The sequence below is a fragment of the Bacillus sp. RSS_NA_20 genome, assembly GCF_020165915.1.
In the GTDB taxonomy this organism is placed as follows: Bacteria; Bacillota; Bacilli; order Bacillales; family Bacillaceae; genus Bacillus; species Bacillus altitudinis.
The window spans coordinates 575528-1036900 of sequence record NZ_JAIUKW010000003.1; the positions used below are offsets into that span (position 1 = coordinate 575528).

Consider the following 461373-nt stretch of genomic DNA (forward strand, 5'->3'; position numbering starts at 1 on the left):
GGTTCACTTCAATCCTTTTTATCGCCATGTTTCTTCATATAATAGAAGTTCAATAGGATTGACATGATGAATTCGTTTTCTTATAGTAAGTAAAACAATTGATGTTTACATAGAAAAGGAGTAGAGGTATTTGGATGTTGAAGCTAGGAAACACATTCCCACTGCCGGAAACGAACCGTTTCTTGAGGGAATAAAAGATTGTGTGCCAACCTTGCTTGGTTATATGAGCATTGGGTTTGCCTTTGGAATTGTTGGCATTAGTTCGCAGTTAAGTATATGGGAAATCGCGCTGTTATCTATCTTTATATATGCTGGCGCTTCACAGTTTATCATCTGTGCATTACTTGTGACAGGAAGCCCCCTTTCCGCTATTATTTTCACCACGTTCATTGTCAATTTACGGCATTTGTTACTCAGTCTTACGCTTGCCCCTCATTTTACACGCTACTCTGTAAAGCAGAACATCGGGTTTGGTCTTCTGCTTACTGATGAATCCTTTGGCGTAGCGATGAATAAATTAGCACAGCAAGGAAAATTGAATAACAGATGGATGCATGGACTGAATATTACAGCTTATTTATGCTGGATTGCTGCGTGTACACTTGGCGGAATATTCGGACACTGGATTTCAAATCCAGAGGCGCTTGGTCTTGATTTTGCCTTATCCGCGATGTTTGCTGCGCTGCTCATTCTTTCTTTACAGACGGTGCCCAAAAATAAGCTAACCCATCGCTTGTCACTTGTTTTATATATGTTTGTTGCGATGTTTGTGCTGCTTCATTTTGTTCCTTCACACGTGGCTGTTTTGTTGGCAACTGTGCTTGTTGCCACTATTGGGGTGGTGACAGATAAATGATTAGTAGTTTTATGTTATGGCTCATTCTTGGCTGTATGATTGTGACCATCATCCCAAGAGTCGTTCCATTTTTATTTGTGAGGAGTATCCAGATGCCAGAAGTGGTGCTCAAATGGTTATCGTTTATCCCCATTTGTATATTTACGGCTTTGATTGCAGAGCATCTTTTCATACATACTACAGCAGGCGTCACCATTCACTGGATGTACCTTGCTGTCTTGGTTCCAACTGTGTTAATCGCTGTTTGGACAAAAAGCTTGTCCCTCACCGTCCTAGTAGGCGTCATGCTGATGGGCACAGCTAGATGGTTTTTCTAATAGAAAAAGCTTAACCGGATGCGGTTAAGCTTTTTTCATTTTACGATACCGTATATAAAGCCGTCATAGCCTTTTTCGCCAACAGTTTGAATAGCGGTTGCCTCAATTCTCGACTCTTGTTTGAGTAAATCGAAGAATTCACGCGTTCCCTTCACTCGCTCATCTTGATCAGAGGCATGAAGAACTGCTCCATTTCTGACCACATTGTCTGCAATAATGACTGTTCCCTTTTTTGAGAAATGTAACGCCCACTTCAAATATTGCGGGTTGTTTGGTTTGTCTGCATCAATGAAAATCAAATCGAACGGGAGCGTATCCTGCTCTTTTAACTGAGATAAAGTATCTAACGCTTTTCCTTGTAAAATGGTGACACGTTCTGCTAGGCCTGCTCTGTCTATGTTTTGCTGTGCTGTTTCTGCATGATGACTGACAGCCTCTAATGTCAAAAGTTCTCCATCTTCTTCAAGTGCACGGGCAAGCCAAATGGTACTATAACCGCCAAGTGTACCGATTTCTAAAATGCGCTTTGCACCCTTGGTTTTTGCTAACAAATAAAGCAGTTTCCCTTGGGCCGGCGACACATCTATTTCTGGTAACCCGGCTTGCTTATTCTTGATAAGAGTTTGCTCCAATACGTCATCTTTAGCCATCAATTTGTCTTTGATATACTCGTCAACTTTCCCCCATACTTGCTCCAAGTCATCCATCTCCCTTGTTCATGTCTTCTATTTAAAGTCTACATGACGGAAGCGAGAATTTATAATCAATTCTTTTCACACACCTATTGATTTTATTGATGAAAGGAATGTGATGATGGATACATGGGGCGAGTGCAAGTATACGCAAACTACTGATTCAGCTTATTTTTCACCTCACCTTTTTTATCTTGAAGCTTTCCTTTTACTTGATCTTTCTTTCCTTCTGCTTTCAGGTTTTCATGATCTGTCGCTTCGCCAAGTTTTTCTTTCACTTGACCTTTGACTTGATTTGTTTTTCCTTTCGCTTTATCCATATGTCCATTTTGTTCACTCATTTGTTCCACCTCCACGTTTGATACTGTTTATTTATCCTTTTTGCACATGACAAAACATCTGAGTGTGCTGTGTGCGCGTTTCAGGTATGATAGACATAATGGAATGAAAGGTTGGTGGTTTGTTCAATGATCATTTCTGAAAGTATGTTCACTGTACGTGGTGTGACCTATCGTATTCGCTCTGCTGCATCAGCAGATGCCAAACAGTTATCAGCTCTCAGACTGAAAATCGATGGTGAAACCGAATATTTAGATCGTGAACCGGGTGAAGCTTTTATTGATGAGAAAGGGTTCTAGGCGTTGATTCAAGAGGATTCCAAGGAATGCCGTCATCTCTTTTTAGTTGCAGATATTGAAGGAGACATTGTCGGTTTTTCAAGATGCGAAGGGCATTCTCTTAAGCGCTCTGCTCACAAAGTAACGTTTGGCGTCGCCGTACAGAAGGCCGCTTGGGGCTATCACATCGGGAAAGAACTTTTAGCTGCATCGATCGACTGGGCAGATCAGCAAGGCATTCAAAAGATGTCACTTCAAGTAATGGAAACCAATCAAAAAGCCATTCGTTTATATGAACACTATGGCTTTGAGATTGAAGGCTTGTTAAAAAAGATAAACGGCTGGCGGACGGCATGTATTATGATACGGTTGTGATGGGCAGGCAGCGGCCAGTCTCCTGACCGCTTACATGACATAACTCCAGATCATCGAAATCGCACTATACATAAGCAGCAGCCCCATGACGAACTGGAACGGCCGCTGATAAAGAGTCAAAAAACGCTTGAATACAGAGCCAAATAAACTCCAGCTAAATGTGCCTAAAAAACCAATGATGGCGAGAATCAACGTCAACAACATGTATTGCATATTGGACTGTCCATACGGCAGAACAAAAGTGGAAATGACGGTTAACCCATACAAGATGGCTTTCGGATTAATAAATTGCAGCAGCATCCCCGGGATAAAATGATTATAGCGGTCTAGTGTTTCGTCATCTCCGCCTTTACTTCTCATGATTTTGACAGCTAAATAGATCATGTAACCGGCTCCGATGAAAGCCATGACCCAGCCGATTTTCGGCATGACTTGATAAAGAATCATATTGAAAAAACCGCTCAAACATAAAATGACCAAAAATCCGATCCCAACCCCTAAACAAAATCGAAATGTTTGCTTGACCCCATATTTATTCGTAAAGACCATCGCCATGATATTATTCGGCCCAGGGGTGAAGCTGGTAACAAAAGCATAAATCAACATGGAAACAATCAAATCGTTACCTCCTTTTCATACGTTATTTAGACTTAAAAGTCTTTATTGCGTATATATTACGTTTTATTGTACTATTCAGTCGTTATAAAGTAAATGAAGAAAGGAGTTTTTTTGATGGAGGATGTACAATCGATTATTGCTAGAAATGTCAAACTGCTAAGAGAGCAAAAGAAATTAAGCCTAGAAAAGATGGCTGAGGTAACAAGTGTGAGTAAAACGATGATTGGGCAAATCGAAAGAGGAGAATCCACACCGACCATCACCACTCTGTGGAAAATCGCCAATGGGTTGAAGGTGTCTTTTAGTGAACTCATATACGCACCGCAGCCTGAGATTAAGTTTGTGCGAAAAGAAGACGGACAAGTTTTAACAGAGGACGAGGGAAGGTATCGGGTATATACGACGTTCCCATTTGATGACCTGAGAAAATTTGAAGTCTATCAGGTAGAAATTGATCCTCATGGGTCGTTAAGTGCGGAAGAACATATCGGCGGTACAGAGGAATTGATTACCGTGTTTGAGGGAGCACTTGATTTATCAATCGGTGATGAGCAATACACATTACAAGCTGGCGACTCGATTCGGTTTAAAGCTGACCGTGCCCATGAGTATAAACAATCAGGAGAACAGATGGTACGGATGCAAATGATTCTTTATTATCCCCATTAAAAAAAGCTGACAGGCTTGTCCACCTGTCAGCTTTACATTTTATTTAATTAAATCCTGGATCGCGTACAACCGTTCCAGTAAAGGTAACTCTATATTTTCCTAAACCTAACTCTTCAATTGACGATTGATAGAGAATACCGACCCATCCATCCTTTGCATATGTAATACTTGATGGGATGTTTGACGTCGTATATGTTCTCGTTTCCGAGACGGTTCGACTTGCTTGTACCGTAACTTCACTGTTTACTTTCCCCTTCGCTTCTACCGGGACAGCGGTGACACCCGCACCCGTTAAAACAATTGCTCCAACCAAAACAGAAGTTATGACCTTTTTCATACAAAAATCCCTCCCTTTTTTTGTTGAACATATTAACCATACCATAATTTAGAACTTTCGTAAGTTATTTTTTCATTTTTTTGAAAATTATGATATTATTGTCTTATGCTGGATAGAGGGTGTTACATACTTCTATGCTTTTGTCCTCATCTCGTTTCTAGTGAAACAATTGATAACGGAGGTGATTTCATGAAAAAATGGCTTATCTGTTTTCAACTTGTTTTCCTCTTCACCTTGACGGCCACACCATTTGCTTCTGCTGCTTCATGCCCTACAGTGAAACCATGTGTTATTGATCCTTAAGCATAAGAAAAAGTCGATCAAGCCTATTCACTTGATCGACTTTTTTGTTATGCTTGTTCGGCTTCCCAGCGGGCAACCTCTTCTCTTACTTTAGGAGCCACTTCTTTTCCAAATAACTCAATAGCTTTCAGCACTTGATCATGCGGCATCGAACCGACCGGTACGTGCAGCATGAAACGCGTAATGCCTACATTTTTTCGCAGATGAATCACTTTCTCTGCTACCGCATCTGGATCTCCTACATACAATGCACCTTCTAATGTTCTTGCTGCATCGAATGTAGAACGGGTATAAGGTCCCCAGCCTCGTTCTCTTGCTAATGTATTCATGACATGCTGTGTAGAAGGGAAGAATTGATCTGCTGCCAATTCTGTTTCCTCAGCAACAAATCCATGTGAATGGGATGCCACCGTTAATTTCTCAGGGTCATGTCCAGCGTGAATCGCAGCTTGCTTGTAGAGCTGCACGAGCGGTGCGAACTGTCTAGGGCTGCCGCCAATAATGGCAAGGACAAGTGGTAATCCTAATAATCCAGCACGTACGACAGATTCTCTGTTTCCTCCACTGCCAATCCAGATGGGAAGCGGATCTTGAACAGGTCTTGGGTATACGCCGACATCCTGAATGGCTGGACGGTGCTTACCGCTCCACGTCACACGCTCTGACTGCTGTAATTTCAACAGTAAATCTAGTTTTTCTTCAAATAATTCTTCATAATCATCTAAGTCATAGCCAAAAAGCGGGAACGATTCAATAAATGATCCACGGCCAGCCATGATCTCTGCACGCCCATTAGAAAGGCCATCTAATGTCGCAAAATCTTGAAACACACGAACAGGATCTGCCGATGAAAGAACAGTTACGGCACTTGTCAGACGAATATTCTTTGTTTGCGTTGCCGCAGCTGCTAATACGACTGCTGGATTTGATGCGGCAAAATCTTCACGATGATGCTCCCCTACACCAAAAACGTCGAGACCCACTTGATCTGCTAAAATAATTTCTTCTACTACTTCACGAATACGCTGTGCGTGGCTGACTGTTTTTCCTGTTTGAAAATCAGGTGTTGTTTCTACAAATGTACTAATTCCTAGTTCCATGAATGGAACCCCCTATCTTATAAATATGTCACAAATTCAGAGACCGGCTTGCGGTAGCCTCTCGCTTGTCTGCTTTCTACTTTTTCTTTTCCGAGTGTAATCATTAATACAGGAACCAAATCTGATTCGATGTTTAACACCTTTTTCATTGCTTCGGGGTCAAAGCCGATCATCGGGCAAGTATCCCATCCCTTGTTTTTGGCGGCAAGCATAAATAGCATGGCAGATAATGAAGCATTGCGAATCGCCTCTTCTTTCTGAAAGTCTGATCCTCTCTGCACATAAAAACTCATCGTCTCTCTGACCATTTCCTCATATTGTTGCGCATTTAAGATGCCGAGCATTTTTAGGCCTTCATAAATGTTTCCTGCTTGCTCATAAGCTTTCGGATCGCCGAGTACAATGATCGCTGCTGAAGCGGAATGCACCTTATATTGTCCAAATGCAGCATCTCTTACTTGCTCTTTAAGCGCTTCTGATTGGACGACGACATATTGCGTATGCTGTAAATTAAAGGCTGAAGGTGCCAGCTTCACTTCTTCAAAGATACTATTAAGCTCTTCTCTCGAAATCGAGATATTTGGCAAAAAATTTGATGCTGATCGTCTTTCACGTACCAATGTATCAAAGCTGTGTGTCATCTTGTTTCCCCTTTTCGTGAAGTTGTTTTGCACCTAAACCGATTTTTTTCAACCATTCAATGAGCTGCTCTTTTTCCTCTGTTTCGATAAAGGACAGATTTTGTGAAATGACATCTGTATGTTTTGGAAAAATATCGTCAAATAGCTGCTTCCCTTTATCTGTCAGTAATACATGGAATACACGTTTATCAGAAGGTGCACATTGTCTTTTGACTAATTCTTGTTTTTCTAATTTGTTGACCACATAGGTGATGCTCCCACTTGGAATGGATAGAATCTCACTAATTTTTTGAACGGGATGTGGTCCCTTACTATACAGTAATTCAAGAATTTGAAAATTTTCAAATCCGATATCATAACGTTCAATGTCTTTTTGGATATTTGCAAAAAGGGCATGGTAGGCTTTCATCCACACTCGGAAAAGCCTTAAGTCTAATTCCTGATCTTGCTGCACCATGGCAACTACTCCTTTTTCAATAAATCCTAAAACTAGGATAAATTTATCCTAACACTAGGATATTTTCTTGTCAACGTGTTTGTTTGATTAAAAAAAGACCCCTTTGATTTAGTGGTCTTCTTTTAACACAAAATGCATTTCAGCAATTTGTTTGTATTGATTCACTTGTTGTAATGAAAATCTAGATTCCTGTTCAGTTGGAGGAAAAAGAGGGATTCCTTTTCCAATCATGACAGGTGCGATTTGGAGATACAGCTCATCGACTAATTTTTCTTTTAATAATGCTTGAAGCAGTTCCCCGCCCCCTAAAATCCAAATATGCTGGCCTTTTTCATTTTTTAAATTTTTGATAAACGAGAGAACATCTTCACGAACGATGTGGGTTCCTGTATGACTGTCTTGTAAAGTGCGAGAAACGATATAACATGTCTTGTCTTCATAAGGAAACACATCAGGTGAAAGTTTGAGAATCTGCTCATATGTGTTCCTTCCCATGATCAGCGTATCGACTGATGCATAAAATTCCTCATATCTCGTATCCTCTTCGCCCTCTGTGCCTATGAGCCAATCTAAACGGTGATCATCCCTTGCTAAATATCCATCAATGCTCATTGCCCCATAAAATAGTAATTTCCTTTTCAATCTCACCACTCCCCGCCTCAAATAAGAACGTATATTCCCATTTTAACAGAATGAATAGAAAAATGATATATGATCCATTCGTTTCTTACGATTCCTGTTCTACCTTCATAAGAAGCTTGTACAAGATGTGCGCAAGCTGCCCCGCTTCGACTGTCATCCCTTCATGAATCCATTCTTCCAGTACACCAACAGCACCAGATACGACAAAAGAGGCCTCAATCTGTTCACGCTCCGTAATCTGACGCTGATCAAGCTGCCACTCTTTCATGATTTTTTCTTTAAAAAACGCTTTAAATTGATTCGTCGTTGGGCTATTCGGTTTGACAAATAACGTCATCATGAATTGTTTTTCTTTTAAATACTCAGTTGTTTTGTTTAAAAAGGACAGCATATCAAGCGGGTCCTGACTAGGAAACGATTCATCGTATAGTCCGCCAAGCTGATCGAATAGTTCCTTCTCAAGCTGTTCATGCAAATCAAACACATCTTGATAGTGCAAATAAAAGGTCCCTCTTCCTAAATCCGCTCTTCTAGATAGCTCTGATACTGTAATTTGTTGAACATCTTTTTCCATTAAAAGCTGAAGAAAGCTTTCTCGTATCGCCTTTTTGGTTTTGATTGTTCGTCTGTCCTTCATGAAACACCCTCCATTTTTGAACAATCTGGCTTTACCTGTCTATTTATGAACACGAGATCATTCATTGCCGATGTTCGGTTTGTTTTCCTCTCATTATAATAGACACATGTTCAATAATCTATATCTGTTCAAGGAGGGCCATCATATGCTTCATTTCAGACTTGCCAGAGAGGATGAACTGCCTCAAGTGGCAGCGTTGTTAGATGATTCGTTTCAGAACTATTCATTTTTTGATTTATTATGCGAAAAGGTTACCAAGCGTTCTGCTTTCGCCCGTCAGCTGCATTTGGTCAACACAAAGGTATATTTTCAGCATCAAATCTGTTTGGTCGGGGTTGAGAACGAGAAAATTGTGTCTGCCGCCTTGTTAAAACATCCGCGTCTTCCTGAACCAGGACTCATGGATTATGTGCTGTCAGGTGGGTTAAAGCTGCTCTTTACTGGCGGCATATCGGCGATTCAGCATGTGTTCCGTATGTTAAAGGAGGCAAAAAAAGCGTGTTCTTCCTTAAAGAAACCTTACTGGTATTTAGAAGCTCTTGTCGTTGCAAAAGACCAACAAGGAAAAAAACTTGGAAGCCGTATGCTAAAGCAATGTCTTTTCCCCTTTATCGCCCGGCAAGGCGGCGGACTGTTCACACTGATTACACACAACGAGGCCAATCGTCATTTCTATCGAAAAAATGGGTGGACGGAGTTTGATGAGAGAGTACTGCACGGAGAAAACATGTCCCTAGAAAGCTGGAGTTATAAAACCGTGATCAAATAAGGTATCTTCTTCAAGGGATGATATAATAGAAACAGTTCAAACAATGATCATACTTGGAGGAGAGACTGATGATACGACGACTTGATCATATCGTGTTGACTGTACAACATATGGAGGAAACCATTCGCTTTTATACAAACGTATTAGGAATGAAGGAAGAAACTTTTGGAGAAGGCCGTAAAGCCCTTCGTTTTGGCTTACAAAAGATCAACCTTCATGAAGCGGGTCATGAATTTGAACCAAAAGCTGCTCATCCCAAGCCTGGATCTGCTGACTTGTGTTTTATCACCGATTTAGATATAGACAGTTTATTGCTTCATCTTCGAAAGCAGGTTGTTCCAATTGAAGAAGGTCCGGTCAGACGTTCTGGTGCATTAGGTCCGATTGAATCCATTTATATCCGTGATCCTGATATGAACTTAATTGAAATCTCCCGATATATAGAGGAGGCTGATCCATCATGACTCGATTATTCTTGAGACCGATTGAAGAAAAAGATTATCCTGGTATTCATAGAGGATGCCAGCATGCAGAAACACTTTATATGACTGGCACACGCAAAACGTTCACACTAGAAGAAATTCGTTCAGCCTATACCCGTTTTCTGCAGGATGACAGTAGACGAGACTTTGCTATTTGTCTGCTAGACACGAAAGAAATGATTGGGGATGCGGCGATTGTGGATATTGATCCGATAAACCATACGGCAAGTTTCCGCATTGCGCTGCATGGTCCAGAGCATTTTCACAAAGGGTATGGCACTGAGGCTGTTCGGATGGTTCAAACATTTGCCTTTGAGACGTTAGAACTCAATCGGCTTGAGCTTGAAGTTTTTTCCCATAACCCACGAGCCTTTCGAAGCTATGAGAAAGCCGGATTTCAATATGAAGGAAAAAGACGTCAAGCGCTCTATTTCAACGGTGCTTATTCGGATGTCATCATGATGGGCATCCTTCGTGAGGAATACGATAGAATCAAATCATAAAGATGTCCCAGCCTACGAAGGGTCATCTTTTTTAAACAGATGAACCCCTGTAACGATGATCAAACAAATGATAGAAGAGAGAACGATAGAGACGCTTGATATGCTGAGCGCCATCCCTTCCCATCTGCCAATGAAGAAACTGCCGATCAATAAGAGTAATCCAAACATAGTGATACATATCGGGACAATTAGCCTGGCATGGCGATGCCTACGTCTTTTTCCCGCCCACCATGAGAGACAGAGCACAATGACAGTAAAAATAACGGTTTGCAACCAGAACATATCGCATCAACTCCTTTTCTTTTTTATCCTATGACAACGGAGGTTTTTCCAATGAATATTAGACCGATTCAAAAGCAGGACAACCCTTTTATCGCGGCCATTATCCGCCAGTCATTAGAATCAGCGAATCTTGCGATTGAAGGTACAGCCTACACAGACCCACACCTTGATCAGCTTTTCGAATACTATCAATCATTGACTCATGCAGCCTATTGGATTGCCGAAGAACATGGTGAAATTGTTGGTGGCGTTGGCATTGCCCCTTTCACAGATGGCATTTGTGAGCTGCAAAAGCTTTATTTAAGTCCAAAAGCACAAGGCAAAGGTGCGGGCAAGAAACTGATGGATATGGCCCTCCAATATGCCGCTACATACTACGATGCTTGTTATTTAGAAACCCGCAGTGAATTAACAGCCGCTACTGGTCTTTATCAACGGTATGACTTTTCTCTTCTTCCTGCACCGATTGAAGGCTCAGAGCATTCTGCCATGGATGCTTGGTATCTCAAAACCTTTTCAGCGTGAGGCATAAAATAAGCGATACGTCTTTGTCCACTGAAAACCTAGCTTCTCTGCCAATTTGGCCGAGGTTGCGTGATGGACATCGCAATCCCAATGCGGTGTCCTCCCTTTTTCAACACAGATGCTGATCATTTGCTGAGCTGCTAACAAAGCCAACCCTCTTCCACGGCAGGCTTCATCTGTCCATATATCGATTTCCACACGTTTTTCACTTAAAAAAATAGAGACACATTCACTGACCACATCTTCACCATTTAAGATGGCAACTCCGACGCCATTAGATAAAAAGTGATCTACTCCTCCCCAATATGCTTCATAATAGCTGGATGGGAATACTTTGCTTGCGGCAATGACTTGTTCATTCGTGCGTTTGATCATTTCGTCTTGATCAGGCACAATCAGATCAGGAGAGGTCAAGTCATAAGAATACGCATGTCTTTGCATTTCATTCAGTTGGGAACCGAAGCATTTTTTCATCATCTCATCTGATGCTGGATTTGCTGAAAACAAAGTGAACCGTCTGTTCTCTCTTTTCTGCTTTTTATAAACATCCACAATGAACGTTGAACATAATGAGAGTGCTGCTTCTGTCTTGCCTGCGACATAATAAATGCCGGTTGTCGTCCCTGCAAAATAGACACACGGGTGATCTCGGTGATCCACATATAAATCTCCTTTTATCACCCCATCGAGTATCGCATCTACGAACACTGGATAGGCAGGATCAATCCGCCGAATTTCCTCTTTTACCGCTCCTGTCCTTTGTTGATCTACAAGATACAACATCATTCCTCCATTCACGAACGAGTATCTTTTCATTATAAAGGAAAGCCGCAGACACGCGGTGAATCTTTGCAACAAAAAGAATTCTTCTGCATCAAAGCAACATTCAATCGCATTCGCTTTCATCTATTGCTATGCTCATTGTGAGAGGAGGTTTATGAATGAAATTTCGTTTTTTCTGGAATCAAGAAAAGGATGTGACGGAAGTAGACGTCATCAGCCATCCACATAATCAAGAACGTTTACAAAAGATGGCATCAATGCTGGAGACTAGTACATCTCTAACGGTCAAAGATCCAAAAAATGATCGGCAGTCTCTTTTACCATTAGAACAAATTGAAGCGATCTCTGCGCTTGGACATATGTCAAAGGTGATCACGACTCAGGGTACGACGTATTTTCTCAGTAAACGGCTGAAGGATCTGAAGTCGTTAGAGCGTGAACATTTCTATCGTATCAACAATGCAGTCATTCTCAATTTAGCGCAAGTCGACAGCTTTGTCGCTGGTACGTACGCTCGCTTAGAGGTCGAAACCATCTCGAAAAACAGCTACACCGTCAGTCGTCATTACGCCAAATATATAAAGGAGCGATTCAAATGATCAAGGAACTAAAACATCAATTTATGCAAACAGCTTTTGTCTCTATCGTATGGCTGACACTCATCCTGTCCATCACTCAATGGTCATCCTCTATCTCTTTTCATTACGTGTGGCACATCATTGCCATCGGTACTCTGGCAGGCATCGTCTTTGGGGTCATGTATCCTTTACTATGGAACTACTTTACCTTTCCAGCACCCACCAACATTCTCATCTCCACTGTCGTCAATTTAGGGTTTCAAGTAGGAGCCGTCGCTTTATATTCGACTACACTGCTCGAATGGATCATGCCTTATTTTATCGGTATAGCCTTTCTCACATTAGTAGGCCATATCATCGCCTTTCTATTTTACAAAAAACAACAAAATCAAAAACTGGCGCAGGCACTGAATCACCTGAAGCCGCAGCCTTAAAAAAAGAGACCTTATTTGAAAGGTCTCTTCAGATTGTTGACAAAGGGCTAAAATGAACTTGATTTTAGCCCTTTGTCTTCTTTTCAGCGTGATAGAAAACCTTTGCAGTCTAGGAAGGACGAGTACTGGCGCGGAGCGAATTTGACATTCGTGAGCACCAGCACGCAGGACTGACAAAGAATGCGAGGGTTTGTCTACACGCTGAAGAGACCTTATTTGAAAGGTCTCTTTTCTATTATTCTGCTGATACCTCTTCTGTCACCTTCCCCTTCCAAATAAGGGTTAAGCCCAATCCAAGAAATAAGACAACACCTGCAAACAGGAATGGGAAATGAATATTTTGATCGAATAAAATGCCGCCAAGTGCCGGGCCAAAAATCGTACCAAGGCTTGTGTAGGTGGAGTTCATCCCTGCGACAAATCCTTGCTGATTGCCAGCGATTTTTGATAAGAAGGTCGTGAGTGCAGGGCGCAATAAATCGAACGCAAGGAAAATCACACACGTCACGATCAGCACAACCATAAAGCCTGACACGACTGTGGAAACAAAAGCGAGAACTGCTCCAACAATCAAGCATAGTTGAATAACTCGTTTCTCCCCAAACGCATTCACCATTTTACCAAACACGAGGACTTGGATGATGACGGCTACAATTGAACTGACGGTAATGATAATCGCAATATCCTTTGGACCAAATCCAAACTTGTGATTTGTAAACAAGCTAAAGACCGTTTCATATGCAGATAGTCCAAACGCCAGCACAAAGACAATGATGAAGGCGATGAGATAGCTTGGATGAATTGATTTTTTCAAGTCTTTAAAGAAGGTCGATTCTTTCACTTGATTCATTTGTTTCTCTCGCTCTTCTTTTGTTAATGGTTCCTTCAGCATAAACATAGACGAAATCACAGCAATAAATGCAATCCCTGCTGCAAAGAAAAACGGCAGGCGAACGCCATATTCTGCAATAAATCCGCCAATTCCCGGGCCAATGATAAATCCGGTACTAATAGCAGCGGATACATACCCCATTGCCTTTGATCTTTCTTGAACGGTTGTGATATCGGCGACATAAGCGGTGACAGCCGGCATGATAAATGCTGCACTAATGCCGCCAAGAACCCTTGCAAAATACAGAACATATACGTGTGTTCCTAAGCCAAAAACGAGTTCTGATAACGCGAATAGAAACAGACCAGACACAATCATGATCTTTCTTCCGTATCGGTCTACCCATCTTCCCGCAACAGGTGATGCGATAAGCTGTGCAACAGCAAACGCTGCCACAAGATATCCCATCGTACTGCCCGTTAAATGCATGACATTCATAAAGAGCGGCATGACAGGTATAATCAGACCGATACCTAAAAACGCAATAAATATATTACTTAATAAAATAACAAGTACCGCTTTTTGCTCACGAATCGGTTTTTGCATGATGTTTGTTTCCCCTTTACTGACTCACTTGTTACTCATGATGGTTGATTCCGTGAATAAACAATGAGATCGCCTCTTTTTGTAATTCCTTTTTCTGCTGCATCGTGTCATTTTTATATAACACGTCTAATCCATAGAATACGGAAAGTAATATTTTCACTTTTGATTCAACATGCTGAATCGACCAGCTGCCATCTTCGTTTCCTTCATGCAGGATGTCTCGCATTACATCATCAAAGTCTACATCAATCTTGTTCAGGCGCTCCATGACTTCATCTGATGTAAATGCACTGGCACAGAATTCTTCACTTGCTCTCATTAAAGGATAGTTAATCCCCATTTGACTAAGCAGCTCTGCAAACCCTGCAAGCTTATCAATGGCCCGGTGCAGCGTTTGTTTCTCTTCATACCACGTCTCCATCATGAATCGATGATCCTCTTCCATAATATGAAGGAACAAAAACTCTTTTCCTTTAAAATGATGATAAAGGTTGCCTTTACTAATCTCAGCCGCCTCTAGAATATCTCGCACGGATGTTTCGGAATATCCTTTTTTCGCAAATAAATCACGTGAAGCGGTGACAATCTTCTGCTTCGTCTTTTCACTTTTTCCAGCCCCGCTTTGTGTACTTGTCATCTATGAACAATCCCTTCTACCTTGCTTTTCTTCACACGGACAAATAAAACCGACCAGTTGGTTTATTTTTTTATTATAAATGGAGATCGCCCATAATACAATGAAAAAGTCATCGACTTCCTAAGGAGTGAATCTCAGTGAAAACAAACAAAACGATCATTTATGCCATCACCAAAAAGGACGTATACTTGTTTTTCTTTTATGATCTATTCATTGCCACCTTAGCCTACTACATGTTCAAAATCAAACCAACTATGTTTTATGAATGCTTAGGGATAACAGGAAGTATTCTTTGTCCGTTGTTGATGAGAAAGTGGAGGTAGAGGTCATTTTCTCATCACATCTATCCCTCTTTTATTTAATTTTTCTTAACATTTAACTTCACTTAAATATTAAGATCGCATATAATATAGGAGAAAAGAGGTGATGTCATTGGATGAGGATATCATTCATTACAGCAAAAAAATCATTGAGTACTCAAATGCACTAGGCTCTATCTATGTAGAAGAGTATCAACGATTCTTAAAAAATGAGTATGCAGATTTAACAAGCAAACAAGAACTGACCCTTGAATTGCTGCGGTCGAAGACGAGAACAATCAATGAACTGGCTGATTATTTCTCCATTTCATCTAGTGCCGCTAGCCAGCTCATATCAAAGCTTGAACAGCTTGGATATGTGAAAAGAGAGATTAACCCACATAACCGTAGAGAAATCATTGTTGATTTTGCTCAAAAGGGCCATGACTATCATAAAGATATTGAAAAAATTCAGCTGCATCTTATTCAAAAATACTATGCCCAGCTTTCAAAAGAAGATCTAAAAACATTATTATCGCTTTACGAAAAAATTTATCAAATTGCGAAAGAAACGCCTTAACCCGGCGTTTCGTGCATGAATATGTAACTTAGATAAACGATGAAAGGGATGATCAAATGGACAGGATTCATTTGCAAGATGGACGTCATATTGGTTTGTCTCAATACGGTGATCTTGAAGGATTCCCAGTATTCTTTTTTCATGGGACACCTGGATCGAGAGTGATGTTTTTAGATGATGATCCAATCTCAAAAGAGCTTGGCATTCGTCTCATTTCTTTAGACAGACCTGGTTTTGGTTTATCTGATCCGCAACCGAACCGCACTATTTTAGACTGGGCACAAGACGTACAGGAAGTGGCCGATCATCTTGACATCTCCCAGTTTTCAGTGATTGGTGTCTCTGGAGGCGGGGCATTCGCTGCTGGTTGTGCCTATCAATTGCCAGATCGCATTCTTTCAGCTGCTCTCGTCTCAAGTACCACCCCATTTCAGGATGGTAAACCGCCTAAAAGTATGCTAAAGGAGAACAAGATTGCCTTTTTCCTCAGTAAAAGAATGCCTTGGCTCTTAAAGGCAAGTTATCGCGCTCAGAAAAAACTAATTGAAAAGAAACCAGAGAAATTCAAGAAACTAACGAAAAAAGGGAACAAACATTTACATCCATCGGATCGGCAATTTCTTCAAACCGATGAGCAACTGGAGCTGATGATGCGGCATTTATACGAAGCTACTCGTCAATCGGTTGATGAATGTATTCATGAACCAGATTTACTCTCACGGTCATGGGCATTCGATATGAAAGATATACAAATCCCTGTGGATGTCTGGCATGGAAAAGAGGATCAGATGGCCCCTTTTGCAGAGATAGAAAGCATTGCTCCCAACATTCCAAACGCCAAAACGCACTATATCGAGCAAGCAGGACATTTTCTGACTGATATAGATGATGTTTGGAGAGACATTTTACTCTCTTTAAAAAAACGGGCTGAAGATCAGGTACACATATAAAAAAAGACCCAATGATACGTCGGGTCTTCTTCTTTTTAATACTGCTCGTAATAGGATTGAATTTTATCTGGATCTTTTGTTTTCGTCAGAGCCAGCATGAGTAGAATGCGTGCTTTTTGTGGATTTAATGAATCCGATGAGACAAAATGATGTTCATCATCCATTTTTTCATGTGTGACAATGCCATTTCCTGCACGGCTTGACCTCACAATCACCACGTCTTTTTTCACAGCATCTGTTGCCCCATTGATCGCTTCTGTTGACATCGTTCCATTTCCTGCGGCGGCAACGACAATGCCCTTCGCTCCTGCTTTAACGGCAGCATCATACACATACTTTTGATCATTTTGATAGCCGTATAAGATATCCACTTGCGGCAGCTCTTTTAGCTTTGAAATATCGAATTCACTGTCAGCTGTATGTTTTCTTGTCGGTTCGTTATAAAAAGAGACAACTTCACCCGCCACTTCTCCAATGTACCCTTGCTCAAGAGACTTGAACGAATCGGTTGTGGTGGTATTTGTCTTCGTAATAAAGCGAGCGGAGGCAATTCGGTCATTTAATGTCACCATTACACCTTTGCCTTTGGCTTCTTTTGTCGAAGCAATTTTCACTGCATGATACAGGTTAAGCGGGCCATCCGCACTAATGGCAGATGCTGGCCTCATGGAACCCACGACCACCACTGGCTTATCACTTTTTACAACCAAATGTAAAAAATAGGCCGTTTCTTCTAACGTATCTGTACCATGTGTCACCACAATGCCATCCACTTGATCATCATTTAAAAGCTGATTGACTCGTTTCGCTAATTTTAAAAGCAGAGCGTTATCCACATTTTCACTGCCGACGTTGGCTACTTGCTCACCCGTGACATTTGCAATATCCTTCAGCTGTGGTACGGAAGCAATGACTTTATCGATTCCAAGTGCACCAGATTTATATCCAGTCGTATCTGTATTACTGTCTGAACTACCGGCAATCGTTCCGCCTGTTGCCAGCACCTTAATATTGGATAAAGATTTATTCCCTGTCTCAACAGCCGTGTTTTTTTCTTTTGTTTCACTGGTAGTGCTTTCTTGATTACTTTGATTATTCTCTTGAGTGCTATCGTTCGCACAAGCTGCGGTCACCAATAGTGAAACAGAAAGAAGGGCAGCACCAAACCATTTTGTTACGTTCATAAGATCATCTCTTTTCTTAAATGTGATGAATAATTATCTGTCTATAGGGTTTACTTTATACCATTCCTTCATTCATCAGCATGAGGTGAAAGTCACAGAACCAAATAAAGGAAAAAGGACACTATTATCAAAATTTATTTATACCATAATACCTAAATTGACTTCAGAAATTGTTCTCAACCCATTTATGATAAAATATAGGAAATATTACAAAAAAGGAGTACATACAGTGCGTTCCGTTCAACCATTTTACAAAATCCTACTCACACTATTCTTCAGTTCCATTTTACTCAGCTTGTTCGTATGTTTATATCCACCGATTCAGGGCGAGCCTGCGTTTATGATGCTTTACACTCCCATCTTTTTTGTTTATTATTTCATCTTTGCGGTACCTTTACAGTTGTTGTTTTCCTTACAGCCCAAGGCTTTTCATCCTCTTTATTTAGCGGCTTACTTACTGATAGCAATGATTGTCATGCTTTTTGTTATGGATGGAATTGAGAGCTCAACATCCCTTCCGATCATAATTGTCAGCAGTCTCATCTACTGGACCTGCGATTCTTTCATTCATCAAAGAATGCATAAAAAAAACACCTAATGTGTAGGTGTTTTTATCTATTCTAGTATGTGTTGACAGCGCTCCACATTATCCAAGACCTCTTTCGGCTCGGTGACCTAATGATCACTAATAGAATCTATCCTCAGTGATTGGAACTTTTTATTTCATGCTTGTGCCAGCGTGTGAAAAAATGGGGTCCTTCAATTCAAAATCAAATGTCTTCCCATCAACGATACCAACTGTTTTTGAACTGTCGTAAAGCTCAAGCAAGCACGCTGCCATTTCCTTTGATGTGTGATATTTCTTAATAGTGCCTTCATATTCGAATTGATCGACATCTAATGAACGCTTTGCAAATTCCGATTCTGTCGCAGCAGGCGCTAATACTTTTGCCTGTAATTTGGCTCCTTTTTCTTTCAATTCTAGGGCCAGCCCTTCTGTAAAGGCGCTCACATAAAATTTCGTGGCTGAATAAGTGACAGCATTGCCGACGACGGTATAACCCGCTCTTGAAGAGATATTGATTAGCTGCGTCCCCTCTTTTTGCTCATAATCACGGACAAACAGAGTGGATAAAATTGTTAACGCTTCAATATTGAGATGAAGCATGTCCCCGATTTTTTTCACATCCTGCTCTCCTATTGAACCAAAATGGCCAAACCCAGCATTATTAATGAACGTATCCAGCTCATCACCAGCTAATGACTCATAGAAAGAATACACTTGCTCTCTGTCTGTTAAATCAACAGACTGGACTTTCACTTGAATATCGGGATATGTTTCTAGAATCTTTTCTTTCAGTTCTTGGAGTTTATCAAGCCGGCGTGCAGCTAAGATCAGATTTTTTCCTCTTGCTGCAAAGACCAAAGCCGTTTCATATCCAATACCTGAACTTGCCCCTGTAATGACTGTATAGCCCATTGTATATCCCCCTATTCGTATCTTCTAGCTGTTTAAAGTATAGCGAGAGCATGTGACTCTAGTCAATTTTGAAGAGATTCAAAGAGACATGAACAACTGAACGTTCAGCATTTAATCGGTTTCTTTTGAATTATGTTGGAGGATAGCCTGCTGAGCTTTTTTTGTTAATTTGTGAAAAACCAGTTGATAGGAATGTTCAATTAGCTCTTCGACAAATGAAGATGGAATATCTGCATCAAGATAAATAGAATTCCAATGCGTCTTATTCATGTAATAGCCGGGAATAATTCCTTCATGCATTTCTCTTAATTCTTCAGCACGTTGCGGATCACATTTTAAAGTGATAACTGGCTTGCGATCGACGTCTCCCCCCATCATGGCGAACATCTTTCCACCTATATGATAACGATCTGCCTGCCACTCAGGTTGATAGTCGTGGGTTGCTCCTTGTAAAGAAAGACAAAATGCCTGTAGTGTCTCTTTTTTCATTCTATTAGCTCCTTTTTAGATGTCTTCTATCTTACTATTATATCGACTACTGCGATTGTTGTATCTACACTTCTTTTCAAGACGTCAGCAAGAACACAAAAAAAGCACAGAAAAAAAGTCTGTGCTTTTTACTGATATCCGAATATTTCTTATTCAAACGCCTTCTTAAGCTGATCGCTCATCAGATGCCAAGCCTCTTCAGCTATCTTTAAATCTCCGGCATGAGTGAACGCATGAGGGACTCCTTTAAATTGTTTGTATGTGACATCTACCCCTGCTTCTTTTAACTTGTCCGCATAATGCTCAGCTTCTTCAGCTAGTGAATCCTTCTCAGCTGTGATAACAAGAGCTGGAGGCATTTGTGCTAACACTTCTCTCTCTGCAAAGACTGGAGAAACGAGCGGATTGTGCGGATCTTGACCTTGCAGGTAGAAGGCATTAAACAGTCTCGCCATTTCAACTGGAATTGCTTCTTCAAACGCTGGCTTTTGTGCTGGATCAGTAGCCAAATCAAGCGGCGGATAGTCAAGCACTTGATAGACAATCGGAAGTTTGTTCCCTTTTTGGATATCAAGCAAACAAACCGCTGTTGCCAAATTCCCACCTGCACTATGTCCACCAATGGCTAATCGATTTGGGTCTATTTGTAGTTCATCAGGATGTTCATATAACCATTTCATCACATCGTAGCATTCATGAAGAGCGGCCGGGAAAGGGTGCTCCGGTGCCAGCTGATACTCCACATTGACGACGATACACTCCGCACGATCTGCTATGACCGGACACCAATGATTATCCATTTCAGCACTTCCAAGGATAAAACCGCCCCCATGCAAATTCACGAAAACAGGTAGGGGTTGTTTCAATGTTTTCACAGGTTTAAATACCCACACCTTTGTTTCACCAGCACCTGTTGGGATATCATATTCCATTTTGTTCACTTCAGGAGGGTGGACTGGCTTTAATTCCGATTGACTAGCTAATGAATCTTCAGCTGGTTGACGTAATGACTCAGCCATTTTGATTTGTTCGTCTAAGTTCATGATCTCAGCTCCTATCTTATTCTTTTATCTCTATCCATTCGTTACGAATTTCGCCTTTTCCTTCAATGTCGTCAGAGAGTCGTTGCTTTTTATCTATCTCCCCATTTTCAGCTCCTTTGAAACAAACATTCCCCCTATGAATAAATAAAAAAAGCACTGCGGCGCTAAGTCCTCAGTGCTTTTCATATATTATGATACTTGTTGTTCGACTTTCACTCGTTTAATAAAGAAAGCAATTACCAAGCCAATCACTGTCATGATGACAGCAAAGATAAAGGCATGCTGGACGCCATTTGTAAAGGCGAGCAGCCGATTGACTGGATTTGCGGGATCAGCCACATTTTGCATAAAACTGCGAGTTCCTGATGAAAGGATCGAGATACCAACCGCAGTCCCAATCGCTCCTGACACTTGCTGCAATGTATTCATAATCGCTGTACCGTGCGGATATAGCTCTGGCGGCAGCTGATTCAAACCGTTTGTTTGGGCAGGCATCATGATCATCGCAATCCCAACCATTAACGTAATATGAAGCGTCACGATATAACCGATTGACGTATTCATACTTAAGTTCGTGAAGCCAAACATGGTCGCTGCAACGATGACAAGACCTGGGATGACAAGCCATTTCGGCCCAAATTTATCAAAAAGCCCACCCATGATTGGCGATAGCAGTCCATTGATAATTCCACCTGGCAATAGCATTAAACCGGCTGTAAATGTAGACAGTGCCAAGGACGTTTGCAGATATAATGGCAAAATCATCATAGCAGACAGCATCACCATCATACACACTAAAATCAGAAGTAACCCGATCACAAACATTGGATATTTAAATGGGCTTAAATTCAACATCGGTTCTTTCATGTTTAACTGTCTTAGGGAGAACACAAGAATGCCAATGACACCTACAACAATCGCCACAATCACATGCATACTGCTCCAGCCGCCGCCTTCACCAGCACTGCTAAAGCCATACACAATTCCACCGAAACCGATGGTTGATAGCACAATCGATAAAATATCGATTTTCGGTCTTGTGGGTTCCGTAATATTTTGCATAAAAATATACCCAAATACGAGTGCAGCAACCAATAACGGAAGCGAAATCCAAAAAATCCAATGCCACGTTAACGATTTAAGAATGAGACCAGAGACCGTTGGACCCACTGCTGGGGCAAACATAATGACAAGACCGATAATCCCCATTGATCTACCTCTTTTATGAGGTGGAATGATGACCAAAATCGTATTAAACATCAATGGAAGAAGCAAGGCTGTTCCTACTGCCTGCACCACACGTGCCACCATTAAAATACTGAAGACAGGTGCAACGGCCGCAATAAATGTACCGATGATCGAAAAGACCAGTGAGGTGATGAAAAGCTGTCTTGTTGTAAACCATTGAAGAATGAGGCCTGAAATTGGAACAAGAATCCCTAGTGTTAATAAATAGCCGGTTGTAAGCCACTGAGCAGTCGTTGCTTCAATACCAAAATCTAATGTTAAACTTCTCAGCGCCATGTTGAGTGCCGTTTCACTAAACAGTCCAATAAATCCAGCTGTGATAAATGAAATAATAATGGGCAGCGTTCGAATGTCGGAAGCTGCTGTTTGCTGTTTGTTCATATTAAGTTGGCTCCTTTTCTTTTTCAATTTTGATAAACCATAAGTAGTTAGGCTGGACAGAAATGAGCCACTTCAATGTCTAGGAAAAGACAGACAAAACCTGTCTTTCCGCAGCGAATTGTGCAATTTTTTCAATTGAGTAGCCGGATTCATGAATATAAAACATGAGTTCAGGCGTCATTGGAGAGGACATACATAATGTCGTCAACTCAATGTCTTGTATGTTCGCTTCTCCTTTTACTTTCGCTTCCTCGAGCAAATCACGAATGATTTGTTTGAGTGATTGACTGTAATGACAATCATATACTTTACTTGTCTGCTCTAAATTTCCAGAGATCGTCAGCATCCGGATCCAGTCTAAGTGATGACCAACGATGAGATGGATCTCCTCGAGAACATATTGCAAACGATCTTGAACAGGCTGATCACTGATTTTATTTAAGTAAAGATGCAAAGCAGGGATCAGCTGTTCAAATCTCTCACCAAGAATAGAGAGACACAAATCACTTTTATTTGCATAGCGGCGGTAAAGGGTTCCTTGACCAACACCAGCTGTTTTAGCAATTTTATGCATACTGACATTCTCTACACCAAACTCTTGAAACAAAGAGAAAGCGACCTCTTCAATTTCCTTTCCAATATCCTTTTCCATGATGCTTCACCTTCATCCACCTTGCATATATCTCTATGTGTAAATCAAATTTCTTTCATTTTCATTAGGACAATTGTACCGGTATTATCTTACGGACAACTGTCCGCTTTGTCAATCATTATTTTTTACCTATCAATTTTCTTTTCATTCTATTAAAAAAACAAACTGTTTATCATTATTTAGACCGATTTTCCATTTTGAGAGAATCATGTATGATCAAAAAGAAAACGCTTTCAAAAAAGAGAGGGGAATGCCCACATGTCTTACCGTGTAAAACGAATGTTGATGCTGCTTGTCACTGGATTATTCTTAAGTTTGTCCACATTTGCTGCAAGTGCCTCGGCACAAACGGGCGGGTCGTTTTATGAGCCGTTCAACAACTATAATACCGGGTTATGGCAAAAAGCCGATGGGTACTCGAACGGAAATATGTTTAACTGTACGTGGCGTGCAAACAATGTCTCCATGACGTCGTTAGGGGAAATGCGGTTATCGCTCACAAGTCCTTCCTATAATAAGTTTGACTGCGGGGAAAATCGTTCCACTCAAACATATGGCTATGGGCTTTATGAAGTCAGCATGAAACCAGCAAAAAATGTTGGGATCGTGTCTTCGTTCTTTACTTATACGGGACCGACTGATGGTACGCCTTGGGATGAAATCGACATCGAATTTCTAGGAAAAGATACGACAAAGGTTCAGTTTAATTATTATACCAATGGTGTCGGAAATCATGAAAAAATCGTCAACCTTGGTTTTGATGCAGCAAACTCTTATCACACATATGCGTTCGACTGGCAGCCTAACTCGATTAAATGGTATGTGGACGGTCAATTAAAACATACGGCTACTACTCAAATCCCTCAAACACCTGGAAAGATTATGATGAACTTATGGAATGGTGCAGGTGTCGATGAATGGCTCGGCTCCTACAACGGTGTTACTCCACTTTACGCTCATTACAATTGGGTGCGTTACACAAAAAGATAACCACATCACAAAACCTGTGACAAGTCACAGGTTTTTCTTCATTTAAATAGAGTTCGTTTTTAATTGATGAACTAGTTTTTGTTCATAACTGTGGATAATATCTTCATAACTTTCAATCTTGTAATCTAACCGTTTAATCGTTTCTTCGATTTCCTTTTGTTTGTCTACAAGTCTTTCTCTCTCATTGACCAAAATACGCTTCCTTGAGGACAATGTACGATCCTCTCCCTCGATAAATAAAGCCGTATATTCTCTAAGAGCATCAATTGACAGACCCGCATTTCTCATACATTTAATAAATTCTATCCACTGAATATCTTCTTCTGTATAATCACGAACACCATTTTCATCACGCCTGATCGGTCTAATTAAACCTATATTCTCATAATACCTGAGCGTAGCAGTAGATAAATCGAGCTGCTTGGCGGCTTGTGCTATTTTCATTGTTTTCACCCTTCTCTTCTTTCTCTTACTTGACGATCTCCCTTTTCCCATCATCTCCATTTTTATCGAGAAGACAAGATACTTTTGGCTCAAATCTTGATTCAAGGTTGATGCTAAAGCCTGAATTGAGGCGATCACAGGGTTCTATGTTGACTTAAAGTTCACTTTAAGACGTACAGTATAGAGGAAGGACCGAATCTTACTTTTGAAAGGATGATCCAGAATGTGTCAGACGCACCAATCAAATGTTTTAAGTGTTTCCCATGCAAAAGCAAACTTTGAACGGACAACCATTGAACGAAGAGCACTTCGTCCACATGATATTTTAATTGATATTCAGTTTAGCGGGATCTGTCATTCAGATATCCACAGTGCCTTTGATGAATGGGGCGGCGGTATTTTCCCAATGGTTCCGGGTCATGAGATTACTGGAGTTGTTTCAGCTGTTGGGGATGCTGTCACGAAATTCAACATTGGTGATCGTGTAGGCGTCGGTTGTTTTGTCGATTCTTGCGGTACATGTGAATATTGCCAAAATGGAGATGAACAATATTGCAAGAAAGGAGTCGTTCAAACTTATAATAACCTGGATTATGATGGAGAACCAACTTACGGCGGCTACAGTCAGAAAATTGTTGTGACAGAACGATTTGTTGTCAATATTCCTGACCAGCTCTCCCTCGATGCCGCCAGCCCTCTTCTCTGTGCCGGTATCACAACGTATTCTCCGTTAAAACACTGGAAGGCTGGGCCTGGCAAAAAAGTGGCGATTGTCGGAATGGGCGGTCTAGGTCATGTCGCCATTCAATTTGCACGCGCACTTGGTGCAGAAGTGACTGTATTAAGCCGCTCTATGAATAAAAAAGAAGAGGCGCTGTCATTTGGTGCAAAAGACTATTTTGCTACAAGTGACCCTGATACGTTTAAGACACTAGCCGGTCAATATGATCTCATTCTCAATACCGTCTCTGCCAATATCAACGTGGATGCCTATTTGTCCTTACTTCGTGTTGACGGAACATTAGTAAACGTCGGTGCACCACCAAAGCCAGACAACTTCCATGTGTTTTCATTAATTACGGGGCGTCGCAGCATCGCCGGCTCACTCGTTGGCGGCATCCAAGAAACACAAGAAATGCTCGATTTCGCAGCTGCTCACAATATCGCACCACAGATTGAAGTGATCAACGCAAAACAAGTCGATGAAGCGTATGAACGTGTGCTCAATAGTGATGTGCGTTATCGGTTTGTGATTGATATTTCGACATTATGATCAAAAAATCATGTTCAAAGACTAGCCAGTTTGGCTGGTCTTTTGTTGTTTCAATCAAAATAAAAAAGGCTACTATATGAATAGTAGCTCAAAAGATCGGTTTATATTTTGCGAAAAAGCATATTATGAACGATTTGTACTCCTATTGGTTACTCGATGTATATGAATGATTAAATAGACAAGCTCTTCATCGGTAGGAGTGATCCTATCATTTTTCTCTAGGTATGTGACCATTTTTTGTGCACAGCTATATGCTTTTGGATAACGGTTTTTTATTTGTTCAAAAAGCGAATCATTTTCATCCGGTATTCCCTCTTTAGAGAGAATTCGATAGGCAAAATATCTTAAATGTGTCATAAACCTACTATAATTTATTGAATTTTCGTCTAGTTTAATGCCATAGTGGTATTTCACAATATTGATTAGATCATTCACAATCTTGGTCACTTCAATGGTTTGCTTCATATCACTCCCGCTCTGTTGAGCATTTACAAAATGAAGCGCAATGGACGCAGCTTCTTCAGTTGGCAGTGCAATTTGAAGCCGCTCTTCAACGATTTTTAGTGCCTCTAAAGCCACATGATATTCCTCTTTATGAAATTTTTGAATTTCCCATAAAAGCGGGTTTCTGATATCGATGCCTTCTTGATATCGTGTTATGGCAAAACTAATATGGTCCGTCAAGGTTAGGTAAATATTTTGGTTGAAACTTACGGCTAATTTATTTTCAGCATATTCAATCATGTCTTTTGTTAGTTCTAAATATTCGATGTTAATATGTTCAATGAGTTCAGTCAGCTTGTTGGTTTGACCTTTGTCAATGACAAACTTTTTATCCACTTTCGAAAAGTCTACCTCTTCACTGTTATGCTTATTAAAACCGATCCCTTTCCCCATCACAATCATTTCATGATCCATCTCATCACTTAATAAGATGACATTGTTATTAAAGATTTTTTTGATTTTCATTTAGATCACCCACTTTCCTACAATCCTAAAGAAGAAAATCCAGAGAAAATTTAACGTTCTCATTTTAATCTATCATACTTTATTAAAAAAATACTTTTATCATTTTAAAATGTTAAAGCTGACTAAATGAGATCAGTTCGATGCCTTGTTCTTTCATGTAACCTAACCACTCCTGCTTTAACAATAACTGTAGATCCTCTTCTCGCTCATCATTTAATGAAGAAATTGTTCGCAACTCATCATCAACAAATCCAGGATGGCACGGTATTTCAATCGTTGCGTTTGTCTGTTTATATTTTGCTATCGTATTGATGAGGACAGATTCCTGCATAATGGGAACTGAGAAATCTGCGCATAATACATCTGTCGTTTTCACACCCGATTCGGCTAATTGAGATTTAATGAAAGGATCATCCGTTAAAACATCATCTTTTCTCATAGGAACACGATATTCTTTGGCCAATTCAAGGATGATCTGAAACATCTCTGCATGCATAACACTAAAACCATGATGTGTGTCAATATGTGTCAGTGTTAATCCCGAAGAAAGGAACTTTTCGATTTGGGCTCTGAGCTCTGCACGGACTTCTCCTTTATGAAACGTACTTGGAATCAATGATGGCTTTCGATAGAAATTCCCTTTGCCATCTACAATCGACTGAACCTTCCCACTTTCAAGTATAGGTTTCAATAATGTAAGGTTTAAGTGGACTCCCATTGCTTCAATTCCTGCTTCTTTTGCTAATTCTATAGATCGATCAAAATGTCTTGTATTCGTCAACATCGTGGTATCTGTAATGATCCCTTCTTGCATCCCTTTCAAAATGCCTTTACTCACTGACTCTGTTAAACCAAAGTCATCTGCATTGATAATTAACCTCACGGAAGCACACTCCTTTTCCTGATATTTAGAGACAAACACCAGGTAAAGAATACCTGGTGTTCATATTAAGATTTTTTCTTTAGATTCAGTAAATCTTCGTTCTTTTGAATTTGCTCTTCAACTGGAACAACCGCATCTATGTGCTCATATTGGTCGGAATTTGTGATGACAATTGGTGTTGTCGTCTGAAAACCAGCTTCAATGATTTTATCTAATTCAAATTTGATGAGAGGCTGGCCTTGTTTCACATCATCCCCTTGATTCACCAAACAAGTGAAATACTTTCCATCCAGTTTCACCGTATCTATTCCTACATGGATTAATATTTCGGCTCCCTTTTTAGAAATCATGCCAACTGCATGTCCACTTTCCATTGTAACCGATATGACGCCATCTACCGGGGCAACGACTTCCCCTTGGCTCGGTTCTATCGCAATTCCTTTCCCCATCGCTTCTGAAGAAAAAACAACATCACCCACTTGTTGAAGTGCTTTCACTTGTCCAGAGAGAGGGCTCATGATTGACTCGTTTGTTTCAAGCTCTTTATTCGTAGCGTTGTCTTCTTTTTTCTGTTGATGCTTCAATTCATATCCAAATATGATGGGAAGAACTGCTGCAATAACAATCGTTATCACAATACCTAGGATATAGAGAATCATCGGACTTTGAGCCGGGAACGTAAATACGTTAAGGAAGAAATTAAAGACAACTAATTTTACGTTAAAGATCGCAATCAGCGCTCCTCCAATGGCTCCTGCTACAACCATATAGATCATTGTTTTTCTATGTCGAAGGATAATCCCATATAAAATGGGTTCCGTAATTCCAGATAAAATGGCTGATAGAAATGTCGAACCACTTAAGGCTTTCATATCTTTGTCTTTTGTTTTCAAGAAGACCCCTAAAGCAATCCCCATTTGTGCTGCAACAGATGCTGCTGCCAATGGCACAATTAAATCAGATCCACTTTTAAGATTTTCTAAAATGATAGGCACCATTGCCCAGTGCAGTCCAAACAAAACTAAGAAAGACCAAGACCCTCCAATGATAATACCCGATACAATATGACTGCTATTGATCAAATAATTGACCAAGTCGCCTAACCATGTCCCTAAATAAACACCAAATGGTCCAACGAGCATGGTTGTTAAAGGTACAGTGATCAAGATAGATAAAAACGGAACAGCAAATATTTGAATATTTTTGTGAATGACTTTCTTTAAATTTCTTTCAATGAATGCAAATAGACTGACGGCAATAAATATAGGAAATATTGATGATGCGTAATCTAATAAAGGAACTGGGATTCCTATAAAGGAGACAACGTTTCCTGCCTCACGCAGAGCAGTGAAGTTAGGCTCTAGCAGTGCTGCACCAATAGCACCTGCTACATATGGGTTTGCACCTAATACTCTAGCAATCGTGACTCCTAATAAAATGGGTAAGAAATAAAATACTGCATTACCAGCTGCCGCAAGAACGGCGTACGTACCACTTTCTGGCGTTAATATATGAAGATTTTCTAAAACGATTAACAGTGCTTTCATCAAACCTGCCCCTGCAAAAGCAGGAATTAATGGCGTTAAACTTCCTGAGATTAAAGCAAACACTTTTGATAAAATGGTTTGTTTTTGCTCTGATTTCCCGACGGAATGGTCATCATTAAATTGCCCTTGACGTTCAATTTCTTGATAGACATCAGATACATGACTTCCAATGACCACTTGCAATTGCCCGCTACTTTCAACTACCTTTAAAATGTCTGGATGTTGCTCCAGTTCACCTTTTTTCACTTTATCACTTTGGCTCACCCTAAAGCGCAGCCTTGTTGCACAATGAGTGACACCTTGAACATTCTCACTGCCACCCACCAATTTTAAAATATCTTTTGCTAACGTCACTTTATCCACTTTCATCGCCTCCAGAAAAATAGTTTAAACCAAACTTTTTTACGAGTTCCCCCCTTCAAAACAATAAACATGTTATCTTTCTATGTTGAAATAAAAAAACCTGAATTGAGGCCGGTTAATTGCATCGCAATGCAATTAACTCACATCAATTCAGGTTTCGCCTGCCGAACAGTCACAATCCCTTTTCATATATGTCATTGTCATGAAGATTTGCTGAAAAAAGGTATAAAAAAACCTAAACTGAAACCAATACAATAACAAACATTATTGTACACGTATCAATTTAGGTATCGCCCTTAACGGTCACAATCCTATTATGAAACTGCTTACACATTTAATATAGAGTATTTTTTTAAGAAATACAATATAAATTTTAACTAATTCAATTCTTGTTAAAGAACGTTTGAGTAAAAAAGAAAATAAAATAATTTATGGAAATTCCGCATTTTGTCAATCTAGTATGTTATACTATACACTAACCTTTGAAGCATGAAATTTTTTACGAATACCTTGCACCATCTCCCTACTTGTACGCTGAGTAGGGTTTTTTCATGCAAAAAAAACAGGCCCTCTGTAGAGAACCTGTTTTGAAAAAAGAAGATTAAGCAGTTTTTTGAACGTTAGCAGCTTGAGCTCCACGAGAACCTTGCTCTACGTCAAATGTTACTTTTTGACCTTCGTCTAAAGATTTGAATCCGTCACCTTGGATAGCTGAGAAATGTACGAATACATCGTCGCCTTCTTCACGTTCGATAAATCCAAAACCTTTTTCTGCGTTAAACCATTTTACTGTACCTTGTTCCATGATTGTTGCCTCCTCGTGCGTTTACCACACAATGTATTATACTATCCTTGCCCAAAGTACCCTCAAGACGAAAAGTCAATCTTCATACTATCCTTTACGCCGAACAAAAATAATTACTTTTTATTATAGCATGAATCGGAAATAATTGCAATTTGTTGATTTAAAAGCATATCACACATGACATAGTGACTCAAATAAGAGAGGTGAATTGATGGTAAAAAGAATAATCTAGTTCCGTCTCACTCCAGTAAACTCTTATTGATAAATACTACACATTTTCCGACTCCAGTCTATTTAACCAGTTATGGACTAATGAATGAAACACATCGGGTTGTTCAATCTGCAGGTTGTGACCAGCCATATCAAGCACTGCAAAAGTGGCCCTTGGATAGTCTTCGATCAGCCGCCACGCATCGTGATATCCGACGACATGGTCTTGACGTCCTGTGATCATGAGCGTAGGATACTGAAATTCAGAAGGAATATCGAAAGTAAAGCCATATCCATTTTGAAGAATATTGTTGATGAATTCATGATTTGTTTGTTTAGAAGGAAGGTAAATTTCATCGCGAAACCTCTCCCATTCCGTTTTTCCTTGCACAACCGCCATGGAGCAAAATTCATCCGCCTCTTCTGAAGACAGTTGTGAAATTAAGTGACTGTCACTTTTTAGAACGGTCTTCTCTGGCACGACTCTTTTATCGAATACAGGTATAGTCATTGGAGCCACAAGCAGTAATCCACGAACGGTTTCCCGGCGTGAATGAACAATACCTCTAGCTATGTACCCTCCATACGAATAACCACAAACAATGAACTGTTCATCAGGGATCATCTCGTCCAAAAGACGCAATACCGCTTCTAACATATCATCTGAGTTCTGAATAGATGGATGCGGCTTGGAACGTCCCATCCCCGGTAAGTCTATGTATATTCTTTTCCAACCGCTTTGTTTTTCAAATACCGGTTCCAATGCATGTAACATCACTTGATGGTCAAGTGTCCAACCATGCAATATCACGATCGGAAATCCCTCTCCAATGACTTTATGGTAAATTGACATGTATTTTCCTCCTTTCCTAACCTTCAACATTTTATCACAATTTGAGCAATATTCTTCGTTTCACAGAACTTGATATTATCGTAATGCCATAGATAATGGTTCTATCACTTCGAAAATATAAAAAACCAAAGGTCTATAACCTTTGGTTTCTTAGATGCGGCCGAGAGGACTTGAACCTCCACGGGTTATTCACCCACTAGGCCCTCAACCTAGCGCGTCTGCCATTCCGCCACGACCGCGTGTATGATGTGCTCATATATTCATAAGTGCACTGTTTGAAAAAACAATGCGGGTGAAGGGACTTGAACCCCCACGTCATAAAGACACTAGATCCTAAGTCTAGCGCGTCTGCCAATTCCGCCACACCCGCGTGACAATGGTGAGCCATGAAGGACTCGAACCTTCGACCCTCTGATTAAAAGTCAGATGCTCTACCAACTGAGCTAATGGCTCATCTGCTATGCAGAAAAACATATATAAAAAATGGCTGGGCTAGCTGGATTCGAACCAACGCATGACGGAGTCAAAGTCCGTTGCCTTACCGCTTGGCTATAGCCCAACGAATCAAAAAACAAAACATGACCCGTACGGGATTCGAACCCGTGTTACCGCCGTGAAAGGGCGGTGTCTTAACCGCTTGACCAACGGGCCATACAATAATGGCGGAGAAGGAGGGATTTGAACCCTCGCGCCGCTTACGCGACCTACACCCTTAGCAGGGGCGCCTCTTCAGCCACTTGAGTACTTCTCCATTATGGCTCCGCAGGTAGGACTCGAACCTACGACCGATCGGTTAACAGCCGATAGCTCTACCACTGAGCTACTGCGGAATAATAAGACATGTTTCATTATATCTATGCCAGAAAAATGTGTCAAGAATTTTTAAGTGTTTCATTCCTGTCTCATTAGCGACGGCTTTTATAATTTAACATATACTAATATAACAGTCAAGCCTTTCTTCCTTCCTTTTTGTTTTCTGTTTAGACATGACAGAAAGACCCCGACCTCTAACTGAAAGACCAAGGTCTCCTTGCTGCTGCGCTCCCTATAGGTTCATGACAGCTTATACTTTCGCATCCACTTGTAAAAGGTGCTTCTTGGCACCCCTGCTGACCTCGCTGCTTCTGACACATGACCTTTTGTTTTGTGCAGTGCTTCTATCACTGTTTGCTTTTGAATGCGTTCCCTAAACGTGAGCTCTTTTGGAATCTCGGTACATTCTACTGGAGGCAGCTTCTGCTTTTTCTGATCCATCGTCTCTAATACCGCCGTATATTGCGATTCACCAATCCATCCTCCTTTAGGAAACAGAACCCTTATATGTTCAAACAGATTAAAAAGCTCTCGTATGTTTCCAGGCCAATGGTACGCTTCCAGCTTACGAAAAAAAGATTCAGGAAATGTCGCATTCCATTGGTGTTTCTTTTGGTAATAACGATATAAAGCAACAATGTCTTCTTTTCTTTCCCTAAGCGGCGGGATGTTGATTGGATAGACATGAAGACGGTAATACAAATCTTCTCGTATTTTACCTTCCCTCAGCAGTTCGTTCATATTCCGGTGTGTCGCTGTAATGATTCTAATATCCAAAGGGATTTCGTGTGTCCCGCCGAGCGGTACGACTTTCCTTTCTTCAATGACCCTAAGAAGCGCCACTTGCATCGCATAAGGGATTTCGCCAATTTCGTCTAAAAAGAGCGTTCCTTTATGCGCCTGTTCAAATTTCCCCTTTGCTCCATGACGTTTTGCCCCTGTAAAAGCCCCTTCAGCATAACCAAATAGTTCGCTTTCTAACAGGCTTTCAGGTATGGCTCCACAATTCACGGCAATAAACGGTCCTTTATGTCTTTCACTAGCTAAGTGAATCGCTCGAGCGGCCAGTTCTTTTCCTGTACCTGTTTCTCCCCAAATATAGACATTTGCATCTGTTTGTGCCGCTCGTTTCAATTCGCTGAGCGTCTGCTGAAATGTCGTACTTGTTCCAGATTCCCCGGGAAATTGAGCAAAAGAAACAGTTATATTGCTCTTCGCTGCTTCTTCAAGAGAAAAAGACATCCCAAGCAGCTTTCCGTCTTGTTCTGACTGAATGATCTGCTTGTCCCGTGTAACAAATGTATCGTCCATGAGCAGCTCAACATCCATTCCGTACCAGTCTGAAAATCGGTCTCTAATCGGCTTACTTGCCAAAACAATCTGCTTTTTCTCATTACAGACAACATACGGCTCGTCCGCTTCTACCTGCTGGAGACAATGACTGATCAGCTCCATCTCTTTCCTTTTTTGCTGGACCTGAATTTCTCTCTCTATGGCATATGCAACTGTTGAAGCTATTCCAAGCATAAAAGGATGATTTTGATCCGCCATACAGGAGATATCAATGACTCCTATGATCGTGCCGTCTGCATCACGAATAGGGGCCGCTGAACAGCTCCAATGGTGGGAAGCGACTGAAAAATGCTCAGTTCCGTTGATGGCTACGGCTTCCCCAATGACCAGTGCCGTTCCAATAGCATTCGTTCCCACATCGGCTTCGGTCCAGCGCGCGCCCTCCATAAAATTTATTTTTTTCGCTTCGACCAACGTCCTTTGACTTCCTGTCAGACTTAGCACATAACCATCTGCATCGATAAGTAATGCCATCATGTCAGATTCTTTTAATTGCTGACTGATTTTATTTAAGTAAGGAAGAGCTGCATTTAGGAATAGTGAGTACTTCTTTTTTTGAACACTGAATAATTCCTTTTCTAACAACGACTGTCCTTTATCTAAATACGGATTCACATTTGCCTGTTTACATCTGTGCCATGACTCCATCACTCTCTTATCCAGACGAGACCTATCAAGCAAACCTTCATGAACAAAACGTTTCCAAGTATTTAAATAACAAGGCGTCGGATTCATTCCATCCTCTCCTCTGGGGGCTTTTTATCCATTATAGATAATTATAAAAGCGCTTTCAATTATTGGCTGACCCAGGAAGTCATTCGGATAGAAAGTTTCTCTATCAGCAGTGCACCGCTCGCCCATTTGTTTGCAGCAAGGCTTCGTGTATCGCCTCAGAGAGTGTCGGATGTGCCGCAATAAACTGCTCTAATGTATCAGCTGTCAGCTCTGTATGCATCATCACCGCCGCTTGTCCAATCAGTTCTGTTGCATTCGGCCCGATAATGGATACACCTAAAATTTCTTGATATTGCGGTTCGACAATGACCTTTACTTGACCAGCTGGCTGATTTAAAATTAGTGCTTTTCCATTTGCAGAGAATGCAAATTTCCCTATTCGAATCTCCCCATATTGTTTTCTAGCATTCTCTTCATTTAAACCGACACTAGCGATTTCTGGAGACGTGTAGATGCACCTTGGAATCACTTGTTCATTGACCTTTACATCTTCACCTGATGCATGTGATGCCGCAATCGTTCCTTCATGAAAAGCAGCATGAGCAAGCTGAACGCCGCCTGTCACATCACCGCACGCATAGATATGCGACAGATTGGTTTGCATATGTTCATTGACACAGATGCCATTCCTGTCAAATTCAATGCCGATCTGCTCAAGATTCAGCTCTCCCAGCCTCGGCTTTCTGCCAATTGCGACTAAACAATGATCAGACTGGATGTCACAGCGCTCCCCATGATCCTTCTCAACCACCACTTTTTTTGAGCTTGCATCAAGCTGTTTGACTGCTGCTGATGTCAAAATTTCTACACCTGCTTTTTGAAGCTGATCGTAAAGACAGTTAGCTGTATCGTAATCTTCTTCAGGTAAAATGTGTGCTGCCTGTTCAACCATGACAACCTTTGATCCCATTCTGCTAAAGATGCTTGCAAACTCACAGCCGATCACCCCTCCACCAATGATACAAAGCGAATCTGGTATTGAAGGGAGCGTCATCGCATCCTTACTATCAATGATCCACTCTCTGTCAAATGGGGCGAAAGGTAAAGCAGCAGGTTCTGATCCTGAAGCAATAATGATTTGTTTTGCCTGGATGATTTCAGATTTCCCTTCACTTTCTATCAATAGCTCATGTGCTGAAAGAAATGATGCCTTCCCATTTAACACGCTGATTTTGTTTTTATTCATCAAATAACGAACGCCATCAGTCAGCTGCTTGACGACTGACCGTTTCCGCTTTTGAACGGCATCCCAATGAATGACAGGCTCCTTCCCTGGAAGCTCAATTCCAAAATGTCCAGCTGATTTCACATGCTCGTACATATCGGCGCTTTGCAAAAGTGCTTTCGTTGGAATACAGCCTTCATTCAGGCAGGTACCTCCTAACAGGCCTTGGTCGATTAGTACAACCTCTCTGTCAAAACGGGCGGCTGTTATTGCCGCCACATATCCTGCTGGCCCGCCTCCTATAATGACAAGCGTCATTCATTTCACCTTCTTCCTATAAAAGAATGGATACTGGATTTTCTAAATACCTTTTAACAGTTGATAAAAATTGTGATGCCGGCGCTCCGTCCAGCACGCGGTGATCAAATGTCAGACTGAGTGGCAGGATCGTCCCTTTACATAATTCATTCCCACGATAAATTGGCATGTGATCCGCTTTGCCAACGCCAAGAATACCTGCTTCCGGCGGATTCAAAATTGGTGTAAAATGTTCCACACCATAGGCGCCTAGATTCGTGATTGTAAAAGTAGAGCCTTCAATTTCATAGTGGAGAAGTTTGCCTTCACGTGCTTTTTTTCCATACGATTTGATGCTCTTCGCCAGCTCAATAAGTGAAAGCTTTTCCGCATGCCGAATAACAGGCACTGCCAGACCGTGATCTAAAGCAGCAGCGATTCCAAGATGAACATACTCAAAAGTTTCGACTCTATCATTCTGATATTGACTGTTCATTGCAGGATGCTCTAGCAGGGAAAGAACCACTGCTTTGGCTACAAAATCGGTCATGGTTAATTTCATATCGTGTCGTGCTGCGGCTGTTTCGTTCAACTCAGGCTGTAATGCTGTCAGCTTTGTCACATCCGCTTTCATCGTTATTGTTAATTGTGCGCTTGTTTGCAGGCTTTCCATCATTCGCGAGGCAATGGTTTTCCGCATCATGCTTACTGGCTGATGCTTTGGTTCTTTTTGTTGTTTTTCTTTTTCATCAGGAAGTGCCCGAAGCACATCCGCTTTCGTGATTCTCCCATCTGGACCTGTTCCCACTAAAGTATGAATGTCCAGATTAGCGCTTTGAGCAATCTTACGTGCAACAGGGGAGATTTTCTTTCTCTCTTTCTTTTGTTTTGGCGTCAGGTCTTTTTCTTTCTTTTCCTCGATCTGTTCATTTCCTTCACCGATATAGCAGATGACCGTGCCAGGCGGTACACCTTCTCCCTCAGGCACTTTTATATCCAATATGGTTCCTTCTGCAGGTGATTCGATCTCCATTTCAATTTTTTCAGAGTTGATGCTTGCAATGCTTTCCCCTTTATTTACGGTTTCTCCGACCTCTTTATTCCAGACAGATACCGTTCCTTCTTTCATTGACATGCCCAATTTCGGCATCACAACCTCGACAGCCATCTTCCTCTCTCCTTTCTTTAGTTCAAGATCTTGTCATGACTCTTTCCAACCATTTCTAATACGGTGTTCACAACCTTATCAGGTGTCGGCAAATAGATATCTTCAAGCGGTGGTGAAAACGGAACCGGTGTATGAGGAGCCGTCACTTTTTTGATTGGAGCGTCAAGTAAATCGAACCCTTTATCCGCAACCAGAGAAGAAATATCTGCGGCAATTCCGCACCTTGGATTTGCTTCATCCACAATGACAAGCCGATTTGTTTTTTCTACTGAAGTTAGAATGGCTTCTTCATCGAGCGGTGACAAGCTTCTTGGATCAATCACCTCTGCTTCAATTCCTTGGGCAGCTAATTGCTCGGCCGCTTCGAGTGCTGTATGAACTTGTTTGCCTACTGCAAAAATGGTCACATCTGAGCCTTCTCTTTTCACATCTGCTTTGCCAAGCGGCAGCGTGTAGTATCGCTCTGGAACATCTCCTGTGATATTGTAAAGCGTTTTGTCTTCAAAAAAGATGACAGGGTCCTGATCCTCGATGGCTGCCAGCAGCAATCCTTTGGCATCGTATGGTGAAGAAGGCACCACTACTTTCAATCCAGGGATGCTTGTAAATAGCGCATACAAGCTTTGCGAATGCTGAGCAGCTGCTCTAAAACCCGCCCCATGTGTCGTTCTGATCGTGATCGGTACCTCTGCTTTTCCGCCAAACATATATCGGAATTTTGCTCCTTGATTCAGCACTTGATCCAGACAGGTGCCGATAAAATCATTAAACATGAGTTCTGCAATTGGTCTTAGCCCTGTGGAAGCTGCTGCCATGGCCGCACCTACATAGCCAGCTTCACTAATTGGTGTGTCAAGAACTCGCTCACGTCCAAACTCCTGAACGATTCCTTTCGTTACACCAAGCACACCGCCCCATGCTTCATCATCTTGTAAGTGATCGACATGAGCACCTCCAGCCACATCTTCCCCCATTAAAATGACATCCTCGTCTCTTCTCATGGCAAGTTTAATCGCTTCATTTAATGCACTAGACATGCTGATTTCTCTTGTCATTTTCCTCTCCCCCTTTGATTTATTGATACGAAACATACACATCGGTCAATAATTCGGCCTGATCTGGATATTCACTTTCTTCACTGAATGTAACGGCTTCATCTATCGCTTCTGCTACAGCCGCTTCAATATTTGATAGCTCCCCATTCGTCAGCAGCTGCTGCTTGATCAATTCATTTTTAAAAAGAGCGATCGCATCTCTCTCTTCTTGATGTTCAGTTTTTTCTTGATTGGTTTTGTAGCGCTGAGCGTCTCCTTCAAAATGACCATAATTTCGATATGTCATGCATTCAATCAATGTCGGACCTTCTCCATTTTTTGCTCGTTCTATCGCTTGTTCTGCTGCTTGATAAACGGCTGTCACATCTTTTCCATCTACTTGAATCCCAGGAATGTCATAACCGGCCGCTCGATCCACAATTGATTTGCAGCTTGAAGCATACGAAAATGGCGTCGCTTCCCCGTACCCATTGTTTTCTGCGATGAAAATGACTGGCAGTTTCCAGATGGCGGCGAGATTGATTCCTTCGTGAAAAGTCCCTTGATTGTTAGCACCATCCCCAAAAAAGCAAACGCTTACATTATCTTTCTTTTTATATTTAGCCGTGAGTGCTGCCCCGCACGCAAGTGGAAAGCCGCCTCCAACAATTCCGTTGGCACCAAGCATTCCTTTATCAAAATCTGCAATGTGCATAGATCCACCTTTACCTTTACAAAGACCTGTGGCTTTTCCATAGATTTCTGCCATCATTCCTTTTAGATCACAGCCCTTGGCGATACAATGACCGTGGCCGCGGTGTGTACTTGTAATACTGTCTTGTTCATTCAGATGAGCACAGACTCCTACAGCTACAGCTTCTTCACCAGCATAAAGATGGACAAAACCTGGCAAGATCCCTTTTGTAAAAAGCATGTGTACTTGATCTTCAAATTGGCGAATTTCCTGCATTTTTTGATACATCCAAACGGCTTTTTCTTTTGTGAGTGACATTTCCATGATAAAACCTCCTATCTTTTTTGCTTACACTTCTATACAAGCAAAAAGCGTGCCAACATCATGGCGCTTGAAAGCTTAGGATTTGAGCGATTCCCATCGATCAAAAAAGAGACAAAATGAGACTCGCGTCTCTATTTGTCTCAATATGTCTACTTCATCTCACAAAAAAAGCATCCCATAAAGGAATGCATATCATCACTCTGAACCGATTGTACGCTGCCATTTTAATTTTCCTTTGCAGACGCCGCACACATAACGAGAGGTATCAACTCGCCTTTTCCTGATAAAATACTGACCGCATCCTGTGCAAACATATTCTTGTCGCTTCTGTCCACGTCGTTTATTTTGTACGGTCTTTAGCGCTGTACAAAAACGCGGGGCTCCTACTTGTTTTAATAACTCTTTAAAGGAACGGTCACGATGCTGATAGCCTTTTCCCTCAAGATGCAGATGATAATGACACAGCTCATGCTTGATGATCCCGATTAATTCTTCTCGTCCATGTTCTTCTAGGTATCGGCGGTTCAATTCGATATTGTGTGTTCCGAGTAAATATCGCCCGCCTGTCGTTTTAAGACGGTCATTAAAAACAGCCTGATGGCGAAACGCCTTACCAAAGAACTGCTCTGAAATGTCTTCTGTTAACTGCTGTAACTCTCTTTCGTTCAATCAAGATCGTTCCTTTCTATAAAAACCTCGAACGGGACAATTTCCCCTTTGCATACATTGAAGGTACACCCACTGTTTTGATCAAAGGAGGAATGGGCGATGCCCAACTGGTTGAAAAATCAGATGCAGAAAGCATTTTATGAGAAAAATCATTATCAAATCAAATTGCTTAATCAATGCTGGTACTTCTATAGAAAAAAGCATTCAGTCACATCAAGGCACACCCCATCCTAAGGTGCGCCTCGTTTTTTGTTTACTCTGGTTTTAGCATCGATAGAGCGACCCGGCCTTTTGCCTGGTCAACGGAGTCTACCCATACGGTCACAATGTCACCAACTGATACAACGTCAAGCGGATGCTTCACAAAACGATTGCTTAGCTTGGAAATATGCACAAGCCCATCCTGCTTTACACCAATATCAACGAATGCACCGAAGTCCACAACGTTTCTCACCGTCCCTTGCAGCTCCATTCCTTGCTTCAAGTCTTCCAATTTCAACACATCTGTTTTGAGCAGCGGTTTTGGCACTTCATCCCGTGGATCACGCTCAGGTCTTGTCAGCTGATCAATGATATCTTGAAGTGTAATTGTCCCAATGTCCAGCTGCTGGGCTGCTTCGTCCAGTTTCACTTCAGCAATTTTCTCTTTTAACTGCTCTGTGCCAAGATCGTCTGGCGTCATGTTGATCATGCGTAAAAACTGTTTTATTTCTTTATAGCTCTCAGGGTGAATACCTGTACGATCAAGCGGGTCTTGTCCATCTGTAATGCGAAGGAAACCGATACACTGCTCATATGTCTTAGCACCGAGCCTTGGGATATCCTTCAATTCTTTTCTGCTTGTGAATCTCCCAATCTCTTCGCGGCGCTTGATGATATTTCCTGCGACGGCTTTTGAAAGGCCTGATACATATTGCAGCAGCGCCTGTGAGGCTGTATTGACGTTTACACCAACTTGGTTGACGACTGTTTCTACCACAAAGGTTAACGAGCTGTTTAATTGCTTCTGGCTGACATCATGCTGGTATTGGCCCACACCGACAGACTTCGGATCAATTTTCACGAGCTCTGCTAAAGGATCTTGTAATCTTCTAGCAATTGAGATGGCGCTTCGCTCTTCGACTTGCAGATCTGGAAACTCTTCTCGCGCCAGCGCTGATGCGGAGTAAACACTTGCTCCAGCTTCATTCACGATCAAATAAGACACCGGCTGATCCAGTTCTTGAATCAAGTCTGCAATGAATTGTTCTGTCTCTCTTGAGGCTGTTCCGTTTCCAATCGCAATGACTTCGATGTTTGATGATTGAATGATCTCTTTCACTTTTTGTTTCGCTTCCGCTTTTTTCTGCACGGGCGGATGCGGGTAAATGACGCCAATATGATGGACTTTGCCTGTATCATCCACGACAGCTAATTTACAGCCTGTACGAAACGCAGGGTCTACCCCAAGTACACATTTCCCTTTCATCGGCGGTTGAAGAAGGAGCTTTCTTAAGTTTTCAGCGAAAATATGAATGGCTTGTTCCTCAGCTTTTTCTGTCAGCTCTTTTCGTATTTCCCGTTCAATTGATGGCTGAATCAGGCGTTTATATGCATCATCAATGGCCGCTTCAATATAAGGCCTCGCCGTCGTTTGCTTGCCTTTTAAGACTTGTTTATCGAGGTAGAAACGAATATTTTCAGCAGGTGGTTCGATGGCTGCTTTCAAAATCCCTTCTTTCTCGCCTCGATTGACCGCGAGTACACGATGAGGCACAATTTTTTTAATCGGCTCTTGATAGTCGTAATACATTTCATAGACGTTTTTCTCATCGTTTTCAACGTCTTTTCCTGATGTGACAAGACTTCCCTTTTGGTACGTCTCACTGCGAATCCATTTCCGCATATCAGGATCATCCGCAAGCTGTTCAGCAATAATGTGCTGGGCGCCCTCCAGTGCTTCTTCTGCTGTTGTGACTTCTTTTTCTTCATTGATAAAAGCCGATGCTTTCTTTTCGATCTCATCGTTTGGCAGCTTCAGTAAATACTCCGCCAACGGCTCAAGTCCTTTTGCTTTGGCTACATTTGCCTTTGTTTTACGCTTTTGTTTAAATGGTCGATATAAATCTTCGACCTCTTGCAGCTTATGCGCCTGTTCGATCTTCTGTTTTAATTCATCTGTTAATTTGTCTTGTTCAGCGATTAAGCGAATCACTTCTTCTTTTCGATTCGTCACATTTTGGATATATGTATAGCGTTCAGAAATGGTTTGAATTTGCACCTCGTCTAGCGAGCCTGTCTGTTCTTTCCGGTAACGTGCAATAAACGGGACGGTGTTACCATCCTCTAATAGCTGGATCACACTTCCAATTTGTTTTGTTGAAAGCTTTAATTCTGTCGCAATTTGTTTCAATAAAAAGTCAGATGTCTTCATACTTTGCATCCTCTCACTGTGTCTTCTCTTTTAGTGTATCAAAAAAACCGGCAAAACAGAAAAAAGGTCAGCTATTTCATGTAAGCTGACCAAGTACATAGGTGAGATCGTCTTTCTTGTCTTGTGTGTATGTTTCAAGTTCTTTTGCGATGTCTGCAACTGAATGGCTATGCTTTAAACACATTCGCATGTTTGGCACATTCAGTCCGTCTGAATACATAATGAATGTCGATCCTTTTTCGTAGGAATAGGTGTATGTTTTGTATTTTCTAGGTTTACCTGATAGATATCCTGATGTCGGAAGTGGATAAATATAGTCGCCAGAAGGTGCATTCAAGATAAATCGAATATTGCCAACCGAACAATAGGTAAACTGCTGCTGGGAAAAATTCACCTTTAATATGGCTACAGTGGCCCCGCGTTTATTTTTCATGGCCTGATTGCATCTATCGATGAGGGTTGTTACATCCTCATGTCCATATTCTTCGACAATTTCGCTGACTAAAGAAGATGATTCATTGGCGAACTGGCCGCTGCCTAATCCGTCTGCTACAGCACAAATTAGTTCTTCATCATCTGCTTTAATAAAAAAACTGTCCCCGCAGCATGATTTTCCTTCTTTGTTTGATTGATAGATAATGGCGTTTACATGCTCATGCTGTTCGATCTGCTTCATTACCCTAGCTCCATAGACGCATCTTCTGACAATGCATCTCGTAGCTTTTTAACTGCCTTCCGCTGCAGCCTTGATACATGCATTTGAGATATGCCGAGTAAATCGCCTGTTTCTTTCTGGCTTTTATTTTGCAAATACGTGAGATTGATAATTTCTTTTTCTCTATCTGTCAGAACGTGAAGCACACTTTCAAGCATCATTTTTTGGTTTACACGTTCGTACCCTTCTTCTTGTGAGCCGACAACGTCTAAAATCGTCACAGTGCTTCCTTCAGAATCAGCCTCTACGCCTTGGTCAACAGACAGCGCTTGATAGCTTTTGCCCATCTCCATTGTTTCAAGAACTTCTTCTTCTGTTACATCTAGATATTCTGCAATTTCTTGTACTTTAGGTGACTTTTGCGTTTCCGTTGTCAGGTGATCAACTGCCATCTTGATTCTTGGTCCAAGCTCTTTAATTCGTCTTGGTACATGGACACTCCATGTTTTATCACGTAAAAAGCGTTTGATTTCCCCAATAATGGTTGGAATGGCAAATGCCTCAAATGATTTACCGACAAGTGGATCATAACGCTTAATTGCGCCGAGTAGACCAATCATTCCAACTTGTCTTAAATCCTCATGAAAGCTTTTTCCTTTGGAGTATTTCTTCGCGAGCATATCCACAAGATTTGTATAACACTCAACTAGTGTTAGCTGCGCCTGCTCGTCTTGGTTGGATTGATAGCTTTGAATGAGGCGATCCACTTCATCTTTAGTTAGTTTCATAGTTTTGGATGGTTGTGTCATGGTCAACTCGCTCCCTGTTTAAAAACTTTGTCATCGCCACGGTAACTCCGGAGTTTGCTTGCACCTCGACTTCATCCATCAATGTTTGCATTAAGTATAAACCAAGACCTCCTTCTGCCAATTGATCCACCGTATGAGCAGATGTGTACGGCCCTAGGTCTTCCTGCTTTTGCTTAAAGTCAAAGCTACCGCCTTTATCAGCGACAATGATTTCTAGACGATCTTCATAGACAAGAAAGCGAACCGCTACCTCTCCATCTTCGCCATCTGCACCTTTATAGGCATGCTGAACTGCATTTGTACATGCCTCACTGACGGCAATTTTCAAGTCCTCAATCTCTTCGTAGGCATAGCCCATCCGGCTTGCAACGCCTGAAAGAGTCAGACGAATGATGCCTACGTATTCTGGTTTCGCCGGTATTTTCATCTCGATTAGATCTACTGATTCGTTCATTGTACCCCACCCTCTGACTTTGCAGAAATGTCAATGATGTCCTTTAGTCCAGTGATTTCAAACAATCTGATAAGCCGATCCGACAAGTTCTCAAGCTTTAGTGTTCCACCTGCTTTTTGAGCTGCTTTAAACAACCCAACAAATACACCTAATCCTGTACTATCCATATACGTAACATCCTTCAAACAGATCTCTAGATGCTCTCCCGCCTCTGCTTTAGGCATGAGTGTTTCTCTTAGCTGAGGAGCAGAGTACACATCGATTTCTCCGCTGACACTAATTTTCGTCTTATGATCTATTTGATGCTCTTTTACAGACATATTCATTATGCATTCACCTCGAAATTCTTGTTTCCTAAAGTTTTATATACCCGCATATTCACTTTCTAAACCTTTCTTTTAAGGACAAGTAAAGTAAAGTCATCGTGAAGCTGAAAATCTTGTAATTTGAGTAAGCTTGCATAGATAGCGTCGACCATTTCCTGTGCTGAATAGGAAAGATGCTCTGCTATGAGGGCTTTGATATCTTCGCGCTCTAAGAAGCCGTCCTCTGACTTGGATTCGGTGACCCCATCTGAAAATAAGATCACCATATCTCCTACGTCCAAATGCTGCTCATATTCCCTGTAATCAAACTCTGGTGCTATTCCAAGGACAAGACCTTTTGCATCTAAATCGTAAAATTGATTCTCTTTTTTACAATAGAAAAAGCCCGGCTCATGTCCAGCCGATGCGTACTTAAATTCATGTGTTTCTTTATTATAGCTGCCATAAAACATGGTGATAAACATGCTTGGGTCTACGTTTTGCTCGACCACACGATTAAGGGTTTTGAGCACTTTCGTTGGGCCGCTGCCTGACTCTGGCAAGGAATCCATCGCATACTTAATCATCGACATACAGAGCGCAGCTGGAATGCCTTTCCCAATGACATCTGCAATCGCGATATTGATTGTATCGTGATCTGTTACAAAATGGTAATAATCCCCACTCATCTGTTTTGCCGGCACACTGATGGCTCCGATATCAAATGTGTCTCCTTCTGGAATTTTCGTTTCCAGAAGGGTTTGCTGAACATTTGCAGCAATTTCAATTTCCGACTTAATTTCTTGCTGGATGCCTCTTAGTGTTAAATGCTCCTGGTAGGCAAGTCCGTATCCAATCATGACTTCAATTAAGAAGTCTAGTGAATGAAAGACATCTTCCGGCAAATCAGGGTAAAGCTCCTGAATCACTTTTCGGTGAACACTCACTATTTCTTCAGGAGGTATTTGATGCTCAATGGTTTTACGGCTAAATTTTTGAGCTTGATAAAGCGATGTTTCAGTTAAATCACTGATATAACGACTGAGCAGCTGATGATACCGCTGCTCCATTACCTCCTTAAAATCCATGGTTTCCCTCCTAGCGAAGCCACTTGACAGCTTGTATCTCAGTTCCTTGTTCTGGTGCGGAATCTAATTTAAATTCATCCATCAGTCTTCTGACGCCCGGAAGGCCTGCTCCGAGTCCGCCTGATGTAGAAAATCCGTCTTCCATTACTTTACGTATATCCATAATGCCAGGACCCTCATCGGCTGCGATGACTTTGAGTCCACGCTTTCCGCGCTCCATCACTTCTTCTATACAAATCTGACCTTTACCAGCGTATAAATAGATGTTACGAGCTAATTCTGAAATGGCCGTCGTAATTCTTGCTTGGTCAACTGTTCCAAAACCAAGTTCTTTTGCAACATTCCGCCCCAATTGTCTTGCTGCGACTATGTCCCATTCCGTCAATATTTTTACACAGGATTGGTCTTTCATATCTATTCCCCCAATTCCCGCTTCAGTGTCTCAAGCCCTTGTTCAAGATCTAGTGCTGTCTGAATTTCTTCCAGTGAAATGCCAAGTTCAATAAGCGTCACAGCGACTGCCGGTTGTATTCCTGTTAATACAACTTTTGCCCCCATGAGCTTGGACATGGTGATCACATCACCTAATACCTTGGCGATAAATGAATCAATCATATCGACGGATGTTAAGTCAATGACCACACCGTTTGCTCCTGTTTCATGAATTTTATTCAGTAAGTCTTCTTGAAAGTGAAGAGCTGTTTGATCATCAAGCTCCCACTGTATTGAAATCAGAAGACAATTATATAATTTTAAGATTGGAATCTTCGGGTGATTTCTCAATTGGTTATCCCTCCAATGAAACAATTTTTCGATTTGTCATTTCCAAAGCAGTTTGAATTCCTTTTTGAAGGGTATTCTTTGTTGTAACCTGAGATAAATCAATTCCAAGGTTAACGATTGTTTGGGCTATTTCTGGGCGAATACCGACAAGTAAACACTTCGCTCCTACTAATCTCACAGCCTCTGACGCTTGAATAATATGGTGTGCCACCATTGTGTCTACGACAGGTACACCCGTGATATCAATCAGGACGACCTGTGAGCGATGTTTGACGACACCATTAAGCAGGTTCTCCATAATTTTTTTCGCACGATCTGTATCAATTGTGCCAACAAGTGGCATGACGGTGATGTGCTCAAACACAGGGATTAGCGGGGCAGAAAGTTCCTGCAGCGCAATTTTTTGAAGGCTGACGGTTTTTTCCCATGAGATGGAATACTGGTTTAAGATCTCATTATGGATGGGTGTGATGAATCGATCGATTTGCCAGATGAGGTCATGACTTTCTTGTGTTGTATCTTTGTCATCGTTCATTTTTTCATATAAATGTGTACGGATTTCCGTTAGACCGTTTGCCAGTAACTTAAGTGATATACCCATTTGAACGATTTTCAAAGCAAAATTTTGCACTTTTTCTTCAAAATCCTCATTACCCCCCTCTGAAAGAGATGTAATGATGAGTTGAACATATTCCGAACAGATGGTTTCATACATTTTGTCGTTCAGCATCATGTCCGTTTCTTTTTCTCCGAGTCGTTTTAAAATGTCCGTCCACTCTGTTTCTAATTCCTTTTGGTGCTTTCTTGCAAAAGCTAACACGATATGATTCGACATGTTTTACCCCCTACTTACATTTAAAGCTCTTCTTTAGTCTTTCTTCATTATAACGTTAAAAAAAATTGAACACAAAAAAAGTTGCTCCCAATAGAGCAACCAAGTATCACCATATTAAAAATCAATAAGAGCCAAACTAACTTGTAAGGCTTCATCAACCTTCTCCATCATCTCATCATCAAGATGTGTGATTTTATCTGTCAATCTTTGTTTATCGATCGTACGAATCTGTTCCAAAAGAATGACAGAATCTCGTTCAAAGCCGTAGCGCTTTGCATTAATTTCGACGTGAGTCGGTAATTTCGCTTTTTGTATTTGGGCTGTTATGGCTGCAACGATAGCAGTCGGGCTGAAGCGATTTCCAATGTCATTTTGAATCACCAATACTGGGCGAACCCCGCCCTGCTCGGAGCCAACAACAGGAGATAAATCAGCAAAGTAAACATCACCGCGTTTAACAATCAAATGTTTAACCCCCGCTGACTAATCGCTCAACTGTATTCTCAGCCTCAAATTCTGCGTATTGTGCCTCTGAAGAGATATTCAGATTAATTTTCGCCATCTCCATGTAGCCGCGTCTCATCGATTCACGATTTTGTCGAATATTACGTTCACGAATATACGTTTTTGTCGCTCGGTAGATCAATTCATTTCTTGTTACCTTATCCTGCTCTGCTACTCGTTCGATCTCAGACATTAAAGCCTCCGGCAGTCGAATCTTCATTTCATTTGTTGCGCTGGATTCAGACAAAAAACATACACCTCCACAAAACTTACGGATACCGTTTCGATCCATTCCAAGACTAATCATACCATTATTCAATGCACAAGCAAAGCTGTTTTTTCATGATTTCTTATTAGAACATGAAGCGGCTCGCCACCCGTAAATCAAGATGATAATGGAGTTCCTCTTTCCCATTATACGCTTTTTTCCGAAAATCATACGGTATTTCCAAAATCTCTAAAAAAGGGAGAATGTTTATGATGCCTTTGTAGAATAAAAGAGAACGATGTCAGTTTGAACATCGTTCCCGTGGATGCTGTTTATAAAAAGCTTGGACCGCCTTGAAGCAGCGGATTTCGTACACGAACCCTTTCGCCGTCCTCTATATAGACTCTTGGGACGCGGTAACCAACAGAACATGTGACTTCGTAGTTAATGGTTTCAAGCCGCTTGGCTATTTCATCGACAGATATCCTGTCTTCGCCTTGTGTGCCGATGAGCACGACTGGCTCCCCTGCCGGAATGTCCTTTTTCAAATCAACCATGAATTGATCCATGCACACCCTTCCAGCAATTTTTCGGCGTTTTCCGCCAACGAGCACTTCTGTTCCGGCAAGCTTCCTGATCCAGCCGTCTGCATACCCGATTGGAATCGTACCAATCCATGTATCTTGATTCGCTGTATAAGTTGCACCATAGCTCACGCTCTCACCCTTTTGAATGGGCTTTACATGTGCAAGTTTTGTATGAAGAGATAATGCTTCTTCCAGTTGAAACGGCAATTCATCCTTGATTTCTTCCGACGGCGACAGCCCGTACATACTGATGCCAAAACGAACCATATTAAATAAAGTGTCTTTAAACCTTAGACCTGCTGCACTGTTGGCGCAATGAATGAGCAGTTTGTCCGTATGAAGCGGTTGAAGCAATGTTTTAAACGTATCAACCTGCATACCGAAGTAGTTTTCATCTTTTTCATCCGCTGTGGCAAAGTGAGTAAATACGCCTTCCAGCTGTAAAAAAGAATGATCGTGGACAAGCTCTTTTACTTCGCTCACCTGCTCGATTGTTTTCACACCTAACCGATTCATGCCGCTGTCGATTTTCAAGTGGAAACGAATGGGTTGTCCCATCTGCCCTTTCATCACTTTGACGACTTCTCTCAGCCAATCGATCGAGTAAGCGGTCATGATAACGTTGTATCTAACGGCGACTTTGACATACTCTGACGGTACTGCGCCGAGCACAAGAATCGGGGCTTTGATGCCTTTATTTCTTAAAGAAATGGCTTCATCTAAAAAAGCGACGGCTAACAGGTCTGCTCCTGCTTCGAGGGCAGCTCTTGCCACTTCTATATCTCCATGTCCATATGCATTGGCTTTCACAACAGCCATTAGTTGGACGCTTTGACCAATATGGTCTTTCATATGTGAAACATTATGCTTGATTGCTGTTAAATCAATTTCTGCCCATGTGTCTCTATAAAAGGCATTTGTGTCCATTCATCACACTTCCCTATTGAATGATTCAATACTTCATTATGATACTAAAAATCCAGAATAATGTGAAACAACTCAAAGAAAATCAGCCCCTGCACAGGGCTGATTTGTTGTTATGTTAAGAATCTCGCCTATTTCGCTGACTGTCCTTCTACACTTTTGGCGACCATTAAGAGTTCTTCTTTCGATAAATCACTTGAAGAAATTAAGTAGTCAACTCCATCAGATGTCCAAGAAAGAGATTTGTCTGTCAGAACACCCACTGTCATGCCAAGATCGACTGGCTCGCCATTCATCGTCACAGGCGTAGACGCTTCTGCTACCCGCGCTTTTTCCTGAATGAGCGTGAAGGATTTCTTTCCGCCATACGTCATCACATACCGCTTTCCAGCATCTGTTGTCATTTCTTTCTCTTCCATTTTCTTCACGCCCTCTGGCATATCCACAGGCGTTTTCACAGCAAAGCTGTCAGATGGATCTGCACTTGTGGCAACATCCATTTGAGAAAGTGTCATATTTTTCTTCTCATCAAAGGCGTCTTTGTCAAAGGATTTGTTGAATTCAAAGTGAGAGAATTCTACTTTCACCATTGGCTTTTTATCGCTATCCAGTACTTTCACACTAGCAGGCGCCATTGTTTTTTTATGAAAGGTAATCTCTTGGGTCGGCAGCATTTGGTTGTGCTGATAGTTGGTTTTTGTTTCAAAAACGTACTTCGACTCTTTTGCTTTGAACTGAGCTGCACTGTCATTTTTAATGTCTTTCACAAGTGATTCAAATAAATACACCTGACTGCTGTTGTTCGGCCAATCACTATGGAAGCGGAAGCTTTTGTTTAATGAAGGTGTCAGCACAAATACACCATTGCCATTTCTTAAAATGACTTGACTCTGATCCTTCTTCGGATTTTCTAAATAGACACGGTAAAGCTCCGGCTTCTTGTACCAAATTTCCACATGGTATTCCTGCGGATCATTTCCTGTCTCAATGGTCATTTTTGCTTTGGCTTTGTATGATGTCATTTCCTCTGCCTTTTTGTTTAAATCTCCAACGATATCTTGTTGAGATTTTTGACCGCATGCGGAGAGAATCAATACAAAAAGGATCCCCGTTACAAGCAAAACAAAGCTTTTTCTCACCCTTTTCAACCCCTTCGTTAATTGTGTTAAAAGGAAGAAACCGCTTGTTTGACTTTAACAGTACGCCTCAAGAGTTAACTGCGTACCGCGAACCATCAAAGCCTGTTAGCAACTCGCCCTTCCTTATCGCACTACCCAATATATGAAGGGGGGACAAACAATATGCAGACTAGCTTGACAACCTTTCAATTAAAACTTGTGCTGCAGCATATTCTTTTGTGTGTGTAATGGATACATGAACGTAGTCTTCTTTTGTTTTCTCACTTTTGATGAGGGGTTTTCCGTTTGCATCTTTTTGTATCTCGATGTCGTGAAAGCTGACATACTGACCAATTCCCGTACCGTATGCTTTTGCGAATGCTTCTTTCGCCGCAAAACGCCCTGCCAGAAACTCCAGCTGTCTCTTTTCACTTAGTGTGTGAAAGACTTCCTGTTCACGTAAAGTCAAAATTCGTTCTGGTAAACGGGGCTGCCTGCTAAGAACTCGTGACAGCCGGCCGATCTCTACAATATCCATACCGATTCCTTTAATCATGAGGTACCTCCTATGATACTCGTACTAATTTGGATGTTCGCTTCATAAACGTGTTACTATAAACTTACCATTATCTAGTCAAAAGGGGTTTGTTATGTTTATTCGAACGGAGAGCTTTCAACAATTTATTAGATCGTATCCAATCGTAACAGCGATCCTTGCTTTGCAAATCGGCCTATGGCTTTTATTTGCGATCCCTATTCCAATGATCCAGCTTGGGCAGGACCATCTCGTTGGTTTTAATTATGGTGTTGCAGCAGGAGAATGGTGGCGGCTTTTAACGCCTATTTTTCTTCACGGAAGTCTAACACATATTCTGTTCAATTCCATGTCGCTCTTCCTATTCGCTCCAGCACTTGAGTATTTGCTTGGAAAGGTTCGATTTCTTGTGATTTATCTGGGTGCTGGATTCATTGGCAATCTCGGAACCTATTGGCTGGAGCCTTTAGAGTACGTACATGTCGGGGCTTCTGGTGCGATATTTGGTTTATTTGGCGTCTATCTTTATCTTGTCCTATTTAAACCGCATATGATGGACCGTGGTAATTCTCAGGTGATCTTAACGATTCTCGGCGTCTCTGTTATTATGACGTTCGTCAACTCGAACATCAACATCATGGCCCACTTATTTGGATTGATAGGCGGCATGATCCTAGCACCGATCACTCTATTCTTCCATTCAAAAAAACGACGCTATTAAGCTCATAAAAAATGTCGATCACTCCGTTTAATGGGAGCTGATCGACATTTTTTGGTTTAAGATGATTGATTCATTTCATAGGAATACCAATCGCATACACGTGCAGCATCTTCCTCTTCAAGGTGATGCACACCAAAAGAGTCAAGCAAGGCAGAGGACTTCACAAAGGTGTGAATACTTGCCACCCGCCCTTTCTTTTGAAAATAGGATTGGGTCATCGTATAGTTTTGCATTCGTTTTCTTAAAACAATTCCGGTGGTCTTGCCGATACCTCTTGTCGTTAATTGAATTAGTTGATCTTTGATCACATATCCTGATTGTTTATAGGCTAAATACCCAAAGAACAAGGCAAATGGTAATGGAATCAGCGCCAAATACCCCCATGGTGGAAAACGTACAGAAAGGATTATACCTACAAGTAATGGAACAAATCCGTAAGATATCAGATAACGTTTCAGTGAACGCTTCGGCACTTTTTTCAAATCACTTTCTGGTGCCAGCTGATATTGATCTGTAAATTGCGTTAACAATTCATTGATTTTTTTCTTCCGTATGAGTGGAAATAAGACAGAAGAGGTCTCTTTTTCTGTAATGGAACCTCCTGCGCTGACAAGCATGACCGTCGCAAAACCAAATGGTTCACGCAGAATATTTTCTTTGATTTTCACTGCTTGAATTCTCGCAAGCGGAATGGTCATTTGATGCCTTTCGATGAGTCCTCTTGTGATGATGATGTCTTTCCCTTTTCGTTTTGCGGTAAAATTCGCATATTGAAGGGCTGTTACCCCAACACTAAGAATCCAAGCAATCAATACGGCAATAAATATGAGAATCGCATAAATCTCAACACTCGCATGACTTAAAAAAGAAAACCGTTTGAGGAATCCGTCCAAAGGCAGAATTTCATCTATTTGTGTGTAAATGGCGAGACACCCAGAAATAATGACGCCGATTCCGCTTGAAGTGGTCGCAGCCAAAAGCAACTCAGGTATACCCATTCGGTAGGAAACACTGATTTCTTTTTCTACAGGCTGTTGCGCTGTCAGAGGATCAGGGAAATCTAAATTTTCATCAATCATTTCTTCTTGTTGCAAGCTTTTCTTCCGGTTGAAAATCGATTGCTTTAGTTGCTCAGCTTCTGCTTTTGTAATGGCCGTCAGGCTCACTTCAGGTCCATCCGTCCCGCCTGCCGTTTCGATTTGCACCCGAACCAAACCGAAAATCCGCTGGAAGATGCCTTCACTTGTATTCACCGTTTGAATTCGTTCTAACGAGATATACTTTTTCTTTTTGGTGATGACACCTGATTCCACTCGAAATTCATCGTCTTCCATTCGGTAGGTGAATCGTCTCCATGCTAAAACGGTTGAAACAGCTTTCCATAAAAGAAGTACACCAAGAATGATGAACGCATAAAAACGAATACTTGAATTCGAGTTCACAAAAATAAGCACGAAAAAAGGGATGATGAAGTTTTTGATCATGGATACGGCATCTGATATAAAATCAATGAACATCGAGATTGGATGTACACGTTTTGGTTCAGACATCATCTTCCGTCACCCTTGCTAATCGAGATATGTAATCGCGAAGCTCATCTGCCTCTTCTAATTCCAGTGCCGGAATATCATGTACTGTCGCAGCAGTAGAAATTTGAACAGATGCCAACCGGTAGCGCCTTAAAAGCGGTCCTTGAGATGTATCCACATGCTGAACACGTACCATTGGTACAATGACACGTGTGACACGAATCAGTCCGTGCTGTATTTCGATTTCGTTCTCAAATACTTCGTAGCGCCAGATGTGATGGCGGATTTTCGGTATGAGCCAGATTCCGAAGATGACCTGTAAAATCCACAAACCGATGAGGATGGCTCCAATCCAATATGGCCATTGAAAATAATAACTAGCAACAAATACCCCAATGATGATGAATAAGAAAATCAATGAGATAATTCCATTTTGAAGACGCCATACTTTTAATCCATTTAAGCTAATTTGACGTTGCGGCTGTTTTCTCACATTCTTCCCCCATTCTCTTACTTTTCTATCAATATATTACGAAAGAAAGCCTAAAAAGTTTCATTAAGCCTGTTAAAAAAAGCGAACCCTGCAAAGGATTCGCTTTTGAATTAGTTGTTATAAGATTTCTTTTGACGACGATCGTTAGAAGAACGATTGCGGTCATTTGAAGAACGCTTTTTATCACCGTAAGATGAACGGCTTTTTCCGCGATAGCCGCCACCACCGCCGCCGTCTCTGCGTTTAGAAGAGCTGCGGTTGTTACGATTGCGTTTTGAAACCATTGGTGCTTCATCTGTCAAACGAACAGGCGTTGCATCTGGCTCTTTTGTCATCATTTTGATGGCAGCCGCAACCACTGTAACAGAATCATGATCTTCTAATAATTCAGCAGCTGCTGTCATGTAGAAGTTTAAGTTGTTTTCACTGATGATTGTGCGCAGACGATCAATGGTTACTTGTTGTTGTCCTTCGATTGCCTCATCTAGTGTTGGTTCTTTCATACGATCCATTTTACGTTTAGTCGTTTGCTCGATCGCACGAAGCATATCTTTTTCACGTGGTGTGATGAATGTCATCGCCATACCTGTACGTCCAGCACGTCCAGTACGTCCAATACGGTGTACATAGCTTTCTGGATCTTGTGGCACGTCAAAGTTATACACGTGTGTTACGCCTGAAATATCAAGTCCACGTGCTGCAACGTCTGTTGCTACAAGCACATCGATTGAACCTTCTTTGAATTTACGAAGCGCAACCATACGTTTCGCTTGAGTCAAGTCACCATGAATTCCTTCAGCTGTATAACCTCTAAGGTTCAGTGCTTCAGTCAATTCGTCAACGCGGCGCTTTGTACGACCGAAGACAATTGAAAGCTCAGGTGATTGAATGTCAAGAAGACGAGTCAATGTATCAAACTTCTTACGCTCATGGATATCCAAGTAGAACTGCTGGATGTTAGATACAGTCATTTCTTTCGCTTTTACTTTTACGTGTTCTGGGTTTGTCATGAAACGTTCTGCAATACGCTTAATTGGTGCAGGCATTGTCGCAGAGAATAAAAGTGTTTGGTGTTCACTTGGTACATTTGAAAGGATCGATTCAATGTCTTCGATGAAACCCATGTTTAGCATTTCGTCTGCTTCATCAAGCACGACTGTTTCAACATTTTGAAGACGCATTGTACGACGGTTAATGTGATCGAGTAAACGTCCTGGAGTCCCTACGATGATATGAGGATTTTTCTTGAGCGAACGGATTTGGCGACCGATATCTTGTCCACCGTAAATCGGAAGTACGCGCGCACGCTTGTCTTGGCCAATTTTGTATAGCTCTTCAGATACTTGAATCGCTAATTCTCTTGTTGGCGCAATGATAATCGCTTGGATATTTGGAGACGCTGGGTCGATTTTTTCTACAAGAGGAATACCAAACGCTGCAGTTTTTCCTGTTCCTGTTTGTGCTTGTCCAATGACATCTTTATTCTGAAGACCGAGAGGAATTGTTTCCGCTTGAATCGGTGTTGCTTCTTCAAATCCCATGCGGTTAATAGCTTTCATGAGACTTTCGCTTAATTGAAAATCTTGAAACGTTATAGTCAAATTATTCAAACTCCTTCTAATTGCTGTTTCAGTAATCTCGTGAATGATCATTAAAAACTGCCCTTTGTATGAAAGGACAGGTCCATTATATACAAAGCCCGAATTACCCTACATTATATCTTACCATTACACTATTTGTTTTTCAACAAGACAGAAATGGATATATCTACTGCTCGACAATGACCGATTCACCTTCACTGTGATCTCCGTCCATCCATTTCCACTTTTCAAACAGTTGAATTTTTCCGTTATCCAGCTGCTTAGGAGTGGAATGACATGAACCGCTTCTCATGCTGCCATCCTTGCTTACATGGTGATATCTAAAATGAAGTGCTCCGTCTTTATACACAGTTCCTACAAGTACGCCAGATTGAATACTGCCGCCTTGATATGTGCCCGTTAAAATATTCCCGTCCTGACGATATTGAAATATGGTTCCTTCCGATACTTCCCCATTGCTCGAATTAGACTGCGGGACAAAGGTTTTTCCGTCATATTGAAACAACCGAATCGACCACCTTTTCTTACCTATTGTAACATAGGCCTGTCACTCATTCGACAAAAATGATGCAAATTTTAACAAGTGGGATTCAATTTATATTAGTTTAGCCACATTTTAGCTTTTCTATAGATTAAATTGTTTTTTTTAGAAATGTTCGACTTTCTCAAACAATTGCTGTGCACAAGGCTCATGACAAACGTGATGTTTACAATCAGGTAAATAGAACATTTCTTTCTGACGGGACGGGATTTTATGATAAATGAATTCTGCACTAGAAGCGGGGACGATCCCATCACTTTCACCTTGAACGATTAACACAGGAAGATGGAGCTTTTCAAGAGAGCCCTTTGTTTGCTTCACCAATTTCATAAATTCTACAGCAGCTGATAGCGGTGTACTCGTCAGCTTATGACGATATCGATCATACAATGGGTTCGTATCAATCAAACCAGACAAGGATTCCTTCACCATCTGCCTTGTGTCTTGAATCATTTGTTTTGGGTTAACATATTTAGCAGCAGCACTTAACAGAACAAGACGGGCCACTGGATACTTCGCTGCTAAATATGAGGCAATCATCCCGCCCATCGAAAAGCCGACCAAATAAATGGTGTCACATGTTCGGTAAAGGGATAAGAGTTCTAATTCAGCGGTGGCAATCCACTCCTGATAGAGAATGCCTTTGAGCTGAAGTTCCTCCCCATGCCCCGGAAGCGTGACAGATTGTACCGTCCAATCTGTCGTCTGCTTTAAGTATTCTGCAAGCGGCTCTACTTCATACGGGGCACCAGTAAAACCGTGTATACATAGACAGCCAATCACCCTGTCACCTTCTTTGCCGATCTGATTTATAGTGCAGTAATCACGTCTTCCAATCTCATGCCACGGGAAGCTTTGACCAGAACGACATCGTCAGGTCCTGCCACATCCGCTAGTTTTTTCTTCAGTTCTTCTTTGTCCATATAAGAAGACACGCGGTCGTCTCCAAATGCTTTCTTTGCTCCTTCAGCAATGAATGCGCCAAGACGGCCAAACGTTAAAACATGATCAATAAACTCAGGCTTGATGTACTCCCCTACTTCAAAATGATAGTTCTCTTCTTCACTGCCCATCTCCAGCATATCTCCGAGAACGAGTATGCGGTTAGCAAAGCCATCCATATCTCCTACAAGATCAATCGCTGCTTTCATCGACGTAGGACTCGCATTATACGCATCGTTGATAACCGTGATGCCCTTATCTGTTTTAAACAGTTCTAAACGCATGCCTGTCAATTTCGTTTGCATCAGCCCTTGGGCAATTTGTCTTTCATTCAGACCGAAATGCTGGCCGATTGCAATAGCTGCAAGAGCATTCTTTACATTGTGTTTCCCTAATACAGGAATGAGAAACCCTTGAGCATATCCCTCCACTTGAAATTCAGTACCTTCAGCGAGTTGGTGGATGTGAATCACCTTGATATCACAGTCCTCTGATTCTCCAAACGTTTTTACGCTGCGTGCCAGGGCATTTGCTCTTTGGCGGAGTAAAGGCTCGTCTCCTAAATAATAAAAAGTCCCATCCTCTTTTAACCCTTTTGTGATCTCACATTTTGCATCTGCAATAGCTTCTCTTGATCCTAAATCCTGCATATGAGATTCTCCAATATTCGTGATGACAGCTGCATCAGGTTCAGCGAGTTTAGATAAAAATTCGATTTCCCCTTTTGCACTCATGCCCATCTCTAGTACAGCAATCTCGGTTCCTTCTGGCATTGCAAGGATGGTCAGCGGAAGTCCAATATGATTATTAAAGTTGCCATCTGTTTTATGGACTCTGTATGTCGTTTGTAGGACAGAATGGATCATGTCTTTCGTCGTTGTTTTGCCATTACTTCCAGTAATACCGACAACTTGAGGATTTTCCTCTTTTAAGAATGATTTCGCAAGTTGTTGGAGTGCTGTCAGAGTATCCTCTACAAGAATGACAGGTACACCGGATGGTGGGTTCGCTTCTGTTTCATTCCAAAGAACCGCTGCCGCTCCAAGCTCTACTGCTTTTGAAGCAAAAGTGTGACCGTTAAAATGTTCCCCAATAAGCGGGATAAATAGTGCGCCTTTTGATACTTTTCGTGTATCTGTTGTCACTCCGTGTATCTGTTCTTCGCCAAAAGTTTCATTCGATAATGTGCCACCAGCCATTTGGGCGACTTGTTTCACTGTACGTTTGATCATGTTTTTTCGCCTCTCTTTCTCATTTCACGTTTGAAGGAAAAGAGACACTACCTGTAGGATAGTGTCTGCTTGCTTCTTACATTAAAAAGTGGTTTTAATGGTTTGTTTTTCTTGATGGCGCTCAATTGCAAGTGACACCAGCTTCTCAATCAGCTCAGGATACTCTACACCAGTATGTTTCCAAAGCAGCGGGAACATACTAAAAGGTGTGAACCCTGGCATTGTATTCACTTCATTGATTAGCACTTCGCCTTCTTCTGTTAGGAAGAAATCTGCACGTACGAGGCCAGATCCATCAATGGCTTTAAATGCCTTAATCGCCATATCGTGAATCGTCTTGTACTCTTCCTCTGTCACACTCGCAGGAATGATCAAATCTGTATCGCCATCTTCATATTTTGCTTTGTAGTCATAAAAATCTGTTTTAGGTGCAATTTCACCAACGACTGAGCATTTCGGCTCGTCATTTCCTAATACACCAATTTCAATTTCTCGTCCTACAACGCCTTCTTCCACAACAACACGACGATCATATTGGAAAGCCAAATCAAATGCTGTTTGCAGCTCTTCTTTACTGCGGCATTTACTAATTCCGACACTTGATCCCATGTTGGCAGGTTTCACAAAACAAGGATACCCGAGAACTGCTTCTACCTGTTCTAGACTGTCTGATATGGCTTTCTCATAATCCTTTTTATTGAAGGAAAGATGCTTTGCCTGCGCAAGCCCAGCTTGAGCAAACACATCTTTCATCATGACTTTATCCATACCCGCAGCAGACGCGAGAACGCCGTTACCGACATACGGGATATTCAATAGTTCAAGTAACCCTTGCATGGTCCCATCTTCACCATTTGGTCCATGCAGCAATGGAAAGACAACATCAATCTTTTCATCAGCTGATGCAGGCTGTGGAAACATGCTTTCATTTAAAGAAGTTGGTAAAAACGTCTTTGCATTTTGTTCAAATTGAAGCATTTTGACGTTTGATACTGGTTCAGTGAGTTTTTCTCCTCTTAGCCATTCGCCCTCTTCTGTAATATAAATTGGATGTATATCGAACTTCTCAGTGTTAAGTGCTTTCGTAACTGCAAGGGCTGTTTGCAGTGATACATTATGTTCGGCTGACTTTCCACCGTAAACCAATCCTAAACTTATTTTCAATGGATACTCCCCCCACTAAAATTCATCTTTACTATCTTATCACTTTCAAGCAAAAATGCTCTAATTAATTTTTGTTGTTACGGAATTGAAATGATTTGTAAAGGTTGTAAGCGCCCCCCGAGCATTTGTATGTCATTCGCCTTTATTTTATATTAAAATGACATTGAAAAGGAGTTGTGACAAATTGAAAAAAATTACAAGCACTGAACAATTCAACGAAATCATTCAATCAGACAAAGAGGTCATCGTTAAATTCTTTGCGACATGGTGCCCTGATTGCACTAGAATGGACATGTTCATTCCAGACATCTTAGAGGCTTATGCTCAGAATGAATGGTTTGAAATAAACAAAGACGACTTTCCTGAGTTAGCGGAAACGTATCAGGTCATGGGAATTCCTAGCCTGTTAATTTTCAAAAATGGCGAAAAAACAGGTCATTTACACAGTGCCAACGCTAAATCACCTGAAGAAGTAACAGAGTTTCTTCAAGAACACATTTCATAACTCATTTGAATGGAGACATCAGCCAACTCATGCTGGTGTCTTTTTTATATCCTTTTAAATCAAATCTCTTCATAAGACGAGATGTGCGGCTAAAATGTTTCAACATAGGCAAGAATGTTTGATCCGATTTCATGACAAGGTTTGACAGCGGATTATTTCCTGGGAAAGAATTCATCGTCGATATGGATGGGAATATGTCGGTTACGTGAATTTTCTGAATTGAATCTTTACTTATGTCATTCTGCTTTGTATAATGGAGTTGCTAATTGAAAATGATTATCAATTTCATCTATGTGAAATCTTATAGAGTCCATTCTACCAAAGGAGCGTTGAGTTACATGTCTAAGAAGAAAATCAAAACGTATCAGCAATTGATTGAAGAAAACAAGGAAGCCATCATGCGAGACCCTAAGATGATGGAAAGTATATACGCAACCATCGACAAAAAGCACCAGAAGCAGCTTGCCGCTGCTGGACGTAAATCATAAACACAAGAAGAGCAGTCAAACAGATGGCTGCTTTTTTATTTGCCTGAAGAAAAGAAAAAGCCGATAAAATCTATTCTTCGATTTTATCGGCTTTTGTTTTAATGTGATTTCGCTACACGGTCTTGTTTCATTCCTAAATAGATGAGCATATATGTCAGATAACCCATTGTCATCGTTAAACCACCGAAGAAGAATTGTGAAAACACGGGTTCTTCAAATGTCGTAACGGCAGCAAGCACGATCCAGCTCGCATATAAATAGACCATGAACCATTTCATGTTTCTTTTAAGTGTATACAGAAAGAAAAGACCCGCTAATGAAAAGATCCCTAGCGCTAGTCTGAAATAAACAAGATGATCAAACTGGAAGGCAAAAGACACAAACGAAAACGACAACAGCAGCAAAATAGGTAAAGCCGTAATAAAATTTTTCACGATAGTGCCACCTCCATGACTCTGTCTTATTATAAGACAAAATCAGCCGGTTATCGTGAAATACAGACTCGTTTTCACAAAGATGTCACGAATTTTTCTTGTTATTTGACACAATTTTTACACATTTACATCACGCTTCCAAAAAAGGAGCCAAGCAGCACCAACAAAGAAAACGAAATGCGCCCCTACAATGAATAGTGAAAACAGAGGGCTCATGCCCTGAAAGAGCGGCGGACCTTGAAAACTGTATTGTGTAAAGTCCGTATTAGCGAAAAGTAGAATCTTCCCCCACTGATTTTCTAACAGAGACATGATCGACACTAATGATTTCGCCGCGTATAAGACGAAAAATGAAGTCACAAGTGCAATCAGACTGTTTCTAAACAAACTTGAGCACAGAAAAGCAAAGCTTGCCATCATGACCACTTCCACCCACTGTGATCCAATCACAGCAAATGTGTGCAGAAATAACCGCCCAGTGCTTTCATCAAAATCAGTACCAAAGAAAATAAGGCCAAAAAGAAAAGCGAACACATAATAAAAAACAAACAGGTAAAGGACCATCAGCACAAGAGTGATGTATTTTGACAAGAAAATATGAAGCCTTGTCTTCGGCCGAATCAACAAGAACTTGATGGTTCTTTTTTGAAACTCTGTTGAGATCAATGTGGCGCCAATCACGACAGCGAACACTTGTAAAATAAACACAACATTCGTGGAATAAGCAAAATAGTTCGCGACTGTATCTTGCCCGCCAAGCCCGGAAATGACTCGTTTCAATGTTAGCGCCATCGTCAATTGAAAGACAACAATCAGTCCGAGTGCAATGAATGTGATCTTTTGTCTCGTGATTTTTTTATGTTCATTCTTGATGAGTTGAAGCATCTGTCGTCCCGCCTTCCGTCCATTTCATAAAGGCCTCTTCAATTGATTGTTTTTGAGGCGTCATTTCAAGTACATCAAATTCTGCTAAGACAAGCTGTTTATTCAGCTCCGGCACACGGTCTTTATTCAATTGAACCAGCACATGCTGATCCCTTTGTTCATATGTATATCCTTGCGTATCTAGCCATGAAACTGCCTTTTCTACTGGCTGAATATTCATCAACACCTGCTCTTTCCCTTCCATGTCGCGAAGGTTTGTATTGGCTTTGATCTGTCCTTTTTGAATGATGATCATGCGGTCACAAAGCTCTTCTACTTCATGCAAAAGATGTGTAGCAAATAACACAGAGACACCTTCTTCTTGTACAAGCAGTTGCAAGTGCTCTCGAAACTCCTTCATTCCTGCGGGATCAAGCCCATTTGTTGGTTCATCTAAAATGAGCAGATTGGGCTTATGCAAAATGGCTTGTGCAATCCCGAGCCTTTGTTTCATCCCTAGTGAATACGTTTTGACCTTCTGATGAATGGCGTGCTCCAGACGAACTCTTTTTACCACTTCAAGAATGCGCTCTTCTGAAACTCCATCATGCATAGATGCATACAACTCAAGGTTTTCAAAACCTGTTAAATATGAATAAAATTCCGGATTTTCTATGATCGCTCCAACAGATGACATCGCCTTTAGATGATCATCATCTTGAGAATATCCATTTATGATGATCCGGCCGTTGTTTTTTTTCATCAAGCCAACGATCAATCGAATCAAGGTCGTTTTTCCAGACCCATTTGGACCAAGTAAACCGACAATTTCTCCTTGCCTAATGTCCATCGAAATATGTTGCAAAATTTGATGCCGGCCAATTTGTTTATCGACGTTCTCTATGTGTAAAACAGCAGACTGCAAAGTGGTTCCTCCTTCTGATGTAAAACCTATGGCGGCAGTTACGGCCGCTCATCCTTTAAAAAGTATATCACGCTAGACAAGCCGTTCCACGAAAAAAAGGGCTGATCCAGTCAGCCCTTTCAGATTGTTGACAAAGGGCTAAAATGAACTTTATTTTAGCCCTTTGTCTTCTATTCAGCGTGATAGAAAGCCCTTGAAGTCTAGGAAGGACGAGCACTGGCACGGAGCGAATTTGACATTCGTGAGTACCAGCGCGCAGGACTGACAAAGAATGCGAGGGTTTGTCTACACGCTGAGGGCTGATCCAGTCAGCCCTTTTAAACATTACATTGATACATGAGGTGATGATGCATCTTTCTCATGTTTTTTCTCAGTTTCTGCGACAATCACTGCACACGCTGCGTCACCTGTAATATTGACAACCGTTCTTGCCATGTCTAATAAACGGTCTATCCCAAGGATCAGCGCAATGCCTTCAACAGGAAGACCGACAGAATTCAGTACCATGGCCAGCATAATTAAGCCAACTCCCGGTACGCCAGCAGTCCCGATACTGGCTAATACAGCGGTTAATACAACGGTGAGCATTTGCATGAGCGTTAGCTCCACACCAAACACTTGTGCAATAAAAATAGTTGCAACCCCTTGCATAATCGCTGTCCCATCCATATTGACCGTCGCGCCTAATGGCTGCACGAAACTAGAGATCGGCTCAGGTACTTTCAATTTCTTTTGAGCGGTTTCCATTGATACGGGAAGAACAGCATTACTGCTTGATGTACTAAATGCCACGACCATTGCAGGTGAAAAGTCTTTAAAGAATGTAAAAGGATTCCGTTTTGCAAATATCGCCAATGTGGAACCATAGGTGAGAAAGAAATGAACCAGTAGCGCTACTAGAACGACTGTAAAGTACAGCCCCATGGCTTTAATGGCAGCAAGACCTTGGCTTCCAATAGCCGTTACAATTAAGCCGAATGTTCCGTATGGAGCAAATTTCATGACCACGCCCACAAGGTACATCATGAGTTCATTGCCTTGTTCTAATATTTTAAGTAATCCTTCTGTTTTTTTACCTAGCACTGCAATTCCTAGTCCTAAGAAAACACAGAATACAATGATTTGTAGCATATTGCCTTCGACTAAAGATTGAACTGGATTTGATGGAATGATGTTTAATAATGTTTCAGCTGTAGATGGCGCTTCTTGAGGTTTGTATTCTGCCCCTTTTGTATCGAATGAACCAAAAGAACCTGGTTTAATCAATAAGGCTAAAGCCATTGCAATGATAATAGCGAATGTTGTTGTCAGTAGAAAATAAGAGATGCTTTTTGCGCCGATTCTGCCAAGTTTTTTCGGATCGCCAAGGCCTGCTACACCAAGTGTGATCGAAAAGAAGACAATCGGTACAACTAACATTTTAATCAGGTTTAAGAAGATTTGACCTAGAGGTGTAAATAAATAAGGGTCTAACACTTTGAATACGTTTGGAGCAAAAATGTTGAGTAGTAGTCCTGTGATTGCACCTACAATTAAAGCAATAATAATTTTCGTCGCAAGCTTCAATAAAATCTCCCCTTCCTCGTCAAAAAGGCCCACGAGAGAGTCTTCTCGTGGGCCTGCGTGTCCATACGTGTACCACTGTCTACTCTCTTCACGCTGATGAGGTTAGCTGACGGGTTAGGACGAAGAGATGTCCTTTTTTCTTAAAATAAGAAAAATTCACCCCAAAAACTTGGGTCCCCCATTCCTTTAGAAGGATTAAGCGTGTGGTAATATGATATTTTCATACTATTTATACCTTATTTTTAGAAAATTGTAAACAGGTTCATATGAACTTTTTAATTACTTTCTTCCTTATTCGTGACCTCCAAGATATCTAAGATAAACACAAAGATTGGGATGCCGATAATCAGTCCCCAAATGCCAATATAGTGTTCAGAGAAAATCAGGACAATAAACGTGAAGAAAATAGGGAGCTCTGTTTTAGCTGACATGAGCTTCGGATTTAAGAAGTAGGCTTCAATCGCATGGATGATCACGATCACCAGCACAATATATAGGACGTACATTCCGCCTCCAAGTGTATACGCAATGATGCTGAGTGGAACGAGGGAGATGACCACACCCGCTACCGGAATTAAACCTAACAAGAAGACCATGACCGCTAATCCAAATAATTGCGGGAAGCCCATAATGCCAAGCGCAATTGTCGTTAAGACACAGTTAACTGTTGCAATGATGAACTGTGCTTCAAGTACCTTACCAAATGTTCTGGAAAACTTACGTCCAAAGAAGGCAATTTCATGATAGAACACGGAGATTTTACTCGTTTTGAACTTATTCATGAATTGAATGAGGCGTTCCTTTTCGAACAGGAAAAACATGCTTAATATTAAGGACATAATGACCTGGATACTGAACGTGCTGAAATCTGTTAAGTATGTATAGAGGAAATTAAACCCTTTCTCGAAGAAAGAAGATATTTTGAAATCTCCGAACACATTGGTGACGACGTCAAAGAAGGGTAAATCTTGTGGATGATCTGCAATCTTTTTCCCTAAATGAAATAACTGTTCCACCTGTTTAGCAATGATGGGCACAAACACAAAGCCGCCAAACGTCAATCCACCAGCTAGAAGGATGTACAAAATGGTGATGACTGATTTCTGTCCTATTTTCAGGAAGCGATTTAAAAAGCCTCTTATGACCTCTTCTAACCGGTTCATTAAAAAGGTGAAAATGAAGGTCAGGAGGATTAAATTCATCATTCCTCTTAATAGATATAATGCTGTGGCTAATACTACAAATACTGAAAACCTCTTGACACCAGGTTTTTCGAACAATTTTAAAAATGCCGCCATACGTTACACACCTGCCAGGACTAAAGTCTATTTTTCGTTGGATCTCATATTCATTATATCGGATCTTTCTGTAAATTATATAACAAAAGGTCAATGAGGTCTTACGATTCGTCCTAAATTTATCAAGCTTTTATGTTTTTTCTTTTTTACACAAGAAAAAACCGAACCCCATGTAGAACATAAGGTTTCGGTTTTTGGATGTTTTTATACTAAACAGCCTGCTTGATATTTCGCATTTCCTGTAGTGCTGTTTTACTCTTCGCTTCGTCAAATTCCCCTTCACTTTTCGCTACAACAATTGTAGCAATTCCATTTCCAATCAGGTTCGTAATCGCTCTTCCTTCACTCATGAAACGGTCGACCCCTAATAGCAGTGCAAGACCTTCTAGCGGGATAACCTGAAGTGCAGCAAGTGTAGAAGCTAGCACGATAAATCCGCTTCCTGTGACTCCAGCTGCTCCCTTTGATGTGAGCATCAGAACAAGGATAATCGTGATCTGCTGTCCGATGGATAGATCCACCCCAAACACTTGCGCTAAGAAGACCACGGCCATGGACAAGTAGATTGAGGTTCCATCTAAGTTAAAGGAATAGCCTGTCGGAATGACAAGTCCAACGACTGACTTAGAGCACCCGTAGCGTTCCATTTTATCCATCATTCTTGGCAGGACAGATTCTGAAGAACTTGTGCCAAGAACAATTAAAATTTCATCTTTGATAAAACGGAGGTAACCGAACAAGCTGAAGCCATACATTTTACAAATGATGTTCAGCACGACGAAAATAAACAGGAACATCGTCATATAAACGGAAAGCATCAGACTAGCAAGTGGTTTAATTGAAGCTAAACCGAAGTGTCCGATTGTATAAGCCATTGCTCCAAATGCCCCTAATGGCGCAGCACGCATGATGTAACCAATGATTTTAAAGAAGACAAGCGACAGTTTATCAAGCCATTCGATGATGCCTTTCCCCTTCTCGCCAAGTGCAGCGAGCGCAACACCGAATAAAATAGAGAAGAATAAGACCTGTAAAATATCTCCCTTTGCAAAGGCATCTACCATGTTAGATGGCACAATGTGTGTGACAAACTCCATCCAGTCGATACCCTGTCCTCCATTTTGGGTATATTGCGAGACATCCCCTTTTTCAAGCTTACTATAGTCAAGACCTGCTCCTGGCTTCATGATATTGACCACAAACAGTCCGATGACAAGCGCAAGCGTCGTCACAACTTCAAAATAGATAAAAGCTTTTCCCCCCACTTTTCCAACCTTTTTCATGTCCCCCATCTTGGCAATTCCAAGAACAATGGTTAAGAAAATAATAGGTGCAATGACCATTTTCACTGCATTAATAAATGTGTCACCAAGCGGCTTCATTTCTTTCCCGACGTTTGGCCAAACCATCCCAACAACAATCCCGATAATGACAGCTGCAATGACCTGAAATGTCAGGTTCTTCAATAGCCTCTTCATAAAAAATCAACTCCCTCACCCTTTGATGTAAACGCTTAACTGTTATCTGTAGGTAAATGATAGCGATTTCATCATAGGCTGTGAAGCTTATGGACATATCGTACATTTTGGTCTTTTTGGTCTCTTAGTCAGAATGTACGATATATTTGTTCACAGGGCGTCCGACCCCGCCATATTGCATATCTAATTTCAGCTCGCCTTCTTTTACAAGGAAGTCTAAATAACGGCGTGCTGTGACACGTGCAATCCCAAGTGCATTGGCGACTTCCTCTGCAGACTGCGCTCCTTCTTGCAGACGCATATAGGCTTTAATTTCATTCATCGTATGCACATTCAGCCCCTTAGGAAGCCATGTCTCTTCCTGCTTAACTACAGGCTTTCGTATGATATCATCGAGCATCTCTTGAGAAAATTCTGCTGCGGTACGAATTTTTGATTTGAACGCTTTATAGCTTTCAAGAGATTCTTTCATCCGTTCGAACTTAAATGGCTTAATGATATAATCTCGGGCACCATTTTGAAGCATGGTGCCGATCGTCTCTTTGTCCTTTGCTGCCGAAATCACAATCACATCCACCTGCATCTTTTGCTTTCTGATGTCTTGCAGTGTTTTGACGCCATCTTTTTTAGGCATATACACATCGAGCACCACAAGATCTGGGCGAATGTCTTTGATGAGCTGGATGCCCTGCTCGCCATTTCCTGCTACAGCCGCAACTTGAAAGCCAGGGACACTCTTAATGAACTCTCTATTGACTTCTTGCACCATCGGGTCATCTTCAATTAATAGCACCTTAATCTGAGTCATCTGTCTCTCTCCTCTATTGTCATTGGGAATTCGATTGAGAAGGTGGTACCAATGCCGATGCTTGATGTGACTTCTACATTTCCCATTCCTTTGTCGATAATCGTTTTTACAATATACAGTCCGTAGCCTGTTCCGCCTTCTTTACCGTGAGTAAAGCCTTTGTCGAAAATATGAGGAATCATGTCCTCTTCTATTCCAGAACCATAATCTTCAATTAAGATCGCGAGGACATCCTCTGTTTGATCAATACTAATAGAAATGAGTTTTGTGTCTCTTTCTACAGTATCATACGCGGCAAAGGCATTCTCGATCAGGTTGCCAAGTAGCTTCGTCATATCATGCTGATCCAGCCGCTCTGGGAAATCGCGCAGACTGCTATTTTCATCTACTTCAACCTTTATGCCTAGCTCCTTGCCCCTTCTTATCTTGCTCATCAATAAACCTGCAACTGCATCATGCTGTATTACACGGTGGAGAAAGTCCGTCACATGCTCCTGTTCTTCGGTCGTTTGAAACGCTAAATCGAGCGCTTGATCGGCTTTCCCCAGCTGAATTAATCCCGCAATTGTATGAAGCTTATTCATATGTTCATGATTTTGCACCCGCAGGCCATCAACGAAGTTCTTCACCCCGGTTAATTCCTCCGCCAATTTGGCCGCCTCTGTCCGGTCCTGAAAAATCGCAACCGCTCCGATGATTTTCTTTTTCATCACAATTGGAATTCGGCTGCTCATGATCCGCTTTCCGCTCATATGAATTTCTTCATTGTAGACGGGTTCTGCGCGGTCAATGATTTCTGGAAGCCTTGTATCTGACAGCACATCCCAAATATTTCGGCCCACTACATCACCTGTCACGCTGAAAATTTGCTTTGCTTTTTCATTAAAAATGGTGATCATGTGCTGGTTATCAATGGCAATGACCCCTTCATTAATGGAATGAAAGGTAGCGGTGCGTTCCTCTAGCATTCTGACAATCTCATGCGGCTCTAGCTTAAACATTTGCTGTTTAATATGACGGGCGAGCAAAAATGAACCGACAAGCCCGAAGCTGAGTGTGAGCAGAAGGATCATGAGGATATCCTGCTTCATTTCTCCTAATATATCTGCCATACTCGGCAATGTTCTTCCGACTAGTACAACCCCTGTTTGGTTAAATTTTTCATCCTTTACTGGATAAAAAGCTCTAATGGCTGTGCCAAGCTCTCCCTGTGCTTCTGAGAAATAGATATGCTCTGCAAAGGCAGGTTCTTCATCTGTCCCCTCAGAGCGCTGGCCAATCCTTGTTTTCACTGGATGTGTCAATCGCACGTGATCCATATCCATGACAACAATGTAGTCAGCATCTTGGATAATCCGAATCTCTTCAATGGCATGCTGCAACCGCGCACGCTCCTTTGTCTGATCATCCAACGCCTGCTTTACCTCATTCATCTCAGCTACTGTTCTTGCCGTGTTCATGAGCCTTTTTCGAAGTTCTCGTTCCTCTGTTTGCTGAATTCCCCCGACCAGAACAATTCCTCCGATTAAAAGGGCAAAAATGACAACGAAATATGTGAGGATGGTGAGCTTCCATCTAATAGATAATTGTTGTAATTTCAGTCGATTTCTCATCATTTTTTCACCTGTATCTTTACGAATTCTTCCTCTGTCAAGTATCCTTGACATAAGGGGGATCTGACGCATGAAGAATTTACTCGCCTATACGCTATTGCTCATCATCGGTTTTGTAACCGCTTTATACTTTGGCTTTTATCATATGATGCCTAAATCAGCGACGACCTTCGACGATGAACAGACAGGGCTGAAGGATCAGCTTGTGTTCAAATTCAGCCATGTTGTCGCAGATAATACCCCAAAAGGGCTGGCTGCAAAGAAATTTGCTGAGCTTGTTCACGAAAAATCCGACGGCAGGATCAGCATTCAAATCTTTTCAAACGGGAGTCTTTATTCTGATATCGAAGAAATTAATGCACTAAAAGAGAATCAAGTTCAATTTATTGCTCCGTCTACGTCAAAGCTCGGCATGCTGTCCTCTGAATGGCTGGCACTTGATCTGCCCTTTGCCTTTTCTAACTACGATGCTGTCCAAGAAGGGTTACATGGTGCGATTGGACAGAGACTATTCGGCACACTGCAAAAAGACGGACTAAAGGGAATGGCCTACTGGACAAATGGCTTTAAGCAAATCACTTCGAATAAAGGCCCAATCAAGCAACCTAGTGATTTAAAAAAACAATCTCTTCGTATTATGCAAAGTGACATGATTGAAAAGCAATTCAAGCTTCTTGGCGCAAAACCCTATCAGGAATCGTTTAATTCAACGTTTCAGCTGCTAGAAACAAAAAAAGTAGACGGTGAAGAAAATACAATTTCAAATATTTATTCAAAAAAATTCTATCATATACAAGACTATATGACGATCAGTAATCACGGGTATTTAGGGTATGTCGTCTTAACGGATCAATCCTTTTTTGATCGTCAGACACCTGAGACGAAACGAATTTTACTCGAAGCGATGGAAGAAACAACGGCATGGAACGAAAAACATGCCGAACAGATGAACAAGGATCAGCTGGAGGATATTAAACGCGAATCTCCAATTGCGATACACGAATTAACACCAGCAGAGCGGCAAAAATGGATGAAGGCGCTCGATCCTTTATATGATGAAGCAGAAAGGATCATAGGTTCCACCTTGATCAAACAAATCCGCGAGCTCCGGGCACGCTATGAATATTCTCCGATTCAAGCGTTTGAAGAAGATGCTGAGACCAAATAAAAAATCCCTTTAGAAAGGGATTTTTTTATGCGCCGGAGTCACGCTGTTCTTGCTGAGCGAGCTCCTCTAATCTTGATAATATTCTGCGCTTTCGATATTGCATGATGCCTGTTTCGGCAATTCCTTTTAACTGTGAGCGGTTGGACGCTGCACCAAACAAAATCCCCGCAATTGGGACAAGTTGAAACAGCTTCTTCCAGCCAAACGAATCACGGTAGTTATATACGACCTCACGCCATCCTTGAATTTGAGAGATCATGTTTTCGTGCTTCCCTTCTGATGCATGATAGCTCTTCAGCTCTTTTAATATTGATTGTTTCCCAACAACGTCAGCAGAATTCAGCTGTAAACATTTAATGATAAAGACTCGTTCTTCTTTATTTTTCGGATCATAGCCATAGGTGACGGCGATATCCTGTAATGTTTTTAAAGAGAGACCCAGAACAGCCGGAATATCTGCCGCTAATGTAAACATACCTCCGACACCTGTTGTCGCACCTTGCACAGTGGCGAGGTTTGTTCGGTTTTTCCCCATCTGATCACTAATGGCATCCATGACCTCGATCGGAGCCGCCTCAATATCTTCAATACGCTGAATCGATTCATCGGCACATTTCTTTTGAAATTGATGAATAATGCCTTTCTCTGACGTCAAATAGACACCGCCTGATTGAATGTAGTGCCCCATCTCATCTAATAACACACCGATTTTCTTTTGAATAAAGGCAGGGGTCAGCTTGTCCAGCATTTGAAATGGAAGCCGGCTAAGTTTCTCCCAAAACCATACCTTCTGCTGGTCTTTCTCCCATTTTTCAATCTCTTTTAATTGTGCTTTTAGCCACTCTCTTTCCTCCATGCCATTTGCCTCCTTAGATGCCGTTCAAGTATATGTCTGTTATTATACACAATCCTTGTCCATCATACGTATCGAACATTGAAGCGGTTCCGAAAGGTTTTAATCTCTTTTAAAACGGTTATTGCTTAGTAAACAATAAACAAACAAAAGAGGAGTGATCAACATGTTAGGATTTCTGATTTCATTAGTTGTGGCGATTGTCATTGGTCTCATTGGGAGTGCACTCGCTGGAGGCAGTGTGCCAGGAGGCTGGATCGGTTCAATGATTGCCGGGCTTGCAGGAGCTTGGATTGGTCATGGATTACTTGGAACGTGGGGTCCTAGTCTGGCAGGATTTGCGATCATTCCAGCGATCTTAGGAGCAGCCATTTTTGTCATTATTTTAAGCCTGATCTTCCGCAGCGTTGGATCAAGGGTTTCTTAAAAAACGATACAAAAGAAGAGGAAGTAGAGGATGCACCGCCTAAGATCAGAGGCGGTGTTTTTTATGTGTTGATTGACAAGGTATCTATTTTTTTCACTTACATATGATAAACAAACCTATTAGTTCAGATAGTTGACTTTTCATGTAGATGGGCATATGATGATTAAAAATTGCATCGAGGAAACTTTTTGTGCCAAAGCAAAACTTTGTAGAATCTAGGTGATGACATATGACAAACAAATACATCGAGGCACAGGCCCACATGTCAGTGGCAGCGGAGCGTGCACTTGAAGGAAAGGTGAAGGGTTTTAGAAGGCTCCTTCCTTTTCTCGGACCTGCTTTTATCGCAGCCATTGCCTATATTGATCCAGGAAACTTTGCGACCAACATTGCGGCTGGCTCGAAATATGGCTACCTTCTGTTATGGGTCATTCTCATATCCAATCTCATGGCCTTACTCATCCAGTCTTTGTCTGCAAAGCTTGGAATCGCAACAGGGAAAAATTTACCTGAAATTGCACGAGAAGAGTTTCCAAAACCAGTCTCGATTGGTTTATGGATTCAGGGCGAACTCGTCATTATCGCCACCGATTTAGCCGAATTTATCGGGGCTGCCCTTGGTTTATACTTACTCTTTCGTATCCCGCTGCTTGAAGCATCGATTATTGCAGCGATCGGTTCTTTTGCCATTTTAGAGCTCCAAAGACGAGGTTATCGAGCGTTAGAAGCAGGAATTACCGGCATGCTGTTTGTTGTCGTGATTGCTTTCGCTGTACAAACCTTTGTGGCTAAACCTGATCTTGCAAGTGTCGCCGGTGGACTGTTCATTCCAAGATTTGAAGGGACAGACAGCGTACTGCTTGCCGCTGGTATTTTAGGCGCTACGGTGATGCCGCATGCGATCTATCTCCATTCAGCCTTAACGCAAAGAAGAGTCGTCGGCAGAACGGAAAAAGAGAAAAAGCTGATTTTTCGTTTTGAGTTTTTAGACATCCTCATTGCGATGGTAGTTGCTGGCGCCATCAATGCCAGCATGTTGATTGTAGCAGCTGCTTTATTTTTTAAAAATGGTCTTTTTGTTGAGGATTTAGATGTAGCATTTCAGCATTTTGGCACTCTCGCAGGTCCTGTATCAGCCATCTTATTTGGTGTAGGTTTGCTTGTAGCCGGACTTTCCAGCTCTTCTGTCGGTACACTGTCAGGCGATATTATTATGCAGGGTTTTATTCAGTACCGAATTCCGCTATATGTCCGCCGGCTGATTACCATCATTCCACCTATTGCGATCATTGCATCTGGGGTCAATCCGACTTCTGCGCTTGTGATGAGTCAAGTGGTCTTATCATTTGGCATTGCGTTTGCTTTAATTCCGCTCATTTTGTTTACAAGTAAAAAACGAATTATGGGCGATTTGACGAATGCTCGCTGGGTGACAGGAATATCTTGGGTGATAGCAGCTCTTGTTGTCGCACTTAATCTGTTTTTAATTGTGGATACGTTTATGTAAAAGACAGTAATCATGCTGTCTTTTACATCGGGTTGTGGTAGAATTTCCCTTGAGAGGATGTGATCACATGTTTTTTTATCAGGATCAAGATCTATCCATGCGGCTGCTTGAACCAAGAGACGCGAGAAGTCTGTACCTGCTCATCCAACGCTCAAGAGAGCACTTACGTGAATGGATGCTATGGGTCGATTCGACGCAGACAGAAGAAGACAGCATGGCGTTTATTCAAGGTGCCATGCAGCAAGCTTTGCAAAACAATGGTTTTCAGGCTGGAATCTGGTCACATGGAGAACTCGTTGGTATCATTGGCACCCACCAAATTCATTGGATTAATCGGACGGTTTCCATTGGCTATTGGCTCGGGGAAGGCTATCAAGGAAAAGGCATCATGACAAAAGCATGCAAAGCGGTCATTCACTATTTATTTGAAGAGTGCGGTCTGCATCGCATTGAAATAAGGGCCGCTGTTGATAATCAAAAAAGCAGACGCATCGCAGAGCGTTTATCTTTTTCACTTGAAGGCATATTAAGACAATGTGAATGGCTAGGCGACCACTTTGCCGATCACTGTGTGTACGCACTTTTACAGCCTGAATATATGAAACAAAAAACGAATTCGATCAATCAGCCCACTTAATTGTGTCGATTGCATGAACTATTTTACAAAGTGAAGCTTTGTAGTATCCGTTGTGATTGGCATCTGATAAAATAGAAGGAAAAAATCGAGGTATGATGTATGTCTCTTATTATTTTATTTTACTTATGGATTGTCCCTTTATTATTTGGCATTTTCTTCTCATTCCTAACAAAGAAAGCCACATACAAACGCCGCTTTGTCCCATCATATAGCATGGCAGGACTCAGCATCGTGTTTCTCATTCTGGCACTCGTCTTTTCAGCCAGTCATTTTCTATTCATTTGCGGTATGTTCCTATTCGCCACTACACTTGTCGGCACAGGCATCCCGTTATTTTTAGCCTTTACCAAAACACCTTCATAAACAAAACCACCTTTTCGCGATGGAAAGGTGGTTTCTTTTTTACTGCTGAGGCATTCGATAGGTCATCGTACCATTTGGGTTTTTTTCAATTACTTTCACAATGTCTTGAAGGATCTCTGACGCTCGATCATTTGAGTCATACTTGCCGAGCGTCTTGACCCAAGAATCGCCGCCTGCGATAGACCCCTCAATCTTTTTACCGGTTACTGTGACTTCGTGGACATTAACGAAACTTTGTTCGTTTTGTGTGAAAATCCATAGCATTGGTCGATTCCCCTTTTTTGTGGTGGTTTATTAGCCTCGTTTTTAAGATACATTTATACTCAACAACGTATTGAAATTCTCTCACTTATTCAGGTTATGAACCAGGTGTTTCTCAATTTCCACATCATTACCATAAACTTCAAAGTAAGAAAAATCGAATGCTCTAATTTCAATATCTGCTAAAGAGTGTTGGATGCCCTCATCTTCTTCTGTTTCAGGCATTGAATTCAAATCCCATTCAATCTGTAAACCTTTTTGAAATCCTATAAAGACACCTGATTCAAATTGAACAACTTGTCTTACACTATCTATTAATTGGTCTGTTGACATTACACTCAAATCTTGGCTTGGGAATAGCTCAAAAAGAGAAGAATGAGTCGAACCAAAGACATCAAATACATACCATTGATAATCCTGTTTAAATTCCTTAATACACAAAAGAATCTCAGCAAGTTGATCACCTAAGCAAGATAATTCATCGTTAAAATATTCCCTACCTCTTATTTTTAATAGAAACGCTGATTCCTTTACACCCATTCAAATCTCCTCCAAATTATTCTTTAAAACTCCATGATCCATCCTTAAAGACCGCAAGATGAGAGTGGGGATTTGTGTGATCACCTCTACCATGATCCGTCCAATCTGTTCTTTGTATCGGCGTACCATCTTTTCCCCATTCGAGGGTTTGAATGTACCCCTCTTTACGCCCTTTCCTATAACCAATTTGCGTATGAGGAAACTGTGAATCTGGTTTATGAACCGTTCCATTGATTAACTTCCCATTCTCGTATTTTGGCAGACTCGCATTTTTACCATTTATATCTTTCGGGATATATTTGGGCTTTTTAATGGAATCTAAATTACTTTTAACTCCCTTCGCCCCAAATGGCAAAAGCATCCCCAAAGCCGCATTCATACTCGCTTCCTGCTGTTCTTTCGAGATCTTATTTCCAAACATATCTCGACCTGTAATCGCTTCGCTGAAGCCGTTTGTTGCGGTGAGGCCATATAAGCCTTTTTGTGATGTTTTCAACGCATCGAAAGACTTCTGTGATGTCTTGTAAATGTCTACTGCTCTGACTGCGGCGGACGTGGCTTGAGTCGTTTTATAAACGGCTTTTCCGCCTTTGAAAATGCGCCCTGCCCATCCGACAATCGGGATGTATCCTGCTGCGGCCATGCCTCCTGCGGCGACTCGCTGTCCTGCGGTGAGTTCTTCACCTGTGATCGGATCGACACCTGTTGCGGCACGTTTTGCATCGTTCACGCCTGTCAGTTCATTGACGATATTTCCTCCGTAATCAAGAGCTTTTTCATACCAAGGACGGTTGGCGAGCGCTTCTTGTTCCTTTGCGATCTTGCGGGCTTCTTCTTGATCTTTTTTGATTTTTAGATATTCAGAAGTTTGCTTCTCAATATCGCTTTTTGCCTTATAGATTTCGCTATTTTGATACGCTTTCTTGTCAAAATTCATAGGCGAAATGGATTTTCCGTCATTTGTCGCATTCATCATTTCTGCGTACAATGCCATTGTAGCCTTCTCCTCAGTCTCTGACAAAGCATATTCATCTTTTAGATTTTGATCAAGTTCTATTAAATCTTTAACCGTTTTCTTCCGTTCATCTTCCGCATCTGCAATCTTTTCGTCAAAGGTTTTACTATCAAATACCTCCAGAGAAATGAGGTCATCAATATCTTGAAAAATGGTTTTGAGAGCATTTTTTTGATCCTTTACAATACTTTTGGCATTTTTGATTCCCATATGTACAGCGTTGTCTAAAAAGTGTTCTTCTACAAAGGTGTCGCCGCCAAAGTTTGTATCATCAAGTGTCCCAGAAACACCTTCATGAAAGGCTTTTTGTTTATCAATGAAGCTAATAAACATGTCCACATTTCCGGCGAGTTCTTTGTAGAAGCTTTTAATGTTATCGGCACCTTTTCCAGTGAAGTCGTCACCGAGATTGGCAACACCTTGAAGTGCCTTTTTTAAATCTAACATTTGTTCGCGGAGTTCCTGATAGTGTTTTGCCCTTGTATCCATGGCACTGGTTAGTGCTTTTGCATCAAGTATCTTGCCCAGATTAAGCCACTCCCTCCATTATTGATCATAAAGTCTATTTTACCTTTCTCACTGAATTGGAAAAATAGGCTTTAAGTTGCAAAAAATCCAGTCTGTATATTTTTATACAGCAGAAAACAAGTGATAATTGAAATGATTTTACCTATTCAACAAAAAAAGTCAGTCTTCTAATTAGAAGACCGACTACCTGCTGTTTAGAAAAAGCGTTTAAGGCTTTTCTTGAGTGGAGGGATATCCAGCTCACCTTTTTCAAAGAATTTTTTCAATAAATATTTACTAAAGCCCGCTGCTTGTGTGTAAGTGATTTTACCAGGTAACGGTGGTTCATTGGTCACCGCAACATCAATGATCACAGGTTTATCAGATTGAAGTGCTTGATCAAAGGCTGGTGCTAGTTCTTCATGTGATGACACCGAGATTCCTTTACCACCGCATGCTTCTGCAAATTTTGCAAAATCAATATCTTCCAGCTCTATACCATAGTTGATGTTGCCTTTTACCTGTTGTTCATATTCAATCATACCAAGGTTGTTGTTGTTTAAGATCACAACGACAATTGGCAGTTTATATTTTACTGCCGTCACAAAATCTTGCATCACCATTGTGAAGCCTCCGTCACCACAGACAGCAATAGCTTGGCGGTTTGGTTCGTTTAATTTAGCTGATATAGCGCCAGGTAAACCACAGCCCATTGTGGCAAGCCAGCTGGAAATAATGAAATCCTGCTGCTTCATTTGGAAATGACGTGCCATCCATACCGTCACATTACCGACATCAACTGAAAGAATAGCATCATCATCGACCGCTTCTTCTAATCTAGCGATGACTTGCTGCGGTTTAAGCGGTGATGTGGCAATAGATTTTTCCTTATCCATTTCTTCTCGCCACTTCATCATATGCTCTGTGCAAGCTTCAAGGAAACCGCGCTGCTCTTTATATTCAATATAAGAGGTTAGTTCATGAAGACCAGTCTTACTGTCACTTACAATCCCCACTTCTACTGGATATCTTTTACCGATCTGATCCGGTTTGATATCCAATTGAATGGCAGGTGTGTCTTCCGGTAAGTAATCCCTATATGGGAAGGAGGTTCCAAGCATGATTAATAAATCGCACTCTTCCATCGCTTCATATGCCGGCTTCGTACCGATCTGACCTAGGTTTCCTAAAAAGTATGCATGCCTGTCTGGAACAACACCTTTTGCAGGAAGTGTAATGACGATCGGTGCAGCTGCCTTTTCTGCAAACGAAAGAAGTTCTTCTTTTGCATTTCTTAATCCTTTTCCTGCTAAGATGACTGGCTTCTTCGCATTGTTAATGAGTTGAGCAGCCTTTAGCAGTTGATCTTTCTTCGGCCGCACATCTCCCTCTACATAAAGAGGTGATGTATAAACGGGACTCCGCTTAATTTTCTGAGAAAATAAATCATCTGAGACAGTGAGAACCGCCACCCCTTTATGGGTATAAGCAGCTTTGATGGCTTGATTCAATAAGTCAGGCAGAGCTTCTGCTGTCTGTACTTGCTGATTAAAGACAGCAACATCGTCAAACATCCGCTCTAATTTGATTTCTTGAAATGCATCTCTACCTACTTCAGTTGAGGCAACCTGCCCTGCTATCGCTAATACAGGTGCACCGTCCGCTTTTGCATCGTATAGTCCATTTAATAAGTGGACAGCACCTGGCCCAGCAATTGATAAACAAACTCCAAGTTTGCCTGTTAGTTTCGCATCAGCTGCTGCTGAAAGTGCTGCCACTTCTTCATGTCTTGTTTGTATAAATTGAATTTTGCTTGATTCATGCCTTAGTTCTTCGATTAATTCGTTAATACTGTCGCCGGGCATTCCATAAATATGTTTCACGCCCCACTCTTCCAGTAGCGCTGTTACTTCTTTTCCTGCGGTTCTTTGCGGCATGTGAGAAAACTCCTTTTTTCTTACTCCATACCACCGCACCCTTTTGATCAAACGTTTCAACTTGCTCTTGTTACTTTTTAAAGTGATATGGAAGAGTGGCGACAACAATATCCCGTTTCCATAATAAACGGAATCTTAATAAGAAAGCAGATTGATTATGCAAAATGGTGTGCCATCTTTTTTTCGGAATAAATTGAGGGACGAGCACCATCACTCTATATTGATGTGCATTTGCTTTCGCTTCAATCGTTTCAAGAAATTTATCAAGCGGGTGAATGAGACTTCGATAAGACGAATGTAAAATCACCAGACGCACATCACTATTCAGCTTTTCCCAATCAGCTTCAATTTTCTTGTCTTTCTCTTTATCAAACGATACATGAACCGCTATGACCTGGTCTGATAAGGATTTTGCATATTGCACAGATTGTTCGACGACACGTGTGACACCTGCTATTGGGACGATGACCACATTTCCTTTGATTTCGACAGGCTCGGTTTCATTCAATAAACGTAATTGTTCTCCAACAGACAGATAATGTTTCTTAATAGAATAAAAAATAAATAGAACAATTGGCATGAAAACAAATACTGGCCATACAAGATGGAACTTGGTCAAAATGAGAATCATGAAAACCGTAAATGAAATAAGTGCTCCTACGATATTGATAGGCATTTTCACTTTCCATCCCTGTGGTTTTTCACGAATCCACTTTACACACATACCTGTCTGAGACAAGGTAAATGGAATAAACACACCGACAGCATAAAGTGGAATGAGGTGTTCCGTTTTCCCATCAAATAGCCAAATGAGCAGCATAGAAGCTACGCCTAAAAAGATAATACCATTGGAATAACCGAGCCGATCTCCTCTCACTGTAAACATGCGCGGCATATATTTATCTTTTGCTAAGTTGACAGCCAATAATGGAAAAGCTGAAAAACCTGTGTTTGCCGCTAATATTAAAATTAAAGCTGTGACAGCTTGAATGACATAGTAGAAAAATGTCCGTCCAAATGTGTCTGATGCAATCTGTGACACAACCGTTTCTTCTGGCTTTGGCGAGATGCCAAAACCAAACGCAAGCAATGTCACTCCTACAAATAGAACGGCCAGTAATCCCCCCATCATCAATAAAGTTCTCGCTGCATTTTGTGCAGCTGGTTTTTTAAAGGATGGAATTGTATTAGAAATCGCTTCAACACCAGTTAAAGCAGAACAGCCAGACGAAAATGCCTTTAATAAAAGAAATAACGTGATGCCTGATACATGTGTGCCAAATGCTGTATGTTCAGGTGCTGGCGGCACTTGCCCAGTTAATAGTTTAAACCCGCCCACCCCAATTAAAATGAGCAATGAAAAGACAAATAGGTACACAGGATAAGCCAAAATAGATGCCGACTCTGTCAGTCCACGAAGGTTTAACACCATAATCACTAGGACCAATACGATTGAGATCATGACATGATATGGATATAGAGCTGGAAAAGCCGATGTGATCGCATCGGTCCCAGCAGAAATGCTCACTGCTACGGTTAAAATGTAATCGACGAGTAATGATCCGCCCGCAACCAGCCCTGGTTTTTCACCTAAGTTTCTGCTGGAGACGACATACGCCCCGCCGCCTTCTGGATAAGCATAAATAATCTGGCGATAAGATAGAATTAACGCCATTAAAAGAATTAATACACAACCTGCAATCGGGAGTGAGTACCAAAACGCTGCCGCACTAACAACTGATAGAACAATCAAGATTTGTTCTGTACCGTATGCGACTGACGACAATGCGTCTGATGACAATAATGCCAAAGCTTTGATTTTTGATAGTTTTTGTTCTCCTGCTGCCTGTGATTTTAATGGTTTACCAATTAAAATACGCTTCATCAAACTGTACATGTGATGCCCGCTCCTTTAGTGTCAAACGATTTGAGTTACAAAATTTGGATCGCCAAAAAGACACAGAGGCAATAGAATGCCCCTGTGCCTATTGTTTAGATCACAGGTTGGTCTTTGCTCTCTTTAACGCTTACGAGGTTAGCTGACGGATTCGGGCGCATGAGATTTTGCCCTACCTTAAAAGGATTCACCCCACGTGGTGTTTTATACCACCACAATTGGTTCCCCCGCTCATCGAAATGATTCAGCGATTGGTCTTTTATAAAAGAGATCATACTCCCGTTTGACACCAAAGTAAAGAGATTTTTTCAAGGTCTTTTGATCGTTTAAAACTCAGTCTTTTTACGGTTTTTTCGTACGAAATAGACAATCATTAAAAGCACAAAAAGGATGAGTGCAGCGATACACACAAAGTAAATCCAAGACTCGCTGCTGCTTTGTTTTTCACTTGTTTTCAGACTGCTCGATGTGCTACTGACGGATTGATGATTAGTAAACACGTCTTTGTTTTTACTCTCTATTGCAACTGTTGCTTTTTCTGTATTTGTTTGAAGAAATTGTATTACTTCATTTGACACGTTAGCTTCAGCTGCAGTCATTCCTGAAAAGACTGTCATTATCTGTTCTTTATTCCAAACAGATGGCTGCGTCCATACAATTCGAGCCGTTGTTTCATTGATCATGCCGAAAGAAGATACATCATACTGATCCTTTTTCACCGGAACAACGAGATCGGCTGCTTTTTCTTTCAGAAGAGAGAATGTTTGAATGCCTCCGATGAAAATGAGAGGGTGATTTTTCAATTGTTCATTTGTCACTTGAGATGCTTTCATTAAATGATATTGAGCTACTTCTGGCTGACTAAAGGATTCCGTCAACATGGCCATTTGATTGATTGTTTCACGTTTGATTTGATCTGGTATGATGATCAATGTATTTTTCGAAGTGAACGGGAGCGGCCATGTGGCTAAATCTGGCTTTTCACTCGTTGTTCCTTCTGGTATTTGTAAAGAGCTATTTTTTTCAATGAATATCCAGCCTTCTTCATCCGTATGTCTGCAGGATTCCATGTTTTTAAAACCACTTGTGACAAATTGCAAATCAATATATTCATTTTTTTGAAGTATCTTTGAATCTACTGGAATCGAGACATGATAGAATCCATTCGCATCTTTGTTGCCTAGTTTTGTTAATGGTACGTCGTGCGGTTCGTCATTGATCATAACAGTTAACCGTTCTGTTTTGCTTGCTGCTGTATCAGATTTTTTGAATGAAAGATTGAGCTTTGCACCTGATTTTTGGTTAGCCAGTAGCGCTTTAGGATAATAGTAGTGGTCGGATGCCGTCTTGTTGGTCCCAACCGTGACATCATCTCCGCCAAAATCTTTCAAACGAATCTTGTGAGATGGTTTAGACGTTTGAGCTGCAGCTTTTTGAAGCACTAGGTCTGTTCCAGTCAGTTGATCCGTTAATTCTGACTGAGTTAGAACATTGATTTTTTCAGCGATTGTCACAGGCTTTTCCGCTGTCACAAATAGAATGGGCTGTTTTGTTTTCTTTGCTGTCAAAGTTCTCATCGCTAACGTAAGATGACTGCTTTTCGTTTTAATTCCTGCAGCTTGTTCAATCGTTTTCATCCGTCCATCCCAGCTTCCTATAGCTCCCACAGCAATCGTTGGGTGAGCCACTTGCTTGATGTCCTTTTCTTGGATAAGTTTGATCTCTTTTTGGCGATCTTTGTTTTTCAACGTACGGTATACTTTGATGGCTGCTTCTAATTCAGCTGCATCCGGTGAATTAGGAATTACAATGTCTGTCTGTTCTTTCTGATCACCTGTTTGAATAAAAGGTGATGGAAAGCTATCTAATGTGAAATCTTTTGTCTGGATTCCTTTGAATGTAAGTTCACTTTCAGGATACACTTTTAGCCAATTAGCAGGTGTCTCTTGGTTGATACACACGCCTTCTTTTAAAACACCATAAAATGTGACCTGAATGCGGTGAGTACCTTTTTTCAATTGTGCTTTGTTCAACTTGATTTGAATCGACTTTTTCTGGTTTTTCCCTGATACAGGGATGGTCTTTTCGATCTCTCCATCAATCATAACAGTGAATGAGGAAGGTGAAATCAATAATGGTGAAGCCTCTATATTGAACGTCAATGTGCTTGACTCTGTTTTTTCCTGATCCACTTGATAGGTAAATTCAGTGCGGTCTTCTTGCCCATATAAGGTCACTACGTCTTCTGATAGATGCTGCGTTTTTGTTTTGCTTTCTTTTGAAGATTGAACCCAATCATCTTTGACTTGAACTCGGTTGGATTGCGCCATTGCTTGACCTGCCATGAAAAAAGGCTGGATCGCTAAGGATAATCCTAATATATAAATCAACCATTTTAACGATTTCAATATGTCACCCGCTTTTCTTTTGTTGTTGATTGTAACGCTCGGTTTTGTACCATTTCACTTCTTGTTTCAATAATCGACTTTTCGCCTCTACACATAAGGAGTACACAACAAGCGCAATCCATACTTGGGAATAGGTAAAGTACATGAGAACGACAATGAGAATATTTTGTTTGGTCAGCTCTGTTTTCTCTATGCTTAACGTAATCATCACTTCTGTTAAAAAGAGGAAGAAGGCTAATCCCCATAGGATGAGTGCCACAGCTCCCACAGATAAGTGAAGATCAACGAATAAGTTTACGATAAAAATGCCGTTGGAGAGCAGTACACCAAAGAAAAATAAGAAATACGTAAAGAAAAAATAAAATAAATCGAAAATCATTCGTTTTCGTTTTAATTTCATAAACTGTCTTAAAAATTTGAGCACAACATATTGGTTGCCTCTAGCCCAGCGTGTTCTCTGCCGCCACCAGACTTTCCATGTTTCAGGCTCTTGTTCCCATGTAATCGCAGCAGGAAAGAACCGAATCACATAGCCCAGATTATACACACGAATTGTTAATTCAGTGTCTTCAGCTAGTGCATGGACATCCCAGCCGCCAAGCTCTTCTAAAATGTGCCGGCGGATCGCAAAGTTGGTGCCTGGTATCGTCGCAATGCCAAACCATTTCCATCTCCCGCCTTGCGCCATCCACTGGAAGCAGATCGTTTCTATGTTAATGAATTTTGTCAGGAGGTTTTTGGCTGCATTGATGACCCTGAATTTCCCGACAACAGCACCTGCTTTAGGATCATTCAATAATCCAAGAACCAAATGGTAGACGGCTTTCTTTTCAGGCATATTATCTGCATCGTATACACAAATAACGTCTCCTGTCGAAGCCTTCAAGCCTTCATTCAGTGCAGTAGATTTCCCCTTCCCTGCAAATGGCGGCTTTGTTTCAATCATATGGACATGATCGTATTGCTCACTAAATGATTGCACAATCTCCCCTGTACGATCAGAGGAATTGTCATTAATCACAATGATTTCAAGAAGGTGTTTGGGATAGGATAACTGGACCATGGCTTTTAGCGTCTGCCGAATGACCACTTCTTCATTATGTGCTGGAATGAGAATGCTGACGGTCGGCAGATCTTTCCCTTGTTTCGTCCATTTAGGCAGCACTTTTTCGTAAGTTAAATAGTGCTGAAAGCCTCCCTGCATCAGAAACATATGATATAGGAGCATGATCCAAATCAGTATTAATGATAGGTAAAATAAGATATCAGCCACCTGATTTTCTCTCCTTAAAGATCCGTTTTTTCATCGTCAGCCTTAAATACAATGTGTAAAAAGCAAATGCCACAATAAAGAGCAGCACCACCATTGTGAGTATTCGAAGCATATTTTCCATCCCGCTTCGTTTGTTTGTTTTTGGTTCAGCTATATTGGATTGCTCTATTTGAATCTGTCCATTTCCTGCTGTTTTGATCTGGACATTCTGAGTTTGAACAGTCTGTTTTGTTTTCTTTAAATCTAGCCATTCACTAGAAGGGATCGCATCCATTTGTGTGATTACATCTTGCAGCCCATCTATCCCCGCTTCCACATCATAGGACAGCCCAATGGCGGCGGATTGGATATGCTGCAAGGATTGAATTGTTTGCTCAGTCAGTATGTTTGCACCTTCTTGGTCAGACGCTGTATCTATAGACTGTTCAGGATATAAAGTCATGCCATGAAGCATGGCGGGTGTCGACAAAAATGGTGATGCACTTCTTGTTTTCCATGTACGGTCTGAGAGCTGCACCTGCCCAAATAGACTGGACATATGGCGGGAAATCACTTCATAGCCTTGCAGGGAAATGGCGTCATTTGGCACTTCAAATGCAAGCGGATATAACCCCTGCTGCGCGAGCAGTTCAATGCCTTTTGTCAGCTTTTCTTCTGTATAGATGGCTTCTTGATGTTGATTGGATGTGATATACGCATTAAAATCTTTTTCATTCGGAAAAAAGCTTTTGTTCAGCTGCTGATCAGCTTTCTCTGGTTCATTTGACGTAACGGGCTGATCGTACTTTACATCCCAGAATTCAAAGCCTTTACCCGACTCCTCCGTTCGATACGTACGGCTAAACCCGTGAAGAACGACACTAGCTCCATTGCTTTGCAATTGTTTTAACACGTGGACAAGTTTAGGCCGGTCACTGAGCGTCACTTCATCTCCCGTTGCTGGATCAATCCATATAGGGGTCACCGCCAGCAGAAAAGGGATATGGCGAGCTGTTACGTATCGTCCAAGTTTAAGTAACTTCTTCTCATCCGTGACAGGGTTAATCTTCCCAATCTGTAAGTACTTTGTCGTCGTTTGATTAGAAGCCGGCAGGAGACTTTCCAGCACCTCTGCAAGCAGCTTGTCGTGCTGAAGGATATTTAGCATTCCGATATATGCCGCACCTTCTTTTGTTTGAATCACAAATGGCTGTTCAGCTTGATTTTTCTTCAATAAGAATTTACGTTGCAGATCTGCACCTTGAACCGTCTGAGCTGTGATTCCTCTCTCTAGCTGACGGTATTCTTGATCATCAGTATCTTTGATTTGACTGATGTGATCTTGTTTGTGAAGAGTAAGCTTGGAGAATGGACGAAGCTGTTCCGCATTGTATCCTATTGCGATTAAGCGTTTTGATTCGTTTATGAGACGAATGGTTTGTGCTTTCAACGTTCTCTTTTCTTCACCTATATAGATAACTAGCTGAGAGTCATTGAGGTTCTTTTCAGTGATTTGTTCATCAGATAAAATGGTCGTTCGTGTGGAAAAATGCCCCACAAGTACATCAAGCATATGAACAGTTGGCGTTGTCTCACCTGATTGTGTGGAATAGACGATGAGGGTCCTTGACTCTTTCTCAAGTGCACCGGCTGATGTACTGTCTTTGATCGAAAGCATAGAGAAAAGAACGATTAACAAACAACATTTCGTCAAAACATTAAAGTTCATTCATCATCATCTCGTTTTCTAGTTCTTCTAAAAATTGCTCTGGTGTCCGATAGTCCGAGCTGCTTGTTAAATGACAGACATGAAAAGTTAAGGTCACTTCACGACCATTTAGCAGGACATGCGTTTGCAGTTTATCCTTTAGCTTTTCAAGAACGATCGAGACGTTTTCTGCAGGTGTGTGAGTGAGCAGCAGCCCGATTCGTTCTTCGGATAATCGAAATTTCTTATCGGTTTCTCTCACACTTTCGCGAATTTTCATACTGAGTTGCTGGAAAAGATGCTGCATTTCTTTTTCTCCATATAATGTTTTGAATTCCGCTGAGTAGTGCATATGAAGAAGGATAAAGACGAATGGCTGTTTATATCGTTCTGCTCGTTTCATTTCCTCAGATAACTCGAGCCTCATCCGCTCTGCATTGTCAAATCCTGTGGTTGAGTCAATCGCTACAAATTGTTTGATGGCCCTCTTTTGTTGGTCAATGGTGTAACGCATCGTTTTTATTCGCTCATGCACGTTTCCAGCAGAAATAGCAAAAAAGAGAAGTGCCACGCCCCATATCACGACATCTTGCAACGTTTGATGAGAAAAGAGTGAATTTGTGTGACCGAGCTCTGTAAAGAACATCCCGCTTCCTATAAAGAACAAAATCAACAAAGTAAAAACCAATGCTGGCAAAATACCAAATAAAATGCCGCATCCTATCACGACAAATGTGAGTGTGATGATCATGACACTCTCCGCATCACGTCCATTCAAGTAGCCCATAAATAAAATGAGTCCCGCAAACGTGAGGAGCAGCGTATAATACGTGCGATAGGTGTTACTGAATAACCTTTTCATTTAGAAGCTCCCTTTCTGCAATTAGAGGCAATAAATTATCAAATGAGTGTGTATCTTTTTCGTTCATATAGCCTCCGTAATAAGGCTTGAGAGGATCTTGGATTTGCAGCTCTTTCATTCGGTGATAGACGTCTTTTGCAAAATCATCTTCTCCTTGTTTGAGTGCATATAAGATCACCAGTGCATAGACTGAAGGCGATTCATACGTCACTGCTGGCTGTAATGTGCTCAGTTTATATCGTCCATACAGTTTTCCTTCCTTTTGGAAGTTGGTTTTCAGCCATTTCATGATGACTGATGTATCAACCTGTGCACGTTCGGCATAAAGAGCCGTATAAAGCTGGTCGATCAAGTTGATTTCCTGATCAAATGAGTAGACTTTCTTCGCTATGTCATAGGATTTTGGAAAAAATCCTTTTTGTCTCGGTGCATTTTTTAGAATGGCCAATTGGCTGTTCATCATTTGTTCTGTGAATAGGTGGAGGGATACTAGTTCTTTGATTGCTTTTGGGTCAATATATGAAAGTGTGATTGTATGTGAAGTTTGCTTTGTCGATGCATCATAATAGTCGGTCAACATACCCTTGAACATGTTTTTGTCTTTTAACGCTTTTGCGATTTTTTTGGCTGTGGTTTGATACACTGACTTCTGCCACAATTGATCTGCTTTTTGAAGTGCTGTTACTACACGTAAGTCATCAACTAAAGCATTGACTTTGCTTTTTTGATGAGATTCGATTTGCCAGCTAAGAAGATCATGTTCCAGTAAGAATTGAGTGCGCAGGACGTCTACCTGTTGATCAAAAGATCTTTGATCTTTTTTTCTAACAAGATAATCCATCCAAAGTCCGAGCGATTCTGATAAGTAAGTAGGCTGTTCCGCAAGCGAGGTCTGAATCATGCCTTGGTTTGTCATTAAGTGGTGAGTCATAAAGTACTCTCCTGACAATACTGGCTTTGCAGGTTCTGGTTGAGCTGAATGTTGCTGCTGTTTCCAGGTACATCCGCCTAGTAGAATGACAATGAGTATAGCGATAGCTGTACGATGTATGGGTTTATCCATTCGTGTCCCCTTTCAATCCCTGTTCTCTCTAAGCATCTAACGATTTATTATAGAGCGTTTCTGTTTAAATGAAAATAAATATTTTATACCAAATTACGAGTCTTTTCGCTTACATATTCCCATTTACAGAAAAACAACATGTCAAAATACTCGAACAAACAAAAAACCCATGCGAATTTACATGGGTTTTTACACAACTATTGATCTAATTTTAGTTTCTTCAATTGTTCTGCAAGTGCGTTATTGATTGGTTCTTCCACTTTCTTTTGTTTCTTCATATATTTAGACACATCGTGCTTACTGGCTCGTTTTTGATTGGATTGTGATTTACGTTTTTCGAAGACAGACAGTTTCTCTCTATGACCACAAACACAGGCAAATATTTTGCCATCGCCTTCCCCGCGCAGCTCAAGCTTTTTATGACAGTTCGGGCAGCGTGCATTTGTTTTCTTTGCCACATTTTTTCGATGTCCGCATTCTCTATCCTGACAAACAAGCATGGTGCCGTTTTTCCCGTTCACTTTTAACATGAGTTTTCCGCAGTCAGGACAATGTGTGCCTGTCATGTTGTCATGCTTAAAGGTTTGGTTCGTTTGTTTGATTTCAGATACGGCTTGTTTTGCATATGACTTCATTTCACTCATGAATTGAGAAGCTTTCAATTGGCCTTTCGCAATTTTAGAAAGCTTTTGTTCCCATTCCGCTGTTAACGCAGGTGACTTTAAATCTTCAGGTACTAAAGAAAGCAGCTGCTTCCCTTTCGATGTGATGAAGATGTCTTTGCCTTTTTTCTCAATTAAGAAGCTGTTAAACAGTTTCTCAATGATATCAGCTCGAGTTGCCACTGTCCCCAATCCACCCGTTTCGCCAAGGGTTTTCACTAAGTCCTTTTCCTTGTTCTGCATAAATGCAGACGGGTTCTCCATGGCAGATAAAAGGGTCGCTTCGTTAAAACGAGCAGGAGGTTTCGTTTCGCCTTTTGTCTCTTTTAATTGGCGTACGTCAAGTGACTGCCCCTCTGTTAATGCCGGCAAGTGCTGATCTGCTTCGGCTGATTCCTCGTCTTCATAGGAATCATCGTACACGGCTTTCCAACCGGCTGATTGCACAATTTTTCCTTTCGCTGTGAATGTCTCACTGCCGATCTTGGCGATCACTGTTGTTTCCTCATATTCAAAAGGGGTCATCAGTACAGCGAGGAATCGTTTGGCAATGAGGTCATATAATTTACGCTCTTTATCACTTAATGCACCCGGATACAGCTCTTCCTCGGTTGGAATGATCGCATGGTGATCTGACACTTTGGCATCGTTGACGAAGCCTTTATGTGCTTTAATGCCTGATTGTAGAATGCGATTCACATGCTGCGCGTAAGGTCTAACGTTCATTCCTTTGAGTCGATCTTTTAATGTGGGAACGATATCTGCCGAAATAAAACGTGAATCTGTACGCGGGTACGTCACAAGCTTATGCTGTTCATACAGACGCTGAAGTGTAGACAGTGTTTCTTTTGCTGAAAAACCGTAGCGTTTATGGGCATCACGCTGCAATTCTGTCAGGTCATATAATCCTGGAGCAAAGGATTTTTTCGCTGTTTTTTTCAGTGCATCAATCACTGCAGGTTTTCCTTTACAGGCTGCCAAGCGCTCCTTCACTACATCCTCTTGGAATGTACGGTTTTGTTTTGTCTTTGCATCCTGCCAAGTCAGCGTCAGTCCGTCTACTTGTGCAGTCAGCCCAAAGAACGGCTTCGGCTGGAATTGCTGAATGTCTTCCTCTCGCTTGGCGATCATAGCAATCGTTGGCGTTTGCACACGTCCACAGGATAACTGCGCATTGAACTTCGTTGTCAGCGCTCTTGTTGCGTTGATCCCTACAATCCAGTCGGCCTCTGCACGCGCAACCGCCGAGCGATACAGGTTATCATACTCTCTGCCGTCTTTTAATCGTTTGAACCCTTCTTGAATGGCTTTGTCTGTAACAGACGAAATCCATAGACGTTTTAGAGGCTTTTTCACATGGGCTTTTTCAAGAATCCACCTTGCCACAAGCTCCCCTTCGCGTCCTGCATCTGTTGCGATGACAATGTCTTTTACATCTTTTCTCGCCAGCTGCGCTTTGACCGCTTGGAACTGTTTCCCTGTCTTTTTCATCACGACAAGCTTGAGTGGTTCTGGAATAATTGGTAAATCCTCTAGACGCCAGGATTGAAATTCTTTCCCGTAGCCTTCTGGATCAGCCAGTGTCACCAAGTGGCCAAGCGCCCACGTGACAATGTATTGATCTCCTTCTAAGAAACCATTTCCTTTTTTATGACACTTCAGCACACGTGCAAGGTCACGCCCTACTGAAGGTTTCTCTGCTAATACAACTGTTTTTGACACTAGATTTCACATCTCTTTCTTCTATCCATCCTTTTATTATAGCAGACGTGGAGATGCGGTTCTAATGACGGATTATTTCTTCAATCGTTTAATGATTTCGTTTGTGACCTCTTGTGTTTGATAAGCTCCGCCGATATCTGCCGTTAAAAAGCCGTCTGCTGTGACAGATTCAATCGTATCGAGAAGGTGTGTGCCTAATTCTTCCTCTCCGAAATGATCAAGCATGAGTTTAGCGGTCCAGATTTGTCCGATAGGGTTTGCGATCCCTTTTCCAGCGACATCTGGTGCTGATCCATGTACTGGCTCAAACATGGATGGATATTTGCCATTTACATTGATATTGGCTGCTGGTGCGACGCCAATACTACCCATTATGGCGGCACCAAGATCCGTCAAAATGTCACCAAATAAATTGCTGGCTACGATGACATCGAATTTCTCTGGTCTTGTGACAAAGAAGGCTGAGAGCGCATCAATGTGCTGAGAATCTGCCGCCACATTAGGGTAGTCCTTTTTGACGTCTTGAAACACTTCATCCCAAAATGGCATGGTATGCACGATGCCGTTTGACTTTGTTGCACTTGTTACATGCTTTCGTCTCTTTTCTGCTAATTGAAAAGCAAAACGCATCGCACGTTCTGTCCCTTTTCTAGAGAAGACGGCATTTTGAATCGCAAGCTGATCCTCCCCTTGATAAATCCGGCCCCCAATTTCACTATATTCGCCTTCTCCATTTTCTCTTACAACTAGTAGATCGAAATCTTTTGGCTGAGCAAGCGGAGAACGGATGCCCTTTAGCTGTTTTGCCGGTCTTACGTTAATCACCTGTTCAAATTCCCGTCTAATTTTTATGAGCAGTCCCCAAAGCGAGATATGATCAGGCACTAAGTTGGCATCACCGACAGCCCCTAAGAAAATACTGTCAAAGGCTTTCAGTTGTTCCAATCCATCCTTTGGCATCATCTCGCCATGCTCTAAATAGTATTCGCAGCTCCACGGAAAATCCTGAAAAGAAAAAGTCAGACCGCCATGCACCTCTGATATCGCTTTCAAAACACGTACTGCTTCTGGTACAACTTCTTTTCCTACCCCATCACCAGGTATGGTCGCAATCGAAAAGTGTTTCATTGTATTCTCCCCCTTATGAATGGTCGACCGTCGACCGATTAAATTGAGTTTACTAAAGAGTTCATGTTCTTTCAATAAACAAAAAGACGCTTTTTGATCAAAGCGCCTTTTTGTTCTGCAACTGTAATGGGACTGACTGTTTTTTTCTACCTGCTCCTTTTTTATCTGAAAGAAGCAATCCTCCCAAAGTCAGAGCTGTTCCGAGCAGTGACATGAAGGTCAATCTCTCATGGAGAACGATCATTGAAATGACCATCGTGATGATTGGAACGCCATAAATGTAGATACTCGATTTCACCACACCGATCGTCTTCACGGAAAAGCTCCATGTCAGAAAACAAATAGCAGATGCAAAGACGCCTAAAAACAGCAAGTGGAAGGCAAACGATGGATTCGTCAACCGCTCCCAGTCTAAACGAATCTTAAAATGCCAGATCAGTGGAATCATCCATAACAGCCCGTAAAAGAAGACACGTCTTGTCACCTGAATAATATGGTAGCCATAATTGATCATTTTCGATAAAATGGAATAAAATGCCCAGACAATGGTAGCCATAAATGCTAAAGCATCGCCGAGTGGATTCAATTGGAATGTCGTCATCCCGTTCAAGCTAATCAGCACAATTCCCGTCATCGCAATGAAAAAACCGATAAAAAACCGGCTATGTAGCGGCTCATCTTTTAATAAAAAATAAGACAATAGAAAAGAGAAGAATGGGACAACGGAGCTGATAACACCTGCATTCGAAGCGAACGTATAGGTAAGTGCAACATTTTCTAAAAAATAGTATAAGACCACACCGCATAACCCTGCGAGCGCAAACATCCCTTCATGCTTTCTATGCTGCACCTTCATGGTGACTGGATAAATGATCATCAGGGCAAGGTACCCAAGGAAAAAACGAAAAAATAAAATCTCTGTTGGAGAAAAAGCCGTTAATAATATTTTGGTTGATATAAAGGTAGATCCCCATAAAAAAATGGTGAGCATGGCTGCTAGATGACCAAGAAGCTGTTTATTTTTCATTTTGCTGTTACCTGCTTTGCAAAAATTTGCTGATACTGCCCTGGCGTAAGCCCAATAAATTCCGAAAAGAAATGAGTCAAATGACTTTGATCAGAAAATCCAGCGGCAGCAGCTACATCTATTGGCTTCATTCCTTGGGCGAGAAGTTCCTTCGCATAGTTCACCCTGATTGTCTGTAAATAACGATACGGCGTAATTCCTCTGAACTTTGTAAAAGCACGCAGCAATGAATATTTGTTCATGGACACAAGCTCACCTAAGTCATCTAACGATATATTTTCCGTGAGATGTGTTTCAATATATTGCTGTACGTCTTGGACTTTTTGTTCATTGGCATTGGCTGCTGATGCTTTTTCCTCTGGTGTATCAGAATAGGTTTCGATCAATTGCTTCATCAAAAAGTAAAAGGCTTCCTGTTTATTCAAAGCAGGAGCTTCTTCTGTGATCATTTGATGAAGATCATATAATTGCTTTGCTAGTTCACTTTGTGAAACCACAGGGGCTTTAAAATGCGGCTTGTGCTGAAAGACCTTCTCCAGCACCTCTGGTTCAATATTTAAGCTGCGATAATCTAGCGGCATGTGATCAAATTGTTCACATGCGTGGTTATCGTACGGATTGAAAAGAAGGATATCTCCTTTTTCAATGATGTATTCTTGATTTTGGCAGAACATACGTCTTTGACCGCCTTCAATAAATCCAATCACATAGTATGGATGAAAATGTTTTGGGAACTTTTTGATGATGGCATGAAAGCGATACGCCTCTATTTGCAAGTCCTGGTCAAAATGGACTGTTCGTTCCTCTAGTATTCTCATGTCGATCCCCTCTTTTCACTGAGCTGATCATTAGTGTAGCACACCCTTTTTCTCTAGGATTGTACGATATTGACTTTTCGATGCAGGCTTGCCTAGAGGGAAGAACTTGGATAACATGAGACAAAAGATGATGTACAAAAGAGGGAATGATGGGATGAATTCATTCGAGATGGAAAGACCAGCACCTTATCACATGCAATTTTATGAACAGTTGAAGCAAATGATTTTTGATGGCCAGTTTCAGCCAGGAGAGCGCATCAATGAAACACAGCTTGCCAAACAATTTGGCGTAAGCCGATCACCGGTCAGAGAGGCGATGAGGCTGTTAGAAAAAGACGAACTTTTAATCGCGGATCATCGATCAGGCTATTCCGTCTATACGTTAACAGAGCGAGATGTCGAGGAACTCTATCAAGTCCGAATGGCTTTAGAAACGCTTGCCGTTAAGCTTGCCTGCAAAGAAGCCACAGATAGAGAAATAGATGACATTGAACAGGTGCTCACGAAGGCAGACGAAGCGATCAAACAGCAGCTGCCATCTCAGGATATCGTTCAGTTACACGAAGCGTTTCATCAAACAATCATACAAGCCAGTCACAATCACCGTTTATCTAAACAATTAAATCACGTGAATGCGCTCATTCATTATTGCCGCATCTTTCATTTTAGCGGCGGGGCTCGTGCTGAAACCATTCAAAGAGAGCATGCAGCCATCTATTCTAAAATAAAAAAGCGCCACTCCACAGAAGCCGTTCAAGCAATGACGGAGCATTTATTACATGATGTGGCGCATTTAAAGCAAGTACTCTCTGAAACAACCGAAAAGTAACGCGTGTCATTTCCCATTTTTTAAGCATTCGTTGAACATATTTTGAATTTTTCGTAGATTTCCGCATGTCCAGGCGATCTTTCGTTTATATTAGAAGATGAGAAACTAGCTTTTATACAGGAGGATTTGTATATGCATACAAGTATCAGCCGTCTGAGACAGGCGGGTTTTATTGAGGGTATGTCTCTTTTAACCCTTCTTTTAATTGCCATGCCTCTAAAATATTTTGCGGATATTCCGATGGCGGTCACCATTGTGGGCTCTCTTCATGGCGCATTGTTTGTGATCTATATGCTCATTTTGGCATATGTGACATTTAAAGTTCGCTGGCACTTGAAATGGTCCATCGCCGGATTCTTTGCGGCATTCATTCCTTTCGGCAACTTCGCCTATGATAAGGTGCTTCGCCAGTATGATACAAAAGCTTAATCAAAAGGGCTAAAACGACATTCGTTTTAGCCCTTTTTCTACACGCTGACGTATTTTTTAAATCGATGCATATTTCACAATGGCTGCTTGACGTGTCATTTCGTGATATGCCACCCATAATTCATCACCTGGCAGTACGCTAGTGATCGGATCGATTGGCTGTTTCACTTCATACATCACGCCATCTCTCTCAATCTGAATGATCGCTAACGGCTGGTTGCCGATGACACCGGAAAATGTGACATGGGTCACTTTTGCACTTCCTTGTTTCTCTTGCATAAGACTGATTTCTTTATCCAGCTCTTCTTGTTTTGTCTGCATCGTGATTTGAGTTCCTGGCGCGACCTCCATATGGTCAGGGATGAATTGACTGACCGTTTTTGTGATGGATTGATCTCCGCTAGAAACCGTCACATCCAGCATAATAGGCTTCTGATCATGAATTGTGACTGGATATTGCTTCACCCGTTGGATCGTTCCTGTTAATGTCACGTCTTTCCCCGAACGATTCCGCACTTCATGCCCATAGGCTGCCATTTTCAACTGACCGCTTATGTCAACGAGATCGGCTTTTTCTCCTGTTCTAAACTCAAAACCAGCGGCTTGAATCATCGGAATGGTATACCTTTTCTGATCTGCTTCAAATGTAAGTGATAAGACGGTGCCTCGTCCTACGGTTCCATATGATTCTATGTTTCTTAAAATAGCGCCTTTGATGAACTTTGGCTCGCTTGGCTGCGAGAAGTCATCCTCTTTTAAGAGCATCGCCTTTTTCTTTTTCGGATTGTAAAGAATAGCGATACGCTGACCCGGCTGCGGTATCTGAGTATAGGATACAACCGTTTTAACCGCCTTCTCGATATTTCTCCCATCATATTGAAATTGAAGCTGCATGTTGACCAGCGGCTGTTCGTTGATGTAGGTACCCGTTTCTTTGACAGATACAATATTGGCTTCTAATGTGACACTGTCTTTTATCTTGTTCTTTCTCACCAGCCTCAAAATCGGTGGCAGGAAGATCGCTAGCACAAATAACAGCAGTGGGATAAAGAGCCATATCGCCCAGTTGAGAATGAGTGGTCCGCCCTTCATGACATATTGTATAAAGGTGTCAACAGACGTTTGGTGGGCTGGACTGGCATTTTCGATTGAGATGACCTTTTGCAAAGGAAATTCCTTTAGCTGTTTGCTTTTCGTCTCAAATGCCCCCGTTAATTGGTTGCCAAGTGAATAATAGAGCCAATTGCTCTTCACATTTTTATGAAAAGAGAGATCTTCTTTTTGTAAAGATTCATATGACAACGACTGAGACAGCTTGCTGGCAGACGTCGCCTTATTCGTGCGATGATTATAAATATAACCAGTCAGCTTGCCTTTTGCTTCGTCCTTTGCTGTCGAGCCTAAAAGAAGAACTTCTTCTTCATTCAGCTGGTAGATAAAAGTTTGGTAAATTGGTTTTGGTGTTGGGACGACTTCCCCAAGCCTTCCCTCTGCATTCACTTTCCTTGGTCTTTTTGGATAGTTGGCTTCGACAGCGACAGCCACGTTTTGTGATGATCCGATCGTTTTTTGCAGCTGCTGCACGACTTTATCTTCGATGAGGCTGAACGGTTCTGCACTTTTGGAGACATAGACCCCAAGCTGATGCTTCTCATTTGAGATTCCGCTGACATACGCCTTTTGGTCATTTTTCAAAGTCAATTCAAACATAGGGAATGGGGTCTGCCCTCTAAAAGAATTCATGACGACATCGATGGAAACAGTTCTTGCTGGCAGCTTCAGCTCGTTGAGATTGTGGACATGAAACTGACCATTCTTTAGCTCACCGAGGACCGCAGCAGCGCCTTCCATTTCTCCTGTAAACACAAGACGTCCATTCCATTGATATGTATTCGTTTTTAAAAATGAGGGAATCTGTAAGTTTTGCTTGACGAGTTCTTTCTTTGCTCCGCTAGGAGACAGTTTCTCGATCAACAGCTGCTCGTCTTTATTTTTTAAAGCAATTAAGAGATGGTTCCCTTGAATGGATGGCAGCATTTCATTAAACGAATCGCTTGCTGTGGTCCATTCACTGATTCTTTTTCCTGATTGAGGATCATACATTGCAAAATGGAGCTGCTGGTTTTTTGATACAGCACTCACCACTCGTTTTCCTTCATCGAATGTAAACATTCGTTTGATGTCATACTCTGTTACTTTCCCTGCGGACAAATCATCTTGGTAATGGTTCCACACCAAGACACTAAGAATGATCGCTGGAATAAAGAAGACTATATACCTGAGGAAAATCACTGGTATTCTTTTCACTTGATCGCTTCCTTTCATGGAGTTCCTTTTTCTTATACGTCAGTGCAGCGAGAATGTTTCATGCTAGAAGAATACCATTCCAACTTTCTAAATCCATATTTTACATATTTGATTGTTTACGATAAAATCCAATCAGATTCAAAAAAAGGATGTTATCTCAATGGATAAGCTATCATCGATCATTCTAGCGGCTTGGCTGCGTGTTCCCCGTTGGTTCAAGCAAGGGGTGCTCGTATCTATTACCATTTTCTTTTTTTATATGTGCTTTGTAAAGGGGCTGACTGGCTGGTACACCTTGCCGCCTGTCACTTTGCTCGCATGCGCCATTTGTTCCTTCTTCATCTGGATGGTGTGGCTAAACAGTCAAAAAAACAAGTGAAAAGGAGAATTTCATGAAAGAATCCATCTTTTATTTTGCTATCTCTTTTGTTCTTCAATGGGTTTGGTTTGGGGTTGTGCATCCAGATAGAGGCGTGACACTGCTGGACATGTTGATCTTCTCTATTTTGTTTACGGTGATGTTCTTTTTTATTGGCCGGATTTGGAGGTATCAGAAGAAAGGGCGAAGTGAGTGATGATGAAGCATTTCCTCTTTCTGTCGATGAGCAGTTCTATTGTGAGCGGAGAATCCTGTTAAAGGTGATGTCATGCGGACGGTGTCCGCTTTTTTTCTTCCTTTTTCCTATTTTATTGTTTAAAACGTAAAAAGGCTGCCAAATAGATGGCAGCCCGTTTCTTACTCTTTTCATGCAAATAAATAATCAATGTTTAATCTCCGTCACGGAGTGTATGAATTAAGATTCGATCATATCAGTGTGTCATATGTGTTCCGAGTGAACCTACGTTTGAAAGTAAACGCCATGGAAGTTCTGGATAACAAGACAACGAAAGCCCTACCTCTCATTCGTCCTTACGGCTCCGAAGCCGTGCCAGTGTGAATTGTAAATCAAAACGTCTTTTTTCCATTCTTCCGCTTTTATAGGGGGGCGGTTGCAGAAGGAAAAGAATAAGTTTGTTCGCTTTGACAGCGTCTCGTTCTTATCAAGTAGAAGCTCTATTGCTTCTCATTATGTCATAGAAAAAAGAAAGTTTACTTTCTTTATTTATTTGCTATTTCAACACTTAATATAAAACTATAACACGTTCCCCCAACTTACGCAAGTGTTAAAGTGATAATTCTGCTGGTGTCCGGTTTCCTTCGTTCATATAACGAATGGAGGTTGGGTCAATCTTAAGGATTACTAGGTTTGGATCATCTTTTCCTTTAAACCATTTCTCCATCTCATCAGACCAAAGCTTGTCGATCAGTTCTGGATCATCAGTTAATGTGGCTTTACCTGCGATTTCTGCATATGTGTCCCCAAATCCTTCACCTGAATAACCAATGAGAATATGAACATTCGGATTTTTTTCAATCTCATCAGCTTTATGTGTTTCTTTGCTTGTTGGTGTATATAATGTCAGTCCTTCATGGAAAAAAGTCATATAGCGGGTATGCGGCTTATCTTGTTCAACAGTCGCCAATGTTCCGACTTTTTGTTCGTCTAATAAGTTCATTACCTTTTGCTTTAACTCTTCTTGTGACATGTATCTTCACTCCTTCAAAATGTCATCCGTACTCTTAGGTTTCCACGACAACCCATTCATTAAACAAAGAAATGTGTTTTTCATAAAAAGACATCTTCTAGCTGATGCTATAAAAAACGGATACATTGAAAGGGGAAATTGAATATGCATCATGAAACGATGTTCCATTTGAGTTCACTTGTTATTGCAGCGGTTGTTGTGGGCATTATCATATGGTCTGTCTCATCTGTACAGAAGAATCGGAAGAAATACTAAATACACCGCCCAATCAAAGCTGGGCGGCGTGCTATTGATCATGTATTCATAAAGGAACCGCCGTTGACGTGAAGTGTCTGTCCCGTCATATAAGACGATTCGTCCGAAGCAAGCAGTACATAGCAGCCTACATGCTCCACAGGCTGTCCTGGTCTTCCCATTGGGGTCTCGGCCCCGAAGTTTTCGACACTGTCTTCATCAAATGTAGATGGAATGAGCGGCGTCCAAATTGGACCTGGTGCTACACCGTTGACCCGAATTCCATCTTTCACAAGCGATTGTGCCATAGAACGAGTAAAGCCGTTGATGGCCCCTTTTGTCGCCGTATAATCAATGAGCACTTTGTTGCCTCGATACGGGTTAATAGATGTTGTATTAATAATGGAACTTCCCGGTTTTAAGTAATCGAGTGCCTTCTTCGTAAAATAAAAATAAGAATAGAAATTGGTTCTAAAGGTTTGGTGAAGCTGTTCACTAGAAATATCTTGAATACGTTCTTTCGGATGCTGTTCGGCCGCATTATTGACTAAGATGTCCAGCTTCCCAAAGGCTTCAACTGTCTTTTCTACCGCTTTCTCGCAAAAGGCTTCGTCCCCGACATCCCCTGCAATTGTTAAACATTTGACGCCTTCCTGTTCTACACGTTTTTGCGTATCCTCTGCATCCTCATGTTCATTTAAGTATACGATCGCGACATGAGCTCCTTCTTTGGCATACGCGACAGAAACGGCACGTCCAATTCCGCTGTCTCCCCCTGTAATCAGCGCTACTTTTCCTTTTAGCTTACCAGACCCTTTATACGATTCATCCTCATAGATCGGCGCAGGATTCATTTCTCTTTCACTGCCCGGCTGCTGATCCTGCGTTTGGCGCGGAATGCCATTTGTTAAGTATTCACGTAAATCCATGTGTAAGCTCCTCCTTGATTTGTTGATGTATCCTTTCATTACCACTTCATTTTTTTACTCAAACATCCCTATGCGTCATCAATGCGTTTTGAAAACTGACAGGTTTCAGGGTGGGAAAAATCGGTTACATAAACATGAAAAAGGAGCGTTCTCACATGCTATCAACCATTTCTAAAACCTTTAGCAGACCAAAAGGTTGGCTCGGAAGCATCGCAGGTTTTATTATGGCAAATGAAAATAAGGCACTGAATCAATGGGCGATCCAGCATTTAGATTTATCAGATGGTGAAAACATATTGGAAATAGGCTATGGCCCCGGCTATAGCATCAAACATATGCTCAAGCATTATGACGATCTTCACATTGATGGACTAGATGCTTCTTCAACTATGAAGGAACAGGCGCATTCGCGTATAAAGAAACGATCCAAAGAGAAGCAGGTCCGGCTGTATGTTGGGAAAATTGAAAGAACGCGCCTGCCGGCGGATCAGTATGACAAAGTACTTTCTGTTAACAATTATACGATTTGGGATGACCCAAAGGCTGGCGCACTCAACCTTTATCACACCTTGAAACCTGGCGGAACACTCGTCATTGTGATGCAGCCAAGAGAAAAAGGAGCGGACGCCAATCGGACAAAAGAAATGGGCGAAAGCATCCTCAATGACTTAGAATTTGCTGGTTTTGATCAGTTTTCTGTTGAATATGAAGAGATTCGTCCCACCCTTGCTGTCTGTGTCACAGCAAAAAAGCCGAGAAGCGAATAAGCTCTCGGCTTTTTTCTTACCATTTTGCCTCTTTGACAAATTGATAAAAAAGTTGATGTAATTTCTGTTCAATCTCTTCCTTTGTTCCTTGTCCATAAAGCGCCATGCTTTCTTCGCTTTCAATGATGGATGAACTGATCAGGCTAAACATTTCAGACCCTTCTTTGCCAAGCTCTAGCGGGGCCAGCATGAGGAGCATTCTGGACATGAGCTGCTGCCCGCCATCCATGCTTTTGATCTCGTATGCCTCATCAAGATCATAGATATGAAAGACCGGTTTCTTAATGAGATCATGCTTTAAGTGAAAAAGAGCAAACTCGGTTCCTGGAATGCCTAAACCACCTTGCTGCTCACGCTCAAGTAAACCGGCTGTCACTTCGTCTGCACGTTCTAAATAGCCTTGACTTTCAACCTGACGCATCAGCTCTCTCATTGTTGACTCATGCTGCTCCGTCGTCTTCTTATTTTCTATTGTAAAATGGGACAAGATGCTGCGAATCACTGACATATAATTCGTGATTTGCTCTGCCATTCCTATCATATCAACCGTTTCCTCCACCGATTCTTTTGCAGATTCCTGCGCTCTTTTTTTCTCAATCAGATAAGGAATTTTTCGTTTAATATGAGACTTGACCCGCACCGCGTCATCCTCGTTTAAGAGCGGGCTGACCATAATGTAATCAATATGCTCATAGGGGATCGGAACGGTTGATACGATCATGTCATAGCTTGCAGCGTCGATTTCCTTTAACTCCATTAAGGAAGATAGATCGAATTTGGCGATCTCAGGCAATTCTTTTTTCAATCGTGATGCGAGCATTTTGGACGAACCGATGCCGCTTGAGCAAACGACCAATGCATGAATCTTTGTTTCTTCTTTTTTAATTTCAAGCACCGAACCAAAATGAAGCACGATAAAGGCAATTTCATCCTCTGGAAATTCGATCTCAGGAAAGAAGCGCTCCACACCTTCTTCAATCGCCATGAACAGCAAGAAGTAGTCTTTTTTTATTTGTTGTGTGAGCGGATTGTAAATCCGCATCTTTTCTTTTAATCGGTTCATAGCTGGTTCAAGATGAGACACGAGTCCCTCATACAATGAATCGTTTTCATTTAAATGATAGCCTGTTTTATGAGAAATAAAGTCAATGAGTTTCTTCGTTCTCAGCGCGATATCTAACTCAATCTCATCAATGCGGTATTCTGCCGTAAAGCTTCGATTTGCACTGCGCAAATGGATGGTCATGTATCCAACCTCAGCTTCAGGAATCTCTACATTAAACATGCGTTCTAATGCTCGTGCGATTCTGAGTGAAGATTCAAATTCCTTCGTCCGCTTTAATTCAAGCAATTCTTCCTCTTCCATCCGAATGGTTTCACCGATTTGAATGCGTTCAATGGCATAGGTTAAGTGAACGACAAGTGCAATATAGGCACTATCTGACAACGAGAGAGAGAGTCTGTTTTTCAAATGAAAGAGCAGCCTTTCTACCTTGAGCAGCTGTCCTCGACTGACTACCCCAAACACCTTTTCAGTCGCTTTCGTTCGATGTTTAATATTCATCTCAATCGTTTCGAGAAATAATTGAATGTCGAGACGGTCGACGATCAGGTTCCCGACAATTTTCCGCTTGGCTTCCTCCGGTCCTTTTAATTCAATGCCGTACCCGCGCTTGCGGATGAGCAGTAAACCGTAAGGAGCGATCCAGTCCGTCAGTTCATCTAAGTCGTAGCTGATGGTCGCATTTGTAACCTGCAAGTCGGCTGCAAGTGTATATAATTTCACCGGTTCCTTTGCTTCGAGCAGGGCACACAGGATTAAGAGCTTCCGTTCATCAGAACTATATTCAATTTGATCTTCATTTGAAATATGAGACAGAAGCCGCTGTTTGTCTTCCTGTTCACCGACCGCCTTCAAGCCCTTCCCCGGCTGTTTATCAAGTGATAGGTTGTAATTCTTTAAAATAGGTTTAATGGATTTAAGTTCTCTATGAATGGTTCTTGTACTTACCTGAACAGAATCGGCGATCTCACGAATGGTGACATAACGATTTTGCTGAATCATATATTTGATCACTTTCTGTTCTCGTGCCGTTATGTACATGAAATGCCTCCTTCTGCTTAAATAGGTCTATTGTCACACTTTAATATAAAACGCTTTCACTAATTGATGCAACCTGAAGTTGATCTAAATTTGGCACACAGGCTGTGACAAAATGAAAGACTCACACGTTTCTCCAAAATGATGGTCCATAATCCTTTTGATGAAATTGAATCGTTTGTTCATGAAATGGCAGTGTGCCCCCGACCTTTAATGAATAGGTAGGGTTATAGACGGGAGAGCCAAAGCAATACTCCATCGTCCCTTCCTCCGGCCGAAACATGACGCTTCGCATCGTCCCAAACAGCTCTTCATAATTGTGCACAGTCAGACCAGCAGGGTATTCTGCCTGAAATAGTTCCGTAAGAGACTCGCTTGACGGCTGTTCTTCTAAAGCTTGAATTAACATGTCGTACCTGACAACAGAATGATGTTTCGTCAACCCTTTTGCCGTGTGATCAGCAAGCGGATGGTTCGTAGCCGCAATAAATCCACGCTCCGGCCTTCTCACCTTTTTTTGCCCATCAATCATTTCAATCACAGCCGCCTCTCCCTGCCGGTCGGCAAGCATTAGGTGAACATTTGACGCGACGGGCATTTCCTGTACAAAACGTACGGCATCCTCCACCATTTTACAGGACTCTAGCACAGCACGAATGACATGATATACTTGCAAGCCAGCAACAGCCGGCGGCTTTAAGCCTGGTTCGTTGCCAATAGGCGGACCGCATGCAGAAAATGTGACCGATAGACCATGCTCATTCATCCCATCAGATCTGCCAAATAAGATTAATGATGAGCCTGTATGGACTGCTGAGCCCTTCACATGTGTAGATACAAGACGCATATCATCAAACAGCGGAGAAAAATCATAGTTGCGTAGCATCACCGTTTGTTGATTGGCAGCCTCATTTCCCTGCATCACACAATGGGAACAGCCTGGCTGAAGATGCGAAGAATAGAAAAAGGTCAAATTGCTTTCATCCATTTGCATTTCATCACAAAATCCCGTGAGTTCTTCCTCTAACTGAGGAAGAAACGGTCGAATCAGCTGCTTCGTTTCCTTCACAGCCTCTTTTGATAACGGTTCTGATTGAATGTATTGTTTTTTAAGCAAAGGGTGCTCCTTCAGCCAGACAGCCTGCTGCTTTCCTACCTCATAAGCTGTTCCTTTCAATTCATGAAAATACGCGCTCATCTCCTGCATGCATACACCTCTTTTGTCTTTGTTTCTTTTATCATATCGAAACAGCCCTTCATTTAAAAGAATGAAAAAAACTGCAATCCCGCGGGATCACAGTTGCTTAGCGGATTGTTGAAACAGCGCTTCTGCCATTGCTTCATATCCTTTGTGGTTCGGATGAAATTGATCAATCGATAAGTATGCGCTTTGATGACCTTCAAATACACCGTAAATATCCACCACTTCTACATGTGGGTTCGCAGCAAGCTGGCGAAGGTGATGGTTGTATTGCTTCAGCCATCTCTCTGCGATCGGAATCTCAGGAAAAGGATTATATAAATTCAATAAATATACGCAGTATGGATGATGCTGCCCTCTTTTTATCAGAGCGATTTCTTGAACCATTTTGCTAAAATTCGCCTGACAATGCATAGACGCTTGCAGCAGTGTCTTTTCATCTTCACCTTTTTCATACTGCAGAACATCTTGAACTAGATCATTCCCGCAGCCTGTGATGGTGATGATGTCAGCATGAGCAATCGCCCGTCTTACATCAGACCGCTGAAAAAGCTGCAAGATCTCTTCCGTTGTTAACCCTGATTTCGCAAATACGGACAGTTTCACCGGTATATGCAGCTTCTTTTCAAGCTTCGCCGCATATCGCTCCGTAAAACCGCCGCCAAATAAACGTGCCCCCACCCCAACCGTTAAGGAATCTCCAATCGCAACATAGGATCGTCCCACTCTTATCCCTCACTCTCTCCTGCCTTCTCTTATATATACGAAAAAGAAGAACAAATGCTTGTAGCAGATGGCTTAAAGGCATCCACCTTTTTTTCAAAGACGCAGGATGAACGCATTTACAAACACTTTACTTGCGATATCGATCCATTTTTTGTTCAATGGGAGTAGGGTTTTTTTGCTTAAATCGCAGCTTTGAAGCGTTTCAGAAAAATTTACAAACTTTTTATCTTGATTTCAAGACTTTATACCTTGACTTCAAACTATATAGTGATTACAATGAAAATATCAGTTTTTATGTAACTGTGCTTGTTACATCTTTTTCATAGCATTCCAATATGATTAAAGATGCCACATATTCAGTGTATCTTTGGGATACGCTAAAAAAATCATTGAAACAGGAAGGATTGAATGAACATGGCAAAAGTTTTATACATCACTGCACATCCGCATGATGAAACAGTTTCTTACAGTATGGCTACTGCTAAAGCATTTATCGAATCTTATAAGGAAGCAAATCCAAGTGACGAGGTTGTACATATCGATTTGTACAAAGAAAACATTCCTCACATTGATGCAGATGTATTCGCTGGATGGGGCAAGCTTCAATCTGGTGCTGGCTTCGATACACTTTCAGCTGAAGAGCAAGCGAAAGTTGCTCGCCTAAACGAATTAAGCGATCAATTCGTTTCTGCTGACAAATACGTATTTGTTTCACCACTTTGGAACTTCTCATTCCCACCAGTTCTTAAAGCATACATCGACTCTGTTGCTGTAGCTGGTAAAACATTCAAATACACTGAGCAAGGTCCTGTTGGATTACTAACAGACAAAAAAGCGCTACACATCCAAGCACGTGGCGGATACTACACTGAAGGTCCTGCTGCTGAACTAGAAGCAGGTCACCGTTACCTTGGAACAATTGCAAACTTCTTCGGTATTCCTTCTTTCGAAGGTCTTATTGTTGAAGGTCACAATGCTGAGCCTGCAAAAGCAGAACAAATTAAAGCAGATGCGATCGAACGTGCAAAAGCTTTAGGTAAAACTTTCTAATCATGAACACGCAAAAAGCCAATGATCTTTAACGGTCATTGGCTTTTTATTTGTTCAGATGCAAAACCTAATTCTTTTGAAATGCCGCTGGCCGCTTTTTTGACCTGCTCAATTAAATAAGGAAGCCGTTCCTTTTGATAGCCGGCCTCAAACCCTGCAATACTAATGCCTGCTGCCACTTCTCCGTGATGATTGAAAATGGGCGCTCCAATAGCCGCAGTATAGTTTTCAAGCTCTGAATAGCTTAACGTATATCCGCGCCTGTTTGATTCTTCGATCATGTTTCGCAGGACATCTTTATCGGTAATGGTTCCGATCCCGATTTTCCCGAGCTCTACCGAATCAATATAGGCAAGTCTCTCTTCCTCTGGCAAAAAGGAAAGAATACTTCTCGCACAAGCTCCCGCATATAATGGGGATCTTCTTCCGACAGCGGTATAGAGCCGGACAGGCTGCGTTCCTTCCATTTTCTCCACATAAATGGCTTCATCTCCTTCACGAATAATGAGCTGAACAGCCTCACCTACCTCATCACGCAAGTTTTCCATAAAGGGCCTTGCAATTCTACGGATATCGAGGCGATCGGCGACAAGCTGACCGTATTCAAGGAACATCAATCCTAATCGGTAAACACCTGAAGGATGCTTTTCTAATAATCCCATATCGGCTAACGAGTTGGCCATTCGGTGTACAGATGTTTTGGGCATGCTCGAGAGCTCAATCATGTCATTTAACGTTAATTGTTCGTGTGTGATAAAAAGCCGTAATATCTCCATTGATTTCACAACGGTTTTATTTGTGTTCTGCATGTTTCTCACCTTTTCTAAAACGAAAATGCTTCGAGTTTTAATCTTGCCGTCAGGTCCTTCATTTCTGCTTCTTGTGTGAATAAGGCTTGCTCTGCTTCTTGGCGGTCAATTTGTTGAAACGTGAGATTCGCTCCAGGCATCGCCTGCGCAATGAGCGGCAAATCGACTGTTGCCACCTCACCAATACGGGGATATCCACCTGTCGTCTGGCGATCTGCGAGCAGAATAATCGGCTGGCCGTCAGGAGGAATTTGAATAGAGCCAAAAGCAACCGCTTCTGAAATCAATTCAAGCTTTTGCTTTAAACGAATCGGTTCCCCTTTCAATCTGCATCCCATACGATCAGATTGGGGAGTGACCTGATAAGACCGTTCGAAAAAAGCCTGCTGCGATTCTTCCTGAAAATGAGATAGATGTCTGCCTGCCAGCACTCGAATGACTGGTGATTTTCCGAGAGGCAAAAAATGCGCATGATTGACTGTCCAGTCTGGCGCACGTTCCCCTTTGCTTTTTAACATGTGAACGAGGCGCTCCGTCAGTGGTGACGGTTCTCCAATTGGCAGGACGTCTCCTTTTTCTAGCGGACGCCCTTCTATCCCGCCTATCTTCGCTCTGACATACGTACTTTTACTTTTCATCACCGGCTCAACATCAAATCCACCGGCTACAGCGAGGTAGGAGCGGCATCCTCTCTTACAAGGGCCAAAGGTGATCGTGCTTCCTGCTCGAATGAAGAGTGGTTTCCATAGAGGCGCTTGTTCCCCGTCAATCTCAATCTCCACATCAGCACCGGTCAAGGCAATCAGCTGATCCTTCTGACATGTAAACACTGGGCCGGGCCCCATTAAAGTGATTTCCAGCACCGCTTCGTTTTCTTGATTCCCGGTGAGGATGTTGGCGATTCGGAGTGAGAGCGGGTCCATGCCGCCGCTCGTTAACACACCGTACTTCTGATAGCCTATTCTCCCTTTATCTTGAATGGTGGTGAACATTCCTGGTTTGATGACATGCATACTCAACGATCTTCCTCCTTCATGCTGAAAAATTCCTTTTCAGACAGTTGAACAAATCGAACCTCGTCCCCTGCCTTTAGTAGACTAGGTCTCTCAGCATTCGGCCGAAATAAGGACAAAGGGGTTTGTCCAATGAGCTGCCAGCCTCCGGGTGTAGATATCGGATAAACCCCTGTCTGCTTCCCCGCAATACCCACAGATCCTTTTGGAATCGACATTCTTGGTGTTTCTCTACGCGGAGCTGCAATTTTTTCAGAAAGTCCGCCTAAAAACGGGAACCCAGGAGCAAACCCAATCATATAGACAAGATACGTCCCAGATGTGTGAATGCGTACAACTTCTTCAGGCGTCAAATCATTGATACGGGCGACTTCTTCTAAGTCAGGACCGAGCTCTCCTCCATAACATACAGGAATGTCGATGATCCGGCGCTTTGCTTGATTCCCCTCCTGCCAGTTGTCTTCAAGGAGGTTTTCAATATAGTCTTTGACCCATTCATACGGAGAGATCGCACGTTGCTTAAGCTGAGCAGATTGATAGACCGTATAGGGCTCATAAAAGACGGTCACGTTTGTAAAAGCTTGAACAGCTTCCACATATCCTTCAAATGGATGCTGTTCAACACATGAAAACAGCTGCTTCACACGCTCATGAATGTCTTCACTTATGTCAGTCCCGGCTTGGATGACAATGGCTGCGTCTCCTAGCGGGTGGAACGTGATCGTATCTTTTATCGTTGAAAATGCCACTCTTATGACACCTCTCTTTCTACAGGACACCGAGCTTTTGATCTCTTACATCTGTGATAAACATATGACCGGGTGCATGGGTGATCGCAATATCCGGCTTAGTGTGCATGACGATGGCTTGCGGCGTCACACCACATGCCCAAAACACCGGGACTTCCCCTTCTTTGATCACAGATGGTTCTCCAAAGTCTGGTTGATCTACATGTTCAATGCCAATCACAGCTGGATCACCTATATGGATAGGACCGCCATGTACAGATGGGAATCTAGACGTCACCTGAACACTTCTTGTGACTTGATGCGCTGGGATTGGCCTCATACTGACAACCATCGGACCATGGAATACACCTGCCCTTTCACATGAAATGTTCGTTTGATACATTGGGACATTATGACCGTCTTCAATATGGCGGACAGGAATGTCATTCAGCATCAGTGCATGCTCAAACGTAAAGCTGCATCCGATGAGAAAGCCCACCATATCATCCTCCCAATAGGAAGAAATATCTGTTACCTCTTCTTGAAGAACCCCTTTTTTGTAAACACGATATTTAGGGAAATCCGTTCGAATATCCGCATCAGGTGCTGAACGCCTTGGCACTGGATCACCTGGGTCGAGCACATCAAGCAAAGGGCACGAAGCCGGATTCCGTTGACAAAATAAAAGAAAATCGAAGGCTATCTCTTTTTTGACGATCATTAAGTTGGCTTGCGCAAATCCCTCAGCAAAGCCAGCCGTTGGTCCTGTGATCTTCTGCTTACGAATCAATTCCCTGATTTGTGACGGCTTATAGGTTTGATATGCTTTCATATGATCAGCTCCATAGTTTTGGAATTTCATTCATGATGGTATATCCGCCCATGATTGCCATGATGACAACAACAAACGCACCTGTTGCTGTCAAAAAGAATGGATGGCGATAATCACCGACAATTTCTTTTTTATAGGCAGCAATCAGCAATGTTCCGAGTGCAAGCGGCAAGATCAATGCATTGATGGCCCCAACCAAAATCAATATGTTCACAGGTCTTCCAATCGTGATAAAACAAATGGTCGAGAGCGCAATGAAACCAACGATAATGCCTCGTTGATTTTTCTCGATTTTTGGTGAGAAGGTTTTAAAGAAGGAAACGGAGGTGTATGCCGCTCCAATGACTGAGGTAATGGCAGCAGCCCACATAATAATCCCGAACATTTTATATCCAACATTTCCAGATGCTAATTGAAAAACAGACGCAGGCGGGTTCGACGGATCAATCTGCAAGCCTTTTGAGACAACTCCTAGAACGGCTAAAAATAAAGCCACACGCATCACGGATGTGATTAAAATACCGAAAATGGAACTTTTCGTCACTTGCGGCAATGCTTCCTTCCCCTTAATGCCAGCATCCAGCAGACGATGACCACCAGCAAAAACGATATAGCCGCCAACCGTTCCGCCGACAAGTGTGACAATTGATAACATGTCAATTTTCTCTGGCACGAAAGTTCTCATGACAGCTTCTCCAACTGGCGGTGCTGTGGAAATAGCCACATACAGCATCAGACCAATCATGACAAAACCAGCGATTTGTGTGAATCGGTCCATCGCTTTTCCTGCCTCTTTGATGACAAAAATGAGAATGGCAATGACTGCACTGACCCCAGCCCCTATGCGGGGATCGACGCCGAATATGACCTGAAAACCGAGACCCGCACCGGCGATATTTCCAATATTAAAGGCAAGACCCCCAATGACAATCAAACAGGCTAACACATATCCAAGACCCGGCAGAACCATATTGGCAATGTCCTGTCCTCTTTTTTCCGAGACGGCAATGATACGCCATACATTTGTTTGCGCAAAAATGTCTAGCAAAATGGAAATCAAAATGACAAACCCAAAGCTAGCTGCGAGCTGCTGTGTGAACACCGTTGTTTGTGTTAAAAATCCCGGTCCAATGGCGGACGTTGCCATTAAAAAGGCTGCGCCCATCAGCATAGAACGGTTCCCTTTTGGAGCTTTCATCTGTTTGGCTTTCTCTCTTTTCATGCTGTTTCCCCCTTTGATGACGATTTATCGAAAGGCCTTGAGTTGAATAGTGGCTTCTTTTAGCTTCGCTGTAATGGTTTTTGCAAATTGAAGCGCGTGACTGCCATCCCCGTGGATGCACACCGTATCTGCTTTGAGCTGAACATCTTCCCCTTGCACTGTCCGCACTTTCCCCTCTCTTACCATACGGATGACCTGCTGAACTGCCCTTTCATCCTCTTCAATAAGTGCATGAGGTTCACGGCGGGATGTCAGTGTCCCGTCTGGTTGATACGTGCGATCAGAAAAAACTTCATGTGCCACTTGAAGACCGATTCTTTCCCCTGCTGACGCAAGTTCACTTCCTGACAGCGCAAATAACACAAGGTTAGGATCAATATCATACACAGCCTTCGCAATTGATTCAGATAATTCAGTATTTTTAGCCGCCATGTTGTAAAGGGCGCCGTGTGGTTTGACGTGCTGCATCATGCCGCCTTCTGCTTTCAGAAAGGCTGATAGTGCACCAATTTGATAGATCACAAGATCATAGGCTTCCTCTGCTGAGATCGCGATTGGACGTCTGCCAAAACCGACTAAATCTTGCAGACCTGGATGTGCACCAATTTGAACCCCTTTATCCAGTGCCATTTTAACCGTCTTTCTCATCACAGTTGGATCTCCCGCATGAAAACCGCATGCAATATTGGCTGAGGTAACATATTCAAGAATTTGTTCATCTGAACCGATGGTGTATTGACCAAAACTTTCTCCCAAATCACAGTTAATATCCACTTGATACATAGGACCCCTCCTTGTCGTTCCGAATTGCGGAATAGAAAGTCCGAATATTCGAATTTATATTGATTATACCAACTTTGGATAGACTGCACATGAAATTGTCAGAAAATATAACAATAGAACTAGGAGAAAACAAAAAAGTGAGAGGTCATGTCCTCTCACTTTTTCTACTCATTTATTTAGACAGCACCCAATGCTGAATGGCTTTTGCTACCCCATGCTCTGTATTAGGAGCTGTAATCCAATCAGCCGCTTCTTTCACAACTTCTTGTGCATTGCCCATTGCAATGCCTAATCCGGCTTCTTGAATCATCGCCATATCATTCAGACTGTCGCCAAGTGACATGACGTTGTCCATTGTGCAGCCAATGCGTTCTGCTACTTTTGCAAGAGCTGCCGCTTTGTTAATGCCTGCTGCATTGACTTCGATATTGGTTGGGCTGGAATTCGTGATTTCTAGCTGTCCATTTGTTTTCAATGTATGGAGGACTTCCTCACGAACAGCATCGTCATGAATATCAAAACCGAATTTCAACCATTCGTGGTCATGAATGCGTTCTGGGAATTCTCCTCTCCACACTTTATCCACAGTAGATGCCCAGTAATCGGTTTCGTATCTGTTTTTTAGATCCCACATCATCTGAACGTGATCGGGATGCAGCAGTTCCCGTTCAATCAACTGGAAGTTTGAATCCCAAATTTCACTTCCATTCGCTGTGACAAGATAGGAAGAGAGTTTCAGCGGCTCGACCAGCTCTCGGCATGTCATCAGCGTACGTCCTGTGCTAATCACCACATGGACCCCTTTGGCTTCTGCTTCTTTAATGGCTTGTTTATTTTCCTCAGGAATGACGTGCTCACTGTTTAACAGCGTGCCATCCATATCAATGGCAATCAATCGGATGTCTTTCTTATCAGCTTGTGTTGACAAATTGAGTACCCCACTTTGTATCATTTTTTGAATCTATCTTTATTTTAATATAAAGATGAAGATGGCACAAAGGGACGAGTTTGATCCCATAGAAAAAAGACCTTGTGACAGGTCTTTTTACTTCTTCTTAACGTTCACATGCGATGCCGTCTTTATCACGGTCAAGGTGTTTATTTTTTAAGTAAAGTGCTTTTGATACATAAGGCTTGTACTTCGTTTTTCCACCTTTGTTTTTCGTATTTTTGCTTTTTGCTACGCCGCCTTTATACACTTTGTTGAGTGCTTTGCAGTTTTTGTACTTGACTGTTTTTGCATCCGCTGTGTGAGTGTCAACTTGTGTAAAGCTAAGTAAAAGACCGAAAGACAAGACAGCGACCATGATTTTTTTTAACATGTAAGTCCCCCCTATTATTTCTCATTTTACATTTTTATCATATGTCACCACATTTTGTTTTTCAAGACGATTGAGGTGAAAATATTGGTTTTTTTGGAATTTAATAATTCTTATGACCTATATGTTAAAATGAGTGGGAAACCTTTCCGGTTTTGACACGTATATGAAGAGAGGAGCTTTCCATATGAAAATGAAATATACCATTCTATATGTAAACGATGTTGAAGCAAGTATTCAGTTCTACCATCATATCCTCGGTTTCCCGATTAAATTGAGAGTTGAATCCTATGTTGAGTTTGATACAGGAGAAGTCACCCTTTCTATTAATTCACGCCAAGATGTGAAAGAGGCACTTGGTCTGCCTGTTCCAGAGGCAGTTAGCTCGTCACAAACGTTTGAGATTGGCTTTGTTGTGGATGATGTGAATGAAACCATTGCGGCCTTGAAGGAAAAAGGAGTACCTGTCATCAAGGAACCTGCCAAGAAGCCGTGGGGACAAACGGTCAGTTATGTGTCTGATCCTGATGGACATTTCATTGAAATATGTGATGCGGTCTCCTAATAGCTGTCCGAAGGAGTGAAGCGTAATGAGAAAGAAACATGCTTTTTTTGCTGGTGTTTGCTCCATGCTGTTGATTTGCAGTGCGGCGCTCTTATTACAGCACCATGAATGGATTGGATTCGTCAGTGGTGGAATCTCTATTATTGCGTTCGTTGCATCTGGATTTCTTATGGGTGCATGGACCAACGGGGAAGAGGCACGAGCGGCCTATCACTCTGAAACAAAAGAACACCGGATGTTTCGTCTTGATACGGCGTTTCTTTTCATCATCTTTGCCCTTCCGCATATGGGTGCTGCACTATTATATGTTTTTATGTAAATAGTTGATTTGGTTCAAAGGAGTAATTAACATGGCTGTTTTTGTCTTATTCGTTGTATTTGGTTTACCTATGATCTCTGTGCTGATTGGTATTTTCGGTACATTGTTTTTAAAGAACATTTGGTTTCCCACCTTGATTGTGCTGGTAGCGAGTGTGATTCTGATGTTCACCTCTATTGGTGGAAATAAAACCTTTCTCATTTGGATCATCATCTACACAGCCTGTGCATTTCTCGGTGCATTCATTACAAAGCGATTCCAAGTTGTTTCATAAATACTTATTAAAAAAGAACAGTTTGCACTGTTCTTTCAGATTGTTGACAAAGGGCTAAAATGATTCTTTATTTTAGCCCTTTGTCTTCTTTTCAGCGTGATAGAAAACCTTTGCAGTCTAGGAAGGACGAGTACTGGAGCGGAGCGAATTTGACATTCGTGAGCACCAGCACGCAGGACTGACAAAGAATGCGAGGGTTTGGCTACTCGCTGAAAGAACAGTTTGCACTGTTCTTTTTTTGATTAAATATCCGCACACCATAGCTCTATTTCGATTTTCAGCTCTGGCCACCCTAATGCAGTCACATAGGCAACGGTCATTGATGGATATGCCGTTTTGAAGATTGCATCCCACTGTGGATATAGATGATCCCAATCAATTTCTTCTGTTGCCCAAATATTGACTTTAATGACGTGTTCTTCATTCAATCCTTCTGATGCAAGGATTCTCTTTATATTTTCAAACGTATTGGTGACTTGGTCGTTTAAGCTTGATGGGATCTGTCCATCCGCTCCTGTCCCTACTTGACCTGATGTCACAAATAACCCCGCACCCTTTGGCACCCTTGTGATATGACTGTAGTTGCCAACGGGTTTCGGCATACTTTCTGGGTTTTTTCTCGTGATCTCACTCACTATGATTTTTCTGCGTGTTTTTCCTCCTGTAGACAGACTTCACCAATTTTTGTCTATCCTAAAAGAAAACAGCAGTGGAGTATCCGTAGCCACAAGATAAGAACATCAATATTTTCTTTTTCATGGACGAAACACCCCTTTTTGATTGCGTGAGCAAGGTTTAGATTTATTTCATCCTACCTGATAAATGAACCACAGTCAAAAATAAATGATAAATGATATCGTGCAATATTTTGATTCTTCATACCCATTATCTAAAATCGTTCTTTTCTTGTTCATGGTTTGTTCAAATTTCTTCTATATAGTAGATCGTAATAGGAGGTAGGATACATCATGGCAAAAATAAATAAGAAAATGATTAGTCTTTGCACCGCAGCCATCAGCAGCTTATACATCACTGGTTATGCAACTACCCATCACGCTCAAGCCGTTCAAACAGCACAATCAAATACACAAGCAGACGCTTCTTCAAACAATACATCTCTCACATCAGATACTACCGCCACTCAAACAGAAGATACCACTTCAGAAACTGAACTCAAGGATGGTACTTTTTCTGGTACTGGATCAAATGAGATTGGCTCTATCAGTGTATCTGTTACCATCAAACAAGGAAATATCACTTCTGTCGAGATTACGAGTGATAACACTAGATACGGGCAAAGCTCCATTTCATCATTACCTAATGAAGTGGTTATCAGACAAAGTGCTGATGTAGATACGGTGAGCGGTGCAACATTAAGTACTCAGGATTTTGAAACAGCCGTTGCTCAGGCTTTAGAGCAGGCAAAGGCATAGAGAGGAGACACTATGATGAAATGGTTAGGACAACAAAAACTGATGACTTATCAAAAATCCATGCTGGCTATGGGAACTGTTATCAATATTCAAGTGGTTGCCTATGAAGAAGATCGACGAGCTGTTTTAGAAGACATCAATCGCGCTTTTTCCATTTTTTACGATATCGAACATCGGTTTAGCCGTTTTCGTTCTGATTCGGAAGTCATGAAGTTAGCCAATCGCTCAAATCAAGAGGTATTAGTCAGTGAAATGCTTTTCGATTTAACAGCCTATGCGTTAGAGTTAGCTGAATTAACAAATGGAAAGTATGATCCAACCATCGGGAAAGTCATGGAACAAAAAGGATTCAATCGGTTATACACGACAGGACAGACTTTTTCATCAGATGACGTTCCACACACAGCCGTTCATTACCGTGACGTCCAGTTAAACGAGACGAATCGGACGATTTATTTGAACAAACCGCTTATTTTGGATTTCGGTTCTATTGCAAAGGGATTTGCGTGCGATCTTGCCGCAAAAGAGCTTGAAGCATGGGAAGGCTTTATGATGAATGCTGGTGGGGATGTGTTGGTATCTGGATTTAACGAACAACAAGAAGAGTGGACAATTGGGATTCGGCATCCCATTCACAAACAGACCAACATCTCGGTCATTCAAACGACTAATTGTGCGATTTGTACATCTGGAAGCTATGAACGGATCAGCCGTAATGATCCTCATACGCACCATTTGATTCTCCCTCAAACGAAACAGTCTGAACAAAGTTTGTTAAGCTGTACCGTCATTGCACCACTCGGTATGCTCGCAGATGGTCTCTCTACAGCTGCTTTTTTATTAGGTAGAGAAGGAGGTTATTCTTTTTTAGCCGAACATGAAATACCTGCCGTGATGGTGGATCAAGATGCTGATATGACCCTAACACCGGAGATGAAGGAGGTTCCATTATGGAATTACAGCCAGCACCAACCACAGACCAAACATTTTTGAAATCATCGCCTTCACTAAAAACCTACATTCGGACGCCGAAACGGTATGTCATTGCCATTCTTTTGGTTCTTCTAGCCGCCGGCAGTCTGCACACTGGATTTCTTAGTGGTCTCACTACAGTTGCCACCAGCATTGGGACAGCACTGATTCTTGACACTTTTATTACAAGAGTGATTCGGAAACGTCATAAACACACATTCCCTGATGGAGCTCTGCTCACAGGGCTGATTATTGGCATTGTTCTCAGTCCAGCCACTTCTTTTGCTGTATCTACTTTCACAGCCGCAGTAGCCATTTTATCTAAGCATGTCATCACTTATCAAAAGAAACCAATTTTGAATCCAGCCGCATTTGGTTTATGGCTCTCAGTCATTTTATTTTCTTCCAATCAAAGCTGGTGGGGCGGTATGTCTCTTCTACCTTGGTGGACTATAATCCTAGTGGTGGTCGGCGGTTATTTGGTGACAAGCCGCGTACAAAAGTTCCCGCAAGTTTTCGCCTTTCTAGCCGCATACGGACTCATTCACCTCATATTGGGATTCATCGGCCTAACGGATGCTTCATCTGCTTTTATTACGCCCTACTTAAATGCCGTCTTGTTCCTTGCATTCTTTATGTTGACTGATCCACCTACTTCACCAGCAAAGAATCGTGATCAAATCATCTTTGGTATCCTCTGTGCTGTCGTTTCGTGTGTGGACTTCTATCTATTTAACAGCTTATCTTACTTACTCACAGGGCTTTTATGTGCCAATGCTTGGAAAGCCTATCGAACGTACCAAACAAATCAAAAGCGACGGGCAAAAAGGACGAAAGTCGTCTAAATAAAAAAACGGACATCGACTTTTCGACGTCCGTTTGGCCATACCTTATAAACGATAACGTGCAATATCTTGATTCAATCGCATGCTTAGCTCATTGAGCCTTTCTGCTGCCTTCGCCACATTGGAGATGGCGGTGACTTGTTCGTCAGTAGATGCAGTGATTTCTTCAATCGCAGCGGCATTTTCTTGAGAAATATGCGCTGCACCATGCATCGCTTTTGTGATGAGGTCGTTTTGTTCTAGTAAGGTATTCAGCTCTTTTGCCATCGCATTCGTTTCAACGATGGTTTGTGAAATCGATGTAGAGATGGAATTGAATTCTTGTTCTGTTGCATGAACCGCTTCATCAAGCTCGGCAAAACGATCCATTGTTTTGGACATCATGCCAGCTGTAGCCGTCGTTTCTTCTTTAATGCCTTGAATCATCTGCTGTATTTGAACAGCTGATTGCTTTGTCTGTTCAGCTAAATTCCGCACTTCACTCGCCACAACCGAGAATCCTTTGCCATGCTCTCCTGCACGAGCTGCTTCAATGCTCGCATTCAGGGCCAGTAAATTCGTTTCGTTTGAAATGCTTTCAATGGTATCTGTGATTTGAGAGATATCTTGTACTTTTGTACTTAACTGCTCAATCCCTGATCGAATGCCTTGAGATGCCTGAATGGATTGCTCATTTGATTGTTTTAATTGCTGGACAATTTGCTGACCCTGCTCGGAAGATTGGTTCGACTGGTCTGAAATTCGTTTGATCTGGTCGCTTTGTTCTTTGACGTTTTCAATGGATTGATTGAACTGAGTCATTTGTTGATTGGCTACCTCAAGGTCTGATGCCTGATGAAGGGTCCCAGTTGAGATATCTCCAATCGCTCGGCCAATTTCTTCACTGCTGGCGGATGTTTCTTCAGAGATGGCGGATAGATCTGTCGCAGATTCGACGAGCTGGCTGCTCGTTTCCTGCAAACCGCTCACAAGTGCTCTAAGCTCTCCTGACATATGATTAAAACCTTTTGCCAACTGCCCAATTTCATCCGAGGTTTCTTTTAAGCTGGTGCGTTCAAGATTGCCCGCCGCAATTTCTTTTGAAGCAGCCGTGACTTGCTTGAGCAGTCTCACTTTTCCTCTGGCTGCCAAATAAAAGACACCCATACTTAAAAGAGCGACACCTGCTGTAATGAGAATAATATAGAGCTTCATCTGCTCTAGTTCTTTATAAAATTCATCCTGAAATACAGCGATTCCTATACTCCAATTCCACGGTGTAAACTGGTTCATATAAGCGAGTTTTTGCTTTTCTTCCCCTGTGGCATCGTCTTTATCCATATAGGTGATATAGTGTGCATCCTCGCCTTTTGCTGTGGCGCCAGCGACCATTTTTTGACGATTTGTCGTGTTATCTGGGATGACGCCGATGTCGTTAACCGGATGAACCTGTGATGAATAATCGGCTCCATATGCGACAAGGTAGCCTTTATTTTTATAGATGAAATCTGATTTTTGAAATTGATACCCTTTGCCGTTGTCATTCTTCGGCCCGCTCAAGTATATACGGGCTTGTTCCTGCGCCTGTTCAAGCGTCAGTTCTTTTTTCTCCACACGGTCGTTCAATTGTTCAAGAGTGGCCATCGCTCCATTTACGATGTGTTTTAAATCTGCTTTCCCTGCATCAATTAAGACATTTTTCGCTAAAAAATACCCCGTTGTTCCTACAAGTCCGCCTGTTAAAATTGTAATAACGATAATGGCTGACATCAATTGAAAAAAGACACTCCTTGAAGCAAACGCTTTCTTTTTCATGTTCTAATTCCCCCTTACTACATATATCGTCATGCAGGGGAAAGTATTAAAAAAGTCATAGAAAAAATCCCTTTCACGTTAGAAAGGGATTTTTTGATTATCGCTCGATTTCTTTGAGGATGTCTTGATAGAGATCGTCTTCAGGTTTGAGTCCACATACCTCTTGAAGCACACCTTCAATGCCTTTTTCTTTCCTTAATGCCTGCAAGCGGACCGCTTCTTCGTCTTCTGCAAAGTCGTAAGCCAAGGCAGCAGCGATCCCTTTGATTAAGTACACTGGCTGCTTGATCTTTTTCGCTGGACCGATTAAACGGTCATCTGCTCCCAGCTTTCTAAGAGGAGAGCGTGCGACACGAGTCACTTCATCGGAGATAAAAGCATTCTCAAATCGCTTGATAATTTTTTGAATGTACGCATCATGTTCTTCTTTTCGGAAGCCATATGCGTCAATTAAATAACTGCCCGTTTCATGAAGGGCACCTTCGACAACTTGACGAATGTCTGGTGTATCAACAGCTTCTTTAATGGTTTTTACGCCTTGCTGATACCCGACATAAGCCGCTAGTGCATGTCCTGTATTGACGGTGAAAAGCTTCCGTTCAATATACGGCGTCAAATCTTGGACAAAGGTCGCTCCGTCAATTTGAGGAACATCTCCAATAAAGCCCGTCTCATCAATGACCCACTCGAAAAATGGTTCAACCGACACTTTGAGAATGTCCTCATGGTGCTGAATCGGAACAATGCGGTCAACCGCAGCGTTTGGAAAGCCCACGGTTTGTGATATCGCTGCTTGCTCATCTGCTGTTAAATGAGAGAACACCGCTTCTTTTAAATGAGCACTTCCCCCAATCATATTTTCACATGCCACGATGTTGATGATATGGTCCGGCTTTTTTTGTTTTAATCCTTCAGCAATCGATGAGGCAATGATCTTCAATACGGCTGGTCCAACAGCTGTTGTAATCAAATTGGCTGTGGCAATCGCCTCTGTTAATGCTGCTGGATTTTGCGAAGAATTGATCGCTGATACGGGCCCGACGATTTCTTGCTTCTGCCCTGGTGCTGCGAGTTCAACCGTGTATTCTCCTCTTTCATTCAGCTCATGGATGACCGCTTCATTCACATCGGTAAAGACAAGCTCAAAGCCTGATGTCTTTAACAAAGATCCGATAAACCCTCTGCCGATATTCCCTGCTCCAAAATGAAGTGCCTTCATATTAGTTCACCTCATTAAAGATGGCGATCAGTTCATCCTGATCCTTTGCATGAATGATCCGTTCTACATTTTCTTCTTCTGAACAGACAATCGCAATTTGAGACAGAATATCAAGATGCTCGTTGTTTTTTCCAGCAATCCCAAAGACGACTTTCGCCACATTTCCTTCACCATATTCAACACCATCTGGAATTTGGATAATCGAAATCCCTGAATGAAGGACAGCCGCTTTCGCATCCTCTGTTCCATGAGGGATTGCAATGCCGTTCCCCATAAATGTAGAAGAGATCTCTTCTCTTTCAAACATTTTGTCGACATAATCACTTGTGACGTAGCCGTTTGCTACGAGGACTTCGCCTGCTTTTTTGATGGCTTCTTCTTTAGAACCTGCTTGTTCGTTTAGAAAAATATTGTCTTTAGAAAGTACTTGTTTCATACATGATCACACACCTTTTTTAGAATAAAAATCAGGAAAACAACCAAAACGGGGAGTTCAATTAGGAAAAATTGGACTCAACCCGTTTCGTCATGTTATTTTTTCAATTTCTCAATTAGCTCATCATATTTCGGGCTGTTTAAGAAATTATCCACTGAGATATGCACAGCGCCTGGCAGCTTTGCCTTGGCTCTGTCTGTTAAATCTTTATGAGTAAAGACCACATCAGCATCATCTGGGATGTTGCTGATCGATGTGTTTGTCACATCGATATCAAGCTCTGCCTTTTTCACTTTGTTTTTCAGAATGGACGCACCCATTGCACTTGAACCCATCCCTGCATCGCAGGCAAAGATGATTTTATTCACTTCATCTGGATTGACATCACTTGGAGATGCTGCTTGCTCATTAGCTTCAGCATTTTCATTTTGTGCTGTAAGAGCAGCGGCTGCTGCACTTTTCTTGCCTTTCATGTCCTGCATCTTTTCTGTTGCTGCTGTTAAATCTTCGTCAACTTCTTTAGATGCTTTCAAAATGACCGATGCGACAAGGAACGATACGATAGCTGCTACGACAACACCTGCTAAAACGGCAAGGTGACCGCCTTTTGGAGACATCAGCATAAGCGCAATAATACTTCCTGGTGACGGCACAGCTTTTAATCCTGCATTTAATAATGTGAACGTCAGGACACCACTTGCTCCCCCTGCAATGACAGCCAAAATAAGTTTTGGTTTCATTAAGATGTACGGGAAGTAAATTTCATGGATTCCTCCTAAGAACTGAATGACAATGGCACCTGGTGCAGACTGTTTCGCATTTCCTCTTCCAAAGAACATATACGCAAGAAGAACACCTAAACCTGGCCCTGGGTTTGTTTCAAGCAAGAACAGAACAGACTGCCCTGTCTTCGCTGCTTGCTCGACCCCTAACGGCCCTAAAATACCTTGGTTAATCGCGTTGTTTAAGAATAATACTTTTGCAGGTTCAATGAAGATACTTGCCAGCGGTAGTAAATGAGCATTGACAATGATATCTACACCTGCCGCAAGGGCTTTATTCAGACCTAGTACCACTGGGCCGATAGCATAGAATGCAATGGCAACAAGAATGGCACCGAGGATACCTGCCGTAAAGTTATTCACAAGCATTTCAAAGCCAGATTTGATTCGGTCTTTGAACAGCTGGTCGATTTTCTTAATAAGATAACCGCCCAGCGGCCCCATGATCATGGCACCTAAAAACATTGGAATGTCTGAGCCAACAATGACCCCAATCGTAGCTGTAGCACCGAGCACTCCGCCTCGATGGTCATAGACGAGTTTACCGCCTGTGTAACCAATTAAGAGCGGCAGTAAGTAGTTAATCATCGGTCCAACGAGTGTAGCTAATTGCTCATTCGGAAGATAACCACTTGGAATGAACAAAGCTGTAATCAGTCCCCATGCAATAAATGCACCAATATTCGGCATAATCATGCCGCTTAAATAGCTTCCAAAGCGCTGTACTTTCACGCGGAATCCGCTTTTTTCCTGCATCTGTGAAAACCCCTTTCTTCTCTCCCTTTATTTCGGGCTTTATAGGTCAAAAGATATAAGAACAAGAGTCAGTGAAGCCCTTATACCTATCGTAAAACGCTTTCACTTTCCCTTCAATTGAAACTAAATGTCACTTTGTCACTTAGTGTGTGACAAAATTGAAAAATGATGTGACACCTCTCGGCATACCATAGATGATAGCGGGGTAAAAGTTGAATCTACTGTTGTTTTGGCGCAAAATTCATTGGAATTTCACAACTTTCAAATGGTCACTTCTTGTTTCCTCTACTTAAATCGAATAGGCTTATATTGATCAAACATTCAAGAAACGTCTGCGCAGACAAGACATGACACAGAAAAAGTGAACCATCTTGCTATTTGTTTCGTTTACCTTTTAGAGTGGGCGGTACAATAGAAAGAGCGGTTTTTTCTGTGACTCACAGTTTACTGCCGCTTTCTTTCTGATACATGAGACATTTTCATAGGTAGAAAGGCGGTTATTCACATTGTTGAAATATCGTAAGTGGCTTCTGCTCCTCATCTTCATGTTCTCCTTTTTCATTCCAAAAGAGGCATTTGCTCATGCATATGTGGTGAGCTCAAATCCAGTAGCAAATGAAGAGCTGGATCAGCAGCCTCCTGCAGTCTCGATCACCTTTAGTGAAGGGATCGAAAGTGGATTTCATGCCATTAAGGTGTTCAATGCAAAAGGGGATCGTGTGGATCAAGGAGATACGGTCATCAAAGAGCAAAAGATCATGGAAGCAGCTTTAAAAAAGAATTTACCAAAAGGCATTTACACCATTCAGTGGAATGCGGTATCAGCCGATGGGCACTCTGTGTCTGGCATGATTCCGTTTAGTATCGGAAAAGCGGATGGAGGATTTGATCAATTAGATCAAGGACAATCGAGTGAATCCATCGATATGGCTTCAACCATTGACAAAGGCTTTCTGTATACGTCATTTAGCTTATTTCTTGGAACCATTTTATTTGGGCTTCTATGGTTTAAAGCGGCCATAACCGACGTTTTAGCCCGGCGAATGAAGCGACTCTTAACTGTTTCATTGATCATGATGGGCGGAGCACTCTTGTTCCAGCTACCGATTCAAACAAAATCAGCAGCAGACGTGTCCTTTTTAGGGGCATTTCAACCATCGCTTTTACAAGAAACCATTGCGTCGACTTCGGGCGGGAGTCTGTGGATGATGCTAATGGCGTCATTTGTTCTACTGACGATCTGGACAATTGTGGCGATGAAAAAAGGAAACTTCACTTCCTTCCGGGTATGGCTGTTTCCACTGCTCATTTTCATCGTGCTTCTTTGGCTGAAAGCACAAATCGGTCATCCAGCCGCTACAGATAATAAAATACTGACAACGTCACTCGATTTCATTCATCTCGTTTCTGCATCTATTTGGGTCGGCGGCTTAACAGCCATTGTCCTTCTTTTGATGAAGAAACTGCCGAATGAAGATCAGCCGCTCATACGCAGCACCCTGACAGCTTTTCATCCGTGGGCACTGCTCTCAGTTGGACTGATTGTGTTTTCTGGGTTTGTGAATGCGATTTTTATCCTGCAATCATTTGATGCCCTTTTCCAATCAGCCTATGGACGCACCTTCTTAATCAAACTTGGTTTATTTATCATCATGGGTCTACTTGGGCTCGTCCATTATTTGATGCTGAGATGGGAAAAGAAGCAGAAACGAAACGTATCTTTACGAGCAGAGTGGATCATTGGGATCGCTATTTTACTATTAACAGCCGTATTCACCAATATCCCAAGCCCTCCGCCGCCTGCACCAGAGCCATTCTTTGGAGCCAATCAGGTGGAGCATCGTGACCTTGTGTCTTTGAGCATTACCCCGAATGCTCCAGGTAAAAACACGTTCGAGGTGGCATTTACGAAGAAGGATGGACAAACGATCACAGACATTCAATCAGTGACAGCTAAGATCCACAAAGTCTCCTTGTTCGGTGATGAAACACCAAACGAATTTCAGCTGAAACGATTAAAGAATGGACACTTCTCGGCTGAAAACCTCTTACTAAATGAAAAAGGCACTTGGAAAATTGAGATTCATGCATTAACTGGTTCTTTTGACAACATCGATACGACATTCATTAGAAGAAACTAAAAGGAGTTCATATCATATGAAAAAATACGTTAAAGCTTTATTACCAATGCTTCTCGCTTCATTTTTACTGGCGATTCCTGTGAGTGCACACGTGACAGTCAAACCTGATACATCTGCAACGAATGCTTGGGAAACCTATACGTTAAAAGTACCTTCTGAAAGCGACAGTCCGACAACAAAGGTTGTCATCACGATGCCTAAAGGCGTAGAATTCCAGCAATACGAGCCAGTGCCTGGCTGGAAAACAACAACTGAAGAGAAAAACGGAAAAGTCACAAGAGTCACTTGGGAAGCAACTGGCGATGGTGTCCTTGCTGGCCAGTTCCAGCAATTCGTGTTTGTCGCAAAAAACCCTGAAAAAGCCGGCGAAGCGGCATGGGATGCCTATCAATATTATAAGGATGGAACAGTAGTTGAATGGACTGGCGACAAGGACGCTGATAAGCCTCATTCGATCACAAACATTGTTGCGTCTAATACCGTAACGGATTCACATGGTCAAGAAAAACCAAAAGAAGAAAAGGCATCTGAAACAGCCTCTTCTTCTTCTTCACCACTTGTTCTTGGTCTGTCCATTGCAGCCTTAGTTGTGGCATTAATTGCACTTGGACTTGCTTTTAGAAAGAAATAAGCCTTACATGAGCGATCGTTTTTTCAAGCGGTCGCTTTTTATTTTCCCAACCTATCATTTCCAATATAGGATTGAATAGGATACTCGTGCATGCCATAATGAGACACATGACCACCTAGGAGGCTATGAGATGAACCATCTAATCATATTTGCTCATCCCCAGCAAAGCTTAAATCAAACCCTATTAGATCTTGTTGTAAGCACTCTTTTGAACAATGGTCATCATGTGACGGTTCGTGATGTGTATGCCATTGGCTTTCCGCCAGAGCTGACAACAGCAGAAAAGGCTGCCATGAAAAATGGGCATGTGCCGATACCGGTCCAAAGAGAGCAGAAGCTGATTCAGCAAGCCGATGTCCTCACATTTATCTTTCCAATATGGTGGACAGGCTTGCCGGCGATGCTAAAGGGTTATGTAGAGCGCGTTTTTTCAGAGGGGTTTGCGTATGAGATCAATGAAAACGGAGTGGTGAAAAATCTGCTTCGAGACAAAAAAGGGGTCATTATTAATACGCATGATGCACCGAGGACCTTTCTTGATTCAAATATGATCATCACCCCCAGCCATCAGATGACGACAGATACAGCCGCCTTCGATCTGATCGGCGTTGAGCCAGTCGAACGGCTCTTGTTCAGCAGCATGGAACAAGCATCTGCAGACGACATCCACGAGATTCTCAAAGAAACAAAAGAAACGGTGGATCAACTTTTCCCACCGGCTGTTTAACATAAAAAAGACTGCCGAGACTTCTCGGACAGTCTTTTTCACATGTTATTCGTCTAAACCAATTGACACATACTTCGTTTCTAAATAAGGCTCGATGCCTTCGATGCCGCCTTCACGACCAATACCGCTCTCTTTCATACCGCCGAAAGGTGCCTGCACAGCGGATGGTCCCCCGTCATTCCAGCCAATAATCCCGTAATCTAGATTCTCAGATATATAGAGACCATTGCGGTAATTCTCTGTAAAGAAATAAGCCGCAAGTCCAAAAGGTGTATCATTTGCTAATTCAATGGCTTCATCTAATGTGCTAAATGTCGTAATGGGTGCAACTGGACCAAACGTCTCTTCATGCATAATGTTCATGGAAGGGTCGACATGAGTTAGCACCGTCGGCTGAACAAAATAATACGACTTCTCCTCGTCAAAATGTGTATCGCCGCCGACAAGAACTTTCGCCCCTTTATCCACGGCATCTTGAATTTGGTCGACAATTTTATCGAAGCCTCGCTTATTGATAATCGGTCCGATGGACGTGCCTTCTTCAAACCCATTTCCTACTTTCAGCTTTTCCACTTCTTTGCTGAAGCTTTGCGCAAATGCTTCATGAATTTCTTCATGGACGATTAAGCGATTGGCACAAACACACGTCTGGCCTGCATTACGGAATTTAGATGCCACTGCTTGTTTCACAGCCAATTCAAGGTTGGCATCCTTATCTACGATCAGCGGGGCATGACCGCCAAGTTCCATAGAAACGTGTTTCACTGTGCTTGCACTGTTTTTGATGAGATGTTTTCCAACTGGTGTTGAGCCAGTAAACGTGATCTTGCGGATCAATGGACTATCTGTGAAGATTTCCCCCACTTCTTTTCCATCTCCAATCACCCATTGCAAGGCGTCCTCTGGAATTCCGGCTTCATGGCCTAATTTCACAAGCTCAATGGCCGTAAGCGGCGTGTCTTCTGCAGGTTTCACGATAAACGTACAGCCCGCCGCAAGCGCTGGTGCCGCCTTCCTTGTAATCATTGCCGCAGGGAAATTCCATGGTGTAATGGCGGCAACAGGACCGACTGGCTGTTTTGTGACAAATAGGCGTTTGTTTGTCGTATGAGATGGGATCGTTCTGCCGTAAATCCGCTTTGCTTCCTCTGCGTACCATTCAATATATCCAGCGGCATAGACGATTTCCCCTAATGCTTCTTGATACGGCTTCCCGTTTTCTTCTGTGATGATTTTTGCAAGTCTTTCTTTATGCTCGATCATGAGATCAAACCATTTGCGAATGATATTTGCACGTTCATGGGCTGACGTTTTTGCCCATGTTTTGAATGCTTTGTGTGAGCGAGTGATCGCATCTTCAATCTGTTCTTTTGTATGCTGAGCAACTGAGGCAATTTCTTCTCCGGTTGCAGGATTATACACTTTGAGTTCGTTTGTCATGCTCTATCTTCTCCTTCGTTCTTGGATTCATTACATATAGTATATACCCAATGAGTGCCCAACCTAAAAGCAAGATCCATTCAGCTGGCCATGACAAGGAAGCCGGCATCCCTGGAAAATAAAATGAAAGAAAAAGGAGACTAAGTCCAATGGCAAAAACGCCGGTCGTCCGCCAATATTTAATGCGGTATGGACGCTCAAGCTCAGGTTCTGTCTTGCGAAGTTTCATAAAGGCAATGGACACAATCAAATACCCAACGATGATGCCCACACCGCCTGCATTGACAATCCACACGAGGGCAGGTCGGCCTAGTAATGGTGCAAAAAAGGCCAATGCACCTAAGAACAAAATGGCATTTGTCGGAGTTTTATACTTCGGATGAATATACGCAAACCATTTGGAAATCATGCCTCTTTCCGCCATTGCGTAGAGGATACGGCTTGCACCAATGATAAAAGCATTCCAGCTCGTTACGATACCTGCTACACCACCAATGACAAGTACAGTCCCAAACGCCTGATGACCAAGAAGCTGTACCATGGCATCTGCTGTTGCTAGTGATGAAGCCTCAAGCTGACCTTTTGACAATCCTGCCGCTACTCCAAAGACAATGAGCAGATAAAATACAACCGCACTCACAATGGAGATAATCAAAATTCTCCCGATGATCTTCTTCGGTGCGTTAATCTCCGCCGCTACCTGCGGGATGACATCAAACCCAACAAATAAAAAGGGAATCATCACTAACACAGCCATCAGACCGCCAACCCCGCCCTGAAACATCGGCTCAAGGTTTGCAAAATCTCCATTAAATGTAGCTCCGCCTAATAGAAGAAAACCTGTCAGAATAATGGCCACTGTGAACACCGATTGAAAAATGGCAGCAGGCTTTGCGCCAATGTAGTTCAGAGCTGTTAAAAACAGCGCACCGCCAGATCCAATCAATACCCATGTAAAGTAAACATCCCATCCTCCTATATTCCATAGGAAACCAACGTGCTGTGTTGGAATGACATAGTCAATGACTGTCGGAAGTGCGACCGCTTCAAACGTAATCACGGACACATAACCGAACAATACGCCCCATGCGGAGACAAACGCTGATTTGATCCCAAATGCCCGCTGGACAAAGACGAGTCCTCCGCCTGTTTCTGGGATTGCAGAGGAAAGCTCTGCATACGTTAGTCCAATAAAGATGACGAGAATGCCCCCTATGACAAAGGCAATCACACTTCCTAAAAATCCAGCTGTTAAAATCCAATCTCCCGAAAGTACAACCCAGCCCCAGCCAAGCATTGCACCAATGGATAAAAACAGTACGTCTGACTGCGACATGGTTTTAGCCATTTGTTGTTTTTGCATACAACCATCCCCCTTTGTTGTTTAGCGTGCTGTGAAGGCGTCTTCGATAATCCCTAGTCCTTCTTGCAGCAGCTCATCTGTGATGACAAGTGGTGTTAAAAAGCGAATAATATTCCCATTGATCCCTGCCGTTAATAAGAGTAGTCCGTGCTTGTTTGCATAGGCTGCAATCGCTGCGGCTGCCTTCTTATCTGGTGTACGCGTTGTTTGATCTTCCACAATTTCAATGGCCGCCATTGCCCCTAATCGCCGGACTTCCCCGATGAATGAGTACTTACTTCTCCACTCATTCGCTTTGTCCTCAATGACTTGTCCAATGTGTTCAGATCGTTCATTCAGTTGTTCTGTTTCAATAATATCAAGTACAGCCAAAGCTGCCACACAGCCTAATGGACTGCCAGCATACGTTCCTCCTAGCTCCCCTGGGTCCGCTGCATCAAGTAATTCTTTTCTGCCAACAACACCGCTCAGCGGCAGGCCAGCTGCAAGGGATTTTGATACAGTGATTAAGTCTGGCACCACATCGAAGTGCTCAATCGCAAAATATTTCCCTGTTCTTGAAAATCCTGTTTGGATTTCATCTGCCACGAATACGATTCCATGCTGCTGACAGAATGAAGCGACATGCTGGACAAAACGCTTCGATGGTACAATGAATCCGCCCTCCCCTTGGACTGGCTCCATCACCACACAAGCGACCGTTTCTGGTGCAACGGTTGCGACAAAGAATTGATTGAACTGATCAATGATGTATTCGTCGTAAGCTGCATCGCTTAATCCTTCAGGTTTTTGATAGTAATAAGGATACGGCGCTTGATACACCTCTGACGCAAATGGGCCGAATCCAAATTTATAAGGCTTGACCTTACTTGTCATGCTCATCGTCATATTCGTTCTTCCGTGGAAGCCTCTTGTAAAAGAGACAACCGCTTGTCTTTTCGTATATTTACGGGCAATTTTCACTGCGTTTTCAACTGCTTCGGCACCTGAATTTAAGAAAATGGCTTTTTTGTCGTGATCGCCTGGTGTGAGGTGGCATAGCTTTTCTGCTAATTCGATATAGGATTCGTACATCATGACATTAAATCCTGGGTGAATCAGGCTGTCTGCCTGCGCTTTGACTGCTTCCACAACCTTTGGATGGGAGTGTCCTACATTTAATGTACCGATGGCGCCTGCAAAATCGATAAAACGATTGCCATCAATATCGAAAAGCTCGGCTCCCTTTCCTTTCGCTGCAAGATGACGGTTGCCATTACTTACGCCTCTTGCGACGTATTGATCTCTTTTCCCCTGCCATTCCTCTGTTGAAAAACGGTTTGTTGTCGTTTGACTCATTGTCATCCATCCCCTTTATGTCTTTTTTATTATTCTGAATATTTTTTGGTATGATAGAAAGTACCAATATCATTTTTTTCATGGTACCAGAGAGGATGGAATGACGAGATGCTGACAATTCAACTAGATCAAACAGGAGAAAACGGGTTTATTTATCATCAAATTTATACAAAAATTAAAGAGGAAATTTTAAACCGTAACCTGCAACCACACGATCAATTACCATCTAAACGAGAGTTAGCAGATACTTTAAACGTCAGCGTCAATTCAGTGAATGGCGCCTATCAGCAGCTGCTTGCCGAGGGATATTTATATTCAGTTGAACGAAAAGGCTTTTTTGTGGAATCACTGGAAACATTTCATGAATCAGGTCAACTAAAACCCTCTTCCCTTCCAGCAGATTTAAAGGAAAATCCGATTGAGCGAGATGACTGGTATTCCTTTTCTCATATTTCTGTTGATACAGCCAATTTTCCTTTTAAAAGCTGGCTGAAAAGTGAGCAAAAAGCGATTCATCTCCACCAAGAAGCCTTTGGTGAGCTGCCGCACCCACAAGGCGTCTATGAGCTACGGGAAACAATTGCCCGGCTGATTGGACTTGCACGAGGGGTCAAATGCTACCCTGAACAGCTCATTTTAAGTGCAGGTACACAGTCGCTCATTCATTCGTTATCTAGCATCCTTCCAGCTGATCAAATATATGGATTAGAAAACCCCGGCTATCGCAGACTGTATCAAATGCTGAAAAACAATCATCACCGGATTGAAACGATTGGCATTGATCAAAAAGGGGTGCGGATGAGCGATATTCAGAAGAAAGAGCCAAATGTCTTGATCATTACGCCTTCTCATCAGTTCCCAACAGGGGTGATCATGCCGATTTCTAGGCGGATACAGCTATTAAACTGGGCAGCTGATCAGCCAGACCGCTATATCATTGAGGACGATTATGACAGTGAATTTAAGTACGGCACAGACAGCATACCGGCGCTGCAGAGCCTTGACCGCTATGACAAAGTCATTTATATGGGGACCTTTTCGAAATCATTGCTGCCCGGCTTGAGGATCAGCTACATGGTGCTACCGCAACATTTATTAAGACGCTATAAGGAAGAACAGCACTTTTTCATCCAAACAGCCAATCTTTTTACACAATACACCCTTCTTTATTTTATAAAAGATGGCGCCTATCAGCGGCATATTAAAAGAATGAATGGGCTATATGAGGAAAAACGAAAACAGCTCATTGGAGAACTCGACACTGTCTTTCGTGACAATGTACGGATTATCGGGGAAAATGCAGGGCTGCATTTTATCGCAGAATTCCGCTCAGATCGGACGCAGCATGAGATTTTACAACGCGCCAAAGACCGAAAGCTGAAAATGTACGGGATGGACCGTTTTACCCTTGATGAGCATGTGCCTGGTCACAAAGAAGGCTTTGTCCCGCTCGTCCTCGGCTTTTCGCACATGCGGCCAGAGGATATTAAGCCAGCGGTGAAACGCCTGTATGACTCGATTTATGGGAAATGAAACAGCTCATGTAGATGAATCGTGGCGCTCCTTTGACGGGACTAAACCGACAGAGGAGTGTTACGATCACATTCTTTCATAAACGTAATAGTTGATGTGAATATTTTTTTCTAGCAATTTCACGAGTGTTTGAAGGCTTTTTAAGTTGGTTGGCAGTAACGCAATACCATCTCCCTGTTCAACGATTTTGATCATTCCTTCAAACGAATCTAACTCAAATAGGGTTCGATCACCCAGCATACGTCTGGCCTCATGTCTTAATGGGCAAAGCTGATCACGATTCACGACCAATGAGATATCATCATCGTATATTTCTTTAGATTTTCCATATACGTTCAATGCCAAGCTCTTTACCTCTTTTAATTGATATTCCGGTTTTTCCATTTGATTAAAAGAAATAATTTGATCATACACATCCTCTGTTAACTTTTTGTTGATCGTACTTGATGAAGCAATGATAAAATCAGTGGCTTGAATATCCTCTAAAACTCGTTGCTCGTATAAAACGTTAAATAGAAGTTCAGAGCATAAAACGGTCTTTTTCTGTGAAGTCAATTTTTGTTGAATGTCCTTCGTTTCTTTTACGATTTTTTGAGCGTATTGATAAAATAAATCCCCCTGTCCTGTTGAACTGATTCCATGATGATGCCGGATAAAAAATGTTGCATCATATAAAGTTTCAAGCGCTTTGATTCTTTGAGAAATATTGGATTGCGCATACCCTAAAGCTTTAGCCGCTTGATTAATCGATTCTTTTTGATACACCTCTATAAAAATAATCAAATCATTTATATTCATCATGATCACCTATCACTTTTTGTGATAACAATAACACAAATATGTATTATTCAACTGGTTTGAAGTCGATTATGATGGCTATTGAAAGGGAGTGTTTCTATGCATGCCATGCAATATCATGTGGATCTGCCTGCGGATTATGATATGAATATCATTAGAAAAAGAGTACGAAACAATGGATGGAAAACAGATGGATATCAGGATTTATTATTTAAAGCTTATTTGATCACTGAAAAAGACAAACATAGGAGTTTACACAACAGCTATTGCCCATTGTATATTTGGAAACAATCTGAGGGCATGACGAATTTTGTGTTTAAGGGGTCATTTGATCATATTTTACGTTCTTTTGGCTGGAAACAAATCAATATTGGCATCACGTATTCCGTTCATTTAACAGATGATTTTCATCGTAGCACATTCGTTCTTGAAGAGTATGTGACGATTCATCCTACTGATTGCCTGGAAAATCTAGATATCGCCCATCTCTTTTCCCATTTCAACGACAATAAGGGTGAAGTCATCGTATATAATCCCGATAAATGGAAATGCGTCAAATATTCTTTTCTGGACTCATTACCAGAGAATATAGAGCAGCAGATTCACATTTATGACATTGTCCATCTGTCTATGGATCATTCAATGGCCTAATTCCGTTTTACACGAGACGCATCACAAATCCCCAAGGTTACAATGCCTTGGGGATTTGTCATTTGTTGATGCAAGATTCTCTTACCACCGCTCCTTGTCTACAGCTAAAACGGATGACAAGAGGCCTGGAAAAGCGATATCAATGTCGTCCTTTCTGAGAGAGTAGTAACGGTGCTTCCCGTCAATTCTCACTTTCACGATGCCTGCCTCTCTTAGTACTTTAAAGTGATGCGACAGCGTGGACTTGGCAATGTTCATATGATACGTACCGCATGTTCTCTCACCCGCTTCTGCTAAGCAGCGGACAATCTCCAGCCGAACAGGGTCAGCCAATGCTTGCAGCACAGAAATGAGTCTCATGTTTTCTTGGGTTGGATGATTTGGATTATTCATACGATAAATGTATCGTATTTTGTTCTAACATACAATCTCGTTACTCAATCCATCCAAAGTAGCAAATACGACTACCAGTGCATCGCCATTAGTGTTAAATTCAATTGATAAGTTGGCGCAACCAACTTAAGTAATAAATAAAACGATACCTATTCGGTATCGTCAGGCTGTCGAGAAAATCTCGACAGCTTTATTTTTTTCTTAAATTTTCCACTACCCCATTTTATAATAGAGAAAAGCATACTAAAGGAAGGTGTTTTTCTCATGTTCCACACTAGAAATTCTTCTCAGCACGAAGCCGAATTTGTTTTGCTAGATCAATTGGTCGAAGAAGATCACCTGCTTCGTAAAATTGATCAATACATTGATTTTTCATTTATCATAGACAAAGTAAAACCATATTATAGTGAGAATAAAGGTCGTCCCTCACTTGATCCACTTATTTTGTTCAAAATGATGTTTATCGGATACCTGTACGGTATCCGTTCTGAAAGACAACTTGAAAAAGAAATTTACTATAACATGGCGTATAGATGGTTTTTAGGTTTAAACATCAATGACCCCGTTCCCCATCACTCGACCATTAGCTGGAATCGTCGTACTCGATTTAAAGATACAACGATTTTTCAAGATATTTTCGATGAAATTGTTCTTCAAGCCATCAATCACGATATGGTTGGAGGCCGCGTTCTTTTTACTGACTCCACTCATCTTAAAGCCAATGCCAATAAACATAAATATACAAGAAAAACGATTGAACAAGATACCCAGAACTATATAAATGAATTAGAAGAAGCGATCCAAGAAGATCGGGTGGCACACGGAAAAAAGCCCTTAAAGGTAAAAGAGGAGGTGAAAACGGAAAAAGACATTCGTCAAAGTACGACTGATCCTGAAAGTGGCTATCTTTATCGTGAAAACAAACCGGAAGGCTTTTTCTACCTAGACCACCGTACAACGGATATGAAGTACAATATCATCACAGATGCCCATGTCACGCCTGGCAATGTCCATGATTCCGTTCCGTATCTTGAACGATTGGATCACCAAATCGCACGATTTGGTTTTCAAGTAAACGCAGTTGCCCTTGATTCTGGTTATTTGACAACCCCAATCTGTAAAGGTTTATCTGATCACCGTATTTTTGGTGTCATCGCACATAGACGTTTTCATCCAACAAGAGGATTATTCGAGAAGTGGAAATTTCAGTATGATTCTGAACAAGATCAATACATATGCCCGAATGGTGAAAAGCTTTTATATACCACCACTGATCGAAAAGGTTATAGGTTCTACAAATCAGATCCTAAAAAATGTACATCGTGTCCTTTCCTTGAAAACTGCACAAGATCTAAAAATCATCAAAAGGTCATCTCGAGACATGTGTGGGAGGAATATAAAGAAAAGATTAGGCAAAATCGTCTGTCTGCCGCTGGAAAAGAGCTATATAAAAAAAGAAAAGAAAAAATAGAGCGAAGCTTTGCAGATTCAAAACAACTGCATGGGCTTCGCTACTGCCGGTTGAGGGGAAAACAAAATGTGAGTGAGCAAGTGCTTCTCACAGCTGCCTGCCAGAACATGAAGAAGATTGCCACACACCTAGCAAAGCTAGGCTAGGTGTGTGGGAGGCCTTTTTCATGTTTTTCCTTCAATCTCATCTATCATAATGATGGTGAAAATAAAAAAGATTGTAGAAAAACATGAGTTTCTCTACAATCTGACGATACCTATTCGGTATCGTTTTGTTCTGGTGGATATGATATTTCTCTGCCATCAATATTGATAACATATGGTTCCATGTCTTTAGCCTTTTTAAGCAAGTTAACCATATCCATGGAGTACCTACTAACACCGTTCATGTAAACGTGGTAAACATTGTTACTTTCACGTAGATTAACTCCAGTCTTACTATAAATATCATTAATTAAATCATAGGCATGAGACCAATAAGACTTTTCATAATCATATACTCTTTCGCAGAGCTCAGTAGCAGTAAGAGTAAATTGTACTGCTAGTTGATTAGGATCTTGAATGTCTGCAAATGTAACGAGAGTTCTTGTAGCAGCTTGTTCATCAGCAGCAGAAGACGTTGTAAATGCGCTTAATAAAGTGTCTCTATCTGTAAAGTATCGTAAGCTTGCAATATCAACTTCAAGGTTAGTAATAGTATCGCTCTTTACTACGTTATATACTGTTTCTTCAATTTGTTTAAGAAATTCAATATCAACAGAGTCTTGATATAAAGCTTCGTATAGCTTTTCATAAGTATGTAACTGAATATAATTAACCCTTACCGATTCCCCATTCCCAACCGGGATAGACTTTTCTTTTGGTGGCGTGTAATTAAAGTTAATTGGCTCCCTACTCCAATCAATAAACCACATGTTATCAATCATTGGTTCGATATCGGCATCAATAATCTGCTTAACATTGTATAATATGGACTTAATATTTTCATCGCTTAAGCTATACCCAATAAAAATTATCGGATGCTCCATAAAATAGGTGAATAATTTAGCAATTAAGTAAATTTGCTTTTTAAAGAAGTAGTCATAATCTTGTTGTTCAATAACTATGCTCTCACAATCTTCAACTGAGCCATGGATTTTCAAGATATGCCCAATATCAGTAGATTTTTTTTGGCGGATGACCTGCTGACCTACTATTGCTTCATACTTAGGAAAAAGCGATTCCAATAGATTATCATAGTTGGTAGTAATAATAGCCTGTGGGTTCAATTGTTTTATTAAGTCAATTTCTTCGGCGAATTCATGTGTTTCAGCATCGAATTGTTCCATCAGGTTAATTAAAATACTTGCAATTTTATATTTCAGGTGCACGCTTCGTGAAGCAGATTCGTAAAGAAAAGGAGGAAACATTTCACCATTATCATGATGTTCCCAAGCAAAAGTTCGGTAGTAATCAACCAATTCGGAAGCAATTTTTGCATAATCTCCATTATGCTCTTGAACAAAATATTGCATAGGCCTCTTAATTTCAGGATTTTCTTTGATTAATTGTTTAAGCAACGCGCCCCAAGTTGGAGAATTTATATACCTCTGGGAAAAGCCAGAACCAATAAAAAAAATTGGTCTACTTTTCATATTATCAATGTATTGTTTTAAGTATTCTAACGAACTATTTAAATATGAATTGTAGTTTGACAAAGCTTCACACTCCCATTTTAGAGTAATATATCCATTTTATCATTGACACTGCTTTCTTACTATATAATATGGAAATAATTTGTTAAACACTGTCGAACTGATAATATTTAGATCTTCAGTATGTTTGAATTTTTTCTACAAAGATTTTCTATAATCACACATTTCCTTTTCAACTTTTTTAATTCTTTTCAAATCATTCGAGAAATTTGAAGCTTGTATTTCATTATATTACCTTTTGTATATTGCGTTCTTGAACAAGTTAAACTCCAGATAATGATCTAATTCCACGGGTTTTCCACTGCTCTACTAACTGTATATACATTAAAAATTATTCTCATTGTCGATAACATCCTCAAAGTTAATTAAGATTGTTTTTTATGTAAGTTTACATTATTTCAATAATCTTCATGAAAAAACAAAGCCATTAATTGATTTGTGTTTTTTCGTTTTAACGAGTATTTATATTTAAAGAACTGAAATTTCTCATTTTACATATCACTATTCAATTATTATAAAAAATACCTGTCGGATGACAGGTATTTTTTAAGCTCATTTTCTTGTCATGTGCCATTGGTTTTGTTATCATAGCAAAAGTGACCACTCGGTTTCCATTGTGACCATATGGTTTTGCCGATTCGGAAAGGACTTATGAAGATGAACGAAAAGCAAGAAGAGATTTTGCGGGTGTCGAAGAAATTATTTTCTCAAAAAGGCTATATGAGTGTCTCCATGCAGTCAATTGCTGATGCCTGTAAAATATCAAAAGCGTCTATTTATAAACTGTTTGATTCAAAGGAAGCTCTTCTATTGGAACTGATTAAATACAATCAGCGCAAAATGAGAGAGATTTCTCAGATCATTCATTCCGAAACGACGCTGTCCAAAAAGGAAAAATTCACAAAAAAGATTAAGCTTGAGCTTGAAGAGTTTAAAGAGAATCATAAATTTTTGAATATGCTGTCCTTTGAAGCTTTTTCACAGCATTCGCCCATCGTCATTAAGCATTTACGTGAGACACGCTCCATTATCATGCAGCGGCACAGAGACATGATTTTAAGCACATATGGTGAATCTGTTGCGCCTTATGTGTGGGATCTTGTGATTGTCCTCAACGGATTAATGAGAGAATTCATCTTGATGTTGGCGATTGAGCACAAGAACATCCAATTAGAAAATGCCGCCGAAATGATCATCGGTGTGATGGACCGTGTATCAATAAAGCCTTGCTCCATTAAGCCTGTGCTAACAGATCAGCTGATGGACTCTTATTTGCTTTCCACACAGGAAGAATATGATGAAGAAAAGCTTGTCATCTCGTACTTAACAAAGATGAAACAAGAGCTTCACACACTCTCAAATGGAGAAGAAAAGGACGATCTCCTCTCTGCGTTTGAACTGCTGAGTCAAGAACTGTCAAAGGACCAACCGAGAACCTTTTTAATCAGCTCATTGCTTGATTATTTAGGCAAACACAGCGTTTTATCACAAAACGTGTCACAGCTGAAAAGCATTATTTTATAGATAAAGAAGGGATAATATGAACCAATCAACAACATCGTATAATCGGTCTGTGATTGTTGGGATTTTCCTCGTTGGGGCGTTCGTTGCGATCTTAAACCAAACGCTTCTCATTCCAGCGATCCCGCATATCATGGAAGAGTTCAATATTGATGTCAGTAAAGGCCAATGGCTGACCACAGCCTTTATGCTGACAAACGGGATTCTCATCCCAATTACGGCCTTTTTAATTGAGAAATTTTCAAGCCGTTCCTTAGTCTTAACGGCTCTTAGCATTTTTACAGCAGGTACCATTCTTGCTTCGTTCGCCACGAATTTTCCGGTGCTACTTGCAGCACGTATCGTGCAGGCAGCTGGCGCAGGGATTTTAATGCCGCTCATGCAAACGATCTTTTTAACCATTTTCCCAAAAGAAAAACGCGGGCAAGCCATGGGTATGGTCGGACTAGTGATTTCATTCGCACCGGCGCTTGGACCAACACTTGGCGGCTGGATTGTCGATTCCTTTAGCTGGAAGTTCTTATTCTATATTGTTCTACCAATCGGTATCATTGATCTCATTCTTGCTTTCTTCTTAATGAAAAATGTCACACAGCAAAGAGACACTCGAATCGATGTCTTATCGGTGATCCTGTCTTCCTTCGGATTTGGCGGACTGCTGTACGGATTTTCAAGTGTCGGAACGTATGGCTGGACGAGTGCGACCGTTCTGATTTCACTCATTGTCGGTGCTGTGAGCTTGTTCTTCTTTATCCTGCGTCAGTCGAATTTGAAAAGACCGATGCTTGAGTTTGGCGTCTTTAAGTTTGCGATCTTTAGCTTAACGACCTTCCTCGGTATGCTCGTCTTTGCCTTACTGATTGGAACAGAGACGATTCTGCCGCTCTATACGCAGAATGTCAGAGGGTTATCTGCCCTTGATACAGGGCTGATCTTATTGCCAGGGGCTCTCTTTATGGGATTCCTATCACCGATTATCGGACGAATTTTTGACAAAGTAGGCGGTAAAGGGCTGGCTCTAGGCGGGTTTACGATATTAGCTGTCACTTCCCTGCCATTTATGATGCTGAGCCTTAATTCATCGATTACCCTCATTACAGTGGCCTACACGCTTCGCTTAATCGGGGTTGGGATGATCATGATGCCGCTGACAACAGCCGGTATTAACTCGTTACCACCGCATTTGATTCCGCACGGGACAGCAATGAATAATACGATGAGACAAATGGGCGGCTCTATTGGGACAGCTGTGCTTGTCTCTATTATGAGCAGCTCTGCTGCCAATGCAGCATTATCCGATCCAATGAAGTCAGCCGTTCATGGCATGAATACGTCATTTATCGTGTCTGGTGCTATTGCGGTCATTGGACTCGTTCTCTCATTCTTCTTAAAAGAAAAACGTGAAAACAAAGTGATGAAGCAGGAGCTATCTTCTTCGTCCTCTTCTTCATAAAGACAAAGAGCTCGGCATATCGCCGGCTCTTTTTTCATCTATTCATACATAACGTCCTCCCCAAAAATACATTTGTTCATTCAGAGAAGAAAAACCTTGATAATTTGAAGAAAAGAGTTGATAATAGAAACTATTCAATTTGTGAGAAAATTTTTACTATAGGAGATGTATGCATTGAAGGTCGTTAAATTTGGTGGCAGTTCTCTTGCTTCTGGCAAGCAGCTGCAAAAGGTATTTGATATTGTCACAGCAGATCCAGCTCGAAAAGCAGTCGTTGTTTCCGCACCAGGAAAACGGCATTCAACGGATACGAAGGTCACCGATCTATTAATTAGCTGCGGTGAACAATATTTACGTTTAGGTGAAGCAAACGATTTACAAGAAGCTGTCATCGAGCGATATGCCTCGATTGCGGATGAGCTGGGATTAGGTCAAGACATTATTGACACCATCCGGCAAGATGTAAACACGTTATTACAGGCTGATTCTTCTCATCCTGAGCGTTATCTTGATGCGATTAAAGCAAGCGGTGAAGATAATAACGCAAAGCTGATTGCAGCCTACTTTCAGCATCAAGGCGTCGAAGCCCACTATGTGAATCCAAAAGAAGCCGGTCTATTTGTCAGCGACGAGCCTGGTCAAGCGCAAGTCCTTCCAGAATCGTATGATCATTTGTACAAATTAAGAGAACGCTCTGGCATCATTGTGTTCCCTGGCTTTTTCGGTTTTAGTCTAGCGGGTGATATCGTCACTTTTTCCCGCAGTGGATCAGACATTACCGGTTCCATTTTGGCAAACGGACTGAAGGCAGATGTGTATGAAAACTTTACGGATGTGGATGCAGTCTATGCCGTCAATCCAACAATCGTTCATGAACCAAAGGAAATCACAGAGCTGACGTACCGTGAAATGCGTGAATTGTCCTATGCGGGTTTTTCTGTATTTCATGATGAAGCACTTATTCCAGCCTTTCGGGCAGGCATTCCTGTTCAGATTAAGAACACCAATAATCCAACGGCCAAAGGCACGAAAATTGTAAATCAACGGGATCATACGAATGGCCCTGTTGTGGGAATCGCGTCAGACAATGGATTTTGCAGTATTTATATCTCCAAGTATTTGATGAACCGAGAAGTGGGCTTTGGACGTAAAGTGTTGCAAACGTTAGAGGAATATGGTCTTACGTATGAACACGTGCCTTCTGGCATTGATGATATGACCATTATTTTAAGACAGGATCAGCTGGAGGAGCAGCAGATTGAACAAGAGCTTTTAGACCGATTAAAGCTTGTACTTGATGCAGATGAAGTGGTTCTAGAGCGGAACCTCTCGCTTATTATGGTCGTAGGAGAAGCGATGCGTCATAATGTTGGTACAACAGCAAGAGCGGCAAAAGCGCTGTCAAAAGCCAAAGTGAATATTGAAATGATCAACCAAGGCTCTTCAGAGGTGAGCATGATGTTTGGCGTCAAAGCGGCTCAAGAAAAAGAAGCCGTTCAAGCCTTATATGAGGAATTTTTCTCTATGTCCACGGTGCCTGTCTCCATTTAATCAGCAGACTGTCAGATCTCCGGATCGGCAGTCTTTTTGATCTCGCACGATTTGCGCATTAAAGTATATCTATTTCTCGTTTGATTTTGTATGATAGAGACAAATCAACTATTGTTCCGGCCATTGATCGGAGCTACAAGGAGTCCTAATCCATGCCTCGTCAACAACTATTAAAACAGTTTCGCAATTTTCATGATGCTTCTACAAGTATTTTAAACATGATGAGTCAATTCATTCATGTGAATACACTGTTTATTGCTAAAAATGATCAAAACACCAATCAGATTGTGAAAGTGCTAAATCAAGACGAGCAGCTTCTTGAAGAAGGGGAAGAAAATCCTTACGAGAAGACATTTTGCAAGCTGGCGGTCGATCATCGCGATACGCTGTTGATCCCTGATATCCGCTTGGACGAGCGTTCAAAAAACTTAGACGTCACGAAACAGCTGCAAGGCGGATCATTTATTGGGGTTCCCATCGATTTTACTGATGGTACGAACTATGGAACCATTTGTGGACTTGATCTAAGGCCGCAGCAATTTACAGAAGAGCATGTTCATATGTTTGAAACGATGGCATCTTTGTTGAGTTACGTCTTAGAACTCGACCAGGCCAATCGGCAGATTCAGCAATTATCTGTACCGATCGTACCTGTTGTTGACGGTGTCGCCGTGCTCCCTCTTCTTGGTGATATCGAAGAGACACGTGCGCAGCATATTTTAGAAACCATTTTACAGGAAAGCTACAGGCTGTCGCTCTCTCATTTGGTCATTGATGTTTCAGGGACAAAACGACTCAATGAACAAAGCATTCAATACTTGGTCAGCTATGCGCAAACGTTAAGACTTTTAGGCATTTCAGCTGTTTTAACAGGAATTAAGCAAGACCTTGCGCTAAATGCGATTCAATCGAATATTTCATTTAAAGACATCACCATTCGTAAGGATTTACCTCAGGCACTTGCTCATATCGGCCTAACGTTTTCCAAAACAGAATAAGTGATGATACACCAAAAAGGGCTAAACCGAGTTTAGCCCTTTTCTTCTTTTCAGCGTGATAGAAAACCTTTGCAGCCCTAGGAAAGACGAGTACCGGCGCGGAGCGAATTTCACATTCGTGAGCACCGGCACGCAGGACTGACACCGAATGCGAGGTTTTTTCTACACGCTGAGGCTAAACGGAGTTTAGCCCTTTTCCTGTGGGAGCGGTAAACGAATGATAAATGTTGTTCCTTTATGTTTTTCGCTTTTTAAATCAATCTGTCCGTCGTGCAAGTCCACAAGCTGCTTGACAATCGACAGGCCAAGTCCGTATTCTCCATATGGTGTATTCGTTCTCGAAATATCCGCTTTATAAAAACGTTCCCAAATGTGTTTGACTTCTTCAGGTGCAATGCCGATTCCCGTGTCTTCTACTTCAATGATCGTTTCCCCATTCTCTTCTTTCCCTCTCAAAGAAATACGGCCGCCTTCTGTAAATTGAATGGCGTTCTTTGTGATGTTGACGAGGATTTGAATGAGCCGGTCATAATCTGCGTATACCTTTTGTTCAGGGTGAACCTCTACCATAAGCTGATTGTTTTTCTCTTCAGCCATTCGGCTCAGCTGCTCCTTAATCACTTCAAACGTATCAATGAGTGGATAGTGAAATTTTTGAAGAGTGATTTGATTCGACCTGATTTTCTCATAATCCATATTTTCATTGACGAGACGCAACATTCGTTTTGTTTCATCAGTGATGAGCGCATAGCATTTCTCTTTCTCTTCTGCCGGCACATCCGCAGTATTCAGCCATTCGACCAATCCTCGAATGGTCGTCAGCGGTGTTTTCAATTCGTGAGACACATCTGCGATGAATTGTCGCCTACGCTTTTCGAGCCGGTCAATTTCCTCTCTTGACCGTTGAAGACGATTGGCCATCATATTAAAATCCTCACCTAGTGTACCAATTTCATCAAGGTGTTTGTTTTCAAGATGAATGTTGTAGTCACCATGCGCAATTTTCTCAGTTGCCTCTCTCAGTTTTTTGATACGATTCACATGGAACTTCGACAGAAACAGACTGAGAATAAAGGTAATCGTCAATGCCACAAACACGATGATATATAAATACCGGTTCATTTGAGCAATCAGCTCTTCTGCTCCTTGAATAGGAGCTATGAGCACCACCCCGCCCTTCAGCTTTCCGTCTTCCATGACAGGAAGTGCCACAAGTGATGCTTCTTGATCAAGCCGGCGTGAATCACTTCGCTTGACAATAATTTCTTCTCCTTTTGCGAGCTTGGCCCACAAATCTTTTGTGAGTAACGCTTCATGCGGCGGCATCTCTTGCTGCTGAGATAGCACAGTCCCTTTTTCATCAAAGACGAAAAAACGGATTTGTCTCGTCGAGAGAATGTCTTCAAATGGACGCAAACGGAAGTTCATCTCGGCTTTCGACAATTGTTTAAAATTCTCCAAAATTTCATTCCCATACGAACTCATTTCGTCTACCCTATTTTGATAAGCAATATCTTTCACAAAATGAGACATCAAGGTGCTGATAATAATGATGGCAATGAGCAATAACCCAAGGTGACTAATCAGCAACTGGTAAAAATATTTAATCTTCATCGAACTTATACCCTACGCCCCATACCGTATACAGAAAGGGCTTAGGTCCGTCTCCGATTTTTTGGCGCAATCGTTTAATATGAACATCAACTGTTCGTTCATCACCATAAAATTGGTATCCCCAAATTTGCTCAAGCAATTGTTCTCGTGAAAATACTTGCCGAGGATGCTGTATAAAAAAGCACAGCAGATCGTATTCCTTTGGCGTTAAATTTTCGATCCGTTTCCCCTCTAGAAACACTTCTCTCGTTTTTTTATCTAACTGAAAATGTTCGGTCTCTAGCCGTTCATCCTCTTTCGCTCCTTCTTGAGTAGATGTTGTTTGAGCAAAACGTCGTTTCACTGCTTTGATTCTTGCCATTAAGGTGAGCGGACTAAAGGGTTTTGTCACATAATCATCTGCCCCAAGATCGAAGCCCAGCACCTGATCAGATTCCGTTTCCTTTGCTGTCAGCATAATAATCGGAACATCACTAATCTGGCGTACTTTTTGACAAATGGTCAGACCATCCATTGAAGGAAGCATGACATCTAAGATGAGCAGATCCCAATCCTCCTCTTGCTTAAATCGATTCAATCCTTCTAATCCATCATGGACGAATTCCGCTTGAAACCCTTCTCGTTGAAAAAACATATCCGTCATTGTACAAACACTCTGGTTATCTTCAATCATTAATATTTTCATCATCAGCCTCCGCTGTTGCCTTTGTTTTTCTTTATGTAGCTTTATTTTACATGTTCCTTCTCAAATCTCAATTGGATTGATACGATTTCATGAACTTATCATGCTTTGGTCATCTTTTATTCATACTTTTTGAAGGAGTTGGGTGTCGAGGTGACCCGCATTGATTTTTGTTATGAAAAAAAGCTCATCTGATTGATGAGCCCAGATTGTTGACAAAGGGCTAAAATGAACTTGATTTTAGCCCTTTGTCTTCTTTTCAGCGTGATAGAAAACCTTTGCAGTCTAGGAAGGGCGAGCACCGGAGCGGAGCGAATTTGACATTCGTGAGCACCGGCGCACAGACCTGACACCAAATGCGAGGGTTTGTCTACACGCTGAGCTCATCTGATTGATGAGCCCTTTTCCTTGTCATGCCAGCAGTTGCAAGTAAGCAGTGTCATTCCCCTCTTCAACCGCCTGTAAAAGCTGCTTTGCCTGTGATGTGCTGGTGACGCTGCTTAACTTTTGTATGATGTCTTCTGTCGATAATGCACAGCCTGGTGCTCCCCGGGGGATATCGACTCGTTTGCTGATGGTGGTGCCGTCAGATAAGTTGAGCTTTACAATCGTAAAACGTCCTTTTGGCACTGCGTCTGGATGGGGTTGTGTCGTTTGATCATACACTCTATTCACCCGCTTCATCCATGTCCGCAGCTCTGGTGAAATGGCTTTTTTCGTAAAAGCATCCAATGATAAAGGTTGTCCAAACACCGCTAGTGCGATGACATACTCGACACTAAATCGTCCCTCTTCTCCCGTCAAAGGTGTCCGCTCCGTGAGTGCGGCATCTCCGCCAGGCGGAAACATGACGTCGACCTGTACGATCTTCTCCTGTAAGGAAGAGTGTTCTTGTACTAATGACTCGATCGCATCGGCTGCATGATGCGCCGCTGAACAGAACGGATACACTTTAAACCATAGACCTGGCGACACGATACGCCACGCAGTGCCATAGTCCTCTAGCAGACGTCTTTCCGCCAGTTTCTGATCCCCATAGAGAGAAAAGAAGCCCAGCTCCCCATCTAGAAGCGATTCACTCCCGCCAAAACCTGAGCAAGCTAAACCCATGGACCATACGGCGGTTTGAGCGGCGAGTCCAGCTTGTAATGGTTTCATATCAGTCCCAAACTGCTTTCGCATTCCAGCTGATTGCGCACCAGCAAAGCCGATCGCTTTCGCCAGCTCTTTCTGTGAAACTTGTTTCAAATAACCAATCGCACAGACCGCTGCAATGGCTCCGAGCGTTCCGGTATTATGCCAGCCCCGCTCATAATGCGACTTACCGATGGATTCACCTAGCCTTGCCATCACTTCGACGCCAGTAATGTAGGCTGCTAAAAATCGATCACCATATGCCTCACCGTCTGTCAGCTGGGAAAGCAAGGCCGGAATGATCACCGCACTTGGATGTCCTCTCACATCTGAATGCACATCATCATAATCAAGGGCGTGAATCAAGTAGCCATTTAGCATGGCTGCTGCTTGGCGGCTGACCTTCTTCCCTTGTCCAATGACGGGAATTTGAGCCGCGCCGCCTTCTTGTTCCACGAGCGCCATGAGCTTCTGAATCCCTTCATCCTCTTTTGCAGCAAGCGCTGCTGCCGCAGCGTCTAACAAACCGTTTCGAGCCATTTGAATGGCCTGTTGATCTTGCAACGGATCAGCAGAGAGCACTTCCTCTGCGAGCTGTTTCGTTAGTTCCATGTTCTTGACTCCAACGCCCGAACCGCAAGCTCGGAGAAGAAAGCAGCAGCGACTGGGATTGCCTCTTCATTTAACGTAAAGGCAGGGTGATGCCATTCCTCGGTACCGCTTGTCCCCATCCAGACAAAAAAGCCTGGAATGCGTTCTTGGTAAAGGGCAAAGTCTTCTCCGCCTGGTGACTGCTCTGCCTCTACTACTGCGAGATCAAGCGCTCCTGCCGTTTCTTCCACAACCTTTGTCAAACGCTCGTCATTCATCACAGAAGGCAAATACGGATGCCATTTCACATCTGCCTTTGCGCCAAACCCTTCTGCGATACCGCTCACGATTTGTTTCATGAGATCTGGAATCATCGCTCTCACTTCAGGTTCAAACGTCCGAACGGTCCCTTCCATCTCGACGCGATCAGGTATCACATTCCATGATGTGCCACCTTGAATACGTGTGATGCTGACAACCGCATGATGCAAAGAACTAATGCGGCGGCTGACAATTTGCTGTAGGGCGCTTGTGATCTGACCGCTGATGGCAATCGGATCAATTGTGTGATTTGGAATTCCAGCATGACCACCCGTTCCTTGAATGTCAATTTCAAAGCGATCGACGCTCGCCATTAATGCTTTTTCTCTTATCCCGATGGTGCCAACTGGCAGGTTAGGTTTATTGTGCATACCAAATATCGCATCCACTCCATTTAAGACGCCTGCCTCTATGACGTGTTTCGCTCCTTGCGCCACTTCCTCAGCCGGCTGGAACAAAATGCGCACTGTTCCCTTGAGCTCATGTTTCCGTTCGTTTAATAGGACGGCCGCACCAAAAATCGAAGCGGTATGGAAATCATGACCGCATGCATGCATTTTTCCTTGTATCTTTGAAGAAAATGGTTCGCCAGATGCTTCTTCAATTGGAAGTGCGTCAATATCGGCTCTCAGAGCAATCGTTGGTCCCTCTTGTTCTCCTTTGATTTCACAAACGACCCCTGTTTGAAGATCTGGAAAATCGAGTACAGTGATCCCTTCCTCTTCTAACCAGCCTCGTAGTTTTTTTGTCGTTTCATATTCTTCAAATGCCAGCTCTGGATGCTCATGAAGCGCTCGGCGTATGTTAATTAAACGTTTGTTTAAAGCTTGATTTCCTAATGATTTCACTGATACTCACCCCTCTAAAGAGTAAAAAGCAGCTTATGCTTCTTCAGCCGCTGCTTCTTTTTGAATAAATCGTTTTGTTCGTTCATTCTTCGTTTCGTCAAATAGTTCGGTTGGCGTTCCCTGCTCAATGATATGACCATCTGCCATAAAAATCACATGATCTGCTACTTCTCTTGCAAACGCCATTTCATGTGTCACGATGATCATCGTCGTTTCTTGAATGGCAATGGATTTAATCACTTGAAGCACACCTGAAACAAGCTCTGGATCTAGTGCTGACGTTGGTTCATCCAGCAGAATCGCATGTGGATCGACCGCTAACGCACGGGCAATGCCAATCCGCTGCTGCTGACCGCCGGATAGTGTGACCGGGTAGCTGTCCGCTTTTTGTTCGAGCCCTACTTGTTTCAATAGCTTCATACCGATTTCATTTGCCTGCTGTTTGGTCATTTTTTTCGTCACAAGCAGTGACTCTGTAATGTTTTGCAGGGCTGTTTTGTTTTTGAATAAATTATAGTTTTGAAACACCATGGCCGTTTGCTGACGCAGGTGATGGGCTTCTTTACGTGTATATTTAGACGCATTCAGCTTCGCATCGCCAATTTCAATCGTACCTTCATCTGGCGTTTCTAATAGATTTAGACAGCGCAGCAATGTTGATTTACCGGAGCCAGAAGGTCCGATAATGGCCACAACCTGCCCTTTTTGCACGTCAAGATTAATTCCGTCTAAGACGACAAGGTCGCCGAATGATTTTTTCAAATTGGTGAGCTTGATCATGTCCACACCTCCTTAATTCCGGTAAGGTTTGCTGATTTTTCGTTCAAATAGGTCTTGCAGGAAACTATAAATGATGGTGAGCACCCAATACACAATGCCAACCGCTAAATACGTTTCAAAGTACTTATAGTTGGCCGATGCAATCATTTTCCCTTGCGCAAACATTTCTGCCACCCCAATGGTAAAGGCAAGCGATGTTTCTTTTAAAAGACCAATAAAGGTATTCCCCGTCGCTGGAATGGCATTTCTGACGGCCTGCGGGAAAATAATTCTGACGTAAGACTGCCATCTTGTCATGCCGACAGATAAACAGGCCTCAAGCTGCCCTTCATCCACTGAATTAAGAGCCGCTCTAAAAATTTCTGCTAAGTACGCTGAGTTTTTAATACTTAAACCGATAATGACCGCTGTTAAGGCATCCATTGAGGTCATCGCAGGGAATAGCTGCGGAAGACCAAAATAAATGAGAAAGAGCTGAACCAAAGTTGGAACCGCTCTGAAAAAAGAAATATACAGCTTGGCAAATTGGTATAAGACAGGTATCCGGTTTTTCGTTATAAGCGCGAATACCACACCAATGATAATGGCAAATACCATGGAGACAATCGCCATGAAGATCGTTATCGGCAAGTATTGAATCAAGGTTGGAAAAACCGTCACCATATACTGCCAATCAATGTGATTCATGTCTGCTTTTCACCGCCGCTGTTGTTATTTTTTAATTGGAACTGTGACATCGTCTTTGAAATATTTCTCAGACAATTTCTTCAGTGTTCCGTCTTCTCTTAATTCTTTGATCGCTTTATTGAATTCTTCTCTTAGCTTGTCGTGCTTTTCATCTTTGGCAAATGGGTAGCCGACTTCTTCATATACGATTGGGTTGCCGACGATTTTGAGTGGAAGTCCTGTTTTTTCAATTTGAGCTAATAAGACACTGCGTCCGTTGACGTAAGCATCTACACGACCATTTGCAACTTCATTTAAGACACCGTCTTGTGTTTCATATGTTTTGATGTTGATTTTCTTGTCTGGGTCTTTGCTCTCTAGATTTTTGGCATGGTTTGAGCCAAGAACAGCCGCCACCGTTTTTCCTTTTAAGTCGTCAAGTCCTTTAATGTCCTTGTTGTCCTTCTTGACAATGATTTGTGTTCCTGCGTATGCATACGTATCTGTAAAGTTGAACGTTTGTTTACGCTCATCTGTAATCGCAACTTGGTTTGATACGGTATCCAGCTTCCCAGATGTCAGCTGACCCATGAGTCCGCTGAATTCACTCAGCTGCCAGTCTAGTTTGTAGCCTAGCTTTTTCGCAATGGCTTCTGTGACCTCGACATCAAATCCTACTAGTTTGCCGTTTTCTTTATAAGCAAATGGATAGCTTTGGCCTGTAGCGCCCACTTTAAGCACTTTCTCATCTTTGCCTTCACTCTGATTACCCCCGCCGCATGCCGCTAACACCGCAAGCATTGCCGCAAATAAAACAACTAGCCACTTTTTGTTTTTCATGTTCGTACACCCTTCTTTCCTCTTATGGTTGTGTAATATCTGATCGTAATTGTTTTTTAAAATAAATGGTGATATGACCTTTGCCTAAATCCTTTTCACCTGCTCTGACATAGCCTTTACGCTCATACATGTCCATGAGCCACGGATGCTTATCAGCTGTCCCAAGAGAGACAAACGGTACCTTTAGTGTGTCCCTTAGCACTTCCGTTTCAACCCACTCAAGCAAGGCTGAGCCTGTGCCTTTTTTTGCCGCTGGTTCTGAAGCAAACCACCATATATGCGGAACGCCGAATGGTCCTGGCTGTTCTCCCCAAGGCATACGGAGTGATAAGGTGGAGAGAAGCTCTCCGTTTTCTTCCATTACATAGCAAAGGTTCTTTTGTACATTTTTCTGAACGAGGGCGATATCTGCATGTGCTGCTTGGAACTGGATGCCGAGCTCACGAATCGGCTCATAGGCTCTTGTTGTCAGTTCAAGCAGCGCTTCTATATCATCCTCAGTTGCCAGACGAAACGTATATCCCAACGTTAGTCACCTCACCTTTATGTCGTGTAGCGATTTTTTGGCTGTTTTAATCCGAGATTTTCTCGTAAAGTTTGTCCTGTGTATTCTGTTTTGAACAGGCCTCTTTCCTGAAGGATCGGAACGACGCGATCTACGAAGGCATCAAGTCCTTCTGGCAATAATGGCGGCATCACGTTAAAACCGTCGGCTGCTTCCTCAACGAGCCATGTCTCCATCACATCTGCTAGTTGCTCTGGTGTTCCAATGAAGATATGGTGCCCACGGGACCCTGCAACAGATTGGTAGAGCTGGCGAATGGTCAGGTTGTCCTTTCTCGCCATATTCATCACAAGGTCAAAGCGGCTTTTCACGGCATTTGACGCGCTTGGATCAATCTCTGGAAGCGGTCCGTCTAGTGGATACTGCGAAAGATCAATACCCCCTAAGTAGTTTTGTAAAATGCTAAGGCCGATCTCTGGAACAATCAGCTCTTGTAATTCTTCATACTTCGCTTTTGCCTCTTCTACTGTCTCGGCAATAATTGGGAAGATGCCCGGCATGATGCTGACATCTTCTCTCGCTCGTCCAGCAGCCTCTACTTTCCCCTTCAAGCTTTGGTAAAATTCCTTCGCTTTGTCGAGATCGTTTTGTGCCGTGAAAATGAGCTCAGCCGTTTTAGCCGCAAGCTTTTGACCATCTTCAGAAGACCCTGCTTGAATGATCACCGGCTGTCCTTGAGGGGTGCGTGATACGTTAAGCGGACCCCGTACGGAGAAAAATTCACCTTTGTGCTGCAGCTCATGAAGCTTACTAGACTCAAAGAATTCTCCTGTTTCTTGGTTTCTGATAAGTGCGTCCTCTTCCCAAGAATCCCACAGACCTTTGACGACATCGACGAATTCTTCAGCTCGCTCGTATCGTTTGTGGTGCGCTAAATGCTCTTCTCCGCTAAAATTTTTCGCTGTTTCTTCAATAGAAGATGTGACCACATTCCATGCTGCTCGTCCGCCTGATAAATGATCGAGTGAGGCAAACTGTCTCGCAATATGGAACGGCTCACTGTATGTAGTTGATGCTGTTGCTGCTAAACCAATTGTTGAGGTAGACTCTGCAATCGAAGAAAGCAGGGTGAGCGGTTCAAATCTCGTTAATACATTTGGATGAGATGTATGATTAATTGATAAGCTGTCGGCTAAAAAGAGCAAATCCAGCTTCCCTTCCTCGGCCTTTTTCGCTAATTGTTTAAAGTAATCAAGATTCATGGCTGCGTCTGGTACTGCTTTCGGATGTCTCCAAGAGGCGACATGATGTCCAGTTCCTGCGATGAATACGCCTAGCTTGAGCTTCCGTTTCGGCTGTGACACTTGTTCTTCATCCTTTCTATATCTTCCTTGTATCAAGTTATTATTTTACAAGATACATTTTTCTGATTGAATTAATCGGTTTTATCCATAAAAAAAGGGCAAATGTTGTGAAAAATGAAAAATAATTATTACTATATGCCCTTTTTACATGATTGTCAACCGCCTTCTGAACCTCCAAAAAAAGGGATTTACAGGCGTTTACGGCGGATCAATTTCAATATTTCCGATGAGCCGGTCCGTGGAGTGCGTCATCAATTGACTGCGCTCTAGTACGTTATGGGCAATCACCGAATGAGTGGAAGATACGGTGCGGACGGCAATCGCTTTTTGAGGAGAGAGATTAATGATGTTATTCCGTAGCACACGTGCTGAGACAACCTCATCAAGAAAAACGGCTGTCGGCTGTCCGATCGAACGATTTAAATAAAAGCGGTTATCTCCAATTTGGGGTGAGCCATTTTTAATATACATCACCACATATAAGGACGTTTCTTCAAAGGAATTGTCTTTAATCTCTAAAGGAGCGGTCGTATTGCTGTAGACGGCATAGTTTTGATAGTGCTTAAAACGATTCTGCCATATGAAAGCCTTTGCATTTCCTGTCACGCTGATCGTATATGAAGATGCGAGCTGTGAATGTCCTTCTTGAATAAAGTGATTGCCGTTGATCCCCGCTTCTCCCTCCTGCACCCATATCCCTCGGCTGAATTCCTTGAATTGATTATGCTGAATTAAGATATTCGTTCCTCTGACCATCGCCGCATCGATGACAGAGTAGACGGTATTGTTTGAAAAGACAATGCTGTCTGATTGATAAATACGCAGCGATGTACTTCTAAGCCGTGTGTTTGTCCCTGACTCAATATGATTTCCTTCTATTAAAATACGATTGGCCATATAGACAGACACAGCCGCATCTTCAAAAAGACTAATTTTATTACCTGTGATGTGCACGCTGTCTCCCCTCACATCAATCCCCTTTTCAAACCCTTCAATCATATTGCCAATAATGATCACATTGTTTTCCGATTGATCAAGCGGCACGCCTAAGCTCGTAATCCCTGCTTTTGTCACGCCCCCTCCCACTGCACGAATCAAATTATTCGCAATGATCATTTCAGTGGCGAAGCCATAGGAGATACTGCTGTCCGTTTGATTGCCTTCAATGATCACACCATAGCCGTTGAAATTATAGATAGAGCTGGCTGCGCCGCCTCTGACTATGTTGTTTCGAATTTGAATATTCAGCGGTTCCTCCAAGTTGGTCGCATTTTCTCCGTATCCTTCAATATCAATGCCCATTTTTGGCTCGACCCCGTTTACCCCTGCCCTTTCAAGCAAACAGTCTTCCACAATGACACCATCACAGCCTGTAATAGAAATATTGTTTCGCCTTGAGTCAGTGATGGTGCAACCAGAAATATGAATAGACGAAGCTGGCGAGTACGATTCGATATGGGTCAATAAACCGTGCGGACTGACAATGATGCCGTCTCCCGTACAATTGTTGATTTGAACACGATCGATATTCACATGGGAAGCACCTTCAATACACACCCCGAAGCCCCATTCATGTGTTTTTCTTTCTGGCGGGAGTGCCTTGTACACATGCTCATCACGGTCGCCTTCAATCCGCCCGCCCCGAATGGTCACATGCTCTACCTCTCCAATATAGAAGGCTGCATATCCCCACGAATCATTTGGTTTCACTTTGATAACGGCATCTGATGCCATCTCAATACAAATATGACTTGGCACTCGTATGCCGGCATGACGAAAAGGAAAAAATTGATCCCCCCTGTACACCGCATCTATTAGATACGTTCCACTCGGCAACCAGACGTGGGAGTAGCCCTGTGCTTTTGTCCATTCCAGGCATTCGTTCAGTTTCGCTGTACAGTCCGTTTTCCCGTCAGCAATCACGCCAAAGTCTATTACATTGACAACGGGTTTCTTCAGATCAGATTTATTTACATCCCCCAATGAAAACCCCTCCTTTTTACACATGTCCTCTTGTCATCCTATGCATGTGGAAAAGGTTTGCTTGTACGATATTTCAAATTTTATATAAATTCTTCTGGAATAACTTTCCGATGATTTTCACTTGAGCGAATTTTTCATTTTTTTGAGTCTTTACGCCTATTGAACTAACATTTTCCTGTTTTAGAATAGTTTTATATTGACACAAGAACTATACAAGAATATCATTTTTCTCATATCTCTTTTTTTAAGAAAGGATCTATGCCATGTCTACAATTGACCACGATAAAATTGTTAAAAGTGTTCCTCAAAAAGGGTTTTTTGGACATCCTAAAGGACTTTACACACTGTTTTTCACTGAATTTTGGGAGCGTTTTTCTTATTATGGCATGCGTGCACTGCTTATTTATTATATGTACACAGAGGTGACAAAAGGCGGTCTTGGCTTCGACCAGACAACCGCTAATTCGATCATGTCTGTCTATGGTGCGCTTGTCTATATGTCAGGCATTATTGGCGGATGGCTTGCCGACCGGGTATTTGGTTCGTCCAGTACGGTCTTTTATGGCGGGGTATTCATTATGCTTGGTCATGTCATTTTGGCACTGCCTAGCGGTGCAACAGCGCTCTTTATTAGTATGGGGCTGATTATTATTGGAACAGGTCTCCTAAAGCCGAACGTGTCAAACATAGTCGGTGACCTGTATACAAAAACAGACCCTCGCAGGGATTCTGGATTCAGTATTTTCTATATGGGGATCAACATGGGTGGTTTTATCGCCCCATTAATTGTCGGAACACTCGGTCAAAAAGTGAATTTCCACCTTGGTTTCTCACTCGCTGCCGTTGGTATGCTTGTTGGACTGATTACGTTTGTCATCACGAAAAAGCCGAATCTTGGACTTGCCGGCACTTATGTCACAAATCCACTATCAGCTGCTGAACGCAAGAACTTCAAAATTTTCGGTACATTGATCGTGATTGTACTTGCTGTTTTTGCTGTCATCGGCATTCAAACAGGAGCGCTCACGATTAATCTATTCACTTGGTTTGTCAGTGTCCTTGGTGTGCTGATTCCAATTGTTTATTTTATTGTGATGTATTTTAGTCAAAAAACGAGTGCAGTGGAGCAGTCGAGGGTACTCGCTTATATTCCATTGTTCCTAGCTGCGGTGATGTTCTGGGCCATTCAAGAACAAGGCTCAAATATCTTAGCCACATATGCAGATCAGCGAACAAACTTGAATTTCCTTGGCATGACATTAGCCTCTTCTTGGTTCCAATCATTGAACCCAATCTTTATTGTGCTCCTGTCACCAGTATTTGCTTGGTTATGGGTCAGACTCGGTAAGAAACAGCCGTCTACCCCGATTAAATTTTCACTTGGTCTTCTGTTCGCAGGATTATCCTTTATCATCATGATCATTCCTGCCTACATGTCTGGACCAAATACACTTGTAAGCCCATTATGGCTCGTTCTCAGCTTCTTCCTTGTCGTCATCGGAGAGCTCTGCTTATCACCAGTTGGGCTGTCAGCGACAACAAAACTGGCACCTGCTGCCTTCTCAGCGCAAACGATGAGCCTTTGGTTCCTTTCAAATGCAATGGCACAAGCCATTAATGCACAAGTGGTCAAGCTATTTGATAAAGTGCCAGAAACCGTCTATTTCGGGATCATCGGCATGCTCGCTATCGTTTTATGTGTTATCATGCTTCTGCTTACACCGGTGATTAAGAAAGCGATGAAAGGCGTGCATTAAATTGAAAAAGAAGCCTCCCAAATGGGAAGGCTTCTTTTTTGGAATTAAAACCGAATCTCATCATCTCCGTGGATTTGCAACTGGAGCGGTTCACTTTTCACCTGATGTTTTTTCACATAGCGGTGATAGACAACATATCCAATGATCATGAGCGGTACGCCGACATACAGCCCAATCCGCTGCTCGGCATCAAAGGCAAGGCTGATTAGCACAATCGAGTTCAGTGTGATCGCAATGATCGGCAGTACCGGATAAAGAGGGGTTTTAAATTTTAGGTTTTCCAGCTTTCCGCCTGCTTTCAAATATCTTCTGCGGAAAAGCAGCTGTGATAATGTAATCGTAATCCAGCCGGTTTGGGCACTCATGCCCGCAATAGACACGATCCAAGCAAAAACGGTTTTCTCTGCAAAGAATCCTGATAATAACGAAATACCTGTAAACAGGAAAGTGAGCAGTAAGGCATTCATCGGGATGCCCCGCTGATTGACTCGTCTAAACGCCTTCCCTGCCATTCCTTCCTTCGACAAAGAGTACAGCATTCTCGTAGAGGCATATAGGCCAGAGTTCGCCACAGATAATAAAGCAATGATAATGACAAAGTTCATGATATCTGCCGCATAAGGAATGCCCGTTCTCTCAAACACAGTGACAAATGGGCTTTGCAGCACACTTGCTTCCTTCCAAGGCACCATGCCCGCTAAGACAAAAATAGATAAAACGAAAAAGACAAGGGTGCGCCAAACCGTCTGATGAATCGAGCGAGGCACGGTTTTCTCTGGATTTTCACTTTCTCCTGCCGCAATCCCGATCAGCTCCGTTCCTTGAAACGAAAAATTCACCGTGATCATCGTGACGACTACTGCGAGCAAGCCATTCGGAAACAGACCGTCACTCACAAAATGACTAAAATAAGGAGCTGGTTCCCCGCTCGTCGTTTGAATAAAACCAAACATCGCCGCTCCGCCTACGCCAATAAATAGTAAGATGGCAACAATCTTAATGGTTGAAAAGAAAAACTCCGACTCCCCGAACGCTTTCGCTGACCTGGCATTTAATAAGAACAAACACAGCCCAAATATGAGACACCAAATCCACACATCCACTTGTGGAAGCCAGCGTCTCATCAGCTGCCCTGCTGATAAAAATTCCAGCGCCACAGTGGCTGCCCAGCCAAGCCAATAAATCCAGCCAACAGCAAATCCTGCTGCAGGACTCACAAATTTCGTCGCATACGTATGAAACGACCCCGACACAGGAAGCGCGACTGAGAGCTCTCCAAGACACAGCATGGTTAAATACATGATCAATCCGCCCACTATATAGGAAAGAACGGCTCCAACTGGCCCTGCTTGTCCAATCGTATAGCCTGTTCCAAGGAAAAAGCCTGTCCCAATGACACCGCCAAGAGAAATCATAAATAAATGGCGGGAGGTCATCGCCCTTTTCAATTGTTCGGGCTGATTTTGTCCAACATCCACAATGATGCCCTCCTTCTTCTAAGATGTTCTGTTATCAAAACATGTCTCCATGTGATTATTCCATTTTCAAAACAACCTACTAATTATACATCTTTTATAATAAATATGCTTCCTTCTATCGTCACTGTTACAAAGTCTTTATTTTAGTAATGTTCGCACAACTAAGAGCAAATAGACATTGTAGAGAATGGAGGTTTGAAAGAATTGGGTTCAGGGCATAAAGTTGGTGAGATTCGCTCAAGCTAGTTTCAAATGCTTTACTTTTAGGTTGCTTCTCTGTAAGATCATATGTTGTAAATACCAACAAGAAAAGTGGGGAATAAAATGAAAAAAATGTTCTTTGCCATTATTTTAGGCGCTTGTGTTGCATTGATCACAGCATGTGGATCAGCTGCAAATGACAGCGCAAATAAACAATCTGGGTCTAAGGAATCAGGTGACCTTTGGAAATCCATTCAGGATAAAGGCGTATTAACCATCGGTACAGAAGGTACATATGCTCCTTTCACCTTCCATGACAAAAAAACAGATAAATTAACTGGCTATGATGTCGAGGTCATCACAGAAGTCGCAAAACGTCTTGACTTAAAACCAGAATTCAAAGAAACACAATGGGACAGCATGTTTGCTGGTCTGAATTCTAAACGTTTTGATGTGGTAGCGAACCAAGTTGGTAAAACTGGACGTGAAAATCAATATGATTTCTCTGATAAATACACAACGTCTCAAGCCATTGTTGTGACAAAATCAGATAACAATGACATCAAGAAACTTTCTGATGTGAAAGGCAAAAAAGCAGCGCAATCATTAACAAGTAACTATAACAAATTAGCTACAGATGCTGGCGCTAAAATTGAAGGGGTTGAAGGTCTTGCACAATCCATTCAATTGATTCAGCAAGGGCGTGCTGATTTGACGTTCAATGATAAATTAGCTGTCTTGAATTACTTGAAAACAAGCGGTAACAAAAACCTAAAAGTTGCATTTGAAACAGGAGATCCACAAGAAACGTATTTTGCCTTCAGAAAAGGTAGCGGCGAAGTCGTTGACAAAGTGAATGGCGCATTAAAAGAAATGAAGAAAGACGGTACACTCGCTAAGATTTCTAAGAAATGGTTTGGTGAAGATGTTACAAAGTAATACCCTAGGAGTCGTCATTCCTTGGGATCTTCTTCAGCAATCTTTTTGGCCAATGGTGATGCAGGGGATTTATTATACAATCCCCCTTGCCATCATTGCCTTCATTATTGGTCTTTTTATCGCGCTTGTGACAGCTCTTGCTAGAATGTCTAAAATTAAAGCCCTCAGATGGATTTTCTCCATCTATGTGTCGGCCGTTCGCGGAACGCCGCTTTTTGTGCAATTGTTTATTATTTTCTATTTCTTTCCGACATTTAATATCACACTTGATCCATATCCAAGTGCTATCATCGCTTTTTCTTTAAACGTAGGTGCGTATGCTTCGGAAATTATCCGTGCATCCGTCCTATCTGTTCCAAAAGGACAATGGGAAGCGGGGTATTCGATTGGGATGACCCATCGCAAAACGCTCGTCCGCGTGATTTTACCGCAGGCAGTGCGTGTATCGATTCCGCCGCTGTCTAATTCATTCATTAGTTTGGTGAAAGATACATCGCTTGCCTCCCAAATCCTCGTGGCAGAGATGTTCCGTAAATCACAGGAAATTGCTGCGGCGAACTTGGATCAAATTTTATTTATTTATATGGAAGCAGCCCTGATCTATTGGGTATTCTGCTTCATTCTATCGCTCGTTCAACACCAAATTGAAAAACGACTTGATCGATATGTCGCAAGGTAAGGAGGGAACGACATGCTAACAGTCAAAGGCTTAAACAAATCCTTTGGTGAAAATGAGATTTTAAAGTCGATTGATTTTACGATCAACAAAGGGCAGGTTGTGGCGATTCTTGGTCCATCAGGTTCAGGAAAAACAACGATGCTTCGCTGTTTAAATGCACTTGAAATTCCAAATGCCGGCTCCTTTACCTTCGATGATTTCTCGATTGATTTTTCTAAAAAAAATAAACAAGCTGATTTGCTCAAGCTTCGCCGGAAGTCAGGCATGGTGTTTCAAGATTATCATCTGTTCCCGCATCGTACTGTTCTTGAGAATGTGATGGAAGGTCCAGTCCAAGTCCAGCGCCGTCCGAAAGAAGCGGTGCGAAAAGAAGCGATTCAGCTTCTGCAAAAGGTAGGACTTGAGGATAAAAAAGATTTGTATCCCTTCCAGCTGTCAGGCGGTCAAAAGCAGCGTGTCGGCATTGCCCGTGCACTTGCCATTCAGCCAGAGCTTATGCTTTTTGATGAACCAACCTCTGCGCTTGATCCTGAGCTTGTCGGGGAAGTCTTAAAGGTCATGAAAGATTTAGCGAAAGAAGGCTGGACGATGGCGGTTGTCACACATGAAATCAAGTTTGCCCAAGAAGTGGCGGACGAAGTGATTTTTATTGATGGCGGCGTCATCGTCGAACAAGGTCCTCCTGAAGAAATCTTCAAACGACCAAAGGAAGAACGAACAAAACAATTCTTAAATCGGATTTTGAATCCAGTATGATCAAAAAGGCTGTTCTCATCATGTGAGAACAGCCTTTTTTTACCTCTTTCAAAGAAAGCGATTACATTAAGCAAAGCCATTTAAAGGGGCGTGCGAGTATGTTACGATTGAAATCGAGTGTTTAAGAAAGAAGGGAAAGCTTTTGAAGCGGGAACATCTTTTACGTTGGTTTTTTTATTTTGTTGGATTGATTGTACTTGCTTTTGGACTATCGCTGACAGTGAAGGGAAAGATCCTTGGCATTGGTCCGTGGGACGCTTTTCATTATGGACTGTTTCAGCATTTTGGTTTAACCATTGGACAATGGTCGATCATTATTGGTGCACTCATTGTGACACTGACATCTGTTTTCACGAAATCTTTTCCAAAGATCGGTGCCCTGCTCAATATGGTGCTGATTGGCGTGTTTATTGATTTCTTTAATGCAGTATTACCTGCACCACATGGGTATTTACCTGCTTTATATGTATTTATTACGGGCGTGATTGTGTCTGGGTATGGCGTTGGCATTTATGTCTCAGCCAATCTTGGCGCTGGGCCAAGGGATTCATTAATGTTGCTCATCTCAGCAAAAACGGGGCTGAACGTACAGTGGGTTCGAAATGGTATTGAGTTAACCGTGCTTCTATTTGCATGGATGCTCGGCGGCCCGATTGGCATTGGAACGATTCTGACGGCCATCTTTACTGGACTCGTCCTTCGTTTTTCATTGCCACAATCGACACGGCTCTTACAGCTGCTCATTACAAAAACAGCGGAGAAGCCTGTTCAAACCCTTACCCGATAAGAACAAGCCATTCTACTAAAAGAATGGCTTGTTTTGTGCTAAACTAAATAGACGCAATATTCTTAAAACAGGAGATGATCCTCTGATGCAGCTTTTCCATTATCATTACTGGACACCATTTGTTGAGGAGATGGAGAAGGCGTACACCTCATTAGGCTTTGAAGTAAAGGGGCGTTTCGCAAAGGAAGGTTCCTTTCCCCCTCCGCTTACATGGGATGATTTTAGAGAGAAGAAGCCCTCTTTCCGAATCATTGAGATGAGAAAGGGACAGATCAATATCACATTTGGTTATAGTAAAAAAGTCCTTTTTGATCACATCGGCTTTCTAGTGACTGATGATGAATATGATCAGCTGCTGGTACAAGCGCAAAAGAGAAACTGGGCAATCCAGACCGGGGAGCGAAGAACGTTTCTTTCTACACCGATGCGCTTAAGGCTTGAATTGCAGCGGCGGACAGATGTGATTGAAACTGGTGAAGAAGCAATTGCCGAGATGACGATCGCAGTACCTGATTTGACTCATACACCTGCGGTCGATCAGTTGCTGGACGGTTTGACACAACCTATTCATTGGAAAAAGGGAGAACGTCTCTCTTTACTTGAAGTGAAGATGATAGATTCTCACGGGATGAATACGACCGATCCAAACGGTGTTCACGTCCTCACACAAGGATAAAAAGCAGCGAGATACGCTGCCTTTTTTATGATTGTTTACGGATTGGAATCCAAATCAATGTCACATGATCTGGAGAATGTATCTCTCCATCTAAAGGGTACGTTTCCATCTCCATTCCCCCAGCATGCTCATATCCTGAGGCAGGAAACCATTCTGTGAAAATACGTGTCCATGTTGAATGCACAGCGGTTTCGACAGGCCCCTTTGCCTGAAATACAGCCCACGTACTGGCCGGAATCTTCTCGACTGTCATGGTCGAATCTGGTTCTTCCACACCTTGCTCAATCCCAATGATATAGTCAAATGTTTCAAGCGTTTCATCAAAATGTGCACATACACCGATATATCCGAGTTCTCCAGCTGCATGAGCCAGTGAATCCGTCCATCCTTCTTGATTGACACGCTTCCAAAAGGCGGGAATATCCTGTTTGTTTTGGCTATTCTTTGTTGTTGTCTTTAGTCTTCTGCCCATGATTGAAAATGAATCCTTTTCCACAATTCGATAATGCATCGGTTCGACTCCTTTTATTTGAAGTTCGAAGGAGAGACGGGGGTAGGCTTTCACTGTATACTCGCCTGTTTTCACTGCTGCCGGTGTATATCCATGATGCCGCTTGAAGGCTTTCGCAAACGACTCTGGGGTTTCATAGCCATACTTCACCGCCGCATCAATGACTTTCACTTGCTTGGTCATGAATTCTTCTGCCGCAAGGGTTAATCGTCTTTTGCGAATATATTCTGCTACTGCAATTCCCGTCAGCATATGGAATAGCCGCTGATAATGAAATTTAGACATACAGGCGGCCTCTGCCACTTCTTCGATCTGCAAAGGCTGATCCAGCCTCTCTTCCATATAATTGATACTATCCATGATCAAGTGAATCATTTTTCCCTCTCCTTCCTTTTCCACTATATCGAGAACCGCCCGCACCTTCCTGTCATTTTGTGCTTTCATTGAACAGGATGTCTGTTTCTCTTTTGCAGAGGTTCATCCAATGGTACAATAAATGTAAAAAATTGAGGTCCGTTATGAAGATTTTCGCTATTCAATTACAACCTTTAGATGATAAAAATGCACGAAAACAAATAGAACAGCTGAAGCCTTTTGTGTCACTTGAAAAACGCGCCGCCGCTGAGCGCTTTCGTTTTTTGATCGATGCAAGAAGAACGCTTTTAGGTGAGGTACTGATTCGTCACATCATTCATGAGATGTACGCACTGCCAATGGTACAGATCATTTTTGAAACAGAAGGGAACGGAAAGCCTGTTGTCCGGCAAATTCCTTCTTTTCATTTTAATCTTTCTCACTCTGGTGATTGGGTCGTGGGCGCAGTAGATGATGCGCCTGTTGGCATTGATATTGAAGAGATTAAACCGATTGATTTAGCCATTGCCAAACGATTTTTTTCAGCTGACGAATATCAAGATTTACTCTCACAGCCGGCAGAACGGCAGGAAGCCTATTTCTTTCATTTATGGTCCATGAAGGAGGCTTTTATCAAGCTGACAGGGAAGGGAATATCCTATGGTCTTTCATCCTTTACCGCTCGCTTGTCAGAGGATGGACAGGCTACTTTGAGATTACCTGATCACGAAGCCCCTTGCGTTGTCCAAACATATTCACTTGATCCTGCCTACCAAATGGCGGTTTGTACAAGAAAACCCGCTGCGGCTGAGCACGTCGAGATACTCACTTGTGAGAACATGCTGTCACGCCTTAATAACGTGTGATTTGTTGAAGTGATGACTTTAGCAAATCGACGCCTCGTGCGATTTCCTCTTCTTTTACATGCCAAATGTTCAGCTGAAGTATAGGCTCCTTATGATAAGTAGAAATGAAATGGCGGTCGATCGGCTGAACCATCACAGAAGCCTTTTTTAGCTGCTGAATGAGCTGATTCATCGGAATGGACCGGTCGACACGAACGTGGGTATGGGTAGCTGGCTCCTCTTCTCCCAGCTCATAAGCGCCTTGATCATTTTTCAAACAGGCCACAAGTTGTTTGGATCGAGCTCTATAGGTCGCCTGCATCCTTTCTCTATGACGCTCAAACATCCCGCTTTTCAAATAAATTTCTAAAGCAGCCTGCGAGAGCATCGAGCTGTCGATATCAATCAGCCGTTTATGTTCACTGAAGGGGCCAATCAGCTCGTTTGGTAAGACGACAGCACCTGTTCTAAGCCCCGGAAAAATGATTTTTGAGAAGCTTTTTAAATAAATGACCTTCCCCGCCTGATCATATGAATAGATCGGGTCTCTTTTTGTATCGAATTCTAAATCAGCCAAATAATCGTCTTCAACGATGTAGACATCATATGCTTCGGCAAGGGCTGCAATCGCTATTTTTTCTTGTTTCGACAGACTCGTTCCAAGCGGGTTTTGAAATCTTGGCATCGTATAGAAAAAGCGAATATCCTCCTCTCGGAAGATACGCTCCAATTCCTGAAGATCGAGTCCTTTTTCCGTCCGCTGGATCCCCCGGACAGGTAGCTGGTTTTTCTCTAAGTATTGGAGGTATAGGTGATAGCCTGGCTGTTCGACCAATATGGTCTGTTTTCCATTCGGAAACGGGATGGTGCTTAAAATCGATAAAGCCAGCTGAATACCAGAAGTCATGACGATCTGTTCTGGAGAGGCAAACACTTGATAATCCGTTAAACGCTTTGAAATGATTGGCAGTAAAGATGGTAATCCATTGGTGGTGCCATAGATAAATAAATCATTTTGATACAGATCAATCGCTTGATTGATGCAGTGCTGAAAATCGACATACGGAAACACAATGGGATCAGGCGCAGAGGAAGCAAAATCAATCCATGTGCTGCCCTTCTTAACAGCTGACTGATTGGTTTTCACGACAAAATAGCCACTTCTTTCTACAGAGTACAGCAAGTGTTCACGCTCTAATGTATCTAGTGCTTTTATGACAGTGCTTTTGCTCACAGCATATTGAGCCGCTAAGTGACGAATGGATGGGATTTTCATTCCAGCATTGTATTCACCGCTCTCGATTTTGTTTTTTATATTCAACACAAGCTGATCATATTTCCTCACAGCACTAGCCTCCTTGTACCGGTACAGATATCAATAACTCTTATTGTACACTTTACTTAATCCGTTTACGATAAAAAGACAGAACCGGTCAATTCAACTGAAGCATGCATGCTCGTGTAAGGAGAATTCTGATGGATATGTCAAAACAAAAAGCGTATGCTGCCTCGATCGCATACGCCTGTATTATTGGTTTTTCATTCTTGTTTGTCAAAGTGGCTTTAGCATCAGCGAATCCGATTGATGTATTGGCACACCGATTTACTGTTTCTTTCGCAGCCGCTCTTTTGTTATTTCCATTTTTACGAAAAAAGTACCGTTTTTCCATTCAATGGCGTGATCTCATTTACATTGTGCCATTTTCCTTGCTTTATCCTGTGTTGTTTTTTGCATTTCAAGTGTGGGGGCTGATGTTTACCTCTTCATCAGAGGCCGGCATTATTCAGGCGACCATCCCTATTTTGACAATGGTGCTTGCAGCATGGTGTTTAAAGGAACGTCCTACCTCGATTCAGGTGCTGTTTACCATTCTTTCTGTGTCCGGGGTGATGCTCCTCTTTGTGGTGAAGGGAATTGATGTGAAACATTCTCATCTCATCGGCTATGTGCTGATCTTACTTTCAGCCTTATCATCCAGTGCCTATAGCGTATTTGCCAGGGTGATGACACGGCGATTCCATGTCATTGAACTGACTTTCGTGATGACATTCTTTGGATTTGTCTTCTTTAATGCTGCTGCTCTCATTCGGCACTCGGTAAATGCTACACTACCGCAGTTTTTCAATCCGTTTACGCAGCCATCCTTTGTATGGTCTATGCTGTTTTTAGGCATTCTCTCATCACTGCTCACAGCGTATTTATCAAACTATGCTCTTTCCCACCTTGAAGCAGCAAAGGTGAGTATCTTTAACAATCTTTCTGCTTTCATTACCATTGCCGCTGGCGTGCTTATTTTACATGAAACGATTGATATGGTTCACCTCATCGGAGCTGTGCTCGTCATTGGCGGAGTGATTGGCGGGAATGTGGTGAGGAAGGGGAATTCATAAAGAAAACGGCCCTCGTTTGACGGGGCCGTTGTTTTCTTTTATTGGCTGATGAATTGCCTTTTTGTTGTCTGCTCAATGACATGCCTCATATGTTCTGCGAACTGCTCGAGGTGTGTGTTGATATACATGTGCCCTCCTTCGAAATCAGTACGTTCGATGGCGTTTGCCCATGTTAGCCAGCCGTCTGCGTCTTCCATGCATTTCTTATCTTGCTTTCCGTTCAATAAATAAACGGGTGATTTAATGATTGTTTTGTCTGTGTGCCGGAAGGATTCTAATGCTTGATAGTCGGCACGTAAGGATGGTGTAAAGTAATCCATCATTGGCTTGTTCTCTAACAATTCTTTTGGAATCCCGCCCATTTCAGCGATATGCTGAACAAATGCTTCATTCGATAAATGGGTCAATATTTGTCTTTTTGTTTGCGGTGGCTGAATGGCAGAAATGACAACCGCTGCCGGATCGATGCCTTCCTTTTCTAACAGCTGAGTCAGCCTGTACACCACAAGTCCGCCCATGGAATGTCCGAACAAAATAAATGGACGGTTTAATTTGCCTGTCAGTCCTTCTTTATACAATTCAGCCAGCCGGTCAATGCTTGTTTCAAGCGGCATGAGGTTCGTTCCATGACCCGGAGGCTCTGCTGCTGTCACTTCGGCCGTGTCCTTCAGCTGTTCAAAGAGCGGACGGTAAGAGGCGGAATATCCGCCTGCAAAAGGAAAACAAATAAGCTGAATGAGATCTGATTTTTTTTCAAAGGTTTTAAATAATTGGTTCATACGTCCTTACCCCTTTACGATCGTTTCAAGAATCTGCGCAAGTTGATCTGCCTGCGGTCTTTTCATCATGGTCACATGGTCGCCTTTTATTTGATAATACGAGCACGTTTCTCTCGTGTAAGCTTCCCAATCGGCAAATTTCTTCTGGAAATCTGTGGCGTGATCGCTGCTTTGTATAATATAAAACGGCACAGAGAATGGGTCTTTTTCTAATTCAATGGCTTGTGACATGATGGTATTATGAGTCTGCATTTGCAAGTATTTATCTAAATAGTGATCATTCATAAATTGATGAACGACTTCATCCTTTTCTGCTTCTTTGAGGATTTTCTGCTTCACTTCTTGGAAGCTGAGCCCTTGTAATGCTTCTGGTTTGATGCCGACGAGGTTCCCCATACCTAGGACGAGGGCGAGCATTTTCACTTCTTCTTCGTTCATATCGGCATGAAGCGCTTGATCTGCCTCATCTCTTAATACCGGAACCGTATCTAAAATGATCAATCCTTTTGGCGCTTTTCCTGCATGACAGAGTCTCTGATTCATTCCGTAAGCAAGATGTCCGCCCATAGAATGCCCTGCCAAATAATCAATGCCTGGTCGATAGAATGTCTCAATGGCTTCAATAAAAATGGCGACAAGCTCTGTATAATGAAGGAATTGCGGTTCTTCATCCTCATATAAGCCTGGAGACTGCAAGGCGTAAACAGCTCCTTCATGTGTCATGAGCTTGGCCACATCGATATACCCCATCACCGTTCCACCAGCAGGCGGTGCAAAGAAAATTCTCGGTTCAGCCGGATCCCCTTTTTTCAACTCGATTACATAGTCTTTCGGCGCTCTTTCGACAGACTCGCCTGTTTCTGGCACTGTATCCAAATATGCCGCTAGCTGCGCTGGCGCTGGGTGCATAAAAATCCATTTCGGATCAACACGGACACCTTTTTCTTTTAATTTGGCAACGGCTTGAATACTCATAATGGAATCTCCACCTAAATCAAAGAATGAATCATGAATTCCTACTCGTTTGACACCAAGCACTTCACTGAAAGCTGTCACAATCAGCTGCTGTGTTTCTGTTGCCGGTTGATCGTCTTCATGTGAGGATGAGACTGCGTCTGTCGGCTCCGGCAAAGCTTTTTGATCGACCTTCCCATTCGTTGTGACGGGAATTGCGTCAAGTACGATAAAGTAACTTGGAATCATATAGCCTGGCAGGCTTTCCTGTAAAAATGCTTTCCATCCGGGAACAGGCTCTCCCCCATCTGTGACAAGGTAGGCTGCCAGCCGTTTTGAGCTGCCGTACGTTTTAGCAATGACGGTACATTCTTTTACTTGTGGATGTTTGAGCAGGGCTGTCTCAATTTCTCCACATTCAATTCGGTAGCCTCTAATTTTGACCAAGTTGTCTTTTCGGCCAAGGTATTCAATACTGCCATCAGACCGCCATTTCCCTAGGTCACCGGAACGATACAGTTTGTCCCCTTTTAATGCCGGGAATGGATTGTCAATAAACCTCTCCTTCGTGCGCTCTGGGTCATGCAAATATCCTTTTGCCAGCCCTGTTCCGCCGATATAGATTTCTCCTTTGACGCCTATAGGTACTGGATTGAGATGATCATCTAGTATGACAACCGTTGAGTTGGCGACTGGCACACCGATTGGCACTGATCTAGCATCCTCCGGTACATGTGTGACTTGATAAGTGGTCGCTAATGTTGTGTTTTCTGTTGGACCGTAAGCATTGATCAGCACACCCTTCATATGCGGCAATGCCTTTCGTGCATGCTCACTAGACATGGCTTCTCCGCCAACAAGTAATGTACGGTATCCAGCTACACTTTTTGGATCATGTTCAATCAGCCGGTTGAATAATGCAGTTGGCAAACAGTTGGCTGTGACTTGATGCGTTTTGATTAAACGAGTTAATTCGTCCATATTCAGCGCAGCATATTTCGGGATCAGAACCAGCTGACCGCCACTTAGCAGCATCCCCCATAATTCAAAGGTAAAGGCATCAAATGCATAGTTAGACAGCTGAAGCATTTTATCTTCTGAACCAAGCTCAATATAGTTTGTTTCTTTCACTAAGCGGACCACTCCTGCATGAGGAAGCATCACGCCTTTTGGTGTGCCTGTTGAGCCTGAAGTGTAGTTCACATAGGCAATCTGGTCTTCTCCTACAATCGATTTTTCCCTTTGATACACTGCGCCTGTTTCTGGTAACGGCTTGTCCATTTCAATCTTTGTGCCGCTCAGATCGTCTAAACGATTGATCAGATGCGACTGGGTTAAGATGATATCGCTTTGTGTATCGCGAACGATCAGACCAATGCGGGCATCTGGATACTCAGGTGACATCGGTACATAAGCAGCACCCGACTTGACGATCCCTAGAACTGAGACCATCATGTCAAACGAACGATCAAACAGCATCGGGACAAGTGAACCTGGTCCAACGCCCTTTGATTGTAAATAGGCAGCCAGTTTTGTCGCCTTCTCGTCTAAATCTTGATACGTCATATGCTCTTCCATATAAGATACAGCAATCCGGTGCGGGTCACGCTGCACTTGTTCTTCAAATAATTCTTGCAGCGTACGCTTTGGATAAGGCGTGTCAGTTTGATTTTTCCCTATGATCATGGCATCCTGTTCTGTTTTGTCCATGACGCAAAAGTCAGCAAATGTCCGTTCAGGCTGAGCCGTCATGCCATCTAACAGATTGAGATAATAATTCATCAACCGGTGGATCGTTTCTTGCTCAAATAAATCCGTATTATATTCCACATGGATAGACAGCTTGTCCTCCTGCTCAAATACATGCAAGGTGAGATCAAATTTAGAGACGGTATGATGGACCATCACTTGTTCCGATGTCAGTCCTTTTAGGTTGATATCCAGAGAATCAGTGACATACCCCATGGCGACTTGGAAGATCGGTGAACGACTTAGGTCTCTATCCATTGAAAGGTCATCCACAAGCTTGTCGAATGGATAATGCTGATGCTCAAAGGCTTTTAACGTCATTTCTTTCACCTTTTCCAGTAAATCGGCAAAGGTATCGGCTTTTGAAACGTCCTGTCTCAGCGCCAATGTATTGACAAACATGCCGACGAGCTTCTCTGATTGTTCGACATCACGGCCAGCGATCGGCGATCCAACAATGACATCTGTTTGTCCAGACAACTTGTGAAGCAGGACATAATAGGCTGACAACATCGTCATAAATAGTGTTGTCCCCTGTTGTCTCGACAAGGCATGTAAACGACGAACAAGCGGTTCATCTATCACGATTTGCTCTGTAGCCCCATTAAATGTTTGAACCGGCGGACGAGGACGGTCAAACGGGAGCTCTAATACCGGCAACTCTCCTTGTAACGTTTCTAGCCAATAGCTCTGAGCCTCATGGTGGTTCTTTAATTGCTCATTCTCCCAATGAACATAATCGGTCCATTCAATCTCAAGTGCAGGTAACTCAGGCGTTTTCTCTGATAATAGCGCACCATACACGACTTCTAATTCTTGAATAAGCAGGCTGAGCGACCATGCATCGGAAATGATATGATGCTGCGCACAAAGCAAGTAATATTCCTCTTTCCCCATATCAACAATTGTCCATTGTGCAAGCGGTCCCCGTTCTAAGTCATAGATGCGGTTCGCCTCTTGCTGAATCAGCTGTTCCAATCTTCTCGCTCTTGTTTTTTCATTAAATAATGAGAAATTCGCAACGGTTACTGATGGCGGAAGGTCTTCACGGATGACTTGAACCGGCTTGCCGCCAATGGTTTGAAATGTTGCGCGCAGTGCTTCATGACGTTTTGTTAAGAGACCGATCGCCTTTGTTAACGTTTGGATGTGTAATTGGCCCATCAGCTTCCAAGCACCTAATATATTGTAATGATGGCTCTTTTCTAATGTAGATAAGAACCAAATCCGCTGCTGAGCGTGTGACAGGTCATAGCTTGTTCGTTTTTCCAGCTTTGGAATGCTGGCTTCCTGAATGGCTGGTGCTCCATTGATGTCATCGACCATTTGTGCCAAGTGTGCCAGATTCTTGCTTTCAAACAATATTTTTAGCGGTGCCTTTATTGAAAACTCATGATTAATACGAGAAATCGTTTGAGTGGCCTTTAATGAATGTCCACCCAGGTCAAAGAATTGATCCTCTTTATACACACGATCGACTTCTAAAATATCCTCCCATATGGCCGCAAGCACCTGCTCTGTCTTCGTTTCTGGCAATTGCTTTTCAAACGGCTGTGCGTGTTTGTGATGGAACTGTTTGAGGGCTTCGTGATCAATAGAGCCATCTTGTTTTTTCGGTATATCTTCCACTTGCCTAATGTCCCAGTTCCCCTCTATGATGTCTGTGATCTTGTCAGCATCCACTTCTTTGCCTGATTGCACCGTATAGTACAGTTTCTTTTCAAAATGCGGGATTGGTGCTGGTTGAAGATGTTCAGCGATTTCTTGATTCGCCCCATCTAGGCCAATAAATAGATGCGCTTCATTCAGCCGAACACCTAGACATAATGAATGGAGTCCTTGTTTTTTTCCAATCAATTGAAAGCCCTTGCGAACGGTTAGCGCAGCCCCAGTATGTCCCTTAGACAAACCAAGATTATCCCACATGCTGAAATTCAACGTAATCGCTCTTCTTCCCTCATGATAGGTAAGGGCATGTGCGAGTCCATCTAAAAAGCTGTTCGCCGCAGAATATGCGCCAAATGTGGTGCCGCCAAAAAAGCCATTCACTGATCCAAAAAAGACGAGTGGAACTGACGGATCATGCTTGAAGGCGTCTTGCAGCACCCAAGCACCATCTGCCTTCCCTGAAAGTTCTTTGACGAAATCTTCTTCTGTTGTATGAGCCAGTGTGTACGTATCCACATGCTGAAAGTGCTCAGATACATTGCCAGCACCGGCTAAATGAAGCGCTCCTCGGATCGACTGTCCGAAATGCTTTTCTGCTTCATAAATCGCCCGCTCGACGTCACATAAATTCGTCACATCGGCTTGTACATAAAGGACGTCTCCCAGATCTTTAAGTTGTGAGAATGACGCCTCTTTTTCTCTGTCTTCTTCAAGGGATGTCCGTCCAATTAACACGAGCTTCAAGCCAAATTGGAGCATTTGCTTAGACAGTTCAAATCCAATACCGCCAAGCCCGCCAGTCAGCAAGTACAAGCCTTCATATTCTAAAAACCCTTCTGTCTGAGGTGCCGTCATCATATTCACTTTTTCCAGCTTTGGTACGAGGCGCTGGCCATGCCGGTAAGACACTTCTGCTTTCAAATGAATCGCACCTAGTTCGTCCGCAATATGTTTGGCATCCTGTTCCACATTCTCCGCTTCAATATCAAGGTGAGACACTTCTGCCCCTTCCCATTCTTGCGGGATGGTTTTTAATAATCCGGCAAGAGACGTTTTCTCCACATGAAACTCATCTTGCGGTTTTACAAATTGACCACCTTTTGTGACAACAACGAGACGCATCGGCTCTTTATTTTCTTGTCTCAATGCTTGATACAAATACAAAATGGATTGGCTAGTGCTTGCATTCAGTTCTTTGAACTGCGCAGGGCTCGCAATCATCTCCGTGTCTGATACATTCCACAAGTGGAGCATACGGTCAATTTTTAATTCATCGGCTTCAAGCGCCGCCACAAGCCTGACGTAATCCCCCTTGATTCGAGGGTTCATCTGATACATCCCTTTTGACAGGCGTAAAAATTCATAACCCTTTTTCACAGAAACATAAGGCAGGTTCATTTGTTCAAATTGTGTATAAAGCGATTGATAAAGCCCTTTTTCATCCTCAAATACGAGTACATGATCAGTGGAGACTGGCTGAGATGGACCGATATTCTCTTTTACCCAAATACGTTTAAAGAACCAATCTGGGAGGGTTTGTTCATTTTCCGAAGCAAGATCAAGTGCACGTTCAATGTCATGAAATACCCCATCTTTCAGTGCCGCACCTAGTTGGGCACGTTGGATTTTTCCGCTTTCTGTTTTCGGAAATTGGTCTTTTTTCAACGGAATGATATGGTCAGGTTCGATTCCCATTTTGCGAATGATGCTCTCTCTAATCTGCTGAATCATTGTGATTTGATCCTCTATCGAATCCTTCTGCGTGACAAAAAAGATGGCGAGTGTGTCATTACTTGATTCGGGATTGTAAATGCCGTACGCAGCGGCAAAGGTGACTTCAACCCCCTCAACTTCTTCCACAACGGCTTCAATTTCGTAATTCAAATAGTTCGCTCCGTTGATGACGATGATATCCTTTTCCCGTCCTGTGAGGACTAGGCGCCCTTCATGAATAAATCCTAAATCTCCTGTATGAAACCAGCCGTTTTCCGCAAATACTTCTTCATTGGCTTCCTCATTTTGATAGTAGCCCATCATAATCGTTGGACTCTTCACCTGCAAGCGGCCGACTTGATCTTCTGGCAACACTTGGTGATGCTCGTCTACAATCCGAATCCATACAGAAGGGATTGGTGCACCAACTTCTGTAAAGGTCATCTTGTGCGGATGATCGTGCGTCACATATTGAATCTCACTTGTTAATGAGGTCTGATCAATGGTCAGTTGTCCACCCTGATCATCATGACGCATGAATTCTTTTGACTGGACAATGGCTGATGATGTTTCTGACATGCCATAAGCCGGCACCATCGCATGGCGGCTTAATCCGTGCTCACCCATGATGTGCATGAAACGCTGCGTCACTTTAGGAACAACTGCTTCGGCGGCGTTCATGATATAGGTCAAGGTGGAGAGATCCCAGCTCCCTTTGCGAATGTCGTCTTCACATTCATTCATCATCGCAAAGGCAAAGTTTGGCGCCCACGTCCTTGTGACACCGTATCTTTCTACCCAATCCAGCCACACCATCGGCCGTTCGATAAATTGGTCAATGGATGGACTAATTTGCTGGCAGCCGAGGTACACATCATGTACATGAAACATGACAATGCCCCCTACATGATCAAGCGGCATCCAGTTCATGGATACATCCTCATGCGTGAAACCATTTGCCTGCTCAAAGGAAATGATTCTAGATAAAATGCTTTGATGGTTGTGCCGGATACACTTTGGCACACCCGTACTTCCTGAGGACAGCAGCTGAAGCACAGGCTCATCCGGCTCTGGCTCATAATGCTGTTCATCTGGGTCACAGGCAAGTAATGTTTCGATTGTTAAAATCGGAATCGCTTTTGATTCAAATGTTTTACGCAGTCCTGCAATGTCCTCAGCACTCGCTTCGTTTGTAATAATGAATGGCTCATTTTGCAGCTGAAACACGCCCTTGAGCTTGTTCACGCCTTGATTCATTTCATCGTACACCGGCGGTACAGAGACTGGGGTTGGAATGATTCCACCGAGAATACAGCCCCAGAATACCGTGATAAAATCTTGATGATCTTTCAATTGAAGCAGCACTTGATCGCCGTTTGAAAGTCCGGCTGCCCTTAATCCAGATAGGACACGTTCCGCTCCTGTGAGCAATTCCGGGTAAGTCTGGATCACCTCATGTCCGCCTTCTTTGAGATACGTGACTCCGCGATTTGGTGACATAAAGGCGGCTCGGATCAGTACCTCTGTCAATGTGACTGGTGTACCTGGTTTTCTAATCACATCACCGCCATAAACAAGGGCTGGTGGTTTTTCTTGTACGGAGGATTGTATGGTTTGGCTGACTTCATCTTTTGAAAACGATTCGTTTCCATTTGTACGCTGTCTATCTGGGAAGAGGTCATCTAAATGATAGGGTGTTTGTTTTTCTGTCTGACTCTCTATCAAAACAGCTGCTTCCTCTACTCCATCTATGGCTTTCGTGCGCTCTTCTATCTTTCTTCGTTCCTCTTCATCTAGTACATCAATGGCAAGCAGCGCCTCGGTATCGACCGCTCCACTTTCTTTTCGCGGCAAGGAAGGGACGAGGACGAGTGCGGCTGGCACTTCATCAGGATGAAGCGGGCCTTTCATCAAATCCTCTCTTGTCAGCGAAGGGTCCTTCGCCTGTGCAAAAAGCACAAGCGATAGGCCTCCTTCTCGATTTTTCTTCGGGATGAGCGCACATTCCTTTAGTGGAAAGTGAAGCATGAAGACTTTCTCTAATGCTTTGAGATCGATTCGTTTTCCATTGATCCTGACAATATGATTTGCTGCATTTCCTTTTCGTCTACTAACTAGCATTCTTCTTCTCCTCCTACATCCAATCCAAAATCTGAATCTTGCTTTCTTCCGACCAAACGCCGACATCCCCTGTCGGATAAAGGTATTCGCCTGTTTGATGTTTGAATGGATGCGGAATTTTATGCGCCTCCATCCAATCGGCTAGCTCTCCAAAAAGTGCTTTGATCTCTTTTGCACCGATAAAAATATCTCCAGGAAATCCAATCGGCATGAGCTGATGTTCTTCATTCAGGACATATATTTCCGTTTCATAGGCAGGATCATGTACGCCTGCATAAACTTCTTCTTGGTCTGGGTATAGCACGCTGACATGTGCGTTTTTCGCCCAATCACTGATCATCCGCTCTTTTTCCTCACTTGTCACAATGGTGAAGGAAGATAGCGGCGTATCCACTTGTTCTGTCATGGCTTCAAGTGTGTGAATCAGCTGCTGCATCAGCGTTTGTATTTGCTTTTCTGAATATTGATTCAAGTTGTATGTGATCCGGAGCTCCAGCGTATCTCCCGGCACTGCGACAAGGGTTAAGTCATAATTTGTTTCTTCATGACTGGCGATGTCTAAAATGCGTACGCCATACGGCTCAATGGACTCAATCGGATAGTTTTCAAACACGACAATGCTGTGAAACAATGCCTCTCCATTTGGAATTTCCGTCATCTGCTGAATGTCTGGCAGTACGGTATACTCGTATTCTCTCAGCTGAAAAACGGTTTCCTGTGTATGGGCGAGCAATCGTGCAATCGTCCAGTCCGAATGGATCGGTAAACGAAGCGGCAATGTGTTAATAAAGAGCCCTGTCATGCTTTCCACTTCTGGTAAGTCGGCTGGCCGGCCAGATACGGTCACCCCAAATATGACATCCTCTGCGCCCGAATGAAGGTGCAAGAGCAGTCCCCACGCTGATTGAATCAGTGTGCTCATCGTGACCTTCTGCTTGCCAGTCATCTTCTCCAGCTTCTGCTGCATCTCTGGCGTCAATTTGACGCTGGACTGCGCCATGCTTACTTCTTGGTCTAAAGCATGTTCTTCGCCGTCTCCTGGAAGCGGTGTCGCTTCCTCTACGCCTGACATATAACGCTGCCAGAATTCTTGCGCCTTCTCTTGATCCTGCTTTTGCAGCCATTCGATAAAATCTTTATATGGACGGACTGTAGAAAGACTGATCTCTCGGTCGTCCACAAGAGAGCGATACAGCGCAAAGGATTCCTGAATAAAACTGAACAAACTCCAGCCATCGATTAAAATGTGATGAAAACTAAAGACAAACGTGCATCTTTCCTCATCACAACGGAATAAAGCAATCCGAATTAGCGGTTCATCTATATGGTCTAAATGGAAATCCTTTGAACGATCAGATATTAAAAAGTGTTCGATTGTCTCTTCTTGCTTCGCATCACTCAGGTGGCGCACATCGTGCTGAGTGAGATGGATGCTTCCTTCTGATTGAATGAACTGAACAGGCTCCTTCAGCCCTTCCCAAGCGAATTTTGTTCTCAAAATCGAATGACGTTCTACAAGAAGATTCCAAGCTTGTTCATAGGCATCGCCGTTTGTTAAGCCTTGGAGCGTCATATGCACCTGACCAAAATAAGCTTGTGAGTCTTGATCTAGCAGTGCATGAAACAGCATTCCTTGCTGCATTGGAGACAGCGGATACACATCGACTACATTGTCTGGAAGTTCATCTATTTGCTTTTGCGTGAGCTGAACCATCGGAAAATCAGATGGTGTAAAGCCGCCGCTCGTTTCAACACAATGCGTCAAGATGATCTCCATTTTTTCTTTAAAACGTTCAGGTAACAACCGCACCTCTTGATCTTGCAGCAGTTCACGATTGATCATAAAGTTCATCTGCAACTGACCATCTGTCACATATCCATACACATCGATCAAATGCTGTCTTTCTGCTTTCGGATCGTGAACATGTCCATTTCGTTCGTCTGCTATATACAGCTTGGCTTCGCCATCTGCCTGATCTAACTGACCGAGGTAATTAAAGCTCATCTGCGGCGTTACCGTTTTGAGTAAACGAGATTCTGTCATATATTGAAGCAAACCATAGCCGATTCCCTTTTGCGGCACAGCTCGTAAGGTTTCTTTGACGTCTTTGATTTGTCTTGCAACATCGGTTTGTATAAAAGGAATAAAAATAGGATAAGAGCTTGTAAACCAGCCGACTGTCCGTGACAAATCCATCTGTTCAAATAAATCCTCGCGTCCATGCCCTTCTAACGTGATGAGCATTGGCTTTCCAATGGCTTGCGTGAGTCCTGATAACAGTAAATCGTTAATCTCTGTTCGGTATGCTTGTGAGGCCTGTCTAAGTAACCTATCTGTTTGTTCCTTTGTAAGCTGAACCGACAGGATCTCTGCATGTTCTTCTATATTAGAAAGCGCAGGCAGTTGGAAAGGAGAACCTTCTTCCTCTTGATCCTTGATTTTTTGCCAAAAAGAGGCCTGCGCTTGTAATTGATCTGTTTGTGCATATTCGTATAAGGCATCTGCCCACTGCTTATAGGAGGCGGTTTTTTTCGCAAATAGGATGTCCTGCCCCGTAGCAAGCTGTTTCAATCCATTTAGTACATCTTCTTGTATCATGCGCCATGATATGCCATCCATGACGAGATGGTGTGCAGCAATAAAGAGCTCAGACGTGTCTTCACCTGTATGAAAAAGAATCGCTTTGATCACTTCTCCGCGCTCTAATGACAATGTTCCTTGACAGGCACTTGTCTCCAAGCGGATTTGTTCCCGTGCTTCCTCCTGAGATACATTCGTCACATCAAAGAATGTGACACAAGGTGTGACACCAGGCTCACGAATGGTTTGAATCCATGTGCCATCTGCCTCTTTTGTATATATAGCTCTCAGCATATCGTGATGATCGACCAGTTTTGAAAGAACCTGTGTTAACTGTTCATGTGGAACAGATCGCTTCATTTCAATATGCGCCGATAGATTCCAATAATCTTGATTGGTCATCGATTGCTCAAAGAACCAAGATTGAATCGGGAGAAGACGAACCTCTCCTGTCACAGGTGATTGATCATAGACCGTAGAGACCTCTGACTTTCTCATCGCTTGTGCGAGTTGTGAGATGGTCTGTTTTTCAAATACATCTCTCGGCTGGATGACGTAGCCTTCCTGTGCTAAACGTGCCACCATTTGTATGACAATAATAGAATCACCGCCAAGCTCAAAGTAGTTATCATGGACGCCAATAGAAGGAACGCCTAGCAGCTGAGACCACACTTTTTCTAACACACGTTCTTCCTCAGTAGCTGCTTTGTCAATGGCTGTCTCTACTTCTTCTTGTCTCCACTCTGGCGGTGGAAGACGCTTTTGGTCTACCTTGCCATTTGGCGTGAGCGGTAATTCATCCAGCTCTATTAATAGGCTTGGCACCATATAATCTGGCAGGATGTCTTTTAAGTTTTGGCGAATGTCTTGCGTTGTCATGCCCCCTTTTTGGACAAAATAACCGATCAATCGCTTATGACCACTCTCATGCTGATGCGGGATAACGGCACATTCTGTGATGTCATCAAATGTCAGCATAGCGGCTTCAATTTCTCCACATTCCACACGGTGTCCGCGAATTTTCACTTGATGATCGATTCTTCCAAGACAGTCAATGATGCCATTTGACAGCCAGCGGCCCATATCGCCTGTTTTATATAAACGCGCTCCTTCTTGGAAAGGATGCGGGATAAATGATGATGCTGTTTTTTCTTCATCTCCAAGGTAACCAAGTGCTAGCCCTGTGCCGCCAACATAAATTTCGCCGATGACGCCTTGCGGAACTGGCTGCATTTGGTCATCTAATACATAAGCTTGTGAATAAGCAATAGGCTGTCCAATCGGGACCGTCGCCTGATCTTCTTCTAGTGCTCGAATGTGATGCACACAGGAGAACGTCGTATTCTCTGTTGGTCCATAACCATTTAAAAGCCCTTCAGGCAAATACGGTAGTGCTTTTCGGATATGAGCGGCTGATAAGGCATCTCCGCCGATCAATAATGCATGAAGTCCAGATAAAGCTTCTGGATGTTCTTCTGTTAAACGGTTGAACAGCGGCACAGTCAGAAACCCTGTTGTAATCTGATAAGTTTTTAGTGCTTCCGCTAATGTATCCATTGATAAAATGGTATTTCGATCCGTCAGTATGAGCCTTCCCCCGTTTAAAAGGGCTCCCCATATTTCATACGTAAAAGCATCAAAAGAGAAGCTGGCGATTTGTAAAATGCGCGTTTGTTCATTAAGGGTGACATAGTCTGTTTCACACACAAGCCGGACGACCGCTTGATGCGGGATCAGTACTCCTTTTGGCTGTCCAGTTGACCCCGATGTGTAATTGATATAAGCAAGTCCATCAGGTCTTAGTGCAGCGGGCATGACCTCTGCTTCTGGTAAAAATTCTTCATACCCTTGATCAAGACAAATAAGTTCCGTTTGATGGATGGATACTTTTTTCAGCCATTCATTTTTTGTCAGTAAAAGCTGAATCCCTGTATCTCTCAGCATATAGTCAATGCGGGCATCTGGATATTCAGGATCAATTGGCACATAAGCCCCGCCTGCTTTCACAATGGCCAGCACCCCAAGAATCATTTCAGGCGATCTATCGATGAGCAGTCCAACTGGTTCATGCGGCGTCACGCCTCGCTGCTGCAAATAGGCTGCTAGACGATCGACTTTCTCATGTAACTCTTGGTACGTCCACTCATCTCCTTGAAACTCGAGCGCCACTGCATGTGGTGTCTTTTTCACTTGCGCTTCAAATCGTTCCGTCATAAGCAGCGGACCTTTTGGTTGATCAGTCTTTCCGCTCCATTCATAGAGCAATTGATGCTTTTCTTTCTCTGGCAGGAAATTCACTTGTCTGATCGGCTGCGCTGGATTTTCACAAATTCCTTCAAGCAGGTGCTCGTAGTATGAAAGGAATCGCTCCATCGTGTCATCAGAAAATAAATCCGCATGATACTCAAGCTTTAACTGAAGCCCTTCAGCTCCTTCAAACACAAACAGAGAGAGATCAAATTTCGCTGTATCATTATCTTCAATGGCTAAAACCGACGTCGCCTCTCCCATTGGAGAAGCTTCAAGCGGTAGGTTTTGCAGAACAAACATGACCTGAAACAGCGGCTGCTTACTGGCATCACGCACAATATTCAATTCATCGACCACCATCTCAAACGGCACATCCTGGTGTGCATAAGCACCGACAGTTGTCTCCTTCACTCGCTCTAATAATTCCGTAAAGGCTGGATTCCCGCTATGGTCGATCCGAAGCGCCAATGTATTCACGAAAAATCCGATTAAATGCTCCATTTCCGTTCGATTTCTCCCAGCAATGACCGAGCCAATGACAAACTCATCCTGTGAAGACAATCGATGTAATAGAGTAGAAAAAGCCGACAGCAAGGTCATATAAAGTGTGCTGTCTGTTTTCTTGGATAGCTCAGCAATCTTTTTAGACAGTGACTTCGACAGCTGATATGTTTTCGTCTTCCCTTTGTAGGATTGAACGGCCGGCCGCGGATGATCATACGGCAATACCAAATCTTCAACAGGTGCCGCAAATTGCTCCTTCCAATAGGCAAGCTGCTTATCTAGTGGCTCTCCTGTCAAATACTCCTTCTGCCACAGTGCGTAATCCGCATATTGAATAGGCAATGCCGGCAAGTGAGGCTCCCGCCCTTCGATCGCCGCTGTATACCACTCAGATAATTCTCTTGCAACAATGCCAATCGACCAGCCATCTGACACGATGTGGTGAATGGACATAAGCAAGATATGCTCTGCGGGTGAAAGTCGAATCAGCTTCACTCGAAAGAGCGCTTCGTGTTCTAATTGAAAAGGTGTGGATGCCTCTTCTTTCGCCCATTCAGCCGCTTTTTGTTCTTTCTCTTCCTGTGATGCTATGCCTGAAAGGTCCATCACCTCAAGCTCTGGCAGGGCCATCTGTTCATGAATGACCTGTACCGGTTCATCCCCGCTCATCGTAAAGGACGTTCTGAGCGATTCATGCCTTTCCACCATATGATGCAGACTTTCCTGAAGCACCTTGATATCTAAAGGCCCATTCATCCGAAACGAAATCGTATTATTGTAAAATGGCAGATCCGGCTCTAATTGATAGAGGAACCACTGTCTTTGCTGGGCATAAGACATCGGAATGTCCTGACCCTTTTCCATTTTTCTCATCGGAATCACTTCATCTGCTTTGGCATTTGAATCGATCCAGTCTGCTAATTCTCCGAGTCTCGTATGTTCAAACAACACAGCAAGCGGCACGTCAAACCCTGTTTTTTGCCTAACCGCAGACAGCATTTGCGTCGCCTTCAGCGAATGACCTCCTAGTAAAAAGAAATGATCGCCGCAGTTGACATCTGAGACACCGAGCAGCTCTGACCAAATGTGTGCGAGCAGTTTCTCCGTTTCTGTGTGAGGTGCTCTGTTGTCTGCATCCATTCCGCTTTCCTCTATTAATTCATGAAAATATGCCTCGTCTGGCGATCCATCTTCTGTTTCTTTCCAATATTCCTCAGGAAACAAATACACGGCATATTCACCAGATAGACGGGACTGTAAACACGTATGAATCGATTGATAAAGCCGCTCTTCCACCGCCTTTGTTTGATCAGTTTTGAAAAAGACGTAAAAGGTCTGCTCTGTTTGCATCTCCGCATCCGCATGGACCATCTCGTGAATCTCTTTCTTCGATCGATCCAATCCCGCATAAATGAGCGGAGCATCTGTCATCAGACATGCGAGCATCGTTTGGAAGCCTGCCTGCTTTGAAATTGGAAGATAACCTCTTTCTTTTAACATGCCTTTTATCATGGAGCCTTCACTCATGCCAATCTCGTCCCACATGCTGAAACTAAAGCAATATGGCTTCACTGTAGATGTCAGCTTCTGATAATGAGCAAACTGTTCCACGAACTCATTGGCAGCGCAATAGGCGCCGACAGTCATACCGCCCTTTAGCGTTCGGGCTGACGAGCTGGAAAGAAATAAAACATTCCTACGTTTGGAGGCAGCTTCATGAAGCGCAATCGTTCCATATACCTTTGCTTCGTACATGTCATTCAGAGACACAGATGTCATATCAGCAAGCAGTTCTTCTTGAATAATACCTGCGAAATGAATGATGCCATCCAGCCTTCGATTTCCGGCGACCTCATGTCTAGAGATGATTGCTTCTACCTCTTTTTCAGCCGTGATGTCTGCTTTCTCATAAAGAACCTTGCCGCCATGCACTTTTGCCTGCTTTTCTAGCAAAGACAATGTCTCTTGCTGGTCACTAGAAAGTGCCTCTCTCTCTTTCCTTCCAAGCAACACGAGATGTGCTTGATAAGATGTCAGTAGGTGTTCACTGACTAAACGTCCAATTCCGCCTAGCCCGCCTGTTATGACATAAAGCCCAGATGATTCAAATGGCGGCTCTTCCCTTTTCTGTTCCTTTTCCAAATGAAGAGGTGCTAAAAAGGGAATATAACGAACACCTTGACGATAAGCAGCAACATGACGGTCTTGGTCATGTGTAAGTTCTGCCATCATCGCCATTGCATGGGAATGACTAGATACCGATTCTGCTAGAGAAAAATCAAGACATTGCACCTTGATAAACGGCCATTCATGCTGAACTGCTGTCATCAGTCCGGCTGTCGTTGCTTTTTCTACATCGTGGATATGATCCCCCGGCACATTCATCGCATGGGCTGAGACAAAAGTGATGGCCACCTGCTCCTCATAGACGGAAATGGCTTTTGTTAAAAATAATGCACTCATGCTGCCCGTTTTCTGCGCTTGTTTTGCCTTGGACACATAAAGCTTGTCTTCTTGGTTTGTATAGTTCCAAAGGTGAATGATGTGTTTCACCGAAACGCCATACGAACGGAGCGTCTCAAAGAGTTGTTCGTAGTCAGACGGCCGATTCGGGTGGATGATGAAGTGAGTGTGTGTGAGTTGTTTGAACGCTTGACCCGGTTCAACCGTAATGTATGTTTGTTCACTGTTTGCAAAAGATTTCAATTGATCTGCCAGTCCTAATGGATCTGCAAAGATCACAACGTCCCCTATGATCTGCTTGTCAGCTGCATCAAGTGGAGCAGGTATCCACTTCTTTTGATAACTCCAATCAGGCAAGGTATGTTCATTTTCAAGTCTCATGTCCATTTCCATGATCATTTCATCAAATTCGCCTTCTTGCCATCTTGTCTTGAGCTGTGCCCTTTCTATTTTTCCAGAGCTTGTTTTGGGAAATGCATGCTTCTGGACAGGAATGATGCGAGATGCAGACAAGCCCATTTTTGTTGCAATATGGGATTTAATGTGCTGACTTGCCCTCATAATATAAGCTGGCTCATACAGCTTCGGTGTAAAAAAGAGAATCAGTTCATCGGATGCAGAAGCCTCCATTCGGACGGAACAAGCAGCCACAAAGCTCGTTTCTACTCCCGGTACTTCCTCTGCTATGGCTTCAATTTCATAGTTGTGATAGTTTTTTCCGTTGATGATAATCATGTCTTTTTCTCTACCGGTTAGTGTCAGCCTTCCTTCGTGCAGGAAACCTAAATCACCCGTGTGAAACCAGCCATCCGCTTGAAATACTTCTTGATTCGCTTCGTCATTCCGGTAATAGCCCTTCATGGTGGTTGGACCTTTTATTTGCACACGGCCAATATGATCTTCTGGAAGAAGCTCATGCTGATGATTGACGATGCGTATCGTGATACCTGGAATCGGTTTGCCTAGCTCTGTAAAGCTGACGGTTCCCGTTTCACGTGCTTCTGCTGGTCTTAGCTGCTCTGTCAGCGACGTTTCCTCAAAAGTCAGAACCCCGCTGTTTTCATCTCCACGCTCAATCGCAAAGGAAAACACAACCGCTGATGAGATTTCAGACATGCCAAAAGCCGGTCTGATCACATCTCCCTTTAAGCCGTGCGGAGCAAGCAGGTGTAGAAATCGGTGGATGGTTTTTGGCACGACCGCCTCTGCCCCATTGATCATGCAGGTCATCGCCGACAGATCCCAAGATCCTGATGAAATCTCTTTCTCATAATCGTTGATCATCGCAAATGCAAAGTTAGGTGCCCACGTCTTCGTTGCACGGTAGCGGTCCATCCAGTCAAGCCACCGCAACGGCTGAGCGATAAAGTCATCCGTTCTTGCCCGAATCTGCTCGCAGCCTGTGTACACATTGACAAGGTGGAACATCACGATGCCGCCAATATGATCTAAAGGCATCCAGTCTAATGAGACATCCTCTTGTGTAAATTGATTTGCTGCCACTGTTCCTTTGACGTTCGCCAGCACACTTCTATGGGAATGCTCTACACACTTTGGCATCCCTGTACTTCCAGACGTTAAGATAAAGAAGACGGAATCATCCGGCGCGGCAGGATGAGCGGCTGTATCTCTTTCTAATGTCAGCATCGGCTCAACTGCTGCGACACGTAATTGGTCTGTATGCCACAGTAAGGCTAACCCTTGCACCTCCTCGATCAGTGAGTCATCTGTTAGGATGAGCGGATGCTCGAGCAGCTTCCAAGCGTGATGAAGCTTCTTCACTGCAGCATTCATCTCCCGATAGGTTGGGGCAGCCGACACAAGCGTTGGAACAAATCCGCCTAATACACATGCCCAAAAGGCAGTGACCATGGCATGATTCGATGAGAATTGAAAGAAAACAGGATCTCCTGCCTTCAGCCCCAGTGCCCTTAAACCAGTCAGAACCCTCTCGGCGTCTCCTTGTAACTGCGCATAAGATTGTGTGAGTTCGTTCTTGCTATTCACGATATACGTAAGCCCATTTGTCGTTTTTGCAGCCTCTGTTAAGACTTCCTGTAAGGTCTGTGCGCCTTGTGTGACGTCGAGATCCCCTCCATAGGAAAGAGCGGGCGGCATATCGGCCAAAGCAGGTACAGCCTTTTGCGTCTGTATCGCTTCCGCTGCGGCCTCCTGCTCAATGTGCTTGTCGAGAAATAAATGAGAGAGGTGATACGGCCGCGGTCGAATGGTTTTTTCACGTGAAAAAACAGCGAAGCGTTCGATTTCGTTGGTTTGTAAAATGGTTGTCTTTACATCTTGTAAAATCGCATCCATTGATTCATGTCTACTCGTTTGGTTAATGGTTGATGGTTTCATATGAGTTCCTTTCCTTTTTTGTTAGGCAGGACTGCAAGGCTGCATCCTGCCTAATCTAAAGTTTACAAGACTCGTTCTCTATTTGTTTGATTGACAATATGTTTGATCAGCTTTGCATTTTGAACTGCACATTCTTTCTGTTTGAACATATCAGCATGCCGGCCATAGCCTTGGTATTGGGTAAAAGATCCGGCTGTTGCCTGTGTCCACTCTTCCATCCAGTCCGGGATCGCTATTTGTTCTTCAGATTGGATGAACGTAATATCTGCCTGTATTTTGCCTTGATTCACCCCCTTAACAAATGTTTCATAGTAGGCGCGCGTCTTTTGGGCAAGCGCTTCTTGAACGATCTCCCCTTGAGCAAGTTCGCTTTGTTTCGTTTGATGAACAATCGCTTCAATATCATCATCAATGGATCGTCCTTCTAAATCACTTTCTCCAATTTTCTTATAGGAATCGATCATGATGACCTTCTCGACTGTCCGTCCTCCTTGTTCAAGCGCTTGAACAAGCTCAAAGGCGAGGTAACATCCGCCTGAGTACCCCATCAACGTCAGCGGCCCTTTTGGCTGAAGGTGCTGAATATGCTGAACGTACTGCGCCATTCGGTTATTCGTTTCAATAAAATCAAAAGCGACTAGCCGAACATCATCAAGCGTTTTTGCTGCTTCCTGATAGATAAAGCCGTAGCCTGGTAATGGCGGAAGAGCAAAGACTGTTGATGTTTGAGATTCATTGAATACAAGATAGCCAGCGGTTTCCCCGTCCTGATGCTGAATATAATGACTAAGTGCTTCAATCGTCGGGGTCTCAAACAACAAATGGATCGGCACCTGAACCTCAAACTCTTTTGATACTTTGGACAAAAGAGACATCGCTTTTAAAGAATGTCCGCCAAGCTCAAAGAAATGGTCATCTGTGCTAATATCCTCTCGTTCAAGTACTTCCCGCCACATTACCAGCAGCTTTTGTTCCACTTCATTTGCGGGCAGTTTCACACGGCGGTTTCCTTGCGGTGCCTCTGGTTTTGGTAGCTGGCGTTTATCAACCTTCCCGTTTGGCGTAAGTGGGAGGTTCTCCAGTTCAATCAGCTCATGAGGCAGCATATAAGCTGGAAGACGCTCTTTCAGCCTTGATTTGATGTCATCGAGTTTCCCTTTCCATGCATCATCACACGTGATATAGGCAAGCAGCCTTGTATGATTGGTTTCATCATGATCCGCTAGGAGTACAGCTTGTTTTACACCTTGATGCATGAGAAGGTTGGCTTCAATTTCTGTCAGTTCAATTCGGTGTCCTCGAATTTTCACCTGATCATCAACTCTGCCTGCATACTCAATCAGACCGTCTTCTCGAAAGTAAGCTAAATCCCCAGTGCGATACAGGCGCTCACCCGCAGCGAATGGATGGGCGATAAAGACTTGTTTTGTCAGATCAGGACGATTCAAATACCCTTTTGCAAGTCCTTTGCCGCTCAGACAAAGCTCTCCAACCATTCCAATCGGCTGAAGCTGTCTGTGCTCACTCAATATATAAGCGCCCGTCTGGTTGAGCGGCTTCCCAATTGGAATAGAACGTGCCTCTAAAGGGATCGCTTCATCTATCGGATAATATGTGGCAAAAACCGTTGATTCGGTTGGTCCGTATACATTCAACAATCTGCCTTTTCCCATCACATCAAAGGCTTTTCTCACATGCTGAACCGATGCCCTCTCTCCCCCAAACAGCACCTTACGCACACCGCGCATCCAGTCTGTTCCTTCATCAACGAGAAGATGGAATAAAGCGGTTGGGACAAACATGACAGAAATATGCTCTCCTTTTATCAGCTCAGTGAGCTTCCCCATATCTAAAATGGTTTCTTTTTGCGGCAAGACAAGCTTTGCTCCGTTTAAAAGCGCACCATATACATCAAATGTAAAGCCATCAAATACGCTATTTGATAACGACAGCAATGTATCTGTTTCTAAAATGGTTAAGTAATTCGTATTTTTGACCACCCGGGCAATATTGGAATGGGTCGTCATGATGCCTTTTGGCTGTCCGGTTGTTCCAGATGTATACATGATGTATGCCGTATCATTTAAACCAGCTTCAAGTGGCAGATTCTCTGAGCTCATCAGTAAAATTTCTTGATCATCTGCAAAAAGATACGTGCCATCAAATGCGAATGACCTCGTCTGACTGATAAAGGATGAATGAGTCAGAAGATGCGTCGCTCCGCTGTCTTTCAGCATATATTGGATACGGCTTTCTGGATAATCTGGATCAATCGGCACATAGGTGGCACCTGCTTTTAAGACAGCGAGTAAGCTGACAATGAGTTCAGGTGTCCGCTCTGCTAAAATGGCGGTCACCGTTTGATGACCCACCCCATTTTTTTGCAAATGCCTTGCCAGTCGATTGGCTTGTTCGTTCAGCTCCGCATATGTCATCGTGTGATCACCTGCTGATAATGCCACTGCATTCGGCTGTTTTCGAACATTATGCTCAAACCACTTTGTCAAATAAAGCTGATCATGCTCCAGCTCAGGTGCATTCCATTCCTCTAACATTCGCTGCTTTTCCTGCTTTGTCACAAGTGTCAGTGTATGAACTGACTGATCTGGATGTTTGATGGTCCCTCTGATCAAAAGAGTCAGCTGATCCTTTAATTTATGGACAAATGCAGGATCAAATGCACGCTGATTAAAGGCCAGCTTCAGCTGCAATTGTTCCCCGGGCGACGCCAGTAAATTGAGATCATAGTTCGATTTCTCATAGACATTCATGTCTTCTACTGTAAAGCCAAGCAGTGACTCCTGCTCGTCTTTCTTTGCAGCAGGGACATTCTCAAACACCACAATATGATCAATGAGCTGCTGCTGACCCGCCTTAGCCTGAATATCATAAATCGGGATATATTGGTGCGGTTCAGCCGCTAAAGACTGCTGCTGCGTCTCTGATAATAGAGAACGGAACGTCATTTGGTCTGTCAGCTGAATTCGTCTTGGAATGACATTGATGAACAACCCCACCATCCGGTCCACACCAGCCAAATCCGACGGACGTCCTGACACAACTGTTCCAAACAACACATCATTTGACCGCTGATACCTGCTTAGTAAAATGGACCAAGCAGATTGAAGCGCACTGCTTAACGTGGCATTCTGCTGCAAGGCTAACTCTGATAAAGCAGCTGTTTCTTCTTTACTCATGGCCCATTCGATTTCGCCTAATTCATGCTCATTTGTTTGCTTTCGCTGTTCTTTAAAAGTCGATTGCCCCTCAAAGCCAGCCAAAGATTGCGTCCAATATTCAAGTGAGGCTTGTTTATCTTGTTTTTCGAGCCATTGAATATATTCTTTATATGGCTTGACTGGCTCCAGCCTATAAGGGATGTCATGCAAAAGTGCATGATAAATCGCAAACAATTCCTGCACAACTAGGCCAAAACACCAGCCATCTAGAAGGATATGGTGATAGCTCCATATCCAGCGATAGCTTGAAGGACCCGTTTGAAAAACAGAGGCCCGCATGAGCAGATCCTTCGAGAGATCAAATCCTCTCAGCTGATCCTTTTGTTTAAAACGATCAATACGTTCAAGCTGTTCACTTTCAGAAAGATCCTGTATGTCCACAACATCAAGCTGGAAAGGTCGATTTTTTAATACAACTTGGACAGGACGCTTCACTTTTTCGTGGAGGAACACGGTACGAAAAATATCGTACCGTTCCACAATGATATTCATGCTTTTCTCAAGCAAATCATGCCGAAGTGTGCCCTTCACGTTCATATCCATTTGTTCTACATAAAAGCCTTTTTCTTGATGATGGAGGGTATGAAACAGCATTCCTTCTTGCATCGGTGACAGATAGTACATATCTTGAACTTGATCCCTTTTAAATTGACTCATCTATTTCATTCCTCCTTCCCCTTTTTCATGACTGATCTAGTGGTGTTAGGTCAATTTCTCCTCAAGCATGTCAAAGATATCGTCCATTTCATCCATTTCAAGGTCTGCAGCCGAGAAGTCACTTGGTGTAAATTCTCGCTCTTGATGCGCTAAGCAATGGGTGATGATGGATCTGATCTTCTCCTTCAACAATGCGATGAACTGCTGTATCGTTTGTTCTTCATATTCACTTGCACAATATGAGCACGACAGAATGAATTGATTGTGCTGAACAAGACCGCTGAGGTTCAGCTTATAAACAGCTTCAGATTCAGGGCTTGCTTGACGGCCCATATCATAGGTTGAGGGCCCAAAGAGTTCTGTCGTCACTTCCTGATCAATCTGCCCAAGATAGTTCAAGCTGATTTCAGGCTGCACGTGTTTGACTGACGGTTCGGATGGTGTCATGTATCTTAAAATACCGTAACCAATCCCTTTATTCGGTACACGCCGTAGCATCTCTTTCGTTCCTTTGATAGCGTCTGCAATGGTCTGATTCGGTTTCGCTTCAAGAACGACTGGATACATGCTCGTAAACCAGCCAACTGTGCGGGATATATCTAATCCTGATAAAATGTCCTCTCTTCCATGACCTTCAAGCTGTACATGTACATGAGATTGACCTGTCCATTCCTGAACGGCCAGCCCAAGCGCACATAGAAGAATATCATTCATTTCTGTTGTGTACGGAAGATGGATATTCGTTAACAGATGCTCGGTTTCTGCTTCTGTCAGCTGCATTTTGACCGCTTTCGTATCCGCGACTTTTCTTTCTTTTACTTCATGGTCAACAGGTAAAGTCGTAAACGGTCTATTTTCAATCGCTGCCCAATACTCCTTCTGGTTTTTTAGCAGCTGTGACTGCGCATATCGTTCAATCGCTTCTGCCCATTCTTTGAAAGAGTGCGTTTTTGGCGGCAGAACCATCGTTTCTCCTTTTTCTGCCTGATGATAAAGAGACATAAAGTCTTCTAGTAAAATCCGGCAAGAAACGCCGTCAATCACAAGATGATGTGTGATGATGAGTAAGTGATCACCGTTTTCTGTATGGAAACAAATCACTTTCATCAATGGACCCTTTTCAAGATTCAGTTGACGCTGATACTCATTGGCGTATGTGGAAATCGCCTGTTTCACATCTTGCGCTTTTGAAACATCACAAGAAATAATTGAAAATGGTTCTGTCAACTCCCGCTGATTGTATTGCAGCATGTCATCATGCTCCTGTCTGAACACCATGCGCAGTGCATCATGATGTGAGAGCAGTTTTTGCAGAACTTGTTCTGTGACAGCCAAGTCAAATCCCTTTGGTGCATGAAGCATCATTGAGAGATTCCAGTGGTGCTGGTGATCAAAGTTCCGTTCAAAGAACCAGCGCTGAATCGGTGTTAAAATGACCTCTCCTTCTACAGCGGACTGATCAGCTGTGAGAAGGTCCGCTTCTTCGATATATGGGCGAAGCTCCGCAATCGTTGGGTATTGGAAAAGCAGTTTCATATCGAGCTTCCAGCCTTCTTGCGTGAGTCTGCTTGCCATCTGGATGCCTTTAATCGAATCTCCGCCAAGGAAGAAGAAGTGGTCGTGAATACCAACTTGGCTGACGCCAAGTACATCTTCCCAAATGCCGCAAAGTAGTGCTTCCACTTCATCTCTTGGGGCTTCGTATGCTGTTTGATTCGCTTCCACATCAGGTGCTGGCAGTGCTTTGAGATCCACTTTTCCATTTGCCGTCATCGGCAGTTGGTCTAGCTTGATGATCCATGATGGCACCATATATTCAGGCAAGGTGCGCTTTAAGCTTTCTTTCAAAGTGCCCGTTTCTTCATCTGTGATGACGTAAGCGACAAGAGCGTCTTGATCACTTGCGTCTTTAACCGTTGTCACGACGGCTTCTTGGACTGAACACAGCGCAAGGAGCTGCGCTTCAATTTCTGATAGCTCAATACGGAATCCGCGGATGCTCACTTGATGGTCTTTTCTACCGAGATAGATCAGTTCGCCATCCTCTGTCCACTTCACCAAATCACCTGTACGGTACATGCGCTCTCCTGGATAAAATGGATCTGGGACAAACCGTTTGTCCGTTTCCTCTGGTAGATTCCAGTAGCCTCTTGCCAGTCCTTTCCCTGCAATCACGAGCTCACCCGGTACGCCTTGCGGCGAGAGATCATATAACGAACCCATAATGTAAAAACGAGTATTGGCAATCGCTGTTCCGATAGGAAGCGTGCCTTGATCTGGATCAATGATCCCGCTTGTCGCCACGACCGTATTTTCTGTTGGGCCGTAGTTATTCACGAGTTTGTATGGAACGGGCTTCACCTGTTTCAGCTTGTCCCCGCCTGTCAGTAAGTAACGGAGAGAATGATTGTCCATCGACATAAACTGCTCACATAGCTGTGTTGGCAGGAATGCAATGGTGATGCCTTCGTGATTAAAATACGAATTGAGCTTGATCATATCGAGGCGAATCGCTTCATCGATGATATGGAGCTCTGCGCCGGCGATCCACGTCGGGAACATCTCCCAAATGGAGGCATCAAAGCCAAAGCCGGCATATTTGGCGGTTCGGTCTTGTTTCGTCACCTGGAAAGCATCATTGTGCCAAAAAGCAAGATTGACAAGAGACTGATGCTCGACCATGACACCCTTCGGCTGTCCAGTCGTTCCAGATGTGTAAATCATATAAGCGAGATCCGTTGGTTTGACAGGAACCTGAATCTCGTGCGCTTCTCCTTCTACTGCCTCTTCTATGAAGAGGGTATGACCTGTGAAAGAAGGTGGTGCAGTGAGCTCTTTCTGAATCAGAAGGACCTCTGCCCCGCAATCTTCCAGCATGTAGGCAATGCGCTGCGCTGGATAATCGGCATCAATCGGCACGAATGCCGCACCTGCCTTGAGCACACCGAGAACAGCGGCTGTCATCTCGAGCGATGGACGCGTGAGAATGCCGATGCGGTCTCCCGGTTTTGTGCCGGTGGAAATGAGTCTTGCGGCGACTGTATTCGCCCGGTTGTTCAGTTCTTCATACGTCCAGCTTGTGCCGCAGAAAGTTGCGGCTTTTTGATGAGGTACTTCTTGTGACTTCGCCTCAATCAATGTATGAACCGTTTGATCTGTCGGGACATCTAGGACAGGTCCGGACCATTCATCAAGCAGATGTCGCTCTTCTTCTTTTGTTAAGATGGAGATGGTCGAGATCGACTGATTCAATTTCGCAAGCATTTCGTCTATGATTCGCTCAACATATTGACTCCATCGCTGAATGGTACTCTTTTTAAATAGTGCCGCTGCATATTCAAAGCGCAAGCCCACTTGATCTTGTTCCTCAAAGACACCGAGCGTTAAATCAAATTTTGCCTGAACGGCTTCTTGCTGTTTGTGCGAAAGCGTAAGTCCATTCAATTCCGGTAACGTCAGATCACGCTCATCCGTTGTCATCATGACACTAAACAACGGGTTGCGGCTCGTGTCTTTCGGAAGGTCTAACTGCGCGACCAAATCCTCGAATGGGAATCCTTGATGTTCATAAGCTGATAGATTGTGATCTCTTATTTTTTCTAGCAGATGCTCTGCAGTTTCTTCTAACTGAACGTCATGTCGAAGGGCCAGTGTATTCACAAACATGCCCGGAATCCGTTCGATTGACGCATGTGTACGTCCAGCCGTTACAGCCCCTATGACGATGTCATGCTGCCCAGTCAATTTATGAAGGAGAATGGCAAAGGCCGTTTGCATCACCATGTTCAAACTCACATTTTTTTCAGCCATGAGCGCTTTGACATGCTGCGCCTTTTCAGCAGACAGCCATCTATCCACCCGGCCTCCTGCAAATGACTGCACGCTAGGCCGCGGGAAATCAAGCGGAAGTGCTAAGTCTTCTGGCGGCTGTGCATATTGCTCCAGCCAATACTGCCGCTGTTTTTCAAGTGCTGCTTGCTGTTCTTCCTCTTGCTGCCATACCGCATAATCCTTGTAGTGCAACTGAACTGGCGGTAACGTCTTATGCTCATACAACTCCGCTAATTCTTGAATAAGCAGACTGCGTGTCACTCCGTCTGCGATGATATGGTGCATATCCATCATGAACACATATTTGTCATCAGACAGCTTTGCCACTTTCGCTCTCATTAGAGGTGCTTGATGTAATGAGAATGGTGTCATGAAGTTGTCTACGACGGATTGTACCTGATCGCTTTCTACTTCAACCATCTGTAACGTAAACGGTACACGGCGATAGATTTTTTGGACGGGACTGCCGTCAATTTCAACAAAGGCTGTCCGCAATGACTCATGTCTATCAATTAAAGCTTGAATCGCTCCTTCTAGCTGCTTCAGATCAAGGTTTCCTTCCATCATGAAAACGGCTGGCATATGGTAGGTGACGGATTCTGGATGTAACTGCTGTAATACGTACATTCGCTTTTGTGCGGAAGAGACTGGATAGAAATCTTGCTTTTCCGCTGGCTGAATCGATGTGACGAGCGAAGCATCAGCTTCTTCCAAATAGGCAGCTATCGCACGTATCGTTGGCTTTTCAAAAAGAACCTTGAGTGGAACATGCTGATTCAGTTTGGCTTGCATTTTCGAAATGAGCACCATGCCTTTCAGAGAATGCCCGCCTAATTCAAAGAAATGGTCATCAATGCCGACTTTTTCAATCTCAAGAACATCTGACCACATATCACAAAGCGTCTGCTCAAGCGCCGTTTCTGGTGCTGCATGTGCCGTGCGGTTCATATGTGCCTCATGAGGAAGCGGCAGAGATTTTGCATCCACTTTTCCGTTTTGCGTCAGCGGCATATGATCCACTTTGACAAAATAAGTAGGAATCATGTAATCCGGTAGTGTCTCTGAAAGCTTTTCTCTAAATGTCAGCGTTCCAATGTGATCAGGTGCTGTATAATATAACGCCAGCTCCGGTAAACGAGATGTGTTGATCACTTTGACATACACTTTTTGAATGGTTGAAAGGGCACGTGCGGCATGCTCAATTTCTTGTTTCTCAATTCGATAACCGCGAATTTTCACTTGATCGTCTACTCTTCCAAGGAATTCAATCTCCCCATTTGCATGCTGTCTGACCAAATCTCCCGTTCGATACATCCGCTCTTGAGGGAAATAAGGATTTTCAAGAAAACGCTCTGCTGTTAATTCAGGCTGATTCAAATAACCTTTTGAAACACCATCACCTGAAATGTAGAGCTCACCCGGTGCGCCATAAGGGACAAGGCGTTGCTCGCGATTGCATACGAGCGCTCTTGTATGAGCAATAGGCTTTCCGATGATAGAACGCTCCTTTAAAGCATCCAGCTCATGCGGTGTCATTAGCTTGCTCACTGTACCAATCGTTGTTTCTGTCGGACCGTAATGGTTCATCACTGCCACGCATGGATGCTGCTTCATAAATGTTTCAACATCTTCAGAGACAATCGGTTCTCCTCCCAATACCACAAGCCGTAAAGCGTCAAATGTATATCCCTTTGAATCTGCCATCATATGAAATAAGGATGGTGTCATTTTGATATAAGTCAGCTCTTGTTCATCAATAAAACGCATGAGACGTACAGGGTCTGTATACACGTCTTCACGAGGAATATAGAGTGTCCCGCCTGCTTTTAGAACCGGGAAAATGCTTGTGTAACCAAGGTCGTATGCATAAGAAGACAGGAGTGCCGTTCGATCGCATTCTTGTAAAGTCACTTCATGTGTCAACCAATTGACGTAGTGTGATAGATTACGATGCGTGAGCTGTACACCCTTTGGCTTCCCTGTTGTTCCAGATGTGTAAATCACATAAGCCAGTTGATCAACCGATACGTCCGGCAGGTCTAGAGAATCGTTTCGTTGGACGGCTTTCTCCACATGTACGACCTGAATCGACTTGAGATGCTGATAGGAATCGCCAAGAGACTCATTTGCCACGATGACTTTTGCCCCTGAATCTTTTAATGTGTAACGAATACGTTCCGCAGGAAAAGCTGGATCAATTGGTACAAATGCACCGCCCGCTTTCATTACACCTAGCATCGAGACAATGACATAGACAGAGCGATCAAGAATAAGTGCGACTGTGCTTTCTTTCTCTACGCCTTGCATCTTCAGCTCACTGCAAAGAGCATTGGACATGTGATCTAGTTCACGGTAGGTCAGCTTCCTTTCACCATCCATCACCGCAATGGCATCAGGCGTTTCCATGGCTTGACGTGAAAATTGCACATGGTACGGCTCATGTTGACCTGTTTGTTCTCCATCCCTTTTCTCCAGCCGCTCCATTTGTTCATGCTGATCCAAGAGGTTGAACAAGCCAATTTGTTCATTCGGATGCTGGACCGCCTCACGAATAATCGCAAGAAGATGTGTTCCGAACCGGCGGATGGTTTCCTCTTTAAATAATGCCGTTGCATAGTCTAGGCTTAGTTTTATTTCTCCCTCACGTTCAAATGCTTCTAGAGACAGATCAAATTTGACGGATCGGTGCTGCATTGCATAAGGCGAAATGTTCAGATCGCCGAGCTTTAGTGCAGGAACATCCATGTTCTGCATATTAAACGAAACACTAAAGAGCGGGCTTCGGGTTGTATCACGATCAAGCGGCAGACGCGCGATTAACTCTTCGAGCGGATAGCTTTGATGTGCAAAAGCATCTACACTCGTTTCTTTTATTTCTTCAAGCAGCTGTAAAAATGACTTTGTTTGTTCCGGTTTCCCGCGCATCGCAATGGTATTGATGAACATCCCCGGCATGTCCTGAATATCTGGATGTGTTCGCCCCGCAACAGGAGATCCGACAATGATATCTTCCTGTCCGCTGTAGGAAGCGAGCAGCACTTGAAATGCAGATAACAAGAACATGTACAGCGTCGTATCTGTTTTCTTGAGCAGCTCATGAATACGCTGAGTTGTCGCTTGATCACAGCCAAACATCACCCGTTCTCCAGAAAAATCACGTTCCACTGGACGTGGGTAGTCTGTCGGCAAATCTAAAACCGGTACATCTCCTTCGTATTGCTTCAGCCAATACGCTTCATGCGCACGCTGTTTCTCTGTTTCTTCTTCACTTAACTGCCAGACAGCGTAATCTTTATAATGAATGGCTCTTTCTGCAAGTGCCTCTCCATCATAGGCTTTCGCCAAATCCTGAATGAACGTCTTCATGGAGCTGCCATCTGTAATGAGGTGATGTGCTTCCAAGACTAATAGATGACGATCATGACTCACTTTGAGCAACTGTGCCCGCAGGAGGGGAGCGGCTGTCAAATCAAACGGCGCCTGACGTTCAGCAAGAAATGCCTCGGCCTCTTCTTCCTTTACATCATGGACAGGGAGGTCAAATGCCGCTCTTTCATGTACCCTTTGGACGATGTTCTCGCCTTTCATATGAAAACTCGTTCTTAAGATTTCATGCGTTTGAATCAATTCATCAAATGCTGAGGTGAGCCGCTGATGATCGAGCGTACCTTCAAGCGTTAAGACGATCGGAATATGATAGTTCGTACTCTTAGGTTCAAGTGTTTGTAAAATGTATAAGCGCCGCTGAGCTGGTGACACTGGATAGTCCTCCGCCTTCGCTGCGGGTAAGATCGGATGTCCTTGTTCTTCTTGACCGTCCTGGTCAATGTATGACGCAAGCGATCGAACCGTTGGCTTTTCGAATATCACTTGAATCGGAACTTCCTTTTGGAACACTTCTTGGATTTTGGCTGACATCATCATTGCTTTGAGTGAATGTCCGCCAGTCATGAAGAAATGCTCATCTATTCCCACCGCTTTCCCAAGCAGTTCCTCCCAAATTTGAGCAAGCGCCTTTTCCGTCTCAGTTTCAGGCGGAATGATCCTGACTTCTTCACGATGAGCTTCGTCAGGCGTTGGTAAAGCTTTTCGATCGACCTTTCCGTTTGCTGTAAGCGGGAAAGCATCTAGCTTCATGACGTGATGAGGTACCATATATGCTGGCAGTGCTTGATGAAATAAAGCCCGCACCTCTTCTTCTCTGATCGTTCCCGTATAGTAAGCGGTCATTTCTTTTTCTTCTGAAGGAGACGCATGGATGAGCACAACCGCCTCATCGATCCCCGCCTCTTGTTGAAGAACCGTTTCAATTTCACCGAGCTCAATACGGAAACCACGGATTTTCACTTGATCATCTGTCCGTCCGAGGAATTCGATTTGACCATTTGAACCGTACCTAGCCAAATCTCCTGTTCGATACAAACGCCCTTCTGCCTTGAAAGGATCAGCGATAAATGCTTGCTCTGTTAATTCTGGACGATGGAGATATCCTCTTGAGACACCGTCTCCGCCGACATACAGCTCTCCTGGCGCACCAATTGGCTGAAGTCTTTGATTGTCATCTAAAATGTAAGCGGTCGAATGATTGATCGGCTGACCAATTGGAATCGTGCCCGTTTCATCCCCTCTCACCTCATAAATGGTTGAGATGGTGGTGTTTTCTGTGGGGCCATACGCATTCAGTAAAACAAGTGATGGATGGTTTTTCTTCACAAGCTCTGCACTTTTCACATTGATCACATCACCGCCTGTGATCAATTTGGACAACCCTTTAAACATATGCGGCCGCTGCTGAGCGAGTTGATTAAACAAACCTGTCGTTAAAAAGAGCGCCGAGATTTGATTCGTTTGGATAAATCGTTCCAGCCGGTTGATGTCTAATAACGTGTCACGGTCAACAGGATAAAGCGTTGCACCGTTCAGCAGTGTTGTAAAGATTTCAAAGGTAATGGCATCAAAGCTGACTGCTCCTGTATGTGCCATACGATCCGACTTGTTCAAGCCCAGTGTCTCCTGTGAACATGCCAATCTGACAATATGTTGATGCTCAATTTGAACACCTTTTGGCTGGCCGGTTGACCCCGACGTGTACATGATATACGCCAATTGCGAAGGAGAGGTCTCGACTTCGAATGGTCCGTTTGACTGATTCGATATGTCCGACACATGAACGGCTTGGATGCTTTCATGAACTGGCGGCTGGCTGTCCGCATAGAGCAAAACGGATGCACCGCTGTCTTCAAGCATAAAGCGGATTCTATCCTCTGGCTGGGCTGGATCAATTGGTACATAAGCAGCCCCTGCTTGAAGAATCGCTAAAATGGCGATCACTGCTTCAGCAGATCGATTCATATACACTGCGACGGCATCTTCTTGTTTCACTCCGCTATCAATCAAATGTCCCGCAACACGATGGATTTCTTGGCCGAGTTCTTCATAGGTGAATGCCCGCTCTCCTTCGACTAACGCCAGATGGTCTGGCTGCGTTTGAATGCGTTCTTTAAGAAGCTCAGGAATAGACAGATGCTTTGGATAATCTCGTTCTGTCTTGTTCCATGCTTCAATCTGCTGTTTTTCTTCTTCAGTGATACACGTCACGTCATGAAGGCGAACTTCCGGATTCTCGATGATCTGCTTCATGAGGTTGGTCAGGTGTTTCGATATTTTTTCAATGACCTCTTCTTCAAAAGCCACCGCATTGTATTTGATTTTCAATGTCCATGTTTCACCTGGATATACAAGGACATTTAGATCGAAATTCGTTTGTTCAAATCCGTCTTTTACATCAATGGAAAACCCTAGACGTTCCGACATGGTGTCACCAGATAGCTCTTGATCTAAAGGATAGTTCTCAAACCCGACCAAGTGATCGAAGAGTTGTCCTCCTGCAGCTGTCTGTTGCTGAATGTCATAAAGCGGCATAAAATCATAGTTTTCCGCTTCCAGCGCATGCTGCTGAACTTTTTGAAACAGCTGTTTAAAGGTGTCTTCCTGATTCATTTCTACCCTGACCGGTATTGTATTGATAAAAAGCCCTGCCATCTGTTCTATCCCAGCCACACTTGGCGGCCTTCCAGATACGACTGTTCCGAAAGTGACATCATGTGCCGCATGGTAAGTCCCTAAAAGAACCGACCAAACAGCCTGGAATAGATTTGGTGCTGTCACTTGGCAATTCCTTGCGATCTCTTGAATGCTGCTGACCATTTCAGCATCCCATGTGAACGTCCATTCCTGATGGTCATATTGTCCGTTGGCTTCTTTTTGCTGCAAAAGCCCTTGATGCTGAACCGCACCGTCTAAGCGATCCTTCCAATAGCCTTCCGCTGCTTGTTGATTTTGCTTGCCAAGCCACTGAATATAATCTGCATAAGGTTTTCCTTGTGAGCGATCCGGCGTTTTGCCGTTCCGATAAGATTCGTAGTAATGAAACAATTTCTTCATCAAAACTCCCATGGACCAACCATCCATGATGATGTGATGGTTGCTCCAAATGAGATGCCAGTTTGTTTCATTCAGTTGAAAAACAGCGACCTTCAATAACAAATCATTCGTTAAATGGAAGCCTTGCTTTCTCACTTGCTTTTTATATTGATCTAGTACCTTTTGCTGTTCCTGATGATTCAGGTGAGATAGATTCTCTCTATACACATCTAGATTGCGCTCTGCCAGTACAACCTGACGAGGCTTCTGTAATTGCTGATAGACAAAGGCTGTACGGAGAATGTCATATGTGCCGATGAGCTCATTGAGACTTTTTTCAAAAAGATCGAGATCAAACTCCCCTCTTATTCCAAGCTCCAGCTGTGTGAAATAAGAGGAAGAATTAGGGTCTAGCATGGCATGATATAACATGCCTTCTTGCATTGGTGTTAAAGGATATACCTTTTGAATCTTCTGTTTGCTCATAGTCCACCTCTTCGTTTGCTTAAAATATATCCATTAGCTTTTCAAGTTCATCCATGGTCAGGTCATCGTCACCTACATCACTAGGCGTAATTTGCGCTTCATCTTGTGATACACAATGTGAGATGAGTGCCTTCACGTTCTTTTCTAAAAGGTCCTTGAACTGCTCCATCGTTTGCTCTTCGAATTCAAGCTGGTGATATGAAATCGTCATATGGAACAAGCCCTGTTCTACGAAACCAACAATATCTAATGCATGAGGTTTCTCTGATTCTGGACTTAATGATTGACCTGCCTGCCAAGTGGATCGACTTAGTTCACCCCCGCCAATCTGTTCATCAAACTGACCAAGATAGTTAAAGCTGATATCTGGCGTGACATCAAATGCGAGACCGTCCTTCATTTTGTCAGGCGTTAAGTATTTTAAAATGCCATAGCCGATTCCCTTGTTCGGAATGTGTCTGAGCTCTTCTTTCAAAAGCTTGATTTGATACGAAAGATCCTCCGCTTGCGACAAATCAAGCAGCACAGGATACATGCTCGTAAACCAGCCGATGGTCCGCGACACATTGACCGCCGGAAGGATGTCTTCCCTTCCATGTCCTTCAAGGTGAATAAAGTGTCTGTCTTCTCCCGTCCACTCTTTCAGGGTCAATCCTAAAGCGGTTAGCAAAATGTCATTGATTTCCGTGTGGTACGCCTCATGTACTTCTGTCAGTAGGCTGCTTGTTTCTTCCTCAGACAGCGTAAAGCGAATGGTTTTTGTATGCAGCATTCTTTGATCCTCTGTAACATGATCCTTTTGCAGAGGTGCAGTTAAATGCCCAAGTACCTTTTTCCAATAGTCCCTTTCTGCCAGCAGCTCATCTGATACTGCATATTCCGTCAACTTCTGGGCATATGCTTGGAATGAATGTGTTTTTTCAGGAAGTGTCAGCTCCTCCCCACGCTTCGCCTGCTCATAAAGAGCCATGAAGTCTTCAAGGAAAATACGCCATGACACACCATCAATGACAAGATGATGTACAACGAGCAATAAGTGATCTCCATGATCCGTACGGAAAATCGCAGGTTTGACTAATGGTCCCTCTGTTAAAGAAATACTCGCCTGCACTTCATTTGCCAGCTTTTCTACCTGCTCGATTTGCTGTGATCGTTCTCCTTGTACTTCTATCACGTCCACTGCTACATCGTTTTCGTCTACTCCACGATGACGCTGAATGATGTGTCCTTCTTCTATCGGATAAACCAATCGCAAAGCATCATGATGGGTCATCATCTGCTCGAGCACTTGTTTGACAAGCACTTCATCCAAACCATTTGCCGCATGGAGCATAACGGACTGATTCCAATGATGTTGGTTGCTGAAGTTCCGTTCAAAGAACCAGCGCTGAATTGGTGTTAAAATGACCTCTCCTTCCACAGGTGATTGATCAGCTGTGAGAAGGTCCGCTTCTTCGATATATGGGCGAAGCTCCGCAATCGTTGGATATTGGAAAAGCAGTTTCATATCGAGCCTCCAGCCCTCTTGCGTGAGTCTGCTTGCCATTTGGATGCCTTTAATCGAATCTCCGCCAAGGAAGAAAAAGTGGTCGTGAATACCAACTTGGCTGACGCCAAGTACATCTTCCCAAATGCCGCAAAGCAGTGTTTCCACTTCATCTCTTGGCGCTTCGTATGCTGTTTGATTCGCATCCACATCAGGTGCTGGCAGTGCTTTGAGATCGACTTTGCCATTTGCCGTCATCGGCAGTTGGTCTAGCTTGATGATCCATGATGGCACCATATATTCAGGTAAGGTGCGCTTTAGGCTTTCTTTCAAAGTGCCCGTTTCGTTATCTGTGATGACGTAAGCGACAAGAGCGTCTTGATCACTTGCGTCTTTGACCGTTGTCACGACGGCTTCTTGGACTGAATCCAGCGCAAGGAGCTGCGCTTCAATTTCTGACAGCTCAATACGGAATCCGCGGATGCTCACTTGATGGTCTTTTCTACCGAGATAGATCAGCTCGCCATCCTCTGTCCATTTCACCAAGTCGCCTGTACGGTACATGCGCTCTCCACGATAAAACGGATCTGGGACAAACCGTTTGTCCGTTTCCTCTGGTAGATTCCAATAGCCTCTTGCCAGTCCTTTCCCCGCAATCACAAGTTCACCCGGTACGCCTTGCGGCGAGAGGTCATATAACGAACCCATAATGTAAAAACGAGTATTGGCAATCGCTGTTCCGATAGGAAGCGTGCCTTGATCTGGATCAATGATCCCGCTTGTCGCCACGACCGTATTTTCTGTTGGGCCGTAGTTATTGACGAGTTTGTATGGAACGGGCTTCACCTGTTTCAGCTTGTCCCCGCCTGTCAGTAAGTAACGGAGAGAATGATTGTCCATCGACATAAACTGCTCACATAGCTGTGTTGGCAGGAACGCAATGGTAATGCCTTCGTCATTGAAATACGTATTGAGCTTGATCATATCGAGGCGAATCGCTTCGTCGATGATATGGAGCTCTGCGCCGGCGATCCACGTCGGGAACATCTCCCAAATGGAGGCATCAAAGCCAAAGCCGGCATATTTGGCGGTTCGGTCTTGTTTCGTCACCTGGAAGGCATCATTGTGCCAGTAGGCGAGATTGACAAGGGACTGGTGCTCGACCATGACACCCTTCGGCTGTCCAGTCGTTCCAGATGTGTAAATCATATAAGCGAGATCCGTTGGCTTGATAGGAACCTGAATCTCGTGCGCTTCTCCTTCTACCGCCTCTTCTATGAAGAGGGTATGACCTGTGAAAGAAGGTGGTGCAGTGAGCTCTTTCTGAATCAGAAGGACCTCTGCCCCGCAGTCTTCCAGCATGTAGGCAATGCGCTGCGCTGGATAATCGGCATCAATCGGCACGAATGCCGCACCTGCCTTGAGCACACCGAGAACAGCGGCTGTCATCTCGAGCGATGGACGCGTGAGAATGCCGATGCGGTCTCCCGGTTTTGTGCCGCTGGAAATGAGTCTTGCGGCGACTGTATTCGCCCGGTTGTTCAGCTCTTCATACGTCCAGCTTGTGCCGCAGAAGAATGCGGCTTTTTGATCAGGTACTTCCTGCGACTTCGCCTTAATCAATGCATGAACCGTTTGATCTGTCGGGACATTTAGGATAGGTCCTGACCATTCATTAAGCAGTTTTTGCTGCTGCGCTGGTGATAATAATTGCATCTGATCTAATAATTGATCTGGTGCTGACACCATTTGTTCGATCAAGTAAAGGAAATACTCCTTCCACTTCTCAATCGACGACCGTTCAAAGATAGAAGAATTATAATCAAACACAAGCTCGATTTGATCGTCAGATTCGTTTCCAGTTAAGGTTAAGTCAAATTTGGCTATGTTCTCATTGAATGATTGTGGAACAATGTGAAGTCCATCCATCGATAGGTCACGAATATCTGCATTTTCCATCGAGAACACCACATCAAAGATTGGATGGCGGCTTGTGTCGCGAACCGTTTGCACTTGGTCCACCAATTCTTCAAATGGGTAAAGTTGATGTTCATTTGCCGCTAACACAAGCTCATGAACTGTTGACGCAAATTGAGAAAATGTCTGATGTCCTTCTGGTTTTGTTCTGAGTGCCAGCGTATTCACAAACATGCCGATGACTGATTGAATATCAGGATGAGTTCTGCCCACCACTGGAGAACCGATCATGATGTCTTCTTGTCTCGAAAGCTTGCTTAAAAGCGTACTGTAGCAAGCAAGTAGCACTGTATACGTTGTACTGTTGAGTGATCTAACCAGCTCATCCAATTGCGATTTAAGCGCACCGTCTATAGAGAATTCGACGCGGCCCCCTTCAAACGTCTGAACCTTTGGTCTCGGAAGATCCTCAGGCAGTGCCAAAACAGGCAGTTCTCCTTGTAATTGTTCCAACCAAAACACCGCTTCAGCCTCTTTTTTCGCAAGGGATTCTTCACTGTTTGACCAGACCGCATAGTCCTTATATTGAATAGGCAATTCATCAAGTTCGTCTCCTCGATACAAGATCGATAGCTCATCAATTAAAATACCGACAGACGCACCATCTGAAATGATGTGGTGCATATCAATCAACAGATAATGAACACTCTCCGATTCAGACACAAGCCCCACTCTAAGCAGCGGCGCTTTTTCTACATCAAATGGACGAATAAAATCATTCATTAATTGCTGAATGTCTCGGCCTTCCCCTTCGATGTTTTCAATGTTCACAGAAACATTCGTTTCAATTCGCTGAACTGGTTCACCCTGAATGAAGTCAAAGCTCGTACGGAATGCTTCATGACGATGAACAAGCTGGTCAATGACTTTTTTAAATCGTTTTTTATCAAATACACCTTCAAGCTTTAAAGCAGCTGGCATATGATAGCTCTGCTCGGCATCTGTCATTTTTTGCAGAACAAACAATCTTTTCTGAGCAGATGTCACTGGATAAAAAGCCGCTTCTTCCGCTTTTTCCACTCGCCTGATTTCAGTTCGATCTGTTTGATCCACCGCAAGGGCAAACGCCTCTAAAGTGGGTGATTCAAATAATGTTTTCAACGTACATTCCACATGCATCTCTTCATAGAGCCTGTTCAACATTTTCATGCCGCGCAGTGAATGACCTCCGCATTCAAAGAAATGATCATGTCTGCCGATTTTCGGCACTTCAAGAACTTCCTCCCAAATGTGTGCCAATATACGCTCTGTATCTGATTGAGGAGGGACGTATTCATTTGCCGCCTGCTCACTTACATCAGGTATCGGTAATGCCCGTCTGTCTACCTTGCCATTCCCCGTTAGTGGCAGCTCGTCTAATTGCATGAAGAAAGCTGGCATCATATAAACAGGGAGTTCTCGTCCTGCTTGCTCACGTAAATCCGACAGTGGAACAGCACCTTCTGCTGTGAAATATGCACACAATGTATCATTTGATATCGCAATGACAACGGCTTCCTTCACTTGCGGATGCTGCAATAGCTGGTGTTCAATTTCGCCAAGCTCGATACGCTGACCTCGAATCTTGACTTGATGATCTATTCGCCCAATGAATTCAATATCTCCATTTGACAGCCATCGTGCGAGATCGCCCGTTTTGTACATGACTTCACCAGATCGGAAAGGATTTTCAACAAACTTTTCGCTCGTTAGTTCTGGCTGGTGATAATACCCCTTGACCAGTCCGTCACCTGCGACACAAAGCTCTCCAGCTACTCCCGGCGGCTGCACATGTCCAAACTCATCGACAATATAAACAGCCGTTTGACTCACCGGCTTTCCGATCGGAATCGACAGTGCTTGTTCTTCAATGTGATTCACCGGATAATACGTTGTAAAAATCGTGCTTTCAGAAGGTCCATACATATGAATAAGTTTGTCTTCTCCAACCGTTTCAAGGGCTGCCACAACATGCGGCACAGAAGCACGTTCCCCGCCAAACAGCACTTTTCTGACGTTTTTCAGGCTGCCTTTTTTCATATCAATCAGTAAGTGAAATAGAGCGGTCGTGATCATTAAAATACTGACTTTTTCCTTCTCAATCGCGCCAGAAAGCTCATTCATATTTAAAATGTGATCCTTTGGCAAAACAATGAGTTTCGCTCCGTTCAATAAAGCGCCAAACACATCAAACATAAATGCATCAAATACATAGTTTGAAATGCTCATCACCGTGTCTTCATGATGAATGGTGAGATAATTCGACTGCTTTACTGTTCTCAAAATGTTCCGATGCGTCACCATGTTCCCTTTAGGTTTGCCTGTCGTACCAGATGTATAGGTCAAATTCGCCAAGTCCAAAGGCGAAACACATACAACTGGATTGCTCTCTGACTGCTGATCAACGGCTTGATCTTCTGTTTCTATGATTTTCCCTTCAAACGCAGTAAGCACAGAGCGATGACGCAGCACCTGATGGGTCAGGACAAACTGTGCACCACTATCTGTCAAAAAGTGCTTGATGCGCTCATCAGGGAAGTCAGGATCGATTGGCACATATACACCGCCAGCCTTTAGCACAGCTAAAACCGACAACACCATCTCATTGGAACGTTCAAAGAATAAAGCCGCTGTCATCCCTTTTTCAAAACCATGTTCACGTAAATAATGAGCCAGCTGGTTCGCTCTGTGATTCAGCTCTTGATAAGAAAGAACCACGTCTTTATATTGCAAAGCAGGCTGATGACCGTGCTGCTCTACTTGCGATTCAAATTGCGTCACAATGGTTTCTTCCACAGGATAAGGCGTAGGTAACGGGTTCCACATCTTCAATTGAGCCTCTGCCTCTTGTTCAGACAGTAAGCAGTATGATTGAATCGCTTGCTCCGGCACTTCGACCATCTGCTCCAGAAGATAAACATAATGCTTGAGCAGCTGCTCGGCTGTACTTCGTTTAAATAACGCCGTACTATAATCGAGGACGAAGGAAAGACCATGACTTGACTCCATCGCTTGAAGTGTGAGATCAAACTTTGCAATATGGAAATTGGTTTCCTCAACTTCGACTTTCATCTCTCCAATATGCTGGGCTGTTGAATGATCTGGCGTTAGAGTAAAGACCGTATCAAATAATGGATGGCGGCTAAAATCTCTTTGCACATTTAGCTTTTCAAGCAGCCGCTCGAATGGATATTGCTGATGCTCAAACGCCCTCATCGTCTTTTCCTTTACTTGCTCAATCAACTGCGTCATTGAACCGTTCGGATCTACCTCTGAACGTAAAGCAAGTGTTTGGACAAACATGCCGATCATGTCATTCAAATCTGCATGCACCCGGCCTGCTGTCGGTGTCCCCACAACAAACTCCTTTTGACCTGTGTATTTCGCAAGCAATGTATAGTAAGCAGAAAGCAACACGGTATACAGCGTCGTATGATGATTCGCTGCAAGCTCCTGCAAACGGCCTGTTAACGTCTCATCTATGTTTCTGAGAACGCGGTCTCCAGTGAAAGACTGGACAGCCGGACGCTGATAATCCGTTAGCAGCTGCAAAGCAGGGATATCTCCTGAAAATTCTTTCAGCCAGAATGCTTCATCTATTTGACCGCCTTGCTCTGCCTGTTGTTCTTGCCAAACAGCATAATCTTGATATTGAAGCTTCAATGGCGCTTTCACTAATCCCTCATATGCGTCAGACAGCTCACGCAGCATCAAATCAATTGAAAGACCATCTGAAATCAGATGATGCATATCGAAATAGAGAAGATGCTCCTGATCATGTAAAGACTGTAGCCCAACACGCAAAAGCGGAGCCTGCTCAAGATGAAAAGGTCTGACAAATTGACGCATGTTCTCTTCCATCGTGCTGCCTGTAACCTGTTCTATTTGAAATGGGACGGATGAAGCTACCCGCTGACGAGGGACTCCTTTGACTGTATGAAAAGAAGTTCGCAGCATATCATGACGTGCGATCAGTTTTTCAAAAGCTCCCTCCAACTTCTCTCGTTGCAGCGTTCCTCTTAATTTCACAACGGCAGGCATATGATAGGCGATGCTCTGCTCCAGCTGAGTCACCATATAAACACGCTGCTGCGCTGGTGACAGTGGATAATCGGCGGCAGTCGGTGCTTTCGGTATGACCACTTGTGAAGACTTTTCCGCTTGTTCAATATAAACAGCAAGTGCTGAAATCGTTTGCTGTTCAAATAAAACAGATAAAGGGACCTCCACTTGAAAAGCCCGCTGAACGAGTGTAAGAACTTTCATCGCTTTGAGTGAATGCCCGCCTAGGTCAAAGAATGAGTCGTACACACCTATGTTCTCTTGATGAAGAACGTCTTCCCACAAACGAACAAGCTTCGTTTCTACATCGTTTCTAGGCGCTACATAAACAGCACTGACAGCCTTGTCTCCCTTTAATGCAGCAAGCGCACGCCGGTCGACTTTCCCACTCACTGTCAGTGGAAATGCCTCAAGCTGCTTGAAATAAAGCGGCATCATATAAGCTGGCAGCTGATGTTTGATAGCGGCTTGCAGGGTGTCCACGGAAAGAAATTCTTGTCGTGCTTGATAGTAAGCACTTAAAGCCTTTCCACCGTCCGGTTCATCCACGACAAGGACAACAGCCTGATCGACTCCGTCTACCTGCTCCATGACCGCCTCAATTTCACCTGTTTCGATGCGGTAACCTCTTATTTTTACTTGGTCATCTATTCTTCCAAGGTAATCAATTGTGCCGTCTGGAAGCCATCTCACTACATCACCTGTGCGATACATCCGGTCTTCAGGAAAAAATGGATCTGGTCTGAATGCCTTCTCCGTCAATTCAGGCTGATTCACATAGCCCCGTCCAACTCCTATTCCCGCAATGCATAGTTCTCCCACAGCTCCCTGCACCTGTAGTTGTTCATGTTCATTTAAAATATAAATCCGGTGATGGCCCAGTGGCTTTCCAATTGACACATAGCGCTGTTCTGGTGACTTCTGCAGCTCACTGAGATCTAGACGGTGAACCGCCGCATCCACACACGTTTCTGTCGGACCATACACATTCCACAAGGCAAAATCCGGCTGGCTGACACGCACAGCTTCAATCAGCGCCTGCGCTGCTTTCGCAGGGAGTGCTTCTCCCCCAATCAGCATATGAGTCAGTGCAAGCCCATCCAAATCAGCTGCAAGTAAAAGCTGCACATGTGCTGGCGTTCCATCTGTTGCCTTAATTTGATGTTCTTTGTAATAAGCCGCTAGCTGTACACCGTTTCGTGTCGTTTCTCTTGGCACAATATGAAGCGTATGTCCAAATAAAAGAGCAGCAAAGATTTGTTTAACAGATGCATCGAAATGGAATGGTGCAAGAAGTGCCACTTGAAGCTGATTTGCCCCCTCATACACTTCGTGATGCAGGGCATGAACCAAATGATGCAGCTGAAGATGCTCGATCATCACTCCCTTCGGCTTTCCAGTCGTACCCGATGTATAAATGAGATAAGCCAAATCCTGTGATGTCGTCTGATCGATCAGCTCAGGCAGCGGACGATCTTCTAATTCCATATGCTGCTGGACAATCATTTTTTCCGCAATGGATGAATATCGCTGAACAAACGATTCTTCTGTTAAAACGAGAGAAGCACCAGAATCTTCTACAATAAATTGAATGCGTTCCTCAGGTAATGCCGGATCGATCGGTACATATGCACCGCCAGCTTTTAATATCCCAAAAATGGCAACCATCGCATCTGCCGTCCGTTCCATTAAAACGGCAACTGGTACATCACGCGAGACACCTTTCATCTGTAAAAATCGTGCCAGTTTGTCCGCTTTTTGATACAGCTCTCCATAAGTGAACGTTCCATTTTCCGCAACCACAGCTGCCCGTTCTGAATACGTTTTAGCTGCCTCATCAAATAAGTGGTGAACTGGTTTCGCTCCTGGTAAATCAAATGCTTCTCCCTTAGATAATTGAAGCAGTTGCTTTTGTTCATCTGCTGGCAGTAAAGAGAGAGCCCCAATCAGCTGATCTGGCTGAGAGACCGCCGCCTCCAGCAAAATGATCAATCGATCAAACAGCTTACTCATATCGTCTTCACTAAATAGGTCTGTACGGTAATCCAAATCAATGGTCAATGTATCTGTATCCCAGCGGTCTTTCACATGAATCGATATATCATTCATTCCGCTTCCACTAAAAATCGGCTCCGTAATGAACGAAAGATTCTCTTTTTTCTGCCACTGCATGACCTGATACTCTAAAGAAATATCAAACAGGCGTCCTGTAAATCCATCTCTTTCCCTTAAATCATTCATGAGCACATTGTAAGGATATTTTTGATGACGCAAGATCTTCATCTGATCCGCCATGACTTGCTTCACGAAATCAAGAAATGTGAGGGATCCTTGCACAGATGCGCGCATCGGAATGGTCGACACAAACATCCCAATCATCTTTTTTTCCTTTGCATTTGTCCGATTGCCCATAAAAGTGCCAAGGACCACATCCTCCATGCCGCTAAATCGGTGCAAGTAAATATAGACAGCGGACATAAACATAGATAGCATACTGACTTTCTCTTCTTCACAAAAGACTCGAAGCTTCTCCTTTAAAGAATCAGGAATATCCCCTGAAAATCTCTCCGCATGTAAGCTCATCTCGTAACCTTTATGCGGTGTTAAAGAAGCGAAATCTGGAATATTGGCAAATTGCTCGTTCCAAAAAGCTTGGTCTTTCTGAAAACGTTTAGAAGATTCATACGTTTGCTCACTCATGATGTGATCAACGAAGGAAATGTCTTCAATTGGAGAGATGTCTGTCCCCTGCAGCATGTCATGGTATAGATCAATGATTCGGTTTCCCATCAAGATAATTGAAATACCATCAGCCACAATATGATGTGCTTTACAGAACAGCCAGCACTCTTGATCACTGATTTGAAAGACCGTAAATTCAATTAAGGAACGATCAATCAGTTCCATCGGCTCACGAATCTCCTCGTTCGCCCACGCCCTGACTTCCTTTTCACTCCAGCCTTTCACCAAACGAATCGGCTGTTTTTCATATGGCTTGATATATTGAACGGGCTCCTCCTGCTCATGTTGATACACTAGCCTTAAACGAAGAGAATCAGTTTCACGAATGTACGCTTGAAGCACATCCACGATCAAAGAAGGATTTAGACCTGATACCGATCTTAACTTGGCAAACCCACCCAAATTAGAAATACTTGTGCCTGGATAAAATCTTTCCGTGTAGAATACTCGCTTTTGCGCATGTGTTAAGGGGTAATAAACTGTACTCATTCTCATCCTCCGCTCTTCTATGTTTTCTCCACCAACTGTGATACCCTGCACCCTCTATATCAAAAGAACCAAGTCTATTTCATTAAAATAGACGGAATAACAGAAAAGGAGCCCACCCCGAATAAAACGGAGGGACTCCCATTTTGATTCGGTAACCTGCCGACCATAGTAAAAAAGCAACTTTTACCTTAGGACATGGCTTTGCGTCTCTATGTTTCCATAGATTTGCCTTTTTCTTCTTTTCTTTTAGATATTTTCTATTTACGTCCACTTTATATGAAATTATTGTTTTTTTCACCGAAAAATGGGTGTAAAGATTCATGCGTTATGCCGAAGGGATCACATCATAATTTACGATATTTACCGAAAATAACTAATAATAGTTGCGTTCCACCGAAAATAAATGACCAATTACCGCAAAAATTTCATGTTTTTCCTTAAATTTTGCAAATATGACCGAAAATGTAGGAGAGAGGTCTCCTATCACGCCTCGCATTTTCTTAAACCTTAAGAACTACATTCCATAAAACTTTGAATATTTTTACCATAAAAAACAATACAAAAAGAGCTGTCATTTCAAATGACAGCTCCTTGTTTCTTCATTATATTTACATCACCTTAGACAGACCAATCGTTTTCTCAATAATGAGCAACGCAATGATAGAAATGATAATAAATATGACAGATATCGCATTGACACTCGGATCAAAAGTTTGCTCAATGTAATTAAACGTCCTCACGGGAATCGTAATGGTTTGAGGTGAAGAAACGAACAAACTAATCGAGATTTCACCAAATGATGTCACAGCAGAAAACACCCCACCTGCGATAATGCCAGGCTTGATCAAGGGCAGTGTCACACGAAAGAAAGTACGTATGGGCCCTGCACCAAGATTCATGGAAGCTAGCTCAAGACGTGGATCAAGATTTGAAACACTGACACCCACGGTTCGTACCACATAAGGAAAACCAATGATGACATGCCCAATGACTAATGCCCACAAAGACCCTGTAAAACCCATAGCCGTAAACAAATACAGCATCGCAATCCCTAATACCACCTGAGGAATCATAAGAGGTGACAAAATAAAGGCTTGAACAGCTTCCTTTCCCTTAAAGGAAAGCCTTGCTAAAGCATAAGAAGCCATCGTTCCTAAAAGAACAGTAAGCGGCGTCACAATCAATAACAGAATCACGCTGATACGCAAAGATTCCATCCATTCTGGATTCGACACGACCTCATGAAACCAGCGAACGGAAAACGAAGTCGGCGGGAATTCAGGAAAGGCATTCGGACTAAAAGCAGAAAGAACAATGACAAGAACAGGTACGGTTAAAAAGAGATAAACGAGTGAGCCTGCGGTCCATATCAGAACCGAAAGCAAACGGTCACTTATTGATTTTTTACGCATGCATCCTCGCCTCCCAACGCTTCAATAGATAGCTTAATAGACTGACGACCGCTAGCACACAAATCAATAAAGTAAAGGACATCGCAGCGGCAAGAGGCAAATTATACACCTGCATGACCTGCTGATAAATGGACAGTGGCAAGAGCGGCTGCATCCGTCCGCCGACTAGCAGAGGGGTAATATAGCTTCCTGCTGCAAGTGAGAAGACAATAATTGCTCCGGTGATCATGCCTGGAATCGTAAGCGGCAAGGTCACATGAAAAAATGTTCGAATACGACCAGCACCAAGACTCATAGAAGCCGGTCTTAAGTGACGGTCCATATCAGTTAAGCTCGTTGCAATAGGCAGCACTGCAAAAGGCAGCAGCACTTGAACATAAGCAATAATGACCGCATTCATATTCCACAGCATCGATAACGGTTTCTCAATCAGATGTAAATCGATCAACATGCCATTGATCAAGCCATTTTGCGAAAGAAGAACGATCCATGCAAATGTCCGAATGACGACACTCGTCAAAAGCGGCGATACAAGTAAGATATAGAAAAAAGCCCGCAACCTTGGGTGAGGCGCTTTCACTAGCACATAAGCTGCAGGATATGCCATCAATAAACAAATCACCGTTGTCTGTAAGGCCACCCACACAGTACTTCCAATTGCTTTCACATATGCATCTGTCGTAAATACATGTAAATATTGAGACAAACTATAGGATTGTAACGTATTCATCATCGAATCCACATCACGAAAACTGAGGACAAACATCATCACAAGCGGAGCAAGAAGGAATACAACTAGAAACAAACAAGCTGGCAGCAGCATAAACCAATGAAAGCGCTGATTCTTTTTTTTGATTCGCATCACGCATGCACCTTCGAATCTAAGAACACAATATCTTCAGGCTGCCAATGAATATGCACAGTTTCTCCAACTTGAGGCAGCTCGGGAAACGCTGCGTCTGATGCATGGACAATGATTTCACCTTGATTAAGCCCAACGACCAAACGTAAAGAGTGCCCAATATAACTGACATCTGCCAACACGCCTGTGACATGATTTGGCTGAACTTCCTCCCCGCCAGAAGATAACTTGATTCTCTCAGGACGCAGCATGAGTAAATGCTTCTCGCTCTTCTCTTTAAATGCGGCTTTTAGCTGAACTTGCTTCCCGTTTGATTGAATGAAATGTGGAACAGTGTATGTGGAAGTAACTTCATCATACTTCGCTTCAAATAGATTGACCTGTCCGATAAATTCAGCAACAAAACGATTATTTGGCTGACGATATACTTCTAAAGGTGTCCCAATCTGCTGAATTTTCCCCTCACCTAATATCCCAATTCGGTCGGAAAGACTTAAGGCTTCCTCCTGATCATGCGTCACAAGAATAGTCGTAATTCCGACATTCCGTTGAATATTTCGCAGCTCCGTCTGCATATTTTTTCTTAGCTTTGCATCTAGGTTACTAAGTGGTTCATCCAGAAGGAGAACGGCAGGCTGGATAGCAAGTGCACGTGCAATTGCGACCCGTTGCTGCTGACCACCACTTAATTGGTGCGGCATACGTTTGGCAAATGACTCTAATTGAACAAGAGACAAACTCTCCATCACCTTTTGCTTGATTTCCGCCTTCTTTTTCTTTTGAACCTTCAACCCATATGCAACATTATCAAATACGGTGAGATGTGGGAAAAGTGCATAGCTTTGAAAGACCATCCCCGTTTTCCTTTGATAAGGAGGTAAAGTCGTCACATCATGATCACCAATATAGACGACTCCTTTTGTCGGTTCTAAAAAACCGCCAATGATATTGAGTAAAGTTGATTTTCCGCAGCCACTAGGGCCAAGAAGGGAGAAAAACTCTCCCTCTTTTACCGTAAGACTGACATCATCAAGAGCAATCTGTTCGCCGAAATGCTGGCTGATATGTTCTAAATTGATTCCACTCATGCGATCACCTATTTTCCTCCGCCTAATACTTCATTCCATCGATTCGTCCATTGACCGAGCTCTGAAGTCGCTGTTTCATAATCTACCCAAGTCAGCTTGCTATAATAATTTTCGCCAACCTTCACTTTCCCTTTAATCTTGTCTCCGTATTTCACATCAGAATTCGACATACCGTAGTAAGATTTTTCTGAGAAGGCTTCTTGAGCTTCTTTCCCACTAAGGTAGTTTAATAGCTTATAAGCCGCTTCCTCATGCTGACTTCCCTTTGTTAACGCCCAGCTCGCAACTGCTGCCACAGCGCCTTCTTTCGGATATGAGAATCCAATATCCATCCCTTCTTCTTCAAGTGCAAATGCTCGGCCATCCCAATATGGAACTGCCGTCACGTCACCACGTTCTAACAGCGTTTGAATAGACCCTGGGTTATCAGGAAAAGCAGCTACACGCCCTTTTAATTGTGCGAGGCTTTTAAATGCTTTATCAATATCCTTAGGATTTGATTCTGTCCCTCCTTGAGCATGGACAAGTGCAGAGAAAAATTGTAAGCCCGCTGAATAAGTTGGGGAAGAAATCGCCACTTTCCCTTTCAGCTGATCGCTCCACAAATCTGTCCAGCTGTTTGGCTCCTGTTTGACAAGATCTTTTCTATAAGCAATTCCAAGCTGTCCCATACTAAAGCCTGCTGCATATTGTTTTCCATCAACAGTGAGTTTCTTTTGAACAGAACGATAAAGCTTTTTCACATTTGGCGCTTGATCTTCATCAATAGGCGCAAGAACGTTTGCCGCAATACCTCTTTGAATCGTATCAGGCTGTAAAATAAGCAAATCATACGGTGGATTTTTACCATTAGATGCTTTTAATTTTGTAAACCATTCAGAATCTGCCCCAGAGACCGTTTGTACTTTAATGCCTGTATCCTTTTCAAACTTTTCGAGGATTGGCTTAATATTCTTTTCCCAATCCCCTCCGTAGACACCAACGATCACAGTCTGCTGCTGTTTACTTTGGTCCTGCCCATTTCCACCGCATGCAGACAGCAGTAACATGACGGATAGGACACCTGCAAATATGGCGATTACTCTTCTTTTCATGATTCATTTCCCCCTTTTTGTTGATTCAACTGACGAAGTGCTTGAATAATATCCATCTTTGTTAACGGTTCCTGTCTATGACTAAAATGAGAATGAACCGCATGTTTATAGTGCGTACGCTCATTTGCTGGGTATGAACGAAGCTGCACAGCAAGCTCACTGCTGGCTTCGTCCGTCCACACTTTCTCATAAGCTGCTCTTTGTTTTCCAAAATCCCAAGCGACAGCATCAGCATCATTCATCTTTTCACGAAGCCTGCTCGTCTGCTCGTCATCAATTTTCCATTCATTATGATCTCGATAGACTTTGACGCCATATTGCTGAAGTGCTCTTTCTTCACTTAATAGCCCTGCTTCCACTTCATGAAGGACTTTTTCTTTCGTTCTAGCAAATGGATTCCCCCATCCTCCTCCACTTGGTGAAACCAATTGAACAATATCGCCTTTTTCAAGACGCATGACATCAATTTTCGGCTGGTTTTTTGTCTCCCCATTTGGTTTGGTCAATTTCACCTCACCAACTGCTCCTGCACGTCCACCCATTAACCCCCAAGGTTGAAACTTCATTCGTTCCATTCCTCGTGCCGTCACCATCGATTCTGGCTTGATCATTTCAAATTCTAAACCAATCGCATGTCCCCCTCTATGTTCCCCTGCTCCACCTGTGTTCGGCAGCAGTTCATATCGGTGTACATGAATATCAATATGCTGTTCCAAGCTCTCAATGGGTGTATTTTTTAAAAATCCTGACGAATGATCAATTCCATCGACTCCATCAGTCCCTTTTTGAGCACCGCCGCCTCCGCCTAACGGTTCGACCACAGACATTTTTCTGCCTCCTGTTTGATCATCAGGAACAGAGAGAACGACGATAGCGGATTGACCTGCACCTGCCGCCGGCACTGCTTCAGGCAACAGCTTACCAATAGCACCTAGCACGACATTATACAGTCTCATTGTAATGGAATGCCGAATACCGACAGAAGCCGGATATTCTGGATGGACAAGCGTTCCTTTAGGTGAAATCACGTCTATCGGATACGTAATCCCACCATTAATCGGAATAAAAGGATCTTTACTAATGATGTAATTAATCAATCCTTGATATAAGAAGGAGTGCTTTTGACCATTGGTGACAAGATTAAAAGCTGTCTTAACTTGCGGGTCACACTCAGAGAAGTCCAGTGTCAGCTGTTTCCCTTTGACCGTCAGCTTGATCTTTAATCGGATCGGCACATCCGAAATCATATCATCATCCAAATAATCAGCGAATTCACTCGTTCCATCAGGAATGGCTTCAATTACTTTTCCGGCGCGATCCTCTGCTTGCTTCAGCAGATCAATCATTCCTTGCTTCACTTCGTTTTTTCCAAATTTCTCGATCATTTCTTTTAGTCTGATTTCTGCTGTATTAACAGCGGCAATCATCGCATTAATATCGCCATCATTTAAATGACTCGCCCGGCTATTAGCTCTTAAAAAGGTACGAACAACCTGATTCTCTTTTCCACCTTCATAGATTTTCACTGGTGGAATTCTTAATCCTTCCTGATGAACATCTGTTGCAGTTGGAGAAATGCTTGAAGGGACAAGACCTCCCACATCACTTACATGAACAAAAGACCAGGCATAACTGACAATTTCATCTTCTATAAAAATAGGTTTGATGATATGAACATCTGGCAAATGAGTCGCTAAACCGTCTGTCGTATAAGGATCATTTGTGATGATAATGTCACCCGGCTGCATCGGTCCGCTTTCTTCAATCGCTTTTTTGAGACTCAGCCCTAAAAAGATCGTGACACCGACTGTTTTTGGGTAAACAAAGAAATCTCCAGAAGGCGTGGCTAATGCTGTGGCAAAATCCGCCGATTCTTTTACGAATGTTGTAAAGGATGTCCGCTCAATGACATGTCCCATGCCTGATGCAATCGCATTAAAATAACTCCTCATCATCTCAAGCTTTGCTGGATCAGTTCCCATGTAAAGCCGCCTCCCTTGAAATCACCAAGTTTCCTGAATGGTCTATGCTGCCTGCCCATTTTGGCAAAATCAATGTTGTCGTATCATCTTGCTCAATGATGGCAGGTCCTTTCACAACAGCACCTAATGACAAAGTACTCCGATTGTAAACAGATGCTTCGTACTCTTTTTCTTCTATAAAGATTCGTCTGTATGATTGTGGTATTAAAGGCTGTCCGCTGCTTTCATCACCAAGAGAGAAAGGCAGTGGAGGCGTTTCCCCTATAACCCGAACTCGCAAATGAGTAAATTCAATGTTCGCCTGATCATCTCTATGGCCATATTGACGCTCATGCAGGTTGTGGAAAGCTTCAATCAGGTGATAGACGTCTTGTTCCTGCTTTAGCCAATCCACTGATAATGGCAATTCAATCTCAAATGCCTGTCCTTGATAGCGGGCATCTGCTAATAACAAAATGGACGTTTGTTTGATATGTTGAATGTTTTGCTGGCTGAACCAATCCGTTGCTTTGCGAGAAAGCATTTCATAATCTTGTTTTAATTCGTCAATCGTATAGTCTTGTAAGCAGATTTTCTTAGACAACACAGCATCATGGATAAAATCGGCTGTAAGTGCACCTAGCGCACATAATGTTCCTGGACTTGGAGGGACGACCACATTTTTTGCATGAATTTCTCTCGCAAGGAAATTCGCAACAACAGGCCCTGCCCCGCCAAATGCCAACAAACTAAAATCTCTAGGATCAAACCCTTGCTGCTCCATGACATTGCTTAGTTCTGTGTACATATTGGCAACAGCCACTTGAATCAACTGGTCAGCCGCCTGTTCGACCGTTTTATGAAGCTGATCAGCAATTGGCTGAAAGGCTATTTCCGCTGCAGACCGCTGCAATTGTAAATGTCCTCCGGCAAACCGATCTTGATTGAGGTAACCGCATATGAGAAATGCATCGGTTAAAGCAGCCTTTTTTCCCTTTCCATACGAAGCAGGTCCAGGCTGCGAGCCAACTGATTCCGGTCCTGCTTTAAGAAGCCCGCCTTGATCAAGCCATGCGACAGAACCTCCGCCAGCCCCTATCGAATACATTGCAACAGATGGAAGAATGATCGGAAATCCTGAAAGCTGATTTGATTGAGCCATTGTAGGCTGCCCATTTTGAATGATCGAGATATCTGCACTTGTGCCACCAACATCAAACGTAATTAAATTGGGTTCATTTGCAGAAGTTGCAATTCTCGCCGCACCAATTACACCAGCTGCCGGGCCAGAAAAAAGTGTTTTAACGGGTGAAGTGGCTGCACTTTCTGCATCCATTAAACCACCATTTGATTGGGTAATGTATGGAGAAATTGGTACACCTTCTTCTTTCAAGCGGCTTTTCAATGTTTGTAAATATTGTTTGACCTTTGGTTGAATGTACAAATTGACAACAGACATCACTGTCCGCTCATATTCCCTCATTTGGGGCCATAACTCAGAAGACGTCAGGACTTCTAACTGTGGGTAATGATGATGAATATAGGCTTTTGCCTGTAATTCATGAACTGGATTCTGATAACTATGTAAAAAAGAAATGACAATGCCTGCTAGTTTTTTAGACATGACCTGCTGGACAGCATCATCTAATTGCTGCAGTTGGAGAGGTTTTTTGATCGAACCATCATGTATGAGCCTTTCAGAGATTGGATATACATGTTTTCGTGGTATCAATGGTTCTGGCAATTGAGAATTGAAGTCATAAGGGATGGGTAGACGTAAACGCTGTAATGACAAAATGTCTTGAAAACCTTCTGTTACAAAAAGGGCTAAATCTGCTCCCTTTCTCTGCAATAATGTATTAAGACCGATTGTCATCCCGTGTACGAGATATTGTATTTTGGATAAATCGACACCTCTTTCTTTTAGAAGTTTCAGCCCATTGATAATTCCTTGAGCTGGGTCATCTGTCACTGTAGGTGTCTTGAGTTCAGTCAGCTCCCCTGTCGCTTCATTCATCAGCGATAAATCAGTAAATGTTCCACCTATGTCTATTCCGAGCCGATAAGAGACATCCGCCATTTGTACTTCCCTCCTGCAATGTAATTGGAATCATATTTTGATAAATTACGACATTTTTTGATATTTGACTCCATATTATTAAAGCATATCGGTCTAGTCAATTTTATTTTTTTGAAATTTCTGTGTGTTAAAATCTTGAAATTAGCCTAAAAACCAATCATAAAGCCATTTTGCATCAGCATATATGTTTTTTGAGCAGCAAAATTAAATTTTTATGAGTTTGTACAACGAGGAAAAGATCATAAACAGGTAAAAAACGTTTTTCAAACTTTAAAAGACGTTTTTTCAAAACGAGGAGAAATTGGTAAGTAATTCTGCTATACTTCTGTTTACAAAATACGCTAAAGAGAAAGAGAGCTAGCATCTATGAAACTTCTTAAAACCATTCTCTTGCTTTTATTGATTGTCATTGGTATAGCGACAGGCTATGTCCAACTAGGGCAACATAAACAAGAGACGACAAACTCTTCTTATGACAAAACCATTCACTTTCCATCAGATCGATATCCAGAAACCGCGAAGCACATAGAAGAAGCTATTGACGAAGGTCATTCTTCCATTTGCACCATTGATCGAAAAAATAGTGATGAGCAAAGAGACAAATCACTTCATGGCATTCCAACAAAGCGTGGTTATGATCGTGATGAATGGCCAATGGCGATGTGTAAAGAAGGTGGAGCAGGGGCTTCTGTCAAATATGTACGTCCTTCGGATAATAGGGGGGCAGGCTCTTGGGTAAGTCATCAATTATCAGATGATCCTGATGGCACAAGAATCCAATTTATTATCGAGTAGCACTATCTTTCCTTTTTTCACAACAAAAATTTCTGTGTAAGTGCATTCACGTATATCAAACATTTTTTTCATGCCGATAATCTTTAAGGAGGGATACCCTACCTTATACCTAAAGGAGTAAAAAGCATGAAGAAAAAAGGAAAACTGAGGCTTGGCGCCAAAATAATGCTGATCTTTTTAAGTGTCCTCATCGTATTTTCAGCAGTGGTTGGTTATGTAGTGAACCGCGAAATGACAGAGAACATTAAGCAAATGGCCACCGAAAAAGCAAAAGGCGATCTAAAGCTAGGATACGCTTACCTAACTGAAAAGGTTGCTGGCTCGTGGCAGATAAAAGATGGCAAGCTTTACAAAGGAAATACTCAAATCAATAACCATGACACATTGGTTGATCAATTAGCCGAATATACTGGTGATACAATCACGATTTTCCAAGGAAATACCCGTGTTGCCACAAATGTCATGTTAAACGGGAAACGAGCTGTAGGAACCGAAGTCTCACCTGAAGTAAAGGCCGCTGTTTTGGATAAAGGCGAGAATTATTACGGAACAGCCAATGTTGCCGGGAAAGACTACCAAACGGCTTATATGCCCATCAAAAATGATACAGGGGAAACGATTGGTATTTTCTATACCGGTGCAAATCAAAGCATGATTTCACAAATGCTTCAGTCTTTCTTTATTCAATTTGTCACGGTTCTACTGCTAAGTTTAATTGTTTCTGTTATCATTATTTCTATTTTCACAAAGCGGATTCAGACACGTCTCAAACATATGGCATCTGCTATTAAGAGTGCAGGCGAAGGAAATTTAACCATCAACGTGACAGATCACACAGGCGATGAACTTTCTGAGCTGGCAGGTCACTTTAATAAGATGCGTGAGAAATTAAATCAAACCATTTTAAATGTGATCAAAACATCTGAATTAGTAGCCACCTCTTCTGAGGAGCTGTCAGCTAGCGCAGAAGAAACGAGTGCAGCATCAGAAAAAATTACCCATACCATTCAAGAAGTCGCTCAATCGTCTGAACAGCAATCAGCCCAAATGACAGCTAGTGAGCACACGATGAGACAAGTATCTAACGAGCTGGTAAACATCACTGAAAATGCGGGACAAATGGCAACAAGTAGCCAGTCCGCACAAGAAATGGCCCAAAAAGGTGTACAAAATATCGGTGAAGTCAATTCACAAATGACATCTATTGCAAAATCAATTGAAGAGAATGGTACAGCAATTCAAGCACTGGAAACACGTTCAGCCGAGATTGATCAAATTTCCAAAGTGATTACAGATATCGCTAACCAAACAAATCTACTTGCTCTTAATGCGGCCATTGAGGCAGCACGCGCAGGTGAACATGGAAAAGGTTTTGCCGTTGTGGCAGACGAAGTGAGGAAGCTCGCAGAAGAATCGCAAACATCATCCAACATGATTTCACATCTCATTTCCGAAATACAAAAAGAGATGAATCATTCGACGAGTGCCATTAAACGAGTACGAGAGGAAGCGGCTCAAGGGGCTGTTCTTATTTCTCATACAGAGGATTCATTTATTGACATTCAGCAGTCAATGAAGGAAATGGCAGATGGCATTAAACATTTATCAGATGCATCCAAAAAAATCGCAGCTTATACAAATGATGCGAAGCAGACCTTTGCCTCTATCACAGAAGGCGTTAAACTGGCGAGTGAACATTCACAACAAGTAGCAGGTTTAACAGAAGAACAATTTGCAGCAATGGAAGAAGTAACAGCTTCATCAGAGGCTCTTGCCCATTTAGCAGGAGACCTAAAAGAAATGGTTTCACAATTTCACATCTAGATCCCTCAAACAGTAGCGCAAGACGGCGACAATCGTCTTGCTGCCTAACATTCTCTTCAATTATCTTACTTTCAAACATTCACTTTTCAACATGATCGCGAGCTGGACAAATTTTATGAATAAAGGAGTTATCTATATGAATGATTTAAATCAAACGTATCCCCTATCTATCTCCTATCACCAAATCACCGTATACACTGGAAGCACGACGCCACCTGTGATTGATTGGACAGATGACGATATTCTTCAAGGATTCGCAACTGGGGATCGAGGTATTTCTTTTGAAGGTATCAATAACGGAAAGGCTTCTATTATCGTGACATTAAACAGCCATGAGCCTCCATCATCCGTTGATAGAGTCATCACAGTGCCATTTACTCATTCAAGTGATCAGGTTTATCTGACAAGTGTCATGGCACAGGTACTGTCTTTCTCCATTCCAAAAGGAGACTATCAGCTCACCTGCTATATATCTGAGCACCCTGATCAAGATCTCTATTATTTTGATTTTCAGACTGCTTAGATCACGCCTGGTCGTACTGCTCAAGCCATTTTTCTGCAAAATCGACTGATTCTCTCATCGGCAATAAATACGAATTGGCTAGCCCGATTTGACTGTGGTTATAACTACATTCTGATTGTAAAAAGTCACGACCAATCTGTTCAAATAGTTCTTCTCTTGTGATGATATCTTGATACTCTTTCCACACCCTCCAACCATCCTCTAAAATGGGGGCCCCTCGTGTCATGAGGTCTTGCTGTGAGATTCGATATTCAGCTAAGTGAAAAGCTGTAACACTCTCGAATGACGTGCCAATTAGCAGCACTTTTGCATCAAGATCGTACATACGTCCAAGAGGTGAATTTTCTCCTAAACCATAAGGAAGCGCATGGTGGTTCAACACTTCATGTTTCCTTTTCCCCCAGGCGGTGAATGAGAAATGAGGATGATTGCTTCTTTCTACGCCTGGGTATTTCCAAAAGGTCTCCGCTACCTTTCCCATTGCTGTTGGAGCTGTGTAAGCCGGATCAAATGCAGGCATCGTGTCTTTGATCGGTTTCCACCAAGAATAAGGAACAGGCGGATTGATCCAATCAGCAGGATCAGACAGCTCTAATGTTTGTGCCGGCATAATCAGTGTTCCTTCATCTGTTAAAATATCCATCATAGCTTGTATAACGGCTATAGCTCCTCCATTCACCCAACCAATAGATGACAAGGATGAGTGGACACATAAGATCATGCCCTTCCTTACACCAAGTTGAACCAAATCCGCTTTGATTCTTTCCTTTGTGATCGGTTCAGCCTGATGTTTAATTAATCTTTTCATCGGTTATTTCCTCCTGCGCCTCATCTATTCTTGATGAGTGAGACGTTTCACAGCGATAGACAATTTATAATTTGCATGCTTTGTTAGCTCCGTTAAAAATTGATCAAGCTCATCATGACTGGAGAAATGTCCTTCAGCCATATAACAGCCCTCTCCACTTATTTTAAACAGGTTTTTGATTTCTTCCTTTTGATGGAGAAACGATAAAAGCGGTTCATGATCATAACTTCGGGTAAAGAGCTGCAAAAATGTTTGGATGTTCTGCTGTGTCCGCCAGTTAATTGAAATGGTATAGGCTTCAATAATCCCCTCTTCCTCAAGCTTTAAAACTCTATTTTTAGCAGCTTGACCGGTTAAATGGACTTTTTCACCAAGTGCTTTCATCGTCAATCGGCTATTCTTTGAGAGTTCTTTTAATATATCCATATCTGTTTTGTCTAGCATTAGCTCACCTCTTTCAAAAATCAAGTCGTTCCGCTGAAAGACTTTCATGATCCTCTGTCACATGAGGCTCTTTTAATATACTGTAAACTTAATGAGAAAAAAAGGAGGCCTTCTAATGAAAATAACACTCATTCGTAATGCTACTTTATACCTTCAATATGGTCCGTCAACATTTTTAATCGATCCCTTTTTATCAGCAAAAGGAACCTATCCACCGTTCCCGCATACTGCCAATCAACATGTAAACAATCCAATTGTTGAGCTGCCTGCAAACATTGATTTGGACAAGATATTACAGCCGGATGCTGTCCTGCTCACTCATTTACATGTAGATCACTTTGACGACGAGGCAAAAAAGAGGTTAGCGCAAACTTTGCCGATCTATACTCAATCAGAGAAAGATCGCACGGAAGTAAAAGAAGCTGGATTTCAGCATGTCACATGCATTGAAGATGAAATGGATGTTTGCGGTGTTCATATGAAACGAACTGGCGGGCAGCACGGGACAGGAGAAACCGCTAAACGGATGGGACAAGTGAGCGGTTTTGTTTTCTCTCATCCTGATGAGCCTACTCTTTATATTGCAGGAGATACCATTTGGTGTGATGAGCCGAAAGAGGTTGTGAATACATGCCAGCCAGATATTATTGTGGTCAATAGTGGGGCTGCCCAATTTTTAGAGGGAGACCCAATTACGATGACAAAGGAAGAGATTGTAGACATTCACCATACTCAACCACAAGCTCAAATCATCGCCTGTCACCTTGAAGCCGTGAATCATTGTTTATTAACAAGAGCGGCATTAACATCTTACATTCAAGAGAATCATGCAGATCAGGCCATTTTTGTCCCTCAAGATGGTGAGACGCTGACCTTTTAACACATAAACAATAAAAACCGGCACCTTGCTGCCGGTTTTCTTGAACTTATGGTCGATGGTGCTGTGGTTTTTTTAGTAATGGAACAAACCCGTTATTTTTTAAGTGATTGTAATGTTCATCCATTCGTTTTGTGATGTGCGTACCTTGTTCCTTCGTTAACACACCATACTGAACGTATTTTTCGATCACTTCTTTTCGTTTAGACAAAATTTGCTGTTCAAGTACTTCAATTTGTTTTTGTTGCTCTGTCGTTAATTTTACTTGATGCGTGACGGGGCGCTTTTCCATTTGGGGTGTTTCTCCATGAGCCGTATTCACTTGAAAACCAAATAATATCACCATCGTTAGTATGATCAAACCACTTGTTTTTTTCATCTCTGTCGTTCCCTCCTTTATTCGATTTTAACTTGCGCATCCTTTCCTTTTTTATACATTATTCACGCCATCAAATTGCACATAATATTCTTACTTTTTCGCTTTTCATCTGAAAACGTTGTCCTAACTGAAAAAGCGTGCTATGTTTTGTTTTGTATAAAAAATAGAGGAGGATTCTTAAATGAGTCGTTTTTATCATAGAAAACCTATATTGGTGCTGCTTGTTGTGTCTGCTCTCATGCTTGTCATGTCTGCTTGCAATCAATCAGGCTCATCTCAGTCTGGAGAATCAAAGTGGGATCAGATTCAAAAGAAAGGGAAAATCGTTGTCGCTACTTCAGGCACCTTGTATCCTACGTCTTACCATGATACATCTAACGGCAAGGATCAATTGACTGGCTATGAAGTGGAAGTCGTCAAAGAAGCATTTAAGCGCCTTGACGTAAAAGTAGAATTTAAAGAAATGGGTTATGACGGTATGCTCAGTGCCATTAATTCAGGTCAGGTGGATGCCGCTGCAAACGATATCGACATCACAGATGACAGGAAAGATAAGTTCGCCTTTTCAACACCTTATAAATACTCATATGGAACCGCTATCGTCAGAAAAGATGATCTGTCAGGTATAAAAACGCTAAAGGATTTAAAAGGAAAGAAAGCAGCCGGTGCTGCAACGACTATTTATATGGATGTTGCCCGTAAGTATGGTGCAAAAGAAGTCATCTATGATAATGCCACAAACGAGCAATATTTAAAGGATGTTGCAAACGGCCGTACAGATGTCATTTTAAATGACTACTACTTGCAAACACTGGCGCTTGCTGCATTCCCTAAGCTAAATATTACGATCCATCCAGACTTAAAATACATGCCGAATGAACAAGGGTTTGTGATGAAAAAAGACAATACAGAGCTTCAAAAAGAATTAAATCGTGTATTAAAAGAGATGAAAAAAGACGGAACCATGAAAAAGATTTCGGAGAAATTCTTTAATCATGCTGACGTCTCAAAGAAAATTGATGTTGATGTCGAAGATGTCGACATTTCTAAATAAGGAGCCGCAGCCGTGGGAGATATTCATTTAGAATATATCTTTAATCCTGCACTGGCAAAAGCGTCATTTCCATTTGTGATGAAAGGCATCTGGCTGACGCTGCTCATTTCTTTTGTGAGCATGTTTTTTGGTACGATTCTTGGCTTTTTTATTGCCCTTGCTCGAATGGCAAATACGTGGTTCCTTCGGCTGCCTGCACGGCTGTATATTTCATTCATGCGAGGGGTTCCCATTCTGGTCATTTTGTTTATCCTTTATTTCGGATTCCCTTACATCGGCATTGAATTTACAGCTGTCACTGCTGCTATTATTGGATTCAGCTTCAATAGTGCTGCATACATTGCCGAAATTAACCGGGCGGCTCTCTCCTCTGTTCCAAGTGGTCAAGTGGAAGCCGCCAAATCACTTGGTCTCAGCTATTGGCAAACGATGCGCGGAGTCATTTTGCCTCAATCCGTGCGCATTGCACTGCCGCCCCTGACCAACGTCATGCTTGATTTAATCAAAGCTTCCTCACTAGCGGCAATGATTACTGTGCCCGAACTCTTCCAGCAAGCAAAAATTGTGGGTGGACGAGAATTCGATTATATGACCATGTATATATTGGTTGCCTTGATTTACTGGGGCATATGCAGTGTGGTCTCATTGCTCCAAGACTTTTTGGAAAAACGCTATGCAAAATATCTATAACAACAAAAAGCAGATCCATTGGATCTGCTTTTTAATGTATCAACCATAACCACACATACAACCCCAATAACGTGATGATCAGCGTCGGTATGGTTAGAATGATTCCAGCTTTCATGTATGCCCCCCAAGAAATATGCACACCTTTTTTCTTCAAGACATGAAGCCACAGCAATGTCGCCAATGAACCGATTGGGGTCATTTTCGGACCAAGGTTTGAGCCGATGACGTTGGCATAAATCAGTGCATCTCTCATCACACCTGCTGTATCTGTGTGACCGATGGCAATCGCATCAATTAAAACGGTTGGGAGGTTGTTCATGACAGAAGATAGCACTGCTGCCAGAACCCCCATAAACATCGTTCCCGCAAGTAAACCGTGTGACGCCCCCTGTTCAATCCACGCCGCTAAAATTTCTGTCAGGCCGACATTTTTCAGCCCATACACCACGACATACATGCCGATAGAGAAAAAAACAATCGACCACGGTGCTTCTTTGACGACTCGTTTTGTCGCCACTTGTGGACTCCGTTTCGCCAGCCATAAGAAAGCAATGGCAATGCCTCCTACAATGATTGACACCGGAATGCCTGCCAATTCCCCAGCAAAATATCCAACAAGCAAGCACCCTAACACATACCAAGATAACCGGAACATGCGCAGATCACGAATGGCCGAAGCTGGTTCCTTCGCCTGCGAAACATCGTACGTTTTCGGGATGAGTTTCCGATAAAACACATACAGCACAAGCATACTAGCGCCAAGCGATACAAGGTTTGGGACGAACATGTTTGCTGTATATTCAAGAAAGCCAATATGAAAATAATCGGCTGATACGATATTGACCAAGTTACTAATGACAAATGGCAAAGACGTCGTATCTGCAATAAAGCCGCTTGCCATGACAAATGGCAGGATCATACGCTCATCCAGCTTCAGCGCTCTGACCACAGATAAAACGATTGGGGTTAAGATAAGTGCTGCTCCATCGTTGGCAAAAAAAGCTGCTACCACAGCGCCGAGCAATGTTAAATAAATAAACATGCGGACCCCGTTCCCTCTTGCGGCTTTTGCCATATGAAGTGCCGCCCATTCAAAAAAACCAATCTCATCTAAAATCAATGAAATGATGATAATTCCAATAAATGCAAAGGTGGCGTTCCAAACAATTTGGGTAACTTCCCATACATCGCCCAAATGAACGACCCCAAAAGCAAGAGCAAGAATCGCTCCCCCGCACGCTGACCATCCAATGGTTAAACGTCCTGGCTGCCAAATGACAAGGACGAGGGTCATGATGAAAATTAAAATGGCCAAGGTGACTGATCCCAAAGGTGGCCCTCCTTTCACTTTCCTCATAAAATCTTTATCTATCATACAACGAAATAAGGCAATTGTATGCCATTTTATCATCTCGCATAAAAATCCGCAGGTCATCCTTTGCACCTGCGGAGTCCACGCCTATTGATCTTTTTTCATCAGCATCAATTCAATAAATAACTCACAACGCTGGCTAAAATGACTTAAATCTATAGACGTCATTTCAAAAATTTGTTTCATTCGATAGTTTAGTGTATTTTGATGAATAAACAACTGCTCTGCAGCTGGCTTTAGCTTGCAATTATTCAATAAGTAGACCTCTAAGGTTTTTAAAAATGATGTTTGGCTGTCACGGTCTTTTTCCTTTAAGCGCAACAAATCTGGATTAAAGTCGTTTTTCTTTTTTTGGTGACTGTAAATCGAGTCTAAGAACCGGAAGACCCCCAAATGCTCGTAATCGTATGGAATCAATTCCTGTCCGCCGACAATCTTCACTGCTTTCACGACTTCTATCGCTTCAAATCGACTTGTGCTCATTTTCATGACATCTCGATATTCTCTTCCCATCCCAATATATAAAGGAGATGGGTGTGTATGCGTTTTCGATTGAAGATGGGCGACGACATCCGCAGCGGTCGCTTTTGGTGAGTGGCGATCTGACAAACTGCCTAATATCACGACGATGTCTGCTTGTACAGAGTAGACATGATTGACCTTGTCTTCTAGCTGTAAATAGGTTCTAATCACATCCTTCACATCTTCTGCCGTCTCACTTTTATTATCGGCGGCATGAACAACCATCACAGTAAAGACAGCTGGCAGTGGAATGCTTAAATTCTCAGCTTCCCATTTCAGCTCTTCTTCTGTATAAAAATGATCATCCATGACCTTTTTGAAGAACTCTTCAATCTTGCCTTCCTTTTTCTCCAACTGTTTCTTATTTTTATAAATAACTTTTCCAACTTGAAACGATGCCTCGTGTAAAAATTGCAGCTCCTCTTGAGAGAGAGAATCTTCAATGTCCTGCACCCAAATAAAGCCGACAACCTCTTGTTTGTGCTTGGCGCTCACAGCTACTCGTCGATTAAACCCGAGCTCCTCATGACCATTCACATAAAAAGGATTTGAATCTGTATATAGCTGCTCAATGACCCCTGTTTTTTTTAACCAATCCACCACAGCTCCCGGACATTCCTTTGAGAAAATGGTTTGCTGATTGACTGGGTCGAACTGCTGGATGCTGTAAGAATTATAAGCAAGCAGCTGACATTCAGTACTTTCTAAAATGACTGGTTTTTTTAAATAACCACTAATAAATGCAATTAATTTATCGACATCAAAAAATGTATGAAGCTTTTCTAATATCTCTTCCATCCCGATTGCTCCCTGAATAAGTGATACATTTATCATACTTCTTTCCAGTCATATTTGTATAGAAACAAGTCGTAGACAGGTAAAAAAAGCATGAACTCGCCTGCACGAGTTCATGCTTTTCCATATTAAAACATTTCGCTGATCGTTTTGGCCTGCATGTGCAGAGCAAGATAATCTGGTCCGCCTGCTTTTGAATCAGTTCCTGACATTTTAAAGCCGCCAAATGGGTGGTATCCCACAATCGCTCCCGTACAGTTACGGTTAAAGTAAAGGTTCCCGACATGGAACTCCTGCTTCGCACGGTTGATGTGATCACGATTATTTGTAATGACCGCACCGGTTAACCCGTATTCTGTGTTGTTGGCTACTTCAAGCGCCTCATCAAAGCTTGAGACTTTTGAGAAAGCTAGGACAGGTCCAAAGATTTCTTCTTGCATTAAACGAGATGTTGGCTCTAGATCTGCAAACACGGTTGGATGAATGAAGTACCCTTCTGAATCATCACTTGTTCCGCCAGTGACTAGACGGCCTTCTTGCTTGCCAATCTCGATATATTCTGTGATCTTGTCAAAGGAAGCTTGATCAATGACAGGTCCCATGTACACATCAGCTGATAACGGATTCGCTGTTGTTTTCGTTTCTGTGATTTCCTTCACTCGCTCAACGACTTGGTCATACAGCTTCTCGTGGACGACAGCACGAGATCCAGCTGAACATTTCTGACCTGAAAAACCGAAGGCTGATGTGAAAATGGCGTTAGCCGCTAATTCAACATCTGCATCCTCATCTACAACGACTGTATCCTTACCGCCCATTTCAGCAATGACACGCTTTAAATGCTGTTGTCCTGGCTGTACTTTTGCCGCACGTTCAAAAATACGTGTGCCCACTTCTCTTGATCCAGTGAATGTAATAAGGCTTGTTTTCGGATGATCTACTAAGTAATCTCCTACTTCTGCTCCGCTACCTGGCACGAAGTTGACAACACCTTTCGGAAGACCTGCTTGCTCCAGTTCTTCTACAAAGCGGGCTGCAATGACAGGCGTCGCACTTGCTGGTTTTAAAACAACTGTATTCCCTGTGACGATTGGTGCAACGGTTGTTCCTGCCATGATCGCAAACAAGAAGTTCCATGGTGGAATGACAAGCGTCACGCCAGTTGGTGTGTACACATATTGATTGCGTTCCCCTTCGCGGCTGTTCACCGGTTTGCCTTTCGCAAACTCTAGCATTTGACGGGCATAATACTCTAGGAAGTCAATGGCTTCTGCTGTATCTGCATCCGCTTCATTCCAAGGCTTCCCTGCTTCTTTTACGAGAAGGGCTGAATACTCATGCTTTTTACGGCGAATGCTTGCCGCAGCGCGGAATAAGACGCCGGCTCTTTCTTCCGGAGACGTGTAGCGCCATGTTTCAAACGCTTTTGCCGCAGCTTGAATCGCCTGCTCTGCCTCTTCTTTCCCAGCTTTTGATACGGTACCCACGACTTCTTCCTTCTTCGCCGGATTGATCGAGACAATCTTGTCTGTTGTTTCGATTCTTTCTCCATTAATCACAAGCGGATAGGTTTGCCCAAGTGATTCTGTTACTTTGGCTAATGCTTGTTCAAACGCTTGGCGATTTTCTTCCTGGCTAAAATCCGTGAATGGTTCATGCTTGTAAGGTGTTGTCATCTTTGTCACGCTCCCGTTTCAAATTATTTTCTCGTCATCCCTTTTAAAGCAAATGCAATGTTTGCTGGTCTTTCTGCAAGACGTCTCATGTAGTAGCCATACCACTCTCGTCCATACGGGGTGTAGACCCTCATTTGATAGCCTTCCTTCACGAGTGCTTGCTGCGTTTCTGATCTCATGCCATACAGCATTTGAAATTCAAACTGACTTGTCTGTATATTGTGTTTTTTCACAATATGTTTCGTAAATTCGATCATTTGATCGTCATGTGTCGCAATGGCTGTATAGTTCCCTGAGAGTAATTGCTTTTCGATCAGCTTCTTGTAATTCTGATCGACGTCTTTTTTGTTTGGATACGCCACTTCGGCGGATTCCTTATAGGCACCCTTTACAAGTCTTAAAAATGGCTGCAACTCATTTAGGTCATCAAGATCTTGTTCTGTTCTGTACAAATACGCCTGCAAAACCGTACTGACATACTCATATTGAGATTTCATTTCTTTAAAAATGTCCAGCGTTTTTTGACAGCGCTGTTCATCCTCCATATCAATTGTCACCATAATACGGTGTTTCTCTGCCGTATCTAAAATGCTTTTCATATTGCGATACACAAGGTCATCGTCAATATCTAAGCCAAGCGATGTCATTTTAAGTGACACGTGGGAATTGAGTCCCGCCTCTGCAATTCGCTGAATGGTTTGAATACACTCATTCGTCCGCTCATTTGCAATTTCTGCCTTTGTGACAAACTCACCGAGGTGATCAACCGTTACGGCCATACCTTGATCGTTTAATCGTTTGATGACAGGGATAGCGCTCTCAAAATCCTTCCCACCGATGATTTTCTTTGATGCAACAGCACTTCCCCAATTACGAGCAATATGGTTCAAGAGACTGCTCTTTGACAAAAACAAGAAGAAATTTCTTGTGACCGACTCCATAAAGGGCACCTCCCACTCTTTGTAAGCTATGTCTTTATTGTAAGGCTCATGAGCTGTCCGCTACAATATTTGAAGATGACAAAAATTCTGACTTTTTTTGTGGTTTTATCACAATAGGTGATAAAAAAAGAGTCTGCCGCTATTCGGCTGACTCTCCCCTCCTACGCCCACACCTCATCAAGGGTAGACTGCAAAAGCTCATTTAATTCTTGCATCAGATTGTCTTTCGGCTGATTGTAGCTTTTCACCAATTCATTAAAACGCGCCAGCTCTTGATCAATAAATGGATGGACATGAGCGAGACGGTTCTCTACATCCATTTCTTCTCCGTCCATTTTACGTTTGAGCAGTTCGTGAATTTCTGCTAACAGCGGACCTTCCTCCACTAGCTCCTTGAGTAATTCATGAAAGTCCATTGGTGGAACTGTTCGGTAACGTTCAATCCACTGACAGGCAAACAGCGGACGAAGCACATAGAAATACTTCTTGATTCGCACCTGCTCTCCTCGTAAATGCCGGCTTTCATTCCGCTTCGCCATATTGAGGTAATGATACATCAAAGCCGCAGGGTAAAACGCTCGATCCTTTAATTCTCTTAGCTCCTTTGCCAAAGAGAAAGATTCAGCATAGATGATATCAGAAGACAGCCATTCCATAATGGACGGATTTGATTTATTGAATAGGCGCAGTGCCTTTCTAAGCTCCCAGCCGCTGATATCAAGCATGTCATCAATCGGTCGTTCAATGACATCACGATGCTCTTCCATCGCCCAATACCATTCTTTCCGGGGAACATATAAAAAGCGAACATCATAATCACTATCGGTCGAGGGAAAACCCCATGCCCTGCTGCCCGATTCAACAGCGAGACAAATCTTGACGTCATACGTTTCTTCGATGATTTTCAGCTCTTCCTTAATTCTCTCTCTCAAGTGTCCATCAACTCTTTCTATAGAATTCTGCATGACTTCTTCACCTTTTGGGAAAATACGAATAAGACATATATGAAAAAGGAGTTGGATCTGATGTCTATATCTCGCATTATGAAATGGATCACTGGGATTTTTGAAGCTTGCCTTGCTATCCCTGTGATCGGAGGTCTATTCGTTATCAGCAATGGCTATTCACCGCTCATGGTCATGCTTATTCTGCATATTATCACACTCGTCTTATCGAAGCGAGACCAGGGACCAATGATTGGAAGTATCATTGGAATTGTCACATCCTGCCTTGCATGGATTCCGATTCTAGGATTCATCCTTCACATCATCACAGCCCTTGCCCTGATCGTTACAGCATTAGTGCCTGATGAAAAAACAAGACAGAACACCAGTTATTAAGCTGATCGCTCCAATAGCTGAAAAAGACAAAGAGCTAAAATGAATGTCATTTTAGCTCTTTGTCATGCTCTTATGTTGATAGAAGCAAATGCTTTTGTAAAAAGGACAGCTTCTCTGTTTGAAAAGCAGGAATAAACTCGTGCCCAAAATATCGGTACACTTTCAGCTCTTTATCTGTTTCTAAATGATTGTATGCCGCAAACACGGTGGATGGCGGTGTCACTTGATCAATCAGACCGATCGCCATCAATGTTGGCTGTTTCACCCATCCAGCTAAATTGATTAAATCAAAATAGCTTAATGTCTCAAATGCCTTTTCCTCCACTTTCGGATCACTGTTTCTGCGAAAGTATGAATTGATTTCTAAATAAGGCTGCTCCAAGGTAACATCAACTGCACGCTCAAAATTTGATAAGTAAGGATAGTCTGCCGCAACGACTTTTGGAATGTCTGAAAGGGCTGCGGCTGCAATCGCTAACGCACCCCCCTGACTTCCACCGATCACGCCGATACGGTGTTCATCTACTTCGGGGAAAGACTGAATGACTTCAAGTGCACGAACAGCATCTAGATAAACGCCTCGATAATAGTACGTATCCTTCGATAAAATGCCTTTTGTCATCCATCCTAATGCATGCCCGCCTGGCGTCACTGATGTGTCTTCACTGCCACCTTGACCGCGGACGAGCATACCAAATGTTGCATAGCCGTGCAGCGCCCAGTTGACGATGTCATGAATGCCGTCGTCATAGCTGGCATTATAGCCATGAAAACGAACGAGCGCTGGATGCGGACCAGTTTGATCAGGCACAGCATAAAAGCCTTCAATTTTAGAATGTCCAAAGCTTTGATACGTCAGGCGGTACACCTTGACGCCTTTCACTGGATAGTCATAAGATTCAAGTGTTGGCTCTGCCTCCACTTGGCGCAGTTCTTCGAGCGATTTCTTCCAAAAGTCTGAGAAATCAGGACGTGCTGTTTTCTTTGGTTTATATTTTTTTAGCTCTTCTAGTGATAAATCGAACAATTGCATATCATACTATTCCCCTTTGTTTTATTAGTTATGAGTATCATACCACTCATTTCTTGATTGAGAAAGTCATTTAACAAAACCTTCTGACATTTCTATTGGCAAAGATGGCGGAAAGCTTTATGATAAAGAAACTGGCTTGAAGACTAGATGCTTCAGGCAATATCACCCGAACCATTCATTGCATGAAACGAATAAAGGAGGCAGACCGACATGAACATCGCCCTGATTCAAATGGACGTACAAATAGGAGAACCTGATGTAAACTTTCAGAAAGCAGAAGCGTTTTTAGAAGAAGCCATCCGCCAACAGCCTGATTTGATTATTCTACCTGAAATGTGGAATACCGGCTATGCGTTAGAACAAGCGGATGAGCTTGCCGATGCAGATGGCGAGCGAACAAAACAACTCTTCTCTTCCTTTGCCCGCAAGCACCAAGTGTATCTCATCGCAGGCAGTGTTTTAAATAAGAGGACAGAAGATGAAAACATCACCAATACAATGTATGTCTTTAACCGCCAAGGTGAGCTTTTGTTAGATTATGATAAAATTCATTTATTCCGCTTAATGGATGAACACAACTATTTAACCGCTGGTGATCAGCTTGGTTTATTTAACTATGATGAAGATGTCAAGATTGGCACCATGATCTGCTATGACCTCCGCTTCCCTCAGCTTTCTAGGACGCTCGTGAACAAAGGGGCGAAGGTGCTTGTTAATACCGCTCAATGGCCGTCAGCAAGAGTGGACCATTGGCGAAGTCTGCTCATCGCAAGAGCCATTGAGAATCAGTCATTTGTGATTGCGGTGAACCGGACGGGCACAAGCAGAGACACTGAGTTCCCTGGTCACTCCATGGTGATTGACCCGCTCGGACGCATTCTACTTGAGACAAATGATGAAGAAGACATTTATTATGCAAACATTGATCTTCAGCTCGTAGATGAAGTGAGACAACAAATCCCCGTCATGACAGATCAGCGGCTGGATTTATATTAGAAAGCAGGGGACTCCCCTGCTTTTTGCGTTTAATTAAACGTTTGTTTAAGCTTTTCCTTGATTCTGTTGAAGGTCCATGAAGGCTTGAGCGGCTTTCGTTAAATATCTTTCTTCCACATATGCAAACACAAGTGTGCGGGTTGGGCATGAATCAATGTGTAAATAAGTGACTGCTTTGCTTTCCTCTTGTGCCACCATTTTCGGCACCACTGTCACCCCTAGCTCATTTTCAACCAATGCCTGAGCTGTTTGAATATGACTCGTTTCAAATGCAATCCTCGGCCGAAAACCATGATGACGGCACAGTTCCGTGACCACTTGCCGAAAGCCATATCCCTCTTTCAGCATAATAAATGGGGCATCTTCCAGAAGACGAAACGGGACAGACCCTTCTTGATCCGCTTGATTGATGATTTCATTCAGTTCATCTGTCAACCACGGTTGAGCCGTTTGCGGAATGGCGAGAAGAAGCGGCTCGGTCAGCATTTGTTTTGTTTTCAATGATTCATGCTCGACAGGCAGAGAAAGAATCGCCAGATCCAGTTTCCCAGCGAGTAAACGTCTTTCTAGCTCACGAGGCGATTCTTCTATCAAATGAACGTGAACGTGCGGATACGTTTGACAATAGGTTTTTAATAAACTTGGTAGGACATATCCCCCTGTGACAGCTGGCGCACCGATCATCAGTTCTTTCCCTACCTCATAAGCAGCTTCTCCCATCTCACGCAATAAATCATCTCGTTCCTTCAAAATGGTTTCTGCTCTTTTGATCAATCGGTTTCCTTGAGGTGTAGGAGTGACCTGTCCATACTTCCGAATAAACAGAGGAGTATCTAATTCCTCCTCAAGTTTTTTAATTTGCTGACTTAACGAGGGCTGTGCAATGTGAAGTTTTTCCGCTGCTTTTGTAAAGCTTTGCTGCCGGTACACTTCCATGACATATTCCATCATTCGTATATCCACTTCTCTCACCTCATAGGTTTTAACTATTCATATCATATCTTTTATGTCTTAGACAAATCACGGGAAGAACCCTACGATAAAGAAACAACAAAAAGGGGGTAAAGGAATGAATCCATATTCAAAAGCCGAGAAACAATTCTCACAAAATGCAGAGAACTACCGAGATTCACCCATCTTTTCAGCTGGAAAAGAACTTGAATGGATGAAAACGGCGGCGAAGGCAAAGGGCGATGAGCATCTACTTGATATCGGCTGCGCGGCAGGTCATACCGTTTTTTCCTTTTCAGACGTCATCTCTAAAGGAATCGGGATTGATGTCACACCCAAAATGATCGAGGTTGCTACAGCACTTGCGGATGAGCGCCAGCTGAACCACATTACGTTTGAGCAGGCATCCGCAGACGCATTGCCCTTTTCTGATGCATCATTTGATCTCGTCACATGCCGATTTGCTGCTCATCACTTCCCACATCTCCCGGCAGCCATGTCTGAAATCAGCCGAGCCTTAAAGAAAGGCGGCAAATTTCTACTTGTCGATCATTATGCACCTGAAAACCAAGCACAGGATGACTTTATTAATCATTTAAATAGACTGAGAGATCCCTCCCATGTGCGAGAAAGCTCGTTATCAGAATGGAAAGAGCTTTTCGCTGACAACCATCTGACGAAAGAAGATATCCGTTACTGGGATCTGCATATTGATTATCAGGACTGGATCATACGAGGACGTACACCAGAAAATGTTCAAAAGGAAATCGTTGCCCACCTTCATGCTGCAGACGATGAAACGAAACAGCTGTTTCAACTGCAATTCGACGAACATCGTCAGCCAACATCCTTTTGCCTAAAAGCCGCACTGCTTCAAGGGATCAAACATTAAACTGATCGAAAAAGTCTACCCTAGCCGGTAGACTTTTATATTATGAATATACATTTCCACTATCTGATAGATATTACTTTTCATGTTCGTGACAAGGAGTGTTGCATGATGTTTCTATTATAAGATAATTGAACTGAGGTAGGTTAGGCTTTTTCAAAAGTGTACGTAAATCCTCTGAATAAAAAAAGAACCTACCCTCTTTAGAATAAGTTCTTCACTGCATGCATCACTTACGGTGCAATATCTTCTAATACTTTCTCTCGCGTTTCGATCATTTTAAAAGCAAGAATTGCTCCCACTACAGTCACACTTGCAAAAAGAATAAAAATAGTTGAAACACCGCTCACCTCTAAAATAAAACCTATCATAATAGGAGCGATCGCTGAGGCCAGCCTAAGCCACGCTGTAGCAAATGCCGTACCAATTACCCTCATACGGGTTGGATAGATTTCAGGTGTATATAAATAGAGAAGAACTGTAATTGTCCCCATCATTCCGTAGGCAGCGGACCCTAAATAAATAACGCTTTCTGGAGAATTTGCTCCGCTGATCCATAAAGCCGTTAATAAAGCACCTGTTACGATAAATGCAATGGTTGCCCAGCGCTTCCGTCCTACTTTATCGATTAAAAATGCACAAGCGAATACCCCTATGGTCTGTAAAATATTTGTGAGAGAGGCTGCCCTTAATGAATCTCCAACTGGCAAATTGTAAACCGTATTATAAAGACTCGGTAACCAATTATTTAATCCATTCGATACAAAGTAGGCAGAAAACCATAGTCCCCATACGATCAATGTTCTTTTACGATAAAAAGTAGAAAAGAGCTCTTTCCAGTCGCCTTTTTCAGTGCTGCTGGACACTTGCTTTGCAACAGGCATTCGTTTGTCCGTACTAGCTTCAATCTCTTCAATGATTCTTTCGGCTTCATCTAACCTGCCTTTTGAAATAAGCCATCTTGGAGATTCACGCAACATGAAAAAGAAGACAAAGACGATTAAACCGCCAATTCCACCAATCAAGAACATCCATTTCCACCCAAAGCTAGGTACAACAAATGCGCCAATTTGAGCTGAGATCATTAATCCTAATGGAAAAATCATCTCATAGAGCATAAAAAATCTCCCTCTGCCTTGGGCCCGGGACAACTCATTGATATATGAGGCCGCTACTGGCACTTCTCCTCCTACTCCAATCCCCTGTATAAAACGAAAAATAAAAAGGGCCATAAAGTTACCTGAAAATACACATGCGATACTCATAATAGACATGAGAAACACAGTCCACTTTGCACTAAATACACGGCCACGTCTTTCTGCTAACCACCCAAAGAAAATAGCACCAATTGCTTGTCCGATATAACCAGACCCAATAAGAAGACCAATTTGAGCAGGTGATAAATTCCACATGCCGATGAGAACTGGGAGAACAAACGCTAAAGATAGTGCATCAAAAGCATCAAAAAAGGTAGCAGATCCCATAATGATACGAGGTTTTAAATGCCATCTCGAAAAAGGTACACTTTCCATCCTAGTCAATAGTTGTGAAGCTCTATCAACAACTTGCTCATCATGAGAATTTGAATTTCCGCTGAGTTCTAACGTCATGATATCTCCTCCTTAATAGAGGAAATGATGCAAAAGTACATGCTGATGAGCACAAAAGAAATCGCTTACATTTTAAATGAAGAGACATTCTAAAGCGATCATATGAGTTTTCAGCATCTATCATTTCTTTTTTGGCGTTCCCGTGGTGCCACGATCTACATAGTACATCGGGAAGATATGTTCCATCTTCTCTAACTGTTCTCCTTCTACTAACTGCGTTAGTAAAGAAACCGCTTTTCTTCCCATTCCAACTAAATCAACATGAACAGAAGATAAAGAAGGGGTTAGAAAACTTGCAATGGGCACATCATCAGCACCAACGACAGACAAATCATGAGGTATTGACACATTTGCGATATCTGCCGCTTTCATGACCCCTATCGCCAAAAAATCTGAAGAGCAAACAACTCCAGTCATGTGCTGGTTTCCTTGGAGAAATTGAGAAACCACTTCTACTACTTTTCCCCCATCAAATTCATCTAACTCAAACACAAGCTCTTTGTTCATTGTTAATCCTAAACTTTTCAGTGTACGCTCATACCCCTTGTAATACCTCACACTATGCATCGAACTCATTGGACCATTGACCAGTCCAATGGTTCGATGACCTTTATCAAATAAGGACGTGACAGATTGGCACACACCTTCCTCATCATCTGGCCTGACACATGGAAATGGAGAATCCTCTAAGTAACTTCCGACAACGATAATGGGAATAGCTAAACTTTTTAACCAATCCATGCTCAATTCTTCATTTCTTGGAGAAAATAAAATGGCACCATCTACAGCCTGCGTTTCAAGTAATCGCTGCTGCTGTACAGATGTAAATGACATCAACATATTGAATTCAGTCTCATCTAATTCCTTCGCTATCCCATCTAAAATCGTCGAAAAAAATGGATTATTCAAAATATATGAACCACGAGGAACCACGACAGCAATATTGCCAGTCTTTCTTTTAACGAGCCCTCTAGCTCCTAAATTAGGACGATAGCCTAATTCATCAATCACTTGTTTAATTCTTTCAGCCGTTTGAGCACCTACTCCTGGTTTGCCACTTAATACTCGGGAAACAGAGGCGATAGATACTCCAGCTTTCAATGCGACATCTTTAATACTTACTGACACATTTCATACCTCCGGGAGTCTGTTGTTTTATACTCTATTATAACCTGACTCACCTTCATCATGAAATCAATGGTCTGTTATTTACTAACGTTTTCCTTAAGTAAACCAACACTTTGAAGGCCCTGACGAATCTCTTCTTTTTCCTTTTGAGTTAAAGGTAATACTGGCTTCCTCGCAAGCGAACTGCTGATCAAACCTCGCTGGAACATCGCTTCCTTCATTCGCAGATGAGAGGTAGAGGAAGGTTCATCCATTTTATACACAGCATGCTTTAATTCAAAGATTCTATCGTACACTTTATTAGCCGCTACAAGGTCTTGTTCTTCCACACATTTCACAAGTTCAGCGATCAAATCTGGCACGAAACAGCCGAAGCCTACAAGCGCCCCATCAATTCCTTGAACTAATGTTGGCAATAAATATTCATCGTGACATGTGAGCAACGATACATCTGGTGCATGCTTTTTCAGTGCGCGCACATCGACTTCATATTGCGCCATGTCTCTTTGACCGATTTTAAATGAGACAACGTTTGGAATCTCCGACATTTCTAATAATTGACTGGTTGTATAAGAGGTTTTTGTCCATGTTGGATATTGATGGACGATGATTGAAATATCAATTGCTTCTGCAACATCTTGAAAGAATTGGACAGGTGACTCAGGCTGCATACCGAATCTCAGCCATGAATGTGGCGGCATAAGAAGAATACCTTCTCCGCCAGCTTCCTCCACTGCTTTTGCATGCTGGATCGCTTCAATTGTCCCTTCAGCAGAAACCCCAGAAATGACAGGAATTTCTCCCTTTAATTCGTCGGCTGCAATACGCACAGCTTCAGCTCGTTCATGTGGCAGCAAAGTCATAATCTCGCCAGTATGTCCATTGACAACGATCCCATTAATCCCTTCGTGCTCCGCCACCCAGCGAACAAGCTTACGAAAAGCAGGTTCATCAATTGAATAGTCATCTTTAAAAGGAATTAAGACTGCCGGGAATACACCGCTCCATTTTTCTTTATTTTTCATCAACAAATTCCTCCCCATCCGTTATAGTAAACGTTTACGGTAAGCGTTTACGTTAATAATCATAGAATGATCTAACCGAAGGTGTCAACAATATTTTTAAAAATTATAATAATTCAAAAAACTATTATTAGAATTTAGATACTATTTTATTTTTTCAAAAAAAGAAAATGAGAGATATATTTCGTTTCCCACATCAATCAAAAAACCTCATCATCTTGACCTAGTTGTAGTCTGATCACCACTTTTTTCAAATGGCTAGACACACCACAAAAAGGATGCATACATTTTGATATAATGACGAAGGAAAAAACATCTTTTCTTCTTTTTTTCATCCATCATCCAACTTAGACTGTGATTTCTTTGACTACTCCTGATCTAATAGAAAAAGTCTACCCCCTTAGGATAGACTTTTTTATTTCGAATATAGATCCCAGCCAAGCTTGAGTGTGTCGACAATATAATTGGCGACTTCTTCAGCTTCTAGATGATCTGTTTCCACTCTTGAGTTATGAAGGGAATAAATTTCCCGGCGCTCTTCAAACAGTTCTTTCATCTCGTCAAGCGTGCGGTTATGAAGAACAGGACGGTTTTCAATTAAAATATCCAGCCGTTGTTTCCAATTCTCCCAAGATAGGTCAAGGAAAAGAACCGTACAATGCTTTAAGCAAGATCGTTTGATTTCTTCCTGTTTAAACGCACCGCCTCCAAGAGACACGATCTTTAGCTGAGTATGTTCACATAAATCGACGATATAGTCCTTTTCAGCCTGCCTGAAGAACGCTTCTCCTTTTTGCTGAAACATTTCTGGAATCGTCATGTTGTACTTTTTCTCAATCTCCTGATCAACATCAATAAAATCTCTATATAACTTTTTGGCAACCAGCTGCCCAATGGTTGTTTTCCCAACGCCCATAAAGCCAATGAGGACAATATTTCGCTGTCTCACAGGAATCTCTCTATTGTTTTTCATGTTCGTGACACGTCCTCCTTACGACAAGGAATGCTACATAATGTTTCTATTATATGATAAATGGGCTGAGAAAAGATAGGCATTCTTAAAAATTGTGTTTGACGACGTAACCGAGCTGTTCGGAGAGCTTCTCGGCATGCTCTTTCACTTTTTGCTGCAGCTGAGGGATGACATCTTCAGTAAATCGTTGGGTCGGTCCAGATATGGATAAACATGCCTGCACCTCCCCATGAATGTTAAAGATCGGTGCCGCCACTGCCGCCGATCCGACTTCCCGTTCATCAATACTGCAAGCGGTATGCGTTTCAAGAATATGCCGACATTCTTTTTGCCATTCCTCCATCGTCATGTGATCAGCCTCAGATGCAAAAACTTGCTGTTGAAACTCTTCGCTTTGGAAAGCAAGCAGCACCTTTCCACCAGCACCAGCGTATAACGGCAGCTTCTCACCGATTTTCACAAGATGCCGAATCGATTGCAGCCCTTCGGCTTGTTCAATACATACCCTGCTTTTGTGATCGAGCACATACAGGTTGACGGTTTCCTTTGTTTCATCACGAAGTGTGTACATGAGCGGTTTTGCCAGTTCCCTCAATTTGATGGACTTCCCAGCAATATAACCGAGAAGATAAAGTCTTTGACCGAGCCGGTACTTCATTGTCTCTTGGTTCTTTTCCACAAAATGATTCATTTCAAGTGCCTTGAGCAGTCTTGTTGTGGTAGACATTGCTAAATTCATCTCTTTTGAAATGTCCGTTAGCGTCAGCTCTTGACGTTCTTCGCTAAAGCAAGAAAGAATATCCAAAGCGCGCTGAACGGTACGCAATCCTGATTCTTCTTTTGACTTCTTATCAGCCATGTTCACTTTCTCCTTTTCCTCTTTGATTTCTTATCGACATGATTGACCAATTTTGCTATAATCCATTTTAAATGTTCCATTAAAAGAAAACAAATTCCACTGTACGGAATAAAACCGATAGATGTTTTGATGGAGGAGATATCATGATCTACCTACTACTTTTCACACTTCTTATTAGCTTATACATCGTTCATCAACTATTCCCTGCTCCCATTCTCTCCTATTTGGTTGGTCTGCTGGCGGCTGCTTCGCTCACCATTTCCTTTAAGAAGGCAAGTGGGCTTTATTTGAAAACGGGTGCTATGTTTCTCTTGATTGGATTGGTGTTATTTTTCTGGTCAGAACAGCCTTTGCATACGCTTTTTCTTCATTTTCATTCCATGCTAGGCTTGCTTTCTTTATTTTTCATGTTGCCATTTATTCATTCTCTCATACATGTTGGACATTTCGATACTCAATTAAATAAACTGCTTACCTTACATACAACGAGTACAAATCAGCTTTATCGCAAGAGTTCATTTGTCACTCATGTTCTTGGCATGTTTTTAAATATCGCAACGATTCCCTTATTATATACATCCTTGAAACCGTCGCTGAACGCCCTTCAGGAACAAGTCAAACAGCACCTTTATACGCGCAATCTTTTAAGGTCATATGCGCTATGTCTTAGCTGGAGTCCTGTCGAAGTACTGGTGAGTGTCACCATTGATGCAACCAAATTGAAATATTATCAGATTGCACCCGTTACGTTTTGTTTAATGGTGCTTGTGCTGTTGACGGATTGGTTGCTGTTTTCTCGTCAAAGCAAACGATTGCCGCATATCATCCAGCCGGCGGAAGCTCACTCCAACCCTCATCGCATCAAGAGAAAAACCCTTCAGCTTGCTTTCATGCTGCTCAGTTTTATGACTGTCGTTTCGCTTGTTGACGCCTGGATTGGAAAAGGTTATCTGTTCGCTGTTGTGCTGACGATTATTCCTTTCGCTCTATTATTCTCGTCTATCATCAAAAAACGAAAACAATATGTAGCCGTCTCTATTCCCCATTGGAAAGAACGAACCCGTCAGCTCTCCAATTATATGTGTCTATTTTTAAGCGCGGGCTTCTTTGTCGATATGCTGCTTGTCACAAACAGCCTGCAGCCGATTCAAGCATTTATCGTCAGTATATCAGATCATGCCATTTGGGTTTATGGGGTCATCGGGCTGTATTTTCTCATCACCGCTCTTTGCGGTTTTCATCCGCTTGTTTCGCTTGCTCTCTTAGTGAGCTTGATGGCACCTGTCATTCATGAATTGCCTGCCCTTCCCATCGCAATCATGCTCATTATCGCTGGAACCTCAACGGTCATGTTTAGCCCATATAATGTATCTGTCTCCCTATTAGCCGATTTGATGAAGGTCAATCCTTACCGAATCACTCGATGGAATATCTGGTTTGCTGGTTTTTATATCAGCATGGGGATCGCATGTGCAACGATCATCACCGTCATCTTTTATTCATAGAAAAAGAGAACCCAATGAGTTCTCTTTTAAGATTGTTGACAAAGGGCTAAAATGAACTTGATTTTAGCCCTTTGTCTTTTTTTCAGTGTGATAGAAAACCTTTACAGTCTAGGAAGGACGAGTACCGGCGCGGAGCGAATTTGACATTCGTGAGCACCAGCGCGCAGGACTGACACCGAATGCGAGGGTTTGTCTACACGCTGAAAGAGAACCCAATGAGTTCTCTCTATTATTTTAATTGAATCCGTTCAATCTTACCCACAATAAAGATATACGACAACGCTCCGCCTAATGCCACTAGGCTGACGAATAAAATACCGCCGTTGTAAGAGCCTGTCGCCGATACAATGAATCCGATGATCAGCGGGGTGATGATGCCGGATAAGTTAGCAAAAAAGTTGAATACGCCGCCAGCCAGACCGACCATTTCTCGTGGTGCCACCTCAGACAGCATGGTCCAGGAGATATTAGACAGTCCTTGTGCAAAGGAAGCGATGGATAAAATGGTCAGCACAAGCGGGATATTCGTTGTAAAATTCGCTAAAACAATGGTACTTGTCAGAAGCAAGCCGACCACAACCGGTAGCTTTCTCGCTATATTGACCGATACACCCTTTTTAAGCAGCCAGTCAGACACATATCCTCCAAACAGTACCCCAAAGAATGCAGCAATGTATGGCAGAGATGCCGCAAAACCCACTTTGAGAAAGGCCATATTTTTCGCCTCTGCTAAATAGGTCGGAAACCATGTTAAAAAGAAAAAGAGGGTAGACGCAACAGAAAATTGACCAATATAGAGTCCAATCAATTTACGATATTTCAAAAGTGCGGCAAAGTCTGCCCATTTCAGTTTCTCCTGTGATGCCACTGTCAGCCCTTCGCCTTGACGGATCAATTCTAACTCATCTTCATTGATCTTCGGATGCTCTTTCGGTTCGTGATAATACTTGTACCAAAAGAAAGCAAATATAATACCGAGCGCACCAGCAGTGATAAAGACGGTTCTCCAATCGAAAGTTGTCATGATCCAAAAAAGAAGAGGTGTCGCAAATGCAAGCCCCACATACTCTCCAGCGGTATAAACCCCTGTTGCAAATGCGCGTTCACGCCTTGGAAACCATGTGGTCACAATGCGATTATTCGCAGGAAATGCAGGAGATTCTGTAATTCCGATAAACAAACGGCAGCCAAATAAGAAGGCAAAGCTGTTCGCAAACGCCTGTAAACCGGTGAAAATAGACCAAGTCACAAGTGATATTCCATACGTTACCTTTGATCCAAACTTATCAAGAATAAAGCCGCCAGGGATCTGCATGGCTGTATAGGTCCAGCTAAATGCTGAAAAGATGAGGCCTAATAAGGCAGGGTTTAATTGCAATGAAGACTGAATCGCAGGTGCAACAATGGATACACTGGCTCGATCAATATAGTTAATAGCGGTAATAAAAAACAACAGAATCAAGATGCCGAAACGAGCTTTTGTTGGTTTCGCATAAGCAGGCCGCAAGTCGTTCCCCTTCAGTTCTGAATGCACTTTCATAACCATCCTCCTTTGTTTCCGCAGCGTGCGGATCGGTTGAGTGTCTTAAATGACCCCTTTTTCTTCTAACTGTTTACACTCTTCTTCTGTGAAGCCAAGCATTTTCGTTAAAATTTCATAATTATGTTCACCTAAATCAGGCGCAATATGGCGGATACTACCGGGGGTTTTTTCAAACTTCGGAATGATCCCAGGCACCTTCACTTTTCCAAGACGCGGATGATGCACCTCGACAATATTTTCTCGTGCTTTAAATTGCGGATGCTCAAAGATATCCCGAATGCTTAGAATCGGACTCACAGGCACACCATGTGTATCTAGAATGTCTAAGACGTCATCTCTTGTTTTGGACGCAATCCACTGCGAGACGATCGCATCCATTTCATCGTTATGCTTCAGCCTGGCTGCATTCACAGAGAATTTCTCGTTCTCAAGTAAATCTAAGCGATTCATCGCCTCTGCCAATCGATTAAAGGTCGAATCTGTACTTGTCACAAGAACCAAATAATGCCCATCCTTTGTCTCATAGGTGCCGGCAGGGCTTGAATGACCGCTTAACCCTGGTGAACGCTCACGCACCTTCCCTAGCTTGTCATATTCAGCAACCAAAAATTCTAACATGCGGAACACAGATTCATAGAGAGCCAAATCCACCATTTGCCCTGTTCCTTCTGGATGTGTGTCACGGTAATACATCGCTGTCACAGTGGCAAACGCCACATAGATTCCTGCGATATAATCCGTAAGGGAAAAGGAAGGGCTGACTGGATGCCGATCTGGAAACCCTTGAATATATGTAAAGCCGCTAAACGCCGTCGCAGGTGTACCAAATCCCGCCTTGTCCTTAAACGGACCGGTTTGCCCATAACCCGAAACACGAATCATAATTAAACGAGGGTTGATTTCTTTTAATACATCGTACCCAACGTCCCATTTTTCAAGTGTTCCTGGACGAAAATTTTCAATGATCACATCAACCTGCGCTGCCAGCTTTTTAAAAATGTCTTTTGCTTCTTCTTTGTGCAAATCGAGTGTAAGAGATTTCTTATTCCTTGAGAGCCCTGACCATCTCAAAGGTTCACCATCTGCAAAAGGACCAACATGCCGCAGTGTATCCCCTTTTCCAGGAATCTCGACTTTAATGACCTCTGCACCGAAATCCCCTAGAAGCACCGCGCCGTATGGTGCAGCAATCATTGTAGAAACATCTAATATTTTGATTCCTTCAAGCGGTGTATTCTTATTCATTGCTTGACTCCCTTTCGTTCAATTGATAAAGGGCTAAAATGCTTTCTATTTTAGCCCCTTTTCTTCTTTCTCTCGTGCAAGGTTTTTTAGTCCTTCGGAAGCTGCCCTTGCGGTGTATAGAGCCAAATCAGCCATAAAGGTTCGTCCCCTGTGTTCACATGCTGATGTGAGACACCATCTGGAATAAACATAAAGTCATTTTGTTTAAATGATTGTCTTTCTCCATCGCAAATGACTTCGCCAGACCCTTTAATCACATAATCAAATTCCTCTGAACCCGGGTGATTGTGTACCGAGCTTGCTTCGCCCGGCTCAAAAATAGTGAGACCTGCCATCATATGCTCTGACCCTACGGTATCTGGTGTGATCGTTTGAAACACTTTCCGAATCATTTTCTCTTCTGGATGATCTAAACCTAACCATAATGGATGACCGTCTTGAAATGGATTTAATACTTTAATTTTCATTGTTGATTCCTCCCTAGTCATGTTTAGTTCACACTGACATGTGAACGTTTTGTATTTGGTGAATAAATATCATTAATGTTCCAATGTCCATCAGTAGGCACAGGATCATTTTTCATCGCTACATCAATGACACATGGCTCCTGAGAAGCGATTGCTTCAGCCAAAGCTTCTTTGAATTCAGAAGCAGCCGTAATTTTGATCCCCTTCATCCCATAACCTCTTGCAATGGCTGCAAAATCAGGCGAATAGCTTTCTCCATCTTTTCTAAAAACAGTGCCGTAAGTCGTTTCATAGTGTGCCATTTGCAAGCCGGCGATCGTCCCAAACGCACTATTGTTCATCACAATCCACACGACAGGAATGTTTTCTTCCATGGCTGTTGCGAGAACAGATGGATTTTGACCGAAACCGCCGTCCCCAACAAGTGATACAACGACACGGTCAGGTTGGGCAATCTTTGCTCCAAGTGCAGCAGGAGCGCCAAATCCCATCGTCGCAAAACCACCTGGGGTTAAAATAGTGCCTGGCGTGTATACAGGAAATTGCTGTCCGACCCCATTTTTATTCCAGCCAACATCGGTTGTAATGAAAGCATCCGGCGGCAATACTTCCCGCACTTCCTGCAAAATACGCTGTGGTTTCATTGGGAAAGACTCGTCTTGAATATTCGTCAAATTGCTCTTCTGAAATTCCTCACGATATGCCGCAATGTCCTTTTTCAATTCAGGGCGATCCAGACCTTCTGGCAGCCTTTCTTTCGCCACACGATTGAGTACGGTCAGGGCCTGCTTGAGATCTGCTACTGCTCCAATTTCCACAGGATAATTTCGGCCAATTTCATTCGGATCAATGTCAATATGGATGAGCTTGGTTGATTGGAAATTGAACGTATACTCCGATTCCCACGAACTCGCATCTGCTTCAGCAAAACGGGTGCCTAAAGCCAATATATAGTCCGCTGCTTTACACTGATCATTGATAAATTTCGTCCCCCAAAACCCTGTCATGCCAAGGGTCATTGGATGATCATCTGGCATCGCCCCTTTCCCCATCAAAGAATGGGCAACAGGGATACTCAAATGGTCAGAAAATGCCTTTAACTCTTCTGCGGCATCGGCTAGTAAAATGCCTCCCCCTACATATAAAAGCGGTTTGTCTGCCTGCAGCAATCGATCTATTATCCGATTCGCTGTTTGATCATCAATAGATGGTTTTTCAACGGTGTGTGTATGATGAGCGATTTGTTCAAATAACGACACATCTAAGTCTTTTGAGAACACATCCATCGGAACTGAAATCAGGACTGGCCCAGGGCGGCCGCTTTCAGCTAACTGAAACGCTTTTGATAAAATTTCTGGAAATAATTCTGGAATGTCGACTCGCCATGCTCTTTTCACAAACGGGCGATAAATTTCGTATTGAGAAGCATCGGAATGAAGATTGATTTCTTGGTGTGGGTGCTTTCCGTAGTAATGACTTGGAACATCTCCTGCAATGACAACCATTGGAATGGAATCGAGTGCGGCATTCGCTACGCCTGTTGCCGCATTGGTGAGTCCAGGACCTAAATGACTGAGCACAACAGCCGTCTGTTTTTTCGCTCGTGCATAACCGTCTGCTGCATGCGCAGCTATCTGTTCATGTCTGACATTCACAAATTGAATACGGCTTTTTTCTAGCGCTGATAAAAAAGCAATATTCGTATGACCGCACAGACCGAAGATATGCTCAACTCCTCGATTTTCTAAATACTGAATGACCTGTGTAGATATATTCTTCTTCATGTTTCTCTCCTCTCACGGTGCAGCTATGAATCTGCTACTCACTGATTCTTTGAAAACACAATCGATAGAACGGCATTCAAATCCTGTATCGCAACTTGTCCAGGTGCTGAGCTTTCTTTCCCTACAGCAAAGGTCATGACAGACCCAAAGAGTCCACCTACCATTCTTGTGAAGGCACCATATTCCCCCATCGCCATCGAAATAACGGGGATGGACAGATGCTTTTTCGCCTTGCCTGTCGCAGAAAGTAGTGTCAGTGCATCCTCATAGGAATGCGGCATGACGGCGATCTTTGCGATGTCGGCACCGACCGATTCTGCATTGGTGAATAGCTCCACAAGCCGATCCGCCGCAGGGGTACGATGGAAATCGTGGTACGACACAATCAAGATGACCCCGTTTCTCTTAGCCGCCTGACTGACTTGCTGGATATGCGAGACATCATGCATTAATTCAAAATCAATGGCAGCCACAAGCTGAGTGGCACAAAGCTCGACAAGCAGGGAAACCTTTTCATCCTCTGAGAGTGAGATGCGTTCGCCGCCCTCTTTTTCAGAACGAATAGTGAATAAAAATGGGATGCTACCTGCCTTTTCGATCATCCCTTTTAGGGTGTCGATGACTTGTTCCTTGTCATTGAGGTGATTGAAAAAATCCGCTCGCCACTCTATCACATCAGGCTTCTTCTCAGCTAACACCTCAACTTCAAGAAACAATTCTTCCTTTGTTTGTCCAATGAGCGGCGTACAAATCATCGGCTGACCGCCTGTCTGCGCACTTTTCACCTTTTGCTGAAAGACATTCACATCCATCTGCCCCCTTTATAGACCATTTGGCAGCACAACCATTTTGGTTTCGGTCATCTCTTCGATGGCGAAACGCGGGCCTTCCCTTCCAATACCGCTTCGTTTAATCCCGCCATATGGCCAGTGATCTAGTCTGAAATTCGATGTCCCATTGATGACTACGCCGCCAGTTTCAAGCTCTTTTGCTGCGTGTAACGCAACATCTAGCTGATTCGTAAAGACACCTGCCTGCAAACCATATCGACTATCGTTTGCTTCTTTGATTGCCTCATCCAGCTCCTCATATGGGAGAATGCTGACAACTGGACCGAACACTTCTTCACAGACGACCTTGGCTTGTTTTGGCGGGTTTAGCAAAATAGCCGGTGTGATGCTTGCGCCATTTCGTTGTCCTCCAGATAGAAGCTCGGCACCCATTTTCTCTGCCTCTCGTATCCATGCCTCCACACGTTTTGCTGCCTGTACATCAACCATACAGCCGATATCACTTTCACTAGACAGCGGATCTCCAACGACGAGCTGTTCTACTTTTTGTTTAAGTGTCTCAGTAAATGTCGACAAAATTTGCTTGTGAACATAAATTCTTTGAACAGAAATACAGCTTTGACCAGAGTTGCTAAAGCCCGTTTTGGCGCAAAGAGATGCGGCTTGCTCGATATCTGCATCATGATGAACAATCGTCGCTCCATTTCCTCCGAGTTCCAGCAGTACCTTTTTTAATCCAGCAGAGTTTGAAATATGTTCTCCGCCCACCGCACCGCCAGTAAAAGAAACAAGATTGGTTCTTTCATCCGTGACTAACTGTCTGCCGGCGTCTACTCCCCCAATCACAAGCTGCAGGCTCTTTTCAGGAAACCCTGCTTCAAGCAGGAGCTTAACAAACGCTGTGGCAACAGCTGATGTTTGCGGTGCTGGTTTTAAAATAATGGCATTCCCTGCCGCAAAAGCTGGACCGATTTTGTGGCAAATTAAGTTGAGAGGCGCATTAAAAGGCGTAATCGCCAGCACAACCCCAACCGGCACTTTAAATGTCATCGCCATTGCTCTCTGTCCACGAGAAGATACATTGCCAGGAATAGTCTCACCGATTAGTCGATTGGCTTCTTCGGCTGACTGCGCCAGCGTTTCAATTGATCGTGAGACTTCATCTCTTGTATTTTTAAGCGGTTTGCCTAATTCTAAAGAAATGAGTTTTGCAAAATGCTCTTTTTGTTCTTCCAATAAGACAGCTGCCTTTGTTAGAAGCGTTGAGCGTTCTAATGCTGATATTGCCGCTAATTGTTTTTTAGCTTGCTGCGCAATAGAAAGCGCCTGTTCTATATCTTCTGAGGAGGCAAGATAGGATGTACCGATCATTTCCCCAGAGTATGGATTGATAATGTCTTCTTTGACATGGTTTGCATCCAGCCATTCGCCGTTTATATATGACAACGCTTTCAATTCACTCAAATTCTCTCACCCTCCTTCAAGTGACGCGTCCCGACCCCCGCATAACGAACAAGTCTTTCTTCATTCGGACAAGGTCCTTTCACTAGGGCACCTTTTGTCAGCTCTTCATATGCATGCGCCACGATGCCCATTCCTCTCGATAAGGAAAAGATGCCTTTTGCCGCTTCAGCTGGAATGCTTAATTCACATTGGATCGCAGCAGATACACCATCTATGTTCATCGTGATTTTTTTCCCTTTTAATTGTTCTAGTTCATGTCTAATCGCCTCAGCTAACCGTAAGTACGTTCCGCTGATATCAGCTTGCTGCACATATGTTTGACTCAGCTCATACAGCCGTCTCACTCTAGGATCATCATCATGCAGCTGATGACCGATTCCCGGAATTTTTTCCTTGCGAGCTAACCATGTCTGACATACTTGCTTTGCAGCAGACTTGATATCCTTGTGTTCATCGTAGGCTGCTTTGGCTTCGTATAACATACGCATCGCCTTTTCTCCGGCTCCGCCATGAATATCACCTAATAGATTCACCCCTGTTGCAACAGAGGAATTAAACGAAATGCCGCATGTAACCGCCATTCTTGCCGCTGCAATAGACGGTGCCCTTGGCCCATGATCCGCACCTGCGACCAGAACACTTTCAAAAAGAGCTGCCTTCGAATCATCTAGTAATTCACCAACAAGCAGTAAATAAAGCATTTGTGGATACGATAATTGACCAATAAGCTCTTCAATTGGATAGCCCCGAAGTTCAATTGAATTTTTTTGAACATGACTAATCTCAGTCTCCCACCAAGCGCCTCCTTCTTTGTATATTTCCAGTGCACTTCGATTTTTCATTGTGTGAATCATTCCTTTAGCCACTTATTTGGAGATGAACGACTCCTTTTATTCCGTCTAGTGGAATTCAATTTCACTTTTTGGAATGTGTTTTCATTGTAAGCGCATTCGTTTTTATCGTCAATCATTTTTTCTGAAAATACTGTCTTTTGAAGAGAAATTAAGTGAATCGAACTAATTATTTCACCACTTATTCTTCAATTTCATCCTTTATTTAGTCAAACAGACTTATGTAGATCGTTCTACTAATTAATGAACCATTTTCGATTCATTCTGTCAAATTCAGCTGAAATTTTACATAAAAAAGCCTCTCCATCTTCTGGAGAGGTCTCTTATTTTATTTCCACCAGTCATCAAACATGGAAGCGGGTACTTGACGTTTATGTTCTGATTGAACATAGCGTTTTTCAATCGCTTCTGCTGCTTGATCTGAAACTGGTTTTCCTTCTAAGTAATCATCAATTTCATTGTACGTAATACCAAGTTCTGTTTCATCCGTTTGCTGAGGCTTGTCATCCAGCAGATCGGCTGTCGGTTTCTTTAAGTATAATCGCTCCGGCGCCTGAAGGGTCTCAAGCAACAACCGTCCTTGGCGTTTCGTTAAACCTGTGAGCGGAAGGACATCAGCACCGCCATCACCATACTTCGTGAAAAAGCCCGTCACAGCTTCAGCTGCATGATCCGTTCCAATGACAAGTAAGCCTTCCTGTCCACCGACGGCATACTGTGCGATCATTCTCATGCGTGCTTTGACGTTCCCTTTATTAAAATCAGACAGCGCACCGCCTGTTTCCTTTTGATATTGTTCACTGAATGCCGTCACGGCAGGCGCGATATCATATTTCCAAGACTTGTCCGGCTGAATAAATGATAGAGCCAGCTGCGCATCGTCTTCATCTTGCTGCGTGCCATGCGGTAGACGGACTGCAATAAAGACAGCATCCTCTTTTCCTTCTTGACGAAGCTCACTTACAGCGAGCTGAGCGAGACGGCCGGCAAGCGTTGAATCCTGTCCGCCGCTAATACCAAGAACGAATCCTTTTGCACCGGTCTTTTTCAAGTAAGCCTTTAGAAATCCAACCCGTTTTTCAATCTCCTGCTTTGGGTCAATTGAGGGCTGCACATGCAACTCTTGGCTGATTTTTTTCTGCAAACTCATACACTTTTCCTCCTAAGCATCCTCTACATGAAGAGAACAGGTTTTACTTCCAATTCAATTGGTTTACCAACGATTTTAGCCACTTTATTATATCATGTTTTGATAAAGGATATTTTTTAGACGTTCCCCTTTTTCATAAATGATCAAACATTCACAAACGAAATAGACCAAGTCTCTTTGACTGGTCTTTCCTTTTCAATCAATCTCCACCCGGATGGATGTACAGCTTGAGCCATTGCATTTTCCAATGTCAGCAGGACATGCAGACACCGCGACGATAAGGTCCATTTCTGCACGCAGACGAATGTAATCACCAGGGAGCGATTTTGGTAGCTCGACAGACAGTTTTCCTTTCTCATCAATGACTGTATTCATAAACGCATTAAAAGGATAATACATATCCTCCTTTGGAATCCCGAATGGCTCAAAAGCCGTTCTGAGATTATCGTAGCATGTATGCATGACCTCTAGGTGCGTACGCCCATATAAGAGTTGATACATTTCTTGCCGGCACGCAGGCATATATAAATCATGACATTCGACTGTATCTTCAATGACCGTAAACATTGGTTTATATAAATTAGAATAAAGCTGATCTCCCTTTTTCACCTTGGAAGAGAACAGGCTGTCCATTGTAGCGCCTTGATCAAATTTTTCATAAAAATCCTTTTCATGATAGGCCATCACATCTGCTACTTGCTGCCCTTCGATATCAACCACTCGCATACATTGTCCTTTTCCTAACCGAAAACCAAGCCCATCCTTTGGTAAAATCACGTATTCTCCGTTCATCACATGCACTCCTTTCCATGTTGACAGTATGCCCAAAACGTCCTCTTGATCATGTATAAAAAAAAGAGGCGGTCACAAGCTAATACTATTGAATCAGAAAGGTGTTGCACATTCATTGAAAGAAGAACAATCTTTATCTTGGTGGCAGCTTTCTCTTATCGGAGTCGGCTGTACAATCGGCACTGGTTTCTTCCTTGGTTCCAGCATCGCCATTACAAAGTCCGGTTATTCCGTCTGCATTTCATTTTTGCTTGCGGCAGTCGGCACATATCTCGTCTTTAAACACCTGGCTGCGATGACAGCCGAAAACCCAGATAAAGGATCATTTTGTTCCTATGCCCGAAAAGCCTATGGGCGCTGGGCGGGATTTAGTAATGGCTGGGTGTATTGGTTTTCAGAAATGCTCATCACAGGGAGTCAGCTGACGGCGATTTCTCTTTTTACTCGTCACTGGTTTCCATCCATTCCACTTTGGGTATTTTCAGCGATTTATTCCGCTCTTGCCCTGCTTGTGATTATCATTGGGCTTTCTTCTTTTCAAAAGACGGAAAATGTCCTTGCCGTGCTGAAGACCGGGGCGATCCTATTGTTTGTCGTCCTTGCCGTTCTTGTTTTATGCGGCATTCTCACAGAGCATAGGCCCACCCTCCACCTGCCAAATAAAGACCATGAATGGATGCCGCTCGGCCCACTCGGTCTATGGAATGGACTGATTTATGCGTTTTATGCTTTCGGGGGGATTGAAGTCATGGGGCTGATGGCGGTTCATTTAAAAGACCCGAAGGACGCCGCAAAATCTGGACGTGTGATGCTGATCATTCTTGCTGTCATTTATATCGTCTCCATCGGACTTGCGCTTTTGCTGGTGCCAGTGACAGCCTTTAACGAGAATAGCAGTCCATTTATTACATCACTGGAGCCATTTCATTTATCCATTTTTCTTCATATCTTTAATGGCATTTTCATTATTGCCGGGTTTTCCACATTGGTTGCCTCCCTCTATGCGGTCACGACGCTGCTTGGCACGATGTCGGAGCATCAGGATGCACCTGCTTGTTTTAAACAAAAAGAACCATCTCATGTCAGATGGTCTTCAATTCTTTTAACTGCTGCAGGGTTGATTGTCTCGATTTTGCTGGCACTCTTTTTGTCCAAACACATTTACGAGCATCTCACAACGGCAGCCGGTTTAACTCTTTTGTACACATGGGTGTTTATTCTGCTTTCAAGCAAAAAACTGTCAAAGCCATCCACTCGCCAAACGTGCGAAATGGTTCTTGCCCTGATCTTAATTGGTGCAGCTGTTTCAGGTACTCTGACAGAGGCAAGCGGACGACCTGGCTTTTTTATTAGCCTTGGAATCATTGCTGTAATTGGCATCATGGTACTCTTTATGAGAAAAAAGTGGAAACAGGATCAGGCCGCATCATAATTTCATCATGTTTTTTAAAGCAGTAAATGGACATTTGGCGGAGGCTGGTTTCTCCGCCTCATCATCTGAGAGAAAATATTGTTTCCATTCTAAATTTTTCTGATCCCCATACCATTTTAATGCTGGATGTACATCAACTTGATCATACGCCTTCAGCCTCTTCCGAACGAGTTTACTCATTTTTTGACCAAATGTGGTGGAACCGTTCATCTTTTCAAACACCCACCTTGGTTGAAAGGCCCACATCACATAAGGAAAATGACGGCTTTTTCTTAGCTTATGCGCTGGTGTCGCGCATAAAATAAAATAAGGCTCTCCATGAAAACAAAATTCCCATTCATGATTTTCAGGATCTGATGGAATTTCCTCTGGCCATTTCATTTCATCCTTTTGATGTAATTGCTGAACAACCGACCAAAACTGCTCCTCATACTCTTCGAGCGAATACTCCTTCATATCCTGCGGTGTTTCAAAAAAGCAAATGAACGAAGCATATTGACCGGTTTCCCTAGAGCAGCTTTGGTATTCCCTTAAAAGCTCTGCTAATTCATTCACGGCCTCTTCTCCCCGCGGATCACCGACAAACCCATAACGCAAATGATCGAGAAAAAATCCTTGTCTGCCTGGTACACACGGAAATGTATCTGCCTCATCCCCTACCATCTCTCCAAACTGTGTGAAGGCATCCTGCTTCCATTCTTCGAGTGATCGTAGATTTTGATCAAGGCAACTTTTTGCATACAGCTGGGCCATTTTCTTCCACCTCGTTTTAGCGTCTTCTCCATAGCCTATGAGGAGGAAAAAGCTGTGGTGACTGTCCTTCAACGACTTTCACTGGACATTCACAAGGTGGTTGATTTGACGGATGAAGCAGGAATTCACTTCCATTTATCTAATCATGTATGAGTATGCTTCTGCATATCATCATTTAGCCGCCTCTATCTAATAGAGTCGGCCATCATAAAAGAAATGGGTGAATGACATGCGTCTTCTTTTTCTCCATCCGATGTATCTGATCTTATTTACACTACCAGTGATGGCTTTCCTTTGGGGATTTGTTGGTTATCTGCTATTTAAACGGATATGGCCTGTCCTCATATTAACGTCCGTGATCTCGATGATTTTCATCTTCGTTTATACTGGATTTGACCTTAGCAATCTATACTGGGTCCTTCTGATGACGGCTCTTGCTTTTGTATCAAGCGGATTCTCGAAGGTCATACACGTTCATGTTCAAGAGAAAAGACGGGAAAAGCCTTTATGATTGATTCTTCTTCTTTAAAAAGACTGAATCAAGCAGCCAATAAATAAAGGTCGCGCAAAAGCTAAATAGATAAACTTTGTAGCTAATAAAGACGACAACACCATAATCAATCCATAAAGCAAGCGCCGAACAAACCACCCACGCCCCGATAAAATAAACCAATAAATCACGGCGTCGAAACTTCTCAGGATGACGGTGTAAAACCATTTGGATAGGTGCAGCAAATAGGACATAAGCGATCAAAATGAAAAGACTGGTGACCTCCACATAACTGAATCCGGATTCAGGTGAGGCAAACAACATGATATAAACAAATGTCGATGTGATCACAGACAACATCAGCATACACACATAGTTGAATGCTGGCAGGAACATACTCATGGCAAAAACTCCTTCAATTTTATGTATCTTCCATCATTATTGAAGAGTGTCCTATTATTGTCAAATATGAAAAAGGGCTAAAATGATTTAGATTTTAGCCCTTTTTCTGATCAACCATTCTATCCAATGAGCGCCATGATCCCTTGATATCCAAAGTAAGCACCGAAGCCGAGTAAAGAGAGACCTGCCAGAACGGATAAGCCGTGCAAAATCCGTTCATTTAAATATCGTCTAAACGTACTGGCGAGCAGCGCCATACAGAAATCCCATAAGAGCATGCCGATGAAAATAGCCATGCTGTACATCAGCATTTGAGATGCCCCGTACTTTTCAATCGTATTGGCTAAAATACTGCCATAGATCCCAAGCCAAAATAATATACTAAGCGGATTGGAAAGGGAAATGAAAAATCCCGTCATGAACGAATGCCCGATCGACGTGTTTCCTCCGTCCTTCTTTGGGCTTTCCTGCAAATTGATTTTACGAAGGCTTTCAATACCGGTATAGGTCAGAACGAAAAAGCCGAATAGCCACAAAAAGGTTTTCACAAGTGGTGCAGTCAAAAGCTGGGCGACACCAAAATAGATGAGGATCATATAGACAATATCCGCAGCCATAGCCCCCACACCAAAAATCCAAGCGTGCCAAAATCCACTTTTAATCCCTCTGTCGATTTGGGCTGCATTGACTGGCCCAACAGGCGCTGAAAGTGACAACCCTAAAAAGATATAACCAAAAAACACCGCCACATAGACGTCCTCCTTTTGATGCTGACTTGTACATGTTATTCACGCTTTCGTTGTTTTAGTACAAGTCCTTCGTCACCTTTTCTGAAGATAAGCTATACAAAAGGAGGAGCCACCAGATCAGCTGCTTATCGATCTGCTTTCATCGCCGGCGGCTGTGTGGGTATGGTTTCTTTTTTCCGAGATCGATTCATTTGAATGGCAGCCGCAAAAAGGAGAACAGCTAAAAAGGCGAAAACAAAGACGGCGCTTGCCGCACCTGCCCACTCAAGGCTAAACCCAATCAAAAAGGACAAACAGGCTCCACCTAAACTAGCGGCGGCAATAAAATAACTCGTGGCCTCGTCGATGGCATTTTCAATCATTAATGCAGATGCCGTTAGGGCAATAGGGAACATGCCAGCTGCGCACAGACCGATGAAAAAGATCAGAATTAGCTGCGCGGCGATGTGGGTGGCTAGAGCAAATATGGCGAGCAGCACAATCATCAGCGCTGCGCTTAACTTTAAAAAACGCAGCGGATGCAGCTGATCGGCTTTTCTCGCAATGACAGTTCTGCCAATGACGATCGCTGTCCAAAAAGTAGAGACCGCAAAAAGACCCCAGTTGTCTCCCCCTTTTTCCAGCATGATCGACGGTAAAAAGTTCGCAAAGTTCGTTTCAATTCCTGCGTAGAAAAACGCAAAACAGATCATAATCACCACAATCATTCGATTCCCTCGATCAAACAGCAAAGATGGTTTCTTCATGTCTTGAGAAGGAGCTGCCATCTGTCCACGAGGGAGTTTATTCATAAAAGTAAGCCACAGCATAAGGAAAAAAGTCAGTGCACCGACTTGAAATAAAAATACATAATGCCACGTTTCCTCTGTCACAGTCAGCAGAATCAATAGTGGAAATAATAATGCACCTAATCCAAAAAAGACCTCCATGATGCTGATTCGCTTTGCACTGTTTGCCATTGAAATGACATACGCCCCGGCCGTTGTCTCAAGACTGCCAGCACCGCTCCCAAGGAAAAAACCTGCCACCACAAGAATCGTCCAACCTGGTACCAAAAGGCCAAGAAGAAGCGCTCCGATCATCAGCAGCAATCCCATCGTCAGAACAGCGCCGTAGCCTTTTTTCCTCACAAGAATGGGCGACAAAAGAACGCCTGTCAAAAAACCAATAAACTGAAAGAAGATTAAAGAAGATAATTCCCCAGGACCCTTATCATAACTAGACAGCAAATAAGGCGTTAAACTGCCAAAAAACACATGAATGGTCCCAATAAAAAAATAAAAGATACAACCAAAATAAAACACCTTTTTCATCTTTTCACTTCCTCTAAAAAGGAGCGGAGTCATGATATCCTCCGCTCCACCTCTTCATTAATATGCGCGGGCAGAGACAACAGCCTCTTCCCTCTCGAAGCACGTATTCAGCGCAGCCTGCGCGCGATAACCATCTGCAAAATCAGCTACCTTCATATGAGATGGATATGAGTTTGTATTTACCCAATGCATCAGCTGATCACGGAATGTATCAGACCATCCATAAAATTCATTCGGCGGATCTGTCAGCAATGTTTGCGGCATTTGATGACGCTCTACACACAAGCCATCACTGATCTCATATTCGTTTTTCATGTTTGTATGGTATTTAAAAACCTTGTCATGCCCCACCACTTCTACACTAAATCCACATTCCTCGGGCTGCGTACTTTTGGACGTCACCAAATGAAAGAACACTTGATTCTCCATTTGCCCAAAAATTTCGGTATGGTCATCAACCTGTACCTTTTTCTCTTCTTTTTCCTTTACATGTGTCAGCATCTTCGTATTAAGGGATTCTTTTTTCATTTCACTGCCAAATAAGTACCACAGCATATCAATCAAATGAATCCCTAAATCTCCTAAAGCCCCGCTTGTACGCAGACTTTCGCCGCTGTCTCTCCACGAAAATGTCTTTCTTCTAAGGGCACTATTTTTCTTAAAATGTGTCCGTACTGTCAAAACGCGTCCTAATTCACCATTGGCGATCAAGTTCTTCAAAATATTCACAAAAGATAAATAGCGATAGTTAAAGCCCATACTGGCTTGAACCTGGAACTGTTTGGCTGTCTCCACCATTTCCTTCGCTTCTTTTAACGATACAGCCATCGGTTTTTCACATAAAATCGGCTGTCCTGCTCTAAGCGCCTGAAGGGCATGGTCCTTGTGACAGAAGTTAGGGGAAGCAATGATCAATCCATCTGATGCATCCGCTAGTGTTTCGATACTGGCATACACCCGTCCGCCGTACTGTTTAATAAATCCTTGTGCGACGGATTCGTGCAAGTCATAGACCCCAGATAATTCTGCACCTTTGATCGTTGATAATGCTCTAGCATGTGCTTTTGCAATATTCCCTGCTCCAACAATTCCAATTTTCTTCATGAATGTGCCTCCTCATGTTTATACATCACTGTTTTCAATGTTTCATAGATTCCTTTTGCATACCCATGATGACAAATTTGATGATGGTGCCGTTTGGCTTCGGCTGTTGCATTTTGGACAAGAAAGCCGTGCGTGACGGATTGAAGCATCCGCAGGTCATTCCCACTATCACCAAAAGCAAAGCCCTTATCTTTTGACAGGTTATATTGATTCAGCATAAACCGAACGATTTCATCCTTTCCTGTTCCAACTGGTAAAAAATCAACGTCATAGCAATCCGCAGGGTCACCCGCAAGTGGGTTGCATTTATTGATGTTCACCGCCACACCCCGCTCCTTCGCAAGTGTTTGGATGAATGATAGATGATGAAGGTCTGTCCGTTCATCCTGCTCCTGATAATAGAAATTCTTTTTATACCCAGAGCTGCCTAGCTGCGTTTGCGGCCTAAGAGTGATCCCCTTTTCACGTACGCTTTGCAGAATATCTTCGATTTTTTCGTCTGAAAAGCCCTGTGCATCAAGCCGTTTCATCCATTCTGCATCTGGCTGTCCAAATTTCCCATCTGATGTATACACGATTTCAGTTCCTAAATTCGACGCAATGAAATGCGGGAATTGATAGAAACCACCCTTCTCCATTTTGCTCGTAACAGAATCGAGGCTGCTTCCCGTCACCCAGCCCAGCATGAGCTGTCCGGCTTCGCTCTTTTCTGCCACAAAAGCTTCCAGCCGTTTTACATCCTCTCTCTGCTCCTCGGTCATTCCGTGAGAATAATAGGTCTCATCGAAATCACAGAAGACGATCCACTGCGGATGTTGCGGTTGATGCACAAGCTTTTTATTGAATGGAAGATTTGATAACATGATGGACCCCCTCGATGACTTTCTCCTGATCTTGCAGCGGCATTCCTGGGTAAAGCGGCAAGTGGAGTAATTGCTGTACGGCTTTTTCCGTATGTGGTAGTTCCGTTTGTCTATACTTTTGAGAAACAAGATTCGTTTGATGCTGATGCGATAAAATTGGGTAATAGACGTCTGTTTCTATGCCCATTTCCAGTAATTTCTCTGCAAGCTCATCTCGGCTTCCCTTCACCACTCTGATCGGGAATAGATGCCATACGTGATCCTCTGTCAGCTTCGGAAGCTTTATGTAGCCTTCGCCTTCCAGCGTTTGCAGCTGATCTATGTATCTCTTTGCCAAGTAAAAGCGTTTAAAGTTTTGTAAACCTAAATATTTCATTCGTTCTAGCCCGATTGCGGCCTGTAAGTTATCAATCTTAGAATTAAAGCCATAGTCACTGCGCTTCACGTTTTTCTTTCCTGGTTCAAAACCGTGATAGCTGATTTCCATGCATTTTTCGGCTAAGGCTTCATCATTTGTCGCGATGGCTCCTGCCTTTCCGCAAACTCCAAGGTTTTTGTAAGGATTAAAGCTGAGAACAAGTCCATCCCCAAATGCCCCAAGCCCGCTGCTGCCAATCGCCTGACAGCCATCCTCAATGATCGATAGACCATGCCGTTTCGCAATCGTCGAAATGGCCTTCATATCCGCTTGCTTTCCATACAAATGAACCGGGAGAATACATACTGTCTTATCTGTGATATGCTTTTCTATTTCATTCGCCGCTAGGCAGTAGGTGTCTGGATCAATATCGGCATAGACTGGAACCGCACCAATCGCAAGCACTGCATTTTCTGTTGCAGCAAAGCTGTTAGCAGGTAGGATGACCTCATCTCCAGGATGGACGCCTGCTGATATTAAACTGATCATCAAGGCATCTGTTCCACTTGATGTGGCAATGACATATTTTTTCCCTAAGTACGCTGCGAGCGTCTTTTCAAACTTTGGAATATAAGGGCCTGATGTAAAACGGCCTGAACTTAATACTTCTTTCAGCACCTGCATAATATCATCGATCTCATCCTCCGAAATCAGTTTATCGACCGGCAGGAACGGTATCTTTTTTTCCTTATTTTGTTTATAATGGAAGAGAATTTTTTCCAAACCCGTACGCGCAATATCTTGCTCAAGGAACGCAGCAAGCTTATCATTCGCTAGATTCTTTTCAACTGAATCAGCCTTTACTTGAACACCTTGATTGATCATATCCAGCAACGGTAGATAATCCTTGCTTTTACCTGATATCTTCGTCAATATTTGCATTCCATTCCCTCCAATTAATCAATTCCATTTGTTAATATTTAACTTGTTTCACATTGTAAATGATGTTATCGATTTCAGAACAATAACTTTGTGTAAAGGATTTGTTAATATGTGTACAATTTATGAAATTGCCAAACGCTGCGGGGTTTCAACGACCACTGTTTCTCGGGTGCTGAACAACCATCCATATGTATCAGAAGAAAAGCGCCAGCACATTTTACAGGTGATGAAGGAAATGGAGTATACACCAAGCTCAGCAGCCCGCACCCTTCGGTCACATCAGACAAAAACCATTGCTGTGTCTGTTCCAGCTGTGGACCATCCTTTTTTTGCACAATTGATTAAAGGCATTTCAAAGGAAGCACTGGATCAAGGGTATAAAGCCATCGTGCTCCAAACGTTTTATCAAGAATCAGTAGAACTTGAAGGGCTTCAATTATTAAAAAGAAAAGAAGTAGATGGTGTCATATTGGGGGCGTTAGAAAATAAGTGGGAAACAATCGAGCCATTTTTATCAAACGGCCCGATCGTCATGGCAAATGAGTATCATCAAACAGCAGACATTCCGATTATCGGATATGATGAGCGGGAAGCTGCTTATAAAGCGGTTGACTACTTGATTCAATCAGGGCGTACATCCATTGGATTTTGCTTTGATACAGAAAGCAGTGAAGCGCAAAAACAAAGAAAGCAAGGCTATCTTGATGCGCTTTCTGATCACGGTTTGCCGCTTAAAGAAGATTGGCTGTTCGGCGAGGCTTTTACCATTGAGGACGGCTTTCGTTTAATGGACTTAATCCACAGGATGCCGGATGCGCCGGATGCGATTTTCACCGGCAATGATCAAGTGGCAGCAGGCCTCATTAAACAAGCCATTTCATATGGATATGACATTCCTAAAGATTTAGCGGTGATCGGTTATGACAATCAAGACATTTGCGAGGTGACAGCTCCAACGATCACGACCATCGACATCCCTATCGTCGAGCTTGGCCAGCAGTCTGTCAAACAAATGATTCAGCTGTTGCAAGATCAAAAACCATTACAACGTGAACATATTCAGCTACCTACTCGGCTTGTCACACGAGAATCTACATAAAAAAAGACTGAGAAATCTCTCAGTCTTCCATTTTTCAATCAATCGATCAACCTATATAAATTGAGCAAGAATAAATGTCCATATACATACGATGCCGAGCAAAATGAAGCTGTACTTCACTGTTTTTTGGAAGAGCTCAGATTCTTTACCTGTTTCTCCAACAGCTGCTGTTGCAATGGCAATGGATTGTGGAGAAATTAATTTCGCCATCACACCACCGGTCGTATTTGCCCCGATTAACAAACCTGCCTGAGAGCCGATTTGAGAAGCGGTGACTGCTTGAAGGTTGCCGAATAAGGCATTGTTACTCACAACAGACCCCGTAATAAACACGCCGATCCAGCCAAGCACTGGGCTGACAAGCGGGAATAAATCGCCTGTTTTAGCAAGCGCTAGTCCGATAGCAGAACTTAGACCTGCAAAGTTCGCCAAGTTGGCAAAGCCCATGACAAAACAAATCGTAAGAACAGGGACCCAAAGCTCTTTGACCGCTGCATTTAAGCAGGCAGCCCCTTCTTTTAATGTAATATGTCTGCTGAACAATCCTGTCAGCATCACCGCAATTAGAATGGCGGTACCTGTTGCACTAATAACATCAATTTTAAAGATCGCATCAATCGGTGTTTCTGTTTGGGCAATTGGTGGTAATTTCACAATTTGCTGATGCAGAAACGGCATTTTCACTAAAATGGTTGTCCAGTTAAGCGGTCCTCCTACAGCAAATAATGCTTTAAAAGCTGGTAGGCTCCATACAGTAATGACGGCAGTTAAAATATAAAACGGAGACCATGCTTTCAGCACCTCAACTCCGCTAAACGTTTGTTTTTGTTCAATGGCCGGTGCGCCTTCTTCACGGTAAATGTGTTTTGGCTGCCATTTTCGAAGAAATAGTGCCAGAATTCCCATACTCGCTAAAGCTGAAATAATATTGGCAAGCTCAGGACCCATCGTGACCATTGTAACAGCCTGCAGAATCGCATAGCTTCCACTCACAACAAGCAAGGCTGGTAGTGTTTCTTTGATTCCCTTAAAGCCGTCTACAATGAGAATCAGCAGAAATGGGATACAGAAAGAAATAAACGGAATGGTGTACACAAGGGTTTGAGACAGCTCAAGCGGCGTCATATTCCCCATTTGTGCTCCAGTAATAACTGGGATACCTACTGCACCAAAAGCGCCAGACGCAGCATTTGCAATCAAGCAGAGCATGGCGGCTTTTAGTGGTTTAAACCCAAGCTCTGTTAAAAGAGCGGCACTAATCGCAATCGGTACACCGAATCCAGCGGCTCCCTCTAAAAATGCGTTAAAACTAAAACCAATTAATAAGAGCTGTAACCGTTGATCTTGAGAAATTCCTGCAATACTAGAACGAATGACATCAAACTTTCCAGACTTCACAGCAATTTTATAGAGCCACACGGCCATGATGACGATATATCCAATCGGCCACAGCCCATTAGATACACCGAGCACCACAGCAGATAATGCTTTTTCAATTGGCATATGAAAGAAGAAAACAGCTGTTACAAAACTGACGATCAAGGTAAAACAAGCGGCTAATACCCCTTTTAACTTAAATACAGTCAATGCAAGTAGGAAAAACAAGATTGGAAGCATGGCCACCAATGCACTGACGAACTCATTACCAAACGGATCATATATTTGCTGCCACATAGTGATTCATCCTTTTCTGCTCAGATAGGTTGCCTTTGATTGATTAAAAATGAGGAGCTAAAATTTCTTTTAACACATTCACACTATGTGCGAATTTTTCTTTTTCTGTGTCGTTCAGTGCGAGCTCCATCACTTCTGTTGCACCATTTCGGTTCACGAGGGCAGGTACACCAATGTAGACATCTTCTGCTCCGTATTCCCCATCTAAATAAGTGCTGACAGTCAAAATACTGTTTTCATTGTGTAAAATGGCTCTAGTAATACGGGCTAAACTCATCGCTACGCCGTAATAAGTCGCTCCTTTTTTCTCAATGATTTGGTAAGCAGCATGACGGACATTCTCCATGATGTCGTCTAAATCTTCTTGTTTGTATTGGTCATTTCTCTTCATTAATTCTGTGATCGGTACACTTCCGATATTCGCATGGCTCCAAACAGCAAGCTCTGTATCTCCATGCTCTCCAATGATGTACGCATGCACATTGTGCGCCGCTGCTTCAAAGTACTCACTAAGCATGTATCTGAATCTTGCCGTATCAAGCGTTGTTCCACTGCCAATCACTCGTTCTTTTGGTAGTCCGCTGAATTTCCAAGTCGCATAAGTCAAAATATCAACTGGGTTCGTAGCAACTAAGAAAATACCATCGAATCCGCTTTTCATCACATTGTCTACAATGCCTTTAAATATATTTAAATTTTTCTCAACAAGATCAAGTCTCGTTTCACCTGGCTTTTGGTTTGCACCAGCGCAGATACATACAATATCAGCATCCTGACAATCCTCATAATCTCCATACCAAGTATTCACAGGATGCGGGGCGAATGCTTTCCCGTGGTTTAAATCCATGACGTCACCCATTGCTTTATCTTGATTCAAATCGATGACTACCAATTCATCTGTGATTGCTTGATTTATTAATGTAAAGGCATAACTGCTGCCGACAAAACCTGCTCCAATAAGTGCTACTTTGTTTACTTTTTCGTTTGTCATTTATCTCATCCTCCTGAGTAAAACTAGGTTGTTTTTCTTATGTGAAGTATTTCACATTCTTATTGTGCAACACTTCACAAACTTTTGCAAGGGGATTGCTCAAAAAAATAATGTAGCCATTTTGTGAACACTCATATTGTGGTTTTAAACCGCTGTCCCCATACATGTTCTCATAAGAAAAAAGCCGCCAAACACTCTTTGGCAGCTTCTCTCTTATTTAATAAGGTCCCCAATTGATCATGACACCGATACAAATAAAGACAAGGCCGATGACGAACCAAATGAGCGCAAGCGGCACCATAAAACGCAGCCATTTCACGTAAGGAATCCCACTTGCAGCCAAGACAGCCATCAACACACCTGAAGTCGGATTCACGCAGTTGACCACCCCTTCACCGAGCATCACTGCTTCTACCGCTACTTGTCTCGTGATACCCATTAAATCAGCAAGCGGCGCAAGAATCGGTATAAAAACAACAGCTTCTCCTGATCCTGATGAAATCAAAAAGTGAAGGAGCGCACTGGCGATATACATGCCGATCGCACCAGCGATTGGACTAAACCCTGTCAGCATACTCGCAAGCCCATTCACCACAGTATCAAGCAGCTTGCCGTTTTCCAAAATGACTGAAATGCAGCGTGCCATGCCAACAATGAGTGCGCCGTATACAAGGCTTTGACAGCCGACAATAAACGTTTTTGCAATATCATTGGCAGCTAATCCCCCAAGCAGTCCAGCAGCAATTGCCATGAAAATGAACACACCAGCCATTTCCTTATCGGTCCAGCCAAGCTGAAGCGCACCATATAAGAACCCCCCAAGCGACAAACCGCACACCGCTAAAATCAGCTTATGTCTACCGGTGAATTCAGGCTTGTCCACAGATTCCGCATCAGCTCCTCCTAGCCCTTTAGCTGGAAACCACTCGTCACCAAGCAGGCTTCCCTTTTCTTTATTTTTCAAGCGTTTTGTATATAAATAGATGTACACAATACTAGATAGGAGAAAACAAAGATAAATGATGACACGCAGACCAATACCAGAAAAAATCGGCAGTTCTGCAATCGTTTGTGATAAACCTAATGGAGATGGAGACAAAATGGTTGCGTTAAAACCTGCATAACAGCCGATGTAAATAACCGCCGCTCCCGCCACTGCATCCCACTTTAAAGAACGTGCCACAATGATTCCAATAGGAATAAAGCCAATGACCGAGTTCACCACAATTCCGGTCGTCCCAAGTACAGAAAACAATCCGCCAACAATACAAATAAACAATAGCTGTTTCGTTTGGAACCGGCTGATGACATTGTGAATCATCCCGTTAATGGCACCTGTCTTTTCCAGAATCGCAATGGTTCCGCCAGTAAAAAGAATCAGAAAAATAATAGAGGATGAACCAACCATCCCTTCTTGAATCGCTGTAAAAAAACCAACCGGACTAACTGGTGATTGATCTATACGGTGATAACTGCCAGGAACCGCTGTTGTGATTTCTCCTGACGTTTTCCGATCAAATTCACCGGCTGGTACAAAATACGTTGCGATCGTACAAATTAAAGCAATCATAAATAAGAGTACATACGCATCCGGCATCTGAAGTTTTCTTTTTTGTTTCTCAGGTGCTGATACTGTTGTTGTTTTCATCTGTCAAAACCCCTTTGTCCCGATCGGAATTTCACTTAATTTTCTGAATAATCAAATGATGTGTTATATTATAAACACTGATGATATTTAAGATCAATATTATTTCACTAAAAGAATGTTTTGGCAGATTATCTGTCAGCAAGGAGGCTTCTCATGACAACTTTGACAAACGAGATGAAACAAACCGTGACAGACATCTTTGAACATCTGCACGCTCATCCAGAAATCAGCTGGGAAGAGACAAATACGACAGCTTATATTGAAGCTCTATTAAAGAAATTAGGCTGTAAAACGAGAACATTTGAAGACTGTACAGGGGTAATTGGTGAAATTGGGGAAGGCGCACCAGTGGTTGCTGTGAGAGCCGATATTGACGCATTGTGGCAGGAAGTAGATGGCGTATTTCAAGCCAACCATTCATGCGGACACGATGCTCATATGACGATGGCACTTGGGACATTCATGGCATTGAAAGAAAAAGAACTTCCAAGTGGCACGATCCGATTCATTTTTCAGCCTGCCGAAGAAAGAGGCGGCGGCGCTTTAAAGATGATCGAAAAAGGTGTGTTAGCTGACGTCGATTATTTATACGGGGTGCATGTGCGCCCAATTCAAGAAACCTTAAACGGACGCTGCGCTCCTGCCATTTTGCACGGATCAAGTAATCATTACGTCGGGACCATTCTAGGGGAGGAAGCTCACGGTGCACGCCCGCACCTTGGGGTCAACGTCATCGAAGTTGCATCTACGCTTGTGCAGAGACTGGCGCATATCCATGTCGATCCACGAGTCGCCCATTCTGTGAAAATGACCAATTTAAATGCAGGCGGCGGCAGCTCAAACATCATACCTGGCAAGGCCTCTTTTACACTCGACGTTCGGGCACAGACAAACGAAGTGATGGATGAATTAGAAAAGGAAATTGAAAGAGCATGCCATTCTGTAGCAGATGCTTTTGGCGCCTCTATCACACTTTCAACTGATCATCGTCTTCCAGCTGCGACATTAAATGAAGAAGCTGTGGAGATCATGTCACATGCCATAGAGCAAGTGCTAGGCAAAGAACAGCTCGATCCACCGATCGTGACGACAGGCGGAGAGGACTTTCATTTTTATGCAGCAAAGGTTCCTCATATTAAATCGACGATGCTCGGTTTAGGCTGTGATTTAAAACCTGGGCTTCATCACCCTTATATGACATTCGATCGCTCTGCGATTTTTACCGGCATTGAGATTTTGACGGAAGCTGTATACGAAACACTTCAACAGCATTCATCGTAAAATAAAAAAACCACCCGTCTTTCCTGAAGAGGGTGGTCTCCTTTATTTTACGCATTCACATCTGTCATCGCCGGGACATTGATTTCTTTCACACAGGACACCCTGGATAGATGAATAACACATCTCGCCAGCTCGACAATATCTTGTACAGGTATTCTCGTTTCATCATACAGAGCAATGGCTTTTTCAGCGCCATCTTCGTACGGAACTTCTGCTGCCAGCTCCCCTGGATTGATACAGGTAACGGATATTTTATCTTTCCTTACGTGCTCTCTTAGTGCGTTCACAATACCACGAAGCCCAAATTTAGAAGCAACAAAAGAAACCTGAGACAAATTCGTATGGTCAAGTCCCGCAGTAGAACCAATGACGATGATCTTTCCATTCTCAGATGTCCTTACGTGCGGAAGCAGAGCTTGGATGTAGGTAATCGTTGAGGTAACGTTCACATTGATTAAATGAGCGATATCCTCCGGTTGATCAAGATCGAAAGAATAATCATCTTCAAAGCCGCGTTTCTCCCATAAACCTACGTTATAAATAAGTACATCAATTGTCTGATTCTTCAATGCTTCGAGCATAAAAGGGATATGGGTTTGGCTTGATAAATCGATCTTCAGCCAAATTCTACGCACCCCATCGTCTATGTTCAAACTGCTTGGTTCACTTCGTGACACAATCCATACTGTATCTCCACTTGAAGGAAGACCTTTTACAAAGGCATCCCCTAATCCTTGACTCGCACCAAATATGATATAGTTTTTACTCATGCTTCCTCCTTCATGGCTCACTTACGAGCTTCCATCCATACACCCATTCATCTGTAAGCGTTTTATACCTATATCATACAGTGTCTTATACATGCCTGCCCCTTTTATGCTCATCTTCACTTTCTAAATGGCCTAGCTTCCTTATTTCCTTTAATTCCGCTGGTAACGCACGCTCTTCTATAAAGCTTTTGATCATGTCGACAAAAAGTTCTTTCTTTTCAAAAGTAAACGTATGTCCAATGTCAGGAACGATGAACCCGGCTGCATTCGGGTGTGCATTCGTGATTTTTTCTGCTGACCTAGTCATAATGCCCTTTTCCTTTTCTCCCACTGTCACAAGAATCCGTGCCTTTGCTTGTTGAAACGTGTCAGGGAGCTTGTAATGAAGATTTTCTTGAAACATCGTAAGCAGCGTCTTCTTCTGCAATTGTTTGGAATCCGCTGCATAATGATCCAGTACATCGTTTGGAAGTCCCATCTTTTCTGCTTGCAGCTGGATGAACCAATCTTTCTTTAATAACGGATATGTAAGAGGTAAAATGGGCCTTACCATCAAATAGAGCCATGGTAATGGCAACACAAGGGCGCTATTGATGATGGCGATGTCTGCGATGTCTGGCTCTCTCGATAACACATCAACGGCTACCTGTGCACCTAGAGAGAAGCCAATTAGAATGACTGTACGGCCATGTGCATGCTCCTTTATCCATGAAATGATTTCATAAGCACTTTCTCGCATGGAAAACGACGTTTCATTTGCTCTTGTCCCGTGACCAATAAAATCAGGGGTATAGCATTCATACGTTTCCTTGAATATTTCCATATGCTCCTGCCACATCCAGCTGCTTACGCCTCCACCGTGCAGGAAAATCATCATTGGTTTTTCCACCATCGACAACTCATCCACCATCCTTATATATAAGAAAAAGCAGTCGCTTTTTGAGCAGACTGCTTTTTCCATATGCTCCCTTCTATTATAAGGGAACTGTTATACAATTGGCTATTTTTTCAAATCTTCGATCGAGTTGACGTTTTTCATATAAGTCGGAACAACGAGACCCATGCGAAGACCCTTCATACTTGTACCGAGATCATCATATTTTCCTTTAAACTTCGCTGCATACGTTTTATGCGTATTTGGAAGCCATGCAGATAATGATGCATCAGCACTTCCGGTTGCAATTGCTGTCCACATTGGGCCCGCTTCAACCTGAGTCAAGGTCACTTTAAAGCCAAGTTCACGCAATACCTCTGCGGCCACATTGGTACTTGCAATCTCACTATCCCACGCAACGTAGGCAAGATTGATTTTGTCACCGTTTGACTTTTTCACGCCTTTTGTCCATTTCGCTACTTGATCTTTATGCTTTTTCACATATTTAACTGCAGCATCCTTTGGTTTGACGCCATCCTGAATATCAAGCATCACTTCACCCATATCATCTTGAGACCATTTAAACTGACTGAGCATTTTGGCTGCTTCCGGCTGATCCTTCGCAAATCCTTTACGAGAAATGGTGTGAATTTCTTCTTCGTCACCATATGATTTTTTCGGATCATCTAAATATTTCAAATCGTAGCGGGAAAACATCCAGTGAGGATTCCAGCCAGTGATGATAATCGGTTTTTTACGGTCATACGATTTCTTCAATGTCGCTGTCATCGCTGCACTTGAGGCAGATACAACCGTCCAATCCTCTAAACCGTAATCCTTTTTCGCTTGATCGGTTAAGGCCATAATACCTGAACCCGGATCAATCCCGATAATCGTTTTATTGACCTGCTGTGCTGCACTTGCATTTGAATCTGATTGTGCACCACAAGCCGCTAGTAAAAAGACGAGCAGGGCGGTCATCCCAATGTAGAGAGACTTTTTCCACATTAAGCATTCCCCCTGGTTTTTTTCGTTTTAATGTTTTGTGTAATACGATCCAGTGTGATCGCTACAATAACAATGGCAATACCAGCTTCAAAACCAATCCCTGTTTTCAGCTGCGTTACTGCACTATATACTTCCGAACCAAGTCCTGGTGCACCAACCATTGCCGCAATGACGACCATGGATAGAGCAAGCATGATACTTTGGTTAATCCCAGCTAAGATGGTTTTTGTAGCAAGTGGAAGCTGAACTTTGAACAAACGCTGGAATGTCGTTGAACCAAAAGCTTCTGTTGCTTCAATTAAATCAGATGGTACTTGTTTAATCCCGAGAATGGTCATACGAATCGTTGGCGGCATAGAGAAAATAACCGATGCCACAACGCCAGGTACTACTCCGATGTTAAAGAAGAAGATTGCTGGTAAAAGATAAACGAATGCAGGCATTGTCTGCATTAAGTCTAAAATAGGTGTGACAATTTTACGCACTGTTTCCTTCTGTGATGCCCAAATACCGATCGGAACCCCGATCACGATAGAAATGACCACAGCTGTCAGAACGAGCGCAAGTGTTTGCAGCATTGGCTGCCAGTAGCCTAAATAGTCGATCAGTAAGAATCCAATAAGTGTGAAAAGAGCAACTCCTCTTGTACTGATCCACCAAGCAATGCCGGCAAAGATAAGCGTTAAAATAATGGATGGAATGACGCCAAGTGCAGCTACAATACCATTTACTGTTCCAGCTAATCCATTTGTGATGCCATCAAAGAAACCACCAAAGGTTAATGTTAACCAGTCAACAAATTGATCGATATAATCCGCGAACGGAATTCTAGGTAAATCACTCATACTAAACATCTTATTCTACCTCCTGTGCAGAAGGCTCTTGTGCTTTAATTTCCTCTAGCTTGTTAGAAGACATGTTGATATATTCATCATTACCTGATAATGCACCAATCAATGCACCTCTGACCACAATACCCTTCATTCTGTTTTTCTCATCTACAACGGCAATTGGAATGTTCGCATCAGACACCGCGTCAAAGATCTCTGTTAAATACGTTGATTCCAATACTGTCGTAAATTCTTTATCAAGAACAGTTTCTAGCGACGCACCCGTTTCTGCCGCTTTTTTCGCTGCTTGTGCAGAAATAACACCTAATAAATGCTTTTTCTTATCTACTGCATAGATAGACGAAATACCAAGGTTCTTCATGAGCGTGAGCGCAACACGTGCCCCTTTATCAATCTGAACTGTTTCTGCACGTTTCATAATATGACCAGCGGTTAATACTTTAGAAAGGTCTACATCTTCAACGAAACGTTCAACATACTCGTTCGATGGGTTCATCAGAATTTCTTCTGGTGTTCCGATTTGAACGATATTCCCGTCTTTCATGAGGACAATGCGGTCGCCAATACGAAGCGCTTCATCTAAATCATGCGTGATGAAAATAATTGTTTTTCCTACAGACGTATGAAGCTCAAGCAATTCATCCTGCATGTCTTTACGAATTAATGGATCTAGTGCGCTGAATGCTTCATCCATTAACAAAATATCAGGGTCATTAGCTAGTGCACGTGCCAATCCAACACGCTGCTGCATACCGCCACTTAATTGATTTGGGTACTGCTCTTCAAAACCTTCAAGTCCAACAAGCTTTAAAGATTCAAGCGCTTTAGAGCGGCGCTGTTCTTTCTCTACACCTTGCAATTCAAGCCCGTATTCTGTATTCTCCAGAATGGTACGATGCGGGAACAATGCGAAGTTTTGGAAGACCATGCTGATCTTTTTCCGTCTAACTTCACGCAATTGATCCTTTGACATATTTGTTATCATATCCCCATCAATATAAATTTCGCCGGAGGTTGGTTCGATTAACCTATTTAGCAGCCGCACAAGTGTGGACTTTCCGCTCCCTGATAGCCCCATGATGACAAATATCTCGCCGTCATACACATCAAAATTTGCTCGATTGACACCAACTGTTGCGCCGGTCTCTTTTAGGATTTCTCTTTTTGTCTTCCCTTTTTCAAGCATTTGAGATGCTTTTTTAGCATTTTTACCGAAAATTTTAGATACATTATTTATCTTGATTTTGATCTTTCTCTCTTCAGAATTCATTTTTTCCCTCCAAATTAGCATCTTTATAACCGTAACATAAGCGTTATGATGCGAACAATCTTTAGAATTCGCTTATTTCCGTACAATATGTATGAATTCCATATAGAGGTCTGGTGATTACAGTTTATACGCCGTATTACTCGTAAATCCTATAGAATGCTTCATAAACTACATATTTTACGGGGTATTTTCTCTCACCAGACAATATTTTACTGGAAATTCCTTATTGTGCTAAAAAATAAGTCGAATCCTTGTGATAGCGGACTTTTTCTTTCATGGGTGAACCATGCCCCTGAACAGGATTTACCCGAAAAAGGTCACATAAAAACCTTTTTCCTCAAATTTTAATCAAATTCATGAAAAAACTGCCTGCAACTTTAGTTACAGACAGCCTGTTTTTTTAGGACTCTAGGGCAGCTTTCTTAATATTATCTTGAAGTTCAAGCATACGTTTTGTTCCGTCCTCACGTAATCGTTTGTTTTCTTCTTCAATCTGCTTCGTCTCTTTCATCCCTTGTACAATCGTATTGAAGGATGATTCGATCGTTTCAATGTCGATGCTTGGACGACCTGATAATTTAGCAATCTCAACACTTTGACTTGAGATATTTTCAGCATTTCGTTTCAGCATTTCATTCGTTCTTCTGTCCAGTTCACTCATGGAATCAGCCACAAGCTTTTGTCTCTTCGCTGTTACCGCTTGAATGATTCCATTTTTGAAAATTGGAATCGTAATGATGAAGGCAGAGTTAATTTTCCCGATTAATTTCGTATTACCACGCTGCAGCAAACGGATTTGCGGTGCCGTTTGAAGTGCCACCATCCGTGCCATATCAAGATCATATACACGCTCTTCAAGCGCTTGAATCCCATTACGAAGCGTATCCAGCTCCATTTGTGCCAGCTGGTTTCCCCCCGCCGCTTTTTCTTCATAAGAAGGGACCAATTGTTTTAATTCTTCGATCTTCATTTGCCCTGCGACGACATACTTTTCAAGCTCCATATAGTATTGAATGTTATGCTCATACATTTCTTCAAGCGTAACCGTCGATTTGGTCATTTCATCTTTGTATTTACTGATTTCCACATTGATTTTTTCAATTTCTGCACCGAGCGTTTGATATTTGCTGAATATCTTTTCGATCATGCTGCCGCCGCGTTTAAAGATTTTTGACAACAAACCGCCCTTCGGCTCGTCAAAATCATTTTTATCAAAACGATCCATAATCTTTCCAAGCTGTGTAAGCATCGTTCCTGAGTCTGTGACACTTGTTGAACGCATCATAGAGAGGATACGGTCAGAAAACTTAGAGATTTCGACAGCCGGCTGTTTCCCGTATTCAAGCAGTTCAAGCTGATTTTTGGCATCAATCTGTCTCGCAATGTTTTGGACTTCTGGTTCATTGCGCAGCTGAACGCGAATATCGTCTGCCTTTTCAATCGTGATTTCCTCTTTATCAATTGAAATGATGTCATTTCCGTTTGTATTTGTCATAAGCTTTGATCTCCTTATCGGTTTTTAATGGATTGAAATAACTTTCTCACAATGGACGGCTCTTTAAACTCTTGGTTCATGACCATTTCATCAAGCCAATGTGTATCAAATAATTGATCGTCTATATACCGCTCTATACACTGATAGCCGGCGGGATGATAGACGAAGAGATCCACACCCATTTCATTTAGGAAAATCAGGGCAGCCGCATCAGAACGAGTCAGCTCACCATTATATTCCGTATGGTATAAAATCACTTTCGGTACAGTCTGGGCATAATCAAAGGTTTGAATGAGTTCAATTACATCTTGGTTCATATGCAAAAGCTGCTTGAATAAATAAATACGCACATCTAATTCGGTCTCATGGCCTTCTTTTAACAGCTTCGGATGCTGACAAATGCGAGAAATGGCCTCTGCGATCGCACGCTGCGTGCCCTCATATAAATGCGAGAACTGCCACACATTGCTTTTCATTAACAAATCAGGGTCAACCTCTCCTGCTTTAGAGAGTGCATGCTGATAATGAAATTGATAATTCGAAGACACTTCTTGTGTGAAAGGGAAATGACGGATCGTTTTCGTTTCTTTCCCCTCCATTAGCGTATGGATACGGTCCCAATATTCTCGCTTGTCTCTCGTCACCCCCATCATCTTCGCAAAAAGATTCGGAATCTGTATGGTGTCACGGTCTGCTTTGAAATTCGGGCGGATAAACGACCGTTCCTTCGCAATTAAAAACAGCTCATCATACGTTGTCTTTAGCGTAATAGAATGAGGGGTATGATCTCTGAATTGCCATGGCTTATACAGCATGGAATCTTCTGTGTGAAGTACCTCTTCAAGCTCTCTTGTCGAACGGTACGCCACCGTTGATTTCCTCTCAGGCTTTTCAGTAGGGAACGGTTCAAGCTTTGACGTCCCTGGATACTGATCAATAAAAGTCAGCTTTTCTTCTGGATCTAATTCACGAAATTGATCCTTGCCTTCTGGATGAAACAGCACCACATCACAGCCAATCAGCATGACATAGTAAAGAAAATAAAGCTGACTTTTATTCGCCTCTCCATACCAAATGACAGCTGGCATTTTTTCTTCCATATTGCCTTCCTTCAGCCATGGTCCTAGATGATTATTTGAAAACTTCACTACATCTAGCAGCACACGGCGGAAATCAGGATGCTGGAATCCCCCTTCATGCAACTGCTTGAAATGTTCAAACACCTGAATTAACGAAAGACGAATATGCCGGTTCATCACTGGGTTTGGATGACGCACAATGAGCTGTTCACCGTCTAAGAAAGCCACAAATCGATTCACGGACAATCCCTTTTCTTCCTGATTGATCATATGAATCCGCTGGAGCGCTTGAAAGTGCTCCGGCTCAATATGCCGGTTGAGGGTTTCACTTAAAATATGCATGCCGTCAGTTTCGTATAATTCATGTAAATAAATAAAATAATCGGTTGCATCATGCGGAGTTCCAAGGACACGGGCGGCGAGACGCGGCAAGGATAAGGTGTGCTCGTCCTTGACGTAGCCGTCTCGTTCAGGGAGCGGCTTTTTCAGCAGGTTTTTCCAGGCTTCCTGTTTCGCCCGTGTCTGGGTTACGTTGATTTCTTTATAACTCACGCCGCTCCTTCCTTTCTCCTATATTTTCTCGAAAGCTACTACTATCATATCATTCAGCCTTCTACTTCTGCTATCGAATCGAAGGCTTTTTTGCTGTGTTCATCTTCTTTGCGACAGAAGCGGCGATTTCGTCTGCCGCCGCCATGCCAGAGGCTGTCGTCGGTTCAAACGATAGATCAACATCTAAGACTTCCCCATGACTCGGAGCGAAGCCTTTATCCGCTTGAAGTATGAGATCAGCATCTAACAAGGAGTCGCCCGCACCATATACATATTCAAGGTGTAACCTTTCTTTTAGAAAAGCAACAGCAGCCCACTTATTGAGCGGCTTTGGAATAAAATACAGCTTTCGGCCCTGAAGGGAAACTTGCCAGCCTCTCTCCTCACCCCACAGCCTTAATTCAGCAAGCGGAATATGAGAAAGAAACTCGTCTTTCATAATCAAATAAAGAAATCTTCCCTCAGCTGTTCGAGTACGTTTCACCCAAGCGGCAACCGGAAGTTCAGAGATCGCCCGCAGCATATCTCTCACCGGCATACACTCTTGCAGTCTCTCATCTACAATCGCCTGCCACTCCTCAAGCGGCTTACCATGATGAAGGATACAGCCGCCGTTTGTCGTGACGGCATACTCTGGTTTGATCTCTTGCTGAAAGAGAGTGATTCGTTCAAATTGTGCTGTCGTTCTTGTCGTCACTGGGATAAACCAGCCTGCTTGATGAATTGCCTGCAAGGATGCTTTCGTTTCAATAGACATGTAGGAAAGCGGCCGGTCGTCCAGCACCTCAATTAATTCGTATGCTCCCTTGTATGCATACTGCTCCAGCATTCGATGTGAGTATATCAGTGTCCGGTCTAAATCACTGGCAAATGCGATATTCTTCATGACGATTGCTCCAACGGGCGGATGAGCCCGCAGCATGTGTAGGACATGTTGGCATATTCAATGACGGGCACGCCTCTGTCCTCTGCGAGTAGTAAAATGTGCTTGAGCTTCTCCCGAGATCCAGGCTGAATGAGTATTTTCCAAGGGACTCTTCTGAGCAGCACACGGGTCGTCTCACCGACGCCCGGCTTAATCAAATGTGTATTGTCAATTTGGAACTCCTGACCAATCGCTTCAATGGAGGTCATCCCTCGCCAGTCAGGAGGCGTTCCTTTTGCGAGCAGGGTCTCTGCTTTCTCTTTTACATTTGCATTAAGTTCAGAAAACGCTTCTTCAATTGTATTGACATACAAATTAGAGACATCCTCATCAATGAGCTCTTCATAATACTTGGCCCCATGGAAATCATCGGCATGGATCCAGCGGTTGTTTAGCACCGTTCGACTAACTAGGCCAGAGACCGTTGAATTCAAGCAGGCACTTGGAATGAGGAAATCCTCTCTCGTTCCGTAAACACTCGTACAATAACCAGGATCAGCAAGCACAGCTAGCTCACTCGAAAGACGAATTCCATATTTCTGTTCAAAATCGAGCACCGCTTTTTGAAGCTCTTTGGAAATAGCACCCTTTCCGGTCCAGCCGTCAATAAAGGCAATCTCAAAACCTGGATGTTCTTTGAGTATATAATGCAGCGCATTTTCATCTATTCCACGATCACGAATAATAGAGATGCTATAATGCGGCAAATCGAGACCATATGTCTTTCTGATATACCGTTTAATGAGCACCCCGATTGGTGTCCCAGCCCGTGCCAAGCTGCACAGAACGGTTTGAAATCCTCGCTTTTTCACAATTTGTTCTGCGACAATCGCTACGGCTTCCGCTACCTTTTGCTTACTTTCTTCAAGAGATTGATAGAATAAGTCCATATAAGATGCCGTCGGCTTATATTCAATTGGCAGCATTTCTGAGTAATGGGCACCGCTTTGAATAGAGCGCTCCCGCTCTTCTGTACTTTTCTCCATCTCAATCGATGATAAATCCTTGAGTAAGAAGGTTACGTCCTGCTCTGGATAGCTTCCCATCTTTGTATACACGTTAGCCATTCACCTTCACCTCATCTGATAAAGTCACAATATGCACATGCTTCACATGCCGCTCGGCAAATAAGTGGATCAGCGGCATCAAAGCTTCTTGAGACACCTTTTTCTCAAAAAACAAAAAGACATCATCGTACTGATCTTTAGGGATATTGTACACGTAGTGCTGAATGCGAGCATCCTCTGGACTCAAAAATGCGAATCCGTTTTGAACAGCGTACCCTTCCTTTTCAACCGGATGAATCGGACTTCTTGTCGTCGAATGAAAAAGGACACCTTCGCCCATATGAGCTGCAAGTCTCATCGGCACATACATCAATTCTCCTGTTCCTAAGCAGAGTGTCTGTTTTCCTTTTCGTTCTCGCTGAAGCTTCAGCCCAGCCTCAGTAGCTGCTTGATCAATGGCGTCCGTGTCCACTGCGCTTAAACCGAAACGACCTGTTTCATGGATATACGGCGAATGCCCCGCCGGATTGACTGCATGGGAAAGTGAATATGGCACTTGCTTAAAGAAGGATTGAAGAGAATGAAAAGAGAGTTCAGGTCTTTTCTCTTGCGCAGCAATTTCATACGAATAAGCAGGCTCATCCAGCGTTGTCCCCCGAAACATCATCTGCCCTTTTAATAAAGATAATGATGTGATATTTACCCCTAGCTCCTCTTGAAGCTGAAGCATCGCTTCCTCGTGCTCCTCTGTTCTCCAATCTAAAATGGATAGAATCGTATAAGAGGATCTAGGGTGCTTTGCGTGCAGATCCCGAATGATATTCATATTTGTCCGGCCTGTCGTGACCTCATCATCTACTAGCACAATCGGGCGATCCGTCCGAAGTAAGGCGTCGTCTGCGTAGCAAAGCTGATCTGTCGCATGAGAATGTTCCTCTTCAAATACGAGTGAAGGATCAAGATCCAACAGCTGTTCACGTGTCGTATGAATGTAAGATGCTCCTTCTATGACGTCATACACACCATGACCAAGCGCAGTTGCCGTTTCAGCAAAGCCGATCACAATCGGCTCGTTTACCGCCGAAAGCTTCTCTTTTTTGAGCGCAGCATAGGCTTCAGTTAACTTAACATGATCATTCGTTTTTAGTGCTTCTACTACATCGTCTTGATGCGGGGGCGTCTTGCCTGTTTGTTCTTTTGCATAAGCCATTGCCAAAAGACCTGAGACGAGGAGTGGTTTCAACGGGTGAACAGGCATATGTTTCCCGAGCACCTTGCTAACAAATAAAAAGGCTCTCTTTTTGTTCACCCGTGCCGCCATGTCAAAAAGATGTTCTTTTTCAAGCTGAAGCGTACCCTCTTTGAGGTTAAGCTCCACCTCCATATGTTCCAAGATGTTCAGCGTATGTGGCTTCTGCTTCTGTGAGTATGTCGATATAGCTTCTATTTTCATGAAACACCCCGTAAATGTCTGACTTCATTAAAATGTTTTCCGCCCAGCGATAGTGCGGCTTCGTTTCGTTCATTTTATTGGAGAAGGTACTCTTCATCACGCCGACTGTACCATCTGCATGCTCTAAAATACTTAATGCATCCATGTACTCTTCCTTTGTGACAACGTACATGCTTTGAACTGGCTTGAGATGTGTTGGATGGATGACTGTCTTGCCATGAATACCGTTTACCACATCCAGCTTTGTCTCTTTGAGCAGACCTTGCATATGATCGAGTTCAGATGAGGAAGGTTCACCGCTCTTAGAAATTGCACGGATGAATGGATTTTGTTCTTTTCGTGCCGGTCCAAAATGCTCCCATACAGCACCTGATATCACAAATGAACGACCAAAATAATTGATGATATCTGTAATCAACTCAGAAATGACTCTGATCTCATAAATGGTGGTCTCGCGATCACGGCGAATGCCGTATAATCCACACAGATCCGTTGCTCCAATGCGAATATTCAAAATATATTCCTCATCATTCAGCATGATCTGCTTTAATTCAGACAACACCTGATATCTCGTTTCTTTTTCTAATAAATCTGGTGTTTCTAAAATGGGCATTCCGTATAGTGTTTTCTGAGTTTGTGCTGAAGCCTGTTTCAAACTGTCCACATATTCCTTTGCATTGTGAACGGAGCACTTTGGAAACACAAAACCAGTCAGTAAATGAAGAGAGGGACCGAGCAAATCTGCCATTTTGAGCAGTTGTTTGGGCGAACGAACTCGAATAAATAAAAGCGGCAAATGCTCAGCTATTTCTGGAGAGTGATGAATTGTCTCAGAAAGGCAGGTCAATTGTGCCACTATATTCTGTTCAGCCATGTCCACTTCCTGATCACCAATGGCATCCTCCAAGCAAAACACAACAGAGCAAAGCGCTTCATATTTCTGCGAAAGCAGCATGTCTGCTACATCCTGTCTTGTCGCAGGCATATACAAAGTAGCACCTAATGCATGCGCAAGTACATGCCTTGGCGTCGATGAATGAACTGCCGCCGGCCGCTTTAAAAAAATATCGTGCTGCCTCGTCTCTGATAAAAAACGAAAATATCGCATGCAGTGCCACCTCCTGTTGTAATGACTTGATGATTCAAAAAAGGATGGAGCCGCTAGTCAACTCCATTCCTTTTTGATCGTCCTATTCTTCTTTTGAAGCCGCAGCTTCGTTTGTTACACCTTGATGCTTCTTCTTATTGATTTTATGAACAATAAACGTTCCGATAAACGCTAGGATAATAATCGCAAAGAATGCAAGATGAGGGATTTCAATATGAGCAGCACTTAAGCCCATTTTGATGGCAATAATTCCAATGAGAATAAATGCCGTATTCTCAAGCTCTGGTATACGGTCGATAAGCACAAGGAATAATTGTGCCACTGTACGCATCATGAGAATTCCAAGCATTCCACCTAAAAGAAGAATCCATACTTCCTCAGATACAGCGAATGCAGCAAGAATACTATCTACCGAGAAGGCAAGGTCCATAATTTCTACAGAAATAACAGTTGCCCAGAAGACGCCAAATACACGAATCATCCAGCCTTCTTTTTTCAATTCCTTCGCTTCGTCATCTCCGTCACCTAACCAGAAGTGCTTAATGACCAGCCAAGCTAAGTATGCAGCGCCTAGAACCTTAATCCACCAAAACTTAATAAGCAACATCCCTACGCCAATGAATAGAAAACGGAAGAAATAAGCGCCAATTAATCCGTAGGTTAATGCCTTTTTACGCTGCTTTTCAGGTAAATGTTTCACCATAACAGCTAATACAAGTGCGTTATCCGCTGACAACAAACCTTCAAGCACGACAAGGGTCCCAATAAGCCCCCAAGAGACAGGGTCTGTTAATACCTCTGCCCACATATGCCAATCAAAAAACGAGGCATACGTGTCCAACATATGTTTCAAAATGTCCAACTGGTTTTCCTCCTATAAGTGTAGAAGCATCAGCAGGCTTTCGCCTGCTGTTATTCTTGATCGCTGTTTCTTTCTCACTTTGGAAAATACCCTCATATGAGTCATTGGCAGCGCCTCTTGAATGAAGTTGTTTCTTCTCTTTACACTTCTAACCCATAATTTTGACAAAGAGCAGCAAGTCCGCCAGAGAATCCGCTTCCGATTGCGTTAAACTTCCAATCGCTGCCGTGTCTGTATAGTTCGCATACGACGACAGCTGTTTCAATTGAGAAGTCCTCCCCTAAATCAAAACGAATCAATTCTTCCCCGCCCTCTTCATTTACAACACGAACAAATGCATTAGAGACTTGTCCAAAATTCTGGCTGCGTGCCTCTGCATCATGAATCGTCACTGTAATTCCGATACGATCAATGTTAGCAGGAATTTTCGAGAAATCAACGAGAATTTGCTCGTCATCTCCATCTCCTTCACCCGTACGGTTATCACCGGTATGAGTGACACTGCCGCTTGGATGCTGCAGATTATTATAGAACACGAAGTCTGTGTCTTGCTGACAACGATTGTTTGCATCTACTAAGAAAGCCGAAGCGTCCAAATCAAATTCGGCTCCGCCTGAATATTTATTCGTATCCCAGCCAAGTCCGATCATCACTTTTGTCAGCCCTGGATTGGTTTTCGTTAAATCGACACGTTGTCCTTTTGAAAGCTGAATCGCCATATTCGTATCTCTCCTATCTTCTGAAAATATGAAAACGGGCGTTACCCGATATCTAAGCCGAAGTCTGTTGCAATGCGGGCAAGTCCGCCTTGATAGCCTGATCCAACAGCTGAGAATTTCCACTCTCCGCCATGACGGTATAATTCACCTACAATAATCGCTGTTTCAATTGAAAAGTCTTCTGCCAAATCATAGCGAATGAGCTCTTCATTTGATGACGCATTTAAAATACGGACGTAAGCGTTAGACACCTGTCCAAAGTTTTGGCTGCGTGCTTCTGCATCATGGATTGTAATGACGAAGGAGATTTTCTCAATACTTGCTGGTACAGTTGAAAGATCAACATTGACCTGCTCGTCATCTCCGTCTCCTTCACCTGTACGGTTATCGCCTGTATGTACGATACTTCCGCCACCGCCAGTTGTTTGATTGTAGAAGACAAAGTCAGATGGAGAGTTTGCTTTCCCTGCTGCATCTAAAAGGAATACGCTTGCGTCTAGATCAAAGTCATGTCCGCCATCATACTTGTTTACATCCCAGCCAAGACCTACGACTACTTTTGTTAAACCTGGATTCGTTTTTGTTAAATCAATTTTTTGACCTTTCGCTAAAGAAATTCCCACTAGGAACCTCTCCCTTCTAAATTAAATGTAGTTTCTCGTAATATCGGCAAGCTTCGCATCGTTTGTACCATTTCCTACAGCTGCAAACTTCCACTCATTCTCGTGGCGATAAAGCTCTCCAACGATTAATGATGTTTTACCTGCATATTCATCTTTCAAATTATATTTCACTAATTCTTGATTGTTTGAACGGTCAACAATTCGGATGTAAGCATTTTGAATCATACCAAAGTGTTGGTTTCTTCTAAGTGCATCATAAATGTTCACAACGAACACCAATTTATTCACATTGCCTGGTACCTTGCTTAAGTTGACGAGGACTTGTTCATCATCTCCGTCTCCTTCACCTGTCAGGTTGTCACCTGTGTGCTCAACACTGCCGCATTTGCTTTTCAAGTTACCAAAGTAAATCAAATCTTTATTTTCAACAAACTTATCATTTTTCAGCATCAGCACTGAAGCGTCACAATCAATATCAGCGCCGCCTCCGCCGCCAAACAGCTTTCCAAGAAAACCGCCACCTTGTGACACAGGGTCCCAGCCAAGTCCAACTAGAATATTGGTTAGTCCTGCTTTTCCTTTTGTTAAATCAATACGTTGACCTTTTTCTAATGTAATCGCCAAATCAATCACTCCTCCAGCATAATAAAAATCTATTTATTAAGCGATGGACCCTATTAAAATCATCATACATGAAAATTCGACAAAATTCATGAAATGACATTGGAGCCTCTTACTCTTTTTTCTATTTACTAGTATATACGATCTATGTATAAAAGAGGTTTCAATATGATGATATTTTTTTAAAGAAAGATCCATGGCAAAAATGATTCATGTCGTAAAAGAAGTGTTTCATGTGAAACATTGTCGAATGTTCCCGTTACACAGCCTCTCGCTTAAAAACAGGGCGCGCATCCACTTCATATGTTGATATAGAAAATTCATGTACATAGCTGTGATAAACCCTTTCATTTCCTTCCGTTCATGACTTTCTTTATACTTATGAATAGAATTCAACGTATTGATGAAAGGGTGTTGATGATGCCATCACTTCATATATTAGATCAAGTCGCCATCCCTAAAGGCCAGTCCGCACAAGAAACATTGGTTCATACGACAGAGCTGGCCAAGCTTGCGGAAACACTAGGGTATGAGCGGTATTGGTTTGCTGAACACCACAGCACGAGAGGACTCGCGAGTACAGCGCCTGAAATATTAATGGCACATATTGCTTCACACACATCGACATTGCGCACAGGCTCTGGGGGGATTTTACTCCCGCAGTACAGCCCTTTTAAAGTAGCAGAAGTCACCCGCCAGCTTGAAGCCCTTTACCCTGGGCGGATTGAGATCGGGGTTGGTAAATCCCCAGGCGGAATTGAACGGACGAGACTCGCTTTGACAGACGGCGTGAAGAAAGAACTGTCTCAATTTGACCGCCAGTTGGAGGACCTTCTTTTTTACTTATCTGACAGCCTGCCTTCTGGTCATCGGCATGCAGGAGTGAAAGCGGCTCCGCTCATTGATTCTTATCCGCCAGTCTGGCTGCTTGGACTCGGGGAAAACAGTGCCATCCAGGCGGCATCACTTGGAATCAACTATATTTTCGGACATTTTATTCATCCTGCACGAGGCCGGCAAGCTTTTGAAGCGTATCGGTCACACTTTTCTCCATCCGTTTTCTCACGTCAGCCTCAGTCTATGTTTGCTGTCTTTGTGATCTGCGCAGACACAGACGAGGAAGCAAGCCGCATTGCCACCAGTACAGACTTATGGCTACTTCGGGTTGAAAAAGGGCTGGACAGTCGCGTTCCTTCTATAGAAGAAGCAGAGAACTATCATTACACTGAGCAAGAAAAGAAAAAAGTGTTACAAAACCGCCAGCGAATGATTGTTGGCTCAAAGCAAACAGTGAAAGAACAGCTGCAAATCTTAATGGACCGCTATCAAACAGGCGAGATCATGATATTAAACAATTCATTTGATCCAATGGAAAAGCAGCGTTCCTTTGAACGAATCGCAGAACTATTTTGAAGCCAATCCTTCGTTGGCTTCTTTTTTACATTGTCATAAAAAATGGGAAATGTAACATCGAGATGTCAAAACGCTTCCTTCTGTCATCTGATCGCAAATGTGTCTTCTAATCGTTAGCGAACTGTAAACGCATTGTAGGTGTACCTTTTATATAGTAGAGGTACATATGAAGTAACGGTTTACAATGCTGAGAAGGAAGGAGATGACTGGCCATGAATAAGCGACTCGACTGGGTGGATGCGGCTAAAGGAATCGGCATTCTGCTCGTCGTTATGGCACATGTACCCATTCCTGATTCATTCAAGCAATTTATATACTCATTTCATATGCCACTCTTCTTTTTACTATCAGGTATGATGTTTCGATCATCCTCACAACCTGCTATATCATTTATACAGAAAAAAGCGAAAAGCTTGCTCTTACCTTATCTCTATTTCTCCATTATTACGTACGTTTTCTGGTTCACGGTGACCCGATTTTTCGCCTTTAAGGGGCAAACAGATATTGATCCCTTCGTTCCATTTACGGGAATTTTCATTTCAAATGCCGATGAAGCAAGACTGACGCATAACCCAGCCATCTGGTTTTTAACGACGCTCTTTTTAGTGGAAATGTTGTTTTTCTTAATGCATCGTCTGACAAAAGGAAAACCAGCTGTATTGATGTTACTGACCGTCCTTTGCGGTGGAGCCGGATATGCTTCCACGCTATTGTTAAACCAGAGTCTCCCTTGGAATGCCAACGTTGCGTTAACGGCTGTTGTGTTTTATTCAATTGGATTTTTAGCAAAACAATGGTTTGTGGAATTAAAAACAGATCCTACCCTTCTGTTATGTACAGGTCTGCTTGTACTGACTGCATATATGCAAAGCTTTAATTCACGAATTGATATGCGGGTCAATGACTATGGAGATCTATTCATTTTTTATGCTTGTGCACTGCTCGGTTCAGCTGCTGTCATTTATTTAAGCTTCAAATTGAAAACGTCCACGATATTGACGTATCTCGGACGTCATTCCATTGTGATTCTCGTCCTGCAATTTGCCGGTATCGATATCATGAAGGCATTTGTTTATTACGGACTAGGCATCAATATCTCTGATACAGCGCAGCTTTCTTGGACGCTCTTTTATACGATCGGTACATTGCTGCTCATGGTGCCATGTATCTCTTTCTTGAGCAAGTATCCTATGCTGCTCGGCAAACCAGCAAAGTCAGCACACCGCTACAAAGAAAAAACATCCGCCGGCTAATGGGGCGGATGTTTTTCTATTATTCATCATTTAATTGAGAAGGATAAAGCGTCATTCCTCCATCAACAAATAATGTAGTACCTGTAATATAGGCCGCTTCTTTCGATACGAGAAATGCAGCGGCGGACCCAATCTCTTTCGGATCGCCAAACGTTCTCATTGGAATTTTCTCAAGCTGCTTTTGTTTTTTTTGTTCATCTTGAAGGTCGTCATTTGATTCCGTTGCCATTGTACCTGGTGCAATCGCATTGACCCGAATACCCGCTTCGGCATAATCAAGAGCCAGCGTCTTCGTCATCATATTCATTCCTCCTTTAGAAGTAGAGTAATGAACATTGAACGGACGCGGGATCTCTTGATGGACACTGGATATATTCAAGATGGATCCTTTCACATCATGTTCCATCATATAGGCAATCGCTGCCTTTGCTCCTAAAAATGAGCCTGTGATATTCACATCAATGACCTTTTGCCATTGTTCCAACGTCATTTCATGCGGCATTGCTTCTTCACCATTAAATCCCGAATTATTGACGAACACGTCTAGTGCGTTAAAATTCTCCAGCGCGGCATCCATTAACGCCTGAATTCCTTCCTCTTTGGAGACATCTGCGTGTACTTTCACCGCCCTACCTCCATGCTGCTGGATGGCTTGTACTGTTTCTTCAGCACCCTCTTCATCACCTTTATAATTCACAACCACGTTCATTTGTTCTTGTCCAAACCTCAATGCGATGGCTTGTCCTATGCCTTTAGAAGAACCTGTCACAATGGCTGTTTTCCCTTTTAAGTCTTGATACATTCTCATTTCCTCCAATCACGTGCTTCATCTTGTTGATACACAATGGTTACCCATTTTGAAAAAAAGAAAAACACAATCCTCTTGAATACAAAGGATTGTGCTGTTCATCAAACTAAAAGGTGTTATAAACATTCTCACATGTTTCAGCTGTGGGCTGGTAAAAGCAATGTGACTTATACCTTGCCACAAACGGCTGATTGTACCAAGTGGATGGACAATTTCCAGGCGGTTTAAAATACCAAAGACTGAATTTCGCAGGCCAAAATCGTTCACCATTAATGTTCCTCCGTGCAAGTGTCTTTTCACTTTCTCGTGCTCGCTGATAAAAATAGCCATGCGTGACCGCCTCAAACGCATGCTCCTGATAAATCATTTGTGGAATCGTACGCAGCCCTTTAAAGTCAGAACAGTTGGCACGCAAACGATTGATGCCTACATTTCCTACAAGCAGCATCCCTTGTTTCCCTTCACCTTCCGCTTCGGCTCTCAGCAGTCTGGCCATTAAATCAATATCAGAGCTTGTCGCTCTTACCACTGCCATACATCCACCTCCCATTCATTTCTCTTTTATTTTATGTAGGGTTTCTGTGTAGATGACTGCCATTTTGAAGGGAAAAGACACATTCCGTGTCGAGAGCCTGTCTAAATACCTCAACATTTCGCTGGACAAGTGTCTCTATGTCAACAACACACAAACCTAGTGATCATACACATCACAGGAAAAAATATTCATTACTAACGACTCATTTACAAGTCATAAAAATCCTTCTATTTGCTACATCTTCTTCAAAAACAGTCATTTGAACCTATTCAATAATCCGACTCAAAACCTTAAAATATAAAATGTTGAGTTTTTACAGGAGATTTCAAACAATAAAATACACATTTCTCCTCTCAACATAGTGTCATTTTTACTACTTGAAGTGGATGAACCTTTCGAACGCACTGAGGTATTGACAGTACTTTCGCTTCATTCTACAGTAAAAAACATACAGTATTTTTCTTTTTGTGCAAAAAGAACGATATGAACTAAAGCTTTCCAATGAAATTCACCATAAAACCCGAGGAGGAAAACATCTCATGTTTAAAAAGAAATTATCCCTGTTTCTTCTGATTTTGTGTGTAACTGTTGTCGCTGCTGCTTGTAGTGGTGGAAAAGACAAAACTGCTGCGAAAGAAAGCGATACAAAAAAATCCCTTGATGCAGCTGAAGTAAAAGTAGAAAGTGCTGAGTACACTTTACCACCTCAATACGATACATCTGTTCAGGATGATCAATATGTCCTAAAAGTGAATGTATCTGTAAAAAACATCAGCAAAGAACCATTGAATGTGGATAAAAGCAACTTTACGCTTTACCAAGATGACGCTCAGGTGTCTACCATCTCTCCTGATGACTACAACGAAGTATTATCTTCAAGCTCTCTAAATGCAGGTAAAGTATCAAAAGGTGGTCTTTTCTTTGTGGTTGATAAAGAAAAAGACTATCAATTGGTTTACACAGAGCCTGGTTCTGGATCGAAAAAAGATGACAAAACACTAGAATTCGATATTAAAGGAAAAGACTTGATGAAAAAGGCAGATACACTTCAAGCGTCTGCAAAAGCCCTTTCTTCTTATATTGATGTCATGATTTTTGGTAAGAAAAATGACGATTTCGAAAAACTAACAGGTGATAACAAATCAACTGTCGTAAACGAATTTGATAAATCATTCAAACAAGGCTATATTTCTTCTTCTGGTATTTCATCTAGCTCAGCAAAAGACGAAAACCTTGATAAGCTTCTAAAAGCTGTGAAAGAAACATTAGCTGAAAAATCAAAAGTATCAACGAAAACAAAATCAATCAGCGGTGATAAAGCTGTCGTGACTGTGACACTTACACCAATTGATGCAAGCCCGCTTGTCGATCGTTTAAAAGAAAAAGCAACTGAATTCTACAGCAAAAACCGTACAGCATCTTATGATGATGCACAGAAATATCTACTTTCTATCTATCCAGATGAATTTAAAAAATTAGGACCATCATCTTCTGAAGAAACAGTAGAAGTGAACATGAAGAAAAACGATATCGACCAATGGAAACTTGATTTGAACGACTACAAAACAAGCTCATTGGTTGAAAAGTTCATCAAGAACTAAAGAAAAACCCCCGGTTCCCGGGGGTTTTCTTTAGTCTTTTTTCGATTGATGTCTATATTTGATTCCGACATACAAGCAAGTAAGGAAGAAAATGGTGACCCACACCCACAAGACATTCACCATCAATAATGTGGTGGCTACTACGATCAAAATTGTGAGATCTAGTTTTTTTTCTAGTTTTTTATGGGTGAGAACGAAAATGATTAGTAGAAAAGCGATGAAACAGGTGATTCCATAACTGAAAGCTGCGGGCAATTTTCGCACCTCCTTATTACAAGGCCTATACTGACAAAAGGATACAACATACTATGAAGATGAATTCCCCTTTTCAGCATCATATCCTTTTATGATGTCAATCGGATCAACTGCATCATCTTCTTGTATGTATTCCTCTAGGAGTGATTAATTTCTCGAAACTTTGCTCATCGCCTTCATAGTCAGATGGGAATAAATGTGCAACAGAACTACCTGTTTCTAAAGCTCTATCAATTGCATTTCTCAATTCTATCAGTCCTTTTTTATTCCCTAAAATGAAAGCTTCAAAATGATGTGTTTGCTGAGCATATATATTACATAACCCCAAAACATCATCATCTTCTAATTGATCACTCATATACAAAACCCCTTTTAAGTGAAATGAAGTCAATTTTACACGACTGAGCATTTTTATTCTATCACCTCATTCACATTGTGATCCCTTTTTTATCACTCACTTAAACATACAAAACAAAAAACTTGTAGAAAAAATCTACAAGTTCTTCATTTCTATCAATGAAATGTTCTTTCTATTTCGCAAGCATCCATTTCTCTTTCATAAACAAACTTCTCACGATGACAAACAAGATCATCACTGTCAGCGCCGAGGAGCCGAGCGTCAGGCCAATCGACATTGGGTCAACGATGCCAAACATCAATTGCTTGCATAGTGCGTGAATATTAAGGAATGGGATCGCAAAGTAATACGTATCTAGCTGCATAGCGCCTGCTCTCATGGTGAAAAACATCGGAATCACACCTAGTGTAATGATCATGGACATGTACGATTGTGCTTCTTTCACTGAGCTTGAAACGACACTGAGCAGCAGTTCAATCATGGATACCATGAATGAGAAAATAATTAATGCCGCAAACATAACACCGATGATGCTCCACACTTGATCTCCGAAGTTCAGCGCTTGTTTCAGCTTTTCTGTAAAGAGCAATGTAGAGAGCAGCAGCATACCAATCGCCACAATGCCACTTAATATACCAAACATAGAAACAGCTAGCCATTTTCCAATCAAAAGCTGAAGTCTGCTGGCCGGTGTCAGGAATAAAGCTTCAATTGACTTTCTATCCTTTTCACCTGCTACGATATCAAGAGCAGCTGGCAAAGCACCTGAGATCACGGACGTCACTAAAATCATTGGAAGGAGAATCGACAGCAGCATGGTGGTCACACCGTTTTCTCCGTCCCCGTCCTCTCCTTCTTGCACATCAACCGATTGCACCTCAAATGGATGAATCACTGACGATTTGATCTGATCCTGTGCCAAACGCTTTTCTACGACTTGGTTTTGATACTGTTCAAGCAATGATTGCAGCATTTGAACCGCAATCACGGAATCATCATCTGTTGGATACCCATGGACTTTAATGGCAAACGATGTTTGATGCTGAAGCATATCGCCTGCATCTTTTGGCATTTCTAGATAAGCATTTGCCTCACCGTCTTTAACGGCTTGCTGCGGGTCATCAAATGTTTCAAGTTTCAGGTTTTTCACTTCTTTGATCATGTCATTCATATCGGACGGAAGCTTTTCATTGATTGCGACTGTATACGTTTTATCGCCTGGATCAGCGATCATGCTTTCGTAGAAAAACACGAGTCCGAGCATTGTCAAAAGAGGGATCAACACTGTTAAGAGCAACGTTTTCCTGTCTCTGAGCGAATCTGTCATTTCTTTTAAAAAGACGGTTTTCCACATTATGCATTCCCCCTTGCGAGCTTCGACATAAAGATGTAATTCAAGTCTTCACTTTGTTCCTGTGCATATAATTCTGGAAGCGTTCCTTTGTACACGAGCTCCCCTTGATGAATCATCATGACACTGTCACAAAGCAGGCTGACTTCTTCCATGATGTGGCTTGAAAATAGAATCGTTTTATTTTGCTGTTTCAACTGATGAATAAACTCTCTGAAAATATTACTCGATGTGATATCTAAACCTGTTGTCGGTTCGTCAAACAAAATAATGTCAGGGTCATGAATCAATGTTCTGGCAATCGCCACCTTTTGTTTCATCCCTCTTGAAAATCCTTTTACCTTGCGATCCATGTACTGCCTCATCCCGAAGCGCTTTGCTAAATCCTCAATTCTTGCTTTGATTTCATGCTGATCTAAGCCATATAATTTCCCAAAGTATTCAAGGTTTTCACGAGCCGTCAAACGGTCATAAAGTCCCGTCTCACCGCCAAACAAGACCCCAATTCGCTTCTTCACTTCAGTTGCTTCTTTGACTGTATCAAAGCCTGCAACATTGACTGTTCCATGAGTAGGCTCCAATAATGTCGCAACGGCGCGTAATAATGTGGTTTTCCCCGCACCATTTTCTCCTAAGATGCCGACAACTTCTCCTTCCTTCACGGAGAACGTCATATGTTTCATCGCCTTTACGACTTTTTTCTTATCTGTAAACCAGCAACTACAATCGCTGAGAGTAATCATTTGATTCGCCCCTTTCGACTATCTACGTCTATGATAGAAAAAATACCGCCTGTCTGACATAAAAATGTCGCGAAACGTCCTTTTTCTGTCTTGAAATGATCCATTTTAAAAAACAAATGGTAAAATAGACAAATAATAAGAAGAGTCATAGGTGATTTTTATGATAAAAGTAGGTCTTGTCGATGATTACCGAGTGGATTTAGAAAAGCTGCATGCCATTGTCGGCAGAATGGATGCCGTTGACATCGTTTTTGTGACGCAGTCAGCGGAGGATGCATATGAGAAGGTCAAACAGGGCGACATTGATCTATTGTTTGCAGACATTGAGATGCCTGGCATGTCAGGCTATGAATTAGCAGACCTTATTCACTCTCATGCACTGAATGTAGATGTTGTATTTGTGACAGGAAACAGTGGGTATGCTGTCCATGCCTTTGATTTGAATGTCCATGATTATATTATGAAGCCTTATCAAGCTGATCGAATCGCCAAATCCTTAGAGCGCTACATGTCCACCAAGCAGGAGAAAAGCATTCACGGACGGCTTCTCATCAAGCAGCAATCAGATATCCATGTACTGCAAAAAAAGGATGTCATCTTTGTTGAACGTACTGGCAGGTCGACGACCATTGTCACAACAACAGGAGATATTCAAACATACCAAACTCTCAACGAGTTAAAAGGTGATTTAGCTGAGAAAGACTTTATCCGCTCCCACCGCTCGTTTATCATCAATATTCATTACATCAAGAACTTTTCGGCGTATGCCAAAAATTCATTTATCGTGTCTTTTGAAGGGACTGATAAAAAAGCCATGATGACGAAGCAGCAATTAGAATATTTTAAGAAATACTACTTTTAAGGAGAACGAACGTGAACGCTTTCTATCTTGGATTTCGCATATATACGCTCATCTGGCTGGGTCTTGCAGTTCATGCTGCTGCTAACGCTGTTCTGCCTTTGTCATCAAGCATGGTGTGGCTTCTGACCTTTTGCATCTTGTGCCTTTACACCTTTTTCATTTACAAAAGGTTTTGGCTAGTTATGAGTGGTTACATGATATTAGGCGCTTTTGTGCTCATCACCTGTTCAGGCATTTCACTTTTTCTCACGCACGGAAATGGACTAAGCCATCTTCTAACTGTCCTCATCATTTTGACAGTCGATCTCCTTTCCTTCAAGGTGATGCAAACAGAGCAACGATTAAATGGACGGCTTCAAGAGCTGATTCATGCTGAGTCGAGAACCAATGACTTGCTGCTTGAGCTGCGAAGTAAACACCATGAAACAGCTAGACATTTAAATGCCTTTTCCGCATCGAATGACGAGCATGAGATCAAAGATTTGATTCAGCAATATGTGAAACATTTCCCTTGGATCAAAGGGGAAAATGCTTATTTGGCCTCAACCCTTCATTCCTTTTTCCAGCGGGCTGAAAAAGAGGAGATTGCCCTTTCACTAGATCTTCAAGCACCCTTTTCTTCTCTGCCTTTTTCTAAGGCGGATCAGGTGAGTTTTACTGGCAACCTGCTTGATAACGCATTAGATGCAGCCATTGAAGCGAAGCAAGCTGGGAACGAAGGAAGCATCTCGGTCACGACTTCCATACGGAGCGGGCTCTTTTTGATTCATTGTGAAAACAGTACGAAGGGAATGGAAAAACACGTATTAGATCATCTGTTCAAGACGTTTGGCCGCTCGACAAAAGGCGGTGATCATCAAGGTATGGGTACTTATATCATTCATCACCTTGTTGAAAAGGCAGACGGCACGCTTGATTTTACGTATCGTTCTCCAAACCTGAGGCTCGTGATCAAGATTCCTCTCACAATGGCATAAAAAATAAGGTGCTGCTTGGCACCTTATTTTTTATATTATGAAAAGATCTGATCGATTTCGTTGATTTCTTCTTTTGTTAACTGAACATCGTTTGTTTTCAAGTTTTGTAAGACTTGCTCGGCTCGTTTTGCACCAGGAATTATGGCATCAATGCCCTCCTGCGCCAATAGCCACGCCAGCGCTACATGAGCTGTTTCGGCATGTTTTGATTGCGCAATGGCCTTCAGCTTGTCTACTTTTTCGAGGTTTTGAAGGAAAGCATCGCCTTGGAAAAGCGGGTCCTTTGCTCGAATATCATCAAATGTCGCATCCTTTGTAAACTTCCCGGTCAACAGGCCTGACGCCAATGGAAAATAAGGGATAAAGGAAATCCCATGCTCCACGCAGTATGGGAGAAGGTCTTGTTCTGCCTGACGTTTTAGCAGAGAATACTCTGATTGAAGCACGTCTAAGTATCCATCTCGATTAAAGGTTTGAAGCTGTTCAAAATCAAGGTTTGATGCCCCAATTGCCCGGATTTTCCCCTCATCCTTCAATTCCTTTAAAGTACCTGCCACTTCATCCAACGGCGTGCGGCCGTCTGGGAAATGCATATAGTACAAATCAATATAATCGGTTTGGAGCCTCTTCAGGCTGTCTTCGACCTGCTGTCTTAAGAATTCACGGCTATTATCCAGTTCAATTTGCCCGTTTACCTCTTTATGAGCCCCTTTTGTCGCAAGAACCAGTTCTTTTCTGCCGCCTCTTTTGGCAATGATCTCGCCAATCAATTCTTCTGAACGGCCCAGCCCATAAATAAAAGCAGAATCTAAGAAATTGACACCATGATCAAGAGCAGTTTCTACTAGCTCCCGCCCTGCATCTTCACTCAGATTCGGGAATAAATTATGCCCGCCTACTGCATTTGTTCCAAGCCCTATCGGATTCACCTGTAAATCAGTTCGTCCAAGCGTTACTTTTTTCAAAAGCTCATCTCCCTTATCTGCTTAATCATCCTTATTTTCCCATGAATCATTTTCAACATTCAAGTATTCTGCTTTCTTAAAATCAATCTGGAGGTGGACGATTTGAAAGAAAAAGATTCGTATGATGAAGATACACTTAAACGAAAAGAGGTTCTTCACATGACCATTCAAATTGTGATCATCATCGTCATTCTACTTTTAAGGTCAGGCAAGGAAAAAGAAGTTCGTCCAATCAAACTTCTGATAGGTCCGATGATTTTATTAGCTGTTCTTTCTTATTCATTCATGCAGCATGTGCAAATCACTGCTACGGGCCTGCTCGTAATGGCAGTCTTTGTACTTGTAGGTTTTGCAATCGGGCTATGGAGAGGTACACTATATAAAGTAACATTTGATCGTCAGTCAGGGCGTATTACTGCCGCAAGCTCTCTCTATGGAACCCTTTTTTTCATTGGGGTTATCCTGATACGTATGGCAGTTGGCTCATTTGTTCAAGACGGCGTTCATTCGCTGATGATCTTCGCAAATGGCCTGACATTACTGCCAGTCGGAAGCATGATTGGATTGCGGTTCATCCTTTTTAAAAAATATATGGCCCTCAAAGCATCTGCAGCCATTTAACTGACAGACAGGAGTTTTACACATGAATCTTCAGAAGCCACTCGAGCTTTTAGGTCAAATGAGACGAAAAGTAGTGTTAGGTCTTGTGTTGACGTATATGTATATTCAAATGTACGAGCCACTTTCTATAGGCGAATTGGTGTTTCGCACCTTCGCCTATTTGGTGTTTCTTCTTTGTCTTTTTCCAAAAAACAAGCTGGCACCTAAAAAGCAATTTTCCATGCTCTTCTTGATGTGGATACTGACACATCTCCTTTGGGTCGTCACAGGACATCTGCAAGACAGTATCGGGCTCACCTTTTTTATGATTGGTTTTATTGCTTTTCGTTTTTCAGAGGCACATCATCCCTATTTATTCGGACTGATCTTTCTCACCAGTGGTGTAAGTTACTACGTGAATGGGCTTTCTTGGAGCATGATCATCACCCTTCCAATATTCCAGCTGCTTGTGTATACCATTGTCTTGATCTCTAGAATGCGGCGGCGGGAACAAGAATTAAAGGAAGAACACTTCGGAGAACTTCAGCTAGTTCACCGTGAATTGTCAGACGCACATGAGAAATTGAAACAGGCTCATATCGAACTGGAAGAAGCGACGGTTCAGTCATTGCAATTTGCTGTGCTGGAAGAGCGAAGCAGAATTGCACGGGATTTGCATGACAGCATCGGCCACCAATTAACGTCTATGATTGTGCAGCTTCAATCTCTGCCCTACCGCTTAAAACAAGAAAAACCTGAACAGATGGCTCAAACATTTGATGAACTGATCTCCATTTCTAAAAACTGTCTCACCGAGGTCCGTTCCGTTGTTCATCATATGGCGTCAGATGATGCAGGACTTGGTCTTGCAGGACTCCGCAGCTTAGTGAAACAAGGAGAAATGACTGGAGAGCTTGAGCTTCACTTTTATACCGATCAGCTCACATATAAAAAATGGCCGCTCGCTATATCTGAACTGTTCTATCGTGTTTTGCAAGAAGCGATCACCAATACAATTCGGCATGCGCAAGCGACCACGATGAGTATTACATTATGTAATGATGATAAAGAGCTCATCATGCACATTGAAGATGATGGATATGTAAACGGCGGCAGCATATCATACGGGTTTGGCCTGTCAGGTATGAAAGCCCGCTGTGAGGCAGCAGGGGGAACTCTCAAGACCTCCATTCGTGATCCACATGGCTTCTCTATACTTGTTCAAATCCCAATCAAGGAGGATACCCTATTATGAAAAACCCTATTTCAATTGGCATAATTGATGATCAACCGCTGATTCGCCAAGGATTTCGTTATATTGCAAGTGCTCAAGAGGATATTGAGGTTATATGGGAAGCGGCAGACGGTCAGGAAGCAGTGGACCTTTGTGCTAGCAGCAAACCGGATGTCCTGCTGATGGATGTCCAAATGCCTATAATGGATGGTATCACAGCAACAGAGCACATTTTAAGTCAGCAGCCTGATATCAAAGTTGTCATTCTGACGACCTTTGATACAGAAGAATATGTCTTTGACGGAATCCGTGCAGGAGCAGTCGGTTATTTACTAAAGGACACATCGCCGGAGGACTTAATTGATGCCATTCGAACGGCTTTTGCTGGCGAATCTGTGTTTAAAACGGCAGCCTCCGAGCATATGATGGCCCAAGCCCTTCATCAGGCAAATGATCGGCACCACACTCATTTTCTTCAAGAATCTTTTACAGAACGGGAACGTGACGTCCTGCAGCAAATGGCTTATGGCTTAAAGAATGAAGACATTGCTGATCAGTTATTTATTAGTGTAAGTACGGTAAAAACACATGTTCATCGCATTTTGCAGAAATTAAATGCACAAGATCGGACACAAGCTGTCGTCTTCGCTATTCGTCATCGCCTTGTGAAATAAAAAATACCTCCACTTCAAGAATTTTATACAAAAAACATTTAAAACCCATGATAAATAGATAAATTAATTCTTATTAACTAGTATATTTTACTTATTAAATTCCGTTTTTTATAGGTATTTGTGTAAAAATCTATTAAAGATAGGGACTAAAACCTATTCCTCATCACGAATGAAATTCGATAGAATGAATAGTGCAAATCGTCATTAGGAGATTTTCCCCTTTAACACCCGAATATACCATTCTATCTGTTTCTTTTTTCTTAGTCAGATAGCGGGAAGAAAATGACGAAAGAAAAGCAAAGGAGCATCAACTGTGAATCTTAAAAAAATAAGTGCACTCCTCATGATTTCATTCGTGATGATCATCTCTGCAGCCTGCCAGAGCTCAGCAAAATCAACAAAGGCTGACCAAAAATCAACAAAAACAGCAGAGGTAAAAGTGAATAGCTACGAATATACGTTACCAGAAGACTCAACAACTACCCTGCGGGACAATGAATTGGTGTTAAAAGTCAACCTGACGATCACGAACAAAGGTGACAAAGCCCTTTCATTATATAACTCTGATTTCACCCTTTATCAGGACGATGCCAAAGTCTCTGATTTAAAATTCTACGGCAGTAAAGACCGCCTTGATCTTGGGTCATTGAACAAAGGGAAATCACTATCAGGAGCTCTTTATTTCCTAGTAGATAAAGGCAAAAAATATCAGTTCGTGTACCAAGATAGCATCAAGAAAAACAGCGATTCGATCGAAATTGAACTAGATGGCGAAAAGATACTGGATACAGCGAAAAAGCTAGATAACCCAGCAAAAGCACTATCTGCTTATACAGATATCATTGTTTTTGACAAAAAGAATGATCAATTCTCAGAATTAACAGGTGACAATCAATCAGATGTCGTTAATAAATATCACGAAATGTTTGTGAAAGACTTCAAGAGAAGTGCAGGCATATACGGAAACGAAGTCAGTGACCGCGATATTTTATCCATGTACAAACGCATGCAACATACAATGAAGGATAAAGCGAAAGTGGAAACAAGTGTGAAAACCATCTCAGATGACGAAGCGAAAGTTGTCGCTCAAGTAACCGGTATTGATGCTTCTAACTTAAAAGACAAACTAGACAAACAAAGAGATGAGTTTTACAACGGCAAAATCCGTTCGAAAGAAGAATTGTATAAGAAAAGCTTGAATATGTACGCATCTGAGTTTGAAAAGCTTCCTCCAGTCTCAAGCCCTGCTGAGTATGAAGTGAAAATGAAACGTAACGGAGATGGTCAGTGGAAAATTGACCTCAATGATTATAATACAGAGCAATACATGAGTGGTTTTATTAAAACAAGATGATGAAAAAAAGACGCTGGCTCCTTGAAAGGTGCCGCGTCTTTTTTCATGCTATGATACAGTCGTCTCTTGCTCTTCTTTGACCGCTTTTTCAATGTCTTTAAATCGGCTCGATACAGTGGACGCACTAATGCCATACTTTTTAGCAACTTGTGCTTGAGAAAGCGGGGCATCGCTTGCAAGTGAATGAATATAATATTCGATTCCCGCAGCAAATGACGCCGCTTTACGGATCACAGGTGCTTTCTGATCACAGTAAGCTTTCCAAACCGTTAAAGCGCCATCTGTCAGGCTTTGGTCACCGTGCTCTTTCATCCCGTCTTCAATTAGCTTGGCTGTTTCCAGCTGAACGTCACTAGCCCATTCCATACGATCTGCTGATAGTCCTACTGTATTTCCTTCTGTTTGAGCAGGCGCTTCTGTTTCTTCAACTTCTTGCTTCGCAAACATACACTTCAGCACTTCAGGGAAGGCTTCTCTCATAAATGTACTACGTGCTCCTCCGTTTGCCTCATGTGCTTCAACGAGCTGGCGAACTTGAAGAAGAAGCGTATCAGTAAACTCTTTCGCAAACATCGTATATTGAATGAAAAACTCTGCTTTTTCTTCAAACTGAACAGGGAAACCTAGAACAAGACTACCTTTCTCTGGCAGCACAGTTTGATCCGGCTTCACATCAACTTCAACCTTCTCAGCTGTCACCATATTCTCAAAGTAAAGAGACTCGTCCGTTTTTTCATTTAATAAAAGCAAAGATGGCTCCATGTCTGTCCAAGATTCAACCACTTGTCTTGTTTTAGGACGGGTAATATCTTCTGCTTTTTTTGTCAGGAATTCTTGGAAGATGGTCTCTTTCTTATCTGTTAATGGGCGGAAGAAAATGCCCCATACACTCAAATGAAAGACTGAGATTTGTTGCGTTTCTTTATCCATATCTGCTAGGAAAGAAAACTCATTAATGAATTGATTGATCGCTCTCTGATGCTTAGAGAACGCATAATTCATTAAATCCTTTTGAACTTGTACAGCTTCCTTAAACACAAGCTCAGACGTTTGTTCTCCGCCTGACTTTTGACCACAGCAATGTTTATATTTTTTTCCGCTTCCGCATGGGCAGAGCGCATTTCGTTTAATTTTTCCCAAAATAAAACCTCCGACATTCTAGTCTAACCTCACTATTTTAACAAACGATTGCACAGGAGAGTTTTATTTTCAAGAAAAAAGAAAAATCAGAATGATCAGATAAATAACAAAGACGTCTAAAAGAGCAAGGCGGCTCATAGTCAAAAGCACTCTGTCTCTGTTTATTTTCTCCAATCATTCCAATAGATTTCCCTCAGCTCATCCCTTCGAATAGCTGCTTTGCTTCAAAATAAAAGATTTGCACGAACTTTTTCGTATTGACTCTGCCTGTTGACCCTGCAGATGAAGAAGTCTTCTGCATTTCTTTCATTCTTTGGCTGACATCAGTGAAATCAAAAAACTTCGACGCATAGTGCTCAAATTTAGGATTTGAAAAATCTGTGAGCCCAAGTGATGCGAAATGATTTAAGGAATGATGGATGGCTCGTCTAATTCGCTGCTCTGCTGCTTTCACTTCCCGCATTACTTCCACATCCGACGCACCACGACCAAGCTTTCGTTCCGCCGTTTTGATAAATAGCTGCTTTAATGGCGGAAAATTCACCTCATGAGAATTGGCTGTCTGCGTTTCATGTAAGTAGATCAAGATCTCTAGTAAATCCTTAGAGCCACTCTCTCCGACAATTCCTAATTCAGATAGGAGGAATTCCCCTGCCTCTTTCATCGTTCTTCGCTTTGATCCAGTACCTGTCTCATGAGAAAGCACTGGCTCTAATGGCAGCACATGCCGAAGAGAAGCTTGAATATCGTAAATTGATTTTTCGAGCTTGATCCGCTCCATGACCTTTCGAATGACACTGACAATCTCAATTCGATTGACGGGTTTATGAATATAATATTCAATTCCAAGTTCATAGGCTTCTGCCATCATCTCTTTTGCTTCTACTTGAGATATCATGATGACCTTTCCTTTGAATTCAGGGTGAATATGACGTATGGTTTGAATGCCGTCTCTAGCTGGCATTAAAAGATCAATCAGAAGGATGTCTACTTTTTTCAGGTTCAATGAATGCGCTTCTAATCCTATGCCGTCATCAGCTTCATCCACGACCTCTCCTAGATCCTCATCCTCAATGATCTGACCTAAAATCGAGCGTATTGCACGATCATCATCTGCAATGAAAAATCGCATACACTCACCCTCTCTGTATTAAATTTTTTATCGGAAGGACAAGCTGAAAAGCTGTTCCTTTCGTTTCTTTTTGCTCAATCTGGATTTGACCGTCCAGCTCTTGAACCAGCTCTCTCACATAGGATAAGCCAATCCCAGTTGACGGTGTTCCATATGCATCAAATTTTGAGGTATATCCAGGATCAAATACAATCTCTCTCAATTTCTCAGGAATACCCGGTCCATCATCCTCAACCCGAATCTCTATTTTATCATGACTCCCTTTTAATACGAGTGAGATGGCTCCATCATCCTTGATTGCTTCAACTGCATTTGCCATTAAATTATTAATCAGCGATAAGAAAATGAACACATGATACTCATGCAAGTGAATGCCTTTTATATCAGATGTAAAGGAAATGTTCTTCCCGAGAGATAGCGCATATTTCTCTTGAATGCGAATCACGATTTGAACAAGATCCTCTGCCCTCATATAATCTTGCATATTCTCCTTGGAAATTAGCTTTGAAAGCCCAGCGTAAATACGCTGATTGTCCTTTTTGACTTCATGTATTTCCCCTGCAAGCTTGAGCAGCTCCTGACTCACTTTCTTTCCTGCCTCATGTTCATTCAGCAGACGATAGAGCCGATAGGATTCTTGCGTTATGTGCTCTGTATGATTTAACGTTTTCTTTAAATGAACTGTTTCCTCATATAAATTTGAAATGACCATCATCATATGCTCATTTTGCTTCATGATTTGTTTCTCTCTTGATTGTGCCTCATACAGCCTCATCATATTAAAAAAGCTGATGACCACGAAGCTGTGAGCAAATGCAATGAGGATCATATCACTCAGCTTTGAGAAAGTCATGGTTGTATCAAACACTAAAAATTGTACAAACAGCTCAACAAAATCAGCAAGCAGTTCAATCATCAGTCCGATCAGCCCAATAAAAATGGAACGCTGCTTAAAACGTCCTGTACGGACAACAAAGAAAAGAAAAGCATAAGTAAAGTAAAAAAAGAAGCTCGGAAACTGCTGATAAAATGACAGAGCCAGATCAGCTTTTTGCTGAATAAGATCTAAACCTACCCGAAATAGGACAATGGCTGCGCCTGTTAAAAAACCTGGCAGCAATGGTCTTGATTTTCTTAAAAGTAATAAGCAAAAGAAAAACGCAGGTGCCCCAAAACTAATACGAAATGTTTCATTCACAGGATAAAACTTCAGCTCTCCCGCAAGCGGCACAATGACGATCATAAAAATCAAAATAAATGCGTCTTTTTTGACAAGCTGGTTTAAACTCAAATGACTGACATCCCTTCCCCTGTTTACATAGCCACAGTATACAAGGAGACTCTTTGCTTCACAATGAGCAAAAAAATTATTTTCACGGCTTCTTCTCTCTTCAAAATCATTTTTTATGACTATTCTCCGAGAAGGCATGGTGACCTTTCAGCTATTCTACATTTGGAGATTGTCTACAATAATGGGAATTGTTTAGACAATTGCATACGGACTGATTTTTATTTGTAAGTTTTTCTGTAGATTTTCGTCAGATTGTGTAGTTTCCAAGATAAATTGAATGAACAATTTTAGTGAAACTATATGTAAGCGTTTTCTGAATTTTCACTAAAAACCCTTTTTGTTGTTTCGCCGCCAAAGCCTTCATTTGAACATATATTTAGGTGTAAAGGAGTGGTACAAGCAGCGCATGACAAGTTCTTTGAAGATGTGTAACATGTTTTCGTGCCTATTTGATCGCATTTTTTGTCATCCGCCAATTCAATAGGGTACTTTTTGATTTTTGATTGGAGGAATCGTATGAAAACAGCAATTTCTAATAATACACAACACGCATGCCAGTCTTCTGTTGATCAATGGGCAGAAGAAATACGTCCGTATTACAAAAACGGGCAGAACGCTGGCTACATTCCAGCACTCGGAAAAGTAAATTCCTCTCAACTTGGTATCAGCGTGATAGGCCCAGATGGATCATCTGTACGTTATGGTGATTGGGACGTTCCCTTTACCCTGCAAAGTATCTCAAAAGTCATCAGCTTTATAGCTGCCTGTTTAGGAAGAGGCGTTCCGTACGTCTTGGATCGGGTAGATGTAGAGCCAACTGGTGATGCATTTAATTCCATCTACCGCCTTGAGATGCATAAACCAGGGAAGCCCTTTAATCCAATGATTAATGCTGGAGCTATTACCGTATCCTCCATCCTTCCTGGAAAGACTTCTACAGAAAAGCTAGCATATATTTTCGATTTAATCGAAAACTTAATAGGTAAGCGTCCTTCTGTTAATGAAGAAGTTTATCAATCAGAATGGGCAACTGCACACCGCAACCGGGCACTTGCTTATTATTTAAAAGAAACCAATTACTTAGAATCAGATGTCGAGGACACGTTAGAAGTGTATTTAAAGCAATGTTCCATTGAGGTTACAACAGAGGACATCGCCTTGATTGGACTGATTATTTCAAGTGATGGCTACCATCCCTTTAAACAAGTCCAAGTCATCCCAAAAGATATCGCAAGACTAACAAAGGCATTGATGCTGACATGCGGCATGTACAATGCGTCTGGTAATTTTGCTGCTTTCGTAGGCGTTCCAGCCAAAAGTGGTGTGTCTGGAGGAATCATGGCTTGCGTTCCGCCAAGCGCAAGAAGAGAATTCCCATTTCAGACAGGCTGCGGTATCGGCATTTATGGTCCTGCCATTGACGATTGTGGAAATAGTATTACCGGTGTCATGATGCTGAAGAAACTCGCCAAAGAGTGGGATCTCAGTATTTTTTAAAGAGAACAGTGATGAAATCGAAGAGGTGATGTTATGAACGAAAAAGCTTTGCTATCTTATTTAACAACTACAAATGATTTTATTTGGACTTATCTAATCATTGCTCTGTTACTTGGAGTAGGGGTCTACTTCACATATAGATCACGCTTCCTGCAAGTCAGAATGCTGAAAGAAATGCTGCGTGTTCTAAAAGAAGGAAGAAAAGAAAAAGAGGGAATCTCACCGTTCCAAGCATTTGCCATCAGTATGGCAGCACGTGTCGGAACAGGGAATATCACAGGGATTGCCATCGCTATTGCGATCGGTGGACCTGGCGCAATCTTCTGGATGTGGATCGTAGCGATTATCGGTTCTGCTTCAAGCTTTGTTGAAAGTACACTAGCTCAGGTGTATAAAGTAAAAGATAAAACAGGATTCCGCGGTGGACCTGCTTATTACATGGAAAAAGGATTAAATAAGCGCTGGATGGGGATTTTATTTGCCATCCTGATCACGATCTCTTTTGGGATTGTCTTTAACGCCGTGCAATCAAATACAATCACCGTCGCTTTTAAAAACTCTTTTGGCCTAGATCGTTTAACTGTCGGAATCGTTATGGCTGTTATTTTTGCGTTCATTATTTTCAAAGGGATCAAAGCGATTGCAAAAGCATCTGAATATATTGTCGTTTTTCTTGCCGTTGCTTACATCGGGATTGCTTTCTTTGTGATTATCACAAATATCACTGAACTACCAGGTGTCATCAGTACGATTGTGAAGCACGCTTTCGGATTTGAACAGTTTGCCGGCGGTACATTAGGTGGAGCATTGTTACAAGGGATTAAACGCGGTCTCTTCTCAAACGAAGCCGGTATGGGTAGTGCCCCTAACGCAGCAGCAACTGCTGTCACGAGCCACCCCGTCAAACAAGGATTAATCCAAGCATTTGGTGTGTTAACAGATACGTTAATTATTTGTACAAGCACAGCCTTTCTTGTTCTGTTCTCTGATGCGTATAAAACAACCAATCTGGAAGGAATTGAGCTAACTCAGGCTTCATTAAGCCAGCACATTGGCCCTTGGGCTTCTGGATTCCTGGCGATCATGATTTTCTTATTCGCTTTTAGTACGTTAATTGGTAACTATTACTATGGTGAAACGAACATTGAGTTCTTGGGAGCGAATAAAATTTGGCTCAACATCTATCGTGTTGCTGTCATTGGCATGGTTCTTTTCGGAGCTGTTGCGACTGTTCCTCTCGTTTGGGGTCTAGCCGACTTATTCATGGGTCTCATGGTCATCGTCAACCTCATTGCCATTACCATGTTGTCCAAAGTCGCCTTTGCAGCACTGAAGGATTACATGAGACAGAAAAAAGAAGGCAAAGATCCTGTTTTCTATAAAAACGCTGTTCCAAACAATGAAGAGATTGAATGCTGGGACGACGAACCTGTTTCCTTGAAAAAGAATCAAATCGGATAAAACAAATAAGCTCTGGTCATATGATCAGAGCTTATTTCTTTATGTTAAAAATTCGAGTATGAGCTTATTCACGACATCTGGCTTTTCATGATTGATCCAATGGGTGGCATCATCGACAAAAATCAGCTGTCCATTTGGGCAAATTTTGATCGTTTCTTTTGCGAGCTTTCTGCTTAGAAACTTGTCCTCCATTCCCCAAATCATTCGGACAGGCACGAGAATTCGTTTGGAAATCGGTTTTTCAAAGCCGCCTTTTTTAATCGCTCGATACCAATTCAACATGGACGTAATGGCTCCCGGCTGCGTCCATGCCAGCTTATAGCTTGAGACATCTTCCTTCGTGAACAGATGAGGTCTAGCAGACAATCCAATGGCTTCATCCAGTCTTTGAAAGTGATTTTCTTGAAGGGCTGCCTCTGGTACATTTGGAAGCTGAAAGAACGCGATATAAGAGCTCTTCTTCCACTGCGGCGGATAAAACGGAAGGACCTTCATCATCACACGAGGATGCGGCATGTTGACGATGATTAATTTTTCTACATATTGAGAACGGGTTGAAGCAAGATGCCAAGCAACAGCTCCACCCCAATCATGTCCGCCGACAATGGCCTTTTGATTTGGGCTCAGCGCCTTAATTAATCCCACGATATCATCTCTTAATTTGTCTAAGACGTATGATTCGACTCCTTCTGGTTTGTCACTCAGATGGTATCCCCTTTGATCAGGAACAACGACACGATACCCCGCCTCAGCTAGGGGGAGGATTTGATTTTTCCAACCATACCAAAACTCAGGAAATCCATGCAGCAGGACCAGCAGTGGGCCATCTTCAGGACCAGCCATTGCTGTATGGAGCTTTATGCCGTTTGTTTGAATATATTGAAACTCAACTTGATCCATTCCTTTTCCACCCTTTCCCCATGTCTTATCATTCTTCCAACATAGCATATTTTCCATTTTTCAGAAAATAAAAACACTCACAAAAAAACCTTCACAAGGGTGAAGGTCTCAGATTGTTGACAAAGGGCTAAAATGAACTTGATTTTAGCCCTTTGTCTTCTTTTCAGCGTGATAGAAAACCTTTGAAGTCTAGGAAGGACGAGTACTGGCGCGGAGCGAATTTCACATTCGTGAGCACCAGCACGCAGGACTGACACCGAATGCGAGGGTTTGTCTACACGCTGAAACCTTCACAAGAGTGAAGGTCTTTATTTATTTCATATAATTCAGCACCCATATCAGACCATTCTTCCGATCTTGTACTTGTCCATGAAGTGCGCCAAAAAACGTATCCTGTAATTCTACAAGGACATCTCCGTCAGCTTCAAGCGCCTCGTATACAGCCTTTAACTCTTCCTCATTGTCAAACTGCATGATCAATCGAAGATTCTCCGGTTTTGGTGTGCGACCAAATGTATCTGAAAAGTGGAGCAGTGATTCTCCAAGGTGTAGCTCAGCATGCAATACACGGTCTTGATGTTCATTTAAGATACGAATATCTCCGCCAAAAATTCCTTGATAATATTGAAGAGATTCTTTGACGTCTTCTACGACAATATAAGGACTAACGCTGATCATTTCCCTCATCCTCCTCTTGTTCCGTTCATTATCTCTTATATAGCTTATCCCAAATCGTATGAAAAAAGGCACAAATCGTCAACGGATTTGCACCTTTTTCTCAAGCAGATTTCGCTAATTCACTGTGTTTGTTAGAATATGCTGCGTACATGACGACACCGATCATCAGCCAAACCCCGAAATACAGCCATGTCCGGCCTGGTAAATTGAGCATCAGGAACACACAACAGCCCATCGAGATAATTGGCAAAACCGGTACAAACGGAACCCGGAATCCCCTTTCTAGCTGTTTATGTGTCTTTCTCAAAATGAGTACGGATAAGCTCACCATCGCAAACGTTAATAATGCACCGATATTGGCTAGGTTGGACAGATCCTTCAAATCAATAAACCCTGAAATAACAGCTGTCATTCCGCCAATCACCCATATACTTGCAACAGGTGTATCACTTTTGTTTGTTTTTGAAAACACTTTAGGCAAGAGCCCGTCCCGCCCCATCGCAAAAGCAATTCGAGTTGCCGCATAATTATTGGCGAAAATCACAGCCATCAATCCAATCACAGCACCGACAGAAATAATACCAGCCACGCTATGTTGATGGACACTTTGCAATACATAAGACATTGCCTCTGTCACATTCAACTTCGTATAGTGCACCATGCCTGTCATGACCAAACAAACGACAATATAAATGATCGTACAAATGAGCAATGAACCAATAATGCCAATTGGCAGGTTCCGTTGTGGATTTTTCACCTCTTCTGCAGAAGCCGAAATGGCATCGAATCCTAAAAAGGCAAAAAACACAGCAGCGGCTCCAGCAATAATCCCTTCCGTACCAAACGGCATGAACGGCTGCCAATTGGCTGGCTCTACATAAAAACCACCTACTACAATGAAAAGAACAATAATGCCAAGTTTCACAAACACCATGATATTATTGAATTTTTTACTTTCTTTCGTTCCTCTAGATAGGATCCACGCAATGAGTAAAGCAATGATAATTGCTGGCAAATTCATATATCCGCCTTGTTCTGGACCAGCTAAAAATTGATGTGGAATTGAGATTCCAAACCCCTCCAGCAGGCTGTTAAAATAACTCGACCAGCCACTCGCTACAGCTGAAGCAGTCAGCATATAAACAGATAATAACGTCCATCCCATGAGATGACCTACGAGTTCACCCATTGTGGTATATGAATAAATGTACGCACTACCGAACACAGGCAGCGCGGAAGCCATTTCTGCATAACAAAGTGCTGCTAAACTGCACACAATCGCTGCGATCGCAAAGGAGAAAATAACAGCCGGTCCTGCATCCTTAGCTGCTGTAATTCCGGTTAACACCATGACCCCCGTCCCAATCACAGCCCCTATGCCAAGGAGCGTGAGATCGAGCCCGCCCAGTGTTTTTTTTACCTTTTGCTGTCTGCTCTGTTCTAACAAATCGTGAATGTGTTTCTTACGAAGTATATGTCGCAAACCCTTTCCCTCCAAAACGTTAGAAAAACAAAAAAATCATTCAAATTTCATTATAGCAGAATAGGTCCTACGCATTCACAACCAATTCACGTAAATCTTTCTTCATGATTTTACCAAGTTTATTTTTTGGAAGATCCTGCGTGAAATGAATGGATGGCACTTTGTAATCTGCTAAACGTTCCTTGCAGTAATTCAACACATCTTCTTCGCAGAAATCGACAGATTCGTCTTTTACGATATATGCACTTGGTACTTCACCATATAAGTCATCTGGTACCCCAATGACAGCAGATTCAATTACACCTGGAATTTGATCAATGACCTCTTCCACTTGGTCAGGGTAAATATTATCCCCACCGTATAGAATCACATCTTTGTATCTCCCTGTGATGTATAGAAAACCGTCTTCATCCAGATAGCCTGCATCTCCCATATGGAACCAGCCATCTTTGAGCACTTTCTCTGTCGCTTCAGGTTGATGATAGTAGCCTAAGAAATAAAATGGGCTTCTCATGACGACCTCGCCAATTTCTCCAGCTGGGAGCGCCTCCTCTGTCTCAGGATGCACGATTTTGACTTCTACATCCGGATCCACTTTACCAGCAGATCCCATCTTATCCTCGCCCATCGCTGGATGCCACGCACTCACAACCCACGCTTCCGTACTTCCATAGCCATGCATCATCTGAATGCCTACTTCTTTGTAATCTTTAATTAAGCGTACCGGTACCTTCGTACCACCAGAAATCGCAATTTCAAAAGATGAGAGATCGTACGAACCGCGCTTCATTTCTTCTAGCATGTACGTATAAGCTGATGGGAAAGCCATCATAAACGTAATTCTTTCTTTCTCAATCGTTTCTAAAATGCGTTTCGGTGTTGCATCATGTAAGAAGACTAACGTATACCCTTCAATTGCAGCTGCAATCAGGTGATTAATAGAACTCATATGATACAACGGATGACTTGCCAAGTATCGTTTTCCTTTCAGATCAAATCCTCGATTCCCACGTCGTGTTAAAAATTGATAGATTCGTCCATGTCCGACCATACAGCCTTTTGGATTGCCTGTTGTACCTGAGGTGAATAAAATCATGGCCAAATCTTCTTCTGATACCTGTTCAGCAAGATCACTTCCATCATTAGACGCCAATATGTCTTCAAACAGCTGTGTTGTTTTCGCATTGACACCAGATTCCACCATGAGACAATCTTCTAAAGACACATTCACTGCCGCAATAATGTCACGGAATTCACGGTCAAAAAATAAAGCCTTTGGCTCTGCTTTTTTCAAGATACCTTCTAGCTCAAAAGAGGTAAGCTGCCAGCTAAGCGGTACGGCGACTGCACCTGCTTTAATGGCTGCCAGCATAATCGTAGAAAAGTGATGATGGTTTTGACAAATAAAGCACACCCGGTCACCTTTTCGAATTCCTTTACGATGTAAGTAATGCGCTAGCTGATCAATGCGTTTTGCATATTCTTCAAATGTATAAGACACACCTCCGCCAGTTACCGCTTCAATTTGTGAAGAGCGTTCCATTCTGTCGTTTAGTAATGCCTGTAAAGTATTCAATATCTTCATCTCCAAACGTTTGATGTCCAATAGCCAATTTCCAGTGAATTGGATTGGCAGATTTTATCTCATTCACATTCTAAAATAAAAAGAGGTGAAAGTAAAATCATTTCATTTTGGAATTGTTTCTTTTATTAATTGATAATATAGGTAATTTTATAGCCGTCTTCCATTTTGGTTTAAATGATGATGCTTATTATGATAAGATAGACCTAGTAATTGATCGGAAAATGCGAATGCAATAGGAAAAGAGGTATGGAGAATGCAACATTTCGAGCTAGAGGCAAGTTTGTTAGACCATGCACTGACAAAGTATTTAAAGGCGACGAAACGAATAGATGAAGAGAATATCCCCAAAAACGTCACGAATGTAAAAGGGTTTATTTTACGCATCATCTACCGCCATCAATCATGTACTGTGAAAAATATTCTGCAGGAAGTTTCATTATCTCCCTCCGCAACAACAACCGCTCTCAATCACTTAGAAGATGAAGGGCTAATTATCCGCTCTAGAAATAACAATGACCGCCGTACGGTATGGATTACACTCTCTGAATCAGGTGAACAAATCGCCAGACAAATGATCGACAATCGTCAGCTGCTTGTCAATCAACTGTTCAATCACCTATCAGAAGAAGATAAAAAAACATTTTTTGAATTAATCGAAAAAATGATGGACGAGCGCACATTAAAGGCTTAGGAAATATCCTAAGCCTTCTTTTTATGGCTTTAAGATGACTTTTATACAATCATCTTGTTTTTCATTGAATATGTGATACGCATGAGCTGCATCATCTAGCGGTAATTGATGTGTGATGATCGCTCTAGGATCAATTTCCCCGGTTGTCACTTTTTGATAAAGCTTTGACATGTACCCTCTCGCCGGTGCCTGTCCCATTTTCAGCGTGACGTTTCTTGCGAAAAAAGCACCCAATGGGAACATATTGTAAAGACCTCCATACACACCCGTCAGCTGAACAGTCCCGCATTTCCTCACGGCTTTTGTGGCAATTTGAATGGGCCCTATCGTTCCGCCTTGCAGCTTGAGCTTCTGTTCAATCTTTTCAAGCGGTGACTTTTTTCCATCCATCCCCACACAATCAATGACAACATCCGCCCCGCCTTTAGTGAGCTCTTTTAGGGTTTCTCCCATGTCAGGGTCTTCTGTAAAATCAAATACTTCTACGCCGCTCATTCGTTTTGCATGGTGAAGGCGATAGTCTATGTAATCAACAGCAATGACCCGCTCTGCTCCCTTTTGCCAAGCAAATTGCTGTGCCATTAACCCAACAGGTCCACACCCCAGCACAATGACTGTATCCCCCTTTTTTACACCTGCGTGTTCTACACTCCAATAAGCAGTTGGCAGAACATCTGATAAAAACAGCAATTGTTCATCCTCTAGCTCACAATCATCCGGCACCTTAAATGGTGTATAGTTTCCAAAGGGCACACGTAAATATTCAGCCTGTCCTCCGGGGTAATTCCCATATTTCTCACTGTATCCAAAAAGTCCGCCTGAATCATAATGGGGGTTTGAGTGATCGCATTGACTTTCTAGATGATGATGGCAATACTGGCATTGACCACACGCCACGGTAAATGGAATGACGACACGATCTCCCTTTTTCACCGCAGTGACATCCGGCCCGACTTCCTCTACCACCCCCATCGGTTCATGCCCAATCACATAGCCGATAGGAAGCGGGAAATTCCCTTGATATAAATGTAAATCTGACCCACAAATAGCTGTAGATGTAATTCGAATGATGACATCTTCACGATCTTGTATAGATGGTGCATCTACTTCCTTCACCGCAATGCGGCTTTTCCCTTGATAGGTGACAGCTCTCATCTGCATTTCCTCCTTTAGTTCAAGTCATCATTTCTATAGCTTCACCTTGAATGGATGGTTCATGCATATGAATATGGATGCTGTTCCATAAGGGAAAACAAAATAACCCGCCGATTTATTCAGCAGGTTGTTTACTTCAATATGTGTAACGCGTTACACAGCTATTTTTCTTCGACAAACACCAAATCATACTGAGCAGAGGTCTCCCCATCCTCCATCATGTCCCCTTCCTGTATAAAATAAGGGCACATACCTGGACTTTGTGCTTCTTCAAATTGTTCAAACACTTGCTCAATATAGCCAGGCAGCAGCAAAACCAACATTTTATTTGAATGAGACACGAATTCATACGAGTGAACGGTATTCGGAGGAATATAGGCAAAATCCCCTGGCATCAAGCAAATATTTTCTCCGTTTAACTGAAGATTGATTCTGCCTTCAACACAATAAAGTGCTTCTGTATGCATTTCATGATAATGCGAACGTAATCCTTTTCCCTTTGTCCCTTCAATCACAAAATAACTAAATCCGTCTCCTGTTGTTTCCGTTGTCGCAATCAGCTCATGAAGCTGACCTTCGACCATGTATTGCTTTCCTTCACCAGCCTCCAGCACATATGGCTGCACTGCGCGCGGGAGCTGACTATGAAACAAAACAGCTGGCTTGGTTGTATTGGATAGCTCCCTAATGCCGTGCATCAATATGATATCGCTTTCTTTTTCAGCCTGATGAAAGCTGTCTGCATCAAATGGGTGATCAGTCATCGGCCATTCATTCTGCAACAGCCTCTTTCCGATTTGCTGATAGACATCTGTCATTTGCCCGCCCAGTGTATAAGAAATAAACCTTGTTTTGTGACTATGCATTCTATAGCCATGAATTGTTTTGGGCGGAATATGAATATAATCGCAGGCCGTCACCATATACTTTTTACCGTCCAGTATCACTTCCAGCTTCCCTTCCAGCACAAAGATGGTTTCAAATAGCGTCTCATGACAATGCAGCGGAAAGTAAGCACCTTTCCCACCTGTGATTAAGACAAGCTCAAACAGTTGATTTGTTTGATTTGCTTCTGCCAGCACATGTACAAGCTGATTTTCCAAACCATACAGCTCCCCCGAACCGGACACGGTATAAAAAGAGGTATCTTCGGATTGCTTGATCGATTGTGGTTGCTCCGACATCCCATCACTCCTCATGACTAATTGACTATCTTTATTATATAGACCAATTGATATAATAGATAGGCAATATGCGAGAGATTTTACTCTTCTCGCATAAATAAGTGTCTAAGGTAACATTTTACGTGCTCTAAAGGAGTCGTTTGCTTTAATGCAGTGGTCATTGATAATCCGCCGATGACCATTGAATGAAGGAGAGATGCCCGCTCATCCGCTTTTGTTTCATCATATCCGCTATTCATCAGCTTTTCTTTGACAAGCTCTTGCCAGCGGATCATTTCTTGTTTGCATGCAGCATGAAGTTTTGTATGTTCAGGTTTTGACTCAGCCGCCAGTAAGACAATCGGTATCCCTCTTTCACTTTCTTGCTCCATAAAACCCCGAATAATATTTGTCATAAAATGATCGACGGCGACATATGGGTCATCAGAATAGGCAAAGCTTGCTTCAATTTGATCGATGACCCTTTGACTAATATATTCAACGGCTGCTATGGCCAGCTCTTCTTTTCCATTTGGAAAGTAATAATATAGAGATCCTTTCGGCGTGCCGCTCTCTCTAATGATTTGATTCAACCCTGTCGCATGATACCCCTGTTTACGTAAAAGAAGTGCGGCCGTTTGAATGATTTTGTCCTTCGTACTCACGTGTGACACTCCTTTCCTCCATAGACCAACGTCGATGCCATTGTATTATTGATTCAGTAATGGATGCGTTCCTTTCCATAATGAGGATGATTCTATTTCTGACGCCAGTCTGAGCAGCCAGTCCTCTTTTCCTTTCGGTGCTGTCACCTGTACGCCTAAAGGCATGCCTGCTTCTGTGAGATGAACTGGCACACTCATAGATGGCTGGCCGGTTAGGTTAGCCAGCTGTGTAAATGGTGTGTAGGTCAAACTCTTGAGGAACATTTCATAAATCAGATCTTGCTGTGCTTGCATTGAAAGGGATGACACACGTAACAATGCAGCAATTTCTTGATCGTTATGCATCAACTCGCCAACCTTTGGAGCCGAATAGGCAGTAGCTGGGGTCACATATAGATCGTAGGTTTGATGAAATGCGGCCATTTTTGCAGCGGCCATATCCCATGCATCAAGACTTTCTGTATAAGCAGCAGCTGTCACATTTTTTCCTGCTTCCGCCAGTACCCATGCCACAATATCTGTCTCCTCCGGCTTCACCGGACGCCCGAATGAACGAGCCAGAGAGGTAAATAAGGCAGACATTTCACCGCTGTTCATGACATAATATTGCTGCATCAGATGGACACCATCAATGTCCGGCTTCGCTTCCTCTATTTGATGCCCTTGTTCACTCAGCCATTTCACAGTGTTCAAGACTGCCTGCTTTGCTTCCTCACTCACCTTCGTGCCTACTGGAGAGTCTACACTGTAAGCAATTCGCATAGAAGAGGTTCGTTTCACCAAATCCTCTTGATAGCTGCCGTCATATAATGGCGTTTGGAACGCAGCCTCTGGCTGAATGACTTGAAGCAAATCAAGCAGGGCTGCACTGTCTCGAACTGTTTTTGTGAGCGTAAAGTCAATGGAAGCTCCTTGCCACTGCCTTCCTGCACCCGGGCCGACCGGTGTTCTCCCCCTTGTTGGCTTGAGTCCAAATAAACCAGTAAAGGATGCCGGAATCCGAATAGACCCTCCGCCATCACTCGCTCCACCCGCCGGTACGATGCCGCTTGCCACAGCTGCTGCCGTCCCGCCGCTTGAACCGCCCGGAGAATAGTCAGCATTCCAAGGGTTTCTCGTCGGACCATATAAATAGGGTTCTGTCACATTTCGCAATCCGAATTCAGGTGTGTTTGTATGACCGATCATGAGGAGCCCAGCCTGCTTCAATCGACGGACAAAGTGGGAATCTGTTTGCGCCTTTACATCCTTTAACAGCAAAGCACCCGCCGTCAAAGGTTCATGCTCCAACCCCTGCGATATATTTTTCAACACAAACGGAACACCAGCAAAAGGCTGATCCGCATCTAGTGACTTCATGTCTTTGAACACTTGATCTCGTCTAGTATGAATCACCGCATTTAGTACTGGATTCACTTCTTCCAATCTAGTAAATGCAGCTTGTACAAGCTCTTCGGGCGTGACCTGCTTTTTCTGCACAAGTGACGCCAATCCCGTTGCATCATACGTCATATACTCTTTTACATTCATCGGCATGTCCTTCTTTCTCATATTTTGATCTCTCTATTGTCTACTAGAATTCTATGAAATTCAATTTCGGGATACGTGTGAAAAAAACTTTCTTTCTAGACTATGATTCTTCTAACCATCTATCTTATTTCTCCGATATAATAAAGAAAAAAAGACGGAGGTCACCTCATATGCAAGGAGCCATTGCCTTGAAAAAGAAAATCGTCGTGGTCATCGCGTTTCTTCTTGCTTTGACAACTGCTTTGCCCTTCCATTCGCAGGCAGCTGCACCACCAAAAGAAACAGATGTCATCATCGTCTATAAAAATCAAAAAGGAAAACAGACGGCTATTCAAGAAAGTGAAAAAGTGAACGCTCAATACATACATCTTCCAGCTGTAGCAGTGACAGCAGATGAGCAAGCTGTCACCTCACTTAAAAAAGACCCAAACATCGCTTATGTTTCAAAAAACGTTAGGGTCAAACTCGCTGCTTCTACCGTGAAAAAAACAGCTACTGCTACTGGTCAGGATGCTTTGGTACAAAAATCTTATAACTTGCAGAAGCTCAATGTAAAGCAAGCAATCAAAGAAGGCGTGACAGGGAAAAATGTGAAAGTAGCCGTTCTGGATACTGGTATTTTCCCACATGAAGATTTAAAGGTAGCCGGTGGTAAATCATTCGTCGATTACACGTCTTCTTACAAAGATGATGAAGGACATGGAACACATGTCGCCGGTACAATTGGGGCGCTCAATAATGATTACGGTACGGTCGGCGTCGCTTCTGGTGTGAAGCTGTATGCTGTAAAAGTATTAGATAAAAAAGGAGAGGGCGACTTATACAGTCTGCTCCGAGGCATTGATTGGGCGATTAGCAATAAGATGGACATCATCAACCTAAGTCTAGGTTTTGAAGATAACATTCCGATTTTACGTTCAGCAGTTGATGAAGCATACAAAAAAGGACTGCTGGTCGTTGCTGCAAGTGGAAATGATGGAAAGAAGAATGGGATTAGTTATCCTGCCGCATACAATAGCGTCATTGCTGTTTCCGCAACGACTGACAAAGACAAACTCGCCTCCATCTCTAATACGGGGAAAGGAATTGAATTTTCCGCTCCCGGCGAGAACGTCATCAGTACCTATTTGAAAAATGAATATTGGTATGCCACGGGTACATCACAAGCGGCACCGCATGTCACAGGGATGCTGGCGCTGTTAAAACAGCTACATCCTAAGAAAACAAATGTTCAGCTCCGCACTTTATTGCGCAGCTATACAGTGGATCTTGGCGCAAAAGGAAAAGATTCGCAATTCGGCTATGGCCGCGTGCAATATGTGCCGCAGTCAACCTTTTTAAAGGCTGCGACAAGCGCAGTCAAAACAGCCGAAACATCTAAAAAACAGACAGATGTTGATCAAGCCAAAACGAAAATTGGCAGACTCACTGCAAGTAAACAAAAAACCGCACTCACTGACCGAGTCAAAAAAGTCCAAACAGCCATTGATATTCGTGACGCACGAGCGAAGATCAAATCAGCTGAAAAAAATAAAACCCAAAGCTCGATTAAAAGTGCCCAAACGGCTATTAAAAAGCTATCCAAAGGCAAAGAAAAAACAAGCCTGCAAAACCGGCTCGACAAAGTCAAAAAACAAGTCGCCTATCAAAAGAAAGTGACAGATGCCAAACAAAAAGTTAAAAAAGCCGAAGCCAAACGAACAAAGAAAACAAAAGCAACCGCTCAAAGTGCGGTCAAACAACTAAAAGCATCTAAAACAAAAACTGATTTACAAAAACGACTAAACCGGATCAAGGTTTGATAAAAAACGATTCCTTTCAGCAAGGAATCGTTTTTTCTATTTCAACATCTTCTGAAACAAGGTGTGATGATATTTCCCTTTCGCATCCAGCCTCACTTGATCGAGGATGTGCGCTAACGAATGGATGACATCATGTAGTGCTCGTTGAACAGAGCCGTGTTCAAAGGAAGCTAAACTCTCCGGCAGTTCATCTTCATCCAAAACAAAGAAATCACCATTCGGAAGAACGAGTAGATCAATCAATAAATCTTCAAAAACAACCGCCCGTTCTTCAAACCATGTATGTCTGACGATATTCAAATAAGAGCCAAGTTCATTGCCTTGATCATCCCGCCAAAAATAGACATTGTAAGGCCGGTCCGTCCAATAATAGGCGGTCGTATAACTCCCTTTTGGAATCGTGACAGTGTCATCACCAGCAACCATTGTAAATGGTTCTTGAATTTTATGAAACAACACGACTTGCTGCTCCTGTGCGTCTAACAGCTGACACGTATGTTCCACAACCTGATCATCGTATTTGATTTTTCTCTCGATTACGTCATCCCAAGAATTTGCATATAGCGGAAACAATCGGTCACAACCCCTTCTGCATCTACTTCTTATTCTAGTATACACTGCTTTCTTTTGAAGAAATAAAGGTTCACTGCTGCTGCCTATGGAAGACATATGGTGAGGTGAAAACAAATGAACGGAATCACAATCATCGAAACCGTAGCAGCACTCGGACAAATCATCTTGGTTTTTTGTGGCTATGCCCTTTACTGGCGGCTTGTGAAAACGAAAAGAGATCGAAAGCTGACCCCTTATGAACATGTGTTGAAATTCTTTGTCCTGTTCGGGTTAATCTCCTGGTGCTTTTCATATATGGCACTGAACGTATGGGTGTCATGAGAAAAAGGAAGAGTCCCGTCCATGCAGGACATACTCTTCCTCTTCTTATTCGGTGTATGTTATGAGCCAGCCGGCTGTTCTTTTTTAATCACATACTGATAGCTCTTCACATGCGTCCCATTTTGATTCACAAATTCTTTATCAAGTGCCCGTTCAAAGCCCATTCTTTCATATAAACGAATGGCGGCCTGCATTTTATCCGATGTATGAAGATACAGGACGTTCTCGCCCCACGATTGCGTCAGTTCTATACTTTTACGCAACAAGGACTCTGCAATACCTTTTCCTCTCACATCAGGATCTACCCCTAAAAACCGGACAATCGCTGAAGTAATGCCCATCTCTGGCTTGTCATATGCCTGTTCTGATGATCGGAACATTTGAAGGGTTCCCACGACCTTGCCCTCAAGCTCGGCCACAAGCATCAACTCCATGTTTGGGTTATCTACAGCCGCTCGCAGGGCTGCAGAATAGTTTTGCCAGCCTTCCTCTGTAAATTGAGGCTCATACTGTGCGTATGATTTGATCAGCACATGTGTGATCGCCTCATGATCTTCACTCACCGCTTGACGAATGATCAACTCTTGCTGCTCCATGCCAGCACCTCCTGTTTGTCTATGAATGGATATACGTATCATGCAATCACTGCATGCCGATGATCTGATTCTTTTCTCTACTCATTCAATGTAAAGAGTCTCCTTCGAAAGATCAATGATTTTGCACGAAAACTTCTTTGAAAATTTTGATTGAAATGGAAAGCTTGATTCATTATGCTGATTTGAGGACATATACGAGGAGTGGCATCATATGAATTCTTTATCTTATCCCCAAGAATCGAAAAAAAATCGATTCCTCCTTGCCGCGCTTCTTGGCTCTTTAACAGCCCTTGCACCGCTGGCAATGGATATGTATTTACCTGCTTTACCTAATATCGCCCGTGACTTTGGAGCAAGCACGGCGCTGTCTCAGTTAAGTCTCATGGCTTGTTTGATTGGACTTGCGCTTGGACAGCTGATTGCAGGTCCAATCAGTGATACAGTCGGCAGAAGAAAGCCGCTGATGGTTGGATTAATCATTTTTATTGCGGCCTCTCTTTTATGCACAGTGGTCACATCAATTTGGACATTCATTCTTTTAAGGCTGATTCAAGGACTTGCTGGATCAGCAGGCATTGTCATTGCACGAGCCATCGTGCGAGATCATTATGAAGGCTCAGAAATGACGAAATTCTTTGCTTTGCTCATGTTAGTCAACGGAGTGGCTCCAGCAGCGGCACCGATCGTGGGCGGACAAATGTTACGGTTCACGACGTGGCAGGGTGTGTTTGTTCTGCTAGGAATCCTCGGGGCGCTCATGCTTCTAAGATCGATGTTTTCATTGAAAGAAAGCTTACCTGTGGAACGCAGACAGACTGGGGGCTTCAAACAAATCCTAGGTGCGATGAAAATTCTAGCGAGCGATCGACTCTTTGTCGGATATGCTCTCTCACAAGGACTTGTCTTCGCCGCCATGTTTGCGTATATCTCTGGATCACCGTTTGTATTGCAGGAGATTTTCAACCTTTCTCCGCAAGGCTTCAGTGCTGCCTTTGCGGTGAATAGTCTTGGCATCATCACAGCCGGACAAGTATTTGCCCGCGTTGCTGCGAAAATTGGTGAGGAGAAAGTTCTTCGCATTGGGCTGCTGACAGCTGCTTTAGGAGGCGTCACCTTGTGTGTGATGATCTCTATTGATGCAGGGCTTTATGGCATCCTCATTCCGCTCTTTTTTGTGGTCTCTAGCGTTGGGATTGTCGGCACGTCTGCTCCTTCTCTTGCGATGCAGCATCACGGTGCGCATGCTGGAAGTGCCGCTGCCCTCATCGGTGTGGCACAAATGCTTCTTGGCGCATGCATGACACCCCTTGTCGGCTTAGCTGGAAGCCAGACTGCCTTTCCCATGGGGCTGATTATTATGCTCTGTGACCTTGGCGCACTCTGCTGTTATTTTTTCTTTGTTGCCAGAGCGAAAAAAAGACCCGCATAAGCGGGTGGCAGATTGTTGACAAAGGGCTAAAATGAACTTGATTTTAGCCCTTTGTCTTCTTTTCAGCGTGATAGAAAAACTTTGCAGTCTAGGAAGGACGAGCATCGGCGCGGAGCGAATTTGACATTCGTGAGCACCGAAGCGCAGGACTGACACCGAATGCGAGGGTTTGTCTACACGCTGAGACCCGCATAAGCGGGTCTTTCATTTATGGCTTGCTCCAATTGATCGTGCGGAACACATTGTACTGGTCATTGTTTTGATATGCATCTAGGTCAAAGCCTGAAAGTCCAAAACCAATTGCCATGACAATTCCTCCGGCAACGGTGAAGATGATCCCCCATTTGATGCATTGCTTTTTTAAATCATTCACGTTCATACTCTCACGACCTTCTTTTTAAACATTCCCATGAATGCCTTAGTGGTTTGAACAGTCCCTTGCACAAATAGCTTTGTCAAATACGCCGTGGCTATGCCGCTTAATAATCCGACACCTAATAGAAGAATACCAACTCCGATCTGCGTCACCACCACATGCAAACCGTCTTGAAAAATAAACGGAGAACCAATGATGCTCCAAAAACCGCCGAGCAGACCAACTAGCGTCATTGTACCTGTCACGAGTGGAATGCACCAAATCACCATATACACAGAAAGAAACAGCAGGAAGACTGTTGCTAGAATACTGCCCCATAACGGAAAGCCCAAAATGAGGATGGAGAGCCTTGTGGCTTTTTCTCCAAACGTCGGCACCTGAACGGTTTTGATTCCTTGTTCCTTCATAATCCCTTCAGCAATAATGGCAGGCTGACCGACTTGATGAACTGCTTCCTGTTCACTGTAGCCATCTTCCTGATAATCCTCGATCATTTCATCGTAATACTCGATGAACCGATCACTTTCTTTTTCGCCCAGACGATGCAAGTGCTTCTCCAAGCTGGCTAAAAATTCTTTTTTATTCATTGCTCTGTCCTCCAGAAATAAAGTCGTAAATCGCCATCACTTGATCCCATTCCGCTAAAAACTGTGCCATATGCTCACGGCCACTTGTTGTCATCCGGTAGTATTTTCTTAATCGACTGTTATGTTCCTGTGAATAGGTCTCCACATAATTGTTTTGCTCTAACCGCTTTAATATCGGATATAATGTCGATTCTGAAATCTCAATACAATGGGACATATCTTTAATCATTTGATAACCATAGGAATCGCCTTTCTTTAATACCGCCAGTACACAGAATTCAAGTAAACCTTTTTTTAATTGTGCATTCATGATTACAACTCCTAACCATTTATACTATACAATACATAGTATAATGTGACAAGAGGTATATTTAGCAACTTTTCACACTCAACGTCCCTATAAATATTCATACAGGAAGTTTCTCTTTCTTCAAGGCTTCACCTGATCAAGATAAATCTAGCGTGTGTCTATTGTAAACAACAAACATAAACAAGAACGAATATCAATAAATGAGGAAACACCCCATTTAATCTCTTTATTTTAAAGGGATAAGCTGAATTTTATGGAATTAAGAAGTTCATTCACAATGGCTTATCCTTATGATCATCATACTAAGTTTTACGAACACTCAACTCGAATTAAAGTGATGAGAACGGCTGAAAGTGGCTAGTTCTTTTCAACCCAACCAATACCGAATAATGGTAGACCTTAAAAAACGAGGAGCTGATAACCTTGAAAAAAATGTGGAGTAATTATCTCACTTTAGTCATTACACTAACTTTGTGTTATATCGTGTATTTGTTCATCTTCAAACAACCTTTTACCATTACACCCATCATCCTGTTTGTGGTGGGAGCCGCCATTGCTGAGTGTATACGTTTTTTCTTTCTGAAAAGTAACGAGAAAAAAGATGATACCTTGAAAAAATAGTCCCTTAAACATAAGATCACTCAACATATGAAAAGACACCGCCACTTTATAGTGGAGGTGTCTTTTTTTACTTTTTATATATTCACAAATCCTTCTCCAAACACATCACGCACGTCATGGACAACAACGAATGCGTCTCGATCAATTTTCTTAATGATTTTCTTTAAACGCATCAGCTCCTGTTTTTGAATGACTGCATAGAGAATTTCCTTCGATTCCTTCGAATAATGACCGCGACCGTTTAAAATGGTCACGCCTCGATCCAAGGTGTGATTGATTTCTTCTGCAATATCATCTTTGCATGAAGAAATAATCGTCACTGCTTTTTTCGTGTTAAGCCCTTCTATGACGAAATCCATCACCTTAGTCGCCACATACAGCATCACAATCGTAAACATTAATTTTTCCGCACCAATAATAAAGTAAGAAGCAAAAACAACGATCAGATCAAAGAACAAGATGGCGTAGCTCACGTTCCAGTCTAGATACTTATTCGCAATTCGGCCAAGAATGGCAGATCCCGCTGTTGTACCGCCCGCTCTTAAAACAAGACCAATGCCAATACCAATGATGATCCCTGCGAAAATAGAACCAATGATCAATTCATGGACATTCACCACCCATGTAGTGGTCAAATGTAAAAATAGAGAGTTACTTGCGACAGCTACCACTGTGTAGATCGTGGTCTTCTTGTCCAAGTATTTATACCCCACAAGTAATAAAATCGCATTCAACACAAGGTTTGTCAGCCACGGCGCAATCTCAAACATATAGTAGAAAATGATGGACAGCCCCGTTACGCCGCCTTCACCAAACTCAAGTGGAATGACAAACATGTTCACAGCTGCAGCAAATAAAAAAGAACCAACTAGAATCATTGCAATATCTTTTACACATTTTTTCAATTTCTTCTTTCCTCCTTTTTTAAGCATATAAAAAACCCTCTTTCTGCACGAAAGAAGACAGTCGTTGGACAAAATAAAAATCAAAAGACGGCGCCTTTTGATGAAGCTTTCTGAAATGAACCTTTCCATAATATATATCTCTTTTTAGAGGCTGTCAATGACTTGGTTTTCTATTATTTCGACTGCATGTTTATGCACTCAAACCCGCATGTTTTCAGGGTTTTTCCGTCATATGATGCTTATTCCTCTCCTTGACAAAAACACTTTAGTCATTTAAACTACTGCCTCATATCATATCCATTATTTCCGATCGACAAAGGAGGCTGTTTGATTTATATGAATCCTATTCAAAGCCGTTTACAGGCTCACACACCTTTGATTTTAGATGGTGCACTTGCAACGGAGCTTGAACGAAAGGGCTGTGATTTAAACGACAGTTTATGGTCAGCCAAAATCCTCATTGAACAGCCAGAATTGATTCAGCAAGTACACTTGGACTACTTCCAAGCAGGTGCTGACTGTGCAACAACAGCCAGCTACCAAACGACAATTGATGGCTTTGCTGAAAAAGGCTACACAAAAGAAGATGCCATCGAATTAATGAAACGATCTGTCACGTTAGCAAAAGAAGCATGCGAGCAGTTTTGGCAGGATGAGACACATCGTAAAGAGCGGACAAAACCATTCGTCGCTGGATCTGTGGGGCCCTTCGGCGCTTATTTGTCTGACGGTTCAGAATATAAGGGAAATTACGGACTCACAGAACAGGCGCTCATTGATTTTCACAGACCAAGAATTCAAGCATTGGTAGAGGCTGGTGCAGATATTCTCGCTTGTGAAACCATCCCTTGTCTCATTGAAGCAATCGCTATCGCTAAACTGCTGCAGGATGAGTTCAGCGGTGTATATGCGTGGATTACATTTAGTGCAAAGGATGGTCAGCACATTAGTGAAGGAGATTTACTTAGAGACTGTGTACAAGCACTTGAGCCATATGAGCAGATCGCTGCTGTTGGCGTAAACTGTACACCGCCGCAATATATGTCTTCTCTCATTCAGGAGATGAAAAAAGGGACGAGCAAACCGATTGTCGTGTATCCGAACTCAGGGGAATTATATGATCCTGAAGAAAAGGTTTGGAGCGGCGATACGTCTCACCATACATTTGGTGAATGTGCGCAGCAATGGTATAAAGACGGCGCACAAATCATCGGCGGCTGCTGCCGGACGACACCAGAGGATATTACCGATATCTTAAAACAGGCAACATCGTAGCATCATGACTCAACACACATACTTTTAAGCAAAAGGGCGGGAAGACATGGAACAAGCAAAAGATCAGTCACAACAATATCAACGAAAAATGACAAGCCGTCACCTGTTCATGCTTTCTTTAGGTGGCGTGATTGGCACAGGACTCTTTTTAAGCTCAGGATATACGATCAATCAGGCCGGACCTGCGGGAACGATTTTGGCTTATCTGGTTGGGGCATTAATTGTGTACCTCGTGATGCTCTGTTTAGGTGAACTGTCTGTCGCAATGCCGGTTACAGGCGCTTTTCACACATATGCAACAAAATACATTGGGCCCGGCACTGGCTATACAGTGGCTTGGCTTTACTGGCTGACATGGACCGTGGCACTTGGTTCAGAATTTACAGCGGCAGGTCTTTTAATGCAGCGCTGGTTCCCGGACACATCAGTTTGGATGTGGAGCGGTGTTTTTGCACTTCTCATCTTTTTACTCAATGCTTTTACAGTTAAGTTTTTTGCAGAATCGGAATTTTGGTTTTCTAGCATTAAAGTCATGGCTATTATTCTCTTTATTATCCTTGGCGGAGCCGCGATGTTTGGATTGATTCCACTAAAAGGCGGTGAGGCCGCTCCGTTCTTCTCTAACTTCACTGGAGATGGGGGTCTCTTCCCAAACGGCTTTTTACCGATTTTAATGACCATGTTGGCTGTTAATTTTGCTTTTTCGGGTACTGAGCTGATTGGGATTGCTGCGGGCGAAAGTGTCAATCCAGATGAGACCATTCCCCGGGCGATTCGCACGACTGTGCTACGTCTTGTCCTGTTTTTTGTCGGAACGATCGTGGTCTTAGCCGGCTTAATTCCAGTAGAAGAAGCCGGGGTGATCAAAAGTCCTTTCGTTGTGGTATTTGACCGCATCGGTATTCCTTATGCGGCAGATTTCATGAATTTTGTCATTCTGACAGCGATTTTATCTGCGGCAAACTCAGGGCTATACGCCTCATCTCGCATGCTATGGTCCCTTTCTGAAGAACGAACATTACCTAAAAAGCTGGCAAAATTGACGTCAAAGGGAATTCCTTTGAATGCACTCATTTTGAGTATGATTGGGGGCATTCTCTCTTTGCTATCGAGTGTCATCGCACCTGAAACAGTGTATCTGGTTCTTGTTTCAATCTCTGGACTCGCCGTTGTTGTTGTATGGATGGGAATTGCAGCTTCACAGTTCATGTTTCGCAAAAAATTCTTACAGGATGGCGGACAGCTTCATGATTTATCTTTCCGAACCCCGCTCTATCCGGTGGTTCCGATTGCTGCCTTCCTCCTATGCCTTGCATCTGTGATCGGCATTGCTTTTGATCCAAATCAGCGTATTGCTCTTATCTGCGGTATCCCTTTTATCGCACTCTGCTATGCTGCCTATTACGTGACAACATGGATTCAGAAAAAACGAGAAAACCCTGGTGTATAGCACCAGGGTTTTTGTTTGTCCCAAAAAAGGATATCACTAGCAAAACAAAGACATTTTGGTATATGATAGGAATCTATGATTTTCAGGATGAATCAAGGGAGCTGTTTTTAATATGGAAATGACCATTACAAGAGCATTAAGTGAACTGAAAATGTTAGATAAGAGAATCAGCCGAACGATTGATGAAGCCGTACTCGGTGGTTTGATCATCGGGAAACATATACAGAACGGATTTCAAAATCAAGAAGAAGTAGAAAAAAAGGCAAAAGCAGATGACCAATCGATTCAAGCATTAATCAAACGCCGAAATGCCATTAAATCAGCCATCGTTGTGTCGAATGCTACGACAACGATTGAGGTGGCGGGTGTTAGCATGACCGTAGCAGAAGCCATTGAACGCAAGACATCCATAGATTACGATATTCGTTATTTACGAAAATTAAAAAAGGTCTACACAGAGCTGGTTGACCGGTCAGAACAAATCAATGAAGATGTGAAAAAGAGACTGGATCAGCATTTAGAAACACTATTTGGGAAAGACGGGAAAACACAAGCCGCTGCCAACCAAGAGATCGTCAAGTCATTCCTAGCTGAAAATGAGGCGGCGATCATTGACCCTCTTCGTCTTCGAGTGAAGATTGAACAGCTTTCGAAAGAGATTGAAGATTTCCAAATGGAAGTGGATTTCTCCTTATCAGAAAGCAATACCTTGACAAAAATACAGATCGACTAGTCGATTTTGTTAGTGAGCCGAAAATCGATAGGACTAAACACCTCCGAGGGAAAGGTCATTCCCTCCTCATCTGATGATCATCTTAGGATGATCCATGATAAAAGCTCAAAGCTGAACGTTCAAAGCTGAAAGCTCAAGTATTCAAAGGTCTTATCCATCAAAGCTCAAGATGTAAAGCTCAAAGCTCGATCGAATCTGGGAGAAACGGCTCATGAGTGTTTGTTTATCGACTCTTTCGGTTGCCGCCCAGCAGGTTTGCTAACAAAAAGAAAAGGATGTCAGCTAGTGACATCCTTTTTTCTATGAAAACGACAGGCTTGCGCCAAGTCGCCTCTTCTAGCAGATTAGTAACGTGATGTATATGCCAAATGGTACACACTTGTCACATTTGAAGATAGCGTGATGTCGTTTGAAGTGAAAGTCACTGGAACGATATCGTAGTAATGTGTAGACCAGCCTGCATTATTGTATGTACGGTAGCCTGCACCTGCAGGCACTTGAATCGTTAGTGAAAATTGTCCATTCTCGTCTGTTGTACCTGTCGCTGTTTGAGCATATGATTTGATTGCTGCTTCAAAATAAAGCTGAATTGGCTGATTCGCCATGAGTTGACCACTTGTGTCCTTTAATGTTCCTTTAAAAGTAGCTGGATAATATGAACCTACACGATATTTACTGCCAGAACCGTAATTAACTATACCACCGTCTGCTGCTGTGACGCCTGTTACTTGTACGGATGCTGGTACTGCTCCTGTTTCCTCTGCATGTGCAAAGCTTGGGAAAACGAGAAGCAATGATAGAAAGAAAGCAAACATGATTTTTTTCATCGATAAATCCTCCTTTTTTTTCCTACTATATTACTATCGACAGTTATTGTCATTTTTCCAGTAAAAAACAAAAACTTCCCTTTTTATTCAAAAGGGAAGCTGCAAAACTATTTTTTCACAACAACTTTCACTGCTTTACTTTCTCTTTTTCTCACATCTGAAGCCGTCACATACAAGACGGTTTTGGCTTTTTGCGGCTTGATTTTAGCCGTAAATGCGCCTTTGCTATTCGTTTTGACCGTTTGAATGACTTTCTTTGATTTGTTCTTCACCTTGATTGTCAAGCCTGCACCCGCAGTTCCTTTGACCGTTTTACTTTTCACTGTTACTCGATTCACCTTTGGCTTAGCTGGTGCTTTGCCCTTTTTCACGACCGTTTTGAGCGAAGTCGCAGCCTTTCCTTTTGATATCTTGATGTGAAGCACTTTATTTTTGTTTTGATGCTTGATCTTCACACTAAAGGTTCCCTTTTTGCTTGCCGTGCCTTTTCCAAGCAGGGTTTTGCCTCTATACACAGAAATGGCAGCGCCGGCTTTCGCCTTTCCTGTCACCTTTTGATGCTGATCTTCTACTTTGTTAACTGATGCGTTTAATTCAACAGCACTTAACGCGGCAAAAGCATTGAGTCTGCCATGTCCTGTCATCCAATCGATACCCGGAATTTTCGGATCGACAACAGGCTCGTCATTTTCATCATAGAAAACGTCATCTGTTCCATCAACAGCTTTAAATGAAATATCATCCGCTGTATTTTGTAAAATATTTCTCACTTGATTTGGTTTCAGGGTTGGATTTTTAGAAAGCAGTAATCCTGCTGCTGCTGCAACATACGGTGTAGCCATCGATGTCCCGCTCAGGTATGAAACATTCCCATCAGGCATTAAGCTTGGGATATCAGACCCTGGTGCAGACATGCTTAATCCTTTCCCATAGCTTGAGAATTCAGCGGCAATATCCATGCGATTACTTGCACCAACTGCCATGGCGTATTTGGAAGTCGCAGGATAACCCATTTCTGGAATGCCATCGTTTCCGCTCGCCACTACCACTAATACATTTTTTTGTGCAGCATAGTTCATCGCATATTCAATGACCTTGCTGTAGTAGCCGCCAAGGCTCATGTTGATGACCTTTGCACCTTTGTCCACTGCATGTTTAATGCCAAGAGCAATATGCTCTGTATCTCCATTTCCATACGCATCCAGTACTTTGACTGGGATGATACCTGTATGTTGGTTCAGCCCTGCCATGGAGTAATGATTGTCGGCTTTTGCTGCAATGATACCTGCCACATGGGTACCGTGGCCATTGTCATCAATTGCATCTTTATTACGGCCAATCAGATTAGCACCTAAGTCTGTGCGAACCGTTCCGCTTAAATCGGACAAACGGCTGTCGACACCTGTATCCACAACAGCAATTAACGTTTGCTTCATTTTGCTTGTGCCAATCAATGTATTCATTTGTTCAAACTTCACATCAGCGCCTTTTTTCCCACTGTTCTGCGCACTGTTTTTCAGCGGCCACTGGTAACCATACTGCGCGTCATTACTGAGCGCACGATACGTTTGTACAGGCTCTGCAAATTCAACATTCGGCATACTAGAAAGCTTTCTCGCCGTGCTTTTGATCACAGCTTTGCCTGCTTTAAGCGTTTTGCCAGCTGATTCTTTCCCTGCCGGTACATCGTAAACATACATTCCTTTAAATAAAGGATTTACTGACTGAGATGTCACACGGTTTTCTTGAATTCCGTAGCCTTTCATCTTCTTTTTTGCGGATTGAAGCGTTTGTCCATCCTTTAATTTAAAGATGATTTTGTTTGTGTTGACCTTTTCTTCTGGAACAAGCTTTTGTTTCTCTAATACATAACCGATCGATTTTCCTTCAAGCTGATCGATTCCTACTTTTTGTCCCACTGTTTCTAATTCCTTTTTTAGATAGGCTGGACTTGCCTCTTTGAGCATATCAAAAAGGGAACGGATCGCCTGTTGCTCTTTCTCTGTGACGATATGACCGCTGAATGCACCATTTTTCTCTACGTCATTCAGCAATGATTTTAATGTAAGCAAATGATTGTACACCGTTTGCTGCTTTTTTTGATTGTTGATGAGTTTAGATTTAAGAAACGGCTTTGTTTTTTGTAGCAGACGTGTAAGCTTCTGACCATCGGCTGTTTCATTGAATCGTTTGTCTTCGATCGTACGAATGGATTGAAGAATTTGACGTCCATGCTTTTTCTCAATAATGATGATCCCTAGCTCTTCTTCTTCAGGGAAAATCGGTTCAGATGGCGGAAGATTCGCGCCTTTATACCCGATTGTATATGCTGCATCCTCTTCCTCATCACGGCTGTCTTCCTCTGAACCTAAATACAGCACTTTGACATAGTAAGGACCTGACCATGCATGCGGGAAGTTGATTTCTGTCTCTCCACTTGCTGTGTCCACACGATATCTCGAATAAGTGTCATCCTTTATCGCTCTATCCTTACTTGGGTAGACCGATACAGATAACACTTGTTTGCTTTTGACAGCAATTTGCATATGTGTATGTTTTGCCACATCTTGTGCAGATGGCGTGATTTGGTACCATGACTCTTCTTTTTCATTCTGTAATGTACCTGAGATGACTTCACCATTTTTTAACCCAATGGCTTCATTGACACTTGTGCCCTTACTAACTGCTGATGCCTCGTACCCAGGTAATGCAGCCATACATAGAATGATGGCCATGAGTACAACCACACAGGATTTGACCTGCTTTTTAAACATGAAAAGACCCCCTTATCTTTTACAATACCTTGGAAGAATATCACAGAATCCTTTTTAGTAGAATCTATTTTTGACATAATTAAACTCGTTTTAAGCTAGGATTTGAGATATTCAGATGACTAGTCTGTTCGCTTCATAAACTTTTTGCCATTTCAAACGGAAAATGATGCTATTTAACCATATCGAAAAGTACATTACAATCAAATTGTAAGCGCTTAACAAACAAGAGAGAAGGGATCAGCTTGTTCCAAAAAGATCATGTTTTTACACAAGTAAACGGTCGATCAAAGAATGAGATTTTACAATACATTTCCGAGAAAGCTGAAGACCTTCACATTACAGATGATCAGTCAGGGTTATTAACAGATTTGTTGAAACGCGAAGACGAAGTCTCAACAGGACTTCAGCAAGGTTTTGCGATTCCTCATACAAAAAGCTCTGCTGTTCAAACGGCTTCACTTCTCTTTTTAGAACTTGAACAACCCATTGAATGGGGAAGCTTCGACGATTTGCCAACTAGCTATTTATTTACACTGCTCGTTCCACTAGAAGAGGCCAATGTCACACACCTCAAATTACTGTCTGGCATTGCCACAAGTTTAATGGAGCCTGCTTTCATCGAAAAGATTCAACCCGGTCAAACAGCAGACTATTATTACGAAGTCATTGAACAACAATTGAAAGAGGGGATTACACAATGAAAATTGTCGGTGTCACTTCATGCCCAGCAGGGTTAGCTCATACTCCAATGGCAGCAAAAGCATTAGAGAATGCGGGTAAACAGCTTGGACACGAGATTAAAATCGAGCAACAAGGAATTATGGGACAGGTGAATGGCATTACAGCAGAGGAAGCTAAGCAGGCAGACCTTTGCATTATTGCCTCCAATCAGCACATTAACGACGCTGAACGCTTCTCAGGTATTCCTACTGTTCGTGTCGAAATCGGACGCGCCCTAAAAAATGCCGAGCAAATCATCACAAAAGCCGTTGCGCTGGTTGAAAAGAAAAAATCTGAATCCCAATAAACAAGAGCAATGCCATATAGAAAGGAGCAAAGCAGAATGAAAGCAAAATTAAAAGTCATTGAAGGCCACCTCATGACCGGTATTTCTTATATTCTTCCGGTGATCATCGGAGCTTCACTTATCGTTGGTTTAGCCAAACTAGTCGGATTAGGTTTTGGTGTATCAGATTTAAACGCCTATAAAGATGCAGGCGGCATTTTACATGGTGCCTATTTGATGGAACAGGTTGGCTGGACAGGCATTGGCTTAATGAACGTACTGCTCGCTGGCTTTATTGCCTATTCGATTGCGGATAAATCTGGTCTTGCGGCCGGCTTTATCGGCGGAGCTCTTGCCAGCTCAACAAATGCTGGTTTTATCGGCGCCGTCATTGCAGGTTTCTTTGCCGGATATGTCGCTCTCTTTGTGAAAAGAAAAATTCAAATTCAAGGCTCCGCAGCTGGACTCGTCCCTCTGCTCATCTTACCGCTCATTACTGTTGGCTTAACCGGACTTCTCATGTCCGTTCTGCTAGGCGGTCCATTAGGGGCTTTGAACACCGCATTAATTGAATGGATCAAAGGCATGGTCGCAGATGGAACAAGTACACTCGCACTTGCTCTCATTCTAGGTGCCATGATTGGCTTTGATCTTGGCGGCCCAGTGAATAAATCAGCTTGGATGGCTGGTAACGCGCTCTTCCTATCAGGTGTCTATCTTCCTGCCATTCTCGTCAATATCGCGATTGTCATTCCGCCGCTTGGATACGGGCTTGCGACATTGATTCGAAAACGCAACTTCTCTCCTACGTTTAGAGAAGCCGGACGAGGCGGTCTTGTGATGGGGATTATCGGGATTACAGAAGGAGCCATTCCCTTTACACTCGTCAATCCTTTGAAATTGATTCCGCTGAATGTCGTCGCTTGTGCTGCTGGAAGCGGGGTCGCTGCCTTATTAGGTGTCCATGACATCATGCCGCCAATTGGCGGACTATACGGATTCTTCTCAGTAGGAAACTGGTGGGCGTATTTAATCGGCGCACTAACTGGCGCACTTGTTATTGGAATTGGCGCCAACCTACTTGTGAACTTCTCTGAGAAAAAAGAACCCCAAAAGCCAGAACATGATCAGAAGCAGAAAGAAGAAGATGATTTTGACCTTGTGCTAGAAGGATAATTTGAACAAAGAAAGGTGTCGTTACACAATGACTGTCAATGTACATGTGATTCCACATACTCACTGGGACCGGGAATGGTATTTTACCACCTCCCGTTCCCGTATCTACTTAATGAAAAGCGTAATGGACATATTGGACACCCTCGAAACAGATGAACGATTCCATTACTTCATGCTCGATGCACAAGCATCCTTGCTAGATGATTACTTGAAATGGCGCCCAAAGGATGAGGATCGAATTAAACATCTCGTCACAGCAAAACGCCTCATCATCGGTCCGTGGTATACACAAACTGATCAGCTCGTGATTTCTGGGGAATCGATTGTACGGAATCTGCAATATGGGATTGAGCGCTGTCAGCAGTTTGGACATGTCATGAAGGTCGGTTATGTCCCTGATTCCTTCGGTCAATCTGCACAAATGCCTCAAATTTATCAAGGCTTTGGAATTGTCGACACAGCCTTTTGGCGCGGCGTTTCTGATCATATGACGAATCACACAGAATTTAATTGGCGCGGGGCGGATGGCAGTGAAGTGTTTGCAGTGAATCTGCCATTTGGCTACTACTACGGAGGAAATATTCCTGAAAAGGATGAAGACCTGCAAGCCTTTCTTTCTGAAAAAATCGGGGCGCTGCAAGCAAAAGCCACGACAAAGAATGTCTATTTCCCAAATGGCTTTGACCAGGCGCCTATTCGTAAAAACCTGCCTGACTTATTAGAAAAAGCCAATGAAATAGACGAGCATAACTATCAAATCAGCAGTTTAGAAGACTACATTGCAGCAGTGAAAAAAGAGCGGACTTCTTTTGAGACATTAGAAGGAGAACTCATTCATGCCAAGCATATGCGAATTCATAAGTCCATTTTTTCAACAAGAGCAGATTTGAAAATCTTAAACAACCAAATTGAAAACTATCTTGTCAATGTGATGGAGCCGATCCTTACAATCAGTTATTCACTCGGACATGACTATCCGCATGACACGGTGCGTGATATTTGGTACCTCATGTTTGAAAATGCAGCGCATGACAGCATTGGCGGCTGTAACAGTGATACGACGAATCAAGACGTTTTCTTCCGCTACAAGCAGGCAAAAGAAATCGCCGAGAATCTGGTGGACTTACACATGCGTCTCATCGCCATCCGGCTGCAAACTGAGCAAGAAATCACGTTCACTTTATTTAACACACTGCCTTCAAAGCGCTCTGAAGTCATTGAAGTCGAAACCTTTATCACAGAACGTCCATTTACGCTAAAAGACGCTGATGGACGAACTCTTCACTACACAGTCAAAAGCAAAACCGATGTGACAGATTATGTCTTAGCACAGCAGATTTCACTTAACCCAAGCAAAGAGGTGTACATGCCAAAGCAAGTCTGGAAAGCTGTTTTACTCATTGAAGCAGTCGACTTGCCATCCGTTGGTTATACACAAGTCAGCATGGTTTTCGATGAATTTAGTGAATCCATTTTGGAAAAAACAGAAGGTCGTGTCATTGAAAATACGTTTTACCGCATTGCAGCAAATGACAATGGGTCATTAGAAATTACGGATAAACAGACCGGACGAACTTTCTCTGAGCAAATGATCTTTGAAGACAACGGAGATGATGGGGATTCTTATAACTATTCACCACCGCGTGAGGATCTTTATGTATCATCTAAAGATATCTCATCAGCTGACATCGCCGTATCTAAAAGCAGTTTACAGGAAGAGCTCATCATCAAGCTTCAATTGACTGTCCCATATGATTTAGAGGAACGTTCGGAGCAAAAGGTGACGACTTCCCTCCCGATCACAGCGAAGGTGGCTTTAAATAAAGATGAAGCGGTCATCCGTTTTCATGTAAATGTTGACAACCATGCGCTAGACCACCGTCTACGGGTACTCTTTGATACAGGTATTGCATCAAACGTATCACTCAGCGATCAACAGTTTGGCACCATCGAACGTCCAACGGAGCTGACGCAAGAGCTAGAATGGTGGAACAATGAACATTGGGAAGAAAAACCGATTACCATTGAACCAATGCAATCATTTGTTGCACTTCGCGATGAAGCATATGGTGTCTCTCTTTTGACGGACTGCGTCAGAGAATACCAAATCACAGGCGAAGACTACACAACCATTGCTTACACACTCTTCCGCTGTTTCGGAAAAATGGGGAAAGAAAACCTTCTTTACCGTCCCGGCCGGGCTTCTGGAGAAAAAATCGTGGAAACACCTGACGCCCAGCTTCAAGGATCGCTATCATTCTCCTTTGGCATGCACTATAGCCAAGAAGCGGTGAATGAAGGACACTTGGCTCAGCTTGCTAAACGTTACACCACCCCGGTTCAGTGCTACGAGCGGGCAGACTTTTTAAACGGTCGTTTAATTTTCTCTTTCCGAGATGAAAAAGAAGACTTACAATCTACTTATAGCCTGCTTGACATTGAAACAGACGGGGCCGTTCTAAGCGCTTTGAAAAAAGAAGAGCATGGAACAGGCATTGTCATTCGTCTCTTCAATCCATATTTAACACGTCAAACAGCCGCTTCAATCAATAGTTCATCTCTACAACATGGAGAAACAGCGAATTTAGGCGAAACACCTGAAGGACATATACTGAAAGCACAACATGGATCATTACACATTGAACCGCTCACACCTTGTCAGGTACAAACCTACATTGTAAAGAAAAAATGAACATGTAGGGGCGGGATCCATTTGGATTCCGCCCCTCTTTAATGGAGGGCATTGATCATGCGAATTGGAGGCATCGAAGCAGGCGGTACAAAATTTGTCTGCGGCTACGGAACAACAGACGGAACGATTGAACATATGACTTCCTTTGCAACAGGGAACCCAGAAGAAACATGCCGGCAAGTGATCGAATACTTTACAGAACATCCAGTCGATGCGATTGGCATAGGCGCATTCGGGCCTGTCGATGTAAAAGAGCACAGCCCCAGCTATGGAACGATTCTCGAAACACCCAAAACAGCTTGGCGCCAATTTCCATTACTCTCAACCTTAAAACAAGCACTCGGTCTCCCTATGAAGCTTGATACGGATGTGAACTGTGCGGCGCTCGGTGAAGCTCGTTTTTCAACTGACACAGACAGACCAAATTCCTTGGTCTACATCACGGTTGGGACGGGAATCGGCGGCGGTGCCTATATTGAAAACCGCCTCATTCACGGACTGCTTCATCCAGAAATGGGACATATCACCGTTCAGCGCCACCCTCATGACACCTATGGGGGCTGCTGCCCTATCCACCATGATTGTTTAGAGGGACTAGCATCTGGACCTGCCATAGAAAGCCGATATCATACATTGGCACAAATGCTGCCAGAGGAGCACCCTGCCTGGTCACTTCAAGCTTATTATCTCGGGCAAATGACTGCAAATTTATTACTCACCCTTTCACCAGAACGCATTATTTTGGGTGGAGGTGTCATGAAACAGCCGGCTTTGCTGCCGCTCATCCTTGAAGAAACAGACAAGCGGCTTCATGGTTACTTACAATTACCAAAGCCATTAAATGAAATTGTCACAAAGCCTTCCTTTGACGGATTATCTGGTTTAATGGGAGCCATCGCCCTTGGAGCTGATGCCTTAAAGGAACAAGGAGCGGCGCAATGATGATGACGGCAGATACTCGAACCTACCAGCTCATTCAGCGGCTATTTGAAACGAAAGGGTTCGTGAAGCTGGAGGAGCTCACTGCCTCTTTTCGCTTATCTGACCGCTCCATCCGCAATTTAATCAAAGAAGCAAACGAGCTGTTAACACAAGCTGGAGCTATGATCAAGACCATCCGCGGGAAAGGATATACTCTCTTAACAAGTGACCAAGACGCTTTCCTGCTTTGGCTTCATCAGCAAAAGCTTCCTGCCCGCTCTCTCGTACCCGTCATGCCAGAAGAGCGCATACGATTTATGATGAGAAAACTATTGCTTCAATCAGACTACTTAAAAATTGATCAATTAGCAGAAGAATTGTTCATCAGCCGTATGACGGTCAGCAGTGATTTAAAAAAAGGACGGGAGCTGTTAGCCCGTTACGGTATGACCCTTGTCTCAAAGCCTGGATTTGGCTTAAAAGTAGACGGAGACGAATTGCAAAAAAGGACGTGCTACGCAGACTTACTGCTTGAAGAAGAACCCGCCCTATCTCATATAACTGAGCGGGAACAGCTTCATTTCCCTGACATTTCACTTGAAACCATTCGATCCATTGTGCTGACAAATCTATATCAAGAATCACTGCTCATTAAAGATATTGCCCTAAAGAATTTAGTGATTCACTTAGCGATTGCCATTCAACAAACGCAAAAAAAACAGCGGATACCCACCAGTACTACTCACACACAAAGACCGCCAGTGTTAACAAGAATCGCTCAAAAGATCACGCATCAAATAAGCGACACGTTTCATGTCACCTTATCAGAGGATGAAACAGATTACTTGGTGATGCATCTCTTAGCGAATCAAACGTGGAAAGAAATTGATGAGCACCAAACGACAGAAGAAGTACGTCAGGCGGTGACACGATTTCTCCAGCACATTGAAAAAACAAGCGGTCATCGTTTTGTAGATGACGATATCCTGCGTCAAGATTTGATGCTGCATATGAAGCCATTATTAAATCGAATTCAATACGGCGTGTCTTTACAAAATCCGCTTTTGCATGAGATCAAAACATCTTACCCTTATCCGTTTGATTTGGCCGTCAGCGGACTCAATGCCTTACAGCTGGTACGGACGCCAAATGAAGATGAAGCGGCATATGTTGCCTTACATATTGCTGCTTCATTTGAAAGAAGCCATCTTGACACCTCGCAAAAAAAGAGGGCCATTATTGTATGCGGATCTGGACTAGGAACGGCACGGCTACTTGAAATTAAATTGAAGGCGGCCTTTCAACATGAGCTTGAGATTGTTGAGCTTTATTCTTATCAGGATTACGCTTTTAGCACGACTTTGCCATGTGATGTGATTATTACAACCGTACCTCTCGCACCAAAGGGGAAACCAATCATTCAAGTGAATGCTTTTTTTGAACATCATGATGTCCAGCGTGTGAGTGAGGTCATTCACCTGTTAAACGGACACGGTGCCCCTTCGCAGGAGCTGATGGCTTTTTTCCAAGAACGATTGACCTTGTTGGATGTGAACCTTTCAAGCAAAGAAGAGGTATTAGATACGCTTTGCAGCCGGTTGGAGGCGCATCAGCTTGTTTCATCTTCTTTTCGTTCCTCCGTGCTGGAGCGGGAGGAAATGTCATCTACTTATCTTGGCAAGGGGATTGCGATGCCTCACCCGCTCATCACAAATGAAGGCACCTCCTGCGTGGCAATTGCACGATTGAAACAGCCAATTGATTGGCAGGGCGATCAAGTATCTCTGATTTTCTTGTTAGCTATTCAGAAAGATGACGCTGCCTGCATGAATCAATTTTTTGAACAAGCTGTCGATTTATTAGACAGTCCTGACCGCCTTCAATCCTTGACGCATGCAAGGACATTTGATGAGCTAATGCATGTCCTATTTCAATAGCACAAAAGGCCGCCCAAGTGAGATCGGGCGGCCTTTTATTCATCTATTCCTCACATACGAATCAATCATATATGACATTTTTTCCTTCTTCCCTTAACTTTTTTAACGACGTCAGCATATGGTTGATTTCTTCATCGGAATGTCTTTCCCAAGCGCCTAATTCTGCGACAATTTTCAAAGGGAATTTCGATCGATAGGAACGGGTCGAATTCCCTGGAAACTTTTGATCCGTCAAATTCGGATCATCTTCAAACTCGCCTGTCGGTTCTACAACATAAATTCTCTCTTTTGCATCAGACCGGGCTAATTCAGCTCCCCATTTGGCTGCGTTTAATGTTCCAGTAAAATAGATGTGGTTCGATTGTTTATCCTGATAGTTGGATAAATGCAACGGTTCAAGCAGGTCCCCAATCTTCAATTCCGCTTTCGTCCCATGAAAAAACGGCCCAGGATCTAAAACATCTTTCTTGTCATTCATACAGCCACATCCCTTATCGTTTTTGACTTGCGTATAACAGTATACGGGCTGATGCGGACGGAAAACAGTCTATAAATGAGATGAAATTCGGGGTATAATGATAGTAGAGAGTAAGATGTGATTTATAAACTCCAGCAAGTTAAAATAACAGCAAGAATACATACAAAGCAGTCTTCTTGAAAGAGATAAAAAGCTGTTAGACGCCATAAAAGCCAAAGAGACGTTTGACGTTTTATGTGGTTGGCGTGTTGGCACATAATCAATTAAATTCTTCAGGAAGGGTGTAATGAGAGAATGAAAGATAGAGATAAGATTTGTCATATATATGCTCAAAAAAGTTGGCATATGGATTCTTATATTATTGGTAATCGTGAGGGTTTAATTGAATTAAAGAGTGCTATTGACCAAGCATTGAAAAGTAATGTTGGTCAAGCTGAATTGTTTCCATCAGATTTAGAGGATTATACAACTTACGTTGCTTTAGTCAATGATAAAGAAGAGTTGGATTCACTTATTATGCCTTACACTGATGAGGATAATGATGATGAAAACTTGATACATCCAGTTGATATAGTTACAAGTCATGAAGAGAAAAAAACCCCTAAAAATTAGGGGTTTTTTAGTGTGATATTGTTACTTCCCGATGTTCTCTCCATTTTGCTCGATTAATGTTTCATACCAATAAGAGCTCTTTTTCCGAATTCTCTTCAGGTCTTTCAGGTCAAATTCATCACGGTTGACGTAGATAAAACCGTAACGTTTTGAGCAGCCTTGGTGTGTACTGATTAAGTCGATGGCTGACCACGGACAGTACCCGAATACCTCAACACCGTCAGTGATCGCCCATTTGATTTGTTCAATATGTTTTTCTAAATAATCAATTCGATAATCATCCTGAATCGATCCATCCGCTTCTAACTTGTCAAAAGCGCCTAGTCCGTTTTCCGTAATAATAAGAGGTAGCTGATAGCGGTCGTAAATTTCACGCATCGTTGATCGGAAACCGGTAGGGTCAATCTCCCAGCCAAATGCATTTTTACTTAAGAACGGGTTGTTGCCGCCTTTGTAGACGCCATCTTCACCAGATTTTAAATGCTGATCTCCGCCGCGGGCAAATTCATCATTGCCATCTCCTTTACTCGCTTCAACCGTTTGAGATGTGTAGTAGTTAAAGGCAATGAAGTCTGGTTTTGCACTTTTCAAAATATCCATATCTCCCTCTTCAATCACAGGAAGAATGTCTTTTTCCTTCATGTATGCCCATGCAAGGTTGTTATAACGACCGAATACCGCCATATCAAGATATAGCCAGTTGCGGATCGCATTGTAATTAGCCGCAGCAATGACATCCTCGGGTTTTGGAGATGCCGGGTAAATAAGGGCGATGTTTGGCGCTGGTCCGATTTTCGCCTCAGGCAGCAAACGATGACAAAGCGTCATGGCTTTCGCCTGTGCCACAAGCATATGGTGGTTCTGCTGATATAGTTCTTTTTTCGGATTTTCTAAGTTTGGATCCAGTGTACCTAAAGCTGATCCATGTAAGATCATCATGTTTTGTTCATTAATCGTCAGCCAATATTTTACCTTCTCGCCATACTCCTGGAACAAAACCTCCGCATAACGTTCAAACGCATCGACTGTCGAACGATTTGACCAGCCGCCTTTCACTTGAAGCGCATGAGGCAGATCAAAGTGATACATCGTCACAATTGGTTCAATGTCATAGCGGCGCAATTCATCAATGAGAGAATGGTAGAAGTCAATTCCCTTTTGATTGATCTCCCCATCTCCATCTGGAATGATACGTGTCCATGCAATGGAGAAACGATAAGCTTTCAAGCCCATTTCTGCAAACATCTTCACGTCCTCTTTATATCGATGATAGTGATCGCTGGCTACCTTAAAATCAGTTGTTCCTTCAGGATAGCTTTCTCTCATATCAATGACTGAAGGTCCCTTGCCATCCTCGTTCCATGCACCTTCTACTTGATAGGCGGAAGTCGATCCGCCCCAGAAAAAGTCTTTTGGAAATGGTGCTAGTGTTGAATATCTCATGATTATATCCTCCCTTTCTTAAACTAAGTGTAAAAATGATTGTCCTGGTGTCACTTGTTTTTCTTCTGTCTCAATGATATCGCTAAATTCACCGGAATTGGTAATAATCACAGGTGTTGTGACAGAAAGACCTGCTGCTTGAATGGCCTCAATATCAAACTCCGCAAGCAGTTCACCTTCTGTAATGGTTTGGCCCTGCTCAACCTTCGGCGTAAAATGACGGCCCCCAAGTTGTACAGTATCCAGTCCAATATGAATGAGTACTTCTGCTCCGCTTTCAGAGGTGAGACCGTATGCATGTCCTGTTGGGAATACCGTTGTCACGACCCCAGTTACTGGTGCAAACAGCTTACCTTCTGATGGAATAATGGCTGCACCCTTACCTAATGCGCCAGATGAGAAGGCTTTATCTTGCACCTCTTCTAGCTTGATGACTTCGCCAGATAAAGGACTTTTCACATGAGCTGCTTTGACACCATGTTCATTTTCAGATGCTGGTGCAGAACTAGCTGCAGGAGCATCTTCTTCATCCACAGGATCTTTGAATCCAATCAAATAGGTTAAGACGATTGAAAGGACAAATGAAACGGAAATTCCGATTAAGAATCCTGTAAACCCTTGACCATAGAAGATCGGAAGTGTCAGTAAACTCGGAAGACCTGATGCGATCGCAATACTTTGTGAATAACCAATAATGGCACCACCGACACCGGCAGAGATAACCGCTGCAATAAATGGTTTTTTCAAACGAAGTGTGACGCCGTATACAGCAGGCTCTGTAATTCCAAATACAGCAGAAACCGCTGTCGATCCAGCTAATGATTTCAGCTTTTTGTTCTTTGTTTTCAGCATAACACCGATTGAAGCACCGGCTTGTGAAAATACAGCTGGCGCAGTGGCCGGCTTAATATGATCTTTTCCATGGACCGCAATATTATTTAAAATGACTGGCACAAGCCCCCAATGGATACCGAAGATGACAAGAACCTGCCATGCCATCGCAATTAAAGCACCGGCAAGTGTAGGGCTAAAGGAGAATACTTTCAGCAGGACGGCTGCAATTCCGTTCCCTGCATACACACCAAATGGTCCAAATACGATCAGTGTCAGTGGAACGACCGTGACCAGTAAAATCAGTGGTGTAATAAAGTTTTTCACACTTTCATGAATGACTTTGTTAAAGAAACGTTCGATATATCCCATCACAAACACTGCCAAAATAATCGGGATAACCGTTGATGTATAAGACATTAAGACAACCGGAATACCGAAGAACGACACATCTCCGCCGCCTTTTGTGAGCTCTTGAATAGTCGGGTAGATCAGTGCACCTGCAATCGTCACAGCGACAAATGGATTCGCTTTAAACTTCCTAGCAGAAGTGAATGCGAGCAGCAGCGGCAGGAAGTAGAACAAGCTGTCTGATGCGGCAAATAAAATTTGATACGACGTATCTTCAGGAGATAACCATTTTGCATTGATACAGATGCCTAGAAGTCCTTTTAAAATACCGGCACCCGCCATGACACCTAGAAGCGGTGTGAAAATTCCAGAAACAATGTCGACGAATTTTCCGAAAAGACTTGTACTTTCTTCACTTGATCTTGCAGATGAAGAAGTGGAATCCTCTAATAGATTCGTAAACTCCCCAATCTCTCGATATACCTCTGGTACGGTGTTGCCAATGACCACCTGAAACTGGCCGCCGCTTTCCATGACAGTCACCACACCATTTAATTTTTCAATGGCCGCTTTATCTGCTTTTGATCTGTCATTTAATGTGAAGCGAAGTCTTGTGGCACAGTGAACCAATGAATGAACATTTTTCTCTGTCCCGATATGTTTGATAATGTCTTCTGCTAATTGACGATGACTCATACAAAAACCCCCTTTTTTTCAAAAAAATACGTTTTTAGGCAAAATAAAAACCTAAACGGGCACCAAAAATAGTCGCAACTTGCTATTGCGCTTTTTCAGTGAACGTTTAGGTTTTGCCTGCCGAACAGTCACAATCCTCTAAGACGATCATTGTGAAACCGTATTCTTTTATGTTTATGAGCAAATAGTACCACTCACTTTTTATGATGTCAACGCTTTCTTTTAAAATTCTATCTTTATTTTTCTCGTTTGATGAGTCGATTCAAATGAATCGATAGATAGAGCATCTCCTCTGATGTTAGATCGCGATGATATGTTTGATACACATATTCCGCGATTTTCTTTGCGCATTCGTACGCCTTCGGATATTTCACTTTAATCAGCTGATATAAATCTTGATCTTCACTGACGAGTAACGTTTCGTTGATGAGACGCTGTACGAAAAAGCGTAAATGTGTGAGAAAACGATAAAAGTTGAGCGAGTCTTCATCAAATTCCATGTTCAAGTGATATTTCACAATGGTCAGTATGGCATTCACTTCTTTTGTGATATTGACCGTTGTATTCATGTCTTCATTGAGCTCTGCATTAATGATATGCATGGCAATAAAGCCCGCTTCATCTTCAGGCAGTTCAATATGAAGACGATCTTCAATCATCTCAAGGCATTCCTTCGCCACGAGAAACTCATCTTTGTATAAACGTTTAATCTCCCAAATCAGCGAATTCTCAATCAAGTGGTTTTTCTTTAATCGTTCAATGGCGTAATGAATATGGTCTGCCAGCGATACATGCAGACTTTCGTTTAATCTTCGGTTCAGCTTTGTATGTGCGTATTGGATCATTTCCTCGGTCACCTTGACGACATCATATGGAACCTCTTGAAGCAGCATTTTCATCCGCTCATGTACGGAATGATCTTCTAGGCGGAACACTTTATCAATTAACGCCTCGTCCACCGGGTCGCCGGGACGTCTTTGAAAAGCGATGCCTCTGCCCATGACGACGATTTCTTTTCCTTGTTCATCTATCACACTAATGACATTATTGTTTAGAACCTTTTGAATCTGCATCTCCAAACACCTCCGTCTATAACCAGCCATCTACACTCAAAATATGCTCTCATCTTAACACAACTGTCAAATCACTTGGCGTTTTTATCTGACTTTTGAAATAGATTTCACGATATTTTTACTTCTTTCTTGCTGGTCTGATCCTCCCCCGGCCTGCATACAATACCCCGAGGAGGTGACCTTCGATGAAGGCTTTTTTCTGGTCAGCATCTTTTTTATTCATGTTCATTCTTACTCTCTTTATTCTAGGTATTGTTTTTTGGCTTAGTGGACAAGGCTTAGATCAGCTATGGAGATATGCGCTTATCTGTCTTGTGACAGCCACCGTTCTACACGGCGTTACCACTTGGCTAAAGCAGCATGTCATGCATCACTCATCCAAATAAAAGGCTGCCCGCAGTATTCAGGCAGCCCTTCCGTTATTCCTTAGATGAGGCGGCTTCTTTCTGAGAAGCACGCAGTTCATCATTAATTTTTTTCGCATCTTCTAAAAACTCTGTTTCAAATCCACTTTTGAGTGCCCACATATAAAATAACAACGCCACAACTGCAATGAGCGCCATATCCCAGCCATAATGAATGACGTTATACCCGCCAAATTTATCACTGCCGAGACAAGAAATCGTCATCATCACAAGCAAATACACAACCATCCAAGCACCTGCTTTAAAGTGACGGCCAAAGCCCTTCCACTTCGCTTTTGCTTGATAGTAAAAATAGATTGGCAGACCGATGAGAATAATGAAGAGCACCTGACCCGTCAGCGGCCATCTCGCCCAGTAGAGTGTCAATGATGCAAAGACAAAACCAAGCGGAGCAATGATGCTGAGTCCTTTAATTCGCAATGGACGATATAAATCAAATCCCGTCTTTCTCAGCGTCATCACTGTCACAGGTCCTGTCAAATAGGAAATCAGGGTCGCCACAGAGATAATTTCAGCGAGAACCCCCCATCCTCTAAACAAAAACAGAAAGATAAACGATACGCCTAAGTTAAAAAACATCGCTGGACGAGGCACACCATAAATTGGGTGCAGACGACCAAGTACACTCGGCATGTACTTGTTTTTTTCCATCCCATAAATCATACGAGACGTCGTCGCCGTATACGTAATCCCTGTTCCAGAAGGAGAAACGAACGCATCTGCATATAAAATAAGGACAAGCCAGTTGATCCCTAGCGCAATGGCAAGGTCAGCAAATGGCGAGTTGAAATTCAAATGCCCCCAGCCATTCACTATCATTGATGGATCGACAGCCCCAATAAAAGCGATTTGCAGCAGCACATAAATGACCGTTGCAATCAAAATCGATCCAACAATGGCGATTGGAATCGAACGCCCTGGATTTTTCGCTTCTCCTGCCATATTAATCGGGCTTTGGAAGCCATTAAAAGCAAATACAATCCCTGATGTTGCCACAGCTGTGAGCACACTCGCCCAGCCGTTCGGCGCAATACTTGTTCCAGAAGTAAAATTCTCACTATGAAAACCTACGAATAAGAGCGCACCAATTGTTAATCCTGGAATGACGATTTTAAAAACCGTAATGAATGTATTCGCCTTTGAAAACAACCCAACTGTCCAATAATTGAGCAGAAAATAAATCACCAGCAGCACACTTGCCACCATGAGCCCCTCGGTCGTCAAAACCCCTTTTGTGACCAAATGGCTTGTCCACTTTGCCCACTCCCAAGGCCATGAGCTCATGTATTGAACGGAGGCCACTGCCTCAACAGGAATCACTGATACAATGGCGATCCAGTTTGCCCAAGCGGCGATAAATCCAATAAAAGAGCCGTGTGAATATTGCGTATATTTGACCATTCCGCCTGCCTCTGGAAACATCGACCCGAGTTCACTATAAGACAATGCGATAAATAAAATAACAACCATCCCGATCAACCATGACAAAATAGCAGCAGGGCCGGCGATTTGAGCAGCCCGCCACGCACCAAAGAGCCATCCTGAACCAATGATTGAGCCAAGACCTACCATCATTAAAGCGAAAGTTCCCATCCTACGATGCAAATGATTCATGTTCATAACACCTTTCGATTAAAATACAGAGCATGTGTCGAGCAAGCGCCTTTCTTTTATAGCAGCTCACCTTTCATTCCATTGGCAAATACTTTCTGATCTGAACTTTTATCTTTGTTCATTTTTTTGCCTGTTATATTATCTCTCAATTCTCCATTTTCTGAAATAGTCGAACATGCTTATTTCAAAAGAAAGCGCTTTTTCAACTGTTCAATCTATTAGACTGATTAACTACCTTTACCCTTATTTTGAAAAAAACAAAACAAAAAAGAAAGAGGAAATGACTTCCTCTTCCCTCTGAACACGTATCATTCAAAGAAAAAAGGATAAAAGGGAAACCCTCTTATCCTTGTGAGATTGCTTGTTCTTTTTCAATGACAGCTAGTCTTTCTTGAACTTCTTCTTCAGACAAATTATGTTGTTTCACATAAAGGTTACGTTCGCTTGTGCGGCATTCATGGCTGCAGCTGCGCATATATTTATGCTCGCTTTCTTCTGTTGCAATCATTTTGCGGTTACATGCAGGGTTCGCACAGTTCACATAACGCTCGCAAGGTTCGCCAGTGAAGAAATCTTTTCCTACTACGACGTGCTCTGTTTGATTGACTGGAACCGTTAGGCGGTTATCAAACACATAACACTGACCGTCCCAAAGCTTTCCTTGAACTTCCGGGTCTTTTCCGTACGTGACAATTCCACCGTCAAGCTGGGATACATCTTCAAAGCCTTCACGCTTTAACCATCCTGAGAATTTCTCACAGCGTACGCCGCCTGTGCAATACGTCAGAATTTTTTTCCCTTCAAGAATCTCTTTGTTGTCACGAATCCACTCAGGTAATTCACGGAATGTCTCAATGTCAGGGCGCACAGCACCTCTGAAGTGACCGACATCAAACTCATAATCATTACGTGCATCAATCACGACCGTATCAGGTGATTGCATTTGCTCGTAAAATTCAACTGGGCTGAGATGTTTCCCCGTTAATTCTAGCGGATTCACATCATCTTCAAGACTTAAATTCACCAATTCATTTCGGTGGCGGACGTGCATTTTCTTAAACGCATGACCATCTGCTTCGTCAATTTTAATTGGCATGGACGCAAAGCGTGGATCTTCTTTCAATGCTTGCATGTACTTGTCCGTCTGCTCAATGGTACCAGACACGGTTCCGTTTATGCCTTCAGATGAAACAAGAATACGACCTAACAAACCAAGTTCCTTACAGAATGCTAGATGCTCTGCTGTAAATGTTTCTGGATCCTCAATGGGGACATATTGATAGTAAAGTAATACACGATATTGTTTTTCCATATATATAAACACCTCTTAAATTTAATCAAAACATACCATTTTATATCATACAGGAAATACATACCTTAAGGCAATGTCAGTAGTTCAATTCCATAAAACGGAAGGGTCTATGGTCTCATATTGTTCGATTATTTGACAGAACTTTCTGTAAAATGAGATGATTTAAGAACTATATGATTTCGTAAAGGAGCATAAGTCAATGATCCAGCCAGAAGATATCGTCAGAAGCGGTCCTAACCAGTTTATTTCTCAAAAGGGGATTTATCATGAAATCGAGTCATTTGTTACTCCCTTTCAGTCACCAGCTATAGTGACAGGATATGACTCATATCAAGCCTTTTCACAGTACACAAAGCTTCCATCCGAGTGGCCTGTTGTTCAGCATAAAGGTTACAGTTCACCAAATGCGATCACACGAATTGCGGAAGAACTCAAGAGTTCAGACGTGATCATCGGGATCGGTGGGGGCACGATTTTAGATACAGCGAAGTCTGTTGCCGACGCTCTCCAAATTGAAGTGATCATGGTGCCGACGATTCCTGGGACATGTGCGGCTTCTACACCGCTCAGCGTCATTTATGATGACAAGGGAAATTTCATGAGGGTCGACTATCATAAGCGGTCCAGCTATCTCACGTTAATTGATCATACTTTTTTGCTTTCATCTCCTCTTTCCTATCTCCAAAGCGGAATTGGGGATACGCTGGCAAAATGGTATGAAGCGGAAGCCATTATTCGTAACACAAAAGGCACCTTGCCGCTCATGGTACATGCTGCATTAAAGCAGGCAGTGTACGTTCGTGACATTCTTCTGACTCATAGTGAAGAAGCCGTTAGCAGTTTAAAAACAGGTCAGCTTTCTCAAGCCTTTGCAGATGTAACAGATACGATCATTACGTTAGCCGGAACAGTCGGCGGCTATGGAGGACGTTATGGCAGAATGGCAGGAGCCCATGCTGTTCATAATGGATTAACATTTATTGATGAAACACATCATGTGTTACATGGACAAAAAGTGGCCTATGGCATTCTCGTTCAGCTTGCTGCAGAAAACCGTATGACGGAAGTAGAAGAATTACTTGAGCTTTATCAAACACTCGGATTACCTAGAACGATGCGTGAGCTTGGCATCACAGCTCAGCTAGAGGAAGCAGCACATACAGTGGCAAACCATGCTGCACGTAAAGATGAAACCTTTTGTTTGATTGGAGACTATAAGAAAGAGCAAATTGTCGACGCCATTCAAATCATTGAGACCTATCAGCCTCAAAAAACGGTTTGAACATACGGGCAAATAAAAAGCACAGGCATCTTGAAGTAAACCATTTCAACTAGACAGAGTTAAAAATATCCTTAGCAGCCTAAGTCCTATATTGATATGGGCTTAGGTTGTTTAACGTGTTTTGGAACCGTTGATTGTTGTAAAAATAAATACTTCTTGCACTGGACTTGTTTTGGTCTAACCTTCATTCACCACTTTTCCTCCAGACATGCAACTCAGTATGCGTCATTTTTGTTTACGAACTTCCACTCGTCAAATTCACTCAATATGAGGAGTAACCTCATGGCACAAAACAAATTTTATCAATAGTAAGTAATTTCAAATAATAGTACGATATTGAAAATACTCGAATGATTTCAGTTTAATAAGACACAAGACAATTCAACATATTGTGATAGGAGGGAATTTGTTTGTTATTTGTGGGTATGGCCATTTTAATTGTGGTGTGTATTTCTGGGTCTATGATCGAGAAAAGAATAAAAAACATGGAGCAACAAAACGACACCATCATAGAACTGTTAAAAGAACAATTGAACAATAAAAAATAAATGATAAGTTTAGAAAAACCCGTAAGCCAACTAAACAGTTAGCTTACGGGTTTTTAGCTTAGTTGTAATTTCATCTTGCATACATCTTATCTTTCTTTGCATATAGTGTAAGGGGTTATTGAAACTGTATAAAGCCCAGCTTTATGTGAGAACTGGTTAGTATCATCAGCTCTTGCAGCTGCAGTTTGCGTTTCGTGTACTTTCTCTTTCTACTATAGGGAATCATATTACCTTACCCTTTTCTTATATTAAAAATCGAAGTTATCTGGGTCTGGACCCGTGCGCTCATCTTCATTGAGCTGATCAATGACACTCATTTCATGGGCGGACAACTCGAAATCAAATACGTTTGTATTTTCGATGATTCGGCTCTTCGTCACAGATTTCGGAATGGTGATAATGCCATGCTGCAAGTCCCAGCGAAGAATGACTTGCGCCACTGACTTCTCATGTTTTTTCGCAATATCTTGAAGCACCGGATGGTTAAGAAGTTTTCCGCTGCCTAATGGCGACCATGCTTCTACATGAATGCCTTTTGCCTTGCAGTAGTCACGTAAAGGCTCCTGCGTCAGCTTCGGATGCAGCTCAATTTGATTGACCATTGGTACCACTTCTGCCTCTTCTAATAAATCTTCTAAATGATGCTGATGGAAGTTACACACGCCAATGGCTTTCACGCGGCCATCCTTATACAGCTTTTCTAGCGCCTTCCACGTTTCTTTATATTTGCCTTCAACCGGCCAATGGATTAAATAAAGATCCAATACATCCAGACCTAGTTTGTTCATACTCGTTTCAAAGGCTTCAAGCGTTGACTCATATCCTTGATCACTATTCCACACTTTTGTCGTAATGAACAGCTCATCGCGAGAGATGCCTGATTGCTGAATGGCTTTGCCAACACCTTCTTCATTTTGATAGGCCGCTGCTGTATCTATACTGCGATAGCCCGCTTCAAGTGCGTCTTTGACTGCATTTACAGCCTCATCCCCATCTTTTACTTGCCATACACCAAAGCCAAGCTTCGGCATTTTCACTCCGTTTGCTAATGTGACTGTATCTGTTAATCCACTCATCAAACAAACCTCCGCTTCATTTTTGCTTACCATGCACTATACCCGAATGTGCGAAAGATCATGCATGAAGATAAACCATTCATAGACTGAATGATCTCAGATAGTTGACAAAGGGCTAAAATGAACTTGATTTTAGCCCTTTGTCTTCTTTTCAGTGTGATAGAAAACCTTTGCAGCCCTAGGAAGGACGAGTACTGGCGCGGAGCGAATTTCACATTCGTGAGCACCGGCACGCAGGACTGACAAAGAATGCGAGGGTTTGTCTACACGCTGAAACCATTCATAAACTGAATGATCTTATTTGATGTATTGTCCCATATCGACTTGATTTGCATCAACGATTTGGTATTCACTGATTCGATTTTTTGTTTTAGAACCATCATACGTCTCTAAAAAGCTTTGATCATAAAAAATCAGACCATACATTTGCTTTTCGTTCTCGTACACTCTGATCCAATACGATTCTTTTGAGGCTTTTTTAGCCTCGTTTATTTTCTTTAATTGAATACCCGAAAATTTCTTCAGCAACTTTTGAATATCCTCTTTCTTGTCCACCACAACGCGCTCATCATCATGCTCAATTTGAATGGAAGTCACTTTATCTTTATCAATCGAGACCACATCATCAAAAGCATATGTTTTGGCATTGATCATAAAATAAAGACCTATTCCGATGAAAATAACGACTACTAAACCAATGATCCACTTCTTCAACCTAACTCCTCCTTCAATTCACGCCATCCCTATACAAACAGCGAGGTCCAATCATCCTCCTCAGAGAATACTTGAATCCCATGCTGTTTCAGCAAGGCAGACGTCACACCGTCCCCAGCCTTTGTCTTACCGTTAAACTCTCCCCGATAGATCATCCGGCTTCCGCAAGAAGGGCTGTACTCTTTTAACACGACGGATGTTGCGCCAAGAGTCTGAACCTGCTTAAGCGTGTCTTGTGCACCTTTTACATACATCTCTGTCACATCTGTTCCATGAACATCAACTACAGAAGCCTGCCCTCGTAAGACATCATGACCATCTCCACCAATAATTTCTGCGGGAGGTCTTGGTGTAGAGAAACCGCCAAGCAGCTCAGGGCAAACTGTTACCGCCTTTCCTTCCTGCACAAGCTCCTCGATACGTTGATCTAATCGATGGCTGCCATTATAACGGACCTTTAATCCCGCAAGACAAGCGCTGACAACGATCATGTATGTTCCTCATTTCTATGTATTGAACGTTTTTTGCTGACTTTAAAATAAATCCATAAAGGCAAACAGAGTATCGTGTACATCAGAAAGGGCAGAGCACAATACAAAACAGCCGCCCACATGGACCCTTCAACTCCTGTCACTCCAAAAAAATAAACAAATAATAGCAAGCTGACAAACAATCCGACGAACGGCATGATAAATACATATTTTTTGAAATTTTCCATCATCTCTTTCACCAACACGGCTCCCTTCCTCAATCATCATCACGAATAACGTCAATATATGTTAATTTTACCATAAAAAAAACCGAAAGCATCTAGTTTATAGAAAGCTTTCGGTCCGTTATTTATATCTTTTCCTTCCAAGCCTTTAAGAAGCGCTCAATAACCTGTAGTTCGTCTTCATTAAATTCATGGAGGAATTCTAAATAGGAGGAGACTGCCTGTTCATGAAGTTCATCATGCAGTGCCGCAAGCTGTGTGCCTTCCTCTGTGAGTGAATAATAGACGGATTTCTTGTCACCTTGCCGGTGGCGATAGTCGACCATACCTTTTTCGATGAGCTTTTTCACAGCCTTTGTAATAGCTGGTTTTGATAGTTTTAGTTGTTGTGAAAGAAATGTATTATTGGATTCGTTAGGGTTTGCTTGAATCATAGATAAAATATGAAGCTGTGTAAGTGTCCAATCTTGCTTGAGTGTATCAGTCGTGGTAATCAGTGGATCTGTTGGATCGTTCCGTTTCTTTTCCCTATGCATAATCAAATCTTGAATCGCTTTTAAGACAATCTGCTCGTTTGTTTCCATCTGAACCTCCACTCTTAACTGGTTAATAAAATGGTACTAATAATCAATAAAGGAGTCAAAAGAAATGTGGGGATGATGAAAAGAATGGGTCATCAGACCTGATAAATAAAAGAACTTTTTTACTAGATTACAAGAGACAGCACAATTTCCTTTTCTTTGCTATTATTTATGATAGGTACCCCTCAATCAAAAAAAGAAGGTGAGAGAATGAAAACAGAGCAGCAAATGGCCATTCGCCAGTTAGAAGAAAAAATAAATTTGTTTACTTCTGTTGTCAACGGATCGTTCCTATCAACGGAGGATTTCGTTCTATCAAACACGCATATATCAACTGACACGTTCAATTTGTTATTACCCATTTCAGCGCACATACAAGATCAACAAAAAGTGGAAGCTGCCATCGAACAAATGCAGCAACAGCAGCTAGCATTCAGCACATGGATCACTCAAAGCCTGCTCCACCCCGATTGGTCGAATATCATGCAGAAATATGGGCTTCAAGAAGTGGAACGCAATACCATCATGATGCTTGAACATACAAACGACATCGATCAAAGGACCTCTCAATCGCTTACGATCAAGGAAGTGACTGACGATCAAACCTTTCTCGATTATCAACATTTATTTATCGAACTTTTCGAAGGATCACCTGAGGCAATCGCTTTAAACAGCTATTTCCAGTGCTTTTCGATTGAACGATTACACCCGAGTACCCGCATGTTCGTTGGATATGAACTCAACAAACCGGTCACAACGGGCTTATTGATTGAAACAGCAGACAGCTACGGTATTTATGATGTCATCACAAAGGCAGAACACCGCGGAAGAGGACTTGGCAGTGACATGTTTCATTACCTTCTGACCCAAACAGATAACAAACAAAAGTGTGTGATGTTACAAGCCTCAAATGACGGCAAACATATCTATCAGCGTGCCGGATTTCAACCAATTGGAGAAATGGTTGTTTTTGAATAGAAGATGACATTTTTCCTGACTTATCGAGGGTAAAGAAAGGCATCCTGTCTCTTCTTTGCCTCTAACATCTCATCACAAAAATGAATGTACATTCATTCACTCCTTTGGTACATTTAAAAAAAGGAGCTGAAGAACAAATGGTTCGACCAGGCGATCAATTTCAAACAAGCAAAACCTATACGCATGAAGATGTGATTCAATTTGGCGAGATGACAGGTGATCTTGGCAAACATCATACCGAGCTAGATGATCAAGGCAGGCTCATGGTACACGGTTTTCTCACAGCAAGTCTAGCCACGAAGCTTGGTGGTCAGTTTCATTTTATCGGTCAAGAGATGACATGTACCTTCATACGCCCTGTTTATACAGGTGACACCATTACCTGTCAGATGGCCGTCACCAAGGTAGAACCCCTTGAAAAATACCATCGTGTCCACCTTTTTTCCCGTTATATCAATCAGCATGGAGAAGAAGTCATTACTGGTAAAAGTGAAGGTGTGGTTTTCAAAAAATAAAAAGCTGCCTATGATGAGGCAGCTAAACGATCTTATTCTCTTCTATTCAGCGTGATGCTGACGATCCATATAAAGCGGCGGTCTCTTTAATGAAATCACTGCACAGCTAAAGGCAATCAGCACAAAAATAGCGCCGAATTTAGCCAAGTCAACGGATGAACCAGTCATTGTAAACATGACGCCGCCCACGGCTGATCCAATGGAAATCCCAATTTGCAAAGCGGATGTATTCAAACTCTGCTGAATATCAGACGTCACAGGGTCTGTTTGAATCAAATAGCTCTGCAAAGCAGGTGTCAGTGCCCAGCTAAGAGCACCCCATAGGACAACCATCACCATAAAGAGCATAAACACTCCCGCTGTATAAGGAAGGATAAACATCACAATGGCAAACGCCATGGTCACAAGCAAAATGGCTTTTCCTGATCCTAGTTTGTCACTCAGCCAGCCGCCAAACCCATTCCCGCCAATCGACGCAAGCCCGAAGACCAAATAACAAATACTAATCCAAAACGGAGTCATACGCAGAACTTCCATCAGAAATGGCGTGAAATAAGAATACAGCATATAATGACCAGCAAGCATGAACAAACTAATCAAATGTGCACTGAAAATTTTCGGATGCCCTAAAGAACGAATTTGTTCTTTAAGCGGTGTGACTTTTTCAACAGGCATTTTCTCCAATAGAAAATAAATGAGTACCATGGATATGGCTGACAGAATACTGATTCCTAAAAACATCACTCTCCAGCCAAAGCTCTCTGTAATAAAAATACCGATCGGTACACCGAGAACAAGTGATGAGCTAATCCCAATAAAAATCAGACCTAATGCTTTCGCTCGATGCGCCGGTTCCACCAGCTTGGCCGTAATCGTCAATGATAGCACCACAACAAGCGCTGTACTCATGGCAATCAAGACCCTAGAGATCATGACAAGGGCAAAGGTGGAACTAAAATATGTGAATACATTGCCTAATGTAAAGACCAATAATGCGATTAAATACAGACGCTTTCGTTCGATTTTGGCTGTGACGGTCAGTAGCACCGGTGCTGAAATAGCATACACAATCGCAAATACCGTGATCAGCTGCCCAGCTGTCGCAAGAGACACATTGAGATCCTCTGCTAAACTTGGCAAAATGCCCCCAACCACAAGCTCAACTAATCCAACCGCAAAAGTAGAAACAGCTAATAAATAAACTCTCCAGTTCATGTCTAACATCCCTTCTCTATATCATGGCTTTCACTTTTGATACAGGGTGCAGACAAACAAAAAAACCCTGATTACAAAAAAGGAAAGCGCGCTTTTGTAATCAGGATTTATCGGATCCTGGTAGAAACCCTCAAACCATATTATTGAGGTTATACAAGTCTATTTTTTTCTTCAAATATATTAGCATAGCCTTCCATAACGTGCAAGCTGCAAAAATAGAAAATGTTTGCCAATGGCTCTTCGACATAAACGACCTCAGAAAGGCATGAAATGAACTTGCGGACCAACTTGCTTTCTCCCCCATTTACAGGTAAACTGATGAAAAATCAACGAACAAGAATCAACGTAGATCTGGAATAGTAGCTTGAATCGATCTTTACCAGAGAGGGAACGGTGCTGAGAAGTTCCTACTGACATCTTCAAGTGAACCTGCCGATTTAGTTCTGTTTCATACAGCGGTTCATACCGTTATCATGATCGAGTGTAAAGCTGTGCTTTAAATTAGGGTGGTACCACCAGGAATGGTCCCTAACTTAAAGCACAGCTTTTTTGTTTTTTTAAAAGGAGGAAAAAGCGATGTCAAAGAAACAATTTGTTGAGAAAATTACAAGCATGGAAGACGACTTTGCCCAGTGGTATACAGATGTTGTCACAAAAGCGCGTCTCGTCGATTATTCAAGCGTTAGAGGCAGTATGATTATTCAGCCATACGGTTTTAAAATTTGGGAGAATATTCGCGACGAACTTGATCGTCAAATCAAAGAAACGGGTCACGAGAATGTCTATATGCCGCTCTTTATCCCAGAAAGCCTTCTCCAGCAAGAAAAGGATCATATCGAAGGCTTTGCTCCTGAAGTGGCGTGGGTGACACATGGCGGTGATTCGGAATTACAAGAAAGACTCTGCGTCAGACCAACCTCTGAAGTGCTGTTCGCCGAGCATTATAAAAACATCATTCACTCCTATCGTGATTTACCAAAGCTATATAACCAATGGGCCAATGTCGTCCGCTGGGAAAAGACAACACGTCCATTCCTTAGAACCCTTGAATTCCTCTGGCAGGAAGGGCACACTTGTCACGAGACAGAGCGAGAAGCGATTGAAGAAACAGAAAAAATGCTCCATGTCTATGCGTCTATTTGTGAAGATCTTCTAGCGATCCCTGTCATTAAAGGAAGAAAAACAGAGAAAGAAAAATTCGCTGGCGCTCGCTTCACCTATACGGTTGAAAGCTTGATGCATGACGGAAAAGCCCTGCAAACCGCCACTTCTCACTTCTTCGGCAACGGATTTGCCAAGGCGTTTGGCATTGAATTTTTAAATCGAGAAGGAAAATTAGAGCATGTCCAGCAAACATCATGGGGCTTCACCACAAGAATCATTGGCGCTATGATCATGGTGCATGGCGATGACAGAGGACTTGTCCTGCCGCCAAACATTGCGCCAACCCAAGTACGTGTTGTGCCAATTGCTTCCCATAAAGAAGGTGTCCTCGATCATGCCTATGAATTAAAGGATCGACTCGCCCGCATCGCACGCGCTGACATCGATGCAAGTGATAAACAGCCTGGCTGGAAATTCAACGAATGCGAAATGCAGGGCATCCCATTACGCGTAGAAGTAGGACCAAAGGATATGGAAAAAGGCCAGGTCATGCTCGCAAGACGAGACACAGGTGAAAAGCAAGCCGTCACATTAGATGCACTTGAACAAACCATCACGTCCACGCTTGAAGACATTCAGCAGACGATGTACGAAAAAGCAAAAGAACGATTACATGAAAAAACATCAAACGCCCACACAATCGAAGACATCGAGCAGCTTCTTGCCGAAGAAAACAGGTTGATCAAAGCCATGTGGTGCGGTGATGAAGACTGCGAAAACGACATCAAAGAGAGAACAGGGGCGACATCACGCTGTATCCCGTTTGAACAAGAATCCGTTTCTGACACATGTGTCTGCTGCGGAAAACCTGCATCTGATATGGTGTTCTGGGCGAAAGCCTATTAATCATACTTCAAATTGTTGACAAGGGCTAAAATGAACTTTATTTTAGCCCTTGTCTTCTTTTCAGCGTGACGGAAAGCCTTTGGACTCTTGCGAAGCGAAATTAAAAATCATGAGCGCCAGCATGCAGGGATGACAAAGAATGCGAGGGTTTGTCTATACGCTGAAGCATCTTATACGATGCTTTTTTTTGTTAAAAAGAGCCAAATATCCATTGACCTCCTTCACACAATCCCCTATAATTCATATTAATATAATCGGCTTTTAAGACTTTAACTGGAGTGGTGATCTATGAAGCGCTGGCTCTCAATATTTAACGAACGTTGTCCAAAATGTAAAACAGCATTAGATGTCTCGAAGTCCAATGCCTTGCAAGGCAAAGTCGTGAAAACATGCCCCAATCTTCATTATCAAAAAGAGTACCACCCTGCACTTGAAACGTATATCGAGCACGATGGCATGAAATAAAAAAGACCAACACATGGAAAAGAGCCCTTGCTCTCAGTTGTTGGTCTTTTTCTTATAATAAATCCACCCAGATTTTGATCGCTGTGGCTGTAATCATCACGGCAAGCGCCCATTGCAAATAAACGGCATTGATTTTCTGGCCAATTTTCGCCCCAATCGGCGCGGCCATCAAACTGGCTACCATTAAGATAAGCGCAGGCAAGAACATGACTTGACCAGTCAGCACTTTCCCAGCCGATGCGCCGATCGCGGAGAGAAACGTAATCGCCAGAGACGACGCAATCGTCATCCGCACAGGGATTTTGAGAATCGATAGCATCACCGGCACTAAAATAAAGGCACCGCCTGCACCTAATACACCCGATACACTTCCGATCACAAAGGCAATACCAGCCGCCAGTCCTTTATGAAAGGTCACCTCTCCATCCGCTTCTGCCTGCTGACCTTTTTTCGGAACAAGCATTAAAATAACAGCGACAATGGCAAGCAGACCATAGACTACATTGATGCCTTTCTCTGGAAGGAAATGTGATAAATAGCTGCCTAATAAACTCCCTGCCAATATACTGCTCCCCATATATAAAATTAATGGTCGATGTAAAAATCCGCTTTTTCGATACGCCAGCACACCGCCGAGTGTCGAAAATAGGACTTGAATGGCACCAATCCCTGAAACCTCGTGTGCCGATAATGCCATCACTCCGACAAGAGGCGGGATATAAAGCAGCATGGGATAGTTGATCACCGATCCTCCTATTCCAACCATTCCTGATAAGAAGGAACCAATAAATCCGATGATAAATAAAGTAATAAAAAATGCAAAATCCACGCTGGTCTCCTCCTTTGCAAAAGGAAAAGGGGCTCCCTCATAGATACCCCTCTCCTCTTTAGGACCCTTTTCTCACCCAAAACTTCAGCACATGTCCTTCATCCGTCTGCGTGATCAATTCATGTCCGCTTGACTTAGCCCATGCAGCCAAATCAGCTTTGGCCCCTTTATCTGTTGCATGTATTTCTAATACTTGGCCTTCTGCCAAGTCGTTCATTTTTTTCTTCGTCCGAATAATCGGCATTGGGCATGCAAGCCCGGTTACGTCTAAAATGTGATCTGATGTCATCTGATCATCCCTCGCTTCTTTATTTTATTGAACATTATCGAATCGCACAACGGTTTGGACCAATTTCCATGTCTCGCTGCGCTTCCTCGTCTGGATGCAGCTTCCCCATATTGGTAGACCGAATGTCTTGATAAGCGTTTGGCTGTGCAGGTAGATGCTGCGTGACCATTTGTCTAAATACGTCTTCATCTTCAATGTTCAGCCCGTGATTTTCTTCAAACAAAGCGCCTAGCGCCTTCCAAACGCTTCCGTCTTCATTAAGCTCATCCACGATCATAAAATGTGCAGGCAGCACAATCAATTCTGCCGAAAGCGCCGTATATCGTGTATAAAGGGTTTCTCTCAAATCACCTACCCAGTCCTCCGCCATACCGGCTAGGTCAGGTCTTCCGATCGAATCAATGAACAAAATATCACCTGAAAGGAGATAACGGCCGTCTACGATAAAAGAGGTTGAACCAATCGTATGGCCCGGTGAATAAAGGGCATGAATCTCAATCTCCGTCGCTCCAATCGTCACACGCTGTCCTTCTTCAAGGTGATTGTAATCAAATGTCACCTCTTCGGCGTCTTTTGGCGGTAGCCAATAGATAGCACCAGTCTGTTCAGACAGCTTTTTCCCGCCAGATATATGGTCCGCATGAAGGTGCGTATCAAACACATGCGTCACCGTGACTTGATGTTTTTTAGCAAATTGCGTATAGACCTCCGTCATTCTAGCCGCATCAATAATCGCAGCTTCCCCATTCGACATGATCATATAGGACAAGCACCCCTTGCCCATTCGCACAAATTGGTACAACTCTCCACCACCAGTTAAATCACCGATCTTCACTGGCTCTAAATGCTCACTCCATGCCTTCATGCCGCCTTGCAAATAATGGACCGTTCTGCCTGCCTCTGACAGCATCTCTGCCACCATAATAGAGGAGCCTTCTTTCGCACAAACGACCAGTACATCTAGGTCATCCGGTATGTTCTCCACCATATCCTCTACGCCATCAAGAAGCTCAAAGTAAGGCACATTTAAATATTCAACGGCTTTCCCTTCAATTTTCCAGTCCTGCACATCTGATTCGTTTCGTACATCCAACAAAAAGATCGGCTCTTTGTTGATGATCTTTTTTGTTAACTGTTCTGCTGTCATTGCTTTTACAGTCATTGGTTCATTCAGCTCCTATTTTTCAATCTCTCCTGTCCAGCTGTTCATGCCTGGCACTACATTGATCAATTGATGAAATCCTTTTTCTTTTAACTTTTGTGCGGCTAATTCACTTCTTCTGCCTGAATGACAGATGAGGTAAATGAGCATCTCTCGGTTCAATTCTTCAGCACGGTGTTCCACCTCACCGAGAGGGATGTGAACAGCTCCTGGAATATGACCCGCTTCATATTCATCCGGCTCTCGTACATCTAAAATAAACAATGACTGATCTCCTTTTACCTTCTGTTGAAACATGTTCAACGACATTTCCGAAATCATTGACTGCTCCTCCTCCTGTTTCGCTCCGCCTTTACGAATCAAATGATGAAGCACCTGTCCTTCTACTTTTGTTCCTAAAAATTCATGACCGGCGCTTTTTGACCAAGCTGCTAAATCCGCTGTAGACCCTTTATCGGTTGCTTGCACTTCAAGCACATCTCCTGGCAAGAGCTCATTCATTTGTTTTTTCGTTTTGACAATGGGCATTGGGCATGCCAATCCTTTTGCATCTAGAATTGCTGTTGGTTGCTGCATTGTTTTTCCTCCTTTTATAGGGGTGGGGGTATATTTTAAAGCCTATTTATACCTATAATCGCCAAGTATTCATGCCACCCTTGATATTCGTAATGTGGGTAAATCCCTGTTTTTTTAACAATTTAGCCGCCTGCATACTTCTCATCCCGCTTTGGCAGATCACATACACTTCTTTGTCTTTCTCAAGCTCATGTGCTCGATTCCTTAACTGTGGTAAGGGGATATTTTGAAAGCCTTTTATATGATTTGTTTGAAACTCTAAAGGTGATCGCACGTCTATCAGCTGTTGATGCCGACTATGCAATTTAGGTTTCAGATGAGCTGCGTCCATTTGTTTCACACCCCGTACGGGAAGAAAACGGCTCACAAGCAAAGCGATCACAATAATGAGCAAAAGCATTTGAATCATGTATGGACACCCCCCTAGATAAATAAGTTCACATTCCCGATTTCTGCCTCTGCTAAATACGCTGCCACACCGGCATATTGAATGTCTGCTAATAATTCATTCTCCTGCAGCCCTAAGAGATCCATCGTCATCGTACATGCCACGAGGTTGATCTCTTGTTCCTTTGCCATATCAATGAGCTGCGGCAGGGTCATGGCATTGTGTTTATTGATCACATGCTTGATCATCTTCGGTCCCATTCCTGCAAAATTCATCTTTGACAGCCCCATTCGATCAGCGCCACGCGGCATCATTTTGCCAAACATTGTTTCTAAAAATCCCTTCTTCAGTGGCACCATCTCTTCCTTACGCAAGGCATTCAGCCCCCAAAAAGTATGAAAAATAGTCACCTCGTGATCATAAGCTGCTGCGCCATTTGCAATAATATAAGCGGCCATCGCTTTATCATAATCTCCACTAAATAAAACAATCGTCGTTCGTTTCTTTTGTTCTTCCATCATGCTCCTCCTTATACCAATTACCCACAGGGGTATACAAAAAGCAAAAAATATATACACATACCGGTAAGGGTATATTATAACAAGTAAAAAAATTCGTCAACCTCCAAAGGCTGAGGAATTTCTTACCGGCTTTTCACCAAGAGCTCAACCGCTTCTTTGACAAGCCCCTCTGTATCCTTGCCCTGCTCAAGACTTTCACGGACACATTGTTCAAGGTTTGTACTCACAATCACACCCATTGCACGATCAATGGCATTGCGTGATGCAGATAGCTGTGTTACCACCTCGCGGCAATCCTTTCCCTGCTCCATCATCGCAAGAACCCCTTTAATCTGTCCTTCAATCCGGCGAAGACGATTCTTCATCTGCTGATTATATTCCACGTTTAACACTCCTTTCTCTTTTCCCTATGATCAGATAGTATACCCTGATAGGTATTTAGTCAAACATGATGAATTAGTATAAAAGGCTAATGAGATAATTATCCCAGCAACTCTACTCATTACGCACTAGCTTCTTTCATAGAGTATATATTCACCTTATAAATAGAATAAAGAGCGAAACACACTATATGAAATAAAAATGAGATTTGGTTCACGTTATTACTCTATAATATAGAAAATGGGTAGTTAAAATACGCTTTTATGGTATAATTTTACTTTGATAGGGTTAATAAAAGTTGCGACAAAATGAAGAGTCGTAAAAGGCATCTGATGATTGCTAATATGTAAATAACTTTTTCTATCCAAAAAGGAACCGAAATAATTAACAAAAAATAGGTGATGTTGTGGATAATTTTTTTGAACAATTAGATCTTAAAACAATTATAACAATCTTTGCTGGATTTGGCGCTGCTTCTACAGCCCAATTATTTTCACATCATTTCTCCCGAAAAAGGGAAGATATAAAATATCATAAAGAATCTCTTCAGAATTTATACTCTCCTGTAATATTTGAAATAGAGAACTATATAATTGGGGAGTTTGTACATGCTAGAAATATTGAGATAAAACCATTAGAGTTATTATGGTTGCAATCAAAGAATCCAAAAAAGATTTTCAGAATGATATTAGAAAAAATAGGTTCTAATTTACAGTATGCAAAACCAGAATTAATCATGGATTATTTCAATCTGATTAATAAAGAACCAGATACTATCTATAAAAAGACAATTGATAAAGAGATAGCTCTTTGCAATACATTGTTATTAGACTATGTTCAGCTTTGCAAAAAACTTAAAATTAATTCTTATAAAGTAGACAAGTACATACAAGGACCCCTTATGTTTACTCAACTATATGAACTTTTAGGGCATACAGATCATTTTAATGCACAAGAGTTACTTATAAAACATTATTTTGAAGTTAGAGGTTTAGGATATGTTTATTTCAAAAAAATTATTAGGCTTAATCACCAATTCAAAAAAAATTTCACAATAGATAACTATTATAATGCAAAAAATAAATCGAACGAATTATTTACACAAATAGGTCAAAAACTTGGTTCAAAATCGGATTGGTGGTTCTCTGCAATCTCTAATCCATATGGATATCCAGATGATATCTCATGAAAAATAGATACCAGTTTATAATGTAAATTGTTTTTTGTTCTTGAGTATTAAAGCCTATTGTTAATTTATCAAATCTGATTATGCATCTATAATTTTGACATGCTTCAAAATATAAATGGCTCTTTTTTTAATAGTAAAATTTTACGTTTATTTTGAGTGAACGTTTACCAACTCTTTCTTGGAATAAAATAATAATCAGAAAGAAGGTGACCCATACCAAACAACTAATCCCAATCCACTCATCAATGAAAATTCAACATACTTCCTTCAACACGCTCACAAACAGTTCACTGATAACCGTGGGAGCAGCCCTTTGACAAAGCCAAACGTGAAAATAAACCCGTGCTCATCAGCATCGGTTATGCCCACTTCTCACTGACTGCATTGGATCTCTTTTATATTTAATGGCCATAATAACTTCATCCAAACGAAACCTACCCTTCAATTAAACGTTTCAACTTAAGCTCCGTTTCAGTATCCTCAACTGGAGTATAGACACTGCATCTTAAATCAGTATCCCCATACACTTGTAATGAAGTGAGATTAAACAACATTTTCCCTACCTTGGCATGACGAAATTCAATTAATACTTCAGGTGCATAACTGATCTCATTTTCATTCCATATTTTACGAAACTCAGGATATGCCTGCTCCATTTCTTCTATAAATTGCTCATACCAGTCATCCGCCACATACTGTCCATAATACGTTCTAAATATGGCGATATATCCTCTTACAAAATGCTCCCAATTCACGGCTAAACTTTTAAATTCCTTTCTTGCGAATAGTAAGCGTATGATATTCCTTTCTGCCGGGATGATTTGTTCAAAGTCCAAAAATACATTAGCTGCTGCTTGATTCCACCCAACAATCTGACTTCTTCTATCAGATATAATCGTTGGGCAATAACGAAGTTCCTGCAAAATTTTCACTAAAGCCGGACTGATTTCCTTCTCATTCTCAATGATATAGGATTGTTTCACACCTTCCTCTAACGCTAAAGCGTACAAATATCTCCTTTCATCGTTATTTAATTGTAATGCACTAGAAATAGCATCTAATACCGAAGTAGATACTTTTATATCTCTCCCTTGCTCTAACCATGTATACCAAGTAAGACTCACACCCGCTAGTTGAGCTACTTCTTCTCTTCTGAGTCCTGGTGTTCTTCTGCGGGTTCCTACAGGTAAACCAACCATTTGAGGCGTGATTTTTGAACGTTGGTTCTTTAGAAATTCTGATAATGCTTGAAGTCTTGTTTCAGGTTTCATTAAGGTCTCCTTTTAAAATATTATTCATTATACTAGGATAAACAACAACTTGTAATAGGATAACACAATGGCTAAAGTTAATAAAAACAAGGAGGGAATGATCATGAAAAGAGTTGTCATTACTGGAATGGGAGTTATTTCTCCACTTGGAAATGATATAGATAGCTTTTGGAATCAACTCATTAAAGGACAATCGGGAATATCTCTCATTGATTCTTTTGATACGACTGATTATAAAACAAAAATAGCTGGAATCGTTCGTGATTTCGATGCAGATGAAATATTAGGGAGAAAAGAAGCAAAACGATTAGATCGTTTTAGTCAGTTTGCCTTAGCAGCAGCCGAACAAGCATTAGAACATTCACAATTACAGTTAGATCAAGTAGATCTTGAACGTTTAGGCGTATATGTTGGATCAGGAATCGGGGGCATACAATCGCTTGTTGATCAGGTGAATGTATTAGATAAACGAGGTCCCTCGAGAGTAAGCCCTAGCCTTGTCCCCATGATGATTTCAAATGCAGCTGCGGCCCAAATCAGTATTAAATTAGGCGCACAAGGGCCATCATTGTCACCGGTCACAGCTTGTTCTATTGGGAACACTTCTATTGGTGAAGCTTTCAATGCGATCCGAAACGATGAAGCAGATATTATATTTGCCGGTGGAGCAGAAGCTGCCGTCAACCAGATATCTTTGGCTAGTTTTGGAAACGCACATGCACTGTCTACTAGAAACCAAGACCCAAGTCGAGCCAGCCGTCCATTCGATTCAGATAGAGATGGCTTTGTTATGAGTGAAGGCGCAGGTATCTTAGTATTAGAATCATTAGACAACGCAATTCTTAGAGATGCGCCGATATTATGTGAAGTGGTGGGATACGGGGCTAGTTCAGATGCACATCATATGGTCGCTTCACACCCAGAAGGTAGGGGTGCCTACTTAGCCATGAAGAAAGCATTGAGAAGTGCAGATATATCAACAAGTGAAATCGATGTTATTAGTGCTCATGCAACAAGTACACAAGTAGGTGATCGTTCAGAAGTTCTAGCCATTAAGAAATTATTTGGTGATCGTTCAGGTGAAATTCCAACAACTGCGAACAAGTCAATGACTGGGCACATGTTTGGTGCTGCAGGCGGAGTAGAAGCGATTGCTTTAGTGGAAAGTTTGAGACGAGGAATGATTCCGCCAACTATTAATGTAGAGAAACAAGATCCAGATTGCAATTTAGATGTTGTATTAGAAGCGAGACAGCTTCCATTGAAATATGGGCTATCCAATTCTTTTGGTTTTGGAGGACATAATTCAGCCATCTTGTTAAAACATTACGATTGAAGTAGTGAAAAGAATACAATGAATTGATCAAGGGTTTATAGCCCTTGATTTTTCATGATGGGAATAACTCACAGACAATTGATCACGGACCTCAGCTATCTGATATATTAATTATATTCCTGTTTAGACGGTTTTGAGGATGAAGATAAGGATGAGAGTTTGGATTTAGTTATTAATTTCAAGACTCAACAATTTGGGAAACATTTAAAGTTCAAATCTTCTATTGGAACACAAACAATACATCTTAATTAAGAAATAAATGAGAACGCCCATAACATTTTAAAAGTAAGGAAACTATCTTATTAGCCTCCTTCCTTTTATATCAATACACTATTATTGAATACTAAATAGCCTTAATCCCATTTTTCCATATGTACTTTTAATTCTGGTATACTTAATATCCTTTGTATCTCTGTATCATTTTCCGTATCTATATAACTTTCTTCTTCATGAGAAGATGTAACCAGCCATTCTTCTCCATTTTTGAAGAAGGACAAGTCTTCTGGTAAATTTGGTTGCTCCCAATCATATAAAGAATTTGCGAATTCTTTTAGAATACTCTTCGCATTTTCATCTGTATAATAGTAATAAACTTTTGCTGTATTGTTAAATAGCATTGTGCTAGCCCATTCTGATTGTTCTTTCATCTCTTTCAATGAACTTTCAAGTTTTTTTAGGAAGGGATCAAAAGATTTTAAAGATCCCATATCTTTTCTTAAAACTAAATGAAACTCATCACAAATTTCGAAAGCCAAATCAATTAATTTGGAGTACTGCTCACCTTTTGGATTTTGATCAATAACTAACATATCTACACCTTCTCATATACCCATTTTTTAGATTTTTTGAATGTATGTTCTTTCATGCTTCTTAAACTCAGATTATGCAACATAAGTAACTCCTGTAATAGTCACCGCTAGACCTATTGAAATTAAATGTGCTAAAAGTGCTTCTCCACCAAACGAAGAGATTACTAGAATGAATAGTATATATTTATTTCCAACACCACTTTTAACACATATTTTCATAAAAACACAAAGCTATTATAACAGCTTGTTATTAATGATTAAATACACACAAGATGAATATAGTAATAAATTCCATTTAAAAGGCGTTAATATAGGTTTTCATAATTAATGAAGTGAATAAAAGAATTGAAAACAAATCTATCGAAAGTTAAAATTTCCACAGCAGTCCCTATAAATCTTTGACCTAATTATAGTTTTTTGATTTTTGCTCAGTTTCAAAATAAAGAACTATCGGTTATTATCCTACGTAACTTTTTTGAAGTAGTACTATCTAAATTCAAATGAAATTCCTTAAGCCCATCACCCTTTACACTCAAAAAGATTTGATAAACAAATATGAAAGGAGGAGATTCCATGTCTACTAACAATAAACCCAACAGATTAATCACTGAAAAATCTCCATACCTTCTCCAACACTCCCATAACCCAGTTAACTGGTATCCATGGGGAAAAGAAGCATTTGATAAAGCAAAAAAAGAAAACAAGCCTTTGCTGGTAAGCATCGGCTATGCCACTTGCCACTGGTGCCACGTCATGGCACACGAAAGCTTTGAAGATCAACAAGTCGCTGACATCCTAAACGAGCATTTCATTTCAATCAAAGTCGATCGTGAGGAGCGTCCAGACATTGACTCGATGTATATGTCCGTTTGTCAGATGATGACTGGGCAAGGAGGCTGGCCGCTCAACGTGTTTGTCACGCCTGATCAAAAGCCGTTTTATGCGGGGACTTATTTTCCAAAAAGAAGTGCTTACGGCCGTCCTGGCTTCATTGAAGCACTGACGCAATTGTTGGATGCGTATCACAACGACCGAGATCATATTGAATCATTGGCAGAAAAGGCAACAAATAATTTACGGATCAAGGCAGCAGGGCAGACAGAAAATACGCTCACTCAGGAGTCGATTCACAAAGCCTATTATCAGCTCATGAGCAGCTTTGATACGCTGTATGGCGGCTTCGGTTCTGCGCCTAAATTTCCTGCGCCTCATATGCTCACGTTTCTCATGCGTTATTTTGAATGGACAGGGCAAGAAAATGCGTTATATGCTGTCACAAAAACGTTAAACGGTATGGCAAACGGCGGTATTTATGATCATATTGGTTCTGGATTTACTCGATATTCAACCGATGAAAAATGGCTTGTGCCGCATTTTGAAAAGATGCTGTATGATAACGCCTTGCTGATAGATGCCTACACCGAAGCCTATCAAATCACTCAACATCATGAGTACGAAAAGCTTGTCCAAGACCTCATTCAATTTATCAAACGAGACATGATGAATCGTGACGGCTCTTTTTATTCGGCAATCGATGCCGATTCAGAAGGAAAGGAAGGGCAATATTACGTTTGGACAAAAGAGGAGATCATGACCCATTTAGGCGATGACCTCGGCACTTTATTTTGTGCGGTCTACCACATCACAGAGGAAGGAAATTTTGAAGGACAGAACATCCCTCATACCATTTCCACCTCATTTGATGACATCAAGGCAGCATATTCAATCGACGACAAAACCCTTCATTCCAAACTGCAATCCGCTCGACACATCTTACTCACTGTAAGACAGCAGCGGCCTGCACCGCTAATCGATGACAAAGTACTCACCTCGTGGAATGCGCTGATGATTTCCGCACTTGCCAAAGCAGGGAGTGTCTTTCATGTAGAAGAAGCCATCCGCATGGCAAAACAGGCAATGTCTTTTCTAGAAACACACCTCGTCCAGCAGGAACGGCTCATGGTCCGCTACAGGGAAGGGGACGTGAAGCATCTAGGCTTTATCGAAGATTATGCGCACATGCTCACAGCGTATATGTCTTTATACGAAGCGACCTTTGACCTAGATTGGCTGACAAAAGCCAGAGCCATTGCTGAAAATATGTTTGAACTGTTTTGGGATGAGCAAATCGGGGGCTTTTTCTTCTCAGGCTCAGATGCAGAAGCGCTTATTGTTCGTGAAAAAGAAGTATACGACGGGGCCATGCCGTCTGGTAACAGTACTGCACTCCAACAGCTTCTGAAACTTAGCAGAATGATCGGACGTCAAGACTGGATCGAAACACTAGAGAAGATGTTCAGCGCCTTTTACGTCGATGTCTCTTCCTATCCAAGCGGACATACCGCCTTTTTACAAGGACTATTAAGCCAATATGCCGTCAAACGAGAAATCATTATTCTCGGGAAAAAGGGCGATCCGCAAAAAGAACAGCTTCTACAAGCATTGCAAAAACGATTCATGCCATTTGATCTCATTTTAACTGCCGAAACAGGGCAAGAATTAGCAAGGCTCGCACCTTTTGCAAAAGATTACAAAACGATCAACGACAGCACGACGGTCTATATTTGTGAAAACTACAGCTGCCGCCAGCCGATCACCAATCTCGACGAAGCGATGGAACAATTATTCCAAACTTGAGCTGTCATATGATGACTATGAGAAGACAAAATGAGGACAAACAGATAAAAAACATGTCAATCCGCTAACAATTCGTCTATACGGTTTTATTTTTCCTCTAAAACGGTTAGAATGCGCACTAGATGTTCTCATACCGAAGGGAGAGAAAATAATTGAAAAAAGTATCATATACACTCATTGCTTGTCTGTTATCAGTGGGGCTTGCAGCCTGCTCATCAAACGATGCGAAACAGGATAAGCAAAACGATTCAGCCAACAGCAAGGAAACAACACAGGCTGACCAAAAAGAGCAGCAAAAGCAAATGGAAGAGATGCAAAAGAAATTAGACGCACAAAAAATTGATGATCAAAAGGTCGTTGCGACCGTCAACAAAGATAAAATCACAGGAAGTGAATACAATAGCGCCCTATCAACCATTCAAGGTCAACTTCAGCAGTCTGGACAAGACCCAACATCTAAAGAAGGCGCAAAAGCAGTCAAGAAGCAAACCATTGATGCGCTAGTAGGTCAAGAGCTCATCCTGCAAGATGCTGAGAAGAAGGGCTATAAAGCCTCTGACAAGCAAGTCGATAAGCAGCTAAAAGAAGAAAAGAAACAATTTAAAGACAATGCTCAATTTGAAGAAGCACTCAAAAAGAGCGGACTGACAATGGATCAGCTGAAAAGTGATATTGCCGACAGCATCAAATACAGCCAATATGTCGACAAAGAAATTAAATCAGCCTCTGTGTCTGAAAAAGACGTCAAAGCGTACTATGACCAATACGCCGAACAAATGAAAAAACAAAAACAAAAAGCACCTGATTTCAAAGACGTCAAATCACAAATCAAGAAGCAGTTAGAATCTCAAGAAAAGCAAAAAGAAGTACAAAAAGAAATTGATCAACTAAAGAAATCTGCCAAAATTGATGTATCGATTTAACCACTATTAAAAATCCGCCATTGTGCGGATTTTTTTCATCACTTCATGAACTGTTTTTCCAAAATAATGACAAAAGCCTCATCATAAACATCTTCTCCATCCGATATGATGGGAGTACAAAAGAAAGCGTTATCAATTCTTTTGTCTCTGAAAAAGTACAAGATCAAAGACAGATCTCGTACTTTTGTTTTAGTCATATCTACAAGAGGAGGATGTTTATGTTCAAATGGTTTAAACCAGCTCCGCATATCGACAGGCTCGATGATGCCAAAACAGACGAAACCTATAAACGGCTGCGGCTGCAAGTCTTTTTGGGAATCTTTATCGGATATGCGGGCTACTATTTGCTGCGCAAAAATTTCGCATTTGCCATCCCTTATTTACAGGAAGAGGGGTTCACAAAAAGTGAATTAGGCTTTGTACTGGCGGCTGTTTCTATCGCTTATGGCTTTAGTAAATTCATTATGGGGATGATCTCAGACCGGTGTAACCCAAGATACTTTTTAGCCGCTGGACTTTTTCTATCAGCTCTTATCAATATTCTATTTGTCTCATTTCCATGGGTGACATCCAGTGTATGGATCATGTTTTTATTCATGTTCTTAAACGGCTGGTTTCAAGGAATGGGGTGGCCGCCATGCGGACGAACGATGGCACATTGGTTTTCGGTGAGTGAACGTGGAACGAAAATGTCCATTTGGAACGTCGCTCACAATATCGGCGGGGGGATTCTTGCACCGCTTATTACATTAGGAATTGTTTTGTTTGCGACGTGGAAAAGTATCTTTTTCTTCCCTGCCATCATTGCCATTATCGTCTCCTTCGTCATCATTCTTCTCGTACGGGACACCCCGCAATCCGCTGGTCTTCCGCCAATTGAAGAATACCGAAATGACTATCCGGCACAACAATATGAAGATCAAGAAAAAGAATTAACCGTAAAAGAGATTTTGTTTAAATATGTACTCAACAACAAATTCCTTTGGTATATCGCCATTGCCAACGTCTTTGTGTACTTTGTCCGTTATGGGGTCGTAGACTGGGCACCTACCTATTTAACAGAAGCAAAAGGATTCTCACCAGAGCATTCACGCTGGTCTTATTTCCTTTATGAATATGCAGGCATCCCTGGTACATTATTGTGCGGGTGGATTAGTGACCGCTTCTTTAGAAGCCGCCGCGCACCTGCTGGCGTCCTCTTTATGATTGGCGTATTAATTGCGGTTCTTGTGTACTGGTTAAACCCTGCTGGCAATCCAATGGTTGATAACATTGCCCTCATCAGCATCGGGTTTTTAATTTACGGACCCGTCATGCTCATTGGACTGCAAGCCATTGATCTCGCTCCGAAAAAAGCCGCTGGCACTGCTGCCGGGCTGACAGGATTCTTTGGATATATTGGTGGCTCTGCTTTTGCTAATGCCATGATGGGTGTCGTCGTCGATCACTATGACTGGACAGGAGGTTTCATTTTACTAGTTGGTTCTTGTATCCTTGCGATTGTGTTCCTCGCCATGACATGGAATACAGGAAAGCGCGTAGAGCAAGCTTAATGAAAATCACATAAAAGATTCATCTCCGCCCAACATGCCCTTTACATCTATTTCTTATGATGGAGGCAGTTACCGTAAAAGGAGGATAAAATATGAAGAAAAGTAGATTACTTGCTTTCGTGTTACTCTCTTTTGCTTTACTGTCTTTTGGTTGGGTGCCGACCACCATATCGGCACATGAACATCTTTTATCTCCAGATCGCATTTTAACCGTTGCACACCGCGGAGCATCAGGGTATGCCCCAGAGCATACCCTAGCTTCCTACAAGCTCGCCACAAAGATGAATGCAGATTACCTCGAACTAGACCTTCAAATGACAAAGGATGGACACCTCATCGTCATGCACGATGAAACGGTTGACCGGACGACAAACGGAACAGGATGGGTCAAAGACCTCACACTTGCCGAAATCAAACAGCTCGATGCCGGTGCATGGTTTAACGAAGCCAACCCCGACAAACAAAATGCCCACTTTATTGGACAGCAAGTCCTCACATTAGATGAGGTATTACGCTACTTCGGTAAACGAGAAAATTATTATATTGAAACCAAAAAACCAGACATCTATCCGCAAATGGAAGAAAAGCTATTGGCCGTCTTAAAGAAACATCATCTTCTTGGAAAACATACGAGAAAAGGGCAGGTCATCATCCAATCTTTCAGCCAAGAAAGTCTATTAAAAATGCAGAAACTCGCCCCTCGGCTTCCAAAAGTACAGCTATTAGATAGAGCACAAATGACGTCTATTACAGATGATCAGCTCGACTTCATCAAATCGTATGCAGTTGGGGTCGGACCGAATTTTAGAGCGTTGACACTTGAAAATGTACAGCAGGTCAGAAGCCACGGACTCCTCCTTCACCCATATACGGTAAACAGCGAAGCAGACATGACACGTCTTCTGCAATACGGAGTCACCGGTCTTTTCACCAACTTTCCAGATGTCTTTCAGCGTGTCAAAGCTTCTCTGTAAACGACAAAAGCCTTGCGGGTCCATTCCGCAAGGCTTTTGATTATTCCACCGTTTGATTAGATGGAGCAGCTTGGATCGGTTTTCTCTTTCCAATCCCAAATATGAAGAAGCTAAGCGCTACAACAATCAAGAAAACAATCCCCACAATAAGAGAAATACGCGTATCCTGATTAATGAGCATAAACACAAGAACCATCAATAAGAAGCCAATCGTAAGATAATTAGAAACTGGTGCTAGCGGCATCTTGAATGGATGCTGATCAAGCGCTGCCCCCTTCGCCTTTCTGAAGCCAATGTGACTAATTAAAATGACAAACCAAGGCACCATACCAGGAAGGACACTCGCACTATACACATAAACGAAAATGTTTGGCGGAGAAACGTAATTTAAGACCACCCCAACCGCTAAACCAATCAGCACAGCAAATGTCCCAAAATACGGTACACCATTCTTCGAAATTTTTGTAAAGAAAGCAGGTGCCTGTCCATTCACACCTAATGTATAAAGCATACGTCCCGCACTGAAGATTCCACTATTACAGCCGGACATCGCTGCTGTAATGACAACAAAGTTAATAATACCTGCTGCTGCCGTAATTCCAATTTTCGCAAACGTCGCCACAAATGGACTGCCGAGCGTATTCAGCTGATCCCACGGATACACCGTTACGATGACAAAGATCGCACCGATATAGAAAATCAAAATACGCCAGATGATGCTTTTGATGGCATTTGTCAGCGTCTTTTGCGGATTTTGCGCCTCACCTGCAGTAATCCCAATGAGCTCTACCCCTTGATAGGCAGCAATCACTAGGGACAATGCAAACAAGAAACCGCTAAATCCACCTGTAAAGAACCCGCCGTGCGCCCAAAGGTTAGACAAACCAATCGCTGTTCCACCATTGCCAAACCCAAAGAAAATAATGCCTAAACCTGCAATGATCATTAAAATAATCGTCACAATCTTGATCATCGCAAACCAGAATTCAAACTCACCGAATGACTTAACCGAAATCAAGTTGGCCGCACCTAAAATGATCATGGCGATTAATCCGGGAATCCACGCCGGTAACTCCGGGAACCAATATTTCATATAAGCACCTACGGCGATAATCTCAGACATTCCAACAATGACCCACTGGAACCAGTTACTCCAAGCTGTCATATACCCCGCAAGCGGATGAATATATTGATGCCCAAATGTAGCAAACGATCCCGTACTCGGTTCAAGATACAACATTTCTCCCATCGCACGCATAATAAAAAAGATAAAAATACCACACACTGCGTACGCTAGAAGAACCGATGGACCTGTCCATTGAATGGCTTTAGCTGACCCCATAAATAAGCCAACACCAATTGTGCCGCCAAGCGCAATCATTTGAATATGACGAGCACTTAACCCTCTCTTTAATTCCTTTTGAGCCACTTCTATTCCCCCTCATCAACAAACAACATAAAACATAAAAAATCAGAATTTTCATTCTGATTCAAAATCTTCAATCTTTCGATGTATATTATCATAATAAATCTACCCTTAAAAAACAATTGTTTTTTTGAGGAAAACACTATTAACAAAATATTCTGACATAAAAAGATATTCAAATTATTTTATATTGATATATCGAATCAGAGGATCATCATCGCTTCAATGACCATCACTTAATAGAAAAGAACCTCCCCTTATATCGACCTCAAAGCTTTTCCCTCCATTTTTATAAACCATTCTATCCTGATCATCAACACAAGGAAAGTCATTGTGAAACGTACCTGATCTTTTCTTCACATAACAAATAAATCCATCATTTTCCGGAATTGCCACTTTGACAGATGATCCAGTTGACGTCGATTTGAGCGAATGCAACATGGCCTTTGAATGTATCTGTACCCTTCTGCCTATTAAATTCAGATCAATATCTGAAAAAGCACCTACCATCTCCACTTTTGACGAAGTAGTACGCAGGCTCAATGTCTGCGTGTTGAGCTGTTGACTAGAGATAAGTCCACCCACTGTCTGCAAGCGCAGATGCTTGATTTCTCCCGTAAACATGGACTTTCCAGAAATCAATTGGCAGTCAGCCTCCTTCACCTTCAGTCCATCCAAGAATAGATTTGCTCCTTTACAATGAATAGACAAGGACTGTAACTGTGCCTGAGGGAGGTAAATCTCCAAATTCGTTTGATGAAGATGAAGCCCCAAGCTAATCGCTCGTTTTCTTTTATCTTGAATGACTAGCCTGCCTTCCTGCACTTGATGATGCAGTAAATACCGATGGGGGAATACGTGATTGGTGGTCTGCTTCACCAATAAATAAGGATGATCATGGTGATAAAGGCGAACATCTCCCACCAGCCAGTTTAATGAAAGTTCCGTTATTGCTTCTTCAATTTGAACCGTATGCTTCACATGTCTCCATCCTTTTCCCATCATGAATTACCTCGTTTGCAGCCGGCCGATGCGGCTCCACAATTCCAAGATCACAATGAGGACTGCTGCAATCAGCACTCCTGACAGGATGAGGTTCATTTGATCATTGCCATAAATGGCGAGCGATACATTTCCTAAAACAGCACATAAAACAATTGCAGTCAGGACGGTCATCAAAACAGATTTCTTGCTCAACCCTATTCTCATCGCCATCATGCCAATCGCTTGAACACAAACAATCAACATAAAGAATGTTTTCATCAATTGAAACAGAGAACCTGCCGTCAGCGTATCGTGAACAATAGGGAAAAACAATTCAATCACACTAAACACAACAAATGAAGGAATGATACTGCACATCATCGCAAACGTTGAAAGGCACACCATCCATATCATATGAGAAAGGAATCTCACTGAATTGGATGTGCGTTCCTGATAAACAGTCTTGCCTACACGCCAATACAGCATAGCTGTGATGATAGAAAAAAAGATCATCCATACTGTACTCGTTAACAAATAAATATTCGTATATTGCTGAAAACCCGGTTCGCGTTCAATTTTTGCAGCAAACGCAATAAAATAGATGAATACTAGCAGCACAATACTCGCGATGAAACTAGCTTGAATATACTGCTTCATGTGGCCTTTTCTTAGCTCAACCTTCATAAAATGAATCATACGTCATCCTCCTATCAGTTGGCATTCTTTATCTTTCGGGCAGATCATACCCGCCAATTTCAGCATAGTGCGCTGTCACCTTTTGAATAAATAGATCACTCACAATATCCACGCCAAGACCCTTCATCATCTGCTTTAAAAAACACAAACGCTGGACCGTTTCTTCATGATTGCGGACAAACAAGGTGGGATTCAACCATATATTCACAAGAAGCAGAAATACTTCTGCCACTTCACCAGGAAACGCAGTTTCCATCGAACCATCCTCAATCCCTTCAATGATTAACTGTTTGATTCTCACAGCGTCCTGATTGACACCTGTCTTCATGCCTTCAATCACAAATTGCGGATTTTTCATCTGATCAACCAAGATCCCATCAATCGAATGAGACTGCGGGTCTGCCACAAGCTGCTCCAGAATAAGCTGCAGCTTCTCTTTCGCATGAGCTGCCTCCGTATGCTCAATTAACTCCTCAAGCTTCTCGGTTGCATAACGAAACTGCCGATCCATCACGCCGCGTAATATTTCATCCTTCGATTTAAAATGATGATATATAGCCCCTTTAGACATATTCAATTCATGGATAATATCTTGCAAACTTGTCTTTTCAAATCCCTTTTCCTGAAACAACTTTGTCGACACGTCCAAAATTTGCTGCATCGTCTTTTCTGGATACTTATTTCGCGCCAGTTCAAACGCCTCCTTTTACATACCGACCGTCGGTATGTTTAGTTATATTTTTCATTATAAACGGTTCATGCATATTTGTATACAACAAAAAAAGACCGCTCACACGGTCTTCTCAAGCTCAAAATGCAAATTCATCGGCACATCTGGCAGAGCCGAAGCCTCCACCATATTCGTTGTAGGTGTTTTCTCATCCACTTCCTCAAATCGAAAACCGTCAGCCCAGACTGTTCCATGACCGCTGAGTAGCACTCCAAAATGAATGGATTCACTGCGCATAGGAACATCTAATACGATCGCATATTGATTCCATTCCGTAGAATCTGTCACAGGTCGATTCTGCATATTATCAAACTGCACCGTATCACCCTTTCCGTCATCTACCCGCATCCAAATTCCTGCTGAAGATACATTCTCTGTTTTCAAGAAAGCAGAGAGCTTCAATCGCTTGCCTACATACTCTTTTGCTTGAAACCCCTGCATCATCGTCGCAAACTGTCCTTCTTGTACGCCTTCTTTAGATGATAAAACACCTGATTGCTTTCCCGTATGAAACTCTGCTGTATCAACACCCATCTCATACATATGCGGATGTGAACCACTCAAACCCCAGCCAGGTACTGCTTCATGTAATGTCATCGAATCTTCCTCCTTTTTCATTTGCATGTCTCTCATCATGGACCTGTACATTCCGGGAGGTAAAGAATAAAGATGCTTAAAAGCACGCGTAAAGGCTTCCTGCGATTGGAATTGTAACGAAAAAGCGATGTCTAAAATCCCCTGATCCGTATACAAAAGAAGCTGTGCAGCCGTAGCTAATCTTCGTTTCCGCACATATTCCCCCATCGACAGCCCGGTTTCTCGTTTAAATACACGCAGCAAATGAAAATGTGAATATCCTACTTTCTCATGCACCTGTTTCAGCGACAGCTCATCCATCAAATGCGACTCCAAATAAGAAATCACCTCTTGCGTCACCCGACTATACATCATCTCCCTCACCTCTTCTTGATCATAAAACAAATCAGTTCACTCGTTTTGATCAAAATTGCGATGTTTCATCTGTCCAGCTGAGGAGGAAAAACGCTAACGTGAGCGCTCGTTGTTCGATAGAAACTCCCTCACATCATCTGCGATTTCTTTTGATTTCGTATGATGCAAATAATGGCCGCCTTTGAAAGTAACGACTTTTCCGTGGTCTACATTTTTCAGCAGCTCTTCATGCATTGGTTTCCAGTTTGGTGTTTCTTTCTCCGTTTGATCCGCTAGATAGAAAGCAACAGGGAGCTTCTTAGGGAAATGTAGGCGTTGAGCGTTTTTAAAATTGTTTTTAAAGTTTTCTGCCTCACTAGCTTGGCTTTCATCCAAGAAATTTCGGAAAGTCAGCATTTTAATCTGAGCTTTCGTTTGATCATCTACTTTAGGCATCACCAGTTGATCTGGATTCATTTTCACTATCAATCTGTAAAAGCCGGATTGATGAAGCAGCTGTAAGCTGGAGACTGGCAATTCATCTGCATCCTCCTGCTTAGGAAAACTACTATCAATTCCAACAAAGGCTTGGACTTCTTTTTCGTATTGATTCACATATTCTAATCCATAAATGCCAGAAATCGAATGACCCATTAGCGTATATTTTTTAATGTTGAGTTTTTGCAAACATTCATGAATCTCATCCACAATGTTTTGACTTGTCCTTACTTTATCTGTGTCGTCACTTAAACCATAACCAAACGGTTCAATCACAACGACTCTATAATCTGGCGATAACTCCTTGACTAACGGTTCAAAATCCAGCACGGGTGAAGCAGTTCCATAGCCTGGTAGAAGGACAATCGTTTCTTTCCCATCGCCTTGAATGAGCACATTCATCTGCTTCCCATCCACCCAGACCTTTTGCCCATAAGCTTCTATTTTCCCTTTCTCCCGTTCATTACTAATGAGGTTTACAAAATAAACAGTAGCTAGAAAAACAACCATGACCGTGATAATGGTGCCTATGGAGATCAACATGATTCTCAATATTTTTTTCATTGGTTTTCTCTTCCCTTCATGATGAAGAACTCTAGCTTACATCCATCGATGAAAATTAATATTTTCTTTCACAATAGATGATGCCGATTGTATTTGCGCAAACACTTGATACATACATAAACGTAATTGCTATATAAAACCACTCTGTTGGTGATGAGAATTGATGGACCAAAGATTGAACGACAGCAACCAATATATAGGCTAAAGCCACACCTATAATGGAGAAACTTCCGGCTTTCGCTAAAATAAATTGACCTCGTTCATCATGTTTATATTCACGGTTTTTCTTAAATTGAAAGGCCGTGCTTAAAATAGAAAGGGTAATGAGAGAATAAAGTATGATCGTCGTTATCATTGTTGTTCCTCCTTGTCGACCTCTTGAAATACGTCATACAAATCAACTTCAAATGTCCTAGCAATTTGAAATGCTAATTTTAAAGACAAAGAATATTTACCATTTTCAATCGCTGCCACAGTTTGACGAGTCACACCTAACTTCTCTGCCAAATCCTTTTGTGTCCAGTCTTTTTCTGCCCGTAATACTTTCATTCTATTTTTAATTTCCATTTCAGATTCCTTTCTTAAAGGATGTTTTATTTAACATAATGTTAAAAATAATTAACATTATGTTAAATAACAATAACCTCTTTTCTTCTGTATGTCAATTTCACCGGATGCAAAAAAGAATCATCCATTTTGAAAGGCCTACCTCAAAATGAATGATTCTCTATAAATGATGATCATCTGATTTAAAACACTTTCCTCTGGTAAATCGCAGTAGAAAGTCCCCAAGACAGCAAGTAGATGAGCATAATCAGTACAGTTGACCCCGTATATACAATAGGGATCGATAAATTCATGATAAAATCAGTGATCCCACTGAATTGCTCTGCTAAATAGAGAACAACAGGCGGTCCCATAGCAGATAAGACGATAAAGCCAATGATCACTGCCGTTGTGATATAACCAGGCTTTAAGATATAAAACAATGGAAACGTACATGCTGCGAACAATAAAAACAACCCGCTGCCAATCGCAATATCTGACAGCGAAAACAGCTTCCCAAACACAAATAATGCAGCACTTGTCAGCACGATCGCAATACTCATATAGAAAATAGCGCCAAGATAACGTGATGCGATAATTTCTTTACGTGTATAGGGCAAGGAATTTAATAGAATATTCGTTTCTGCCTTCTCATCATAAGCATATGTGTTAAATGGAATGAAGACACTAGCGACTAGAAACGTTAATACTGGATGGACATCCATAAAAATGAAAAATAAGATAAACGGAATAAAAATAAGTAACTGCTTCTTTTGCAAAATCACATCACGCTTAATTAAATGAAACATGCGCAACCCCGCCTTTCAAATAAAACATGATATCCTCAAGCGACGCCTGTTCAATCACAACAGCATCCCCAAAAATAAGTTTCACCTCATCAATCCGATCTGTTAATGCTTCAAATCCGGCTGCCGTACGCTGAATATGGATAAACGCCTTTTCTGTGTCTCGATCCAGCAAATCCAGGCTCCCCTTCACCAGCGCATAATTCTCCGCCACCTCATGAATTGACTGTTGAAAGACCAATCTTCCATTTTGTATAAACGCAATATAATCCGCGATGCGATCTAAATCAGTCGTCATATGCGTTGAGAAAAAAATCGTTCGATTTCCATCAATCATCAATTCTTGTAACGTGCCGAGCAGCTCTCTTCTAAAGACTGGATCTAGCCCAGCAGTTGGTTCATCCATGATAATCAGCTCTGCATGGTGCGACAGCGCAATCGCAAGCGATGCCTTCATCTGCATCCCTTTTGAAAATGTTTTAATCGCTTTATTCAGCGGCAGACCAAACTGTTCAATATATTGATAAAATAGTCTATCATCCCAGCGTTTATAGGCAGGTGCCACAATTCGTTTGATGTCTTTTAAATTCAATCCTGGGAAAAAAACGTTAGCATCGTAAACAAAGCCAATTCGTTCCTTAATCTCTTTTTCATGGGTGCGATAATCTAATCCAAAAATTTTAACCTCACCAGAATCTGGTTTTAACAAATTCATGATCATTTTAATCGTGGTCGACTTACCGGCTCCATTTTCTCCAATAAACCCAGTAACAAAGCCCTTTTTGACCTGTAAATCAAGATTCTGCACAGAAAAGTCTTTGAACCGTTTTGATACTCCTTTGAATTCAATCACGTGCTCCACTCATCTCACTCCTCATACAAGAACTTTAATAACTGCTGCAATTCATCAAAAGATAAGCCTAATTCCTTGCCGTTTGTAACAACCGCTCCAAGCTGTTCCTCAATCACCTTCAATTTTTTCTCTCTCATGACCTCTAGGTTTTGCTCGGCAACAAACGATCCCTTCCCTACAATCGAATAAATAAATCCTGCCTTCTCTAACTCTTCATATGCACGTTTTGTTGTGATGACGCTGATTTGTAAATCCTTCGCCAGCTTTCGGATAGACGGCAGGGCCGCACCTTCTGCAAGCTCCCCCGTTAAGATCAACGATTTGATTTGCGTCGTAATTTGCTCATAGATAGGCTCCTTAGAATGATTAGAAATCGTAATTTGCATATAAAAAACCTCTTTTTTCTGTACTGGTATTCGCAATGAAATATTGTATATACTCTATATATACATTATATACACAATAAAAAAATATTCAACTCCTTTTATGAACTTTTTTGAATGCGATCCAAATAAAAAACCGCACAGCTCTTCAGCCATGCGGTTCCTCAACAAATCAATTTATCTCCAATATACCCATTTTCCCATAAGCCATTCCACAGGCCCTCTTCTCCATTTTTTCAAATAGAGATAGCTGATGAAGAGCTGTGCTGTGTAAAGTCCGACAGCAAGCAGCAATCCAAACATTGAGCCCATTTGTCCAAATAAACCAAGTCCGTAAGAATAGAAAATCGTTGTACAAATAATAGATTGAGCCAAATAGTTTGATAAAGACAATCGGCCCAGTCCTGCAAGCAGACGTTTCAATCCTTGTGCAACCTTTGAATAGTAAAAGACAATAAAAGCTTGAATATAACCGATCGTCAGGACATAGGCTCCTAACGTCATCACCATTTCACTCCAAGGGGCATCAATAAACGTCGCACATTTTAAAGCGAGCCCGATCAAAATCATCCAGATCCAGCCTTTACGATACGCCATTCCTCGATCTTCTTCTGTCAGATGACCTTTTTTCCCAATGGCCATGCCAAGCAGTGCAAATGGCCCCACCATGATCGTACCGAATAGAAAACCTAAGATCGGCATCAACGTAATGGTCACGATCGCCATAATAATGGTCACAATCATCATATCGTCTTCAATCGTCACCCGGCTCAATAAAATATCACCGTATGCACCCTTCGCATACACATCCGTTAACAAATCATCATTTCCATAAACAAAGGTCATCAGATATGGTAAAACCACTAATGACAAAGCACCTAACACACCTGACCAAATCAGCATTGTTTTGATCCGGCTGCTCAAAAACATCATCAAGAAAAACGTACATGCTCCATAATATAAGAGAATATCACCATTCCAAATGAATATGTAATGCAGCATCCCAAGCACAATAAGACCAAAGCCGCGGCGAACGACGATGGCATTCGTATTTAATCCCTTGGCCTTCGTAGATTCAATCAACTTGATAAAAGAATACCCAAACAAAAAGGAGAAAATCGGATAAAATGACCCCTGGAACAAGATCTCCGTCACATATACCCCAAACTCCTGTCCCCATATGCTCGGATCAAACATCTTCTCAAAATCATAATCATATTGAAAATTAAGCATATTCACAATCAAAATACCTAATAAACTAAAACCACGTAAACTATCAATAAACTCAACCCTAGATCCCTTCAACACGACAGCTCCTTAAACAATATATAACAAATTTAAGATATACCTGTATATTTTACCAAATATTTTTCGAAATAGTATATATATTTCTAATAAAAAAGTGATCTTTCATCCTATCAATGAATCCAGCCTATTTTATGATTCAATTTCCCCCTATTTTCATCTCATCTTGATCATCAAAACGCTCATTCAAGGAAAAAGCCGAGGGTCCCATACATTTTATCTCTAAATAGGACAATATATCTGCATATTATTTCAATTATTATATAAATTTTATATTTTATTGTTGATATGACCTTCATTGACAATGAATATTTCTTCATATACACTTTGGGTGGATTTAGGAATAACATTCCTAATCTATCAAATTCTAGAGGGGGAATATCATCATGAATGATCAAAATTTATGTGATATCATGAGACACCACGCCACTCACACGCCGCATCATCCAGCTTTAGCGTGCAACCATCAGAACATCACATATGCTGAACTTGAGAAACAAAGTAACCAGTTCGCCAATTACCTTATCAAAATGGGCGTAACGAAAGCTTCTCATATTGGCCTAGCCTTAGAAAGATCACCACAATTGATTGTCTCTATTCTCGCTATCACCAAAATAGGAGCCGTATATGTGCCTATAGATATAAATTACCCTAGTGAACGTATTCAATTTATGATTGAAGATGCCGAACTATCGTTTTTACTCACAACATCACATGTCACTCAAAGCCTAACCTCCTTGCCTATTCCTACTATCTACTTAGATAAAGAAAAACATCTCATCCTTACACAATCAACGTCAAACCCGTCTTTTGATGCAAAACCTTCTGATGCCGCTTATATCATGTATACCTCTGGCACAACAGGAAAACCAAAAGGTGTTGTCATTACACATAGATGTATCATGCACCTAACGCATAACCCTTCCTTTCTGCCCGTTAATTCTTCTGATACCTTAGCATTATTATCTACCATCTCTTTTGATTCCTCTACATTTGAAATATGGTCCGCTTTATTAAATGGAGCGACACTCGCTATTCCTCCTTCTGGAAAACTGACTCCTGAACTCGTCAGTCAAACCATTAAAGACTATGATGTATCGATTCTTTTTTTAACTACTGGATTGTTCAACTTGATGATGGAGTCACACCTGAACGATATCAAATCAGTTAAATACATCGTCTCTGGCGGAGATGTCATGTCTCCTCAAGTCGTTCATCAAGCATTAAAGGAGCTCCCACATACGACCATCATTAATGGCTATGGCCCGACAGAAAATACAATCTTCACAACAACTTTTCAACTGCCAGACACCTGGGATGATCTCGTCAGTATACCAATTGGCAGACCTGTAGCAGGAACCATCATTGACATCACAAATGAACAAGGTGAATCTGTCTCTCAAGGACAAATAGGGGAACTCATCACTTCAGGAGATGGACTAGCATTAGGCTACTGGCGAAGAGCAAACCTAACAAAGGAACGTTTCTTCGAACGGGATGGAAGAACCTATTACAAAACAGGGGATCTTGTTCGACAACAACCTGATGGGCTGATTGAATATATTGGTAGAAAGGATGACCAAGTCAAAATTAGAGGCTTTCGTATTGAGCTTAGCGAGATTGAGCATGTATTGATCCAGCACCCAAGTGTTAAATCCTGTTTGGTGACAGCCACAGAAGTGATACCTGGGGATAAACGCATCATTGCATACATCATTCCGTCCAACAAAAAGACATGGGATCTATATACCATTCAAACTTATGCAAAGAAAACATTCCCTGATTTCATGCGCCCTGCACATTATGTTCTATTGACAAACTTCCCTACGACCACAAATGGAAAAGTCGATCGAAAAGCTCTACCAAGACATCATTTCGACAGACCCAAACTGCAAACTGAATATGTCGCACCAACCAATCAAACCGAAGAAGCACTCTGTGAAATATGGACAGACCTATTAAAGGTAGAGCCCATTGGCACAAACGATCACTTCTTCGACTTAGGAGGAAACTCCATCCTTGCCGCCAAAACCTTAATGCGTATGCAGGAAACATTACACGTTGAACTACCTGCCAGCACCCTTTATGAACATCCTACGATTCAACAAGTTCATCTTATGCTACAAAATCAAACACCTGAGCCGAAACAACAGCTCACATCAGAGGGATTTTTAGATGAAAAGATTCAGCCAGAGCACCTATTCGATTCTAAATCCTTTAAGCAGAATGCCGTGTTATTAACAGGAGCAACCGGCTTTCTAGGCGCTTACCTCATTAAAGAGCTTGTTCGAATGAATCCCTCCATCCAAATCTATTGTGTCATCAGAGCAAGGGACAAACAGCACGCAAGACAGAGAATACAAGTAAATATGGAGAAATATCACCTATGGGACGAACATTATCTGAAACAACTAAAACCGATTGTAGGTTACTTGGACAAGCCTCAACTAGGACTCTCAACAGAGGAATTTCAACAACTCGCCCAAACCATTGATGCCATCTATCATAATGGAGCAAAAGTCAATTACGTTCAGCCCTATCATATGCACAAGGATACAAATGTCACCGGCACAGAAAATATCATCAAACTCGCCTGCACAGAACAGGTAAAGCCTGTTCATTTCTTATCGACCATTGCCATATTCGGACCTGCCGGGTATCTAGATGGCACGACCGTTCTTTTTGAAGATACATCCATCGATGCTTATCTTCCTATTGTAGAAAAGGACATTGGGTACTCTCAAAGTAAATGGGTGGCAGAAAAAATCATGTGGGAAGCAAAAAAACGTGGCGTGCCGATCACAGTCCTTCGCCCCGGCTTCATCATGGGCGACAGTCAAACAGGCGTTCATAATACAGAGGATTACATGGCGAGACTAATCAAAGGATGCATCCAATTAAAGGCTTACGGTGAGCTACCGAATCAACGAAAAGAATTCGTACCCGTCGACTTTGTTTCAAAAGCCATTACAACCATATGCAAGGATCCAGCCAACTTCGGCAAAGCCTATCACCTCGTCCCACCTCAAGAAGAAAGCATGGAATTAGGTGAATTTTTTCAAAAAATCACAGAAGAAATAGGCTATCCATTAGAAAAGAAAGCATATAACAATTGGGTAGAAGCTCTCATTCAAGCAAGCGACCAACACGCAGACAACGCCCTTACGCCATTTCTTCCAATGCTCACTGAAAAGGTAGAACGAGACAAAACAGTCTGGGAACTATACGAAAACATGGCGCACTTTGACTCAACAAATACTCAAACGGTTCTCCAAGCACATGGAATGACCTATCCCCCTATGGATGATCATTTAATCAAACGCTATTTCAAATACATGGAGGATATTGGATTTTTAAAATTTGATTCAAACACTGCTCTGAGAATATAAAAGCATTCCCTTGTTTTTAAACTCAATACAGGAAGTAATAAAAGGTTGGATTCAACATCCAACCTTTTATTACTTACCTTTCATCAACTGTACCTTTCTAAATCACCTCGGTAGAAAACTTATGCCTTATGATCGTTTTCTTCTTTAAAAAGCACACGCTTCACATAAAACAAAATCCCCAATCCAAACAAAATCAACGGTAACTCCCAGTCTGCAGAAATCGGCAGCCATTTCAACAGCATGAGAATCAGCAAAACAGCTCCCACACTTGCATAAAAGACCACCGTTTTTTTCAATTCTTGGTTTGATTGAAACAAAAAACCACCTCTTTATTAACACTTTTTATACCATTTTTAGCATATTCAACTGATATAAACAATCATTTCATCAATCCATATCCCGACAAGCCCAAGCATCCACCTCGACCTTTAAAGCAGGTGAAGCCAAAGCCACCACATAAATCATCGTCATACAAGGCAGGTGATCCCCTAAAAACTGACCCATGATTCGTTTTCTACTCTCAGCATCAAACTCACCTACCAAATAAAACACAAGCTTCGTTATATCTTCTACTTTCATATCTGCCGCTTCTACATTGCGTTTTACATTCTCTAACGCTAGCTCGAGCTGTTCCATCGGGCTCTCTGGGATGGTCCCATCGACTTCCATCCCCACTTGCCCTGATAAGGTTAACCACCGCTGCGGCCCTGTTGTCTCTATTTGATGGATGTACGGTGCAACTGGCGCATGAATGGTCTCAGGATTACGTGATGTTTTCATTGATCAAACCCCTTTTCTGAAAATACAATCAATTTCCACCTATCATACCAAACTTTCTTCCCATCCTACCTGCATATGCTCCGAACGAAGCCAAAAAAAAGACCTTTCTTCAAAAGAAAGACCTCTCTAAAATGATGCTCCGCTCCGATGTTCAATTTGATGAATCCAATTCAAATCCGCCTCTAAATGAAGCAGCGTGCCAGAAATCAATAAGTACCGACTCTCATCACCTTGCACAAGACATTCCGTTTTCAGCTTCGTGAGTTCCATCACATCTTTCATGATGACGGCTTTCTGCTGCTGAAGCATTTCTTTTTCTTGATGAAATCTGATTTTCCGTGCACAGCCCCATTTAAAGTGAAAATCATCCTTTGCAGCATGATATGGAACAGGTGCCAACAGCCATGATTCCAGCTCTTGTCTGCCTTCTTCCGTCACGTCGTACAGCTTTCGATCTTGGTCATCTATTCCCACTGCTGTCACCAATTGATCACGAATTAACCGATCAAGCGTCGTGTAGATTTGACCCGGGTTGATTTTTCCTTTTATTCCGAGCAATGACTCCAGCTCTAGCTTTAATTCATATCCATGATGTTGCTGCTGACAGAGCGATGTTAAAATTCCGTATTTCACTGACATATGATTTAACCTTCTTTGAGAGATGATATCATCTCTATTTTACTCGCTGTCGCACTAGAAATCCATGAAGCCGCTAAACTGAGTGCAATTCCTGCGATCACTGCCAGCAACACATGCACAAATGGCAGCTGAAATGAAACAAATCCACTGAGCCAATCAGATTGGCTTGAGACATATAGAAGAATCACACCAAATAAAATGCCGCCAATCACACCTGATAACCCAATGAGCACACCTTCTCCGACGATCATTTTTCTCACCTGCTGCTTTGTCAGCCCAAGCGCCCGCATGGTGCCAATCTCAGATGTGCGTTCAAGCGTGTTCATCAGCAGAGTATTGGCTGTTCCAATGCTCGCGAGCCCAATAATGAAAATGAGCATCATAGAAATTAACTCGTTCATACCAGTTAAAGCCGATGTCGTTGATTCAATCTCATCCTCTATTGTTTTCACCTTTGAAAGCCGCTGCCCAAAGTCTTCCCATAGCTGATCTCGTAAAGTCTCACCGGCACCTTTGTCTTTTAACGTAAGCAGGATATCAAGGGGCTGCGTCCACCCTAAATCCTCTTGTAAAAATGTCTGATCGACAAATGCCACATAACCCGAATGATGAGAAGTCTTGACCACATCAATGACTTGTAACTGCTGCCGGCCAGAAGGTGCATTGAGATACACACTCTCTCCAATACGCCCACCCCATTCATCAAACGCACGCTCTCCTAACACGATAGAAGGCGTTTCTGATAATCGTTGATACAAATCGCCTTTATTGTCACCTTCTATAAAAGAAGGTCCTTTCTCATCCACACCGATGATAGAAAATTGTCTTTTCTCTCCATGGGCCGTTTCCCATGTCAAAGGAGCCGCTTCCATCATCGGTTCCACCCGCTCAACAGACTCATAGGATGACAGCTTTTCTTGATCCGCTTTCGTCCATGGCGCTTCAGAGGTAACCCTGAGATCACCGCCGTACGTTTGACGGATCTCTTTTTCATAGCCATCTGGAGCCGATTCAATGACCGCACTTAAAAGCAAGATCACAGCAATCCCAACAGCTAGAATCGCCGCCGTATTGGCATTTCGATTCAGTTGCTGCGTAACATGCTGCGAGGATAGATGGCCCGGGTAACCAAAGACAAACTTCAAAAAAGGCGCCAACAACCGGTTCAAAAAGAGCAGAAAAAATGGGAATAACAGAACCATGCTGGCTAAAATGCCAAGATAAGCAGCCGGATGATCCACCCATACAAATGAAAGCAATCCTATCCCTATCACCGCTCTAATGACGGATTGTTTTTTCGGTGTAGAAGTTTGGGTAGTGGATTTTAAAGTCAGCAGCACAGACGTTTTCCCTGCATGATAGATCGGAAATAACGAAAACAGCACAGGGAACACAATACCAATGATCACTGCTATTACAACAGGCACTTGCCAATTTAACGAATACACCATATCAAAAGCGAACACACCAAGCAGTGTTTGCATGAACACATCTCCAAGCCAAACGCCAATCGGCACCCCAATGGCTGTTCCAATACATGCCAAGATCAAAACCTCAATCAACATCAGCTTTGAAACAGAGCCCTGCGTATAACCAAAGCTCTTCATAATCGCAAATTCCTTTTTCCGTTCCATCACACTCGTATAAATCATATTAAACACAATAAAACCACTCATAAACATCGACAGCCCTGCGATGAGGTAAAAGAACGTGTACAACCCGCCAATGTCATTACTTTGCCGGTCATCCGCCACCACAGGCTGGACAAAAACATCGGCATCCTTGAACTCTTTCTGTAAAGATTGAAAGAGCTGCTCTCCGCCATCATTCGTCTTAAATCTCATATAAGAAAGCTGATGATCGAGTCCCGTCCAGTCTCTCAATAAATCAAGCGGCGCCATCACACGAAAACTCGATGATTCTGCACCCTCCCAGTCACTTGGACTTGAAAGCAGCTGTGTATATTCCACAATGGCAGATACCTTCGCTTCGCCCAAATCAGAAAAACGAATGGTATCTCCCACTTTTTTATTCAGCAGCTTCGCCACAACATCTGGTATGACCAACCCCTGATTATCCAAACGCCCTTCAATCACAGGCAGCTTCAGTAAAGAGCTCGTTTGATCTTGTACTCCGGTAATTCGCACCGCCCGTTGGTTAAGAGAGTGATCACCTTCTACATCAAAAAACGTCTGTTTATCCAGCGCTAATAATGATCCTGTCACATCAGGATGCTTTAAAATGGAGGAGATCTGTTCCTCATCATACGTATGATCATCACTCAACACCCAATAATCTGCATCAGCTACATACATTTGCTCATAGTAATGAAACACATCATTTGTCGTTCGATCGGCAATGAGCATCGACGTGACAAAAGCAATTCCCACCATGATGCCTAAGACAGAAATGGCGAACCGCTTTTTATGCTGAATCATGTTACGCCATGAAATTCGCCACATACTGAGCATAATCATCATCCTTTCTAGAGATCACTTGATCAATAACACCGTCTTTAAAAAGGATGATTCGATCCGCAAATCCTGCTGCGAAAATATCATGCGTCACCATGATAATCGTCTGCTTGCTTTCTCGATTGAACTTGCACATTAACGCCAAAATATCCTCCGCTCTATGCCGGTCCAAGTTCCCCGTCGGCTCATCTGCTAACAACACTGACGGCTGATTGACTAGAGCTCTTGCAATCGCTACACGCTGCTGCTGCCCGCCGCTCAGCAAACTAGCCCGTTTCCGCCCAAGTCCATTCAAGCCAACAGCCTCTAACAGCTCTACAACCGTCTGTTGATTCTCCTTTGTTAAACGTCCATCTGCATGCAGCGGAAACGCCACATTTTCTTCGACAGTTAATGTAGGCAGCAGCTGATAATTTTGAAACACAAACCCAATCTGTTTTCTGCGGAAAATCGTTCTCTCTTTCTCATTCATCTCACTTAACTGATGTTCATTTATCAAAATCTCTCCATCTGAAGGCAGATCAAGCCCGCCTAACAGCTGAAGTAATGTACTTTTTCCAGAACCACTCGGTCCCATCACCGCTACAAACTCCCCTTCTTCTACCGTCAAATCAACGCCCCTCAACACCTCAGTCCGCTCCTGGCCTTGAAAGAATTCCTTCTTCACATTCTTGATCTGAATCATCTGCAAACTCCTCCTATTCCTTTACGGAGTAATTATATACTAAGTATATATTATTTCAACATTTAAATCATGATAATATGTATTTATGTCTTATTTTTTACTTACTAAATACATAAAAAACCCTTTAGATTTTCATATCCAAAGGGTACACCATGCTATAATTCTTGTTTTCTAAAAAGAAACCATCCGATGAGAAAAAAGAAACCAATCAATACCGATACACCTAGAAAGCTAGTAAGTGCCTGATCTGAATAAGTCCCTCTATGAATCATCTCCTCAGCCGCACTTGTGACGCCTTTAGGTGCAAACTTCCCTAATGTATCCTCATAAAACGAAGGAACGGTAAACAGGATGAGGTTGATCAAAAGGGAAACGCCGCCCGCAGTCACTGAACGCTTAAAGAACGCCGATGCACAAATGGTCGATACTACAATGAGCAGTAGGTTCGGATAATACAAAAGCGTTCCTTTTAACACATCGCCCAAATCCACATGCCCAAATTGGATGTCCACATAATAAACGGAAGCAAGCACCGCCACTATCAAACTAAACAACGTTAAACAGGCATAGGCACATATTTTTGAGGCATAATAACTCATTCGACTGATCGGTTTCACCATAATCATCGCCGTCACCCCAGAGCCACGCTCTCCAGCAATCGTCCCCATCACGATCATAATGAGGATAAACACGCCGAGTGAATCAAATTTACTCAATGCACTGGCTAAAGCCTCTCCAGCACTAGGCTCTGGTATATAAAATGTAGACCCTTCAGGTAAATTCGCTGATTTCGACAAAAGATCCGGCAGTATTTTGAGCGTAATAGGCTGTGTAATCATTAAAATCGTAAAAATGATCGGCACAAATAAGATTTTATAACTAGTGAATAACTCCCTAAATTCCTTTTTCAACATCATCATGCCGTCACAACCTTCATGAAAATATCTTCAAGCGTCAGCTGAGATAATCGATATTGGAGAAGAACACCGCCAGTTTCAGTGATGAGACTCGGCAGCTCCTTCAATGCCGTATGTTGATCTTTGACTCGCACCTGATAAGTGTCTCCTGTCTCAATACATTCCTCCACCCAATCCCGCTCCTTTAACAAAGCCACTAGTTTCGTATTCTGTTGTTCTAATTGAAATTCAATCACGGGCTGGATATAGTCTTCTTTGATCTGTTTCATCGAAGAGGACATTTCAATTTTGCCGCTGTTGATCATGATAATATGATCAGCCACACGTTCAATATCATCTAAAATATGGGTCGACATAAAGATCAGCATCTCATGCTTTAGACGCTCAATCAAAGTCAGGATGTCTTTTCTCCCCATGGGATCAAGTGCAGACACAGGTTCATCCAAGATCAGAACCTTCGGGCTGTTGATCAGTGCCTGCGCAATAGCAAGTCTCTGCTTCATGCCTCCACTATAGCTGCCAATTACACGATCCTTCGCCTCATACACACGGCAAAGCTTCAACAGTTCCTCTGTTTTAGAACGAATGGTGTTTTTCTCTAAATGAAATAACCCGCCAACCCAATGCATCCACTCCTGCCCCGTCATATCTTGATAAAATGCAGGATGCTGCGGACAGTACCCAATCACCTGACTGATTTGATCCATGTCCTTTGTGACATCAAAACCTGCCACCTTCACAATGCCAGACGTAGGACGAGCAAGCCCCGTCAAAATCCGGATCGTCGTTGTCTTCCCCGCTCCATTGGCTCCTAAAAAGCCAACACATCCAACCTCCCCAACAGAAAACGAGACATCTTTTAACACTTCATGCCGTCCATACGATTTCGTCAGCCCGTAACACTCCAACATATTCAAGCGAATCCCCCCTACTAAGATTGTTTACGACCAAAAATGAAATACGCAATAGGACCGGCACTCGCCACAAACACAATCACCAAAGCCCAAACCCACTTCACTTCTCCCCTAATCCTCGATGGATCTCTTTTCAACAAATCAAACAAACCAATCACCATTAAAATCGCTTGTAGTAAAATAAGAGGTAAAATTATCTTCATGTCCATCACGCCACTCCCTTTCCAAACGCCAATTTGTTTTGGTATTACTTCTTTTGACGACATGAAGAGAGAATTCGTTCAAATGGATTTTATTTTTATTGGTCGAATGGTCTATAAATATAAAAAAGCCCAGTGAAGGTTATTCACTGGGCTTGCTTGTGATGATCATGACGAATCTCGCAAAATCTTTTCCATTTTCTTTCCCTTGGCTAACTCATCAATCAGCTTATCTAGATACCGAATATTTTTCATGGTTTCTTCCTCAATGTCCTCTACCCTTACACCACAGATGACTCCTTTAATTAAACTGCGGGAAGGATGAAGCTCAGGAGCCTCAGCAAAGAAGGTTTCAATGTCTATCTGTTTATCTATCTGTTCCTGTAGCTCTTCTGGACTGTACCCCGTTAACCAACAAATAATCGTATCAACCTCAGCCTTCGTTCGACCCTTTCTCTCTGCCTTTGCGATATAGAGAGGATAGACTTTTGCGAAGCTCATTGTGTAGATTTTAGGTTTGGTCATGTATCTGCTCTCTTCTTTCGTTACATATTGATATTGCCAGGTCTTCAAAAGTTTCTACTCCCACTATATAAAATGTCTATTCCTTTTATTTTGGTGCAGTCTCAGTATTAAACATTTGAAGGAGATAGCATGATTAGCTCTTTTTAAAGCTCTAAAATAGACGTTCTACCTAAATTTCTTAACCTACGCTGTTCACAGTCATAAAATTTACAAGTCCTTTTATGCTCTATCTATAAACAATCATATATACCTTTTTATTTCCTTCATCTTTTTTGAAAGCTTAATGTCGTTTATTAATACTTTCTACTGAAATACTAGTTGAAAATTTCTTATTAAATACGAAAATAAATGTGTTCACTCGATGCTTTCAAACACCGAAACGATGCACACGTCCTCGAGAAAGTGCATCTTGAATTGTTAACAAGGACTTGTAAAGAGCAAGTTCACCTTGCCCTCAACTTTTTTAATACAACTAGAGATTTTTGTTTTTAGTTCCACTGTTTGACGTTTTTCATGTAGATTACCTACCTTTACAAAAATTCTAGAAACACAATACCAAATACTGCTGATAACGCTGCACCTACTCCTATAGAAATTAGCGCAAATATCCAATGATCTTTTATAGACTCGAATATTCCTTGTGGTGTAAATCCATAAATATGATGCCATTTACTTTTAGTTTTCAAACTCTTATCAATAACTCTTTCAAGTATGGCATGAAAAATATCTACTTTCCTAAGCGTTGAACGATGTAACTCAACATACTTTAATTCTTCAAAAGCTTTCGCTTCTTCTGCGCCCGTTAAAAAATCTTTTTTAGTTATATTGTTTAAATCTATTAATTTTTCTAACCTCGGATGATCGGCATAATCTGCATAAATATCAACTAGTTTTCTTGCTAAATCAAACTTTTGAGAATCTGGTATTGAAATTGGCTTACCACCCAATACACTAAATCTATGATCTATAGCTTGAAAGCCATAATTAATATCTCTCATGTTCCAATGAACCCAATTGTAATTCAGATGAGTTTTTATGAACTTATAAAATTCAGTTAACATTACCTTTTCTAACTCGTCATACCTCGCTTCAATTTCTGCTAAAAATCCTTTTTTTTCAGCTACTTTATGAATAGAAAAAGTTTCTGTTTGACCTGTATGAAAATAACGAACTGCAATTGACGTTATTCTAGGAGTGCGTCCGTCTTTAATATGATAAAAACTTTCGCAAGAATAATGTATTATTAGTAAGTTAGCAGCATTATTAACTAGATTTTGAATTTCATTTAAAGTTTTTCTTCTCTTATTCAATCTTTGTCTAGTATTAACCATTATTTTCCTCCTAAAATAAAAAAAACACCCGCTCTCTTATTTTAATTATAAGCGAACGGGTGCCAAAATTCCATATTTAAACAACTTTACTATTCGAACTCCGATTTTATTGAAACCTACTCCACCGTCACACTCTTCGCAAGGTTACGTGGTTTATCCACATCACACCCGCGGTGAAGGGCTGCGTAGTAAGCGATCAGCTGTAATGGCACAACAGATGCAAGTGGTGCAAGTGCTGGGTGTACAGCTGGAAGGACGAAACGGTCGCCTTCGTCTTCTAGGCCTTTTAGTGAGATGACACATGGGTTTGCACCACGTGCAACGACTTCTTTGACGTTACCACGAATGCTGAGGTTCACGTGCTCTTGCGTGGCAAGGGCAATGACCGGTGTGCCTTCTTCAATTAAAGCAATGGTGCCGTGTTTGAGTTCTCCGCCAGCAAATCCTTCTGCTTGGATGTAAGAGATCTCTTTTAGTTTGAGTGAACCTTCAAGGCACACATAGTAATCAAGTCCTCTTCCGATAAAGAATGCATTACGTGTCACTGTGAAGAAATCACGAGCGATTTGTTCCATTTCATCCTTTTGATCGACAAGGGCTTCCATTGCGTTTGCTACAATCCCAAGCTCTTTCACAAGATCAAAGTCAAGAGATTGACCATTTAATTCAGCTGCAACGGATGCAAGGATCGCAAGAACAGCGATTTGCGCTGTGTAGGCTTTTGTTGAAGCCACTGCGATTTCTGGTCCTGCATGAAGAAGCAATGTGAAGTCTGCTTCACGGGAAAGCGTAGATCCTGGTACGTTTGTGATCGTTAATGCTTTATGACCAAGTTCTTTGACTTGAACAAGTACAGCACGGCTGTCCGCAGTCTCCCCAGATTGAGAAAGGAAGATGAACAACGGTTTTTTCGATAGAAGCGGCATGTTGTAAGAGAATTCACTTGCTACATGAACTTCTACAGGTACTTTCGCCCAGTCTTCAATGTATTGTTTACCAACAAGTCCAGCATGGTAGCTCGTTCCGCAAGCCACAATATAGATGCGGTCTGCTTCTGCTACTGCGCTTGCGATATCGCCAGCAACTGACAACTTGCCGTTTTCGTCTTGATATTCTTGGATGATTTTGCGCATCACTAGCGGCTGTTCATCCGTTTCTTTTAACATGTAGTGAGGATATGTGCCTTTCTCAATGTCGCTTGCATCTAGCTCAGCGATATAAGAAGGACGTGTCATGATATCACCGTCAAGGTTTTTAATAATAACCTCGTCTTTAGTAACAATGACCATTTCTTTATCCATTAATTCCGCATATTCGTTTGTTACTTGAAGCATCGCCATTGCGTCAGAAGCCACAACGTTGAAATCTTCGCCGAAACCAACCAATAATGGGCTTTTGTTTTTCGCCACATAGATTGTTTCTTTGTTTTCGTTATCGAAAAGGGCAATTGCGTAAGAGCCTTTTAGTTGAAGAAGCGTTTGACGGAAAGCTTCCTCTGTATCAAGACCTCTATTCACAAATTGTTCGATGACTTGAACAACAACCTCTGTATCTGTGTCGCTTTTTAGTGTGACGTCTTGTAAATATTCGCGTGTCAATTGTACATAGTTCTCGATGACACCGTTATGAACAAGCGTAAAACGGCCAGAAGCACTTTGATGCGGATGCGCATTTAGATGGCTTGGTACACCGTGTGTTGCCCAACGTGTATGTCCAATTCCTGCTGAAGATGCCACGTTTGCATCAACGACTTCACGAAGCTCAGCGATACGTCCTTTTTCTTTAAACACATGCACGCCATCTTCGTTTGCCACAGCGATACCTGCTGAGTCATACCCACGGTACTCAAGCTTCTCTAAACCTTTTAATAAGATTTCCTTCGCATCATTCTGACCAATATAACCTACGATTCCACACATAAATATTCTTCCTCCCGATCATGTGAAAGGGACAAAGAAAGCCTACTAAAATAGAAGGGACATTTCTTCGTCCCTCTCTACATGTTTATTTTGGGAGATCATGTGTATTCCCTTTGTACAAAGAGTCACCTCTTTGCTTTAAAGAAACACTTACGGCTGTGATCTCTATATTTGATCAGCCGGGAGGCATCCGCCGAAAAATTCGATAACCTCCATCCTCGTCAACTAAGCATCTGTCTCGTTCGATCGCTTAGTTCGGGCGCTATAATTATAAGAGTGGCTGAACATCTACCCTGCCTTTCCTGCTAGAATAAAAATCCAGTAACACAAGGATGATTGTACTATAAGGTCTGACCTCCGTCAATCACAATTTAGCGGGTGATCCCTTTCATGTGAGAAAGTAAGACCTCCCTACACTATATGCGATGAGGCTTGTCACGTTCTACCTTTGATGTGCTCTCTTATGTATGAAAGCAAGCAGCAAATTGCCCTCGCTTATATCATTCGTATAGAACTTTCCTCTTATGACGTTTATTCGAAAAAAAAGCAAACCGCTGCTTAGCGATTTGCTTTGATCAATTACTCAATACCCATTTCTTCTTTGACAACAGCCGTAATGCGAGCCACGTATTCATCACACAGCTCTTTTGTTTTCGCCTCTGCCATGACACGTACAAGCGGCTCTGTTCCAGATGGACGGACAAGGATACGTCCGTCACCGTTCATCTCTTTTTCAACCTCTTGGATCACAGCTTTTACTTTTTCATTTTCTTCCACTTTATACTTATCAGATACCTTCACATTCACTAGAAGTTGCGGGAATTTCTCCATTTCAGCTGCAAGCTCTGATAATGTTTTTCCTGTTGCTTTTAGTGTATTCACCAGCATGATCGCAGAAAGCATGCCGTCACCTGTCGTATTATAATCAAGGAAAATCAAGTGGCCTGACTGCTCGCCTCCGACATTATAGCCATCCTTTTTCATCGCTTCGACCACATAGCGGTCACCAACAGCGGTTTGAATGCTCTTAATGCCTTGCTTCTCAAGCGCTTTATAGAAACCAAGGTTACTCATGACCGTTGACACGACCGTGTCATCCTTCAATCGGCCTTCACCCTTTAGATAACGTGCGCATATGTACATAATTTGATCGCCGTCTACAATATCACCTTTTTCATCGACTGCAATTAAGCGGTCGCCGTCACCATCAAACGCAAGACCAATATCCGCTCCTTTTTCTTTCACAAAAGCAGAAAGTGCCTCTGGATGAGTAGAACCTACGCCATCGTTGATATTCAATCCGTTTGGTGATGTTCCCATTGTTGACACATCTGCATCTAAATCTGCAAATAAATGTGTTGCAAGAGAAGATGTTGCACCATGTGCACAGTCAAGCGCTACGTGAATACCTGTGAAATCCTCGTCTGCTGTCTGTTTCAAGAATTGCAAGTATTTCTGACCGCCTTCAAAGTAGTCATTTACTGTTCCAAGGTCCGCTCCAACTGGGCGTGGCAATTGATCGACCGGCTGATCCATCAGCTGCTCGATTTCATTCTCCTGTTCATCTGACAGTTTAAAACCGTCACCGCCGAAAAATTTAATTCCGTTGTCTTGAACTGGGTTATGCGAAGCTGAAATCATGACACCTGCTTCTGCATCCATTGCTTTCGTTAAATAAGACACACCAGGTGTTGAGATCACACCTAAACGCATGACTTCAGCCCCAATTGAAAGTAAGCCTGCTACGAGTGCTCCTTCTAACATATGACCAGATACACGCGTGTCTCGTCCAACGAGTACCTTTGGACGTTCTTTATCCTTCGTGAGCACATAGCCGCCAAATCTCCCAATTTTAAATGCGAGCTCTGGCGTTAATTCGCTATTAGCCACACCCCTTACACCATCAGTTCCAAAGTACTTGCCCATGTTTCAATCGCTCCTTTTTTACCATTCAAGAGGACGCTGCGTCCTCTTTATTATCTTCTTTGACCCGCTGTCTTTGACTCGATTCTTTTTTTGCTTTATCTTGTGTTGATTCCTTTTGACTCTTCTCTTCCTGATCATCATCGGATGATTGATCTTTCCGATCATTCGTAGAAGCCGGCTGATCTTCTGTATCAGTAGAAGTCAGTTTCACTTTGACCTTCGATCTAGATAATGTCCATGTCACATTTTGAGGGCCATTCACTTGTACTTTGACCTCATGTGTTCCTTCGTTTAAGTCCCCGACATTGATATAGGCTTCAATATCTGAAGCCTTTAGTTTATCAATTGCACTCTTTGATCCTTTTGCTGTTAGTGTGAGACGCCCAGAAGACGGACTCACAAATGCAGAGCTAAGATCCTTGCTCAGACCCACGACAGAAATTGGGACATTATCGATCTTTTTTTCTTCAGCTGTTGCAACCTTCACTTTGATCTTAACGGTTTCAGGCGATACCTTTTTCACACCATCTGGCAGTGGAATGTCGGCATCAATCTCTGTATCATCTTTAATCTTGCTTAGGTCGAGCTTAACGCCGTCAATAAAATCAAGTGCATCCAGCACCTTTTGAGAACCGTAGACTGTTACCTCACTTGGGCTTGTCTCGATGCTTGAGATACTGATCCCATCTGGCAAGCTGCCCGTCCGCTCAATCTTAAACGGAACTTTTTTGCTTGGACTCGTAATCGGGACCGTAATATCTACCACAGACGGACTCACTTCGACTGGTAGCTCATTCCCGCTGCTATCATACACAGTGAGCTTCGCTTCTTTCTCAATTTGCTGATCGACATCCTCTAAGTTCACAAATGCTTTAATGACAGAAATTTTGTCGATCACGTCTTTTGAGCCAGTAACCGTGACATTTTTCGGATTCACAATAGGCTGCTCTGGTGAATAGCCGTCTTTGATTTTATTTTGATTATAAAATTCCGTTTCAACAGGGAATTCAGCTGTCGTTTTTTCTTGTATCGTCACAGTCGTCACAGACGGATTAATCGTTAACGTGATTCCTTTCGATACATCTCTTGCCTTCAATTCGACTTTATGTGTACCTGTCGTCAGGTTTTGCATATCTGCGTAAATTTCAAAATTTTTCGTTTGTCTTGCTGTTTTCACAGCACTAGTTGATCCTTTAATCGTGACATTGACTGTCTGCGGCACACCAGTGACTACATACTTTTCGTCGTCATAATATGCTTTAACAGGAATGTCCGTTAAGGTTACCTCGTCTGTTGTCGATGTTGGGAAAAAGGATTCACCGATTTTTTTCGGCGTGGGCGCTTGCGCTGAATTGACTGCACCATACAGCAATAAAGCGAAGACCAATGCAAGAAACTTAACGGCCCAGCGATTATTCAAAATCTTATCCATTTTTCTTGCCCCTCCAATACCATTTGGTCGAGGAAGCATCTTTGCTGTTCTTACTAAACTCAGCAATCAGCATTTCTTCAAGCGCTTCTTCTGTCAATTCTCGATGGAGATCACCATTTCTTGCGACACTAATGCCGCCTGTCTCCTCGGAGACAATAACGGTTAAACTGTCCGTTACTTCACTAATACCAACTGCCGCGCGGTGACGTGTACCGAGCTCCTTAGAGATAAAAGGACTTTCAGACAGCGGTAAATAACACGCTGCAGCTGCAATCTCATCACGCTTCATAATCACAGCGCCGTCATGAAGCGGTGTATTCGGAATGAAGATATTAATCAGCAGCTCAGAACTGACCTTTGCATTTAAAGGAATTCCGGTCTCTATGTAATCATTCATTCCAGTATCGCGCTCAATCGTTAACAGCGCGCCTATTCTTCGTTTTGCCATATAGTTAATTGCTTTTGTAATTGCCTCGATCGTTTTCTGCTGCTGTTCCTCTACAGGTGTTCCGCTTCTAGAGAAGAAACGGCCGCGCCCAAGCTGCTCAAGCGCTCTCCTTAGCTCTGGCTGAAAAATAATAATGATCGCAAGGAACCCCCACGTAATCGCTTGATCCATCAGCCATTGAAGTGTGTTAAGACCGAGATACGCACTTCCCATCCTGACGAGAACAATGACGACAATTCCCTTTAAAAGCTGAACCGCTTTTGTTCCGCGGATGACCATCATTAATTTATATATCACATACCAAACAACGAGAATATCAACAGCATTACCGAGGTACTGCAAAAAAGGAATATCCCCTAAAGCCATTTCCTCGTCCTCCAGAATTTTCAGTTATTCTTCGTTCGATTCATTTTTTATAAAAAAAGAGCCTATGTGTAAGTACATAGCGTGGCTATTATACCACATTTTGTTTCAGCAAGGAAAATAGTTGCCATATCTGGCTGGCATTCAAGTCTGTCCATCAATAGAAAAAGAGCAGTCCCCTTAGAGACTGCTCTCAAACTGTTTGATTTACTTTTGCTCCTCTGGTCCAATGACCCGCATCACGTCTTGTGCTGTAGACTTCATTTTGTACCAAACCCAATCAAACACTTCATTAATTTCATTGATTTGACCAGTGACTTGTCCGGCAGAAGCAGTCAGCTGTTCTCCATTGACGACTGTTACGTTCCCATCAACCTTGCCTTCTACAATCAGCTTGCCATTTTTCACAGTGACGTCACCTTTAACGGTTTCCCCTTTAGGTACCGTCACTGTATCATTTTCAACCACGAGATTCGGCTGCTTTGACACACTGAAATTATGATCCGTATTCCAGCTTGTAAACAGACTGCCTCCCATCAATATGACAAAGAGGGCAGCGGCGACCATTAGCGGATGAGCTTTGATCCATCTTTGAATCGACACACGCTTTTTCTCCTTTGGAAGACCTGCCATCACCTTTGCAGTGAAATCAGATGGTGCTTCTATATGAGATGTACTCTGCACGAGCGCGATGGATTTCTCAATTTGTTGAAAATGAGTACGGCATTCCTCACACGATTGCAGATGGCTCTTTAATTCTTTTTCATCTTCGGGCTCAATGTCCCCGTCTAAATACTGATGCATAAGCAGGACGATTTTTTCCTGACAGCTCATCAAAATCACCTCACTCAAAGGTCTCTCAACTGTTTCCGGAGAGCCTCTCTACCCCTGTGTATTCTCGTTTTCACCGTACCAACTGGTATATTCAGAATCTCACTAATTTCTTTTAACGAGAGTTCATCAATATACTTTAATACGATGACCGAGCGATATTTATCGGGTAATCTTAAAATTTTTTGCTGAATGGTGCTCGATAATTCAAGCGACACCACCTCGTCCTCTGGCAAAATGCCGTCAGCCGCAATTTGAGAATACATATTCAGTCCTTCTGTCCCTGCCACCTCTGCATCTAAATAATAATCCGGCTTTTTTTTACGAATACGGTCGATGGTCAGGTTGGTTGCAATGCGGTACAGCCACGTGGAAAACTTACGATTCACATCAAAGCTCTCAATATTCACATAGGCACGAATAAACGCCTCCTGCGCAATATCTTCTGCTTCATGTGCATTCCCAAGCATACGATAGCACAGCTGATAAATTTTGTCTTTATACAGGTCTACGATGTCTGCAAATGCGTTCTGGTCGCCTTTTTTCACTTGCTTAATTCTCTTTTTAATCATTGTTTCCATAGTATATTCAACCTCTGCCTTCACCGGTCTTTATGTATACGAACCTCGTTCCAAAAGGTTTCATTCTCCTCTAAAAAATAGTGTAACAAATTTTTGACAGCATGTTACGCATATCAGCCGGTAAAAACCTTAACATATCCTTAAATTTCCCCAAAATTAAAAAAAGAACGGGAACAAGTCCCGCTCTATAATAGCTTTTCACCCATTAAAGAACCAATTAATGCAACTGCCGCTTCTGCTGTTTTATTTTTCTCATCTAATACCGGATTCACCTCAACAAACTCAGCAGATGTCAAAATACCTGCTTCCTCTAAAAGCTCCATTGCAAGATGACTCTCCCTATAACTGATGCCGCCTGCAACCGGCGTTCCCACGCCAGGGCACTCCGCTGGATCTAGGCCATCTAAATCAAGCGACAAATGAACACCATCTGTTCTTTCTTTTAAATACGCAATGGCTTCCTCCATTACTCTCGTCATTCCTAAACGATCTATTTCATGCATCGTATACACTTTAATGCCTTTTTCTCTAATTAATGCCCGCTCTCCTTCATCTAAAGAACGAGCACCAATCAAGATCACATTCTCCGGCTTTACTTTAGGCGCATAACCGCCAATATTCGTTAGATCAGCATGCCCAAGGCCGAGACTGACAGCAAGTGGCATCCCATGAATATTTCCAGAAGGAGAAGTTTCCTCTGTATTTAAATCACCGTGCGCATCATACCAAATGACACCCAAATTTTCATAATGCTTAGCTACACCGGCTAGTGTACCAATTGCAATGCTATGATCCCCGCCTAAAATCAGCGGAAACGAACCGGACTGCACAATACTGCTAACCTTTTCAGCAAGAAGCTGGTTTGCGCCAGCATTCTCCGTTAAGTTTTTCAGTTTTTCACTTGTATAGAGACCTTTCTCATCATCCCTTTGCTCAACAGGAATATCCCCTAAATCCTCGACATCAAATGAAAGCGATTCCAATTTTTCTTTTACACCAGCACAGCGAATGGCACTCGGCCCCATATCGACGCCCCTTCTCATTTGACCGAGATCCATTGGCACCCCGACAATCGTGACCTTCTTTTGATCTCCCATATGTACATCCCCTTTCCGTTCATGCTTATATTTTACTTTCTCGGTACCTTTTGACTCAACTCAACAATATTTTGAATAGTTATACATTCCAATCGTCAAAATAAAAAAAGACACCTTTTTGAAAAAGGTGTCTTAACTGGGCTAGCTGGATTCGAACCAACGCATGACGGAGTCAAAGTCCGTTGCCTTACCGCTTGGCTATAGCCCAAAAATGGTGGAGGGGGGCGGATTCGAACCGCCGAACCCGGAGGGAGCGGATTTACAGTCCGCCGCGTTTAGCCACTTCGCTACCCCTCCACATATGGAATTGATAAAAGAAAAACAGTGCCGGCAAGAGGACTTGAACCCCCAACCTACTGATTACAAGTCAGTTGCTCTACCAGTTGAGCTACACCGGCATATGGTGGAGGATGACGGGCTCGAACCGCCGACCCTCTGCTTGTAAGGCAGATGCTCTCCCAGCTGAGCTAATCCTCCACATGATGGTGACCCGTACGGGATTCGAACCCGTGTTACCGCCGTGAAAGGGCGGTGTCTTAACCGCTTGACCAACGGGCCAGTTTGTCAAGTTTACTGTTTCCGTGAAGCTGACAAAAATTATTATATACAGGTTGTCCCCCTTTTGTAAAGGGGATTTTTATTTTTTTTATTTTCTAACTATTCAACCCTCATCAGCACAACATTTCGATTGAAATATAATTTCATTATTTAAATATAATATTGAAATTTCATGTCATATTCAATATACTGAAAATGAAGAAATAAGGAGGTATGTCACATGCAGCCATCTCAACTGCGTTCTTTGACAACAGAATCAAGAAACCCTAACACCATGGGAATTTCACAAGCAAGCCCGCTAGAAATACTCCAAATGATAAATGCGGAAGATATGAAGGTCGCTCAAGCCGTCAACCGTGTCCTTCCAGACGTAAAGACAGCAAGTGACTTTGCCTTTGAATCCATCTCGAATGGGGGCAGACTCATTTATCTAGGCGCTGGAACAAGCGGCAGAATTGGGGTAATGGATGCGGTCGAATGTCCACCTACCTATAGCATTTCACCTGATGTCATCGTAGGCATCATGGCCGGTGGAGACTCTGCCTTTTCACATGCAGCAGAAGATGTGGAAGACAGTGAAGAAGCTGGTCAAAAAGATTTAGAACACATCCACCTGACATCAAAAGATACAGTTGTCGGCATCGCGGCGAGCGGTAGAACACCCTATATCATTGGCGCTTTAAACTATGCTAAAACCATTGGAGCAAAAACAGTAGCCCTCAGCTGCAATGAACAAGCAGAGATTAGCGAACTAGCAGACTGCGCCATTGAAGTCGTCGTAGGACCAGAAGCCATCACTGGGTCAACACGAATGAAAGCCGCATCCGCTCATAAAATGATTTTAAATATGCTTTCCACCTCTGTCATGATCAGACAAGGCAAAGTATATGAAAACCTGATGGTAGATGTAAAAGTAAGCAATCATAAACTAAAAGAACGCGCCATCACCATCATTCAGCATGTGACCAATGCTTCCTACGAACAAGCCGTAAAAGCCCTTGAAGCAGCCGATTTAGAAGTTAAAACAGCCATCGTCATGCTCCAAACCAAAACAGATAAAAAGACAGCCAAAGACCTGCTCAACAAAGCAGATGGTCACATCGACAAAGCCATCTTACGTCATCAATCTTAAAGGAGGAAACTCATGTCAGCAGGCGGACTCACCTTACTACACACAATGAAATCAAAGCTTCCCCAATCTGAAAAAATCATTGCAGACTATATCCTTGCCCATCCTGACAAAGTCATTAAAAGCACAGTGCATGAAATCAGTCAGGCTGCCGGTGCAAGCAGCTCTGCCGTCATCCGCCTCTGTAAGTCTCTCGGGCTGGATGGCTATCACGATTTGAAAATGCGGATCGCTGGAGACTTAATGCACACTGATAAACAAGGCTACCGGGATATCGAACAAGATGAACCACTTCAATCCATTATTCAAAAGACAGCAGGAAACACCATTCAATCGATCAAAGATACAGCCTCTATTTTAAATGTAGAAGCTTTAGAAAAAGCTGTTCAACTGCTGCTGAATGCAAACCAAATCCATTTTATCGGTGTGGGTGCATCTGGCATCGTCGCAGCTGATGCCCAGCAGAAATTTCTCAGAATCAATTATGCAGCCACTGCCTTCACTGACATGCACATCGCATCTACGGTCATCGCAAATGCTGGAAAGAATGACATTGTGTTCGGTATATCCTTCTCAGGAGAAACATTAGACATCATCCAAGCCCTTCAGCTCGCAAAAGAAAATGAAGTGAAAACCATTGCTTTAACGCATCCAGGGCATACAAGCGTTTCTGCATTGTGTGATGTCCATCTATCAACGTCCGGTTCCAATGAAGCACCTTTTCGCAGTGCTGCCACTTCCTCTAGAATGGCACAGCTCTATTTAATCGATGTCTTGTTCCTCAGTTTAGCCTCCCGTCAATATGAACAGACAGCACAATATATTGACAAAACAAGGCATGCCATCCGCTCCATGAAACGAAAAACAAAGGGGGATTCAACATGAGTCATCAAAAAAAATATCAGCAGTTGGCGAAAGAAATCCTTTCACTCTGTGGTGGTTCTGAAAACATCTCTTCCCACACACATTGTATGACACGTCTCCGAATTACACCCATTGATCGTGAAAAAGTGCAAACCACCGCGATCAAAGAACTCGATGGCGTCATTGGCGTCGTCGAAGCGGAAACACTGCAAATCATTTTAGGCACAGGTGTTGTCAACCAAGTATCAAGTGCGTTTGAACAGCTGCTCAACGCCTCAGGTTCATATGACTTAAACAACGAAGCACAGAAAAACAAACAAGCCATTTCACAAAAGAACCGCACACCATTCAAGCTGTTCTTACGGCGGATCGCCAGCATTTTCATTCCCATTATTCCAGCACTCGTTGCATCGGGTCTTATAACGGGTATTACAAAAGCGGTCGTGCAAGCAGGCTGGCTCGATGAAAAATCTCAAGCTGCGATTATCCTAACCGTTATAGGCTCAGGCTTGTTTGCTTATCTCGGTATATTAGTAGGAACAAACGCCGCAAAAGAATTTGGTGGCTCTCCTGCATTAGGCGCATTAGCAGGTATTCTCATCATTAACCCAGCTGCCGCTGATATTATGTTATTTGGCACTAATATTCTACCAGGCAGAGGCGGACTCATCGGTGTTCTTCTTGCAGCTATTTTTATGGCACTTGTTGAGACACGGATCAGACGCTTCGTCCCGCAATCACTCGATATCATCGTCACACCAACCATCACACTACTCATTACAGGCATTTTCACGTACGTTATCTTCATGCCAGTCGGCGGATTTATATCTGATGCCATCACCTCTGGACTTACTTATCTATTAAACATTGGCGGTATTTTTGCCGGATTTGTTCTTGGTGCGACCTTCCTTCCTCTTGTTGTCACTGGACTTCACCAAGGCCTAACACCTATTCATATGGAACTGATTAATTCAATTGGAGATGACCCGCTTCTGCCAATCCTCGCTATGGGAGGCGCAGGACAGGTCGGTGCTGCCTTTGCCATTTATATGAAAACAAAAAAGAAAAAGCTGAAAAGAGCCATTGCAGGCGGACTTCCTTCAGGAATGCTTGGAATTGGAGAACCGCTCATTTTCGGTGTCACACTCCCGCTCGGAAGACCCTTCCTCACCGCTTGTCTCGGCGCTGGAATCGGCGGAGCATTTCAAGCCTATTTCCAAATCGCCACTAAAGCAATCGGGGTATCAGGTCTCCCATTAACCTTTATCGTTCACACACATCAAATGCTACTTTACTTAATAGGACTCTTTATTGCATATGTCGCTGGATTTATCTTCACATACTTATTTGGATTTCATGATGATATGGCTGTTGAATTCGAGGAAAATAAGCAATAGGAGGTCTAGCTCTTGAAGAAATATTTTCTCATCATCACAAGTCTGTTCATGCTCCTAGGGTTACCAGTACAAACATTTGCAACTAGCTCCCATCCTGTATCGTCTTTGTCTAAAACAGCACCTGAAGAATATCCCGTCTTAAAAAAAGCAAAACGACCGGAACAAGTAGGTTTTTCTTCTAGGCAGCTTAGGAAGGTTGATCACATGATTCAAAACGATATCAAAGCAGGGTTTCCAGGGGCAGCACTCATCATTATCAAGGATGGTCAGATCGTCCATCAAAAAGCCTATGGCTACAGACAAAAATATAAAGGGACAACAGAACTCAAATTCTATAAGAAAATGAAAAAGAGCACACTGTTCGATTTGGCATCCAATACAAAAATGTATGCCACCAACTATGCCCTGCAAAAGCTAGTATATGAACAAAAACTAGATGTAAATGAAAAAATACAAACCATCCTGCCCGACTTTCAAGATGAACCAGATGCAAAGGTAACCGGCAAAGATCAGCTTCGAGTCAAGGATCTTCTCACCCATTCTGCCGGACTGCCTTCCAGTGTTTTATTTTATAGCAAAGAGCAAGCGGGCTCTTTTTTCTCTCAAGATAGACAAACAACCATGAAATGGCTGCCAAAGGTACCTCTGCAATACAAGCCAGGCACTCAGCATATTTATAGTGATATTGATTACATGCTGTTAGGCATGATCATTGAGAAAAAAACCGGTATGCCACTTGATCAATATGTAGAGTCGATGATTTATCGACCGCTTGGTCTCAAACAGACCATGTTCAATCCGCTGAAAAAGGGATTCAAGCCAAAGCATTTTGCAGCAACCGAGCGTCTAGGCAATACAAGAGATGGTGTCATTGATTTTGAAAACATTCGCAGGTATACCTTGCTAGGTGAAGTCCACGATGAGAAAGCCTATTACTCAATGGCAGGTGTCTCCGGACATGCTGGACTTTTCTCTAATACATCAGATATGGCCGTACTGCTTCAGCTGATGCTCAATAAAGGAGGCTATGGGAAAACAACCATCTTTGACCAAGCTTCTATCGATCTCTTTACGGAATCATCAGACACGAACCCAACTTACGGGCTAGGCTGGCGGAAAAACGGCAATACTGACATGGAATGGATGTTTGGGAAATACGCAAGTAAAGAAGCGTACGGACACACAGGCTGGACCGGAACGATGACACTGATTGATCCAAAACACAATCTAGGCGTCGTCTTGCTGACAAATAAAAAACATTCACCCGTCGTTTCACCTGAAGTCAACCCAAATCAATTTGAAGGTGACCTTTTCCCAACTGGTACTTATGGAAGCATCATGACTGCAATCTACGAATCTTTTAAGTAAAAGGAGGAATTCGATGTTAAAAGCTCTGTTCCCCGCTGCACTCGTTTTGGCCCTGCTCACCTCTTCCATTCCAACGGAAAAGGTGAGCTCCGCCCCTCTCCCAACTGCCAAACAAATGGTTCAGGACATGTCCTTGGATGAAAAAATTGGCCAAATGCTCATGCCAGACTTTCGCAATTGGCAAGCAGAAGGTGAATCCGCTCCTACAGGCTTCACAAAAATGAATAAAGAAGTTTCTCACCTTGTAGAGAAATATCATTTAGGCGGTGTCATCTTATTTGCAGAAAATGTCGTTGATACGAAACAAACCGTCAAACTCACACATGAATTTCAACAAGCATCACCCAACATTCCTTTACTCATTTCCATTGATCAAGAAGGCGGAATCGTCACAAGACTACAAAAGGGAACACATTTCCCAGGAAATATGTCGATTGGTGCCTCTCGAAGTAAGAAAAATGCTTATGACACTGGAAAAATCATCGGCAAAGAATTAAACGCTCTAGGTATCAATACAAATTTCTCTCCTGTTCTTGATGTAAATAATAACCCGAATAACCCCGTCATCGGTGTCCGTTCCTTTAGCTCTGACCCTGAACTTGTCACAAGACTTGGTCTGCAAACCATGAAAGGACTTCAAAAGGAAAAGACCATTTCCACATTAAAGCATTTCCCGGGACATGGTGATACAGCTGTTGATAGTCACTACGGTCTTCCGCTTGTCGAACATGATCTAGATCGTCTTAAAAAGGTGGAGCTGTATCCATTTCAACAAGCAATCAACGCAGGGGCAGATATGGTCATGACTGCTCATGTTCAATTCCCAGCCATTGATGACACAACGTATAAAAGCAAAAAAGATGGCGAGGACATTATGGTTCCAGCAACCTTATCAAAAAAAGTCATCACAAATTTATTAAAAGAAGACATGGGCTTTCAAGGAGTGGTTGTAACAGACGCCCTCAATATGAAAGCGATTGCAGATAACTTCGGACAGGAAGAAGCTGTGGTAATGGCTATTAAAGCAGGCGTCGACATTGCCCTCATGCCAGCACCTGTCACGTCCTTAAAGACAGAAAAAAACCTAGAGAATGTGTTCAATGCTTTAAAAAGAGCAGTTCTCACAAACGAAATTCCGATATCTCAGATCAATCAATCTGTCGAAAAAATCCTTCAATTAAAGATCAAACGCGGCATCATTTCCGCCAATAAATCAGTAAGCCTTGAGAAGAAAATCAAAAAAGCCACACAGCTCGTTGGTCAAAAGTCGCACCGAAAAGCAGAACAAAAAATGGCACGTGAAGGAATCACTCTCCTTAAAAACAACGACAAAACCTTGCCTTTTAAGCCTAAAAAGAATGACAAAATCGTACTCATGGCACCATACGAAGATCAAACAAAAGCAATGTCCGTCACAATTGAATCTCTGATCAAACAGAAAAAGATTAAACCTGTGCAAATCCAATCATACGCATTTGCAGATAAGAGCTTCTCCAAAGAAACAGCCAAACTCATTCAAGATGCTGACTATGTCATTACCGGCTCTTACGTTGTCCAAAATGACCCGGCTGTGAATGATGGCGTCATTGATGACGGTGTACAGGATCCGAAAAAATGGGCAACGGCCTTCCCTCGTGCTGTCATGAAAGAAGCATCAGCACAAAACAAAAAATTGGTCATCATGAGTCTCCGAAACCCTTATGATGCGGCAAATTTTGAAGAAGCCGACGCCTTACTGGCTGTGTACGGTTTTAAAGGGTACTCAAACGGACAATTCAATCAACCGAATATTCCTGCGGGACTAGAAGTGATTTTTGGAGCGGCCTCACCTAAAGGGAAATTACCCGTCGCTATCCCATCAGTCACTCATCCTAATCAAACCCTTTACCCATTTGGCTATGGACTCAATTTAAAAGGAAAACAGATCAAATAGGAGGGATTCTCTTGAAAAAGACAGCAAGCTTGATACTCGCTAGCATTCTCATGATCAGCACATTGACCGCCGCCTCCCCCGCAGATTCAGAACGAACAGATACAAAAGGAAAAAAAGCAACAGTCAAAACAGGTATCGAAACATTACTCTCAAGTAACCTCTCTTGGCTTAAAGGGAAAAAAGTAGGGCTTATTACAAATCCTACAGGCATTGATGCAAACATGAAAAGCAGTGTCGATCTGCTATTTGAACACCCCGATATTAAACTGACTGCCTTGTATGGGCCTGAACATGGCGTGCGCGGTGATGCACAAGCAGGAGAAGGCGTCGAATCGTATACTGACGAAAAAACAGGCCTGCCTGTTTACTCTCTTTATGGAAAAACAAGAAAGCCAACTCCTGAAATGCTCAAAAATGTAGATGTCCTGCTATTTGATATTCAAGACGTTGGTACTCGTTATTACACCTATATTTACACGATGGCGTATGCAATGGAAGCAGCTAAGGAAAACAACATTCCATTTGTTGTCTTAGATCGTCCAAACCCAATAGGTGGGGTAAAAGTAGAAGGACCCGTATTAGAGCCAGAACACGCCTCTTTTGTAGGTCTCTATCCCATCCCATTAAGACATGGGATGACAACTGGAGAACTTGCATACATGTTTAACAAAGAGTTTCATATCAACGCTGATGTAAAAGTGATCAAAATGAAACATTGGAAACGATCCATGACGTTCGATGACACGAAGCTGCCGTTCGTCCTCCCTTCACCTAACATGCCAACCGTTGATAGTACCTTTGTTTACCCAGCAACAGGATTAATCGAAGGCACAAACGTTTCTGAAGGCAGAGGAACGACGAAACCGTTCGAACTCATTGGCGCTCCATATATCAATAGCAATGAGCTAGCAGATCATTTAAATGGGTTAAAACTAAAAGGCGTTCAATTTAGACCTGTCTCATTTACCCCTACCTTTTCAAAACATGCCGGGACTTTGTCTCACGGGGTACAGCTTTATGTCACAGACCGAAAATCATTCGAAGCAGTCAAAACAGGTCTATCCATCATCAAAGCAATTCATGACTTGTATCCTAATGACTTTCAATTCCTACAAACAGGCAGCTTTGATAAACTCATCGGGAATAGCTGGATCAAAGAAGAAATCAATAAAGGCACTTCCATCAAACACATCATGAAACAATACCACCATGACCTAAAGACATTCGAAAAGAAACGGAAGAAATACCTCATCTATTAATCGCAAAAAAGCCTCCACCTTAAAGGATGGAGGTTTTTTCATGATAAAGACTTAGTCACAGCAGGTACTTTCAGCTCGAAACGATGAAGTAAAAAGCCAAACAAGGCTGCAAGCACTTGCTGAAACAGCATGCCAATCACGACAGGAACAGCAACAGCAGGCGGGAAAAAGCTAATGGCAAGCACAGCACCCGCGCTAATGTTCCGCATACCGCCCGTATACACAATCGCCACAATTTCTCCTTGGGTACATTTCATCGCCTTTCCAATCAACCACGCAAACGCATACCCACTCATTGCAATGAAAAAGACAGTCGCTGCTTTGCTAAAAAATGCAGCATCCAGTTCACGCAAATATGGGGCGACAACAGAACTGTTAATCGATACGACAACAAACAAGCCTAATTTTGAAAAAGGAGCCAAGGTCTGACTCATTGCTTTTGTCACCGATGGCTTTGCATACTGACGAACGAGCATCCCTAAAATAGAGGGCAACACCACCATACCGAATAGTCCTTTCATGATCGCCACCATGTCCATATGGACCTGTGTACCAACGAAGATTGACAAGCTTACTGGCACAATCAATGGCGAAAGCAATGTATCAATTAATATGATAGATAACGTTAACCCCACATTCCCTTTATACATTGCCGCCCATATTAAACTAGACACACCTGTCGGAATCACCATCGCAAGCGTCAAACCGGTGATCGTCATAGAATCACCCGCAAATATCAAATGCCCCGCCGACCATGCATAAAGGGGCATCAGCACATGCAAAATCATAAACGATAAAATCAAAGGCAATGGATGCATCACCGTATGTTTTAAAGCTGAAAAAGTAGATGACAAGCTCCCTGAAAATGTCATCACAGCAAACACCCAAGGCACCAAAAAGGTGAAATCTTTTAAATACGCCGCCAATAATACACCAGATAGCACGCTGACAGGCGTAATGAGCGGCATCATCCGGCCGAGCACCTGATTCAAACGGACAAGCATGCCGGCCACCTCCATCCTTCACTTTCTTCCTTGTTCTATTGTAACAAACAGAAAAGTCTTTTTAAGATCCGATCACTTGTTTCATAAGTTTTTGACTCGACGTATCCATTCCAACTACGTCCACCTCTACACCAGCTGTACGATATTTTTCCTTCACACGTTCAATCGCAGCCACACCTGATTCGTCCCATATACGCGCTTCAGACAAATCAATCACAACCGTGTTCAAGTCGTTTCCATGATGGAAGGCTTGAATCAATTCAGTCACGGAAGCAAAGAAAATTTGACCCTTAATTCGATAAACCCATGTACCAGCTTGGCTTTCTGTAGAGGTAATATGCAGTTTTGATATTTTAGCCACAAAGAATACGGCACTAAGCAGCACCCCTGCAAAAACACCCTTGGATAAATCATGAGTGAACACCACCGTCACGACCGTGACAAGCATCACAAGAGAATCTGTTTTTGGGTTCTTTTTCAGCTGCTGGAATGAACTCCAATCAAAGGTACCAATAGAAACCATGATCATGACAGCAACAAGAGCAGCCATTGGAATTTGAACAACCACATCACCAAGCACAAAAATCAATACCATTAAAAATGCACCAGCCACAAAGGTAGAAAGCCGGCCTCGTCCCCCTGCCTTTGTATTAATCACAGATTGACCAATCATCGCACAGCCAGCCATACCGCCAAAAAATCCTGCCACCACATTGGCAATTCCTTGACCTCTCGCTTCCTTATTTTTACGACTAGACGTTTCCGTCATATCATCTACAATTTGTGCTGTTAATAAAGATTCAAGTAAACCAACCATCGCAAGTGCTAAGGAATAAGGAAAAATGATAGCAAGTGTTTCCCAGTTAAACGGTACATTTGGGATAAGAAAAACTGGCAAAGAGCTAGGCAGCTCTCCCATGTCTCCAACCGTTCTGACATCAATATGCCCAAATACAGCAATCATCGTCATCACAATAATCGCAATGAGTGGAGAGGGAACAACTTTGATGACCATCGGTAATACATAAATGATGAACAAAGCGCCACCTGTCATGATATACATAGCCATGGATTCCCCAACGAAATGCGGCAGCTGTGCCATGAAGATCATAATTGCCAACGCATTGACAAAACCAACCATCACAGACCTCGGAATAAATTTCATCAGACGAGAAACACGGCACATTCCAAACACAATTTGAATCAAGCCTGTTAAAATCGTAGCTGCGAACAAATACTGCAATCCATGATCTGCAATCAAATTGACCATGACCAGTGCCATAGCACCAGTAGCGGCAGAGATCATACCTGGCCGTCCACCAACAAACGAAATCACAATCGCAATACAAAACGAAGCATACAAACCGACCTTAGGATCAACGCCCGCAATAATCGAAAACGCAATCGCTTCAGGAATCAAAGCCAAGGCCACTAAAATACCCGCCAGCACATCCTGACGCACATGTCCAAAGCATTCTTGCTTTACAAATAAATCTTTCAAACCATCTACTCCTTTTTATATACATACCGTACAAGGAAAAAGAAGGCGAATAAAACCCGGAGATACAGAAAGGAACAAACAATAACCCTTCAATTTCGGGGAAAAAGAGGAACGTACAGAGTCTTTTGTAAGAGAGGAAGTCATCACTTTAGTAAGGATAAAAGAAATACGCCGAAGAATCAAGAACAAATAGAAGGAGTATATAGAAAGCTAAGGCAAAGCTTCCATCAAAATCGCTCGAGTCATTTTCTATTTTCATGAGCCTAACTAAGATCAATAAAAGTCAATTTATTTTAAAACAAACAAAAAAAGCCTTCTCATCAACGAGAAACCTTAACATTTACCATTATCATATAGAGGAAAGCTTCCAAGCGGGCTCGAACCGCTGACCTCTTCCTTACCATGGAAGTGCTCTACCTACTGAGCTATGGAAGCATGGCTCCGCAGGTAGGACTCGAACCTACGACCGATCGGTTAACAGCCGATAGCTCTACCACTGAGCTACTGCGGAATGGATAAAGTAACTTCTTCCATTGGAAGGATATAAACAAAAAGCTTGGCGGCGTCCTACTCTCACAGGGGGAAACCCCCAACTACCATCGGCGCTGAAGAGCTTAACTTCCGTGTTCGGTATGGGAACGGGTGTGACCTCTTCGCTATCGCCACCAAACCTGATGGAGAGAATGTTCTCTCAAAACTAGATAACAATGTTCATTTTTCACATTAGAATATAGGTTAAGTCCTCGATCTATTAGTATCTGTCAGCTCCACGTGTCACCACGCTTCCACCTCAGACCTATCAACCTGATCATCTTTCAGGGATCTTACTTCCTTGCGGAATGGGAAATCTCATCTTGAGGGAGGCTTCATGCTTAGATGCTTTCAGCACTTATCCCGTCCGCACATAGCTACCCAGCGATGCCCTTGGCAGAACAACTGGTACACCAGCGGTGCGTCCATCCCGGTCCTCTCGTACTAAGGACAGCTCCTCTCAAATTTCCTGCGCCCGCGACGGATAGGGACCGAACTGTCTCACGACGTTCTGAACCCAGCTCGCGTACCGCTTTAATGGGCGAACAGCCCAACCCTTGGGACCGACTACAGCCCCAGGATGCGATGAGCCGACATCGAGGTGCCAAACCTCCCCGTCGATGTGGACTCTTGGGGGAGATAAGCCTGTTATCCCCGGGGTAGCTTTTATCCGTTGAGCGATGGCCCTTCCATGCGGAACCACCGGATCACTAAGCCCGACTTTCGTCCCTGCTCGACTTGTAGGTCTCGCAGTCAAGCTCCCTTGTGCCTTTACACTCTGCGAATGATTTCCAACCATTCTGAGGGAACCTTTGGGCGCCTCCGTTACATTTTAGGAGGCGACCGCCCCAGTCAAACTGCCCACCTGACACTGTCTCCCTGCCCGATAAGGGCAGCGGGTTAGAAGGTCAATACAGCCAGGGTAGTATCCCACCGATGCCTCCACCGAAGCTAGCGCTCCGGTTTCCAAGGCTCCTACCTATCCTGTACAAGCTGTACCAACATTCAATATCAGGCTGCAGTAAAGCTCCACGGGGTCTTTCCGTCCTGTCGCGGGTAACCTGCATCTTCACAGGTACTATAATTTCACCGAGTCTCTCGTTGAGACAGTGCCCAGATCGTTGCGCCTTTCGTGCGGGTCGGAACTTACCCGACAAGGAATTTCGCTACCTTAGGACCGTTATAGTTACGGCCGCCGTTTACTGGGGCTTCAATTCGCACCTTCGCTTACGCTAAGCGCTCCTCTTAACCTTCCAGCACCGGGCAGGCGTCAGCCCCTATACTTCGCCTTACGGCTTCGCAGAGACCTGTGTTTTTGCTAAACAGTCGCCTGGGCCTATTCACTGCGGCTTCTCGGGGCTTTAACACCCTAAGAAGCACCCCTTCTCCCGAAGTTACGGGGTCATTTTGCCGAGTTCCTTAACGAGAGTTCTCTCGATCACCTTAGGATTCTCTCCTCGCCTACCTGTGTCGGTTTGCGGTACGGGCACCTCTCACCTCGCTAGAGGCTTTTCTTGGCAGTGTGGAATCAGGAACTTCGCTACTAAATTTCGCTCGCCATCACAGCTCAGCCTTCACGGGAAACGGATTTGCCTATTTCCCAGCCTAACTGCTTGGACGCGGATATCCAATACCGCGCTTACCCTATCCTCCTGCGTCCCCCCATTGCTCAAATGGTGAGGAGGTGGTACAGGAATATCAACCTGTTGTCCATCGCCTACGCCTTTCGGCCTCGGCTTAGGTCCCGACTAACCCTGAGCGGACGAGCCTTCCTCAGGAAACCTTAGGCATTCGGTGGACGGGATTCTCACCCGTCTTTCGCTACTCATACCGGCATTCTCACTTCTAAGCGCTCCACCAGTCCTTCCGGTCTGACTTCACTGCACTTAGAACGCTCTCCTACCACTGTTCGTAAGAACAGTCCGCAGCTTCGGTGATACGTTTAGCCCCGGTACATTTTCGGCGCAGAGTCACTCGACCAGTGAGCTATTACGCACTCTTTAAATGGTGGCTGCTTCTAAGCCAACATCCTGGTTGTCTAAGCAACTCCACATCCTTTTCCACTTAACGTATACTTTGGGACCTTAGCTGGCGGTCTGGGCTGTTTCCCTTTCGACTACGGATCTTATCACTCGCAGTCTGACTCCCAAGGATAAGTCATCGGCATTCGGAGTTTGACTGAATTCGGTAACCCGGTAGGGGCCCCTAGTCCAATCAGTGCTCTACCTCCGAGACTCTTACCTTGAGGCTAGCCCTAAAGCTATTTCGGAGAGAACCAGCTATCTCCAGGTTCGATTGGCATTTCACCCCTACCCACACCTCATCCCCGCACTTTTCAACGTGCGTGGGTTCGGGCCTCCATTCAGTGTTACCTGAACTTCACCCTGGACATGGGTAGATCACCTGGTTTCGGGTCTACGACCACGTACTCATGCGCCCTATTCAGACTCGCTTTCGCTGCGGCTCCGCATCTTCTGCTTAACCTTGCACGGGATCGTAACTCGCCGGTTCATTCTACAAAAGGCACGCCATCACCCGTTAACGGGCTCTGACTACTTGTAGGCACACGGTTTCAGGATCTATTTCACTCCCCTTCCGGGGTGCTTTTCACCTTTCCCTCACGGTACTGGTTCACTATCGGTCACTAGGGAGTATTTAGCCTTGGGAGATGGTCCTCCCGGATTCCGACGGAATTTCACGTGTTCCGCCGTACTCAGGATCCACTCTGGAGAGAACAACATTTCAGTTACAGGGCTGTTACCTTCTTTGGCGGGCCTTTCCAGACCTCTTCGCTTATATCGTTCCTTTGTAACTCCGTATAGAGTGTCCTACAACCCCAAGAGGCAAGCCTCTTGGTTTGGGCTGTTCCCGTTTCGCTCGCCGCTACTCAGGGAATCGCATTTGCTTTCTCTTCCTCCGGGTACTTAGATGTTTCAGTTCCCCGGGTATGCCTTCTCATACTCTATGTATTCAAGTATGGATACTACTCCATTACGAGCAGTGGGTTTCCCCATTCGGAAATCTCCGGATCAAAGCTTGCTTACAGCTCCCCGAAGCATATCGGTGTTCGTCCCGTCCTTCATCGGCTCCTAGTGCCAAGGCATCCACCGTGCGCCCTTTCTAACTTAACCATTTCTTACTTTAGAAAGAATCACTATGTGTGATGAACTTTGCATTGCATTCAATGTGAATGTATTACTTATTGTTATCTAGTTTTCAAAGAACAATCCTGTCTCGCTAGAGACATGTTTGAAGGAATGATCCTTCAAAACTAAACAAGACGAAAACGCACACTGCTCCATATATCCTTAGAAAGGAGGTGATCCAGCCGCACCTTCCGATACGGCTACCTTGTTACGACTTCACCCCAATCATCTGCCCCACCTTCGGCGGCTGGCTCCATAAAGGTTACCTCACCGACTTCGGGTGTTGCAAACTCTCGTGGTGTGACGGGCGGTGTGTACAAGGCCCGGGAACGTATTCACCGCGGCATGCTGATCCGCGATTACTAGCGATTCCAGCTTCACGCAGTCGAGTTGCAGACTGCGATCCGAACTGAGAACAGATTTGTGGGATTGGCTAAACCTTGCGGTCTCGCAGCCCTTTGTTCTGTCCATTGTAGCACGTGTGTAGCCCAGGTCATAAGGGGCATGATGATTTGACGTCATCCCCACCTTCCTCCGGTTTGTCACCGGCAGTCACCTTAGAGTGCCCAACTGAATGCTGGCAACTAAGATCAAGGGTTGCGCTCGTTGCGGGACTTAACCCAACATCTCACGACACGAGCTGACGACAACCATGCACCACCTGTCACTCTGTCCCCGAAGGGAAAGCCCTATCTCTAGGGTTGTCAGAGGATGTCAAGACCTGGTAAGGTTCTTCGCGTTGCTTCGAATTAAACCACATGCTCCACCGCTTGTGCGGGCCCCCGTCAATTCCTTTGAGTTTCAGTCTTGCGACCGTACTCCCCAGGCGGAGTGCTTAATGCGTTAGCTGCAGCACTAAGGGGCGGAAACCCCCTAACACTTAGCACTCATCGTTTACGGCGTGGACTACCAGGGTATCTAATCCTGTTCGCTCCCCACGCTTTCGCTCCTCAGCGTCAGTTACAGACCAGAGAGTCGCCTTCGCCACTGGTGTTCCTCCACATCTCTACGCATTTCACCGCTACACGTGGAATTCCACTCTCCTCTTCTGCACTCAAGTTTCCCAGTTTCCAATGACCCTCCCCGGTTGAGCCGGGGGCTTTCACATCAGACTTAAGAAACCGCCTGCGAGCCCTTTACGCCCAATAATTCCGGACAACGCTTGCCACCTACGTATTACCGCGGCTGCTGGCACGTAGTTAGCCGTGGCTTTCTGGTTAGGTACCGTCAAGGTGCAAGCAGTTACTCTTGCACTTGTTCTTCCCTAACAACAGAGCTTTACGATCCGAAAACCTTCATCACTCACGCGGCGTTGCTCCGTCAGACTTTCGTCCATTGCGGAAGATTCCCTACTGCTGCCTCCCGTAGGAGTCTGGGCCGTGTCTCAGTCCCAGTGTGGCCGATCACCCTCTCAGGTCGGCTACGCATCGTCGCCTTGGTGAGCCGTTACCTCACCAACTAGCTAATGCGCCGCGGGTCCATCTGTAAGTGACAGCCGAAACCGTCTTTCATACTTGAACCATGCGGTTCAAGGAACTATCCGGTATTAGCTCCGGTTTCCCGGAGTTATCCCAGTCTTACAGGCAGGTTACCCACGTGTTACTCACCCGTCCGCCGCTAACATCCGGGAGCAAGCTCCCTTCTGTCCGCTCGACTTGCATGTATTAGGCACGCCGCCAGCGTTCGTCCTGAGCCAGGATCAAACTCTCCGAAAAAGTTCAAAACCGAAGTTTTGTTTTTCGCCAGTTTGACTGACTACCTATGATGTATCATAGGATTTTTTTATAAAAACTCGAATTAACAGGTACGTTTTGTCTTGTTTAGTTTTCAAAGATCATCTTCGCCGTTCTTAGCGGCTTTAATAATATAACATTTCGCTTCATCTTATGTCAACAACTTTTTTCAAGTTTATTTCCCGAAGCGTTTGTGTTTGTCACTGTGTGTCAGCGACGATTAATAATATATCACGAAAACATTCTGTTGGTCAACGCCTTTTCAGAACTTTTTTTAAAATAGTTTTATCGTGCATGTCAAACCCTTGTCCTGCATACAATCAAGTAACAATCTTGGACAAGGCAGGAGTGTTTGAATTGAGTCGATTATATGTGTTGCCTATTAAACGACTGAAGCAAGTAGTCATTATTCTTGTAGCAGCCCTTGCAGCTGCAACCTTTTTTTATGTACAAAAGGCACCGCCGCTGTCGGTATTTAAAACAGAACAAGGACCCCGAGCGATTTATAAAGGAGAGACCTCATCAAAACATGCATCCCTTACGTTTAATATTGGCTGGGGAGACGAGAAGGCTGTTCCTATTTTAAATGTCCTCCGAGAGTACGATATAAAGAACGCCACTTTCTTTCTGTCTGCTTCTTGGGCTGAGCGTCACCCGGATATTGTGAAAAGGATTAAAGAGGATGGCCATCAAATTGGCAGCCTTGGCTATGCATATAAAAATTATAGCCAGCTTGAAGAAAACGAAATTAAGCGTGATCTTGTCCGTGCACAAAATACATTTCAAAAGCTTGGACTGGAAGACATTCAATTATTAAGACCGCCAACTGGGCAATTTAATGAAACGGTATTGAAAATTGCAACACAGTATGGCTATACCGTTGTCCATTACAGCATCAATTCTCAAGATTGGCTGAACCCGGGCGTCGACCAGATTGTTCATAATGTAAATGATCGAATGAAAAGCGGAGACATCATTCTCCTTCACGCCTCAGATTCAGCCACCCAAACCGCTCAAGCCTTACCAGCTATTTTAAAACACTTAAAAGATCAAAATTTAAGAAACGTCACGGTTGGCGAGCTTATCTCTAATACAAAAACAAAGTCAACTGAGGTTAAGTAGCTTTTGCTTTTGAAAACCGCGGCATAGCTAACAACTGAAACGCATTACAACCTAATAGCGGGAATAGCATTAAATACAGCCAGTCCTCTTCATTGACTCTAAGCGCCGGAAACCATTCTAACGACGTGATGACGACCATGAGAAACATTGCAGAAATAAATGTTTTCTTAGAGGACTGCTGCTGTTTAAAATAAGACACGATCAATGCAAACACACCGATAAAAACAGGCAGCCATAAGTATGGAAGAAATGATTCATTCTCCCCGAAAAACAAAAACCGCAAATAAGCTAAATCAAACAGCACGAAAATCACAAGGAATAACTGAATGGTATTCCATAAAGAATGCGACCTGAAAATCTCCAGCGCAAACCGGTGCACTGTCAAAAAAACAACAAACCCCATCTGACTGATTACACTAAAGATCATCCCCACACCAATAAACCAAAATAACACAGACGCAATCTCTAAAATCTCAAACGATACAAACAGCTTCTGATATTTCCCCCACTCCAGCGCAAAACCTACCACGCTTGTAATGACCGCTCCAACAGCCAGCACAGAGAAGAAAAAACGAACTAAATCCCGACTTTTCATTGAATTGACCCAACCCCTATTTTTGTTATGTATAAATTCACGTGAAACATTCATATTAAAAGTAAGACATGTAACGAAAGGAGCCACAGTATGTCAAAAGGCATCTTGCGTATAATGAGCTGTTTTCTTCTTTTATCTCTAACAGCTTGTGCTCCCAAAACCCAATCCTCATCTAATATGGACTATGACGAAACGAAAAAAATGGTCGTCGATATTTTGAAAACAGATGACGGTAAAAAGGCCATTCAACAGTTATTAAATGACGAGGCAATGAATGAAGCTTTGGTAATGGATGAACAAACTGTGAAAAAAACAATAGAGAAAACACTAACTTCTGATAAAGGCAAAGAGTTCTGGAAGAAGGTCTTTGAGGATTCTAAATTTGCCGAGACTTTCGCAAAATCCATGCAGCAACAGCATGAAAAGATGTTAAAACAATTGATGAAGGACCCTGACTATCAACAAATGATGATGGATATTCTCAAGGATCCTGAAATGGAAAAGAAATACGGTGAACTGGTCAAAAGCAAAGAGTTCAGAAAGCACTTAGAGAAAGTCATCACAGAAACATTGAGCAGCCCTCTTTATAAGAAGAAATTCGAAGATGAGCTAAAAAAAGCAGTCTCTGAAAGCAGCAATGATTCCGGTTCACAAGGAAGCGGCAGTTAAACATCACCCGAGTGGCACAAGGTCCACTCGGGCTTTCATTATGCTTTCACTGTTAATTGTTCAATGACTTTATTGGCAATGTGTTGATACACTTCCCCTGTCGGATGACTCGCATCATAGACGGAAGGTGCAAAATCGTCCTCATTCCAATCAGGCTGTCTTAAAGGGATTTGACCAAGGACTGATACTCGCAGCTCCTCCGCCAGCTTGTCCCCGCCGCCCTTTCCAAAGACATATTCCTTCTCACCTGTTTTTTTGCTTTCATAGTAACTCATATTCTCAACGACCCCTAGCACCTCGTGATCTGTTTGCAGTGCCATTGCACCTGCTCTAGCAGCAACGAAAGCCGCTGTTGGATGCGGTGTCGTCACAATGATTTCTTTACAGCTCGGAAGCATCGTATGAATATCAAGTGCCACATCACCTGTTCCAGGCGGAAGGTCTAATAGTAAGTAATCTAATTCTCCCCACTCTACTTCGTGGAAGAAGTTATTTAGCATTTTACCAAGCATCGGTCCTCTCCAAATGACCGGTGCGTTTTCTTCAACAAAAAAGCCCATTGAAATCACTTTGACGCCAAAGCGTTCCACAGGAATAATCTTTTCCCCTTTAACTGTCGGTCTGACGGTGATTCCCATCATATCCGGTACACTAAAGCCGTAAATATCAGCATCGATCAGTCCCACTTTTTTCCCTAGACGAGCCAGTGCCACAGCCAGGTTAACGGAAACAGTTGATTTCCCAACGCCGCCTTTTCCACTCGCAATCGCTAAGAACACAGGCGGATTTTTAGAGTTGAGCAAATTTTCTTCCTCATCCTGTGACGGCATAAACTTTTCAAGCGTTTCTTGAGGCAGTTCTTCAAAACGAAGTCCTACAGTGTTCGCGCCCGCTGCTTTTAAAGCTTGTACGATGTCTTGCTGCAGCTTCATCTGCTCAGCAGTGCCTGTTTTGGCAATCGCCACTTTTAAGCTCACATGCTCTTTTTCAGGCTTTAGGCTGATTTCCTTGATGGCATCCAGCTCACCAAGCGGTATATGAAGGAAAGGTTCGTCCATCTTCCCAACTAGTTTTCTCACATCATCTTGTCCGATCATAGCAGAACCTCACCCTTTATTGAATTCGTTTACAATCCAAGTATATCATACATATCCTTACAATGTCTGTCCTCTTTGCCTGCGATAAACAGGAAAAAGCCCCTTATTCAGGCGGCTCTTTTTGCTCTGTTAAATATCTGAGAATGCCTTTATAAATCGAAGCAGCAATTTGATCCTGATATTTAGGAGTCGCCAGCTGACCAGCCTCTTTTGGATTCGATAAAAATCCGATTTCGACAAGCGCTCCTGGCTTCGTGACATTTTGCATTAAATAAATCCCATTGATTCGCTTCGCCTTGCGATCTGTGTTTTCAAGGTTGTTGCGCAATTCATCTTGAATGAACTTCGCTGCTTTTTCATTCTCTTCATACTTTCCGTAAAAGAACGTCTGCGCTCCGCTCCATTTGTTCGAGGGAATCGCATTTAAATGAATGCTTAAATAGAGATCTGCTTCAGATTCGTTGATGACTTTCACACGGTTTCTCAAATCCTCCGCTTTCTTTCGGGCATAACCCTTTGTATTCTTTGATGATAAATCAGAATCATCTTCCCGGGTCATGAGAACAAGCGCTCCCTGCTCCTGCAAATAGTCTCTTATCTTCATGGACACATCCAGTGCAATCTCTTTTTCGAGCAGCTCTCCTCCTACAGCCCCGCCATCTGGACCGCCGTGACCCGGATCTAAATAGATGATCTTACCGCTCAAAGGCAAGTTCCACGATTTCCACGAATCATCATTTAGAAACTGAAATCTGAATAAGAATAAGAGGACAATAAACCCGATTAAAAACCCTGTCCATTTCAGCTTTCTTTTCATCCCTGTCCCTCCCATACACCATTATTTTATAGATATGGGACAAGGGCTGGAAATATGCTTAGTGCAGTCGAAGCTTATGCCTTTTTTCTGATTCCCGAAAGCCTTCCTTCCACCATATGCTTAAAAATTCCTTCGCAAATGGATACAGACACGACATCTTACGCTCCATTCGGAACATATTCCCCCACGATTGCAAACACCCTGCTAGCTCCTCAACCAGCTCATCTTCTTCATGAACTGACCGCTTTTTTATATCATCGAATGATTCACCATACTTACTCGACTCACCGTATCTCCCACCTGCTAAAAAAGCCTCAATGGCGAAATCAATACAGCCATCACTCATAATCCCAGCCGGATCATCTGCAAATGGGAACAGCTTCTTCGTGAACTTCTCGGAAGCGATCGTCACCTGTTGAAGAGACAATGTACGCAACAGCTTCTTTTCAAGCGTGACATCTCGTTTTGTTTTCAATTGATAAAATGAAAGAACTTCTGCCATGGACTGAACTCCTTTTTTTCTTTGTATTGTTCGTTGGTTTGAACAAAACATGCAGTTCAGTAAATGGAAATCAATGCGCTAACAGATTGGAAAATTGTGATAAAATGAACATTTATATATAAAAAGAATAGAAAAGGGGCAAAATTCATGAAGAAGTGGATGTATATCCTGTTGCTACTAACAGTCGTCTTATCTGGATGCGGCAGTCAAGCGACCGAGCAGAAGAGTGACATAAAAGGAATAGAAGACATATCATTAAAACAGCTCTCCAAACACAAAAATTCTTATATTGGAGACAATGGAGCAGTCGGCGCTATTTTATCAGATCTTCCAGGTAACGTGATTCGCGAGTATGAAATCGTAGATGAAAAAGCGCTAAAAGTGACATACGGCGTGAAAGAAAATACCAATGATACAGAAGAACAATTTGATGCATTTTGGTTTGATAAGAAGGATACCATTGAAAAAAACTACTTATATAATGCATTGGCACTTTTTATTCTTATCGATAACGTGGAGCAAGTGACACTCAAGATGTACTCTAAAGACGAGCCATCCGTCACGTTTAAAAGAAAACAGCTAGAGAAAAAGCTGCCTCATTCTTTTAAAGTATACAAAGACGATACAGCGCTTTGGCAAAAAGAACTGGTTGATGGAGTTGTGAAGTCAAAAGATAAACGTCAAGATGTATACAAAGCGTTTTCGGTGAAACAATCATAAAAAGCAGAGGGATGCCACCTTCTGCTTTTTATTTGAAATCAAGATGCAGTTTCATCCCATCATGCGTAGCTTCAAATCCCAACTTTTCGTAAAAACGGCGTGCTTCTGGCCTCTGTTTGTCAGTTGTCAGCTGGATCATATGACACCCGCTGTCACTTGCTCGTTGAATGGCCCGTTTGATCAACAATGTGCCAATTCCTCTTCCTCTATGAGTCATGGCTGTACGAACTCCTTCTATTGAAGCTCTCCATCCACCTTGATACGTTAGAAATGGAATCATTGTTAATTGGAGAACACCGACTACCTCTTCCCGATCACAAGCGACGATTAATTCATTATTGGGATCCGCTTCGATCGAATGAAAGGCATTGAGGTAGCTTTCTAATAATGGACGAGTGTAGCGTTCTCTCTTTTGGCCTAATTTGTCATCTGAAAGCATCAAAACGATGTTGTCGAGGTCTCCTTGGACGGCTTCTCTAAATGTCAATTGATTCAGATTCAATGAACACACCTCCTATCACGGAATGGAAGCCTTTATTCATTTGCCAAAATACCAATTGATCGCGTTCTCATATAAAATTTTATCCACCGCTTCCTCATCAAACATCCGTTGAATCAAATCAACATCACCGTATTCAAATGGACGTTTCGCCCTTGTAGATGGAAGGTCTGTACCAAACATCAATGCATCAGGATTCGTTTGATAAATGGACGTCAATGCATGTTCCACGTTTAAATCGACTCGCCCAAAACCAGTTGCTTTTACCCGAACCCCTTTATCAACCAGCTTGAGCAAATGCGGCAAACCTTCTTCAGATAAGCCTAAATGATCAATCGAAATAGCCGGTAGCTGTTCAAGCGTAGGTGAGATGTCAGGGAGATGCTTAGCGTCTATGTAGAGCTCACTATGCCAGCCCACCAGCTCATACACCCTTCTCGCAAAATAGTCGAGCTTTGAAATATCCTCCGAACCGCCCCGCTTCACATTAAAACGTAAAGCTTTGACCCCATGTTGATCCAAATGAACAATCTCATCGTCAGTTGCTGTAAAAGGTAATTGTGTCACACCGCAAAAAGTCGGTCCCATTTCATCTAGTGCTTTCAACATATAGTCTTGATCAAAACCCTGAAATGACCCTGACACAATCGCTCCACCTACAATCCCCAAATCAGCCGTCTCTCTCCTATAATCATTCACCACATAACTCGGCGGTGTATATCCTTGGTTTTCTTGAATAGGAAAACCAAAATCAATGATATGGAAATGTGCATCAAAGATCCTCATGCCCGCGCCCCTCTTCTGCTTATTTGACCTGATTATATCAATAGAGAAAGCCAAGGGATATTTGGAATGACGAATTACTTCATATCATGAAAACTTATCAAGTTTTCCATTCCTCTCGTAAGATGGCATAATAAAACTCATCCCACCACTCATTTCCTTGTGGTATACATTTTTTAAAATATCCCTCTCTCCTCATACCCATTTTCTCCATCACTCTCCATGACGGCACATTTTCAGGCTGACAAGTGGCAATGATTCGATGTAAATTCATTGTGTGAAAACCATGATGTAGGACAGCAAATGCAGCTTCTGATGCATAGCCTTTGTTTTGATATGCAGAATTGAAGACCCAGCCAATTTCATATGTGTGCTCACCAAAGTAAGGATGAAACACGATATGCCCGATGCATGTATGATCTTCTTTTAATAGAACAGCAAAATTCTTGGCCGTCTTAAGACGATTATTTTTGACAAATTCCTGCGCCTCTTCTCTAGAAAAAACACCTTCTGGCATATACTTCATCACCGCTAGATCAGATGTATATGCATAGACATCCTGCCAATCATCCTCAATAAACGGTCGAATGAGACATCTTTCTGTTGTTAGATTCATAAATGCCATCCCCCTTTAACATCATTTGTTAAACAGAAACCTGACTATGATCCTATTTTATATGTTTCCAGACAGAAAAAAACACAAATAAAAAAGCACCAGCAGGATGCTGATGCTTTTCATATAGGGTTTGTCTGTACAAACCTTTGTAAAACGTCCATACAATATAAAATTGATTAACGTTTTGAGAACTGAGGTGCGCGACGTGCGCCTTTAAGACCGTATTTCTTACGCTCTTTCATACGAGAGTCACGAGTAAGAAGTCCAGCACGTTTAAGTGGTGTACGGTACTCAGGATCTACTTCTAGAAGAGCACGAGAGATACCGTGACGAATTGCTCCAGCTTGACCAGAGAATCCACCACCGTGAACATTTACAAGAACATCGTAGCTGTTAGCTGTTTCTGTGATGTTCAAAGGCTGTTTCACGTCTTCGATTAAAGCAGCGAATGGAATGTATTCAGTAATTTCACGATTATTAACGACGATACGGCCTTCACCTGGAACTAAGCGAACGCGCGCTACAGAACTTTTACGACGACCTGTACCGTAATATTGAACCTGTGCCAAATTGTTAACCTCCCTTATAATTAACCGCGAAGTTCGTAAACTTCAGGTTGTTGTGCTTGATGTGGATGCTCAGAACCACGGTACACATTTAATTTTTTGAACATTTGACGACCTAGTGGACCCTTTGGAAGCATACCTTTGATAGCAAGCTCCAACATTTTTTCAGGGTAGTTTGTACGCATCTCAAGAGCAGTTCTTTGTTTCAAACCACCTGGGTGCATCGTATGACGGTAGTAAATTTTGTCCGTCAATTTCTTACCAGTTAATTCAATTTTCTCAGCATTGATGATGATCACGTGATCACCTGTGTCAACGTGTGGTGTATAAGTTGGTTTGTGCTTACCGCGCAAAAGTGATGCTACTTCAGTAGAAAGACGACCTAGAGTCTTACCTGCCGCATCAACCACTAGCCATTTGCGCTCAATTGTGCTTGCGTTCGCCATTGGTGTTGTACGCATGAGTTTCCCTCCTAAATAAATCAATGAATTTTCCTGAATCAAATGCTACGTTCTATTTCAAAACACAGATAAGTCTTCCGGGGCTTATTTGTGGGGTTGAAATACATACCATATGATATCTTATAACTTTCTGCTTCCTGTGTCAAGAACATGTTACACCTGGTTTAGTTGTCATAGAAAACTTCCCATAAATACAGTCCGTGACTGGGCGCAGTCTTGCCTGCCGCTTCGCGATTTCGGGCGGCAAGCATGGCTTTTATCTCCTCAGGGTGAAATTTACCAGAACCAATTTCAAGTAACGTGCCGGCTATAATTCGCACCATGTTGTATAAAAAGCCATTCCCTCTCACACGCATTTCAAGCCCGTCTGAGACGTTTTTCCACTCAAGGGCGTAAATCTCCCTCACCTTGTCTTGAACCTCTGTATTGGCCGCACAAAAGCTTGTGAAATCGTGTGTGCCAATGAGGTGCCCAGCAGCTTCTCTCATTTTGTCGACATCCAGCTGATAAGGATAGTGACAGGCATACTGTCTCGTAAACACATTTTGGTGCGTTTCCGTTGAGACCCTATAACGGTACTCCTTCGACACAACACCAAATCTGGCATGAAACGACTCATCCACTTCTTCAGCCTTTAGAACACGAATGTCATCTGGCAGCAAGCTGTTGAGGGCAAACGGCCATCTCTCCATCGGGATGGCAAGCGAGGTGTCAAAATGGATGACCTGCCCCTTTGCGTGAACGCCACTGTCTGTCCGGCCAGAAGCCACAATCGGAATCAGTTCGTCTTGTTTATGCATTCTAGCAAGGGCAGATTCAATCTCCGTCTGAATGGTTCGCTGTCCTGGTTGCACTTGATACCCTTTAAAATGTGTCCCATCGTATGATACGGTACATTTTACTTTCATCTAGGCATCACCTAATTTCTAAGCAGCACAAGGAGTGCTGTTAACAGGATGAATAAAAGCAACGTGAACGTGTCTTTCATGCCCCAGACAAGCTGACGGTATTTCGTACGCCCTTCTCCCCCGCGGTAGCCTCTCGCTTCCATAGCGGTCGCCAATTCCTCCGCACGCTTAAACGCACTGACGAAAAGCGGGACAAGCAATGGAACAATCGCTTTTAAACGATCTTTCACGGGTCCGCTTGTAAAATCAACACCTCTTGCCATTTGGGCTTTCATGATTTTGTCTGTTTCTTCGAGTAAAGTCGGAATAAATCGAAGAGAGATAGACATCATAAGAGCAAGTTCATGAACAGGTAGCTTGATTTTACGGAAAGGATGCAGCAGCTTCTCCATACCGTCTGTCACTTCAATAGGCGTTGTGGTCAACGTCAGAAGTGTTGTCATCATGATGAGATAGACAAAACGGAGTGAAATGAAAATCCCCTGTTTTAGACCTTCTTCATAAATATTCAGAAAACCAAAGTGAAGTAGCAAAGCGCCATCCTTTGTCATGAAGATATGCAGAATAAAGGTAAACAGAACAATCCAAAGGATGGGTTTCATTCCTTTGAGAATAAAGTACAGCGGCACCTGAGACACCATCACCACAAGGATCGTAAAGACCCCTAAAAGCCCGTAAGTGATGTAGTTATTCGCAAAAAAGACAATAAAGACAAAAAAGAAAATTGATAACAGCTTTGTCCTTGGATCAAGACGATGGACAAAGGATGTACCTGGCACATATTTGCCGATAATCATACTATCCATCATGATGTCGTGTCCTCCTGATATAAAGCTGTTAAGGCTTCTGCCATTTCATCCATGGTCAGAAGCGGTCTTGGAAACGTCATCCCCAGCTTTTCTTCGACAGCCTGCTGGAATTTGATCGTTTCCGGGAGGTCCAGTCCGAAAGAAGACATGTCTGTACGATTGGCGAATAGCTCCCTCGGCGTACCTGTCGCCTTTACTGTTCCTTTGTGCATCACAATCATTTGATCCGCATAATGAGCGGCATCTTCCATACTGTGTGTCACAAGGATCGTCGTCAGGTTGGCTTTTTGATGAAGCTCATAGAACATGTCCATGATTTCTTTACGTCCGCGTGGATCTAATCCCGCAGTCGGCTCATCAAGCACAAGCACTTCTGGCTCCATCGCTAGAACACCTGCAATCGCCACACGTCTCATTTGACCACCGCTTAATTCAAAGGGTGATCGAGATAACAAGGATTCAGGAAGGCCTACAAGCTTCAGCATCTCTTTAGCCTTGGCTTCTGCCTTTTCTTTTGGAACGCCGAAATTCATCGGACCAAAACAGATATCCTTCAGAATCGTCTCCTCAAAGAGCTGATGTTCAGGAAACTGAAACACGATACCTACCTTTTTGCGAAGAGATTTCAGTTCCTTCTGCTTTTTATTGGCTTGTAAGACCGTATCTCCAAGCGCAATGCTCCCCTTTGTTGGTTTGAGCAGTCCATTTAAATGTTGCAACAATGTCGACTTGCCAGAACCCGTATGACCGATGACAGCAACATAGCTGCCTTCTTTGATGGAAGCATTGACATCATACAAAGCGAGACGCTCAAACGGCGTTTTCATTTGATAACGATGCTCTAATTCTTTGATCGTAATGTCCATAGCTCTTTCACCAATCCTTCTTGTGTCAAATGGGCATTTGCAAGCGGCACACCTTGCTGCTTCAATTGCTTACTCAACCGGTAGGAAAATGGCAGATCAAGTCCAATCTGAACCAGCTGTTCATCTAGTTCAAATACTTCCTCTGGTGTTCCCTCGGCAAATTTCTTCCCGCCATTCATCACAATAACGCGGTCTGCCTTCGCAGCCTCGTCTAAATCATGTGTGATGGAAATGACCGTGACCGTTCCTTGTTCCTTCAGTAGTCTGACGGTTTCTAACACTTCTTCACGGCCAATCGGATCAAGCATTGATGTTGCTTCATCCAAGATCATGATGTCAGGGCTTGCGGCAAGTACACCAGCGATCGCTACTCTCTGCTTTTGCCCGCCTGATAGATGGTGCGGCTCTTGATCAAGAAACTCCTGCATATTGACCTGTTTGACAGCCCAATCTACACGCTCTATCATCAATTCCCGCTCAACCCCGTTATTTTCTAAACCAAAAGCCACATCATCACGAACTGTTGAGCCAACGAATTGGTTGTCTGGGTTTTGAAAGACCATACCGACCTTTTTGCGAATATCCCAAACACTTTCTTCTTTCAGCTCAATCTCACCAACCTTGACCGTCCCTGCATCCGGTAAAATGAGCCCATTCAGTACACGGGCAAGTGTGGATTTACCTGAACCGTTGTGGCCAACAATGGCAAGCCATTCATTTTGATTCACATGCAATGACACTTGGTCTAAAGCGGGCTTGTCCGCATCTTTGTGATAACGAAATACAATGTCTTTTACGTCAATTAATGTCTTCTCCATCTCTACCGGACCTCCTCTCAGCTCAACCTCTACTTTGCCTATTGCTAAAAAGCCGTAGTATCTAAAAAAGGGCATAGATCCAGTTATGAACTGTCCCGCCCTTTCTTAGATACACGATATGTGATTAAACTAATTCAATGACAGCCATTGGTGCGCCATCGCCGCGACGAGGTCCAAGCTTCATGATACGAGTGTATCCACCTTGGCGATCTTCGTAGCGAGTTGCAACGTCAGCGAATAATTTTTGAAGTGCATCTTGGTTTGTTTCAGCGTTAGCTACTTCGTTACGAATGTAAGCTGCAGCTTGACGGCGAGCATGAAGATCTCCGCGTTTGCCAAGAGTGATCATTTTTTCAACTACAGAGCGAAGTTCTTTCGCACGTGTTTCAGTTGTTTCGATGCGTTCGTTGATGATCAAATCAGTCGTTAGGTCACGAAGCATTGCTTTACGTTGTGCACTAGTGCGTCCTAGCTTTCTGTATGCCATGTGATGTCCCCTCCTTAATTAGAGATGCTGTATGAATAAAAAACACACGAAAATCCTAGTTCACAATGAAACTAGTCAATCGTCTTTACGAAGACCCAGTCCAAGTTCTTCTAGTTTCGCTTTCACTTCTTCAAGAGATTTACGTCCAAGGTTACGAACTTTCATCATATCCTCTTCTGTCTTGTTAGCAAGCTCTTGAACAGTGTTAATACCCGCACGCTTCAAACAGTTGTAAGAACGAACAGAAAGATCAAGCTCTTCAATTGTCATTTCAAGCACTTTTTCTTTTTGGTCTTCTTCTTTTTCAACCATGATTTCTGCATGCTGAGCTTCGTCAGTTAACCCAACGAAAATATTTAGGTGTTCAGTTAAAATCTTAGAACCTAGAGCGATCGCTTCTTTCGGTCCTGTGCTTCCATCAGTCCATACATCTAGTGTTAATTTATCATAGTTTGTGATTTGCCCAACACGGGTGTTCTCCACTTGATAAGTTACACGAGATACAGGTGTATAGATTGAGTCGATCGGAATCACGCCGATAGGCTGATCGTCTCTTTTGTTTGCATCAGCAGGATTATACCCGCGACCTCTTTGTGCAGTCAAACGAACACGGAAGCTCGCATTTTTGCCAAGAGTTGCGATGTGAAGATCTGGATTTAAGATTTCAATATCGCTGTCGTGTGTAATATCAGCAGCTGTTACAGTTCCTTCATCTTGTACATCAATTTCAAGCGTCTTCTCTTCTTCAGAGTAAATTTTGAGTGCAAGCTTTTTAATGTTTAAGATAATCGTTGTAACATCTTCAACCACGCCTTCGATCGTTGAGAATTCGTGTAAGACACCATCTATCTGGATCGATGTTACAGCTGCACCAGGAAGTGAGGATAAAAGGATACGACGAAGGGAGTTCCCTAAAGTGGTACCATATCCACGCTCAAGTGGCTCTACGACAAACTTGCCATACTTGGCATCGTCGCTGATTTCAACCGTTTCGATTTTTGGTTTTTCAATTTCGATCATCTAATAAAACCCTCCTTCAAAACGTCGAAACCTCGAATAGAATCATATGAGATTCCATCCGAAATTCCTCATTGTTTAGTCCCGTATGTGCTCAGGCAACGAGTCGTGTATTCGTCTCATAAATAACTGTATCATAACCCATTATTGACAGGGACACAAAATCTATACAAACAAATTACACGCGGCGACGTTTTGGTGGACGGCATCCGTTATGAGGAACTGGAGTTACGTCTCTGATTGCAGTAACTTCAAGACCTGCAGCTTGAAGCGCACGAATTGCAGCTTCACGACCAGAACCAGGACCTTTAACAGTTACTTCAAGTGTTTTAAGACCATGTTCGATAGAACCTTTAGCAGCAGTTTCAGCAGCCATTTGTGCAGCGAAAGGAGTAGATTTACGAGAACCTCTGAATCCTAATGCACCAGCACTTGACCAAGAAATTGCGTTTCCATGAACATCAGTAATCGTTACAATCGTGTTGTTGAAAGTGGAACGGATATGAGCGATTCCAGCTTCAATATTCTTTTTCACGCGACGTTTACGCGTATTTTGTTTACGAGCAGCAGCCATTCTTTAACTACCTCCTTTACTTATTTTTTCTTGTTAGCTACAGTACGACGCGGACCTTTACGAGTGCGCGCGTTGTTTTTTGTGTTTTGTCCACGAACAGGAAGTCCTCTACGATGACGGATTCCGCGGTAGCTTCCGATTTCAATTAGACGCTTAATGTTAAGTGAAACTTCACGACGAAGGTCACCTTCTACTTTAAGTTTGTCAATGATATCACGGATTTTACCTAGTTCGTCTTCAGTTAGATCGCGAACGCGAGTGTCTTCAGAAACACCTGCTTCTTTAAGGACTTGTTGAGCCGTCGTACGACCAATTCCAAAAACATATGTTAAAGAAATGACAACACGCTTATCACGTGGAATATCTACACCAGCAATACGAGCCATGATTTGGGCACCTCCTTGTTATTAGCCTTGTTTTTGTTTATGTTTTGGGTTTTCACAGATCACCATTACTTTTCCTTTTCTGCGAATCACTTTACATTTTTCACAGATAGGTTTAACAGATGGTCTCACTTTCATGTGTTTCCAACCTCCTTCTTCCGGAGTTGCTTTATTTGTAACGGTACGTAATTCTACCACGAGTTAAGTCATATGGAGATAATTCTACCGTAACTTTGTCTCCAGGTAAAATGCGAATGAAGTGCATACGGATTTTTCCTGATACATGAGCCAAAACTGTATGACCATTCTCTAGTTCAACTTTGAACATTGCATTTGGCAAAGTTTCTGCTACAGTACCTTCCACTTCAATTACATCGTCTTTCGCCATTCAAGTGTTCTCCCTTCTTCAAATCAGTAACTTGCTCTCTGATAAATGTCCAAATGAGATGTTCTCAATTGTCCATCTATCACCCGACCTGTTTTGAATATACTGTTCTGAACTTCCGGAGATACGCAATCATAAAAGGTTAAATGATTGATATTTTTTCTTAGGAGAATGAATTTACGCTTTTCTCCGTCTGCGATTAGTACATGGCAGCCATCGAACACTCCGATGACAACTGTATACTGATCTTGTTCTTTCCTTGGACTATACAGACAACCTGCCCGATTTGGGCCTGAAAGGCTTCAGTGAAGACCTAAATCTTAGTCAGTATATCAAAACCTGTATCTGTAATCGCAATCGTATGCTCAAAGTGAGCACACTTTTTCCCATCAACCGTTACAACCGTCCAGTTATCAGCCAGTGTTTTCACATATCGGCTGCCTGCGTTCACCATCGGTTCGATGGCCAACACCATTCCAGGTTTGAGCCGTGGGCCTTTGTTCGGCGGACCATAATGAGGAATTTGAGGGTCCTCATGAAGATCCTGTCCGACCCCATGTCCAACATATTCTCTAACAACTGAGAAATTCTCACCTTCAACATACGTTTGTATGGCATGGGAAATGTTTGACAGACGTTCACCTGGCTTTGCTTCCTGTAAGCCCTTATATAGAGATTCCTCTGTGACTTCCAGTAGTTTGCGGTCCTCATCACTGATTACCCCAACTGGATAAGTCCAAGCAGAGTCACCATGATAGCCATTTAACTTTGCGCCGATATCGATACTAATGATGTCTCCATCACGTAAAACCCGTTTACCAGGAATACCGTGAACGAGTTCTTCATTCACCGAAACGCAAATGCTCCCGCGAAAACCATTATACCCTTTAAAAGATGGGATTGCACCCTGCTTTGTAATAAAACGTTCGGCAATTTGATCCAATTCTTTTGTCGAAATACCTGGTTTTATGTGTTTCTTCAGCTCTTCATGAGTCAGTGCGACAATGCGTCCAGCTTCTCTCATAATCTCAAGCTCGCGAGGAGTTTTACAGATAATCATTTATTTAATCCCCCAAGCAGGTCCTTAATATCAGCGTAAACATCGTTAATGTGCTTCGCACCATCAATGTTTGCAAGATATCCTTTTTCTGAATAGAAATTCAGTAAAGGTTCAGTCTGCTTTAAGTTCACTTCAAGTCTTGTCGAAACGGTTTCTGCATTATCATCTGCACGTTGATAAAGCTCGCCTCCACACTTGTCACAAACATTTTCTTTCGCAGGTGGATTGAATACTAAATGATATGTTGCTCCGCAATCTTTGCAAATTCTTCGGCCAGTCAGACGCTCCATCAAAGCATCTTTATCGACTTTAATATTAATGACATAATCAATCGTTCTGCCAAGGTCCTTTAGAATGTCTTCTAAAGCTTCAGCCTGAGCGACAGTTCGCGGAAATCCGTCCAGAAGAAAACCTTGTTCACAATCATTCTTGCCAAGTCTTTCTCTAACAATACCGATTGTGACCTCATCAGGAACAAGCTCTCCTTTATCGATAAAGGATTTTGCTTCGAGTCCAAGTTGTGTCTCCTCTTTCATAGCAGCACGGAACATATCTCCTGTTGAGATATGAGGGATCCCATAATCATCAACAATTCGTTCTGCCTGAGTGCCTTTACCAGCACCCGGAAGCCCCATTAAGACTAAGTTCATTTCGGATTTCCCCTTCCTTACTTAGAGAGGTTGGGCAGCAGCCCAGCCCTCTGTTTTATTTCATAAATCCACGGTAGTTTCGTTTCACTAATTGGCTTTCAAGCTGTTTCATTGTTTCAAGTGCAACACCTACAACAATGAGAAGACTTGTGCCGCCAATTTGTGCAGCGGAAGGTAATCCAGCGAATTGAATGAAAAAGATAGGAAGTATTGAAATCACGGCTAAGAAAATGGCGCCCACAAACGTGAGTCGGTACAAAATGCTCGTAATTCTATCTTGAGTCATTTTCCCTGGACGAACTCCCGGGATATAGCCACCCTGCTTTTGCAGATTTTCAGCCATTTGTTCAGGGTTTACTTGGACAAAGGCATAAAAATATGTGAAAGCAACAATCAGTGCTACATAAATCGTCATACCGATTGGCTTAGTATAGTCAAAGTTGTTAGTTATCCAGGTTGTCACATTATTTGTTCCGAAGAACGATGCGATCGTCTGCGGAGTAATAATGAACGAAACGGCAAAGATGACTGGAATCACCCCTGCTGGATTCACTTTCAATGGAAGGTGCGTTGCTTGACTAGCAGACATTTGTGCACGGCCAGTTCCTTTTGAATATTGAATCGCAATCTTTCTCACTGCCATTTGAATGTAAATAACACCGATAACAATGACAAGAATAGCAATCACAATAAGGGCAATTTTCAGGATTTGCATGAACAGCTGTCCATCTCCACCTACAAATTGCTGAGCGTACACTTGCTTTAATGTTTGAGGGATACCTGCGATGATACCGGCAAAGATAATAATCGAAATACCGTTACCAACACCGTGAGCAGTAATCTGCTCTCCCAGCCACATTAAAAATGCTGTTCCCGCAGTGAGTACGACCGCAATTAAGAGATACGTTGAAACACCTGGGTTTTCAATCAGCATGCCTCCTGCCATATTGTTAAATCCATATGACATTCCTAACGCCTGGATAAATCCTAGAACAATTGTAAAATACCTTGTGAATTGTGCTAATTTTCGGCGGCCAACCTCTCCTTGCTTTGACCACTCAGTAAACTTCGGTACAACATCCATCTGCAAGAGCTGGATGATGATCGAAGCAGTGATATACGGCATAATCCCCATTGCAAGAATGGAGAATTGGAAAAGTGCCCCGCCCCCAAACGTGTTGAGGATTCCGAAAACACTCATTTGATCCTGTGCCTGGAGAACTTCGGCGTTCACATTAGGCACAGGGATGAAAGCACCTATACGAAAGACGACTAACATTAAAAGTGTAAATATAATCTTATTCCGTATATCTTTCACGCGCATAAAATTGGAGATTGTCTTAAACAAGTTAGATCACCTCGGCTGTACCGCCAGCAGCTTCAATCGCTTCTTTAGCAGAAGCAGAGAATTTATTGGCTTTTACAGTTAATTTTTTTTCTAATTTACCGTTGCCAAGAATTTTTACTCCTGCTTTTAACTTGCTTATTGCACCAGTCTCTAGAAGAAGTTCAGGAGTGACTTCCGTTCCTTCGTCAAAACTGTTTAATCTGTCTAAGTTGATTACCGCGTAATCTTTACGGTTGATGTTTGTAAAACCACGTTTTGGAAGGCGTTGGAATAAAGGCATTTGACCACCTTCGAATCCAGGGCGTACACCGCCGCCAGAACGAGCGTTTTGACCTTTATGACCTTTACCAGAAGTTTTACCGTTACCTGATCCAATACCACGACCAACACGGTTGCGTACTTTACGTGAACCTTCTGAAGGCTTCAATTCATGAAGTTTCATTTGGGCACCTCCTTATCGATTAAAAATGTTTTATTGTTCTTTAACAGAAACTAAATGAGACACCTTGTTAATCATGCCGCGGATCGCTGCATTGTCTTCATGTACGACTGTTTGGTTTGTTTTCTTTAGACCAAGAGTACGAACAGTGACACGCTGATCTTCCGGGCGACCGATTACACTGCGTTTGAGGGTAATTTCTAATTTATTTGCCATTATTGTTCCCTCCTTATCCTAACAGGTCTTCTACAGATTTTCCACGAAGCTTCGCTACATCTTCAGCACGTTTAAGTTCACTTAAACCTTGAAGTGTTGCGCGGATCATGTTGATCGGTGTATTAGAACCTAGAGATTTAGAAAGGATATCAGCTAGACCAGCAAGCTCAAGTACCGCACGCACTGGGCCTCCAGCGATAACTCCTGTACCTTCTGAAGCAGGCTTCAATAGAACGTTTCCTGCACCGAATCGACCGATGATTTCATGTGGAATTGTAGTTCCAACCATTGGTACTTCAATTAAATTCTTTTTCGCGTCTTCAACAGCTTTGCGGATCGCTTCTGGTACTTCTTGTGCTTTACCAGTACCGAATCCTACATGACCGTTTTTGTCACCGACAACAACTAAAGCTGCAAAACGGAAACGACGTCCACCTTTAACAACTTTCGCTACCCGGTTAACCGTAACTAAGCGTTCTTCTAACTCTAATTTGCTTGGGTCAATACGACTCATTCGGATGTGTCCCTCCTTCTTTTATTAAAATTTAAGTCCAGCCTCACGAGCAGCTTCAGCTAGAGCTTTTACACGTCCATGATATAAGTATCCTCCGCGGTCAAATACCACGTTAGAGATGCCTTTTTCAACAGCACGTTTTGCAACAAGTTCGCCAACTTTAGTAGCAGCTGCAGCGTCAGAACTATTCTCGATCTTTAACTCTTTATCAAGAGTAGAAGCACTTACAAGTGTTACACCGTTAACATCATCAATTACTTGAGCGTAGATGTTCTTGTTAGAACGGAAAACGTTAAGGCGAGGTCTTTCAGCAGTACCTGAAAGTTTCGCACGAACACGAGCGTGTCTTTTAAGACGAGTAGCGTTTTTGCTAGTTTTCGTAATCATCCGAGTCACTCCTTTCTTCACATTAAGCGATCTTACTTACCAGTTTTTCCTTCTTTACGGCGAACGAATTCACCTTCGTAACGAATTCCTTTACCTTTGTAAGGCTCTGGAGCACGGACAGCGCGGATGTTAGAAGCTAGAGCTCCTACACGCTCTTTATCGATACCTTTAACGATTACTTTCGTTTGAGATGGAACTTCTACTTCAACTCCAGCCTCAGGAACGATTTCAACTGGGTGAGAGTATCCAACGTTAAGAACAAGTTTGTTTCCAGATTTAGCTGCACGGTAACCGACACCGATTAGTTCTAAACCTCTTTCGAAACCTTTAGATACACCTTCAACCATGTTTGCAATTAAGCTACGTGTTGTACCATGTAATGCACGGTGTTCTTTATTTTCAGACGGACGGCTTACAGTTAAGACGTTGTCCTCAATTTTAATTTCCATATCAGGGTGAAATGCACGAGTTAGTTCACCTTTTGGTCCCTTTACTGTCACTGTGTTATCGTTGTTTGTCACAGTTACTCCTGAAGGGATCTCGATTAGCTTTTTACCTATACGAGACATACCAAGCACCTCCATTCATCTTAAACTTTTTTTACCATACGTAAGCAAGTACTTCTCCACCAGCTTGTTTAGCACGGGCTTCTTTGTCCGATAAAACACCTTGTGATGTAGAAATAATTGCGATTCCAAGTCCGTTAAGTACACGTGGTACTTCATTTGATTTCGCATATACGCGTAAACCAGGTTTACTGATTCTTTTAAGACCAGTGATAACACGTTCGTTGTTTTGGCCGTATTTAAGGAACAAACGGATAATTCCTTGTTTGCTGTCTTCGACGTACTCAACGTCACGGATAAAACCTTCACGCTTTAAGATTTCAGCAATTTCTCTTTTGATTTTTGAAGCCGGTACTTCTAGCTTCTCATGACGTACCATGTTCGCATTGCGAATACGAGTCAGCAAATCTGCAATCGGATCTGTCATAACCATTATTTAATAACCTCCTTCCCATTTATGGGGATTACCAGCTGGCTTTTTTAACGCCAGGAATTTGTCCTTTATATGCAAGTTCGCGGAAACAAATACGGCAAAGTTTAAACTTGCGAATTACTGAATGTGGACGTCCACAACGTTCGCAGCGCGTATACTCTTGAACTTTAAACTTTTGTTTGCGTTGTTGTTTCGCAATCATAGACTTTTTAGCCACGATTTCGCCTCCCTTTCATTGATTATTTCTGGAACGGCATACCTACTTGAGTTAATAACTCACGTGCTTCTTCGTCCGTGTTGGCAGTCGTAACGATAACGATATCCATACCGCGGACTTTTGTTACTTTATCGTAATCAATTTCTGGGAAGATTAACTGTTCTTTAATACCAAGCGTGTAGTTTCCACGACCGTCGAAAGATTTCTTAGAAATCCCGCGGAAGTCACGTACACGTGGTAAAGATACAGAAATAAGTTTATCAAGGAAATCGTACATGCGCTCTCCGCGAAGTGTTACTTTCGCACCGATTGGCATTCCTTCACGTAGACGGAATCCAGCAATAGACTTCTTCGCACGAGTAACGACAGGTTTTTGACCAGCGATAAACGTTAATTCTTCAACAGCAGTATCGATTGCTTTAGCGTTTTGAACGGCGTCACCAACACCCATGTTGATCACGATTTTTTCGATTTTTGGCACTTGCATTACTGATTTGTATTCAAACTTAGAAACTAATGCAGGTGTAATTTCTTTTACATACTTTTCTTTAAGGCGGTTCATGAGAAAGACCTCCCTTCCTTATTTACTATTTATCTAGAACTTGCCCAGATTTTTTCGCTACACGGACTTTCTTTCCGTCCTCAACTTTATATCCAATACGTGTCACTTCACCCGTTTTAGGATCAAGCGGCATTACGTTTGATACGTGGATCGGCGCTTCTTGTTCAGAAATTCCGCCTTGAGGGTTAGCTTGGGTTGGTTTAGAGTGTTTTTTCACAAGGTTAATACCTTCTACTAAAACACGGTCCTTTTTAGGGAAAGCAGCAAGGATGACACCTTGTTTACCTTTATCTTTACCAGAGATAACCACTACTTTATCGCCCTTTTTAACATGCATTTAATCGCACCTCCTTGAGTCGCGGATTGTATTCATTAAAGTACTTCTGGTGCTAAAGAAACAATTTTCATATAGTTATTTTCACGAAGTTCACGTGCTACTGGTCCGAAGATACGAGTTCCACGTGGGCTCTTGTCGTCACGGATGATGACACATGCATTTTCATCAAAACTGATGTAAGATCCATCGTTTCTGCGAGCTCCGCTCTTAGTACGAACGATAACTGCTTTCACAACTTCACCTTTTTTGACAACGCCTCCTGGTGTTGCTTGTTTAACCGTACAAACAATGACATCACCGATGTTAGCCGTTTTACGTCCAGAGCCACCAAGAACTTTAATCGTTAGTACTTCGCGTGCGCCAGAGTTGTCAGCTACTTTTAAACGAGTCTCCTGTTGAATCATTAATGTTACCTCCCTTCGGAAAAAGAAATCCGAACTTTATTAGATAATAACAGCTTCTTCGACAACTTCAACTAGACGAAAGCGTTTAGTCGCAGATAATGGACGAGTTTCCATGACCTTTACGATGTCTCCGATTTTTGCTTGGTTGTTTTCATCATGTGCTTTGAACTTTTTAGAGTATCTTACACGTTTGCCATAAAGTGAATGCTTTTTGTATGTTTCAACTACAACAGTGATGGTTTTATCCATTTTGTCAGAAACAACACGACCTTGATACACTTTACGTTGGTTACGTTCGCTCATGTTTGCGGGGCCTCCCCTCTAATTATTATTTATTAGCAGCGATTTCTCTTTGACGAATCACAGTTTTCATGCGTGCGATTGATTTACGCACTTCACGAATGCGAGCAGTGTTTTCAAGCTGCCCAGTCGCTAATTGGAAACGAAGATTGAAAAGTTCTTCTTTAAGAGACTTTACTTTTTGTTCAATTTCAGCAGTGGTAAGGTCACGAATTTCATTAGCTTTCATTTGATTCACCACCAATTTCTTCACGTTTTACGAACTTCGTTTTAATTGGCAATTTGTGAGATGCAAGACGAAGAGCTTCACGAGCAACTTCTTCAGACACACCAGAAATTTCAAATAAAACTTTGCCCGGTTTTACTACAGCTACCCAGCCTTCTGGAGCACCTTTACCGGAACCCATGCGGACCTCTAGAGGTTTAGCTGTGTATGGCTTAGAAGGGAAAATTTTGATCCAAACTTTACCGCCACGTTTCATGTAACGAGTCATAGCAATACGAGCAGCTTCGATTTGACGGTTAGTGATCCAAGAAGCTTCAAGAGCTTGGATACCGAACTCACCGAAATGTACTTCAGTACCGCCTTTTGCACGACCACGCATTTTTCCACGATGTTCTCTGCGATACTTCACGCGTTTTGGCAATAACATATTATTTTCCTCCTTCCGCAGTATTCTTCTTAGTTGGAAGGACTTCTCCACGATAGATCCATACTTTTACGCCAAGCTTACCATAAGTAGTATCAGCTTCAGCAGTAGCATAGTCGATGTCAGCACGAAGTGTGTGCAATGGAACAGTACCTTCACTGTAATATTCAGAACGAGCAATATCTGCACCGCCAAGACGACCAGAAACCATTGTTTTGATTCCTTGTGCTCCAGCACGCATTGTGCGTTGGATTGTTTGTTTTTGTGCACGACGGAATGAAATACGATTTTCAAGTTGACGAGCGATGTTTTCAGCAACTAGCTGAGCATCAAGATCTGCTCTCTTGATTTCAAGAATGTTGATGTGTACACGTTTGCCAGTTAGGCTGTTAAGAGCTTTACGAAGTGCTTCAACTTCAGATCCGCCTTTACCAATTACCATACCTGGTTTAGCCGTGTGGATTGTGATATTTACGCGGTTTGCAGCACGTTCGATTTCTACTTTAGAAACAGACGCGTCAGACAAACGCTTGCTGATGAATTCACGGATTTTCAAGTCTTCATGTAAGAAGTCAGCGTAATCTTTTCCTGCGAACCATTTAGATTCCCAATCACGAATGACGCCAATACGAAGACCTACTGGATTTACCTTTTGACCCACGGATTATCCCTCCTTCTTTTCTGATACAACGATTGTAATGTGGCTAGTACGTTTGTTAATTGCGCTCGCACGACCCATAGCACGTGGACGGAATCTCTTAAGTGTTGGACCTTCGTCAACGAATGCTTGAGTAATCACTAGGCTGTTAGCGTCCAACTCGTAGTTGTGCTCAGCATTTGCGATAGCAGATTTTAATACTTTTTCAATAATTGGTGAAGCAGCCTTAGGTGTAAGGTTTAAGATAGAAACTGCTTCTCCTACTTGCTTACCTCGGATCAGGTCCATTACTAGACGTGCTTTACGAGGAGCAATACGGACTGTTCTTGCGACAGCTTTAGCTTGCATTTAAAAGCCTCCTCTCATTAGCGTCTTGTTTTTTTATCGTCACTAGCATGACCTTTGTAAGTACGGCTTGGTGCGAATTCGCCCAATTTGTGACCTACCATATCTTCAGAAATGAAAACAGGTACATGTTTGCGTCCGTCATAGACAGCGATTGTGTGACCGATGAATTGTGGGAAAATTGTAGAACGACGAGACCAAGTTTTTACGACTTGCTTTTTGTCAGTTTCATTCAATTTCTCGACTTTAGCCATCAAATGATCATCAACAAATGGTCCTTTTTTTAAGCTGCGAGCCATTGTGGAACCTCCCTTCGTGATTGAACTACGGTCCTAAATGAACCGTAGACAACCCCGTTACTTGTTTTTACGACGACGTACAATGAATTTATCAGACTTGTTGGTTTTCTTACGAGTCTTGAATCCAAGAGTCGGTTTACCCCATGGAGACATTGGTGATTTACGTCCGATTGGAGCGCGTCCTTCACCACCGCCGTGTGGGTGATCGTTAGGGTTCATTACAGAACCACGAACTGTTGGGCGTACGCCTTTCCAGCGAGAACGTCCAGCTTTACCGATGTTGATTAGTTCGTGTTGTTCGTTTCCAACTTGACCGATAGTCGCACGGCAAGCAGAAAGGATCATGCGTACTTCACCAGAGTTCAATCGTACAAGAACGTATTTACCTTCTTTACCTAGAACTTGAGCAGAAGTACCAGCAGAACGAACTAATTGTCCACCTTTACCTGGTTTTAATTCAATGTTATGCACAACTGTACCAACTGGGATGTTGATAAGTGGAAGAGCATTACCTGGTTTGATGTCAGCTTCTGGTCCAGAAGTAACTTCAGTACCAACTTGGATTCCTTTCGGAGCAAGAATGTAACGTTTCTCACCATCTGCATAGTTTACAAGAGCGATGTTCGCTGAACGGTTTGGATCATACTCGATTGTAGCAACGCGTCCAGGTATACCGTCTTTATCACGCTTAAAGTCGATGATACGGTATTGACGTTTGTGACCGCCACCTTGATGACGAACAGTCAATCTACCTTGGTTGTTACGTCCGCCTTTTCTGTGAAGCGGTGCAAGCAACGATTTTTCTGGTTTGTCAGTCGTGATTTCAGCAAAATCTGAAGTAGTCATGCCACGACGACCATTACTGGTTGGTTTATACTTTTTAATCGCCATTTTGAATTTCCCTCCTTCTTTTTAAGATTTACGCTTCAAAAATTTCGATTTCTTTGCTGTCAGCAGTTAATTTCACGATCGCTTTTCTGCGACGGCTAGTCATACCAGTGTAGCGTCCAACGCGTTTTGATTTACCTTTGTAGTTTTGAACGTTGACTTTCTCAACTTTCACTCCAAAGATCTCTTCAACAGCGTCTTTCACTTCTGTCTTGTTAGCTCTGACATCAACTTCGAACGTGTACTTCTTCTCTGTCATTAGATCAGCAGAACGTTCAGTAATGATAGGGCGCTTTAGAACATCACGAGGATCTTTCATTATGCAAGTCCCTCCTCTACTTTTTCAACCGCTGCTTTAGTGATCAGAAGTTTGTCGTGGTTGACAACGTCAAGAACGTTGATACCGTTAGCTTCAACAACTGTTACTCCAGGGATGTTACGAGCAGATAAAGCAACTGTTTCGTTTGCATCCGCAGTGACGATCAACGCTTTCTTCTCAACAGATAACCCTTTAAGGATGCCTGCGAATTCTTTCGTTTTCACTGCATCAAGAGTAAGATCTTCAAGAACGATGATGTTGTTGTCGATTACTTTAGAAGACAATACTGACTTGATAGCCAAGCGGCGAACTTTTTTAGGTAATTTATAAGAATAGCTGCGTGGTGTTGGACCGAATACGATACCGCCTCCGCGCCATTGTGGTGAACGGATAGAACCTTGACGAGCACGACCTGTACCCTTCTGTCTCCAAGGTTTACGACCTCCGCCACGTACTTCAGAACGAGTTTTTACTTTGTGAGTTCCTTGACGTAAGGAAGCTCTTTGCATAAGAATAGCATCGAATACTACGCTTTCGTTTGGCTCAATTCCAAACACAGAAGCGTTTAATTCGATTTCACCGTTAGTAGAACCGTTTTGGTTAAATAATGCTACTTTTGGCATGACTTGTTTCCTCCTTTCCTAAGAGAGTTATTTAGTTTTAACTGCACTCTTTACAGTTACTAGAGATTTTTTAGCTCCTGGTACGTTACCTTTGATCAAAAGAAGATTGCGTTCTGCATCAACTTTAACGATCTCAAGATTTTGGACAGTGATTTGCTCTCCGCCCATACGTCCTGGAAGAAGTTTACCTTTGAATACTCGGTTTGGATCAACAGGTCCCATTGAACCAGGACGACGGTGGTAACGTGAACCGTGAGTCATTGGTCCGCGTGATTGTCCGTGGCGTTTGATAGCCCCTTGGAATCCTTTACCTTTTGATGTTCCTGTTACATCTACGATATCTCCATTTGCGAAAATATCAACTTTGACTTCCTGACCAACTTCATACGCATCTAACTCCACACCGCGTAATTCTTTTACGAAGCGCTTAGGAGCAGTTTCCGCTTTAGCAACGTGGCCTTTCTCTGGTTTGTTAGAAAGCTTCTCACGTTTGTCGTCAAAACCGATTTGGATTGCTTCATAGCCATCCGTGTCAGTAGTCTTCTTCTGAAGAACAACGTTAGCAGCAGCCTCGACAACAGTTACAGGGATAAGATCACCGTTTTCTGCGAATACTTGCGTCATACCAATTTTTCTACCTAAGATTCCTTTGGTCATTCGTCACACCTCCTATAATATGTGTTTTCTATTTGAATTAAAGTTTGATTTCGATATCTACACCGGATGGTAAATCTAAACGCATAAGTGCATCAACTGTTTGCGGAGTTGGATTCACGATGTCGATTAGACGTTTGTGAGTACGCATCTCGAATTGCTCACGAGAATCTTTGTACTTATGCACCGCACGAAGGATTGTGTAAACTGATTTTTCAGTTGGAAGCGGGATTGGACCAGATACACTAGCACCAGAACGCTTAGCCGTTTCAACAATCTTCTCAGCAGATTGATCAAGAATTCTATGATCATATGCTTTTAAACGAATACGAATTTTTTGTTTTGCCATTATTTTCCCTCCTTTTCGCCTACTTACGTTAGACAGTTCTCCGTGAGAAAAACCTGATCACCTTGCCATGGCAAAGCGGCCGGGTGTGTCAGCAACCTCTCACTTCATCGCAGTCAAAGACCAACATGCACTATTGTACCAAATTGGCCTGCGTGTTGCAATAATAAATCGGATAAATTTATGATTTGCACACTTTTCATATTATACAGGGGTTCCGCCTATAAATCAAGCTTTCCCTGAAGATGATGTGTAGCTGTCTTCCTGACGATACGAATAAATTCTTCAGGCTCTTCAATATGCGGAGAATGCGCAGATTCTTTAAAAGTAAACCACTCTTTTATTGGTGCTGTAAGTTGATCAACATATGGTTTTGATACAGCAGCTGGTGTAATCATGTCATGTTCACCGATGATAAAGTAGCAGGGTATTAATATAGAAGAAACTCGGTATTGAATGCTTTCGTTCATCAGCTCGTCCCACAGCAAATCCTGGCTATACTTCTGTCCCATAAGGAATTTCCACTTATCTTTTAGCTGATAATGCTTACTAACAAGAAATGCATACAGCATTTGAAAAAGTGGCTTCCACCTATGCGTGAGCCCTACTTTTGCGAACTCTTTGTATAGAGAGAACAAAGCATGAGCAGAGGTGCGTTTCCAAGGAGGTGGTGTCAGCAATCTTAGACATCTAGTGATGAAATGCTTGCCTTGATATTTTTTTAGAAGAAGTTCGTACGATACAATATCCTCTTTTAATACATCAACCACCTGACTAATTCCATAATAGGCATGATACAAATCTGGTCGTTTATGTACAGCTTGTATCGCAATTAATGATCCCCATGAATAACCCGCAATGTATATTTTCGTCTGATCATTATAAGAAAGCAGTTTTTCTGTAAGCTCAATCGTATCCTCTACGAATTGCCCAATGGTCATAGAAGACTCAGGAATGTCCTTTTTATAAGACAGTCCTGCACCGCGCTGGTCCCAATGAACAACAGTGAAGTCTTGATCAAGTTCCTTATGAAAGGAATCGATATAACTCATTTGAGCTGACCCTGGGCCACCGTGTAAAAATAATAAAACAGGTTTTGTTTTTTTCGCTTGATCTTCTTTTATCATAATCCATTGATCAAGCCCGCCAATCAGCCACTTTTTCAACATTGTCTTCGCCATTCCAGTGATCCTCTCGGTTCCATTTAGATTCTATAGCTTATAGTAGCCGTTATGCACTGGAAAAGCAAAAAAAGAGACCCTTTTGCAAGGAGTCTCTTTTTAACTGTTATTACTTAATGATAGTAGAAACAACGCCAGAACCTACAGTACGTCCACCCTCACGGATAGAGAAACGAGTTCCTTCTTCGATAGCGATAGTAGAGATAAGTTCAACTTCCATCTCAGTGTTATCGCCAGGCATTACCATTTCAGTACCTTCTGGAAGATGTACGATACCAGTTACGTCAGTTGTACGGAAGTAGAACTGCGGACGGTAGTTAGTGAAGAATGGAGTATGACGTCCACCCTCTTCTTTAGAAAGTACATAAACTTCAGCTTTGAAACGGCTATGTGGAGTGATTGTACCTGGTTTAGCAAGTACTTGACCACGTTGGATATCTTCACGAGATACACCACGAAGTAGTGCACCGATGTTGTCACCAGCTTCAGCATAGTCAAGAAGTTTACGGAACATTTCAACACCTGTAACAGTTGTTTTACCGTTTTCTTCTTGAAGACCGATGATTTCAACTTCGTCACCGACTTTAACTTGTCCACGCTCAACACGACCAGTAGCAACTGTTCCACGACCAGTGATTGAGAATACGTCCTCAACTGGCATCATGAATGGCTTCTCAGTGTCACGCTCTGGAGTTGGGATGTACTCATCAACCGCATCCATAAGTTCGAAGATTTTTGCTTCGTAATCAGCATCACCTTCAAGAGCTTTAAGAGCAGAACCTTTGATAACTGGTACATCGTCACCAGGGAAGTCATAGTCAGAAAGAAGGTCACGAACTTCCATTTCAACAAGTTCAAGTAACTCTTCATCGTCAACCATGTCACATTTGTTAAGGAATACTACGATGTAAGGAACACCTACGTTACGAGAAAGTAGGATGTGCTCACGTGTTTGTGGCATTGGACCATCAGCAGCAGATACTACTAAGATCGCGCCGTCCATTTGAGCAGCACCAGTGATCATGTTTTTAACATAGTCAGCGTGTCCTGGGCAGTCTACGTGTGCATAGTGACGAGTTTCAGTTTCGTACTCAACGTGTGCAGTTGAGATTGTGATTCCACGCTCGCGCTCTTCTGGAGCACCATCGATTTGGTCATAAGCCATAGCTGTACCTTTACCAGATTTCTTATGAAGAACTGTTGAGATAGCAGCAGTTAGAGTTGTTTTACCATGGTCAACGTGTCCAATTGTACCAATGTTAGCATGCGATTTGGAACGGTCGAATTTTTCTTTAGCCATTCTAAAAATCCTCCTTAAAGGTTCATTGTATTTGGTATGAGTGATAGAAAGTGAAGAGTTACCTCTCACTTTCTGATCTTCAATAGTAGTTATACTTTAGTTTAAAGGCAAAATCAATTATTCACCTTTATTTTTTTTGATGATTTCTTCACTGATGCTCTTAGGCACTTCTTCGTAGTGATCCATGTGCATAGTGAAAGTACCGCGTCCTTGTGTGTTAGAACGGAGTGCAGTTGCATATCCGAACATTTCAGAAAGTGGAACCATAGCGCGAACAACTTGAGCGTTACCGCGAGCTTCCATACCTTCTACACGTCCACGACGAGATGTGATATCACCCATGATGTCTCCCATGTATTCTTCTGGGATAACGACTTCTACTTTCATCATTGGCTCAAGTAGAACTGGGTTACATTTGCTGACAGCATTTTTCAATGCCATAGATGCAGCAATTTTAAACGCCATTTCGTTAGAGTCAACATCGTGGTAAGATCCATCGAATAATTTTGCTTTGATGTCGATTAATGGGAATCCAGCTAATACACCATTTTCTAGTGAATCTTCAAGACCTGCTTGAATTGCTGGAATGTATTCACGTGGAACAACCCCACCGACGATTGCATTTGTGAATTCGAAGCCTGCGCCTTCTTCGTTTGGTTCGAATTCGATCCAAACGTGTCCGAACTGACCGCGTCCACCAGACTGACGTACGAATTTACCTTCAACTTTTGCACTAGAACGGAATGTTTCACGGTACGCAACTTGAGGAGCTCCTACGTTAGCTTCAACCTTGAACTCACGCTTCATACGGTCAACAATGATATCAAGGTGAAGCTCACCCATACCAGAGATGATCGTTTGACCAGTTTCAGTGTTTGTTTGTGTACGGAATGTTGGATCCTCTTCAGCTAGTTTAGCTAAAGCAATACCCATTTTATCTTGGTCAGCCTTAGATTTAGGCTCGATTGCTACATCGATAACTGGCTCTGGGAATTCCATAGACTCAAGGATAACAAGATTTTTCTCGTCACAAAGAGTATCACCAGTAGATGTATCTTTAAGACCAACAGCTGCTGCGATATCCCCTGCATATACAGTAGAGATTTCTTCACGGCTGTTTGCGTGCATTTGAAGGATACGTCCAACACGCTCACGCTTGTTCTTAGAAGAGTTCTTCACGTAAGAACCAGAATCAAGTGTTCCAGAGTATACGCGGAAGAAAGTTAGTTTCCCAACATAAGGGTCAGTCATAACTTTAAATGCAAGAGCTGCGAATGGTGCGTCATCAGTAGACTCACGTACAACCTCTTCATTTGTATCTGGCAATGTACCTTTGATTGCAGCAACATCAGTTGGTGCAGGAAGGTAGTCAAGCACAGCGTCAAGTACAAGCTGAACACCTTTGTTTTTGAAAGCAGAACCAACAAGAACTGGGTAGAATTCAACATTCAACGTTCCTTTACGGATTGCAGCTTTCAATTCAGGAATTGTGATTTCTTCACCCTCAAGGTATTTTTCCATAAGCTCTTCATCAAGCTCAGCGACAGCTTCAATTAAGCTGCTGCGAAGCTCTTCAGCTTTGTCTTTATACTCAGCAGGGATTTCTTGTGCATCAGAGCGAGTTCCAAGGTCATCTTCGTAGAAGTATGCTACGTTTTCTACAAGGTCGATGATTCCTTCGAATTGATCTTCAGCGCCGATCGGCAATTGAATTGCATGAGCGTTCGCTTGAAGACGATCTCTTAATGTGCTTACAGAGTAAAGGAAGTCCGCACCGGTTTTATCCATTTTGTTAACGAATACGATACGAGGTACTCCGTAAGTTGTTGCTTGGCGCCAAACTGTTTCAGTTTGAGGCTCTACACCTGATTGTGCATCAAGAACAGCAACCGCACCATCAAGTACACGCAAAGAACGTTCAACTTCAACAGTGAAGTCTACGTGTCCTGGTGTATCAATGATGTTTACACGGTAACCTTTCCATTGTGCTGTAGTAGCAGCAGAAGTGATTGTAATACCACGTTCTTGCTCCTGCTCCATCCAGTCCATTTGTGAAGCTCCTTCGTGAGTTTCACCAATTTTATGGATACGACCAGTGTAGTACAAGATACGCTCAGTCGTTGTCGTTTTACCGGCATCGATGTGAGCCATGATACCAATATTACGAGTTTTGTCTAAGGAGAACTCTCTTGCCATTGGGTAATTTCTCCTTCCTTATTAGGGAATAGTTTTTTTAGTTTGGTATAAATCCTACCAGCGGTAGTGAGCGAATGCTTTGTTCGCTTCTGCCATTTTGTGTGTATCTTCACGTTTCTTAACAGCAGCACCAGTGTTGTTAGCTGCGTCAAGGATTTCGTTAGCAAGACGCTCTTCCATCGTTTTTTCTCCACGAAGACGAGCGTAGTTTACTAACCAGCGAAGACCTAAAGTCGTACGACGATCTGGGCGAACTTCTACAGGAACTTGGTAGTTAGCTCCACCTACACGACGTGCTTTAACTTCAAGAACTGGCATGATGTTTTTCAAGGCTTGTTCGAAAACCTCCATCGCTTCATTACCAGTACGTTCTTTGATGATATCAAATGACTTGTAGAGAATAGTTTGTGACTTTCCTCTTTTACCGTCGATCATCATTTTGTTGATCAAACGAGATACAAGTTTAGAATTGTAAATTGGATCTGGCAAAACGTCTCTTTTTGCTACAGGACCTTTACGTGGCATCTGAATAGCCTCCCTTCTCTTTTAAAAGGATTTCTATCTGTCTTTCATCTCAATTTCATTGTCAGCTACCTGACTCCACTGATCTGAACTCAACTTCTAAAAACCCTTATGTTTGTTTATATTATTTGCTTTGTTTAGGGCGTTTTGTTCCGTATTTAGAACGTCCTTGCATACGACCGTCAACTCCGGCAGTATCAAGCGCACCACGAACGATGTGGTAACGTACACCCGGTAAGTCTTTTACACGTCCGCCACGGATAAGTACTACACTGTGCTCTTGTAGGTTATGTCCGATACCAGGAATGTAAGCTGTTACCTCAATCAGGTTAGACAAACGTACACGAGCATATTTACGTAGTGCTGAGTTTGGTTTTTTCGGTGTCATTGTACCGACACGAGTACAAACCCCGCGCTTCTGTGGAGATGTTACGTTAGTGTGCTCTTTTTTGAAACTGTTGTATCCTTTGTTAAGTGCAGGAGACTTTGAGTTTTCAACTTTACTCACGCGTCCTTTGCGTATTAGCTGATTAATTGTAGGCATGTTGTTATTCCTCCCTTCATTACTTTTTTTATAACCCACATACCCAGGTGGTTCATCAAAAGGCAAAAAACAATGCTTTTGCATTTTAAGCATGCAAAAACAAAACAAGTACGCTATAACATAATGGCAACAGCTGCTGCCCCAACTTCAATTCCGCAGGCCTTGCCGAGCTTTTTCATGGAATCTACCACTAAAATGTCTATACCCTTCTCTTGCGCTAGTTTCATTACACTAGCGGTTAAAGCAGGATCAGCATCTTTCGCTACGACGATTTCCTTCACTGAATCTCGTTTCAGAGCTTTTACTGTTTGCTTCGTACCAATAATAATGGATTGAGCCTGTGATACTTTATCATAAGACATCGAATATCCTCCAAAGTAACAGGTTTTATTTTGAGCACCTTGGTTATATTATCATCATGGCAGAAGGATGTCAATATCGTTTGACAGATTATCTTGACATCCTTCACCATTTTCTGATGATTTTTATAGAAATCTTAAGAGAAAGATTACTCTACAGGAACCATATCGTCAGACGGCTGCACTTGTGAAACCGGCTTAACTTTACGGTAGTTTGGCATTCCAGTTCCAGCAGGAACAAGTTTACCGATGATGACATTCTCTTTCAAGCCAAGCAGTTCATCACGTTTTCCTTTGATCGCCGCATCTGTTAGGACACGAGTCGTTTCTTGGAAGGATGCTGCAGACAAGAACGAGTCTGTTTCAAGCGATGCTTTTGTAATACCAAGAAGAACTGGACGGCCTGTTGCAGGACGTTTGCCTTCGAATAGTACTTTTTTGTTCGCTTCTGTGAATTGGTGTACATCAAGAAGTGTGCCTGGTAATACATCTGTATCCCCTGCATCAGCGACACGCACTTTACGAAGCATTTGGCGAACCATTACTTCTACGTGCTTATCTCCGATTTCTACCCCTTGCATACGGTATACTTTTTGTACTTCATGAAGCAGATATTCTTGAACAGCTGTCATATCAGTCACTTTAAGAAGTTCTTTCGGATCGATTGAACCTTCTGTCAGTACTTGACCACGAGTGACTTTGTCACCTTCAACAACTTTCAGACGTGCATTGTAAGGAGCTGTGTAAGAGCGAGTTTCAACTTCGCCTTGAACCACAATTTCCTGTTGCTTGTCACGAACATCGTTAATTTCAGCAACGACACCATCAATTTCAGAAATGGTTGCCTGCCCTTTCGGATTACGCGCTTCAAATAACTCTTGGATACGAGGTAAACCTTGAGTGATATCGTCTCCTGCTACCCCACCGGTGTGGAACGTACGCATTGTAAGCTGTGTTCCTGGCTCACCGATCGATTGTGCAGCGATGATTCCAACTGCTTCACCGACTTCAACGTCAGTACCAGTTGCAAGGTTACGGCCGTAGCATCGTTTACATACACCATGAGGCGTGTTACATGTAAATGCAGAACGGATCCATACTTCCTCGATTCCTGCTTCAACTACTTCAAGTGCCTTATCTTCATCAATTAGTTCGTTTTCGCCAACAATGACTTCGCCCGTTTCAGGATGAACAATTGGTTTTCTTGCAAAACGTCCGATCAGACGTTCTTCAAGTTTCTCAATAATTTCATTTCCTTCTTTAATGGACTTCGCCAAGATTCCACGGTCTGTACCGCAATCTGTTTCACGGATGATAACATCCTGCGCAACGTCAACGAGACGACGCGTGAGGTAACCTGAGTCAGCTGTTTTAAGAGCTGTATCGGCAAGACCTTTACGCGCTCCGTGAGTGGAAATAAAGTATTCCAATACGGTTAAACCTTCACGGAAACTAGATTTAATCGGAAGTTCAATGATACGTCCAGCCGGGTTGGCCATCAGACCACGCATACCAGCCAGCTGAGTGAAGTTAGATGCGTTACCACGCGCTCCAGAGTCACTCATCATGTAGATAGGGTTGACTTCATCAAGGGACTTCATCAGTTTACCTTGGATGACATCTTTAGAAGAACTCCAGATCGAAATGACTCTCTCGTAACGCTCTTCTTCAGTAATCAAACCACGTCTGAATTGCTTCATGACGTTATCTACTTTTGCTTGCGCTTCTTCGAGGATCTTCTGTTTATCATCTAATACGACGATATCAGACACCCCAACCGTAATACCCGCTTTAGTAGAGTATTTGAAACCAAGATTTTTCATGCGGTCAAGCATTTTAGATGTCTCAGTGATATGGAATCTCTTAAAGATTTCCGCAATGATTTTACCTAAAATACCTTTTTTGAACGGCGCATTGATTTCTTGTTTCTCGATCGCAGCTTTGACATCTTCACCTTTTTCAAGGAAGAAGCGGTCAGGCGTTTTTTCTTCAATATTGCTCTTTGTCGGCTCATTCATGTAAGGGAATGATTCCGGTAAGATTTCGTTAAAGATTAGTTTTCCAACTGTTGTAATCAACAATTTAGAACGCTGTTCATCAGTGAATGTCACATTCTTCAACGAGTTAGCTGCAACAGCTACACGTGTATGAAGATGCACATACCCATTTTGATAAGCTAGAAGGGCTTCGTTCGTATCTTTGAAGACCATACCTTCTCCGATAGCACCTTTACGCTCAAGTGTAAGGTAGTAGTTACCTAGCACCATATCCTGAGATGGCGTAACAACAGGTTTTCCATCTTTCGGGTTCAAAATGTTTTGAGCAGCAAGCATTAAGATACGAGCTTCAGCTTGAGCTTCAGCAGATAATGGTACGTGAACCGCCATTTGGTCACCATCAAAGTCAGCGTTGTAGGCAGTACATACAAGTGGATGCAGACGAATTGCGCGTCCTTCCACAAGTGTAGGTTCAAACGCTTGAATACCAAGTCTGTGAAGAGTTGGTGCACGGTTTAGTAAGACTGGATGCTCACGAATCACTGATTCTAAAACATCCCAAACTTCCGGCTGCACGCGCTCAATCTTACGTTTCGCGCTCTTAATGTTGTGAGCTAATCCTTTTTCAACAAGCTCCTTCATCACGAATGGTTTGAATAGTTCAAGAGCCATTTCTTTCGGAAGTCCACACTGATACATTTTCAAATGTGGTCCAACGACGATAACGGAACGTCCAGAATAGTCAACACGTTTACCAAGCAAGTTTTGACGGAAACGCCCTTGTTTCCCTTTCAGCATGTGAGAAAGAGATTTCAATGGTCTATTTCCTGGTCCTGTTACTGGTCGGCCTCTACGTCCATTATCAATCAAGGCATCGACAGCTTCTTGAAGCATACGCTTCTCGTTCTGAACGATGATGCTTGGCGCGCCAAGATCTAATAAACGTTTCAGACGATTGTTACGGTTGATGACACGACGATAAAGGTCGTTCAAGTCAGAAGTAGCAAAACGTCCGCCATCAAGCTGAACCATTGGACGTAATTCTGGTGGAATAACCGGAAGTACATCAAGGATCATCCAAGACGGTTTGTTTCCTGAGTTACGGAAAGCTTCCAACACTTCAAGGCGTTTGATCGCACGTGTACGACGCTGTCCTTGAGCTGTTTTTAGCTCTTCTTTGAGTGTATCTACTTCTTTCACAAGATCGATATCTTGAAGAAGTTTGTTAATTGCTTCTGCACCCATAGCTGCTTGGAAGGTGTTACCGTATTTATCTAAATAAGCACGGAATTCTTTCTCAGAAAGAAGTTGTTTCTTCTCAAGCGGTGTGTTGCCCGGATCAGTCACGACGTAAGAAGCGAAGTAAATCACTTCTTCTAACGCACGTGGTGACATATCTAGAACAAGACCCATACGGCTTGGGATACCTTTGAAATACCAAATGTGGGAAACTGGGGCAGCCAGTTCGATATGCCCCATTCTCTCACGACGGACTTTTGCCCGTGTTACTTCTACACCACAACGGTCACATACAACACCCTTATAACGAACGCGTTTATACTTTCCACAATGACATTCCCAGTCTTTTTGCGGTCCGAAGATACGTTCACAAAAGAGACCATCTTTTTCCGGTTTCAGTGTACGATAGTTAATCGTTTCAGGCTTTTTCACTTCACCAAAAGACCAAGAACGGATTTTATCAGGTGATGCGAGACCGATGTTCATATACTCAAAATTGTTCACATCTAGCAAGGGGCCTACCTCCCTTTTAATCTTCGGGTTATACCCTAGTCACTTGCTCTAATCGTTTCTGCTATTCTTTTGTGACTGCGTCACGTTCAAGATCGACAGGTGCGAGGTCTGCAGCATCTTCGTCATTAGATAACGCTAATCCGTCTGCTTTCTTCGTTTCCTCATCGTCTTCTAAATCTCTCATTTCTATCTCTTCTTCATCGCCCGATAGGATTTTCACATCCATACCTAAACTTTGAAGTTCTTTAATTAATACTTTGAATGATTCAGGGACACCTGGTTCAGGTACGTTATCCCCTTTGACGATCGCTTCGTATGTTTTCACACGACCCACCACGTCATCCGATTTAACGGTTAAGATCTCTTGAAGTGTATATGCTGCACCGTAAGCTTCAAGTGCCCATACTTCCATCTCTCCGAAACGCTGTCCACCAAACTGTGCTTTACCGCCCAGTGGCTGCTGCGTAACAAGTGAGTATGGTCCAGTTGAACGTGCGTGAAGTTTATCGTCAACCATGTGAGCCAGTTTGATCATATACATGATTCCAACAGATACACGGTTGTCGAATGGTTCACCAGTTCGACCGTCATAAAGGACTGTTTTCGCATCACGGGACATACCTGCTTCTTCAAGCGTTTCCCAAACATCTTCCTCACGAGCACCATCAAATACTGGTGACGCAATGTGGATGCCTAGGTAACGTGCAGCCATACCCATATGAAGCTCAAGTACCTGACCGATATTCATACGAGATGGTACCCCTAGAGGGTTTAACATGATATCAATCGGTGTTCCATCTGGAAGATACGGCATATCTTCTTCTGGAAGAATCTTAGAGATAACCCCTTTGTTACCATGTCGTCCAGCCATTTTGTCACCTTCAGAAATTTTACGCTTCTGAACGATGTATACACGGACTAACTGGTTAACACCTGGTGGTAATTCATCTCCATCTTCACGGTTAAAGACTTTGACATCGTGGATGATTCCGCCGCCGCCGTGTGGTACACGTAGAGACGTATCACGTACTTCACGAGCCTTTTCACCGAAGATTGCATGTAATAGACGTTCTTCAGCTGTTAGTTCTGTTACACCTTTAGGCGTTACTTTCCCGACAAGAAGGTCTCCGTCTTTTACTTCTGCACCAATACGGATGATTCCACGCTCGTCAAGGTTGCGTAAAGCATCTTCCCCAACGTTTGGAATATCACGCGTAATTTCTTCTGGTCCAAGCTTTGTATCACGAGCTTCTGATTCATATTCTTCAATATGAATAGAAGTGTAGACGTCATCTTTTACAAGGCGCTCACTCATAATGATCGCATCCTCATAGTTGTAACCGTCCCAAGTCATGAAGCCGACCATGACGTTACGTCCTAGAGCCAATTCACCTTTTTCCATAGAAGGACCGTCTGCAAGGATTTCTCCTTTGACGACTTCATCTCCAACACTTACAATTGGGCGCTGGTTGTAGCAAGTCCCTTGGTTAGAGCGGACAAATTTCAGCAAGCTGTATTTGTCTAGGTTTCCTTTGACTTGTTGTCCGTCAACGTCTTCATAACGGCGAACCCAAATATTCTTCGCTTCAACACGTTCTACAACACCTGGGTAACGGCAGATCACAGCAGCACCAGAGTCTTTACCTGATACATACTCCATACCTGTACCAACAATTGGTGATTCCGGCTGCATCAAAGGCACAGCCTGACGTTGCATGTTTGCTCCCATTAGAGCACGGTTAGAGTCATCGTTTTCTAAGAATGGGATACATGCTGTCGCTGCAGAAACAACCTGCTTCGGCGAAACGTCCATGTAGTCAACGCGGTTTCGAGGAACAACGGTGTTTTCCCCTCTGAAACGAGCAATGATATTATCATCAATAAACGAACCATCTTCACCTAATATAGCGTTCGCTTGTGCTACTACGTAGTTATCCTCTTCATCAGCCGTTAAGTAATCGATTCTCGGCGTCACTTTACCTGTTTCAGGGTCAACCCGGCGGTAAGGTGTTTCAATAAAGCCGAAGCGATTCACTTTCGCAAATGAAGATAGAGAGTTGATCAAACCAATGTTTGGACCCTCTGGTGTTTCAATCGGACACATACGACCATAGTGAGAATAGTGAACGTCACGAACTTCCATTCCTGCACGCTCACGTGTCAAACCACCCGGTCCAAGCGCTGATAGACGACGTTTGTGTGTCAATTCAGCAAGTGGGTTTGTTTGATCCATGAACTGAGAAAGCTGAGAGCTACCAAAGAACTCTTTGATAGAAGCGATCACAGGACGGATGTTGATCAGCTGCTGAGGTGTGATCGTGTTCGTGTCTTGAATCGACATTCTTTCACGAACAACACGCTCCATTCTGCTTAAACCAATACGGAATTGGTTTTGCAGAAGTTCACCTACAGAACGCAGACGACGGTTACCAAGGTGATCGATATCATCTGTGTCGCCTACTCCATGAAGTAGGTTAAAGAAGTAACTGATTGAAGCAATGATGTCAGAAGGCGTGATGTTCTTCACAGCTTCCTCTACATATGCATTACCAATCACGTTGATCACTTGCTCGCCTTCTTGATCAGTTGGTGCATAAATCTTGATAGATTGAAGTTCTACTTCATCCTCTACTACGCCACCGTTTGGATAAAGCTTTCTAAATCCGATGCCGTTTTCTAAGTATGGAAGAACTTTATCAAGCACTCTTCTATCTAAAATTTGACCTTTTTCTGCTAGGATTTCACCTGTTTCAGGATCAACTAGCGTTTCAGCCAATTTTTGATTGAATAGTCTATTTTTAATATGAAGCTTCTTATTAATCTTGTAGCGTCCAACATTTGCCAAGTCATATCTCTTCGGATCAAAGAAGCGAGAGTCTAGCAAGCTTTTCGCATTTTCAACAGTTGGCGGCTCTCCAGGACGAAGACGCTCGTAGATTTCGAGAAGTGCTTTATCAGCATTCTCTGTATTGTCTTTTTCCAACGTGTTGCGTAAGTATTCATTCTCGCCAATGAGGTCAAGAATCTCTTGATCAGAGCTGAAGCCGAGAGCACGCAAAAGAACCGTAACCGGCAACTTACGTGTGCGATCGATGCGTACATAGACTACATCCTTCGCATCAGTTTCGTATTCTAACCATGCGCCACGGTTTGGAATGACAGTCGCAGTAAAACCTTTTTTACCGTTTTTGTCTACTTTACCACTGAAATATACACTTGGAGAACGTACTAACTGAGAAACGATTACACGTTCCGCACCATTAATGATAAAAGTACCTGTGTCTGTCATGATTGGGAAATCACCCATAAACACATCTTGGTCTTTTACTTCTCCAGTTTCTTTGTTAATTAAACGAACTTTTACTCTTAGTGGAGCAGAGTAAGTTACATCACGTTCTTTTGATTCTGCTACAGGATACTTAGGATCCCCTAGGCTGTAATCAATGAATTCAAGAGAAAGGTTACCAGTAAAATCCTCAATTGGGGATATATCTTGAAACATCTCTCTAAGACCCTCATCAAGAAACCACTGATAAGAAGAGGTTTGAATTTCAATGAGATTTGGTAATTCTAACACTTCGCTTATGCGTGCGTAGCTTCTGCGCTGGCGGTGTCGTCCATACTGAACTAGTTGACCTGTCAACTGATTCACCCCTCAAATCATGCGTATTATATGTGTAAAAAGTATTTCTGTCTTTCAAATGTCAGTAAAGAAATACTTTTACAAGACAAAAGAAAAAAGGGTTTCTAAAATAAGAAAACCACATCCAAAAACAAATACCGATTTTATTAGTTTTCCCAAGTATGCATAATTTATACAAAATAGTTGTTTTTTAAGCCTATCAAGCAAAATATACACATTGGCATTTTATAATGTTAACACAGCTAGGAAACTGCGTCAAACTTTTTTAGCTTTGATAATATAGTAGCCCTTTTTTTTCATAACGACCGTCACTTCTCCAAAAAGCTGCTCTAATTTCTCAATCGCAGATGGTCCACCTTGTTTTTTCTGAATAACCACCCACAACTCACCTTCCGGCAATAAATGATCAGCACTTTTTTCAAAGATCGCATGTACTACTTTCTTCCCTGCCCGTATTGGGGGATTGGTCAGTATAGAGGCAAAAGCAGCTGATGAATGAACATTCGAGAACAAATCACTTTGATAGATGCGGACATTATCAATGCGATTATGCTTAGCGTTTTCCTTTGAAAGTTCGACTGCTCTTTCGTTCACATCAATCATATGAATGGTGCGGCCTGTCATTTCGTTTGCTAACGATAAGCCGATCGGTCCATAACCGCAACCGACATCTAAGACGTCGCCATCCAAGTCAGGTTCTTCAAAAGCTTCAATTAAAAGCCTCGAACCATAGTCGACTTCTTTCTTAGAAAACACTCCACTGTCACTTGTAAAAGTAAAGCTACGGTTTCTCAAGGTGAAGTCCCATGTCTGTTTATTGCTTTTCACTGATGGCTTTTCCGTATAATAGTGGTCACTCATGGTGAATGGACCTCCTCTGGATTCAATCGTTTCAGGAGATTAGAAAAGAAAAAGCCCGCCAGTAAAAGCGAGCTTTCCCAAAAGATTAGGCGAAGATTACTTAACTTCTACAGAAGCGCCAACTTCTTCAAGCTTAGCTTTAAGTTCTTCAGCTTCTTCTTTAGCAATACCTTCTTTAAGTGGTTTTGGAGTGTTGTCAACAAGTTCTTTAGCTTCTTTCAAGCCAAGACCAGTGATTTCACGAACCACTTTGATAACTTTGATTTTTTGGTCTCCAGCACCAGCAAGTACTAGATCAAAATCAGTTTTTTCTTCAGCAGCAGCACCGCCACCAGCAGCTACAGCTACAGGAGCAGCAGCAGTTACGCCAAATTCTTCTTCGATTGCTTTTACTAAGTCGTTTAACTCAAGTACAGTTGCTTCTTTAACTGAAGCAATGATTTCTTCGATATTTAAAGCCATTTGTAATTCCTCCATTTTTAAGTTTTTTACGTCAAGTACGCATTAAGCGCCTTGTTCTTCTTTTTGATCTGCAACTGCTTTAGTAGCAAGAGCAAGGTTACGAACTGGAGCTTGAAGAACGCTAAGCAACATAGAAAGTAAGCCTTCGCGAGACGGAAGTTCCGCAAGAGCCTTCACTTCTTCTACAGTCGCTACGTTTCCTTCGATAACACCAGCTTTGATTTCTAAAGCTTCGTGGCTTTTCGCAAATTCGTTGATGATTTTCGCAGGTGCGATAACATCTTCGTTACTGAATGCGATAGCGTTTGGACCTGTTAAGAAATCGTTTAAACCCGTTAGTTCAACTTGTTCAACTGCACGGCGAGTCAAAGTATTTTTGTAAACTTTGAATTCTACGCCAGCATCACGAAGCTGTTTACGAAGTTCAGTCACTTCAGAAACTGAAAGACCGCGGTAATCTACGATTACAGTAGACAAACTGTCTTTAAATTTAGAAGTAATTTCATCAACGACAACTTTTTTAGTATCGATTGCATTGCTCATGGTTACACCTCCTGTACATTCTTTGTGTAACACTTATACCGATCAGGCCATCACGTTCCTAACGAACGGTTCTCCATATAAAAAGCCTCCATTAAGACATGGAGGCTGTATATACAAGCATACGTTAACGTAAGACTGTGACATATACACCTCGGCGGGTTAATTAAGCCATAAGGCCCCTGCTGTCTACGGTATAAATGATTATTCTATTTTACAACATTTTGATATTATCAAAACGGTTGTGATAAGTCAAGAATTATTTTGCAGAGAAAGAAGATGGATCCACTTTCACGCCAGGGCCCATAGTAGATGTAACAGAAACGTTTTTCACGTATACACCTTTAGCCGCTGCAGGTTTTGCTTTAAGGATTGTGTCATAGATTGTTGCAAAGTTCTCAACAAGCTTTTCGTCCTCGAAAGAAACCTTTCCGATTGGCGCGTGGATGTTACCAGCTTTATCAACGCGGTATTCTACTTTACCAGCTTTGATTTCATTGATTGCTTTTTCTACTTCGAAAGTTACAGTTCCTGTTTTAGGGTTCGGCATAAGACCTTTTGGTCCAAGTACACGACCGATCTTACCAACTTCACCCATCATGTCAGGTGTCGCAACGATTACATCGAATTCGAACCATCCTTGTTGGATTTTAGTGATGTAATCAGAATCTCCAACGTAGTCTGCTCCAGCAGCTTCTGCTTCTTTTGCTTTTTCGCCTTTAGCGAACACAAGAACGCGTTGAGTTTTACCAGTTCCGTTAGGAAGTACAACTGCACCGCGGATTTGTTGATCGTTTTTACGAGGGTCTACGCCCAAACGAAAAGCAACTTCTACAGTCGCATCAAATTTCGCTGTATTTGCTTTTTTTGTAAGAGAAACAGCTTCAGCTACATCATACGCTTTAGTACGTTCGATTAGCTTAGCAGCTTCTACATACTTTTTACCTTTTTTAGCCATTATAAAAATCCTCCTTATGTGGTTTTAGCGGAATAACCTCCCACGAATAAGGGTTGCGAACTTGTCAAAACCAAACTCGCAACCCAACAAGACAAAAATTAATCTTCGATGACAATACCCATACTGCGTGCAGTACCTTCAACCATGCGCATAGCTGATTCAACGCTAGCAGCGTTTAAGTCAGGCATTTTTGTTTCCGCGATTTCGCGTACTTTATCACGCTTAACAGTTGCCACTTTATTACGGTTAGGTTCACCAGAACCAGACTCAATACCAGCTGCTTTTTTAAGTAAAACTGCAGCAGGTGGAGTTTTAGTAATAAATGTAAATGAACGGTCTTCAAAAACCGAAATTTCAACAGGAATGATAAGACCAGCTTGGTCAGCTGTACGAGCGTTAAACTCCTTACAGAATCCCATGATATTAACACCGGCTTGACCTAGTGCAGGTCCAACTGGTGGAGCTGGGTTAGCTTTTCCAGCAGGAATTTGCAATTTAACAACTTTAACTACTTTTTTAGCCACGAGACACACCTCCTTAAAGTCCGTGATGTGGTAATAGGGGAATCCCCCTCCCACTCAACAACTTCATTCTTTATATGAATGACGAAATAACTAGCTAGCGATCTTGAGCGAACTCAAGACGTACCTTTGCTATATTACCACTTCTATACACTCATTTCAAGCTCTTTTAAATTACAATTTATCGATCTGTGTGAACTCAAGTTCCACAGGAGTTTCTCTACCAAACATATTAACGAATACTTTGACTTTACTTTTATCATAATCAATCTCTTCGATAGAGCCTGTGAAGTTAGCAAATGGTCCATCGATGACCTTGACTGTTTCTTTTAGTTCAAAGTCAATTTCCGTCTTGCGCTCTTCAAGTCCCATTCTCTTCAGAATGGTTTCTGCTTCGCCAGGTAATAACGCTGTCGGCTTAGAACCTGATCCAGCTGATCCAACGAATCCTGTCACACCTGGTGTATTACGAACGACATACCAAGAATCGTCAGTCATGACGATTTCTACTAACACATATCCAGGGAATACTTTCTTTTTCACTACTTTTTTCTTACCGTTTTTAATGTCCGTTTCTTCTTCTTCTGGTACAACAACGCGGAAAATTTTATCCTGCATGCCCATTGATTCAACACGCTTTTCCAAGTTCGCTTTCACTTTGTTCTCATAGCCAGAGTACGTATGCACAACATACCAATTCTTTTCCATTTTCGTTCAGGACTATTTAGTCCTTCCCTCCCCACATTTCGTAATGTCTATTTGACGAATCTCGAGTACCGGTAAATATTTTCAAGCAATTGAAAAAACCCGTAAAACGGGTTTTTTGGCAAGTCATATTATGATCTATTATAGCACGTTCAGCAGACCATTATTCAAGTATTAATGAATTAATTCGATTAATTGTGAGATTCCTATATCAAGAAAAGAGAAAAAGATGGCAAAAAATACGACTGTTAAAATAACAGTGATCGTGTAGCGGACCATTTCGTTTTTCTTTGGCCAGCTGACCTTTTTCATTTCTTTCCCGACACTTTTTAAGAAACTGATAATACGCATGTAAAAGACCTCCACAGATTAAAGAACGCAAATCCTACTTCGTTTCTAAATGTGTTTTATGTGAATTACAAGTCTTGCAATATTTCTTAACTTCTAATCTTTCAGCTGCTGAAGCAACACTTTTCATTGTCGTATAATTGCGGCTTCCGCAGTCTTTACAGGCTAGAGTAATCTTTTTCCTCATATTTACACCTATTTTCTCGACATCATTTCCTTAGTACCTTATCACAGTGTCGAAAAAGCTGTCAATATAGGTTTGATTAGAGACTGATCTCGCGCAGCTCTAAATATTTCTCTAATTTTCTCTTTACTCTTTGGAGTGCGTTATCAATTGATTTCACATGACGGTTTAAATCTTCAGAAATCTCCTGATAGGACCTACCATCAAGATAAAGCACAAGTACCTTTCGTTCCAGCTCGCTTAGTAATTCACCCATTTTCATTTCAATATCATCAAATTCTTCTTTGCTAATGATTAAATCTTCTGGGTTAAGCGCTTTAGCACCGGAAATGACGTCCAATAATGTTCTGTCCGATTCTTCATCGTATATCGGCTTGTCTAATGATACATAGGAATTTAACGGGATATGTTTTTGGCGAGTAGCTGTTTTAATTGCGGTGATAATTTGGCGGGTAATACATAATTCTGCAAAAGCCTTAAATGAAGTAAGCTTGTCCTCTCTGAAATC

The 461373-nt window shown here is 42.5% G+C and carries 426 protein-coding genes, 14 tRNA genes, 3 rRNA genes, 3 pseudogenes, 4 riboswitches and 1 other annotated feature (1 of these 451 running past the window's edge); of the genes and pseudogenes, 117 read left to right on the top strand and 329 right to left on the bottom strand.

Going from position 1 to position 461373, the window contains the following annotated elements; genetic code table 11:
- Positions 1-130: 130 nt before the first annotated feature.
- Positions 131-856, top strand: coding sequence for an AzlC family ABC transporter permease (locus LCD32_RS03105; RefSeq protein ID WP_007496390.1), 726 nt, complete (start codon positions 131-133; stop codon positions 854-856).
- Positions 853-1173, top strand: a complete 321-nt coding sequence (locus LCD32_RS03110; RefSeq protein WP_008346681.1) for an AzlD domain-containing protein — start codon at positions 853-855, stop codon at positions 1171-1173. The genes LCD32_RS03105 and LCD32_RS03110 overlap by 4 nt, the downstream gene beginning before the upstream one ends.
- Positions 1174-1208: 35 nt before the next feature.
- Here the strand turns inward: LCD32_RS03110 and LCD32_RS03115 are convergent, their stop codons facing one another.
- Complete coding sequence (locus LCD32_RS03115) at positions 1209-1871, bottom strand: O-methyltransferase (protein WP_025206822.1); 663 nt, start codon at positions 1869-1871, stop codon at positions 1209-1211.
- 149 nt (positions 1872-2020) lie between these two features.
- On the bottom strand, positions 2021-2206 hold the full coding sequence (locus LCD32_RS03120; protein ID WP_041092893.1) for a CsbD family protein: 186 nt from the start codon (positions 2204-2206) through the stop codon (positions 2021-2023).
- A 126-nt stretch (positions 2207-2332) separates the two neighbouring features.
- On the opposite strand from LCD32_RS03120, the pseudogene LCD32_RS03125 reads away from it, so the two are divergent.
- A pseudogene (locus LCD32_RS03125) lies at positions 2333-2883 on the top strand (N-acetyltransferase family protein).
- A gap of 4 nt (positions 2884-2887) precedes the next feature.
- On the opposite strand, the gene LCD32_RS03130 reads toward LCD32_RS03125, so the two are convergent.
- Positions 2888-3475 (bottom strand): LysE family transporter, encoded by a 588-nt coding sequence (locus tag LCD32_RS03130; protein WP_007496397.1) that lies wholly within the window; start codon positions 3473-3475, stop codon positions 2888-2890.
- A gap of 114 nt (positions 3476-3589) precedes the next feature.
- Here LCD32_RS03130 and LCD32_RS03135 point away from each other — a divergent pair, with 114 nt between their 5' ends.
- Positions 3590-4144, top strand: a complete 555-nt coding sequence (locus LCD32_RS03135; RefSeq protein ID WP_008346691.1) for a helix-turn-helix domain-containing protein — start codon at positions 3590-3592, stop codon at positions 4142-4144.
- Between the two features lie 43 nt (positions 4145-4187).
- On the opposite strand, the gene LCD32_RS03140 is transcribed toward LCD32_RS03135, so the two are convergent.
- From LCD32_RS03140 to LCD32_RS03165, 6 genes are all read right to left on the bottom strand, one after another.
- Positions 4188-4481: a hypothetical protein gene (locus LCD32_RS03140; RefSeq protein ID WP_008346693.1), complete on the bottom strand. Its 294-nt coding sequence runs from the start codon at positions 4479-4481 to the stop codon at positions 4188-4190.
- Between the two features lie 350 nt (positions 4482-4831).
- On the bottom strand, positions 4832-5884 hold the full coding sequence (locus LCD32_RS03145; protein ID WP_017358431.1) for an LLM class flavin-dependent oxidoreductase: 1053 nt from the start codon (positions 5882-5884) through the stop codon (positions 4832-4834).
- 17 nt (positions 5885-5901) lie between these two features.
- Positions 5902-6525: a nitroreductase family protein gene (locus LCD32_RS03150; RefSeq protein WP_039170198.1), complete on the bottom strand. Its 624-nt coding sequence runs from the start codon at positions 6523-6525 to the stop codon at positions 5902-5904.
- Positions 6509-6982 carry a MarR family winged helix-turn-helix transcriptional regulator gene (locus LCD32_RS03155; RefSeq protein WP_007496406.1) on the bottom strand — a complete coding sequence of 158 codons (474 nt, stop codon included), beginning with the start codon at positions 6980-6982 and terminating at the stop codon, positions 6509-6511. The genes LCD32_RS03150 and LCD32_RS03155 overlap by 17 nt, the downstream gene beginning before the upstream one ends.
- Positions 6983-7090: 108 nt before the next feature.
- Positions 7091-7594: a dihydrofolate reductase family protein gene (locus tag LCD32_RS03160; RefSeq protein ID WP_046526822.1), complete on the bottom strand. Its 504-nt coding sequence runs from the start codon at positions 7592-7594 to the stop codon at positions 7091-7093.
- A 115-nt stretch (positions 7595-7709) separates the two neighbouring features.
- Positions 7710-8261, bottom strand: coding sequence for a TetR/AcrR family transcriptional regulator (locus tag LCD32_RS03165; protein ID WP_224562748.1), 552 nt, complete (start codon positions 8259-8261; stop codon positions 7710-7712).
- Between the two features lie 145 nt (positions 8262-8406).
- Between LCD32_RS03165 and LCD32_RS03170 the strand changes: the two genes are divergently transcribed.
- The 3 genes from LCD32_RS03170 (at position 8407) to LCD32_RS03180 (ending at position 10015) form a co-directional block, all read left to right on the top strand.
- Positions 8407-9030 carry a GNAT family N-acetyltransferase gene (locus LCD32_RS03170; protein WP_224562750.1) on the top strand — a complete coding sequence of 208 codons (624 nt, stop codon included), beginning with the start codon at positions 8407-8409 and terminating at the stop codon, positions 9028-9030.
- Between the two features lie 68 nt (positions 9031-9098).
- Positions 9099-9494, top strand: coding sequence for a VOC family protein (locus LCD32_RS03175; protein WP_017358436.1), 396 nt, complete (start codon positions 9099-9101; stop codon positions 9492-9494).
- A complete protein-coding gene (locus LCD32_RS03180; RefSeq protein WP_008346711.1) occupies positions 9491-10015 on the top strand; it encodes a GNAT family N-acetyltransferase in 525 nt (174 codons plus the stop codon). The genes LCD32_RS03175 and LCD32_RS03180 overlap by 4 nt, the downstream gene beginning before the upstream one ends.
- A gap of 12 nt (positions 10016-10027) precedes the next feature.
- On the opposite strand, the gene LCD32_RS03185 is transcribed toward LCD32_RS03180, so the two are convergent.
- Positions 10028-10297, bottom strand: coding sequence for a YesK-like family protein (locus LCD32_RS03185; RefSeq protein WP_017358437.1), 270 nt, complete (start codon positions 10295-10297; stop codon positions 10028-10030).
- A 51-nt stretch (positions 10298-10348) separates the two neighbouring features.
- Between LCD32_RS03185 and LCD32_RS03190 the strand changes: the two genes are divergently transcribed.
- Positions 10349-10822, top strand: coding sequence for a GNAT family N-acetyltransferase (locus tag LCD32_RS03190; RefSeq protein ID WP_017366687.1), 474 nt, complete (start codon positions 10349-10351; stop codon positions 10820-10822).
- On the opposite strand, the gene LCD32_RS03195 is transcribed toward LCD32_RS03190, so the two are convergent.
- Positions 10814-11602 carry a GNAT family N-acetyltransferase gene (locus LCD32_RS03195; RefSeq protein ID WP_318010833.1) on the bottom strand — a complete coding sequence of 263 codons (789 nt, stop codon included), beginning with the start codon at positions 11600-11602 and terminating at the stop codon, positions 10814-10816. The genes LCD32_RS03190 and LCD32_RS03195 overlap by 9 nt on opposite strands.
- Positions 11603-11763: 161 nt before the next feature.
- Between LCD32_RS03195 and LCD32_RS03200 the strand changes: the two genes are divergently transcribed.
- Positions 11764-12204 carry a LytTR family DNA-binding domain-containing protein gene (locus tag LCD32_RS03200; protein WP_035704274.1) on the top strand — a complete coding sequence of 147 codons (441 nt, stop codon included), beginning with the start codon at positions 11764-11766 and terminating at the stop codon, positions 12202-12204.
- A complete protein-coding gene (locus LCD32_RS03205) occupies positions 12201-12617 on the top strand; it encodes a hypothetical protein (protein ID WP_035704272.1) in 417 nt (138 codons plus the stop codon). The genes LCD32_RS03200 and LCD32_RS03205 overlap by 4 nt, the downstream gene beginning before the upstream one ends.
- A 235-nt stretch (positions 12618-12852) precedes the next feature.
- On the opposite strand, the gene LCD32_RS03210 is transcribed toward LCD32_RS03205, so the two are convergent.
- Complete coding sequence (locus LCD32_RS03210) at positions 12853-14055, bottom strand: MFS transporter (protein ID WP_224562754.1); 1203 nt, start codon at positions 14053-14055, stop codon at positions 12853-12855.
- 31 nt (positions 14056-14086) lie between these two features.
- A complete protein-coding gene (locus LCD32_RS03215) occupies positions 14087-14692 on the bottom strand; it encodes a TetR/AcrR family transcriptional regulator (protein WP_047947333.1) in 606 nt (201 codons plus the stop codon).
- Positions 14693-14829: 137 nt separating this feature from the next.
- Between LCD32_RS03215 and LCD32_RS03220 the strand changes: the two genes are divergently transcribed.
- From LCD32_RS03220 to LCD32_RS03230, 3 genes are all read left to right on the top strand, one after another.
- Positions 14830-15015, top strand: coding sequence for a hypothetical protein (locus tag LCD32_RS03220; RefSeq protein ID WP_024719177.1), 186 nt, complete (start codon positions 14830-14832; stop codon positions 15013-15015).
- 103 nt (positions 15016-15118) lie between these two features.
- Positions 15119-15571 carry a MarR family winged helix-turn-helix transcriptional regulator gene (locus LCD32_RS03225; RefSeq protein WP_007496431.1) on the top strand — a complete coding sequence of 151 codons (453 nt, stop codon included), beginning with the start codon at positions 15119-15121 and terminating at the stop codon, positions 15569-15571.
- Between the two features lie 56 nt (positions 15572-15627).
- Entirely contained in the window at positions 15628-16521 is an 894-nt protein-coding gene (locus LCD32_RS03230; protein WP_224562757.1) for an alpha/beta fold hydrolase, read from the top strand.
- A gap of 35 nt (positions 16522-16556) precedes the next feature.
- On the opposite strand, the gene LCD32_RS03235 is transcribed toward LCD32_RS03230, so the two are convergent.
- The 6 genes from LCD32_RS03235 to LCD32_RS03265 form a co-directional block, all read right to left on the bottom strand.
- The gene (locus LCD32_RS03235) at positions 16557-17705 is read right to left on the bottom strand and encodes a type II asparaginase (protein ID WP_007496435.1); all 1149 of its coding nucleotides are present in this window, start codon (positions 17703-17705) and stop codon (positions 16557-16559) included.
- Positions 17706-18423: 718 nt separating this feature from the next.
- Complete coding sequence (locus LCD32_RS03245; protein WP_224562760.1) at positions 18424-19185, bottom strand: SDR family NAD(P)-dependent oxidoreductase; 762 nt, start codon at positions 19183-19185, stop codon at positions 18424-18426.
- Positions 19186-19296: 111 nt separating this feature from the next.
- Entirely contained in the window at positions 19297-19674 is a 378-nt protein-coding gene (locus LCD32_RS03250; RefSeq protein WP_048001239.1) for an MmcQ/YjbR family DNA-binding protein, read from the bottom strand.
- Between the two features lie 149 nt (positions 19675-19823).
- Positions 19824-20717, bottom strand: a complete 894-nt coding sequence (locus LCD32_RS03255) for an alpha/beta hydrolase (protein ID WP_224562762.1) — start codon at positions 20715-20717, stop codon at positions 19824-19826.
- Positions 20718-20906: 189 nt separating this feature from the next.
- The gene (locus tag LCD32_RS03260; RefSeq protein ID WP_025206803.1) at positions 20907-22346 is read right to left on the bottom strand and encodes a DHA2 family efflux MFS transporter permease subunit; all 1440 of its coding nucleotides are present in this window, start codon (positions 22344-22346) and stop codon (positions 20907-20909) included.
- Positions 22347-22425: 79 nt separating this feature from the next.
- Positions 22426-22998 (bottom strand): TetR/AcrR family transcriptional regulator, encoded by a 573-nt coding sequence (locus LCD32_RS03265; protein ID WP_057078413.1) that lies wholly within the window; start codon positions 22996-22998, stop codon positions 22426-22428.
- Positions 22999-23256: 258 nt separating this feature from the next.
- Between LCD32_RS03265 and bglS the strand changes: the two genes are divergently transcribed.
- Positions 23257-23988 carry a beta-glucanase gene (bglS, locus tag LCD32_RS03270; protein WP_024719190.1) on the top strand — a complete coding sequence of 244 codons (732 nt, stop codon included), beginning with the start codon at positions 23257-23259 and terminating at the stop codon, positions 23986-23988.
- Positions 23989-24030: 42 nt separating this feature from the next.
- Here bglS and LCD32_RS03275 read toward each other — a convergent pair whose 3' ends face one another.
- Entirely contained in the window at positions 24031-24432 is a 402-nt protein-coding gene (locus LCD32_RS03275; RefSeq protein WP_046342750.1) for a MerR family transcriptional regulator, read from the bottom strand.
- Positions 24433-24655: 223 nt separating this feature from the next.
- Between LCD32_RS03275 and LCD32_RS03280 the strand changes: the two genes are divergently transcribed.
- A complete protein-coding gene (locus LCD32_RS03280; protein ID WP_017366672.1) occupies positions 24656-25705 on the top strand; it encodes an NAD(P)-dependent alcohol dehydrogenase in 1050 nt (349 codons plus the stop codon).
- A 123-nt stretch (positions 25706-25828) separates the two neighbouring features.
- Here the strand turns inward: LCD32_RS03280 and licT (LCD32_RS03285) are convergent, their stop codons facing one another.
- From licT (LCD32_RS03285) to LCD32_RS03370, 18 genes are all read right to left on the bottom strand, one after another.
- On the bottom strand, positions 25829-26674 hold the full coding sequence (gene licT, locus LCD32_RS03285; protein WP_017358459.1) for a BglG family transcription antiterminator LicT: 846 nt from the start codon (positions 26672-26674) through the stop codon (positions 25829-25831).
- Between the two features lie 112 nt (positions 26675-26786).
- Positions 26787-27557 carry a carbohydrate deacetylase gene (locus tag LCD32_RS03290; protein ID WP_017366671.1) on the bottom strand — a complete coding sequence of 257 codons (771 nt, stop codon included), beginning with the start codon at positions 27555-27557 and terminating at the stop codon, positions 26787-26789.
- Positions 27558-27622: 65 nt separating this feature from the next.
- A complete protein-coding gene (locus LCD32_RS03295; protein WP_035390358.1) occupies positions 27623-29467 on the bottom strand; it encodes a beta-glucoside-specific PTS transporter subunit IIABC in 1845 nt (614 codons plus the stop codon).
- Between the two features lie 601 nt (positions 29468-30068).
- Positions 30069-30272 (bottom strand): cold-shock protein, encoded by a 204-nt coding sequence (locus LCD32_RS03300; protein WP_003214229.1) that lies wholly within the window; start codon positions 30270-30272, stop codon positions 30069-30071.
- Positions 30273-30540: 268 nt separating this feature from the next.
- Positions 30541-31335: an alpha/beta fold hydrolase gene (locus tag LCD32_RS03305; protein WP_035390362.1), complete on the bottom strand. Its 795-nt coding sequence runs from the start codon at positions 31333-31335 to the stop codon at positions 30541-30543.
- A gap of 155 nt (positions 31336-31490) precedes the next feature.
- Positions 31491-31574 (bottom strand) — tRNA-Leu (locus LCD32_RS03310).
- Between the two features lie 48 nt (positions 31575-31622).
- Positions 31623-31705, bottom strand: a tRNA-Leu gene (locus LCD32_RS03315).
- A gap of 7 nt (positions 31706-31712) precedes the next feature.
- Positions 31713-31788 (bottom strand) — tRNA-Lys (locus LCD32_RS03320).
- A gap of 31 nt (positions 31789-31819) precedes the next feature.
- A tRNA-Gln gene (locus LCD32_RS03325) sits at positions 31820-31894 on the bottom strand.
- 20 nt (positions 31895-31914) lie between these two features.
- Positions 31915-31986 (bottom strand) — tRNA-Glu (locus LCD32_RS03330).
- 9 nt (positions 31987-31995) lie between these two features.
- Positions 31996-32086: transfer RNA gene (locus LCD32_RS03335), tRNA-Ser, on the bottom strand.
- A gap of 4 nt (positions 32087-32090) precedes the next feature.
- A tRNA-Asn gene (locus LCD32_RS03340) sits at positions 32091-32165 on the bottom strand.
- 223 nt (positions 32166-32388) lie between these two features.
- The gene (locus tag LCD32_RS03345) at positions 32389-34236 is read right to left on the bottom strand and encodes a sigma-54-dependent Fis family transcriptional regulator (RefSeq protein WP_025206802.1); all 1848 of its coding nucleotides are present in this window, start codon (positions 34234-34236) and stop codon (positions 32389-32391) included.
- A gap of 103 nt (positions 34237-34339) precedes the next feature.
- Positions 34340-35719 (bottom strand): dihydrolipoyl dehydrogenase, encoded by a 1380-nt coding sequence (gene lpdA, locus LCD32_RS03350; RefSeq protein WP_035704233.1) that lies wholly within the window; start codon positions 35717-35719, stop codon positions 34340-34342.
- A gap of 16 nt (positions 35720-35735) precedes the next feature.
- Positions 35736-36866: a dihydrolipoamide acetyltransferase family protein gene (locus LCD32_RS03355; RefSeq protein ID WP_008346885.1), complete on the bottom strand. Its 1131-nt coding sequence runs from the start codon at positions 36864-36866 to the stop codon at positions 35736-35738.
- Positions 36867-36883: 17 nt separating this feature from the next.
- Positions 36884-37921 (bottom strand): alpha-ketoacid dehydrogenase subunit beta, encoded by a 1038-nt coding sequence (locus LCD32_RS03360; RefSeq protein ID WP_008346887.1) that lies wholly within the window; start codon positions 37919-37921, stop codon positions 36884-36886.
- 19 nt (positions 37922-37940) lie between these two features.
- Complete coding sequence (locus LCD32_RS03365; RefSeq protein ID WP_060780797.1) at positions 37941-38918, bottom strand: thiamine pyrophosphate-dependent dehydrogenase E1 component subunit alpha; 978 nt, start codon at positions 38916-38918, stop codon at positions 37941-37943.
- A gap of 195 nt (positions 38919-39113) precedes the next feature.
- Complete coding sequence (locus LCD32_RS03370; RefSeq protein ID WP_017358389.1) at positions 39114-39587, bottom strand: SprT family protein; 474 nt, start codon at positions 39585-39587, stop codon at positions 39114-39116.
- A gap of 99 nt (positions 39588-39686) precedes the next feature.
- Here LCD32_RS03370 and cmpA point away from each other — a divergent pair, with 99 nt between their 5' ends.
- Entirely contained in the window at positions 39687-39821 is a 135-nt protein-coding gene (gene cmpA, locus LCD32_RS03375; protein WP_008346893.1) for a cortex morphogenetic protein CmpA, read from the top strand.
- A 19-nt stretch (positions 39822-39840) separates the two neighbouring features.
- Here the strand turns inward: cmpA and LCD32_RS03380 are convergent, their stop codons facing one another.
- The 14 genes from LCD32_RS03380 to acpS all read right to left on the bottom strand — a co-directional run bounded on the left by LCD32_RS03380 (position 39841) and on the right by acpS (position 50826).
- Entirely contained in the window at positions 39841-42000 is a 2160-nt protein-coding gene (locus LCD32_RS03380) for a Tex family protein (RefSeq protein WP_224562765.1), read from the bottom strand.
- Between the two features lie 76 nt (positions 42001-42076).
- Complete coding sequence (locus tag LCD32_RS03385; protein ID WP_017358391.1) at positions 42077-42676, bottom strand: PP2C family serine/threonine-protein phosphatase; 600 nt, start codon at positions 42674-42676, stop codon at positions 42077-42079.
- Positions 42676-43464 (bottom strand): RNA polymerase sigma factor SigB, encoded by a 789-nt coding sequence (sigB, locus tag LCD32_RS03390; protein WP_012009000.1) that lies wholly within the window; start codon positions 43462-43464, stop codon positions 42676-42678. Before sigB ends, LCD32_RS03385 begins: the two co-directional genes overlap by 1 nt.
- Positions 43430-43918 carry an anti-sigma B factor RsbW gene (rsbW, locus tag LCD32_RS03395; RefSeq protein ID WP_007496471.1) on the bottom strand — a complete coding sequence of 163 codons (489 nt, stop codon included), beginning with the start codon at positions 43916-43918 and terminating at the stop codon, positions 43430-43432. The genes sigB and rsbW overlap by 35 nt, the downstream gene beginning before the upstream one ends.
- On the bottom strand, positions 43915-44244 hold the full coding sequence (locus tag LCD32_RS03400; RefSeq protein ID WP_007496474.1) for an anti-sigma factor antagonist: 330 nt from the start codon (positions 44242-44244) through the stop codon (positions 43915-43917). The genes rsbW and LCD32_RS03400 overlap by 4 nt, the downstream gene beginning before the upstream one ends.
- Positions 44245-44303: 59 nt before the next feature.
- Positions 44304-45311: a PP2C family protein-serine/threonine phosphatase gene (locus tag LCD32_RS03405; protein WP_129548106.1), complete on the bottom strand. Its 1008-nt coding sequence runs from the start codon at positions 45309-45311 to the stop codon at positions 44304-44306.
- 10 nt (positions 45312-45321) lie between these two features.
- Entirely contained in the window at positions 45322-45723 is a 402-nt protein-coding gene (locus LCD32_RS03410) for an anti-sigma regulatory factor (RefSeq protein ID WP_003214085.1), read from the bottom strand.
- 2 nt (positions 45724-45725) lie between these two features.
- Positions 45726-46094, bottom strand: a complete 369-nt coding sequence (gene rsbS, locus LCD32_RS03415; RefSeq protein WP_003214235.1) for an RsbT antagonist protein RsbS — start codon at positions 46092-46094, stop codon at positions 45726-45728.
- A gap of 4 nt (positions 46095-46098) precedes the next feature.
- Positions 46099-46929: an RsbT co-antagonist protein RsbRA gene (locus tag LCD32_RS03420; RefSeq protein ID WP_024719204.1), complete on the bottom strand. Its 831-nt coding sequence runs from the start codon at positions 46927-46929 to the stop codon at positions 46099-46101.
- A 114-nt stretch (positions 46930-47043) separates the two neighbouring features.
- A complete protein-coding gene (gene ndoA / locus LCD32_RS03425) occupies positions 47044-47394 on the bottom strand; it encodes a type II toxin-antitoxin system endoribonuclease NdoA (protein WP_003214169.1) in 351 nt (116 codons plus the stop codon).
- A 4-nt stretch (positions 47395-47398) separates the two neighbouring features.
- A complete protein-coding gene (locus LCD32_RS03430) occupies positions 47399-47680 on the bottom strand; it encodes a hypothetical protein (RefSeq protein ID WP_003214273.1) in 282 nt (93 codons plus the stop codon).
- 293 nt (positions 47681-47973) lie between these two features.
- Positions 47974-49155, bottom strand: a complete 1182-nt coding sequence (alr, locus tag LCD32_RS03435) for an alanine racemase (RefSeq protein ID WP_035704220.1) — start codon at positions 49153-49155, stop codon at positions 47974-47976.
- Between the two features lie 128 nt (positions 49156-49283).
- Positions 49284-50300, bottom strand: a complete 1017-nt coding sequence (locus LCD32_RS03440) for an outer membrane lipoprotein-sorting protein (RefSeq protein ID WP_007496489.1) — start codon at positions 50298-50300, stop codon at positions 49284-49286.
- A gap of 160 nt (positions 50301-50460) precedes the next feature.
- On the bottom strand, positions 50461-50826 hold the full coding sequence (acpS, locus tag LCD32_RS03445) for a holo-ACP synthase (protein WP_007496490.1): 366 nt from the start codon (positions 50824-50826) through the stop codon (positions 50461-50463).
- Between the two features lie 94 nt (positions 50827-50920).
- Between acpS and LCD32_RS03450 the strand changes: the two genes are divergently transcribed.
- Positions 50921-51526 carry a rhomboid family intramembrane serine protease gene (locus tag LCD32_RS03450; protein ID WP_065459907.1) on the top strand — a complete coding sequence of 202 codons (606 nt, stop codon included), beginning with the start codon at positions 50921-50923 and terminating at the stop codon, positions 51524-51526.
- A gap of 56 nt (positions 51527-51582) precedes the next feature.
- On the opposite strand, the gene LCD32_RS03455 is transcribed toward LCD32_RS03450, so the two are convergent.
- The 7 genes from LCD32_RS03455 to LCD32_RS03485 all read right to left on the bottom strand — a co-directional run bounded on the left by LCD32_RS03455 (position 51583) and on the right by LCD32_RS03485 (position 59028).
- On the bottom strand, positions 51583-53079 hold the full coding sequence (locus LCD32_RS03455; RefSeq protein WP_065459905.1) for a PH domain-containing protein: 1497 nt from the start codon (positions 53077-53079) through the stop codon (positions 51583-51585).
- Positions 53069-53548: a PH domain-containing protein gene (locus tag LCD32_RS03460; protein WP_008346922.1), complete on the bottom strand. Its 480-nt coding sequence runs from the start codon at positions 53546-53548 to the stop codon at positions 53069-53071. Before LCD32_RS03460 ends, LCD32_RS03455 begins: the two co-directional genes overlap by 11 nt.
- A gap of 110 nt (positions 53549-53658) precedes the next feature.
- Positions 53659-55149, bottom strand: coding sequence for a degradosome RNA helicase CshA (gene cshA, locus LCD32_RS03465; protein ID WP_041507152.1), 1491 nt, complete (start codon positions 55147-55149; stop codon positions 53659-53661).
- 166 nt (positions 55150-55315) lie between these two features.
- A complete protein-coding gene (locus LCD32_RS03470; RefSeq protein ID WP_065459903.1) occupies positions 55316-55654 on the bottom strand; it encodes a n-acetylglutamate synthase in 339 nt (112 codons plus the stop codon).
- A 141-nt stretch (positions 55655-55795) separates the two neighbouring features.
- Complete coding sequence (locus tag LCD32_RS03475) at positions 55796-56473, bottom strand: alpha/beta hydrolase (RefSeq protein WP_224562767.1); 678 nt, start codon at positions 56471-56473, stop codon at positions 55796-55798.
- Positions 56474-56499: 26 nt separating this feature from the next.
- The gene (locus LCD32_RS03480) at positions 56500-57864 is read right to left on the bottom strand and encodes a UDP-N-acetylmuramoyl-tripeptide--D-alanyl-D-alanine ligase (RefSeq protein ID WP_065459901.1); all 1365 of its coding nucleotides are present in this window, start codon (positions 57862-57864) and stop codon (positions 56500-56502) included.
- 81 nt (positions 57865-57945) lie between these two features.
- Positions 57946-59028, bottom strand: coding sequence for a D-alanine--D-alanine ligase (locus LCD32_RS03485; protein ID WP_024720483.1), 1083 nt, complete (start codon positions 59026-59028; stop codon positions 57946-57948).
- 184 nt (positions 59029-59212) lie between these two features.
- Here LCD32_RS03485 and LCD32_RS03490 point away from each other — a divergent pair, with 184 nt between their 5' ends.
- Together LCD32_RS03490 and fbpB are read left to right on the top strand one after the other, a co-directional pair.
- Entirely contained in the window at positions 59213-59533 is a 321-nt protein-coding gene (locus LCD32_RS03490) for a thioredoxin family protein (protein WP_058214408.1), read from the top strand.
- Positions 59534-59871: 338 nt separating this feature from the next.
- Positions 59872-60021, top strand: a complete 150-nt coding sequence (gene fbpB, locus LCD32_RS03495; protein ID WP_083495529.1) for a Fur-regulated basic protein FbpB — start codon at positions 59872-59874, stop codon at positions 60019-60021.
- Positions 60022-60119: 98 nt separating this feature from the next.
- On the opposite strand, the gene LCD32_RS03500 is transcribed toward fbpB, so the two are convergent.
- The 8 genes from LCD32_RS03500 to LCD32_RS03535 form a co-directional block, all read right to left on the bottom strand.
- Entirely contained in the window at positions 60120-60455 is a 336-nt protein-coding gene (locus LCD32_RS03500) for a hypothetical protein (protein ID WP_017366657.1), read from the bottom strand.
- 117 nt (positions 60456-60572) lie between these two features.
- Complete coding sequence (locus LCD32_RS03505; RefSeq protein WP_019744206.1) at positions 60573-61340, bottom strand: ABC transporter permease; 768 nt, start codon at positions 61338-61340, stop codon at positions 60573-60575.
- Positions 61318-62244 carry an ABC transporter ATP-binding protein gene (locus LCD32_RS03510; RefSeq protein WP_058214411.1) on the bottom strand — a complete coding sequence of 309 codons (927 nt, stop codon included), beginning with the start codon at positions 62242-62244 and terminating at the stop codon, positions 61318-61320. Before LCD32_RS03510 ends, LCD32_RS03505 begins: the two co-directional genes overlap by 23 nt.
- Positions 62245-62568: 324 nt before the next feature.
- Positions 62569-63810, bottom strand: coding sequence for a dicarboxylate/amino acid:cation symporter (locus LCD32_RS03515; RefSeq protein WP_224563006.1), 1242 nt, complete (start codon positions 63808-63810; stop codon positions 62569-62571).
- Positions 63811-63887: 77 nt separating this feature from the next.
- A riboswitch (cyclic di-AMP (ydaO/yuaA leader) is annotated at positions 63888-64022 on the bottom strand.
- Between the two features lie 63 nt (positions 64023-64085).
- Positions 64086-65108, bottom strand: a complete 1023-nt coding sequence (locus LCD32_RS03520; RefSeq protein ID WP_065459895.1) for an AI-2E family transporter — start codon at positions 65106-65108, stop codon at positions 64086-64088.
- A gap of 209 nt (positions 65109-65317) precedes the next feature.
- A complete protein-coding gene (gene dctP / locus LCD32_RS03525; RefSeq protein ID WP_224562769.1) occupies positions 65318-66586 on the bottom strand; it encodes a C4-dicarboxylate transporter DctP in 1269 nt (422 codons plus the stop codon).
- A 124-nt stretch (positions 66587-66710) separates the two neighbouring features.
- On the bottom strand, positions 66711-67394 hold the full coding sequence (locus tag LCD32_RS03530; RefSeq protein WP_224562771.1) for a response regulator: 684 nt from the start codon (positions 67392-67394) through the stop codon (positions 66711-66713).
- The gene (locus tag LCD32_RS03535; RefSeq protein WP_026050048.1) at positions 67391-69010 is read right to left on the bottom strand and encodes a sensor histidine kinase; all 1620 of its coding nucleotides are present in this window, start codon (positions 69008-69010) and stop codon (positions 67391-67393) included. The genes LCD32_RS03530 and LCD32_RS03535 overlap by 4 nt, the downstream gene beginning before the upstream one ends.
- A gap of 67 nt (positions 69011-69077) precedes the next feature.
- Between LCD32_RS03535 and LCD32_RS03540 the strand changes: the two genes are divergently transcribed.
- Positions 69078-70175, top strand: coding sequence for a DctP family TRAP transporter solute-binding subunit (locus tag LCD32_RS03540; RefSeq protein ID WP_213406447.1), 1098 nt, complete (start codon positions 69078-69080; stop codon positions 70173-70175).
- Between the two features lie 25 nt (positions 70176-70200).
- Here the strand turns inward: LCD32_RS03540 and LCD32_RS03545 are convergent, their stop codons facing one another.
- Positions 70201-71031 (bottom strand): EcsC family protein, encoded by an 831-nt coding sequence (locus tag LCD32_RS03545; protein ID WP_047946991.1) that lies wholly within the window; start codon positions 71029-71031, stop codon positions 70201-70203.
- A gap of 163 nt (positions 71032-71194) precedes the next feature.
- Between LCD32_RS03545 and LCD32_RS03550 the strand changes: the two genes are divergently transcribed.
- The 4 genes from LCD32_RS03550 (at position 71195) to LCD32_RS03565 (ending at position 73962) form a co-directional block, all read left to right on the top strand.
- A complete protein-coding gene (locus LCD32_RS03550) occupies positions 71195-71455 on the top strand; it encodes a GlsB/YeaQ/YmgE family stress response membrane protein (protein WP_003214275.1) in 261 nt (86 codons plus the stop codon).
- A gap of 229 nt (positions 71456-71684) precedes the next feature.
- Positions 71685-72962 carry an Nramp family divalent metal transporter gene (locus LCD32_RS03555; protein ID WP_008346963.1) on the top strand — a complete coding sequence of 426 codons (1278 nt, stop codon included), beginning with the start codon at positions 71685-71687 and terminating at the stop codon, positions 72960-72962.
- A 67-nt stretch (positions 72963-73029) separates the two neighbouring features.
- Positions 73030-73599 carry a GNAT family N-acetyltransferase gene (locus tag LCD32_RS03560; RefSeq protein WP_008346964.1) on the top strand — a complete coding sequence of 190 codons (570 nt, stop codon included), beginning with the start codon at positions 73030-73032 and terminating at the stop codon, positions 73597-73599.
- 99 nt (positions 73600-73698) lie between these two features.
- Positions 73699-73962, top strand: coding sequence for a hypothetical protein (locus LCD32_RS03565; protein ID WP_008346966.1), 264 nt, complete (start codon positions 73699-73701; stop codon positions 73960-73962).
- Positions 73963-74001: 39 nt separating this feature from the next.
- On the opposite strand, the gene LCD32_RS03570 is transcribed toward LCD32_RS03565, so the two are convergent.
- The 14 genes from LCD32_RS03570 to LCD32_RS03635 all read right to left on the bottom strand — a co-directional run bounded on the left by LCD32_RS03570 (position 74002) and on the right by LCD32_RS03635 (position 92769).
- Positions 74002-74226, bottom strand: a complete 225-nt coding sequence (locus tag LCD32_RS03570; protein WP_035704197.1) for a hypothetical protein — start codon at positions 74224-74226, stop codon at positions 74002-74004.
- Positions 74227-74307: 81 nt separating this feature from the next.
- Positions 74308-74763 carry a hypothetical protein gene (locus tag LCD32_RS03575; protein WP_035390392.1) on the bottom strand — a complete coding sequence of 152 codons (456 nt, stop codon included), beginning with the start codon at positions 74761-74763 and terminating at the stop codon, positions 74308-74310.
- Positions 74764-74779: 16 nt separating this feature from the next.
- On the bottom strand, positions 74780-76267 hold the full coding sequence (locus tag LCD32_RS03580; protein ID WP_411908494.1) for a ribonuclease YeeF family protein: 1488 nt from the start codon (positions 76265-76267) through the stop codon (positions 74780-74782).
- Positions 76268-76500: 233 nt separating this feature from the next.
- On the bottom strand, positions 76501-78222 hold the full coding sequence (locus LCD32_RS03585; RefSeq protein ID WP_060780789.1) for a pyruvate oxidase: 1722 nt from the start codon (positions 78220-78222) through the stop codon (positions 76501-76503).
- A 70-nt stretch (positions 78223-78292) separates the two neighbouring features.
- Complete coding sequence (locus LCD32_RS03590; protein ID WP_035703793.1) at positions 78293-80119, bottom strand: APC family permease; 1827 nt, start codon at positions 80117-80119, stop codon at positions 78293-78295.
- 112 nt (positions 80120-80231) lie between these two features.
- Positions 80232-80379: riboswitch (cyclic di-AMP (ydaO/yuaA leader) on the bottom strand.
- A 66-nt stretch (positions 80380-80445) separates the two neighbouring features.
- Entirely contained in the window at positions 80446-82527 is a 2082-nt protein-coding gene (locus LCD32_RS03595) for a cellulose biosynthesis cyclic di-GMP-binding regulatory protein BcsB (protein ID WP_060780788.1), read from the bottom strand.
- A 4-nt stretch (positions 82528-82531) separates the two neighbouring features.
- The gene (locus tag LCD32_RS03600) at positions 82532-83755 is read right to left on the bottom strand and encodes a glycosyltransferase family 2 protein (RefSeq protein WP_220482513.1); all 1224 of its coding nucleotides are present in this window, start codon (positions 83753-83755) and stop codon (positions 82532-82534) included.
- A gap of 37 nt (positions 83756-83792) precedes the next feature.
- Positions 83793-85508 (bottom strand): DUF2334 domain-containing protein, encoded by a 1716-nt coding sequence (locus LCD32_RS03605; protein WP_035390402.1) that lies wholly within the window; start codon positions 85506-85508, stop codon positions 83793-83795.
- Positions 85498-86349, bottom strand: coding sequence for a GGDEF domain-containing protein (locus LCD32_RS03610; protein WP_035390404.1), 852 nt, complete (start codon positions 86347-86349; stop codon positions 85498-85500). Before LCD32_RS03610 ends, LCD32_RS03605 begins: the two co-directional genes overlap by 11 nt.
- Positions 86330-87412, bottom strand: coding sequence for a glycosyl hydrolase family 8 (locus LCD32_RS03615; RefSeq protein WP_224562773.1), 1083 nt, complete (start codon positions 87410-87412; stop codon positions 86330-86332). The genes LCD32_RS03610 and LCD32_RS03615 overlap by 20 nt, the downstream gene beginning before the upstream one ends.
- 197 nt (positions 87413-87609) lie before the next feature.
- Positions 87610-89796 (bottom strand): DNA topoisomerase III, encoded by a 2187-nt coding sequence (gene topB, locus LCD32_RS03620; protein WP_050826972.1) that lies wholly within the window; start codon positions 89794-89796, stop codon positions 87610-87612.
- A gap of 72 nt (positions 89797-89868) precedes the next feature.
- Complete coding sequence (locus LCD32_RS03625) at positions 89869-90924, bottom strand: tartrate dehydrogenase (protein ID WP_046342693.1); 1056 nt, start codon at positions 90922-90924, stop codon at positions 89869-89871.
- A gap of 97 nt (positions 90925-91021) precedes the next feature.
- Positions 91022-91951: a DMT family transporter gene (locus tag LCD32_RS03630; RefSeq protein ID WP_224562775.1), complete on the bottom strand. Its 930-nt coding sequence runs from the start codon at positions 91949-91951 to the stop codon at positions 91022-91024.
- Positions 91948-92769: an AraC family ligand binding domain-containing protein gene (locus LCD32_RS03635; RefSeq protein ID WP_046342692.1), complete on the bottom strand. Its 822-nt coding sequence runs from the start codon at positions 92767-92769 to the stop codon at positions 91948-91950. The genes LCD32_RS03630 and LCD32_RS03635 overlap by 4 nt, the downstream gene beginning before the upstream one ends.
- Positions 92770-92923: 154 nt before the next feature.
- Between LCD32_RS03635 and LCD32_RS03640 the strand changes: the two genes are divergently transcribed.
- The gene (locus tag LCD32_RS03640) at positions 92924-93598 is read left to right on the top strand and encodes a GntR family transcriptional regulator (protein ID WP_046344934.1); all 675 of its coding nucleotides are present in this window, start codon (positions 92924-92926) and stop codon (positions 93596-93598) included.
- Between the two features lie 132 nt (positions 93599-93730).
- A complete protein-coding gene (locus LCD32_RS03645) occupies positions 93731-94027 on the top strand; it encodes a DUF3817 domain-containing protein (RefSeq protein ID WP_008347156.1) in 297 nt (98 codons plus the stop codon).
- 57 nt (positions 94028-94084) lie between these two features.
- Here the strand turns inward: LCD32_RS03645 and LCD32_RS03650 are convergent, their stop codons facing one another.
- The gene (locus LCD32_RS03650) at positions 94085-96334 is read right to left on the bottom strand and encodes a hypothetical protein (protein WP_224562778.1); all 2250 of its coding nucleotides are present in this window, start codon (positions 96332-96334) and stop codon (positions 94085-94087) included.
- Positions 96335-96494: 160 nt separating this feature from the next.
- Here LCD32_RS03650 and LCD32_RS03655 point away from each other — a divergent pair, with 160 nt between their 5' ends.
- Together LCD32_RS03655 and LCD32_RS03660 are read left to right on the top strand one after the other, a co-directional pair.
- Positions 96495-96713: a hypothetical protein gene (locus LCD32_RS03655; RefSeq protein WP_048002380.1), complete on the top strand. Its 219-nt coding sequence runs from the start codon at positions 96495-96497 to the stop codon at positions 96711-96713.
- A gap of 13 nt (positions 96714-96726) precedes the next feature.
- Complete coding sequence (locus LCD32_RS03660; protein WP_008347162.1) at positions 96727-96909, top strand: hypothetical protein; 183 nt, start codon at positions 96727-96729, stop codon at positions 96907-96909.
- 589 nt (positions 96910-97498) lie between these two features.
- Here the strand turns inward: LCD32_RS03660 and LCD32_RS03665 are convergent.
- Positions 97499-97921 carry a pyridoxamine 5'-phosphate oxidase family protein gene (locus LCD32_RS03665; RefSeq protein WP_048002381.1) on the bottom strand — a complete coding sequence of 141 codons (423 nt, stop codon included), beginning with the start codon at positions 97919-97921 and terminating at the stop codon, positions 97499-97501.
- Positions 97922-98214: 293 nt separating this feature from the next.
- Positions 98215-99084 (bottom strand): SDR family oxidoreductase, encoded by an 870-nt coding sequence (locus tag LCD32_RS03670; protein ID WP_008347170.1) that lies wholly within the window; start codon positions 99082-99084, stop codon positions 98215-98217.
- Between the two features lie 155 nt (positions 99085-99239).
- Between LCD32_RS03670 and LCD32_RS03675 the strand changes: the two genes are divergently transcribed.
- On the top strand, positions 99240-99851 hold the full coding sequence (locus tag LCD32_RS03675) for a class I SAM-dependent methyltransferase (RefSeq protein ID WP_099496323.1): 612 nt from the start codon (positions 99240-99242) through the stop codon (positions 99849-99851).
- A gap of 16 nt (positions 99852-99867) precedes the next feature.
- Here the strand turns inward: LCD32_RS03675 and LCD32_RS03680 are convergent, their stop codons facing one another.
- From LCD32_RS03680 to LCD32_RS03690, 3 genes are all read right to left on the bottom strand, one after another.
- A complete protein-coding gene (locus LCD32_RS03680) occupies positions 99868-101955 on the bottom strand; it encodes a BglG family transcription antiterminator (protein ID WP_099496322.1) in 2088 nt (695 codons plus the stop codon).
- A gap of 121 nt (positions 101956-102076) precedes the next feature.
- Positions 102077-103159 carry a C45 family autoproteolytic acyltransferase/hydolase gene (locus LCD32_RS03685; RefSeq protein ID WP_224562781.1) on the bottom strand — a complete coding sequence of 361 codons (1083 nt, stop codon included), beginning with the start codon at positions 103157-103159 and terminating at the stop codon, positions 102077-102079.
- A gap of 87 nt (positions 103160-103246) precedes the next feature.
- Positions 103247-103879, bottom strand: a complete 633-nt coding sequence (locus tag LCD32_RS03690) for a GDSL-type esterase/lipase family protein (RefSeq protein WP_052320900.1) — start codon at positions 103877-103879, stop codon at positions 103247-103249.
- Between the two features lie 414 nt (positions 103880-104293).
- Between LCD32_RS03690 and LCD32_RS03695 the strand changes: the two genes are divergently transcribed.
- Positions 104294-104929: an FMN-dependent NADH-azoreductase gene (locus tag LCD32_RS03695; RefSeq protein ID WP_024720223.1), complete on the top strand. Its 636-nt coding sequence runs from the start codon at positions 104294-104296 to the stop codon at positions 104927-104929.
- Positions 104930-104964: 35 nt separating this feature from the next.
- On the opposite strand, the gene LCD32_RS03700 is transcribed toward LCD32_RS03695, so the two are convergent.
- From LCD32_RS03700 to LCD32_RS03735, 8 genes are all read right to left on the bottom strand, one after another.
- The gene (locus tag LCD32_RS03700) at positions 104965-105738 is read right to left on the bottom strand and encodes an IclR family transcriptional regulator (protein WP_007498093.1); all 774 of its coding nucleotides are present in this window, start codon (positions 105736-105738) and stop codon (positions 104965-104967) included.
- 14 nt (positions 105739-105752) lie between these two features.
- A complete protein-coding gene (locus tag LCD32_RS03705) occupies positions 105753-106757 on the bottom strand; it encodes a biotin-dependent carboxyltransferase family protein (protein WP_318010834.1) in 1005 nt (334 codons plus the stop codon).
- Positions 106754-107500: a 5-oxoprolinase subunit PxpB gene (gene pxpB / locus LCD32_RS03710; RefSeq protein ID WP_224562784.1), complete on the bottom strand. Its 747-nt coding sequence runs from the start codon at positions 107498-107500 to the stop codon at positions 106754-106756. The genes LCD32_RS03705 and pxpB overlap by 4 nt, the downstream gene beginning before the upstream one ends.
- Before the next feature lie 19 nt (positions 107501-107519).
- Positions 107520-108311, bottom strand: coding sequence for a putative hydro-lyase (locus LCD32_RS03715; protein ID WP_224562787.1), 792 nt, complete (start codon positions 108309-108311; stop codon positions 107520-107522).
- 4 nt (positions 108312-108315) lie between these two features.
- Complete coding sequence (locus LCD32_RS03720; protein WP_007498097.1) at positions 108316-109533, bottom strand: NRAMP family divalent metal transporter; 1218 nt, start codon at positions 109531-109533, stop codon at positions 108316-108318.
- Between the two features lie 24 nt (positions 109534-109557).
- Entirely contained in the window at positions 109558-110316 is a 759-nt protein-coding gene (locus LCD32_RS03725; RefSeq protein ID WP_007498099.1) for a LamB/YcsF family protein, read from the bottom strand.
- Positions 110317-110488: 172 nt separating this feature from the next.
- Positions 110489-111268 (bottom strand): Cof-type HAD-IIB family hydrolase, encoded by a 780-nt coding sequence (locus LCD32_RS03730; protein ID WP_370539173.1) that lies wholly within the window; start codon positions 111266-111268, stop codon positions 110489-110491.
- A gap of 103 nt (positions 111269-111371) precedes the next feature.
- The gene (locus LCD32_RS03735; protein WP_017366629.1) at positions 111372-111638 is read right to left on the bottom strand and encodes an excalibur calcium-binding domain-containing protein; all 267 of its coding nucleotides are present in this window, start codon (positions 111636-111638) and stop codon (positions 111372-111374) included.
- Positions 111639-111822: 184 nt separating this feature from the next.
- Here LCD32_RS03735 and LCD32_RS03740 point away from each other — a divergent pair, with 184 nt between their 5' ends.
- From LCD32_RS03740 to LCD32_RS03750, 3 genes are read left to right on the top strand one after another with little or no spacing between them, the layout of a single operon-like run.
- On the top strand, positions 111823-112200 hold the full coding sequence (locus LCD32_RS03740; RefSeq protein WP_025206763.1) for a VOC family protein: 378 nt from the start codon (positions 111823-111825) through the stop codon (positions 112198-112200).
- Between the two features lie 25 nt (positions 112201-112225).
- Complete coding sequence (locus LCD32_RS03745) at positions 112226-112519, top strand: DUF5316 family protein (protein WP_065459860.1); 294 nt, start codon at positions 112226-112228, stop codon at positions 112517-112519.
- A gap of 31 nt (positions 112520-112550) precedes the next feature.
- A complete protein-coding gene (locus tag LCD32_RS03750) occupies positions 112551-112793 on the top strand; it encodes a DUF2651 family protein (RefSeq protein WP_224562789.1) in 243 nt (80 codons plus the stop codon).
- A 242-nt stretch (positions 112794-113035) separates the two neighbouring features.
- Here LCD32_RS03750 and LCD32_RS03755 read toward each other — a convergent pair whose 3' ends face one another.
- Positions 113036-113428 carry a RidA family protein gene (locus LCD32_RS03755; protein WP_081114886.1) on the bottom strand — a complete coding sequence of 131 codons (393 nt, stop codon included), beginning with the start codon at positions 113426-113428 and terminating at the stop codon, positions 113036-113038.
- A gap of 333 nt (positions 113429-113761) precedes the next feature.
- Between LCD32_RS03755 and LCD32_RS03760 the strand changes: the two genes are divergently transcribed.
- Genes LCD32_RS03760 through LCD32_RS03770 form a run of 3 tightly spaced genes read left to right on the top strand, consistent with a single transcriptional unit; the run spans position 113762 to position 116043 of the window.
- Positions 113762-114226, top strand: a complete 465-nt coding sequence (locus LCD32_RS03760) for an FMN-binding protein (RefSeq protein WP_025206760.1) — start codon at positions 113762-113764, stop codon at positions 114224-114226.
- Positions 114227-114241: 15 nt separating this feature from the next.
- Entirely contained in the window at positions 114242-115219 is a 978-nt protein-coding gene (locus LCD32_RS03765; RefSeq protein ID WP_224562791.1) for an FAD:protein FMN transferase, read from the top strand.
- Positions 115177-116043: an RnfABCDGE type electron transport complex subunit D gene (locus LCD32_RS03770; RefSeq protein ID WP_035703842.1), complete on the top strand. Its 867-nt coding sequence runs from the start codon at positions 115177-115179 to the stop codon at positions 116041-116043. Before LCD32_RS03765 ends, LCD32_RS03770 begins: the two co-directional genes overlap by 43 nt.
- 45 nt (positions 116044-116088) lie before the next feature.
- Here LCD32_RS03770 and LCD32_RS03775 read toward each other — a convergent pair whose 3' ends face one another.
- The 4 genes from LCD32_RS03775 to LCD32_RS03790 form a co-directional block, all read right to left on the bottom strand.
- A complete protein-coding gene (locus LCD32_RS03775) occupies positions 116089-117837 on the bottom strand; it encodes a methyl-accepting chemotaxis protein (RefSeq protein WP_046342668.1) in 1749 nt (582 codons plus the stop codon).
- 97 nt (positions 117838-117934) lie between these two features.
- Positions 117935-119056: a mannitol-1-phosphate 5-dehydrogenase gene (locus LCD32_RS03780; protein WP_224562793.1), complete on the bottom strand. Its 1122-nt coding sequence runs from the start codon at positions 119054-119056 to the stop codon at positions 117935-117937.
- A 1-nt stretch (position 119057) separates the two neighbouring features.
- Complete coding sequence (locus tag LCD32_RS03785; protein WP_019743148.1) at positions 119058-119492, bottom strand: PTS sugar transporter subunit IIA; 435 nt, start codon at positions 119490-119492, stop codon at positions 119058-119060.
- 95 nt (positions 119493-119587) lie between these two features.
- Complete coding sequence (locus tag LCD32_RS03790; RefSeq protein WP_046342665.1) at positions 119588-121030, bottom strand: PTS mannitol transporter subunit IICB; 1443 nt, start codon at positions 121028-121030, stop codon at positions 119588-119590.
- A gap of 506 nt (positions 121031-121536) precedes the next feature.
- Here LCD32_RS03790 and LCD32_RS03795 point away from each other — a divergent pair.
- The 3 genes from LCD32_RS03795 (at position 121537) to LCD32_RS03805 (ending at position 124529) form a co-directional block, all read left to right on the top strand.
- Positions 121537-123171, top strand: a complete 1635-nt coding sequence (locus tag LCD32_RS03795; RefSeq protein WP_048002391.1) for a copper resistance protein CopC — start codon at positions 121537-121539, stop codon at positions 123169-123171.
- A 16-nt stretch (positions 123172-123187) separates the two neighbouring features.
- Positions 123188-123802, top strand: a complete 615-nt coding sequence (locus tag LCD32_RS03800; protein WP_017358509.1) for a YcnI family protein — start codon at positions 123188-123190, stop codon at positions 123800-123802.
- A 130-nt stretch (positions 123803-123932) separates the two neighbouring features.
- Positions 123933-124529 carry an NAD(P)H-dependent oxidoreductase gene (locus LCD32_RS03805; RefSeq protein ID WP_144610451.1) on the top strand — a complete coding sequence of 199 codons (597 nt, stop codon included), beginning with the start codon at positions 123933-123935 and terminating at the stop codon, positions 124527-124529.
- A 45-nt stretch (positions 124530-124574) separates the two neighbouring features.
- Here LCD32_RS03805 and LCD32_RS03810 read toward each other — a convergent pair whose 3' ends face one another.
- From LCD32_RS03810 to gabT, 3 genes are read right to left on the bottom strand one after another with little or no spacing between them, the layout of a single operon-like run.
- Positions 124575-125969: an NAD-dependent succinate-semialdehyde dehydrogenase gene (locus LCD32_RS03810; protein ID WP_045035017.1), complete on the bottom strand. Its 1395-nt coding sequence runs from the start codon at positions 125967-125969 to the stop codon at positions 124575-124577.
- On the bottom strand, positions 125944-127332 hold the full coding sequence (locus tag LCD32_RS03815) for an APC family permease (protein WP_035703855.1): 1389 nt from the start codon (positions 127330-127332) through the stop codon (positions 125944-125946). Before LCD32_RS03815 ends, LCD32_RS03810 begins: the two co-directional genes overlap by 26 nt.
- A gap of 21 nt (positions 127333-127353) precedes the next feature.
- Positions 127354-128670: a 4-aminobutyrate--2-oxoglutarate transaminase gene (gene gabT / locus LCD32_RS03820; RefSeq protein WP_060780768.1), complete on the bottom strand. Its 1317-nt coding sequence runs from the start codon at positions 128668-128670 to the stop codon at positions 127354-127356.
- Positions 128671-128778: 108 nt separating this feature from the next.
- Between gabT and LCD32_RS03825 the strand changes: the two genes are divergently transcribed.
- Positions 128779-130203, top strand: a complete 1425-nt coding sequence (locus LCD32_RS03825) for a PLP-dependent aminotransferase family protein (RefSeq protein ID WP_060780767.1) — start codon at positions 128779-128781, stop codon at positions 130201-130203.
- 66 nt (positions 130204-130269) lie between these two features.
- Here LCD32_RS03825 and LCD32_RS03830 read toward each other — a convergent pair whose 3' ends face one another.
- A complete protein-coding gene (locus LCD32_RS03830) occupies positions 130270-131001 on the bottom strand; it encodes a LysR family transcriptional regulator (RefSeq protein WP_060780766.1) in 732 nt (243 codons plus the stop codon).
- Between the two features lie 99 nt (positions 131002-131100).
- Between LCD32_RS03830 and LCD32_RS03835 the strand changes: the two genes are divergently transcribed.
- Positions 131101-131652 (top strand): DUF4865 family protein, encoded by a 552-nt coding sequence (locus tag LCD32_RS03835; protein ID WP_060780765.1) that lies wholly within the window; start codon positions 131101-131103, stop codon positions 131650-131652.
- Positions 131653-131733: 81 nt separating this feature from the next.
- Here LCD32_RS03835 and LCD32_RS03840 read toward each other — a convergent pair whose 3' ends face one another.
- Entirely contained in the window at positions 131734-132045 is a 312-nt protein-coding gene (locus LCD32_RS03840; protein ID WP_026050045.1) for an ArsR/SmtB family transcription factor, read from the bottom strand.
- A 264-nt stretch (positions 132046-132309) separates the two neighbouring features.
- On the opposite strand from LCD32_RS03840, the gene LCD32_RS03845 reads away from it, so the two are divergent.
- A complete protein-coding gene (locus tag LCD32_RS03845; RefSeq protein WP_224562795.1) occupies positions 132310-133662 on the top strand; it encodes an IS1182 family transposase in 1353 nt (450 codons plus the stop codon).
- 110 nt (positions 133663-133772) lie between these two features.
- Here the strand turns inward: LCD32_RS03845 and LCD32_RS03850 are convergent, their stop codons facing one another.
- On the bottom strand, positions 133773-135212 hold the full coding sequence (locus tag LCD32_RS03850) for an SIR2 family protein (protein ID WP_008347240.1): 1440 nt from the start codon (positions 135210-135212) through the stop codon (positions 133773-133775).
- Positions 135213-135866: 654 nt separating this feature from the next.
- Between LCD32_RS03850 and LCD32_RS03855 the strand changes: the two genes are divergently transcribed.
- The 4 genes from LCD32_RS03855 to LCD32_RS03870 all read left to right on the top strand — a co-directional run bounded on the left by LCD32_RS03855 (position 135867) and on the right by LCD32_RS03870 (position 140732).
- The gene (locus LCD32_RS03855) at positions 135867-136733 is read left to right on the top strand and encodes a TetR/AcrR family transcriptional regulator (protein WP_224562798.1); all 867 of its coding nucleotides are present in this window, start codon (positions 135867-135869) and stop codon (positions 136731-136733) included.
- Between the two features lie 16 nt (positions 136734-136749).
- On the top strand, positions 136750-138183 hold the full coding sequence (locus LCD32_RS03860) for an MDR family MFS transporter (protein ID WP_224562801.1): 1434 nt from the start codon (positions 136750-136752) through the stop codon (positions 138181-138183).
- 174 nt (positions 138184-138357) lie between these two features.
- On the top strand, positions 138358-139734 hold the full coding sequence (locus tag LCD32_RS03865) for an aspartate kinase (RefSeq protein WP_224562804.1): 1377 nt from the start codon (positions 138358-138360) through the stop codon (positions 139732-139734).
- A 152-nt stretch (positions 139735-139886) separates the two neighbouring features.
- On the top strand, positions 139887-140732 hold the full coding sequence (locus LCD32_RS03870; RefSeq protein ID WP_025206746.1) for a GAF domain-containing protein: 846 nt from the start codon (positions 139887-139889) through the stop codon (positions 140730-140732).
- 186 nt (positions 140733-140918) lie between these two features.
- On the opposite strand, the gene LCD32_RS03875 is transcribed toward LCD32_RS03870, so the two are convergent.
- The 10 genes from LCD32_RS03875 to LCD32_RS03920 form a co-directional block, all read right to left on the bottom strand.
- A complete protein-coding gene (locus tag LCD32_RS03875; RefSeq protein WP_007498154.1) occupies positions 140919-142346 on the bottom strand; it encodes a sensor histidine kinase in 1428 nt (475 codons plus the stop codon).
- On the bottom strand, positions 142336-143031 hold the full coding sequence (locus tag LCD32_RS03880) for a response regulator transcription factor (RefSeq protein WP_024720193.1): 696 nt from the start codon (positions 143029-143031) through the stop codon (positions 142336-142338). The genes LCD32_RS03875 and LCD32_RS03880 overlap by 11 nt, the downstream gene beginning before the upstream one ends.
- 408 nt (positions 143032-143439) lie before the next feature.
- Positions 143440-144774 (bottom strand): MmgE/PrpD family protein, encoded by a 1335-nt coding sequence (locus LCD32_RS03885; RefSeq protein WP_224562807.1) that lies wholly within the window; start codon positions 144772-144774, stop codon positions 143440-143442.
- Positions 144765-145922: an amidohydrolase gene (locus LCD32_RS03890; RefSeq protein WP_060780763.1), complete on the bottom strand. Its 1158-nt coding sequence runs from the start codon at positions 145920-145922 to the stop codon at positions 144765-144767. Before LCD32_RS03890 ends, LCD32_RS03885 begins: the two co-directional genes overlap by 10 nt.
- A gap of 33 nt (positions 145923-145955) precedes the next feature.
- The gene (locus LCD32_RS03895) at positions 145956-146702 is read right to left on the bottom strand and encodes an amino acid ABC transporter ATP-binding protein (protein WP_007498162.1); all 747 of its coding nucleotides are present in this window, start codon (positions 146700-146702) and stop codon (positions 145956-145958) included.
- A 12-nt stretch (positions 146703-146714) separates the two neighbouring features.
- The gene (locus tag LCD32_RS03900; RefSeq protein WP_007498163.1) at positions 146715-147389 is read right to left on the bottom strand and encodes an amino acid ABC transporter permease; all 675 of its coding nucleotides are present in this window, start codon (positions 147387-147389) and stop codon (positions 146715-146717) included.
- A 24-nt stretch (positions 147390-147413) separates the two neighbouring features.
- Positions 147414-148208, bottom strand: coding sequence for an amino acid ABC transporter substrate-binding protein (locus tag LCD32_RS03905; RefSeq protein WP_008347268.1), 795 nt, complete (start codon positions 148206-148208; stop codon positions 147414-147416).
- Positions 148209-148230: 22 nt separating this feature from the next.
- Positions 148231-148734 (bottom strand): GNAT family N-acetyltransferase, encoded by a 504-nt coding sequence (locus tag LCD32_RS03910; RefSeq protein WP_025206740.1) that lies wholly within the window; start codon positions 148732-148734, stop codon positions 148231-148233.
- A 17-nt stretch (positions 148735-148751) separates the two neighbouring features.
- Positions 148752-150077: an LLM class flavin-dependent oxidoreductase gene (locus LCD32_RS03915; protein WP_035703872.1), complete on the bottom strand. Its 1326-nt coding sequence runs from the start codon at positions 150075-150077 to the stop codon at positions 148752-148754.
- 198 nt (positions 150078-150275) lie between these two features.
- Entirely contained in the window at positions 150276-152060 is a 1785-nt protein-coding gene (locus LCD32_RS03920) for a right-handed parallel beta-helix repeat-containing protein (protein WP_060780762.1), read from the bottom strand.
- Positions 152061-152323: 263 nt separating this feature from the next.
- On the opposite strand from LCD32_RS03920, the gene LCD32_RS03925 reads away from it, so the two are divergent.
- Complete coding sequence (locus LCD32_RS03925; protein WP_060780761.1) at positions 152324-153817, top strand: peptide MFS transporter; 1494 nt, start codon at positions 152324-152326, stop codon at positions 153815-153817.
- 44 nt (positions 153818-153861) lie between these two features.
- Here the strand turns inward: LCD32_RS03925 and LCD32_RS03930 are convergent, their stop codons facing one another.
- Positions 153862-155295: an amino acid permease gene (locus LCD32_RS03930; RefSeq protein ID WP_008347282.1), complete on the bottom strand. Its 1434-nt coding sequence runs from the start codon at positions 155293-155295 to the stop codon at positions 153862-153864.
- 324 nt (positions 155296-155619) lie between these two features.
- On the opposite strand from LCD32_RS03930, the gene tcyA reads away from it, so the two are divergent.
- The 5 genes from tcyA (at position 155620) to LCD32_RS03955 (ending at position 159333) form a co-directional block, all read left to right on the top strand.
- Positions 155620-156435, top strand: a complete 816-nt coding sequence (gene tcyA / locus LCD32_RS03935) for a cystine ABC transporter substrate-binding lipoprotein TcyA (RefSeq protein WP_007498178.1) — start codon at positions 155620-155622, stop codon at positions 156433-156435.
- A complete protein-coding gene (locus LCD32_RS03940; RefSeq protein ID WP_017366604.1) occupies positions 156422-157114 on the top strand; it encodes an amino acid ABC transporter permease in 693 nt (230 codons plus the stop codon). Before tcyA ends, LCD32_RS03940 begins: the two co-directional genes overlap by 14 nt.
- A gap of 12 nt (positions 157115-157126) precedes the next feature.
- The gene (locus LCD32_RS03945; protein ID WP_007498183.1) at positions 157127-157870 is read left to right on the top strand and encodes an amino acid ABC transporter ATP-binding protein; all 744 of its coding nucleotides are present in this window, start codon (positions 157127-157129) and stop codon (positions 157868-157870) included.
- A gap of 142 nt (positions 157871-158012) precedes the next feature.
- Positions 158013-158657 (top strand): YczE/YyaS/YitT family protein, encoded by a 645-nt coding sequence (locus tag LCD32_RS03950; protein WP_007498187.1) that lies wholly within the window; start codon positions 158013-158015, stop codon positions 158655-158657.
- A gap of 85 nt (positions 158658-158742) precedes the next feature.
- The gene (locus tag LCD32_RS03955) at positions 158743-159333 is read left to right on the top strand and encodes a hypothetical protein (protein ID WP_052320316.1); all 591 of its coding nucleotides are present in this window, start codon (positions 158743-158745) and stop codon (positions 159331-159333) included.
- A 25-nt stretch (positions 159334-159358) separates the two neighbouring features.
- On the opposite strand, the gene LCD32_RS03960 is transcribed toward LCD32_RS03955, so the two are convergent.
- Entirely contained in the window at positions 159359-160219 is an 861-nt protein-coding gene (locus LCD32_RS03960; RefSeq protein ID WP_224562811.1) for an effector binding domain-containing protein, read from the bottom strand.
- A 143-nt stretch (positions 160220-160362) separates the two neighbouring features.
- Between LCD32_RS03960 and LCD32_RS03965 the strand changes: the two genes are divergently transcribed.
- A complete protein-coding gene (locus LCD32_RS03965) occupies positions 160363-161064 on the top strand; it encodes a 4'-phosphopantetheinyl transferase family protein (RefSeq protein ID WP_224562814.1) in 702 nt (233 codons plus the stop codon).
- On the opposite strand, the gene LCD32_RS03970 is transcribed toward LCD32_RS03965, so the two are convergent.
- Complete coding sequence (locus LCD32_RS03970) at positions 161051-162388, bottom strand: PLP-dependent aminotransferase family protein (RefSeq protein ID WP_224562816.1); 1338 nt, start codon at positions 162386-162388, stop codon at positions 161051-161053. The genes LCD32_RS03965 and LCD32_RS03970 overlap by 14 nt on opposite strands.
- Before the next feature lie 131 nt (positions 162389-162519).
- On the opposite strand from LCD32_RS03970, the gene LCD32_RS03975 reads away from it, so the two are divergent.
- The gene (locus LCD32_RS03975; RefSeq protein WP_047946182.1) at positions 162520-163434 is read left to right on the top strand and encodes a DMT family transporter; all 915 of its coding nucleotides are present in this window, start codon (positions 162520-162522) and stop codon (positions 163432-163434) included.
- A gap of 38 nt (positions 163435-163472) precedes the next feature.
- Here LCD32_RS03975 and LCD32_RS03980 read toward each other — a convergent pair whose 3' ends face one another.
- The 12 genes from LCD32_RS03980 to LCD32_RS04035 form a co-directional block, all read right to left on the bottom strand.
- A complete protein-coding gene (locus LCD32_RS03980; RefSeq protein ID WP_224562819.1) occupies positions 163473-164213 on the bottom strand; it encodes a thioesterase II family protein in 741 nt (246 codons plus the stop codon).
- Between the two features lie 6 nt (positions 164214-164219).
- Positions 164220-172418, bottom strand: a complete 8199-nt coding sequence (locus LCD32_RS03985) for a non-ribosomal peptide synthetase (RefSeq protein ID WP_224562822.1) — start codon at positions 172416-172418, stop codon at positions 164220-164222.
- A gap of 13 nt (positions 172419-172431) precedes the next feature.
- Positions 172432-182574: a non-ribosomal peptide synthetase gene (locus tag LCD32_RS03990; RefSeq protein WP_224562825.1), complete on the bottom strand. Its 10143-nt coding sequence runs from the start codon at positions 182572-182574 to the stop codon at positions 172432-172434.
- A gap of 62 nt (positions 182575-182636) precedes the next feature.
- Positions 182637-186470 carry a non-ribosomal peptide synthetase gene (locus tag LCD32_RS03995; RefSeq protein WP_224562828.1) on the bottom strand — a complete coding sequence of 1278 codons (3834 nt, stop codon included), beginning with the start codon at positions 186468-186470 and terminating at the stop codon, positions 182637-182639.
- A gap of 45 nt (positions 186471-186515) precedes the next feature.
- Complete coding sequence (locus LCD32_RS04000; RefSeq protein WP_224562832.1) at positions 186516-197210, bottom strand: non-ribosomal peptide synthetase; 10695 nt, start codon at positions 197208-197210, stop codon at positions 186516-186518.
- A 19-nt stretch (positions 197211-197229) separates the two neighbouring features.
- On the bottom strand, positions 197230-207945 hold the full coding sequence (locus LCD32_RS04005; protein ID WP_224562835.1) for a non-ribosomal peptide synthetase: 10716 nt from the start codon (positions 207943-207945) through the stop codon (positions 197230-197232).
- Positions 207946-208092: 147 nt separating this feature from the next.
- A riboswitch (cyclic di-GMP riboswitch) is annotated at positions 208093-208185 on the bottom strand.
- A 368-nt stretch (positions 208186-208553) separates the two neighbouring features.
- Positions 208554-209357 (bottom strand): ABC transporter permease, encoded by an 804-nt coding sequence (locus LCD32_RS04010; protein WP_008347828.1) that lies wholly within the window; start codon positions 209355-209357, stop codon positions 208554-208556.
- Positions 209350-210219 carry an ABC transporter permease gene (locus LCD32_RS04015; RefSeq protein ID WP_060780751.1) on the bottom strand — a complete coding sequence of 290 codons (870 nt, stop codon included), beginning with the start codon at positions 210217-210219 and terminating at the stop codon, positions 209350-209352. The genes LCD32_RS04010 and LCD32_RS04015 overlap by 8 nt, the downstream gene beginning before the upstream one ends.
- Positions 210219-211307: an ABC transporter ATP-binding protein gene (locus LCD32_RS04020; protein WP_224562839.1), complete on the bottom strand. Its 1089-nt coding sequence runs from the start codon at positions 211305-211307 to the stop codon at positions 210219-210221. Before LCD32_RS04020 ends, LCD32_RS04015 begins: the two co-directional genes overlap by 1 nt.
- Before the next feature lie 8 nt (positions 211308-211315).
- Entirely contained in the window at positions 211316-212401 is a 1086-nt protein-coding gene (locus LCD32_RS04025; protein ID WP_017358546.1) for a PotD/PotF family extracellular solute-binding protein, read from the bottom strand.
- Positions 212398-214383 (bottom strand): hydantoinase B/oxoprolinase family protein, encoded by a 1986-nt coding sequence (locus LCD32_RS04030; RefSeq protein WP_046527170.1) that lies wholly within the window; start codon positions 214381-214383, stop codon positions 212398-212400. Before LCD32_RS04030 ends, LCD32_RS04025 begins: the two co-directional genes overlap by 4 nt.
- Positions 214373-216442: a hydantoinase/oxoprolinase family protein gene (locus LCD32_RS04035; protein ID WP_060780749.1), complete on the bottom strand. Its 2070-nt coding sequence runs from the start codon at positions 216440-216442 to the stop codon at positions 214373-214375. The genes LCD32_RS04030 and LCD32_RS04035 overlap by 11 nt, the downstream gene beginning before the upstream one ends.
- A 366-nt stretch (positions 216443-216808) precedes the next feature.
- Here LCD32_RS04035 and LCD32_RS04040 point away from each other — a divergent pair, with 366 nt between their 5' ends.
- From LCD32_RS04040 to LCD32_RS04050, 3 genes are all read left to right on the top strand, one after another.
- Positions 216809-217237, top strand: a complete 429-nt coding sequence (locus LCD32_RS04040; RefSeq protein ID WP_007498233.1) for a NucA/NucB deoxyribonuclease domain-containing protein — start codon at positions 216809-216811, stop codon at positions 217235-217237.
- 126 nt (positions 217238-217363) lie between these two features.
- Positions 217364-219061, top strand: coding sequence for a methyl-accepting chemotaxis protein (locus tag LCD32_RS04045; RefSeq protein WP_060780748.1), 1698 nt, complete (start codon positions 217364-217366; stop codon positions 219059-219061).
- 136 nt (positions 219062-219197) lie between these two features.
- Positions 219198-219584 carry a competence protein ComJ gene (locus LCD32_RS04050; protein WP_041091056.1) on the top strand — a complete coding sequence of 129 codons (387 nt, stop codon included), beginning with the start codon at positions 219198-219200 and terminating at the stop codon, positions 219582-219584.
- Between the two features lies 1 nt (position 219585).
- Here LCD32_RS04050 and LCD32_RS04055 read toward each other — a convergent pair whose 3' ends face one another.
- Complete coding sequence (locus LCD32_RS04055; protein ID WP_060780747.1) at positions 219586-220392, bottom strand: aminoglycoside N(3)-acetyltransferase; 807 nt, start codon at positions 220390-220392, stop codon at positions 219586-219588.
- A 24-nt stretch (positions 220393-220416) separates the two neighbouring features.
- A complete protein-coding gene (locus LCD32_RS04060; protein ID WP_008347846.1) occupies positions 220417-220836 on the bottom strand; it encodes an Lrp/AsnC family transcriptional regulator in 420 nt (139 codons plus the stop codon).
- Between the two features lie 115 nt (positions 220837-220951).
- Here LCD32_RS04060 and LCD32_RS04065 point away from each other — a divergent pair, with 115 nt between their 5' ends.
- Positions 220952-221716 (top strand): MBL fold metallo-hydrolase, encoded by a 765-nt coding sequence (locus tag LCD32_RS04065; protein WP_060780746.1) that lies wholly within the window; start codon positions 220952-220954, stop codon positions 221714-221716.
- 46 nt (positions 221717-221762) lie between these two features.
- On the opposite strand, the gene LCD32_RS04070 is transcribed toward LCD32_RS04065, so the two are convergent.
- Complete coding sequence (locus LCD32_RS04070) at positions 221763-222092, bottom strand: YckD family protein (protein WP_007498247.1); 330 nt, start codon at positions 222090-222092, stop codon at positions 221763-221765.
- Positions 222093-222330: 238 nt separating this feature from the next.
- Here LCD32_RS04070 and LCD32_RS04075 point away from each other — a divergent pair, with 238 nt between their 5' ends.
- A complete protein-coding gene (locus LCD32_RS04075; protein ID WP_370529221.1) occupies positions 222331-223146 on the top strand; it encodes a transporter substrate-binding domain-containing protein in 816 nt (271 codons plus the stop codon).
- A 12-nt stretch (positions 223147-223158) separates the two neighbouring features.
- Positions 223159-223836 (top strand): amino acid ABC transporter permease, encoded by a 678-nt coding sequence (locus LCD32_RS04080; RefSeq protein ID WP_008347854.1) that lies wholly within the window; start codon positions 223159-223161, stop codon positions 223834-223836.
- A gap of 31 nt (positions 223837-223867) precedes the next feature.
- On the opposite strand, the gene LCD32_RS04085 is transcribed toward LCD32_RS04080, so the two are convergent.
- From LCD32_RS04085 to LCD32_RS04105, 5 genes are all read right to left on the bottom strand, one after another.
- A complete protein-coding gene (locus tag LCD32_RS04085) occupies positions 223868-225166 on the bottom strand; it encodes an arsenic transporter (protein ID WP_008342056.1) in 1299 nt (432 codons plus the stop codon).
- A 129-nt stretch (positions 225167-225295) separates the two neighbouring features.
- Complete coding sequence (locus LCD32_RS04090) at positions 225296-226528, bottom strand: PucR family transcriptional regulator (RefSeq protein WP_017358555.1); 1233 nt, start codon at positions 226526-226528, stop codon at positions 225296-225298.
- A gap of 125 nt (positions 226529-226653) precedes the next feature.
- On the bottom strand, positions 226654-228201 hold the full coding sequence (gene pruA / locus LCD32_RS04095; RefSeq protein WP_224562853.1) for an L-glutamate gamma-semialdehyde dehydrogenase: 1548 nt from the start codon (positions 228199-228201) through the stop codon (positions 226654-226656).
- Positions 228202-228224: 23 nt separating this feature from the next.
- Positions 228225-229142 (bottom strand): proline dehydrogenase family protein, encoded by a 918-nt coding sequence (locus tag LCD32_RS04100; RefSeq protein ID WP_024718963.1) that lies wholly within the window; start codon positions 229140-229142, stop codon positions 228225-228227.
- Positions 229143-229303: 161 nt separating this feature from the next.
- Positions 229304-230107, bottom strand: coding sequence for a nucleotidyltransferase domain-containing protein (locus LCD32_RS04105; RefSeq protein ID WP_224562856.1), 804 nt, complete (start codon positions 230105-230107; stop codon positions 229304-229306).
- A gap of 60 nt (positions 230108-230167) precedes the next feature.
- Between LCD32_RS04105 and LCD32_RS04110 the strand changes: the two genes are divergently transcribed.
- Positions 230168-230482 carry a hypothetical protein gene (locus tag LCD32_RS04110; RefSeq protein WP_008342068.1) on the top strand — a complete coding sequence of 105 codons (315 nt, stop codon included), beginning with the start codon at positions 230168-230170 and terminating at the stop codon, positions 230480-230482.
- Between the two features lie 70 nt (positions 230483-230552).
- Here LCD32_RS04110 and LCD32_RS04115 read toward each other — a convergent pair whose 3' ends face one another.
- On the bottom strand, positions 230553-231515 hold the full coding sequence (locus LCD32_RS04115; RefSeq protein ID WP_224562858.1) for an acetylxylan esterase: 963 nt from the start codon (positions 231513-231515) through the stop codon (positions 230553-230555).
- 210 nt (positions 231516-231725) lie between these two features.
- On the opposite strand from LCD32_RS04115, the gene LCD32_RS04120 reads away from it, so the two are divergent.
- Positions 231726-232511 (top strand): carbon-nitrogen family hydrolase, encoded by a 786-nt coding sequence (locus LCD32_RS04120; protein WP_224562860.1) that lies wholly within the window; start codon positions 231726-231728, stop codon positions 232509-232511.
- Between the two features lie 45 nt (positions 232512-232556).
- Here LCD32_RS04120 and LCD32_RS04125 read toward each other — a convergent pair whose 3' ends face one another.
- Complete coding sequence (locus tag LCD32_RS04125) at positions 232557-233462, bottom strand: LysR family transcriptional regulator (RefSeq protein ID WP_213407115.1); 906 nt, start codon at positions 233460-233462, stop codon at positions 232557-232559.
- A 118-nt stretch (positions 233463-233580) separates the two neighbouring features.
- Between LCD32_RS04125 and LCD32_RS04130 the strand changes: the two genes are divergently transcribed.
- Positions 233581-234354 (top strand): class I SAM-dependent methyltransferase, encoded by a 774-nt coding sequence (locus LCD32_RS04130; protein ID WP_224562862.1) that lies wholly within the window; start codon positions 233581-233583, stop codon positions 234352-234354.
- A 230-nt stretch (positions 234355-234584) separates the two neighbouring features.
- Here LCD32_RS04130 and LCD32_RS04135 read toward each other — a convergent pair whose 3' ends face one another.
- The 5 genes from LCD32_RS04135 to LCD32_RS04155 all read right to left on the bottom strand — a co-directional run bounded on the left by LCD32_RS04135 (position 234585) and on the right by LCD32_RS04155 (position 239943).
- Positions 234585-235961 carry an MFS transporter gene (locus LCD32_RS04135; RefSeq protein WP_024718969.1) on the bottom strand — a complete coding sequence of 459 codons (1377 nt, stop codon included), beginning with the start codon at positions 235959-235961 and terminating at the stop codon, positions 234585-234587.
- A 120-nt stretch (positions 235962-236081) separates the two neighbouring features.
- The gene (locus LCD32_RS04140) at positions 236082-237089 is read right to left on the bottom strand and encodes a LacI family DNA-binding transcriptional regulator (protein ID WP_224562865.1); all 1008 of its coding nucleotides are present in this window, start codon (positions 237087-237089) and stop codon (positions 236082-236084) included.
- A 77-nt stretch (positions 237090-237166) separates the two neighbouring features.
- Positions 237167-238114: a dihydrodipicolinate synthase family protein gene (locus tag LCD32_RS04145; RefSeq protein ID WP_045034606.1), complete on the bottom strand. Its 948-nt coding sequence runs from the start codon at positions 238112-238114 to the stop codon at positions 237167-237169.
- Between the two features lie 412 nt (positions 238115-238526).
- Positions 238527-239084, bottom strand: a complete 558-nt coding sequence (locus LCD32_RS04150) for a shikimate kinase (RefSeq protein WP_007498270.1) — start codon at positions 239082-239084, stop codon at positions 238527-238529.
- An 85-nt stretch (positions 239085-239169) separates the two neighbouring features.
- Positions 239170-239943 carry an IclR family transcriptional regulator gene (locus LCD32_RS04155; protein ID WP_017366579.1) on the bottom strand — a complete coding sequence of 258 codons (774 nt, stop codon included), beginning with the start codon at positions 239941-239943 and terminating at the stop codon, positions 239170-239172.
- Positions 239944-240086: 143 nt separating this feature from the next.
- Here LCD32_RS04155 and LCD32_RS04160 point away from each other — a divergent pair, with 143 nt between their 5' ends.
- Positions 240087-241448 (top strand): hypothetical protein, encoded by a 1362-nt coding sequence (locus tag LCD32_RS04160; RefSeq protein ID WP_025206714.1) that lies wholly within the window; start codon positions 240087-240089, stop codon positions 241446-241448.
- 229 nt (positions 241449-241677) lie between these two features.
- On the opposite strand, the gene LCD32_RS04165 is transcribed toward LCD32_RS04160, so the two are convergent.
- From LCD32_RS04165 to LCD32_RS04205, 9 genes are all read right to left on the bottom strand, one after another.
- A complete protein-coding gene (locus LCD32_RS04165; protein ID WP_052320677.1) occupies positions 241678-242988 on the bottom strand; it encodes an MFS transporter in 1311 nt (436 codons plus the stop codon).
- Between the two features lie 45 nt (positions 242989-243033).
- A complete protein-coding gene (locus LCD32_RS04170) occupies positions 243034-244236 on the bottom strand; it encodes a CaiB/BaiF CoA transferase family protein (RefSeq protein ID WP_039963209.1) in 1203 nt (400 codons plus the stop codon).
- 86 nt (positions 244237-244322) lie between these two features.
- Positions 244323-244703, bottom strand: coding sequence for a cupin domain-containing protein (locus tag LCD32_RS04175; RefSeq protein ID WP_008342095.1), 381 nt, complete (start codon positions 244701-244703; stop codon positions 244323-244325).
- Positions 244704-244726: 23 nt separating this feature from the next.
- On the bottom strand, positions 244727-246487 hold the full coding sequence (locus LCD32_RS04180; protein WP_060780740.1) for a thiamine pyrophosphate-binding protein: 1761 nt from the start codon (positions 246485-246487) through the stop codon (positions 244727-244729).
- Between the two features lie 38 nt (positions 246488-246525).
- Entirely contained in the window at positions 246526-247299 is a 774-nt protein-coding gene (gene aroD, locus LCD32_RS04185) for a type I 3-dehydroquinate dehydratase (RefSeq protein WP_060780739.1), read from the bottom strand.
- A gap of 9 nt (positions 247300-247308) precedes the next feature.
- Positions 247309-248742: an aldehyde dehydrogenase family protein gene (locus tag LCD32_RS04190; RefSeq protein WP_060780738.1), complete on the bottom strand. Its 1434-nt coding sequence runs from the start codon at positions 248740-248742 to the stop codon at positions 247309-247311.
- Positions 248739-249596: a citryl-CoA lyase gene (locus LCD32_RS04195; RefSeq protein WP_082181627.1), complete on the bottom strand. Its 858-nt coding sequence runs from the start codon at positions 249594-249596 to the stop codon at positions 248739-248741. Before LCD32_RS04195 ends, LCD32_RS04190 begins: the two co-directional genes overlap by 4 nt.
- A 325-nt stretch (positions 249597-249921) precedes the next feature.
- Positions 249922-250743 (bottom strand): ammonia-dependent NAD(+) synthetase, encoded by an 822-nt coding sequence (gene nadE, locus LCD32_RS04200; protein ID WP_007498287.1) that lies wholly within the window; start codon positions 250741-250743, stop codon positions 249922-249924.
- A 195-nt stretch (positions 250744-250938) separates the two neighbouring features.
- The gene (locus LCD32_RS04205; protein ID WP_060781616.1) at positions 250939-251535 is read right to left on the bottom strand and encodes a DUF1989 domain-containing protein; all 597 of its coding nucleotides are present in this window, start codon (positions 251533-251535) and stop codon (positions 250939-250941) included.
- An 82-nt stretch (positions 251536-251617) separates the two neighbouring features.
- Here LCD32_RS04205 and LCD32_RS04210 point away from each other — a divergent pair, with 82 nt between their 5' ends.
- Positions 251618-252967 (top strand): amino acid permease, encoded by a 1350-nt coding sequence (locus LCD32_RS04210; protein WP_041091232.1) that lies wholly within the window; start codon positions 251618-251620, stop codon positions 252965-252967.
- Here LCD32_RS04210 and LCD32_RS04215 read toward each other — a convergent pair.
- From LCD32_RS04215 to LCD32_RS04250, 7 genes are all read right to left on the bottom strand, one after another.
- Positions 252962-253720 (bottom strand): YqcI/YcgG family protein, encoded by a 759-nt coding sequence (locus LCD32_RS04215; RefSeq protein WP_024718983.1) that lies wholly within the window; start codon positions 253718-253720, stop codon positions 252962-252964. The genes LCD32_RS04210 and LCD32_RS04215 overlap by 6 nt on opposite strands.
- Before the next feature lie 505 nt (positions 253721-254225).
- The gene (locus LCD32_RS04225) at positions 254226-254612 is read right to left on the bottom strand and encodes a UPF0715 family protein (protein ID WP_224562867.1); all 387 of its coding nucleotides are present in this window, start codon (positions 254610-254612) and stop codon (positions 254226-254228) included.
- 119 nt (positions 254613-254731) lie between these two features.
- On the bottom strand, positions 254732-255361 hold the full coding sequence (locus LCD32_RS04230; RefSeq protein WP_060780735.1) for a LysE family translocator: 630 nt from the start codon (positions 255359-255361) through the stop codon (positions 254732-254734).
- Positions 255362-255486: 125 nt separating this feature from the next.
- The gene (locus tag LCD32_RS04235) at positions 255487-256674 is read right to left on the bottom strand and encodes an MFS transporter (protein ID WP_224562870.1); all 1188 of its coding nucleotides are present in this window, start codon (positions 256672-256674) and stop codon (positions 255487-255489) included.
- A 57-nt stretch (positions 256675-256731) separates the two neighbouring features.
- Positions 256732-257778: a Gfo/Idh/MocA family protein gene (locus tag LCD32_RS04240; RefSeq protein ID WP_017358578.1), complete on the bottom strand. Its 1047-nt coding sequence runs from the start codon at positions 257776-257778 to the stop codon at positions 256732-256734.
- Positions 257775-258641 (bottom strand): HAD-IIB family hydrolase, encoded by an 867-nt coding sequence (locus tag LCD32_RS04245; RefSeq protein WP_017366565.1) that lies wholly within the window; start codon positions 258639-258641, stop codon positions 257775-257777. Before LCD32_RS04245 ends, LCD32_RS04240 begins: the two co-directional genes overlap by 4 nt.
- Positions 258616-259941 carry a DegT/DnrJ/EryC1/StrS family aminotransferase gene (locus LCD32_RS04250; protein WP_224562873.1) on the bottom strand — a complete coding sequence of 442 codons (1326 nt, stop codon included), beginning with the start codon at positions 259939-259941 and terminating at the stop codon, positions 258616-258618. Before LCD32_RS04250 ends, LCD32_RS04245 begins: the two co-directional genes overlap by 26 nt.
- 109 nt (positions 259942-260050) lie before the next feature.
- Here LCD32_RS04250 and LCD32_RS04255 point away from each other — a divergent pair, with 109 nt between their 5' ends.
- Positions 260051-261040 (top strand): LacI family DNA-binding transcriptional regulator, encoded by a 990-nt coding sequence (locus LCD32_RS04255; protein WP_046342561.1) that lies wholly within the window; start codon positions 260051-260053, stop codon positions 261038-261040.
- Positions 261041-261091: 51 nt separating this feature from the next.
- Here the strand turns inward: LCD32_RS04255 and LCD32_RS04260 are convergent, their stop codons facing one another.
- From LCD32_RS04260 to LCD32_RS04270, 3 genes are all read right to left on the bottom strand, one after another.
- Positions 261092-262714: an L-lactate permease gene (locus tag LCD32_RS04260; RefSeq protein WP_046342560.1), complete on the bottom strand. Its 1623-nt coding sequence runs from the start codon at positions 262712-262714 to the stop codon at positions 261092-261094.
- A 43-nt stretch (positions 262715-262757) separates the two neighbouring features.
- Positions 262758-263705 carry an L-lactate dehydrogenase gene (locus LCD32_RS04265; RefSeq protein WP_007498309.1) on the bottom strand — a complete coding sequence of 316 codons (948 nt, stop codon included), beginning with the start codon at positions 263703-263705 and terminating at the stop codon, positions 262758-262760.
- Between the two features lie 217 nt (positions 263706-263922).
- A complete protein-coding gene (locus LCD32_RS04270) occupies positions 263923-265353 on the bottom strand; it encodes a YfcC family protein (protein ID WP_017366562.1) in 1431 nt (476 codons plus the stop codon).
- A 153-nt stretch (positions 265354-265506) separates the two neighbouring features.
- Between LCD32_RS04270 and LCD32_RS04275 the strand changes: the two genes are divergently transcribed.
- A complete protein-coding gene (locus LCD32_RS04275; protein WP_057078597.1) occupies positions 265507-266634 on the top strand; it encodes a M20 peptidase aminoacylase family protein in 1128 nt (375 codons plus the stop codon).
- 47 nt (positions 266635-266681) lie between these two features.
- Here LCD32_RS04275 and LCD32_RS04280 read toward each other — a convergent pair whose 3' ends face one another.
- From LCD32_RS04280 to LCD32_RS04350, 15 genes are all read right to left on the bottom strand, one after another.
- Entirely contained in the window at positions 266682-267404 is a 723-nt protein-coding gene (locus LCD32_RS04280) for an SDR family NAD(P)-dependent oxidoreductase (RefSeq protein WP_039166374.1), read from the bottom strand.
- A gap of 85 nt (positions 267405-267489) precedes the next feature.
- Entirely contained in the window at positions 267490-268296 is an 807-nt protein-coding gene (locus LCD32_RS04285; protein WP_224562876.1) for an alpha/beta fold hydrolase, read from the bottom strand.
- Positions 268297-268404: 108 nt separating this feature from the next.
- A complete protein-coding gene (locus tag LCD32_RS04290; protein ID WP_008342122.1) occupies positions 268405-269286 on the bottom strand; it encodes a glycine betaine ABC transporter substrate-binding protein in 882 nt (293 codons plus the stop codon).
- Entirely contained in the window at positions 269286-270131 is an 846-nt protein-coding gene (gene opuAB, locus LCD32_RS04295; protein ID WP_024718999.1) for a glycine/proline betaine ABC transporter permease subunit OpuAB, read from the bottom strand. The genes LCD32_RS04290 and opuAB overlap by 1 nt, the downstream gene beginning before the upstream one ends.
- 10 nt (positions 270132-270141) lie before the next feature.
- Positions 270142-271407: a glycine/proline betaine ABC transporter ATP-binding protein OpuAA gene (gene opuAA, locus LCD32_RS04300; protein WP_017358586.1), complete on the bottom strand. Its 1266-nt coding sequence runs from the start codon at positions 271405-271407 to the stop codon at positions 270142-270144.
- A gap of 400 nt (positions 271408-271807) precedes the next feature.
- Positions 271808-272902 carry a toxic anion resistance protein gene (locus LCD32_RS04305; protein WP_007498324.1) on the bottom strand — a complete coding sequence of 365 codons (1095 nt, stop codon included), beginning with the start codon at positions 272900-272902 and terminating at the stop codon, positions 271808-271810.
- 14 nt (positions 272903-272916) lie between these two features.
- On the bottom strand, positions 272917-274533 hold the full coding sequence (locus LCD32_RS04310) for a YceG family protein (RefSeq protein WP_096880960.1): 1617 nt from the start codon (positions 274531-274533) through the stop codon (positions 272917-272919).
- Positions 274534-274603: 70 nt separating this feature from the next.
- Entirely contained in the window at positions 274604-275419 is an 816-nt protein-coding gene (locus tag LCD32_RS04315; protein WP_224562878.1) for an HAD family hydrolase, read from the bottom strand.
- On the bottom strand, positions 275416-276525 hold the full coding sequence (locus tag LCD32_RS04320) for a cysteine protease StiP family protein (protein ID WP_224562880.1): 1110 nt from the start codon (positions 276523-276525) through the stop codon (positions 275416-275418). The genes LCD32_RS04315 and LCD32_RS04320 overlap by 4 nt, the downstream gene beginning before the upstream one ends.
- Positions 276518-277849, bottom strand: coding sequence for a phosphoribosyltransferase family protein (locus LCD32_RS04325; protein WP_025206691.1), 1332 nt, complete (start codon positions 277847-277849; stop codon positions 276518-276520). Before LCD32_RS04325 ends, LCD32_RS04320 begins: the two co-directional genes overlap by 8 nt.
- On the bottom strand, positions 277833-279026 hold the full coding sequence (locus tag LCD32_RS04330; protein ID WP_224562881.1) for an HpcH/HpaI aldolase/citrate lyase family protein: 1194 nt from the start codon (positions 279024-279026) through the stop codon (positions 277833-277835). Before LCD32_RS04330 ends, LCD32_RS04325 begins: the two co-directional genes overlap by 17 nt.
- 82 nt (positions 279027-279108) lie before the next feature.
- On the bottom strand, positions 279109-279888 hold the full coding sequence (locus tag LCD32_RS04335; RefSeq protein WP_008342130.1) for a TerC family protein: 780 nt from the start codon (positions 279886-279888) through the stop codon (positions 279109-279111).
- Positions 279889-280028: 140 nt separating this feature from the next.
- A complete protein-coding gene (locus tag LCD32_RS04340; RefSeq protein WP_007498343.1) occupies positions 280029-280607 on the bottom strand; it encodes a TerD family protein in 579 nt (192 codons plus the stop codon).
- A gap of 41 nt (positions 280608-280648) precedes the next feature.
- Entirely contained in the window at positions 280649-281230 is a 582-nt protein-coding gene (locus LCD32_RS04345) for a TerD family protein (protein ID WP_224562894.1), read from the bottom strand.
- A gap of 21 nt (positions 281231-281251) precedes the next feature.
- A complete protein-coding gene (locus LCD32_RS04350; RefSeq protein WP_017358594.1) occupies positions 281252-281854 on the bottom strand; it encodes a TerD family protein in 603 nt (200 codons plus the stop codon).
- 417 nt (positions 281855-282271) lie between these two features.
- On the opposite strand from LCD32_RS04350, the gene LCD32_RS04355 reads away from it, so the two are divergent.
- Positions 282272-283264: an LLM class flavin-dependent oxidoreductase gene (locus tag LCD32_RS04355; RefSeq protein WP_019743835.1), complete on the top strand. Its 993-nt coding sequence runs from the start codon at positions 282272-282274 to the stop codon at positions 283262-283264.
- Positions 283265-283476: 212 nt separating this feature from the next.
- Positions 283477-284517, top strand: a complete 1041-nt coding sequence (locus LCD32_RS04360) for an acyltransferase family protein (protein ID WP_035703090.1) — start codon at positions 283477-283479, stop codon at positions 284515-284517.
- A gap of 19 nt (positions 284518-284536) precedes the next feature.
- Here LCD32_RS04360 and LCD32_RS04365 read toward each other — a convergent pair whose 3' ends face one another.
- Together LCD32_RS04365 and LCD32_RS04370 are read right to left on the bottom strand one after the other, a co-directional pair.
- Entirely contained in the window at positions 284537-285319 is a 783-nt protein-coding gene (locus tag LCD32_RS04365; protein ID WP_017366553.1) for a glucose 1-dehydrogenase, read from the bottom strand.
- A gap of 112 nt (positions 285320-285431) precedes the next feature.
- Positions 285432-285860 (bottom strand): cell wall hydrolase, encoded by a 429-nt coding sequence (locus tag LCD32_RS04370; RefSeq protein WP_008342138.1) that lies wholly within the window; start codon positions 285858-285860, stop codon positions 285432-285434.
- A gap of 539 nt (positions 285861-286399) precedes the next feature.
- Between LCD32_RS04370 and LCD32_RS04375 the strand changes: the two genes are divergently transcribed.
- Positions 286400-287461 carry a DUF4352 domain-containing protein gene (locus LCD32_RS04375; RefSeq protein ID WP_007498351.1) on the top strand — a complete coding sequence of 354 codons (1062 nt, stop codon included), beginning with the start codon at positions 286400-286402 and terminating at the stop codon, positions 287459-287461.
- A 30-nt stretch (positions 287462-287491) separates the two neighbouring features.
- On the opposite strand, the gene LCD32_RS04380 is transcribed toward LCD32_RS04375, so the two are convergent.
- The 4 genes from LCD32_RS04380 to LCD32_RS04395 form a co-directional block, all read right to left on the bottom strand.
- Positions 287492-287716 carry a hypothetical protein gene (locus LCD32_RS04380; RefSeq protein WP_017358598.1) on the bottom strand — a complete coding sequence of 75 codons (225 nt, stop codon included), beginning with the start codon at positions 287714-287716 and terminating at the stop codon, positions 287492-287494.
- 115 nt (positions 287717-287831) lie between these two features.
- Positions 287832-288074: a hypothetical protein gene (locus LCD32_RS04385; RefSeq protein ID WP_224562897.1), complete on the bottom strand. Its 243-nt coding sequence runs from the start codon at positions 288072-288074 to the stop codon at positions 287832-287834.
- 172 nt (positions 288075-288246) lie between these two features.
- The gene (locus tag LCD32_RS04390) at positions 288247-289428 is read right to left on the bottom strand and encodes an ABC transporter permease (RefSeq protein WP_050826896.1); all 1182 of its coding nucleotides are present in this window, start codon (positions 289426-289428) and stop codon (positions 288247-288249) included.
- Positions 289428-290168 (bottom strand): ATP-binding cassette domain-containing protein, encoded by a 741-nt coding sequence (locus LCD32_RS04395; protein ID WP_007498365.1) that lies wholly within the window; start codon positions 290166-290168, stop codon positions 289428-289430. The genes LCD32_RS04390 and LCD32_RS04395 overlap by 1 nt, the downstream gene beginning before the upstream one ends.
- 160 nt (positions 290169-290328) lie before the next feature.
- Here LCD32_RS04395 and LCD32_RS04400 point away from each other — a divergent pair, with 160 nt between their 5' ends.
- Both LCD32_RS04400 and LCD32_RS04405 read left to right on the top strand, forming a co-directional pair.
- Positions 290329-291030, top strand: a complete 702-nt coding sequence (locus LCD32_RS04400) for a LytR/AlgR family response regulator transcription factor (RefSeq protein ID WP_007498366.1) — start codon at positions 290329-290331, stop codon at positions 291028-291030.
- A 182-nt stretch (positions 291031-291212) separates the two neighbouring features.
- The gene (locus LCD32_RS04405) at positions 291213-292007 is read left to right on the top strand and encodes a sensor histidine kinase (protein WP_224562899.1); all 795 of its coding nucleotides are present in this window, start codon (positions 291213-291215) and stop codon (positions 292005-292007) included.
- 35 nt (positions 292008-292042) lie between these two features.
- On the opposite strand, the gene LCD32_RS04410 is transcribed toward LCD32_RS04405, so the two are convergent.
- Positions 292043-292972 carry an aldo/keto reductase gene (locus LCD32_RS04410; RefSeq protein WP_052320692.1) on the bottom strand — a complete coding sequence of 310 codons (930 nt, stop codon included), beginning with the start codon at positions 292970-292972 and terminating at the stop codon, positions 292043-292045.
- Positions 292973-293065: 93 nt separating this feature from the next.
- Between LCD32_RS04410 and LCD32_RS04415 the strand changes: the two genes are divergently transcribed.
- From LCD32_RS04415 to LCD32_RS04430, 4 genes are all read left to right on the top strand, one after another.
- Positions 293066-293593, top strand: a complete 528-nt coding sequence (locus LCD32_RS04415; protein WP_224562902.1) for a DUF1453 domain-containing protein — start codon at positions 293066-293068, stop codon at positions 293591-293593.
- A 22-nt stretch (positions 293594-293615) separates the two neighbouring features.
- Complete coding sequence (locus tag LCD32_RS04420; RefSeq protein ID WP_052320694.1) at positions 293616-294827, top strand: sensor histidine kinase; 1212 nt, start codon at positions 293616-293618, stop codon at positions 294825-294827.
- Positions 294824-295480 (top strand): response regulator, encoded by a 657-nt coding sequence (locus LCD32_RS04425; protein ID WP_052320695.1) that lies wholly within the window; start codon positions 294824-294826, stop codon positions 295478-295480. The genes LCD32_RS04420 and LCD32_RS04425 overlap by 4 nt, the downstream gene beginning before the upstream one ends.
- Before the next feature lie 313 nt (positions 295481-295793).
- Entirely contained in the window at positions 295794-296834 is a 1041-nt protein-coding gene (locus LCD32_RS04430) for a DUF4352 domain-containing protein (protein WP_050826893.1), read from the top strand.
- A gap of 48 nt (positions 296835-296882) precedes the next feature.
- Here LCD32_RS04430 and LCD32_RS04435 read toward each other — a convergent pair whose 3' ends face one another.
- The 3 genes from LCD32_RS04435 to LCD32_RS04445 all read right to left on the bottom strand — a co-directional run bounded on the left by LCD32_RS04435 (position 296883) and on the right by LCD32_RS04445 (position 300397).
- On the bottom strand, positions 296883-297974 hold the full coding sequence (locus LCD32_RS04435) for an SEC-C metal-binding domain-containing protein (protein ID WP_017366546.1): 1092 nt from the start codon (positions 297972-297974) through the stop codon (positions 296883-296885).
- 193 nt (positions 297975-298167) lie between these two features.
- Positions 298168-299106, bottom strand: a complete 939-nt coding sequence (locus tag LCD32_RS04440) for a response regulator (RefSeq protein WP_060832041.1) — start codon at positions 299104-299106, stop codon at positions 298168-298170.
- A 4-nt stretch (positions 299107-299110) separates the two neighbouring features.
- The gene (locus tag LCD32_RS04445) at positions 299111-300397 is read right to left on the bottom strand and encodes a sensor histidine kinase (protein WP_017358607.1); all 1287 of its coding nucleotides are present in this window, start codon (positions 300395-300397) and stop codon (positions 299111-299113) included.
- A gap of 516 nt (positions 300398-300913) precedes the next feature.
- Here LCD32_RS04445 and LCD32_RS04450 point away from each other — a divergent pair.
- Together LCD32_RS04450 and LCD32_RS04455 are read left to right on the top strand one after the other, a co-directional pair.
- Entirely contained in the window at positions 300914-301894 is a 981-nt protein-coding gene (locus tag LCD32_RS04450) for a glutaminase (RefSeq protein WP_008342152.1), read from the top strand.
- Between the two features lie 33 nt (positions 301895-301927).
- Complete coding sequence (locus LCD32_RS04455) at positions 301928-303355, top strand: alanine/glycine:cation symporter family protein (protein WP_017358609.1); 1428 nt, start codon at positions 301928-301930, stop codon at positions 303353-303355.
- 39 nt (positions 303356-303394) lie between these two features.
- Here LCD32_RS04455 and LCD32_RS04460 read toward each other — a convergent pair whose 3' ends face one another.
- From LCD32_RS04460 to LCD32_RS04475, 4 genes are all read right to left on the bottom strand, one after another.
- A complete protein-coding gene (locus LCD32_RS04460) occupies positions 303395-304255 on the bottom strand; it encodes an alpha/beta fold hydrolase (RefSeq protein ID WP_041508187.1) in 861 nt (286 codons plus the stop codon).
- A gap of 312 nt (positions 304256-304567) precedes the next feature.
- Entirely contained in the window at positions 304568-304933 is a 366-nt protein-coding gene (locus LCD32_RS04465; RefSeq protein WP_008342155.1) for a VOC family protein, read from the bottom strand.
- Between the two features lie 100 nt (positions 304934-305033).
- Positions 305034-306416 (bottom strand): amino acid permease, encoded by a 1383-nt coding sequence (locus LCD32_RS04470; protein WP_017358611.1) that lies wholly within the window; start codon positions 306414-306416, stop codon positions 305034-305036.
- A 67-nt stretch (positions 306417-306483) separates the two neighbouring features.
- Complete coding sequence (locus LCD32_RS04475; protein WP_060780727.1) at positions 306484-307992, bottom strand: class I adenylate-forming enzyme family protein; 1509 nt, start codon at positions 307990-307992, stop codon at positions 306484-306486.
- A 262-nt stretch (positions 307993-308254) separates the two neighbouring features.
- Between LCD32_RS04475 and LCD32_RS04480 the strand changes: the two genes are divergently transcribed.
- Positions 308255-308692: a MarR family winged helix-turn-helix transcriptional regulator gene (locus LCD32_RS04480; protein ID WP_007498406.1), complete on the top strand. Its 438-nt coding sequence runs from the start codon at positions 308255-308257 to the stop codon at positions 308690-308692.
- A 21-nt stretch (positions 308693-308713) separates the two neighbouring features.
- Here the strand turns inward: LCD32_RS04480 and LCD32_RS04485 are convergent, their stop codons facing one another.
- The 4 genes from LCD32_RS04485 to LCD32_RS04500 all read right to left on the bottom strand — a co-directional run bounded on the left by LCD32_RS04485 (position 308714) and on the right by LCD32_RS04500 (position 313205).
- A complete protein-coding gene (locus LCD32_RS04485) occupies positions 308714-309847 on the bottom strand; it encodes a zinc-dependent alcohol dehydrogenase (RefSeq protein WP_058214118.1) in 1134 nt (377 codons plus the stop codon).
- A 161-nt stretch (positions 309848-310008) separates the two neighbouring features.
- A complete protein-coding gene (locus tag LCD32_RS04490; protein WP_046526606.1) occupies positions 310009-311031 on the bottom strand; it encodes a quercetin 2,3-dioxygenase in 1023 nt (340 codons plus the stop codon).
- 80 nt (positions 311032-311111) lie between these two features.
- Positions 311112-311675, bottom strand: coding sequence for a TetR/AcrR family transcriptional regulator (locus LCD32_RS04495; protein ID WP_017366541.1), 564 nt, complete (start codon positions 311673-311675; stop codon positions 311112-311114).
- 45 nt (positions 311676-311720) lie between these two features.
- Complete coding sequence (locus LCD32_RS04500; RefSeq protein WP_224562905.1) at positions 311721-313205, bottom strand: amidase; 1485 nt, start codon at positions 313203-313205, stop codon at positions 311721-311723.
- Between the two features lie 188 nt (positions 313206-313393).
- Between LCD32_RS04500 and LCD32_RS04505 the strand changes: the two genes are divergently transcribed.
- A complete protein-coding gene (locus LCD32_RS04505) occupies positions 313394-315007 on the top strand; it encodes a S8 family peptidase (protein ID WP_224562908.1) in 1614 nt (537 codons plus the stop codon).
- Between the two features lie 36 nt (positions 315008-315043).
- Here LCD32_RS04505 and LCD32_RS04510 read toward each other — a convergent pair whose 3' ends face one another.
- Positions 315044-315580 carry a DUF402 domain-containing protein gene (locus LCD32_RS04510; RefSeq protein WP_065459757.1) on the bottom strand — a complete coding sequence of 179 codons (537 nt, stop codon included), beginning with the start codon at positions 315578-315580 and terminating at the stop codon, positions 315044-315046.
- Between the two features lie 114 nt (positions 315581-315694).
- Between LCD32_RS04510 and LCD32_RS04515 the strand changes: the two genes are divergently transcribed.
- Positions 315695-315901: a hypothetical protein gene (locus tag LCD32_RS04515; RefSeq protein ID WP_065459755.1), complete on the top strand. Its 207-nt coding sequence runs from the start codon at positions 315695-315697 to the stop codon at positions 315899-315901.
- A gap of 59 nt (positions 315902-315960) precedes the next feature.
- Here LCD32_RS04515 and LCD32_RS04520 read toward each other — a convergent pair whose 3' ends face one another.
- Complete coding sequence (locus LCD32_RS04520) at positions 315961-316497, bottom strand: GNAT family N-acetyltransferase (protein ID WP_008342165.1); 537 nt, start codon at positions 316495-316497, stop codon at positions 315961-315963.
- 211 nt (positions 316498-316708) lie between these two features.
- On the opposite strand from LCD32_RS04520, the gene LCD32_RS04525 reads away from it, so the two are divergent.
- Entirely contained in the window at positions 316709-317926 is a 1218-nt protein-coding gene (locus LCD32_RS04525) for a multidrug effflux MFS transporter (RefSeq protein WP_041508178.1), read from the top strand.
- Between the two features lie 208 nt (positions 317927-318134).
- Here LCD32_RS04525 and LCD32_RS04530 read toward each other — a convergent pair whose 3' ends face one another.
- From LCD32_RS04530 to LCD32_RS04545, 4 genes are all read right to left on the bottom strand, one after another.
- Complete coding sequence (locus LCD32_RS04530; protein ID WP_017360401.1) at positions 318135-318305, bottom strand: hypothetical protein; 171 nt, start codon at positions 318303-318305, stop codon at positions 318135-318137.
- Positions 318302-318889, bottom strand: a complete 588-nt coding sequence (locus LCD32_RS04535; RefSeq protein WP_017366536.1) for a DUF1700 domain-containing protein — start codon at positions 318887-318889, stop codon at positions 318302-318304. Before LCD32_RS04535 ends, LCD32_RS04530 begins: the two co-directional genes overlap by 4 nt.
- The gene (locus LCD32_RS04540; RefSeq protein WP_017366535.1) at positions 318882-319199 is read right to left on the bottom strand and encodes a PadR family transcriptional regulator; all 318 of its coding nucleotides are present in this window, start codon (positions 319197-319199) and stop codon (positions 318882-318884) included. The genes LCD32_RS04535 and LCD32_RS04540 overlap by 8 nt, the downstream gene beginning before the upstream one ends.
- A gap of 695 nt (positions 319200-319894) precedes the next feature.
- On the bottom strand, positions 319895-320725 hold the full coding sequence (locus tag LCD32_RS04545; protein ID WP_025206673.1) for a YitT family protein: 831 nt from the start codon (positions 320723-320725) through the stop codon (positions 319895-319897).
- Between the two features lie 336 nt (positions 320726-321061).
- Between LCD32_RS04545 and mmuM the strand changes: the two genes are divergently transcribed.
- The 3 genes from mmuM (at position 321062) to LCD32_RS04560 (ending at position 324183) form a co-directional block, all read left to right on the top strand.
- Complete coding sequence (mmuM, locus tag LCD32_RS04550; protein WP_046526612.1) at positions 321062-322000, top strand: homocysteine S-methyltransferase; 939 nt, start codon at positions 321062-321064, stop codon at positions 321998-322000.
- Positions 322001-322046: 46 nt separating this feature from the next.
- Positions 322047-323450, top strand: coding sequence for an S-methylmethionine permease (gene mmuP, locus LCD32_RS04555; RefSeq protein WP_008342173.1), 1404 nt, complete (start codon positions 322047-322049; stop codon positions 323448-323450).
- Between the two features lie 112 nt (positions 323451-323562).
- Positions 323563-324183 carry a hypothetical protein gene (locus LCD32_RS04560; RefSeq protein WP_017366532.1) on the top strand — a complete coding sequence of 207 codons (621 nt, stop codon included), beginning with the start codon at positions 323563-323565 and terminating at the stop codon, positions 324181-324183.
- 344 nt (positions 324184-324527) lie between these two features.
- On the opposite strand, the gene LCD32_RS04565 is transcribed toward LCD32_RS04560, so the two are convergent.
- Positions 324528-325010 carry a hypothetical protein gene (locus tag LCD32_RS04565; protein ID WP_048003127.1) on the bottom strand — a complete coding sequence of 161 codons (483 nt, stop codon included), beginning with the start codon at positions 325008-325010 and terminating at the stop codon, positions 324528-324530.
- 107 nt (positions 325011-325117) lie between these two features.
- Positions 325118-327784: a S8 family peptidase gene (locus LCD32_RS04570; protein ID WP_224562911.1), complete on the bottom strand. Its 2667-nt coding sequence runs from the start codon at positions 327782-327784 to the stop codon at positions 325118-325120.
- A 242-nt stretch (positions 327785-328026) separates the two neighbouring features.
- Between LCD32_RS04570 and LCD32_RS04575 the strand changes: the two genes are divergently transcribed.
- Genes LCD32_RS04575 through LCD32_RS04600 form a run of 6 tightly spaced genes read left to right on the top strand, consistent with a single transcriptional unit; the run spans position 328027 to position 335516 of the window.
- Positions 328027-328485 carry a PTS sugar transporter subunit IIA gene (locus LCD32_RS04575; protein WP_007498437.1) on the top strand — a complete coding sequence of 153 codons (459 nt, stop codon included), beginning with the start codon at positions 328027-328029 and terminating at the stop codon, positions 328483-328485.
- Entirely contained in the window at positions 328482-328811 is a 330-nt protein-coding gene (locus tag LCD32_RS04580) for a PTS fructose transporter subunit IIB (protein WP_007498438.1), read from the top strand. Before LCD32_RS04575 ends, LCD32_RS04580 begins: the two co-directional genes overlap by 4 nt.
- A 36-nt stretch (positions 328812-328847) precedes the next feature.
- A complete protein-coding gene (locus tag LCD32_RS04585; protein ID WP_017358746.1) occupies positions 328848-329966 on the top strand; it encodes a PTS fructose transporter subunit IIC in 1119 nt (372 codons plus the stop codon).
- Positions 329967-329994: 28 nt separating this feature from the next.
- A complete protein-coding gene (gene mngB, locus LCD32_RS04590) occupies positions 329995-332658 on the top strand; it encodes a mannosylglycerate hydrolase (protein ID WP_224562914.1) in 2664 nt (887 codons plus the stop codon).
- 57 nt (positions 332659-332715) lie between these two features.
- Entirely contained in the window at positions 332716-333600 is an 885-nt protein-coding gene (locus LCD32_RS04595; RefSeq protein ID WP_039963244.1) for an ROK family protein, read from the top strand.
- On the top strand, positions 333597-335516 hold the full coding sequence (locus LCD32_RS04600; RefSeq protein ID WP_144716629.1) for a BglG family transcription antiterminator: 1920 nt from the start codon (positions 333597-333599) through the stop codon (positions 335514-335516). The genes LCD32_RS04595 and LCD32_RS04600 overlap by 4 nt, the downstream gene beginning before the upstream one ends.
- 61 nt (positions 335517-335577) lie before the next feature.
- Here the strand turns inward: LCD32_RS04600 and arr are convergent, their stop codons facing one another.
- The gene (gene arr / locus LCD32_RS04605; RefSeq protein WP_224562931.1) at positions 335578-335994 is read right to left on the bottom strand and encodes an NAD(+)--rifampin ADP-ribosyltransferase; all 417 of its coding nucleotides are present in this window, start codon (positions 335992-335994) and stop codon (positions 335578-335580) included.
- A 294-nt stretch (positions 335995-336288) separates the two neighbouring features.
- On the opposite strand from arr, the gene LCD32_RS04610 reads away from it, so the two are divergent.
- On the top strand, positions 336289-336606 hold the full coding sequence (locus LCD32_RS04610; protein ID WP_052320704.1) for a hypothetical protein: 318 nt from the start codon (positions 336289-336291) through the stop codon (positions 336604-336606).
- 21 nt (positions 336607-336627) lie between these two features.
- Here the strand turns inward: LCD32_RS04610 and LCD32_RS04615 are convergent, their stop codons facing one another.
- From LCD32_RS04615 to licT (LCD32_RS04625), 3 genes are all read right to left on the bottom strand, one after another.
- Positions 336628-338049 (bottom strand): glycoside hydrolase family 1 protein, encoded by a 1422-nt coding sequence (locus LCD32_RS04615; RefSeq protein WP_008343856.1) that lies wholly within the window; start codon positions 338047-338049, stop codon positions 336628-336630.
- 18 nt (positions 338050-338067) lie between these two features.
- A complete protein-coding gene (locus tag LCD32_RS04620) occupies positions 338068-339927 on the bottom strand; it encodes a beta-glucoside-specific PTS transporter subunit IIABC (protein WP_008343857.1) in 1860 nt (619 codons plus the stop codon).
- Between the two features lie 236 nt (positions 339928-340163).
- Positions 340164-341000, bottom strand: a complete 837-nt coding sequence (licT, locus tag LCD32_RS04625; protein WP_008343858.1) for a BglG family transcription antiterminator LicT — start codon at positions 340998-341000, stop codon at positions 340164-340166.
- A gap of 185 nt (positions 341001-341185) precedes the next feature.
- On the opposite strand from licT (LCD32_RS04625), the gene LCD32_RS04630 reads away from it, so the two are divergent.
- The gene (locus LCD32_RS04630) at positions 341186-341386 is read left to right on the top strand and encodes a hypothetical protein (protein WP_024719046.1); all 201 of its coding nucleotides are present in this window, start codon (positions 341186-341188) and stop codon (positions 341384-341386) included.
- 33 nt (positions 341387-341419) lie between these two features.
- Here LCD32_RS04630 and LCD32_RS04635 read toward each other — a convergent pair whose 3' ends face one another.
- Positions 341420-343039, bottom strand: a complete 1620-nt coding sequence (locus LCD32_RS04635; RefSeq protein ID WP_060780718.1) for an APC family permease — start codon at positions 343037-343039, stop codon at positions 341420-341422.
- A gap of 343 nt (positions 343040-343382) precedes the next feature.
- Positions 343383-344351: a rhodanese-related sulfurtransferase gene (locus LCD32_RS04640; RefSeq protein WP_007498459.1), complete on the bottom strand. Its 969-nt coding sequence runs from the start codon at positions 344349-344351 to the stop codon at positions 343383-343385.
- 199 nt (positions 344352-344550) lie between these two features.
- On the opposite strand from LCD32_RS04640, the gene LCD32_RS04645 reads away from it, so the two are divergent.
- A complete protein-coding gene (locus LCD32_RS04645; protein WP_060780717.1) occupies positions 344551-345633 on the top strand; it encodes an iron-containing alcohol dehydrogenase family protein in 1083 nt (360 codons plus the stop codon).
- Positions 345634-345712: 79 nt separating this feature from the next.
- On the opposite strand, the gene LCD32_RS19335 is transcribed toward LCD32_RS04645, so the two are convergent.
- The gene (locus tag LCD32_RS19335; RefSeq protein ID WP_349926096.1) at positions 345713-345784 is read right to left on the bottom strand and encodes an IS3 family transposase; all 72 of its coding nucleotides are present in this window, start codon (positions 345782-345784) and stop codon (positions 345713-345715) included.
- A gap of 259 nt (positions 345785-346043) precedes the next feature.
- Here LCD32_RS19335 and LCD32_RS04650 point away from each other — a divergent pair, with 259 nt between their 5' ends.
- Positions 346044-346181, top strand: a complete 138-nt coding sequence (locus tag LCD32_RS04650) for a hypothetical protein (protein ID WP_156409652.1) — start codon at positions 346044-346046, stop codon at positions 346179-346181.
- 248 nt (positions 346182-346429) lie between these two features.
- Here LCD32_RS04650 and LCD32_RS04655 read toward each other — a convergent pair whose 3' ends face one another.
- The 4 genes from LCD32_RS04655 to LCD32_RS04670 all read right to left on the bottom strand — a co-directional run bounded on the left by LCD32_RS04655 (position 346430) and on the right by LCD32_RS04670 (position 349270).
- Complete coding sequence (locus LCD32_RS04655) at positions 346430-347257, bottom strand: aldo/keto reductase (RefSeq protein ID WP_017358734.1); 828 nt, start codon at positions 347255-347257, stop codon at positions 346430-346432.
- 297 nt (positions 347258-347554) lie between these two features.
- Positions 347555-347971, bottom strand: a complete 417-nt coding sequence (locus LCD32_RS04660) for a hypothetical protein (RefSeq protein WP_048001347.1) — start codon at positions 347969-347971, stop codon at positions 347555-347557.
- Between the two features lie 29 nt (positions 347972-348000).
- On the bottom strand, positions 348001-348462 hold the full coding sequence (locus tag LCD32_RS04665) for a DUF523 domain-containing protein (protein ID WP_045034650.1): 462 nt from the start codon (positions 348460-348462) through the stop codon (positions 348001-348003).
- A 349-nt stretch (positions 348463-348811) separates the two neighbouring features.
- A complete protein-coding gene (locus tag LCD32_RS04670; RefSeq protein WP_017366520.1) occupies positions 348812-349270 on the bottom strand; it encodes a MarR family transcriptional regulator in 459 nt (152 codons plus the stop codon).
- Positions 349271-349477: 207 nt separating this feature from the next.
- Here LCD32_RS04670 and LCD32_RS04675 point away from each other — a divergent pair, with 207 nt between their 5' ends.
- Together LCD32_RS04675 and LCD32_RS04680 are read left to right on the top strand one after the other, a co-directional pair.
- A complete protein-coding gene (locus tag LCD32_RS04675) occupies positions 349478-350245 on the top strand; it encodes a GNAT family N-acetyltransferase (protein WP_060780716.1) in 768 nt (255 codons plus the stop codon).
- Positions 350246-350382: 137 nt separating this feature from the next.
- Positions 350383-350760, top strand: coding sequence for a hotdog domain-containing protein (locus tag LCD32_RS04680; protein ID WP_008343876.1), 378 nt, complete (start codon positions 350383-350385; stop codon positions 350758-350760).
- Positions 350761-350802: 42 nt separating this feature from the next.
- Here the strand turns inward: LCD32_RS04680 and LCD32_RS04685 are convergent, their stop codons facing one another.
- Positions 350803-351975, bottom strand: coding sequence for an MFS transporter (locus LCD32_RS04685; protein WP_060780715.1), 1173 nt, complete (start codon positions 351973-351975; stop codon positions 350803-350805).
- A gap of 77 nt (positions 351976-352052) precedes the next feature.
- A riboswitch (purine riboswitch) is annotated at positions 352053-352152 on the bottom strand.
- Positions 352153-352551: 399 nt separating this feature from the next.
- Here LCD32_RS04685 and proS point away from each other — a divergent pair.
- Both proS and LCD32_RS04695 read left to right on the top strand, forming a co-directional pair.
- Positions 352552-353985 (top strand): proline--tRNA ligase, encoded by a 1434-nt coding sequence (proS, locus tag LCD32_RS04690; protein WP_025206661.1) that lies wholly within the window; start codon positions 352552-352554, stop codon positions 353983-353985.
- A 288-nt stretch (positions 353986-354273) separates the two neighbouring features.
- Positions 354274-354450 (top strand): hypothetical protein, encoded by a 177-nt coding sequence (locus LCD32_RS04695; RefSeq protein ID WP_224562934.1) that lies wholly within the window; start codon positions 354274-354276, stop codon positions 354448-354450.
- A gap of 52 nt (positions 354451-354502) precedes the next feature.
- Here the strand turns inward: LCD32_RS04695 and LCD32_RS04700 are convergent, their stop codons facing one another.
- From LCD32_RS04700 to LCD32_RS04730, 7 genes are all read right to left on the bottom strand, one after another.
- The gene (locus LCD32_RS04700; RefSeq protein ID WP_041508161.1) at positions 354503-355279 is read right to left on the bottom strand and encodes a sulfite exporter TauE/SafE family protein; all 777 of its coding nucleotides are present in this window, start codon (positions 355277-355279) and stop codon (positions 354503-354505) included.
- Positions 355280-355337: 58 nt separating this feature from the next.
- Positions 355338-355568 carry a sulfurtransferase TusA family protein gene (locus LCD32_RS04705; protein WP_008343881.1) on the bottom strand — a complete coding sequence of 77 codons (231 nt, stop codon included), beginning with the start codon at positions 355566-355568 and terminating at the stop codon, positions 355338-355340.
- Between the two features lie 34 nt (positions 355569-355602).
- A complete protein-coding gene (locus tag LCD32_RS04710; protein WP_024719147.1) occupies positions 355603-356730 on the bottom strand; it encodes an MBL fold metallo-hydrolase in 1128 nt (375 codons plus the stop codon).
- Between the two features lie 15 nt (positions 356731-356745).
- Positions 356746-357306, bottom strand: a complete 561-nt coding sequence (locus tag LCD32_RS04715) for a sulfurtransferase TusA family protein (RefSeq protein WP_224562936.1) — start codon at positions 357304-357306, stop codon at positions 356746-356748.
- Positions 357307-357358: 52 nt separating this feature from the next.
- On the bottom strand, positions 357359-357715 hold the full coding sequence (locus tag LCD32_RS04720) for a rhodanese-like domain-containing protein (protein ID WP_024719145.1): 357 nt from the start codon (positions 357713-357715) through the stop codon (positions 357359-357361).
- 14 nt (positions 357716-357729) lie between these two features.
- The gene (locus LCD32_RS04725) at positions 357730-358212 is read right to left on the bottom strand and encodes a DsrE/DsrF/DrsH-like family protein (protein ID WP_224562940.1); all 483 of its coding nucleotides are present in this window, start codon (positions 358210-358212) and stop codon (positions 357730-357732) included.
- A gap of 125 nt (positions 358213-358337) precedes the next feature.
- On the bottom strand, positions 358338-358598 hold the full coding sequence (locus LCD32_RS04730) for a metal-sensitive transcriptional regulator (protein WP_003217059.1): 261 nt from the start codon (positions 358596-358598) through the stop codon (positions 358338-358340).
- 404 nt (positions 358599-359002) lie between these two features.
- On the opposite strand from LCD32_RS04730, the gene LCD32_RS04735 reads away from it, so the two are divergent.
- Complete coding sequence (locus tag LCD32_RS04735; protein WP_224562944.1) at positions 359003-359785, top strand: hypothetical protein; 783 nt, start codon at positions 359003-359005, stop codon at positions 359783-359785.
- A 241-nt stretch (positions 359786-360026) separates the two neighbouring features.
- Positions 360027-360151: pseudogene (locus LCD32_RS19340) on the top strand (DUF255 domain-containing protein); the annotation flags it as partial.
- Positions 360152-360219: 68 nt separating this feature from the next.
- Here the strand turns inward: LCD32_RS19340 and LCD32_RS04740 are convergent.
- Positions 360220-361056 carry a helix-turn-helix transcriptional regulator gene (locus LCD32_RS04740; RefSeq protein ID WP_008359338.1) on the bottom strand — a complete coding sequence of 279 codons (837 nt, stop codon included), beginning with the start codon at positions 361054-361056 and terminating at the stop codon, positions 360220-360222.
- A 103-nt stretch (positions 361057-361159) separates the two neighbouring features.
- On the opposite strand from LCD32_RS04740, the gene fabF reads away from it, so the two are divergent.
- Positions 361160-362392: a beta-ketoacyl-ACP synthase II gene (gene fabF / locus LCD32_RS04745; RefSeq protein WP_060780709.1), complete on the top strand. Its 1233-nt coding sequence runs from the start codon at positions 361160-361162 to the stop codon at positions 362390-362392.
- A gap of 353 nt (positions 362393-362745) precedes the next feature.
- Here fabF and LCD32_RS04750 read toward each other — a convergent pair whose 3' ends face one another.
- Positions 362746-363201, bottom strand: a complete 456-nt coding sequence (locus LCD32_RS04750) for a hypothetical protein (RefSeq protein ID WP_048002323.1) — start codon at positions 363199-363201, stop codon at positions 362746-362748.
- A 573-nt stretch (positions 363202-363774) separates the two neighbouring features.
- Between LCD32_RS04750 and LCD32_RS04755 the strand changes: the two are divergent.
- The 5 genes and pseudogenes from LCD32_RS04755 to LCD32_RS04775 form a co-directional block, all read left to right on the top strand.
- A pseudogene (locus LCD32_RS04755) lies at positions 363775-364266 on the top strand (thioredoxin domain-containing protein); the annotation flags it as partial.
- A 780-nt stretch (positions 364267-365046) separates the two neighbouring features.
- A complete protein-coding gene (locus LCD32_RS04760) occupies positions 365047-365838 on the top strand; it encodes an AGE family epimerase/isomerase (protein WP_224563018.1) in 792 nt (263 codons plus the stop codon).
- A 152-nt stretch (positions 365839-365990) separates the two neighbouring features.
- Positions 365991-366761, top strand: coding sequence for a SurA N-terminal domain-containing protein (locus tag LCD32_RS04765; RefSeq protein WP_017358711.1), 771 nt, complete (start codon positions 365991-365993; stop codon positions 366759-366761).
- Between the two features lie 218 nt (positions 366762-366979).
- Positions 366980-368314 (top strand): glycerol-3-phosphate transporter, encoded by a 1335-nt coding sequence (glpT, locus tag LCD32_RS04770; RefSeq protein WP_008343899.1) that lies wholly within the window; start codon positions 366980-366982, stop codon positions 368312-368314.
- A gap of 92 nt (positions 368315-368406) precedes the next feature.
- The gene (locus LCD32_RS04775; RefSeq protein WP_060780708.1) at positions 368407-369288 is read left to right on the top strand and encodes a glycerophosphodiester phosphodiesterase; all 882 of its coding nucleotides are present in this window, start codon (positions 368407-368409) and stop codon (positions 369286-369288) included.
- A gap of 40 nt (positions 369289-369328) precedes the next feature.
- On the opposite strand, the gene LCD32_RS04780 is transcribed toward LCD32_RS04775, so the two are convergent.
- The 12 genes from LCD32_RS04780 to LCD32_RS04835 form a co-directional block, all read right to left on the bottom strand.
- Positions 369329-370717 (bottom strand): amino acid permease, encoded by a 1389-nt coding sequence (locus LCD32_RS04780; RefSeq protein ID WP_035390629.1) that lies wholly within the window; start codon positions 370715-370717, stop codon positions 369329-369331.
- A 219-nt stretch (positions 370718-370936) separates the two neighbouring features.
- Complete coding sequence (locus LCD32_RS04785; RefSeq protein ID WP_163116249.1) at positions 370937-371695, bottom strand: DUF4097 family beta strand repeat-containing protein; 759 nt, start codon at positions 371693-371695, stop codon at positions 370937-370939.
- A gap of 27 nt (positions 371696-371722) precedes the next feature.
- The gene (locus LCD32_RS04790) at positions 371723-372394 is read right to left on the bottom strand and encodes a bacitracin ABC transporter permease (protein ID WP_224562947.1); all 672 of its coding nucleotides are present in this window, start codon (positions 372392-372394) and stop codon (positions 371723-371725) included.
- A 28-nt stretch (positions 372395-372422) separates the two neighbouring features.
- Positions 372423-373055 carry a TetR/AcrR family transcriptional regulator gene (locus tag LCD32_RS04795; RefSeq protein ID WP_081105376.1) on the bottom strand — a complete coding sequence of 211 codons (633 nt, stop codon included), beginning with the start codon at positions 373053-373055 and terminating at the stop codon, positions 372423-372425.
- A 129-nt stretch (positions 373056-373184) separates the two neighbouring features.
- Positions 373185-374075 (bottom strand): helix-turn-helix domain-containing protein, encoded by an 891-nt coding sequence (locus tag LCD32_RS04800; protein ID WP_060780704.1) that lies wholly within the window; start codon positions 374073-374075, stop codon positions 373185-373187.
- Between the two features lie 93 nt (positions 374076-374168).
- On the bottom strand, positions 374169-375116 hold the full coding sequence (locus LCD32_RS04805; RefSeq protein WP_224562950.1) for an alpha/beta fold hydrolase: 948 nt from the start codon (positions 375114-375116) through the stop codon (positions 374169-374171).
- A gap of 55 nt (positions 375117-375171) precedes the next feature.
- Positions 375172-375471: a hypothetical protein gene (locus tag LCD32_RS04810; protein ID WP_008343907.1), complete on the bottom strand. Its 300-nt coding sequence runs from the start codon at positions 375469-375471 to the stop codon at positions 375172-375174.
- The gene (locus LCD32_RS04815) at positions 375468-375683 is read right to left on the bottom strand and encodes a helix-turn-helix transcriptional regulator (RefSeq protein WP_178929565.1); all 216 of its coding nucleotides are present in this window, start codon (positions 375681-375683) and stop codon (positions 375468-375470) included. Before LCD32_RS04815 ends, LCD32_RS04810 begins: the two co-directional genes overlap by 4 nt.
- Positions 375684-375865: 182 nt before the next feature.
- A complete protein-coding gene (locus LCD32_RS04820) occupies positions 375866-376471 on the bottom strand; it encodes an ABC-2 transporter permease (RefSeq protein WP_008343909.1) in 606 nt (201 codons plus the stop codon).
- On the bottom strand, positions 376455-377330 hold the full coding sequence (locus LCD32_RS04825; RefSeq protein WP_060780701.1) for an ABC transporter ATP-binding protein: 876 nt from the start codon (positions 377328-377330) through the stop codon (positions 376455-376457). The genes LCD32_RS04820 and LCD32_RS04825 overlap by 17 nt, the downstream gene beginning before the upstream one ends.
- Before the next feature lie 5 nt (positions 377331-377335).
- On the bottom strand, positions 377336-377707 hold the full coding sequence (locus tag LCD32_RS04830; RefSeq protein ID WP_017366490.1) for a GntR family transcriptional regulator: 372 nt from the start codon (positions 377705-377707) through the stop codon (positions 377336-377338).
- Between the two features lie 174 nt (positions 377708-377881).
- A complete protein-coding gene (locus LCD32_RS04835) occupies positions 377882-379009 on the bottom strand; it encodes a DUF418 domain-containing protein (RefSeq protein ID WP_017366489.1) in 1128 nt (375 codons plus the stop codon).
- Positions 379010-379395: 386 nt separating this feature from the next.
- Here LCD32_RS04835 and LCD32_RS04840 point away from each other — a divergent pair, with 386 nt between their 5' ends.
- The gene (locus tag LCD32_RS04840; protein WP_224562956.1) at positions 379396-382398 is read left to right on the top strand and encodes an amino acid adenylation domain-containing protein; all 3003 of its coding nucleotides are present in this window, start codon (positions 379396-379398) and stop codon (positions 382396-382398) included.
- Between the two features lie 119 nt (positions 382399-382517).
- On the opposite strand, the gene LCD32_RS04845 is transcribed toward LCD32_RS04840, so the two are convergent.
- The 22 genes from LCD32_RS04845 to LCD32_RS04950 all read right to left on the bottom strand — a co-directional run bounded on the left by LCD32_RS04845 (position 382518) and on the right by LCD32_RS04950 (position 400018).
- Positions 382518-382715 (bottom strand): hypothetical protein, encoded by a 198-nt coding sequence (locus tag LCD32_RS04845; protein ID WP_224562959.1) that lies wholly within the window; start codon positions 382713-382715, stop codon positions 382518-382520.
- A gap of 70 nt (positions 382716-382785) precedes the next feature.
- Positions 382786-383178: a RidA family protein gene (locus LCD32_RS04850; RefSeq protein ID WP_212357318.1), complete on the bottom strand. Its 393-nt coding sequence runs from the start codon at positions 383176-383178 to the stop codon at positions 382786-382788.
- Between the two features lie 126 nt (positions 383179-383304).
- A complete protein-coding gene (locus LCD32_RS04855; protein WP_048002314.1) occupies positions 383305-383817 on the bottom strand; it encodes a PadR family transcriptional regulator in 513 nt (170 codons plus the stop codon).
- A 5-nt stretch (positions 383818-383822) separates the two neighbouring features.
- Complete coding sequence (locus LCD32_RS04860; protein ID WP_171464903.1) at positions 383823-386288, bottom strand: FtsX-like permease family protein; 2466 nt, start codon at positions 386286-386288, stop codon at positions 383823-383825.
- Positions 386257-386976 (bottom strand): ABC transporter ATP-binding protein, encoded by a 720-nt coding sequence (locus tag LCD32_RS04865; RefSeq protein WP_017366481.1) that lies wholly within the window; start codon positions 386974-386976, stop codon positions 386257-386259. The genes LCD32_RS04860 and LCD32_RS04865 overlap by 32 nt, the downstream gene beginning before the upstream one ends.
- 155 nt (positions 386977-387131) lie before the next feature.
- On the bottom strand, positions 387132-387896 hold the full coding sequence (locus LCD32_RS04870) for an ABC transporter permease (RefSeq protein WP_060780697.1): 765 nt from the start codon (positions 387894-387896) through the stop codon (positions 387132-387134).
- Complete coding sequence (locus LCD32_RS04875) at positions 387893-388810, bottom strand: ABC transporter ATP-binding protein (RefSeq protein WP_318010835.1); 918 nt, start codon at positions 388808-388810, stop codon at positions 387893-387895. Before LCD32_RS04875 ends, LCD32_RS04870 begins: the two co-directional genes overlap by 4 nt.
- A gap of 14 nt (positions 388811-388824) precedes the next feature.
- Positions 388825-389016: a PLD nuclease N-terminal domain-containing protein gene (locus LCD32_RS04880; RefSeq protein ID WP_060780695.1), complete on the bottom strand. Its 192-nt coding sequence runs from the start codon at positions 389014-389016 to the stop codon at positions 388825-388827.
- 159 nt (positions 389017-389175) lie between these two features.
- Complete coding sequence (locus LCD32_RS04885) at positions 389176-389532, bottom strand: DUF2200 domain-containing protein (protein ID WP_026050037.1); 357 nt, start codon at positions 389530-389532, stop codon at positions 389176-389178.
- 530 nt (positions 389533-390062) lie between these two features.
- Entirely contained in the window at positions 390063-390863 is an 801-nt protein-coding gene (locus tag LCD32_RS04890) for a hypothetical protein (protein ID WP_017366477.1), read from the bottom strand.
- A gap of 116 nt (positions 390864-390979) precedes the next feature.
- The gene (glmS, locus tag LCD32_RS04895; protein ID WP_007498541.1) at positions 390980-392782 is read right to left on the bottom strand and encodes a glutamine--fructose-6-phosphate transaminase (isomerizing); all 1803 of its coding nucleotides are present in this window, start codon (positions 392780-392782) and stop codon (positions 390980-390982) included.
- Positions 392783-393361: 579 nt separating this feature from the next.
- Complete coding sequence (gene glmM, locus LCD32_RS04900; protein ID WP_008360584.1) at positions 393362-394708, bottom strand: phosphoglucosamine mutase; 1347 nt, start codon at positions 394706-394708, stop codon at positions 393362-393364.
- 25 nt (positions 394709-394733) lie between these two features.
- A complete protein-coding gene (locus tag LCD32_RS04905) occupies positions 394734-396140 on the bottom strand; it encodes a YbbR-like domain-containing protein (protein WP_224562961.1) in 1407 nt (468 codons plus the stop codon).
- Positions 396133-396954, bottom strand: a complete 822-nt coding sequence (gene cdaA / locus LCD32_RS04910) for a diadenylate cyclase CdaA (RefSeq protein ID WP_008344027.1) — start codon at positions 396952-396954, stop codon at positions 396133-396135. Before cdaA ends, LCD32_RS04905 begins: the two co-directional genes overlap by 8 nt.
- Before the next feature lie 204 nt (positions 396955-397158).
- Positions 397159-397785, bottom strand: a complete 627-nt coding sequence (gene rsiW / locus LCD32_RS04915; RefSeq protein ID WP_008344028.1) for an anti-sigma-W factor RsiW — start codon at positions 397783-397785, stop codon at positions 397159-397161.
- Between the two features lie 14 nt (positions 397786-397799).
- Complete coding sequence (gene sigW, locus LCD32_RS04920) at positions 397800-398363, bottom strand: RNA polymerase sigma factor SigW (RefSeq protein ID WP_007498553.1); 564 nt, start codon at positions 398361-398363, stop codon at positions 397800-397802.
- Between the two features lie 185 nt (positions 398364-398548).
- On the bottom strand, positions 398549-399460 hold the full coding sequence (gene rocF / locus LCD32_RS04925) for an arginase (RefSeq protein WP_048001374.1): 912 nt from the start codon (positions 399458-399460) through the stop codon (positions 398549-398551).
- A 136-nt stretch (positions 399461-399596) separates the two neighbouring features.
- Positions 399597-399668 (bottom strand) — tRNA-Gln (locus tag LCD32_RS04930).
- 4 nt (positions 399669-399672) lie between these two features.
- A tRNA-Tyr gene (locus tag LCD32_RS04935) sits at positions 399673-399757 on the bottom strand.
- A gap of 28 nt (positions 399758-399785) precedes the next feature.
- Positions 399786-399858: transfer RNA gene (locus LCD32_RS04940), tRNA-Thr, on the bottom strand.
- A 3-nt stretch (positions 399859-399861) separates the two neighbouring features.
- Positions 399862-399937 (bottom strand) — tRNA-Val (locus tag LCD32_RS04945).
- A gap of 6 nt (positions 399938-399943) precedes the next feature.
- Positions 399944-400018, bottom strand: a tRNA-Glu gene (locus LCD32_RS04950).
- Positions 400019-400238: 220 nt separating this feature from the next.
- On the opposite strand from LCD32_RS04950, the gene murQ reads away from it, so the two are divergent.
- From murQ to LCD32_RS04980, 6 genes are read left to right on the top strand one after another with little or no spacing between them, the layout of a single operon-like run.
- Entirely contained in the window at positions 400239-401150 is a 912-nt protein-coding gene (gene murQ / locus LCD32_RS04955; protein ID WP_035704324.1) for an N-acetylmuramic acid 6-phosphate etherase, read from the top strand.
- Between the two features lie 12 nt (positions 401151-401162).
- The gene (locus LCD32_RS04960; protein WP_007498558.1) at positions 401163-402032 is read left to right on the top strand and encodes a MurR/RpiR family transcriptional regulator; all 870 of its coding nucleotides are present in this window, start codon (positions 401163-401165) and stop codon (positions 402030-402032) included.
- Positions 402029-403408 (top strand): PTS transporter subunit EIIC, encoded by a 1380-nt coding sequence (locus LCD32_RS04965; protein WP_008344031.1) that lies wholly within the window; start codon positions 402029-402031, stop codon positions 403406-403408. The genes LCD32_RS04960 and LCD32_RS04965 overlap by 4 nt, the downstream gene beginning before the upstream one ends.
- Positions 403409-403420: 12 nt before the next feature.
- Positions 403421-404776, top strand: coding sequence for a penicillin binding protein PBP4B (gene pbp4b, locus LCD32_RS04970; protein ID WP_216943092.1), 1356 nt, complete (start codon positions 403421-403423; stop codon positions 404774-404776).
- Positions 404777-404789: 13 nt separating this feature from the next.
- Entirely contained in the window at positions 404790-406709 is a 1920-nt protein-coding gene (locus LCD32_RS04975) for a glycoside hydrolase family 3 protein (RefSeq protein WP_035704319.1), read from the top strand.
- Between the two features lie 50 nt (positions 406710-406759).
- Complete coding sequence (locus tag LCD32_RS04980) at positions 406760-407968, top strand: exo-beta-N-acetylmuramidase NamZ domain-containing protein (RefSeq protein ID WP_407707998.1); 1209 nt, start codon at positions 406760-406762, stop codon at positions 407966-407968.
- A gap of 38 nt (positions 407969-408006) precedes the next feature.
- Here the strand turns inward: LCD32_RS04980 and LCD32_RS04985 are convergent, their stop codons facing one another.
- The 7 genes from LCD32_RS04985 to LCD32_RS05015 form a co-directional block, all read right to left on the bottom strand.
- Positions 408007-408972, bottom strand: coding sequence for a bile acid:sodium symporter family protein (locus LCD32_RS04985; protein ID WP_224562963.1), 966 nt, complete (start codon positions 408970-408972; stop codon positions 408007-408009).
- A gap of 61 nt (positions 408973-409033) precedes the next feature.
- Positions 409034-410473, bottom strand: coding sequence for a SulP family inorganic anion transporter (locus tag LCD32_RS04990; RefSeq protein WP_224562965.1), 1440 nt, complete (start codon positions 410471-410473; stop codon positions 409034-409036).
- A 362-nt stretch (positions 410474-410835) separates the two neighbouring features.
- Positions 410836-410908, bottom strand: a tRNA-Thr gene (locus tag LCD32_RS04995).
- Between the two features lies 1 nt (position 410909).
- Positions 410910-410984: transfer RNA gene (locus LCD32_RS05000), tRNA-Asn, on the bottom strand.
- Between the two features lie 43 nt (positions 410985-411027).
- Positions 411028-411143, bottom strand: a 5S ribosomal RNA gene (gene rrf / locus LCD32_RS05005).
- 61 nt (positions 411144-411204) lie between these two features.
- Positions 411205-414135 (bottom strand): 23S ribosomal RNA (locus LCD32_RS05010).
- A 181-nt stretch (positions 414136-414316) separates the two neighbouring features.
- Positions 414317-415865 (bottom strand): 16S ribosomal RNA (locus LCD32_RS05015).
- The 16S, 23S and 5S rRNA genes sit together here with 2 tRNA genes alongside, the layout of an rRNA operon.
- Positions 415866-416240: 375 nt before the next feature.
- Here LCD32_RS05015 and pdaB point away from each other — a divergent pair.
- Positions 416241-417005 (top strand): polysaccharide deacetylase family sporulation protein PdaB, encoded by a 765-nt coding sequence (gene pdaB / locus LCD32_RS05020; protein WP_039170433.1) that lies wholly within the window; start codon positions 416241-416243, stop codon positions 417003-417005.
- On the opposite strand, the gene LCD32_RS05025 is transcribed toward pdaB, so the two are convergent.
- Positions 416998-417600, bottom strand: coding sequence for a KinB-signaling pathway activation protein (locus tag LCD32_RS05025; protein WP_008345196.1), 603 nt, complete (start codon positions 417598-417600; stop codon positions 416998-417000). The genes pdaB and LCD32_RS05025 overlap by 8 nt on opposite strands.
- 90 nt (positions 417601-417690) lie before the next feature.
- On the opposite strand from LCD32_RS05025, the gene gerD reads away from it, so the two are divergent.
- The gene (gene gerD, locus LCD32_RS05030; protein WP_007496366.1) at positions 417691-418269 is read left to right on the top strand and encodes a spore germination lipoprotein GerD; all 579 of its coding nucleotides are present in this window, start codon (positions 417691-417693) and stop codon (positions 418267-418269) included.
- A gap of 38 nt (positions 418270-418307) precedes the next feature.
- Here gerD and LCD32_RS05035 read toward each other — a convergent pair whose 3' ends face one another.
- The 3 genes from LCD32_RS05035 to LCD32_RS05045 form a co-directional block, all read right to left on the bottom strand.
- Positions 418308-419366 (bottom strand): Mrp/NBP35 family ATP-binding protein, encoded by a 1059-nt coding sequence (locus tag LCD32_RS05035; RefSeq protein ID WP_008345199.1) that lies wholly within the window; start codon positions 419364-419366, stop codon positions 418308-418310.
- 103 nt (positions 419367-419469) lie between these two features.
- Positions 419470-420183 carry an N-acetylmuramoyl-L-alanine amidase CwlD gene (cwlD, locus tag LCD32_RS05040; protein ID WP_017359175.1) on the bottom strand — a complete coding sequence of 238 codons (714 nt, stop codon included), beginning with the start codon at positions 420181-420183 and terminating at the stop codon, positions 419470-419472.
- A 58-nt stretch (positions 420184-420241) separates the two neighbouring features.
- Entirely contained in the window at positions 420242-420685 is a 444-nt protein-coding gene (locus LCD32_RS05045) for a YbaK family protein (protein ID WP_017366466.1), read from the bottom strand.
- Positions 420686-420832: 147 nt separating this feature from the next.
- Between LCD32_RS05045 and LCD32_RS05050 the strand changes: the two genes are divergently transcribed.
- Positions 420833-421405 carry a DUF4825 domain-containing protein gene (locus LCD32_RS05050; protein WP_224562976.1) on the top strand — a complete coding sequence of 191 codons (573 nt, stop codon included), beginning with the start codon at positions 420833-420835 and terminating at the stop codon, positions 421403-421405.
- A 28-nt stretch (positions 421406-421433) separates the two neighbouring features.
- Here LCD32_RS05050 and LCD32_RS05055 read toward each other — a convergent pair whose 3' ends face one another.
- The 56 genes from LCD32_RS05055 to sigH form a co-directional block, all read right to left on the bottom strand.
- Positions 421434-421907 (bottom strand): GNAT family N-acetyltransferase, encoded by a 474-nt coding sequence (locus LCD32_RS05055; RefSeq protein WP_224562978.1) that lies wholly within the window; start codon positions 421905-421907, stop codon positions 421434-421436.
- 36 nt (positions 421908-421943) lie between these two features.
- Positions 421944-422690: an amidohydrolase family protein gene (locus LCD32_RS05060; RefSeq protein ID WP_224562980.1), complete on the bottom strand. Its 747-nt coding sequence runs from the start codon at positions 422688-422690 to the stop codon at positions 421944-421946.
- A 97-nt stretch (positions 422691-422787) separates the two neighbouring features.
- Entirely contained in the window at positions 422788-423303 is a 516-nt protein-coding gene (locus LCD32_RS05065) for a GNAT family N-acetyltransferase (protein ID WP_116307703.1), read from the bottom strand.
- 176 nt (positions 423304-423479) lie between these two features.
- A complete protein-coding gene (rpsI, locus tag LCD32_RS05070; protein WP_007496354.1) occupies positions 423480-423872 on the bottom strand; it encodes a 30S ribosomal protein S9 in 393 nt (130 codons plus the stop codon).
- 20 nt (positions 423873-423892) lie between these two features.
- Positions 423893-424330: a 50S ribosomal protein L13 gene (rplM, locus tag LCD32_RS05075; protein WP_003217042.1), complete on the bottom strand. Its 438-nt coding sequence runs from the start codon at positions 424328-424330 to the stop codon at positions 423893-423895.
- A gap of 164 nt (positions 424331-424494) precedes the next feature.
- Positions 424495-425238, bottom strand: coding sequence for a tRNA pseudouridine(38-40) synthase TruA (truA, locus tag LCD32_RS05080; RefSeq protein ID WP_224562982.1), 744 nt, complete (start codon positions 425236-425238; stop codon positions 424495-424497).
- A gap of 11 nt (positions 425239-425249) precedes the next feature.
- A complete protein-coding gene (locus LCD32_RS05085; RefSeq protein WP_007496348.1) occupies positions 425250-426047 on the bottom strand; it encodes an energy-coupling factor transporter transmembrane component T family protein in 798 nt (265 codons plus the stop codon).
- Positions 426044-426913 (bottom strand): energy-coupling factor ABC transporter ATP-binding protein, encoded by an 870-nt coding sequence (locus LCD32_RS05090; protein ID WP_007496346.1) that lies wholly within the window; start codon positions 426911-426913, stop codon positions 426044-426046. The genes LCD32_RS05085 and LCD32_RS05090 overlap by 4 nt, the downstream gene beginning before the upstream one ends.
- The gene (locus tag LCD32_RS05095) at positions 426889-427731 is read right to left on the bottom strand and encodes an energy-coupling factor ABC transporter ATP-binding protein (RefSeq protein WP_008345218.1); all 843 of its coding nucleotides are present in this window, start codon (positions 427729-427731) and stop codon (positions 426889-426891) included. Before LCD32_RS05095 ends, LCD32_RS05090 begins: the two co-directional genes overlap by 25 nt.
- Before the next feature lie 124 nt (positions 427732-427855).
- Positions 427856-428218: a 50S ribosomal protein L17 gene (gene rplQ, locus LCD32_RS05100; RefSeq protein ID WP_003216944.1), complete on the bottom strand. Its 363-nt coding sequence runs from the start codon at positions 428216-428218 to the stop codon at positions 427856-427858.
- Positions 428219-428293: 75 nt separating this feature from the next.
- The gene (locus LCD32_RS05105; RefSeq protein ID WP_003217009.1) at positions 428294-429238 is read right to left on the bottom strand and encodes a DNA-directed RNA polymerase subunit alpha; all 945 of its coding nucleotides are present in this window, start codon (positions 429236-429238) and stop codon (positions 428294-428296) included.
- A gap of 175 nt (positions 429239-429413) precedes the next feature.
- Positions 429414-429809, bottom strand: coding sequence for a 30S ribosomal protein S11 (gene rpsK / locus LCD32_RS05110; protein WP_003217231.1), 396 nt, complete (start codon positions 429807-429809; stop codon positions 429414-429416).
- A 20-nt stretch (positions 429810-429829) separates the two neighbouring features.
- Positions 429830-430195, bottom strand: coding sequence for a 30S ribosomal protein S13 (gene rpsM, locus LCD32_RS05115; RefSeq protein ID WP_003217023.1), 366 nt, complete (start codon positions 430193-430195; stop codon positions 429830-429832).
- A gap of 21 nt (positions 430196-430216) precedes the next feature.
- Positions 430217-430330, bottom strand: coding sequence for a 50S ribosomal protein L36 (rpmJ, locus tag LCD32_RS05120; RefSeq protein ID WP_003156543.1), 114 nt, complete (start codon positions 430328-430330; stop codon positions 430217-430219).
- Positions 430331-430361: 31 nt separating this feature from the next.
- Complete coding sequence (infA, locus tag LCD32_RS05125; RefSeq protein WP_003217190.1) at positions 430362-430580, bottom strand: translation initiation factor IF-1; 219 nt, start codon at positions 430578-430580, stop codon at positions 430362-430364.
- A 310-nt stretch (positions 430581-430890) separates the two neighbouring features.
- Positions 430891-431637, bottom strand: a complete 747-nt coding sequence (gene map / locus LCD32_RS05135) for a type I methionyl aminopeptidase (protein ID WP_007496338.1) — start codon at positions 431635-431637, stop codon at positions 430891-430893.
- The gene (locus tag LCD32_RS05140) at positions 431634-432287 is read right to left on the bottom strand and encodes an adenylate kinase (RefSeq protein ID WP_007496336.1); all 654 of its coding nucleotides are present in this window, start codon (positions 432285-432287) and stop codon (positions 431634-431636) included. The genes map and LCD32_RS05140 overlap by 4 nt, the downstream gene beginning before the upstream one ends.
- 55 nt (positions 432288-432342) lie before the next feature.
- Positions 432343-433635 carry a preprotein translocase subunit SecY gene (gene secY, locus LCD32_RS05145; RefSeq protein ID WP_007496334.1) on the bottom strand — a complete coding sequence of 431 codons (1293 nt, stop codon included), beginning with the start codon at positions 433633-433635 and terminating at the stop codon, positions 432343-432345.
- A gap of 1 nt (position 433636) precedes the next feature.
- Positions 433637-434077: a 50S ribosomal protein L15 gene (gene rplO / locus LCD32_RS05150; protein ID WP_003216888.1), complete on the bottom strand. Its 441-nt coding sequence runs from the start codon at positions 434075-434077 to the stop codon at positions 433637-433639.
- 30 nt (positions 434078-434107) lie between these two features.
- Positions 434108-434290 (bottom strand): 50S ribosomal protein L30, encoded by a 183-nt coding sequence (gene rpmD, locus LCD32_RS05155; RefSeq protein ID WP_003217067.1) that lies wholly within the window; start codon positions 434288-434290, stop codon positions 434108-434110.
- Positions 434291-434303: 13 nt separating this feature from the next.
- Positions 434304-434804, bottom strand: coding sequence for a 30S ribosomal protein S5 (rpsE, locus tag LCD32_RS05160; protein WP_007496332.1), 501 nt, complete (start codon positions 434802-434804; stop codon positions 434304-434306).
- A gap of 24 nt (positions 434805-434828) precedes the next feature.
- Positions 434829-435191 (bottom strand): 50S ribosomal protein L18, encoded by a 363-nt coding sequence (rplR, locus tag LCD32_RS05165; RefSeq protein ID WP_003216951.1) that lies wholly within the window; start codon positions 435189-435191, stop codon positions 434829-434831.
- 32 nt (positions 435192-435223) lie between these two features.
- Complete coding sequence (rplF, locus tag LCD32_RS05170; protein ID WP_008345395.1) at positions 435224-435760, bottom strand: 50S ribosomal protein L6; 537 nt, start codon at positions 435758-435760, stop codon at positions 435224-435226.
- Between the two features lie 31 nt (positions 435761-435791).
- Positions 435792-436190 (bottom strand): 30S ribosomal protein S8, encoded by a 399-nt coding sequence (gene rpsH, locus LCD32_RS05175; RefSeq protein ID WP_007496327.1) that lies wholly within the window; start codon positions 436188-436190, stop codon positions 435792-435794.
- Between the two features lie 31 nt (positions 436191-436221).
- The gene (gene rpsN, locus LCD32_RS05180; protein WP_008356542.1) at positions 436222-436407 is read right to left on the bottom strand and encodes a 30S ribosomal protein S14; all 186 of its coding nucleotides are present in this window, start codon (positions 436405-436407) and stop codon (positions 436222-436224) included.
- A 22-nt stretch (positions 436408-436429) separates the two neighbouring features.
- A complete protein-coding gene (gene rplE / locus LCD32_RS05185; protein WP_003217159.1) occupies positions 436430-436969 on the bottom strand; it encodes a 50S ribosomal protein L5 in 540 nt (179 codons plus the stop codon).
- Positions 436970-436994: 25 nt separating this feature from the next.
- A complete protein-coding gene (gene rplX / locus LCD32_RS05190) occupies positions 436995-437306 on the bottom strand; it encodes a 50S ribosomal protein L24 (RefSeq protein ID WP_007496325.1) in 312 nt (103 codons plus the stop codon).
- A 35-nt stretch (positions 437307-437341) separates the two neighbouring features.
- Complete coding sequence (rplN, locus tag LCD32_RS05195) at positions 437342-437710, bottom strand: 50S ribosomal protein L14 (protein WP_003216882.1); 369 nt, start codon at positions 437708-437710, stop codon at positions 437342-437344.
- Positions 437711-437749: 39 nt separating this feature from the next.
- Positions 437750-438013 carry a 30S ribosomal protein S17 gene (rpsQ, locus tag LCD32_RS05200; protein ID WP_003216906.1) on the bottom strand — a complete coding sequence of 88 codons (264 nt, stop codon included), beginning with the start codon at positions 438011-438013 and terminating at the stop codon, positions 437750-437752.
- Positions 438014-438038: 25 nt separating this feature from the next.
- The gene (rpmC, locus tag LCD32_RS05205) at positions 438039-438239 is read right to left on the bottom strand and encodes a 50S ribosomal protein L29 (protein ID WP_003217155.1); all 201 of its coding nucleotides are present in this window, start codon (positions 438237-438239) and stop codon (positions 438039-438041) included.
- On the bottom strand, positions 438229-438663 hold the full coding sequence (rplP, locus tag LCD32_RS05210; protein WP_003225801.1) for a 50S ribosomal protein L16: 435 nt from the start codon (positions 438661-438663) through the stop codon (positions 438229-438231). The genes rpmC and rplP overlap by 11 nt, the downstream gene beginning before the upstream one ends.
- A gap of 1 nt (position 438664) precedes the next feature.
- A complete protein-coding gene (gene rpsC / locus LCD32_RS05215) occupies positions 438665-439321 on the bottom strand; it encodes a 30S ribosomal protein S3 (protein WP_003217241.1) in 657 nt (218 codons plus the stop codon).
- A gap of 3 nt (positions 439322-439324) precedes the next feature.
- Positions 439325-439666 (bottom strand): 50S ribosomal protein L22, encoded by a 342-nt coding sequence (gene rplV / locus LCD32_RS05220; protein WP_007496316.1) that lies wholly within the window; start codon positions 439664-439666, stop codon positions 439325-439327.
- A gap of 17 nt (positions 439667-439683) precedes the next feature.
- The gene (rpsS, locus tag LCD32_RS05225) at positions 439684-439962 is read right to left on the bottom strand and encodes a 30S ribosomal protein S19 (protein WP_003216920.1); all 279 of its coding nucleotides are present in this window, start codon (positions 439960-439962) and stop codon (positions 439684-439686) included.
- A gap of 57 nt (positions 439963-440019) precedes the next feature.
- On the bottom strand, positions 440020-440853 hold the full coding sequence (rplB, locus tag LCD32_RS05230; RefSeq protein ID WP_007496314.1) for a 50S ribosomal protein L2: 834 nt from the start codon (positions 440851-440853) through the stop codon (positions 440020-440022).
- Between the two features lie 28 nt (positions 440854-440881).
- A complete protein-coding gene (gene rplW / locus LCD32_RS05235) occupies positions 440882-441169 on the bottom strand; it encodes a 50S ribosomal protein L23 (RefSeq protein ID WP_003217016.1) in 288 nt (95 codons plus the stop codon).
- The gene (gene rplD / locus LCD32_RS05240) at positions 441169-441792 is read right to left on the bottom strand and encodes a 50S ribosomal protein L4 (protein ID WP_007496312.1); all 624 of its coding nucleotides are present in this window, start codon (positions 441790-441792) and stop codon (positions 441169-441171) included. Before rplD ends, rplW begins: the two co-directional genes overlap by 1 nt.
- Positions 441793-441819: 27 nt before the next feature.
- On the bottom strand, positions 441820-442449 hold the full coding sequence (gene rplC / locus LCD32_RS05245; RefSeq protein ID WP_007496311.1) for a 50S ribosomal protein L3: 630 nt from the start codon (positions 442447-442449) through the stop codon (positions 441820-441822).
- A 37-nt stretch (positions 442450-442486) separates the two neighbouring features.
- The gene (gene rpsJ, locus LCD32_RS05250) at positions 442487-442795 is read right to left on the bottom strand and encodes a 30S ribosomal protein S10 (protein WP_003156464.1); all 309 of its coding nucleotides are present in this window, start codon (positions 442793-442795) and stop codon (positions 442487-442489) included.
- Between the two features lie 218 nt (positions 442796-443013).
- Positions 443014-443973 carry an alpha/beta fold hydrolase gene (locus tag LCD32_RS05255; protein WP_060780680.1) on the bottom strand — a complete coding sequence of 320 codons (960 nt, stop codon included), beginning with the start codon at positions 443971-443973 and terminating at the stop codon, positions 443014-443016.
- A gap of 109 nt (positions 443974-444082) precedes the next feature.
- Positions 444083-445273, bottom strand: coding sequence for an elongation factor Tu (tuf, locus tag LCD32_RS05260; RefSeq protein WP_007496302.1), 1191 nt, complete (start codon positions 445271-445273; stop codon positions 444083-444085).
- 117 nt (positions 445274-445390) lie between these two features.
- Positions 445391-447469 carry an elongation factor G gene (gene fusA, locus LCD32_RS05265; protein WP_007496301.1) on the bottom strand — a complete coding sequence of 693 codons (2079 nt, stop codon included), beginning with the start codon at positions 447467-447469 and terminating at the stop codon, positions 445391-445393.
- A gap of 54 nt (positions 447470-447523) precedes the next feature.
- Complete coding sequence (gene rpsG / locus LCD32_RS05270; protein WP_003216884.1) at positions 447524-447994, bottom strand: 30S ribosomal protein S7; 471 nt, start codon at positions 447992-447994, stop codon at positions 447524-447526.
- A 121-nt stretch (positions 447995-448115) separates the two neighbouring features.
- Entirely contained in the window at positions 448116-448535 is a 420-nt protein-coding gene (rpsL, locus tag LCD32_RS05275; RefSeq protein ID WP_003216962.1) for a 30S ribosomal protein S12, read from the bottom strand.
- A gap of 113 nt (positions 448536-448648) precedes the next feature.
- A complete protein-coding gene (locus LCD32_RS05280) occupies positions 448649-448897 on the bottom strand; it encodes a 50S ribosomal protein L7ae-like protein (protein ID WP_060780679.1) in 249 nt (82 codons plus the stop codon).
- A 146-nt stretch (positions 448898-449043) separates the two neighbouring features.
- Entirely contained in the window at positions 449044-452643 is a 3600-nt protein-coding gene (gene rpoC, locus LCD32_RS05285) for a DNA-directed RNA polymerase subunit beta' (RefSeq protein WP_007496298.1), read from the bottom strand.
- 61 nt (positions 452644-452704) lie between these two features.
- Entirely contained in the window at positions 452705-456286 is a 3582-nt protein-coding gene (gene rpoB / locus LCD32_RS05290; RefSeq protein WP_007496297.1) for a DNA-directed RNA polymerase subunit beta, read from the bottom strand.
- Between the two features lie 255 nt (positions 456287-456541).
- A complete protein-coding gene (locus LCD32_RS05295; protein WP_007496296.1) occupies positions 456542-457147 on the bottom strand; it encodes a class I SAM-dependent methyltransferase in 606 nt (201 codons plus the stop codon).
- Between the two features lie 96 nt (positions 457148-457243).
- Complete coding sequence (gene rplL, locus LCD32_RS05300) at positions 457244-457609, bottom strand: 50S ribosomal protein L7/L12 (RefSeq protein WP_008345418.1); 366 nt, start codon at positions 457607-457609, stop codon at positions 457244-457246.
- 42 nt (positions 457610-457651) lie between these two features.
- Positions 457652-458152, bottom strand: coding sequence for a 50S ribosomal protein L10 (gene rplJ, locus LCD32_RS05305; protein ID WP_007496293.1), 501 nt, complete (start codon positions 458150-458152; stop codon positions 457652-457654).
- Positions 458153-458221: 69 nt separating this feature from the next.
- Positions 458222-458362, bottom strand: a sequence feature (ribosomal protein L10 leader region).
- Positions 458363-458408: 46 nt separating this feature from the next.
- Positions 458409-459107, bottom strand: coding sequence for a 50S ribosomal protein L1 (rplA, locus tag LCD32_RS05310; RefSeq protein WP_007496292.1), 699 nt, complete (start codon positions 459105-459107; stop codon positions 458409-458411).
- A gap of 98 nt (positions 459108-459205) precedes the next feature.
- Positions 459206-459631, bottom strand: a complete 426-nt coding sequence (gene rplK, locus LCD32_RS05315) for a 50S ribosomal protein L11 (RefSeq protein ID WP_003216956.1) — start codon at positions 459629-459631, stop codon at positions 459206-459208.
- A 171-nt stretch (positions 459632-459802) separates the two neighbouring features.
- Positions 459803-460336 (bottom strand): transcription termination/antitermination protein NusG, encoded by a 534-nt coding sequence (gene nusG / locus LCD32_RS05320; protein WP_003217197.1) that lies wholly within the window; start codon positions 460334-460336, stop codon positions 459803-459805.
- A gap of 171 nt (positions 460337-460507) precedes the next feature.
- Complete coding sequence (gene secE / locus LCD32_RS05325; protein ID WP_008345422.1) at positions 460508-460684, bottom strand: preprotein translocase subunit SecE; 177 nt, start codon at positions 460682-460684, stop codon at positions 460508-460510.
- Between the two features lie 34 nt (positions 460685-460718).
- A complete protein-coding gene (gene rpmG, locus LCD32_RS05330; RefSeq protein ID WP_008356502.1) occupies positions 460719-460868 on the bottom strand; it encodes a 50S ribosomal protein L33 in 150 nt (49 codons plus the stop codon).
- A gap of 76 nt (positions 460869-460944) precedes the next feature.
- Positions 460945-461373, bottom strand: the 3' portion of a protein-coding gene (sigH, locus tag LCD32_RS05335; RefSeq protein ID WP_008345424.1) for an RNA polymerase sporulation sigma factor SigH. The gene runs 228 nt beyond the window's last position; the window shows 429 of its 657 coding nt (coding positions 229-657); its start codon lies beyond the right edge, outside the window; the stop codon is at positions 460945-460947.

Coding starts and splice junctions, on each gene's coding strand:
- LCD32_RS03110 (WP_008346681.1), top strand. CDS start 853: ATGATTAGTAGTTTTATGTTATGGCTCATTCTTGGCTGTATGATTGTG.
- LCD32_RS03120 (WP_041092893.1), bottom strand. CDS start 2,206: ATGAGTGAACAAAATGGACATATGGATAAAGCGAAAGGAAAAACAAAT.
- LCD32_RS03135 (WP_008346691.1), top strand. CDS start 3,590: ATGGAGGATGTACAATCGATTATTGCTAGAAATGTCAAACTGCTAAGA.
- LCD32_RS03140 (WP_008346693.1), bottom strand. CDS start 4,481: ATGAAAAAGGTCATAACTTCTGTTTTGGTTGGAGCAATTGTTTTAACG.
- LCD32_RS03145 (WP_017358431.1), bottom strand. CDS start 5,884: ATGGAACTAGGAATTAGTACATTTGTAGAAACAACACCTGATTTTCAA.
- LCD32_RS03150 (WP_039170198.1), bottom strand. CDS start 6,525: ATGACACACAGCTTTGATACATTGGTACGTGAAAGACGATCAGCATCA.
- LCD32_RS03155 (WP_007496406.1), bottom strand. CDS start 6,982: ATGGTGCAGCAAGATCAGGAATTAGACTTAAGGCTTTTCCGAGTGTGG.
- LCD32_RS03160 (WP_046526822.1), bottom strand. CDS start 7,594: ATGAGCATTGATGGATATTTAGCAAGGGATGATCACCGTTTAGATTGG.
- LCD32_RS03165 (WP_224562748.1), bottom strand. CDS start 8,261: ATGAAGGACAGACGAACAATCAAAACCAAAAAGGCGATACGAGAAAGC.
- LCD32_RS03170 (WP_224562750.1), top strand. CDS start 8,407: ATGCTTCATTTCAGACTTGCCAGAGAGGATGAACTGCCTCAAGTGGCA.
- LCD32_RS03175 (WP_017358436.1), top strand. CDS start 9,099: ATGATACGACGACTTGATCATATCGTGTTGACTGTACAACATATGGAG.
- LCD32_RS03180 (WP_008346711.1), top strand. CDS start 9,491: ATGACTCGATTATTCTTGAGACCGATTGAAGAAAAAGATTATCCTGGT.
- LCD32_RS03185 (WP_017358437.1), bottom strand. CDS start 10,297: ATGTTCTGGTTGCAAACCGTTATTTTTACTGTCATTGTGCTCTGTCTC.
- LCD32_RS03190 (WP_017366687.1), top strand. CDS start 10,349: ATGAATATTAGACCGATTCAAAAGCAGGACAACCCTTTTATCGCGGCC.
- LCD32_RS03200 (WP_035704274.1), top strand. CDS start 11,764: ATGAAATTTCGTTTTTTCTGGAATCAAGAAAAGGATGTGACGGAAGTA.
- LCD32_RS03205 (WP_035704272.1), top strand. CDS start 12,201: ATGATCAAGGAACTAAAACATCAATTTATGCAAACAGCTTTTGTCTCT.
- LCD32_RS03210 (WP_224562754.1), bottom strand. CDS start 14,055: ATGCAAAAACCGATTCGTGAGCAAAAAGCGGTACTTGTTATTTTATTA.
- LCD32_RS03215 (WP_047947333.1), bottom strand. CDS start 14,692: ATGACAAGTACACAAAGCGGGGCTGGAAAAAGTGAAAAGACGAAGCAG.
- LCD32_RS03225 (WP_007496431.1), top strand. CDS start 15,119: ATGTCATTGGATGAGGATATCATTCATTACAGCAAAAAAATCATTGAG.
- LCD32_RS03230 (WP_224562757.1), top strand. CDS start 15,628: ATGGACAGGATTCATTTGCAAGATGGACGTCATATTGGTTTGTCTCAA.
- LCD32_RS03235 (WP_007496435.1), bottom strand. CDS start 17,705: ATGAACGTAACAAAATGGTTTGGTGCTGCCCTTCTTTCTGTTTCACTA.
- LCD32_RS03245 (WP_224562760.1), bottom strand. CDS start 19,185: ATGGGCTATACAGTCATTACAGGGGCAAGTTCAGGTATTGGATATGAA.
- LCD32_RS03250 (WP_048001239.1), bottom strand. CDS start 19,674: ATGAAAAAAGAGACACTACAGGCATTTTGTCTTTCTTTACAAGGAGCA.
- LCD32_RS03255 (WP_224562762.1), bottom strand. CDS start 20,717: ATGAACTTAGACGAACAAATCAAAATGGCTGAGTCATTACGTCAACCA.
- LCD32_RS03260 (WP_025206803.1), bottom strand. CDS start 22,346: ATGAACAAACAGCAAACAGCAGCTTCCGACATTCGAACGCTGCCCATT.
- LCD32_RS03265 (WP_057078413.1), bottom strand. CDS start 22,998: ATGGAAAAGGATATTGGAAAGGAAATTGAAGAGGTCGCTTTCTCTTTG.
- bglS (WP_024719190.1), top strand. CDS start 23,257: ATGTCTTACCGTGTAAAACGAATGTTGATGCTGCTTGTCACTGGATTA.
- LCD32_RS03275 (WP_046342750.1), bottom strand. CDS start 24,432: ATGAAAATAGCACAAGCCGCCAAGCAGCTCGATTTATCTACTGCTACG.
- LCD32_RS03280 (WP_017366672.1), top strand. CDS start 24,656: ATGTGTCAGACGCACCAATCAAATGTTTTAAGTGTTTCCCATGCAAAA.
- licT (WP_017358459.1), bottom strand. CDS start 26,674: ATGAAAATCAAAAAAATCTTTAATAACAATGTCATCTTATTAAGTGAT.
- LCD32_RS03300 (WP_003214229.1), bottom strand. CDS start 30,272: ATGGAACAAGGTACAGTAAAATGGTTTAACGCAGAAAAAGGTTTTGGA.
- LCD32_RS03305 (WP_035390362.1), bottom strand. CDS start 31,335: ATGTCAATTTACCATAAAGTCATTGGAGAGGGATTTCCGATCGTGATA.
- LCD32_RS03345 (WP_025206802.1), bottom strand. CDS start 34,236: ATGAATCCGACGCCTTGTTATTTAAATACTTGGAAACGTTTTGTTCAT.
- lpdA (WP_035704233.1), bottom strand. CDS start 35,719: ATGACGCTTGTCATTATAGGAGGCGGGCCAGCAGGATATGTGGCGGCA.
- LCD32_RS03355 (WP_008346885.1), bottom strand. CDS start 36,866: ATGGCTGTCGAGGTTGTGATGCCGAAATTGGGCATGTCAATGAAAGAA.
- LCD32_RS03360 (WP_008346887.1), bottom strand. CDS start 37,921: ATGACAAGAGAAATCAGCATGTCTAGTGCATTAAATGAAGCGATTAAA.
- LCD32_RS03365 (WP_060780797.1), bottom strand. CDS start 38,918: ATGGAAATGTCACTCACAAAAGAAAAAGCCGTTTGGATGTATCAAAAA.
- cmpA (WP_008346893.1), top strand. CDS start 39,687: ATGCCCAACTGGTTGAAAAATCAGATGCAGAAAGCATTTTATGAGAAA.
- LCD32_RS03380 (WP_224562765.1), bottom strand. CDS start 42,000: ATGAAGACATCTGACTTTTTATTGAAACAAATTGCGACAGAATTAAAG.
- LCD32_RS03385 (WP_017358391.1), bottom strand. CDS start 42,676: ATGAAGCAGATCGAACAGCATGAGCATGTAAACGCCATTATCTATCAA.
- sigB (WP_012009000.1), bottom strand. CDS start 43,464: ATGACACAACCATCCAAAACTATGAAACTAACTAAAGATGAAGTGGAT.
- rsbW (WP_007496471.1), bottom strand. CDS start 43,918: ATGAACGAATCAGTAGATCTAATCGAGATGAAAATACCGGCGAAACCA.
- LCD32_RS03400 (WP_007496474.1), bottom strand. CDS start 44,244: ATGAATATGTCTGTAAAAGAGCATCAAATAGATCATAAGACGAAAATT.
- LCD32_RS03405 (WP_129548106.1), bottom strand. CDS start 45,311: ATGGATTTTAAGGAGGTAATGGAGCAGCGGTATCATCAGCTGCTCAGT.
- LCD32_RS03410 (WP_003214085.1), bottom strand. CDS start 45,723: ATGAAAGACCAATCCTGTGTAAAAATATTGACGGAATGGGACATAGTC.
- LCD32_RS03420 (WP_024719204.1), bottom strand. CDS start 46,929: ATGTCGAATCATATCGTGTTAGCTTTTGCAAGAAAGCACCAAAAGGAA.
- alr (WP_035704220.1), bottom strand. CDS start 49,155: ATGGACACAAATGCCTTTTATAGAGACACATGGGCAGAAATTGATTTA.
- acpS (WP_007496490.1), bottom strand. CDS start 50,826: ATGATTAAAGGAATCGGTATGGATATTGTAGAGATCGGCCGGCTGTCA.
- LCD32_RS03450 (WP_065459907.1), top strand. CDS start 50,921: ATGTTTATTCGAACGGAGAGCTTTCAACAATTTATTAGATCGTATCCA.
- LCD32_RS03455 (WP_065459905.1), bottom strand. CDS start 53,079: ATGATGTCTGAACCAAAACGTGTACATCCAATCTCGATGTTCATTGAT.
- LCD32_RS03480 (WP_065459901.1), bottom strand. CDS start 57,864: ATGATCAAACGTACAGTGAAACAAGTCGCCCAAATGGCTGGTGGCACA.
- fbpB (WP_083495529.1), top strand. CDS start 59,872: ATGTCTAAGAAGAAAATCAAAACGTATCAGCAATTGATTGAAGAAAAC.
- LCD32_RS03505 (WP_019744206.1), bottom strand. CDS start 61,340: ATGCTTCAACTCATCAAGAATGAACATAAAAAAATCACGAGACAAAAG.
- LCD32_RS03520 (WP_065459895.1), bottom strand. CDS start 65,108: ATGGCGGCATTTTTAAAATTGTTCGAAAAACCTGGTGTCAAGAGGTTT.
- dctP (WP_224562769.1), bottom strand. CDS start 66,586: ATGAAGAGGCTATTGAAGAACCTGACATTTCAGGTCATTGCAGCTGTC.
- LCD32_RS03530 (WP_224562771.1), bottom strand. CDS start 67,394: ATGACTCAGATTAAGGTGCTATTAATTGAAGATGACCCGATGGTGCAA.
- LCD32_RS03535 (WP_026050048.1), bottom strand. CDS start 69,010: ATGATGAGAAATCGACTGAAATTACAACAATTATCTATTAGATGGAAG.
- LCD32_RS03540 (WP_213406447.1), top strand. CDS start 69,078: ATGAAGAATTTACTCGCCTATACGCTATTGCTCATCATCGGTTTTGTA.
- LCD32_RS03545 (WP_047946991.1), bottom strand. CDS start 71,031: ATGGAGGAAAGAGAGTGGCTAAAAGCACAATTAAAAGAGATTGAAAAA.
- LCD32_RS03550 (WP_003214275.1), top strand. CDS start 71,195: ATGTTAGGATTTCTGATTTCATTAGTTGTGGCGATTGTCATTGGTCTC.
- LCD32_RS03555 (WP_008346963.1), top strand. CDS start 71,685: ATGACAAACAAATACATCGAGGCACAGGCCCACATGTCAGTGGCAGCG.
- LCD32_RS03560 (WP_008346964.1), top strand. CDS start 73,030: ATGTTTTTTTATCAGGATCAAGATCTATCCATGCGGCTGCTTGAACCA.
- LCD32_RS03565 (WP_008346966.1), top strand. CDS start 73,699: ATGTCTCTTATTATTTTATTTTACTTATGGATTGTCCCTTTATTATTT.
- LCD32_RS03570 (WP_035704197.1), bottom strand. CDS start 74,226: ATGCTATGGATTTTCACACAAAACGAACAAAGTTTCGTTAATGTCCAC.
- LCD32_RS03575 (WP_035390392.1), bottom strand. CDS start 74,763: ATGGGTGTAAAGGAATCAGCGTTTCTATTAAAAATAAGAGGTAGGGAA.
- LCD32_RS03580 (WP_411908494.1), bottom strand. CDS start 76,267: ATGGATACAAGGGCAAAACACTATCAGGAACTCCGCGAACAAATGTTA.
- LCD32_RS03585 (WP_060780789.1), bottom strand. CDS start 78,222: ATGCCGCAAAGAACCGCAGGAAAAGAAGTAACAGCGCTACTGGAAGAG.
- LCD32_RS03590 (WP_035703793.1), bottom strand. CDS start 80,119: ATGTACAGTTTGATGAAGCGTATTTTAATTGGTAAACCATTAAAATCA.
- LCD32_RS03600 (WP_220482513.1), bottom strand. CDS start 83,755: ATGCTCCTATATCATATGTTTCTGATGCAGGGAGGCTTTCAGCACTAT.
- LCD32_RS03605 (WP_035390402.1), bottom strand. CDS start 85,508: ATGAACTTTAATGTTTTGACGAAATGTTGTTTGTTAATCGTTCTTTTC.
- LCD32_RS03610 (WP_035390404.1), bottom strand. CDS start 86,349: ATGAAAAGGTTATTCAGTAACACCTATCGCACGTATTATACGCTGCTC.
- LCD32_RS03615 (WP_224562773.1), bottom strand. CDS start 87,412: ATGGATAAACCCATACATCGTACAGCTATCGCTATACTCATTGTCATT.
- LCD32_RS03625 (WP_046342693.1), bottom strand. CDS start 90,924: ATGAAACACTTTTCGATTGCGACCATACCTGGTGATGGGGTAGGAAAA.
- LCD32_RS03630 (WP_224562775.1), bottom strand. CDS start 91,951: ATGAAAAATAAACAGCTTCTTGGTCATCTAGCAGCCATGCTCACCATT.
- LCD32_RS03635 (WP_046342692.1), bottom strand. CDS start 92,769: ATGAGAATACTAGAGGAACGAACAGTCCATTTTGACCAGGACTTGCAA.
- LCD32_RS03640 (WP_046344934.1), top strand. CDS start 92,924: ATGAATTCATTCGAGATGGAAAGACCAGCACCTTATCACATGCAATTT.
- LCD32_RS03645 (WP_008347156.1), top strand. CDS start 93,731: ATGCATACAAGTATCAGCCGTCTGAGACAGGCGGGTTTTATTGAGGGT.
- LCD32_RS03655 (WP_048002380.1), top strand. CDS start 96,495: ATGGATAAGCTATCATCGATCATTCTAGCGGCTTGGCTGCGTGTTCCC.
- LCD32_RS03660 (WP_008347162.1), top strand. CDS start 96,727: ATGAAAGAATCCATCTTTTATTTTGCTATCTCTTTTGTTCTTCAATGG.
- LCD32_RS03665 (WP_048002381.1), bottom strand. CDS start 97,921: ATGTCACAAGAAGAGTTAAAGCAAAAGGTAATGAACTTATTAGACGAA.
- LCD32_RS03670 (WP_008347170.1), bottom strand. CDS start 99,084: ATGGATTTACGTGAATACTTAACAAATGGCATTCCGCGCCAAACGCAG.
- LCD32_RS03675 (WP_099496323.1), top strand. CDS start 99,240: ATGCTATCAACCATTTCTAAAACCTTTAGCAGACCAAAAGGTTGGCTC.
- LCD32_RS03680 (WP_099496322.1), bottom strand. CDS start 101,955: ATGTACATAACGGCACGAGAACAGAAAGTGATCAAATATATGATTCAG.
- LCD32_RS03685 (WP_224562781.1), bottom strand. CDS start 103,159: ATGCAGGAGATGAGCGCGTATTTTCATGAATTGAAAGGAACAGCTTAT.
- LCD32_RS03695 (WP_024720223.1), top strand. CDS start 104,294: ATGGCAAAAGTTTTATACATCACTGCACATCCGCATGATGAAACAGTT.
- LCD32_RS03700 (WP_007498093.1), bottom strand. CDS start 105,738: ATGCAGAACACAAATAAAACCGTTGTGAAATCAATGGAGATATTACGG.
- LCD32_RS03715 (WP_224562787.1), bottom strand. CDS start 108,311: ATGAAAGCATATCAAACCTATAAGCCGTCACAAATCAGGGAATTGATT.
- LCD32_RS03720 (WP_007498097.1), bottom strand. CDS start 109,533: ATGAAAAGAGAGAAAGCCAAACAGATGAAAGCTCCAAAAGGGAACCGT.
- LCD32_RS03725 (WP_007498099.1), bottom strand. CDS start 110,316: ATGTATCAAGTGGATATTAACTGTGATTTGGGAGAAAGTTTTGGTCAA.
- LCD32_RS03730 (WP_370539173.1), bottom strand. CDS start 111,268: ATGATACAAAGTGGGGTACTCAATTTGTCAACACAAGCTGATAAGAAA.
- LCD32_RS03735 (WP_017366629.1), bottom strand. CDS start 111,638: ATGTTAAAAAAAATCATGGTCGCTGTCTTGTCTTTCGGTCTTTTACTT.
- LCD32_RS03740 (WP_025206763.1), top strand. CDS start 111,823: ATGAAAATGAAATATACCATTCTATATGTAAACGATGTTGAAGCAAGT.
- LCD32_RS03745 (WP_065459860.1), top strand. CDS start 112,226: ATGAGAAAGAAACATGCTTTTTTTGCTGGTGTTTGCTCCATGCTGTTG.
- LCD32_RS03750 (WP_224562789.1), top strand. CDS start 112,551: ATGGCTGTTTTTGTCTTATTCGTTGTATTTGGTTTACCTATGATCTCT.
- LCD32_RS03760 (WP_025206760.1), top strand. CDS start 113,762: ATGGCAAAAATAAATAAGAAAATGATTAGTCTTTGCACCGCAGCCATC.
- LCD32_RS03765 (WP_224562791.1), top strand. CDS start 114,242: ATGAAATGGTTAGGACAACAAAAACTGATGACTTATCAAAAATCCATG.
- LCD32_RS03770 (WP_035703842.1), top strand. CDS start 115,177: ATGGAATTACAGCCAGCACCAACCACAGACCAAACATTTTTGAAATCA.
- LCD32_RS03775 (WP_046342668.1), bottom strand. CDS start 117,837: ATGAAAAAGAAAGCGTTTGCTTCAAGGAGTGTCTTTTTTCAATTGATG.
- LCD32_RS03780 (WP_224562793.1), bottom strand. CDS start 119,056: ATGAAGGCACTTCATTTTGGAGCAGGGAATATCGGCAGAGGGTTTATC.
- LCD32_RS03785 (WP_019743148.1), bottom strand. CDS start 119,492: ATGAAACAAGTACTTTCTAAAGACAATATTTTTCTAAACGAACAAGCA.
- LCD32_RS03790 (WP_046342665.1), bottom strand. CDS start 121,030: ATGCAGGAAAAAAGCGGATTCCGCGTGAAAGTACAGCGCTTTGGAAGC.
- LCD32_RS03800 (WP_017358509.1), top strand. CDS start 123,188: ATGAAAAAATACGTTAAAGCTTTATTACCAATGCTTCTCGCTTCATTT.
- LCD32_RS03805 (WP_144610451.1), top strand. CDS start 123,933: ATGAACCATCTAATCATATTTGCTCATCCCCAGCAAAGCTTAAATCAA.
- LCD32_RS03810 (WP_045035017.1), bottom strand. CDS start 125,969: ATGACAAACGAACTCAAAGTGTATAATCCTGCAACCGGAGAAGAAATT.
- LCD32_RS03815 (WP_035703855.1), bottom strand. CDS start 127,332: ATGCAAAAACAACAAATGGCTAAAACCATGTCGCAGTCAGACGTACTG.
- gabT (WP_060780768.1), bottom strand. CDS start 128,670: ATGAGTCAAACGACAACAAACCGTTTTTCAACAGAGGAATGGCAGGGG.
- LCD32_RS03825 (WP_060780767.1), top strand. CDS start 128,779: ATGCTGACAATTCAACTAGATCAAACAGGAGAAAACGGGTTTATTTAT.
- LCD32_RS03830 (WP_060780766.1), bottom strand. CDS start 131,001: ATGAATATAAATGATTTGATTATTTTTATAGAGGTGTATCAAAAAGAA.
- LCD32_RS03835 (WP_060780765.1), top strand. CDS start 131,101: ATGCATGCCATGCAATATCATGTGGATCTGCCTGCGGATTATGATATG.
- LCD32_RS03840 (WP_026050045.1), bottom strand. CDS start 132,045: ATGAATAATCCAAATCATCCAACCCAAGAAAACATGAGACTCATTTCT.
- LCD32_RS03845 (WP_224562795.1), top strand. CDS start 132,310: ATGTTCCACACTAGAAATTCTTCTCAGCACGAAGCCGAATTTGTTTTG.
- LCD32_RS03855 (WP_224562798.1), top strand. CDS start 135,867: ATGAACGAAAAGCAAGAAGAGATTTTGCGGGTGTCGAAGAAATTATTT.
- LCD32_RS03860 (WP_224562801.1), top strand. CDS start 136,750: ATGAACCAATCAACAACATCGTATAATCGGTCTGTGATTGTTGGGATT.
- LCD32_RS03870 (WP_025206746.1), top strand. CDS start 139,887: ATGCCTCGTCAACAACTATTAAAACAGTTTCGCAATTTTCATGATGCT.
- LCD32_RS03875 (WP_007498154.1), bottom strand. CDS start 142,346: ATGAAGATTAAATATTTTTACCAGTTGCTGATTAGTCACCTTGGGTTA.
- LCD32_RS03880 (WP_024720193.1), bottom strand. CDS start 143,031: ATGAAAATATTAATGATTGAAGATAACCAGAGTGTTTGTACAATGACG.
- LCD32_RS03885 (WP_224562807.1), bottom strand. CDS start 144,774: ATGGAACTAACGAAACAGCTCGCAGAGGAAGTGCTCTCTGCTGATCCG.
- LCD32_RS03895 (WP_007498162.1), bottom strand. CDS start 146,702: ATGATCAAGCTCACCAATTTGAAAAAATCATTCGGCGACCTTGTCGTC.
- LCD32_RS03900 (WP_007498163.1), bottom strand. CDS start 147,389: ATGAATCACATTGATTGGCAGTATATGGTGACGGTTTTTCCAACCTTG.
- LCD32_RS03905 (WP_008347268.1), bottom strand. CDS start 148,208: ATGAAAAACAAAAAGTGGCTAGTTGTTTTATTTGCGGCAATGCTTGCG.
- LCD32_RS03925 (WP_060780761.1), top strand. CDS start 152,324: ATGTCTACAATTGACCACGATAAAATTGTTAAAAGTGTTCCTCAAAAA.
- tcyA (WP_007498178.1), top strand. CDS start 155,620: ATGAAAAAAATGTTCTTTGCCATTATTTTAGGCGCTTGTGTTGCATTG.
- LCD32_RS03940 (WP_017366604.1), top strand. CDS start 156,422: ATGTTACAAAGTAATACCCTAGGAGTCGTCATTCCTTGGGATCTTCTT.
- LCD32_RS03945 (WP_007498183.1), top strand. CDS start 157,127: ATGCTAACAGTCAAAGGCTTAAACAAATCCTTTGGTGAAAATGAGATT.
- LCD32_RS03955 (WP_052320316.1), top strand. CDS start 158,743: ATGCAGCTTTTCCATTATCATTACTGGACACCATTTGTTGAGGAGATG.
- LCD32_RS03960 (WP_224562811.1), bottom strand. CDS start 160,219: ATGATTCACTTGATCATGGATAGTATCAATTATATGGAAGAGAGGCTG.
- LCD32_RS03965 (WP_224562814.1), top strand. CDS start 160,363: ATGAAGATTTTCGCTATTCAATTACAACCTTTAGATGATAAAAATGCA.
- LCD32_RS03975 (WP_047946182.1), top strand. CDS start 162,520: ATGGATATGTCAAAACAAAAAGCGTATGCTGCCTCGATCGCATACGCC.
- LCD32_RS03980 (WP_224562819.1), bottom strand. CDS start 164,213: ATGAACCAATTATTTAAAACCTTTGAAAAAAAATCAGATCTCATTCAG.
- LCD32_RS03985 (WP_224562822.1), bottom strand. CDS start 172,418: ATGCTAGTTAGTAGACGAAAAGGAAATGCAGCAAATCATATTGTCAGG.
- LCD32_RS03990 (WP_224562825.1), bottom strand. CDS start 182,574: ATGAAACCATCAACCATTAACCAAACGAGTAGACATGAATCAATGGAT.
- LCD32_RS03995 (WP_224562828.1), bottom strand. CDS start 186,470: ATGAGTCAATTTAAAAGGGATCAAGTTCAAGATATGTACTATCTGTCA.
- LCD32_RS04000 (WP_224562832.1), bottom strand. CDS start 197,210: ATGAGCAAACAGAAGATTCAAAAGGTATATCCTTTAACACCAATGCAA.
- LCD32_RS04005 (WP_224562835.1), bottom strand. CDS start 207,945: ATGAGTACAGTTTATTACCCCTTAACACATGCGCAAAAGCGAGTATTC.
- LCD32_RS04010 (WP_008347828.1), bottom strand. CDS start 209,357: ATGCGTAAAAAATCAATAAGTGACCGTTTGCTTTCGGTTCTGATATGG.
- LCD32_RS04015 (WP_060780751.1), bottom strand. CDS start 210,219: ATGCGAATCAAAAAAAAGAATCAGCGCTTTCATTGGTTTATGCTGCTG.
- LCD32_RS04020 (WP_224562839.1), bottom strand. CDS start 211,307: ATGAGTGGAATCAATTTAGAACATATCAGCCAGCATTTCGGCGAACAG.
- LCD32_RS04025 (WP_017358546.1), bottom strand. CDS start 212,401: ATGAAAAGAAGAGTAATCGCCATATTTGCAGGTGTCCTATCCGTCATG.
- LCD32_RS04030 (WP_046527170.1), bottom strand. CDS start 214,383: ATGGGAACTGATCCAGCAAAGCTTGAGATGATGAGGAGTTATTTTAAT.
- LCD32_RS04035 (WP_060780749.1), bottom strand. CDS start 216,442: ATGGCGGATGTCTCTTATCGGCTCGGAATAGACATAGGTGGAACATTT.
- LCD32_RS04040 (WP_007498233.1), top strand. CDS start 216,809: ATGAAACTTCTTAAAACCATTCTCTTGCTTTTATTGATTGTCATTGGT.
- LCD32_RS04045 (WP_060780748.1), top strand. CDS start 217,364: ATGAAGAAAAAAGGAAAACTGAGGCTTGGCGCCAAAATAATGCTGATC.
- LCD32_RS04050 (WP_041091056.1), top strand. CDS start 219,198: ATGAATGATTTAAATCAAACGTATCCCCTATCTATCTCCTATCACCAA.
- LCD32_RS04055 (WP_060780747.1), bottom strand. CDS start 220,392: ATGAAAAGATTAATTAAACATCAGGCTGAACCGATCACAAAGGAAAGA.
- LCD32_RS04060 (WP_008347846.1), bottom strand. CDS start 220,836: ATGCTAGACAAAACAGATATGGATATATTAAAAGAACTCTCAAAGAAT.
- LCD32_RS04065 (WP_060780746.1), top strand. CDS start 220,952: ATGAAAATAACACTCATTCGTAATGCTACTTTATACCTTCAATATGGT.
- LCD32_RS04070 (WP_007498247.1), bottom strand. CDS start 222,092: ATGAAAAAAACAAGTGGTTTGATCATACTAACGATGGTGATATTATTT.
- LCD32_RS04075 (WP_370529221.1), top strand. CDS start 222,331: ATGCTTGTCATGTCTGCTTGCAATCAATCAGGCTCATCTCAGTCTGGA.
- LCD32_RS04090 (WP_017358555.1), bottom strand. CDS start 226,528: ATGGAAGAGATATTAGAAAAGCTTCATACATTTTTTGATGTCGATAAA.
- pruA (WP_224562853.1), bottom strand. CDS start 228,201: ATGACAACACCTTACAAGCATGAACCATTCACGGATTTTAGCCAGGAA.
- LCD32_RS04100 (WP_024718963.1), bottom strand. CDS start 229,142: ATGGAGTCGGTCACAAGAAATTTCTTCTTGTTTTTGTCAAAGAGCAGT.
- LCD32_RS04105 (WP_224562856.1), bottom strand. CDS start 230,107: ATGCAGAATTCTATAGAAAGAGTTGATGGACACTTGAGAGAGAGAATT.
- LCD32_RS04110 (WP_008342068.1), top strand. CDS start 230,168: ATGTCTATATCTCGCATTATGAAATGGATCACTGGGATTTTTGAAGCT.
- LCD32_RS04115 (WP_224562858.1), bottom strand. CDS start 231,515: ATGCAATTGTTCGATTTATCACTAGAAGAGCTAAAAAAATATAAACCA.
- LCD32_RS04120 (WP_224562860.1), top strand. CDS start 231,726: ATGAACATCGCCCTGATTCAAATGGACGTACAAATAGGAGAACCTGAT.
- LCD32_RS04125 (WP_213407115.1), bottom strand. CDS start 233,462: ATGATGGAATATGTCATGGAAGTGTACCGGCAGCAAAGCTTTACAAAA.
- LCD32_RS04130 (WP_224562862.1), top strand. CDS start 233,581: ATGAATCCATATTCAAAAGCCGAGAAACAATTCTCACAAAATGCAGAG.
- LCD32_RS04135 (WP_024718969.1), bottom strand. CDS start 235,961: ATGACGTTAGAACTCAGCGGAAATTCAAATTCTCATGATGAGCAAGTT.
- LCD32_RS04145 (WP_045034606.1), bottom strand. CDS start 238,114: ATGAAAAATAAAGAAAAATGGAGCGGTGTATTCCCGGCAGTCTTAATT.
- LCD32_RS04150 (WP_007498270.1), bottom strand. CDS start 239,084: ATGAAAAACAATAGAGAGATTCCTGTGAGACAGCGAAATATTGTCCTC.
- LCD32_RS04155 (WP_017366579.1), bottom strand. CDS start 239,943: ATGGCTGATAAGAAGTCAAAAGAAGAATCAGGATTGCGTACCGTTCAG.
- LCD32_RS04160 (WP_025206714.1), top strand. CDS start 240,087: ATGATCTACCTACTACTTTTCACACTTCTTATTAGCTTATACATCGTT.
- LCD32_RS04165 (WP_052320677.1), bottom strand. CDS start 242,988: ATGAAAGTGCATTCAGAACTGAAGGGGAACGACTTGCGGCCTGCTTAT.
- LCD32_RS04170 (WP_039963209.1), bottom strand. CDS start 244,236: ATGAATAAGAATACACCGCTTGAAGGAATCAAAATATTAGATGTTTCT.
- LCD32_RS04175 (WP_008342095.1), bottom strand. CDS start 244,703: ATGAAAATTAAAGTATTAAATCCATTTCAAGACGGTCATCCATTATGG.
- LCD32_RS04180 (WP_060780740.1), bottom strand. CDS start 246,487: ATGAAGAAGAATATATCTACACAGGTCATTCAGTATTTAGAAAATCGA.
- aroD (WP_060780739.1), bottom strand. CDS start 247,299: ATGGATGTGAATGTCTTTCAGCAAAAGGTGAAAAGTGCGCAGACAGGC.
- LCD32_RS04195 (WP_082181627.1), bottom strand. CDS start 249,596: ATGATTCACACAATGAAAAATCGAAGTGCACTGGAAATATACAAAGAA.
- nadE (WP_007498287.1), bottom strand. CDS start 250,743: ATGAGTTTGCAGAAAAAAATCAGCCAAGAGTTGCATGTGCAGCCCTCA.
- LCD32_RS04205 (WP_060781616.1), bottom strand. CDS start 251,535: ATGAACGGAGAATACGTGATTTTACCAAAGGATGGGCTTGGTTTTCGG.
- LCD32_RS04215 (WP_024718983.1), bottom strand. CDS start 253,720: ATGGCCCAGCTGTATGCAAAAAGTTGCCTTGATCAAAATCTACGATCA.
- LCD32_RS04225 (WP_224562867.1), bottom strand. CDS start 254,612: ATGAGTATGTTCCTGCCAGCATTCAACTATGTGTGTATGCTGATGTTG.
- LCD32_RS04235 (WP_224562870.1), bottom strand. CDS start 256,674: ATGAAAAAGGTGTTTTATTTTGGTTGTATCTTTTATTTTTTTATTGGG.
- LCD32_RS04240 (WP_017358578.1), bottom strand. CDS start 257,778: ATGAAGAAAATTGGAATTGTTGGAGCAGGGAATATTGCAAAAGCACAT.
- LCD32_RS04245 (WP_017366565.1), bottom strand. CDS start 258,641: ATGTTATCAAATCTTCCATTCAATAAAAAGCTTGTGCATCAACCGCAA.
- LCD32_RS04250 (WP_224562873.1), bottom strand. CDS start 259,941: ATGCAAATATTGACGAAGATATCAGGTAAAAGCAAGGATTATCTACCG.
- LCD32_RS04255 (WP_046342561.1), top strand. CDS start 260,051: ATGTGTACAATTTATGAAATTGCCAAACGCTGCGGGGTTTCAACGACC.
- LCD32_RS04260 (WP_046342560.1), bottom strand. CDS start 262,714: ATGTGGCAGCAAATATATGATCCGTTTGGTAATGAGTTCGTCAGTGCA.
- LCD32_RS04265 (WP_007498309.1), bottom strand. CDS start 263,705: ATGACAAACGAAAAAGTAAACAAAGTAGCACTTATTGGAGCAGGTTTT.
- LCD32_RS04270 (WP_017366562.1), bottom strand. CDS start 265,353: ATGAAAACAACAACAGTATCAGCACCTGAGAAACAAAAAAGAAAACTT.
- LCD32_RS04275 (WP_057078597.1), top strand. CDS start 265,507: ATGACAACTTTGACAAACGAGATGAAACAAACCGTGACAGACATCTTT.
- LCD32_RS04280 (WP_039166374.1), bottom strand. CDS start 267,404: ATGAGTAAAAACTATATCATATTTGGTGCGAGTCAAGGATTAGGGGAT.
- LCD32_RS04285 (WP_224562876.1), bottom strand. CDS start 268,296: ATGGTGGAAAAACCAATGATGATTTTCCTGCACGGTGGAGGCGTAAGC.
- LCD32_RS04290 (WP_008342122.1), bottom strand. CDS start 269,286: ATGTGGAAAAAGTCTCTCTACATTGGGATGACCGCCCTGCTCGTCTTT.
- opuAB (WP_024718999.1), bottom strand. CDS start 270,131: ATGAGTGATTTACCTAGAATTCCGTTCGCGGATTATATCGATCAATTT.
- opuAA (WP_017358586.1), bottom strand. CDS start 271,407: ATGAATTCTGAAGAGAGAAAGATCAAAATCAAGATAAATAATGTATCT.
- LCD32_RS04305 (WP_007498324.1), bottom strand. CDS start 272,902: ATGACAAATACAAACGGAAATGACATCATTTCAATTGATAAAGAGGAA.
- LCD32_RS04315 (WP_224562878.1), bottom strand. CDS start 275,419: ATGAAGAATATCGCATTTGCCAGTGATTTAGACCGGACACTGATATAC.
- LCD32_RS04320 (WP_224562880.1), bottom strand. CDS start 276,525: ATGGCTAACGTGTATACAAAGATGGGAAGCTATCCAGAGCAGGACGTA.
- LCD32_RS04325 (WP_025206691.1), bottom strand. CDS start 277,849: ATGGAGGTGGAGCTTAACCTCAAAGAGGGTACGCTTCAGCTTGAAAAA.
- LCD32_RS04330 (WP_224562881.1), bottom strand. CDS start 279,026: ATGCGATATTTTCGTTTTTTATCAGAGACGAGGCAGCACGATATTTTT.
- LCD32_RS04340 (WP_007498343.1), bottom strand. CDS start 280,607: ATGGCGATTCAGCTTTCAAAAGGACAACGTGTCGATTTAACGAAAACC.
- LCD32_RS04355 (WP_019743835.1), top strand. CDS start 282,272: ATGCCATCACTTCATATATTAGATCAAGTCGCCATCCCTAAAGGCCAG.
- LCD32_RS04360 (WP_035703090.1), top strand. CDS start 283,477: ATGAATAAGCGACTCGACTGGGTGGATGCGGCTAAAGGAATCGGCATT.
- LCD32_RS04365 (WP_017366553.1), bottom strand. CDS start 285,319: ATGTATCAAGACTTAAAAGGGAAAACAGCCATTGTGACAGGTTCTTCT.
- LCD32_RS04370 (WP_008342138.1), bottom strand. CDS start 285,860: ATGGCAGTGGTAAGAGCGACAAGCTCTGATATTGATTTAATGGCCAGA.
- LCD32_RS04375 (WP_007498351.1), top strand. CDS start 286,400: ATGTTTAAAAAGAAATTATCCCTGTTTCTTCTGATTTTGTGTGTAACT.
- LCD32_RS04385 (WP_224562897.1), bottom strand. CDS start 288,074: ATGAGTGATCAATTAGAAGATGATGATGTTTTGGGGTTATGTAATATA.
- LCD32_RS04390 (WP_050826896.1), bottom strand. CDS start 289,428: ATGTGGAAAACCGTCTTTTTAAAAGAAATGACAGATTCGCTCAGAGAC.
- LCD32_RS04395 (WP_007498365.1), bottom strand. CDS start 290,168: ATGATTACTCTCAGCGATTGTAGTTGCTGGTTTACAGATAAGAAAAAA.
- LCD32_RS04400 (WP_007498366.1), top strand. CDS start 290,329: ATGATAAAAGTAGGTCTTGTCGATGATTACCGAGTGGATTTAGAAAAG.
- LCD32_RS04405 (WP_224562899.1), top strand. CDS start 291,213: ATGAGTGGTTACATGATATTAGGCGCTTTTGTGCTCATCACCTGTTCA.
- LCD32_RS04420 (WP_052320694.1), top strand. CDS start 293,616: ATGAATCTTCAGAAGCCACTCGAGCTTTTAGGTCAAATGAGACGAAAA.
- LCD32_RS04425 (WP_052320695.1), top strand. CDS start 294,824: ATGAAAAACCCTATTTCAATTGGCATAATTGATGATCAACCGCTGATT.
- LCD32_RS04440 (WP_060832041.1), bottom strand. CDS start 299,106: ATGCGATTTTTCATTGCAGATGATGATCGTGCAATACGCTCGATTTTA.
- LCD32_RS04450 (WP_008342152.1), top strand. CDS start 300,914: ATGAAAACAGCAATTTCTAATAATACACAACACGCATGCCAGTCTTCT.
- LCD32_RS04455 (WP_017358609.1), top strand. CDS start 301,928: ATGAACGAAAAAGCTTTGCTATCTTATTTAACAACTACAAATGATTTT.
- LCD32_RS04460 (WP_041508187.1), bottom strand. CDS start 304,255: ATGGATCAAGTTGAGTTTCAATATATTCAAACAAACGGCATAAAGCTC.
- LCD32_RS04465 (WP_008342155.1), bottom strand. CDS start 304,933: ATGATCAGCGTTAGTCCTTATATTGTCGTAGAAGACGTCAAAGAATCT.
- LCD32_RS04480 (WP_007498406.1), top strand. CDS start 308,255: ATGCAACATTTCGAGCTAGAGGCAAGTTTGTTAGACCATGCACTGACA.
- LCD32_RS04485 (WP_058214118.1), bottom strand. CDS start 309,847: ATGAGAGCTGTCACCTATCAAGGGAAAAGCCGCATTGCGGTGAAGGAA.
- LCD32_RS04490 (WP_046526606.1), bottom strand. CDS start 311,031: ATGTCGGAGCAACCACAATCGATCAAGCAATCCGAAGATACCTCTTTT.
- LCD32_RS04500 (WP_224562905.1), bottom strand. CDS start 313,205: ATGAATGTAAAAGAGTATATGACGTATGATGCAACGGGATTGGCGTCA.
- LCD32_RS04515 (WP_065459755.1), top strand. CDS start 315,695: ATGAACGGAATCACAATCATCGAAACCGTAGCAGCACTCGGACAAATC.
- LCD32_RS04520 (WP_008342165.1), bottom strand. CDS start 316,497: ATGGAGCAGCAAGAGTTGATCATTCGTCAAGCGGTGAGTGAAGATCAT.
- LCD32_RS04525 (WP_041508178.1), top strand. CDS start 316,709: ATGAATTCTTTATCTTATCCCCAAGAATCGAAAAAAAATCGATTCCTC.
- LCD32_RS04530 (WP_017360401.1), bottom strand. CDS start 318,305: ATGAACGTGAATGATTTAAAAAAGCAATGCATCAAATGGGGGATCATC.
- LCD32_RS04535 (WP_017366536.1), bottom strand. CDS start 318,889: ATGAATAAAAAAGAATTTTTAGCCAGCTTGGAGAAGCACTTGCATCGT.
- LCD32_RS04540 (WP_017366535.1), bottom strand. CDS start 319,199: ATGAATGCACAATTAAAAAAAGGTTTACTTGAATTCTGTGTACTGGCG.
- mmuM (WP_046526612.1), top strand. CDS start 321,062: ATGAATCCTATTCAAAGCCGTTTACAGGCTCACACACCTTTGATTTTA.
- mmuP (WP_008342173.1), top strand. CDS start 322,047: ATGGAACAAGCAAAAGATCAGTCACAACAATATCAACGAAAAATGACA.
- LCD32_RS04560 (WP_017366532.1), top strand. CDS start 323,563: ATGGAAATGACCATTACAAGAGCATTAAGTGAACTGAAAATGTTAGAT.
- LCD32_RS04565 (WP_048003127.1), bottom strand. CDS start 325,010: ATGAAAAAAATCATGTTTGCTTTCTTTCTATCATTGCTTCTCGTTTTC.
- LCD32_RS04570 (WP_224562911.1), bottom strand. CDS start 327,784: ATGTTTAAAAAGCAGGTCAAATCCTGTGTGGTTGTACTCATGGCCATC.
- LCD32_RS04580 (WP_007498438.1), top strand. CDS start 328,482: ATGAAAATTGTCGGTGTCACTTCATGCCCAGCAGGGTTAGCTCATACT.
- LCD32_RS04585 (WP_017358746.1), top strand. CDS start 328,848: ATGAAAGCAAAATTAAAAGTCATTGAAGGCCACCTCATGACCGGTATT.
- mngB (WP_224562914.1), top strand. CDS start 329,995: ATGACTGTCAATGTACATGTGATTCCACATACTCACTGGGACCGGGAA.
- LCD32_RS04595 (WP_039963244.1), top strand. CDS start 332,716: ATGCGAATTGGAGGCATCGAAGCAGGCGGTACAAAATTTGTCTGCGGC.
- LCD32_RS04600 (WP_144716629.1), top strand. CDS start 333,597: ATGATGATGACGGCAGATACTCGAACCTACCAGCTCATTCAGCGGCTA.
- arr (WP_224562931.1), bottom strand. CDS start 335,994: ATGAATGACAAGAAAGATGTTTTAGATCCTGGGCCGTTTTTTCATGGG.
- LCD32_RS04610 (WP_052320704.1), top strand. CDS start 336,289: ATGAAAGATAGAGATAAGATTTGTCATATATATGCTCAAAAAAGTTGG.
- LCD32_RS04615 (WP_008343856.1), bottom strand. CDS start 338,049: ATGAGATATTCAACACTAGCACCATTTCCAAAAGACTTTTTCTGGGGC.
- LCD32_RS04620 (WP_008343857.1), bottom strand. CDS start 339,927: ATGAGTCATCGTCAATTAGCAGAAGACATTATCAAACATATCGGGACA.
- licT (WP_008343858.1), bottom strand. CDS start 341,000: ATGCAGATTCAAAAGGTTCTAAACAATAATGTCATTAGTGTGATAGAT.
- LCD32_RS04630 (WP_024719046.1), top strand. CDS start 341,186: ATGAAGGCTTTTTTCTGGTCAGCATCTTTTTTATTCATGTTCATTCTT.
- LCD32_RS04635 (WP_060780718.1), bottom strand. CDS start 343,039: ATGAATCATTTGCATCGTAGGATGGGAACTTTCGCTTTAATGATGGTA.
- LCD32_RS04640 (WP_007498459.1), bottom strand. CDS start 344,351: ATGGAAAAACAATATCGTGTATTACTTTACTATCAATATGTCCCCATT.
- LCD32_RS04645 (WP_060780717.1), top strand. CDS start 344,551: ATGATCCAGCCAGAAGATATCGTCAGAAGCGGTCCTAACCAGTTTATT.
- LCD32_RS04655 (WP_017358734.1), bottom strand. CDS start 347,257: ATGAGTGGATTAACAGATACAGTCACATTAGCAAACGGAGTGAAAATG.
- LCD32_RS04665 (WP_045034650.1), bottom strand. CDS start 348,462: ATGATCGTTGTCAGCGCTTGTCTTGCGGGATTAAAGGTCCGTTATAAT.
- LCD32_RS04670 (WP_017366520.1), bottom strand. CDS start 349,270: ATGGAAACAAACGAGCAGATTGTCTTAAAAGCGATTCAAGATTTGATT.
- LCD32_RS04675 (WP_060780716.1), top strand. CDS start 349,478: ATGAAAACAGAGCAGCAAATGGCCATTCGCCAGTTAGAAGAAAAAATA.
- LCD32_RS04680 (WP_008343876.1), top strand. CDS start 350,383: ATGGTTCGACCAGGCGATCAATTTCAAACAAGCAAAACCTATACGCAT.
- LCD32_RS04685 (WP_060780715.1), bottom strand. CDS start 351,975: ATGAACTGGAGAGTTTATTTATTAGCTGTTTCTACTTTTGCGGTTGGA.
- proS (WP_025206661.1), top strand. CDS start 352,552: ATGTCAAAGAAACAATTTGTTGAGAAAATTACAAGCATGGAAGACGAC.
- LCD32_RS04695 (WP_224562934.1), top strand. CDS start 354,274: ATGAAGCGCTGGCTCTCAATATTTAACGAACGTTGTCCAAAATGTAAA.
- LCD32_RS04705 (WP_008343881.1), bottom strand. CDS start 355,568: ATGACATCAGATCACATTTTAGACGTAACCGGGCTTGCATGCCCAATG.
- LCD32_RS04710 (WP_024719147.1), bottom strand. CDS start 356,730: ATGACTGTAAAAGCAATGACAGCAGAACAGTTAACAAAAAAGATCATC.
- LCD32_RS04715 (WP_224562936.1), bottom strand. CDS start 357,306: ATGCAGCAACCAACAGCAATTCTAGATGCAAAAGGATTGGCATGCCCA.
- LCD32_RS04720 (WP_024719145.1), bottom strand. CDS start 357,715: ATGATTCAAATGCTTTTGCTCATTATTGTGATCGCTTTGCTTGTGAGC.
- LCD32_RS04725 (WP_224562940.1), bottom strand. CDS start 358,212: ATGGAAGAACAAAAGAAACGAACGACGATTGTTTTATTTAGTGGAGAT.
- LCD32_RS04740 (WP_008359338.1), bottom strand. CDS start 361,056: ATGAAACCTGAAACAAGACTTCAAGCATTATCAGAATTTCTAAAGAAC.
- fabF (WP_060780709.1), top strand. CDS start 361,160: ATGAAAAGAGTTGTCATTACTGGAATGGGAGTTATTTCTCCACTTGGA.
- LCD32_RS04750 (WP_048002323.1), bottom strand. CDS start 363,201: ATGTTAGTTATTGATCAAAATCCAAAAGGTGAGCAGTACTCCAAATTA.
- LCD32_RS04760 (WP_224563018.1), top strand. CDS start 365,047: ATGATTTCCGCACTTGCCAAAGCAGGGAGTGTCTTTCATGTAGAAGAA.
- glpT (WP_008343899.1), top strand. CDS start 366,980: ATGTTCAAATGGTTTAAACCAGCTCCGCATATCGACAGGCTCGATGAT.
- LCD32_RS04775 (WP_060780708.1), top strand. CDS start 368,407: ATGAAGAAAAGTAGATTACTTGCTTTCGTGTTACTCTCTTTTGCTTTA.
- LCD32_RS04790 (WP_224562947.1), bottom strand. CDS start 372,394: ATGATTCATTTTATGAAGGTTGAGCTAAGAAAAGGCCACATGAAGCAG.
- LCD32_RS04795 (WP_081105376.1), bottom strand. CDS start 373,055: ATGCAGCAAATTTTGGACGTGTCGACAAAGTTGTTTCAGGAAAAGGGA.
- LCD32_RS04800 (WP_060780704.1), bottom strand. CDS start 374,075: ATGATGTATAGTCGGGTGACGCAAGAGGTGATTTCTTATTTGGAGTCG.
- LCD32_RS04805 (WP_224562950.1), bottom strand. CDS start 375,116: ATGAAAAAAATATTGAGAATCATGTTGATCTCCATAGGCACCATTATC.
- LCD32_RS04810 (WP_008343907.1), bottom strand. CDS start 375,471: ATGATAACGACGATCATACTTTATTCTCTCATTACCCTTTCTATTTTA.
- LCD32_RS04815 (WP_178929565.1), bottom strand. CDS start 375,683: ATGGAAATTAAAAATAGAATGAAAGTATTACGGGCAGAAAAAGACTGG.
- LCD32_RS04820 (WP_008343909.1), bottom strand. CDS start 376,471: ATGTTTCATTTAATTAAGCGTGATGTGATTTTGCAAAAGAAGCAGTTA.
- LCD32_RS04830 (WP_017366490.1), bottom strand. CDS start 377,707: ATGCAAATTACGATTTCTAATCATTCTAAGGAGCCTATCTATGAGCAA.
- LCD32_RS04840 (WP_224562956.1), top strand. CDS start 379,396: ATGAATGATCAAAATTTATGTGATATCATGAGACACCACGCCACTCAC.
- LCD32_RS04850 (WP_212357318.1), bottom strand. CDS start 383,178: ATGAAAACATCACGTAATCCTGAGACCATTCATGCGCCAGTTGCACCG.
- LCD32_RS04855 (WP_048002314.1), bottom strand. CDS start 383,817: ATGTCAGTGAAATACGGAATTTTAACATCGCTCTGTCAGCAGCAACAT.
- LCD32_RS04860 (WP_171464903.1), bottom strand. CDS start 386,288: ATGCTCAGTATGTGGCGAATTTCATGGCGTAACATGATTCAGCATAAA.
- LCD32_RS04865 (WP_017366481.1), bottom strand. CDS start 386,976: ATGATTCAGATCAAGAATGTGAAGAAGGAATTCTTTCAAGGCCAGGAG.
- LCD32_RS04870 (WP_060780697.1), bottom strand. CDS start 387,896: ATGATGATGTTGAAAAAGGAATTTAGGGAGTTATTCACTAGTTATAAA.
- LCD32_RS04880 (WP_060780695.1), bottom strand. CDS start 389,016: ATGGACATGAAGATAATTTTACCTCTTATTTTACTACAAGCGATTTTA.
- LCD32_RS04885 (WP_026050037.1), bottom strand. CDS start 389,532: ATGACCAAACCTAAAATCTACACAATGAGCTTCGCAAAAGTCTATCCT.
- LCD32_RS04890 (WP_017366477.1), bottom strand. CDS start 390,863: ATGGTTAATACTAGACAAAGATTGAATAAGAGAAGAAAAACTTTAAAT.
- glmS (WP_007498541.1), bottom strand. CDS start 392,782: ATGTGTGGAATCGTAGGTTATATTGGTCAGAATGATGCGAAGGAAATC.
- glmM (WP_008360584.1), bottom strand. CDS start 394,708: ATGGGCAAGTACTTTGGAACTGATGGTGTAAGGGGTGTGGCTAATAGC.
- LCD32_RS04905 (WP_224562961.1), bottom strand. CDS start 396,140: ATGGATAAGATTTTGAATAATCGCTGGGCCGTTAAGTTTCTTGCATTG.
- cdaA (WP_008344027.1), bottom strand. CDS start 396,954: ATGGCTTTAGGGGATATTCCTTTTTTGCAGTACCTCGGTAATGCTGTT.
- rsiW (WP_008344028.1), bottom strand. CDS start 397,785: ATGAGCTGTCAGGAAAAAATCGTCCTGCTTATGCATCAGTATTTAGAC.
- sigW (WP_007498553.1), bottom strand. CDS start 398,363: ATGGAAACAATGATTAAAAAGAGAATTAAGCAAGTGAAAAAAGGCGAC.
- rocF (WP_048001374.1), bottom strand. CDS start 399,460: ATGGGAGATCAAAAGAAGGTCACGATTGTCGGGGTGCCAATGGATCTC.
- murQ (WP_035704324.1), top strand. CDS start 400,239: ATGCAGCCATCTCAACTGCGTTCTTTGACAACAGAATCAAGAAACCCT.
- LCD32_RS04960 (WP_007498558.1), top strand. CDS start 401,163: ATGTCAGCAGGCGGACTCACCTTACTACACACAATGAAATCAAAGCTT.
- LCD32_RS04965 (WP_008344031.1), top strand. CDS start 402,029: ATGAGTCATCAAAAAAAATATCAGCAGTTGGCGAAAGAAATCCTTTCA.
- LCD32_RS04975 (WP_035704319.1), top strand. CDS start 404,790: ATGTTAAAAGCTCTGTTCCCCGCTGCACTCGTTTTGGCCCTGCTCACC.
- LCD32_RS04980 (WP_407707998.1), top strand. CDS start 406,760: ATGATCAGCACATTGACCGCCGCCTCCCCCGCAGATTCAGAACGAACA.
- LCD32_RS04985 (WP_224562963.1), bottom strand. CDS start 408,972: ATGCTTGTCCGTTTGAATCAGGTGCTCGGCCGGATGATGCCGCTCATT.
- LCD32_RS05025 (WP_008345196.1), bottom strand. CDS start 417,600: ATGAAAAGTCGGGATTTAGTTCGTTTTTTCTTCTCTGTGCTGGCTGTT.
- gerD (WP_007496366.1), top strand. CDS start 417,691: ATGTCAAAAGGCATCTTGCGTATAATGAGCTGTTTTCTTCTTTTATCT.
- LCD32_RS05035 (WP_008345199.1), bottom strand. CDS start 419,366: ATGATCGGACAAGATGATGTGAGAAAACTAGTTGGGAAGATGGACGAA.
- cwlD (WP_017359175.1), bottom strand. CDS start 420,183: ATGAAAAGAAAGCTGAAATGGACAGGGTTTTTAATCGGGTTTATTGTC.
- LCD32_RS05045 (WP_017366466.1), bottom strand. CDS start 420,685: ATGGCAGAAGTTCTTTCATTTTATCAATTGAAAACAAAACGAGATGTC.
- LCD32_RS05050 (WP_224562976.1), top strand. CDS start 420,833: ATGAAGAAGTGGATGTATATCCTGTTGCTACTAACAGTCGTCTTATCT.
- LCD32_RS05060 (WP_224562980.1), bottom strand. CDS start 422,690: ATGAGGATCTTTGATGCACATTTCCATATCATTGATTTTGGTTTTCCT.
- LCD32_RS05065 (WP_116307703.1), bottom strand. CDS start 423,303: ATGAATCTAACAACAGAAAGATGTCTCATTCGACCGTTTATTGAGGAT.
- rplM (WP_003217042.1), bottom strand. CDS start 424,330: ATGCGTACAACACCAATGGCGAACGCAAGCACAATTGAGCGCAAATGG.
- truA (WP_224562982.1), bottom strand. CDS start 425,238: ATGAAAGTAAAATGTACCGTATCATACGATGGGACACATTTTAAAGGG.
- LCD32_RS05085 (WP_007496348.1), bottom strand. CDS start 426,047: ATGATGGATAGTATGATTATCGGCAAATATGTGCCAGGTACATCCTTT.
- LCD32_RS05090 (WP_007496346.1), bottom strand. CDS start 426,913: ATGGACATTACGATCAAAGAATTAGAGCATCGTTATCAAATGAAAACG.
- LCD32_RS05095 (WP_008345218.1), bottom strand. CDS start 427,731: ATGGAGAAGACATTAATTGACGTAAAAGACATTGTATTTCGTTATCAC.
- rplQ (WP_003216944.1), bottom strand. CDS start 428,218: ATGGCATACAGAAAGCTAGGACGCACTAGTGCACAACGTAAAGCAATG.
- LCD32_RS05105 (WP_003217009.1), bottom strand. CDS start 429,238: ATGATCGAAATTGAAAAACCAAAAATCGAAACGGTTGAAATCAGCGAC.
- rpsK (WP_003217231.1), bottom strand. CDS start 429,809: ATGGCTGCTGCTCGTAAACAAAATACGCGTAAACGTCGCGTGAAAAAG.
- rpsM (WP_003217023.1), bottom strand. CDS start 430,195: ATGGCTCGTATTGCTGGTGTAGATATTCCACGTGATAAGCGTGTTGTC.
- rpmJ (WP_003156543.1), bottom strand. CDS start 430,330: ATGAAAGTGAGACCATCTGTTAAACCTATCTGTGAAAAATGTAAAGTG.
- infA (WP_003217190.1), bottom strand. CDS start 430,580: ATGGCGAAAGACGATGTAATTGAAGTGGAAGGTACTGTAGCAGAAACT.
- map (WP_007496338.1), bottom strand. CDS start 431,637: ATGATTATCTGTAAAACTCCTCGCGAGCTTGAGATTATGAGAGAAGCT.
- LCD32_RS05140 (WP_007496336.1), bottom strand. CDS start 432,287: ATGAACTTAGTCTTAATGGGGCTTCCGGGTGCTGGTAAAGGCACTCAG.
- rplO (WP_003216888.1), bottom strand. CDS start 434,077: ATGAAACTTCATGAATTGAAGCCTTCAGAAGGTTCACGTAAAGTACGC.
- rpmD (WP_003217067.1), bottom strand. CDS start 434,290: ATGGCAAATAAATTAGAAATTACCCTCAAACGCAGTGTAATCGGTCGC.
- rpsE (WP_007496332.1), bottom strand. CDS start 434,804: ATGAGTCGTATTGACCCAAGCAAATTAGAGTTAGAAGAACGCTTAGTT.
- rplR (WP_003216951.1), bottom strand. CDS start 435,191: ATGATTACGAAAACTAGCAAAAACGCTACTCGTCTTAAAAGACACGCT.
- rplF (WP_008345395.1), bottom strand. CDS start 435,760: ATGTCTCGTATAGGTAAAAAGCTAATCGAGATCCCTTCAGGAGTAACT.
- rpsH (WP_007496327.1), bottom strand. CDS start 436,190: ATGGTTATGACAGATCCGATTGCAGATTTGCTGACTCGTATTCGCAAT.
- rplE (WP_003217159.1), bottom strand. CDS start 436,969: ATGAACCGCCTTAAAGAAAAGTATGTAAAAGAAATTACACCTGCATTA.
- rplX (WP_007496325.1), bottom strand. CDS start 437,306: ATGCATGTTAAAAAGGGCGATAAAGTAGTGGTTATCTCTGGTAAAGAT.
- rplN (WP_003216882.1), bottom strand. CDS start 437,710: ATGATTCAACAGGAGACTCGTTTAAAAGTAGCTGACAACTCTGGCGCA.
- rpsQ (WP_003216906.1), bottom strand. CDS start 438,013: ATGAGCGAACGTAACCAACGTAAAGTGTATCAAGGTCGTGTTGTTTCT.
- rpmC (WP_003217155.1), bottom strand. CDS start 438,239: ATGAAAGCTAATGAAATTCGTGACCTTACCACTGCTGAAATTGAACAA.
- rplP (WP_003225801.1), bottom strand. CDS start 438,663: ATGTTATTGCCAAAACGCGTGAAGTATCGCAGAGAACATCGTGGAAAA.
- rplV (WP_007496316.1), bottom strand. CDS start 439,666: ATGCAAGCTAAAGCTGTCGCAAGAACAGTCCGTATTGCTCCTCGTAAA.
- rpsS (WP_003216920.1), bottom strand. CDS start 439,962: ATGGCTCGCAGCTTAAAAAAAGGACCATTTGTTGATGATCATTTGATG.
- rplB (WP_007496314.1), bottom strand. CDS start 440,853: ATGGCGATTAAAAAGTATAAACCAACCAGTAATGGTCGTCGTGGCATG.
- rplW (WP_003217016.1), bottom strand. CDS start 441,169: ATGAAAGATCCTCGTGATGTTCTAAAGCGCCCTATCATTACTGAACGT.
- rplD (WP_007496312.1), bottom strand. CDS start 441,792: ATGCCAAAAGTAGCATTATTTAACCAAAACGGTTCTACTAACGGTGAA.
- rplC (WP_007496311.1), bottom strand. CDS start 442,449: ATGACCAAAGGAATCTTAGGTAGAAAAATTGGTATGACGCAAGTATTC.
- rpsJ (WP_003156464.1), bottom strand. CDS start 442,795: ATGGCAAAACAAAAAATTCGTATTCGTTTAAAAGCATATGATCATAGA.
- LCD32_RS05255 (WP_060780680.1), bottom strand. CDS start 443,973: ATGGCGAAGACAATGTTGAAAAAGTGGCTGATTGGCGGGCTTGATCAA.
- tuf (WP_007496302.1), bottom strand. CDS start 445,273: ATGGCTAAAGAAAAATTCGACCGTTCCAAATCGCATGCTAACATTGGT.
- fusA (WP_007496301.1), bottom strand. CDS start 447,469: ATGGCAAGAGAGTTCTCCTTAGACAAAACTCGTAATATTGGTATCATG.
- rpsG (WP_003216884.1), bottom strand. CDS start 447,994: ATGCCACGTAAAGGTCCTGTAGCAAAAAGAGACGTTTTGCCAGATCCA.
- rpsL (WP_003216962.1), bottom strand. CDS start 448,535: ATGCCTACAATTAATCAGCTAATACGCAAAGGACGCGTGAGTAAAGTT.
- LCD32_RS05280 (WP_060780679.1), bottom strand. CDS start 448,897: ATGTCTTATGATAAAGTATCACAGGCTCAATCCATTATTATTGGTACG.
- LCD32_RS05295 (WP_007496296.1), bottom strand. CDS start 457,147: ATGAGTGACCACTATTATACGGAAAAGCCATCAGTGAAAAGCAATAAA.
- rplL (WP_008345418.1), bottom strand. CDS start 457,609: ATGGCTTTAAATATCGAAGAAATCATTGCTTCAGTTAAAGAAGCAACT.
- rplJ (WP_007496293.1), bottom strand. CDS start 458,152: ATGAGCAATGCAATCGATACTAAAAAAGTTGTCGTTGATGAAATTACT.
- rplA (WP_007496292.1), bottom strand. CDS start 459,107: ATGGCTAAAAAAGGTAAAAAGTATGTAGAAGCTGCTAAGCTAATCGAA.
- nusG (WP_003217197.1), bottom strand. CDS start 460,336: ATGGAAAAGAATTGGTATGTTGTGCATACGTACTCTGGCTATGAGAAC.
- secE (WP_008345422.1), bottom strand. CDS start 460,684: ATGCGTATTATCAGTTTCTTAAAAAGTGTCGGGAAAGAAATGAAAAAG.
- rpmG (WP_008356502.1), bottom strand. CDS start 460,868: ATGAGGAAAAAGATTACTCTAGCCTGTAAAGACTGCGGAAGCCGCAAT.